The sequence below is a fragment of the Pseudomonas sp. KBS0707 genome, assembly GCF_005937945.2.
Taxonomy (GTDB): domain Bacteria; phylum Pseudomonadota; class Gammaproteobacteria; order Pseudomonadales; family Pseudomonadaceae; genus Aquipseudomonas; species Aquipseudomonas amygdali.
This window is the reverse complement of record NZ_CP041754.1, coordinates 1,239,044-1,700,416: the sequence shown is the minus strand read 5'-3', so window position 1 is coordinate 1,700,416 and position 461,373 is coordinate 1,239,044. Positions and strand designations below refer to the sequence as shown.

The 461,373-nt window shown below is 57.9% G+C and carries 371 protein-coding genes, 1 tRNA gene and 37 pseudogenes (2 of these 409 only partly in view); 187 read left to right on the top strand and 222 right to left on the bottom strand.

Annotated features, from left to right (window positions below):
• A protein-coding gene (gene xopAD, locus FFH21_RS08030; RefSeq protein WP_145119521.1) for a XopAD/skwp family type III secretion system effector crosses the window boundary here: on the top strand, positions 1-6,965 show its 3' portion. Its footprint begins 751 nt before the window's first position; only the last 6,965 of its 7,716 coding nucleotides appear in the window; its start codon lies off the left edge, out of view; the stop codon is at positions 6,963-6,965.
• 290 nt (positions 6,966-7,255) lie between these two features.
• Here xopAD and FFH21_RS08025 read toward each other — a convergent pair.
• The 3 genes and pseudogenes from FFH21_RS08025 to FFH21_RS08015 form a co-directional block, all read right to left on the bottom strand.
• Positions 7,256-8,020: pseudogene (locus tag FFH21_RS08025) on the bottom strand (site-specific integrase); the annotation flags it as partial.
• Positions 8,010-9,587 (bottom strand): annotated as a pseudogene (locus FFH21_RS08020) (S8 family serine peptidase); the annotation flags it as partial. The pseudogenes FFH21_RS08020 and FFH21_RS08025, both read right to left, overlap by 11 nt.
• Positions 9,588-10,234: 647 nt before the next feature.
• Positions 10,235-11,800 carry a PAS domain-containing methyl-accepting chemotaxis protein gene (locus FFH21_RS08015; RefSeq protein WP_004664258.1) on the bottom strand — a complete coding sequence of 522 codons (1,566 nt, stop codon included), beginning with the start codon at positions 11,798-11,800 and terminating at the stop codon, positions 10,235-10,237.
• A gap of 250 nt (positions 11,801-12,050) precedes the next feature.
• Here FFH21_RS08015 and FFH21_RS08010 point away from each other — a divergent pair, with 250 nt between their 5' ends.
• Positions 12,051-12,401 (top strand): topoisomerase DNA-binding C4 zinc finger domain-containing protein, encoded by a 351-nt coding sequence (locus FFH21_RS08010; RefSeq protein WP_011168091.1) that lies wholly within the window; start codon positions 12,051-12,053, stop codon positions 12,399-12,401.
• Positions 12,402-12,440: 39 nt separating this feature from the next.
• Here the strand turns inward: FFH21_RS08010 and FFH21_RS08005 are convergent, their stop codons facing one another.
• From FFH21_RS08005 to recQ, 3 genes are all read right to left on the bottom strand, one after another.
• Positions 12,441-14,648 (bottom strand): FimV/HubP family polar landmark protein, encoded by a 2,208-nt coding sequence (locus FFH21_RS08005; RefSeq protein ID WP_004657150.1) that lies wholly within the window; start codon positions 14,646-14,648, stop codon positions 12,441-12,443.
• Between the two features lie 95 nt (positions 14,649-14,743).
• Positions 14,744-15,178, bottom strand: coding sequence for a MarR family transcriptional regulator (locus FFH21_RS08000; RefSeq protein WP_004657148.1), 435 nt, complete (start codon positions 15,176-15,178; stop codon positions 14,744-14,746).
• Between the two features lie 93 nt (positions 15,179-15,271).
• On the bottom strand, positions 15,272-17,401 hold the full coding sequence (gene recQ / locus FFH21_RS07995) for a DNA helicase RecQ (RefSeq protein ID WP_005746239.1): 2,130 nt from the start codon (positions 17,399-17,401) through the stop codon (positions 15,272-15,274).
• Positions 17,402-17,577: 176 nt separating this feature from the next.
• Here recQ and FFH21_RS07990 point away from each other — a divergent pair, with 176 nt between their 5' ends.
• The gene (locus FFH21_RS07990) at positions 17,578-18,165 is read left to right on the top strand and encodes a YecA family protein (protein WP_004642650.1); all 588 of its coding nucleotides are present in this window, start codon (positions 17,578-17,580) and stop codon (positions 18,163-18,165) included.
• 10 nt (positions 18,166-18,175) lie between these two features.
• Positions 18,176-18,580, top strand: coding sequence for a YbaN family protein (locus FFH21_RS07985; RefSeq protein WP_004664253.1), 405 nt, complete (start codon positions 18,176-18,178; stop codon positions 18,578-18,580).
• A 52-nt stretch (positions 18,581-18,632) separates the two neighbouring features.
• On the opposite strand, the gene pap is transcribed toward FFH21_RS07985, so the two are convergent.
• A complete protein-coding gene (gene pap / locus FFH21_RS07980; protein ID WP_004664251.1) occupies positions 18,633-20,129 on the bottom strand; it encodes a polyphosphate:AMP phosphotransferase in 1,497 nt (498 codons plus the stop codon).
• Between the two features lie 162 nt (positions 20,130-20,291).
• Here pap and mnmC point away from each other — a divergent pair, with 162 nt between their 5' ends.
• The 4 genes from mnmC to FFH21_RS07960 all read left to right on the top strand — a co-directional run bounded on the left by mnmC (position 20,292) and on the right by FFH21_RS07960 (position 26,666).
• Entirely contained in the window at positions 20,292-22,274 is a 1,983-nt protein-coding gene (mnmC, locus tag FFH21_RS07975; protein WP_011168090.1) for a bifunctional tRNA (5-methylaminomethyl-2-thiouridine)(34)-methyltransferase MnmD/FAD-dependent 5-carboxymethylaminomethyl-2-thiouridine(34) oxidoreductase MnmC, read from the top strand.
• 174 nt (positions 22,275-22,448) lie between these two features.
• Positions 22,449-23,117: an ABC transporter ATP-binding protein gene (locus FFH21_RS07970; protein ID WP_004664248.1), complete on the top strand. Its 669-nt coding sequence runs from the start codon at positions 22,449-22,451 to the stop codon at positions 23,115-23,117.
• A complete protein-coding gene (locus FFH21_RS07965) occupies positions 23,117-25,597 on the top strand; it encodes an ABC transporter permease (protein ID WP_004667831.1) in 2,481 nt (826 codons plus the stop codon). The genes FFH21_RS07970 and FFH21_RS07965 overlap by 1 nt, the downstream gene beginning before the upstream one ends.
• A complete protein-coding gene (locus FFH21_RS07960; protein ID WP_011168089.1) occupies positions 25,587-26,666 on the top strand; it encodes a lipocalin-like domain-containing protein in 1,080 nt (359 codons plus the stop codon). The genes FFH21_RS07965 and FFH21_RS07960 overlap by 11 nt, the downstream gene beginning before the upstream one ends.
• A 29-nt stretch (positions 26,667-26,695) precedes the next feature.
• Here FFH21_RS07960 and FFH21_RS07955 read toward each other — a convergent pair whose 3' ends face one another.
• The gene (locus FFH21_RS07955) at positions 26,696-29,464 is read right to left on the bottom strand and encodes a polysaccharide lyase family 8 super-sandwich domain-containing protein (protein WP_011168088.1); all 2,769 of its coding nucleotides are present in this window, start codon (positions 29,462-29,464) and stop codon (positions 26,696-26,698) included.
• A 236-nt stretch (positions 29,465-29,700) separates the two neighbouring features.
• On the opposite strand from FFH21_RS07955, the gene FFH21_RS07950 reads away from it, so the two are divergent.
• The 4 genes from FFH21_RS07950 to FFH21_RS07935 all read left to right on the top strand — a co-directional run bounded on the left by FFH21_RS07950 (position 29,701) and on the right by FFH21_RS07935 (position 34,798).
• Complete coding sequence (locus FFH21_RS07950; protein ID WP_011168087.1) at positions 29,701-31,473, top strand: N-acetylglutaminylglutamine amidotransferase; 1,773 nt, start codon at positions 29,701-29,703, stop codon at positions 31,471-31,473.
• Between the two features lie 3 nt (positions 31,474-31,476).
• Positions 31,477-33,225, top strand: coding sequence for an N-acetylglutaminylglutamine synthetase (ngg, locus tag FFH21_RS07945; protein WP_011168086.1), 1,749 nt, complete (start codon positions 31,477-31,479; stop codon positions 33,223-33,225).
• Between the two features lie 81 nt (positions 33,226-33,306).
• Complete coding sequence (locus FFH21_RS07940) at positions 33,307-34,503, top strand: osmoprotectant NAGGN system M42 family peptidase (RefSeq protein WP_002552559.1); 1,197 nt, start codon at positions 33,307-33,309, stop codon at positions 34,501-34,503.
• A gap of 67 nt (positions 34,504-34,570) precedes the next feature.
• Entirely contained in the window at positions 34,571-34,798 is a 228-nt protein-coding gene (locus FFH21_RS07935) for a YheU family protein (protein WP_003314533.1), read from the top strand.
• A 47-nt stretch (positions 34,799-34,845) separates the two neighbouring features.
• Here the strand turns inward: FFH21_RS07935 and FFH21_RS07930 are convergent.
• A pseudogene (locus tag FFH21_RS07930) lies at positions 34,846-34,935 on the bottom strand (carbon storage regulator); the annotation flags it as partial.
• A gap of 51 nt (positions 34,936-34,986) precedes the next feature.
• On the opposite strand from FFH21_RS07930, the gene FFH21_RS07925 reads away from it, so the two are divergent.
• The gene (locus tag FFH21_RS07925; protein WP_004663377.1) at positions 34,987-36,246 is read left to right on the top strand and encodes an IS256-like element ISPsy17 family transposase; all 1,260 of its coding nucleotides are present in this window, start codon (positions 34,987-34,989) and stop codon (positions 36,244-36,246) included.
• 62 nt (positions 36,247-36,308) lie between these two features.
• Here FFH21_RS07925 and FFH21_RS07915 read toward each other — a convergent pair.
• The 4 genes and pseudogenes from FFH21_RS07915 to FFH21_RS07895 all read right to left on the bottom strand — a co-directional run.
• Positions 36,309-36,422, bottom strand: a pseudogene (locus tag FFH21_RS07915) (carbon storage regulator); the annotation flags it as partial.
• Between the two features lie 169 nt (positions 36,423-36,591).
• Positions 36,592-36,924: a YnfA family protein gene (locus FFH21_RS07910; RefSeq protein WP_011168084.1), complete on the bottom strand. Its 333-nt coding sequence runs from the start codon at positions 36,922-36,924 to the stop codon at positions 36,592-36,594.
• 431 nt (positions 36,925-37,355) lie between these two features.
• Positions 37,356-38,171 carry an SDR family oxidoreductase gene (locus FFH21_RS07900; protein ID WP_005746252.1) on the bottom strand — a complete coding sequence of 272 codons (816 nt, stop codon included), beginning with the start codon at positions 38,169-38,171 and terminating at the stop codon, positions 37,356-37,358.
• Between the two features lie 103 nt (positions 38,172-38,274).
• Complete coding sequence (locus tag FFH21_RS07895) at positions 38,275-38,652, bottom strand: DUF2784 domain-containing protein (protein ID WP_004664232.1); 378 nt, start codon at positions 38,650-38,652, stop codon at positions 38,275-38,277.
• Between the two features lie 314 nt (positions 38,653-38,966).
• Between FFH21_RS07895 and FFH21_RS07890 the strand changes: the two genes are divergently transcribed.
• Positions 38,967-39,125 carry a DUF3309 family protein gene (locus FFH21_RS07890; RefSeq protein WP_002552554.1) on the top strand — a complete coding sequence of 53 codons (159 nt, stop codon included), beginning with the start codon at positions 38,967-38,969 and terminating at the stop codon, positions 39,123-39,125.
• Between the two features lie 105 nt (positions 39,126-39,230).
• Here the strand turns inward: FFH21_RS07890 and FFH21_RS07885 are convergent, their stop codons facing one another.
• The 3 genes from FFH21_RS07885 to FFH21_RS07875 form a co-directional block, all read right to left on the bottom strand.
• The gene (locus tag FFH21_RS07885; RefSeq protein ID WP_011168083.1) at positions 39,231-40,889 is read right to left on the bottom strand and encodes a cation acetate symporter; all 1,659 of its coding nucleotides are present in this window, start codon (positions 40,887-40,889) and stop codon (positions 39,231-39,233) included.
• Positions 40,886-41,197, bottom strand: a complete 312-nt coding sequence (locus FFH21_RS07880; protein ID WP_002552552.1) for a DUF485 domain-containing protein — start codon at positions 41,195-41,197, stop codon at positions 40,886-40,888. The genes FFH21_RS07885 and FFH21_RS07880 overlap by 4 nt, the downstream gene beginning before the upstream one ends.
• 236 nt (positions 41,198-41,433) lie before the next feature.
• Complete coding sequence (locus FFH21_RS07875) at positions 41,434-42,288, bottom strand: glycine betaine ABC transporter substrate-binding protein (protein ID WP_002552551.1); 855 nt, start codon at positions 42,286-42,288, stop codon at positions 41,434-41,436.
• A gap of 1,276 nt (positions 42,289-43,564) precedes the next feature.
• Between FFH21_RS07875 and FFH21_RS07870 the strand changes: the two genes are divergently transcribed.
• From FFH21_RS07870 to FFH21_RS07860, 3 genes are all read left to right on the top strand, one after another.
• Entirely contained in the window at positions 43,565-44,863 is a 1,299-nt protein-coding gene (locus tag FFH21_RS07870) for a serine protein kinase PrkA (RefSeq protein WP_005733991.1), read from the top strand.
• On the top strand, positions 44,856-45,668 hold the full coding sequence (locus FFH21_RS07865; protein WP_011168082.1) for a VacJ family lipoprotein: 813 nt from the start codon (positions 44,856-44,858) through the stop codon (positions 45,666-45,668). Before FFH21_RS07870 ends, FFH21_RS07865 begins: the two co-directional genes overlap by 8 nt.
• Before the next feature lie 141 nt (positions 45,669-45,809).
• A complete protein-coding gene (locus FFH21_RS07860) occupies positions 45,810-46,400 on the top strand; it encodes a polyribonucleotide nucleotidyltransferase (polynucleotide phosphorylase) (protein WP_002552548.1) in 591 nt (196 codons plus the stop codon).
• A gap of 32 nt (positions 46,401-46,432) precedes the next feature.
• Here FFH21_RS07860 and FFH21_RS07855 read toward each other — a convergent pair whose 3' ends face one another.
• Complete coding sequence (locus FFH21_RS07855; RefSeq protein WP_011168080.1) at positions 46,433-47,341, bottom strand: LysR family transcriptional regulator; 909 nt, start codon at positions 47,339-47,341, stop codon at positions 46,433-46,435.
• 109 nt (positions 47,342-47,450) lie between these two features.
• Between FFH21_RS07855 and FFH21_RS07850 the strand changes: the two are divergent.
• The 4 genes and pseudogenes from FFH21_RS07850 (at position 47,451) to FFH21_RS07835 (ending at position 51,212) form a co-directional block, all read left to right on the top strand.
• Positions 47,451-48,653 (top strand): annotated as a pseudogene (locus FFH21_RS07850) (MFS transporter).
• 301 nt (positions 48,654-48,954) lie between these two features.
• Positions 48,955-49,128: pseudogene (locus tag FFH21_RS07845) on the top strand (MASE2 domain-containing protein); the annotation flags it as partial.
• Between the two features lie 60 nt (positions 49,129-49,188).
• Entirely contained in the window at positions 49,189-50,292 is a 1,104-nt protein-coding gene (locus FFH21_RS07840; RefSeq protein ID WP_011167789.1) for an IS5-like element ISPsy19 family transposase, read from the top strand.
• Positions 50,289-51,212, top strand: a complete 924-nt coding sequence (locus tag FFH21_RS07835) for a diguanylate cyclase (protein WP_019740860.1) — start codon at positions 50,289-50,291, stop codon at positions 51,210-51,212. The genes FFH21_RS07840 and FFH21_RS07835 overlap by 4 nt, the downstream gene beginning before the upstream one ends.
• 4 nt (positions 51,213-51,216) lie before the next feature.
• Here the strand turns inward: FFH21_RS07835 and FFH21_RS07830 are convergent, their stop codons facing one another.
• From FFH21_RS07830 to FFH21_RS07790, 5 genes are all read right to left on the bottom strand, one after another.
• On the bottom strand, positions 51,217-52,089 hold the full coding sequence (locus FFH21_RS07830) for a hypothetical protein (protein ID WP_004657629.1): 873 nt from the start codon (positions 52,087-52,089) through the stop codon (positions 51,217-51,219).
• Between the two features lie 726 nt (positions 52,090-52,815).
• Positions 52,816-53,535 (bottom strand): hypothetical protein, encoded by a 720-nt coding sequence (locus FFH21_RS07820; protein ID WP_004664217.1) that lies wholly within the window; start codon positions 53,533-53,535, stop codon positions 52,816-52,818.
• Between the two features lie 183 nt (positions 53,536-53,718).
• Positions 53,719-53,988, bottom strand: coding sequence for a LuxR C-terminal-related transcriptional regulator (locus FFH21_RS07815; RefSeq protein ID WP_004657623.1), 270 nt, complete (start codon positions 53,986-53,988; stop codon positions 53,719-53,721).
• Positions 53,989-54,461: 473 nt separating this feature from the next.
• A complete protein-coding gene (locus FFH21_RS07810) occupies positions 54,462-55,778 on the bottom strand; it encodes an MFS transporter (protein ID WP_011168076.1) in 1,317 nt (438 codons plus the stop codon).
• A 1,046-nt stretch (positions 55,779-56,824) separates the two neighbouring features.
• Positions 56,825-58,999 (bottom strand): TonB-dependent siderophore receptor, encoded by a 2,175-nt coding sequence (locus tag FFH21_RS07790; RefSeq protein WP_011168075.1) that lies wholly within the window; start codon positions 58,997-58,999, stop codon positions 56,825-56,827.
• A 301-nt stretch (positions 59,000-59,300) separates the two neighbouring features.
• Here FFH21_RS07790 and FFH21_RS07785 point away from each other — a divergent pair, with 301 nt between their 5' ends.
• Positions 59,301-59,609, top strand: a complete 309-nt coding sequence (locus FFH21_RS07785; RefSeq protein ID WP_004657615.1) for a PepSY domain-containing protein — start codon at positions 59,301-59,303, stop codon at positions 59,607-59,609.
• A gap of 92 nt (positions 59,610-59,701) precedes the next feature.
• On the opposite strand, the gene FFH21_RS07780 is transcribed toward FFH21_RS07785, so the two are convergent.
• The 8 genes from FFH21_RS07780 to FFH21_RS07745 form a co-directional block, all read right to left on the bottom strand.
• Positions 59,702-60,865, bottom strand: a complete 1,164-nt coding sequence (locus tag FFH21_RS07780) for a PQQ-dependent sugar dehydrogenase (RefSeq protein WP_011168074.1) — start codon at positions 60,863-60,865, stop codon at positions 59,702-59,704.
• A 62-nt stretch (positions 60,866-60,927) separates the two neighbouring features.
• The gene (locus FFH21_RS07775; protein WP_002552537.1) at positions 60,928-61,248 is read right to left on the bottom strand and encodes a hypothetical protein; all 321 of its coding nucleotides are present in this window, start codon (positions 61,246-61,248) and stop codon (positions 60,928-60,930) included.
• A gap of 240 nt (positions 61,249-61,488) precedes the next feature.
• Positions 61,489-62,673 carry a GAF domain-containing sensor histidine kinase gene (locus FFH21_RS07770; RefSeq protein ID WP_004664209.1) on the bottom strand — a complete coding sequence of 395 codons (1,185 nt, stop codon included), beginning with the start codon at positions 62,671-62,673 and terminating at the stop codon, positions 61,489-61,491.
• Positions 62,674-62,789: 116 nt separating this feature from the next.
• Positions 62,790-63,965 (bottom strand): PAS domain-containing sensor histidine kinase, encoded by a 1,176-nt coding sequence (locus tag FFH21_RS07765; protein WP_004664208.1) that lies wholly within the window; start codon positions 63,963-63,965, stop codon positions 62,790-62,792.
• Positions 63,955-64,776, bottom strand: coding sequence for an alpha/beta fold hydrolase (locus FFH21_RS07760; RefSeq protein WP_004657609.1), 822 nt, complete (start codon positions 64,774-64,776; stop codon positions 63,955-63,957). Before FFH21_RS07760 ends, FFH21_RS07765 begins: the two co-directional genes overlap by 11 nt.
• A gap of 338 nt (positions 64,777-65,114) precedes the next feature.
• Positions 65,115-65,552, bottom strand: a complete 438-nt coding sequence (locus tag FFH21_RS07755; RefSeq protein WP_002554393.1) for a nucleoside deaminase — start codon at positions 65,550-65,552, stop codon at positions 65,115-65,117.
• A 28-nt stretch (positions 65,553-65,580) separates the two neighbouring features.
• Positions 65,581-66,081 carry a hypothetical protein gene (locus FFH21_RS07750; RefSeq protein ID WP_004657606.1) on the bottom strand — a complete coding sequence of 167 codons (501 nt, stop codon included), beginning with the start codon at positions 66,079-66,081 and terminating at the stop codon, positions 65,581-65,583.
• Positions 66,082-66,215: 134 nt separating this feature from the next.
• Positions 66,216-67,229, bottom strand: a complete 1,014-nt coding sequence (locus FFH21_RS07745; protein WP_011168073.1) for an ABC transporter substrate-binding protein — start codon at positions 67,227-67,229, stop codon at positions 66,216-66,218.
• Positions 67,230-67,350: 121 nt separating this feature from the next.
• Between FFH21_RS07745 and FFH21_RS07740 the strand changes: the two genes are divergently transcribed.
• Positions 67,351-67,761 carry a GNAT family N-acetyltransferase gene (locus FFH21_RS07740; protein WP_004657602.1) on the top strand — a complete coding sequence of 137 codons (411 nt, stop codon included), beginning with the start codon at positions 67,351-67,353 and terminating at the stop codon, positions 67,759-67,761.
• A 24-nt stretch (positions 67,762-67,785) separates the two neighbouring features.
• Here the strand turns inward: FFH21_RS07740 and def are convergent, their stop codons facing one another.
• From def to FFH21_RS07725, 3 genes are all read right to left on the bottom strand, one after another.
• Complete coding sequence (def, locus tag FFH21_RS07735; RefSeq protein ID WP_004664205.1) at positions 67,786-68,325, bottom strand: peptide deformylase; 540 nt, start codon at positions 68,323-68,325, stop codon at positions 67,786-67,788.
• A gap of 46 nt (positions 68,326-68,371) precedes the next feature.
• Positions 68,372-69,340, bottom strand: coding sequence for a YihY/virulence factor BrkB family protein (locus tag FFH21_RS07730; protein ID WP_004664202.1), 969 nt, complete (start codon positions 69,338-69,340; stop codon positions 68,372-68,374).
• 227 nt (positions 69,341-69,567) lie between these two features.
• Positions 69,568-69,759 (bottom strand): CsbD family protein, encoded by a 192-nt coding sequence (locus FFH21_RS07725; protein ID WP_002554399.1) that lies wholly within the window; start codon positions 69,757-69,759, stop codon positions 69,568-69,570.
• A gap of 245 nt (positions 69,760-70,004) precedes the next feature.
• Between FFH21_RS07725 and FFH21_RS07720 the strand changes: the two genes are divergently transcribed.
• Positions 70,005-70,385, top strand: coding sequence for a hypothetical protein (locus tag FFH21_RS07720; protein WP_002554400.1), 381 nt, complete (start codon positions 70,005-70,007; stop codon positions 70,383-70,385).
• A gap of 78 nt (positions 70,386-70,463) precedes the next feature.
• Here the strand turns inward: FFH21_RS07720 and FFH21_RS07715 are convergent, their stop codons facing one another.
• Together FFH21_RS07715 and FFH21_RS07710 are read right to left on the bottom strand one after the other, a co-directional pair.
• Complete coding sequence (locus tag FFH21_RS07715) at positions 70,464-70,865, bottom strand: DUF2177 family protein (protein WP_004664200.1); 402 nt, start codon at positions 70,863-70,865, stop codon at positions 70,464-70,466.
• Positions 70,866-70,903: 38 nt separating this feature from the next.
• The gene (locus FFH21_RS07710; RefSeq protein ID WP_011168071.1) at positions 70,904-71,740 is read right to left on the bottom strand and encodes a S1 RNA-binding domain-containing protein; all 837 of its coding nucleotides are present in this window, start codon (positions 71,738-71,740) and stop codon (positions 70,904-70,906) included.
• Positions 71,741-72,046: 306 nt separating this feature from the next.
• On the opposite strand from FFH21_RS07710, the gene FFH21_RS07705 reads away from it, so the two are divergent.
• The 4 genes from FFH21_RS07705 (at position 72,047) to FFH21_RS07690 (ending at position 74,721) form a co-directional block, all read left to right on the top strand.
• Entirely contained in the window at positions 72,047-72,235 is a 189-nt protein-coding gene (locus FFH21_RS07705; protein ID WP_002554403.1) for a hypothetical protein, read from the top strand.
• A 167-nt stretch (positions 72,236-72,402) separates the two neighbouring features.
• Positions 72,403-72,915, top strand: a complete 513-nt coding sequence (locus tag FFH21_RS07700; RefSeq protein WP_004657591.1) for a hypothetical protein — start codon at positions 72,403-72,405, stop codon at positions 72,913-72,915.
• A 144-nt stretch (positions 72,916-73,059) separates the two neighbouring features.
• The gene (locus FFH21_RS07695; protein ID WP_005734007.1) at positions 73,060-73,788 is read left to right on the top strand and encodes a TorF family putative porin; all 729 of its coding nucleotides are present in this window, start codon (positions 73,060-73,062) and stop codon (positions 73,786-73,788) included.
• Between the two features lie 69 nt (positions 73,789-73,857).
• Positions 73,858-74,721, top strand: coding sequence for a DUF6279 family lipoprotein (locus FFH21_RS07690; protein WP_011168069.1), 864 nt, complete (start codon positions 73,858-73,860; stop codon positions 74,719-74,721).
• Positions 74,722-74,975: 254 nt separating this feature from the next.
• On the opposite strand, the gene FFH21_RS07680 is transcribed toward FFH21_RS07690, so the two are convergent.
• The 4 genes from FFH21_RS07680 to FFH21_RS07660 form a co-directional block, all read right to left on the bottom strand.
• Positions 74,976-75,278 carry a hypothetical protein gene (locus tag FFH21_RS07680; protein ID WP_019740409.1) on the bottom strand — a complete coding sequence of 101 codons (303 nt, stop codon included), beginning with the start codon at positions 75,276-75,278 and terminating at the stop codon, positions 74,976-74,978.
• Between the two features lie 196 nt (positions 75,279-75,474).
• Complete coding sequence (locus FFH21_RS07675; RefSeq protein ID WP_002554408.1) at positions 75,475-76,812, bottom strand: DEAD/DEAH box helicase; 1,338 nt, start codon at positions 76,810-76,812, stop codon at positions 75,475-75,477.
• Positions 76,813-76,980: 168 nt separating this feature from the next.
• Positions 76,981-78,204 (bottom strand): ATP-binding protein, encoded by a 1,224-nt coding sequence (locus FFH21_RS07665; protein ID WP_011168067.1) that lies wholly within the window; start codon positions 78,202-78,204, stop codon positions 76,981-76,983.
• 11 nt (positions 78,205-78,215) lie between these two features.
• Entirely contained in the window at positions 78,216-78,905 is a 690-nt protein-coding gene (locus FFH21_RS07660; protein WP_011168066.1) for a response regulator transcription factor, read from the bottom strand.
• 216 nt (positions 78,906-79,121) lie between these two features.
• Between FFH21_RS07660 and bamA the strand changes: the two genes are divergently transcribed.
• The 4 genes and pseudogenes from bamA to FFH21_RS07640 all read left to right on the top strand — a co-directional run bounded on the left by bamA (position 79,122) and on the right by FFH21_RS07640 (position 83,107).
• Positions 79,122-81,494: an outer membrane protein assembly factor BamA gene (bamA, locus tag FFH21_RS07655; protein ID WP_011168065.1), complete on the top strand. Its 2,373-nt coding sequence runs from the start codon at positions 79,122-79,124 to the stop codon at positions 81,492-81,494.
• Positions 81,495-81,615: 121 nt separating this feature from the next.
• A complete protein-coding gene (locus tag FFH21_RS07650; RefSeq protein WP_041924480.1) occupies positions 81,616-82,029 on the top strand; it encodes a hypothetical protein in 414 nt (137 codons plus the stop codon).
• Between the two features lie 137 nt (positions 82,030-82,166).
• Positions 82,167-82,400: pseudogene (locus FFH21_RS07645) on the top strand (hypothetical protein); the annotation flags it as partial.
• 2 nt (positions 82,401-82,402) lie between these two features.
• Positions 82,403-83,107, top strand: a complete 705-nt coding sequence (locus FFH21_RS07640) for a YafY family protein (RefSeq protein ID WP_011168062.1) — start codon at positions 82,403-82,405, stop codon at positions 83,105-83,107.
• A 100-nt stretch (positions 83,108-83,207) separates the two neighbouring features.
• On the opposite strand, the gene FFH21_RS07635 is transcribed toward FFH21_RS07640, so the two are convergent.
• Positions 83,208-83,969: an SDR family oxidoreductase gene (locus FFH21_RS07635; protein ID WP_011168061.1), complete on the bottom strand. Its 762-nt coding sequence runs from the start codon at positions 83,967-83,969 to the stop codon at positions 83,208-83,210.
• 148 nt (positions 83,970-84,117) lie between these two features.
• Positions 84,118-84,348: pseudogene (locus tag FFH21_RS07630) on the bottom strand (zinc-binding dehydrogenase); the annotation flags it as partial.
• A gap of 70 nt (positions 84,349-84,418) precedes the next feature.
• On the opposite strand from FFH21_RS07630, the gene FFH21_RS07625 reads away from it, so the two are divergent.
• From FFH21_RS07625 to FFH21_RS07575, 9 genes and pseudogenes are all read left to right on the top strand, one after another.
• Positions 84,419-84,964 carry a hypothetical protein gene (locus tag FFH21_RS07625; protein WP_054073226.1) on the top strand — a complete coding sequence of 182 codons (546 nt, stop codon included), beginning with the start codon at positions 84,419-84,421 and terminating at the stop codon, positions 84,962-84,964.
• 1,104 nt (positions 84,965-86,068) lie between these two features.
• A pseudogene (locus FFH21_RS07615) lies at positions 86,069-86,980 on the top strand (RHS repeat-associated core domain-containing protein); the annotation flags it as partial.
• Positions 86,980-87,582, top strand: coding sequence for an SMI1/KNR4 family protein (locus tag FFH21_RS07610; RefSeq protein ID WP_011168058.1), 603 nt, complete (start codon positions 86,980-86,982; stop codon positions 87,580-87,582). The pseudogene FFH21_RS07615 and the gene FFH21_RS07610, both read left to right, overlap by 1 nt.
• 255 nt (positions 87,583-87,837) lie before the next feature.
• Positions 87,838-88,869 (top strand): annotated as a pseudogene (locus tag FFH21_RS30510) (RHS repeat domain-containing protein); the annotation flags it as partial.
• 10 nt (positions 88,870-88,879) lie between these two features.
• On the top strand, positions 88,880-89,233 hold the full coding sequence (locus FFH21_RS30505; RefSeq protein WP_080572393.1) for an AHH domain-containing protein: 354 nt from the start codon (positions 88,880-88,882) through the stop codon (positions 89,231-89,233).
• Positions 89,226-89,795 (top strand): imm11 family protein, encoded by a 570-nt coding sequence (locus tag FFH21_RS30500; protein ID WP_004664165.1) that lies wholly within the window; start codon positions 89,226-89,228, stop codon positions 89,793-89,795. Before FFH21_RS30505 ends, FFH21_RS30500 begins: the two co-directional genes overlap by 8 nt.
• Positions 89,796-89,994: 199 nt before the next feature.
• A pseudogene (locus tag FFH21_RS07595) lies at positions 89,995-90,450 on the top strand (type IV secretion protein Rhs); the annotation flags it as partial.
• Positions 90,451-90,689: 239 nt separating this feature from the next.
• On the top strand, positions 90,690-91,265 hold the full coding sequence (locus tag FFH21_RS07590; protein WP_004664169.1) for a DUF1349 domain-containing protein: 576 nt from the start codon (positions 90,690-90,692) through the stop codon (positions 91,263-91,265).
• 1,415 nt (positions 91,266-92,680) lie between these two features.
• Positions 92,681-93,118 (top strand): DUF3757 domain-containing protein, encoded by a 438-nt coding sequence (locus FFH21_RS07575; RefSeq protein ID WP_011168056.1) that lies wholly within the window; start codon positions 92,681-92,683, stop codon positions 93,116-93,118.
• Between the two features lie 56 nt (positions 93,119-93,174).
• Here the strand turns inward: FFH21_RS07575 and FFH21_RS30495 are convergent.
• The 4 genes and pseudogenes from FFH21_RS30495 to FFH21_RS07555 form a co-directional block, all read right to left on the bottom strand.
• Positions 93,175-93,252, bottom strand: a pseudogene (locus FFH21_RS30495) (DUF1349 domain-containing protein); the annotation flags it as partial.
• A 75-nt stretch (positions 93,253-93,327) separates the two neighbouring features.
• Positions 93,328-93,993: pseudogene (locus FFH21_RS07565) on the bottom strand (IS256-like element ISPsy17 family transposase); the annotation flags it as partial.
• Between the two features lies 1 nt (position 93,994).
• Positions 93,995-94,765: pseudogene (locus tag FFH21_RS07560) on the bottom strand (transposase); the annotation flags it as partial.
• 144 nt (positions 94,766-94,909) lie between these two features.
• The gene (locus FFH21_RS07555) at positions 94,910-95,260 is read right to left on the bottom strand and encodes a hypothetical protein (RefSeq protein WP_004664187.1); all 351 of its coding nucleotides are present in this window, start codon (positions 95,258-95,260) and stop codon (positions 94,910-94,912) included.
• A 115-nt stretch (positions 95,261-95,375) separates the two neighbouring features.
• On the opposite strand from FFH21_RS07555, the pseudogene FFH21_RS07550 reads away from it, so the two are divergent.
• A pseudogene (locus FFH21_RS07550) lies at positions 95,376-95,763 on the top strand (transposase); the annotation flags it as partial.
• On the opposite strand, the gene xopAF reads toward FFH21_RS07550, so the two are convergent.
• From xopAF to FFH21_RS31000, 3 genes and pseudogenes are all read right to left on the bottom strand, one after another.
• A complete protein-coding gene (gene xopAF, locus FFH21_RS30490; protein ID WP_306110113.1) occupies positions 95,764-96,405 on the bottom strand; it encodes a XopAF/AvrXv3 family type III secretion system effector in 642 nt (213 codons plus the stop codon).
• A gap of 565 nt (positions 96,406-96,970) precedes the next feature.
• Positions 96,971-98,230, bottom strand: coding sequence for an IS256-like element ISPsy17 family transposase (locus FFH21_RS07530; protein WP_004663377.1), 1,260 nt, complete (start codon positions 98,228-98,230; stop codon positions 96,971-96,973).
• 21 nt (positions 98,231-98,251) lie between these two features.
• Positions 98,252-98,794: pseudogene (locus FFH21_RS31000) on the bottom strand (RHS repeat-associated core domain-containing protein); the annotation flags it as partial.
• Between FFH21_RS31000 and FFH21_RS07520 the strand changes: the two are divergent.
• Together FFH21_RS07520 and FFH21_RS07515 are read left to right on the top strand one after the other, a co-directional pair.
• Positions 98,778-99,233: pseudogene (locus tag FFH21_RS07520) on the top strand (Bro-N domain-containing protein); the annotation flags it as partial. The pseudogenes FFH21_RS31000 and FFH21_RS07520 overlap by 17 nt on opposite strands.
• A 74-nt stretch (positions 99,234-99,307) precedes the next feature.
• On the top strand, positions 99,308-100,042 hold the full coding sequence (locus tag FFH21_RS07515; RefSeq protein ID WP_004657574.1) for an SDR family NAD(P)-dependent oxidoreductase: 735 nt from the start codon (positions 99,308-99,310) through the stop codon (positions 100,040-100,042).
• Here the strand turns inward: FFH21_RS07515 and FFH21_RS07510 are convergent.
• A complete protein-coding gene (locus FFH21_RS07510) occupies positions 100,015-100,929 on the bottom strand; it encodes a carboxylate/amino acid/amine transporter (RefSeq protein ID WP_011168051.1) in 915 nt (304 codons plus the stop codon). The two genes, FFH21_RS07515 and FFH21_RS07510, sit on opposite strands and share 28 nt — an antisense overlap.
• 265 nt (positions 100,930-101,194) lie before the next feature.
• Here FFH21_RS07510 and FFH21_RS07505 point away from each other — a divergent pair, with 265 nt between their 5' ends.
• Positions 101,195-106,027 (top strand): M10 family metallopeptidase C-terminal domain-containing protein, encoded by a 4,833-nt coding sequence (locus FFH21_RS07505; protein ID WP_011168050.1) that lies wholly within the window; start codon positions 101,195-101,197, stop codon positions 106,025-106,027.
• Between the two features lie 302 nt (positions 106,028-106,329).
• Here FFH21_RS07505 and FFH21_RS07500 read toward each other — a convergent pair whose 3' ends face one another.
• On the bottom strand, positions 106,330-106,644 hold the full coding sequence (locus FFH21_RS07500) for a hypothetical protein (protein WP_004657566.1): 315 nt from the start codon (positions 106,642-106,644) through the stop codon (positions 106,330-106,332).
• A gap of 67 nt (positions 106,645-106,711) precedes the next feature.
• Between FFH21_RS07500 and FFH21_RS07495 the strand changes: the two genes are divergently transcribed.
• The 4 genes from FFH21_RS07495 to FFH21_RS07480 all read left to right on the top strand — a co-directional run bounded on the left by FFH21_RS07495 (position 106,712) and on the right by FFH21_RS07480 (position 111,074).
• Positions 106,712-107,635, top strand: coding sequence for a LysR family transcriptional regulator (locus FFH21_RS07495; protein WP_004664143.1), 924 nt, complete (start codon positions 106,712-106,714; stop codon positions 107,633-107,635).
• Positions 107,636-107,648: 13 nt separating this feature from the next.
• Positions 107,649-108,437 carry an alpha/beta fold hydrolase gene (locus tag FFH21_RS07490; protein ID WP_004657559.1) on the top strand — a complete coding sequence of 263 codons (789 nt, stop codon included), beginning with the start codon at positions 107,649-107,651 and terminating at the stop codon, positions 108,435-108,437.
• 138 nt (positions 108,438-108,575) lie between these two features.
• Entirely contained in the window at positions 108,576-109,139 is a 564-nt protein-coding gene (locus FFH21_RS07485) for a peptidylprolyl isomerase (RefSeq protein WP_019742460.1), read from the top strand.
• 102 nt (positions 109,140-109,241) lie between these two features.
• Complete coding sequence (locus tag FFH21_RS07480; RefSeq protein WP_011168046.1) at positions 109,242-111,074, top strand: ABC transporter ATP-binding protein; 1,833 nt, start codon at positions 109,242-109,244, stop codon at positions 111,072-111,074.
• Between the two features lie 196 nt (positions 111,075-111,270).
• On the opposite strand, the gene FFH21_RS07470 is transcribed toward FFH21_RS07480, so the two are convergent.
• The 6 genes from FFH21_RS07470 to fadD2 form a co-directional block, all read right to left on the bottom strand.
• Positions 111,271-112,398, bottom strand: coding sequence for a GNAT family N-acetyltransferase (locus FFH21_RS07470; protein WP_011168045.1), 1,128 nt, complete (start codon positions 112,396-112,398; stop codon positions 111,271-111,273).
• Between the two features lie 40 nt (positions 112,399-112,438).
• Positions 112,439-117,331 carry an NEL-type E3 ubiquitin ligase domain-containing protein gene (locus FFH21_RS07465; protein WP_011168044.1) on the bottom strand — a complete coding sequence of 1,631 codons (4,893 nt, stop codon included), beginning with the start codon at positions 117,329-117,331 and terminating at the stop codon, positions 112,439-112,441.
• A gap of 120 nt (positions 117,332-117,451) precedes the next feature.
• Entirely contained in the window at positions 117,452-118,573 is a 1,122-nt protein-coding gene (locus FFH21_RS07460; RefSeq protein WP_004657547.1) for a beta-ketoacyl-ACP synthase III, read from the bottom strand.
• Positions 118,574-118,814: 241 nt separating this feature from the next.
• Positions 118,815-122,726: an ATP-dependent RNA helicase HrpA gene (gene hrpA / locus FFH21_RS07455; protein ID WP_004664135.1), complete on the bottom strand. Its 3,912-nt coding sequence runs from the start codon at positions 122,724-122,726 to the stop codon at positions 118,815-118,817.
• Positions 122,727-123,433: 707 nt separating this feature from the next.
• Complete coding sequence (fadD1, locus tag FFH21_RS07445) at positions 123,434-125,125, bottom strand: long-chain-fatty-acid--CoA ligase FadD1 (RefSeq protein ID WP_004657538.1); 1,692 nt, start codon at positions 125,123-125,125, stop codon at positions 123,434-123,436.
• Positions 125,126-125,479: 354 nt separating this feature from the next.
• Positions 125,480-127,168: a long-chain-fatty-acid--CoA ligase FadD2 gene (gene fadD2 / locus FFH21_RS07435; protein ID WP_004657537.1), complete on the bottom strand. Its 1,689-nt coding sequence runs from the start codon at positions 127,166-127,168 to the stop codon at positions 125,480-125,482.
• Positions 127,169-127,536: 368 nt separating this feature from the next.
• On the opposite strand from fadD2, the gene FFH21_RS07430 reads away from it, so the two are divergent.
• Positions 127,537-128,007 carry a MaoC family dehydratase gene (locus FFH21_RS07430; protein WP_019742495.1) on the top strand — a complete coding sequence of 157 codons (471 nt, stop codon included), beginning with the start codon at positions 127,537-127,539 and terminating at the stop codon, positions 128,005-128,007.
• A 168-nt stretch (positions 128,008-128,175) separates the two neighbouring features.
• Complete coding sequence (locus FFH21_RS07425) at positions 128,176-129,750, top strand: type III helper protein HopAK1 (RefSeq protein WP_011168041.1); 1,575 nt, start codon at positions 128,176-128,178, stop codon at positions 129,748-129,750.
• Between the two features lie 438 nt (positions 129,751-130,188).
• On the opposite strand, the gene FFH21_RS07420 is transcribed toward FFH21_RS07425, so the two are convergent.
• Complete coding sequence (locus FFH21_RS07420) at positions 130,189-130,521, bottom strand: hypothetical protein (RefSeq protein WP_011168039.1); 333 nt, start codon at positions 130,519-130,521, stop codon at positions 130,189-130,191.
• Between the two features lie 233 nt (positions 130,522-130,754).
• Between FFH21_RS07420 and rapA the strand changes: the two genes are divergently transcribed.
• Positions 130,755-133,601 carry an RNA polymerase-associated protein RapA gene (gene rapA, locus FFH21_RS07415; protein ID WP_011168038.1) on the top strand — a complete coding sequence of 949 codons (2,847 nt, stop codon included), beginning with the start codon at positions 130,755-130,757 and terminating at the stop codon, positions 133,599-133,601.
• Between the two features lie 267 nt (positions 133,602-133,868).
• On the opposite strand, the gene FFH21_RS07405 is transcribed toward rapA, so the two are convergent.
• The gene (locus tag FFH21_RS07405) at positions 133,869-135,248 is read right to left on the bottom strand and encodes an MFS transporter (protein WP_016982501.1); all 1,380 of its coding nucleotides are present in this window, start codon (positions 135,246-135,248) and stop codon (positions 133,869-133,871) included.
• A gap of 232 nt (positions 135,249-135,480) precedes the next feature.
• Between FFH21_RS07405 and FFH21_RS07400 the strand changes: the two genes are divergently transcribed.
• On the top strand, positions 135,481-137,772 hold the full coding sequence (locus FFH21_RS07400; protein WP_011168036.1) for a bifunctional diguanylate cyclase/phosphodiesterase: 2,292 nt from the start codon (positions 135,481-135,483) through the stop codon (positions 137,770-137,772).
• Between the two features lie 114 nt (positions 137,773-137,886).
• Here the strand turns inward: FFH21_RS07400 and FFH21_RS07395 are convergent, their stop codons facing one another.
• Complete coding sequence (locus FFH21_RS07395) at positions 137,887-138,192, bottom strand: DUF2288 domain-containing protein (RefSeq protein ID WP_002554802.1); 306 nt, start codon at positions 138,190-138,192, stop codon at positions 137,887-137,889.
• Positions 138,193-138,221: 29 nt separating this feature from the next.
• Here FFH21_RS07395 and FFH21_RS30465 point away from each other — a divergent pair.
• From FFH21_RS30465 to FFH21_RS07355, 8 genes and pseudogenes are all read left to right on the top strand, one after another.
• Positions 138,222-138,443 (top strand): annotated as a pseudogene (locus FFH21_RS30465) (hypothetical protein); the annotation flags it as partial.
• A gap of 76 nt (positions 138,444-138,519) precedes the next feature.
• Positions 138,520-139,644, top strand: coding sequence for a branched-chain amino acid ABC transporter substrate-binding protein (locus FFH21_RS07385; RefSeq protein ID WP_019741017.1), 1,125 nt, complete (start codon positions 138,520-138,522; stop codon positions 139,642-139,644).
• 227 nt (positions 139,645-139,871) lie between these two features.
• Complete coding sequence (gene livH / locus FFH21_RS07380) at positions 139,872-140,795, top strand: high-affinity branched-chain amino acid ABC transporter permease LivH (RefSeq protein ID WP_002554804.1); 924 nt, start codon at positions 139,872-139,874, stop codon at positions 140,793-140,795.
• Positions 140,792-142,057, top strand: a complete 1,266-nt coding sequence (locus FFH21_RS07375; protein WP_004657520.1) for a high-affinity branched-chain amino acid ABC transporter permease LivM — start codon at positions 140,792-140,794, stop codon at positions 142,055-142,057. The genes livH and FFH21_RS07375 overlap by 4 nt, the downstream gene beginning before the upstream one ends.
• Positions 142,054-142,821, top strand: coding sequence for a high-affinity branched-chain amino acid ABC transporter ATP-binding protein LivG (gene livG, locus FFH21_RS07370; protein ID WP_002554806.1), 768 nt, complete (start codon positions 142,054-142,056; stop codon positions 142,819-142,821). Before FFH21_RS07375 ends, livG begins: the two co-directional genes overlap by 4 nt.
• The gene (locus FFH21_RS07365) at positions 142,822-143,523 is read left to right on the top strand and encodes an ABC transporter ATP-binding protein (protein WP_002554807.1); all 702 of its coding nucleotides are present in this window, start codon (positions 142,822-142,824) and stop codon (positions 143,521-143,523) included.
• A 182-nt stretch (positions 143,524-143,705) separates the two neighbouring features.
• Positions 143,706-144,386, top strand: coding sequence for a COG3650 family protein (locus FFH21_RS07360; RefSeq protein ID WP_002554808.1), 681 nt, complete (start codon positions 143,706-143,708; stop codon positions 144,384-144,386).
• A 96-nt stretch (positions 144,387-144,482) separates the two neighbouring features.
• Complete coding sequence (locus tag FFH21_RS07355; RefSeq protein ID WP_011168034.1) at positions 144,483-146,096, top strand: NAD(P)/FAD-dependent oxidoreductase; 1,614 nt, start codon at positions 144,483-144,485, stop codon at positions 146,094-146,096.
• Positions 146,097-146,281: 185 nt separating this feature from the next.
• On the opposite strand, the gene FFH21_RS07350 is transcribed toward FFH21_RS07355, so the two are convergent.
• The 5 genes from FFH21_RS07350 to dinG form a co-directional block, all read right to left on the bottom strand.
• Complete coding sequence (locus FFH21_RS07350; protein ID WP_004657512.1) at positions 146,282-146,746, bottom strand: glycine zipper 2TM domain-containing protein; 465 nt, start codon at positions 146,744-146,746, stop codon at positions 146,282-146,284.
• A gap of 147 nt (positions 146,747-146,893) precedes the next feature.
• On the bottom strand, positions 146,894-147,541 hold the full coding sequence (pdxH, locus tag FFH21_RS07345; RefSeq protein ID WP_004657510.1) for a pyridoxamine 5'-phosphate oxidase: 648 nt from the start codon (positions 147,539-147,541) through the stop codon (positions 146,894-146,896).
• 296 nt (positions 147,542-147,837) lie between these two features.
• Entirely contained in the window at positions 147,838-148,983 is a 1,146-nt protein-coding gene (locus FFH21_RS07340; RefSeq protein ID WP_041924475.1) for an OmpA family protein, read from the bottom strand.
• A gap of 153 nt (positions 148,984-149,136) precedes the next feature.
• A complete protein-coding gene (locus tag FFH21_RS07330) occupies positions 149,137-150,285 on the bottom strand; it encodes an EstA family serine hydrolase (RefSeq protein ID WP_011168032.1) in 1,149 nt (382 codons plus the stop codon).
• Between the two features lie 111 nt (positions 150,286-150,396).
• The gene (gene dinG / locus FFH21_RS07325) at positions 150,397-152,541 is read right to left on the bottom strand and encodes an ATP-dependent DNA helicase DinG (RefSeq protein ID WP_002554813.1); all 2,145 of its coding nucleotides are present in this window, start codon (positions 152,539-152,541) and stop codon (positions 150,397-150,399) included.
• A 107-nt stretch (positions 152,542-152,648) separates the two neighbouring features.
• Between dinG and FFH21_RS07320 the strand changes: the two genes are divergently transcribed.
• From FFH21_RS07320 to FFH21_RS07310, 3 genes are all read left to right on the top strand, one after another.
• The gene (locus FFH21_RS07320; RefSeq protein WP_004657505.1) at positions 152,649-153,113 is read left to right on the top strand and encodes a CopD family protein; all 465 of its coding nucleotides are present in this window, start codon (positions 152,649-152,651) and stop codon (positions 153,111-153,113) included.
• A gap of 228 nt (positions 153,114-153,341) precedes the next feature.
• The gene (locus tag FFH21_RS07315) at positions 153,342-154,253 is read left to right on the top strand and encodes a nucleoside-specific channel-forming protein Tsx (RefSeq protein WP_004657503.1); all 912 of its coding nucleotides are present in this window, start codon (positions 153,342-153,344) and stop codon (positions 154,251-154,253) included.
• 26 nt (positions 154,254-154,279) lie between these two features.
• Complete coding sequence (locus tag FFH21_RS07310; protein ID WP_011168031.1) at positions 154,280-155,311, top strand: purine nucleoside permease; 1,032 nt, start codon at positions 154,280-154,282, stop codon at positions 155,309-155,311.
• A gap of 82 nt (positions 155,312-155,393) precedes the next feature.
• Here the strand turns inward: FFH21_RS07310 and FFH21_RS07305 are convergent, their stop codons facing one another.
• Positions 155,394-156,152, bottom strand: coding sequence for a hypothetical protein (locus FFH21_RS07305; protein ID WP_011168030.1), 759 nt, complete (start codon positions 156,150-156,152; stop codon positions 155,394-155,396).
• Complete coding sequence (locus tag FFH21_RS07300) at positions 156,145-156,420, bottom strand: DUF1145 domain-containing protein (protein ID WP_004657499.1); 276 nt, start codon at positions 156,418-156,420, stop codon at positions 156,145-156,147. Before FFH21_RS07300 ends, FFH21_RS07305 begins: the two co-directional genes overlap by 8 nt.
• Before the next feature lie 217 nt (positions 156,421-156,637).
• Here FFH21_RS07300 and FFH21_RS07295 point away from each other — a divergent pair, with 217 nt between their 5' ends.
• Both FFH21_RS07295 and FFH21_RS07290 read left to right on the top strand, forming a co-directional pair.
• Positions 156,638-157,135 (top strand): DUF6231 family protein, encoded by a 498-nt coding sequence (locus FFH21_RS07295; RefSeq protein WP_005732254.1) that lies wholly within the window; start codon positions 156,638-156,640, stop codon positions 157,133-157,135.
• 3 nt (positions 157,136-157,138) lie between these two features.
• A complete protein-coding gene (locus FFH21_RS07290) occupies positions 157,139-157,612 on the top strand; it encodes a YchJ family protein (protein WP_004664098.1) in 474 nt (157 codons plus the stop codon).
• 512 nt (positions 157,613-158,124) lie between these two features.
• Here FFH21_RS07290 and FFH21_RS07280 read toward each other — a convergent pair.
• Together FFH21_RS07280 and FFH21_RS07275 are read right to left on the bottom strand one after the other, a co-directional pair.
• A pseudogene (locus FFH21_RS07280) lies at positions 158,125-160,546 on the bottom strand (TonB-dependent siderophore receptor).
• 111 nt (positions 160,547-160,657) lie between these two features.
• Positions 160,658-161,221, bottom strand: a complete 564-nt coding sequence (locus tag FFH21_RS07275) for a hypothetical protein (protein WP_002554821.1) — start codon at positions 161,219-161,221, stop codon at positions 160,658-160,660.
• A gap of 114 nt (positions 161,222-161,335) precedes the next feature.
• Here FFH21_RS07275 and FFH21_RS07270 point away from each other — a divergent pair, with 114 nt between their 5' ends.
• Positions 161,336-161,827 (top strand): LEA type 2 family protein, encoded by a 492-nt coding sequence (locus tag FFH21_RS07270; RefSeq protein WP_002554822.1) that lies wholly within the window; start codon positions 161,336-161,338, stop codon positions 161,825-161,827.
• A gap of 9 nt (positions 161,828-161,836) precedes the next feature.
• On the opposite strand, the gene FFH21_RS07265 is transcribed toward FFH21_RS07270, so the two are convergent.
• From FFH21_RS07265 to FFH21_RS07255, 3 genes are all read right to left on the bottom strand, one after another.
• Positions 161,837-162,166 (bottom strand): hypothetical protein, encoded by a 330-nt coding sequence (locus tag FFH21_RS07265; protein WP_002554823.1) that lies wholly within the window; start codon positions 162,164-162,166, stop codon positions 161,837-161,839.
• 264 nt (positions 162,167-162,430) lie between these two features.
• Positions 162,431-162,679 carry a DUF1654 domain-containing protein gene (locus tag FFH21_RS07260; RefSeq protein ID WP_004664095.1) on the bottom strand — a complete coding sequence of 83 codons (249 nt, stop codon included), beginning with the start codon at positions 162,677-162,679 and terminating at the stop codon, positions 162,431-162,433.
• Between the two features lie 128 nt (positions 162,680-162,807).
• Positions 162,808-163,464: a LexA family transcriptional regulator gene (locus FFH21_RS07255; protein ID WP_005779316.1), complete on the bottom strand. Its 657-nt coding sequence runs from the start codon at positions 163,462-163,464 to the stop codon at positions 162,808-162,810.
• A gap of 159 nt (positions 163,465-163,623) precedes the next feature.
• Between FFH21_RS07255 and FFH21_RS07250 the strand changes: the two genes are divergently transcribed.
• The 11 genes from FFH21_RS07250 (at position 163,624) to pdeM (ending at position 178,296) form a co-directional block, all read left to right on the top strand.
• On the top strand, positions 163,624-163,830 hold the full coding sequence (locus FFH21_RS07250; RefSeq protein WP_002554826.1) for an SEC-C metal-binding domain-containing protein: 207 nt from the start codon (positions 163,624-163,626) through the stop codon (positions 163,828-163,830).
• A 195-nt stretch (positions 163,831-164,025) separates the two neighbouring features.
• The gene (locus FFH21_RS07245) at positions 164,026-166,500 is read left to right on the top strand and encodes a penicillin acylase family protein (protein WP_004664093.1); all 2,475 of its coding nucleotides are present in this window, start codon (positions 164,026-164,028) and stop codon (positions 166,498-166,500) included.
• Positions 166,501-167,375: 875 nt separating this feature from the next.
• Complete coding sequence (locus tag FFH21_RS07235) at positions 167,376-168,422, top strand: ligase-associated DNA damage response exonuclease (RefSeq protein WP_011168028.1); 1,047 nt, start codon at positions 167,376-167,378, stop codon at positions 168,420-168,422.
• Positions 168,419-170,122: an ATP-dependent DNA ligase gene (locus FFH21_RS07230; protein WP_004664092.1), complete on the top strand. Its 1,704-nt coding sequence runs from the start codon at positions 168,419-168,421 to the stop codon at positions 170,120-170,122. Before FFH21_RS07235 ends, FFH21_RS07230 begins: the two co-directional genes overlap by 4 nt.
• 342 nt (positions 170,123-170,464) lie before the next feature.
• The gene (locus tag FFH21_RS07225; protein WP_004664091.1) at positions 170,465-171,247 is read left to right on the top strand and encodes a transporter substrate-binding domain-containing protein; all 783 of its coding nucleotides are present in this window, start codon (positions 170,465-170,467) and stop codon (positions 171,245-171,247) included.
• 80 nt (positions 171,248-171,327) lie between these two features.
• Entirely contained in the window at positions 171,328-172,056 is a 729-nt protein-coding gene (locus tag FFH21_RS07220) for an ABC transporter permease (RefSeq protein ID WP_019740829.1), read from the top strand.
• A complete protein-coding gene (locus tag FFH21_RS07215; protein ID WP_002554831.1) occupies positions 172,053-172,763 on the top strand; it encodes an ABC transporter permease in 711 nt (236 codons plus the stop codon). The genes FFH21_RS07220 and FFH21_RS07215 overlap by 4 nt, the downstream gene beginning before the upstream one ends.
• A gap of 12 nt (positions 172,764-172,775) precedes the next feature.
• Complete coding sequence (locus FFH21_RS07210) at positions 172,776-173,894, top strand: succinylglutamate desuccinylase/aspartoacylase family protein (protein ID WP_004657474.1); 1,119 nt, start codon at positions 172,776-172,778, stop codon at positions 173,892-173,894.
• 9 nt (positions 173,895-173,903) lie between these two features.
• A complete protein-coding gene (locus FFH21_RS07205; protein ID WP_004657473.1) occupies positions 173,904-174,668 on the top strand; it encodes an ABC transporter ATP-binding protein in 765 nt (254 codons plus the stop codon).
• Between the two features lie 482 nt (positions 174,669-175,150).
• Positions 175,151-177,643: a ligase-associated DNA damage response DEXH box helicase gene (locus FFH21_RS07190; protein ID WP_011168026.1), complete on the top strand. Its 2,493-nt coding sequence runs from the start codon at positions 175,151-175,153 to the stop codon at positions 177,641-177,643.
• Positions 177,640-178,296 (top strand): ligase-associated DNA damage response endonuclease PdeM, encoded by a 657-nt coding sequence (gene pdeM, locus FFH21_RS07185; protein WP_004657469.1) that lies wholly within the window; start codon positions 177,640-177,642, stop codon positions 178,294-178,296. Before FFH21_RS07190 ends, pdeM begins: the two co-directional genes overlap by 4 nt.
• Positions 178,297-178,356: 60 nt before the next feature.
• Here pdeM and FFH21_RS07180 read toward each other — a convergent pair whose 3' ends face one another.
• Both FFH21_RS07180 and dcd read right to left on the bottom strand, forming a co-directional pair.
• Complete coding sequence (locus FFH21_RS07180) at positions 178,357-178,578, bottom strand: hypothetical protein (protein ID WP_002554835.1); 222 nt, start codon at positions 178,576-178,578, stop codon at positions 178,357-178,359.
• 112 nt (positions 178,579-178,690) lie between these two features.
• Positions 178,691-179,257, bottom strand: a complete 567-nt coding sequence (gene dcd, locus FFH21_RS07175) for a dCTP deaminase (protein WP_002554836.1) — start codon at positions 179,255-179,257, stop codon at positions 178,691-178,693.
• Between the two features lie 319 nt (positions 179,258-179,576).
• On the opposite strand from dcd, the gene FFH21_RS07170 reads away from it, so the two are divergent.
• Complete coding sequence (locus tag FFH21_RS07170; RefSeq protein ID WP_002554837.1) at positions 179,577-179,786, top strand: cold-shock protein; 210 nt, start codon at positions 179,577-179,579, stop codon at positions 179,784-179,786.
• Between the two features lie 150 nt (positions 179,787-179,936).
• On the opposite strand, the gene apbC is transcribed toward FFH21_RS07170, so the two are convergent.
• Positions 179,937-181,031, bottom strand: coding sequence for an iron-sulfur cluster carrier protein ApbC (apbC, locus tag FFH21_RS07165; RefSeq protein ID WP_004657466.1), 1,095 nt, complete (start codon positions 181,029-181,031; stop codon positions 179,937-179,939).
• A gap of 185 nt (positions 181,032-181,216) precedes the next feature.
• Between apbC and metG the strand changes: the two genes are divergently transcribed.
• The 4 genes from metG to FFH21_RS07145 all read left to right on the top strand — a co-directional run bounded on the left by metG (position 181,217) and on the right by FFH21_RS07145 (position 185,191).
• The gene (gene metG / locus FFH21_RS07160; protein WP_011168025.1) at positions 181,217-183,265 is read left to right on the top strand and encodes a methionine--tRNA ligase; all 2,049 of its coding nucleotides are present in this window, start codon (positions 181,217-181,219) and stop codon (positions 183,263-183,265) included.
• Positions 183,266-183,394: 129 nt separating this feature from the next.
• Entirely contained in the window at positions 183,395-184,267 is an 873-nt protein-coding gene (gene rsxB, locus FFH21_RS07155) for an electron transport complex subunit RsxB (RefSeq protein ID WP_004657463.1), read from the top strand.
• A complete protein-coding gene (gene nth / locus FFH21_RS07150; RefSeq protein WP_002554841.1) occupies positions 184,264-184,902 on the top strand; it encodes an endonuclease III in 639 nt (212 codons plus the stop codon). The genes rsxB and nth overlap by 4 nt, the downstream gene beginning before the upstream one ends.
• A 106-nt stretch (positions 184,903-185,008) precedes the next feature.
• The gene (locus FFH21_RS07145) at positions 185,009-185,191 is read left to right on the top strand and encodes a PA3496 family putative envelope integrity protein (protein WP_011168023.1); all 183 of its coding nucleotides are present in this window, start codon (positions 185,009-185,011) and stop codon (positions 185,189-185,191) included.
• 161 nt (positions 185,192-185,352) lie between these two features.
• On the opposite strand, the gene FFH21_RS07140 is transcribed toward FFH21_RS07145, so the two are convergent.
• Complete coding sequence (locus FFH21_RS07140) at positions 185,353-185,979, bottom strand: response regulator transcription factor (RefSeq protein WP_011168022.1); 627 nt, start codon at positions 185,977-185,979, stop codon at positions 185,353-185,355.
• Positions 185,980-187,291: 1,312 nt separating this feature from the next.
• A complete protein-coding gene (locus FFH21_RS07135) occupies positions 187,292-188,395 on the bottom strand; it encodes an IS5-like element ISPsy19 family transposase (protein ID WP_004663854.1) in 1,104 nt (367 codons plus the stop codon).
• A gap of 109 nt (positions 188,396-188,504) precedes the next feature.
• Between FFH21_RS07135 and FFH21_RS07130 the strand changes: the two genes are divergently transcribed.
• Positions 188,505-190,592 (top strand): PAS domain-containing sensor histidine kinase, encoded by a 2,088-nt coding sequence (locus FFH21_RS07130; protein WP_011168021.1) that lies wholly within the window; start codon positions 188,505-188,507, stop codon positions 190,590-190,592.
• Positions 190,593-190,650: 58 nt separating this feature from the next.
• Here FFH21_RS07130 and FFH21_RS07125 read toward each other — a convergent pair whose 3' ends face one another.
• The 3 genes from FFH21_RS07125 to FFH21_RS07115 form a co-directional block, all read right to left on the bottom strand.
• Positions 190,651-191,757: an NADH:flavin oxidoreductase/NADH oxidase gene (locus FFH21_RS07125; RefSeq protein ID WP_004656368.1), complete on the bottom strand. Its 1,107-nt coding sequence runs from the start codon at positions 191,755-191,757 to the stop codon at positions 190,651-190,653.
• Between the two features lie 113 nt (positions 191,758-191,870).
• Entirely contained in the window at positions 191,871-193,586 is a 1,716-nt protein-coding gene (gene recJ / locus FFH21_RS07120) for a single-stranded-DNA-specific exonuclease RecJ (protein WP_011168020.1), read from the bottom strand.
• Between the two features lie 62 nt (positions 193,587-193,648).
• A complete protein-coding gene (locus FFH21_RS07115; protein ID WP_002554774.1) occupies positions 193,649-194,191 on the bottom strand; it encodes a YaeQ family protein in 543 nt (180 codons plus the stop codon).
• Between the two features lie 333 nt (positions 194,192-194,524).
• Here FFH21_RS07115 and FFH21_RS07110 point away from each other — a divergent pair, with 333 nt between their 5' ends.
• Positions 194,525-195,364, top strand: a complete 840-nt coding sequence (locus FFH21_RS07110; protein ID WP_032704265.1) for a TIGR02285 family protein — start codon at positions 194,525-194,527, stop codon at positions 195,362-195,364.
• A gap of 182 nt (positions 195,365-195,546) precedes the next feature.
• Here the strand turns inward: FFH21_RS07110 and FFH21_RS07105 are convergent, their stop codons facing one another.
• A complete protein-coding gene (locus tag FFH21_RS07105) occupies positions 195,547-195,843 on the bottom strand; it encodes a DUF3509 domain-containing protein (RefSeq protein ID WP_004656356.1) in 297 nt (98 codons plus the stop codon).
• A gap of 239 nt (positions 195,844-196,082) precedes the next feature.
• On the opposite strand from FFH21_RS07105, the gene FFH21_RS07100 reads away from it, so the two are divergent.
• A complete protein-coding gene (locus tag FFH21_RS07100) occupies positions 196,083-197,342 on the top strand; it encodes an IS256-like element ISPsy17 family transposase (RefSeq protein ID WP_004663377.1) in 1,260 nt (419 codons plus the stop codon).
• 170 nt (positions 197,343-197,512) lie between these two features.
• Positions 197,513-198,175, top strand: a complete 663-nt coding sequence (locus tag FFH21_RS07090) for a response regulator transcription factor (protein ID WP_004656354.1) — start codon at positions 197,513-197,515, stop codon at positions 198,173-198,175.
• Here the strand turns inward: FFH21_RS07090 and FFH21_RS07085 are convergent.
• The 11 genes and pseudogenes from FFH21_RS07085 to ffh all read right to left on the bottom strand — a co-directional run bounded on the left by FFH21_RS07085 (position 198,148) and on the right by ffh (position 211,740).
• Entirely contained in the window at positions 198,148-199,377 is a 1,230-nt protein-coding gene (locus FFH21_RS07085; RefSeq protein ID WP_230383590.1) for an EAL domain-containing protein, read from the bottom strand. The two genes, FFH21_RS07090 and FFH21_RS07085, sit on opposite strands and share 28 nt — an antisense overlap.
• Positions 199,378-199,549: 172 nt before the next feature.
• Positions 199,550-203,121 (bottom strand): annotated as a pseudogene (locus tag FFH21_RS07080) (transporter substrate-binding domain-containing protein).
• Between the two features lie 182 nt (positions 203,122-203,303).
• Positions 203,304-204,713, bottom strand: coding sequence for a threonine synthase (thrC, locus tag FFH21_RS07075; RefSeq protein ID WP_002552528.1), 1,410 nt, complete (start codon positions 204,711-204,713; stop codon positions 203,304-203,306).
• Between the two features lie 112 nt (positions 204,714-204,825).
• Positions 204,826-206,130 (bottom strand): homoserine dehydrogenase, encoded by a 1,305-nt coding sequence (locus tag FFH21_RS07070; protein ID WP_002552527.1) that lies wholly within the window; start codon positions 206,128-206,130, stop codon positions 204,826-204,828.
• Positions 206,131-206,275: 145 nt separating this feature from the next.
• A complete protein-coding gene (gene dsbC / locus FFH21_RS07065; protein ID WP_002552526.1) occupies positions 206,276-207,016 on the bottom strand; it encodes a bifunctional protein-disulfide isomerase/oxidoreductase DsbC in 741 nt (246 codons plus the stop codon).
• 145 nt (positions 207,017-207,161) lie between these two features.
• The gene (gene xerD / locus FFH21_RS07060; RefSeq protein WP_011168014.1) at positions 207,162-208,058 is read right to left on the bottom strand and encodes a site-specific tyrosine recombinase XerD; all 897 of its coding nucleotides are present in this window, start codon (positions 208,056-208,058) and stop codon (positions 207,162-207,164) included.
• 102 nt (positions 208,059-208,160) lie between these two features.
• Complete coding sequence (rplS, locus tag FFH21_RS07055; protein ID WP_002552524.1) at positions 208,161-208,511, bottom strand: 50S ribosomal protein L19; 351 nt, start codon at positions 208,509-208,511, stop codon at positions 208,161-208,163.
• Between the two features lie 44 nt (positions 208,512-208,555).
• A complete protein-coding gene (gene trmD, locus FFH21_RS07050; protein WP_002552523.1) occupies positions 208,556-209,308 on the bottom strand; it encodes a tRNA (guanosine(37)-N1)-methyltransferase TrmD in 753 nt (250 codons plus the stop codon).
• A 5-nt stretch (positions 209,309-209,313) separates the two neighbouring features.
• A complete protein-coding gene (rimM, locus tag FFH21_RS07045; protein ID WP_002552522.1) occupies positions 209,314-209,853 on the bottom strand; it encodes a ribosome maturation factor RimM in 540 nt (179 codons plus the stop codon).
• 5 nt (positions 209,854-209,858) lie between these two features.
• Positions 209,859-210,116, bottom strand: a complete 258-nt coding sequence (gene rpsP, locus FFH21_RS07040) for a 30S ribosomal protein S16 (protein ID WP_002552521.1) — start codon at positions 210,114-210,116, stop codon at positions 209,859-209,861.
• 247 nt (positions 210,117-210,363) lie between these two features.
• Positions 210,364-211,740: a signal recognition particle protein gene (ffh, locus tag FFH21_RS07035; protein ID WP_041924474.1), complete on the bottom strand. Its 1,377-nt coding sequence runs from the start codon at positions 211,738-211,740 to the stop codon at positions 210,364-210,366.
• Positions 211,741-211,953: 213 nt separating this feature from the next.
• Here ffh and FFH21_RS07030 point away from each other — a divergent pair, with 213 nt between their 5' ends.
• The 3 genes from FFH21_RS07030 (at position 211,954) to FFH21_RS07020 (ending at position 215,486) form a co-directional block, all read left to right on the top strand.
• Positions 211,954-212,766 (top strand): inner membrane protein YpjD, encoded by an 813-nt coding sequence (locus FFH21_RS07030; RefSeq protein ID WP_002552519.1) that lies wholly within the window; start codon positions 211,954-211,956, stop codon positions 212,764-212,766.
• A 12-nt stretch (positions 212,767-212,778) separates the two neighbouring features.
• Positions 212,779-214,026 carry a CNNM domain-containing protein gene (locus FFH21_RS07025; RefSeq protein ID WP_005743378.1) on the top strand — a complete coding sequence of 416 codons (1,248 nt, stop codon included), beginning with the start codon at positions 212,779-212,781 and terminating at the stop codon, positions 214,024-214,026.
• A 149-nt stretch (positions 214,027-214,175) separates the two neighbouring features.
• Positions 214,176-215,486 carry an MFS transporter gene (locus tag FFH21_RS07020; protein WP_054073055.1) on the top strand — a complete coding sequence of 437 codons (1,311 nt, stop codon included), beginning with the start codon at positions 214,176-214,178 and terminating at the stop codon, positions 215,484-215,486.
• A gap of 56 nt (positions 215,487-215,542) precedes the next feature.
• Here the strand turns inward: FFH21_RS07020 and purT are convergent, their stop codons facing one another.
• The 5 genes from purT to FFH21_RS06995 all read right to left on the bottom strand — a co-directional run bounded on the left by purT (position 215,543) and on the right by FFH21_RS06995 (position 218,991).
• The gene (purT, locus tag FFH21_RS07015) at positions 215,543-216,724 is read right to left on the bottom strand and encodes a formate-dependent phosphoribosylglycinamide formyltransferase (protein WP_002552516.1); all 1,182 of its coding nucleotides are present in this window, start codon (positions 216,722-216,724) and stop codon (positions 215,543-215,545) included.
• Between the two features lie 103 nt (positions 216,725-216,827).
• A complete protein-coding gene (locus FFH21_RS07010) occupies positions 216,828-217,295 on the bottom strand; it encodes a preQ0 transporter (protein WP_004666056.1) in 468 nt (155 codons plus the stop codon).
• Between the two features lie 265 nt (positions 217,296-217,560).
• On the bottom strand, positions 217,561-217,779 hold the full coding sequence (locus tag FFH21_RS07005; RefSeq protein ID WP_004656331.1) for a DUF1289 domain-containing protein: 219 nt from the start codon (positions 217,777-217,779) through the stop codon (positions 217,561-217,563).
• A complete protein-coding gene (locus tag FFH21_RS07000; protein ID WP_004656329.1) occupies positions 217,779-218,303 on the bottom strand; it encodes a gamma carbonic anhydrase family protein in 525 nt (174 codons plus the stop codon). The genes FFH21_RS07005 and FFH21_RS07000 overlap by 1 nt, the downstream gene beginning before the upstream one ends.
• Before the next feature lie 91 nt (positions 218,304-218,394).
• Positions 218,395-218,991, bottom strand: coding sequence for a CoA pyrophosphatase (locus FFH21_RS06995; protein ID WP_005732461.1), 597 nt, complete (start codon positions 218,989-218,991; stop codon positions 218,395-218,397).
• Positions 218,992-219,141: 150 nt separating this feature from the next.
• Between FFH21_RS06995 and FFH21_RS06985 the strand changes: the two genes are divergently transcribed.
• Entirely contained in the window at positions 219,142-219,693 is a 552-nt protein-coding gene (locus FFH21_RS06985) for an NUDIX hydrolase (protein ID WP_011168009.1), read from the top strand.
• A gap of 204 nt (positions 219,694-219,897) precedes the next feature.
• Positions 219,898-220,320: pseudogene (locus tag FFH21_RS06980) on the top strand (murein L,D-transpeptidase family protein); the annotation flags it as partial.
• Between the two features lie 148 nt (positions 220,321-220,468).
• Here FFH21_RS06980 and FFH21_RS06975 read toward each other — a convergent pair.
• Together FFH21_RS06975 and purL are read right to left on the bottom strand one after the other, a co-directional pair.
• On the bottom strand, positions 220,469-220,780 hold the full coding sequence (locus FFH21_RS06975) for a YqfO family protein (protein ID WP_004656323.1): 312 nt from the start codon (positions 220,778-220,780) through the stop codon (positions 220,469-220,471).
• Between the two features lie 5 nt (positions 220,781-220,785).
• Positions 220,786-224,682, bottom strand: coding sequence for a phosphoribosylformylglycinamidine synthase (purL, locus tag FFH21_RS06970; protein ID WP_041924472.1), 3,897 nt, complete (start codon positions 224,680-224,682; stop codon positions 220,786-220,788).
• Between the two features lie 213 nt (positions 224,683-224,895).
• Here purL and mltF point away from each other — a divergent pair, with 213 nt between their 5' ends.
• On the top strand, positions 224,896-226,386 hold the full coding sequence (mltF, locus tag FFH21_RS06965) for a membrane-bound lytic murein transglycosylase MltF (protein WP_019741176.1): 1,491 nt from the start codon (positions 224,896-224,898) through the stop codon (positions 226,384-226,386).
• Here the strand turns inward: mltF and tadA are convergent.
• The 3 genes from tadA to FFH21_RS06950 all read right to left on the bottom strand — a co-directional run bounded on the left by tadA (position 226,383) and on the right by FFH21_RS06950 (position 230,420).
• Positions 226,383-226,892 carry a tRNA adenosine(34) deaminase TadA gene (tadA, locus tag FFH21_RS06960; RefSeq protein ID WP_004656314.1) on the bottom strand — a complete coding sequence of 170 codons (510 nt, stop codon included), beginning with the start codon at positions 226,890-226,892 and terminating at the stop codon, positions 226,383-226,385. The two genes, mltF and tadA, sit on opposite strands and share 4 nt — an antisense overlap.
• The gene (locus FFH21_RS06955) at positions 226,892-228,265 is read right to left on the bottom strand and encodes a multicopper oxidase family protein (protein ID WP_004666060.1); all 1,374 of its coding nucleotides are present in this window, start codon (positions 228,263-228,265) and stop codon (positions 226,892-226,894) included. The genes tadA and FFH21_RS06955 overlap by 1 nt, the downstream gene beginning before the upstream one ends.
• A 178-nt stretch (positions 228,266-228,443) precedes the next feature.
• A complete protein-coding gene (locus tag FFH21_RS06950) occupies positions 228,444-230,420 on the bottom strand; it encodes a lipopolysaccharide assembly protein LapB (RefSeq protein WP_011168005.1) in 1,977 nt (658 codons plus the stop codon).
• 180 nt (positions 230,421-230,600) lie between these two features.
• Here FFH21_RS06950 and FFH21_RS06945 point away from each other — a divergent pair, with 180 nt between their 5' ends.
• Positions 230,601-231,860, top strand: a complete 1,260-nt coding sequence (locus tag FFH21_RS06945; RefSeq protein WP_004667385.1) for an IS256-like element ISPsy17 family transposase — start codon at positions 230,601-230,603, stop codon at positions 231,858-231,860.
• Positions 231,861-232,000: 140 nt separating this feature from the next.
• Here the strand turns inward: FFH21_RS06945 and FFH21_RS06935 are convergent, their stop codons facing one another.
• The 4 genes from FFH21_RS06935 to FFH21_RS06920 form a co-directional block, all read right to left on the bottom strand.
• Positions 232,001-234,718 (bottom strand): AAA domain-containing protein, encoded by a 2,718-nt coding sequence (locus tag FFH21_RS06935; protein WP_041924471.1) that lies wholly within the window; start codon positions 234,716-234,718, stop codon positions 232,001-232,003.
• Between the two features lie 281 nt (positions 234,719-234,999).
• Positions 235,000-236,577, bottom strand: a complete 1,578-nt coding sequence (gene guaA, locus FFH21_RS06930) for a glutamine-hydrolyzing GMP synthase (RefSeq protein ID WP_004656303.1) — start codon at positions 236,575-236,577, stop codon at positions 235,000-235,002.
• Between the two features lie 105 nt (positions 236,578-236,682).
• Positions 236,683-238,152: an IMP dehydrogenase gene (gene guaB / locus FFH21_RS06925; protein WP_004666065.1), complete on the bottom strand. Its 1,470-nt coding sequence runs from the start codon at positions 238,150-238,152 to the stop codon at positions 236,683-236,685.
• A 94-nt stretch (positions 238,153-238,246) separates the two neighbouring features.
• The gene (locus tag FFH21_RS06920) at positions 238,247-238,795 is read right to left on the bottom strand and encodes a hypothetical protein (protein ID WP_004666066.1); all 549 of its coding nucleotides are present in this window, start codon (positions 238,793-238,795) and stop codon (positions 238,247-238,249) included.
• A gap of 131 nt (positions 238,796-238,926) precedes the next feature.
• Between FFH21_RS06920 and xseA the strand changes: the two genes are divergently transcribed.
• From xseA to FFH21_RS06900, 4 genes are all read left to right on the top strand, one after another.
• The gene (gene xseA, locus FFH21_RS06915) at positions 238,927-240,306 is read left to right on the top strand and encodes an exodeoxyribonuclease VII large subunit (RefSeq protein ID WP_011168003.1); all 1,380 of its coding nucleotides are present in this window, start codon (positions 238,927-238,929) and stop codon (positions 240,304-240,306) included.
• 7 nt (positions 240,307-240,313) lie between these two features.
• Positions 240,314-241,138, top strand: coding sequence for a peptidoglycan DD-metalloendopeptidase family protein (locus tag FFH21_RS06910; RefSeq protein ID WP_011168002.1), 825 nt, complete (start codon positions 240,314-240,316; stop codon positions 241,136-241,138).
• 369 nt (positions 241,139-241,507) lie between these two features.
• Positions 241,508-243,178, top strand: coding sequence for a 2-isopropylmalate synthase (gene leuA, locus FFH21_RS06905; RefSeq protein WP_004667426.1), 1,671 nt, complete (start codon positions 241,508-241,510; stop codon positions 243,176-243,178).
• A gap of 357 nt (positions 243,179-243,535) precedes the next feature.
• Entirely contained in the window at positions 243,536-244,405 is an 870-nt protein-coding gene (locus FFH21_RS06900) for an oxaloacetate decarboxylase (RefSeq protein WP_002552494.1), read from the top strand.
• A gap of 239 nt (positions 244,406-244,644) precedes the next feature.
• On the opposite strand, the gene FFH21_RS06890 is transcribed toward FFH21_RS06900, so the two are convergent.
• The 22 genes from FFH21_RS06890 to trmJ form a co-directional block, all read right to left on the bottom strand.
• Positions 244,645-245,079, bottom strand: a complete 435-nt coding sequence (locus FFH21_RS06890; RefSeq protein WP_011168001.1) for a hypothetical protein — start codon at positions 245,077-245,079, stop codon at positions 244,645-244,647.
• A gap of 60 nt (positions 245,080-245,139) precedes the next feature.
• Positions 245,140-245,931, bottom strand: coding sequence for an amidohydrolase (locus FFH21_RS06885; protein ID WP_004666069.1), 792 nt, complete (start codon positions 245,929-245,931; stop codon positions 245,140-245,142).
• Positions 245,919-247,067: a pyridoxal phosphate-dependent aminotransferase gene (locus tag FFH21_RS06880; RefSeq protein ID WP_011168000.1), complete on the bottom strand. Its 1,149-nt coding sequence runs from the start codon at positions 247,065-247,067 to the stop codon at positions 245,919-245,921. Before FFH21_RS06880 ends, FFH21_RS06885 begins: the two co-directional genes overlap by 13 nt.
• Before the next feature lie 109 nt (positions 247,068-247,176).
• Entirely contained in the window at positions 247,177-248,649 is a 1,473-nt protein-coding gene (gene der / locus FFH21_RS06875) for a ribosome biogenesis GTPase Der (protein WP_004666071.1), read from the bottom strand.
• Between the two features lie 138 nt (positions 248,650-248,787).
• Positions 248,788-249,942 (bottom strand): outer membrane protein assembly factor BamB, encoded by a 1,155-nt coding sequence (bamB, locus tag FFH21_RS06870; protein ID WP_004666072.1) that lies wholly within the window; start codon positions 249,940-249,942, stop codon positions 248,788-248,790.
• Complete coding sequence (locus FFH21_RS06865) at positions 249,935-250,576, bottom strand: tetratricopeptide repeat protein (protein ID WP_002552488.1); 642 nt, start codon at positions 250,574-250,576, stop codon at positions 249,935-249,937. The genes bamB and FFH21_RS06865 overlap by 8 nt, the downstream gene beginning before the upstream one ends.
• Positions 250,577-250,615: 39 nt before the next feature.
• Positions 250,616-251,905 carry a histidine--tRNA ligase gene (gene hisS, locus FFH21_RS06860; RefSeq protein ID WP_004656276.1) on the bottom strand — a complete coding sequence of 430 codons (1,290 nt, stop codon included), beginning with the start codon at positions 251,903-251,905 and terminating at the stop codon, positions 250,616-250,618.
• 22 nt (positions 251,906-251,927) lie between these two features.
• Positions 251,928-253,037 carry a flavodoxin-dependent (E)-4-hydroxy-3-methylbut-2-enyl-diphosphate synthase gene (ispG, locus tag FFH21_RS06855; protein ID WP_004656273.1) on the bottom strand — a complete coding sequence of 370 codons (1,110 nt, stop codon included), beginning with the start codon at positions 253,035-253,037 and terminating at the stop codon, positions 251,928-251,930.
• Positions 253,038-253,040: 3 nt separating this feature from the next.
• Entirely contained in the window at positions 253,041-254,039 is a 999-nt protein-coding gene (locus tag FFH21_RS06850) for a RodZ family helix-turn-helix domain-containing protein (RefSeq protein ID WP_004667423.1), read from the bottom strand.
• The gene (gene pilW, locus FFH21_RS06845; protein WP_004656269.1) at positions 254,039-254,797 is read right to left on the bottom strand and encodes a type IV pilus biogenesis/stability protein PilW; all 759 of its coding nucleotides are present in this window, start codon (positions 254,795-254,797) and stop codon (positions 254,039-254,041) included. The genes FFH21_RS06850 and pilW overlap by 1 nt, the downstream gene beginning before the upstream one ends.
• A 26-nt stretch (positions 254,798-254,823) precedes the next feature.
• Entirely contained in the window at positions 254,824-255,972 is a 1,149-nt protein-coding gene (gene rlmN, locus FFH21_RS06840) for a 23S rRNA (adenine(2503)-C(2))-methyltransferase RlmN (protein ID WP_002552483.1), read from the bottom strand.
• A gap of 33 nt (positions 255,973-256,005) precedes the next feature.
• Positions 256,006-256,431: a nucleoside-diphosphate kinase gene (gene ndk / locus FFH21_RS06835; RefSeq protein ID WP_002552482.1), complete on the bottom strand. Its 426-nt coding sequence runs from the start codon at positions 256,429-256,431 to the stop codon at positions 256,006-256,008.
• A 96-nt stretch (positions 256,432-256,527) separates the two neighbouring features.
• A complete protein-coding gene (gene iscX / locus FFH21_RS06830; RefSeq protein WP_002552481.1) occupies positions 256,528-256,728 on the bottom strand; it encodes a Fe-S cluster assembly protein IscX in 201 nt (66 codons plus the stop codon).
• Between the two features lie 14 nt (positions 256,729-256,742).
• Complete coding sequence (fdx, locus tag FFH21_RS06825) at positions 256,743-257,084, bottom strand: ISC system 2Fe-2S type ferredoxin (RefSeq protein WP_004656265.1); 342 nt, start codon at positions 257,082-257,084, stop codon at positions 256,743-256,745.
• 3 nt (positions 257,085-257,087) lie between these two features.
• A complete protein-coding gene (gene hscA / locus FFH21_RS06820; protein WP_011167999.1) occupies positions 257,088-258,950 on the bottom strand; it encodes a Fe-S protein assembly chaperone HscA in 1,863 nt (620 codons plus the stop codon).
• 44 nt (positions 258,951-258,994) lie between these two features.
• Positions 258,995-259,516, bottom strand: a complete 522-nt coding sequence (hscB, locus tag FFH21_RS06815) for a co-chaperone HscB (protein WP_004666077.1) — start codon at positions 259,514-259,516, stop codon at positions 258,995-258,997.
• 10 nt (positions 259,517-259,526) lie between these two features.
• On the bottom strand, positions 259,527-259,850 hold the full coding sequence (gene iscA, locus FFH21_RS06810; RefSeq protein ID WP_002552477.1) for an iron-sulfur cluster assembly protein IscA: 324 nt from the start codon (positions 259,848-259,850) through the stop codon (positions 259,527-259,529).
• Between the two features lie 75 nt (positions 259,851-259,925).
• Positions 259,926-260,312 (bottom strand): Fe-S cluster assembly scaffold IscU, encoded by a 387-nt coding sequence (gene iscU / locus FFH21_RS06805; RefSeq protein WP_002552476.1) that lies wholly within the window; start codon positions 260,310-260,312, stop codon positions 259,926-259,928.
• A gap of 81 nt (positions 260,313-260,393) precedes the next feature.
• On the bottom strand, positions 260,394-261,608 hold the full coding sequence (locus tag FFH21_RS06800) for an IscS subfamily cysteine desulfurase (protein WP_003365095.1): 1,215 nt from the start codon (positions 261,606-261,608) through the stop codon (positions 260,394-260,396).
• Positions 261,609-261,652: 44 nt separating this feature from the next.
• Positions 261,653-262,144: a Fe-S cluster assembly transcriptional regulator IscR gene (gene iscR, locus FFH21_RS06795; protein ID WP_002552474.1), complete on the bottom strand. Its 492-nt coding sequence runs from the start codon at positions 262,142-262,144 to the stop codon at positions 261,653-261,655.
• A gap of 158 nt (positions 262,145-262,302) precedes the next feature.
• A complete protein-coding gene (gene cysE / locus FFH21_RS06785; RefSeq protein WP_004656256.1) occupies positions 262,303-263,079 on the bottom strand; it encodes a serine O-acetyltransferase in 777 nt (258 codons plus the stop codon).
• Entirely contained in the window at positions 263,079-263,852 is a 774-nt protein-coding gene (gene trmJ / locus FFH21_RS06780) for a tRNA (cytosine(32)/uridine(32)-2'-O)-methyltransferase TrmJ (RefSeq protein ID WP_004666078.1), read from the bottom strand. The genes cysE and trmJ overlap by 1 nt, the downstream gene beginning before the upstream one ends.
• Positions 263,853-264,067: 215 nt before the next feature.
• Between trmJ and suhB the strand changes: the two genes are divergently transcribed.
• The gene (gene suhB / locus FFH21_RS06775) at positions 264,068-264,883 is read left to right on the top strand and encodes an inositol-phosphate phosphatase (RefSeq protein ID WP_002552472.1); all 816 of its coding nucleotides are present in this window, start codon (positions 264,068-264,070) and stop codon (positions 264,881-264,883) included.
• A gap of 66 nt (positions 264,884-264,949) precedes the next feature.
• Here the strand turns inward: suhB and FFH21_RS06770 are convergent, their stop codons facing one another.
• The 6 genes from FFH21_RS06770 to queA all read right to left on the bottom strand — a co-directional run bounded on the left by FFH21_RS06770 (position 264,950) and on the right by queA (position 271,034).
• On the bottom strand, positions 264,950-265,489 hold the full coding sequence (locus FFH21_RS06770) for a glycine zipper 2TM domain-containing protein (protein ID WP_002552471.1): 540 nt from the start codon (positions 265,487-265,489) through the stop codon (positions 264,950-264,952).
• A 108-nt stretch (positions 265,490-265,597) separates the two neighbouring features.
• Entirely contained in the window at positions 265,598-266,509 is a 912-nt protein-coding gene (gene secF / locus FFH21_RS06765; protein ID WP_004666079.1) for a protein translocase subunit SecF, read from the bottom strand.
• Between the two features lie 9 nt (positions 266,510-266,518).
• Complete coding sequence (gene secD, locus FFH21_RS06760; protein WP_011167998.1) at positions 266,519-268,387, bottom strand: protein translocase subunit SecD; 1,869 nt, start codon at positions 268,385-268,387, stop codon at positions 266,519-266,521.
• A 63-nt stretch (positions 268,388-268,450) separates the two neighbouring features.
• Positions 268,451-268,786, bottom strand: coding sequence for a preprotein translocase subunit YajC (yajC, locus tag FFH21_RS06755; protein WP_002552468.1), 336 nt, complete (start codon positions 268,784-268,786; stop codon positions 268,451-268,453).
• A 53-nt stretch (positions 268,787-268,839) separates the two neighbouring features.
• Complete coding sequence (gene tgt, locus FFH21_RS06750; RefSeq protein WP_004656249.1) at positions 268,840-269,955, bottom strand: tRNA guanosine(34) transglycosylase Tgt; 1,116 nt, start codon at positions 269,953-269,955, stop codon at positions 268,840-268,842.
• A gap of 14 nt (positions 269,956-269,969) precedes the next feature.
• Positions 269,970-271,034 (bottom strand): tRNA preQ1(34) S-adenosylmethionine ribosyltransferase-isomerase QueA, encoded by a 1,065-nt coding sequence (queA, locus tag FFH21_RS06745; protein WP_011167997.1) that lies wholly within the window; start codon positions 271,032-271,034, stop codon positions 269,970-269,972.
• A gap of 117 nt (positions 271,035-271,151) precedes the next feature.
• Here queA and FFH21_RS06740 point away from each other — a divergent pair.
• Positions 271,152-271,236 (top strand) — tRNA-Leu (locus FFH21_RS06740).
• Between the two features lie 132 nt (positions 271,237-271,368).
• Here the strand turns inward: FFH21_RS06740 and FFH21_RS06735 are convergent.
• From FFH21_RS06735 to FFH21_RS06720, 4 genes are all read right to left on the bottom strand, one after another.
• Positions 271,369-271,737 carry a hypothetical protein gene (locus FFH21_RS06735; RefSeq protein WP_004656247.1) on the bottom strand — a complete coding sequence of 123 codons (369 nt, stop codon included), beginning with the start codon at positions 271,735-271,737 and terminating at the stop codon, positions 271,369-271,371.
• A 152-nt stretch (positions 271,738-271,889) separates the two neighbouring features.
• A complete protein-coding gene (locus tag FFH21_RS30460) occupies positions 271,890-273,164 on the bottom strand; it encodes a type III effector (protein ID WP_230851981.1) in 1,275 nt (424 codons plus the stop codon).
• A gap of 143 nt (positions 273,165-273,307) precedes the next feature.
• Entirely contained in the window at positions 273,308-275,617 is a 2,310-nt protein-coding gene (locus FFH21_RS06725) for a type III effector HrpK domain-containing protein (RefSeq protein ID WP_004656243.1), read from the bottom strand.
• Between the two features lie 73 nt (positions 275,618-275,690).
• The gene (locus FFH21_RS06720) at positions 275,691-276,245 is read right to left on the bottom strand and encodes an RNA polymerase sigma factor (protein WP_004656240.1); all 555 of its coding nucleotides are present in this window, start codon (positions 276,243-276,245) and stop codon (positions 275,691-275,693) included.
• 243 nt (positions 276,246-276,488) lie between these two features.
• Here FFH21_RS06720 and sctW point away from each other — a divergent pair, with 243 nt between their 5' ends.
• Genes sctW through sctU form a run of 12 tightly spaced genes read left to right on the top strand, consistent with a single transcriptional unit; the run spans position 276,489 to position 286,945 of the window.
• Positions 276,489-277,595, top strand: coding sequence for a type III secretion system gatekeeper subunit SctW (sctW, locus tag FFH21_RS06715; RefSeq protein ID WP_004666084.1), 1,107 nt, complete (start codon positions 276,489-276,491; stop codon positions 277,593-277,595).
• Positions 277,592-279,679, top strand: coding sequence for a type III secretion system export apparatus subunit SctV (sctV, locus tag FFH21_RS06710; RefSeq protein WP_004666085.1), 2,088 nt, complete (start codon positions 277,592-277,594; stop codon positions 279,677-279,679). The genes sctW and sctV overlap by 4 nt, the downstream gene beginning before the upstream one ends.
• Before the next feature lie 33 nt (positions 279,680-279,712).
• A complete protein-coding gene (sctD, locus tag FFH21_RS06705) occupies positions 279,713-280,687 on the top strand; it encodes a type III secretion system inner membrane ring subunit SctD (RefSeq protein WP_011167995.1) in 975 nt (324 codons plus the stop codon).
• Positions 280,684-282,033: a FliI/YscN family ATPase gene (locus FFH21_RS06700; protein ID WP_004666087.1), complete on the top strand. Its 1,350-nt coding sequence runs from the start codon at positions 280,684-280,686 to the stop codon at positions 282,031-282,033. Before sctD ends, FFH21_RS06700 begins: the two co-directional genes overlap by 4 nt.
• A gap of 2 nt (positions 282,034-282,035) precedes the next feature.
• Positions 282,036-282,482: a hypothetical protein gene (locus FFH21_RS06695; RefSeq protein WP_004656232.1), complete on the top strand. Its 447-nt coding sequence runs from the start codon at positions 282,036-282,038 to the stop codon at positions 282,480-282,482.
• 6 nt (positions 282,483-282,488) lie between these two features.
• Positions 282,489-283,061 (top strand): type III secretion system HrpP C-terminal domain-containing protein, encoded by a 573-nt coding sequence (locus FFH21_RS06690; protein WP_004656231.1) that lies wholly within the window; start codon positions 282,489-282,491, stop codon positions 283,059-283,061.
• Positions 283,058-283,774, top strand: a complete 717-nt coding sequence (locus FFH21_RS06685; RefSeq protein ID WP_011167994.1) for a type III secretion protein hrcQa — start codon at positions 283,058-283,060, stop codon at positions 283,772-283,774. Before FFH21_RS06690 ends, FFH21_RS06685 begins: the two co-directional genes overlap by 4 nt.
• Positions 283,764-284,150: a FliM/FliN family flagellar motor switch protein gene (locus FFH21_RS06680; RefSeq protein ID WP_004666088.1), complete on the top strand. Its 387-nt coding sequence runs from the start codon at positions 283,764-283,766 to the stop codon at positions 284,148-284,150. Before FFH21_RS06685 ends, FFH21_RS06680 begins: the two co-directional genes overlap by 11 nt.
• Entirely contained in the window at positions 284,147-284,800 is a 654-nt protein-coding gene (gene sctR / locus FFH21_RS06675; RefSeq protein ID WP_002552414.1) for a type III secretion system export apparatus subunit SctR, read from the top strand. Before FFH21_RS06680 ends, sctR begins: the two co-directional genes overlap by 4 nt.
• Positions 284,801-284,807: 7 nt before the next feature.
• Positions 284,808-285,074, top strand: coding sequence for a type III secretion system export apparatus subunit SctS (sctS, locus tag FFH21_RS06670; RefSeq protein WP_002552413.1), 267 nt, complete (start codon positions 284,808-284,810; stop codon positions 285,072-285,074).
• Positions 285,075-285,869 (top strand): type III secretion system export apparatus subunit SctT, encoded by a 795-nt coding sequence (sctT, locus tag FFH21_RS06665; RefSeq protein ID WP_004656223.1) that lies wholly within the window; start codon positions 285,075-285,077, stop codon positions 285,867-285,869.
• Positions 285,866-286,945, top strand: a complete 1,080-nt coding sequence (gene sctU, locus FFH21_RS06660; RefSeq protein WP_004666089.1) for a type III secretion system export apparatus subunit SctU — start codon at positions 285,866-285,868, stop codon at positions 286,943-286,945. Before sctT ends, sctU begins: the two co-directional genes overlap by 4 nt.
• A 197-nt stretch (positions 286,946-287,142) precedes the next feature.
• Here sctU and FFH21_RS06655 read toward each other — a convergent pair whose 3' ends face one another.
• The 14 genes from FFH21_RS06655 to FFH21_RS06590 all read right to left on the bottom strand — a co-directional run bounded on the left by FFH21_RS06655 (position 287,143) and on the right by FFH21_RS06590 (position 298,814).
• Positions 287,143-287,490, bottom strand: coding sequence for a hypothetical protein (locus FFH21_RS06655; protein ID WP_054073215.1), 348 nt, complete (start codon positions 287,488-287,490; stop codon positions 287,143-287,145).
• A gap of 2 nt (positions 287,491-287,492) precedes the next feature.
• Entirely contained in the window at positions 287,493-287,696 is a 204-nt protein-coding gene (hrpT, locus tag FFH21_RS06650; protein WP_002552409.1) for an HrpT family type III secretion system protein, read from the bottom strand.
• Positions 287,693-289,792: a type III secretion system outer membrane ring subunit SctC gene (gene sctC, locus FFH21_RS06645; RefSeq protein ID WP_004656220.1), complete on the bottom strand. Its 2,100-nt coding sequence runs from the start codon at positions 289,790-289,792 to the stop codon at positions 287,693-287,695. Before sctC ends, hrpT begins: the two co-directional genes overlap by 4 nt.
• Position 289,793: 1 nt before the next feature.
• Positions 289,794-290,225: a type III secretion system protein HrpG gene (locus FFH21_RS06640; protein WP_004656218.1), complete on the bottom strand. Its 432-nt coding sequence runs from the start codon at positions 290,223-290,225 to the stop codon at positions 289,794-289,796.
• Complete coding sequence (locus FFH21_RS06635) at positions 290,212-290,436, bottom strand: type III secretion protein (protein ID WP_002552406.1); 225 nt, start codon at positions 290,434-290,436, stop codon at positions 290,212-290,214. Before FFH21_RS06635 ends, FFH21_RS06640 begins: the two co-directional genes overlap by 14 nt.
• An 83-nt stretch (positions 290,437-290,519) precedes the next feature.
• Positions 290,520-291,101, bottom strand: coding sequence for a type III secretion system stator protein SctL (sctL, locus tag FFH21_RS06630; RefSeq protein ID WP_002552405.1), 582 nt, complete (start codon positions 291,099-291,101; stop codon positions 290,520-290,522).
• Between the two features lie 35 nt (positions 291,102-291,136).
• On the bottom strand, positions 291,137-291,664 hold the full coding sequence (locus tag FFH21_RS06625) for a hypothetical protein (RefSeq protein ID WP_004656207.1): 528 nt from the start codon (positions 291,662-291,664) through the stop codon (positions 291,137-291,139).
• Positions 291,664-292,470 (bottom strand): type III secretion system inner membrane ring lipoprotein SctJ, encoded by an 807-nt coding sequence (gene sctJ, locus FFH21_RS06620; protein WP_004656206.1) that lies wholly within the window; start codon positions 292,468-292,470, stop codon positions 291,664-291,666. The genes FFH21_RS06625 and sctJ overlap by 1 nt, the downstream gene beginning before the upstream one ends.
• Positions 292,471-292,478: 8 nt before the next feature.
• Positions 292,479-292,853, bottom strand: a complete 375-nt coding sequence (gene sctI / locus FFH21_RS06615; RefSeq protein WP_002552402.1) for a type III secretion system inner rod subunit SctI — start codon at positions 292,851-292,853, stop codon at positions 292,479-292,481.
• 27 nt (positions 292,854-292,880) lie between these two features.
• Positions 292,881-293,918 (bottom strand): type III secretion system effector HrpZ, encoded by a 1,038-nt coding sequence (gene hrpZ, locus FFH21_RS06610; RefSeq protein WP_011167991.1) that lies wholly within the window; start codon positions 293,916-293,918, stop codon positions 292,881-292,883.
• A 53-nt stretch (positions 293,919-293,971) separates the two neighbouring features.
• Entirely contained in the window at positions 293,972-294,298 is a 327-nt protein-coding gene (locus FFH21_RS06605; protein WP_011167990.1) for an Hrp pili protein HrpA, read from the bottom strand.
• Between the two features lie 91 nt (positions 294,299-294,389).
• Positions 294,390-295,298, bottom strand: a complete 909-nt coding sequence (locus FFH21_RS06600; RefSeq protein WP_004656195.1) for a sigma 54-interacting transcriptional regulator — start codon at positions 295,296-295,298, stop codon at positions 294,390-294,392.
• 50 nt (positions 295,299-295,348) lie between these two features.
• The gene (locus FFH21_RS06595; protein ID WP_011167989.1) at positions 295,349-296,269 is read right to left on the bottom strand and encodes a sigma 54-interacting transcriptional regulator; all 921 of its coding nucleotides are present in this window, start codon (positions 296,267-296,269) and stop codon (positions 295,349-295,351) included.
• Between the two features lie 1,081 nt (positions 296,270-297,350).
• Positions 297,351-298,814 carry a transglycosylase SLT domain-containing protein gene (locus FFH21_RS06590; protein ID WP_011167988.1) on the bottom strand — a complete coding sequence of 488 codons (1,464 nt, stop codon included), beginning with the start codon at positions 298,812-298,814 and terminating at the stop codon, positions 297,351-297,353.
• A gap of 221 nt (positions 298,815-299,035) precedes the next feature.
• On the opposite strand from FFH21_RS06590, the gene FFH21_RS06585 reads away from it, so the two are divergent.
• Positions 299,036-304,180 (top strand): AvrE-family type 3 secretion system effector, encoded by a 5,145-nt coding sequence (locus tag FFH21_RS06585; RefSeq protein ID WP_011167987.1) that lies wholly within the window; start codon positions 299,036-299,038, stop codon positions 304,178-304,180.
• A 48-nt stretch (positions 304,181-304,228) separates the two neighbouring features.
• On the opposite strand, the gene FFH21_RS06580 is transcribed toward FFH21_RS06585, so the two are convergent.
• From FFH21_RS06580 to FFH21_RS06570, 3 genes and pseudogenes are all read right to left on the bottom strand, one after another.
• Positions 304,229-304,618 (bottom strand): type III secretion system chaperone, encoded by a 390-nt coding sequence (locus FFH21_RS06580; RefSeq protein WP_004656187.1) that lies wholly within the window; start codon positions 304,616-304,618, stop codon positions 304,229-304,231.
• Between the two features lie 77 nt (positions 304,619-304,695).
• Positions 304,696-306,931, bottom strand: a pseudogene (locus tag FFH21_RS06575) (restriction endonuclease).
• The gene (locus FFH21_RS06570) at positions 306,928-307,422 is read right to left on the bottom strand and encodes a CesT family type III secretion system chaperone (RefSeq protein WP_011167986.1); all 495 of its coding nucleotides are present in this window, start codon (positions 307,420-307,422) and stop codon (positions 306,928-306,930) included. The pseudogene FFH21_RS06575 and the gene FFH21_RS06570 overlap by 4 nt, the downstream one beginning before the upstream one ends.
• A 303-nt stretch (positions 307,423-307,725) precedes the next feature.
• Between FFH21_RS06570 and FFH21_RS06565 the strand changes: the two genes are divergently transcribed.
• Complete coding sequence (locus FFH21_RS06565; protein ID WP_011167985.1) at positions 307,726-308,922, top strand: pectate lyase; 1,197 nt, start codon at positions 307,726-307,728, stop codon at positions 308,920-308,922.
• 87 nt (positions 308,923-309,009) lie between these two features.
• Here the strand turns inward: FFH21_RS06565 and FFH21_RS06560 are convergent.
• A pseudogene (locus tag FFH21_RS06560) lies at positions 309,010-310,381 on the bottom strand (type III effector).
• A 437-nt stretch (positions 310,382-310,818) separates the two neighbouring features.
• Here FFH21_RS06560 and FFH21_RS06550 point away from each other — a divergent pair.
• Positions 310,819-311,764: pseudogene (locus tag FFH21_RS06550) on the top strand (bestrophin family protein).
• A gap of 186 nt (positions 311,765-311,950) precedes the next feature.
• Here FFH21_RS06550 and FFH21_RS06545 read toward each other — a convergent pair.
• The 3 genes from FFH21_RS06545 to FFH21_RS06530 all read right to left on the bottom strand — a co-directional run bounded on the left by FFH21_RS06545 (position 311,951) and on the right by FFH21_RS06530 (position 316,323).
• The gene (locus FFH21_RS06545) at positions 311,951-314,470 is read right to left on the bottom strand and encodes an ATP-binding protein (RefSeq protein ID WP_011167984.1); all 2,520 of its coding nucleotides are present in this window, start codon (positions 314,468-314,470) and stop codon (positions 311,951-311,953) included.
• 422 nt (positions 314,471-314,892) lie between these two features.
• Positions 314,893-315,297, bottom strand: a complete 405-nt coding sequence (locus tag FFH21_RS06535) for an SDR family oxidoreductase (protein WP_011167983.1) — start codon at positions 315,295-315,297, stop codon at positions 314,893-314,895.
• A gap of 108 nt (positions 315,298-315,405) precedes the next feature.
• On the bottom strand, positions 315,406-316,323 hold the full coding sequence (locus FFH21_RS06530; protein WP_011167982.1) for a LysR substrate-binding domain-containing protein: 918 nt from the start codon (positions 316,321-316,323) through the stop codon (positions 315,406-315,408).
• Between the two features lie 188 nt (positions 316,324-316,511).
• Between FFH21_RS06530 and FFH21_RS06525 the strand changes: the two genes are divergently transcribed.
• From FFH21_RS06525 to FFH21_RS06485, 9 genes are all read left to right on the top strand, one after another.
• Complete coding sequence (locus FFH21_RS06525) at positions 316,512-317,261, top strand: SDR family NAD(P)-dependent oxidoreductase (RefSeq protein WP_004656170.1); 750 nt, start codon at positions 316,512-316,514, stop codon at positions 317,259-317,261.
• A 100-nt stretch (positions 317,262-317,361) separates the two neighbouring features.
• On the top strand, positions 317,362-318,663 hold the full coding sequence (locus tag FFH21_RS06520) for an MFS transporter (protein WP_038820206.1): 1,302 nt from the start codon (positions 317,362-317,364) through the stop codon (positions 318,661-318,663).
• An 18-nt stretch (positions 318,664-318,681) separates the two neighbouring features.
• Positions 318,682-319,530: a transketolase gene (locus FFH21_RS06515; protein ID WP_004667419.1), complete on the top strand. Its 849-nt coding sequence runs from the start codon at positions 318,682-318,684 to the stop codon at positions 319,528-319,530.
• On the top strand, positions 319,527-320,546 hold the full coding sequence (locus tag FFH21_RS06510; protein WP_011167980.1) for a transketolase family protein: 1,020 nt from the start codon (positions 319,527-319,529) through the stop codon (positions 320,544-320,546). The genes FFH21_RS06515 and FFH21_RS06510 overlap by 4 nt, the downstream gene beginning before the upstream one ends.
• Before the next feature lie 48 nt (positions 320,547-320,594).
• A complete protein-coding gene (locus FFH21_RS06505; protein ID WP_011167979.1) occupies positions 320,595-321,548 on the top strand; it encodes an alpha/beta hydrolase in 954 nt (317 codons plus the stop codon).
• 40 nt (positions 321,549-321,588) lie between these two features.
• Positions 321,589-321,876 (top strand): YceK/YidQ family lipoprotein, encoded by a 288-nt coding sequence (locus FFH21_RS06500; protein ID WP_003314115.1) that lies wholly within the window; start codon positions 321,589-321,591, stop codon positions 321,874-321,876.
• Positions 321,877-321,950: 74 nt separating this feature from the next.
• Complete coding sequence (locus tag FFH21_RS06495) at positions 321,951-322,436, top strand: ATP-binding protein (protein WP_004656155.1); 486 nt, start codon at positions 321,951-321,953, stop codon at positions 322,434-322,436.
• A 204-nt stretch (positions 322,437-322,640) separates the two neighbouring features.
• A complete protein-coding gene (locus FFH21_RS06490) occupies positions 322,641-324,386 on the top strand; it encodes an OPT family oligopeptide transporter (RefSeq protein WP_011167977.1) in 1,746 nt (581 codons plus the stop codon).
• 66 nt (positions 324,387-324,452) lie between these two features.
• On the top strand, positions 324,453-324,614 hold the full coding sequence (locus FFH21_RS06485) for a DUF2986 domain-containing protein (protein ID WP_004656149.1): 162 nt from the start codon (positions 324,453-324,455) through the stop codon (positions 324,612-324,614).
• A gap of 216 nt (positions 324,615-324,830) precedes the next feature.
• Here the strand turns inward: FFH21_RS06485 and FFH21_RS06480 are convergent, their stop codons facing one another.
• The 3 genes from FFH21_RS06480 to hmpA form a co-directional block, all read right to left on the bottom strand.
• Complete coding sequence (locus tag FFH21_RS06480; RefSeq protein WP_004666102.1) at positions 324,831-325,457, bottom strand: glutathione S-transferase family protein; 627 nt, start codon at positions 325,455-325,457, stop codon at positions 324,831-324,833.
• A gap of 128 nt (positions 325,458-325,585) precedes the next feature.
• Positions 325,586-326,002 (bottom strand): ester cyclase, encoded by a 417-nt coding sequence (locus FFH21_RS06475; protein WP_004656146.1) that lies wholly within the window; start codon positions 326,000-326,002, stop codon positions 325,586-325,588.
• An 88-nt stretch (positions 326,003-326,090) separates the two neighbouring features.
• Positions 326,091-327,278 carry an NO-inducible flavohemoprotein gene (gene hmpA, locus FFH21_RS06470; protein WP_011167975.1) on the bottom strand — a complete coding sequence of 396 codons (1,188 nt, stop codon included), beginning with the start codon at positions 327,276-327,278 and terminating at the stop codon, positions 326,091-326,093.
• Between the two features lie 309 nt (positions 327,279-327,587).
• Between hmpA and FFH21_RS06465 the strand changes: the two genes are divergently transcribed.
• Positions 327,588-329,009, top strand: a complete 1,422-nt coding sequence (locus tag FFH21_RS06465) for a sugar porter family MFS transporter (protein ID WP_002552378.1) — start codon at positions 327,588-327,590, stop codon at positions 329,007-329,009.
• A 49-nt stretch (positions 329,010-329,058) separates the two neighbouring features.
• Here FFH21_RS06465 and FFH21_RS06460 read toward each other — a convergent pair whose 3' ends face one another.
• Positions 329,059-329,679: a LysE family translocator gene (locus FFH21_RS06460; RefSeq protein ID WP_011167974.1), complete on the bottom strand. Its 621-nt coding sequence runs from the start codon at positions 329,677-329,679 to the stop codon at positions 329,059-329,061.
• Between the two features lie 163 nt (positions 329,680-329,842).
• Between FFH21_RS06460 and FFH21_RS06455 the strand changes: the two genes are divergently transcribed.
• The 12 genes and pseudogenes from FFH21_RS06455 to FFH21_RS06395 all read left to right on the top strand — a co-directional run bounded on the left by FFH21_RS06455 (position 329,843) and on the right by FFH21_RS06395 (position 341,030).
• A complete protein-coding gene (locus FFH21_RS06455) occupies positions 329,843-330,322 on the top strand; it encodes an Lrp/AsnC family transcriptional regulator (protein WP_011167973.1) in 480 nt (159 codons plus the stop codon).
• 98 nt (positions 330,323-330,420) lie between these two features.
• Positions 330,421-330,801, top strand: a complete 381-nt coding sequence (locus FFH21_RS06450; RefSeq protein ID WP_005778215.1) for a glyoxalase superfamily protein — start codon at positions 330,421-330,423, stop codon at positions 330,799-330,801.
• Between the two features lie 249 nt (positions 330,802-331,050).
• Positions 331,051-332,856, top strand: a complete 1,806-nt coding sequence (atzF, locus tag FFH21_RS06445) for an allophanate hydrolase (RefSeq protein ID WP_019741592.1) — start codon at positions 331,051-331,053, stop codon at positions 332,854-332,856.
• Positions 332,857-332,871: 15 nt separating this feature from the next.
• Positions 332,872-333,981: pseudogene (locus tag FFH21_RS06440) on the top strand (BMP family ABC transporter substrate-binding protein).
• A 9-nt stretch (positions 333,982-333,990) separates the two neighbouring features.
• The gene (locus FFH21_RS06435; RefSeq protein ID WP_011167971.1) at positions 333,991-335,100 is read left to right on the top strand and encodes an ABC transporter permease; all 1,110 of its coding nucleotides are present in this window, start codon (positions 333,991-333,993) and stop codon (positions 335,098-335,100) included.
• Positions 335,093-336,013, top strand: coding sequence for an ABC transporter permease (locus FFH21_RS06430; RefSeq protein WP_004666108.1), 921 nt, complete (start codon positions 335,093-335,095; stop codon positions 336,011-336,013). The genes FFH21_RS06435 and FFH21_RS06430 overlap by 8 nt, the downstream gene beginning before the upstream one ends.
• A gap of 26 nt (positions 336,014-336,039) precedes the next feature.
• Positions 336,040-337,056 (top strand): annotated as a pseudogene (locus FFH21_RS06425) (formamidase).
• A gap of 4 nt (positions 337,057-337,060) precedes the next feature.
• Positions 337,061-337,744 (top strand): annotated as a pseudogene (locus tag FFH21_RS06420) (cysteine hydrolase family protein); the annotation flags it as partial.
• 5 nt (positions 337,745-337,749) lie between these two features.
• Positions 337,750-339,278 (top strand): annotated as a pseudogene (locus tag FFH21_RS30455) (ABC transporter ATP-binding protein).
• Positions 339,275-339,952, top strand: coding sequence for a cysteine hydrolase family protein (locus tag FFH21_RS06405; protein ID WP_011167969.1), 678 nt, complete (start codon positions 339,275-339,277; stop codon positions 339,950-339,952). The pseudogene FFH21_RS30455 and the gene FFH21_RS06405 overlap by 4 nt, the downstream one beginning before the upstream one ends.
• The gene (gene hpxZ / locus FFH21_RS06400) at positions 339,952-340,347 is read left to right on the top strand and encodes an oxalurate catabolism protein HpxZ (RefSeq protein WP_004656117.1); all 396 of its coding nucleotides are present in this window, start codon (positions 339,952-339,954) and stop codon (positions 340,345-340,347) included. The genes FFH21_RS06405 and hpxZ overlap by 1 nt, the downstream gene beginning before the upstream one ends.
• The gene (locus FFH21_RS06395) at positions 340,344-341,030 is read left to right on the top strand and encodes a GntR family transcriptional regulator (protein WP_011167968.1); all 687 of its coding nucleotides are present in this window, start codon (positions 340,344-340,346) and stop codon (positions 341,028-341,030) included. The genes hpxZ and FFH21_RS06395 overlap by 4 nt, the downstream gene beginning before the upstream one ends.
• Before the next feature lie 43 nt (positions 341,031-341,073).
• On the opposite strand, the pseudogene FFH21_RS30825 reads toward FFH21_RS06395, so the two are convergent.
• Positions 341,074-341,409, bottom strand: a pseudogene (locus tag FFH21_RS30825) (hypothetical protein); the annotation flags it as partial.
• Between the two features lie 63 nt (positions 341,410-341,472).
• Here FFH21_RS30825 and FFH21_RS06385 point away from each other — a divergent pair.
• Both FFH21_RS06385 and FFH21_RS30315 read left to right on the top strand, forming a co-directional pair.
• A complete protein-coding gene (locus FFH21_RS06385) occupies positions 341,473-341,769 on the top strand; it encodes a hypothetical protein (RefSeq protein WP_004656114.1) in 297 nt (98 codons plus the stop codon).
• Positions 341,766-341,885 (top strand): annotated as a pseudogene (locus FFH21_RS30315) (hydrolase); the annotation flags it as partial. The gene FFH21_RS06385 and the pseudogene FFH21_RS30315, both read left to right, overlap by 4 nt.
• A 96-nt stretch (positions 341,886-341,981) precedes the next feature.
• On the opposite strand, the gene FFH21_RS06380 reads toward FFH21_RS30315, so the two are convergent.
• On the bottom strand, positions 341,982-342,263 hold the full coding sequence (locus tag FFH21_RS06380; protein WP_004656109.1) for a hypothetical protein: 282 nt from the start codon (positions 342,261-342,263) through the stop codon (positions 341,982-341,984).
• Between the two features lie 424 nt (positions 342,264-342,687).
• On the opposite strand from FFH21_RS06380, the gene FFH21_RS06375 reads away from it, so the two are divergent.
• Positions 342,688-343,965: a GGDEF domain-containing protein gene (locus FFH21_RS06375; protein ID WP_041924469.1), complete on the top strand. Its 1,278-nt coding sequence runs from the start codon at positions 342,688-342,690 to the stop codon at positions 343,963-343,965.
• 68 nt (positions 343,966-344,033) lie between these two features.
• Here FFH21_RS06375 and FFH21_RS06370 read toward each other — a convergent pair.
• The 3 genes and pseudogenes from FFH21_RS06370 to FFH21_RS06360 form a co-directional block, all read right to left on the bottom strand.
• Positions 344,034-345,046: pseudogene (locus FFH21_RS06370) on the bottom strand (SMP-30/gluconolactonase/LRE family protein).
• Positions 345,047-345,063: 17 nt separating this feature from the next.
• A complete protein-coding gene (locus FFH21_RS06365) occupies positions 345,064-345,636 on the bottom strand; it encodes a hypothetical protein (RefSeq protein ID WP_004656102.1) in 573 nt (190 codons plus the stop codon).
• A gap of 144 nt (positions 345,637-345,780) precedes the next feature.
• Positions 345,781-347,520, bottom strand: a complete 1,740-nt coding sequence (locus tag FFH21_RS06360; protein ID WP_011167965.1) for a dipeptidase — start codon at positions 347,518-347,520, stop codon at positions 345,781-345,783.
• A 332-nt stretch (positions 347,521-347,852) separates the two neighbouring features.
• Here FFH21_RS06360 and FFH21_RS06355 point away from each other — a divergent pair, with 332 nt between their 5' ends.
• Complete coding sequence (locus FFH21_RS06355) at positions 347,853-349,088, top strand: DUF1835 domain-containing protein (protein ID WP_004656098.1); 1,236 nt, start codon at positions 347,853-347,855, stop codon at positions 349,086-349,088.
• Between the two features lie 104 nt (positions 349,089-349,192).
• Here FFH21_RS06355 and sodC read toward each other — a convergent pair whose 3' ends face one another.
• The 3 genes from sodC to FFH21_RS06340 form a co-directional block, all read right to left on the bottom strand.
• Positions 349,193-349,711, bottom strand: coding sequence for a superoxide dismutase family protein (gene sodC, locus FFH21_RS06350; RefSeq protein WP_004656095.1), 519 nt, complete (start codon positions 349,709-349,711; stop codon positions 349,193-349,195).
• Positions 349,712-349,945: 234 nt separating this feature from the next.
• Complete coding sequence (locus tag FFH21_RS06345) at positions 349,946-350,956, bottom strand: NAD(P)-dependent alcohol dehydrogenase (RefSeq protein ID WP_011167964.1); 1,011 nt, start codon at positions 350,954-350,956, stop codon at positions 349,946-349,948.
• Between the two features lie 63 nt (positions 350,957-351,019).
• Positions 351,020-351,328, bottom strand: a complete 309-nt coding sequence (locus tag FFH21_RS06340) for a helix-turn-helix transcriptional regulator (protein WP_016980457.1) — start codon at positions 351,326-351,328, stop codon at positions 351,020-351,022.
• A 146-nt stretch (positions 351,329-351,474) separates the two neighbouring features.
• On the opposite strand from FFH21_RS06340, the gene FFH21_RS06335 reads away from it, so the two are divergent.
• The 3 genes from FFH21_RS06335 (at position 351,475) to FFH21_RS06325 (ending at position 355,191) form a co-directional block, all read left to right on the top strand.
• A complete protein-coding gene (locus FFH21_RS06335; RefSeq protein WP_002552352.1) occupies positions 351,475-352,266 on the top strand; it encodes a transporter substrate-binding domain-containing protein in 792 nt (263 codons plus the stop codon).
• Between the two features lie 120 nt (positions 352,267-352,386).
• On the top strand, positions 352,387-354,039 hold the full coding sequence (locus FFH21_RS06330) for a methyl-accepting chemotaxis protein (protein ID WP_011167963.1): 1,653 nt from the start codon (positions 352,387-352,389) through the stop codon (positions 354,037-354,039).
• Positions 354,040-354,198: 159 nt separating this feature from the next.
• Positions 354,199-355,191 carry a hypothetical protein gene (locus tag FFH21_RS06325; RefSeq protein ID WP_041924467.1) on the top strand — a complete coding sequence of 331 codons (993 nt, stop codon included), beginning with the start codon at positions 354,199-354,201 and terminating at the stop codon, positions 355,189-355,191.
• A gap of 56 nt (positions 355,192-355,247) precedes the next feature.
• Here FFH21_RS06325 and FFH21_RS06320 read toward each other — a convergent pair whose 3' ends face one another.
• The 8 genes from FFH21_RS06320 to FFH21_RS06280 form a co-directional block, all read right to left on the bottom strand.
• Complete coding sequence (locus FFH21_RS06320) at positions 355,248-356,267, bottom strand: branched-chain amino acid aminotransferase (RefSeq protein ID WP_002552349.1); 1,020 nt, start codon at positions 356,265-356,267, stop codon at positions 355,248-355,250.
• Between the two features lie 172 nt (positions 356,268-356,439).
• Positions 356,440-357,324 (bottom strand): glycosyltransferase family 2 protein, encoded by an 885-nt coding sequence (locus FFH21_RS06315; protein WP_005756784.1) that lies wholly within the window; start codon positions 357,322-357,324, stop codon positions 356,440-356,442.
• 257 nt (positions 357,325-357,581) lie between these two features.
• Entirely contained in the window at positions 357,582-358,469 is an 888-nt protein-coding gene (gene cyoE, locus FFH21_RS06310) for a heme o synthase (RefSeq protein WP_002552346.1), read from the bottom strand.
• 10 nt (positions 358,470-358,479) lie between these two features.
• Complete coding sequence (gene cyoD, locus FFH21_RS06305) at positions 358,480-358,812, bottom strand: cytochrome o ubiquinol oxidase subunit IV (RefSeq protein ID WP_002552345.1); 333 nt, start codon at positions 358,810-358,812, stop codon at positions 358,480-358,482.
• Positions 358,812-359,438, bottom strand: a complete 627-nt coding sequence (gene cyoC, locus FFH21_RS06300) for a cytochrome o ubiquinol oxidase subunit III (protein ID WP_004666116.1) — start codon at positions 359,436-359,438, stop codon at positions 358,812-358,814. The genes cyoD and cyoC overlap by 1 nt, the downstream gene beginning before the upstream one ends.
• 3 nt (positions 359,439-359,441) lie before the next feature.
• Positions 359,442-361,454: a cytochrome o ubiquinol oxidase subunit I gene (cyoB, locus tag FFH21_RS06295; RefSeq protein WP_004656083.1), complete on the bottom strand. Its 2,013-nt coding sequence runs from the start codon at positions 361,452-361,454 to the stop codon at positions 359,442-359,444.
• Positions 361,455-361,457: 3 nt separating this feature from the next.
• A complete protein-coding gene (cyoA, locus tag FFH21_RS06290) occupies positions 361,458-362,399 on the bottom strand; it encodes a ubiquinol oxidase subunit II (protein WP_004656081.1) in 942 nt (313 codons plus the stop codon).
• 464 nt (positions 362,400-362,863) lie between these two features.
• Positions 362,864-363,373, bottom strand: a complete 510-nt coding sequence (locus FFH21_RS06280; RefSeq protein ID WP_004666118.1) for a disulfide bond formation protein B — start codon at positions 363,371-363,373, stop codon at positions 362,864-362,866.
• A 611-nt stretch (positions 363,374-363,984) separates the two neighbouring features.
• On the opposite strand from FFH21_RS06280, the gene FFH21_RS06275 reads away from it, so the two are divergent.
• The 3 genes from FFH21_RS06275 (at position 363,985) to FFH21_RS06265 (ending at position 366,280) form a co-directional block, all read left to right on the top strand.
• Entirely contained in the window at positions 363,985-364,881 is an 897-nt protein-coding gene (locus FFH21_RS06275; RefSeq protein ID WP_004656074.1) for a chemotaxis protein, read from the top strand.
• A 65-nt stretch (positions 364,882-364,946) separates the two neighbouring features.
• Positions 364,947-365,408 (top strand): GNAT family N-acetyltransferase, encoded by a 462-nt coding sequence (locus FFH21_RS06270; protein ID WP_011167957.1) that lies wholly within the window; start codon positions 364,947-364,949, stop codon positions 365,406-365,408.
• A 116-nt stretch (positions 365,409-365,524) separates the two neighbouring features.
• Positions 365,525-366,280 (top strand): YkgJ family cysteine cluster protein, encoded by a 756-nt coding sequence (locus FFH21_RS06265; RefSeq protein WP_005745844.1) that lies wholly within the window; start codon positions 365,525-365,527, stop codon positions 366,278-366,280.
• An 18-nt stretch (positions 366,281-366,298) separates the two neighbouring features.
• On the opposite strand, the gene FFH21_RS06260 is transcribed toward FFH21_RS06265, so the two are convergent.
• From FFH21_RS06260 to FFH21_RS06230, 7 genes and pseudogenes are all read right to left on the bottom strand, one after another.
• Positions 366,299-366,523, bottom strand: coding sequence for a hypothetical protein (locus FFH21_RS06260; RefSeq protein ID WP_041924466.1), 225 nt, complete (start codon positions 366,521-366,523; stop codon positions 366,299-366,301).
• Positions 366,524-366,616: 93 nt separating this feature from the next.
• A complete protein-coding gene (locus tag FFH21_RS06255) occupies positions 366,617-367,615 on the bottom strand; it encodes a fimbrial protein (protein ID WP_011167954.1) in 999 nt (332 codons plus the stop codon).
• 1 nt (position 367,616) lies between these two features.
• Positions 367,617-368,403 (bottom strand): annotated as a pseudogene (locus tag FFH21_RS06250) (molecular chaperone).
• Positions 368,400-370,871 carry a fimbria/pilus outer membrane usher protein gene (locus tag FFH21_RS06245; RefSeq protein WP_041924745.1) on the bottom strand — a complete coding sequence of 824 codons (2,472 nt, stop codon included), beginning with the start codon at positions 370,869-370,871 and terminating at the stop codon, positions 368,400-368,402. Before FFH21_RS06245 ends, FFH21_RS06250 begins: the two are co-directional and overlap by 4 nt.
• 202 nt (positions 370,872-371,073) lie before the next feature.
• Positions 371,074-371,835, bottom strand: a complete 762-nt coding sequence (locus tag FFH21_RS06240) for a molecular chaperone (RefSeq protein WP_002552335.1) — start codon at positions 371,833-371,835, stop codon at positions 371,074-371,076.
• Between the two features lie 63 nt (positions 371,836-371,898).
• A complete protein-coding gene (locus FFH21_RS06235; RefSeq protein WP_011167952.1) occupies positions 371,899-372,483 on the bottom strand; it encodes a fimbrial protein in 585 nt (194 codons plus the stop codon).
• 307 nt (positions 372,484-372,790) lie between these two features.
• On the bottom strand, positions 372,791-373,168 hold the full coding sequence (locus FFH21_RS06230; RefSeq protein WP_041924465.1) for a hypothetical protein: 378 nt from the start codon (positions 373,166-373,168) through the stop codon (positions 372,791-372,793).
• A gap of 293 nt (positions 373,169-373,461) precedes the next feature.
• Here FFH21_RS06230 and FFH21_RS06225 point away from each other — a divergent pair, with 293 nt between their 5' ends.
• From FFH21_RS06225 to FFH21_RS06205, 5 genes are all read left to right on the top strand, one after another.
• The gene (locus tag FFH21_RS06225; protein WP_011167950.1) at positions 373,462-374,628 is read left to right on the top strand and encodes an efflux RND transporter periplasmic adaptor subunit; all 1,167 of its coding nucleotides are present in this window, start codon (positions 373,462-373,464) and stop codon (positions 374,626-374,628) included.
• Positions 374,625-377,729: a multidrug efflux RND transporter permease subunit gene (locus FFH21_RS06220; protein WP_011167949.1), complete on the top strand. Its 3,105-nt coding sequence runs from the start codon at positions 374,625-374,627 to the stop codon at positions 377,727-377,729. Before FFH21_RS06225 ends, FFH21_RS06220 begins: the two co-directional genes overlap by 4 nt.
• A gap of 10 nt (positions 377,730-377,739) precedes the next feature.
• A complete protein-coding gene (locus tag FFH21_RS06215; RefSeq protein WP_002552331.1) occupies positions 377,740-378,417 on the top strand; it encodes a heavy metal response regulator transcription factor in 678 nt (225 codons plus the stop codon).
• Entirely contained in the window at positions 378,407-379,771 is a 1,365-nt protein-coding gene (locus FFH21_RS06210; RefSeq protein ID WP_011167948.1) for a heavy metal sensor histidine kinase, read from the top strand. Before FFH21_RS06215 ends, FFH21_RS06210 begins: the two co-directional genes overlap by 11 nt.
• A 208-nt stretch (positions 379,772-379,979) precedes the next feature.
• Positions 379,980-381,509: a sensor domain-containing diguanylate cyclase gene (locus FFH21_RS06205; RefSeq protein ID WP_011167947.1), complete on the top strand. Its 1,530-nt coding sequence runs from the start codon at positions 379,980-379,982 to the stop codon at positions 381,507-381,509.
• A 70-nt stretch (positions 381,510-381,579) separates the two neighbouring features.
• On the opposite strand, the gene FFH21_RS06200 is transcribed toward FFH21_RS06205, so the two are convergent.
• The gene (locus FFH21_RS06200) at positions 381,580-382,050 is read right to left on the bottom strand and encodes a PA2169 family four-helix-bundle protein (protein WP_011167946.1); all 471 of its coding nucleotides are present in this window, start codon (positions 382,048-382,050) and stop codon (positions 381,580-381,582) included.
• A 203-nt stretch (positions 382,051-382,253) separates the two neighbouring features.
• Between FFH21_RS06200 and FFH21_RS06195 the strand changes: the two genes are divergently transcribed.
• Complete coding sequence (locus FFH21_RS06195) at positions 382,254-382,508, top strand: DUF3820 family protein (protein WP_004656040.1); 255 nt, start codon at positions 382,254-382,256, stop codon at positions 382,506-382,508.
• A gap of 127 nt (positions 382,509-382,635) precedes the next feature.
• On the opposite strand, the gene FFH21_RS06190 is transcribed toward FFH21_RS06195, so the two are convergent.
• The 3 genes from FFH21_RS06190 to zwf are packed head-to-tail and all read right to left on the bottom strand — an operon-like array spanning position 382,636 to position 385,497.
• The gene (locus FFH21_RS06190; protein ID WP_002552327.1) at positions 382,636-383,310 is read right to left on the bottom strand and encodes a bifunctional 4-hydroxy-2-oxoglutarate aldolase/2-dehydro-3-deoxy-phosphogluconate aldolase; all 675 of its coding nucleotides are present in this window, start codon (positions 383,308-383,310) and stop codon (positions 382,636-382,638) included.
• Between the two features lie 17 nt (positions 383,311-383,327).
• Positions 383,328-384,041, bottom strand: coding sequence for a 6-phosphogluconolactonase (pgl, locus tag FFH21_RS06185; RefSeq protein ID WP_004666126.1), 714 nt, complete (start codon positions 384,039-384,041; stop codon positions 383,328-383,330).
• Positions 384,028-385,497 (bottom strand): glucose-6-phosphate dehydrogenase, encoded by a 1,470-nt coding sequence (gene zwf, locus FFH21_RS06180; RefSeq protein WP_004656035.1) that lies wholly within the window; start codon positions 385,495-385,497, stop codon positions 384,028-384,030. The genes pgl and zwf overlap by 14 nt, the downstream gene beginning before the upstream one ends.
• Before the next feature lie 219 nt (positions 385,498-385,716).
• Between zwf and FFH21_RS06175 the strand changes: the two genes are divergently transcribed.
• Positions 385,717-386,583, top strand: coding sequence for a MurR/RpiR family transcriptional regulator (locus FFH21_RS06175; protein WP_002552324.1), 867 nt, complete (start codon positions 385,717-385,719; stop codon positions 386,581-386,583).
• Between the two features lie 1,192 nt (positions 386,584-387,775).
• Here FFH21_RS06175 and FFH21_RS06165 read toward each other — a convergent pair.
• The 10 genes from FFH21_RS06165 to edd all read right to left on the bottom strand — a co-directional run bounded on the left by FFH21_RS06165 (position 387,776) and on the right by edd (position 399,769).
• Positions 387,776-388,651 (bottom strand): D-hexose-6-phosphate mutarotase, encoded by an 876-nt coding sequence (locus tag FFH21_RS06165; protein ID WP_011167945.1) that lies wholly within the window; start codon positions 388,649-388,651, stop codon positions 387,776-387,778.
• 109 nt (positions 388,652-388,760) lie between these two features.
• Entirely contained in the window at positions 388,761-390,122 is a 1,362-nt protein-coding gene (locus tag FFH21_RS06155; protein ID WP_004656031.1) for a carbohydrate porin, read from the bottom strand.
• Positions 390,123-390,248: 126 nt separating this feature from the next.
• Positions 390,249-391,415, bottom strand: a complete 1,167-nt coding sequence (locus FFH21_RS06150) for an ABC transporter ATP-binding protein (RefSeq protein WP_004656029.1) — start codon at positions 391,413-391,415, stop codon at positions 390,249-390,251.
• A gap of 2 nt (positions 391,416-391,417) precedes the next feature.
• Positions 391,418-392,263 (bottom strand): carbohydrate ABC transporter permease, encoded by an 846-nt coding sequence (locus FFH21_RS06145; RefSeq protein ID WP_004656028.1) that lies wholly within the window; start codon positions 392,261-392,263, stop codon positions 391,418-391,420.
• Complete coding sequence (locus tag FFH21_RS06140; protein WP_011167944.1) at positions 392,256-393,164, bottom strand: carbohydrate ABC transporter permease; 909 nt, start codon at positions 393,162-393,164, stop codon at positions 392,256-392,258. Before FFH21_RS06140 ends, FFH21_RS06145 begins: the two co-directional genes overlap by 8 nt.
• A gap of 104 nt (positions 393,165-393,268) precedes the next feature.
• Entirely contained in the window at positions 393,269-394,555 is a 1,287-nt protein-coding gene (locus FFH21_RS06135; protein ID WP_138858488.1) for an ABC transporter substrate-binding protein, read from the bottom strand.
• Between the two features lie 169 nt (positions 394,556-394,724).
• Complete coding sequence (locus tag FFH21_RS06130) at positions 394,725-396,131, bottom strand: ATP-binding protein (protein ID WP_004666131.1); 1,407 nt, start codon at positions 396,129-396,131, stop codon at positions 394,725-394,727.
• A 61-nt stretch (positions 396,132-396,192) separates the two neighbouring features.
• Positions 396,193-396,930, bottom strand: coding sequence for a response regulator (locus FFH21_RS06125; RefSeq protein WP_011167942.1), 738 nt, complete (start codon positions 396,928-396,930; stop codon positions 396,193-396,195).
• Between the two features lie 50 nt (positions 396,931-396,980).
• Positions 396,981-397,946 (bottom strand): glucokinase, encoded by a 966-nt coding sequence (locus FFH21_RS06120; RefSeq protein WP_011167941.1) that lies wholly within the window; start codon positions 397,944-397,946, stop codon positions 396,981-396,983.
• Positions 397,943-399,769 (bottom strand): phosphogluconate dehydratase, encoded by a 1,827-nt coding sequence (gene edd / locus FFH21_RS06115; protein WP_004656012.1) that lies wholly within the window; start codon positions 399,767-399,769, stop codon positions 397,943-397,945. The genes FFH21_RS06120 and edd overlap by 4 nt, the downstream gene beginning before the upstream one ends.
• A 219-nt stretch (positions 399,770-399,988) precedes the next feature.
• On the opposite strand from edd, the gene gap reads away from it, so the two are divergent.
• From gap to FFH21_RS06020, 17 genes and pseudogenes are all read left to right on the top strand, one after another.
• Positions 399,989-400,990, top strand: coding sequence for a type I glyceraldehyde-3-phosphate dehydrogenase (gap, locus tag FFH21_RS06110; protein ID WP_002552314.1), 1,002 nt, complete (start codon positions 399,989-399,991; stop codon positions 400,988-400,990).
• Between the two features lie 128 nt (positions 400,991-401,118).
• Positions 401,119-401,637, top strand: a complete 519-nt coding sequence (locus FFH21_RS06105) for an RNA polymerase sigma factor (RefSeq protein ID WP_002552313.1) — start codon at positions 401,119-401,121, stop codon at positions 401,635-401,637.
• Between the two features lie 59 nt (positions 401,638-401,696).
• A complete protein-coding gene (locus FFH21_RS06100; protein ID WP_011167939.1) occupies positions 401,697-402,662 on the top strand; it encodes a FecR domain-containing protein in 966 nt (321 codons plus the stop codon).
• 121 nt (positions 402,663-402,783) lie between these two features.
• Positions 402,784-405,363 (top strand): TonB-dependent receptor, encoded by a 2,580-nt coding sequence (locus FFH21_RS06095; RefSeq protein WP_011167938.1) that lies wholly within the window; start codon positions 402,784-402,786, stop codon positions 405,361-405,363.
• A 117-nt stretch (positions 405,364-405,480) separates the two neighbouring features.
• Complete coding sequence (locus tag FFH21_RS06090) at positions 405,481-406,095, top strand: biliverdin-producing heme oxygenase (RefSeq protein WP_011167937.1); 615 nt, start codon at positions 405,481-405,483, stop codon at positions 406,093-406,095.
• Positions 406,092-406,550 carry a YbaN family protein gene (locus FFH21_RS06085; RefSeq protein WP_011167936.1) on the top strand — a complete coding sequence of 153 codons (459 nt, stop codon included), beginning with the start codon at positions 406,092-406,094 and terminating at the stop codon, positions 406,548-406,550. Before FFH21_RS06090 ends, FFH21_RS06085 begins: the two co-directional genes overlap by 4 nt.
• Before the next feature lie 98 nt (positions 406,551-406,648).
• Positions 406,649-407,005: a DUF5064 family protein gene (locus FFH21_RS06080; protein ID WP_002552307.1), complete on the top strand. Its 357-nt coding sequence runs from the start codon at positions 406,649-406,651 to the stop codon at positions 407,003-407,005.
• 665 nt (positions 407,006-407,670) lie between these two features.
• Positions 407,671-409,179: a sigma-54-dependent transcriptional regulator gene (locus FFH21_RS06070; protein WP_011167935.1), complete on the top strand. Its 1,509-nt coding sequence runs from the start codon at positions 407,671-407,673 to the stop codon at positions 409,177-409,179.
• A 171-nt stretch (positions 409,180-409,350) separates the two neighbouring features.
• On the top strand, positions 409,351-411,081 hold the full coding sequence (locus FFH21_RS06065) for a PAS domain-containing sensor histidine kinase (RefSeq protein ID WP_011167934.1): 1,731 nt from the start codon (positions 409,351-409,353) through the stop codon (positions 411,079-411,081).
• A complete protein-coding gene (locus FFH21_RS06060; RefSeq protein WP_004655995.1) occupies positions 411,066-411,455 on the top strand; it encodes a response regulator in 390 nt (129 codons plus the stop codon). The genes FFH21_RS06065 and FFH21_RS06060 overlap by 16 nt, the downstream gene beginning before the upstream one ends.
• 9 nt (positions 411,456-411,464) lie before the next feature.
• Positions 411,465-413,582: a bifunctional diguanylate cyclase/phosphodiesterase gene (locus FFH21_RS06055; RefSeq protein ID WP_011167933.1), complete on the top strand. Its 2,118-nt coding sequence runs from the start codon at positions 411,465-411,467 to the stop codon at positions 413,580-413,582.
• Between the two features lie 87 nt (positions 413,583-413,669).
• Positions 413,670-413,861 (top strand): annotated as a pseudogene (locus FFH21_RS06050) (efflux RND transporter periplasmic adaptor subunit); the annotation flags it as partial.
• Positions 413,846-414,538 (top strand): annotated as a pseudogene (locus FFH21_RS06045) (TolC family protein); the annotation flags it as partial. The pseudogenes FFH21_RS06050 and FFH21_RS06045, both read left to right, overlap by 16 nt.
• 322 nt (positions 414,539-414,860) lie before the next feature.
• Positions 414,861-415,244: a glycine cleavage system protein GcvH gene (gene gcvH / locus FFH21_RS06035; protein WP_011167930.1), complete on the top strand. Its 384-nt coding sequence runs from the start codon at positions 414,861-414,863 to the stop codon at positions 415,242-415,244.
• A gap of 10 nt (positions 415,245-415,254) precedes the next feature.
• The gene (gene gcvP, locus FFH21_RS06030) at positions 415,255-418,119 is read left to right on the top strand and encodes an aminomethyl-transferring glycine dehydrogenase (protein WP_011167929.1); all 2,865 of its coding nucleotides are present in this window, start codon (positions 415,255-415,257) and stop codon (positions 418,117-418,119) included.
• Between the two features lie 91 nt (positions 418,120-418,210).
• Positions 418,211-419,335, top strand: coding sequence for a glycine cleavage system aminomethyltransferase GcvT (gene gcvT / locus FFH21_RS06025; RefSeq protein ID WP_011167928.1), 1,125 nt, complete (start codon positions 418,211-418,213; stop codon positions 419,333-419,335).
• A 412-nt stretch (positions 419,336-419,747) separates the two neighbouring features.
• Entirely contained in the window at positions 419,748-419,960 is a 213-nt protein-coding gene (locus FFH21_RS06020) for a cold-shock protein (RefSeq protein ID WP_002552288.1), read from the top strand.
• A gap of 144 nt (positions 419,961-420,104) precedes the next feature.
• On the opposite strand, the gene lptG is transcribed toward FFH21_RS06020, so the two are convergent.
• A complete protein-coding gene (gene lptG, locus FFH21_RS06015; protein WP_004666138.1) occupies positions 420,105-421,166 on the bottom strand; it encodes an LPS export ABC transporter permease LptG in 1,062 nt (353 codons plus the stop codon).
• Positions 421,153-422,280 carry an LPS export ABC transporter permease LptF gene (gene lptF / locus FFH21_RS06010; RefSeq protein ID WP_002552286.1) on the bottom strand — a complete coding sequence of 376 codons (1,128 nt, stop codon included), beginning with the start codon at positions 422,278-422,280 and terminating at the stop codon, positions 421,153-421,155. The genes lptG and lptF overlap by 14 nt, the downstream gene beginning before the upstream one ends.
• Positions 422,281-422,599: 319 nt before the next feature.
• Between lptF and FFH21_RS06005 the strand changes: the two genes are divergently transcribed.
• Genes FFH21_RS06005 through FFH21_RS05995 form a run of 3 tightly spaced genes read left to right on the top strand, consistent with a single transcriptional unit; the run spans position 422,600 to position 425,027 of the window.
• On the top strand, positions 422,600-424,090 hold the full coding sequence (locus FFH21_RS06005; protein ID WP_041924464.1) for a leucyl aminopeptidase: 1,491 nt from the start codon (positions 422,600-422,602) through the stop codon (positions 424,088-424,090).
• Between the two features lie 57 nt (positions 424,091-424,147).
• On the top strand, positions 424,148-424,576 hold the full coding sequence (locus tag FFH21_RS06000; protein ID WP_005756882.1) for a DNA polymerase III subunit chi: 429 nt from the start codon (positions 424,148-424,150) through the stop codon (positions 424,574-424,576).
• A 7-nt stretch (positions 424,577-424,583) separates the two neighbouring features.
• Entirely contained in the window at positions 424,584-425,027 is a 444-nt protein-coding gene (locus FFH21_RS05995; protein WP_011167926.1) for a hypothetical protein, read from the top strand.
• 44 nt (positions 425,028-425,071) lie between these two features.
• Here FFH21_RS05995 and FFH21_RS05990 read toward each other — a convergent pair whose 3' ends face one another.
• Complete coding sequence (locus FFH21_RS05990) at positions 425,072-426,139, bottom strand: RHS repeat-associated core domain-containing protein (RefSeq protein ID WP_011167925.1); 1,068 nt, start codon at positions 426,137-426,139, stop codon at positions 425,072-425,074.
• Between the two features lie 168 nt (positions 426,140-426,307).
• On the opposite strand from FFH21_RS05990, the gene FFH21_RS05985 reads away from it, so the two are divergent.
• Together FFH21_RS05985 and rlmF are read left to right on the top strand one after the other, a co-directional pair.
• Positions 426,308-429,154: a valine--tRNA ligase gene (locus FFH21_RS05985; RefSeq protein WP_011167924.1), complete on the top strand. Its 2,847-nt coding sequence runs from the start codon at positions 426,308-426,310 to the stop codon at positions 429,152-429,154.
• Positions 429,155-429,240: 86 nt separating this feature from the next.
• A complete protein-coding gene (rlmF, locus tag FFH21_RS05980) occupies positions 429,241-430,227 on the top strand; it encodes a 23S rRNA (adenine(1618)-N(6))-methyltransferase RlmF (protein ID WP_011167923.1) in 987 nt (328 codons plus the stop codon).
• Positions 430,228-430,614: 387 nt separating this feature from the next.
• Here the strand turns inward: rlmF and FFH21_RS05970 are convergent, their stop codons facing one another.
• Positions 430,615-430,896 carry an HU family DNA-binding protein gene (locus FFH21_RS05970; RefSeq protein WP_002552279.1) on the bottom strand — a complete coding sequence of 94 codons (282 nt, stop codon included), beginning with the start codon at positions 430,894-430,896 and terminating at the stop codon, positions 430,615-430,617.
• 241 nt (positions 430,897-431,137) lie between these two features.
• Here FFH21_RS05970 and FFH21_RS05965 point away from each other — a divergent pair, with 241 nt between their 5' ends.
• The 6 genes and pseudogenes from FFH21_RS05965 (at position 431,138) to FFH21_RS05935 (ending at position 438,215) form a co-directional block, all read left to right on the top strand.
• Entirely contained in the window at positions 431,138-432,397 is a 1,260-nt protein-coding gene (locus FFH21_RS05965; protein ID WP_004666928.1) for an IS256-like element ISPsy17 family transposase, read from the top strand.
• Positions 432,398-432,671: 274 nt separating this feature from the next.
• Positions 432,672-432,956 (top strand): annotated as a pseudogene (locus tag FFH21_RS05955) (nucleoid-associated protein); the annotation flags it as partial.
• Between the two features lie 134 nt (positions 432,957-433,090).
• Entirely contained in the window at positions 433,091-434,239 is a 1,149-nt protein-coding gene (locus FFH21_RS05950; RefSeq protein WP_004666146.1) for a site-specific integrase, read from the top strand.
• Positions 434,239-435,918, top strand: coding sequence for a hypothetical protein (locus FFH21_RS29905; RefSeq protein WP_041924463.1), 1,680 nt, complete (start codon positions 434,239-434,241; stop codon positions 435,916-435,918). Before FFH21_RS05950 ends, FFH21_RS29905 begins: the two co-directional genes overlap by 1 nt.
• A pseudogene (locus FFH21_RS05940) lies at positions 435,915-437,796 on the top strand (integrase). Before FFH21_RS29905 ends, FFH21_RS05940 begins: the two are co-directional and overlap by 4 nt.
• Positions 437,793-438,215: a TetR family transcriptional regulator gene (locus tag FFH21_RS05935; protein ID WP_004655952.1), complete on the top strand. Its 423-nt coding sequence runs from the start codon at positions 437,793-437,795 to the stop codon at positions 438,213-438,215. The pseudogene FFH21_RS05940 and the gene FFH21_RS05935 overlap by 4 nt, the downstream one beginning before the upstream one ends.
• Here FFH21_RS05935 and yejK read toward each other — a convergent pair.
• Positions 438,201-439,202: a nucleoid-associated protein YejK gene (gene yejK / locus FFH21_RS05930; protein WP_011167920.1), complete on the bottom strand. Its 1,002-nt coding sequence runs from the start codon at positions 439,200-439,202 to the stop codon at positions 438,201-438,203. The two genes, FFH21_RS05935 and yejK, sit on opposite strands and share 15 nt — an antisense overlap.
• Before the next feature lie 389 nt (positions 439,203-439,591).
• On the opposite strand from yejK, the gene FFH21_RS05925 reads away from it, so the two are divergent.
• Positions 439,592-440,224 carry an AAA family ATPase gene (locus FFH21_RS05925; RefSeq protein WP_041924462.1) on the top strand — a complete coding sequence of 211 codons (633 nt, stop codon included), beginning with the start codon at positions 439,592-439,594 and terminating at the stop codon, positions 440,222-440,224.
• A gap of 1,213 nt (positions 440,225-441,437) precedes the next feature.
• On the top strand, positions 441,438-442,643 hold the full coding sequence (locus tag FFH21_RS05920; protein WP_011167917.1) for a hypothetical protein: 1,206 nt from the start codon (positions 441,438-441,440) through the stop codon (positions 442,641-442,643).
• A gap of 71 nt (positions 442,644-442,714) precedes the next feature.
• On the opposite strand, the gene istB is transcribed toward FFH21_RS05920, so the two are convergent.
• From istB to FFH21_RS05890, 6 genes and pseudogenes are all read right to left on the bottom strand, one after another.
• Positions 442,715-443,518: an IS21-like element ISPsy20 family helper ATPase IstB gene (gene istB / locus FFH21_RS05915; protein WP_011167363.1), complete on the bottom strand. Its 804-nt coding sequence runs from the start codon at positions 443,516-443,518 to the stop codon at positions 442,715-442,717.
• Entirely contained in the window at positions 443,511-445,010 is a 1,500-nt protein-coding gene (gene istA / locus FFH21_RS05910; protein ID WP_102136187.1) for an IS21-like element ISPsy20 family transposase, read from the bottom strand. Before istA ends, istB begins: the two co-directional genes overlap by 8 nt.
• 118 nt (positions 445,011-445,128) lie before the next feature.
• Positions 445,129-445,746: pseudogene (locus FFH21_RS05905) on the bottom strand (glutathione S-transferase); the annotation flags it as partial.
• 103 nt (positions 445,747-445,849) lie between these two features.
• Positions 445,850-446,152 (bottom strand): GIY-YIG nuclease family protein, encoded by a 303-nt coding sequence (locus FFH21_RS05900; protein ID WP_011167915.1) that lies wholly within the window; start codon positions 446,150-446,152, stop codon positions 445,850-445,852.
• The gene (locus FFH21_RS05895) at positions 446,145-446,636 is read right to left on the bottom strand and encodes a nuclear transport factor 2 family protein (protein WP_004663978.1); all 492 of its coding nucleotides are present in this window, start codon (positions 446,634-446,636) and stop codon (positions 446,145-446,147) included. Before FFH21_RS05895 ends, FFH21_RS05900 begins: the two co-directional genes overlap by 8 nt.
• An 87-nt stretch (positions 446,637-446,723) precedes the next feature.
• Positions 446,724-447,167 carry a helix-turn-helix domain-containing protein gene (locus FFH21_RS05890; protein ID WP_011167914.1) on the bottom strand — a complete coding sequence of 148 codons (444 nt, stop codon included), beginning with the start codon at positions 447,165-447,167 and terminating at the stop codon, positions 446,724-446,726.
• Between the two features lie 48 nt (positions 447,168-447,215).
• Here FFH21_RS05890 and FFH21_RS05885 point away from each other — a divergent pair, with 48 nt between their 5' ends.
• A complete protein-coding gene (locus FFH21_RS05885) occupies positions 447,216-448,154 on the top strand; it encodes an aromatic alcohol reductase (protein ID WP_011167913.1) in 939 nt (312 codons plus the stop codon).
• A gap of 42 nt (positions 448,155-448,196) precedes the next feature.
• On the opposite strand, the gene FFH21_RS05880 is transcribed toward FFH21_RS05885, so the two are convergent.
• The 5 genes from FFH21_RS05880 to FFH21_RS05855 all read right to left on the bottom strand — a co-directional run bounded on the left by FFH21_RS05880 (position 448,197) and on the right by FFH21_RS05855 (position 453,755).
• Positions 448,197-449,426 (bottom strand): CynX/NimT family MFS transporter, encoded by a 1,230-nt coding sequence (locus tag FFH21_RS05880; protein ID WP_011167912.1) that lies wholly within the window; start codon positions 449,424-449,426, stop codon positions 448,197-448,199.
• 165 nt (positions 449,427-449,591) lie between these two features.
• Complete coding sequence (locus tag FFH21_RS05870; protein ID WP_003365366.1) at positions 449,592-450,356, bottom strand: amino acid ABC transporter ATP-binding protein; 765 nt, start codon at positions 450,354-450,356, stop codon at positions 449,592-449,594.
• Between the two features lie 10 nt (positions 450,357-450,366).
• Positions 450,367-451,464, bottom strand: coding sequence for an amino acid ABC transporter permease (locus FFH21_RS05865; protein ID WP_011167911.1), 1,098 nt, complete (start codon positions 451,462-451,464; stop codon positions 450,367-450,369).
• A gap of 10 nt (positions 451,465-451,474) precedes the next feature.
• The gene (locus FFH21_RS05860; protein ID WP_002552269.1) at positions 451,475-452,656 is read right to left on the bottom strand and encodes an amino acid ABC transporter permease; all 1,182 of its coding nucleotides are present in this window, start codon (positions 452,654-452,656) and stop codon (positions 451,475-451,477) included.
• Between the two features lie 70 nt (positions 452,657-452,726).
• Positions 452,727-453,755 carry an amino acid ABC transporter substrate-binding protein gene (locus FFH21_RS05855; RefSeq protein ID WP_011167910.1) on the bottom strand — a complete coding sequence of 343 codons (1,029 nt, stop codon included), beginning with the start codon at positions 453,753-453,755 and terminating at the stop codon, positions 452,727-452,729.
• 485 nt (positions 453,756-454,240) lie between these two features.
• Here FFH21_RS05855 and FFH21_RS05850 point away from each other — a divergent pair, with 485 nt between their 5' ends.
• Positions 454,241-454,900: an alpha/beta hydrolase gene (locus FFH21_RS05850; protein WP_011167909.1), complete on the top strand. Its 660-nt coding sequence runs from the start codon at positions 454,241-454,243 to the stop codon at positions 454,898-454,900.
• A gap of 116 nt (positions 454,901-455,016) precedes the next feature.
• Positions 455,017-456,471, top strand: coding sequence for an ATP-dependent RNA helicase RhlB (rhlB, locus tag FFH21_RS05845; protein ID WP_050772254.1), 1,455 nt, complete (start codon positions 455,017-455,019; stop codon positions 456,469-456,471).
• A gap of 79 nt (positions 456,472-456,550) precedes the next feature.
• Here rhlB and FFH21_RS05840 read toward each other — a convergent pair whose 3' ends face one another.
• From FFH21_RS05840 to FFH21_RS05810, 7 genes are all read right to left on the bottom strand, one after another.
• Positions 456,551-457,210: a DUF799 domain-containing protein gene (locus FFH21_RS05840; protein ID WP_011167907.1), complete on the bottom strand. Its 660-nt coding sequence runs from the start codon at positions 457,208-457,210 to the stop codon at positions 456,551-456,553.
• Complete coding sequence (locus tag FFH21_RS05835; protein ID WP_004658309.1) at positions 457,207-457,578, bottom strand: DUF4810 domain-containing protein; 372 nt, start codon at positions 457,576-457,578, stop codon at positions 457,207-457,209. The genes FFH21_RS05840 and FFH21_RS05835 overlap by 4 nt, the downstream gene beginning before the upstream one ends.
• A 27-nt stretch (positions 457,579-457,605) precedes the next feature.
• Positions 457,606-458,256 carry a CsgG/HfaB family protein gene (locus tag FFH21_RS05830; RefSeq protein WP_162885678.1) on the bottom strand — a complete coding sequence of 217 codons (651 nt, stop codon included), beginning with the start codon at positions 458,254-458,256 and terminating at the stop codon, positions 457,606-457,608.
• 259 nt (positions 458,257-458,515) lie between these two features.
• On the bottom strand, positions 458,516-458,962 hold the full coding sequence (gene moaE / locus FFH21_RS05825) for a molybdopterin synthase catalytic subunit MoaE (protein ID WP_011167905.1): 447 nt from the start codon (positions 458,960-458,962) through the stop codon (positions 458,516-458,518).
• A 2-nt stretch (positions 458,963-458,964) separates the two neighbouring features.
• Positions 458,965-459,210, bottom strand: a complete 246-nt coding sequence (gene moaD / locus FFH21_RS05820; protein ID WP_004658311.1) for a molybdopterin converting factor subunit 1 — start codon at positions 459,208-459,210, stop codon at positions 458,965-458,967.
• On the bottom strand, positions 459,207-459,692 hold the full coding sequence (moaC, locus tag FFH21_RS05815) for a cyclic pyranopterin monophosphate synthase MoaC (protein ID WP_004658312.1): 486 nt from the start codon (positions 459,690-459,692) through the stop codon (positions 459,207-459,209). Before moaC ends, moaD begins: the two co-directional genes overlap by 4 nt.
• A gap of 358 nt (positions 459,693-460,050) precedes the next feature.
• Positions 460,051-461,373: the 3' portion of a PhoH family protein gene (locus FFH21_RS05810; RefSeq protein WP_002552259.1), read on the bottom strand. Its footprint extends 72 nt past the window's final position; only the last 1,323 of its 1,395 coding nucleotides appear in the window; the start codon falls outside the window, past its right edge — the gene reads right to left on this strand; the stop codon is at positions 460,051-460,053.

Here is a 461,373-nt window from a genome sequence, read left to right as displayed (position 1 = left end):
ATAGCGAGCTCGATCGTTGCACGGAGGTTGCGGCGCAGTATCTCTGCAAGACCAAGTGGTTTGACGGTGCATCGCTGACGCAGCTGGCCCATGTGGGCAACAAGCTGAGCAAGCATCCGAACCAGCAAGCGTGCATGGATGCAATCGCGTGGATCGCCGGACAGCTCAATCAGGCAGATGATTTATCGGGACTGGATGGCCGCCACTCAGTCCTACTCCTGAACGCCTTCGCCAAGAACTTCAACAGCGGCAGGTGTGAACGCGCGGTGGCTCGTCTGGCACGTCACCTGCAACGTAACCACCCTGCCCGGTCGTCGCTGGACGCGCAGCACATCGGCCTGGCACTTAATGCATTCAGCAAGTGGCCCGACAATCCAGACTGCCAATCCATGGCGTACTTGCTTGCTGATATGCTCGCCAGCAACAGACGCTTGCGTCATGCGATGGATGGGCAGAGCGTCGCGAACGCGCTCAACGCCCTGAGCAAATGGCCCGACACACCGCACTGCGCGGACGCCGCCAACGCACTGGCCTTGAGGCTGGCCAATGATCGCAACTTGCGCTACGTCCTCAAACCGCAAGAATTCGGAAACACATTGAATGCCCTGAGCAAATGGCCTGACACGCCGGACTGCGCGGACGCTGCCAACGCGCTGGCCTCGCGGCTGGCCGACGAGCGCGGTTTGCGCAACGCCCTCGACCCGCAAGGCGTGGCCAACGCGCTCAACGCCCTGAGCAAATGGCCCGACACACCGCACTGCGCGGACGCCGCTAACGCACTCGCCTCGCGGCTGGCCGACGAGCGCGGTTTGCGCAATGCCCTCAACCCGCAAGAACTGACCAACGCGCTCAACGCCCTGAGCAAATGGCCTGACACGCCGGACTGCGCGGACGCTGCCAACGCGCTGGCCTCACGGCTGATCGACAATCGCGATTTACGCAACGCCCTCAACCCGCAAGGCGTGGCTAACGTGCTCAACGCACTGAGCAAATGGCACGGTACGCCGGACTGCGAGGCGGCAGCCAGCGCACTGGCCTCGCGACTGGCCAATGATCGCGATTTACGCAACGCCCTCAACCCGCAAGAACTGGCCAAAACGCTCAACGCCCTTAGCAAATGGCCCGACACTCGGGATTGCGCGGACGCGGCCAACGCACTGGCCTCGCGGCTGGCTAATGAGCGCAGCTTGCGTAACGCCCTCGACCCGCAAGGCGTGGCCAACGCGCTCAACGCCCTGAGCAAATGGCCCGGTACGCCGGACTGCGCGGACGCTGCCAACGCACTGGCCTCGCGACTGGCCAATGATCACGAGTTACGCAACGCTCTCAACCCGCAAGGCGTGGCCAACGTGCTCAATGCCCTGAGCAAATGGCCTGACACGCCGGACTGCGCGGACGCTGCCAACGCGCTGGCATCGCGGCTGGCCGACGAGCGCAGTTTGCGCAACGCCCTCACCCCGCAAGGCGTGGTCAACGTGCTCAATGCCCAGAGCAAATGGCCCGACACGCCGGACTGCGCGGCAGTCGCCTGCGCATTGGCCTCGCGACTGGCCAACAATCGCGATTTACGCAACGCCCTCACCCCGCAAGAACTGGCCAACGCGCTCAACGCACTGAGCAAATGGCCTGACACGCCGGACTGCGCGGACGCTGCCAACGCGCTGGCCTCGCGACGGGCCAATGAGCGCGATTTACGCAACGCCCTCACCCCGCAAGAACTGGCCAACGCGCTCAACGCAATGAGCAAATGGCCCGACACGCCGGACTGCACTGCCGCCGTCAAGACACTGGCCTCGCAACTGGCCAATGATCGCCACTTGCTCAACGCCCTAACCCCGCAACACATGACCAACGCGCTCAACGCCCTGAGCAAATGGCCAGGTACGCCAGACTGCGCGGACGCTGCCAACGCGCTGGCCTCGCGACTGGCCAAGGATCGCGAGTTACGCAACGCCCTCAACCCGCAAGAACTGGCCAACGCGCTCAACGCCCTGAGCAAATGGCCCGACACGCCAGACTGCGCGGACGCTGCCAACGCGCTGGCCTCGCGACTGGCCAATGATCGCGAGTTACGCAACGCCCTCAACCCGCAAGAACTGGCCAACGCGCTCAACGCCCTGAGCAAATGGCCCGACACACCGGATTGCGCGAACGCGGCCAACGCACTGGCGTCGCGACTGGCCAATGATCGCCACTTGCTCAGCGCCCTCGACCCGCAAGGCGTGGCTAACGTGCTCAATGCCCTGAGTAAATGGCCCGACACGCCGGACTGCACTGCCGCCGTCAAGGCACTGGCCTCGCGACTGGCCAATGATCGCGAGTTACGCAACGCCCTCAACCCGCAACACATGGCCAACGCGCTCAACGCAATGAGCAAATGGCCCAACACCCCAGACTGCAATGACGCCGTCAAGGCACTGGCCTCGCGACTGGCCAATGATCACAACTTGCTCAACGCCCTCACCCCGCAACAGATGGCCAACGCGCTCAACGCCCTGAGCAAATGGCCCGACACGCCGGACTGGGCGGACGCTGCCAACGCACTGGCCTCGCGACTGGCCAATGATCGCCACTTGCTCAACGCCCTCAACCCGCAACAGATGGCCAACGCGCTCAACGCCCTGAGCAAATGGCCCGACACCCCAGACTGCACTGCCGCCGTCAAGGCACTGGCCTCGCGACTGGCCAATGATCGCCACTTGCTCAACGCCCTCAACCCGCAAGGCGTGGCCAACACGCTCAACGCCCTGAGCAAATGGCCCGACGTGGACGTTAGCCAGGCCTCCGCTGACGCCTTGGCCTCGCGACTGGCCAATGATCGCGAGTTACGCAACGCCCTCAGTCATATCGGCGTGACTCAAGCACTCAACGCCTTGAGCAAATGGCCCGAACGTGCGAATTGCGAGAGTGCTACCGATGTCTTGGCCGGCAGGCTGGCGGAGGACAACGATCTGCGACAAGCCATGGGTGAGCACCACGTGGCTGTGTCGCTCAATGCGCTGAGCAGATGCCTCGGAAGGCCGGCATGTCATTCGGCAGTGTTGCTGCTCGCCGAACGCGTCGGCTCGGCAGAGTTGCCGTGGCAGCAGTTCGAGATGCGTGGGCTCGCCATGGTGGCCAACGCGATGTCCCGTCTGCTGCACCTGGATGAGGAACAGTTCCAAATTTTGGGACGCGCCAAACTGCTGGCAATGGCCGGGCACCTGGAGCTGCACCGTGAGCGTTTTGAGTCTGCCTCCGCGCGAAATATTGGGATACTCTTCAAGGCCCTTTCATCGGCGCAACTTTATCGCCAGATGCGTCCGCTGGCACGGCCGGCGCTGGAGCGGGTTGCGGTGCTCGCGCAGGACGACGGATTACGGGAAACTAACCTTGAGGGTCTCGGCAGCCTGTGCATGGGATTTTTGCCGTTGATCCGCAGCCCAGAGTTGACCTCTCGCCATCGGGGGCACGCATTGCGCGTGTTCAATACGTTGCAGCCCATCATCGAGCGCAAGATCGACTTGTACCTTACCGGCGGTATCCCGCCGTCTTCGACCGACCTCGAACAATACGCCACTCGATGCCCGGCGCTGACCTTCTTCCAGGTGCTCAAGGCTTACAGCATGGTGAGCCGGCAATGCAAGCCGCGCCACATCGAAGGCTCGCGCCAGGAAATTCGCCAACGTCGCGAAGAGTTGGGGAAATGGGTTGACAGGACGCTGGAGCGGACACGCGAGGCCATCGAGGAGGACCTCGGCGAGATGAGCTGGAACTTGATCGCGCAGATCGAGGCCGGTGACATCGTATTTGACGCCTTGGACCTGCGCCTCACGAAGGAAGCAGCGAAGATTACGCAGGCCCATCCACCGAGCCAGTTCGACCTTGACGCCGGGCGCCTGAGCATGAAGTCGGCACCCGGCGAGCCCGTTGCGCCGGCCCCCGGCAACGGCAGCACGACCCACATCGTGGTCGATCTGCGCGGCAAGGAAGTGTCGACCAATGCGACCGAGACGAACAAGCCGTACTCGCTATTTACACGGCTGACGGGCTTGCCGCTGGTGGAGGTCCAACTGCCTGGGGCGATTTCGACGTTCATGCTCGCGCGTACGCTCACCTACCAGGACGAACCCTGGCGTTTTGACATGTTCGGCGGCAGCCGCGCCACGCGAGGCCACATGAGTCGCCCCGCCCAGTTGCTGTCCGGCACATCCGGAGCACCGTCGCTGCTGCCGGCAATGCGCTATGCAGACACCGCGCCGGGCAGTAGCCTGATGCAGCTCATCGCCAAGCTTGCCCCGCAGCGCGAAGACTGGTCGCGGATGCAGCGCTCGCTACTAGAGATGGTGCCGACCGATCAAGTCATTGAGGGCACACTGCGTCTGGGATTTTTTGAAGACGTCAGCGGCCCTGCGCACCCGTTCAAGCCAACAGCACCGGACGGGCATGCATTGGCGCTGTGCCCCAACGATGGTTGCGGCTTCCTAAAGCTGGAGGTGGCTCTACGCATACCGGCCTTCCGTGAGTACTTCTCTGCCTGGCAAGCAGTGCAGGCCGGTGAGGCCAGCCAGGAGCAGCGTGACCTTATTGCCAAGGATAAGGGACCCACGCGGCTGGCACCGCAGGCGCTGCAGCACTTCCCACGTGACGAGGCGGCACTGCAGGAGGCGCACGAGGCGATGCAGCGCCGGTTGCAGGCGCTGCCGTCGGAGTTGAGTCAACTCACGTTGTACGAACTGACCACCAGCGGCGGCTACCAGGGCCAAAGAGTCAGGGCGGTGCCTGCTGCCGACGACAAGGTGCACCTACCGAGCGAGCGCAGCCAGGCCTTCGACGCCGCAGGTGGCGCCTTGCTGATCGGCAAGCCGCCCTACGACAAGGAGAACCTGCTGCCCGTGCCGGAAGAACGCGTCGCGACAGTGGCGCAGAGCGACGCCACCGCCGAATTCCTCTCGCAGTCCTTTGGTATCCAGTACAGCTACACTGGCTTCGACGACGGATCGGGCAGCGACGCCGAGATGCTGCACAGCAAGGGCATGCTCATCGTGGTGCCATCAAAGAACTGGCCGGCCAATTTCGCGGACATGGACCTGGCCTGCTCGAAAGAGGATCTCAAGACCCTGTCGCGCTGGACGACCGGTCGCGACCGCAGTGCCGTGCCGCAGAACATGCTCAGCACCGGCAGCCTGCGGCTCAAGGACATCGTGGAGCCCGGACGCATGGGTGCATTGCCTATCCCGGAACTGCGCAAGCGCAACATGGACACCGACGGCGACGACGCGTTCGTGTACGCGGGCTACCCCAAGCTGGCCGCGCTGATTTCGCGCGAGATGGCCGATCGTGAGGTACGCCGCGGCCAGCCACGTTCCTTCAAGCCGCCGAAAACGGCCACGCCGGCCATTGATCCTGACAACGGCCATTACCAGGCGGGGCGGCTGTCCGAGATCATGTCTCTGCAACGTGGCGGCCAGATCATGGGGGCGGCCAGCACCTTGGCAGCGCGCTTCATGGCGCAGCCTGACCACCTGCGTGAGGCAATGGCGCGCAATATGATGTTCGGCACTTATGACGGCATTGAGCGCGACCTGCGTAACGGTCTACGTGTAGCACTCGACGGCAAAGCCAGAGATCCTCAGGTGTTGACGGAACTGCGCAACCAGGCATACAACGCCATCGGGCGCGCCCACCTGCCCGAGGCACGTGAAGCCGCCGAGCTCCTGCATGCACAACTGCTTCGACTGGAGCCGGGGGCATCATCGCGAGCCGAAGTGCCGCCATTGCCGGATGCGCTGGGCGAGGCCTTCCCACGCCTCGCCCAGGCGTACCTTGCTGCGCCTGATACTGAGGCACGGATTCACGCCATCATCGACAACTACCCGGTGTGCAGGCTCTCGCACGCGCAGTTCCCGGCAGGGCAACCGGGGCTCATCCCCGGTGAGCCGGAACTGAGCATGCGCAACCTCTTCACCATCGCGATCAAGGTGGGCACCGATGCGCTGAAGTCTGACACCGGCACGGCGCTGTTCGCCAAGATCGTGGAGTCGTGCGAACGATCCGAGCGAGGGTTCGCTGATCGGGTTCGCAGCGTACCGTATGGCAAGGTGACTGCCCGGGCCATGCACGATGGTCGCTTCGACGCCGAGCAGACCCAGGTGGACCTGCAGAACATGCCGACGATGGCTGCGGGCGTCATGCAAGACGCGCTACACTCGCTGCGGCAAGCAGGCCTGATCGACCCACCGCCACCGCCCACCGAGCGCCTGCGCGCTGTGCAGCCAGAGGACATTGCGCTTGAGGCGCAGAACTTACTGACGCGTGCTCGCGAGATGGAACCCAGGGTCACTCACATGCTGAGGCGCGTCGCCGAGTCCCATGCTGGGCAACTGGCGGGCATGGACCATCAACTGAAGTCGGTCGGCTCGTTGAAGGAAAAGCTAAAGCAACAGATGGCTTTGAAAAACAAGGCCCTGGAAGATGCCGTGGCCGGCGTGAACGACGCGCTGCGGTACAGCGTGGTACTGGAACCGCCGGATTTCACCGCTGGCTTGCGCGGTGTGCTGGCCTCACTGGACGATCAGGGCCATGTGCGCGTCAAGCTGAACAACCTGTTTGCCAAGCACCAGCCGGCCTTCAAAGCGGTCAATGTCACTATGCGCAGTCCCGAAGGCGCGCTCTGGGAGATCCAGTTCCACACGCCTGACACCTTCAGGCTCAAGGAGCAATTCCATGATCTTTACAAGCACAGCCATGCGCTGCAGCTTCAGGGCGCCCCACTGACTGTTCAGCGAGAAGTACAGGCGCCCGCGCAAGACGCCTTCAGACTCGTGCCTTCACCGCCAGAGTGCAACGATATCGACGACTGGGAGGAGGAGAACGTCCCGACCTTGGCAATGAAAGCTGCGGCTTTCAAATTCCAACCAAACAATCGCAAAGAGGGGAGCCTACAGAATTCGGAAAAAATCGTACTACAAGGGCTTCCCCATTGAGCACAAGCCCAATAGTTGCTGTTTGACTCAGCTGCATATGCCGGATCGACGTAAGAAGGTGAAGGACTGCGGTACTACAAACGGTCATCTTGAGCTGATCGCTCGGACCCTGATGAAAGACGCACGTGAGGGCCTCGTTCGCTAACCGGGACTGAATTTCCCATACGATTTTTCAGGTATCCCCCACGCAGGTCCAACCCGCTTCACATCAACGACGGCAGTGCACATTGATCCTTTTATCCGCTCATGATCCTCGCCCTAACGCCTTACAAGGTGATCAGTCATGACCTCTCCATCAGCGACCAAGGCACATCAATGGTTCTCGGGCGGTCGTATTTGATATGCATGTCAGAAGGATCAAGAGCAATGCTTATCATCTGCCCAGCGCGCATCCCCTTTTTTAATCTGGGATTGAAAACGTACTTTAGGGGGAATGACCTTGCCTCACAGGAGCGAAGCCCAGCACGAACCATGAGATGGAACAGTATTTGGTGACTAGGATCAGTGTCCGCTGCAAGGCATACCTTGACCTGATCTTTGGTCAAAAATTTTGTCGGTCGCTTACGGTCACGCACCATCACCGACACTTTGGTGCTCTCGGCTCCAGGCCTCGCAACGTGCGAAAGGAGTCCATGGTGAGAAGCCGCTCTCACCCTTTTCTCTCCAAAGGGAAGAATGGTGATAAGGCCGCGCTGTTTGGCCCATCGGTAGAACCTCACGACCAGAGCGAGGCGATTATTCACTGTGCCAGGATCAAGAGATAATTCTCCGCTAGACCAATCCCTGTACCTGGAGAGAACGCTGAGCCCATGGGCCGGGCTTTCTTCGTTCCATGCCAAGCCATTGGCGTCTAAGAAGGCGAAGTAATCGAATAGACGGCGTCCGTAGGCTTCCCATGTCAGATCGCTCAAAGACTCCCCTGACTCAATGAGCGCTTGCCAGAGAAAGGTTTGCGCTGGCTCGACTGGCCATCCCTCAGGCCCAATCAGCAGCGGAAAACCTTCGAAGGATCTACCTGCAAGGGTTAGGTCTTTTGTAGCGAATACCCGGCGCAACGATACCGCCACTGCGCGCTGTCAGCCCACCGATCTGGCCGTTACCGCCCAGCGTGCCGCCCGCATTGACCTGCACAGCGGAAACCAGCGAGCCGTTGACCGACAGCACGCCGCCATTGACCAGGGTATCGCCACGGTAGGTGTTGGCGCCTTGCAGAATCAGTCGACCGGCACCGGATTTGACCAGGCTACCTTGGTACTGACGCTGAGCGGCTGCGGCGGCACGCGCGGTGCCGGTGGCGTAATCGGCTTGGTCCTGCTGGCTGGCGGTGCTGGCAACGCCGTTTTGCCAGCCTTTGCTGATCAGGGTTTGCTGCCAGGTGGCCTGCTCGGCAGTGTCTTCGGCCTGACGCTGAAGCAGCGCCTGATCGGAAATATCGTTGCTCCATACATCGCTCACACCGGCCCCCAGGTTGGCGTCGAAGGTGCCGAGCAATTGACCGGGACCGCGCATCGCCCGCTCAAGATCGGCCACGCCCCAGCCAACGCCGTTGGTCGGCGCCTGAGTGACCGAGCCATCGAGCTGGGTGGCCGTGGTCAGCAACACTTGCAGCGCCTGCTCGTTATTCAGGTAAGGAAAACGCTCCATCACCAGTGCCAGCGCCCCGGTGGCGTGCGGTGCAGACATCGAGGTGCCGGACTTGATCCCGTAACCGCCGCCGGGCACGGTGCCGTTGATCAGACGCCCGGGCGTGGTGATGCACCAGTATTTGGACAGGCCGCACTGGTTGTAGCGCTGACCGTTGCTGCTGTCGAGGCCCGATACAGCCAGCCAGTGGCCTTCGAGGTCTGGCTCGAAATACGGCAACGACGCCCGCACGCTGGCATTGGCGTAACCGCTGTTGCCTGCACTGAACACGTTTATCACGCCCTTGCGCGAGATATTCGCCGCTTCGTCCAGCCAGGTTCCACGGTTGTAGTGCTGAGCGTAGGCAGCACGCACACCTGCCTCGGTGGCGTAGGTCACGTCGGATGGCTGGCTGCCCCAGCTGTTGTTGATGGCGCGTACTCCGGCATCTGCCAGCGCCCCATACACCGCCTTGAAATACTGCGGGGCCGGGCTCGGGCCGAACAGGAAGCTGTCGTTCTGATTGGTGTTGCCGACGTAGATCTGTGCGTTGTACGCCACGCCATGCACGCCGACGCCATCGCGCGCCGCGCCCATGGTGCCGGTGACGTGCGTGCCGTGGGTATCGTTGTTCGGGTTGATGGCGCCAGTGATGCTGAAGGGCGAACCGTCAACGTAAGTACCGGTAGCGGTGACTGCGTGATAGCGGGACGAAGTGGCTTCAGGGTGGGACGAGTCAAAACCCGAGTCCAGCGCACCGATCTTGACGCCTGCGCCAGTGATGCCAGCGGCGTAGGCCTGATCAGCCTGAATACGCCCCAGGCCCCAGTCGCTCTGGAATTCTGCCGAACGCCAACTGGCAGCGTCACCCGGTTTGCCCTGCTCGACATAATCCGCGTAGGCAGAGCAGCCAAACGTAAAAGACAACGCACAAAGAGCACCGCTTGCTACTGGTTTAAACGAATAACGGACAGCACCCAAACGCTTGGACTTTCGCATCCCTGCACACCTGATAATGGTCGGCTCTTCATTGAGCGATTCCAGAACATAGTCTGCAGTTATGCACTTGGCAACAGATTTATTTCAATTCTGATACAAGTTTCAGGACATAAGGATAATGCATCACTGGATATATAGTTCAGTGATATCCGTTTGAATGTATTGAGTTTTTTTGTTTTTTTGATATGGAGGTAATTGAATTGAGTAGTGGCAATTTAATTGCACGCCCTCCACTTTTTCTAGTTTTCCAGCCAATATCTTCAACAACTTCAGTTAAGCGCCTTATTTATTCGGATATACCAATAATTGTCCGACAATAATTGATAATCACCCAAATGGAGTCTGCGTTACGGCAAACAGATGACGCGGAGCGTCATGAACTGCATGCCCACGCGGAGCGATGGGCACGATAGGTGGTGGGGTTGGGTTTTGTGTAAACGCACGCAGCCGCAATACCCCCAATTCTCGTTACCAGGCTGCGCGTGGTAATGCCGCTCAGGACGCTCTGTGCCCAATCCAGAGAGTGCGGAACAGCGCAAGATTCTGAGGTCTGCGATCAGCGTACATGGCCAAATCCAACCCAGATCATCGTTACCACGCTCCGCGTGGTAATGCCGTTCCGGACGCTCTGCGTCCTCTGCGCATGCTTAGCGACTGAACCGCTCGGCCAGGCTGTGCAGGTACTGCGCCATTTCTTCCAGTTCGCCGCTGATCTGCGAGCCTTGCTGCGCCTGGCTGGCACTCTCGTCGCAGAGTTGCGCGATACGGGTAATCTGCTGGCTGATGTTTTCCGCAACGTGGCTCTGCTCTTCGGATGCCGAGGCCATTTGCTGGCTCATGCCGGTGATGCGGGTCACCGACTGGCTGATGCCGTCCAGCGCCTTCTGCACGGCTTCGACGCTGGCGACGCTTTCCTGGGAGATCTGCTCGCCTTTGTTGGCGGTCTGCACCGCACGGTCGGCACCATCACGCAGCGAGGTGATGATTTGCTGAATCTGCTCGGTCGAGGACTGCGTACGGGAAGCCAGCGAGCGAACCTCATCGGCCACCACCGCAAAGCCACGCCCCTGCTCGCCGGCACGGGCCGCTTCGATGGCCGCATTGAGCGCCAGCAGGTTGGTTTGTTGAGCGATGGAGGTGATCACGTCAACCACGCTGCCGATTGACTGCGTCGCGCTGGCCAGTTCACCCACTGCGTTGCCGATGTCGGTGACCGAGTTGGCCATGTGCCGAATCGCCAGTAGGCTTTCATCGGCCAGACCACGCCCCTGCTGCGCCAGTTTGTCGGCTTCTTCGGCGGCGTGGGCAGTGTTTTGTACGTTGTGGGTCACTTCCTGAATGGTCGCCGCCATCTGATTGATGGCCGTGGCCGATTGATCCGCCTCACTGCGCTGCTGGTCCAGCGACTCGGCCTGGCGCAGGGACAACTGCGCTGATCGTCCGGCATGCTGGCGTACGCTCTCGCCGGTATCGGCCAGGCGCGTCAGGGCAGTTTGCAGGCGGGCTTCTTCGCTGAGCATGGCCAGATCGAGTTGCGCCTGCGGGCCACGGTTGTCGCTGTAGGTCAGCGCAACCAAAGAACTGGTGAACGCTTTGGGGTGTTCTTCAAGGGTGTTGCGAATGCTGCGGCGCTGACGCATTTCCAGAAAAACGCCCAGCACCACCATTACTATCGGAATCATGATGATCGAAGGCAGATCGTCGAGCAGGTAGACGCCGACAGCGAGTGCCAGGGCGCAGAGGATCATCGGTAGCTGACGAACCAAGTGATAGGCCGCCGAGCTGGTTGCCGACACCGCCGATTTGCCAGCACGCAGCCGTGCATACAATGCTTCTGCCCGACGAACCTGATCGCGGGTAGGCAACGAGCGTACGGATTCATAGCCGACGATTCGACCGTTTTCATACACCGCCGTCACGTAGGCGCTGACCCAGTAATAGTCACCCTGTTTGGAGCGATTCTTGACCACGCCCATCCACGGCTTGCCCTGCTTGATGGTTTCCCACATATGGGCGAACACCGAAGCCGGCATATCCGGGTGGCGCACAAGGTTATGCGGCTGGCCGACCAGTTCTTCGCGGGTAAAACCGCTCAACGCGACGAACGCATCGTTGCAGTAGGTAATGTGGCTATTGAGGTCGGTGGTGGAGATGAGGCGTTCAGATGCCGGAAAAGTCCGTTCAGTCTGCGTGATAGGCATGTTGACGCGCATTAATAATTCACTCCGTGATAATGCTTGATATGCCGGGCGTGTGCTGAAGGTGTAGCACAACCTTTCAGGGTGGCAACCGGCAGTCCTCGTGCACTGTTATCGCCCACAAAACGCAGGGCTTTAGCGACAGGCGGCAATTAGGTGTGGCGGGGAACAGCAGACGGGCATGATCGCCACGTAGGAGTTTGCGTCCTGACGAGGATGCCTGCACCATGCCGCCCCCGGACGGGACGCGACTCAAGGCACCTTTATGGCACGCAACACGACATCTGCTCTGGAGGCATTGATCCGCATATTTCGCAGGCTACTAAGCAGGGTTGCCGGTCAGACAGCGGATCAGCAACAGCATGCGCAGCCCACCAAACCCGCAGTGCATTCACCGCAACCGCAAAAGCCTGTCAAAACCAGCCGCGCCAAACGCCCGGAAAAGCGTCGTGAACCGGCCACACCAAAGCTGCCGGCAAAGCCCGCAGCGCCAGCGTGTCCGCACTGTAAAAAAACCATGGTGATCAAGGTGCCCCGGACCGGCAAGAATGCCGGTGAGTTCTGGGGCTGCGTGGCGTATCCGAAATGCCGGGGCATTCGGCCGATCTTTCGTTAAACGCCAGACCGGTCACGCCTGCTCAAGGAAACAACGGGTTCAGCTGATGCCCGCCAACAGTTCCCGCGCCATGCGCCGATGCTCCTCGTCGGATTCGGCAATGACCTGTTGCAGAATTTCACGAGCCGACTCGAGATCGCCCTCCTCGATCAGCACCTGCGCCTGATTGATCTGGCTGAGTGGTGGCTCTTCAAGGTCCAGCAGGTCGAACTCTGCGTCGTCGCTCATGAAACTGTCGAGAAAGTCATCGCTCAGGTCGTCAGCAACTGCAGGTGCCACCACTTCGATGGGCTCGATGACATCGGGCTCGGAGAAATCACTGAGGAACTGCTCATCCGAGAGCTCAAAGACTTCCGGCAGTTGAGTCAGGTCCGAAGAAAAACCAGGGTCGACGTCAGCGGGCGCTGGCGCAGCAGTCGCCGCTGCTGGCTTGATGCGCGGCGGCGGGCTGTCGAAAGGATCGACCAGGTCCCAGTCGGCATCCATCGACAGGTCATCGAGGTTCAACTGAAACTCGTCCTGCGGATTCAGCGCCGCTGCGGCGGTTTCGTCCAGCTGCGCCGCGGGTTCAGGCTCCAGGTCGGGCTGCAGATAGGCGGCAGATTCTGGCTCGGGCTCGGACTTTTCGAAAGACAGCGTGGTAGCCGCGACCGCAGCGGCAGGGACGACCGCCGCCACAGGCGCAACTTCGGCGGCCTTGATTTGTGGAAAGCGGTCGCGGATGTCTTGAATGGTCTGCGGATCAACACCGTGCTCCAGCGCTGATTGCTCTTCCCGAACAAAACCGCTGCCGTCGCCCTGCTCCGCCAGCAATTCCAGCAAGCGGATGCGAATGTCATCACGCTCCGGCTGCTTTTCCAGGGCGCTGCGCAGAATGCCCATCGCCTCGGTAAAGCGCCCGTAGGCGATGTAAATGCTGACGCCGTCCAGCGCATCCGGCGTAGAGCCAGCCGAACGTTGCGCTGCCGGTGGTTTGGTCGCTGCCGGGGTCGGTGGTGGCTGCACCACGGGCTGTGGCGCAACGGCGGGCACTTCGAACACCGGAAGCATGGTCGCCTGAGCAGGTTTGATCAGTTGCTCATCCGGCGCAACAGCAGGTGCTGCGGACTGTTTGCGCTGCTGGCGTCGTCTCGAATAAGCAAACGCTAAAAGCAGAAGCACAATCAACACGGCAGCAAGCAGTATCGGCAGGCTCAGGAATGAATCGGTGCCTGGCGTCGTGGCAGCGGCCGGTTGGGCAGGAGTAGCCGGAGTTATTGCAGGTGCGGCAGGCGTGGCAGGTCGGGCAGCGGATTGCGCAACGGCAAGATCACTGCGCAGTGCGGTGATTTGCTTGTCCTTGCCACTCATCTGCTCTTGCAATTCTTGAGTCTGGGCCTTGAGCGCCTCCAGCGATTGAGCCAGTTGCTGGTTTTCAATGGCTGCCGCCGACAGTTGCTCGGCGGTGCGCTGCAACTCGGCAGGCTTGGGTGACGACGCCTCCGGGCTGGCGGCAGGCGCAGCGGCACTTGGCAATACAGCGGAATCGGGCAGCAACAAATCCTGGCCAACTTTAAGCGCGGAACCGGCGCCCGCCGCGAATGCCTGCGGATTGAGCAAACGAATGCCGTCTGCCAGCTGGCTTGCCGAAACCTCGTTACCCGGCCCTTGCAAACGGCTGGCAATGCCATTCAGGGTATCGCCGTTGGCAACCGTGTAATGCTTGCCCTGCACGGCGGCCGGTGGCGCGACCGGCATGCGGCTTTCCTGCGCCGAGGCCGTCGAACGTTGCGTGTTGCGGCTGCGCGTGGCGGCCAGACCTTGCGGTGAGGTGGCAGGATCAAGCAACACCGTATATTCGTGCAGCAAATCGCCATTCGGCCGCGCCAACTGGACGAGAAAACTCAGATAGGGTTCGGTGACCGGTTTAGTGGATACCACCCGGATCACGCCGCGATCGCCGCGCAGCACAGGGGTGAAGCGCAGGTCGTTGAGAAAGAACACCCGCTCTATGCCCGCCTTGGCAAAAGCCTCGGGCGACGCGAGCCTGGCGACAACATCTTCGTTGCTCAGACCACCAGTCTCCAGCAGCTGGATCTCGGCATTCAGCGGCTGGTTGAGCGCCGAGTGCAAGGTGATTTCACCCAGCCCCAACGCAGACGCCAGCGTAGAGCAGGCCAGCAATGACGCCGCTATGACGCTCTTGCAAAACACCCCGCGCGCCCTGCGACCTGCACCTTCGACAGCAGCCAGTGAACTCTTCAGCATGCGAACCCTTATAGAAACCACAGCAGGCTTCTCACGTAATCAGTTGGACTTCAGTATCCGTTGCACGATTATGGTTGAGAACGCCCGGCTTCGTCTCAGGATCTTTCCAGATTGGCCAGAATCTGCGAGTGCACCCGCATGCTGACGCGCAAATCTTCCTCGCTCACGCCCTCGAACAGCTCGATACGCAACACATTGGCGATGGTTTCAATCTTTTCAATCAGTGGCAAGGCAGTATCACTGAGCAGGATCTTTTTCGCGCGTCGATCCTCGACCACTGCCTGGCGCTGAACCAGGCCCTGCTTTTCAAGACTGTCGAGCAAACGCGCCAGGGTCGGCCCTTCGACGCCCACGCTTTGCGCAAGCTCGCGCTGGGTGGGCGGTTCGGCGAAACGGGCGAGGTGCAGCAGGACCAGCCAGCGCGCCTGAGACAGGCCAAGATCGGCAAGCCGACGATCCAGCTCGGCGCGCCAGCCCCGGGTGAGATGTCCGAGTTGCATCCCGAAACGGTGTTCATCAGTCAATGGCATAAGGAAACTCATGATTCAAACTAATTATTAGCGAGCTAAGCATGGTCCTTATGTTCAGGCAAGCGCGGGACGGTGACGTTTCGTCGCACGCTGTTATACCTCAAATTCCGATTGCAACGCCGCTCGCACGCAATACAAAACGCCCTCCGGCACCCGCCCGGCAAATTGCTCGGCAATCGCCGACACCGGTGGTAGTTCTCCTTCACCATCGAGAAAGGCATCCTGAACCTCGCCCAACAGGTCTTCCGGTAAGTCCAGTGCCTGCTCGATGGACAGCTGCTGCTTGCCGATGGCCTCGGCCAACAGGGTGTAGACATTCTTTTCCGAGCACTGCAACTGACCGGCAATCTGCGTGGGGGTCATACCGGCACGCGCCAGGCTGATCAGCTCGTGACGTACATCGGCCACCACCCGTGGTGCCTCGGCCTTGCCACTGAGCACTTCAAGAAAAGCCTCGCCGTAACGCTCCAGCTTGCGCGCGCCCACGCCGCCCACTCGGGCCATCTCGGCCATTGATCCGGGTTTGCTGCGCAGCATTTCCAGCAGGGTCGAGTCCGGGAAAATGACGTAAGGCGGCACGGCATGTTCCTCGGCCAGCTTGCGCCGCAAGGCACGCAAGGCCTCCCACTGCTCGCGCTCTTCGCCGCGCACCAGCTGGCTCGCCGGGCTGCCGGAACTGCTCTTTGAAGTGGTTTGTGGCTTGAGGTCGCGGCGCAGTTCCAGAGTAACTTCGCCACGCAGCAGAGGCCGGCACGTGTCGCTCAAGCGCAGGCCGCCATAGCCTTCAAGGTCGATGTCTGCCAGCCCGCGCGCCACCAGTTGGCGGAACAGCGAGCGCCACTCGGCCTCGGTGCGTGCCTTGCCGACCCCGAACACCGACAGATGCTGATGGCCGAAGCTTTCTACCTTGTCGTTGGATTTGCCCAGCAGCACATCGACCAGATGACCGACGCCATAACGCTGGCCGGTACGGTAGATGGCCGACAGCGCCTGACGCGCAGGTTCGGTGGCATCCCAGGTCTGCACGCCATCGACGCAGTTGTCGCAATGCCCGCACGGGTTGGGCATGTCTTCGTCGAAATAGGCCAGCAGGGTCTGTCGGCGGCAACGGGTTTCTTCGCACAGGGCGAGCATGGCGTCGAGCTTGTGCTGCTCCAGACGCTTATGGCGCTCGTCGCCTTCGGAGTTCTGCAACATCTGCTTGAGCATCAGCACGTCTTGCAGACCGTAGGCCATCCAGGCATCGGCAGGCAGGCCATCACGCCCGGCCCGGCCGGTTTCCTGATAGTAGGCCTCAAGCGATTTGGGCAGGTCCATGTGCGCCACAAAACGCACGTTGGGTTTGTCGATGCCCATGCCGAACGCGATGGTCGCCACCATGATCAGCCCTTCCTCATTAAGGAAGCGTTTCTGGTTGGCAGCACGGGTTTCCGAGGGCAGCCCGGCGTGATACGGCAGCGCGGGATAGCCGTTTTCGCTCAGAAATACGGCCACTTCATCGACTTTCTTGCGCGACAGGCAGTAGACAATGCCAGCATCGCTGCGCCGTTCGGAGAGGAACGCCAGCAGCTGTTTGCGCGGCTGTTCCTTGGGCACGATGCGATAGAAGATGTTTGGCCGGTCGAAGCTGGACAGAAAGCGCTCGGCGTTCTGCAGGTGCAGGCGCGTGACGATTTCTTCGCGGGTACGCTTGTCGGCGGTGGCGGTCAGCGCGATGCGCGGCACATCCGGAAACAGCTCGGCCAGTTGCCCCAATTGCAGGTACTCAGGGCGGAAATCATGACCCCATTGCGATACGCAGTGCGCTTCATCAATGGCAAACAGGGCAATTTGAAGATTTTGCAGGAACGACAGCATGCGCGGCTGAACCAGGCGCTCCGGAGCGAGGTAGAGCATTTTGACTTCGCCCAGGCGAATGCGGTTGGCCAGCTCACGCTGTTGCTCGGCACTGAGGGTGGAGTTGAGCGCAGCAGCGGACACACCGAGTTCATCCAGCGTGGCGACCTGATCGTCCATCAGCGCAATGAGCGGCGAGACGACCACACAGAGCCCCTCACGCAACAGCCCTGGCACCTGAAAACACAGGGACTTGCCACCACCGGTCGGCATCAGCACCAGTGCATCGCCACCGTTGGCTACACGCTCGATAATGGCACCCTGGCGACCACGAAAGCTGTCGTAACCGAAGATGTCTTTAAGTACGCGTTGTGCCTGCTCAAGCATAAAAACCCCGGAATATCCTGCTGCACTGCAAAACGGGGGAGTATACCCGAGCGCTCGGGAGCAATGGATGGCTCGGACATGAGCGGTCGAAATTAACCGCAATTGGCCTGCGCGCTGGCGCCAAGGACGCTCAGGGCCTAGAATCCAGCATCGTTTATTTTCAAGGTAGCGCTTCCATGTCCTTCGCTGAGCAATTAACCCGCCTGCAAGTCTTCCTCGATGCAGATGAACTGCACGAAGAAGCACTGGACTACGTGGCCGCTCATGGCTACCTGACCGCACTGTCCATCTGTGCCGAAGACGTGCCGGAGCGCGAGTGGATCGACGCGCTGTTCTCCGAGCCGCCGCAGTACAGCAGCGAGGCGCAACAGACAGAGGTCGAAGCCACGCTGATCGCACTCAAGGCACACGTTGCCCGCCAGCTGGCGTCGGACGAAGAGTTCGAACTGCCGTGTGATCTCGACCTGGGCGACGATCCGGATGATTCGGACCTGCGTGGCTGGTGCATCGGCTTCATGGAAGGCGTGTTCCTGCGTGAAAACGCCTGGTTCGAGAGTGCCGAGGAAGAAGTCAGCGAAATGCTCCTGCCGATCATGGTCGGTTCGGGCCTGTTCGATGAGCAGCCGGAGTTCGCCGACATTGCTCAGGACGCCAACCTGATGGACGACATGATCGTGCAGATCCCCGAAGCACTGACCGCCCTGTACCTGCTCTGCCAGGCTCCGGACGAAAAGCCGGCGATCCTCAAGCCCCGCCACCACTGAGTCGGCGCCTATGGCGCAAGACTCACCGCGCACCAGCCGTCACCGCTCGGTGCGCTATCTGCTGATAGCGGTTGGCTGGTTGAGCGTGGTATCGGGCGTCATCGGGATATTCCTGCCGGTGCTGCCCACCACGCCCTTTCTGCTGCTGGCAGCTGCATGCTTCGCGCGCAGCTCTCCAGGTTTCTACCACTGGCTGGTCGACCACCCGCGGCTTGGCCCATGGATTCGAGACTACCTTGAAGGCAACGGCATCCCGCTCAAGGGCAAGGTGTACGCAATCGGCCTGATGTGGCTGAGCATCAGCCTGTCGTGCTACCTGATCGCACAGCCTTGGGCACGAGCTTTCATGCTGACCAGCGCGGTGCTGGTGACCATTTACATCATCAGGCAGAAAACGCGCCCGCCTCGCAAATGATGCCCCGCTGCGCCCGCCAGTGCCGATGCAGACAGGCACGCGGTTCAGACAATCACTTCTTCTTGTCCTTGCCAAACGCCTTTTCCAGCGCCTCGTTGATCGTGCGTAACACCTTGACCCTCGCCCAGCGCTTGTCGTTGGCCTCGATCAGTGTCCACGGCGCAATTTCGGTGCTGGTGCGATCCACCATGTCGCCCACTGCCTGGCGGTAATCCGGCCATTTCTTGCGGTTGCGCCAGTCGTCTTCGGTGATCTTGTAACGCTTGAACGGGATCTTTTCGCGCTCTTGAAAACGTTCCAGCTGGGTCTGCTGATCGATGGCCAGCCAGAATTTGACCACCACAATGCCTGCGTCCGTGAGCTGCTCTTCGAAGTCATTGATTTCGGCGTAAGCGCGCTTCCAGTCGGACTCGCTGCAAAAGCCCTCGACCCGCTCGACCAACACCCGGCCGTACCACGAGCGGTCAAAAATAGTGAATTTGCCGCGCGCCGGTATCTGCCGCCAGAAACGCCACAAATACGGCTGAGCACGTTCATCCTGAGTCGGTGCAGCAATCGGTACGATAGCGTACTGACGCGGGTCGAGCGCCGCTGCAACACGACGTATCGCGCCGCCCTTGCCTGCCGCGTCGTTGCCTTCGAACACGGCCACCAGTGCATGGCTTTTCATGCGTTTGTCGCGCATGTTGCCGGACAGGCGCGCCTGCTCGGTGATGAGCTGCTGTTGGTAGTCGTCCTTGCTCAGGTGCAGGCTCAGGTCGAGGCTGTCCAGCAGAGTCAACTCATTGTCATGGATCGCCAACGGGCCAACGGTGAGCGCAGCGGGCTCGGGTTCGACCTTGTTCAGCGCGGCCTGCATGCCTTCCAGCAGCAGACGGCCGACCGTCAGGCTGCGGTAGTTGGCGTCTACGCCTTCGATCACATGCCAGGGCGCATATTCGCGGCTGGTGCGACGCAACACCCGCTCACCGAAGCGCACGAACTTGTCGTAAGTCTTGGACTGCTGCCAGTCCAGCGGGCTGATGCGCCAGCTGTGCAGCGGATCATCCTTGAGGGTTTTGAGGCGCAGCTTCATCTGCTTCTTGGACAGGTGGAACCAGAATTTGAAGATCAGCGCGCCTTCGTCACAGAGCATCTTTTCCAGGCGCTCGGCACCGCTGATGGCCTGATCGAGCACCGCGTCCTTGAAACGCCCGTGGACCCTGCCCTGCAACATCTGGCTATACCAGTTACCAAAGAAGATTCCCATGCGCCCCTTGGCAGGCAGTTGTCGCCAGTAACGCCAGGCGGGTGGATGGGCCAGCTCTTCGTCGGTCTGCTGATCGAAGGTGCGTACCTCGATCAGGCGCGGGTCCATCCATTCGCTGAGCAGTTTGACGGTCTCACCCTTGCCTGCGCCCTCTATGCCGTTGATCAGCACGATGATCTGCCGACCGGCCTGCTCGTGCAGGTCTATCTGCGCTTCCAGCAAGGCTTCGCGCAACTCGGGCAAAGCAGCTTCGTAGGTCTCGTCGTCAATGGCATGACCGATTTCAGCAGATTCAAACATGCGCAACTCCTGATTGGGGATGGCTCAGAGAACGCCCGGTGGACAACCCTCAGTGAGCATTCTGACCACCGATTGCAGGCATCGGTCAATCCGCGCAGCAGTGATCGTACTTTTATCCTCGCACACGGCTAAAATGCGCCCACTGCCACCGCTGAGCCTGACATGACCATTACCCGCCACGCCCGGATAGACTGGGACGAACAAGGCAACCCGCGTTCCCGCGATTTCTCCGATGTCTACTTTTCCACCGAGTCCGGTCTGGACGAGACGCGCCATGTGTTTCTGGTCCAGAACGACCTGCGCCGGCGTTTCAGCGAGCTGCCGGAGGACGGCAGGCTGATTATTGGTGAAACCGGATTCGGCACCGGGCTGAATTTCCTCTGTGCCTGGCAGTTGTTCGACGAGTGCGCGCCCGCCGAGGCGCGCCTGCAGTTCGTCAGCGTCGAGAAATACCCGTTGAGCCGCGCCGACCTGCAGCGTGCGCTGGCATTGTGGCCGGAGCTGTCAAGGTTCGCTCGGCAGTTGCTCGATCAATATGTGGCTGTGCATGAAGGTTTTCAGCGTCTGGCATTCGATGACGGCCGCGTGACCCTGACCCTGCTGATTGGTGACGCGCTGCAGATGCTGCCGCAGTTGGACGGGCAGATTGATGCGTGGTTTCTCGACGGGTTTGCGCCAGCGAAAAACCCGGAAATGTGGACACCCGAACTGTTTGCCGAACTGGCGCGCCTGTCTGCACCGAGCGCCACGATAGGCACGTTTACCAGCACCGGCTGGGTGCGGCGCTCGCTGAACGCAGCAGGCTTCAAAATGAAGCGGGTGCCGGGCATCGGCCATAAATGGGAAGTGCTGCGCGGCACTTTTATCGCCTGGCCAGAGGACGTGGCGCACCCGCCTGCCGCCAAGCCCTGGTTCGCCCGCCCCGCGCCGATTGGCGGCGAGCGCAAAGCGCTGGTGATTGGCGCGGGGCTGGCCGGCTGCGCCACCGCGCAGAGTCTGGCGCAACGCGGTTGGCAGGTCAGCCTGCTGGAGCGCCACGCCGCACCGGCACAGGAAGCATCCGGCAACCCGCAGGGCGTGCTGTACCTGAAGTTATCGGCGCATGGCACAGCGCTTTCACAGTTGATCCTCAGTGGTTTTGGCCACACGCGAAGACTGCTTGAACGCTTGCAGCGCGGTGTCGACTGGGACGCTTGCGGCGTGCTGCAACTGACCTTCGACGACAAGGAGGCGCAACGTCAGAAACAACTGGCCGATGCCTTCCCCGAATCACTCCTGCACCTGCTCGACCAGCCTGCGGCCGAAGCGCAAAGCGGCGTTGCGCTGAACAGTGGCGGGCTGTTTTACCCCGAAGGCGGCTGGGTTCATCCGCCTGCGCTGTGTCACGCACAGGCCGCGCACGCCAATATCCGTCTGATCGCTCATCAGCAGGCATTGGAGCTGAGACGCGTCGATGATCAGTGGCAGGTCTGGAGTGACGAACAGTTGATCGACAGTGCTCCGGTCGTGGTGCTGGCCGGGGCAGCTGATATCCAGAAGTTTTCGCAGAGCGCCGACTTACCGCTCAAACGCATCCGCGGACAGATCACCCGTTTACCGCAGACTCAGGCCAGCGCGGCATTGCGCAGTGTGGTGTGCGCCGAGGGTTATGTGGCTCCGGCGCGTCTGGGCGAACATACGCTGGGGGCCAGTTTCGATTTCAACAGCACCGATCTGACGCCGAACCTGGCCGATCATCTGGGCAATCTGGGGCTGTTGCGGGAGATTTCAGAAGACCTCACTTCGCGCCTCGACACCGCCGATTTGTCGCCCGAGCAATTGCAGGGTCGCGCAGCCTTTCGCTGTACAAGCCCGGACTACCTGCCCATCGTCGGGCCGCTGGCCGATCGCGAAGCATTTCTTCAGGCCTATGCTGCCCTGGGCAAGGACGCACGCCAGGTGCCCAACATCGCCTGCCCGTGGCTGGACGGCCTGTACGTCAACAGCGGCCACGGTTCGCGCGGGCTGATCACCGCGCCGCTGTGTGGCGAGCTGATCGCCGCCTGGGTCGACAACGAGCCCCTGCCCTTACCGCGCAGCGTTGCCGAAGCCTGTCACCCCAACCGGTTTGCCCTGCGCGGGCTGATTCGTGGCGGCGGGAAGTAGCTTTATGATTGTCGTTCGGGAATGCTGGTCGCGACGCTCTGCGTAGCAAAGAGGACGCAGAGCGTCCTGAACGGCATGACGACGCAGAGCGTCGCACGATAGCTGATATCTGGTCGCGACGCGCTTGCGCTCAGGCGCTACTCTTTGAACTCAGTCAAGCATATAGAGCCGCTCATGCTGCAAGTGCGAAACGTATTCAAGCGCTACACCACGGCACAGGGACCGCTGGATGTCTTGCGTGGTGTCGATCTGCATCTGGCACAGGGCGAAAGCCTGGCGTTGATGGGTGAGTCCGGCAGTGGCAAGAGCACCTTGCTGCATTTGGTGGCGGGCCTGGATCAGGTCGACGATGGCAGCATCGAGGTTGCAGGCCAGCGTCTGGACCTGATGAACGAAAGCCAGCTGGCCAACTGGCGGCGTACCGAGATCGGTCTGGTGTTTCAGCAGTTCAACCTGATCGGCAGCCTGAAGATAGCCGACAACCTGGCGTTTCAGGCACGGCTGGCCGGGCGATTCGATGCGCTCTGGCAGACGCACCTGATCGAGCGTCTGGGGCTGGGCACGCTGCTGAATCGCTATCCCGAGCAACTGTCCGGCGGACAACAGCAGCGGGTAGCGATAGGTCGCGCCCTTGCTTCACGGCCCAGCCTGCTGCTGGCTGACGAGCCCACCGGCAATCTCGACGAGACCACCAGCGACGAAGTGCTGCAATTGTTGCTGGATGTGCTCGCCGACAGCCCCACTAGCCTGCTGATGGTCACCCACAGCCCGCGGGTCGCTGACCGGCTGGCGCGCAAAGTGGTGCTGCATCTCGGTCGTCTGGCTGTCGAAGGCGAGCGCTGATGCGGGTTTTCTACTGGACGCTGCGCGCATTGCTGAGCCACTGGCGACGTCACCCCGTGCAGTTTTTCAGCGTGCTGACCGGCCTGTGGCTGGCCACCGCACTGCTGACCGGCGTTCAGGCGCTCAATAGTCAGGCACGGGAAAGCTACCAGCGGGCCAGCCAGTTGATTGGCGGCGAGCCGCAGACCCGTATCGCCGCCAGCAGCGGCGGGCTGTTCCCGCAGGCATTGTTTATCGAGTTGCGCCGCGAAGGCTGGCCCGTATCGCCCATGCTGCAAGGCCGTATCGTGCTTCAAGGGCGCGAAGACCGTCGCCTGCAACTGATGGGTATCGAGCCAGTGACCTTGCCGACCGGCTCGGCACTGGCCGGGCAGACGCTGACCGCCGAACAGGTCGTAGACTTCCTCACGCCGCCGGGCATGACATGGATTGCGCCGCAGACCCTGCAAGCGCTGGGGCTCGAAGAAGGCCAGCAACCGTTGACCGAAACCGGTGTTCCGCTGCCCCCCTTGCACGCTAAACCCGATATGGCGCCCGGCGTTTTGCTGACTGACATAGGCTTTGCGCAACCGTTATTGGGCCAGCCGGGGCAATTGTCCGGAATGCTGCTGGCCAAGGATTTTGCCCGGCAGAACCCTGCGCTACCGGCAACCCTTAACGATCTGCTGGTGATCAAGAAAAGCGGCGAAGAAAACAATCTGGAGCGCCTTACCGAAAGCTTCCACCTCAATCTGAATGCGCTCGGGGTGCTGTCCTTCATCGTCGGCCTGTTCATTGTCCACGCGGCCATTGGCCTGGCCCTTGAACAGCGCCGTGGGCTGTTGCGTAACTTGCGTGCCTGTGGCGTCAGCGCACGCCTGTTGATAGCTGCGCTGGGCGTAGAGTTGGGCGCACTGGCTCTGTTGGGCGGTATTTTCGGCGTGGTCAGCGGCTATCTGCTGGCCAGCCTGTTATTGCCGGATGTCGCGGCCAGCCTGCGCGGCTTGTACGGCGCGGAGGTCGCCGGCCAGTTGAACCTCAGTCTGTGGTGGTGGCTGAGCGGTATCGGCCTGAGTCTGCTTGGCGCGTTGCTGGCCGGTGCCAATAGCCTGTTGCGGGCTGCGCGCCTGCCGTTGCTGGCACTGGCCGATGCCCAGGCATGGCAGCAAGCGCATGCGCGATGGTTGCAGCGCCAGGCGTGGGTGGCGGTGCTGGGCGCGTTGGTGGGCGTGAGCGCGCTGTTATTCGGCACCAGTCTGATGCTGGGGTTTGTGATGATGTCCGCCCTACTGCTCAGTGCCGCGCTGGCCCTGCCGGTTTTGCTGGACACCATGCTTGGCGGTCTGTTGACGCGCAGCCGCTCGGTGCTCGGGCAGTGGTTTCTGGCGGATTGCCGTCAACAGTTGCCCGCCCTGAGTCTGGCGCTGATGGCCCTGCTGCTGGCGATGGCCGCGAATATCGGCGCAGGCAGCATGACCTCGGGTTTTCGGCAAACATTCAACAGTTGGCTGGAACAACGCCTGACCGCCGAACTGTATGTCAGCCCGCAGAATCCGGAGCAGGCCGAGCCGCTGAACACCTGGCTGAGCCAGCAACAGGATATCGGCGCCGTGCTGCCCAACTGGCAAGTGCCGGTGCAAGTTCAGGGCTGGCCTGCGGACCTGTTTGGCGTGATCGATCACGACACCTATCGCCAGCATTGGGCGTTGCTGGAATCCGTCGCCGGTGATCCGTGGAATCTGTTGCGCGATGAAGACACAGTCATGCTCAGCGAACAATTGGCCCGCCGCCTTCAACTGGGGCTGGAAGATACGCTGAGTATCCCGGTGCCCACTGGCAAGTGGACCCCACGCATCGTCGGGATCTATGCCGACTATGGCAACCCCAAGGGCCATCTGCTGGTCAATGCCCGGCACCTGCTCGCCCACTGGCCGCAATCGATGCCGGTGCGTTTCAACCTGAGAGTCGATCAGGCGGCAATCCCCTCACTGGTCACCCGGCTGCAAGAGCGTTTCAAGCTAGACGATAATCACATCATCGATCAGAGCCAGCTCAAGGGCTGGTCGAGCCAGGTCTTTGAACGTACGTTTGCCGCCACTGCCGCACTCAACAGCCTGACACTGGGCGTGGCTGGCGTGGCGCTGTTCATCAGCCTGCTGACTCAAAGCCAGAGCCGCCTCGGGCAGCTCGCCCCACTGTGGGCGCTGGGTGTCACGCGACGGCAACTGATGCTGCTCAACCTGGGGCAGACCTGGCTGCTGGCGGTCCTGACACTGGTGCTCGCGCTACCACTGGGGCTGTTACTGGCCTGGTGCCTGGATGCGGTGATCAACGTTCGCGCCTTTGGCTGGCGCCTGCCGCTGCAGGTGTTCCCGCTGCAACTGCTGCAATTGATGGCGCTGGCGATGCTGGCGACTTTGCTGGCCTCGGCCTGGCCGTTGCTGAGGCTGTACCGTAGCCGTCCAGTAGATCTAATCAGGACATTCGCCAATGAACAGTAAATGGCTGATGCCGCTGGTCGCCGCAGCGCTACTCACCGCCTGCGACGACAAACCGCAACCTGAAAGCGGGTTCGCCGGTCTGGGCAATACGGCCGACAGCTATGCGCAGGTGACACCCGGCAAGGTCTTTTCATTCTCGCAGGACCACGGCCAGCACCCCGGCTTTCGTATCGAGTGGTGGTACATCACCGCCACCCTCAAGGATGAAGCGGGCCAGCAGTTCGGCGTGCAGTGGACCCTGTTCCGCAATGCCCTGCGACCCGGCCAACAGACCGGCAGTGGCTGGAACGAAGGCACGATCTGGCTAGGCCATGCAGCAGCCACATCAAGCAGCGGCCATTACGTGGCAGAGCGTTACGCACGGGGTGGAGTCGGCCAGGCAAATGTGACGTCGGCGCCCTTCTCGGCGTGGATCGACGATTGGGCATTCACCAGCACTGCTCAAACCGGAGACCCGCTCGCATCGATGCAACTCAAGGCAAGCGGCAAGGATTTCCGCTACGACCTGCACCTGACCTCCAGTAAGCCGCTGGTGTTGCAGGGCGAACAAGGCTACAGCCAGAAATCGGAAGCGGGCCAGGCGTCGTACTACTACAGCCAGCCTTTCTTCGACGCCAAAGGCAGTGTGGTAATTGAAGGAAAAACCTATCAGGTCACCGGTAACGCCTGGCTGGACCGGGAGTGGAGCAGCCAGCCACTGACCGCCAACCAGAGCGGCTGGGACTGGTTCTCGCTGCAACTGGCAGGCGGCGACCGCTTGATGCTTTACCGCATCCGCCACAAGGACGGCACACCCTACCTGACCGGCAACTGGATCAGCGCCGATGGCACGACAAGTTTGCTGCACGCCAATGAAATCGGCCTTGAACCACTCACGGAGACCTCAATAGGCGAGCATCAGGTACCGACCAGTTGGGCAATCAAAATTCCCGGCAGGAACCTGAACATCACCACCGAAGCGCTGAATTCCAAGGCCTGGATGGGCACCAGTATTCCCTACTGGGAAGGCCTGGTGAGGTTCAGCGGTAGCCAGGAGGGAGTCGGCTATCTGGAGATGACGGGCTATTGATACCCGTCTCTTCTCCTTGCGGACATCAACTAATCAATCAAGAAGTTGACGGTTACAGAGCGCCCTCGTTCATCACCCTGCGGCAGGCGTACTACCAGCCTGACCAGTGGCGTGCCCCGCTCATCTGCCTTGATGACAAATGCCAAGTTTTCCAGGGTCTGCGTGGGGTCGGCGCAGGTCAATTTAACCTGCGCGTCCTGCTGTTCTGCAATATAAACGCACGGTTGTTCCGGATAGAAGCCATGGCCGGCTTCCTGCGCCCATCTGCGCGTTAACTCCGCATCGAAACAACTCACCATTACGGCCTCGCCATCGTACACGATGTGTTCATCAGCCATGCCGGCTTCGAATACGGTAGCTGTTGGCAGGAGCGCCCTGTCCAAGAGATCTTCTGAAGGACTGACGCTATAGCAGTAAGAGCCGTTCTCACCTTTTTGATGGTGGATACAAAGCGAAAAAACAGGCAGTGTCACCGTATAGGGGGAGCCGTTGATATTGATGTCAGACCAGGCACCGCTGCGGCTTTTCACCTCGATAGTCACGGTAGGGCGAGAGCGGAAATATGCCAGCGTATAGACGAAGCCATCATGGTAAACGGCCTGAATATTGTCAGCCGTCAGCGAGCCCTGCTCAAGTGTATGCTCTTGATTGTCGATCGTCAGGTACCTCACCGGACCACGTGCAATGCACTGATTGACACAGGTAACCACCGGAAACATGACAGAGCGAGTATCAATTCCGGTCCCCATGCAAGTCACACGATCATTGGTCGCCATGACCGTCTTATAGGCATGAGTCACGTTTTTTCTGGACAACTCCATGGACAGAAGGGTTCTCTTTCCATCACTCACGCCTCCTGCAAAGTCGTGAGATCCCCACATGTTTACCCCCCAGGCAGTATTGGGCCATTTGAAATTCGGAACTTGTTCGACGGTCGTACCCGGTAGACGTTGCCAGTCCCAGACCGGCTGGATGCCCTCATACTCTTTGCCATGATGAGTCAGAAAGCAGGTGCCCGCGCCCATGTAATAACCTTTCGGGTTCTCGCCGTTGCCACTTTCTCCACCCACTGTACGAGTGGAAATCGCCTTGGCCCACACACAGTAGTGAGAACCGATATGGGCCAGATAGTCATTGACCCAAAAAAGACGTTCACCTCTGTAGTATTGGTTGTTTGATTCATCGCCACTTGTGCGTCGAATCAATTCATTGAGTGCTTCTTTGTTGGCAGTATCTGCAAAGGGCAACAGTACTTCAGCCGATTTCGCAATGTGAGCATTGGAAGGAACACCGCGACTGATCGCCCTTCCATTGACGTGGAAATCCATACGGCTGGCGTAGCCCATCCATCCCATACCCTCCACCACAACATTGACCAGTTCAGACAGTGCAGTCGCTGTGAGTGAAAACTCGCTGACCAGCACCACTGCACCTTCAACAATTCTGTTCAACAACTCAGCGCCATAGGATCCTGAGTAAAGCTGCATGCAGTACTGACTGCCGTTGAGGGCATTGTGTTGATTGATAGCGTAATCCACGCTTACCCCTTCTCCATGCTCCTTGCCCTCGCGTTTGACTGGCTGGCAAAGCCCGGACAGCACATCTGCCGCAGCGCGCAGATACAGTAAATAGCTGCCCTGCCCAGAGTTCTTCCATGCGCTGACACTCCACAGAATCTGAACGGACGCAAAGTCAGCCAGATTGGCGCCAGTCTGGGTGTAGACATAGGTGTTTGTGGTCTTCATGGCGTAGGGGATGAACTGCTTGATCAGCTCTGAGCCGGTCAAATGTTTGGCGAGTAACACAGCCGTGCGGCCAGCCTTTTTGGCAAGGCCAATCTGTCGATTCCACCAGCTGATTTTGTAGTCCTGTCCGGCGTAAAAGTTCAGTGCTTCCAGCGCATGAGACAGATAATGCGCAGGCGATGCAGTTGCCTGACTGAAGAGATAGCAGGCGATTCTGAAGGCCCTGTCCAGATGCAGATTGAGCCCACTGATATCCTCGACTGTCGAACCTTGCGCGGGGTAGGTGATGTCTCGAAACTTACCGTCAGAAAAACCGCTCAACCAGGCGTCTATATCCTGCGCAGACGGAATAGACTTGGGTATCTGATCGCAAAGACGCGTAAACACCTGCGCGGCACTTGCCAATGCGGCTGGCGAAAAGCCGACATCGAATTCGAGCGTCAGCGGTAATCCGGCCGGAGCCCAAGCGTGGTTACGAAAACTGCTGCCAATAGGAACGAACTTTTTCTGGGCGTTATCCTTTTCTCCAGCGCGTAGCAGCTCTCCTCTGTTGTTAATCGTCTCGCTCAAATAGGCAGGCCACCAATATCTGCCCAAACGCTCAGTCGGGACATGACATTGAACGGTCTGGTAGAGGTCGCCTGTCGACTTGTTGAGAAGATTACACGTGATAGTCGTACCTTCAGGCAACGCGCCTACCGCGTTGACTGTATATAGATCCGACCACTGACTGAAACGGCATGCGGTGGTGAGCGCAACGCGATCAGGCGCTGAATCTGTCCATATTTTATTCAAGTAACTGCTGTGCTCGGTCTTGAATGTCCCATCGGTCTGCAGGACGCCTGCACGTAGGTGCACGGCCGTAGCGTTGATGTAATCTGCGAAAGCTTTCGTCCAGTCGTACTGCCCCACTGCAGGCGTCGGGGAGAACCGAACGGTTTCTACCGGTTCTCCCGTCGCTGTATTGATAAGAGTGATCTGTAGACTCTCCCCTGCGATCAGGTCCCGCTCAGAGTTTATTTCCCTCATCGAAACCCAAGTGTTTGCGTCCATTGCACTATCCCGTCCTGGTAGCAGCAGGTGCTATTTGGCTGAATCATGCGCTGCCTGGGCATTGAACCATCACTAGCAATCTTGATAGGTCCAGTCGCACCCGCCGGGCTGCAGCAAGGGATAAATCTCAAACGCTTATAACTTTTTGATCTAAAACTACCATGTCCGCACTGGGTCAGTTTCTGGGTGACTGCACTTTCTCAGTCACCTCCCCAACGGAAACCCGGTAAGGACTTATGTGCGGATTAGCAGGTGAACTTCGTTTTGACCATCAACCAGCGGACCTGGCCGCTGTTGAGCGCATTACCCATCAGCTGGCGCCTCGCGGCCCGGATGCGTGGGGGTTTCACAGCCAGGGGCCGGTTGCCCTTGGTCATCGCCGTCTGAAAATCATGGACCTGTCGGATGGCTCGGCGCAGCCGATGATCGACAGTCACCTGGGCCTGTCCATGGCCTTCAACGGTGCGATTTATAACTTCCCGGAATTACGTGCCGAGTTGGAAAGCCTTGGCTATCAGTTTCATTCCGGTGGCGACACCGAGGTGTTGCTCAAGGGCTATCACGCCTGGGGCGCAGACATGCTGCCCAAGCTCAATGGCATGTTCGCCTTCGCCATCTGGGAGCGTGACAGCAAGCAGCTGTTCATCGCCCGTGACCGCCTCGGCGTAAAGCCGTTGTACCTGTCAAAAACCGACAAGCGCCTGCGCTTCGCGTCTTCGCTGCCAGCCCTGCTCAAGGGTGGTGATATCAGCGGAATGCTTGATCCGGTGGCGCTCAACCATTACCTCAACTTCCACGCTGTGGTGCCTGCCCCGCGCACGCTGCTGGCGGGCGTCGAGAAGTTGCCGCCAGCCAGCTGGATGCGCATCGACGCCAGCGGCAAGGTCGAGCAGAAAGTCTGGTGGACCCTGCCTTACGGTCCTCATGAAGACGAGAAAAACCTCACGCTCGAAGACTGGCGCGACCGCGTATTGGACAGCACCCGTGAAGCAGTGGCGATTCGTCAGCGTGCCGCGGTAGACGTCGGCGTGCTGCTTTCCGGCGGTGTCGACTCCAGCATGCTGGTCGGCCTGTTGCGTGAAGTGGGGGTCGAAGACCTGTCGACCTTCTCTATCGGCTTTCAGGATGCCGGTGGCGAGCGTGGAGATGAATTTCAGTATTCCGACCTGATCGCCAAGCATTACGGCACACGCCACCACCAGTTGCGTATTCAGGAAAGCGAGATCATCGAACAGCTGCCTGCGGCGTTCCGCGCCATGAGCGAGCCGATGGTCAGCCACGACTGTATCGCCTTCTACCTGCTGTCGCGTGAAGTGTCCAAGCATTGCAAGGTGGTACAGAGCGGCCAGGGCGCTGACGAGCTGTTTGCCGGTTACCACTGGTACCCACAAGTAGACGGCGCGAGCGACCCGGTTGCGGCCTACCGCGATGCGTTTGTCGACCGCAGCTATGCGGAATATGCCGAGACGGTGCAGCCGAAGTGGCGCACAGCCAACGACGCAGCCGGTGATTTCGTTCGCGATCATTTCGCCCAGCCCGGTGCCAGCGCGGCGGTCGACAAGGCGTTGCGCCTGGACAGTACGGTGATGCTGGTCGATGACCCGGTCAAACGAGTCGACAACATGACCATGGCCTGGGGCCTGGAAGCGCGTACACCGTTCCTTGACTACCGGCTGGTTGAGCTGTCTGCGCGTATTCCGGGCAAGTTCAAATTGCCTGATGACGGCAAGCAAGTGTTGAAAGAAGCGGCGCGTCTGGTCATTCCTTCGGAAGTGATCGACCGCAAGAAGGGCTACTTCCCGGTTCCCGGCCTCAAGCACTTGCAGGGCGACACCCTTAACTGGGTGCGTGAACTGTTGACCGACTCCAGTCAGGACCGCGGCCTGTTCAATCCGGCCATGGTCGATAAGTTGCTGACCAACCCAGAGGGCCAGCTCACGCCATTGCGCGGCTCCAAGCTGTGGCAACTGGCAGCGCTGAACCTGTGGCTCAGCGAACAAGGACTGTGATTGATGAAACAGAACGCGACGACTTATAGCCAGCGCTTGTTGCGTGGCCAGTCGCCCTCGTACGAACGTCTGCAAGCGCGTCTTGCCGAAGATGGCAGCCAGATAGACGCAGAGCCTTTGGCGCTGCATTGTGGCTGGGGTCGCTTGCTGATCGGTCACACTTACCCTGATCCGGCAGCACTGGCCCAGGACCTGCTCAACGAAAAGCCCGGCGAGCGTGACATTGCCTTGTATGTGGCGGCGCCGCAGCAGGTATTGGCGCAATCGCCGCAGCAGTTGTTTCTCGACCCGTCGGACACGCTTCGTCTGTGGTTCAGCGACTACCGACCGGCGCACCGGGTGTTTCGCGGGTATCGCATCCGCCGGGCGCATAACGAAGCGGACTGGCAAGCCATCAATAACCTGTATCTGGCACGCGGCATGTTGCCCATCGACCCGGCCCTGCTCACGCCGCGCCATGAAGGTGGCCCGGTATATTGGGTGGCCGAAGATGAGGGCAGCAACACGATCATCGGCAGCGTCATGGGCCTTGACCATCAGAAAGCCTTCAATGACCCGGAAAAAGGCAGCAGCCTCTGGTGCCTGGCGGTTGACCCGCAATGCACGCGGCCCGGCGTGGGTGAAGTGCTGGTGCGGCATTTGATCGAGCACTTCATGAGCCGCGGTCTGAGCTACCTTGATCTGTCGGTATTGCATGACAACGATCAGGCCAAGGCGCTGTACGCCAAGCTGAATTTCCGTAACCTGCCGACCTTCGCCATCAAGCGCAAGAACGGCATCAATGAGTCGTTGTTCCTCGGCCCCGGTCCGCAGGCGGATTTCAATCCATATGCGCGAATCATCGTCGAGGAAGCCCATCGTCGTGGCATTGATGTACAGGTGGATGACGCGGATGCCGGCCTGTTTACCCTCAGCTATGGTGGTCGGCGGATCCGCTGCCGCGAGTCGTTGAGCGATCTGACCAGCGCGGTGAGCATGACCCTGTGTCAGGACAAAAGCCTGACCCATCGAGCGTTGAAGGCTACCAGCCTGCGCTTGCCCGCACAGCAGCGGGCAGGCAGTGCAGACGACAACCTTGCGTTTCTTGAAGAGCACGGGCAAATCGTGGTCAAGCCGCTGGATGGCGAGCAAGGCCAGGGTGTCGCCGTCGATCTGCGGACCATCGAAGACGTTCAGAGCGCTATCGAACAGGCCCGTCAGTTCGACACGCGCGTCATTCTGGAAAGCTTTCATGAAGGCCTCGACCTGCGCATCGTGGTGATCGGCTTTCAGGTGGTGGCTGCAGCGATCCGTCGTCCGGCTGAGGTCATTGGTGATGGATGCCATACCATCAAACAGTTGATCGAGGCCCAGAGCCGTCGCCGTGCCGCCGCGACTGATGGCGAAAGCCGTATTCCGATGGACCAGGAGACCGAGCGCACAGTGCGCGAGGCCGGTTTTGAGTATGCCGATATCCTGCCGATGGATCAGCGTCTGGCCGTGCGCCGCGCTGCAAACTTGCACACCGGTGGCTGCCTTGAAGATGTCACGGCCATTCTGCACCCGGTGCTCAGCGATGCAGCAGTACGTGCAGCGCGGGCTCTGGACATCCCGGTCGTCGGCCTGGACCTGATGGTGCCGGCCGCCGATCAGCCCGAGTACGTGTTCATCGAAGCCAATGAACGCGTGGGCCTTGCCAACCATGAACCACAACCCACCGCCGAACGTTTCGTCGATCTGTTGTTTCCGCACAGCCTGCCTGTGCATATCTGATCGCAGTTGCGGACACAGGCTGCAAAAGGGCTATCAGCCCTTGCGGCCTTGTGGCTTGCAACTGTTCCATAAGGAGCATCCATGACCCCTGCAAATATCCCCGATCCGGATCTGAAATACCTGCAGAAAGTTCTGTTGGAAATGCTCGCGATTCCAAGCCCGACCGGTTTTACCGACACTATCGTGCGTTACGTGGCCGAGCGTCTTGAAGAACTGGGCATCCCGTTCGAACTGACCCGCCGCGGCACGATCCGCGCCACCCTCAAGGGCAAGCAGAATAGCCCTGACCGTGCGGTATCGGCGCACCTGGACACCATCGGTGCCAGCGTTCGGGAAGTCAAAGACAATGGCCGCCTGGCACTGGCGGCAGTCGGTTGCTGGTCAAGCCGGTTTGCCGAGGGCAGCCGTGTCAGTGTATTCACCGACACGGGCGTGATTCGTGGCAGCGTTCTGCCATTGATGGCGTCCGGTCATGCGTTCAATACCGCCGTGGACGAGATGCCGATCAGTTGGGACCACGTCGAGCTGCGTCTGGATGCCTATTGCACCACACGTGCCGACTGCGAATCGCTGGGCATCGGCATCGGCGACTTTGTGGCTTTCGACCCGCTGCCGGAGTTCACCGAGAGCGGTCACATCAGTGCACGCCATCTGGATGACAAGGCCGGTGTCGCGGCGCTGCTTGCGGCGCTGAAATCCATTGTCGACAGCGGTGCAGAGCCGTTGATCGATTGCCACCCGCTGTTCACCATCACCGAAGAAACCGGTACGGGCGCAGCGGGCGTACTGCCTTGGGACGTGAGCGAGTTCGTCGGTATCGACATCGCGCCGGTTGCACCGGGCCAGCACTCCAGCGAGCACGCGGTGAGCGTGGCGATGCAGGACTCGGGCGGTCCGTACGACTACCATCTGTCCCGCCACTTGCTGCGTCTGGGCGTAGAGAACGAACTGCCGGTACGCCGTGACCTGTTTCGCTATTACTACAGCGATGCGCATTCGGCAGTGACGTCAGGGCACGACATCCGCACGGCCCTGCTGGCCTTCGGCTGCGACGCGACTCACGGTTATGAGCGCACGCACATCGATAGCCTGGCAGCGCTGAGCAAACTGCTGGGTGCTTACATATTGAGCCCACCTGTGTTCGCCAGCGATGCCAAACCGGCCCAGAGTTCACTGGAGCGGTTCAGCCATCAGATCGAACATGATGCGCAGATGGAATCCGACACCCGTGTGCCACCGGTCGACAGCCTGATCGGGCAGAATCGCGAGGAAAGTTGAGGGCCTGTGAATTGCGGTGCCTGGCACCGCAGTTCTATCATCGCTGCTCATCGACACGAGAACCGCCATGCTGATCCCCTACGACCAACTGGAACCCGACACCCTCACCCGCCTGATCGAGGATTTCGTCACCCGTGAGGGCACCGATAATGGCGACGAAACACCTCTGCAAACCCGCGTGCTGCGTGTGCGACATGCGCTGACCAAAGGCCAGGCGGTAATCTTTTTCGATCTTGAGAGTCAGCAATGTCAGTTGATGCTCAAGCACGATGTGCCCAAGGAGTTTTTTGAATAACCTTGGGCGGGCCTGAATCGGGTTTTCAATGAGGCGAACAACGTCGCCTATTGAAGCAGCGTTGTCGCTTGTTGCGAAAGTTTGTTGGCGATGCGCTTGTAGACCTCGGCTCGGTGAACCTTGATGTCTTTCGGGGAGACTGTCAGAAATTTTGTGTTCGGGCATAACATGTAGCTAGAGGTGCATGTATGCCGACCAAAAAGAAGTCCGCCAATGCAACAGCGAGGGAGTTGCCCTCGATTCCCCAAGAGCTGATCGAGCAGTTTGTTAAAGGCCCGATGAGCGCCGAAGCCATTCAAGACGCGTCCATGGCGTTCAAGAAGGCTCTGATCGAGCGTGCGCTAGGCGCCGAGCTGGGTCACCACCTTGGTTACCCTCAGGGCGCGGAGCGCCCTGAGGGGGCGACCAATCAGCGCAATGGCAAAAGCAGCAAGACGGTTCTGACCGACGACGGGCCGCTTCGCCTGGATATCCCCAGAGACCGCGATGGTAGCTTCGCCCCGATCCTGATTCCCAAGCACGAACGACGTTTTACAGGCTTCGACGACAAGATAATTGCCATGTACGCCCGGGGCATGACGGTGCGTGAGATCCGCGCTTTTCTATCTGAGCAGTATGGAACTGACGTGTCCCATGACTTCATCAGCTCAGTCACCGATGCGGTCATGGAAGAGGTGGGCGCTTGGCAGCAACGACCCTTGGAACCGATGTATCCGGTGATCTTCTTCGATGCGTTACGGGTCAAAATCCGGGACGAGGGGTTAGTGTGCAACAAGGCTATTTATCTGGCGCTGGGGGTATTACCTGATGGCACGCGCGACATTCTGGGTATATGGATCGAGAGCACCGAGGGTGCCAAGTTTTGGATGAAGGTGTTCAACGACCTCAAGACTCGTGGCGTTGAAGATGTTCTGATCGCCGTCACGGATGGCCTCAAAGGAATACCGGAGGCGTTGGGGGCGGTTTTTCCTGCCACGACGCTGCAAACCTGCATCGTGCATCTGATCCGCAACAGCTTGGACTATGCCGCTTGGGATAAACGTCGGGCACTGGCCAAAGCACTCAAGCCGATCTACCAGGCGATCAATGCCGATGTGGCTGAGCAAGAGCTTAACGCCTTTGAAGCGGGCCCCTGGGGCAAGCAGTATCCGACTGTAGTTGCTGCATGGCGTCGCGCCTGGGATCGGGTTATACCGTTTTTTGTTTTTCCGGCGGGCATTCGCAAAGTGGTTTACACGACCAATGCCATCGAGAGCATCAATGCCCAGTTACGCAAGATCATCAAGACTCGAGGGCACTTCCCGACCGATGAGGCTGCGACGAAACTGATATGGCTTGGGTTGCGCAACATCACCGCCAACTGGGGTCATGCGGCACACGACTGGAAAGTGGCAATGAATCAATTTGCGATCCTGTACGGAGACCGATTTACCAGACCGAGCTGGTAAAACAAGGGCCTGCCTGACGGCAGGCCCTAACCAGCCCGAACACAAAAAAACTGATACTCCCCTTTCGGGGCATTGATCCCGAGCCTCACCTGATTGCCGTTGATACCCAGAATCTGCACGGTGATGTCATCACCGATTGAAAACGTTTCACCAATTTCCCGCGTCAGTACCAGCATTTTTCCCACCCTTCTCGTTGCGCAAAAAGGCAGGGTGCATCGCGAAACCGAGCGCTTCAATGCGCTGATGGCAAATCAGTAACGCCCTTCAAACGCATCGGAAAAGACTGAAGGAAGGGTCTTACTTTCTAGTTAAATCTGTAGGAAATATCGCTGGCAGCCGCAGTTTTCATGCAGCAGACCAGCGCGGCCCGAGCAGAATGATAGTCGCGCCGATCACGCAGAAAGCCAGACCCAGCCAGTCCGTACCCAGCGGCCTGACCCGCTCGACCAGCCCCAGCCAGGCAATCGACGCGACGATGTAAATCCCGCCATACGCCGCATAGGCTCGTCCTGCATAGGCCGCTTCCACACGTGTCAGCAACAGCGCGAACAGTGTCAGACTGATGAGTGCCGGAATGACCCACAGCGCGCTTTTGCCTTGGCGCAGCCATAGCCAGAAGGCATAGCAGCCGAATATCTCGAACAGGGCTGCGAGAAAGAACCACAGGTAATTGAGCACGATGGACTCGCTGAAAGGGGCTGAAAGGATGGGCGCAACCCTATCAGAAAACAGCGTCCCCATGACCTTAATGACCCTGAACACCCAACGCGGCGCCACTCAAGAGGACGCAGAGCGTCCGGAACGGCATGCGACGCGGAGCGTCGCACGATAGTCAACGTACGCAACGACATGCCGACGCGAAACGTCGCGCGATAGTGAGGTTATCGTTCCGCACGCTCCAGCGTGGGAATGCAGGTCGCGACGCTCTGCGTCGCAAGAGGACGCAGAGCATCCGGAACGGCATGCGACGCGGAGCGTCGCACGATAGTCAACGTACGCAACGGCATTCCGGCCCGAAACGTCGCACGATAGTGAGGTTATCGTTCCGCACGCTCCAGCGTGGGAGCATCGCACGATAGTGAGATGCTCGCGTCCGCTTTTGAGCTGTGTCAGGCATGCCCTTTCTGCGCCTTGGCGCGCATCTTTGCGCACATGATGGTCATTTCGTCATACATCGCCTGTGGCTGGTTGCGCTTCAGGTCCCAGGCCATTCGGCCTTCTTCGTGGGGCAGGATCATGAACTCGCCTGCGGCTACTTGCCTGAAGATGTAGTCGGCAATATCTGCGGCAGTGATCGGTGACTTCTCCAGCAGTCTGCCGATCTGCGCTTTCATGGCAGGCGTCGGGCCTCGAAACGAATCCAGCAAGTTGGTCTGAAAAAACGACGGACAAACCACATGCACGGCGACGCCCTGATCATGCAGTTCAACCAGCAGGCTTTCGGAAAGTGCCACAACCCCTGCCTTGGCGACGTTGTAATTGCTCATCGCCGGGGCCTGCATCAAGGCGGCCATCGACGCAATGTTGATGATTTTGCCTTTGCTGGCCTGCAACATAGGCAAAAACGCCTTGCAGCCTTTGACGACCCCCATCAGGTTGATCGCGATCTGCCAGTCCCAGTCTTCCAGCGACAGCTCGTTGAAGAAGCCACCCGACGCCACGCCCGCGTTGTTGACGATGATGTCGATGCCGCCCAGTCGCTCTTCACATGCCTGAGCAAATGCCGTGAGCTGACTGTAATCGCGAACATCGCAACGCTGAACGAACCCGTCACCACCCGCCTCGCGCACCAGCATCAGGGTTTCCTGCAGACCGGCATCGTTGATGTCCGACAGCGCCAGCCTCCAGCCTTCGCGCGCCCAGCGCAGTGCAATTTCACGACCCAGACCTGAGCCGGCGCCAGTAATCATGATGCGGTTTTGCATAGCCGAGTGCCTTGTGATGTGCAGGAGTTGCCTGAGTGTAATCACAGCCGGGGCCCTACAACCCCACCATCAAGGCGCTGAATGCCTGGAGCAAACCCGAAGCTTATGAATGCCGCACGCGTGATACGAAACGCATCAATAACAGGCCGTACACCGACACATTGACCAACAGCACAATGCCCCCCAGCCACAGCTGTATGCCCGGCGTAAGCCCAGCCGGGTAGATCAGCGGAATCAGATAATGCTCGACGAAGCCGCCGTCATATCCTTGCTCACCGGCTGTGCGGCGCAGTGTGTTTTCCAGCGGTGTCAGTGGGCAATACAGATGCAGAAACTCAACCGCAGCCCCCCAGGCAGCTGCCGGAACGTGTAGTAATGCCAGCCACGGCCTGCTCACTACCAGCAGACCGCCGAATAGCACGAATACGATGAACAGTAGATGAAACGCGACCACGGCATCTGCCGCCACTCGATAAAACATCTGCGCGCCCTCTGCTGGATTTCAATCAGGTCATCTGTGCAAATCAGCGGAGAATTTTCACGCCATTTAGTTCAATTATTTTTAAGATAATTTCAGGCACTTTCCATCAACTAGACCCGAATTATTGTCGGACAAAAACACATCAAGCCCATGATTTTAATGATTTTTTAGATATGTAAGAAATTATTAAAAATAGATGAAACCTTTCCCGAGTGGCCATAGTCGGATGAGTCAAGCAGGCAAATTCAGTGCCGTTGGGTATGAAATTCTGTACTGCATCTGTTAACTAAATTAAATGAAAGAGGGAACTCATCATGGGCATCGGCACTATTCTTATCATCGTTCTGATTCTGTTGCTGGTTGGCGGTCTGCCGGTATTCCCGCACTCGCGCAGCTGGGGCTACGGTCCGTCGGGCATCATCGGTACTATCCTGGTGATCCTGCTGATTCTGGTATTGCTCGGCAAGATATAACCTGTTGCTTCAAGCAACAGGCAAAAGCCCCGCCTTTCCAGGCGGGGCTTTTTTTTGGCCCATGAAAAAGCAGCCCGAAGGCTGCTTCATTTACTGCTTCAGCACTTAGTGCGAAACCGCACCGCTGGCACCCAGGCCTGTTTGTGACCGGACGAATTGCGGGTAGAACAAGGCGCGCTCGCCCTCTGCCGCTTTCGACTTGTCGGTGATGGAGAAGAACCAGATACCTACGAAGGCGATGGCGATAGAAAACAGCGCCGGGTATTCGTAAGGGAAAATGGCTTTCTCGTGATGCAGGATCTGCACCCAGATGGTTGGCCCCAGGATCATCAGCACCACGGCACTGATCAGGCCCATCCAGCCGCCAATCATAGCGCCACGGGTGGTCAGGTTTTTCCAGTACATGGAAAGCAGCAGGATCGGGAAGTTGCAGCTTGCAGCGACCGAGAACGCCAGACCCACCATGAACGCGATGTTCTGACTTTCGAAGGCAATACCCAGAAGGATCGCCACGACTGCCAGCGCAATGGTGGTGATTTTCGAGATACGGATCTCGTCTTTCTCGTTGGCCTTGCCCGCTTTGATCACGCTGGCATACAGGTCATGGGAGACCGCCGAAGCACCTGCCAGGGTCAGACCGGCAACCACTGCCAGAATGGTGGCGAAGGCGACTGCCGAGATGAAGCCCAGGAACAGGCTGCCACCGACCGCATCGGCCAGGTGAACCGCTGCCATGTTGTTACCGCCCAGCAAGGCGCCCGCTGCATCCTTGAACGCCGGGTTGGTGCTGACCAGCAGGATCGCGCCAAAACCGATGATAAAGGTCAGGATGTAGAAGTAGCCGATGAAGCCGGTTGCGTACAGCACAGACTTGCGGGCTTCCTTGGCATCGCTCACGGTGAAGAAGCGCATCAGAATGTGCGGCAGGCCAGCAGTACCGAACATCAGCGCCAGACCCAGCGAGAACGCTGAAATCGGGTCTTTCACCAGACCGCCAGGGCTCATGATCGCTTCACCTTTAGGGTGAACCTTGATCGCCTCGGAGAACAGCATGTTGAAGTCGAAGTTAACGTGTTTCATAACCATCAGGGCCATGAACGACGCACCGGACAGCAACATGACCGCCTTGATGATCTGCACCCAGGTAGTGGCCAGCATACCGCCGAACAATACGTAAAGGCACATCAGGATGCCGACCAGTACCACCGCAACCGTGTAGTCCAGACCGAACAGCAGCTGGATCAGCTTGCCGGCACCGACCATTTGCGCAATCAGGTAGAACGCCACTACCACCAGCGAGCCGCAGGCGGACAAGGTGCGAATTTCCTTTTGCTTGAGGCGATACGACGCAACGTCGGCAAATGTGTATTTACCCAGGTTACGCAAGCGTTCGGCGACCAGGAACAGAATGATCGGCCAGCCCACCAGAAAGCCGATCGAGTAGATCAGGCCATCGTAGCCGGAGGTGTAGACCAGTGCGGAGATACCCAGAAAGGACGCTGCCGACATGTAATCACCGGCAATTGCCAGACCGTTCTGGAAACCGGTGATCTTGCCGCCTGCCGAGTAGTAGTCCGACGCGGTCTTGTTCTTTTTCGACGCCCAGTAGGTGATGTACAGCGTGAAGGCGACGAATACCACGAACATGACGATCGCGGCGATGTTAAGGGGTTGCTTCTGCACGGCGCCCGTCAATGCGTCTGCCGCCCAGAGAGTCGGCGCGAATGTGGCAAGGCCAAGTGCTGCTGATAGGCGCCGGATCATTGCTGAGCCTCCTTCAGGATGGCGTTGTTCAGATCATCGAATTCGCCATTGGCACGGCGAACATAGATGGCGGTCAGCACAAACGCGGAGAGGATCAGCCCTACGCCTATCGGCATTCCCCAGGTAATGGTTGAAGTCGGGCTCAACTTGGCCCCCAGAATATGGGGTCCGTACGCAATCAAAAGAATAAAGGCCGCATACAGGCCAAGCATGATCGCCGAGAGAATCCAGGCGAACCGCTCTCTTTTGGATACCAGCTCCTTGAAACGCGGGCTGTTTTGAATCGAGAGGTAAATGCTGTCGTTCATTGTTTTTGTCCTCGCAGCACAGATGAGATGTCACGTAACGCACTTTAGTCGGGTCCGGCGCGCACTCCAGACGACCTTAGTATTAGAACGACACTAGCCGCAGATGAACCTCTTTGCACGGCACAGGTCCGCCACAAGTCAGCCTGTGCAGAAAATACCGTGATCCAGAAAAGGCAAAGGCCGTCTGGCGATGGCACCAGACGGCCTTGAAACGGCTTTTGCAGAGGGCTGTAGAACTATTTAGCGGTCCATGCGGCGACCCGGTCCGGGTGCTTGGCTACCCAGTCCTTGGCAGCGGCTTCAGGTTTGGCACCGTCCTGAATCGCCAGCATCACTTCACCGATTTCATCCTTGGATGCCCACTGGAATTTTTTCAGGAAGGCCACGACCTCGGGGGCTTTTTTCTCCAGGCCAAGGCTGGCGACGTTGTCGACGGTTTCAGCTGCACCGTAGACGCCTTTAGGGTCTTCCAGGAAACGCAGTTTCCACTTGGCGAACATCCAGTGCGGCACCCAGCCGGTGACGACGATGGCTTTCTGCGCTTTCTCCGCACGAGTCAGTTCGGCAATCATGCCTGCGCCGGAACTCGCCTGCAGTTTGTAACCGTCCAGACCGTAATCCTTGATGGCCTGATCTGTCTTGAGCATAACCCCTGAACCGGCATCGATCCCGGTAATCTTCTTGTTGAAGGAAGCATCGGTCTTGAGGTCTTCGATGGTTTTGGCTTTCACGTATTCAGGCACGATCAGGCCGATTTTGGCGTCCTTGAAGTTGGGCCCGTAGTTGACGACCTGATCCTTGTACTTGGTGTAGTACTCGCCGTGAGTGCCCGGAAGCCAGGCAGACAACATCAGGTCGAGCTTGTCGGTGGCCACAGCCTGCCACATGATCCCGGCCGCGACCGATTGCAGTTTGACGTCGTAGCCAAGCTTCTGCTTGATCACTTCGGAAGCCACGAAGGTGGTGGCGACGCTGTCGGACCAGCCTTCCACATAGCCGATGGTCAGGGTTTTGGTTTCAGCAATCGCCAGCGTGGAGCTGACAGCAAGCACCAGAGCGGCACCCGCCCCCAGTATTTTTCGCATCATCATTGTCGCTTCCCCGGAAGTCTGCACCGACGGTTGTCGGGCTTCGTCAACGTTGTTTTCAAGCGCACACCCACGCTTGGCTCTCATCGTCATACACACGTTGCTTGTGATTCTGGCTGAGGGCCGTGGGAGCGAACTTGTTCGCGAAGGCTGTATCTCAGACGATGCATATTCAGAGATTGTACCGGCCCTTTCGCGAACAAGTTCGCTCCCACGCCCTGCGGGCAGAAGCTTGAAAGCATCACTTCCCGGGCTCTCCGGGGCTGATGTATAACGCAGAGCGTCCAGTGTCGGGGCACGCTGCGCTCTGATCGCCGCCACGCGCAGTGACACGCAGCAAATTGCCACCGTCATCATCAACCTGCCGGGCAAGCAGACATGCTCTGGCTACGACACTCGGGCAACGGGAAACGACAACATGCAGTCATCAGCGACAAGCGCTGCTGAAAAACGTCTCAGCCTGCTCGTTTTATAAAAGGAAACAGGATGTGTTACCGCCGACTCACATCCACCGGCCCGAACGGGTAACACGGGAACAGTTTTTCCAGCGCAGCCCACTCACCTCCTCCCGCAGAACAGCTAAATCGTTGTTTTAAAAGCACTTTAAAAAGTTGGCACAGCTTCTGCTATCTCTCTTGTACAACAAAAACAAGAAACGAAGCGGCAAACCAATAAAAACAAGACGTAACGGCTCTGACATAACAAGAACAAAACGGACAGAGGCGCAGCTAACAGATTTTTTTGGAGTGGATCAGCTTTACAGGGACCTTTCGGTGAAAGGCCTCGCGACCGGACAGAGAACAATAAAACTACCTTCAGGTAGCTTCCGAACCGGTGGGATCACGATGTTGTGCAGACAGGTGATTAAAGCGAGTCAGCGCTCAAAAAAATACGTTTGCTCTTGACCCCGGATGGGGGTCGCTCAACAACGCTGTAAAGGGACTGGCCATCAACAACAATAACAGGCCGCCCTACAACAATAAAAAGAGCAGGTAAAACACATTGGAGGAGAGCTACGGCTCTCCTTTGTGTTTTTCGTCCACAGGAAGCTGCAGCGTAGCGGCATGTAGCGGCAGTCAGTCCCCCGCCTGTATGGTCAAACCGAGCCAATCTACGTCGCCTGCGAAAAATAAACCGCATAACTGCATTGCAAAATCCAAAGAACGTGTATTGTTCCGTCATAATTTACACGGTTAACCGGTGGATGCGGCACTTTGGCACTACACCTTGGTCATAGCCTGCGTATCTCATCAGCACTTCTTTCCCAAGGGATTTAGTCATGCTCCGTTTTCTGCGCTTCGCTACCGTTATAGGTGGCTTGTGTTTAAGTGCGTCCGCTCTGGCAACCACCGTCGACTCTGCTACCTATGGCTACCCGCTGACTAATCCGTTTGAAGCGACCATTGCGACCACACCGCCTGATCTGCGCCCCGATCTGCCTGACGATGAAGACATCGATCAGGACGTCTACACCCTGAACCTGCATCCCGAGCGCGAGTTCACCCTGCCGGACAACTTCTGGGCGGTAAAAAAGCTGCACTATCGCCTGGCGAAGCAGGACCATGCCGCCCCGCTGATCTTCCTGATCGCCGGCACCGGTGCGCCGTATAACAGCACCATCAATGAATTCCTGAAAAAACTCTATTACGGCGCGGGCTACCACGTCGTGCAGCTGTCTTCGCCCACCAGCTACGACTTCATGAGTTCGGCCTCGCGCTTCGCCACTCCTGGCGTCTCCACCGACGACGCAGAAGACATTTATCGCGTCATGCAGGCCATTCGTGCCCAGCAGGCGCAACTGCCGGTGACCGACTATTACCTGACCGGTTACAGCCTCGGCGCACTGAATGCCGCCTTCGTCAGCAAACTGGATGAAACCCGCCGCAGCTTCAACTTCAAGAAAGTGCTGCTGCTCAACCCGCCGGTCAACCTTTACACCTCGATCAGCAACCTCGACAAACTGGTGCAGACCAACGTCAAGGGCATCAACAACACCACCACGTTCTACGAGCTGGTGCTGGCCAAGCTGACCCGTTACTTCCGGCAAAAGGGTTATATCGACCTCAACGATGCACTGCTGTTCGACTTTCAGCAGTCCAAGCAGCACCTGACCAATGAGCAGATGGCGATGCTGATCGGTACCTCGTTCCGCTTCTCGTCGGCCGACATCGCGTTCACCTCGGACCTGATCAACCGTCGCGGCCTGATCACGCCACCAAAATTCCCTATCTCTGAAGGCACCAGCCTGACGCCGTTCCTCAAGCGTGCCCTGCAATGCGACTTCGATTGCTACCTGACCGAACAGGTCATTCCGATGTGGCGCGCCCGCACTGACGGCGGTAGCCTGCTGCAGCTGGTCGACCAGGTCAGTCTTTACGCACTCAAGGATTACCTGCACAGCAACACCAAGATTGCCGTCATGCACAACGCTGACGATGTGATTCTGGGCTCGGGTGATCTGGGCTTCCTGCGCAAGACCTTCGGGGATCGTCTGACCGTTTATCCGTACGGCGGGCATTGCGGCAACCTTAATTACCGCGTCAACACCGACGCCATGCTGGAGTTTTTCCGTGGCTAAACGTCTTTTACTTCTTGCCGCTCTGCTCTGTGCCGGCACAGTCCAGGCCGCTGACGCGGATACCAGCAACAAGGCTCAGCACCCGGCCACTGTGGCCCGTCAGACCGATGCTGACGGTTTCACTCAACCGCTGAAGTCACTGCAATTCAACCCGGGGCTGGATCAGCGTGAGTTCGAGCGCGCCTCCATTAACGCGCTGGAAGTCTACGACCCGCTGGAATCCTGGAACCGTCGGGTGTACCACTTCAACTACCGCTTTGATGAATGGGTGTTCCTGCCGGTCGTGGACGGCTATCGCTACATCACACCCGGCTTCGTACGCAGCGGCGTGAGCAACTTTTTCAGCAACCTGGGCGACATCTCCAACCTGCTGAACAGCCTGCTGCAGTTCAAGGGTGAGCGTTCGCTGGACACCACTGGCCGTCTGCTGCTCAACACCACCATCGGCATCGCCGGTCTGTGGGACCCGGCGACCATGATGGGCCTGCCGCGCCAGAGCGAAGACTTCGGCCAGACGCTGGGCTTTTATGGTGTTCCTGCCGGCCCTTATCTGGTGTTGCCATTGTTCGGTCCATCGAACCTGCGTGACACGGGCGGTATGCTGTTTGACTACACGGCTGAAAACCAGATCAACTTCCTGAACGTTGCCGAAGTCAGCGACGACCATCCGGAAATCACCGTGCTGCGTGCGATTGATCGCCGGTATGTCACCAGCTTCCGTTATGGCCAGCTTAACTCGCCATTCGAGTACGAGAAAGTGCGTTACGTCTATACCGAGTCGCGCAAACTGCAGATCGCCGAGTAAGCGAAACGCAATAAAGGACGGCCAGCCGGAGTGATCCTGCTGGCCGTTTTTTATGGGCACTTTTACCTGCCGGGCCACTCACATTCCTCGGGCACACAGGCCTCGATCCATCTCCATTTAACAGACAAACAAGGAATTTCCATGCGGTCTTTCGGTTTCAAGGCAATTGTTGTGTGTGTCGCACTGGCAGCCTGCCAGAGCATGGTCAGCGTTCAGGCCGCGACCAAGCCCCAGGCCGCTGCGCCTGCCGCCGCTGCGGTACAAAAGGCGTCGCTGCTGGGTGGCAAACTGGCGTTTACCATTCCTGCGGGCTACGTGCAGGGCGAGATGCCCGAGATTGACGCGAAGGCAAAAGCTCAGGGGGTGACGGGTGCGCTGTACACCAATGCCGCTGAAAAACGCGTGCTGATCGTTACCGAGACGCCTATGCCAATGGGCGTGCAGGCAAGCGACAACGACGGCGTAGTGCTTGATGGCTTGGTCACCGGGATACTTGCCCAGCAGAGTACCGGCTACAAAGACTTCAAAAAGCTGGGTGATAAAAAGATCGTCAAGAAGAACGGTCTGGGTGTACGGCAGCTGGATACCTCGGCGACCATGAGCGACGCCCAGGTTCTGAGCACATCGATCATTGCTGCTTCGGGTGCCCGCGCAGCCGTGCTCAACGTGGTCTCCAACGCGAAAAACCCGAAGGAACACGCAGCGCTGGTGAAGGCCGTCATAGGCGAATGATTCGAGCATCGGGTGGCTCTGACCAGTATGGCTTAATCCACCCGCAACGCCTCTGACAGTCGCTCAACCAGCGCCTGCACCTTGGGCAATGACTCGCGGTTGCGCGGCCAGGCCAGATGCAGCGCCAAACCGTCAGTGGCCAGTTGTGGAAGGATCTCCACCAACTCGCCACGCTGCAACTGCTCCCTGATCAGCCAGGTCGCCAGCTGCGCAATGCCCCACGCCGAAGTCACCGCAGCCACTTGGGCTTCGCCGTTGCCGATAACCAGCCGCGCTTCGACAGCGCGAGCCTCACGCTGCCCTTGGTCGTCAACAAACAACCAAGGGCTGGTGCTGCCATCGCCACGACCAAACAGAATACATGCGTGACTGGCAAGGTCCTCGAACGTCGTCGGTATGCCGTGCCGCTCCAGATAAGCCGGTGCCGCACAGAAGATCACGCGCTCGGTGCCCAGGTAACGGTGCGCCACGCCCGCTGGCCAGACAGCAGGACCGCCGATGCGCACGGCCAGGTCGATACCTTCCTCAAGAATGTCGACGAAACGATCAGTGAAGGTTATCCGCGGGCGCAGCTTGTGATGCTGCCCGGTGAAGGCGAGGATCAGTGGCAGAGCGTGCAAACGACCAAAGGTCGCAGGTAGATCGATACGCAGTTGTCCGGCGGGCTCTGTACGCTGCGCCGCCAGCGCGGTTTCGGCAGCCTCCAGGTCGGCAAGCATGCGCGTGCACACAGCGTGATAGGCCGCCCCCTCCTCGGTCAGCGCGAGACTTCGGGTAGTGCGCTCGAACAGACGCATGCCCAGGCGGCTCTCCAGGCGTGCAACGCTTTTGCTGACTGCGGAATTGGTCAGACTCAAGCGGTCAGCGGCTGCCGTAAAGCTCCCAGCATTGGCAACGGCGACAAACGTTTCGATGCCCTTGAGGCGGTCAGTGGACAGCACATGGAAGACCAATTAGTGAATTTAAGTCCATAATGTACGGAATATTTGCCAAAGATAGGAATCATTTTCTGCAATAAGCTGGCGAACTTATTTTTTATGGGTTCGTATCATGCCGTCTCTGGAAACTGCCGCCTCCGGCACCAATAGCGAAAGCTCGACCGGTGCTGGCTTGTCCATCGCGATCCTGGCGCTGGCTGGCTTCGTAATCGTTACCACTGAATTTCTCATCATAGGCCTGCTGCCTTCACTGGCCCGCGATCTGGGAATTTCCATTTCTACTGCCGGTTTGCTGGTCACGCTATTCGCCTTCACGGTGATGCTGTTTGGCCCGCCGCTGACAGCCATGCTTTCGCACCTGGACCGCAAGCGTACGTTCATCGCCATCCTGCTGATTTTCGCGGCCTCCAACGCTCTGGCTGCGGTGTCGAGCAACATCTGGGTGCTGGCACTGGCGCGATTCATTCCAGCATTGGCGTTGCCGGTGTTCTGGGGCACCGCCAGTGAAACCGCAAGCCTGCTGGCCGGACCGAAGCGCGCTGGCAAGGCTGTAGCGCAGGTCTACCTCGGTATCTCCGCCGCGATGCTGTTCGGCATCCCGCTGGGCACCGTATTTGCCGATGCAGTGGGCTGGCGCGGCGCGTTCTGGGCGCTGACGCTGCTGTCTGCATTAATGGCAGTGCTGCTGGCGTTGTCGATGCCACGTATTGAACCTACCGCAAAGGTAGGCCTCGCCGAGCAGGCAAAAATCCTGCGAGATCCGCTGTTCCTCGCCAACCTGCTACTGTCCATTTTGCTGTTCACTGCCATGTTTGGCGCCTACACCTACCTGGCAGATACGCTGGAACGCATCGCAGGTATCGAGTCGGCTCAAGTAGGTTGGTAGTTAATGGGCTTTGGTGCAGTCGGCCTGATCGGCAATGCGTTGGGTGGCCGGTATGTGGACCGCAGCCCGCTGGGCTCAACCATGGTGTTTGCGCTGCTGCTGGCGCTGGGCATGACCGCAAGCGTACCTGCCGCAGGCTCGATGCCGTTACTGGCCGTGGTGCTGGTGATTTGGGGCATTGCCCACACAGCGTTGTTCCCTATCTGTCAGATCAGGGTGATGAAAGCGGCACCGCAGGCCCAGGCACTGGCAGGAACCTTGAACGTCTCGGCCGCCAACGCAGGTATAGGTCTGGGATCGATCATTGGCGGTCTGACCATTGAGCATCTGGGCCTGAATGCAGTTGGATATGTCGCAGCCGTCGTTGCATTGCTGGCCATTGCTGTCGCCTGGATGACCGGGATTCAGAAAAACAAGACAGCCGCATAACCTGGCCCGGCTCGATTAGCCGGATGTCACCGGGCAGTACTTTTGCAAAGACGCAACTACACTGCCCGGTTATTCCAATGTGCCGCTGCTTGTATGTTTCGTCATATTTTTGAACCTGTTTCCTGGCTGTTTTTGTCAGTTAATTGACTCCGGAACAGGCAAGCCTTCCCAATGTGCAGCTAATTGACACAGCACTGCAAAATGCTCTTCCCATGACACTGTCGAACGCTCAAACTCCAGCCTTTCGGTCAAGGAGTCATGGTTTCTGACCGATTCAAGACGTTATGTCCGGTAAGGAACTATGAGCTCATATCACCGCAAGGGACTGGCATTCGCCAAGCGGATCTACGCGCCGAGATCTCTCGGTGTCAGCGTTGGCTTTATTACTGTCGCTGTGTCTTTATATTACGTGAATGCCGCACACTGGCTTTGGACGCTGGCACTGCTCAATGCCTTGGTCTGGCCACATGTTGCTTAGAGGGTGTAGACAAAATAAATTAAACTTTCACTCCCTTGTCTGAATAGCCCTCAAGCCATGCCTAAAACCGGACGTCCTCGCTCGATTGCCGCCGAGCACTATCCCGTGCTGGTGAAACTCGCTCATGCACAGCCCTATTCCAGCCAGGCCGAATTGGCGCTCGTATTCTTCGCCGAAACCGGTATCACTGCGCATCCCGACACCTTTGCAAAAGCGTTGAAAATGGCAGGGATTACGCGTGTAAAGCAGCGGGCCAAGGGAAGTTTTCAGTCACCTGAACCTAATAAAGCCTATGGCTACAATGAAACCCACCGCCGCCAACTGCCGGAGCAGCTATATCCGAGTTGCTTGACAGATACCGAGTGGGCACTGGTCGCCGACCTGTTTGAAAGCCAGGGCGGACGAGGAGTGCCACCGCTTCACTCTCGGCGCACGTTGCTGGAAGCCTGTTGCTATGTCGTACGCACGGGGTGCTCATGGCGAATGCTACCCCGCGATTTTCCTCATTGGGACAATGTCTACAAAACGTTCCGCCGGTGGAGCGCTCAAGGCAAGTTCGAGCAAATGCATGATCGCTTGCGAGCTCAATGGCGTGAGCGGGAAGAACGCGCTGACAGCCCGTCAGCAGCGATCCTGGATTCACAGTCGACCCGCAGTTCTCCTCAAGGCGGTGACAGCGGCTACGACGCGGAAAAAAAAGTCAAGGGGCGTAAACGAAGTCTGATTGTCGATACATTGGGCCTGCTGCTGGCTGTCAGTATCAGTGCTGCAAGCGTGCAGGATCGTGACGCGGCGGATGATGCGGTGGCGTACTCGAAGGAAAAATATCCGTCACTGAGCACGCTTTTTGTTGATAGTGCGTACGCAGGAAAATGGGCACAGCGCACCCATCAACTGCACGCTATCGATGTTCAAGTGATCCGTGGCCCGAATAACAGAAGAACAGGGCAATGGCACTCTGAACAAGGCGATCTATTTTCCGTGGAGCCTGTTCAGACTGGATTTGTGGTCATGCCCAAGCGATGGGTAGTGGAGCGAACTCATGCCTGGAATGAGAGAGCTCGGCGACTGATCATGCATCATGATCGCCTTTTTGCGGTAAGCGAGGCATGGGTTTGGTTGGCCGAGGCTCGAATACTCGCGCGCCGACTCACTACATGATTTTGTCTACACCCTCTTACCAGATTGCGAAAAAGTCGCGCGAACCCTATCAGGCTGAATGGCGCAATCTGCTCTTCGATTCGCTGATGGGCGGGTTCTGGATTGGCGCGATGGGCTTCAGTGCCGTTCCCGGCGTTACGGTCATCGCGATGATGGCCATGCATAACATGGCTGCTGCCGGGCCACGCCTTATGCTGCAAGGCTTGTGCGCACAGGCACTGGGTGTACTGATCTCGCTGGCCTTGCTCAACCCTGCTGTCAATCTGCATGGCAACATGGCACAGATCTACGCCTGCCTTCCCGTACTGGTGATTTACCCTATTTTCATCGGCTGGATGAGCCATCAGGTCACCCTGAAGCTCTGGGAGCATCGCAACATCCTGCGCAAAATAAGCCGCACCGACAGCCTCACTGGACTGCTCAATCATGGCGCATGGAAAGACCTGCTTGATCTGGAGTACGTAAAAAGCCAGAACCAGCATCAGCAGTGCGTCATCGCACTGATCGACATTGACCATTTCAAAGTCATCAACGATACCTATGGCCACCTCATGGGCGATACAGTGCTGCAGAACATCAGTGAAGCACTGATGGAAAACCTGCGTGACTCGGATCTGATCGGACGTTGTGGCGGGGATGAGTTCTGCGTCATTCTGCCGGACACCCACTTGTTTCAAGCGCGGGAAATCCTGGAGCGCACGCGTCTGGCGATAGATGAAATGACCTACTCTCTGCAGCGCGATCTCAAGGTCAGCCTCAGTATCGGCATAGCCGCCTACTCTCCTGAACTGCCGGATGCCTCATCCTGGTTGCACGAAGCAGACAAGGCGCTGTACCTCGCCAAAAGCACTGGTCGCAACTGCGTGGCCAGCGCTCAGGATATGCCGTCAGAGCTCCAGCCACTGAGTGCCGATGCCTGACCGGTCAACGCCGGTTCTTGAACAGGACGTCAAACAGGGATGAGAAGTTCTTGATACCCATTGCCTTCATGAACGAGTTGCGCATGTCTTCTCGCAGGCTTTCCAGGGTGATTTCCTTGGGTTTTGCGGTTTTTTGAGCGGGGATGCCGGTTTCCCGAATGTCACCCTCGCCAGGGGCGTACTTTTCCTTTGACAGAGTTCTAATGTAGTCGTTTTTCTGGCTTTTATAGGTAGCATAGTCAGGTCCAAGTTGCTGGTCCCTTTCCCCCGACGTCGAAAAACGATTGATGACTTTTTCCATGAACTCAAAGTGGTTGTGACCAAGGGCACCGTAGTCTTTGTCCGTGATAAAACGAATAAAACCCTGATCCAGCCGTGTTGTTGTTAAAGCGCTTCCCTCAATAATACGCTTGGCCGTCGCCGCATTTGTATCTGTAAAACTGTAAAAGACCTTGTGCCCTTCCATGTCATAGGTCTTGCCTTCGTTATGACGAGACCAGATCCTTCCATCGTCTTTCTCCCTGTAGGATGCCAGCCCAAACGCCAAGTCATCGACGTAGAAAAGATCAGCCCCCTGATCTCTGGCCCACTCATAAACCTCGCCAAGAAGCCTTCGGTCATCCCGTGTTAAAAAAGAGGTTTCAGGCATGGACGTGCCGCACTCTGCCTTACCTAGCATGGGTGCTGGAAATTTAGGGTCTGTCAGTCCGAAAATTCTCTGTTTGAGAATCGCCCCGCCGCTGATTGTCACGGAGGGGTCCAGAAAGTCTGGACGACTGGATGAGCTAGCAAGAATGGGTATTTTTTTAGAGGCTATTTTTTCATCAAGTTGCCTTGCTGTTACCAGCGCTTCTATTCCAGAGCTGATTACCCGCATAATGTGGACTCCTGGCCTATAGAACCCCTGACGTTTATCGTCAGGGGTCGACAATCAATACGTTAAATGAAAGGTGACTGTTTCCGCCCCCAACGGCTTACTTTGCCAAGGTCCACTTTCAGCGTTGTGCCGAATGATCACATCCGACGCGTAGCTAAAACCGAGATTATTGAAGAGCTCAGTACTACCTAGAGCGCCAGGAATAATAGTTACACAATCGATATCGTGTACACCCGTGGTTCGAAAGCAAAGATTGGCGCGCTCACCTTTACTGTCCGGAAATGATGTCGCCGTCCATGAGATTTTCCGCAATCGGGAGTTATTGGCCGCCCCGCGAGGGTAATCGGACAATCTCAACTGGTGCCTGGAGAATGCATTATGCCCAGGTCCGTTTATAGTCGTAGGTGTTCTTGTAGTTGTCACCGAGTAATCTGCAGATTGACTGGCCGAAGACAAAAACAACAGCAACAGAGGTACTAATTTTTTTCATAACACTTTTCCCAATGTTTTATCATTAAAAACACGCGGCATTTGCGATTCTTCTTACTACTCTTTTATTGTATAAGCCACTGATAAAAACATGCGGTATTTAATGCTACGCCTTCAAAAAGCTCGAAAAAATTTAAAACCGTTACTGAAAAAATCGTAAACCCCGAACAGCTTTATATATCCATATCAAATACTTTTCAGAAAAAGCCTTAGCCCGTGGACATCCAGAGCGGGTTCTCAATCAATCGAAAACTCAAAAGAGGAAAGATTTTCCAACAGCCATGCAGGGGTATGTACTTCAAGCAGTGTGCTAATGGGCTGCTCCATGATCAACTTGCCGTAGAGGGTTTCTTCCTGCTCCAGATGAGCAAGCTGGACGGCGCGGTAATTGAGCGGGTAGATGCTCTTTTCGATCGGCAGCAATCGGTCGAAGTGTTCGAGCAGGCCGTGGAAGACGATTCGTCGCTCGACCGTGTTCCGTGTGGTGGCAATCAGTTTGACGAAGTACTCGCTGTCCTGGTGCCGCAGTGCTTCACCGGCAGTGTAGCGCTCGACCAGCGTGTGCAGCGATGCGTCATCGAACACGATGCAGCACAGGTCTTCGCGCAACAGGCCTTTGAACGGGTTATCGACCGCTGGCCGGCGGCCGTGCAAGCCCAGGATGAACTGTACAGCCTGCTCGGCCAGCCATTTGCGCTTGCGCCCCTCAAGCCGCTCGACCTCTTCGATCAACGGGGCCTGGCGTCCATGCGAGCGAACCTGTCGGCAGAGTTTGGCAAACAGGCCAACGGGGCCGGACAGTTTTTTCTGTTGCTCGGCAAGTTGCGTCACCGAAAGTGCCGACTGACGGGTTGCCAGGCGATGGAAGTCTGTTGTGAGATTCAAACCGGGCCGATGCGGATCCAGCCGCAATGACTGATCGGACTCAGACCGGCCCCGAACAAAACAAACAGTCATGATTGCTCCTTTTTATTCTTTACGGTTTGCCGTAAGGACGAACTTCAGAAATCCCCTGTTCCGGGCAGCCAGATAGCCGAACACCGAAAGGCAACCGTAGTGAAACATTGAGATTATTGACCTTGGGGCACTATCCCGATAACGCTGATCGCCCTGACAAGATATATTCTGTGACAAGACACATTATGTATGTGCTGACTCGTTACGCAATCCGACAGATGTAGGGGGTCGGTTACTTTTTCCCGGAAGCAAGATAGAAACACAACGCGCCATGAGCTCGACACGGGTCTTTACACGGCTCTTTCTTAGTAGCGAGGACACGTGATCGCGAACCGTATAGTCACTGATACGGAGCTGCCTGGCGATTTCCTTGTTCGTACAGCCCTGCAACAGCAGGCCAAGAACCTCTTGCTCTCTCATTGTCACCTCCATACTACTTCCCCTTGCCATCATTTTGCCCTAGAGCAAATTTGTAGGATGTTTCTTACACTCGTCTTCCATGACCTAAAAAGTAAATCGGCACAGAAATCATTTTATTTAGTATTGTTTTTCATTAAACCCGAATAAAAACCAAAACCTTGCCAAAAACAAAGACCTGTAAGAATAATCGTTAATTAATAAACGACTGAAGAAATTTCCTACAGAAAATACAGAAAAATTACGACTATCAATTTAATGAAATCATAAATAACCCGCCAACCGAGCCACGTTGGAATCGTGGCAGGCAAGAGCACACCCGCTCAATAAATAAAAATAATATAGAAGGGCGCAAGATAGACTTGAGCAAACAGAATTACAATCACTTGTTACAATTGACAACGCCTGACTTGAGGAACTTTCTTGATATGTTTCATTTGCGAAAACCGCCCACAGAGATAAGCGGCTGCGTGCGAGAAAGAGGCGCGCCAGCAGGAACAGGCTTGGCGCTATCCGCTTCTGCCGGTTGCAAGGTCATCTACCACTACACCCCGGCGCAGACCGAATACCGCTGCGGTCGTCAGACCCACAATCCCCATGACCAGGCTGTAAAGCACGCAAACCCAGATATTCCAGGGCATCAGCGCGATGAGCAGCAATGGCGTGGTACTCGCCCAAAAAGCGTAGGCAATGTTGTAAGTGAACGAGATGCCTGACACACGAATGTTCGCAGGGAACAGTCCGACCATCACCGAAGGCACCACGCCGACAACCCCGCAGGCCAGCCCTGCAATGGCGTAGGCGATACTCAGCGGCATCCATTGCTGGATGAGGCTGGCGTAAAGCACGCCTATACCCAGCGGCAGCAGCAGGCTGTAGATGATGACCCCGCGCCACGCACCGATGCGGTCAACCAGCATGCCTGCCAGCACGCAGCCGATATTGAGGAAGACGATGCCCACTGCGCTCAGGGCGAAGGTATTGCTGGCGCTGATCCCGAAGCGCTGCTGCATGACCGTCGGGGTAATCACCACCAGCACGACCACCGCGGACGTCAGCACAAACGTCAACAGCGCGGCAGGCAGCAAGGATTGGCGATGATCGCGCAGGACCTGGCCAAGCGGCAGTGCAGGCAGGTTTTCACGCTGGGCGTGCATGGCGATGAACACTGGCGTTTCGTTCAGCCAGCGACGCAGCCAGACACCCACTACACCGAAAACACCGCCCAGCAGAAACGGAATGCGCCACGCCCAGTCAAGGATCTCACCCGGGCTGAAGACCCTTGCCAGCCATGTTGCGGTCAGCGCACCGAGCAGGTATCCAAACGTCAGACCGGCTTGCAAAACCCCGAGTGCGTAGCCGCGATGCCCCTGGGGTGCATGCTCTGCCACGAAGACCCAGGCACTGGGTACCTCGCCGCCGACCGCTGCGCCTTGCAGAATGCGTAACGCCAGCAGCACCAACGGCGCCCAGTAACCAATCTGTGCATAGGTGGGCATGATGCCGATTAGCAGACAAGGCAGGGCCATCATCAGAATGCTCAGGCTGAACACCCGCTTGCGTCCCAGCCGGTCGGCAAAATGCGCCATCAGAATGCCGCCCAGCGGGCGTGCGAGATAGCCGGTCACGAAGATCCCGAAGCTTTGCAGCAGACGCAGCCACTCGGGCATGTCGGGCGGAAAAAACAGCTGGCTGAGGGTCAGCGCAAAGAATACGAAGATAATGAAGTCGTAGATTTCCAGCGCGCCACCCAGCGCCGCAAGACCCAGGGTCTTGTAGTCGGCTCTGCTGAAGGGCTGGGGAGTGGATTGAACGATGGCCGTCATGAAGCCCCCGAAACATGGCTGAAAAAAGCGCCTGGCGCTCACAGGGCGCGAAGAATAGCAAAGCTTGCGGGCGCACTGATACGGAGCTGAGGCCTATAGCGGGAACGAGGATCGCAACTATCGTGCGGCGCTCCGCGTCGCATGTCGTTTCTGGACGCTCCGCGTCCTCTTGACGACGCAGAGCGTCGTGAACTGCACTCCCACGCTGGAGCGTGAGGAACGATCACTTCAACTATCGTGCGGCGCTCCGCGTCGCATGTCGTTTCTGGACGCTCCGCGTCCTCTTGACGACGCAGAGCCTCGAGAACTGCATTCCCACGCTGGAGCGTGAGGAACGATCACTTCAACTATCGTGCGGCGCTCCGCGTCGCATGCCGTTTCTGGACGCTCCGCGTCCTCTTGACGACGCAGAGCGTCGTGAACTGCACTCCCGCGCTGGAGCGTGAGGAACGATCACTTCAACTATCGTGCGGCGCTCCGCCTCGCATGCCGTTCCGGACGCTCCGCGTCCTCTTGACGACGCAGAGCGTCGAGAACTGCATTCCCACGCTGGAGCGTGAGGAACGATCACTTCAACTATCGTGCGGCGCTCCGCGTCGCATGCCGTTTCTGGACGCTCCGCGTCCTCTTGACGACGCAGAGCGTCGTGAACTGCACTCCCACGCTGGAGCGTGTGGAACGATCACTTCAACTATCGTGCGACGCTCCGCGTCCTCTTGACGACGCAGAGCGTCGTGAACTGCATTCCCACGCTGGAGCGTGAGGAACGATCACTTCAACTATCGTGCGGCGCTCCGCGTCACATGCCGTTTCTGGACGCTCCGCGTCCTCTTGACGACGCAAAGCGTCGAGAACTGCATTCCCACGCTGGAGCGTGAGGAACGATCACTTCAACTATCGTGCGGCGCTCCGCGTCGCATACCGTTTCCGGACGCTCCGCGTCCTCTTGACGACGCAAAGCGTCGAGAACTACACTCCCACGCTGGAGCATGTGGAACGAGAATTCCGACGATCGTGCCAACGCTCCGTGCAGTAGAGCCCGTCCACTAAAAGTTGACAGTGGCCGACAATCTCGCCGTTCTGGGTGCGCCCATGAATAGGTAGTCGTCACCCAGATACTCCCCGGCATCACGCCAGTAGCGTTTGTCGAAAAGGTTGTCGACGGTCAGGCGCAGGACCGTGTCGTAGCCGCTGATTCGGGTGCTGTAACGGCTGCCGATATTGAACAGTGTGTAGTCATTGACCTGCACGGAGCCTTCACGGTCAGCGTACTTGCTGGCGCTGTACTGCATCCCGCCGAGTAAGGCGAGCCCGGACACCGGCAGGCTATAGTCAGCTTGCAGGGTGCCACGGTATCTGGGCACATTGAGGGCCTGATGATCGTCATAGGCCTCGGTGCCGCTGTCTTCAACGCGCGCCCGGATGGCCGCCGCACTGGCGGATATCTGCAGGCGGTCGGTCACCCAGCCACTCGCGCCCAGTTCAAACCCGGTGTTTTTCTGCTCGCCTTGCTGCACATAGGTAAACGTGCCGTCATCGTTGGGCCTGGAATACTGGTAAGCCTGACGGGCTTGAAACACTGCGGCCGTCAGGCTCATACGCTGCCAGTCATACTTGATACCCGCTTCCAGTTGTCGAGACACGGTGGGCGCAAGAATTTCACTGGCGTTGGTAGTGAACCAGGCAGCTGTCCCGCCCAGCGAGAGGCCTTTGCAGTAGCTGGTGTAGAGCGAAACGTTGTCCACCGGTTTGTAGATCAATGCCGCCTGCGGCAGGAACACGTAACGCTCGGTGTGTCTTGCGTCGCTGCCGTCTTCGGTAAACGCCTGCTCGTCGAGCCGCACTTGTCGCCCGCCCAGCACGGTCTGCCAGTGCTCGTTGAAACTGATCCGGTCGGTCATAAACAGCCCGTACTGGCGGCTGTCCAGACGCCGCTCGGTATGTGGCAGTGTCAAAGGCGACGGTGCCACCGATTCAGGCGACTCGTTGATCGTGCCCGAGCCGACGAATTCATTGAAGGTCCCGCGCGTGTCCACGATGCGGCGGTAGGCGCTGGTGCCGAAGGTCAGCTCGTGCCCCAGTGATCCGGTATTGAACGTACCGGACATTGCCGCTTCGACCTCGTCGTTACGGCGCGTGTCGTCCGGGCTGCGGAAGTCGTAGATGTCGTAGCCACCCTCGGCGCTGAAGTGGTTGGGTACCGCTTCGGCTGCGCAGCTGGCCGAGCCGTAACAGCCCCACGCAAAGGCGCTGTAGTCATCAATGACCACGCGACTGCGCGACGCACTCAGGCTGCCCTTCCAGCTGTCGTTGAACCGGTATTCGAAACGCCCGTTCATGTTCAGCGAATCGATGCCCACCGGGTTGGACCAGTTTTGATAGCCCAGCAGCTTGCGTGGCGAGGCGTCGTGAGGCAGCACCGTGCCGCCGAGCAATTGATAACCGGGCACCGAGCGCTGCTCTTTGCTCTGATACTCGATGTCGAGTTGCAGCAAGGCGCGCTCGCTGATGTTCCAGTCGAAGGCCAGCGAGGCGAAATCACGCTGGCCATCGGCGTGCTCGACGTACGAGCGAATGTCTTCATGGGCCAGGTTGGCGCGCAGCCCGAACTGCTGTTCGCTGCCGAACCAGCCGCCGACATCGGTCGCGAGGTAGCGCTCGCCGTGTTCGTTGGTAGAGACCGTTACCGACCGGACATCCTGCGCGCGCTTGGTCTGATAGTTAATGACACCACCGGGCTCTGAAACGCCGCTCTGCAAGCCGGACAGACCCTTGAGCAACTCGACCTGCTGCTTGTTCTCCAGCGCCACGTTCTGCTCGCCTGCAATGCTGCGGCCGTTGATGCGATAACTATTGGCCGCGTTCAACGAGAAGCCGCGTACCACAAAGTTTTCGTAATAGCCTACCGGCGCATAGCCGTCGCCGACCGAGGCATCGTTGCGCAGCACGTCACTCAGCAGTTTTGCCTGACGGTCCTTGATCAGCGCTTCGCTGAACACTGAAACCGAGGCAGGCGTGTCCAGCAGCGAAGCCTGATCAAACCCGTAAATCGACGCCCGACCAGCTTTATAGTCGCTGGCACCTTCCTGTTCGCTGAACCCGGTCACGTTGACCGCGTCCAGAGTGAGCGGATCCGCAGCCATTAGCGGCGAGGCAACAGCCATGCCCAACGGTAACAATCGCCAGGCATGACGCATGGCAGGTCGGTAGGGCGTACTCATCGATCAGACTCCGCAAGGACAGGTGCCTGGACAGACGCGATGCACCTTCCGGCAGGGGGCCAACCTTTTACGTTCACTGCCGGTTTTTTTCAACCTTTACGTGACGGTCTGCCGGTAAACGAATGACGCGGAAAAACTCTACTTACGTATCAGGGGAAAGAAGCCACCGCAAAAAACGTTGCGCACCAGAATAATTAAGCGTGAATTAAGTAAGTGTGGCTAATCTGAATTCAACAAAACCGCTGAACCAATCAGCGTGTCACGAATCCATTGAAACAGATCAATCAGAAAGGAATACCCTATGAAACTTATGCCTGCCGTCTTCGCCGCTGTTGCCCTCACTGCTGTTGCAGGTGCCGCCCAGGCCGACGTTGGTCCCGATGAAGTGATCCGCCTTTACAAGTCTCAGGCATTGGGTGACTTTGAACAGTTCAACAAGCAGGCCGTTGCCAAGCACACAGGCTTCACGGTCCACGATACCGAGCTGGAAAAAGAACGCGACGGCCGCCTGGTCTATAAGATCGAACTGAAAGACGCCAAGGGTGTGGAATGGAACTACGACGTCGATGCCAAGACGGGCGAAGTGGTACGTGACGCAAAGGATAACTGATCCGACTGCCACAACAGTTATCGCACCGAGAAACCATAAGAAAACTCCCACTACATTGTGGGAATTTTCTTTTTCAAAGCTTTAACAAGCTATTACTGAGCCAACCCGACTTTCAGTAACTTCCCCTTGTCTTCATCCGTCAACAAATACAAGTAACCGTCCGGCCCCTGACGCACATCGCGTATCCGCTGTTTCATGCCTTTCAACAGCCGTTCTTCATGAACGATCTTGTCGCCATCAAATTGCAGCCTGATCAATTCCTCAGTGGCCAGCGCGCCGATGAACAGATTGTGATCCCACGCCTTGAACAGGCTGTGGTCATAGAACGCCATACCGCTGATGCCCGGTGACACTTCCCAGACCTGAAACGGTACTTTTGTGCCTTCGACAAACTTGCCTTTGGCTTCCGGAATCGGCTCGCCCGAATAATTGATACCGTGGGTCGCAATCGGCCAGCCGTAATTCTGGCCACGCTCGATGATGTTCAATTCATCGCCGCCCTTGGGCCCATGCTCGTTGGTCCACAACGTACCGGTCCACGGGTTGAGCGCTACGCCCTGCTGGTTGCGATGGCCGTAGGACCAGATCTCGGGCCGGACGTTTTTCTGCCCGACAAAAGGGTTGTCTTTCGGCACGCTGCCATCCGGATAGATACGTACGATCTTGCCTTGCAGCTTGTCCAGGTCTTGCGCAGTGGGACGATCGTTGTTCTCGCCCAGCGCGATAAACAGATAACCGTCGCGATCGAATACCATCCGCGCACCGAAGTGGTTGCCCACCGATAGTTTTGGTTGCTGACGGAAGATGACTTCAAAATCTTCCAGACGGGTCATGTCTTTGGACAGACGACCTCGCCCTGCCGCAGTACCCGCAGTATCTCCCTCGGCGGCGGTTTTGCCACTGCCTTCGGAGTAGGTCAGGTAGACCATGCGGTCCTTGGCGAAGTCCGGGGAAAGCACGACGTCTAGCAGCCCACCCTGTTTTCTTGCCCAGACTTGCGGCACACCGGAAAGCGGATCGGATAATTTGCCGTCCGCCGACACGATACGCAGGTTGCCGGAACGCTCCGTCACCAGAATGCCCTGCTTGTCAGGCAGAAATGCCAGTGCCCATGGGTGATCCAGACCTTCGGCAACCGGGGTGACCGTGACGGTGCCTTGTTCGCTTTTGTAGGTTTCCGGGGCGGCGCTTGCCGTCAGCGGCAGGCTCAGAATGGCAGCAGCACACCAAGTGGCGATCAGGGTTTTTCTAAGCATGAGCGTTTCCTTATGCATTGAGTCGACGTCCCGCGGTGAAACGGGCTCGCTTGGTTGAAGATTCAGTTGGCGCGGCTGGGGTCGGTTGTCGGCGTAGAGGGACGCGGAGCATTCTGGCGCGTGGGGTAGCCGTTGCCGATACCGCCGTTCTCCAGCGTAGGCCTGCGCACAGGCGGCGCAATATTGGAGCCGGGCGCGCGGGGCGTGATTGACTCGGTGCCCTGACGGCTGTTGGGGTTGGAGCGCTTGATCGGGCTGTTATAGGGGTTGCTGCTGGCGCCGTTGTTGAGTGTGCTGTTTGGCAGTGTCTGCGCCTGAACAGCACCGATGCCACATGACGCAACCAGCACGCCCCCTACAAGATTGCGCAAAAAACTGTTCATCACTACCTCTTGGCAAAGGTGAAACTGCGGGGTAACCGTGAAGACTCAGGCCTTTGACGGCAGCCCAGGCCTCAGGTTCGACCCGACAGTGTCGATGAGCAAGCATAGCGGTGTGAGAGTTTGTAACAAGGATGGTCAAAGCGCATACCTTCAGCCATGCGCGACGCCACGCAGGCTTGGCCCTGGCGCAGGGCAAGGAAGCGCCACGCACAGGTCACACATCGTGGTTTGCGGGCGTATCTACGCCGACTTCAAAGGCATCCTGAACGTGAAGACAGTGCCCTGCTCTTGTGTCGAGCACACTTCAAGCGTACCGCCATGCGCCACGGCTATCTCGCTGGCGATATAGAGCCCCAGGCCTAGCCCGGCTTGCGGCTCGTCAGTGATTGGCCGTGAGTAAGGGAGGAACAACTGCGAACGAACGGACTCGGGTATCGGCTCGCCCTGATTGGTAACGCTGAGTAGAAACAGATCACCGCGCACTCCCGCTGTCACCTCGACCGGGCTTTGGGGATCACCGTGACTGATCGCGTTGGACACCAGATTGGACAGCAATTGTGCGATCCGCTCGTGGTCGCAGCGAATACGCTCCAGCATCTTTATATCCGACTTGATCAGCCGGGACGGGTGAACGCGGCGTATCTCTGACACAACATGTTCAAGCGTTTCATCCAGCCCGTGTGCATCATGCATGCTCAGAGGAATACCATGCCCCATCCGGCCGCGGGCAAAGTCGAGCACGTCGTCGACCAGTTGCGAGGCGCGTTTGCCAGACGTCAGGATGTGTTGCACGACTTGCAGGGCCTTTTCATCCAGTGGCCGACGCAGCAGCAATTCGGCACTGGCATTGATGGCAAACAAAGGGTTGCGCAGGTCGTGCCCCAGAACGGCGATGAACTGCTCGCGCAGCTCTGCCACCTCACGCTCGGCCAGAAGGTCTTCACGCACTTGCTGCAGGTTTTCCTCGGCCTCGATCTGCAGTGCCAGAAGACGCGCAAAAGACGCCATCATCGACTCGATGGGGGTACCCGTCAGCTTGGCGGGTTTGGGGTCCAGCGCACAGATAGTGCCGAAAAAGGTGCCATTGGGGAGGAAGATCGGTACCGATATGTAACTCTGGAAGTTGTATAACCGCGGCGTATGGTGCTCACAAAACAGCTGATCCTCAGCGACATGATCAATCACCACAGCCTTGTGGGAGCTGCGAATCTCGTGGCAGATTGTACTGCTGAGTTCCAGCTCGCCGCCGGGTTTCAAACCAAAATCCAGCTTGTCCAGAACCGCGCAAGCCATCCAGGTACTTTCGGTGACACGCGCCACGGCGGCAAAGCCCAGGCCGGTTGATTCGGTGATGACTTGCAGGATGGCCGGAACCGCGCTGATCCGGCTTATCTTGGCTACATCATTTGAAATGGATTGCCGCATGGAGAACCTCTATCAGCCTTGAGGTAATGGCGCAGCGTTTAGTTTAGGTCTGTAACGATCATTGTGCACCCGTGAATACGCCACGTTGACCGAAAAAAACCTGGCCGTACGTTCACTCATGCAGGAGGGCGCGGGAAGGCCACAGTGAACGTTGTACCCTCCTCAACCGACGAGCGAACCGTCACCTCACCCAGATGGGCTCGAACAATCTCACGAACAATGAACAGGCCAAGCCCGACTGTGCGGGTTTCGTCACTGTCGCTGACCACCCGTACGACCGGTTCGTACAGGTCGTCCACCTTCTCCATCGGTATGGGTTCGCCGACGTTGTGCACCGACAGCTTGATCAGCCAGGTATCGAAGGACGAAGTGATCAAAACCTCGCTGCCGTCCGTGCCATAGTTGATGGCGTTGCTCACCAGATTGCCGAGCATTTGCAGGAGACGATCCGGATCCGCCGAGCACGCACCCTGTCCTTCGCTGCGATGCGTCAGCACCCTGTGCGGGAAAACCTGGCGCAGCTCTTCGACGCCTCGAGCAACAACCGCGTGCAGATCGATAGCCTGAGGGACCACGGCAATACCGCTGCCGACGCGGGCATGAGTAAAATCCAGCAGATCCACAATCATGCGGTCGGCCCGGTCAGTGGAGTGGTGGATGTGCCCAAGGATTCGTTCTTGTCGCGACTCCAGTTGCGTGCGCTCCAGCAGCCCGGCCGCCATCTTGATCGCCGCCAGCGGGTTACGCAGGTCGTGGCTGACGATGCCAATCATCTGCTCGGCAAAAATGGCCCGTATCTCAGCCTCGGCGTGAGCCAGACGCAGGCGATTGCGTGCCGAGGTAAGTTCTGTCTGAACAGTCATCTGTTGCTGCAACAGCTCTTCGGCGATCTTGCGCGCAGCAAGCAGTTCACGTTCGTACTTGTTGCGCTCCTCGGCCATGAACACCGCCACTTCATGCAAAACCCCGGTCGGATGCTCGCGGCGTACGGCATTGAGCATCATGGGAATGGCGCGACCATCGGCATGGATCAATTCAACCTTGACCTCGGCAATCGACCCCTGGGTCTGTAACAGCGGCGCCCAGTGGGTTTGCAGGAAGACTTTGCCTGCCAGACTCAGCAGGTCTTGAAAGCGGCGACCCAGAACAGTTTCACGCTCAAGGCCCAGCCAACGGCAGAACGTCAGATTGGCACGCTCAATGGTGCCATTGGGCAAGGTAACCAACAGACCGCATGCCGCATGTTCGTACAGGTCTTCTGTCACTGGCAGACTCACCTGTTCAACCGTCATGTGCAGCGCTCTCGTAAGACGCCAGAAACTGATTCATGGCGGTTATGCATTCCTGCGGCGCGCTCATGTGCGGGTAATGCCCAACATTGTCGATCATGTGCAAGGTGCTGTCGGCAATGACACGGTGCAGGTACTCGCCAACCTGCACCGGCACCACCAGATCGTCACTGCTTTGCATGATCAGCGTCTTGCTTTTGAGTTTCGCGACATCGGCACGATGGTCGGAAAGGAAGGTTACGCGGGCAAACTGCCTGGCAATCTCGGCATTGGTACGACAGAAGCTGCTGGCAAGCTCTTCACCCAGTTCAGGCCGGTCAGAGGCGCCCATGAGTGTCGGCGCCATGGTGCTGGACCAGCCCAGGTAATTGCTTTCCAGCGTCTCAAGCAACGAGTCGATATCAGCGCGAGTGAAGCCGCCGACGTAATCACCGTCGTTGAGGTAATGGGGCGATGGACCCACCATGATATGGCCGTCGAACCGGCCGGGCGACTGCAGTTCAGCAAGCACCGCAATCATGCAACTGACCGAGTGGCCGACATGCACAATCGGCCCGTCTCCGGCGAACTCGTCGACCAGTTCCAGTAAGTCGCTTGCATAGCCCTTGAGTGACGCATATTTGTGCGGGTACCAGGCCGACACGTCGGAATCTCCGCTGCCTACAAGGTCGAACAGAATAACCTTGAAGCGTTCGGCGAAGTGCGGAGCCATGAAGCGCCACATGTGCTGATCACAGCCGAATCCATGAGCAAAAATCAGAGTGGCCGGTCCGTCGCCCACGATATTGACGTTATTGCGCTGTTGGACCGACATATCGGGCTCCGAAAATAACCAGGCAACCGGCCTGTTGTGCATACCGTAATGATGATGAGAGGAGATTATCACCGTTAAAGGCACACTAGTGGCACAAACAGCACTTTAAGTCCGGAGCGGAAGAAGATTATTGATCGATGATCAGGGTCGGGCCATTGAGGCCTGAGCGTCGGTTATGCACGCTGCCTTGCCAGGCTGAGGATGTGTGACGCAGAACCTCACCAAAGGCATGCCAACGCAGAGCATTGGCACGGCAGGCAAGTATCGCGATGACTATTGTGTCAATTGCGCTGGTCCAAGCCCGTTCTCGGACTCATGACCTGGAGGTTTCACCCCCCTTACTCGCCGATATCTTCGTTCCACAACTCAGGCTTGCTGGCGATGAAGCCCTGCATCATGTGCTTGCACTCCTGGTTATCAAGCACCTCGATCTGCACGCCACGCGAGCGTAGCAATTCTTCCTCGCCCATGAACGACTGGTTCTCGCCGACGATCACCTTGCGAATGCCGTAGAGCAGGATCGCCCCGCTGCACATCGCACAAGGAGACAGCGTGGTATAGAGCACCGCGTCACGGTACACGCGGGCCGGTTGGCGACCGGCGTTTTCGAGGGCATCCATTTCGCCGTGCCTGGTTGCACTGCCCTCTTGCACACGGCGGTTATGCCCCCGACCAATGATCTTGCCCTCGTGAACAATGACCGAACCGATGGGAATTCCACCTTCCTTCAGCCCTAGTTGTGCCTCATCGATTGCAGCCTGCATGAATGCGTCCATGGTTTTGCCTCATATCATCGAATGGATGTCAGCGTTGCAGTGCTGCCTGAGCGTTGCCCAGCGCACGACTTACGAATTGTCCCAGCAGCTCCGAGGACCGGGCTTTCATGTCGGCACTGACCTGGGTGTTTCTGGCTCTGAATCTGCTCACCAGGGAAGGCGAGTCCTCGCCCTGATTGAGCGAACGCAATTCCTCGGCCGTAAATGAATGGGCATAGGCCGCTGCCAGATTGCGGTCCCATTGCGATTGATACTCAGGTTGCAGGCGCTGCAACTCTTTTTGCACCAGTTCCTGAGCTTCGGTCTTGCCAATTGCTTGCACGATACCGGCAAACGTCGCTGTGCGCGAGGCGACCTGATAACCCAGCCACGCCAGACCTTCGCCCAGATTTCGCTGTTCCACCAACGCCAGCGCCATGTCATCCGCTTCTTCAGCATTGACCGGGTGCATCGCGTCCAGGCACAGGCAGGCCATGAGTGCCAGACAGGTCTGCCACGCACCTCGCGAGCCCTGGATGTAATCAGCCATGGCTCCTCCTGAGCATGAATTGACTGAGTCTTGAACTTAACAGCTCGGCAGGGCTTTACCACCCGACACGTCGTATACCGGCCATTGATGACGTTATCAGCTATGCCCCTTCCATGATCCTTGCAGCGCAACGGTCAAAGGCTGTGACTGACTTTGGCGGCAACATCGGCCGGCAACCAGGCTTTCCAGACCTCAGGGTGCTGCTTGAGGAACCTGGCGGCGGCAACGCTGGGGTCCTCATGTTTGTCACTCATTTCACCCAATGTCCGGTTGAGCAGATCGATCGGAAAATCGACGTTTTTGAAGACACTCACCAACTCAGGGTATTGCTTGCTGAATTCTGCCGACACACCAATAGACAGCGTCGCCGCCAACGAAGAGGTGCCACGCGGGTTGGGATTACTGGCGTCGGTCAGGGTTTTCCAGGCTTCTGCATCGAAAGCGGGCTCTTCCAGCTTGATCAGCTTGTACTTGCCCAGCAGGGGTGTGGGTGACCAGTAATAGAACAGCACTGGTTTGCCACGGCGGATGGCCGATGCGACTTCGGCGTCCAGCGCCGCGCCCGAGCCGGTGCGAAAGTTGACGAAGCTGTCTGTCAAGCCATAAGCCTTGAGCTTCTGGGTGTTGACGATCTCCGAAGTCCAACCGCTCGGGCTGTTCAGAAAACGGCCCTTGTCGGGCGATTCAGGGTCTTTGAAAACGTCCTTGTAGCGCGCCAGGTCAGCGACAGACTTCAGATCGGGCGCTACAGGTTTGATACCTTTGGCGGCATCGCCCTTGATCACGTACTCAGGCACCCACCAGCCTTCGGTCGCGCCTTTGACGATGTTGCCCAGGCCGAGCACCTTGCCGTCAGCTTCAGCCTTGACCCACACAGGGCTGCGTCCGGTCCACTCTTCAGCGATCACCTGAATGTCGTTTTTCGCCAGCGCGGTTTCCAGGCTGACGGTGCTGCCGGGCAAGGTATCAGTACGGTAGCCATAGCCTTTCTCGACAAGGGTACGCAGCACCTCGGTGATCAGGCTGCCACTTTCCCAAGTGAGCGCACCGAACTGGATAGGCGCGTTTTTTTCAGCCGCCCCTGCTGTCTGCCTAAGCAGCCCCAGCGCCAGAAGTGAACAGCCCAACAGTCGTGTTATCGATTTCATGCTCACCTCAAATGGCGCGAAAAAAAACGGGTCTGAAACTATCGACAGCAGCCCTTGGCGATTAGTTGTGACGGCTTTAGCCTCTGTATGATGCGCAGCCCACGTACCGAGCCCGTCCGCGATGTCTGAAATCCACTTTTACCCGTTACCCGATGCGTGCCGCCCGCTGTTGGGCAAGTTTTACCGCGAGCACCAGTCATCGATGCGTGCGGCCAGCAAGGGGCAGGCGTGGGTGGCGAAGCAGGCAGAAATCATCGGTGCCTTGTGCCTGACGCCCGTTGCTGAGGGACATTGGCTGACCGGGCTGTTCGTAGCGCCCCCCATGCGCGGGAAGACAGTGGCGCGAAGCTTGATCGATGCCGCGCTGCAACCGCTGGCCGGGCCGGTGTGGCTGTTCTGCCACCCTGATTTGCTGGGCTTTTACCAGCTCGCCGGGTTTGAGACAGCACAACGTCTGCCACACACCCTCGGCGAGAAATTCATGCGCTACAGCCGCAGCAAACCGCTGATTGCGCTCTGTCGGGAAGCCTGACGGTTTTGCAGAGCCGCCGGGTGATCACTCATCGGCATTGGAGTCCATGTCCGGGAACATTACGTCCATGAAGCCGAACTTGCTGAAATCGGTAATGCGCGACGGGTAGAGACGACCAATCAGGTGGTCGCATTCATGCTGCACGACCCGCGCATGAAACCCGTGGGCAACACGCTCGACAGGCTGGCCTTCAGGGTCAAAACCTTCATAGCGAATGCTCTGGTAACGATTCACCATACCCCGTAACCCGGGCACCGACAGGCACCCTTCCCAACCCTCTTCCAGGCTCGGGCTCAATGGAGTAATCAGTGGGTTAAGCAGGATCGTCTGCGGGACCGCCTCGGCCTGGGGATAGCGCTCGCTGCGCTCGAAACCGAAAATGACCAGTTGCAGATCAATGCCGATCTGCGGTGCGGCAAGGCCCACACCGCCCACGCTGTGCATGGTCTCGAACATATCGGCAATCAGCGTGTTGAGTTCGCTGCTGCCGAACATGTCTGCGGGCACCGGAGGGGCGATGCGCAACAGGCGCTCATCGCCCATTTTCAGGATGCTACGGATCATGGCTGCGTGTTCCTTGCCTAAAAAGCAATCTTGCCACAGAACGCGATCAGGTTTCGTCAGCCTTCTGCAGTGGCACCGAGTGATCGCGTCCCAGCCCGGAAACGTGCTGTTTACCTGTTTCGCTGCTTTCCTCGCCCAGCCCGTCACCGGCTTCCTTCTCGCCTGCGTCCTTGCCTTCGGCGGACATATGTTCGATCACCGCATTCATTTCAGCCCCCAACAACAGCACGGCAGCCGAAATGTAGAAGTACAGCAGCAGGACAATGATCGCGCCGATACTGCCGTACATGGCGTTGTAATCGGCAAAGGTCTTGACGTAAAAACCAAACGCCAGTGAAGCAACGATCCATACCACCACCGCCAGCACCGAGCCTGGGGTAATAAAGCGAAACTCCTGTTTGACGTCAGGCATCACGTAATAGATCAGCGCCACCGCAACCATCAGCAGAATGATGATCGCCGGCCAGCGCAGGATGGTCCACAGCGTCACGATGAAGTCTTCCATGCCGATCTGGGCTGCAATCCAGTTCATCACTTGCGGCCCCAGCACCATGAAAGCTGCGGCCGCGAGCAACATGCCGGCAATGCCTACGGTGTACAGGATCGACAGCGGGAGGCGCTTCCAGATAGGCCGCCCTTCGACCACGTCGTAGGCAGCGTTCATGGCACTCATCATCAGGCGCACACCTGCTGAAGCAGTCCACAGCGCGATCACGATACCGATGGACAGCAGGCCACCCTTGGACTGTTGCAACTGGTCGATGACCGGGTTGACCTGCTCGAGCGCCTGGGGCGGCAAGAGGAATTCCGATTGCAGCCGCAACCAGGAAAAAAAGTCCGGCAGGTGCAGAAAGCCGATCAATGCGATCAGAAACAGCAGAAACGGAAACAGAGAGAACAGCATCTGGTAAGCCAGTGCCGAGGCGTAGGTGGACATCTCGTCGTCGAGGAACTCGTTGACGGTTCTCACCAGCACCTTGCTGACATTCAATTTACGCAAATGGGGGAAAATCATGGCGCTTCCTCATCGCTCCCTTACTGGAAAACCTCACATCCTGAAAACCGGTACTTCATGCATGCAGTGTCCCGTATGTGGCGCAGAGATACGAATACCGATGGCACATTGACTGGACAGGTCGTGAAAGGTTTCAGTCCCGCAGAGCAGAAAGCATAACGGCCATCCGCGGATGGCCGTTATCGGTCTTGCCTGATCCCGGAATGAAAGCCCCGGGACCCATCGACTCAAGCCTTGTCCACGCCCTTCTTGATCGCGTCCTTGGCTTTGCCTTTGGCTTGCTGGCCTTCGCCTTTCAGCTCTTGCGCCTTGCCTTCAGCCCGCAGTTTGGTGTTGTCGGTAGCCTTGCCAACAGCCTGCTTGACGTTACCAACGGCTTCGTTGGCCATACCTTTGGCTTTATCGCTGGTGCTGCTCATCGTGAATCTCCTGGGTCTGAAGACCGCGCTGGAATCGGATGTCGTACTCGACAAAATGGTTGACCTGCGGCTGTCGCGAAGAGTTTCAACTATTTTCTGGCCGGCTGATGCCACTCGTCTGCCATTTGCAATGGCGCGTTTTTAGCGCCGCCGACGGCGAGTTTGCATCGAAGTTTGTGCGAGAATGCGCGCCACTGTTGTCCGGCAGGGCCGACACGCTGAACAAACCGATGCACAGGAACGTTATGAAACTCGATAAAAAGCTGGCCATTGCACGCAGAAACCAGGACTTGGGCGGCGCGGTGCTCGGCGTCAATAACACGCACTTCGCCGTGCTGGACCCAAAAAGAAACATCTGGTGGTTCGACCTGCCTGTGCCTCGCCTGCAAGTGGGTCAGTACGAATGGCTGCACTTGCTGCTGCACACACCTGAAACCGACCAGTTGCTGCACCTGAAAGTGACTACGGTGTTCATGCGCGATCACATGGAAGGCCTTGAAGTGCGCAATGCGGACAAACGCAAGCCGACCGTCAGCCTGGAGCTGAGCGCCGACAAGGATTCATTCCTCAAGGACATGCGCCCCAAGGGCAGCAACCTGGGTTTTGCCGCCTTCTTGCAAAAATAGCTCCACCAGCAGTCGTCACGTTCCCGCACGGCTCGGGATGAAAGTTGCCAATCGGCAGCCTCATCCCGGCCTGCCGCTTCACGTAAACCGACGCACCGCCAGATACCCCGCCGTCCCGGCCAATGCCGACACCACCGTGCCCCACGCAAGGTCTATCAGCGCCAGTTGCGCAGGCCAGCCCTGCAAGGTGGCCCAGTTGGTCAGGTCATAAGTACCGTAGGCAACCAGCCCCAGCAGCCCGCTGAACAAGGTCGCACGGCTCAGTCGCTGCTCTCTGACCGCGGGCATTACGCCGAAAACCACGACGCCTGCCCCGTAGAGCAGATAGAACACTATTGCAGGCCCAGCCACGGGCGTGGCAAGCATCAGCGGTCCGAGCCATTCACGGTAGGTCGGCCCCATGAGGACGCCCAGCCACAACCCGTCGAGGATCAGAAACGCCAGTAACGTGCCGAGGTAAGCCGTGAGTATTCTTTTCATGGGACGTCCTTGATGAAATTCCGGGCCCGGGCGATATATCAGACCAGGTCGATACGGTCAGCGTGAATCACGATCTGCCCCTGTTTGTACAACGCACCGATAGCTTTCTTGAAGTTACCTTTGCTGACCCCGAACAGGCCGCTGATGACCTGCGGATCGCTTTTGTCGCTGACTGGCAATGTACCGTTGTTCTCACGCAGCTTTGAGAGAATTTTCGAATTCAGGCTGCTCGCTGCTTCTGCGCCCACCGGCTGCAGGCTCAGGCTGATATTGCCGTCGGCACGGATTTCCTTGATGTAGCCCTTTTCCTGCTTGCCGGCGCGCATGAACTTGAACACTTCGTTCTTGTGAATCAAGCCCCAATGCTTGTTGTTGATAATCGCCTTGAAACCCATATCGGTCGCTTCGGCGACCAGCAGGTCAACCTCCTGGCCGACGCTGTAACTGGCCGGGGTTTTGTCCAGATAGCGATCCAGTCGCGCGGTGGCGGTGATGCGCCGCGTGTGCTTATCGAGGTAAACATGAACCACGCAGTATTCACCGGCCTGCAAGGTACGCTTCTCTTCGGAGTACGGCAGCAACAGGTCCTTGGGCAGGCCCCAGTCGAGGAACACGCCGATGCTGTTGACTTCAACCACCTTGAGGCTGGCAAACTCACTGACCTGCACTTTGGGTTTTTCAGTGGTGGCGATCAGCTTGTCTTCGCTGTCCAGATAGATAAACACATTGAGCCAGTCTTCATCTTCAGTAGGAATATCCTTGGGGATGTACCGATTGGGCAGAAGGATTTCACCATCCTGCGCACCGTCCAGATACAGACCGAAGTTCGTGTGCTTGACGATTTGCAAGCTGTTGTAGCGCCCGATTAAAGCCATTTCCAGATACCCTCATTGCGTGGGCGGCATTCTACCCGACTTTACCGCCGGGTTCGCGCCGCGTGGCAGAAGGTGCCGACATAGCCTCCACTCGTCAGTTTCCCCGATCGAAACGGCTTGACGCGCTCGGGCAGCACAAAGGCTACCAGTCATAAACTTGTCTTTTAAAACAGAGTGTTAGATTTAAATCGCGCAGAGCCCAGGCAGCTCCGCCAAAGGGCCGACCTCGGGCGAATGCCATATTTGCCAAGCAATAATCAAGCGTTTCCTGTACTCTGGCTGGCCGTATTACGTTTATGAAGGTAAATGGCAGCCATGCGTATCAAAGCATCCCACTCGAAAGCCAAACCCGCCCCAGCCGTTGAAACGAGCGATTCGATCAACGCGCAGATTGCAGCTTTCCTGAAGTCCGGCGGTGAAATCCAGCAAATTGCCAAAGGCGTGAGTGGCCAGACCTTCGCACCTTCCAAGCAGATCAATCTCGGTAAAAAGTAAAACCGCGCCCTGCCTGTCGATCTCTATGCGCCTTGACGCTCAAGGCGCTAGATTGACGATCCTTCGCTGGATATTCTTCCGGTCACGCTGCTACTCTCTCCTCTGATATCACTATGACCACGAGCTGGATCACGCTCTGGACGTTATCTCCTTTGTGGAATGCTCGAATGAAGAACTGGATGCTTTTCGGCGCACTTGTCTACCTTGGCGGCTGCGCATCGCACCACTGCGAAAACGGTCCCAATGACAGTCAGCTCACCGACAGCCCATGCCGGGCGGGGCATCTGCTTTATCAGAACGACATGCTCCAGGCCAAGTTGCTGATCAGCGAAGACGACCGCGAAAACTACGAGCTGGCCGAAGCCATGCTGCGCCGTGCCGCACTCGACGACGCATCGGGCGAAGCCGAGTTCTACCAGGCCGTACTGTTGATCCGCCAGCAGGCCGATCAAAAACAGATTATCGAACTGCTGCAGACTGCGGCAAAGCACAAGCATCCACTGGCCATCGCCCTGCTCTCGCAACAGCTGAGCGTCAGCGACCCGAAGCTTGCTGAACGTTACCAGGCCGAGTACTCCCAACTGGACGTTGCCAAGAGCGGCTACCCGTCATTTCAACAGGCGCTGGTAGTGATTCGCGGCCTGGTCATCCCCTCGGCGCGCACCACTGCGGCTAACTGACACACAACGGATCGACGAACGGTGCGCCCGCGGTCCATTTCAACGGTATCCTTGCGAGGCTCTAGCTCGCGGCTTGTGTCGGCTCCTGAGCCATTTTTGATACGCCATCCCTGACCACACTCCTCGCAGATCAAGGAGTGAGCCATGCTCAGCCATCGCTTACATGTGCTGTCTTTCAGCGCCATGCTTGTCTGTCAGTCCGTCTCTGCCCAGGTTCTGGAGCGGGATTTGGGCGACTTCGACCTGAAACTGGCAACTACGCCCACGCGCAGCATGGCGCAAGGCCTTGTGACGCCCAGCGGCGGCTCGGGCTCTTTTCATGGCGGACTGGACCTGACCCACGAGAGCGGCTTCTACTTCGGCCAATGGGCACCGAACATGGGTTTTGCTTCCGATTCAGGGATGGAACTTGACTCCTATATGGGCTTCAAGAAACCCTTCGATAATACCTTGGGCTATGAACTGGGGATGATTCGTTACAGCTACCCCGATACCAGCCAGATCGACAGTCACGAGTTCTACGCCGGACTGCGCATGCGAAACAGCCGCATCGGCGCAGCATTCAGTAACGATGTTGGCACACGCGACAGCACGGTATTTGTCGACCTGGGGGCTATCGAGCAACTGGGTGTGGGCGTGCGCATGCAATACGCCAATCATCAGTTTGATACCCCGCAGTCTTCCGCCGACGGCGGGTTGATCAACGGTTTCAACGACTGGTCGCTTAACCTGTCACGCCCCTGGCTGGGCATTGACATGAACCTCATCTACAGCGGCTCAAGCCTGAGCGGCGGCGATTGCAGTGTCTACAGCGGCCACAACGCGCGCTGTGAAGGGACGTTTACGCTCAAAGCGGTGCGCTCGTTCTTTTAAAGGCTCAAACCGGTTGAACTGCCAGACGCTACACTCCTCTACTGCACGTCAGTACGCCAAGGAGTTGTCATGCAGTCTTTATTCAAAGCCCTCATCACCCTGTTGATGACCACTGCGCTGCTTGCAGGATGCAATCAGGTTGGACTGGCGTATCGCAATCTCGACGTCATCATCCCGTGGACGCTCAGCGACTACCTGGACATGAATTCGGAACAGAAAAGCTGGCTGGATGTGCGCCTCAAGCAACACTTGAGCTGGCATTGCAGTACCCAGTTGCCGGAGTATCTGACCTGGCTGGACAAGCTTGAGGATATGGTCAAAACCGACCAGGTGACGTACGAGGGGCTGGAGGCCCGCACTCGCGAAGCCAAAGAGGCGATAGCGAAAATATCGAAGGAAATTACCCCGTCTGCTGTGGAATTGCTCTCGCGCTTTGACGACAAGCAAGTGCAGGAGATGCAGGAGTCGTTCGCCAAGGACCAGCGCAAGCGCGAAAACAAGTACCTCGACCAGCCACTGGAGCGCCAGATTGCAGAGCGTGCCGACCGGATGGAGAAACGCGTGACACCGTGGGTCGGCAAGCTTAATCAGGCGCAGAAGGATCGCATTCAGGTATGGTCTGCATCACTGGGCGAGCAGAACAAGGCGTGGATTGAAAACCGTACGCGCTGGCAGAACCTGTTCCTGGCCACGGTCCAGCAGCGTCAGGCCAGTGACTTCCCGCAACGCATCGCCGCGCTGCTGCAGGACCGCGAGACGTTCTGGACCCCTGAATACCGCAAGGCCTACGACCAGACCGAGAAGGCCGCGATATCGCTGATCGTCGACATCACCGCCCTGAGCACCCCGGAACAGCGCGCCAAACTGCTGAGCCGCATCGCCGACATGCGCAAGGACTTCACCGACCTGGATTGCCTGAAGTCGCAGAAGTAGTCCGCTAGCCCTATCACCATGACTATCGTGCCCATGCTCTGAAGTGGGCATGCCGTTCCGGACGCTCTGCGTTCTGCCTTGAGTGCGCGGCGCAGGATCGTGACGCAGAGCGTCACCCAATGCATTCCCACGCTGGAGCGTGAGGAACGATGGTCATTTCAGCACAACTATGACTATCGTACCCATGCTCCGCGTGGGTATGCCGTTCTGGACGCTCTGCGTCCTCAGAATCGGCATGTGCAGTGTCAGCGGTTTCAGGCGATCTGCGGCTTTTTAGCGATGGTGTCGAAGAGCGCGGGATCAAGCGGGTCGCCTGCCTGCTCATTCAGTACCTGCCGTGGGTGATCATTTCCCGGAATGCTGCTGTCGATCAAAGAAAGCAGGCTTGCGCCGCGCTTTGTCAGCATGTAGTTCGAGCCATCACCGCCCTCCTCGCCAGGACGAGGTTCGATGTAACCGCGATTAAGCAGTGTCTCAAATTCAGTGGCTGTCGATTTGGCACCGTCGTTCTGCACTTCGTGCAACAAACGCTCGATAAGGTCCCAGTTGTAAGTCATTTTTCTAAACCTCCGTCCAGCATGGATTGATCGCCCATGACATCCAGCCACAGGCATACGACTCAGAAAATGTGACCTGCGGGGTTTGTCGCGGTTCAGAGAAGCTGCTGGAAGGTATAACGGGGGGTTGTTCTGCACAGGTGGCAGACAGAGGAGAAGCTGACCGCTCCCGCCTGCGCGGGAGCGATCATGGCAATCACTCGGCAGCCGGGGCCGGGGTGCTGCGTTTTTTCAGCGGCGCCATGCCGTCCTGGCTGACCAGATCGGACTTGGGACGGTTGACCGTCTTGCGCTTGGTCGGCCCCTTGGCCGCTGTCTTTTTCTTGTCGCCCTTGGCGTCAGTCTTTTTCTTCTTCACGCCTACAGCCTTGCCCGATGCCTTGACCTTCTTCGGCCCGCCGTAGGTGCCTTTGACTTCCTTGATGACACGACGCTCAAAGCTCTGCTTGAGGTAGCGCTCGACGCTCGACATCAGGTTCCAGTCGCCATGACAGATCAGCGAGATCGCCAGACCGTCGCTACCCGCACGGCCGGTACGACCGACGCGGTGGACGTAATCGTCACCGCTGCGCGGCATGTCGAAGTTGATCACCATGTCCAGACCTTCAACATCAAGACCGCGAGCCGCCACATCGGTCGCGACCATGATCTTGGCACCGCCCTGCTTAAGACGGTCGATGGCCGCCTTACGGTCCTTCTGGTCCTTGTCGCCGTGCAGCACGAACGCCTTGTATTCCAGCGCCACCAGACGGCCGTACAACCGATCGGCCATAGCCTTGGTATTGGTGAAGATAATGGCTTTCTGGTAAGTCTCGTTGGCCAGCAGCCAGTTCAGCACCTGCTCTTTGTGCACATTGTGGTCGGCGGTGATGATCTGGTGGCGTGTGCCGGAAGCCAGCTCGCTGACGCTGTTCACTTGCAGATGCTGTGGATCCTTGAGCACCTTGCCGATCATTTCACGCAGGCCGGCACCACCGGTGGTTGCGGAGAACAGCATGGTCTGCTCGCGACCGGCACATTCGCCTGCCAGACGCTCGACGTCTTCAGAGAAGCCCATGTCCAGCATGCGGTCGGCTTCGTCCAGCACCAGCACTTCAACGTGCTTGAGGTCCAGGTTGCCAGCGTTCAACTGCTCCAGCAGACGCCCCGGCGTGCCGATCAGAATGTCCGGCACCTTGCGCAGCATCGCGGCCTGAACCTTGAAGTCCTCACCACCAGTGATCAAACCGGCCTTGACGAAAGTGAACTGCGAGAAGCGCTCGACTTCCTTGAGCGTCTGCTGAGCCAGCTCACGGGTCGGCAGCAGGATCACCGCACGGATGTCGACACGAACCTTGGCCGGGCCGATCAGACGGTTGAGGATCGGCAGCACAAATGCCGCGGTCTTGCCGCTACCGGTTTGCGCTGTCACCCGCAGGTCACGCCCTTGAAGTGCGAGCGGAATGGCGGCCGCCTGCACAGGCGTAGGCTCGACAAATTTAAGCTCGGCCACAGCTTTAAGCAGGCGTTCGTGCAGGGCGAATTCGGAAAACACGGGTGCTACCTCGACGAAAAACAAAAATACAGCTGCATAGCGTAACGGTTTCGAGCGCCGGGGCCGAGTTTCTTTACCACCAAAGGTCGATTTTGTTTATGAATTGCCCGGTGAAGCACCGCCGCAAGCAGCACAATCGAACCGCTGAAGGTGATCAACCAGCACGCCTCAGCACACCGGCAGCACAATATCCACCACCAACCCACCGCCCGGTCGATTGCGCGCAGCAATCTGGCCACCGTGCATTTCAACGGCACGCAGCGCGATGGCCAGGCCCAGACCGAAGCCTTGCGCGGTACGCTCAAAGGGCTGAAAAATACGTTGCAGGCAATCGTCATCCACGCCCGGCCCCTGATCAATGACATTGACCGTCAAGCACGGCGGCTGCGCCTGAACATTGGCAACCACCACCACATCAGTGCCCACCGCCGTGTGGCGAACCGCGTTGCGTATCACGTTTTCGAATGCCCGGTAAAGCAATTCGCTGTCGACCTGTGCCACAAAAGGTTCGGGGGCCTGCAGCCTGACCCGACACTGTTTCAGGCCAGCCTCGAACGCGGCATCCTCGACGATGGCGGCCAGCAGGCTGATGACATCGACCGTCTCTCGCTCCAGGCTTTCGGCATCGCTCTGCATGCGCGCCAGGGTCAGCAGCTCCTCGATGAGTGCGTCCATCCGTTCCGACTCGCGCTCGATCCGCTCGAGCATGTCCAGTTGCGTCGGCGCCTGGCGCAACAGGCCAATGGCGGCGCTCATGCGGGTCAGCGGTGAACGCAGCTCATGGGAAATGTCATGCAATAGTTGCTGCTGAGAGTCGGCCATGACTTTGAGCTGATTGGCCATACGGTCGCAGTCCTCGGCCAGATCGACGATTTCATCGCGCCGGCCGCCCATGTCGGGTTTCACCCTGGTGTCGAAACGACCTCTGGCGACCTTGCCCATCGCCTCACGCAACTTAATCAGCGGTGCCACCAGATAGGCGCTGAGGAACCAGCTGAACAGCGCACTCATGAAGGTGCCGGTGATCAGTGGGTTAAGGTGGGAAGGCCGATCTTCGTGGTTGGGCCGTTGGGTGGCCCTGATGTTTACGACTGTGCCTTCCCTTGTGTGCACGGCCATTTCGAAACGCGGATTATCTACCGGCTTGCCCGCCAGCAACCGGCCCTTTTCATCGTACAGCCCGACCCGGTCCTGCCCGTCAGGCTGCCAGGCATCGAGCAACGCCTGCCCTGCGGGAATGCCCGACTGTTGAAGCATGCGCACTTCGTTGTCGAACACGGTGCTGAACGAGGGGTCGCCCGGTCCTGACCGGGACAGCATGAACAAGCCCGCACCGACCATGAAGGTCAGGCTAGTCGCCAGCCAGAACGCCAGAAAAAGCTTCCAGAACAACCGGCTCGGTCTCATGGCGTAATCAACAGGTAGCCCAGATTGCGTACGCTCTGTATCCAGCTCTGGTTATCGTTGCGCGGCCCGAGTTTGTGGCGAATGCTGCTGATGTGCACATCGATGCTGCGGTCATAGCGGGCCAGCGGCCGCCCCAGTGCGTTCATTGACAGGTTCTGCTTACTGACCAGTTGCCCGGCATGACGCGCCAGCTCCTCCAGCAGGCAGAACTCGTTGCCGGTCAGTTCAAGCGTCACGCCCTGCCAGCGTGCTTCACGTTTGCCCGGCCAGAGCGTCAGGTCACCGGCCTGAATCACCTCCCTGACCGTCTCGACCACCGGCACCGCCCTCACCCTGCGCATGATCGCCCGCAGGCGCGCCACCAGTTCGCCCGGTGAACTGGGCTTGGGCACGTAATCGTCAGCGCCCAGTTCCAGCCCGGAAATACGGTCGATATTGTCGCCGCGTGCGGTCAGCAGAATCACCGGCACCTGGCTTTGCGCACGGGTCCGCCGCAGCACCTCAATGCCAGAGATGCGCGGCATCATGATGTCCAGCACGACGATGTCGTGACGCCCGGACAAGGCTTCAACCTCGCCCTCTTCAGCGCTGTTGGTGCAGGTCACGTCGAAGCTTTCACGGGTCAGGTACTGACTGAGCATTTCCGTCAGTTCCCGATCATCGTCGACAAGCAATACGGAAGTCATGGCAGGCCCTTGATTGGTGGTTGCCGATTATCCCGGCACCGCTGCAGCGTGTCAGCCAGGCCTGATGATCTTTACCTAACCTTACACCGCGTTAACCGTCCCCAACATGCCCTCCCCCTATGCTGCGCAGCCAACAGCGCCTGCCGGACCGGCCCTTTCTGGCGTGTCATCGGCAGCGCTCAAATGCCTTTGTCGCCGCTTTCTGGAAAGGGTTTGATGATTTCTTCGCGTCTGCTTCTATCGCTCTGCCTGTTATTCAGCGTCCCGCTGGTACACGCCGACACTTTTTCCATCTCGGACATCCGCGTCAACGGCCTGCAACGGGTGTCTGCCGGCAGCGTATTCGCTGCGCTGCCGCTCAATGTCGGCGATCAGGCCGATGAACAGCGTCTGGCCGACGCGTCGCGCTCACTGTTCAAGACCGGTTTCTTTCAAGACATCAACGTTGCCCGCGACGGCAACGTGCTGGTGATCAATGTCGTCGAACGCCCGTCCATCGCCAGCATCGAGATTATCGGCAACAAGGCAATCAGCACCGACGACCTGATGAAAGGGCTCAAGCAGTCGGGGCTCAGTGAAGGTGAAATCTTCCAGCGCGCTACCCTGGAAGGCGTGCGCAATGAACTGCAACGTCAATACGTCTCTCAAGGCCGCTATAGTGCCTCAGTCGATACCGAAGCGTTACCTGCGCCGCGCAATCGCATCGCGCTGAAAATAACCATTGATGAAGGCACCGTGGCGTCCATCCAGCACATCAATGTGGTCGGCAATACGGTGTTTTCAGATGAGGAGCTGGCCGACCAGTTTCAGCTCAAGACCAATAACTGGCTGTCGTTTTTCAAGAACGATGACAAGTACGCCCGCGAAAAACTCTCCGGTGACCTGGAACGCTTGCGTTCGTGGTATCTGGACCGCGGCTACATCAACATGGATATCAACTCGACGCAGGTATCGCTGACACCTGACAAGAAAGGCGTGTTCATTACCGTCAATATCACCGAAGGCGAACGGTACACCGTGGGCAGCGTCAAGCTGGGCGGTGACCTGAAAGTGCCGCAGGATCAGCTTGAACAACTGATTCTGGTCAAACCGGGCCAGGTGTTTTCACGCAAGGTGATGACCGATACCACCAACCTGATCACCCGCCGCCTGGGCAACGATGGCTATACCTTCGCCAACGTCAACGGTGTGCCGAAAGCCAACGATGCCGACCATACCGTAGACATCAGCTTTATGGTCGACCCCGGTAAGCGGGCCTACGCAAACCGCATCAACTTTCGCGGCAACACCAAGACCGCCGATGAGGTGCTGCGTCGTGAAATGCGTCAGATGGAAGGCGGCTGGGCCTCGACCTACCTGATCGACCAGTCGAAGGTGCGTCTGGAGCGTCTGGGTTTCTTCAAGGAAGTAAACGTCGAAACGCCTGCTGTGCCGGGAACCGACGACCAGGTGGACATCAACTACGCCGTCGAAGAACAGGCCTCGGGCAACATCACCGCCAGCGTAGGCTTTGCCCAAAGCGCCGGGCTGATACTCGGGGGCTCGATCTCGCAGAACAACATCCTCGGCACCGGTAACTTCGCCAGCCTCGGCATGACGCGCTCCGAGTACCAGACCAAGTACAACTTTGCATTCACCAACCCATACTTCACGCCTGACGGTGTGAGCCTGGGCTACAACGTTTTCTATAACGCCACTGATTACAGCAAGTATTACGACGATGACGACGAGGTGTCCTACTACTCGCTCAACAGCGTCGGTGCGGGGGTCAACCTCGGCTACCCGATCAGCGAAACCTCGCGCCTGACCTACGGTTTGTCGATCCAGCACGACACCCTCGACCCCGGCAGCTACAGCGCCGACGAGATCTATGACTTCATCGAGCGTGAGGGCTCGTCATTCACCAACCTCAAGGCCAGTGTCGGCTGGTCGGAATCGACCCTCAACAAAGGCGTGCTGGCCACTCGCGGTCATTCACAAAGCCTGACCCTGACCAGCACCGTGCCGGGCAGTGACCTGCAGTTCTACAAACTCGACTACAACGGCCAGACCTTTCTGCCGCTCAGCGACGCCACATCGCTGCGTCTGCACACCAAACTGGGCTACGGCAACGGTTACGGCGAAACCGACGGCCTGCCGTTCTACGAAAACTATACGGCGGGCGGCCAAGCCACCGTGCGCGGCTTCAAGGACGGCACGCTGGGACCACGCAATACCCCGTCGACCGGCACCTACGCCAGTCAAGGGCAGATCTACTACTCGGACCGCGACACAGAAGCGCTGGGCGGCAACATCCTGATCACCGGTGGCATGGAATACCTGTTCCCGATGCCTTTCGTCAAAGACCAGAAATCCCTGCGCACCTCGCTGTTCTGGGACTTCGGCACGGTCTACGCCGACAAGTGCTACCTGAGCACCACGCAGAACTGCGGCAACATCAATATCGACCAGATGGCCAGTTCGGTCGGCGTCGGCGTGACCTGGTACTCGCCGCTCGGCCCGTTGAGCTTCGACCTCGCCGTACCGATCAAAAAGCCCGAAGACGCCGAGACCCAAGTGTTCCAGTTCTCGCTGGGCCAGACCTTCTGAAACACTGACCTTTTAAGCATGAATCAGGCGGTCTTTACCCAGCATTACCTGGCCCGGACCGCACTTAACATCCAGCCGTTGAATACTGCCTGGCACCACGAATCAGTTCAGGAGCTTCTACATGAGCCGCGAAGTCAGGCAGATCACCCCCGATGTGCAGGAAATCATCCAGCACGCCCTGCGCACCCTGCTGGGCAAAGGCTTCGTCATCGCGCTGTTCGGCAGCGAGGATGCAACCGGGGCCATGCACTACCACCTGCGTATCGACCACGACGCCACGGGGCTTGGCATCGAGCATCACGACCACGTCGAAGACGGTTTCATCGACGACATCTTCCTACTGGCCACGCGCATGAAGGCCATGCTCAAACAACGTGAAACCCTGAATCGCATGCAGGGCGGCAGCCAGGCTACGGGGCAGATCCGGCTGCTGACCTGGATCACCGAGGACAACAGCCAGACAGTCATGCAAACCGCCGAGGACGCCGGGCGTGAATGTTTGAGCGCGTTGCGGGGGCGGCGCATAGCGAGTTGATACGGGCTGCCCTGGCTAATCATGGTGACAAAAACTGTCCCTGTCGCTGTGTACTGTCACTTCCACACTCACCGGGGGGAGATGACTGATGCAGCGGATTCGCAGTGCCGCGGATTTCGACCAGGCCGGGTATTTCTGACCTGAATCCTGGCCCCGGCAAGTTCATACGCGCCCTCTTCGATCGCAGGCTCAAGCCAATCATAGGTTCGCCACGCGTCGAGATTCTGGATAAGCTGGCCGAAGCCGCCAACAGGGGCACCTTCAAGATCCCAGTGGGTGAAGTGGTTACCTTGAGCAGCGCAATCACACTGATCAACGAACTTGAGAAAGGTCGCAAGCTCGGTGGCAAAGGTGTTATCGCGATGGAGTAGGCATGGCCAGAAGTCATCGTTTGTTTGAATTGATGCAAGCGCTTCGTCGGCATCGCAGAACGGTATCAGGCGCGTCTCTTGCGCAGGAACTGGGCGTTTCACTGCGTACCATCCGCCGCGATGTTGCGACCCTGCAAGGCATGGGTGCTGATATCGACGGCGAGCCGGGCCTGGGGTACATCCTCAAGCCCGGTTTTCTATTGCCTCCATTGTCGTTCACGGAAGAAGAAGTGCAGGCGCTGATGATCGGTGCGCAATGGGTCAGTCGCCAGACGGACGACAAGTTCGCCTTCGCCGTAAAAAATGCCCTGGCCAAAATCAGCGCCGTTTTGCCTGTAGAGATGCGCCCGACACTGGAAGACGAAACGTTCTACATCAGCAAACCGCTCAGCGTCGCAACGACCATCGACCTGAGTGAGATCCGTCGTGCGCTGCGCGACCAGTGCAAGCTGAGCATCACACTTTCGATAGAGCACGCGCCCAAGGACCCGCAGGTCATCTGGCCGATCATGCTCGGCTTCATCGAGTCCAGGCGTCATTTGGCGGCCTGGTGTGAGGGCGACAGCCGATACCGGGTGATCGACATGGATGACATCGCGCAGGCGCAAGTGCTGACTGAACGCTACACGCGCAACCGCCGCCAACTTATCAAGGAGTGGCGAGCACTGGAGGTTCTGCCTTGCAACGTCCGGGGCGAGACCTGCTGATACACCCGCTGCACTCGCAACACTCTGCCCTGCCCCGCATGAGCAGAAACAGCGGCACTGTTTCATCGGTCAGCTTTTCGATCTGCCCGGATCCGCGCGCTCAGTATCCCGCTGCCTTGGCCAATTGCCGCAACCCGAACTCCGGCGCGATGCGACTCAGCAAATAAAGCATCTGGCTCAAGCCTGGGCGAATCTCGGTCTTACCTGCTGCGATACCTGCCATTGCCTGATCTGCCAGCTTGGCGAGGGGCATCGGTGGCGGGCCTTTGGCAGCGTGCTCATTTGTCAGGTTATTGAATAGCGCTGTGTCGGTACTCGGCGGAGCAATTTCGATCACTTTGAGCGAGGTGTTTTTTAATTGCACGCGCAATACGCGAGTGTAGGCATGTAACCCGGCTTTCGCGGCGCTGTAGACCGGAGACGCAGGAAAGGGAACGAACGCTAACCCTGAACTGATGTTGACGATCATTGCCTGGGGCCGGCTGAGAAGGTGCGGGAGAAACTGCTGCACCATTTTGATTGGGCCATTCAGGTCAACGTCGACTTCAAGCGCTACATCATCCAGCGAGCGGGGTTCGGAAAGTTCGATGTTGCGCATGATGCCCGCATTGTTCACCAGAATATCCAGCGTCGGAAATTCCTGCATCAGTTGCTCATGTAACCTCACGATGTCCTCTGGTCGACCGACGTCGCTGCGTATTGCCTTTACATCCGGCAACTCGCGCTGGGCTGCCTGTAATCCTGCCTCGTCACGCCCTGTAACGATGACCACATTTACCATGGCCAGAAAGCGGCGGGCGAGTTCAAGGCCTATACCGCGGGTACCGCCGGTGATCAGTACAGTCTTTGCGCTCACGTTCATTACTGCAACTCCCCTACTGGCTTGCTCTCATAAAAAAGATCAGGACTATTTTGAATACTGCGACTGTGAGCAACGCAGCCTGGAGCGCACGTTTGAAGCTTCGAACCTGTCACGGCCTGCAGACGCAGGCCGCGACCCGGTGTTTTGATCAAGCCAGCGTAATGACGAGCTTGCCGGTCACGCGCCCGGCGGCGCTGATCGCTTGAGCATTGGCAACTTCCCCGAGCGAAAAGGTTTGCTCGATACGCAGATCAAGCGCTCCCATCTCATACAAGCGCGCCGCTTCTTTAAACGCCCGCTCGGGATGGTCGAGCGACTTCGCGGAGAAAACCACGCCATGCTGCGGGGCCGACACATTAGAAATGGACACGACCAATGAAGGAGCACGGCGTTAAGACTGATACACATACAACTGGTAAAAAGAGTCGAAAACGGTTAGGAGGAAGCACATGCAGTGGAATTTGATTTTTGAGGACGCCACCGTGTCGTCCTATATCGAAAAACTTAACCCTCAACAAAAATCCTTGCTGATAGCAAGCTATTTGTATAGGCAAATACGCCTTATAAAAGCTTTTGATAATTGCTATTCAGAAAATCTTGAAGGTTTAGTTGTAGCGGCGCTCAAAACCTCGCTGTCCGAAAAGAAAGATTCTATTATAAAAATTGAGCATACTGTAAAAAAAAACATACCAGACACTGAGGAGTTTTCTGAGCAAGAAGGTAGCTATGCACAAAACCTGATGATTGCATTAGATTATTTTTTATTATTTCTTATCGACTCCGACACTTCCAAACTTCATAAATGCGTAGACATGGCTCTGCAGAATATAGACTTATTGAGCTATGAGATTGACGAACTCTATGATGAAAATAAAGTAACCTCAAATGAAATTGCCATTGTATTCGATCTAGCCACAAAAATCTCAAATACAAAAACCTCTTTCGGCACAAGTATTAGTGATCTAGAAAAATTAGTAACCAGCCATATGCTTTGAATATGCTATAGCATTATACCCCCAACTAAAGCCAGCTCTTCCTCCAGAAGCGGCAAAGCACATTCAACCTGGTCCTAGAGGAGGTCTCAGTGATAGAAGCCCTCCAAACCATTCGCGGCATCATAATGCTCAAAGCACTAAAGATATTGAGTTGATGCCTAGAGCGCAACATAAGGCTCCAGCCCCCGTACAGAACAGCCTCCACCCTAACCAGCAGGGTGGATTTAAAAAGCTGCAAAACTCAGCATGTTGAGGTGAAAATGAAGACTTATAGCATTAAAGAAGTTATTTTAAACATATCATAGATGCCAGACTCATGGTTTTATCTTCCTAACACCCCATGGACATTGGATACCAAAGGGGCATTTTCACTAGATAGTCGCGATTTTCCGCCCGACTCCACGAACTACTTGCCTCCGCAAGTATTAGGTGAGGGTTGGAAGGAGACCCTAGAAACACCTATTATCGAAGATATAATATCAAATGTTAATGAACAATTACCTCACCCAAGCGTCGAGAACTACTTCGATGCGTTTAAGTTTTATTATGAAAATGATGCATTTAATATCTTTATAGCCTAGAAAAACCACAAGCAACTTTAAATAAAACAATCTAGCCAGTATTTTATGCATAGCTAGTTATTAGCTCGAAAGGCACAGATACCGCAAGCGTAAAAAATAATTTATTAGTCGTAACGATGCATTTGCTACCTACTCCACATATACCAAAAGCTCTATTGCTCTTTAATAAGGTATGCCGCGGCATGACTGCCAACTTTGTCTCAGTCAGCTGCCACTTTCTCTTGAATTAGCGCTGTGCTATCGCTTACACCACATCAAGCTGTACTACCGACAGCAACAGCAAGCTCGGCGAGGTGTTCAATGGTAACGGCGATTCAGTGCGCTTCATCTCACCTAAACCGAAGACGTGGTGACCCGCCACAGCAACATGCTACTGGGGAACCATAGTCGACCCGACGCTCAAGTCCAAATACCTGTGGCGGAACAGCCTCGCTCAGGTTGTGCGCTTTCAGGACTGCTCAGGCAGTTACGTCGAACACGCCTACAACCCCATTCACCGCCGCTACGAATACGACCCGGCTGTCAGTACGACAGCCTTGGCCGACGCGTTGCCAAACAATCCGAGATCAAAGGCCAGACCGATCACAAACGCTTCCTCTGGCAAGGCCTGCGCATGCTGCGCGAAGAAAGTCCCGGCCAGAGTAGCCTGTACCTTTACGAGCCCGGCAGCTATGCGCCGCTGGCCCGTGTTGACGAGAAAGAAGGCGAAGTCGAAAACAAGGTTTACTACTTCCACACCGACCAGATCGGCACACCGCTGGAAATGACCGATGCCGAAGGTCAGATCGTCTGGCAGGCGAAGTACCGGGCGTGGGGTGCGGTTGAGAAGCTGGTGGTGAACGAGGTCGAGCAGAACCTGCGGTTCCAAGGGCAGTATTTTGATGTCGAGACGGGGCTGCATTACAACACGTTTAGGTATTATGACCCGGAGATTGGGCGGTTTATTACGCAGGATCCGATTGGGTTGGATGGGGGGGATAACCTTTACAAATATGTTCCAAATCCCACAGCATGGGTTGATCCATGGGGCTGGGCTTGCAATCGTCCGGGGGGCTATAAATCAGGGGATGTCGATACCCATGGCAATTTATCACCGGGCGTAAACAGAGCGCCTGGTAATAAAAACATCCCAAGTGATAAATCAGTTCAGTCACACCACTTTATTCAGGATGAGTGGGCAAAGAGGAATGTAGCAGGATATAAGCGTAACGCAGCGCCAGCAGTTTTATTAAAAAGCTCCTCTGGAGAATCACACGCTATTGTTTCATCACTTCAACGAACCAGACGCAGATTGGGCGGGTTTAATGGCACCATTAAGGAAGAGTTTGGAACCGCATACAAAGAGCTAATAGACTCTGGAGTTAGTCCTAGCGTAGCAAAGAAAGCTGCGAGCAGATCATATAAATACTTCGACTCCTTGGGAGCATTTGACTAATGATATCCTTCACTGAAAAGAACAGCCCTGCCAACGTAAATGAAATAGAATCCGTCTGCAAAGAGTTAGGAATCTCAGAAAAAAACTGGTTGAGAACATTTTGGTCTGAATGCAATGGGGCGGTATTAGAAGATCAAATCGTAATTTATCCTACTGATCAAATTGTCGAGCGTAACAAAACATATGAAATAGATATAAATTTCCCCGATTACATTTTGATTGGAGATGACTCTGGAGGCGGATTAATATTAATCCCCAAAAAAGGCTTGGAAAAATTCTACTTTATAGGGTCTGGAGATCCCTTTATTAATGACGCTGAAGTCTTTGACTCCATTGAAAAGCTAACTGCCTACGTGATGGCTGATGCAGATAGTGATAGTGATAGTGATAGTGGTAACATAGTTTCAGTTGCAGAGATCAAGCCAAAAGCATCTGACGTACTGAAAATTAAAAAAGATTTTAATTTAGACTATTCAATAGCACTGCTAACTAAAAAACTAGAAAAAAAAGAAGAGATCATCTCGGAAAATGTGAAACTTATTAAGTATAAATCCGCATTGGACTTACACAGGCAATTTGTTAGATTCTCATCAAAACCCTGATCTCAAAAGCTAGCACTAACATGCGAACTCAAATTAAATTTTTATTGATTTTTCACACTTAATCCATAAAAGTAAAAATTACATAAATACCGACTAGCTCACTTTATTTTGAATAAGTAATGCTAGCGATCTTTAAAAATTTAGATTTATTCCTTCTTAAAAATATTGTTTTATTTTTAATCGTAGCTTGGCAGTGGCTTTAATAAGACAGTTTAATCCCAAGCACCAACTGATCAGAGACATGAGTATTGGGGCTATCGCCCCCAAGGCAAACTCACGAGCTGCTTCTGCTACGACAGCATGGGCCGCAAAGCGTGGCAGTACGCCACAACTCTGCCTGCGGAAAAGCTGTCACAGATTCAGAACCCGCTCATAAAACCAGAACGCTACGTCGAACACGCCTACAACCCGGTCCACCGCCGCTACGAATACGACCCGGCCGGCGAACTGAGCCGTACCCTCGACAAACTGCGCGGCGAAACCCAGTACGAATACGAAGCCAACGGCCAGTTGCTGGCGCGCAACACCGGCCGAGTGGTCGACGGCGAAGAGTTCCGCTACGACGCAGCGGCCAACCGCCTGAACTTCAACACCAGCCGCTTCGACCACGTTAAAGACAACCGCCTAAAACAGTGGGCAAACCACGAGTACAAATACGACGCCTGGGGCAACCTGATCGAAAAAGTCGTCGGCATCGTGCGCTGGCAGACCTTCACCTACGACTGCGAAAACCGCCTGGTCAAAACCGAAACCATGGCCGACACGCAGGTGGAAAGTACCAGTAGCTACCAATACGACAGCCTGGGCCGAAGAGTCGCCAAACAGTCCGAAATCAAAGGCCACACCGACCACAAACGCTTCCTCTGGCAAGGCCTGCGCATGCTGCGCGAAGAAAGCCCCGGCCAGAGCAGCTTGTACCTTTACGAACCCGGCAGCTATGCGCCTCTGGCCCGTGTTGACGAGAAAGAAGGCGAAGTCGAAAACAAGGTTTACTACTTCCACACCGACCAGATCGGTACACCGCTGGAAATGACCGATGCCGAAGGGCAGATCGTCTGGCAGGCGAAGTACCGGGCGTGGGGTGCGGTGGAAAAGCTGGTTGTGAACGAGGTTGAGCAGAACCTGCGGTTTCAGGGGCAGTATTTTGATGTCGAGACGGGACTGCATTACAACACGTTTCGGTATTATGACCCGGAGATTGGGCGGTTTATAACACAGGATCCGATTGGGTTGCTGGGTGGGTTTAATCTTTATCAATATGCTCCGAACCCAGTAGGCTGGCTGGATCTATAACACCATGCAAGCTCTTTCGGGCTTTCAAAAGCACCATATAATCCCTCAGCAATTAGCAAATCATGAGGCTATCAAAGCAGCTGGCATGAATATTCATAAGGTTTCAAATATTATTTACCTGCCTAAATATGCCGAAAGTCATCCTACCAGAACAGTTCATCGAGGTTCTCATGCTGAGTACACTGCCAGAATTGAGAAAAAGCTTGATGTGGCTAGTGATTACGGAAAGGTCAATGGTTGGAGTAAGGGAGATTACGAAAAAGTAGTAAACGGCATTATAGCAGATGAGCGTAAAGGATTGCGATCTGGCACTACTAAGTTAAATTCTGCATCTGTGAGAGGTATTGCTTGTGGCTAAGATTTTCATTATCAACATATCTAGCTCTTATCCAGAGAGCTATTGGTTTAAAAGTAATGTCTTAACAGGTCAAGACCCTATTCTTTTGAAAAAAGGAATGGAGATAAGTGAGGATGTACTGGTTGAGTTTACCTCGACGTCAAGAGCTAGCACCAATGGGATCCTTAAATACGATTTTTTCTTCAGTGATGGCCCTAATTTTATCAGCCCTAGATTCCATAAATTATTACTGGAAGCCAATGTTTCTGGAGTTCAATTTTTTGACGCAAACGTGTATATATCTGGAAAAAAATATGAAGGCTATAAATTTTTTAACCCCACCTCAAGACTTAGCGCTTTTGATAAAGAAAAATCAAAAAATGAGCCGCTTGTGAGCTATCTGCCCGACGGGCCTAAAATATATACTGAAATCGTTCTTAAAGATGATGTGGATATAGGTGTCGATATTTTTAGAGCGGAGGAGGACTTTACAACTATACTAGCTACAGCTCGTGTTAAAGACTTATGCGAGATTAATAAAGTGCGAGGTCTGCAATTCAAAGAGCATATTCTCAAAGCCTGAGTTCAATGGGGCGTGCTTTTTATTATTTTTTTTCTGCTACTTGGGCTTAATGCTCTTTAATAACAAAGCAGGCGATGCTAGTGGCTGCCAACTTTGCCTCAGTCACTAGCCCTCTTATTTTATTGAATAGTGGATTTGAAAACCACTACCGCCATGTGATCACTCAGGTCTATTACCTCAATGGGAGTCTCTCTATAATTTCAGAGGCAATTTTCTGGGTGAGATCAACGCGCTGGGCCACAAGACCGAATACCTCAACAGTGAAGATGGCCTGCCACACACCATCATTGATGCGACCTATAAATCCAAATACCTGTGGTGGAACAGCCTCGCTCAGGTTGAGCACTTTCAGGACTGTTCAGGCAAAGATACTTATTACCGCTATGACGATCGCGGTCATCTGGTCGCCGTCACCGACGCCCTGAACAACACCACCACTCTGGAGCGCAAACCCGACGGCGAAGTGCTGCGCATCAACCACCCGGATGGCACCCACGAGACCTTTACCTACAACGAACTGGGCCAGGTCCTGACCCACACCGACGGCAAGGGCCAGACTACCCAACTGCTGCGCAACGGTCGTGGCCTGCCCAAATGGCGACAGGATGCCAAAGGGCAAACCATCACCTACGAATACGACAATGCCATTCGCCTAGAACCGTAGCGGAGTATAAGGACAGCATGCGTTATCAGGGTGCGGGCTATGTGGCCTTGCCAATGGTTATAAAACCGACCAAGGCAAACCCGCATGCCCCAACGGGAGAGCTCAGGGCAGGCCTTGATGATAAGCCACTGAGTAATGTTGCCCTGTAGAATTTCTGTATGGTACGAAAATAGCTGCTGGCGATCTGGTTAGTAATCTGTCCTCGGCATGCAGTTCACACAGGAGGCAACATGTTCGACAAAGGCATCTGGCTGAACCAACCCCGACACTGGAACGTGGCGGAAGAGCGCCTGACAGTCACCACAGATCCGCAAACCGATTTCTGGCAACAGACGCACTATGGCTTTTGCCGCGATACGGGTCATTTTCTAGGTGTTTCGGTGACCGGTGATTTCACTGCGCAAGTGCATGTGCAGGGTGATTTCAAGACGCTTTACGATCAGGCGGGCTTGATGGTCCGCATTGACGAGCGCAACTGGGTCAAAACCGGCGTTGAAGTCAGCGACGGAGCCCTGATGCTGGGCAGCGTTCTGACCTGCGGGCAATCGGATTGGGCGACGGGTGCGTTTGATGAGTCGTCATCCGGCCTCTGGCTGCGAGTCACGGTCGCCAAGGGCGTTATGCGTATTCAGCACTCCAGCGACGGGCTGCGCTGGCCGCTGCTGCGCCTGGCACCATTTCCCGTGAGTGAGTCTTATGCCGTAGGCCCAATGTGCTGCAGCCCGGAGCGGGGAGGGCTGGAGGTAGTGTTCTCTCATTTCGAGGTCATGCCTGCACTGGGCAAGGATTTGCATGATCTGACGTGAGTTGCTTACGGGTAGGCTCTTACCGGCCACTGCTGGCTGCGCATAGGTCTACCTTCGGACCTCAGTTGTGCATAGTTCTGATTCCTCCGCCTTAACTTTCTACAGAAAGTAGCTGTAGTTTAGCTATAAGCAGTCAATACCTTCAGGTGCTTTTCTTCTTTGCTTGGGTGTGACCTTGAATAGACCTTTCCTGATTTTTTGCTTGGCTTTTCTTACTGGATGTGTGGGCCACTATCAGCAAGCTAAGTTGACGGAGCCCCACGCCACGATAGAGGCCGCGTGGGGTAAAACTGACTTTCTCCACGAAGGGTTTCAAGGGTACTGGGCTTACTACGATAGTCTTTGCCAAGACACAGATGAGACCGGCGCTCTGGGCGGTGTCTCTCAAACCGAACCTGAAAAGAATCGCTTTCTGATTAAGCCCGAGAAACGCATTTATCTGAATTCACTCATTGTAGGGGTCAAACGACTAGAGGATCGCAACCGGACTTGGGTGCAGATAAGCTGTTTGAACGTCAGCAGCTTCATTCCTAAGGAGGGAGCGACCTATAAGGTGACTCCGTCAGCTTTCGAAGGCCAATGTTCGTTAGCAGTAATAGATCGGCAGACAGGGGAACCGCCAGCTTCGCTAATGGTCGAGCCTGTGAGGAAGGAGTGTGGGCTTTAACAGGCCTATACTGAAACGCCCCGCTGGGTTGATGATACATACTCAACGCCCAACTCTGGCTTCACTGTAACTGGGGTCATGCGGCACACGACTGGAAAGTGGCAATGAATCAATTTGCGATCCTGTACGGAGACCGATTTACCAGACCGAGCTGGTAAAACAAGGGCCTGCCTGACGGCAGGCCCTAACCAGCCCGAACACAAAAAAACTGATACTCCCCGCTTCGGCGTTAGATCTAGTGGGCAACAACTGCCATCCTGTTAGCCAAAGAATTCGGTTCCCCTATGCGGATACCGCAAAGGCATTATTGGTGCGTACGCCTGTGGGGAGTAGCTTTCACGAACCAAGCCTTGGTGAAGCCCCCGGCTTGGCGTTTCGAGTCGTCATCCCGCGCGCAGCCCTTGCCATGCCTATGTGGACAGGGCTTCAGGAGTAATCGGCCAGCCCACTATCCCCACACAAACCAACGCCATTTCCTACAAACAATTAAGGCCTGAAGGTGCATACAATAAACACTCTAGCGCCTAAGATAAATTCATCCACACTGGATACGATCAAATATTTACTAAAATACGCACGCCTTTAACAACGAAACAATAAGTAACAAAACCACTGCCACACACCAAACAGAAACATGCAACCAACTGGCGTACCTGACAACAAGCACGCGCTGTGCAACTGCGTCAAATATCCGCACTAACGCTCATATAAACACATCAAGAATTAAATTCTCAATCAAAGGAATATCATGAAAAAAGTATTAATCAGCGCCGCAATTGCTACCTGCCTGCTGGGCATGTCCCTGACCTCTCAAGCGGCGGAAAACTGCCCTGCCGTGGAGAAGATCGAACAGGTCTCACCCGGTGTATACCGGGCGAGCGGTAATGACGGCGAGTGGACCGGCGTGCTGCAAGGCGTTGTAACAAAGAAAATGCCTGTGCAGTCCTTTGACCTGGCCATCGCTATTCAAGAGGGCGCAGACGCGCCTCAGATGCTGCAATACTGTACCTACAACATCGGTGGGCGCGAGATGCTGGACATGCGCTTCATCGCTAAAAACAATAAGGATTTCACTGTAAAAACTGCAGGCAGTACCTGGAAAAAAGAAAATGGTTTTTTGGGTCTCGTCTATAACGTATGTGAAAAAACATCACCTGAAAACTGCAAGTTCATCGTTGTTAAGTAAAACAAGGTGAGCATGTCGCTCTTCAGCGGGCCTGCAATGGCCGGCTGAAGAGTCACTCAAGTCAGATCATGCAAATCCTTGCCCAGTGCAGGCATGACCTCGAAATGAGAGACCACCACCTCCAGCGCAGCCCGTCGCTGGAGTGCTGAATACGCAGCACATGCAATGAGTGGTGAAATCATTCGCCAACGAGATACCTGGCACATGCTTCACGTGCACCACGGTATGGTCTGATTGGCGGTGATGTTGCGCAACCCAAGCCATATCAGTTTCGTCGCAGCCTCATCGGTCGGGAAGTGCCCTCGAGTCTTGATGATCTTGCGTAACTGGGCATTGATGCTCTCGATGGCATTGGTCGTGTAAACCACTTTGCGAATGCCCGCCGGAAAAACAAAAAACGGTATAACCCGATCCCAGGCGCGACGCCATGCCGCAACTACAGTCGGATACTGCTTGCCCCAGGGGCCCGCTTCAAAGGCGTTAAGCTCTTGCTCAACCACATCGGCATTGATCGCCTGGTAGATCGGCTTGAGTGCTTTGGCCAGTGCCCGACGTTTATCCCAAGCGGCATAGTCCAAGCTGTTGCGGATCAGATGCACGATGCAGGTTTGCAGCGTCGTGGCAGGAAAAACCGCCCCCAACGCCTCCGGTATTCCTTTGAGGCCATCCGTGACGGCGATCAGAACATCTTCAACGCCACGAGTCTTGAGGTCGTTGAACACCTTCATCCAAAACTTGGCACCCTCGGTGCTCTCGATCCATATACCCAGAATGTCGCGCGTGCCATCAGGTAATACCCCCAGCGCCAGATAAATAGCCTTGTTGCACACTAACCCCTCGTCCCGGATTTTGACCCGTAACGCATCGAAGAAGATCTTCGACCCGCTCGATCATGGTCTTGGTGCTCTCGACCTCGGCGGTTCGATGCGCTGGGGTCGGTTCCACATCCATGATCACGCCATGCTCGACATCAATCAGATAGTTCGTCGAGTAGGCGAAAAACGCCGGGCCTCCTGGCGCTGCGGTCCAACGAGAAAGTGGATCAGTCACTGACAGGCGCTTAGGCAGTGCTTCGCCTAACGCTTCTTCATCCAGCGCTTCAAGGTACTCACGCACGGCGCGAGTACTCAGCGCCGGATCGCGCCAGTTGATTTCGTCATCGCCAGGTACGCCACGTTGCCGACTGGCATCTGCCTTGATGACGCTGGCGTCGACCGCAAACCCTTCGCCCTTGACCAGACCTGCGTCCATGCAGCGACGCAGCACCTCGTTGAACAGCCAGCGAAACAGCGAGCTGTCACGAAAGCGACCATGCCGATTCTTGGAAAACGTAGAGTGATTGGGGACTTCGTCTTCGAGGCTTAAGCGGCAGAACCAGCGATACGCCAGGTTCAAATGAGCCTCTTCGCACAACCGACGTTCGGAGCGAATACCGTAGCAGTAGCCCACCACCAACAGGCGAATCATCAGTTCGGGATCAATCGATGGGCGCCCGATTGGGCTATAAAAATCGGCGAGATAATGGCGCAGATCGCTGAGGTCGAGGCATCGATCAATGCTGCGCAGGAGGTGATTGGCTGGGATGTGATCTTCAATGTTGAACGAGTAAAACAGCCGCTCCTGCCCACTCGATAACTGTCCCATCATGCTGCGTATTCTCCCGCTGGCCGATGGAGTGATTTTGCCCCAGGCCAAACAGGAGAGCTACTTTTTCAACAGAATCGGCCAGAAGCGGACGGACCGTGATTGTCAGAAAGCGACCGGTGTCTGACCGACCCGAAGAATCAGCGCCTAGTCACCGGGCGCACTGATCAGGGTGTTGTCAGTTACCGAAAATGCGTGAGTCTGGAGGGAATCGCATAGCTCTGACAGAAGCCCTTGAACGACGCTGAAGGATGAATCGGACCAACACGCGCCGAACTTAAGTGATAAATGGATGGACGTCACCGGCTTTCCTGAAAGGCTGCCCTCAATTGTGAAGGATTCGTCCTTCACAAACACCCCTTGAATGCACCCCGGGAGCACCAGCGCTAAGGACCTGAGAACCAATGCTTCATCCCCGATATCCAGGACTTCATCAACGTCTGCTAGATTATCAGTGCGGGAGCCCACCGGCTTTAAGATGATTATGTCATAGCTCATACGTTTTCTTGTGGCCCATCCCGTACGCATGATTCATCTCACCCGTTAGAGGGGGTAGGCAAGTGAACGAAAAGGCAGACTTGTCGCTGCTAATATCGCCAGATAGAGGTGTCTGATGACCAAACAACGCCGTAACCTTTCCACTGAATTCAAGCGTGAGGCAGCAGGCCTCGTGCTTGATCAAGGCTACAGCCACATCGAGGCCTCACGTTCGCTGGGAGTTGTCGAGTCTGCGCTGCGTGGCTGGGTGAGCCAGCTCTAGCAGGAGCGCAATGGCGTAATCCCGCAGAGCAAAGCCCTGACGCCAGAGCAGCAGAAAATCCAAGAACTGGAAGCCCGGATTGCCCGTCTTGAGCGGGAGAAATCCGTTTTAAAAAGGACACCTCGCTCTTGCTACTACGACCACTGCTTGCGACGTCGGGCTCCACCCCCAAAAAAAACACGGGTTCGTCTACGAACTGTTCAGGCAAAATCGAAGCGCTGCCGACAGCTGCAGTATCGTGTCATAAAGCGACCAAATGCTTTATGAATTGAGTCGAGTTGTCATTAAGAATAACGGCGCCAAGCAGTGTTTCAGATGTTCGGTTTGCGCAAGTTTCGTCGAATTCAAGCGGGATTCCTTCATCAGCAAACAGGCTTTTCAATGCCTCCGCAGTGCTGACTGAGAAATCACCCTCTCTATTTCCTCCATGCAGGGCTGCGCGCATTGTTAGCCCCTGTTCCTTAATATCCCGCAGATAATCGCGCACAGACGCTAAAACTTGTTTTGGCATAAGGTCTTCGTGACGAAAAGGGATCAGATGGAATACGCGAACTTTCGCCCCCGGCCTACGTTCACCCGTGCCGGCATCTACGTTTTCCGCCGCACACGCGACAGCAATGCACGCACTCATGTTGTCTGCGATGACAGGCATATTTACCTGGCTCGTGCCGGCGCTGTATAAATGCCGAGTCTTTCCATCATTGGGGACATTGTAGTTGAATCCGGCCACTTTGACAGTCGTGGTTCTGTCAATCTGGAAACTGTAATTCAGGCCTGTTTCAGAGTGATATACCTGCACCCAGGGAAGTGCGGATTGACTACGATCTTTTATTAAATTACCGCGATGCCGTCTTTCTGCTTGATAAGCTGCTAAAGAAACCATACTAAGAGTATAATCTTCGCCGCACCGCGCGAGTTGAAAATGAGAAAATGTTGCAGGACGTTCGTCCACCTTGTCTGAGGCTCTATCGCTCGCAGATGCCGTTTGATGACTGGATACAGCTCTGACGTTTGAAGGGTTTACGGGCACTTCCCAGTGGTCTCTATCACTGTAGCTGTAGCTGCTGCCAGAGTGTTTTGAAATACATAGTCCCATGACGGTTCTCTCTTCGATGTAGGATTAAGCGATAGGCGCGCAGCGACATGACCGAAAAATTAATATGGTCGTTGCCACGCCCCACATGGCTAATATATAGAATTCGCTAGTTTGCTTTCCGTTGGTTATGTGATGCTTGGATTTCGATTGCGACACTGCTCAATGTCGAGCGGGCGGCACACGTTTGAATGGTATGTTTGATCGTATGTGCTGAACAGTTGGATACGCGCATGCGTGTAGCTCAAAAAAGAAAGCTACTGAGTGGCTAAAACTCTTCAGCGGTTCCATATCGGGAGTATCAGTTTTTTTGTGTTCGGGCTGGTTAGGGCCTGCCGTCAGGCAGGCCCTTGTTTTACCAGCTCGGTCTGGTAAATCGGTCTCCGTACAGGATCGCAAATTGATTCATTGCCACTTTCCAGTCGTGTGCCGCATGACCCCAGTTGGCGGTGATGTTGCGCAACCCAAGCCATATCAGTTTCGTCGCAGCCTCATCGGTCGGGAAGTGCCCTCGAGTCTTGATGATCTTGCGTAACTGGGCATTGATGCTCTCGATGGCATTGGTCGTGTAAACCACTTTGCGAATGCCCGCCGGAAAAACAAAAAACGGTATAACCCGATCCCAGGCGCGACGCCATGCAGCAACTACAGTCGGATACTGCTTGCCCCAGGGGCCCGCTTCAAAGGCGTTAAGCTCTTGCTCAGCCACATCGGCATTGATCGCCTGGTAGATCGGCTTGAGTGCTTTGGCCAGTGCCCGACGTTTATCCCAAGCGGCATAGTCCAAGCTGTTGCGGATCAGATGCACGATGCAGGTTTGCAGCGTCGTGGCAGGAAAAACCGCCCCCAACGCCTCCGGTATTCCTTTGAGGCCATCCGTGACGGCGATCAGAACATCTTCAACGCCACGAGTCTTGAGGTCGTTGAACACCTTCATCCAAAACTTGGCACCCTCGGTGCTCTCGATCCATATACCCAGAATGTCGCGCGTGCCATCAGGTAATACCCCCAGCGCCAGATAAATAGCCTTGTTGCACACTAACCCCTCGTCCCGGATTTTGACCCGTAACGCATCGAAGAAGATCACCGGATACATCGGTTCCAAGGGTCGTTGCTGCCAAGCGCCCACCTCTTCCATGACCGCATCGGTGACTGAGCTGATGAAGTCATGGGACACGTCAGTTCCATACTGCTCAGATAGAAAAGCGCGGATCTCACGCACCGTCATGCCCCGGGCGTACATGGCAATTATCTTGTCGTCGAAGCCTGTAAAACGTCGTTCGTGCTTGGGAATCAGGATCGGGGCGAAGCTACCATCGCGGTCTCTGGGGATATCCAGGCGAAGCGGCCCGTCGTCGGTCAGAACCGTCTTGCTGCTTTTGCCATTGCGCTGATTGGTCGCCCCCTCAGGGCGCTCCGCGCCCTGAGGGTAACCAAGGTGGTGACCCAGCTCGGCGCCTAGCGCACGCTCGATCAGAGCCTTCTTGAACGCCATGGACGCGTCTTGAATGGCTTCGGCGCTCATCGGGCCTTTAACAAACTGCTCGATCAGCTCTTGGGGAATCGAGGGCAACTCCCTCGCTGTTGCATTGGCGGACTTCTTTTTGGTCGGCATACATGCACCTCTAGCTACATGTTATGCCCGAACACAAAATTTCTGACAGTCTCCCTTCATTAAGTGTTCACAGTCCAAACATACCCCTCTCGATGCATCTATATTGGTAGCGCCTTTACCTGCTTTTATTATAGTTTCCTCTGCATGGCCCTGCCCATTTACGACATTAATCCCTTTACCTTGGGCCCACTCTCGTTGAATTTTAGGCACGGTCTTATCGCTTGATGCAATGAATAATCCCCCTTTGCTATCCATTCCCAAAGCAGTAGTCTTGAACTTTTGCGCGGTAGGATCAAGCAAAGCGTGAGCTTCATTCACAAGGCCTAGTAATTCAGATAAGCCCCATGGATCAATCCAAGCTGCTGGATTATGTGCATACTGATATAAATTAAACCCACCTTCCAACCCAATCGGATCCTGCGTAATAAACCGCCCAATCTCCGGGTCGTAATACCGAAACGTGTTGTAGTGCAACCCCGTCTGGACATCAAAATACTGCCCCTGAAACCGCAGGTTTTGCTCAACCTCGTTCACCACCAGCTTCTCAACCGCTCCCCAGGCCCGGTTTTCCCTCGCTGACCTCGCCCGTCTGATGGGCAAGGCGCTGGACGAGCGTGCCACGCTCAAGCTTGATGCCGATCAGCATCGCGAGGTCTGGTTGCAGGCCAATGGCGAATGCCAGCGGCAGCTGATGATCAGCGAATCCGGCGTGCTGGCGTTGCTGGTTCATCATTACGTGCCGGAAAACCGCGCGTTGCGTCAGTGGCTGACGCATGAGGTGCTGACGGTGCTGCATGATCAGCAGAGCGTGACGCTGGATAACCCCAGAATGAGTCAATTGCAGTGGCCGGGCACCTCGCTGAGCGTGCTGCACTGGCGCAGTGAAACCTGGATTCGCTTACGGGACATGCCGAATGTGGTGACCGAGGCAGCACCCCAGCCGAAGCGGGCAATATGGCGCAGGGTCTTGAGGCGGATTAACCGCATACGTTCTGCGGCCTGACACCGGACAAACAGCGTTGACACCCCGCCCGCCAAAAAACATGATGCATCCACCCTCAAAACCGGAACGCACTCATGGGCGACAAGAAAAAGCTGTTGCTGACTGGCGCAAGCCGGGGGATCGGTCATGCCACGGTCAAGCATTTCAATGCCGCAGGCTGGGAAGTTTTCACGGCGTCCAGGCAGAACTGGGTGGATGACTGTCCGTGGGCTGAAGGCCTGCTCAATCATATCCATCTGGACCTGGAAAATATCGACAGCGTCAGCGCGAGCATGGCGGCGATCAAGGACAAGCTCGGCGGGCGTCTGGATGCGCTGGTGAACAATGCAGGGGTTTCGCCGAAGACGGCGGAAGGCGGTCGCATGGGCGTTCTGGAGTCTGATTACAGCACCTGGATCAAGGTGTTCAACGTCAACCTGTTCTCCACAGCGCTGCTGGCTCGCGGGCTGTTTGACGAGTTGAAAGCGGCCAAGGGCAGCATTATCAATGTCACCTCGATTGCCGGCTCGAAGGTTCACCCGTTTGCCGGGGTCGCCTATGCCACGTCCAAGGCCGCGTTGTCGGCACTGACCCGGGAAATGGCTTTCGATTTCGGCCCGCACGGGATACGAGTCAACGCCATTGCGCCGGGCGAGATCGATACGTCGATTCTGTCACCCGGCACGGCGGAAATTGTCCAGCGGCTGGTGCCGATGCACCGGCTGGGCAAGCCCGAGGAAGTCGCTTCGCTGATCTACTTCCTGTGCACGGCTGGCGCGTCGTACGTGAACGGTGCGGAGATTCACGTCAACGGCGGCCAGCACGTGTGACTCAACGCGTGCCGGAAACGCTCTCCGGCACACGCCGCACGCCGCACGCCCAGGCGACTGATCCACACCGACGCCACGATCACCCCGCCACCAATCAGCAGGCGGGTGAAGTCTTCATGCTGGTTCCAGATCAGCAGATTGATCAACAGCCCCAGCGGCACATGCAGGTTGTTCATGACTGCCAGTGTGCCGCCATTGAACATGCACGCGCCTTTATTCCACCAATACATGCCCAGCGCCGTCGAACACAGGCCGAGAAACAACAGTACGATCCATTGGGTCGGCGCTTCGGGCAGGTGTTGCGGGTTGCCGAACATCAGGAACGCGGGCAATACCACCGCCAGTGCGCCCAGGTAGAAATAGCCGAAACGTCGGTAATGCGGCAGATCGCTGGGGTGGCGTGCCACCAGATGTTTGTACAGCACCTGCCCGGCGGCGTAGGTGAAGTTGGCCAGTTGCAGCAGCAGAAAACCGCCGAGGAAGTCGCCGTCCAGGCCATCGTAACGAATCACGCCCGCCCCCAGCACAGCGACCATAGCCGCCAGCAAGGCCCAAGGATTGAAGCGCCGGTTCAGCGCGTCTTCGATCAGCGTCACGTGCAATGGCGTGAGGATGGTAAACAGCAACACTTCCGGCACGGTCAGCACCCTGAAACTCAGGTACAGACAGACATACGTGACGCCAAATTGCAGCGCGCCGATCAGCAGCATGCCACGCATGAATCGCGGTTCGACCTGACGCCAGCGAGTCAGCGGGATGAATACCAGACCAGCGAGCACCACGCGGATCAGCACCGCGAAATAGCTGTCGACGTGCCCGGCCAGATAAACACCGATCAGGCTGAACGAAAACGCCTGAATCAGTGTGACGATAAGTAGATAACCCATGCCTGCCCCCATTTTTGAAGGGCGCGACCATAGCGGTTGCGTCACTCACTGTCCACTCAACGGCCGCCGCTTTTTGACGCCAACCCGTCGCCGCGCCCCGCGTTACCCGTCACAAATATGACAGTCGTATGTTTGACGCACATGTCGTCGGTTTCGCCGAAAATATAGCCTATATCACGCAACTTTTCCTTAATGGAGGGTCTTACTCCGGGGCGCTGCAATATTGACTTCATCACCTAAATTCCTCGTCGCCCGGAGTAACACCATGATATTAAACACAAAAGACTTTGGTGCAGTGGGCGACGGCGTCACGGACGATACAGCAGCCATTCAGGCCACTATTGATGCAGCTGCAGCGGCGGGCGGTGGAGAAGTTGTGCTGGCAGCCGGGACCTACATTGTGTCCGGTGGCGAGGAGCCTTCCGACGGCTGCCTGATGCTCAAAAGCAACGTGACCCTATCGGGCGCGGGCATGGGCGAGACAGTCATCAAGCTGGCGGATGGCTCGGACACCAAGGTCACCGGCATCGTGCGTTCCGCCTACGGCGAAGAAACCCACGACTTCGGCATGAAAAATCTGACATTGGACGGTAACCGGGACGCCACCACCGGCAAGGTGGACGGCTGGTTCAACGGCTACATTCCAGGTTCTGACGGCAAGGATTCGAACGTTACGCTCGACAGCGTCGAGATCAAGGACTGCTCGGGCTATGGCTTCGACCCGCACGAGCAGACCGTCAACATGGTGATCAAAAACAGCGTATCCCATGGCAACGGCCTGGACGGTTTCGTGGCCGATTACCTGAGCGACAGCGTGTTTGAAAATAACATTGCTTATAACAACGACCGTCACGGCTTCAACGTGGTGACCAGCACTCACGATTTCACCCTGAGCAACAACGTCGCCTACGGCAATGGCAGCACCGGCATCGTGGTGCAGCGCGGCAGTGAAAACATCCCCTCGCCTGCCAATATCACCATCACCGGTGGCGCGGTCTATGGCAACGGTGCTGAAGGCGTGCTGATCAAGCTGTCCAGTCAGGTCTCTGTCAGTGGCCTGGACATTCACGACAACGGCAGTGCCGGTGTGCGCATCTACGGCAGTTCCGGGGTGGATGTCTTTGATAACACCCTGAGCAACAACTCCCTCGGCGCCCCGGTGCCGGAGATTATCATCCAGTCTTACGACGACACTTCAGGCGTTTCCGGCAAGTATTTCAACGGCAGCGACAACCTGATCCGCGGCAACCTGATCACCGGCAGCGACAACTCCACCTACGGCGTTGCCGAGCGCAACGAAGATGGCACCGATCGCAACAGCATCGTGGGCAACACCATCAGCCACACCAGCAAAGGCCTGACGCTGGTGTATGGCGACGGCAGCTTTGCAGGCGATTCGTTTCCGCTGGTCACCGTACAGGGTACCGACGCCAACGATGCGATCACCGGTGGCGCAGCCAATGAAATGATTTTCGGTCTGGCTGGCAAGGACACGCTCAACGGCGCTGCGGGCGACGATATTCTGGTCGGCGGTGCGGGAGCCGACAAGCTCACCGGTGGCGCGGGTGCCGATACTTTTCGCTTCGACCAGCTGACCGATAGCTATCGCACGGCGACCACCAGCGCCACCGATCTGGTCACCGACTTCGACGTCAGCCAGGACCGCATCGACCTGTCAAACCTTGGTTTCAGCGGGCTGGGCAGCGGCAAGGGCGGTACTCTGAACATCAGCTACAACGCCACACTTGATCGCACTTACGTCAAATCACTCGACGCCGATGCGAGCGGCAACCGATTCGAGCTGGGCCTGAGCGGCAACCTGAAAGACACCCTCAATGCCAGCCATTTCATCTTCCAGCGGGTCATAGAAGGCACTGCGGGCGGCGATACCCTGACCGGCACCGACGGCAACGACGTGATGAACGGCAACGCCGGTACAGACCGCGTCAATGGCGGTGCCGGTGCAGATCTCATCAATGGCGGGGCTGATGCCGATATTCTGACCGGTGGCGCGGGCGCGGACCTGTTCATCTACAACTCGCGCCTGGACAGCTACCGCAATTACACCGCCAGCGGCACCAAGCAGAGCGACACCATCACCGACTTCAACCCGGCCGAAGACCGGATCGACCTGTCCAGCATCGGCCTGCGAGGCCTGGGCGATGGCAGTGCCAACACTATCTATCTGTCCGTCAATGCCGACGGCAGCAAGACCTATATCAAGACCAATGCGGTCGACACCACCGGCAATCGCTTCGAGATTGCACTGGAAGGCAACCTGCTCGACAAACTGAGCGCGTCCAGCTTCATCTTCTCTACAGCCTCAGCCGCCAATCAGGCCCCGGTACTCAATACACCGCTGATGGATCAGAACGTTACCGAGTTGAAGGCGTTTTCCTACGCGGTACAATCGGGCAGTTTCAGTGATCCGGACAGCAACACGCTGACCTACAGCGCGACCCTGGCCGATAACAGCGCCCTGCCCGACTGGTTGAAGTTCGACAGCAAGACCCTGACCTTCAGCGGCACACCGGGCGGCAAGGCATCCGGGCTTTACTCGGTATTGCTGACCGCAAGCGATGCCACCGGCGCGTCGGTGGCCGACAGTTTTGCCATCACGGTAGGCAACGTTACACCGGGCGTTCTGACCGGCACCGAAAATGCGGAAGCGCTGTATGGCACCGAAGGTGACGACACCATTCTCGGGCTGGGTGGCGACGATACGCTGCGTGGCGATACCGGTGCCGACATCATCAACGGTGGCGCTGGCCGCGACGCATTGTACGGTGGAGACGGTGCCGATACGTTCGTCTACAGCGCACTCACCGACAGCTACCGCGATTACGATGCTGGCGGGCTGACAGCCACCGACACAATCTATGACTTCACCCCCGGCCAGGACAAAATAGACGTCTCTGCTCTGGGTTTCCTGGGGCTGGGCAACGGTGAAGATCACACCTTGTACATGACCCTCAACGAAGCCGGCGACAAGACCTATGTCAAATCCGCCACGCCGGATGCCGACGGCAATCGCTTCGAAATCGCCCTGAGCGGCAACCTGATCGACACCCTGACCGATGCGGACTTCGTGTTCGGCCAGCGCGAGGCTCAGGAGATTCTCTATCTGCCGACGCTTGGCCAGTCCAACGCACGCCTGCTGCGCATGACCGAAGACGACAATCAGTCCGGCACCTCGGAAATGGTCAAGGACCTGGCCCGTTACACCGATTATGACGTGCGCAGCCAGTTCACCGACGCCAACGGTGATGGCATCGACCTTGCCGTAGGCGGCAGCACCGTGGTCGGCTATTCGACCGGCACGCAGGAAGAACAGCGTGTTTCGTGGTGGCTGGTGGATACCGATCAGCCAGGCCCTGCGCTGCTGCGTGCGACCGAACTTCTCAAGTCGCAACTGGCGTCGCTGACGGCTATCGATAAAGTGACCACCGGGATTATCTGGGGTCAGGGTGAAGAAGCCGCGCAGGAAATAGCCCGCGCCACGGACAAGCAGGCTGCAGCCGACCTCTACAAAGCCTCGACCCTGAAGGTGTTCGATTACCTGCACGCGCAGATAGGCGACTTCACCGTGTACATGGCCGAAACCGGCCACTATCAGACCGAGGCGGCCAAGGCACGTGGCTACACCGAAGAAAAGATCAACGCTATTGTCGAGGGTGCCGGATACGTCAGAAACGCTCAGGAAGCCATCGCCAATGAGCGTGCCGACGTCAAGCTGGCAGTTGACTACACCGACCTGCCATTGCGTTACGAGGTCAACCCGCTGGCCTACCCCGATGACGTCTGGCACCTGCACGAAGAGTCCGCCGAAATCGTCGGTCAGCGCCTGGCCGACTTCATTGCCGATGACCTGGGTTTTCGTGGCGATGCCAGCGACAACAACGACCCGGCCGCCATTTTCGAGAGTGGCCAGAATGAAGGCGGCAACATCTTCGGCACCAGTGACGACGACACTTTGGTGGGCAGCGCCGGCAATGACGTGCTGGATGGCGATCAGGGCGCAGATGACATGACCGGCGGGGACGGCAACGACATCTATGTAGTCGATAACGCACTCGATACCGTCACCGAGAGCAATGATTCGCCATCGCAGGTTGATACCGTGGTGTCTTCCGTCAGTTGGCAGTTGGGGGCGAACGTGGAAAACCTGCTACTTACCGGCGTATCTGCCATCAACGGCACCGGCAATGCGCTGAAAAACGTCATCACCGGCAATGCCAGCAACAATGTTCTCGACGGCGCAGCGGGTGCCGACCTGCTGACCGGCGGCGACGGATCGGACAGTTATTACGTTGACGATGCAGCCGACCGAGTGGTCGAGACCAACGCAGATCAGCAGGTAGGCGGCATCGACACGGTGCTCAGTTCGCTGGCCAGCTACACGCTGGGGGCCAACCTGGAAAACATCGTCATCACCGGCACAGGGGCCGCGAACGCAACCGGCAATACCCTTGATAACCTGATCTACGCAGGCGCTGGCGACAACGTCATGGACGGTCGTGACGGCAATGACACGGTGTCTTATCTGTTTGCCACGGCAGGCGTTACGGTTGCGCTGAACACCAGCGCTCAACAGGCCACCGGCGGCTCCGGGTTGGACACGCTCAAGGGTACAGAGAACCTGACTGGCAGCCAGTTTGCCGACACGTTGACCGGCAACAAAAACGCCAACGTCCTGAACGGCGGCAGTGGCAATGACACCTTGTCCGGCGGCGCGGGTGACGACGTACTGATCGGCGGGTCAGGCGCTGATACGCTGATTGGCGGCACCGGTGCAGACCGTTACGTGTTCAACAACAGCAACGAGACAGGCCTGGGCGGCCTGCGCGACATCATCAACGGCTTCAAGGCAGCCGAAGGCGACAAGCTGGACTTCACAGGCTTCGATGCCCGACCGCTGACCGATGCCCACGATGCGTTCGTGTTCATAGGCAACGCGGCGTTCAGCGCCAACAACACCGGCGAGCTTCGCTTTGCCGATGGGGTGCTGTACGGCAATCTCGATGACAACATCGGCGCGGACTTTGAAATCCAGCTGACTGGCGTGCAGAGTCTGCAAGCGGCCGATATCATCGTCTGATTGTGCTCAGCGTATTGCACAAGTCCTGAAAGCCCGGAACAAGGAGCTTTCAGGCTTCTGCCCCAAGGGCGTGGAAGCGAAGCGGCGACGCTTCGCCTGTTCGCGAAGACGGTATTTCAGCCGATGCATTTTCGGCGATCATACCGGCCCTTTCGCGAACAAGTTCGCTCCCACAGTCTCCGGCCAGAATTGCGCATAACGCAACGCGGACCCCGTTATAAAATCGATTTATCGATTAAAAACTTCAAGCCCCTTGCCTAACCCATCCATAAATTTGTTTTATCCATAAGAGCGCTCTACTCTCAGACTGGCTGGCAGGTGAGCCTGATTCGCAACTTGATGATGCTGCGATTGAACGTGGATGAAGCGTCGACACTCTGACCTGCGCCAACCTGCACACGCCGGGTTCGCGGCGCCTCTGGCCCGTTGACGAACACCACCGAACATTTGGCGTCTACATCCCCGTAGTTGCTGACGGTGATCGACCCGATGTTGTGATAAACGTCGTGCGTCACGTAATCAATCTTCACGCCCTGATACTGCTTTTCGACCTCGATGGGGTACGCAAAAGCCGTCAAAGGCAACATGACCAGCAGTACACAGCACAGTCGATTCATTCGGCGATCTCCGAAGCGGGATTGTCAGAGTAGAACAAATAGCCAGCACATTAAGAGGAATTACAGCATGAAAGCGCCCCGCGTGACTCTCGACCAGTGGCGCACATTACAAGCCGTAGTCGACCACGGTGGCTTTGCTCAGGCCGCCGAGGCGCTGCACAGGTCGCAGTCATCGGTGAGTTACACCGTGGCGCGCATGCAGGAACAACTCGGCGTGCCGCTGTTACGCATTGACGGACGCAAGGCTGTGCTGACCGACGCCGGTGGCGTACTGCTGCGCCGTTCACGGCAACTGGTCAAACAGGCCAGCCAACTGGAAGACCTCGCCCACCATATGGAACAGGGCTGGGAGGCAGAAGTGCGGCTGGTGATTGATGCGGCCTATCCTTCGGCACGCCTGGTCAGGGCGTTGACCGCGTTCATGCCGCAAAGCCGAGGCTGCCGGGTGCGGTTGCGTGAAGAAGTGCTTTCGGGTGTCGAGGAGGTGTTGCTGGAAGGCGTCGCGGACCTGGCCATCAGCGGCTACAGCATTGCCGGGCATCTGGGCACCGAGATGAGCTCCGTCGAGTTCGTCGCCGTCGCTCATCCGGACCACGCCCTGCACCAGGCCAATCGCGAACTGACCTTTCAGGATCTGGAAAGTCAGTTACAGGTAGTGATTCGCGACTCAGGCAGACAGCAACCGCGGGATTTCGGCTGGCTGGGCGCGGAGCAGCGCTGGACGGTCGGCAGCCTCGGTACAGCCACCACCTTCGTCAGCAATGGCCTGGGTTTCGCCTGGCTGCCTCGCCACATGATCGAGCGTGAACTGCGCGAGGGGCTGCTCAAGCCGCTGCGCCTGGACAAGGGCGGCAGCCGCAACCCGACCTTCTATCTTTACTCCAGCAAGGACAGGTCGCTGGGCCCGGCCACGCAGATTCTCATCGATCTGATCCGCACGTTCGACACCGCACCACTGACCACGGCACTCACTGCTCCACAACACGCCTGACAGGAGTAGGCACATGGCTTTTTTCGAACACGACGACTGTTCGCTGCACTATGAAGAGTATGGTCTGGGCGAACCCGTCCTGTTGTTACATGGCCTGGGTTCCAGTTGTCAGGACTGGGAATATCAGATCCCGGCACTGGCCAGGCAATACCGCGTCATCGTCATGGACATGCGTGGCCATGGTCGCTCGGACAAACCCTACGGGCGCTACAGCATTCAGGCCATGAGCAATGACGTGGAGGCGTTGATCGAACACCTTCATCTGGGTCCGGTACACCTGATCGGCCTGTCGATGGGCGGGATGATCGGCTTTCAGTTGGCGGTCGATCAACCGCACCTGCTCAAGAGCCTGTGCATCGTCAACAGCGCGCCACAGGTCAAGGTCAGAAGCGCAGGCGACCTTTGGCAATTGGCCAGACGCTGGACCCTGTCACGCATCGTCAGCATGCAGACCCTGGGCGAGGCGCTGGGCAAGCTGTTGTTTCCAAAGCCGGAGCAGGCCGACCTGCGGCGCAAGATGGCCGAGCGTTGGGGCAAGAACGACAAGCGCGCCTATCTGGCCAGTTTCGATGCCATTGTCGGCTGGGGCGTGGAAAACAAACTAGGGCGCATTACCTGCCCGACGCTGATCATCGCAGCCGAACACGATTACACACCGGTCTCGCTCAAAGAGGCTTACGTCAAACGCCTGCTTAATGCGCGGCTGGTGGTCATCAACGACTCCCGGCATGCCACGCCGCTGGACCAGCCCGAGCAATTCAATCGCACGCTGCTGGAATTCATGGCCAGCATCGGAGTCTGAAAACCTTGTGCAGCCCATAGGTGCGCTGGCTGATGGCATGAAGCCGCGCAAACCCTCTAACACGCTGGGCAAAGAACGCCAAACGTGGTTACCTTGCCGGCCACAGTCGATATCTCTTACCGAAGGACCTGTTGCCACATGCTGAAAAAAATCGCCCTCACCGCCTGCTTCGTATTGTTCGCCGCCAACCTGATGGCTGCCCCGGATAAAGCCACGCACGTGGTACTCGATACCAGCTTCGGCCAGATTGAAATCGAACTCGCAGACACCAAGGCACCGGTCAGCACCCAGAACTTTCTGGGTTACGTCGACAGCGGCTTCTACAGCAACACTATTTTTCACCGTGTGATTCCGGGCTTCATGGTGCAAGGTGGCGGTTTCACCCAGCAACTGGTTCAGAAGCCGACCAAGGACCCGATCAAGAACGAAGCACAGAACGGTTTGCACAACGTGCGTGGCACCATTGCCATGGCCCGTACTTCGGACGTTAACTCGGCCACCAGTCAATTCTTCATCAACACCAACGACAATGCCATGCTCGACAACGGCACACGTGACTTCGGTTACGCGGTGTTCGGTAAAGTCGTCAAGGGTATGGACGTGGTCGACAACATCGTCAACGCCCGCACCACTACTACGAAAGGCATGCAAAACGTGCCAATCGACCCGATCCTGATCAAGTCCGCCAAACGCGTCGACTAAGCAGGAAACCTGCACCGCATAAAGCCTTCGGGCTTTGTGCGGGCTGGACGGGAGAGCCTCCACTTATCAAGGAGAACCCACATCGCGTGGGTGTGATAGCCAATGCTTTATCGTCGTTTTGAAAAACTGATCGATATCTTCAAAGACGCCCCTACCCCTGCCCCGCCCAACACCGTCTTCGCGTTTTACATGTATTACCTGCGTCAGGTATGGCCGACGTTTCTCGCGCTTCTGGTCGTGGGACTGATCGGGGCGCTGATCGAGGTGTCGCTGTTCAACTACCTGAGCCGCATTATCGACCTGGCGCAAACCACGCCGCCCAAGGATTTTTTCAGCGTTCATGGCCCGGAACTGATCTGGATGGTGGTGGTGACCCTGCTGCTGCGCCCGATCTTCGTCGGCCTGCACGACCTGCTGGTGCATCAGACCATCAGCCCCGGCATGACCAACCTGATTCGTTGGCAAAACCACAGCTACGTGCTCAAACAGAGCGTCAACTTCTTCCAGAACGATTTCGCCGGGCGTATCGCCCAGCGCATCATGCAGACCGGCAATTCGCTGCGCGACTCGGCGGTGCAATCGGTGGATGCGCTGTGGCATGTACTGATCTACGCGATCAGCGCCATGGTGCTGTTCGCCGAGGCTGACTGGCGCCTGATGATCCCGCTGGGCACCTGGATCGTGGCGTTCATACTCGCGCTGATGTACTTCGTCCCCAGGGTCAAGCAACGCTCGGTGGAGTCGTCCGATGCGCGCTCCAGGCTCATGGGCCGGATAGTCGACGGCTACACCAACATCACCACCCTGAAACTGTTCGCGCACACCAATCATGAGCAGCAATATGCGCGTGAAGCGATGCGTGATCAGACCGAGAAAAGCCAGCTGGCTGGCCGTGTCGTCACATCGATGGACACCACCATCACCACCATGAACGGCGTGCTGATTGTCACCACCACCGGGCTTGCCCTGTGGTTGTGGATCCAGTCGATGATCTCGGTGGGGGCCATCGCGCTGGCCACAGGCCTGGTGATTCGTATCGTCAACATGTCCGGCTGGATCATGTGGGTGGTCAATGGCATTTTCGAGAACATCGGCACCGTGCAGGACGGCCTGGAGAGCATCTCGCAGCCTGTCACGGTGAATGACCAGCCCGGCGCGCTGCCGCTGAAGATCGAAAACGGCGGCGTCCGGTTCGATGGCGTTGATTTCCATTACGGCAATGGCAACGGGATCATTCACAACCTCAACCTGGACATCAAACCGGGCGAGAAAATCGGTTTGATCGGACCTTCAGGCGCCGGTAAGTCGACGCTGGTGAACCTGCTGCTGCGCATGTATGACGTTCAAGGCGGCAGGATCCTGATCGACGGTCAGGATATTTCCGAGATTACCCAGGAAAGCCTGCGTGCGCAGATCGGCATGATCACTCAGGACACGTCGCTGCTGCACCGTTCTATTCGCGAAAACCTGCTGTATGGCAATCCTGACGCCACTGACGAACAGCTCTGGGAATCGATCCGCAAGGCCCGTGCCGAAGAGTTCATCCCGCAGTTGTCGGATTCCGAAGGCCGCACCGGTTTTGATGCCCATGTGGGAGAGCGCGGCGTCAAGCTGTCCGGTGGTCAACGCCAGCGTATTGCGATCACCCGTGTGCTGCTCAAGGACGCACCGATCCTGATCATGGATGAAGCCACCTCGGCACTTGATTCGGAAGTTGAAGCAGCGATTCAGGAAAGCCTGGAAACCTTGATGCAAGGCAAGACCGTCATCGCCATCGCCCACCGCCTGTCGACCATCGCCCGTATGGATCGCTTGGTAGTACTGGAAAAAGGCCAGATCGCCGAAACCGGCACCCACGCCGAACTGCTGGCCCGCGGCGGGCTGTATGCGCGGTTGTGGCAGCATCAGACGGGTGGGTTTGTAGGGGTGGATTGAGGATGGGAAGATTGCTGGCCTCTTCGCGAGCAAGCTCGCTCCCACAGGATCTTCAGAGGCCAGTGATCTACCCGCTGCCGCGCCTGCCATCCACTTATGACTATCGTGCCGATGCTCCGCGTTGGCATGCATTTCGTGACGCTCCGCGTCACAAGTCTCGCGCCGATGCTCCACGCGCGAAGGCCTATCCCCCCCGCTAGTCCGTCTGCCGATACGGCAACGCACTCCTCGCCTCATCGGCATACGCCAGTACGCCGACGCGTTCCTGCTCGAGAAACTCACTGACCGCGTCTTTCAACCCTGGGTGCATCAGGTAATGCCATGACCGGGTGATCTTCGGTTCGAAGCCACGAATCAATTTATGCTCACCCTGAGCGCCTGCATCGAATCGTTGCAGACCATGGGCGATGGCGTAGTCCATGCCCTGATAGAAACAGGTCTCGAAGTGCAGTCGGTCAAACTCGGCCAGGCAACCCCAGTAGCGCCCGTAGAAACTATCGTCACCGATCAGGCTGAAAGCCATCGCCACAGGCCGTGAGCCCTGCAAGGCGATGACCACGCGGATCGATTCGGGCATACGCTCGGCCAGCAGACTGAAAAATTCGCGTGTCAGGTATGGCGCCTGCCCGCGAATTTCGTAGGTATTGGAATAGCAGGCGTAGACGAAGTCCCACAGCACTTCGCTCATCTGCGCGCCTTCGAGCCATTCAAACTCGATGCCCTGCCCCGCCACCTGTTCACGCTCCTTGCGCATCTGCTTGCGCTTGCGCGAACTCAATGCGTCCAGAAAGTCCTGAAAGTCGCGGTAACCCCGGTTATGCCAATGAAACTGACAACCAAAGCGCTGCAGCCAGCCCGGTTGCGATTCAAGCAAGGCATCGGCAGCCGGGTCGGTGAAATTCACATGGGCGCTCGACAGCCCCCCGCTCTGCAGATAGGCCGGCAGCTCGCTGAGCAACTCCATGCCGCCTTGAGGCGTTGCCAACAGGATGCGTGAGCCGCCAACCGGGCTGAACGGCACCGCGACCAACAGTTTGGGGTAATAGGCGATTCCGGCGCGACGGCAGGCGTCTGCCCAGGCGTGATCGAACACATATTCGCCGTACGAGTGCCACTTCCGGTAGGCCGGCAATGCCGCAACCAGTTGATCATTTTCGTAGTGCAGCACATGTTCGGCACGCCAACCGGAGCGTGGCCCGAGGCTGCCGCTGTCTTCCAGTGCGCTGAGAAAGGCATGCCGCAGGAACGGCTGATTGCCCGGCACCAGTGCGTCCCATTGAGCAGGCGCAACGGTGCTTAGGTTGTCGATAACGTGAACGGGCATGCAGATTCCCCGGATTATCAGGCGTTATGGAGAGTATCCCCTATTGAGGCCCTGCGTTCACAGCGTCCGAAAGCTGTATGGAAAGTTTGATCGCACACGCCTTGATCGCACGCATGCGTTCCTTGGTGATCTGTTTGACCCGGTCAAGGTATTGTTGATCGGATTGCATGTCCGGCGACAGCTCATCCAGAACGGCGAGACGCTCAGCAAAAGGGCGCTTTACCGGCTCAAACTCGTGGGCGTAGCGGATTTCCAAATAATCCATCCAAAACTCCCTGGCAATCAGTGATTCGAAAAACGCAGGAGTACTTTCACGCGCAATTATCTCGCGGTAGGCGGAATCCAGATCGGCGTCACTCACCCCCGCCAGAGTCCTGAACAGCATGGATCTGGACCGGCTGGCCAATCCAAGCCGTACCTGCAAACCCGTTCGATAGGCCAGTCGTACTTCGGCTTCATCTACCGTTTTATTGCTTGTCATCCGAAGAGCAATATCGCGACGGGCAATTTTTTCCACCTCATCGAGACGGTCGAGACTGCGGGTCATCTTGAACAGCTCCAGTGGCCGTGCGGCTTCCGGCGTGGATGACGTAATCGCGAACACCCCAACGCGAACTTCCATGTCCCCGAATATTAACGCCAGACCATCGCCACAGGTTTGAGGATGGGCGGCAAGATCAAACAATTGCCGACGCAGCTCCCCATTTTCAGCAGCCGCTTCCATCATCGTCCAGACCCGTGTCGTGAGCGCTTTACGATCATTGAAAAAGTCTGCTGAAGTGGTCAGGTCGCTCAGCACCTGAAAAAAATCCGTAGAACCGGAACAGTCCTGCACGTTATGCCAAAGCTCTGTCCGTGCAGCCAGTTGCTCACCACTCGCACTGCCAAGCCAGGTCTTAAGGGCAGGCGTTTCCTGATGCAACAAGCGGTTATGGCTGATACCCAAACGGGACTGATACCGTTGCTCACGCAGCACTCTGATCCGTTCATGCGTCTGCACACTCAGCGGATTACCATTCAAATGTATATTCAGACGATTATCGCTGAGGGAGCGATCAATAAGGGCGAGCGCCTGGGTAGTTATGTCCGAGATATGGTTGTCACGAAGGTCGAGAAGCATCAGATCAGAACTGCGCCAGTTCCACTCTGGCACCCTTTCAATACCTGTAGAACGTAAAAAAAGCATGCGCAGTGCGTTGAGCGGACTCAGCCGCGTGCTCCGCCCAAGCGAGCAAAAACTGAGGTCCAGAACTTCCAGTCGGCTCAGATTGCGCAAACCGGCGTTGCACTGGTCGGTCCAGACCAACGGGTTGTGTCTGAGTGACAACTCTCTGAGTTGAGTCATCCGCCCTATCGACTCTGGCAGGGATTGCAGCGCATTGAAATCCAGGCTCAATGAATGCAGGTTGCTGAAATGCTTAAGTAATACATCAGCCTGTGGATGGGTAAGCCGCATGTTTCGAGCGTTTAAAACCGCCACATGACTGAAGTCAGCCAACACCTGCGGCATGTTTCCTATCCGTAGACCCTCCAGATCAAGCGAATACCCCAAAAACTCACCCTGATAGTTTCTGCAGTGAGCGCTCAGGCGCCTCCAGCAATTGCGAATTCGCAACGCCGCGATTGCCCTCGGTCTAAGCAGTGACGAGGGCTCAGCTTGCAGTACCCAATTGTCCAGGCCGGTTTGCAAAGTGCTCAGTTCCTGAGCGAGGCCTTGCAGCCTTTGTCGAACAAAGTTCGTCAATTGCGAGGCAGAACCTGTGTGCTCTGCACGCAGAGCCTGAAGAAACGTCGTAACCTGCTCCTCGGAAAAATCCGGATACAGGCTTTTTACCGCAAGCTCTGGCGAGTGGCTGGGCGCACCAATCCCAAGCCTGCGGAATAGGCCACGCAAACGTCCGCTCAGGGGGTAACCCACACGGCCATCGTGCAGTCGTTGCGGCCATTTGATGCCAGGCTTGATCGGCTGCAACTGCAGGATTTCCGCTATCCGGTCGCGTCTGTCAGATGCGATACGACACAAAAGACTGCGCAGGTGCTGCTCATCCGCATTCACTGGCAATTCGATGTTGACTCGCACGTCATCAGGAAGCGCGTTCAGCAGAGCACTGAAAAAGCTCTGACCAGCCTCACCTATAGACTCACCCAACTGATTGAAGGGCTGAAATACCTCTTCGGTTCTGATCAGAACCCGATGCACGACAGTCGTCTGGTCACTTTCAAGGCTCGCGATCTCATCGCCCTCCAGCGTGTCTTTCAGCAGATCGATTGAAACGTCGCCACGCCAGCCCGGCGTGTACGGCAACATGCCAAGCCCAGTCGCACAGGTGTCCGGATTACCCGACGAGCGTCGGTAGAAGCCTTCGATGGCCCTGTTTATTCGCAGTTGCTGCTGATACTCACGAGCATGCTCGGCAAGCTCAAGAGGGATACGTTTTTCCGAGGTCATCCGTGCGGTGTCTGCATCGCTCGCCATCTCGATGAGTTCCAAAGCGATGCTGTCCGGCACACTGCTGAAATCTCGTTGAATCAGCTTGACCAGCGGCTCACTGCTGCGGTTGTGCAGTGCATAAACCTCGTCAAGCAACGGCCCCATGTGAAGTTGCGCACAGTCGGCCAGATAACGTTTGAAACCTTGAACCTGCGAAGTTTTATCTGCACCGCTGGTTCCCGTCAGATGACTGACTTCATCGGGTGTCAGCCCTTCCAGCAATTGGCCGAGCGCCTGCGTGAGGTCTTCTGTCGCGCCCACGACACTGGATGAAAATGTCATATGCGCCCCCACGTTCCAGGCGTCGAGCATGGTTCCGTCTGCGTCTAACACTAACAACCCTCGGCTCTTGTGCCAGTGCGGCGACGACACCAGCAGCTTCATCCATGGCTCGATATGAGTGACAGGCACTGGCGAGGACTCTTCTGCCTTGAGGGCGTCTATGCAGGCTTGCAAGCCCCGCTCGATTTCCATGCGCTGGATGGCATCTCTCAGAAGAGCTGGAAGCGGATGACTTTCGACATGTATCTGACGCAACAACGCCTCGTTGCTGCCCGTAATGCTCAAGACCCGCGAGATCTCTTCTTCGGTGAACGCATCACACGTCACATTAAGCCGCCTGAACGCTGTGACTTCATCCCAGCCCATGGGGTTTTCCCACTCGTGACGCCAGGCACCGGCCCCGTTGTGCTCAAGCTTAGGCGAATAGGCGTGCTGATCCTGCGGGTGCCTGATACGCCAGTTTTTTCCGGTTGCGTCTGCTTCAACGCGGTACAGCTTGCCGTTCATTGGCAGCCACGTCTTGCTGTCGAATTCGTAAAGCCCCAGCGGGTTGGCACGCAAACCGTCAGGCACCGTAACCGTATCCGCATAACCGCCAATAGTCGGCTTTCCAAGACGAACCGATCCATCCACCCTCTTCTGCACCAGGCTTTCGATAAACATCGACGGTTCCAGCCGATCGAGCGCGCCAATGACGCTGCCCACCACCACTGTCTGAGCGACGTTTTCGGCGATGTTATAAACATGTTGCATGGCCTCTTCCACTTCCCCGTGCGTCCAGTCTTCGTAGGCAACGAACGCTTCGCGGACAATCTGATAGAGAGCAACCACGGCCATGACTTCACCCAGCACAGGCACAAAGAGCCCGGCCGCATTGAGTATGTCCATGCCACTGTTTTTCAGGTTGTCGAGCAGCGCATCCCTGGCTAGCTGATCAGCCTGCGCAGACGGCACCGCTATGGTCCGTGAATCAACGTAGGTTTTGGCCAGCAGGTGGTCGTAAAGCAACTCGAACGGGGGCTTGGAAAATGGCTGCGCCTGCAACACCAGGTCGGCATTGACGTCCAGCGTGTGTTCCTGGACCGGGTAGAGCCGCGATTTCAGCTTCGCAAAAAACTCCGGACTTTGGCCAAGGCTGACGAAGCGGCTGAAATAGCGCCTGTAACTGTCACTGTCGAGCGCTGCCACGAGGCTGTCGTTGAACGCCCGGAGTGAGGCGAACTGTTTGAGCGGGTGTGACGGCTCTGAAGGCATATAGACAAGACAAGGCCCACTGTCAGGGTCAGCAATATCCTGCTGAATCAGCAAAGCCCCGTGTAACAGGCAGCCCGAAAAAGCGTAGGTATCGAGCATATGCAACTGACAATAGCGCAACCCCCTGCCCCCCCATTGCGCATGGACGTCGGGCTTCACTACGCTCAACAGCATCTGGTAAGCGGCTTCGCTGATATCGCCCTTCATCATGGCAATGTGCGCAAGCACCTCGACAGCATCGCGCTCACCGTCGATAAAAACAGTGGCAACCGCTTTCGCAGCGCCTGGCGTGGAAGGTTTGAATACACTGTCCAGATGCGCCTGATACTGGCCACCAAGATCCAGTTCATGACAAAAATCAGCGAATTGCTCAAGGTCGATATCAAGACGGTCCTTGTATTCCACCTTGTACCTGCGCTGAGCACTGTCGATAAGCCAGTAACGCAGGCCTCCAGTACGAAGTATTGCCGAGTACGGATCGAAGCGGCTTCGGTTACTGGAGGCGAAGTTCTGCAAGGCGGCCTGCAACAGCGTCTGTTCAAGGGGATTCGGCTTCCAGGAACCGTCATAACGCCAGGTCATCAGTTGAAAGGCTTCGACATCCAAGGGACGTTCGAAGCGTTCGAAAAACGCTTGCGTCAGCAGAGGCGCTGCGAATGCTTGTGCTGATAAAAGACGATTGCGAATGGGCCCGAGCGCATGCGTGGAACGCAGGGTTTTCTGATGACTGGCGTGCAGTGCCTGGCGCAAGGTCGCCGGGGCGTTCAAATACCAGTCAGGCAGGCTGCCTCTGATGAATCCGGCATTTGGATGCTCAACGTCGAATGGCGCAGAGTCGAGTTGTCGTGAGGAGGGCAGGGAACCAGGCGAGGCTGGCGTTCCAGACGTGGTGTAGGCGGTAAACATGATCGATACCCGTGATGGCTTCGTAAAAAGCCAACACAATAAAGATCCGCCGGGGTGCAGGTGACATAACGGGATATGACAGGCAGCGTCTGATATCCAGACGCTGCCCATAAAGCGCAATCAGCGCTTGCGCAGAATCACGCTGCCAATCGAGTAGCCGGCACCGAACGAGCTGAGCACGGCCAGCGCGCCCTCGGGCAAGTCATCCTGATAGGTATGAAACGCAATGACCGAGCCTGCCGAGCTGGTGTTGCCATAAGTGTCGAGAATCACTGGCGCTTCCTCTACGGTGGCATCACGACCCAGCAGCTTCTTGACGATCAACTGGTTCATGCTCAGGTTGGCCTGATGCAGCCAGAAGCGTTTGACGTCAGTGATGTTGATACCGTTGTCCTGCAAATGCGCCGCGACCAGCTCGGCGACCATCGGGCAGACCTCGCGGAACACCTTGCGGCCTTCCTGCACAAACAGCTTGTCCGGCGCATTCTGGCCCTCGTCCGAGGTACGGTTGAGGAAACCGAAATTGTTGCGGATGTTGTTGGAGAATTTGGTCAACAAACGAGTACTGACGATATCGAACTGGTAAGGCGAGGTGGCGAGATCCGCGCGCTCGACCACAACGGCTGTGGCCCCGTCGCCAAAAATGAAATGGCTGTCACGGTCACGGAAATTAAGGTGCGCGGTGCAGATTTCCGGACTGATCACCAGCAAGGCGCGGGCCTGCCCCAATTGCACGCTGTTGCAGGCTGCCTGAATGCCGAAGGTGGCCGAAGAGCAGGCCACGTTCATGTCGAAGCCATAGCCCGCGACACCCAGCGCTTCCTGAATCTCGATGGAAATCGCCGGATAGGCGCGCTGCAAGTTGGAGCAGGCAACGATTACACCGTCGATATCGGCAGCGGTTTTGCCTGCACGTTGCAAAGCCTGTTCGGCCGCAGCAACCCCCATCTGGCAGAGAATCGACCGTTCATCATTGCCGCGCTCCGGCAGGTTGGGCTTCATGCGCTGCGGGTCGAGAATGCCTTGCTTGTCCATGACAAAGCGGCTTTTGATGCCCGATGCTTTTTCGATGAACGCGGCGCTGGATTCACTGAGTGCTTCCACTTCACCACGTTCGATAGCCGCTGCGTTGTCGCTGTTGAACTGTGCGACATAGGCGTTGAAAGACTGCACCAGCTCTTCGTTGGAGATGCTGTTGGCCGGGGTAAACAGGCCTGTGCCACTGATGACGACGTTGTGCACGGTCGTTCCTCTCTTATTGAGTTGCAGGTAAACACCTGCTCAGGCACGGTGTTCGGAGGCCCTCTGTTTTTGGGACCAACGTACCAGTGCGACTGTAAAAGCTGCCCGCAACAGAGAGCAGCATTTCATGACACGGTGAAGACAGGCGCGGAGTGTGCCACAGAGCCCGGTTTTGGCGCTATCGGGCCAATGAATATAGGCCTGATAGCGACAATTGACTGTGCTGAAGGCCGACGCAGGATCAGCCCTCCACCTGACTCCACTGCTTGCTCAACCGTTTGTCCGACACCGGCATTTTGGTGCCTAACTGCTGAGCGAACAGCGACACGCGGTACTCCTCCATCCACCAGCGATACAGCGCCAGTTCCGGGTCGCGCTTGCCTTCCTGGCCGTGCTTGTCGGCACGTGTCTGGTATTGCGTCCACAGGCCTGCCAGCTCGATGCTCCACACCCGGTCTTTCTGCACCTGACCTGGCAGTTTTTCCAGACGCATCTCGATAGCCTTCAGGTAGCGCGGCAGTTCCTTGAGCCACACCGCCGGGGTTTCACGCACGAAACCGGGGTACACCAGTTTGCTCAGTTGCGCCTTGATATCGTTGAGGGCAACCGCCTGCGACAGGTCAATCTTGCCTTTGAAGCGCTTTTGCAGTCCGTGCCACAGCTTGAGAATCTCCAGCGTCAGCTTCGCCAGCCGTTCGGCGTGTTCGGTCCAGTCGGCGCGCTTGCGCTCAGCCAGCGACAACAGGCCGGCACCGTCGCGCGGCAACTCGGCTTCACCTTCCAGCACGCAACTGTCGAGGCTGGCCAGCAGGATGTCCTCTATCAACGCATCGATGCGGCCCAGCTCGCGGTGCAACAAGGCCAGCTCGGTCTGCCCCGGCAGTTTGTTACGCAGGAACTTCGCCGGTTCAGCCAGCTGTTGCAGCAACAAACGCTGCAAAGCACGGCGATGCTGATATTCAGCTTCGGCCTGCGTGGAGAACCGGCCTTCCTTGACCGCTCCGCCCTCTTCGACCAACGCGGGATAAACCGTCATCGACAACCCGGCGATGTTCTGCTGAGTCTTTTGCGCCACCGCAGCAAAGGCCTTGGCCTGCACCGGCTGCTGGCTTTTCGCGGTTTGAGGTACGGCCAGTGCGGCCTGGCTAGCCTCGGCAAAGCGCGCCGTCAGCTCGGCCAGATCACGCCCCTCACCGAGAAACTTGCCGCTGCCATCGACGATTTCCAGGTTCATCTTCAGGTGGCCTTCAAGCTGCTGCGCGGCTTCGGCCCAGCCCTCGTCGCTGACCCGTACGCCGGTCATGCGCAGAAGCTCACGCCCCAGCGCCTGGGGCAATGAGCCCTCGCCGAAGGTAATACGTTGCAACGCGGCCTTGATGAAATCCGGGACCGGCACAAAGTTCTTGCGCACCGCCTTGGGCAGGTTGCGCACCAGCGCAATGCTCTTGGTCTCGAGCAAGCCCGGCACCAGCCACTCCAGGCGCTCGGCAGGCAGCGACAGCAACAGGGGCGCAGGGACGCGCAAGGTCACGCCGTCACGTGGGTGGTTGGGCTCGAAGTGGTAACTCAGCGACAGACTGAGGTCGCCCAGGTGCAAGGTATCCGGATACTGCGCGGCGGTAACTTCACTGGCCTCGCGGGCCAGCACGTCCTCTTCACGCATGATCAGCAGTTGCGGGTTCTTCTGGCTTTCGGTCTTGTACCAGCTGTCGAACGTGGCCGTCTGATGAATCTCGGCCGGGATTCGCGCTTCATAGAAGCTGAACAAGGTGTCTTCGTCAGCCAGAATATCGCGACGTCGAGCCTTGGCCTCCAGCTCATCGAGCTGCTCCAGCAGGCGGGTATTGGCACTCAGGCATTTTGCCCGCGACAGGATGTCACCGCGCACCAGGCCTTCGCGAATGAACAGCTCACGCGACACCACCGGGTCAATCGGCCCGTAATGCACCGGACGGCGACCAACCACGATCAGGCCGAACAGCGTAATCTGCTCGAACGCTACGACCTGCCCGCGCTTCTTCTCCCAGTGCGGCTCGAAATGATTTTTCTTGATCAGGTGGCCAGCCAGCGGCTCGATCCAGTCCGAATCGATCTTGGCCACCATGCGCGCGTACAGCTTGGTGGTTTCCACCAGCTCAGCGGTCATCAACCACTGCGGGCGCTTCTTGCCGAGCCCGGAAGACGGGTGAACCCAGAAGCGCCGCTGCCGTGCGCCAAGGTAGTCACCCTCTTCGGCCTTTTGCCCGATCTGACTCAGCAGACCAGAAAGAATGGCCTTGTGGAATTTCGGGTAATCGGCCGGTTCCTTGTTGACCGTCAGTTGCAGATCGCGGCAGATCAGGCTCAGCTGTCTATGGGAATCACGCCACTCGCGCAGGCGCAGGTAATTCAGGAAATTACGCCGGCACCAGTTACGCAGCGGGCTGGCCGTCAGGGTCTGGCGCTGCTCTTCAAAACCGCGCCACAGATTGACCAGCCCGGCGAAGTCCGAGTCGGCGTCTTTCCATTGCGCATGGGCCTGATCAGCCGCCTGCTGACGCTCGGGTGGACGCTCACGCACATCCTGCACGGACATGGCACTGGCCACGATCAAGACTTCCTGCAGGCTGCCCTGCCTCGCAGCTTCCAGAAGCATGCGACCCATGCGCGGGTCCACTGGCAGGCGCGCCAGTTGACGGCCCAGCGGGGTCAGCTGATTTTCGCGATTGACCGCCGACAGCTCCTGCAACAAGTTGAAACCGTCGCTGATCGCTTTGCCATCCGGCGGCTCGATGAACGGGAAATCGGTGATCTCGCCCAGACGCAGGTGCAGCATCTGCAGGATGACCGCTGCCAGGTTGGTGCGCAGTATCTCGGGGTCGGTGAATTCAGGTCGACCGTTGAAATCCTCTTCGCTGTACAGACGCACGCACAAACCGGGCTCGACACGCCCGCAACGGCCTTTGCGCTGATTGGCGCTGGCCTGCGATACCGCCTCGATCGGCAGGCGCTGGACCTTGGCGCGATAGCTATAGCGGCTGATGCGCGCAGTACCGGTATCGATCACGTAGCGGATGCCCGGCACGGTCAGCGAGGTTTCGGCCACGTTGGTGGCCAGCACCACACGACGACCCGGATGGGACTGAAAGATACGCTGCTGTTCGGCAGGCGAAAGGCGTGCGTACAGCGGCAGAATTTCGGTGTGCCTGAGCTGCGCCTTGCGCAGTACCTCGGCGGCATCGCGAATCTCGCGTTCGCCGGGCAGAAACACCAGCACGTCGCCCGGGCTCTTGCGCTCGCTACGCTCAAAGGCCGCCAGCTCATCCAGCGTGGCCAGAATGGCCTGATCGACTGTCAGGTCTTCTTCGACGCTGTTGCCTTCCTCGTCCTGCTCGCTGGTCAGCGGGCGGTACCAGAGGTCGACAGGGAAGGTACGCCCGGACACTTCGATCACCGGAGCATCGTTGAAGTGCTCGGAAAAGCGCTGCAGGTCGATGGTCGCGGAGGTGATGATGACCTTCAGGTCCGGGCGACGTGGCAGCAGGGTTTTCAGGTAGCCGAGCAGGAAGTCAATGTTCAGACTGCGTTCATGAGCTTCGTCGACGATGATCGTGTCGTAGCGTTCCAGAAAGCGGTCATGCTGGGTTTCGGCCAGCAGAATACCGTCGGTCATCAGTTTGATCAGCGTGTTGCTGTCGCTCTGATCTTCAAAGCGCACCTGATAACCGACCAGCGCGCCCAGTGGTGTGCCCAGCTCATCGGCCACCCGGCTGGCCACGCTGCGTGCGGCGATGCGGCGCGGCTGGGTATGGCCGATCAGACCGTGCTGGCCGCGACCGATTTCCAGGCAGATTTTCGGCAATTGGGTGGTCTTGCCGGAGCCGGTTTCACCGGCAATGATCAGCACCTGATGCTTGAGCAAGGCCTCCTTGATCTCATCGCGTTTGGCGGCGATGGGCAGGTTGTCGTCATAACGGATCGTCGGCACGCTCTCACGCCGCGCCGTCACCTGCGCACAGGAGGCTTGAACCCGCGCTACCCACTGCGCCAGCTTCGCCTCGTCAGGCTTTTTGCGCAGGTCATGCAACTGACGGCGCAGGCGATGACGTTCGCTGATCATCGCTTGGTCGAGGTTTTTCAGAAGTTGGTCGATAGAGGGCGATTCGTCGGTCATCAGGCGCGCAGGGTCTTTTTTCAAATGGCAGGTGCGGATTGTCGCAGATTGTGGCGGGTCGTGACGAATGGCCTGAATGCCAGGCTATCCATCGCGGTCATGGTTTGCCGGCAGCACGGCTCAATTACAACAAAGTATGAGGTACGAAATACCGGACGCTCCGCGTCCTTTTTGCGACGCAGAGCGTCGAGACCTGCATTCCCACGCTGGAGCGTGCGGAACGATAATCTCAACTATCGTGCGGCGCTCTGCGTCGCATGCCTTTCCGGACGCTACGCGTCCTCATTGCGACGCAGAGCGTCGAGACCTGCATTCCCACGCTGGAGCGTGCGGAACGATAATCGCAACTATCGTGCGGCGCTCCGCGTCGCATGCCTTTCCGGACGCTGCGCGTCCTCATTGCGACGCAGAGCGTCGAGACCTGCATTCCCACGCTGGAGCGTGCGGAACGAGAATCTCAACTATCGTGCGGCGCTCCGCGTTGCATGCCTTTCCGGACGCTGCGCGTCCTCATTGCGACGCAGAGCGTCGAGACCTGCATTCCCACGCTGGAGCGTGGGAACGAGAATCCAACTATCGTGCGACGCTCCGCGTCGCATGCCGTTCTGGACGCTCTGCGTCCTCTTGACGACGCAGAGCGTCGAGACCTTCATTCCCACGCTGGAGCGTGCGGAACGATAATCGCAACTATCGTGCGGCGCTCCGCCCTACTTCTTCACGCCCAGCTTCTTCAATTCCTCATCACGCAGCTCGCGACGCAGGATCTTGCCGACGTTGGTAGTGGGCAGGACCTCCCGGAATTCCACGCTACGCGGCACCTTGTAGCCGGTCAGGTTGGCGCGCATGTGCTCCATGACCTGTTCCTTGGTGAGGGTAACGCCCGGTTTGGCCACGACGAAAACCTTGATGGTTTCGCCTGACTTCTCGTCCGGCACGCCGATCGCCGCGCATTGCAACACGCCCGGGAGCGTGGCCAGCACGTCTTCAAGTTCGTTGGGGTATACGTTGAAACCGGAGATCAGAATCATGTCTTTCTTGCGATCGACAATCCGGATGTAGCCATCGGGCTGGATGATCGCGATGTCACCGGTCTTGAGCCAGCCATCACTGTCGAGCATTTCATCGGTGGCTTCCTGGCGCTGCCAGTAGCCTTTCATGACCTGGGGGCCCTTGATGCACAACTCGCCGGTTTCACCGAACGCCAGCTCGTTGCCGGCATCGTCGATAACCTTGCACAGCGTCGACGGCACAGGAATACCGATAGTGCCCATCTGCACGTCTTTAGCGGGATTGACCGTAGCCACCGGGCTGGTCTCGGTCATGCCATAGCCTTCGCAGACCTGGCAGCCAGTGACCTGCTTCCAGCGTTCGGCAGCGGACTGCTGCAGGGCCATGCCGCCGGAGAGGGTAACTTTCAACGCCGAAAAGTCGAGGTTGCGGAAACCCTCGTTATTGCACAAGGCCACAAACAGCGTGTTAAGGCCGACAAAGCCGCTGAACTTCCATTTCGAAAGCTCCTTGACCATCGCTGGCAGATCACGCGGGTTGCTGATCAGGATGTTGTGATTGCCGAGCAGCATCATCGCCATGCAATGAAAGGTGAAGGCGTAGATGTGATACAGCGGCAGGGGCGTGATGATGATTTCACACCCGTCGCCAAGGTTTGAAGCCATCAGCGCCCGGCACTGCAACATGTTGGCGATCAGGTTGCGATGAGTCAGCATTGCGCCCTTGGCCACACCGGTGGTGCCGCCGGTGTATTGCAGCACAGCAACATCGGCGCTGCCGGGCGACACGTCGGTCACTGGCTGGCCACGCCCCTTGCCGAGCACATCGTTGAATTTGACGGCTTTAGGCAAGTGATAGGCCGGGACCATTTTCTTCACGTACTTGATGACGCTGTTGATCAGCAAACGCTTGAGCGGCGACAGCATGTCGGCCACCTCAGTAACGATGACATGCTTGATCTGCGTTTTGGGCACGACCTTTTCGGCCAGGTGCGCCATGTTTGCCAGACACACCAGCGCCTTGGCGCCGGAGTCATTGAACTGGTGTTCCATTTCCCGCGCGGTGTACAGCGGGTTGGTGTTGACCACGATCAGCCCGGCGCGAATGGCACCGAAGACGGCAATCGGGTACTGCAACAGGTTGGGTAACTGCACAGCGATGCGATCACCCGGCTGCAGGTCGGTATGTTGCTGGATCCAGGCGGCGAACGCGCCGGACAGCTCATACAGTTCGCCGTAGGTGATGGTCTTGCCCAGATTGCTGAACGCCGGTTTGTCGGCGAAGCGTTGGCAGGACAGCTTCAGGACAGCCTGGACATTGGGATACTCGTCAGGATTGATATCGGCGGGGATACCAGACGGATATTTGTCCTTCCAGAAGTTTTCAATCATTCAGTCGGCTCCGTAGCGATAGCGAATTCTTCACATCGCCTGAAGCGATGATTTTCTTGTGCTTGGAATTATGCAGTAGACGCTTTTTTCGCTTTATGACTGATCAAAAAGCGCGCCGAGAGTAGCAGCTTTGCCAAACGTCGACTAGAGGCATAAGAAGGCCGAACAGTCACGAAGCAGACCAAAAACCACAAATAAGTCATTTTAAAAACATTAAAAGAATATTAATTACCACCTCGAAAGCACCGGAACAGAGCGGTCAACCTCATAATTAGCGGCTTTTCAAAAAAAAGACCCCGCATGCAGCACTCTGCAAACGGGGTCATTTACACAATTCGAGACGATTAGGGGGAATCAGGCAATGTCACGAAGCTCCCGGCGCAGAATCTTGCCTACCGGCGTCATCGGCAACGATTCCCGCAGGACAATATGCCTGGGTACCTTGTACGCCGTGAAATTCGCCTTGCAGAAGGCCTTGAGCTCTTCAACGCTCAACCCCGGCTCTCGCGCCACCACAAACAGTTTTACGGCCTCCCCCGAACGCTCGTCCGGCACGCCAATACAGGCGCAGTTGGCAACTTTCGGGTGGGCCATGACCACGTCTTCGATTTCGTTGGGGTAAACGTTGAAGCCGGACACAATGATCAAGTCTTTCTTGCGGTCGACAATACTGACGAATCCGTCGGTGCCAATCACCGCAATGTCACCAGTCTTGAACCAGCCTTGCGCATCCAGTGACTCGGCGGTGGCAGCCGGCTGGTTCCAGTAGCCCTTCATGACCTGCGGCCCTTGGATGCACAGCTCGCCTCGCTCGCCAAAGGGCAATTCGGCACCATCGTCGTCAATAACCTTCATCGCAGTGCCCGGCACCGGAATACCGACCGTACCCAGACGAGCCAGAGTACCGTAAGGATTGGCACTGGCGACAGGCGAAGTCTCGGTCAGGCCATAACCCTCGACGATTGTGCAGCCGGTGATCTGCGCCCAGCGCTCGGCCGTGGCCTTGACCAGCGCAGTACCGCCGGAATTGGTGCTTTTCAGCGCCGAGAAATCCAGACTCCTGAACTGTGGATGATTCATGAGCGCCACGAACAGTGTGTTGAGGCCGATCATGGCGGTGAACTTCCACTTGCCCAGCTCCTTGATGAAGCCGCCGATATCGCGAGGGTTGGTAATCAGGATGTTGTGATTGCCGCTGATCATCATGCACATGCAGTTCGCCGTGAATGCATAGATGTGATAGAGCGGCAACGGCGCGATCATCACCTCTGTGCCCTCTTCAAACAGCGAGCCGCCTTCGGGACGCTGCTGGCGCATGCAGGCATAGACTTGCTGCATGTTGGCGACCAGATTGCCATGAGTGAGCATCGCGCCCTTGGCCAGCCCCGTGGTGCCACCGGTGTATTGCAGCACGGCAACGTCGTCCAGACCTCGTGGTACGACCTGCATACGGCTATCACGCCCCAGGCGAAGCGCACGCTTGAAGCCGACGGCTTGAGGCAAATGGAATGACGGGACCAGCTGTTTGACCTTGTCGACGATGGTATTGACCAGCCATCCCTTGGCAGGTGACTGCATGTCGCCCATTTTCACTTCGATCAGGTGTTCGATTGCAGTGTCGGGGAGCACTTCCTGCACCAGCTTGCCGAACAAATTGAGGTACACCAGCGCCCTGGCACCAGAGTCCTTGAATTGATGGCGCATCTCGCGTGCGGTGTATAACGGATTGGTGTTGACCACGATCAGACCTGCACGCATCGCACCAAATACGGCAATCGGGTATTGCAGGATATTGGGCATCTGTACGGCAATACGGTCACCCGGTACCAATTGTGTGTGCTGCTGCAGATAGCCTGCGAAAGCGGCAGAGTGACGCTCAAGTTCGGCGTAGGTCAGGGTCACGCCCATATTGCTGAATGCAGGTCGGTCTGCAAACTTTCTGCAGCAGCGCTCAAATACTTCAATGACCGACTGATAGGTCTGTAAGTCCACCTCGGAGTCGACACCTGCCGGACGCTTGTCATCCCAGAAATCACTTTGCATTATTTTTATCCTCTTCCCTGCGTAGGCCTGGCCCGACGTTAGCAGTTAAAACGTCTCAGGCAAATAATCGGCCGAGCGTCATCAGCAGCATGAATCTTGCCTCCGTTCAGACTGAAATCTGCCGACGACGATACACTTCCAATTGCAGATGGCCCGCTAATCAACAGACTCTCGATACCGCAACAGCAGTATTCTCATGACATTCGCTTATTATTTGCCTTGAATGTGATCCGGGCAGCCCCGGCAAGCGTCTGAATGATCTTGTCCGCGCAATGGCGGCGGCAGGTCATCAAGTGTTACAAATCAAGGCTAAGTCGGATTGCACGAACCGGCCCGCTTCAATCCATTTTTATTGTCAGGACAGCCACATGACTCAAGTCACCAACACGCCTTACGAAGCCCTTGAAGTCGGTCAGACCGCCAGCTATAGCAAGACAGTGGAAGAACGTGACATTCAACTGTTCGCCGCCATGTCCGGCGACCACAACCCGGTTCACCTGGACGCCGAATATGCCGCCAAGACCATGTTCAAAGAGCGTATTGCCCACGGCATGTTCAGCGGCGCACTGATCAGTGCGGCGGTTGCATGCAAGTTGCCTGGCCCTGGCACCATCTATATCGGTCAGCAGATGACCTTCCAGAAGCCGGTGAAACTGGGCGATACCCTGACTGTGCGCCTGGAAATCCTGGAAAAACTGCCGAAATTCCGCGTGCGCATCGCCACCCGTGTTTTCAATCAGAACGATGAGCTGGTTGTAGACGGCGAAGCCGAGATTCTCGCCCCGCGCAAGCAGCAGACCGTCGACCTGACCGTATTGCCCGAGATCACTTTCGGCTGATACCCGGAACCGGCGCGCGCACCTGCGGCCGCGCCCGGGCTCCACTGCTGACCTGAACACAAATTCATGATGCCCTCGGAACTGTTTTGGCTGCGCTTTCCACTCAGGAAACCAGCGCTACCTTATCCGGATCACGAATCGTTCATTCCTCAGGCGGGGCAATCACCCATGAATATGATCACCCGAAATTATTATCCTGTCTCCGGGCAGCCAACCCAGGGCATAAACCCGCAAGCCGATAACAGTCCGCCACCTCAGGTCACGTCCGGCAATGGCAGCAAGCTGGTCGACTTCGCACCGCCGCAGCAGGCAACAGGGTTGCAGTCGTCGTTCAATGGCCTTGGCTCCAGGGCGCAAACGCCCGCTACAAACGCAGCCTCGGGTGCAACTGAAAACCCCGTCGAGTTGTTGCTGAACAAGCTGGTGGAAGCCATTCGCACCATCCTCAAGGATCTGTTTTCCAGATCACAAGGGCATCAGCAGGACGGCTCGACACCGGCACCTGCGCCGTCTGAACGGGAACAGGCGCCGACCTCCCTTCAGTCTTCATCAGCCCCCTCTTCAGGGTCGCCGTCATCGTCCGGCAACACAGAAAAGCCGTTCGTGGTGAAAAACGATTATCCGACCGACAAACCGGTCTCGCTGCAAAAGAGCGCCACAGCAGCGCCGTCTGATACGGCGCGCACTTCGGCGTCAGCCCAAGGCAATACGCCAGCCGCCAATCAGTCTGCGCCCGCCAAAACGTTGCCAACCGCCACAGACAGATCTGAGACCACAGAAAAAGTGGCGCAACCCGCGCACCGAGCGGGCAACGGTCCTGGGGCCGACATGTCCGGAATGGTCGGCTTCGCCAAACAGGCGAACACCACCGGCGGTAATGGTGGCGAAGTCGTCACGGTCAATACCGTAGCGGACCTCAAGAAGTACATGGAGGACGACAAAGCCCGTACCGTCAAACTGGGGGCCAACCTGTCTGCCGACAGCAAGGTGACCATCAACTTTGGCGCCAACAAGACCCTGCTGGGTACCGACAAGGGCAACAGCCTGCACAACATCTACCTGGCCAGCGGCAAGACCGCCAGCAATGACATCTTCCAGAATCTGAACTTCGACCACGACAGCCGTTATCGCGAAAACGGTGACATGCAGATGTTCATCAGCAGAGGTCAGAAATACTGGATCGATCACAACACCTATTCAGGCACCAAGGATCAGAACGCCAAAGGCCTGGACAAACTGCTTTATGTCGGCGGGACGGCAGACAACGTCAGTCTGACCAACTCGAAATTCCAGAACAACGAATATGGCGTGATTCTCGGTCAGCCGGACGACTCCGCTCAAGCCAAGGCCGAGTACAAGGGTTACCCGCGCATGACCATCGCCAACAATGTGTTCAGCAACCTGGATGTTCGGGCACCCGGCCTGATGCGGCATGGCGACTTTGACGTTTACAACAACTCGATCGACAACTTCCATCTTGGCTTCACCGCGACGGGGGATGCGACCATCCTCTCGCAGGCCAACTATTTCGCAAAAGGCGTGGATGTTTCCAACAAGGCCAGCAACTCCGGCGTGCTGAATGACTATGGCGATGCGCACTTCAAGGACATCGGCAGCAATGTCAGCTTCACCCAGAAGTCACCGGTGACCGCCTGGACGCCCAGCTATCAGCGCGACATCAAGACCGCCGAAGCCGCCAGAGCCTATGACTTGGCCAATGCCGGCGCCAAAACCGTGAGCTGATAGCGCCCGGCGTCCGATGCAGGGCGTGGCATGCAGACGAAAAAAAGGGCGACCGAAGTCGCCACAAGTGCCTTGCGTGCTCATTGAATGCATGCAGGCGCGTGTCCGCCCACAACGCATTCGATGGAGCAAGATTAAGGCAGCGAACATAACGGCGAGTTGATCCAGATCAGCTGTTGCTGAACCAGACTGATCAGATCAAGAGTGTGGCGGCTGGATCAGCGTTTTTTGGGCTTTTTCTTCGGTTTTTTGCTGCTCATGAGGCGCTTGTCATTCAGATCGTGGATACGCTTGGCGCGCTCGGCACCCAGGTCGATCAGTTGTGCATCTTCGCTCATGGCTTGCGGTTCTCGAACACGGGAAATCAGGGCCAATAATGCTCAATCGCAGCAGCCCTGACCAGTCCCGTGATCAGTACAGCCCTGGGCGGTGCAGCAATCAGATCTGAATATCCACCCAAAGTCCCTGGCGCGGCTCGTCGTCGATGAGCGGTACAACGGGTACGGTGTTGTCGGCGTTGAGCGAATCACCCGGGACCATCAGTCCCACGTATTCCTCGGTTTCTCCGCCGCCATGAGCCTGCTGCTGGCGCTGTTGCTCTTCACGCAACAGCAACGCGCTGCGTTCAGTATCTTCATTGCGCAGGTCGATGGAGGTCTCGTTGGAGCTTTGCTGCACCGGTGCGACAGGCGGGATGTCCGGCATGCGTTTGGCCGGGTCCATCTGTGATGTCACAGGCACCACACTTAGCGGAAGCATAGGTTGCAGCATGGTTTTATCTCCTCTTACCGGGGTGTCGGCCGTGCACGAGGCAACTTGAACCGGGCTAAATAGTCAGCAAATGTTTATAAGATCTTTTTCGACCGCTGACAGTGAAATTAGTGTCATGGAACTAAAAATTCGATGGGTTATCAGCGCTGACTATGAGTTTTTTCACGCTGCCTTTGGCCTTCGGTGCGCGTTCCGTTAACATACTCAGCTTTTTCAAGCGGGAGACAGGCAGCATGGCGCAGCAGTATCAACCGGGGCAACGCTGGATTAGTGACAGCGAAGCCGAGCTGGGTTTAGGCACCGTTCTGGCACAGGACGGCCGCTTGTTGACCGTGCTCTATCCGGCCACTGGCGAAACACGTCAGTACGCACTGCGTAATGCGCCGCTGACCCGCGTGCGCTTCTCCCCAGGCGATGTGATCACACATTTCGAAAACTGGAAGATGACCGTACGCGAAGTCGACGATGTCGATGGCCTGCTGGTCTACCACGGCCTGAACGCGCAGAACGAAGTGGTGACACTGCCGGAAACCCAGCTGTCGAACTTCATCCAGTTCCGTCTGGCTACCGACCGTCTGTTCGCCGGCCAGATCGACCAGTTGTCCTGGTTCTCGTTGCGCTACAACACGCTGGAGCACACCAGCCGCCAATTGCAGTCCTCGCTGTGGGGCCTGGGTGGCGTGCGGGCACAGCCTATCGCCCACCAGTTGCACATCGCTCGCGAAGTCGCGGACCGTATCGCGCCGCGCGTTCTGCTGGCCGACGAAGTGGGTCTGGGCAAAACCATCGAAGCCGGTCTGGTGATCCATCGCCAACTGCTATCGGGCCGCGCCAGCCGCGTGCTGATTCTGGTCCCGGAAAACCTCCAGCACCAGTGGCTGGTGGAAATGCGTCGCCGCTTCAACCTGCAGGTCGCGCTGTTCGACGCCGAGCGCTTCATGGAAAGCGATGCAGGCAACCCGTTCGAAGACACCCAGCTTGCACTGGTTGCCCTGGAATGGCTGGTCGAAGACGAAAAAGCCCAGGACGCCCTGTTTGCGGCAGGCTGGGACCTGATGGTAGTCGACGAAGCGCACCATCTGGTCTGGCACGAAGACAAGGCCAGCCGCGAATACTCGCTGGTCGAGCAACTGGCCGAAGTCATTGCCGGCGTACTGCTGCTGACCGCGACCCCGGAACAACTGGGCCAGGACAGCCACTTCGCCCGCCTGCGCCTGCTGGACCCGAACCGTTTCCACGACCTCAAGGCCTTCCGCGCCGAAAGCGAGAACTACCGTCCGGTGGCTCAGGCCGTTCAGGAGTTGCTCGATAAGGGCAAGCTGTCTGCCGAGGCGCAGGAAACCATTCACGGCTTCCTGGGTGCCGAGGGCGATTCCCTTCTGGCGGCCGTGAATACCGGCGACGACGAAGCCAAGGCGCGCCTGATTCGCGAATTGCTGGACCGTCACGGCACCGGCCGCGTGCTGTTCCGCAACACCCGTGCCGCCGTGCAGGGCTTCCCGGAGCGCAAGCTGCATCAATACCCGCTGCCCTGCCCTGTGGAATACCTTGAGTTGCCGGTTGGCGAACACGCCGATCTATACCCGGAAGTCAGCTTCCAGTCGCAGCCGGAAGTCAGCGAAGAAGAGCGCTGGTGGCGCTTCGACCCACGCGTCGACTGGCTGATCGACACGCTTAAAATGCTCAAGCGCGTCAAGGTGCTGGTCATCTGTGCCCACGCCGAAACCGCCATGGACCTGGAAGACGCGCTGCGCGTACGTTCCGGCATTCCGGCCACGGTCTTCCACGAGGGTATGAACATCCTTGAGCGCGACCGCGCGGCTGCTTATTTTGCGGACGAAGAATTCGGCGCTCAGGTCTTGATCTGCTCGGAAATCGGCAGCGAAGGCCGCAACTTCCAGTTCTCTCACCATCTGGTGCTGTTCGACCTGCCGTCGCACCCGGACCTGCTGGAGCAGCGTATCGGGCGTCTGGACCGGATCGGCCAGAAGCACACCATCGAGCTGCACGTACCTTTCCTGGAAACCAGCCCACAGGCACGCCTGTTCCAGTGGTATCACGAGGCGCTCAATGCGTTCCTCAATACCTGCCCGACCGGCAACGCCCTGCAGCATCAGTTCGGCCCGCGCCTGCTGCCGCTGCTGGAAAGCGGTGACGACGACGAGTGGCAAAGTCTGATCGACGAAGCCCGCACCGAGCGCGAACGCCTGGAAAGCGAACTGCACACCGGTCGCGACCGCTTGCTGGAACTCAATTCCGGCGGCGCCGGCGAAGGCGAAGCGCTGGTTGAAGCCATTCTGGAACAGGACGATCAGTTCAGCCTGCCGATCTACATGGAGACCCTGTTCGACGCCTTTGGCATCGACAGCGAAGACCATTCGGAAAACGCTCTGATCCTCAAGCCAAGCGAGAAAATGCTCGACGCCAGCTTCCCGCTCGGCGACGACGAAGGCGTGACCATCACCTACGACCGCAATCAGGCGCTGTCTCGCGAAGACATGCAGTTCATCACCTGGGAGCACCCGATGGTTCAGGGCGGCATGGACCTCGTGCGGTCCGGCTCGATGGGCAACACCGCCGTGGCACTGATCAAGAACAAGGCGCTCAAGCCGGGCACTGTCCTGCTGGAACTGATCTACGTCAGCGAAGTGGTTGCTCCTCGCTCGTTGCAGCTGGGGCGCTACCTGCCTCCTGCCGCGCTGCGTTGCCTGCTCGACGCCAATGGCAACGATCTGTCGAGCCGTGTGTCGTTCAACACCCTCAATGATCAGCTCGAAAGCGTGCCTCGTGCCAGCGCCAACAAGTTCATCCAGGCACAACGTGACCAGTTGACCCCGAGAATCAATGCGGGCGAAGAGAAAATCACCCCAAGACACGCAGAACGCGTGGCCGAAGCACAGCGTCGTCTGGCAGCCGACACTGAAGAGGAACTGGCTCGCCTGACGGCATTGCAAGCGGTCAACCCGACCGTGCGCGACAGTGAACTGGTCGCCCTGCGCAGCCAGCGCGAACAAGGCCTGGCCATGCTTGAAAAAGCAGCCCTACGGCTGGAAGCGATCCGGGTACTGGTAGCGGGTTGAAGCCTTGATACGCTCCGCGTCCGGTCTTGAGTGTGCGGCGCGGCGCAGATTTGTGACGCAGAGCGTCACGCACGGCATTCCCACGCTGGAGCGTGCGGAACGATAATCTCAGCTATCGTGCGACGCTCTGCGTCGCATGCCGTTCTGGACGCTCTGCGTACGATCTTGCGTGTGCAGTGCGGCGCAGATTTGTGACCGCAAGGCATTCCCACGCGGGAGCGTGAGGAACGATAATCCAACTCTGCGTCCGTTCTTGCATCAGCGCGATCACTGCCTGGCCACCACAATTCCCTGCGCCAACTCCTCCACCGGCTCGTCAGCCGCCATTCTCGCCTTCATCCGCTCGGCATCCCGGCTGAAACAGCGCGAAGCCTGATACAGGAACAGCAAGGTCAGAAACAGCGCTGCCGGGATCAGGTACATGGCATCGTGCAAACCGATGGCTTTAAAGCTTTCGCTCATCACCTCGACACCTGCAACGCCCATCGCAGCATGGGCAAAGTGATCAGACAGCAAACCGACCACCACCGGCCCCAGCCCTCCACCCAGCAAATAAAGCCCGGCAAAGAACAGCGCCATGGCCGTGGCCCGCAGGCGCGGTTCGATTACGTCCTGAATAGCGGTGTAAACGCAGGTATAGAAGTTGTAAGCGAACAGCCAGCCCAGACTGAACACCCCCACGAACACACCGATCCCGATCTGCCCTGCATGCAGCGCATAGCCTGTGGCCAGTGCGGCGATCAACATGCTGATGGTCGCAAACAACAGCCGTCCATTGGAAAAGCGCTGGTGCAGTTTGTCGGCTATCCAGCCCCCAAGCGTCAGACCGATCAGCCCGGTTACGCCGACAATAACCCCGGTCGCCACTGCAGCTTCCTGCAAGGGCAGCAGAAAATAGCGCTGCAGCATCGGCACCATGAATGAATTGCAGGCGTAAGTCGCAAAGTTGAAGGTCAGACCGCCCAGCACCAGCCAACGAAAGGTCGGAATCGACAGCACACGGCGGATCGGCTTTTCAATCTTCGCCTCTGACATCCGCACGCTTTCAGCCGCGCCGCGCCTGGGCTCCTTGATGAAAAAGATGAACACGGCCAGCAACAGACCAGGAACCGCAGCGATAAAGAACGGTGCGCGCCAGCTGTCAAACGCCTTGACCATAGCGCCGATGGTAAAGAACGCCAGTAGTAGACCCAAAGGCAGACCCAGCATGAAAAGCCCCATGGCCCGCGCACGCCGATGGGCTGGAAACAGATCACCGATCAGTGAGTTGGCAGCAGGCGCGTAGCTGGCCTCACCTATGCCGACGCCCATGCGCACCAGCAGGAAGGTCCAGAAACTGCCCACCATGCCATTGACCGCAGTCAACCCGCTCCAGACCGCCAGACCGCAGCCCATGAGTTTCTTGCGCGACCCGTTATCGGCCATGCGCCCCAATGGCAGACCAGCGAAAGCGTAGACCAGCGTGAATGCGGTCCCCAGCAACCCCAGTTGAAAGTCACTCAAATGCCATTCCAGACGAATGGGCTCGACGATAATCGCCGGGATGGTGCGATCAAAGAAGTTGAACAGATTGGCCAGAAAAAGCAGGAACAGCACGCGCCAGGCATTGGCAGCCTGAGTAGCGTTTTCAGCCTGGAGCGTGTTCATAAGGCATCCATCCCTTGACTCTCAGTCACTTCAATCTAGAAGCAGAAGCGCTATCTGTCTGTAAACATTCGTAACTACGCATAGGACATGATGGCCTTTTATAACTATTCGTTATTGAGTCGATATCAAAATGGCCGCTCGCAGGGGTGGCAGGTTGTAAACAGCTTCTATACTCAGCTCAAATCGCCAGGTCCTGAGGCTTGGCGCTCTTGTAGTGAGAATAGGGCGCGCTATGGAGTGGCTGGGTTTGAACGTATTCGCTGGCCCCCCAGCGGACGGGCAATTATTAATCGACTGCAGTCATAACCTGTTTCTGGTAGCGCTGGCTTACGGTGTGGCTTGCGCCGCATCCTTCGCCACGCTGGATATTGCCGACCGCGTCATTCAGGTCGACGCCATCAAGAGCCGTCGCCTGTGGAAAGCACTGGGCGCGTTATGCCTGGCGGGCGGCGTGTGGGCGATGCATTTCATCAGCATGCTGGCGTTTGAGGCCCCGCTGAAAATCTCTTACGACCTGACAGTCACGCTGGCTTCCCTGCTGATCGTGCTGATCACTGCACTGGTGGCCATGAGAGCCCTGACCATCCCTGAGCTGACGCTCAGGCGCTGTCTGATCAGTTCGCTGGTCATGGGGACCGGCATCAGTGTCATGCACTATCTGGGCATGTCGGCGATGCGCTCCGCTGCCACGCAGTACTACGAACCACGGATGTTCGCGCTGTCGATCGTGGTTGCCGTCCTTTCCAGCATTGCTCTGCTGACACTGTACCGGCATCTTCGTCAGTACAACGGCATGTTTCATCAGATGTTCCGCTACGGGGTGAGCCTTCTGCTGGGTGCGGGTTTGCTGACCATGCACCTGATGGGCATGAGGGCACTGCGACTGGTCATGCCCGAAGGCGCTGCGCTGCACATCCCCGGCACCGAAAACAGCCAGCAGCTTGGGCTTACCATTGCCGCCATCACCCTGCTTATCATCGCCGGCAGCATCAGCGCGGCAATGGCCGACAAGAAACTGCAAGGCAAGGAGCACGACCTGCAACGCGTCAACGCGCTGCTCAGCCAGCTGGATCAGGCCCGCGTCTCGCTTCAGCAGGTGGCCCATTACGACCCGTTGACCAACCTGATCAACCGCCGGGGCTTCAATCAGATATTCGCCGAAAAGCTGCAGGAGCACACCTACAACAACGGCATGCTTGCAGTGATGTTTCTGGACATCGACCACTTCAAGCGCATTAACGACAGTCTGGGCCATGACGCCGGTGACGAACTGCTCAAGGTGATTGCCGAACGCATCCGCAGCGCCACCCGTGTGCAAGACGTGGTCTCCCGTTTCGGGGGCGATGAATTCTGCATCCTGCTGAGCATTCCGGACTACGAGGAGGCACGACACCTGGCCTATCGGGTCATGCAAAAAATGAAGGAAACCATCGCGCTGGCAGGAAGGCGCATGGTCATGACGACCAGTATCGGTATCGCCATGTTCCCGCGTGACGGTTCAACCTGTGATGAACTGCTCAAACACGCAGACCTCGCGCTTTACCAGTCCAAGGGCAACGGACGCAACAGGGTCAATTTCTTCAGCCCCGCGCTCAAGACCAGGGCCAGCCTGGAACTGCATCTGGAGGAGGAACTGCGCAATGCCCTGCGCGAAGAGACCGGCCTGCAGGTCTACTATCAGCCTATCGTCGACATGCGTACTGGCCACGTTGCCAAGCTGGAGGCACTGGTGCGCTGGAATCACCCGCAACACGGTTTGCTGGCTCCCGGGCGCTTCATCGGCATTGCCGAGGCCAACGGGCTGATCGCCGAGCTGGATAACTGGGTGCTGCGCCGCGCCTGTCACGACCTGCGCACACTGCGTCAGGAAGGGCTGGAACAGCTGATCATCACGGTCAACTGCTCGGCACTCACGCTGGGCCGCGACGAACTGGTCGAAGAGGTCGAGCAGGCACTGGCCGACGCCGACGTTGCACCTGGCCGACTGGAACTGGAGGTGACCGAAAATGCGTTGATGGGCAACATCAGCAACACCATTCTGATGCTCAAGCACATTCGCAGCCTGGGGGTCTCCCTGTCGATTGACGACTTCGGCACCGGCTACTCATCGCTTGCCTATCTCAAGCGGCTGCCACTGGACACGCTGAAGATCGATCGATCATTCATCATTGATATTCCCCAATCTCCACAGGATATGGAAATCGTCCAGGCGATTCTCGTCATGGCTCATACCCTGCACCTGAAAGTCGTCACGGAAGGCGTGGAAACCCCGGCTCAACTTGAGTTTCTCAGCCGGTTCGGCAGTGATTACGTACAAGGCTATCTGTTCAGCAAGCCTCAGCCACTGGAGCGAATCCTGCCCCTTGCCAGACAGATGAATGAGCGCGAACCGACTACCCGTTGGTCTGCCCTGCCACCACCGCACATGCACGGCCCGGACATCGACGTTGCAGAACCTGCCGATGTGTTTGCCGACCTGACCGACAATGACGAATTTGCCAGTCACAGGCCCGTCCGTACCTGACGCTACGCTCTGTAGTCACTGGTCGGCAGGTGTGGTTTTACGCTACGTCGACGCCGGGACAGTTACCTTCCAACTCACTCCGGCAAATCGTCAGGCACCTCAATGGTGCGCAAATCAATCCTGCGCTCTGTTTTGAATCAGAACCCAAGGTGCCACCACAACAGCCCAGAGCGAAGGATCGGTCTCCACCAGCTCAAGCGCCTTGCTTTCCGAGACCTTGCCGACCTGTCCTTCAGCCAGCCATGCAGACACCCTCACTGCATCATTTTCGGCCACGGCCTCGGCAACTTCGATCAAATCCAGGGGCAGCTCGACCCACAACAGGGCACCCTTGGCAAAGAATGGTTGCAATTCAGTCCAGGTGATTGATGCGGTTTCGCCAAGCAGTTTGGCATAGAGGGTGCTAGGTTCTTGCGTCATGGGTTTTCACCAGAAAGAAAATCGGCGCAATGATAGCGCCGACTTTCCCATCGGCAAGCCCAGAAGCAGGTGATTTATCGCGGGAAAGTGCAGATAACCTTATGGATCTGAAGCGATTTCAGGGCCTCAGGCGGTTTGATTCTGTAACTTTCTTTCGATTAAGCGACACGCATCGGTTTGTCCCCAAACGCCCGGCTTTCCAAGCCAACGAGCGGCACTCTAAACTGTTCCGGTACAGTTGGCGGCTTGGGAGAACCGGTGATCGAATCCGGTCCTGGAGCCTTGGCCATCAGGATTATAAAAACTACAACGCAAGAGTGGAGCATCATGACTAAGGGTACCAATAAGCTTTCAAGGCTGTTTGCCGCACTGGTTATGGCGGGGGTTGCCAGCCATTCGTTCGCAGCTGACACCATCAAGATCGGCATCGCCGGCCCCAAGACCGGCCCGGTTGCCGAATACGGCACCATGCAGTTCAACGGTGCCAAAATGGCCATCGAGCAGATCAACGCCAAAGGCGGCGTGGATGGCAAAAAGCTTGAAGCCGTCGAATACGATGACGCCTGCGATCCGAAACAGGCCGTTGCGGTCGCCAACAAGGTGGTCAACGATGGCGTGAAATACGTGGTCGGTCACCTGTGCTCCAGCTCCGCCCAGCCAGCGTCCGACGTTTACGAAGACGAAGGCATCATCATGGTGACCCCGGCTGCCACCAGCCCGGAAATCACCGCACGCGGCTACAAACTGGTATTCCGCACCATCGGTCTCGACAGCGCCCAGGGCCCGGCCGCAGGCAACTACATTGCCGACGTCGCCAAGCCGAAAATCGTTGCTGTGATTCACGACAAGCAGCAGTACGGCGAAGGTATCGCGACAGCAGTCAAGCAGACGCTGGAGAAAAAAGGCGTCAAGGTTGCTCTGTTCGAAGGTATCAACGCAGGTGACAAGGACTTCTCGTCGCTGATCGCCAAGCTCAAGCAAGCCAACGTCGACTTCGTCTACTACGGCGGCTACCACCCGGAGCTGGGTCAGATCCTGCGCCAGTCCAAGGAAAAAGGCCTGAACGCGAAGTTCATGGGCCCTGAAGGCGTGGGCAACGAGTCCATCTCGCAGATCGCCGGCGAGGCTTCGGAAGGCATGCTGGTCACCCTGCCAAAATCCTTCGACCAGGACCCGGCCAACCAGGCGCTGACCGAAGCCTTCAAGGCCAAGAAAGAAGACCCGAGCGGCCCGTTCGTCTACCCGTCCTACTCCGCCGTTCAGGTCATTGCTGATGGCATCGCCGCCGCCAAGTCCGAAGACACCGCCAAGGTGGCTGCTGCCATCCATGCTGGCACCTTCAAGACCCCGATGGGCGAGCTGAGCTACGACGACAAAGGCGATCTGAAGAACTTCCAGTTCGTGGTTTACGAGTGGCACTTCGGCAAACCGAAGACCGAAGCCGCCAAATAAGCTGCTTGCGTTGACCCTCAAAGCCCACTGCCAGCGCAGTGGGCTTTGTTTTACGAATCCAGGCCCGTACGCACATTTCGGCGACCCGAACTGCATGCACGAGGCCCCCTGAAAATCTTAAAACCGTCAACAGCGGTTCCCTGACAGCGCGACAGGCTACGCATCGACAGAATGCCACCCCGGCGCAGGTCAGAGAAATGCAGATCAGGTTTTTAGGAGCGCGGTAAATGCCCGAGTTATTCCACTACATGCAGCAGCTGGTCAATGGCCTGACCATTGGCAGTACGTATGCATTGATCGCCATCGGCTACACGATGGTGTACGGCATCATAGGAATGATCAACTTCGCCCATGGCGAGGTGTACATGATCGGTTCCTATGTAGCTTTCATGGCACTCGCCGGTCTGGCGATGCTGGGTATTCACAGCCTGCCGTTGCTGATGATTGCCGGTTTCGCCGCAGCCATCGTCGTAACCAGTGCCTACGGATACAGCATCGAGCGTGTGGCCTACCGTCCGTTGCGCAACAGCAACCGTCTGATTCCACTGATTTCTGCAATCGGCATGTCGATCTTCCTGCAGAACTCGGTTCAGCTTTCTCAGGGCTCCGGCAACTTCGCCATCCCCAACCTGCTGCCCGGCAGCCTGTCGTTCGGGCCCGGTGGCGCTCAGGAAGTGCTGATCTCCTACATGCAGATCGTGGTCTTTGTCGTCACCCTGCTGGCCATGACCGGCCTGACCCTGTTCATCTCCCGCTCACGCATGGGCCGTGCCTGCCGTGCCTGTGCCGAGGACATGAAAATGGCCAACCTGCTGGGGATCAACACCAACAACATCATTGCCCTGACCTTCGTGGTCGGTGCTGCACTGGCTGCCGTCGCGGCGATGCTGCTGAGCATGCAGTACGGCGTGATCAACCCGAGCGCCGGCTTTCTGGTCGGCCTGAAAGCGTTCACTGCTGCCGTACTGGGCGGTATCGGTTCGATCCCGGGCGCTGTGCTCGGTGGCCTGGTACTGGGCGTCGCCGAAGCCTTCGGTGCCGACATTTTTGGTGATCAGTACAAGGACGTCGTGGCCTTCGGCCTGCTGGTTCTGGTGCTGCTGTTCCGACCGACCGGCATCCTGGGTCGTCCGGAGGTTGAGAAAGTATGAGCAAGTCTTTCAAACAGGCGCTGTTCAGCGCCGCACTGGTCTGGGCCGTGGCCTACCCGGTGTTCGGCCTGAAACTGGCCTTTTCCGGCGTCACCCTGCAAGTGCAGAACGCCAGCCCGCTGACCCTGACCATCATTGCCTTCTGTTCGGTCATGCTGTTCTTGCGCGTACTGTTCGCAGAACAGATCGGCAGCATGCGCCGCGGTACCGAAAAGCCGTTGATCTCGCAGAACACCAGCGACTTCCTGACTCAGCCGAAAACCCAACGCTGGGGCCTGGCCGCATTGATCGTGCTGGCGTTCATCTGGCCATTCTTCGGGTCGCGCGGTGCGGTGGACATCGCCACGCTGATCCTGATCTACGTCATGCTCGGCCTGGGCCTGAACATCGTGGTCGGTCTGGCCGGTCTGCTGGACCTGGGCTATGTCGGTTTCTATGCAGTCGGTGCCTACAGCTACGCCTTGCTGTCCCACTACTATGGGCTCGGCTTCTGGATCTGCCTGCCGATTGCGGGCCTGATGGCGGCGCTGTTCGGGTTCTTGCTGGGGTTCCCGGTGCTACGCCTGCGCGGTGACTATCTGGCCATCGTGACGCTGGGGTTCGGCGAGATCATCCGCATCTTCCTGCGCAACCTTACCGAGCTGACCGGTGGCCCGAACGGCATCAGCAACATCGACAAGCCGACCTTCTTCGGCCTGACGTTCGAGCGCAAGGCCGCCGAGGGCATGCAGACCTTCCACGAGTTCTTCGGCCTGCCTTACAACTCGATCAACAAGGTCGTCTTCCTTTACCTGATCGCCCTGCTGCTGGCGCTGGCGGCACTGTTCGTCATCAACCGCCTGCTGCGCATGCCGATCGGCCGGGCCTGGGAGGCGCTGCGTGAAGACGAGATCGCCTGTCGTGCGCTGGGGCTGAATCCGACCGTGATCAAGCTCTCGGCGTTCACCCTTGGCGCTGCGTTCGCCGGTTTTGCAGGCAGCTTCTTTGCCGCACGTCAGGGTCTGATCACCCCGGAATCGTTCACCTTCATCGAATCGGCAATCATCCTGGCCATCGTCGTGCTCGGCGGTATGGGCTCGCAGCTGGGCGTGATCCTGGCCGCCATCGTGATGATTCTGCTGCCTGAACTGATGCGCGAGTTCAGCGACTACCGCATGTTGATGTTCGGCGCGCTGATGGTGCTGATGATGATCTGGCGCCCTCAAGGCTTCCTGCCCATGCAACGGCCTGAAATGAAATTGAAAACGGAGCTGCCGAAATGAGCCGCCCATTACTGCAAGCCACCGGCTTGAGCATGCGTTTTGGCGGCCTGTTGGCGGTCAATGGCGTTGCCCTGACCGTCAATCAAGGGCAGGTCGTGTCGATGATCGGCCCCAACGGCGCGGGCAAGACCACCGTTTTCAATTGCCTGACCGGTTTCTACCGGCCAAGCGCAGGCACTATTCTGCTGGACGGCGAGCCCATCCAAGGCCTGGCCGGTCACCAGATTGCTCGCAAGGGCGTGGTGCGTACGTTCCAGAACGTGCGCCTGTTCAAGGAAATGACCGCTGTAGAGAACCTGCTGGTTGCCCAGCATCGGCATTTGAATACCAACTTCCTGGCCGGTTTGTTCAAAACCCCGGCGTTCCGTCGCAGCGAACGCGAAGCCATGGACTACGCCGAGCACTGGCTGGAAGCCGTCAACCTCAAGGAATTCGCTAACCGCCCTGCCGGTACACTGGCCTACGGTCAGCAACGCCGTCTGGAAATCGCCCGCTGCATGATGACGCGCCCGCGCATTCTGATGCTCGACGAACCGGCAGCCGGGCTGAACCCCAGAGAAACCGACGACCTGAAAGCCCTGATCGGCGTGTTGCGCAGCGAGCACAACGCTACGGTCCTGTTGATCGAGCACGACATGAAACTGGTGATGAGCATTTCCGACCACATTGTGGTGATCAATCAGGGCACGCCTCTGGCAGACGGAACGCCGGAACAGATTCGTGACAATCCTGATGTGATCAAAGCCTATCTGGGGGAAGCGTAAATGCTGCAGTTCGAAAACGTTTCCACTTTCTACGGCAAGATCCAGGCGCTGCACAGCGTCAACGTTGAAGTGCGTCAGGGCGAAATCGTCACCCTGATCGGCGCCAACGGCGCAGGCAAGTCCACGCTGCTGATGACCCTGTGCGGCTCACCACGCGCGCACAGCGGCAGTATTCGCTACATGGGCGAAGAGCTGGTCGGCCTGGAGTCGTCGATCATCATGCGCAAGAGTATCGCCGTAGTACCGGAAGGCCGTCGCGTGTTTGCGCGTCTGACCGTTGAAGAGAACCTGGCGATGGGCGGTTTCTTCACGGAAAAAGCTGATTATCAGGAGCAGATGGACAAGGTCCTGCAGCTCTTTCCGCGCCTCAAGGAACGCTTCAATCAGCGCGGCGGCACCATGTCCGGTGGCGAACAGCAGATGCTGGCCATCGGTCGCGCGCTGATGAGCAAGCCCAAGCTGCTGTTGCTCGACGAGCCTTCGCTGGGCTTGGCTCCGATTATCATCCAGCAGATTTTCGAGATCGTTGAACAGTTGCGTCGCGATGGTGTGACGGTGTTTCTGGTCGAACAGAACGCCAATCAGGCGCTGAAAGTCGCCGACCGCGCTTATGTACTGGAAAACGGTCGTGTGGTGATGCAAGGCACCGGCGAAGAACTGCTGGTCGATCCGAAAGTGCGGGATGCGTATCTGGGCGGGTAAGCGCTGCGAAGCGCATTAACGTTCAGAACCAGGATGGGCCACGATGATTCTCATTACCACGCTCTGCGTGGTAATGCCTTTCGTGACGCTCCGCGTCACACTGCGGCGCAGGTCTGGCCGTTCCCCCTTGTGATGCACCTCCAGTCTGAGTAACGTGGCGACACTTGTCTGGAGACCACACCATGTTTGCTGCCCGTTCCGTCCTCGTATTTGCCCTTCTGCCACTGTTCGCCGGGTGCCAACTGCTCGGCAAACAGACCGAGGAACCCAAGGTTTCCACGGCAGGCATGCTCCGTATGCAGGGCGACCTGACGGGCAGCAATGGCCAGTTGCTGTTCAAACCGTGCAACGAGCAACGGCGCTATGTGGTCAAGGATCGCGGCAATACCGGCATCTTGCAGGAAGCTGCTTCACTGGCAGACAGTAAGGGCACGGTATTCGCCGATCTGCGCGGTAACTTTGCTGCGAGCAAAGCGGCCAACAGCGATGGTCAGCTGGACCTGCATCAGCTGTACCGCGTCGAGCGTCCCGGCCAGGCCTGTGAAGACGCCAATTTCAAACGTCTGACCTTGCACGTCAATGGCAATAAACCCGCCTGGAACGTCAACGTCAGTGGCAAGGGCATGGTGCTGGAGCGCGAAGGTCTTGCACCGCTTGCCTTGCCTTACGTGGAAGAGAAACTGCCCGACGGCAGCTTCAGCGTCAGCAGCGAAGCCAACAACCAGCGCATCGAGATCTGGGTGGCGCCACAACGCTGCGTTGACAGCGTCAATGGCTCGGTACAACACCTGACGGCCGAACTGCGTATCAACGGCCAGGCCCAGCGTGGCTGCGGTTATTATGGCGGTTCGCGCGACGAGTGATCAGGCAGGCTCGCCGCCAAAGGGGTTCAGCGCTTATAATCGCCGGTCTTGTAGTGCTGTCGGGCTGAACCTGCGGCCCGAAAACTGGACCCCTTAATGTTACGAATCACCGAACTCAAGCTGCCGATCGATCACCCGGAAGAAGACCTGCGCGTTGCACTCTTGCAGCGCCTGGGCATCGACAGCAGCGAACTGCTGGACTTTACCCTCTTCAAACGCAGTTACGACGCGCGCAAAAAGTCATCCGAGCTGTGCTTTATCTACACCATCGACTTTCAGGTCAGTGATGAACAGGCACTGCTGCGCAAACTGGGCGATGACCGCCACGTCGGCTCTGCACCTGATGTCAGCTATAAAGTGGTCGGTCACGCTCCCGAGGGGCTGACAGAGCGCCCGATCGTCGTGGGTTTCGGCCCATGCGGTATCTTTGCCGGGCTGCTGCTGGCGCAGATGGGCTTCAAGCCGATCATCCTTGAGCGTGGTACCGAGGTGCGCCAGCGCACCAAGGATACCTGGGCGCTGTGGCGCAAAAACGTACTCAACCCCGAGTCCAACGTGCAGTTCGGTGAAGGCGGTGCCGGGACCTTTTCTGACGGCAAGCTTTACAGCCAGATCAAGGACCCGAAGTTTATTGGCCGCAAGGTGCTGTACGAGTTCGTGAAAGCCGGTGCGCCGGAAGAAATCCTCTACGTCAGCAAGCCGCATATCGGCACGTTCCGCCTGACCGGCGTGGTCGAGAACATGCGCCATCAGATAGAAGCGCTGGGCGGCGAAGTGCGCTTTCAGCAGCGCGTGACCGACCTGATGATCGAGGACGGCCAATTGCTGGGCGTCCAGCTCGACAGTGGCGAGCAGATCGAATCCCGGCACGTCATTCTGGCGCTGGGCCACAGTGCCCGCGACACCTTCCGCATGCTGCATGGCCGTGGCGTGTTCATGGAGGCCAAGCCGTTTTCGGTGGGTTTCCGTATCGAGCACCCACAGTCGCTGATCGACCGCGCGCGACTGGGCAAATATGCCGGTCACCCGAAGCTCGGCGCAGCCGATTACAAACTGGTGCACCACGCCAGCAACGGCCGCTCGGTCTACAGCTTCTGCATGTGCCCTGGCGGCACGGTCGTGGCAGCCACATCAGAGCCCGGCCGAGTGGTCACCAACGGCATGAGCCAATACTCACGCAACGAGCGCAATGCCAACTCGGGCATCGTGGTCGGTATCTCGCCGGAACAGGACTACCCTGGCAGCCCGCTGGCCGGTATCGAGTTGCAGGAACGCCTGGAGTCTCATGCGTATCTGCTCGGCGGCAGCAGTTATGAAGCGCCGGCGCAGTTGGTCGGCGACTTTATCGCTGGCAGGGCCTCGACAGCACTGGGCAGCGTTGAGCCCTCATACAAGCCGGGCGTGAAACTGGTGGACCTGGCCGACGCCCTGCCCGCCTTTGCCATTGAAGCCATTCGTGAAGCATTGCCTGCGTTCGACAAGCAGATCAAAGGCTTCTCGCTGCACGATGCGGTGCTGACCGGCATCGAAACCCGTACCTCGGCCCCGCTGCGCATTACCCGCGGACCGACCCTGCAAAGCCTGAACACCAAAGGCCTTTACCCGGCCGGTGAAGGCGCTGGCTATGCGGGCGGGATTCTCTCGGCTGGCGTAGACGGCATTCGGGTTGCCGAAGCATTGGTGCGGGACATGCTGGGGATTGAGGGCTGACCTCAGAATGACCATCGTTATACATAAGTCTTGTGGGAGCGAGCTTGCTCGCGAAGAGGCCGCGACACCCCCAAGAAATAGGGCGTTCGATACATCGTCTTCGTGAGCATTGGCACGATATTCACGCCTGGCAATAAAAAACCCCGAGCATTGCGGCTCGGGGTTTTGCTGTGCGGTGCTGCAAATCAGTGAGTGACGCGGCTTGTGCCGTTGACACTCATGATGCGTACGCGCTCGCCGACACGGAAAATCTCGTTTTCCTGAACCTGCTGCACATAGGCACGCATGCTGCCGTCATCTTCACGCACGGTGATTTCAACACCCTGCGTACGGGTCAGGCCTTCTTCGGTCGCTGAACCCAGCAGACCACCGGCCACCGCGCCGATTACCGCAGCCACGATGCTGCCGCGACCGCCACCGATAGCGCTGCCACCTACGCCGCCGACGACCGCACCCGCAGCCCCGCCAATCGGAGTCTTGGTGCCTTCGATTTTAACCGGACGCAAGGATTCGATAGTGCCCATACGGACGGTCTGTACGGTCCTGGCCTCATCGCGGGAATAGGAATCACCGGTCAGGTTTGAGGCACAGCCGCCCAGCATCAATGCCATGGCAGTGAACGAAGCAACCAGAAGAGCGGACTTGCGCATAAGGGAATCTCCAGAGGAATCAGTGGCCATTAGACTACCTGACAAAGGTGCTGTCACGGCCCCGATCCTGCAATTTAAGTTCATTCAGGCGGCATACAGCGGCCCACCTGCATAACGCTCAGACGATGGCCCGGACGAATAATTCAATCAGGGCGCAAGGCGCTCGCGCGTCCACCTGCCGTCTACCGAACGATAGTTCAAACGGTCGTGAAGTCGACTGGAGCGACCCTGCCAAAACTCGATTCGCTCAGGCAAAAGGCGGTAGCCCCCCCAGTGCTCGGGGCAGTGTGGCTGGGTGTCTGCGAAGCGTTGTTCCGTCTGTCTGATCAGACCTTCCAGCTCGTCACGATCTGCGATCACGCGACTTTGGGGTGAGGCCCAAGCACCCAAACGGCTGCCCAGAGGACGCACCTGGTAATAAGCATCGGACTCCTGCGCGCTGACTTTCTCGACCCGGCCTTCGATACGCACCTGACGCTCCAGCGTTGGCCAGAAAAACGTCATGGCCGCGAATGGACGTGCAGCCAGTTGCTGGCCCTTGGCGCTTTCGTAGTTAGTGAAGAACGTGAAACCCTGCGTGTCCAGCCCCTTGAGCAGCAAGACACGGCAATGCGGACGTCCTTGCTCATCAACCGTTGCCAGGGTCATGGCATTGGCCTCGACAGGTGGTTGTTCGGTCTTTACAGCGTCGTCAAACCAGGTATGGAAGAGCGCGAAGGGCTCGTCCGGTGATTGCGCTTCGGTCAACCCGTCGCGGGTGTAATCACGGCGCATGTCGGCCAGGGTCTGAGTCATGGTTTCATTCCTGCGCAGATATCATGAACGTTAGCTAACTCTCGTTACGAGGCTCGGCGCTCGCCGTTATCACACATTCGTTTTTGATTCTGGCCGAAGGCGGTGGGAGCGAACTTGTTCGCGAAGACGGTGATTCAGACGATACGTTTCGGAGACTGTACCGGCCTTTTCGCGAACAAGTTCGCTCCCACGCCCTCCGGGCAGAAGCCTGAAAGCCTTGTTTTTCAGGCTATTCAGGACTTGTGCACAACGCAAAGCGCGGAGCGTGGAGACGAAAGTCGTGAGGTAACCAGGCCTCAGTTAATGGCCTGGCTGTCATCTTTCTTGGCGGGCGCCTTGGCCGGGGCCTTGGTCGCTGCCGGTTTTTTAGCTGCTGCGGTGGTCTTGGCAGGCGCGGCCTTTTTGGCAGTGCTGGCCTTGGCAGGCGCTTTCTTGGCAGTGTCTTTCTTCGCCACGGCGGCTTTCTTGGCAGGCGCGGCAGCAGGTGCTGGCGCTACTGGCTTGACGTCCTGGGTGGCAACCATGACTGGAGCAACCGGCGGCAACGCATAACGGGCCATCAGCGCGCGCATGGTGTCCTGCGGCGTCATGAGGATTTCAACACGACGGTTGAGTGCACGGCCTTGCAGGCTGTCGTTGGCGGCACGTGGCATCACGGCACCCATCCCACGCTGGCTCAGACGATTACGCTCCAGGCCACTGAGACGGAAAATCGCGGCAACAGACTGCGCGCGTTCCTGGCTGATCTTCTGGTTGGCTTCGGTAGGTCCCGATGTGTCGGCATGACCGAGAATCAGCACGGCAGTTTTCTGATCGCCTTCGACCACCTTTGCCAGTCGCGTGATCGGGCCCAGCGTGTTGGGCAGCAGCATCGCAGGACGGTCAGGGTTGAACGAGCTGTCGACCGGTGCAGTGATTGCCAGCAGGTCTTCGCGACGCTCCAGCTGGAACGGGCTGTCCTTGATTGCAGCGCGCAGACGCGGCTCGTACTCGTCCAGCCAGGCCTGGGTCACTTTCGGGTCAGGCATCGGCAGCGCTTTAGGCTCGTCCTTCTTGCCCTCGCTACCGAACGGCCACCACCACTTGCTGTCGGTTTCCGACTTGGCTACCAGCGCAGGCGCAGCTGGCTTGTCGGCAGTCTTGTCGGCCACGGAATCAGGTTTGGCCTGCGCTTTATCTTTCGAGCCGAACGGCCAGTACCAAGGCGCGCTGTTTTCAGCGCCAGCCGCAGGTGCTGCCGGTGCTGCAGCGGCCTTGGCGACCGGAGCAGGTGCCAGGCTTGGTGCCGGAGCCTTTGCAGCAGCGCCTGCATCAGCAGACTCGCTGCCTGAACCGAACTGCCACCAATGGCCTCCGGTTGCAGCAGAGTCGGATTGAGGGGTTTGAGCACAGCCGGTAACGGCGATACACAGGGCGAGAACGAGGCTTTTATTAGACGACATGGATAACCCGCAACGGTTTTGATCAGACAGAAGGACGTGACTACGCCGGTATAACATGCATAAAGATGCAGTTGGAAAAAGAAACCGTCGTACGGTTCCTGTTACAGCCATTTAACTGACAGTCGGTATGAAACAAGCACTTATGGCCGATACTTACTGCAAACACTCACGCAGGATCCCGACCAGTTTCTGCGCACGTGGGTCCATCAGAATGTACGGACCCAAGGTGTTGGTAACGAAGCCAAAAGCAACCTCGTAATCAGGATCGGCGAACCCGACCGAACCGCCTGCCCCGGGATGGCCAAACGCCTTGGGACCAAGACCATAGGTCGCATTGGCAACGGTCGGTTGGTCAAGCATGCAGCCCAGGCCCAGGCGGGTCGAGGTCAGCAGAGTCCTGTCCTGACCGAGGCTGTGCTCACGGGTCATCTCGTTGAGCATGTCTGCTTCAAGCAGGCTGCCATCCAGCAAACCGTTATAGAAACCGGCAAGACTGCGCGCATTGCCGTGGCCGTTGGCCGCCGGTTGCTGCATGCGGCGCCATTCGGGTTTGTTGGTGCTGGTCATGATCGACGGCGGATTAGTGAACGCCTTGCCAGTGATGGAGGCTGGCTCGCGCATCGTGGCTTGCAGTACGCGCTGAGCGGCATCGTCACCGGTGTTGCCTTTGCCTCGAACGATATGGGCAACACGATGAAACTGGTCATCCGCCAGGCCCACATGAAAATCCAGCCCCAGCGGGCGAGAAATACGCGCGGCAATGGATTCCCCCAGGCCTCGACCATCGGCACGACGCAGCACCTCGCCTACCAGCCAGCCATAGGTGATTGCCGCGTAACCGTGACCCTGCCCCGGCGTCCACCAAGGTTCTTCGGCCGCCAGCGCCGCCGTCATGGTGTCCCACTGGTAAAGAGCTTCGGCAGGCAATTGCTCGCGCAGCGCAGGCAAACCGGCCTGATGGCAGAGCAGCTGACGCAAAGTGATCGATGCCTTGCCCGCCGCGGCGAATTCGGGCCAGAGCCTGGCGACGGGTTCGTCCAGCTTCAACTTGCCTTCTTCAACCAGCTGCAATACCGCCACGCTGGTGAAGGTCTTGGTGCAGGAGAACAGGTTGAGAATGGTGTCGGTGTGCCACGCCTCGGCACCGTCCTTGTCGGCCGTGCCCGCCCACAGATCAATGACGGTCTGGCCGCCGACCTGAATGCACAAGGCAGCGCCGCGCTCCTGAGGGTCGTCAAAGAGCGCCGCAAAGGCTTCACGTACTGCTTCGAATTGAAGTTCGTAATGACCCTGGATCTGCAACGGCTGACTCCTGACTGACGGTACTGGGCCTGATGACAGGCCGAATGGGCGCATATTGTTCCAGCGATCGGGCGCTTTGGGAACAGACCCGAGTCAACCGACAGCTGTTATTCAGGAAATCTCGCGGCGAAACGGCGGCAATGCGTTGAGAATCGCCTTGCCATAACGCTGGGTGACGACGCGTCGGTCCAGCAGCGTGATAGTGCCGCGGTCTTCTTCGGTACGCAGCAGGCGGCCGCAGGCCTGCACCAGACGCAACGAGGCATCGGGCACGGCGATTTCCATGAACGGGTTGCCACCACGCGCTTCGATCCACTCGGCCAGCGCAGCCTCGACCGGGTCGTCGGGCACCGCGAACGGAATCTTGGCGATGACCACGTGCTCGCAGTACGCACCGGGCAAGTCCACACCCTCGGCGAAGCTGGCCAGCCCGAACAGTACGCTGGACTCGCCGCTGTCGACCCGCGCCTTATGCTTGTTGAGGGTTTCCTGCTTGGACAGGTTGCCCTGGATGAACACCTGCTTGCGCCAGTCACGGTCCAGGCCGTCGAAAACGTCCTGCATCTGCTTGCGCGACGAATACAGCACCAGCGTGCCTCGCGAACCTTCCACCAGCCCGGGCAGGTCACGAATGATCGCTGCGGTATGGGCCACCGAGTCACGCGGGTCGGCCTTGAGGTCCGGCACGCGCAGCACACCGGCATCGGCGTGATGGAACGGGCTTGGCACCACGGCGGTCACCGCCCCTTTGGGCAGGCCGGCACGCATGCGGTAACGATCAAACTTGCCCAGCGCGGTCAGGGTCGCTGAAGTCACCAGCGCCCCGTAGGCAATGTTCCACAGGTTGCGACGCAGCATTTCCGCCGCCAGGATCGGGCTGGCATTGACCTCGATATCGAACATTGCACCGCTGTCGGCCAGGGTCAGCCAGCGCGCCATGGGCGGGCTGTCTTCCGGGTCTTCGGCGGTAAAGGCGGTCCACAGCTCCCAGTTACCGTGGGCGCGGGCCAGCAGGCTGCCGAACAGCGGGTACCACTCTTCAGCCTGATGGCTGGCGATACCGATGTTGACTTCGCCATCCATGCCTTCCTTGAGCAGCTCGGTCAGGCGTGTAAACAGATCGTCCAGGCGCGCAAAGCCCTTCTTGAGCTCGATGCCCATCTCGCGGATGTGCTCGGGAATCACGCCGCCGACAAAGCGGTGACGGGGCCGCTCGCGACCCTGCATGTCTTCACCGGCGCGGAAATCTGCCAGTTGCTCGCAGGCACCGAACATGAACTGCTGATGCCCCTTGATCTCGCGGGCCAGCTCCGGCACCTGCTCGATCAGCTTGCCCAGATCGCCGGGCAGCGGGTGTTGGGCCAGCAGCTTGGCGAGGTTCTTGGCTGTCTGTTCAAGCCAGTCAGCGGTGGATTTCAGTCGGGTGTAATGAGCGAAGTGGCCGATGGCCTTGTCGGGCAGGTGATGGCCTTCGTCGAAAACGTACAGCGTGTCACGCGGGTCGGGCAGCACGGCGCCGCCGCCAAGCGCGAGGTCCGCCAGCACCATGTCATGGTTGGTGACAATCACGTCAACCTTACCCATGCCTTCGCGCGCCTTATAGAAAGCACACTGTTGAAAGTTGGGGCAATGCCGGTTGGTGCACTGGCTGTGATCGGTGGTCAGCCGCGCCCAGTCCTGATCGGCGAGTTCCTGAGGCCAGCTGTCGCGATCACCGTCCCACTTATTGCCCGCCAGCTTCTGCAGCATGCTGGTGAACAGCTTCTGACTGGCTTCATCGACCTCGATCTTGAAGCCTTCTTCCTCGAAAAGCTGCGCAGTCGCGTTGGTCGCGTCGCTCTCCTGCAGCAACGCGTCGAGTTTCGACAGGCACATGTAACGGCCGCGGCCCTTGGCAAGCGCGAAGGTAAAATTCAGACCGCTGTTGCGCATCAGGTCCGGCAGGTCCTTGTAGACGATCTGCTCCTGCAAGGCGACGGTCGCGGTGGCGATTACCAGCCGCTTGCCTGCCGCCTTGGCGGTGGGGATCGACGCGATGGCATACGCCACGGTCTTGCCGGTGCCCGTCCCGGCCTCGACCGCCACTACCGCAGGATCGCCCGAACGACGGCCCTCTTCATCGGTGTCAATGTCCCCCAGCACCTTGGCAACTTCAGCGATCATCAATCGCTGGCCATAGCGTGGCTTGAGGCTCTTGGCTTCGAGGAAACGCGAGTAAGCGCCCTGGATCTGGGTTTTGAGTTCGGTACTGATCATTGGCTTCGGTTCGGGGGCACGGCTAAAAAGGCTGGATAAATTTTCAGTAGTTCTGAGTGGGCGCTATCATAGCGCGCTAAATCCATCCGCGCAGAACGGAGTGTCCGATGACCGCTTTTTCTACTGTCTATACGCTGCATCTGCTGGCTGCCCTGGTGTGGGTTGGCGGGATGTTTTTCGCCTGGATGGTCTTGCGTCCAGCAGTCATTGCAGCACTTGAAGGCCCTTCTCGCTTGAAAGTGTGGGTCCAGGTGTTTCCACGCTTCTTCGTCTGGGTCTGGGCAGCCGTGGTGCTGCTGCCGATTACCGGCATCGGCATGATCCAGCTGAACTTCACCGGCTTTGAAACTGCGCCGCGCTATGTGCAGATCATGATGGGCCTGTACGTGGTGATGGTTGCGCTGTTCCTGCGTATCCATTCATTGCAGTTGCCGGAGTTGCGTCGCGCCGTGGACGCCGAACAATGGGCCGAAGGCGCAGCAGCACTCGGTTACATTCGCAGGCTGGTCGGCATCAACCTGATTATCGGCCTGGCAGTGGTGATATTGGCAGCCGCCCGTCCGGGCCTTTGAGGCAAAACGGAACATCGCGGGGCACTGGCGGTGACACCGCGCACAGCTTGCGGGCAGTTTCCTGCCCGATCGGTCATCTTCTGTGCCTGATATCCAAGCCATTCAACATCTTGAAACACTTTGGCATGGGCTGTGCAAACGTTTGCGATCAGCAGTACGCGCCCACGAAAAGGAGCTTCAATGCCACAGCCGCCATTCACTCGATCCGCAACGCCCTCAACATTCCTCATGCCTCTGTTGTTCGCCGCCGCTGCGGCGTTGCCATGCACCAGCGTCCTGGCACAGCCCCCCGCCGCCGAAGACTCGGCTCAAGGCGAAGCACTCAGCCCGCCCGCCTCGCCCAAGGAAGGCAAAGGCGCGTACTTTTCAGACTGGTTCAACCAGGACCTGACGCTGATCGGCAGCAAGGACATCAGCTTCGGCCCCAAGCCCAACGATGACATTTATCTGGAGTACGAGTACTTCGGCCGCAAGGGGCCGTTTGAGCTCTATGGCTATGTCGACGTGCCGAAGATCCTCGGCATCGGCAATGATAATGACAAAGGCGTCTGGGATCATGGCTCGCCATTGTTCATGGAGCATGAGCCACGTATCTCCATCGACTATCTGGCCGGGCGCAGTCTGGCCGTCGGGCCGTTCAAGGAATGGTACGTCGCCTTTGACTGGATCTACGACCACGGCAGCAACTCGGCCAACCGTGCAAACACCCTGTACAGCGGCATTGGCACTGACATCGACACCCACTCGCGGGTCAATCTGTCGGCCAACTTCTATGGCCGCTACCAGTGGGAGAACTACGGTGCCAGCAACGAATATTCGTGGGATGGCTATCGCGCCCAGCTCAAATACATCGTACCGATCAGCAAATTCGACAACGGCGCTTCGCTGACGTACATCGGCTTCACCAACTTCGATTTCGGTTCGGACCTCAAGAACGATCCGGCACGCACTGGCAACTCCACAGTCGCCACCAACGTGCTGCTTTACGCCTTCACGCACCTGCGCTTCACCCTGGTGGGTCGTTACTTCCACAACGGCGGCAACTGGCAGGACGGCAGCGAGCTGAACTTCGGCGAAGGCAACTTCCGTGCGCGCTCCGACGGCTGGGGATATTACGCAGGCGTGGGTTACCAGTTCTGAAACTGATTATGACGACAGGAGTTTTCATGAAACACATCACCCGCAACACACTTGGCGCCACACTGGCCCTGCTTAGCCCTGCCCTCTGGGCAGCCACCGCGCCGGTTACGCCAGTCACGCCCAAGGTCATGCTGGTCGCCATGTTTGCGCCCGAAGCGCAGAACTGGATCGACCGGCTGCATCTGACCAAGGAGATCCAGGTGCCCGGCCTTGCCGCCGAGTATCCGGCCATCCGCTGCAACGCTCAGGACGTCTGCCTGATGGTCACCGGCATGGGCCAGACCAATGCTGCCGCGTCGACACTGGCGCTGGCGCTATCGCCGCAATTCGACCTGCGCAAGACCTACTTCATCGTTGCTGGCATTGCCGGGATCAACCCGCACCACGGCACGCTCAGCACCACTGCATGGGCGCATTATCTGGTGGAGTTCGGCACGCAGTGGGAAATCGATTCGCGCGACGTGCCCAAGGACTGGCCGACCGGTTACCTGGGTATCAACACCAAAGGTCCGAACGAAAAGCCGCCGCTGGACTACAAGACTGAAGTCTTCGAGCTGAACCCCAAACTTCAGGCCAAGGCCTTCGCCCTGTCGCAAAAAGTGACGCTCAGCGAGAGCAAGGAATCCGCCGCCTGGCGCGTCAAGTACCCTTACGCCCCGGCCAATCAGCCGCCGCAGGTGACGCAGTGCGATACGCTGGCGGGCAACACGTGGTTTTCCGGAACGCGTCTGAGTGAGCGGGCGGAAGTCTGGACCAGGCTGCTGACCGACGGCAAAGGCGTGTATTGCACCACCCAGCAGGAAGACAACTCTACGTACGAAGCCCTGTTACGCGCCAGCAAGGCAGGCAAGGTAGACCTCAATCGACTGGCCGTGGTGCGCGCAGGTTCCGATTTCGACCGTCCGTATCCGGGTTACAGCGAGGTGGACAACCTGCTCAAGTACGCCGATCAGGGGGCCTTCGTACCAGCACTGGAAAACCTGTACCGCACCGGTAACCCGCTGGTGCAGGCCATTGTCGGTGACTGGAAGAACTGGGAAAAAGGCGTGCCGCAGTAAGCGCGCTGCCGTAATGACTGCCCGGATCATGGCCTTGAGCCTGATCCCGGGCAATCTCTAGAAGGACGACAGCTGGTGAAGGTTACAGGCGCTGCAGAATCAAACTGCCTGCTGGCCCTGCAACGCCTGGCAGGCCAGGTTCGCCCGGTCTGCCAGGCTTGCCGCCATCCGCGCGGTAGACGATGCAGCCCTTCGAAGCGCCGCCCTTGCCTGCCTTGCCGCCTTCACCGCCCTTGCCTGCCGCGCCACCCGCAACATTCACCTTGATACGTTCGGCCGGAAAGCTCTGTGGCAGCTCCAGACGAACCTGCGCACCTGCTGCGCCGTCGTGGCCGTTGCCGCCACTATCGCCGTTGTAACCACGCCCAGCCTGGCCCCAGGTACAGCCCGGCTCTTCGCCCGTGCCGCCATCGAGCCCGGCGTAGCCTGGACTGCCCGCGCCGCCGCGTGCATTGATCGACAGTTGTTCGGCATTCAGGCTCTGTAGACGCAGGGTCAGATTGCGCCCCGGCAGTGCTGGCTTCTCGAAGGTACCCGGAGCGCCTCGCGCAGTGATCTGGCTGCCGGTGCCGAATTCACCATGCACCACGACGAGGTTGAACGCCTGTACACCGGGGACGATGGCAATCCGCGCTTCGTGCCCTAGCACCAGTTCGCCGATCTTCACGTCATCGATACCGGCCGGGATCAGCAGGGTGCCGTAGTCGGCCACTTCAAGGCGCTCGACCTGCAAAACGCTGCTGTTGCCAGGCAGACGCATGAGCGAGTGTGGCGCGACGATAATCGCCTGAGCCATGGCCAGAGGGCTGAACAGTGCTGCCAGCAGAACGAGCTTACGCATGAGAGTGCCCTGTGGCCGAACGGCCGATGGATTGAACATGAAAAATGCCGAACAGGATGATTTTGCCCCGGTCGCGCCAGGGATGCCTGCGACCGCGCAGGCTGCCGTTGAACAGGATCAGTTCGAGCAAGTGAGTCAACAACAGTACGGCACCCGCCATGTCGATCATCACGCCAAACGGGCTGGGCGCTTCAATGACCGCATTGGCCAGGACTACCAGCCAGAAGCCCAGCATCAAGATTTTTCCCAGCCCCCAAAACACCTTCATCGCCTGCCCCCTTGTCATGATCCGTTACGAAAGCGCAGTCTGCGCGCGCTTTTCGTCGCCGCACAGTAGACGTGCTGTACGCCGAATATGCCAGCAGTGTATTGAAAAAGATCAAGCATAGATCGTTGTCGTCAGTCTGTGGGCGTTCGCCTGATACTGACGGCTGTTCAGAGCGGGTCCGGCAGGCTAGTCTTGTCAGTCAACCAGAGGACTTTCGATGACCGTCGGCTACTCATCCCGCACGCCGCAGCAAGCGCTGGCTGCCCTGCTCGACCGTTACGCCCCCCAGCGTCTGCTGTTGATCGGCGCTCAGGCGTTCCCTGCGTTGCAAGCCTTTCAGGAAGCACACCCGCAGACCGAGGTGGCGCTGGCCGAACCCGGCCCCCTGCCCGCAAATCTGGCGGCGCAACGTTTCGACCTGGCGCTAGTGGTCGATTGCCTGGAGCACATCCCCAAGCGCACTGGTCTGGAGCTGCTGGGCGGTATCCGCAACCTTAACGCCAGCCGCATTGCGGTGCTGGCCGACTTGCAGGCCTGCGGCTGGCAGGAGACCGACTTTTTCTCGCTGGCCCTGCAATCCAGCGAACGCTTCACCCGCGACGAACAAGTGCTCAACCTGTTCACCTACGACCTGCGCGAATACAAACAGGTGCCCGACTGGCTGAACGCGAAGTATTGGGCCAACCCGGAGAATTTTGGAAAGTATTGGTGGTGACCTATGAGTAGTGCTATTTGCCCGTGCGGCAGCGGCGATCTGTTGCTGGCCTGCTGCGGTCGCTATCACGCAGGTCAGCCTGCGCCCTGCGCGGAAAAGCTGATGCGCTCGCGCTACAGCGCCTACGTGCTGGGGCTGACTGATTATCTGGTCCAGACAACGTTGCCTGTTCAGCAAAGCGGGTTGAACCGTGAGGCCATCGCCCAGTGGAGCGCGCAGAGCACATGGCTGGGGCTGGAGGTAGAAAGTTCTGAGGTATTCGGCGGCAAGCCCGAGCATGCTTTTGTGACCTTCACTGCCCGCTGGCACGACGGTAACGGTGAACACAGCCACAAGGAACGCTCGTCGTTCGTGCAGAATCAGGGCCGCTGGTATTTCATCGATTCCACGGTCCCGCTCAAGGCCGGCCGCAATGACGCGTGTCCGTGTGGCAGCGAACAGAAATTCAAGAAATGCTGCTCGCCTTACGTGGTCTGAGATAGTCGAGATGATCGTTCCGCACGCTCCAGAGTGGGAATGCCGTGCGTGAGCCCTGCGCCGCACCATCAAGAGCGTTCAGAACGTCGCACGATGGTGAATATCGTTCCCACGCTCCGCGTGGTAATGCCTTTCGTGACGCTCTGCGTCACACAGTTCTGCGATTCAGTGAGATTCAGACTCGACTTGAGTCACCTTTTCGCCCCTCGGCGACCTACTTTGATGGGGCCAAAGTAGGCAAATCCCCTCGCTCCTGTTTCCGGCCCGACTTCGTCGGGTTCCTTCGCCCTGACACTGATCCGGGGGGGCGCCGCAACGGGCCATCCTTGGCCCGGTGCGGCTTGCTCGGCGTCCTGCCTCGCATCCCCCGGATCAGCGCCAGGACTCAGCCGTCACTAACGTCGCACTCTGCGTCGTCAGTACCATCGTGATCGAAAAGCACTTCTGTGGCAGTGGCCAGCCCACGCTCTACATCACACAGCGGTCTGCCGTATCAGGTGGATCGGGTTGACTCAGAACTCCAGCTGCGCCGAGAACGCTACAGTGCGCGGGTCGCCCAGGTAGCTGCTGTTGAGCCAGTATTCCTTGTTGGTCAGGTTGCTGACGTTGACCCGCAGGGTCAGGTCGTTTTCCGAGACGCGCATGCGATAGCGGGCACCGTCGAAGGTGGTAAAGGACGGCAGGTCGTTTTCGTTGCTTTGGTCGGTGTATTGCTTGCCGGTATAAAACGCTCCACCGGTTACCGCCAGCCCAGGCACAGGGTTGATGTCGTACTCGGCATAGACCTTGGCCAGTTGTTTGGCGACGTTGGTCGGTGCGTTGCCTTCATCCGCGGCAATGCCGGTTTTCTTGATCTTCGGGTCCAGCAAGGTAAAGCCGCCGACCAGTGTCAGCTCCGGAACGACTTTGCCGGTCACGCTGAACTCCAGACCATTGTTTTCCTGACGCCCGTCCACTACGTAAATACTCGAGGCCGTGGTGTAGCCGTTGGGCTTCTCGATGTTGAACAGCGCCAGGGTAAACAGGGTTTCACCCAACGTCGCCTTGGCACCGATCTCGTATTGCTCGCTGACTTGCCTGGCCGGCATTGGCTGCGCCGCTCGGGGCGACACCGCCGGATTGCAGACCTTCTATATAGGTGGCGTAAGTGGTCAGCCACGGCAGCGGCTTGTAGACCAGCGAGATGTTCGGCGAGGTCTTGCTTTCGTTGTATTTGGTCTCGGTCTCTGCGGAGCCGAATGCCTTGGCGTAAACGAACTCGTTGGCGTAAGTCTTGATCTGCGTGTTGGTCACGCCAAGAATCGCCGACCACTGCTCGTTGAAGGTGATGATGTCGCCGATCAGGAAGTTGTTGCTCTCCGAGCTATTGGCTAGACGCTGGTTGCCGTGGCCAATCGAGTACGACGGTTTGCCGACCTGAGGTGTCTGGTCGAGCGGTATCGTGCCGACTGGCGAGGTGTATTGCGGACCAGGCTGACCAGGCGTGTACGGGATGTGGTCTTCGTACTGCTTCTGGCGAGATGTGTTGCCCTGGTACCCCATCGTGACTTTGTGGCCGAGAAAGCCGGTATCGAATGCTGCATCCAGAAACAGCGAGCCGGTCTTTTCTTCGGTTTCGATCGGTGCGAAAGCGTATAACGGCTGCGAATACAGACCCGCGCTGTAAACCGTCGGCCCGGTGTAGGTGTTTTCCGAAGTGTACTGCTGGGCTGCAAAGGCCCCGCGCAAGGTGAATGTATCGTTCAAGCGCCATTTGGCGCGTACGCCCGCCTTGTCGGATTCATAATCGGAAAACGACCACTTCTGGCTGTAGAGTTTGTCGTTGTCCAGCGAGGCTGCGCTTGGGCGTAACGACTGATCACCAAAGTACCAATAGCTGGTCAGGCCGCGAATTTCGGTCTTTTTGTGTGAAGCGTCGAACTGCACCAGCAGGTCGTCGGAGACGTTCCAGTCCAGCGCCAGGGAAATCATTTCGCGACGACGCTTGTTCATGTCGACAGCGGTTTCGCCATCCTGAGTCAACACGTTCAGGCGATAGGCAAACTTGCCTTCGCTGTCGATCGGCCCGCCGAAATCGCCATGCAGGTAGTAGTTTTCGCCACCGGCATTGCCCAGCGTGACGCTGTTATAGCGTTCGTAAGTGGGGCGCTTGATGACGTAGTTGACCAGCCCGCCTGGCGAGGCCGGGCCATACAGGAAACCGGTCAGGCCGGTGATGACTTCCAGCTGTTCCATCTCTTCAATGTAGTTGCTGCCATCAGCACCATTGGTAAAGCGCAAGCCGTCATTGGCGATGTTCAGGCTGCCCGCGCTGCTGAAACCACGAATGTTGACGGCGCTGGCATAACCGGCGCTGGTCGGCGAGTACATCTGGGTGAATGGGTTGTGCTTGATGACATCGTCCAGCGAGGTGGCCTGAATGTTTTTCAGTAGAGCCTGAGGCGTCACGCTGATGGAATAAGGCGCGTCCTGCAGTTTCATGCCGCCCAGTACACCGACGCTGCTGATGTTCTCACTGCGATAACCGGCTGCTTCCGAACCTTCGGCGGGCGCGCTGTTGGCATTGATGTTCACATCCGACAGGTTCAAGGCGTTCTGTTCCATGACCATCAGCGTGTAGGTCCCGGCGCTGCTCTGCACCAGTTGCAGGCCGCTGCCACGCAACGCCTCACGCAAGGCTGTCGCAGCGTCGAAATTCCCCTTCACCGCCGCGCTTGTTTTGCCAGCAACCAGCGCAGGATCGAGGCTCAATGCCAGACCACCCTGGCTGGAAATCTGGTTCAGCATGGTCGCCAGAGGGCCTGCAGGCAGGTCATAGGCAACCACGCTGGCCTGCTGCGCGGCCATCAGCAGCGGGCTTACCAGAGGCGTGCACAGTGCAATCGCCACGGCCAACAGACTGGGACGCAGAAGGGTGTCTAACGAACGGGACATCGGGCAACTCCTGATGGAATATTTCTCAATGCCTGTTAGCCGAGCGAAAGTTCGAAAGTAACAGAGCTGATTGAAAATAATTCCGTTTCAGGATTCAGTTGACCTGCGGCATTACTCCGGAATGACCTTCAGGTGAGAAGTATCGGGAGCAGCTTGTGACTCGGGCCTTTCGACATGGCCCATGTCGCTGCCCACCGGTGCCAGGCTAAATCGGGAAAGATCCAGCAGCGGCGCAGCGGGCTGAGGTTTGGCAGGCAGCAGGTCGACCCCCGCTTCGGCCACCGAATAATCCGGCGCATCGACACTTTCGAAAGCAGCCATATACGCGTCACGCGGTTTGATCTGCAGACGGCCCGTACCCGACTGCGGGGTGGCCTGGGATTTACGCAACCAGGTAGGAGCGTCGGGCGGCGGTGCCAGTTCGACCTCTTCCATGGGCAGCGGGGTATTCATTTCCAGCACATGGACCCGTGCGCCTGCACGCTCCAGCGTTGCGCGGTATTTTTCAGCGGTTGCCGCGTCGAGATTGTTTTTCAGGACCAGTCGGCGCCCGGAGAACAGAAGCTCCAGACGCTCGGCATCGGCATTGAATAGCTTGCCAAGGTTGGCCCTGACCTTCTCGGGCTGGGCTCCGGCGACCAGTTCGGCACTGAAGACAATTTCGTAGACACTCATGGAGACACCGGTAAGCACGTCAATAAAAAGTATGGCGTAGCGTCAGACAGCGCAACAAGCGCGTTACCCTTGACCGTCGAGTTGGTAGACTCAGGCGTCAAACGGAGCACATCCATGTTTTTTCAGGCGCACATTACAAGAATCATAAGCCTCGCGCTGATCATGTTCGGTCTCAGCGGATGCTCGTTACTGAGCTTTGACAGCGTCCAGGATCCGGAAGTGCATTTGCTCAAAGTCCAGGTGGTCAAGGCAAGGCTGACACAACAGGATTTCAAGCTGTATTTCGAGGTCGATAATCCCAACGACTCGGACCTGTTCGTGCGCGGCCTGAACTACAAGATCTCGCTCAATGACGTTGTGCTCGCAGACGACCAATTCAGTGATTGGTTTTTCGTCGATGCGCATAGCCGGAAAACCTTTGTGGTGCCTGTTCGTACCAACCTTTGGCGGTACGCGAAATACATCGCTCAACTGCTTAAAAAACCTGATGAGCTGATCCATTACCGGCTTGAAGGCAAGCTCAAGACCGGCATGCTGTTCAGGCACAACGTACGGATCGGCAAAACCGGCGATGTGGCACCAGAGGAGCTGATTCAACGAAAATAAGCAGGCGGCCTAACCGCCCAGCTTGCCCTTGATCAGCTCCAGCAGAAACTTCCAGATATCCGCCGCCCACAATGCCCGATTGATTGCGCTGATCAGCGCTCCACCAAACGAGCCCAGCAGAAAGCCCACGCCTGTGGTGTTGCGAGGGTCGGCCACGCCAAGATAATCACTGGCAATGCCGGTGAGAAACACCGCACAGGCCACGCCAGTGATCAAGAAAACCAGCCAGGCACGCCAGTCGAGCAAGCCTGCCTTATGCCACCAGCCAGAGATGATTGCACCCACCAGACCGGCGACCAGCCATTCGCCCCTGTCTGCCAAACCATTCAAGATATCCATCGGACCTGACTCCGCTCAAGAGATACAGCCGTTCACGAACACAGAAATTCAGACGCTGAGAGCCTGCCATTCGAATGGCAGGGAACGGGTTGATGAGGGTCATCCTGGTTGACGTTCGGGCCCGCCCTGCCCTTGATCGCTTCCTTGCGCGTATTGCGGGTCGATGCGGCGGCGGTATGTGAAGCTGGAACCAAAAAAATTAAGCATGCTTAAAAATAAAGTGAAACGCTTGCCATCAAACGTGGAGCAGCACCTTATAAACGCTCAGTTATCGATATAGCGCTGCCAGCCGATCCTTACCGAACCGTCTGGCTGAGGATCGACCTCGATACCTTCGGTTTCTTCGATTTCCCGGAGCACCACGTTCCAGCTGTCCTCAGGCTCATCGTCGCGTCGGGCTACGGTGACCCACTGGATCTTTTGAACATTCGGCGCAGATACCAGCCGTTGAATACGCTTGCCGATCTGTTCATAAGACGACGCGCCTGTCGGCCCATTACGAGTGCCAGTCATGACTGCCTCCCGAAAATAACTGTATATAAATACAGTATTCCAGCTGCAAGACCTGCGCAAGCACTTCGTAGGACGCGCTCCGCTTCACGTCGCGACGGATAACGTCCGCAAGCCTTGTACAACAAGGCTCATAGCCTGGCGGTCATTCTCACGGCCACGCCAATGATGCGACAGTCGGCACCGCACTCGATCATTTTGTACGCAGGATTCAAGGGCTTCAGGTAACGCGTGCCGCCGTCCTCGACCAGCTTCTTGAAGGTCGCCTCGTTGCTGGCGGGCAGCTTGGCGATAACGAGCTTGCCGGGCTGCACGTCGGCTTCTGTATCAACCAGAATCATCATCCCCTCTGGCACGCTGACGCCAGTGGGTGCAGTCATCGAGTCGCCCTTGACCTCCAGCCAGAACGCCGGGCCCTTGGAGTCGTAATCGGAGATTTCATAGCGATCGGAAAAACCGTCGGGGTAAGGCTCGACGGCTTCCTCCCAGGAACCTGCCGACACCCAGCTGATTACCGGATAACGAAAGGACATGTTGGGTTGATCGATCAGAGCAACGTTGGCGTCAAAGGGGGCTTCCTTTTCAGGCCCTTCGCCAATCGCCAGCCATTCGGCACGAAAGCCCGTGGCCCGCGCCAGTGCATAGAGGTTTTCTGGCCGCAGGCTTTTGCTTTCGCCACTGATCCATTGAGTGACGGCAGAATTGGCAACGCCGCACTGTGCGGCAATTTCCCCTTTCTTCATGCCGCTGGCGGCAATTGCCCTGGCAATACGCTCTTGTCGGGTCATAAGGTTGGCTCTGCGCATGAGAATACAAAGACGCTGAAAAACGCCCGAAAAAATAAGCATACTTAAATTTGCAATCATATGTGAATCGAAATATGCCGATACTGCTTCGTCCCGATTTGCTGGATAATGCGCGCCAGATTTATTTGCGGAGTAAAACCGATGAACCAGCAAGCCCATGTTCATGGCCCCGATTGCAACCACGACCATGATCACGATCATCACGACCACCAGCATGGCCATGTGCACGGTCCGAACTGCGGGCACGCCCACCAGGAACCGGTGCGCAACACCCTGAAAGATGTGGGTCGCAACGATCCTTGCCCGTGCGGCAGCGACAAGAAATTCAAGAAGTGCCACGGCGCGTAAAGCGTTGAGCGTTCTTCTGACGGCCTGCATAAGCAGGCCGTTTTCATTTGCGCGCATCTTCAAACGCGGCGGAACAAGAGGCGTGTGGCCAGCTTCTGCAAAATCCTGAAATAAACTCGCCCTCCCCGCTTGCGCGCTGACGGCCTGCTCTCTAACGTAGCGACTTTTGTACGTTACCCCTCCAGGAGCTTGCCCATGGCCTCGCCAGCCCTTCGTCATTTTCTACCCCGATTCGGCGCTGCCGCCGCTGCGGCGAGTTTCCTGAGCCTTGCCGGCTGCCAGTTGGGCGGCGGTGATCCCGAGACCGTACTGCCTGCTTCCGGGACGTTTCCGCTCAAAGGGCTGGCGCAAAACGTTTCCGTGCGCCGCAACAACATGGGCATGCCGCTGATAGAAAGCAGTACGTACCACGATGCGCTGTTCACTCTCGGATACATCCATGCCGGTGATCGCATCGGTCAGATGCTCGGAATGCGCCTGCTTGCGCAGGGCCGTTTGTCGGAAATGGCCGGGGCGGACGCGCTGGAAGTCGACCGTTTGATGCGCTCGGTCAACCTCAAGCAAAACGCCAGCGACCTTTATAACGCCGCCTCGCCTCGCTTGAAGCGCTTCTTCGACGTTTATGCGCGCGGCGTTAACGCTTACCTGTTCCGCTACCGCGACAAGCTGCCGGCCGATGTCGCCAGTTCGGGCTACAAGCCGGAATACTGGAAACCGGAAGACTCGGCGCTGATCTTCAGCCTGCTCAATTTCAGCCTGTCGGTGAACCTGCAGGAAGAGCTTTCGGCACTGGTGCTGGCGCAGAAAGTCGGGGCAGACAAACTTGCCTGGCTGCTGCCGACCTACCCTGACGAAGAACTGCCATTTGCCGAAGCCGACAAGCTCAAGGGCCTGAACCTGAATAATCAGGTCAACGACCTGAGCGACCTGAACAAGATCGCCTTGCAGCTCTCGGACCTGAACATGCTGGGTGTTGCAGCCTCCAGCAACTGGGCCATCGCGCCGCAACGCAGCCGAAGCGGCAAGAGCCTGCTGGCCAGCGACATGCAACTGCCTGCCGGGCTCAACTCCGCCTGGAGCTTCGTGCAGATCCGGGCACCGAAATATCAGGTGTCCGGTGTTTCCATCGCAGGCTTGCCGCTGGTCCTGAGCGGTTTCAACGGCAAGCTGGCGTGGAGCATGAGCAACGTCAAGGGCGACAACCAGGACCTGTTTCTGGAGAAGATCAAGCGCGAAGGCAACCGCATCTCTTACATGGCGGATGGCAAGTGGGTGCCGGCAGCCTCTCACCAGGAAACCTTTCTGGTCAAAGGCGGCAGCCCAATTCGTGAAACAGTTTACGAGACGCGTCATGGCGCATTGCTCAATGCCAGCGCAACGCCGCCCGGCAATGGCTTGAGCCTGGCGCTGCAAGTGCCCAACTTCAAGGACGACAAGAGCCTGGATGCGTTCTTTGATCTGTCCCGTGCACCTAACGTCGAGAAGGCGTTCGATACCAGCCGCGAGATTCGTGCGATTACCCTGAACATGATCTTCGCCGATGCCTCGAATATTGGCTGGCAGGTCACCGGCCGCTTCCCGAACCGCCGTGAAGGCCAGGGCCTGCTGCCTTCGCCGGGCTGGGATGGCAAATATGACTGGGACGGTTTCGCCGACTCAATGCTCCATCCTTACGACCAGGACCCGCGTCAGGGCTGGCTCGCGGCGGCCAACCAGCGCACGATTCCGAAAGGCTACGGCATGCAGCTCTCCAACTCGTGGGGCTACCCGGAGCGCGCCGAGCGCATTGCCGAGCTGGCCAACAGCGGCAAGCAGGACCTGCGCAGCACCGTCGCCATGCAGTACGACCAGACCACGACATTCGCAGCCAAACTCAAGACCATGTTCCAGGCACCGGGCATGAGCAAGCCGCTCAAGCAGGCTATCGACGCCCTGCCGGAAGCGGATCGCAACAAGGCCCGCGAAGCGTTCACGCGCCTGATGGCATTTGATGGCAAGCTCAGCGCAACGTCGGCTGACGCTGCGCTGTACGAGCTGTTTCTGCAGGAAAGCGCCAAACAGATTTTCCTTGATGAGCTAGGCCCGGAAACCAGTCCTGCCTGGCAGGCGCTGGTGGCCAACGCCAGCTCGTCGTATTCGCCGCAAGCCGACCATTTGCTGGGCCGTGATGACAGCCCTTACTGGGATGACGTCAAAACCCCGCAGAAAGAAGACAAGCCAGCCATCCTGGCGCGCAGTCTGGCGGCTGCTGTCACCAGTGGCGACAGCCTGTTGGGCAGCGATCACAAGGCCTGGCAATGGGGCAAACTGCACCGCGACAACTGGACCTCGACCAGCCCGCTCGCCAAACAGTTGGGTGGCGGCGAGTTCAATCGCGGTGCCTCACCGGCAGGTGGTGACCACAGCACGCTGAACGTGTCCGGTTTCGAGTGGGGTAAAGGTTTCGATACACACGTGGCCCCCGGCCTGCGCATGATCGTCGACTTCAGCCTTGTCGAGCCTATGACCGGCCTGATCAGCACCGGCCAGTCCGGCAACCCGGCCAGCCCGTATTACGCCAACAGCATTGAGCCGTGGCAGAAGGGGCAATACATGTCGATCCCGCTGCAACAGCAGAACTATGAGAAGGGCTACGGCAAGCAACGCCTGACGCTGACGCCGGGCAAGTAAGCGCCGAAAACCGGACGCGGAGCGTCCAGAACGGCGTACCCACGCGGAGCATGGGCACGATAGTGTTCTCCCGAACGCCTATCCTTCCGAATGATCCAGCGGGAATAGCCACGCGGAGCAGACTCCCGAACGCCTATCCTTCCGAATGCTCCAGCGGCAATAGCCACGCGGAGCAGGCTCCCGAACGCCTATCCTTCCGAATGCTCCAGCGGCAATAGCCACGCGGAGCAGGCTCCCGAACGCCTATCCTTCCGAATGCTCCAGCGGCAATAGCCACGCGGAGCAGGCTCCCGAACGCCTATCCTTCCGAATGCTCCAGCGGCAATAGCCACGCGGAGCAGGCTCCCGAACGCCTATCGTTCCCACGCTCCAGCGGCAATAGCCACGCGGAGCAGGCTCCCGAACGCCTATCGTTCCCACGCTCCGCGTGGTAATGCATTTCGTGACGCTCCGCGTCACACCGTTCTGCGATTCAGTGAGATTCAGGCTCGACTTGAGTCACCTTTTCGCCCCTCGGCGACCTACTTTGATGGGGCCAAAGTAGGCAAATCCCCTCGCTCCTGTTTCCGGCCCGACTTCGTCGGGTTCCTTCGCCCTGCCACTGATCCTGGGGTCGCCGCACCGGGCCATCCATGGCCCGGTGCGGCTAGCCTGGCGTCCTGCCAGGCTAGCCCCGGATCAGCGCCAGGACTCAGCCGTCACTTACGTCGCACTCTGCGTCGTCTGTGCCATCGCGACAAAAAAGCGCCTTTATGCACGATAGTGTTCTTTTGGACATTTATCGCACCTCACGCTACGCAGCCCTCACGCAAACTCCCCGAACTTCCCGCCCTGCCCCGGCTCATAGCTAACAAGCCCATCCATACGGTTGCCTCATGGATCTTGTCGTTGCTCGTCCCGAAGGTTTGTACTGCCCACCCGGTGATTTCTATATCGACCCGTGGCGCCCGGTGGAACGGGCCGTCATCACCCATGCGCATGGCGACCACGCCCGTACCGGCAATCAGCATTATCTGTCGGCGGCCAGTGGCGAGGGCATTCTGCGTTCGCGCCTTGGCCAGGACATCAACCTGCAGACCCTGGAATACGGCGAAACCATCACCCATCACGGGGTAAAACTCAGCCTGCACCCGGCCGGGCATGTGCTGGGGTCGGCGCAGGTGCGGCTGGAGTACCAAGGCGAAGTCTGGGTTGCTTCCGGGGATTACAAAGTCGAACCCGACGGCACCTGCGCGGCGTTCGAACCGGTGCGCTGTCACACCTTTATTACCGAATCGACCTTCGGCCTGCCGATCTATCGCTGGGCACCGCAGTCGCAGATTTTCGAAGGCATCAACGAGTGGTGGCGTGGCAATGCGGCCCAAGGCAAGGCCAGCGTGCTGTTCGCCTACTCGTTCGGCAAGGCTCAACGCATTCTGCATGGCATTGATTCGCAGATCGGGCCGATTCTGGTGCATGGCGCTGTCGAGCCGTTGAACCGGGTCTATCGCGAAGGTGGCATTCGTATTCCGGAAACCCAATACGCTGGCGATTTCAAAAAGACTGATCCGGCCCTGCGTCAGGCGTTGATTCTCGCCCCGCCCTCTGCCGGCGGCGGCAGCTGGATGAAGCGCTTCGGCGAATACAGCGATGCGTTTGCCAGCGGCTGGATGATGCTGCGCGGCACGCGACGTCGGCGTGGCGTGGATCGCGGCTTTGTGCTATCCGATCACGCTGACTGGCCGGGCTTGCTGTGGGCCATCGAGCAGACTGGTGCCGAGCGGGTCATGGTCACCCACGGTTCGGTCGGCATATTAGTGCGCTATCTGCGCGAACTGGGGCTGGATGCGCAAGGCTTCAGCACCGAATACGGCGATGAAGAAGACAGCAATCCGGCGACGGCAGAGCCTGAGGCGGTAACTGCGGGGGAGGCTCAGTCATGAAAGCCTTCGCGGAACTCTACGCACAACTGGACGCAACCACATCGAGCAACGCCAAACTCGCCGCGATGCGTGACTATTTCGAGAAAGCGGCTGCAGAGGATGCTGCCTGGGCTGTGTACTTCCTGTCCGGTGGTCGCCCCAGGCAACTGGTGCCGACCCGCGTGTTGCGCGAGCAGGCAATGACACTGGCAAATCTGCCGGAGTGGCTGTTCGAAGAAAGCTATCAGGCGGTCGGTGATCTGGCGGAGACCTTGTCATTGTTGCTGCCCCAGGCCGATCACAGCAATGACGAGGGCCTGGCCACCTGGATGGAAGACAAGCTGCTGCCGTTGCGCGGCCTGCCGCCCGAAGAGCTGGCAGAACGCCTGCCGATGTTCTGGTCGCAACTGGACCGCAGCAGCCTGATGGTCTGTATAAAACTGATTACCGGCAGTTTCCGGGTTGGCGTATCGAAACTGCTGGTGACGCGCGCACTGGCTGCGCTGGCGGACATCGACAGTAAGCGCGTCGCCCAAAGGCTGGTGGGCTATACCGACCTGTCGCATAGGCCCAGCGCAGAGCGTTACCTGAAACTGATCGCGCCCGAATCCGAAGATGAGCACGCACAACGTGGCGGTCAGCCTTATCCGTTTTTTCTTGCCCATTCCCTGCAACAGCCCGCCGATCAGTTCGAGGAGTTGCTCGGGGCGGCCGAGAACTGGCAGGTGGAGTGGAAGTGGGACGGTATTCGCGCACAACTGGTCAAACGTGACGGACGCTTGTGGATCTGGTCGCGTGGCGAAGAGCTGGTCACCGACCGTTTTCCCGAGCTGCACAGCCTGGCGCAGTGCCTGCCTGACGGCACGGTGATAGACGGCGAAATCGTCGTCTGGAAAGCTCCCGACCCAAGCCCCGATGGCAGCGCTGAATTTGCGTTGAACGGTGATGCCACCACAGCATCACCTTCGGTTCAGCCCTTCGCCCTGTTGCAACAGAGGATTGGCCGCAAGACACTCGGCAAGAAGATCCTCGCCGACGTTCCCGTGGTAGTGCTGGCCTATGACCTGCTTGAATGGCAAGGCGATGACTGGCGCAGCCGGCCGCAACATGAACGTCGCGCACAACTGGAAACCTTGATCGAAAGCGTCCAGAGCGAGGTGTTGATGCCCTCCCCGGTGCTCACCGGCAAGGATTGGCTTGATCTGGCGAAGCAACGTGAAGCCTCTCGCAGTCTGGGCGTCGAGGGCATGATGCTTAAGGCTCGCGACTCGCTGTACGGCGTCGGTCGCACCAAGGACATGGGCGTGTGGTGGAAATGGAAAATCGACCCGTTCAGCGTCGATGCCGTGCTGATCTACGCGCAACGCGGCCACGGCCGACGTGCCAGTCTGTACAGCGACTACACCTTTGCGGTGTGGGACGGCCCGCCCGACGCCAGTGAGCGCACGCTGGTGCCATTCGCCAAAGCCTACTCAGGGCTGACCGACGAGGAAATGCGTAAGGTCGACGCCATCGTTCGTAAAACCACCGTGGAAAAATTTGGCCCGGTAAGCAGCGTCACGCCGACGCTGGTATTCGAACTGGGCTTTGAAGGCATTGCCTTGTCAAAGCGCCACAAGAGCGGCATTGCGGTGCGCTTCCCGCGCATGTTGCGCTGGCGGCAGGACAAGCCGGTGGCCGAAGCCGACAGCCTGGCGTCATTACAGGACCTGCTGAACTGACGCACCGAAAAAGTGCGCGTAAATTGACGTGCACCTTTTTGAAACACTGCCTGCCACCAGGGTTTGCCTGCCCGCAACAACCGTTCTTTTTCGTTACCATTCTGCCGCTCGCCGCGAGCCTAATGGGGTGTGGTTTAAGTCACAGAGAACAACATCCCGCCCATAAACATGCCAAGGCGGCAGATTGCCAGCCATTTATACGAAATAGCGACAACGCCTTACATTTCAAACGCACGTTCATCGCTCTGGTTCGGAAATTGCTACCTTCTGCCAGTCTGGCACTTGCCGGTAGCAAGCTTCGCGTGTTCCCAACGCCCCATTTAAGGTTTTAAGGACTGAACAATGAAAAAAGCATGGCTGACTCTTTCTGCAGTGGCTCTGTGCCTCGCCGCCGGTAATACGATGGCCAAGGAATACAAGGAACTGCGCTTCGGCGTTGATCCGTCCTATGCGCCGTTTGAATCCAAAGCCGCCGACGGCAGCCTGGTCGGCTTCGATATCGATCTGGGCAACGCGATCTGCAAAGAGCTGAAGGTCACCTGCAAATGGGTTGAAAGCGATTTCGACGGCATGATTCCCGGCCTCAAGGCACGCAAGTTCGACGGCGTGATTTCCTCGATGACCGTGACCCCTGCTCGCGAAAAAGTCATCGACTTCTCCAACGAATTGTTTTCCGGCCCGACCTCGCTGGTGTTCAAGAAAGGTGCAGGCTTTACCGCCGACAAGGCCAGCCTGAAAGGCAAGACCGTTGGCTATGAGCAAGGCACTATCCAGGAAGCCTACGCCAAGGCCGCACTGGACAAGGCCGGTGTATCCACCAAGGCCTACGCCAACCAGGATCAGGTTTACGCCGACCTGACTTCCGGTCGTCTGGACGCCTCGATCCAGGACATGCTGCAAGCCGAACTGGGTTTCCTGAAATCGCCAGCCGGTGCTGATTACGAAGTCAGCAAGCCTATCGACAGCGAATTGCTGCCAGCCAAAACCGCCATCGGCATCGCCAAGGGCAACAAGGAGCTGAAAGCGCTGCTGGATAAAGGCATCAAAGCAATGCACGACGACGGCACCTACGCCGAGATCCAGAAAAAGCATTTTGGCGACCTGAACCTGTACAGCGGCAAATAACACCCCGACGCCCATCGATTTCGGCGATGATTCGCCGCCCGATCGATGGGCGTCTCTGTTTTTGAAAGCAAGGCCTATCCATGCTCGATGCACTCATGCAAAACCTGGGACTCTCGGCATTCAGCCTGAAGGGCTTTGGCCCGCTGTTGCTGGAAGGCACCTGGATGACCATCAAACTGGCTGTGCTGTCCCTCGCGCTGAGCATTCTGCTCGGGCTGATCGGGGCAAGCGCCAAACTGTCGAGCTCGGCGCTGCTGCGCGTTCCGGCACAAATTTATACAACACTGATCCGCGGTATCCCGGATCTGGTGTTGATGCTGTTGATTTTCTACAGCCTGCAAACCTGGCTGACCATGCTCACCGACGCGATGGAATGGGAATACATCGAGATCAACCCGTTTGGCGCGGGTGTCATCACTTTGGGCTTCATTTATGGGGCATATTTCACCGAGACGTTTCGCGGCGCGATTCTGTCCGTGCCTCGCGGTCAGGTGGAAGCAGCGACGGCCTATGGACTGAAACGCGGCCAGCGATTTCGCTACGTTGTGTTCCCGCAAATGATGCGTTACGCACTGCCGGGGATCGGCAATAACTGGCAGGTACTGCTCAAGGCTACGGCGCTGGTATCGATCATCGGCCTGGCTGATCTGGTCAAGGCCTCGCAGGACGCCGGCAAAAGTACCTATCAGTTGTTCTACTTTCTGGTGTTGGCGGCATTGATCTACCTGCTGATCACCAGCGCCTCGAACTTCGCCCTGCGTTGGGCTGAACGGCACTATGCCGCAGGCAGCCGGGAGGCACAGCAATGATCGAATTGTTACAGGAATACTGGAAACCTTTCCTTTATACAGACGGCGTAAATATCACTGGGCTGGCCATGACCATGTGGCTGCTCAGCGCCTCTATCGCCATCGGCTTCTGCGTGTCGATCCCGCTGTCGATTGCACGGGTGTCGAAAAACCGCTGGGTACGCTGGCCAGTGCAGTTCTACACCTACCTGTTTCGCGGCACGCCCCTCTATATACAGTTGCTGATTTGCTACACCGGCATTTACAGCATTGCTGCGGTGCGTGAACAGCCGATGCTGGATGCGTTTTTTCGCGATGCGATGAACTGCACAATCCTGGCCTTCACCCTGAACACCTGTGCGTACACCACAGAGATCTTTGCCGGTGCGATCCGCAGCATGGCCCACGGCGAAGTCGAAGCGGCCAAAGCCTACGGCCTGACCGGCTGGAAGCTTTACGCCTACGTGATCATGCCGTCGGTGCTGCGCCGGTCGCTGCCGTACTACAGCAATGAAGTGATCCTGATGCTGCACTCGACCACGGTGGCCTTTACCGCCACGGTGCCGGACATATTGAAAGTGGCGCGGGATGCCAACTCTGCCACTTTCATGACCTTCCAGTCCTTCGGTATCGCCGCCGTCATGTACCTGACCGTGACGTTCATTCTGGTCGGGCTGTTCCGCCTTGCCGAACGCCGCTGGCTGGCCTTTCTCGGCCCGGCCCATTAATCAGGACTGAACATGCACCATCACACCCATAACTTGCTGTCGCCAGTGCCAGGCACTGCCCGGCAGGTCCACAGCTTTCACTACGGCCCGCAAAACGGTTCCGGCAAGGTTTATATCCAGGCTTCGCTGCATGCGGACGAACTGCCGGGCATGCTGGTTGCCTGGTATCTGAAGCAGCGTCTGGCAGAACTGGAAAGTGCTGGTCGCCTGCTGGGTGAAGTCGTCGTGGTGCCGGTCGCCAACCCGATTGGTCTGGAACAGGTCCTGATGGACACACCTTTGGGCCGCTACGAGCTGGAAAGCGGCCAGAACTTCAATCGCTGGTTCAGCGACCTTGGCGCGCAGGTCGGCGATGATATCGAAGCCCGGCTGACTGCTGATGCAGAACACAACGTCGCACTGGTGCGGGACAGCCTGAGAGCGGCGCTGGATGCCGTACCCGCAAACACCCAATTGCAATCGCTGCGCCTGACCCTTCAGCGCCTGGCTTGCGATGCCGACATGGTGCTGGACCTGCACTGTGATTTCGAATCGGTCGAGCATCTGTACACCACGCCCGAAGCCTGGCCGAAAGTCGAGCCGCTGTCGCGCTACCTGGGCGCGCAGGCCAGCCTGCTGGCGACCGACTCGGGTGGCCAGTCGTTCGACGAATGCTTCACGCTGGTCTGGTGGCAATTGCAGCAACGCTTCGGTGAGCGCTTTCCGATCCCCATGGGCAGCTTCTCGGTGACACTGGAGTTGCGCGGGCAAGGCGATGTAAACCATGCCCTCGCCAGCCGTGACTGTCAGGCCATCATTCATTACCTGATCGACGCTGGCATCATCGACGGCGAACTCCAGCCGCTGCCCGAACTGCTCTACCCCGCGACGCCATTGGCAGCGGTCGAACCGGTGACTACGCCGGTCGGCGGCCTGCTGGTGTTCTGCGCGATGCCCGGCGAACACGTCGAGGCTGGCCAACTGATTGCCGAGGTCATCGACCCGATCAGCGACACCGTGGCCTGCATCCATGCCTTGAACGCGGGCCTGCTGTACGCCCGCTCGCTGCGCCGCATGGCGACTGCCGGCATGGTCATTGCGCACATCGCTGGCACCCAGGCCTATCGCAGCGGCTATCTACTTTCTCCTTGAGGACCTGTCATGTACAAACTGACCATCGATGGCCTGCACAAAAGCTATGGCGACAACAAAGTGCTCAAAGGCGTATCGCTCAAGGCCAGCAACGGTGACGTGATCTGCCTGATCGGCGCCAGTGGCTCCGGCAAGAGCACCTTTCTGCGCTGCATCAACTTTCTCGAACAGCCCAATGACGGGGCAATGAGCCTGGATGGCAAGCAAGTGCGCATGGTCAGCGACAAGGACGGCATGCGCGTTGCCGACGCGGATGAACTGCAGCGCATCCGCACGCGGCTGGCTATGGTGTTTCAGCACTTCAACCTGTGGGCGCACATGACCGTGCTGGAAAACATCACCATGGCTCCACGCCGCGTACTGGGCGTGCCAAAGGCCGAAGCCGAGGCCCGCGCGCGCAAGTACCTGGAAAAGGTCGGGCTGCCGGAGCGTGTTGCCGATCAGTACCCGGCGTTCCTGTCGGGCGGCCAGCAACAGCGCGTGGCCATTGCCCGTGCGCTGGCAATGGAGCCGGAAATCATGCTGTTCGACGAACCCACCTCGGCACTGGACCCGGAGCTGGTCGGTGAAGTGCTGAAGGTCATTCAGGGCCTGGCCGAGGAAGGCCGGACCATGATTCTGGTGACACACGAGATGGGCTTTGCACGCAAGGTTGCGAGCCAGGTGGTGTTCCTGCACCAAGGCCAGATCGAAGAATCCGGCCACCCGGACGAGGTGCTCAACAATCCGAAAAGCGAGCGCTTGCAGCAGTTTTTGAGTGGCAATCTGAAGTAGCGCTTTTTGTGTATGAAACCGGAAACGCCTGGTAACCGGAACTGAAATATCCACGACTATAGTCCCCACGCCAGCGTGGGGATGCAGTGCTAGAGGCTCTGCTTTGCCAAGAGGACGCGGAGCGTCCGGAAAGGCATGCGACGCGGAGCGGCGCACGATATTGAGATCATCGTTCCGCACGCTCCAGCGTGGGAATGCAGGTCTCGACGCTCTGCGTCGCCAGGAGGACGCAGAGCGTCCGGAAAGGCATGCGACGCGGAGCGACGCACGATATTGAGATCATCGTTCCTACGCTCCAGCGTGGGAATGCAGGTCTCGACGCTCTGCGTCGCCATGAGGACGCGGAGCGTCCGGAAACGCATGCGACGCGGAGCACCGCACGATCGTTGAGATTCCGCATGCTCCAGCCATATAACCATTTAAAACTATTACCCTTTCTTCGCTGTCTCTGACTTAACGCCACTCAGAGCACACACAAACGGATGAGCAGACCCACCGATTTCGCTCGACGATGGTTTCTCGCCCGGGGCTGGAAGCCGTTCGCTTTTCAGAAGGAGGTCTGGGCAGCGGTGAAGATGGGTGAGTCCGGCCTGCTGCATGCCAGTACCGGCTCGGGCAAGACCTACGCCGTATGGTTCGCCGCGCTCAACCGCTTCGCCAAAGCCAATACGCTCACCGCTGACAACAAACCTCGTAAACGCAAACCGCCCGCTGAACCGCTGAGTATCCTGTGGATCACGCCCATGCGCGCCTTGGCCGCCGATACCGCCAGAGCCCTCGAAGCACCATTGGCCGAACTGGATATCCCGTGGTCGGTGGGCTTGCGCACCGGCGATACCAGCGGCAGCGAACGCGCCCGGCAGAGCCGGCGGCTGCCCTCAGCGCTGATAACCACCCCAGAGAGCCTGACACTGCTGCTGACCCGTGCCGACGCTCAGGTCGCCTTGTCGACACTGAAGATGGTGGTGGTGGACGAGTGGCACGAGCTGATCGGTAACAAGCGCGGCGTGCAGCTGCAATTGGCATTGGCGCGCCTGCGGCGATGGAATCCGCAACTGATCGTGTGGGGCATTTCCGCGACGCTGGGTAATCAGCAACATGCGCTGCAGGTGCTGATCGGCGACGGCGGCGTGACCGTGCAGGGCAAGATCGTCAAGAACTTACAGGTCGATACGCTGCTGCCGCCCTCCATCGAACGCTTTCCGTGGGCCGGGCATATGGGCCTGCGCATGTTGCCGCAGGTCGTCGCCGAGGTGGACAGCAGCGCCAGTTGCCTGGTGTTCACCAACACACGGGCGCAATCGGAAATCTGGTATCAGGCGTTACTGGAAGCACGCCCCGACTGGGCAGGATTGATTGCCCTGCACCATGGATCGCTGGCCCGCGAGGTCCGAGACTGGGTCGAGCGTGCGCTGAAGGAAGGCGCGCTCAAGGCCGTGGTGTGTACATCAAGCCTGGACCTGGGCGTGGACTTTCTGCCGGTCGAGCGCGTGCTGCAAATCGGCTCGCCAAAAGGCGTCGCACGCCTGATGCAACGTGCCGGACGCTCAGGCCATGCGCCGGGCCGCCCTTCGCGTGTCACGCTGGTGCCGACCCACAGCCTGGAACTGGTCGAAGCAGCCGCCGCCCACGACGCCGTCGCCGCGCGGCTGATCGAGCCACGCGAATCGCCGCAGCAGCCGCTGGACGTTCTGGTCCAGCATCTGGTCAGTATCGCACTGGGCGGTGGCTTCCTGCCCGATGAACTGCTGACCGAAGTGCGCAGCGCCTGGGCCTATCGAGACCTCAGCGACGAGCAATGGCAATGGGCGCTGGCCTTTGTGCGCAACGGCGGTCACTCACTGACGGCCTACCCCGATTACCGCCGTGCCGAACCGGATGAACAGGGTGTCTGGCGTGTACCCGATGCGCGTCTTGCCAGGCGACACCGCATGAGCGTCGGCACCATCGTCAGCGAAGCTACCGTTAACCTGAAGTACTGGAAAAAAGGCGGCGGTGGCGGCTCGTTGGGCAGTGTTGAAGAAGGTTTCATCGCCCGGCTCAAGCCTGGTGACGGCTTTCTGTTCGGCGGGCGCCTGCTGGAGCTGGTCCGAGTGGAAAACATGACCGCCTACGTCAAGCGAGCTACTGGCAAGAAAGCCGCAGTGCCACGCTGGAACGGTGGGCGAATGCCCCTGTCCAGCGAACTGGCAGACGCCGTGGTGGAGAAGTTCGATGCGGCGGCGCGGGGTGAATTCACCAGCCCTGAAATGCAAGCCATCAAACCCTTGCTGGAAGTGCAGCAACAATGGTCCGGGCTACCGCAACGTGACACGCTGCTGGCCGAAACACTCAAATCCCGCGAAGGCTGGCACCTGTTCCTCTACCCGTTCGCCGGCCGACACGTGCATTTGGGGCTGGGCAGCCTGCTGGCCTGGCGCCTGAGCCGGCATCGGCCGCTGACCTTTTCCATTGCCGTCAACGACTACGGGCTGGAGTTGCTCAGTGCCAGCGAGATCGACTGGGCCCAGGCGTTGCGGGCTGACCTGTTCAGCGAGACGGATCTTTTGGCCGACATTATTGCCAGCCTGAATGCGGGCGAACTGGCACTGCGGCGCTTTCGCGAAATCGCTCGCATTTCGGGGCTGGTGTTTTCCGGCTACCCGGGAGCGGCGAAAAGCAATCGACAGCTTCAGGCATCGAGCGGGCTGTTTTTTGAGGTATTCAAGCAATACGACGCTGACAACATGCTGCTGACCCAGGCCGAACAGGAAGTGCTACGCCAGGAGCTGGATCTGCAGCGTCTGGAGCTGACATTACGCCAGATCAACAGTCGCAGGCTGGACCTGCATGCGATAAAACGCGCAACCCCGCTGGCGTTTCCACTGCTGGTCGAGCGCTTTCGCGAAAGTCTCAGTTCGGAAAAACTCGCTGACCGCATTGCGCGCATGGTCCGTGATCTGGAGAAAGCCGCAGGTCCGGAGCATGAGCAATGAAACCGTACGTCGCGATAACACTGGCGGGAGAAGAGCTGTGGCTGCTGGCCGACAAGGCCATCTACTACCCCGCAGAACGATCCTTGCTGATTGCCGATGCGCACTTTGGCAAGGCAGCGGCCTACCGCAAGCTGGGTCAACCAGTGCCACACGGCACCACTCAAGCCAATCTGCGACGACTGGACAGCCTGCTCGATGCGTATGCCTGCGATCATCTGATCTTTCTGGGCGACTTTCTGCACGCGCCGGAATCACACGCAGCGGGCACGCTCGCGGCACTGGAACAATGGCGGGGCGAACACCCGGCGTTGCGCATCACCCTGATCCGCGGTAACCATGACAAACGGGCGGGCGACCCGCCCGCCTATCTGGGCATAGATGTAGTTCCCGAACCCCTGACGCTGGGGCCCTTTGCATTGCAACACGAGCCTGACCCACACCCGCAATTGCACGTACTGGCCGGGCACGTTCACCCGGTTTACCGGCTGCACGGGCGTGGCAGGCAAAGCTTGCGACTGGGGTGCTTCTACCTGGGCCAACGCGTCAGCCTGCTGCCAGCGTTCGGTGAGTTTACGGGCGGGTTTCAGATTCGTCCGGCGCAGGACTGCTCAGTCTATGTGACAGGCGGTGATGCCGTGTGGCGAGTGGTATAGCGTCGCTAGCCGCCGCATACGAGGCCCTGCCCCTCACAAGGAGAAGCAGGGAACTGGTAATCAGGCAACCGGCGCAGGTGGCGGCTCGTCAGGAACGGTAGGTCCACCTGGCTCAGTGGGCTCCGGATAGGGAGTATCTGGCCCTGGATCACCCGGAATACCACCACCGACCACATTAAGCTCGGGAAGCAGATCCGAATGAGCCATCAATGACCAGGCAAGCAACCCGATCTCGTTAAGCGGAGATTGAACCTGTTCAGAGATTTTGAAAGTAGTCTTCATAGGGCACTCCAGATCAAAGGCCGTCGCACATATCGATTATGCGAAAGCATGTGAGCAGATAGAGTGCGAAATAGAGTATTAATTCAATTCCACTAATCACCTGACCGGCAAATCAGGTACGTGGCAGGGTAACGCCACGCTGGCCCTGGTATTTGCCGCCTCGATCCTTGTAGGACACTTCACATTCCTCATCGGACTCGAGGAACAGCATCTGTGCCACGCCTTCGTTGGCGTAGATCTTGGCCGGCAATGTCGTGGTGTTGGAGAACTCCAGCGTCACATGGCCTTCCCATTCTGGTTCAAGCGGCGTGACGTTGACGATAATGCCGCAGCGCGCATAGGTGCTTTTGCCCAGGCAGATAGTCAGAACGTTACGCGGAATGCGGAAATATTCGACGGTACGTGCCAGCGCGAACGAGTTGGGGGGGATGATGCATACGTCGCTCTTGATATCGACGAAGCTTTTTTCATCAAAGTTTTTCGGATCGACAGTGGCCGAATTGATGTTGGTAAACACCTTGAATTCGTCTGCGCAACGCACGTCGTAGCCGTAGCTGGAGACGCCGAAGGAGATCACCCTGTCAGCTCCTTCGCCACGTACCTGGCGCTCGACAAAGGGCTCGATCATCCCGTGTTCCTGCGCCATGCGGCGAATCCACTTGTCCGATTTGATGCTCATGGCGGTGTCCTGAATAGCGAGGTAAAAAAGATATCCGGCATCTTACCGGGCCGGGGCCGACGGTTCAAAGGCAACAGATAGCGAGTTTGTGTGACGAGCCGGGCTCTTTCGCTGCGAATGGAAATAATCATCAACAGACCATTGGCACGTTCGGAAAAAAGGGTTAAGGTGGCGTCACTGTGTTGCTTGTGTCACTGAGAATCTCTACACGATGTTGAATTTCGATCCAACCATCTCCATGAATTTTCCAGCTCTTTGCACTCAGTCTCGGCCAGGGCTCTTCCTACGCCGCAGTTAACTTTGTCCAAGGAGATATACTATGTCCAATCGCCAAACTGGTACCGTTAAGTGGTTCAACGATGAAAAAGGTTTCGGCTTCATCACTCCACAATCCGGTGACGACCTGTTCGTGCACTTCAAAGCTATACAATCCGACGGCTTCAAAAGCCTGAAAGAAGGCCAACAGGTTTCTTTCATCGCTACCCGCGGTCAGAAAGGCATGCAAGCTGAAGAAGTTCAAGTTATCTAACTTGTACTGATTCGCTTAAAAACCCCGCCCTTAAAAGCGGGGTTTTTTATTGCCTGTCGTTTGAACATTTGCGTACCCGTCAAGCCACGCATAAGCCTGACCGAGAGACGTCAATTGGCTGCGCCTCCCCGCCAGAGCACCGCTACAGAATCAATCGTCGCTGACAGAAATGGTCGGCATCGCCGGGCTTGCAGCTTCCTGCAAGACGATTCGTGCGCCCACGTGACGTGCCAGCTCTTGATACACCATCGCAATCTGACTTTCCGGCTCGGCAATAGCGGTAGGCTTGCCGCCATCTGCCTGCTCGCGAATCAGCATCGACAACGGCAGTGATGCCAGCAACTCGACATTGTACTGCGACGCCAGCTTCTCACCGCCGCCCTCACCAAACAGATGCTCCGCATGGCCGCAATTGGAGCAGATGTGTACCGCCATGTTTTCCACAACGCCCAGCACCGGGATGTTGACCTTGCGGAACATCTCGACACCCTTCTTCGCATCCAGCAAGGCCAGATCCTGAGGCGTGGTGACAATCACGGCACCGGCAACCGGGACCTTCTGCGCCAGCGTCAACTGGATATCGCCCGTGCCGGGCGGCATGTCGATAACCAGATAGTCCAGATCATTCCAGGCAGTCTGCGTGACCAGTTGCAGCAACGCCCCTGACACCATCGGCCCGCGCCAGACCATAGGCGTGTTGTCATCGGTCAGAAACGCCATCGACATCACGTCAATGCCATGAGCCTGGACCGGCACGAACCACTTCTGATCCTTGATCTTCGGCCGTGTGCCTTCAGCAATACCGAACATCACACCCTGACTCGGCCCATAGATATCTGCATCGAGAATACCGACCCGTGCGCCCTCGCGAGACAGTGCCAATGCCAGATTGGCCGCCGTGGTGGACTTGCCGACACCGCCCTTGCCCGACGCAACGGCCACGATGTTTTTCACATTGGCCAGACCGGGGATCTGGCTCTGTGCCTTGTGCGCGCTGATCACGCTTTTAATGGCAACCGTGGCCGAGCTGACGCCGTCCAGGTTCTCGATGGCGGTTTTCAGCACTTGCGCCCAGCCGTTCCTGAACAGGTCGGCGGCATAGCCCAGTTCGAGTTGCACGCTGACCTGTGCACCCTGGATATCGATGGACCGCACGCAACCGGCACTGACCGGGTCCTGATTCAGATAAGGGTCGGTGTACTGGCGAAGAATCGTCTCCACCGCTGCGCGATTGACTGCGCTCATGGGCTTACTCCGTAAAAGACTGAGTGAAACAGCCGACTATCGTACCTGTTCTGTCCGTAGCCGACATGATTTCACTGAACCCTGCCCAACCACTCAGGAGTATTCCCACAACCGAGCGGGGTGAAAAAAATCGCTCAGACCTTTATAGTGGCCGGTCTCCGTTTCACTTCAAGTAGCCGAGCCCCATGTCCGAGCCACGCAAGATTCTCGTTACCAGCGCCCTGCCCTATGCCAATGGCTCCATCCATCTTGGCCACATGCTCGAGTACATCCAGACCGACATGTGGGTGCGCTTTCAGAAGCACCGCGGCAACCAATGCATTTATGTCTGCGCGGACGACGCTCACGGTTCGGCAATCATGCTGCGCGCTGAAAAAGAAGGCATTACGCCAGAACAGCTCATCGACAACGTCAAGGCCGAACACAGCGCCGACTTCGCCGACTTCCTGGTGGATTTCGACAATTTCCACTCGACGCACTCGGACGAAAACCGCGAGCTGTCGAGCATGATCTACACGCGCCTGCGCGACGCAGGTCATATAGCAACCCGTTCGGTGACCCAGTATTTCGACCCGGAAAAGAAAATGTTCCTGGCCGACCGCTTCATTAAAGGCACCTGCCCGAAATGTGCGGCTGAAGATCAGTACGGCGACAACTGTGAAAAGTGCGGCGCAACCTATGCCCCGACCGACCTGAAAAACCCCAAGTCGGCAATTTCCGGGACCACACCGGTACTCAAGGACTCGAAGCACTTCTTCTTCGACCTGCCTGCATTCGACGCGATGCTGAAAAGCTGGACGCGCAGCGGAACCCTGCAGGACGCTGTCGCAAACAAGATCGCCGAATGGCTGGACAGCGGCCTGCAACAGTGGGACATCTCCCGCGATGCGCCGTATTTCGGCTTTGAAATCCCCGATGAGCCAGGCAAATACTTTTACGTATGGCTGGATGCGCCGATCGGCTACATGGCCAGCTTCAAGAACCTGTGTGCACGTCGTCCGGACCTGGACTTCGACGCGTACTGGGGCAAGGGTGCAACCACCGAGCTCTATCACTTCATCGGCAAGGACATCGTCAATTTCCACGCCCTGTTCTGGCCAGCCATGCTGGAAGGTGCAGGGTTGCGCACACCGACCGGCATCAACGTTCACGGCTACCTGACCGTAAACGGACAGAAAATGTCGAAGTCACGTGGCACCTTTATCAAGGCACGCACCTACCTCGACCATCTGCCACCCGAGTACCTGCGCTATTACTACGCGTCGAAACTGGGTCGTGGCGTCGACGACCTGGATTTGAACTTCGAAGACTTCGTGCAAAAGGTCAACTCTGACCTGATCGGCAAGGTCGTGAACATCGCCAGCCGTTGTGCCGGGTTTATTCACAAAGGCAACGCCGGTGTGATGGGCGAGGCCAATGCGGCTCCCGAATTGACCGATGCATTCCTGGCGGCCGCGCCGAGCATTGCCGACGCCTACGAAGCCCGCGACTTCGCCCGTGCCATGCGTGAAACCATGGCTCTGGCGGATCGCGCCAACGCCTATATCGCGGAAAAAGCGCCGTGGGCGCTGGCCAAACAGGAAGGCAAACAGGATGAAGTCCAGGCAGTCTGCTCGCTGGGTATCAATCTGTTCCGCCAACTGGTCATTTTCCTCAAACCGGTATTGCCGAATCTGGCCGCCGACGCAGAGAAGTTTCTCAACGTCGAACCATTGACCTGGGAAGACCACAAGACCTTGCTGGGCAATCATCAGCTCAACCCGTTCTCGGCACTGATGACCCGCATAGATCCACTCAAGGTAGAAGCCATGGCTGCTGCTTCCAAGGAAGACCTGACCGCTACCGACGCTACCGCGAGCAGTGCGCCTGCCGGTAATGGCGAACTCGCCAAAGACCCGCTGTCGGCGGAAATCGACTTTGACGCTTTTGCCGCTGTAGACCTGCGCGTTGCCCTGATTCTCAAGGCCGAACATGTGGAGGGTGCCGACAAGTTGCTGCGCCTGACTCTGGACATCGGCGACGAGCAACGTAATGTTTTTTCCGGCATCAAAAGCGCCTATCCGAACCCGTCCGAGCTCGAAGGCCGTCTGACCATGATGATCGCCAACCTCAAGCCAAGGAAAATGCGTTTCGGCATTTCGGAAGGCATGGTGATGGCGGCAGGCCCTGGCGGCGAGGAGATATATCTGCTCAGCCCGGACAGTGGTGCAAAACCCGGCCAGCGCATCAAGTAAACCCGGACAAGGCCCGGTATCCAGCCATCAGGCGGATACCGGGCCTTTGCGCATTCGCAAACCTCCCGATCTGTCCGATAATGCTGCACCCTCGATAGACAGAACACTTGTTGGTCACCTGGCAAGATCATGACTGAATTGATTCGCCTGCTTCCCGACGTGGACCTTATCCGCAGCATCGACGCCCTTCTGCCGCAGACTCAATGCGGCAAGTGCGGCCACCCCGGCTGCAAGCCCTACGCAGAGGGCATTGCCGGCGGCGAAGCCATCAACAAATGCCCACCGGGCGGGGACGAAACAATAGCCCAACTGGCAGAGCTGCTTGCTGTTCCGGTTCTGAGGCTGGATATGGAACGCGGTGCAGCCCCTGCGCAGGTTGCGTTCATTCGCGAAGCAGAGTGCATTGGCTGCACCAAATGCATTCAGGCCTGCCCCGTGGACGCCATTGTCGGCGCTGCAAAGTTGATGCACACCGTGATTGTCGATGAGTGCACTGGCTGCGATCTGTGCGTTGCGCCATGCCCGGTAGACTGCATTGAAATGCATCCGCTGCCGCTGGCGAGTGTCACGCCCATCATAGGCGGCCTGGCACCCACCCCTGATCTGCAAAAAGCTCGTCTGCGCAAGCGTACCCACGCCCGGCTGCGTTTCGAAGCACGCAATGCACGCTTGTACCGCGAGCAACAAACCCGGCTGGCCGAGCGTATCGCCCGGTCACAGCGCGCTGAACCAAGTCGTGACGCTTTACAGTCCGCCGCCAGACACGCCCAGAACGACAAGCCTGCCACGCCGGACGAGGCCCTGAAAAAAGCCCGGATTGCCGTGGCCATGAGTCGTGCGCAGCTCAACAAGTCGCTCAAGGCTTTCGGCCATCCGCCGATTGCCGAGCAGGCCGCCAGGCTCGTGGAGTTGCAACGCGAATATGAAGCAGCCGAACAGGCACTTGCAGCGCTTCTGCAAGCCCCCGCACAGACTCATCCTGAGGAAAATCTCCGCCCATGAATGCTGCAAAACGTCAGGAAATCTTTCGCAGGCTGCATGAGGACAATCCGGACCCGAAAACCGAACTGGCCTACACCACGCCTTTTGAGCTGTTGATAGCCGTTATCCTTTCTGCCCAGGCCACTGACGTGAGCGTCAACAAGGCCACGGCGAAGCTGTACCCGGTCGCCAATACGCCACAAGCCATATATGACCTGGGCGTTGAAGGGCTGTCCGAGTACATCAAGACAATTGGCCTCTACAACAGCAAAGCCAAAAACGTAATTGAAACCTGCCGGATGCTGGTGGAGTTGCATAACAGCGAAGTACCGCAGACCCGAGAAGCGCTCGAGGCCTTACCGGGCGTAGGACGCAAGACTGCCAATGTCGTGCTCAACACCGCTTTCCGTCAGGTCGCGATGGCTGTAGACACTCACATCTTTCGCGTCAGCAACCGTACGGGCATCGCACCAGGGAAAAATGTGGTGGAGGTCGAGAAGCAATTGATGAAATTTGTGCCCAAGAACTATCTGCTCGATGCGCACCACTGGCTGATCCTGCACGGACGCTACGTTTGCCAGGCACGCAAGCCCAGATGCGGCAGTTGCCGTATAGAAGACCTGTGCGATTACAAGGAGAAAACGTCCGACGATTGAGCCAGCCAGGTAATTGCTGCCCTGTCGATTGAAAAAATCTTTTTTACCCGCTTGTGGATTGTCGATATAAGAAGCGCCAGAGAGCCCAAGCCCTGGAGTCGACTTCATGAGCACTGACAACGAGCAACTGGACGTGGACGATGACCTTGTTGCCGTCGATACGGACGAAACCGAAACTGCGGCCGTAGAGCCGGCAAAGACCAATCTGAGCAAACGACGCACCATCGACAACCTGCTTGAAGAGCGGCGCTTGCAGAAACAACTGGCCGATTACGATTTCGACTTCTAGAGACAAGCGCAAAACCTCGCACCGGCTTCCTGGCACCTAACGCTCTACTCTGGCATTTGAAGCCTCTCGCAGAAGAGGCTTCAATACGTGAGATGGCTGCTCGTCACTCGCTCCACACACGTGGACATCAGGCACACGCCCTTCTCAAACAGGCCGGCTACTCAGACCAGCCCGTTACGCTGGGCGAGCTCGATCAGATCGACCAGTGAATGCGCGTTGAGCTTGAGCAGCAAACGCGTTTTGTAGGTACTGACGGTTTTATTGCTCAGAAACATACCGTCTGCAATTTCCTTGTTGGTCTTGCCTCTGGCCAGTTGTTGCAGAACCATCATCTCCCTGCCGGAAAGTCGGTCAACCATGTCCGACTCGCTCGCGTTGCCCATACTGGAGCGAACAGTATGCAACGCCTGATTGGGAAAGTAGCTGTACCCCGAGAGTACCGCCTTGATAGCGCTGAGCAGCTCGGTCAGGTCCTGTTGCTTGCAGACATATCCGGCGGCCCCTGCCTGCATGCAGCGCATGGAAAAGTGGCCGGGTGCCTGAGACGTCAGAATCAGGACCTTGAACGGCAATGTCATGGCTGACAGGCGGGCAATGACTTCCAGCCCGTCGAGCTTGGGGATACCAATATCAAGAATGACGATATCAGGAAGGTGCTCAAGAGCCAGTTGCAGCGCATCCACACCGTTGTCAGTCTCCGCGATGACCTCATAGCCATGACGCTCCATCAGCATGCGTACAGCAAGGCGAATGACGGGATGATCATCCACGATCAGCACTTTATTCATGGGCAGTCCATTTTTCGCTATTCGAATTTTCAGAGCCAGCACAATAACTTAGTCGTTTACTGCTTTGCATGGCGCTCACCCTTGTGGACTGACAGCCAAAGACCATTCCTACAATTACAGCAGAAACTTCCTACAAAACTCGGCAGGAACGTACATTTTTTATTAATTTTCACAGAGCCTTCCTTTTCGGAATCTGGTGATTTTTTATTGCTGGCGGCTACGGCATAAGCATCGCAGCGCCAGTCAGTAAATGCATGCAGCAAAACCCGGCCAAACTTTTACGTTCAAAAATGACCTTGTAAAAGTATCGCCACACTATTTTTGCATCACCGTCAGAACACGCCTGACACATGGCTTATCGCCAGCAAAAACAGCTGAAAACCCTTGAGCTGAATCATTTGAAGGCAGGCCACTACCTGTACGCCAGGAAAATGCAGGACTGCCATCAGTTTTCATCGATCTTTGTCTCGCCGCTCGCACATCGATATAGGGCGCTGGCAGGCATTACAGCCTTTATCCAGATAGCCAGCCAACTATAGAGGCCTTGCATCCGGATGCCTTACCCGAAACCCCATGATGGAAAATCAGTGAATACACACCACGCATTACATACGTAAACGGGGATTAAAAATTACACATCCATTACGGAATTTCGTACAAATATTTATTTAAGGACACACCCTACAGGCCTGAAAGAAAAGTCCTACAACGGAAGCGCACAACATAAACGCGGCCTGCCATATTGGGCCACTGTCGACAAACGCTAAATAATGGTAATCCACCGACCCTTGAACTGTCGCAAAATCTTACACACACCATAGCATAACCCTACATCATTCAAGACCATAAGTAGCTCTTTCGGCAAGTAGCAAATACCATTTTTTATTTCAGGTCCAGACACAGGGAATCGAATAGGAAACGTACTACAAAATTCACGGACGCAACATTACAACACGTAAGACTTTATAAAGAACGACACATCGATTCTGGAGACACGCCATTTTTCACTTGCAAATTTTATTACCAGTCGTTACTTTTTTAACAGAAACTTTATTATTTACTGCCATTAACTATGTGCAGCCCTATGAAACCCTATCATTAGGTAATACAGCTTTGCAGTTCATGAGCGGCGCGTTTACACGAACTCGGTGTATCACGCGAACCGGCTGAATTCAGGTGTTACGTACACGGCTCATCAGGCGAGCTGCCGCGTGACAAACACTGAGTGCCTGGCAACTCTTTTGAATGGGCTCTGTGTATAACCATGTTCAAAAAGGGACACACCATGAATACTAGGAGGGTGTAGACAAAATCATGTAGTGAGTCGGCGCGCGAGTATTCGAGCCTCGGCCAACCAAACCCATGCCTCGCTTACCGCAAAAAGGCGATCATGATGCATGATCAGTCGCCGAGCTCTCTCATTCCAGGCATGAGTTCGCTCCACTACCCATCGCTTGGGCATGACCACAAATCCAGTCTGAACAGGCTCCACGGAAAATAGATCGCCTTGTTCAGAGTGCCATTGCCCTGTTCTTCTGTTATTCGGGCCACGGATCACTTGAACATCGATAGCGTGCAGTTGATGGGTGCGCTGTGCCCATTTTCCTGCGTACGCACTATCAACAAAAAGCGTGCTCAGTGACGGATATTTTTCCTTCGAGTACGCCACCGCATCATCCGCCGCGTCACGATCCTGCACGCTTGCAGCACTGATACTGACAGCCAGCAGCAGGCCCAATGTATCGACAATCAGACTTCGTTTACGCCCCTTCACTTTTTTGCCTGCGTCGTAGCCGCTGTCACCGCCTTGAGGAGAACTGCGGGTCGACTGTGAATCCAGGATCGCTGCTGACGGGCTGTCAGCGCGTTCTTCCCGCTCACGCCATTGAGCTCGCAAGCGATCATGCATTTGCTCGAACTTGCCTTGAGCGCTCCACCGGCGGAACGTTTTGTAGACATTGTCCCAATGAGGAAAATCGCGGGGTAGCATTCGCCATGAGCACCCCGTGCGTACGACATAGCAACAGGCTTCCAGCAACGTGCGCCGAGAGTGAAGCGGTGGCACTCCTCGTCCGCCCTGGCTTTCAAACAGGTCGGCGACCAGTGCCCACTCGGTATCTGTCAAGCAACTCGGATATAGCTGCTCCGGCAGTTGGCGGCGGTGGGTTTCATTGTAGCCATAGGCTTTATTAGGTTCAGGTGACTGAAAACTTCCCTTGGCCCGCTGCTTTACACGCGTAATCCCTGCCATTTTCAACGCTTTTGCAAAGGTGTCGGGATGCGCAGTGATACCGGTTTCGGCGAAGAATACGAGCGCCAATTCGGCCTGGCTGGAATAGGGCTGTGCATGAGCGAGTTTCACCAGCACGGGATAGTGCTCGGCGGCAATCGAGCGAGGACGTCCGGTTTTAGGCATGGCTTGAGGGCTATTCAGACAAGGGAGTGAAAGTTTAATTTATTTTGTCTACACCTTCTAAGTACACCCCTATGAACGCAAGACGCATACCGTCAGGAGCTTGCCTGAAGTGATATCGCCCACTGGTTTCCCGACAGCTAACGGCACGGCTGCCGGGATTATCCGATCAAAGGACTGGAGCCAGACACCACTCGGACCCATCGAGCATTGGCCGGTATCGCTGAAAAATACCCTGAATCTGATTCTGAATTCGCCGGAATCGATGTATCTGCTCTGGGGACCGGAGCTGGTGTTTTTCCATAATGATGCTTATACCCCCATCCTCGGCCCGCGTAAGGATAACGCCATTGGCGCGCTTATTCCGGACCTCTGGGCTGATGTGTGGGGTCAGGTCGCGCCACTGGTCATTGATGCATACGCCGGCAAGCCGTGCCATTACAAGGACATGCCACTGAGCATGTCGCGCTATGGTGAGGTCGAGCAGACATGGTGGTCATTCTCCTTCTCGCCGGTGATCGACGAGCAAGGGATGATCGTGGGTGTGTTTTGCATCACCAACGAAACCACCGAGCATGTCCTCAGTCAGCAAGCGTTGCAGGACAGTGAGCGCAAACGCCTGAAACTGATCGAGGATCTGGTAAATCTGGAGCGACGACAGACCGCAAGGCTGGCACAGCGTACTCTGGAGCTGGATACATTCTGGGAGATTTCCCCGGATCCGCTGGCGATACTCGATTTCAACGGCATTTTCCTGCGGGTGAACCCGGCCTGGACAGTGCTGCTGGGCCACACTGAACAAGAGCTGCTGGGCAGCTCGATCATGAGCCTGCTGCATCCCGATGATGTGCGTAATACCGAGGATGCCCTGAAACACACCATCAATCATGTTTTGCCGCTGTTCGAGAATCGCTACCGGCATGTGGACGGGACCTATCAATGGTTCGGCTGGACCGCTGCGCCAGGCAATGGAATCATTTTTGCGCTGGGCAAGCACCTGACCCATGAGAAAGATCGCATCGAAGCATTGCGTATTGCCGAAGAAGCACTGATTCAAGCGCAGAAAATGGAAGCGGTCGGGCAGTTGACCGGCGGTTTGGCACATGACTTCAACAACCTGCTGATGGGCGTGACCGGCAACATGGAGTTGCTCCTGTCGAGGATCAGACAGGAGCGCTTCACGGAGCTGGATCGCTATATCAATGCAGCACTGGAGGGCTCAAGACGCGCAGCCTCCCTGACGCACCGCCTGCTGGCATTCTCGCGCCGTCAGACACTGGCCCCCAAGGCGACGGATATCGACCTTCTGGTGGCGGGCATGGATGAACTGATCCGGCGTACCGTGGGCCCTGCCATCGATATGCAGGTCATTGCTTCACGAGGGCTGTGGTCGACCCTGGTGGACCCGCATCAGTTGGAAAACTCGCTGCTCAATTTATGTATCAACGCCAAGGACGCCATGCCTGACGGCGGGCAGCTGCTGATTCAGACCGGCAACCGTCATCTGAATGCAGCCGCAGCGGCGAGGTATCAGTTGCCCGCAGGTCGTTACGTGGAGTTATGCGTCAGCGATACAGGCACGGGCATGGACAAAGATGTCATGGCACGGGCCTTCGATCCGTTCTTCACCACCAAACCGTTAGGCATGGGGACGGGCTTGGGGCTGTCGATGATTTACGGCTTTGCACGGCAGTCCGGAGGCGGCGTCAACATCACCTCAAACGTTGGAGAGGGCTCGAAAGTCTGCATCCTGCTGCCGATGCATGAAGGTGAGCCTGAAGCGGTGGCACTTGAGGACAGCCCTCTACAAGTACCCGCACCTGGCATCAGCGATGAAACCATTCTGGTCGTTGATGACAAGCCCGCTGTGCGCCAGCTGATTGCCGAGTTGCTTGAAGACCTTGGCTATACCATTTTGCAGGCCGAGCGAGGTGCCGATGCTCTGACCATTCTGCAGTCCAAAGCGGCTATCGACCTGTTGATTACCGACGTCGGTCTGCCAGGCGGCATGAACGGTCGTCAGGTCGCAGACGCCGCCCGGGATGTTCGGCCCGACCTGAAAATACTGTTTGTGACCGGCTATGCTGAAAACGCGGCGCTGGCCCACGATACGCTGGAACCTGGCATGCATGTACTGCCCAAGCCTTTTGCCATTGCCGAACTGATCGGACGCGTCACCGAACTGCTGGAAGGCGAATAAAAATGAGCGCCCTGCGGCGCTCACTTATTGGCTGCTTCCTTTCGTAAACCGAACGGCATCAATCCCGCAGATCAGACTCATGAATCGGCTGATCCCGGTGTGTGGCGCGTTGGTACTGTGCGGGCCAGGTCGCCAGACGCCCGCCCAGGTCTTCATCGGCACGCAGCGGCCAGTACGGATCACGCAGCAGCTCACGCGCAAGCAGGATGATATCGGCCTGCCCGGTACGCAGAATATGCTCTGCCTGGGCCGGATCAGTAATCATGCCTACCGTCCCTGTAGCGATTTCGGACTCTTTGCGAACCCGTTCGGCAAAACGCGTCTGGTAGCCGGGGCCAACCGGAATTTCTGCGTTGGCTGACGTGCCGCCCGACGACACATCGATCAGGTCGGTACCCAGCGCCTTCAGACGGCGCGCCAACTCTACCGTTTCATCGGCGTTCCAGCCGTCTTCCACCCAGTCGGTGGCGGACACGCGAACGAACAACGGCAGCTCTTCAGGCCACACTGCGCGCACCGCTTCGGTGACTTGCAGCGTCAGGCGAATGCGGTTCTCGAATGAACCACCGTATTGGTCAGTGCGCTGGTTGCTCAACGGCGACAGGAACTGGTGCAGCAGATAACCGTGGGCCGCGTGAATTTCTACCACCTTGAAGCCTGCGGTCAGGGCGCGCCGTGCGGAATCGACAAACGCCTTGATCAGTTCCTGAATCTGCGTTTCGCTCAGCTGCACAGGCGCCGTGTGCTGCGGATCAAAAGCAATTGCCGAAGGCCCGACCGGAGTCCAGCCGCCTTCATTGAGGGAAATGCTGCCGTGCTTGCCAAGCCACGGGCGCCAGGTGCTGGCCTTGCGACCGGCGTGCGCCAGCTGGATGCCAGCCACCGCACCCTGAGCATTGATAAAGCGGGTAATGCGTTGCAGCGGCTCGATCTGTTCATCATTCCACAGCCCCAGGTCTTCGGGGGTTATGCGGCCGTCCGGCGTCACAGCCATCGCTTCAGTGATGACCAGGCCGGCGCCGCCAACTGCTCGGCTTCCCAGATGAACCAGATGCCAGTCGTTGGCCAGGCCGTCGACACTGGAATACTGGCACATCGGCGAGACTGCGATACGGTTGCGAAGGGTCAATTGGCGCAGGGTGTAGGGTTCAAGCAGCAGGCTCATGGCAACCTCTCGTAATGAAAAATCAGGTGTCCAGGCCCCGTTCATTCAATGAACAGGTTTTGCAGACAGTCTGTTGTCGACAACCCGGTAGCGAGAGGGGTTCCTGCTGATTGTCAGCGTGGCGCGATGTGCACCACCATCAACTGCACGGTTTCGTTGCCACGAAACTCGTTGAGGTCCAGTTTGTAGGCCAGTTCGACCCAGCGAATGTTGGGGTTGGGCCAGATGTCGCGGTCGACGCCGAACGCAATGCCATCGAGCTTGACGCTGCCGCACTCGGTCTTGAGCACCATCTTCAAGTGACGCTCGCCCACCACCCGCTGTTCAACAAGCTGGAATACGCCGTGGAACAAGGGCTCGGGGAAGTGCTGTCCCCAGGGACCGGCGTTGCGCAGTGCGCGGGCCAGTTCCAGATGGAATTCCTCGACGGCCAGCGAACCGTCAGACAGCAGACGTCCGGTCAGGTCCTGCTCGTCGAGCTGACGACGCACTTCCAGATCGAACGCTTCGGCAAACGCCGGGAAGTTCTCTTCAGGCAGCGAGAGACCTGCCGCCATGGCGTGGCCGCCGAAGTTGCTGATCAGATGCGGATGACTGGCCGCCACAGCGTCCAGCGCATCGCGAATGTGAAACCCCGGCACCGAGCGAGCCGAGCCTTTGAGCACGCCCTCCCCGGCACTGGCGAACGCGATAGTAGGTCGGTGGTAGCGCTCCTTGAGGCGCGAGGCCAGGATACCGATGACACCCTGATGCCATTCGGCATCGAACAGGCACAGGCCGAACGGCATGGACTCCAGCGGCAGGTCCTTGAGCTGCGCGAGCGCTTCACGCTGCATGCCCTGCTCAATGGATTTGCGATCCTGGTTCAATTCGTCCAGTTGCACGGCCATTTCTCGCGCCAGTGTCGGGTCGTCGCAGAGCAGGCATTCAATGCCCAGGCTCATATCGTCCAGGCGCCCCGCCGCGTTCAAGCGTGGTCCGAGAATGAACCCCAAGTCAGTGGAGGTGATGCGCGAAGGTTCACGTCGTGCGACTTCCAGAATGGCGCGCAGTCCCGGTCGGGCACGCCCGGCACGGATACGCATCAGGCCTTGATGGACCAGAATGCGGTTGTTGGCGTCCAGCGGCACGACATCGGCCACGCTGCCCAGCGCGACCAGGTCCAGAAGCTCACCCAGGTTGGGCTGGGCACGCTGGTTGCTCTCGAACCAGCCGGTGTCCCGCAAGCGCGCACGCAAGGCCATCAACACATAGAAAATAACCCCGACACCGGCCAGCGATTTGCTGGGAAAGGTACAGCCTGGCTGGTTAGGGTTGACGATGGCGTCTGCCGCCGGAAGCTCGTGACCCGGCAAATGGTGGTCGGTGACCAGTACCTGCAAGCCTGCCGCCTTGGCAGCGGCCACACCCTCGACGCTCGAAATGCCGTTATCCACGGTGATCAATAGCTGAGGCTCGCGCTGCAACGCCACTTCGACGATTTCCGGCGTCAGGCCATAACCGTACTCAAAACGGTTAGGCACCAGATAATCGACGTGCGCCGCGCCCAGCAGGCGCAGCCCCAGAACACCCACGGTGCTGGCAGTCGCACCGTCGGCATCGAAATCACCGACAATCAGCATGCGCTGGCCTTCGCGCAGCGCCGTTACCAGCAGATCTACCGCAGCATCGATTCCCTTGAGTTGCTGATAAGGGATCAACCGCGCCAGGCTTTTGTCCAGCTCGGCCTCGCAGGCCACGCCCCTTGCAGCATAAAGACGAGTGAGCAAGGGCGGCAGGTCGCCGAGAAACGGCAAGGTATCGGGCAATAGACGGGGTTCGATGCGCATGCGGGTCAGCTGATTCTCTTTGCAGTGTCGATGAATGTTTTTTCGATCGGAACCGGCGGCTGTCAGCCGCGTTCGCCCGCAAGCCATTGCAACTGGACTTCATGCTGGCCACGGTCGTCGGTGACGAACACCGTTCCTTCACTGATCATCACATCCCACTTGATGACCCGCGGCATATCCTTGGCCAGCACTTCCAGCACGTCCTGCGGGACGGCGGCAATATTGACGTTTTTCAGGTTCTTGATCGCCGGGATGACCTTGCCTTCCCAAACGCGCAAGCTGCCGTAGGCAAGCAGGCTGGTGCGTTCGGTGCGACGCGAGCACCAGGTCAGGCGGTCGGCATCCGGCTGTCCGACTTCAATCCAGTGCAGAACCCGATCATCCAGGCTTTTTTCCCACAGTGCGGGTTCGTCCACATCAGACAGGCCGCGACCGAACGACAATTGTTCGTTGTACCAGAAGGCATAGGCCAGCAGGCGCACGGTCATGCGTTCTTCAGTTTCCGAAGGATGGCGGGCAATGGTCTGTTTGACGCTCTCATACACTCCGCGATCGAGGTCGGTGAGGTTGAGTTCGAATTTGTAGGTCGTGGACGGCTGGGCCATGAACGGGCTTCTAGAGTCTGGAGGTAAGACGGCAAGTCTAACCGATGCCGGGCCTGTGAACGAACTTGCTCGCGCAGGGGATGCAATTGCTCCTGCTTGCGGGCTATACAAAAATCGATAGTCTGAAACAAAATTCTGATACAGATTGGCTTTATAGACGATCTGCTCCGAGTACCTGGATCCCGGCAAGGGACTGCCGAAGCACCTGAATGTGACGCCACAGGCGCAGCGCCACTCAAAGAGCTGCCACTCTACTCCAGTTTGCTGAATCTTTTTCGAGGATGAAACCAGCGAATGTCCCTTCCTGCCTCGTACTGCACAACGGCTCGATTGATGCTCGCCCTGTCGCTGGCTGCCCTGTCATGCGCCAGCCAGGCAAGGGAGACATTGACCTGGTTGATGCGCGACATACCACCTTCGACGATTTTTTCCGGGGTCATGCGCGGGCAAGGTGCCATTGATCAGCTCATGCCTTTGTTAACTGCGCGAATGCCCGAATATGATCACGTGCTGATGCGCGTCAATCGTGCCAGGGGCTTGCAGATGCTTAACGACGCCACGTCTCTGAGTTGTGATCCCACCATGCTGTGGACTGAGGAGCGAGCCAGAACCCTGCTCTTCTCCATACCGATCGGCGCCATATTCAGCAGCGGCCTGATTGTACGCAAGGAAGACATGTCGACGTTCGAGCCGTATGTCGAGGGCGGAAAAATCGACTTCGCGGCGCTCATGGCCAGCCGGGCGATCGAATTGGGCATAGTCGCCGAACGCAGCTATGGCGAACTGATCGACCATACGCTGCAAGGTGTCGACGAAGATGCGCTGGTGCTCCATTACGGTAACGATGCCACCGGCAGCCTTCTGCAAATGGAACGCCTGGGGCGCCTGCAAGCCTTTATCAGTTTCTGGCCGGAAGCACGCTATCAGGCCATGCAACAAGGTATCAGGCCGGATGAACTGGCCTTCTTGCCGATCAGGGGCAACCCCGCCTACCAATTCGTCTATATCAGTTGCAGCAATTCACCTGAAGGCAAAAAAGCCCTCGCACAGATCAACCGCGAGATGCGTACGTTGCGCGAAAGCAGCCTGATGGGCTTTTACGCGCAGTGGCTGGACCCCGAGCAACGGGCAAGCTACCTGGAAGACGTCAAAGCGCTGTTCGAGAAGAACTGACCACCTAAAAGAAACCCCGGGCAGAGGGGGACCTGCCCGGGGTAAACATGACCATGATGGTCAGTACGCCAACCTTCGATCACCGGAGCACAATGATCAAACCTGACGTAATGGATAGGAGTGCAACGAGCGCGTCAGGTTCCGACCTTGTTGACGCAAGCCAGACGACTGTTTAGCAACTGTTAAGCAAAAGACGGAGTGCCGATAAACGTTCGGCTGATTGCAGCATTACGCATCGCGGCAATGACGCAGGGTTCGATTCGACCTTCGGCGACCATCAAATCCCGGCGCAGGCCGTCTACCACATCGGTGAGCTGACGCTTGTCGCTCAGTTGATCAGCGCCGAATGTACGCTCGATCACACAGACGCCCGCTTTATCCTTAAGAGTCACCAGACGTTCGCCCCGAGTACCCGCCGGGCCAATAGTGGCCTGATAAGGAGCCAGTGCTTCGCTTAGCAGTAAGCTGATATTTTCCATCCGGATCACCACTCAACAGTTTGAATGCAAAGGTGCTAACCAATGACCGTCGGCGACAGCAGAAAGTTCTTTCTATCGCCTGATCACAGCACCGGTCTGTCATTTCGAGCATGCCTGTTGAATGTGACAAGGAAAAAACCGGAGGCCAATGGCGACAGGAAGTGGGCTTGTAGGAAAACTCAACATGAGACTGTCAGAAATTTTGTGTTCGGGCATAACATGTAGCTAGAGGTGCATGTATGCCGACCAAAAAGAAGTCCGCCAATGCAACAGCGAGGGAGTTGCCCTCGATTCCCCAAGAGCTGATCGAGCAGTTTGTTAAAGGCCCGATGAGCGCCGAAGCCATTCAAGACGCGTCCATGGCGTTCAAGAAGGCTCTGATCGAGCGTGCGCTAGGCGCCGAGCTGGGTCACCACCTTGGTTACCCTCAGGGCGCGGAGCGCCCTGAGGGGGCGACCAATCAGCGCAATGGCAAAAGCAGCAAGACGGTTCTGACCGACGACGGGCCGCTTCGCCTGGATATCCCCAGAGACCGCGATGGTAGCTTCGCCCCGATCCTGATTCCCAAGCACGAACGACGTTTTACAGGCTTCGACGACAAGATAATTGCCATGTACGCCCGGGGCATGACGGTGCGTGAGATCCGCGCTTTTCTATCTGAGCAGTATGGAACTGACGTGTCCCATGACTTCATCAGCTCAGTCACCGATGCGGTCATGGAAGAGGTGGGCGCTTGGCAGCAACGACCCTTGGAACCGATGTATCCGGTGATCTTCTTCGATGCGTTACGGGTCAAAATCCGGGACGAGGGGTTAGTGTGCAACAAGGCTATTTATCTGGCGCTGGGGGTATTACCTGATGGCACGCGCGACATTCTGGGTATATGGATCGAGAGCACCGAGGGTGCCAAGTTTTGGATGAAGGTGTTCAACGACCTCAAGACTCGTGGCGTTGAAGATGTTCTGATCGCCGTCACGGATGGCCTCAAAGGAATACCGGAGGCGTTGGGGGCGGTTTTTCCTGCCACGACGCTGCAAACCTGCATCGTGCATCTGATCCGCAACAGCTTGGACTATGCCGCTTGGGATAAACGTCGGGCACTGGCCAAAGCACTCAAGCCGATCTACCAGGCGATCAATGCCGATGTGGCTGAGCAAGAGCTTAACGCCTTTGAAGCGGGCCCCTGGGGCAAGCAGTATCCGACTGTAGTTGCTGCATGGCGTCGCGCCTGGGATCGGGTTATACCGTTTTTTGTTTTTCCGGCGGGCATTCGCAAAGTGGTTTACACGACCAATGCCATCGAGAGCATCAATGCCCAGTTACGCAAGATCATCAAGACTCGAGGGCACTTCCCGACCGATGAGGCTGCGACGAAACTGATATGGCTTGGGTTGCGCAACATCACCGCCAACTGGGGTCATGCGGCACACGACTGGAAAGTGGCAATGAATCAATTTGCGATCCTGTACGGAGACCGATTTACCAGACCGAGCTGGTAAAACAAGGGCCTGCCTGACGGCAGGCCCTAACCAGCCCGAACACAAAAAAACTGATACTCCCCTCAACATAATTACGCTACGCCTCCTACAAGGTGCCTATGCTATTGATCACTGCGTTAAACAACCCTGTCGTCTGTAATACCAGTCAGCCTTTTTGATGGAGCCACACCTTGAGCGATTCCACTGATCGCCCGTTGCGCGTCATCGTGGCTGATGACCATCCTATTTTTCTCATCGGCCTGCGTGTCGTACTGGAACAGGACAATCTGGCTACCGTTGTCGCCGAAGCCTGTAATCCGGATGAACTGCTACAGGTACTCGCGCGCCATCCCTGCGATGTGCTGGTGACTGACTTCATGATGCCGGTCGAACTGCAGAACGATGGCTTGCGTCTTTTGCAGCGCATACACCGGGATTTTCCGGCATTGCCGGTGATCGTTGTAACAACACTGAGCAATGCCGGACTTTTTCAGTCCATGCTGGACCTTAACGTGCGGGGCCTGTTGAGCAAGGCCAGTCTTGCCGGAGAACTGCCAGTTGCCATCAGGGGCGTGCAGCGCGGTGAGTTTTTTGTCGCCGATTCCGTGCGCAGGGTGCTGAGGGAAGCCCGTCAGTACGGCCCTGACGCGCTGTTGCCAGCAGAAAAGCTGTCGCCAAGAGAGCTGGAGGTGCTACGCCTGCTCTCGGCGGGTCATACCGTCGGCCAGATCGCTGCGCAGCTCAATCGCAGCAAACAGACTGTCAGCGCACAGAAAGTCGCAGCCATGCGCAAGCTCGGTCTGGCCAACGACGCCGCGCTGTTCATTTATTTGCAGGAAAGCGGCATGTCCTGAAGCCGGCCGTCTGTCAGCATGGCCTGCAGATGAGACTCGCGCTCGGCGGCCCAGCGCACCAACTCTGATGAAGGCATCGGACGCGCAATGAAATAACCCTGAATGGCCGGGTTACCCAATGCCAGCAGGCTGTGAAAGTCGTCAATCGTTTCGACCCCCTCCACCACTACCGACATGGACAGCCGCTGTGCCATGAGCATGGCTCCAGCCACCACTGCAGACTTGCGCGCATCGTCGGCCATGCCACGTACAAACTCGGTCGGTATCTTCAACTCGCTGAAGGGCAACTGCAGGAGCCTGTCGATGTTCGAAGCGCCCATCCCAAAGTCATCGATAGACAATTTGCAGCCCTGCATGCATAACCTCAACAGGCCCTCCATCTGCCAGGTTTCCGGGCGGGCGGCATCCTGTTCGAGAATCTCCAGGGTCAGCGCAGTTGCCGGCACGCTGTGACGGGTGAGCGCCTGCATGATCTGCCCGGCGAAATCCGCCTGTTGCAGCACTTGCGGGTCGATATTGACCGCAACCGAGAGTACTTCGCCCTGCTCGCGCATGAACTGTGCAGAGAACTGCAGGGCCTGATCCAGCATACGCCAGGTCAACGCAACGGTCAGTTCCTCAGCTTCGATGGCGTCCATGAATCGTCCGGGAGCCAGCAAGCCATGTGTGGGGTGCTGCCAGCGGACCAGCGCCTCGACACCCAGCAACTTGCCCTGCAGATTCACCTTGGGTTGAAAATAGGCAATCCACTGTTCGGCAACAGACGCAACGTCTATGGGCATATTGTCTTTCGGATCAAACAACTCCACGGCAGACAGTGCCCCGAACGCACGCTTTACCGGTGACTGTGGTGCACTCCCGGCACGGCCTGGCCCGTACGCCTCAAGCAGGTCATGGAGTACAGCGGCCGAAGCAGGTTTTTGCACATACCCCAACACTTCCAAGCCTTGGCTGAGCGCCAGCTGCGCAACACCTTCCAGCACGCAGGCAGCTGAACTGCTGACAATGATCAGAGCCCTCGCCAACCCGTTTTCGGCCATAAAGCGGATCAGCTCAAGGCCGTCGGGGCCGTCCATCTGCAAGTCACAGATAGCAATGTCGACAGGACCACGGCTTTGCAGGGAAAGCCTGGCAACCTCAACGCTCTCGGCAGCCAGCACATCGAAGACCTGATTGGCGTTGAGCATCTGGTGCAGAGCCATCAGCTGGAACGGATGGTCTTCGAGAATCAGAACCTTGAGTGAGTGCACGGTCACGCCTACGGGAGTCAGAGCCAGCGGCTCAGGGGAACACTTACTGTAGCTCCTCCCGCACGCATGCCCCATAGGACATGTCCTAAACCCGGTAGCGATTAACGTTTTTTTTCAGCAAGCATCAATCGCAAGCCGGTGCAATGTCGGGCACTGCCACCAATTGCAACTCGATATCAGCGCGCAGGCCGGTCATCGCAGCCTCCAGCGCCAGCCAGCGCTCAGGCGCACTGGCCACACACTCAAGCCGCACACTTTCATCGAGCGCCGCGCACGCCTTGGCCAACGGTACTGCGTCAACCAGACTCGCCGCGCCCTTGAGCCGATGCAGGCAAGCGCTCAAGGCGTTCCAGTCATTTGCCAGCACCGCAGGCTCCAGCAAGGCGTGTTCATGCCTGAGATTCTTCCACAACTCGCCCAACAACCGTTGCATCTGTTCCGGGTTGGCCCGGGTCATGTTTTGCAGCGTGCTGATGTCGAACGTCGGCTCACGTACCCGATCCGCCAGCTCCTGGGCCAGACGCGCCAGGGAAAGCGGTTTGATCAGCAGACCGTCCATCCCCGCCTGCTCACACCGTGCAGCCTCGTCGCTCATTGCGTTAGCGGTACAGCCAATGACCGGGCAGCGCCGGCGCTGCTCTTTCTCTTCGATCTGTCGAATGGTTTCGGTCAATGCATAACCGCTGATACCCGGCATGTTGCAGTCGGTGATGACCGCATCGAACGGCTCTTCGCACCACCTCGACAGCGCAGCCTTGCCATCTTCGACAGCCACCACCTGATGACCAAGAAACTCCAGCTGGCGGGTCAACACCAGCCGATTGGCCGACATGTCATCGACCACCAGCAAGCGAAGGCTGCGCGTATCCACAGGTACATCCGGGACATCGCTGGAGGGCGAAACCGGCTCGCTCACCCTGACCAGCGGCAAATCGATGTTGACCAGCGTACCCTCGCCCGGCGAGCTGTGCAGGCTGATATCGCCCTTCATCAACTGCACCAGTTGCCAGGTGATACTCAGTCCCAGCCCACTCCCGCCGTAATGGGCGGCAGTGTCATCGCTGGCCTGAGTGAAGGGCTGAAATATCTGCTGTTGACGCTCTGGCTCGATACCTTCGCCACTGTCCTGGATAGCGATGCGTACGCGAGATGAGTCATCCAGCGCCGCCACCCTCAAGACGACCGACCCTTGCCGGGTGAATTTCAGGGCGTTGCCCAGGACGTTGTGCAGCACCTGACGCAGCCTAAGCGGGTCAAGCCAGTAATCGCCCTGAGCCTGTTCGGAGAATTCCAGCCGCAGTTCCAGGTCCTTTTCCCGGGCCTGCGCTGAAAAAAGCTCGATTACGCCCTCGAAAAGAGCCTGCAAGGATGTGACTGTCAATGACAACTGCATGCCGCCCGCTTCGATTCTGGCCAGATCAAGACTTTCGCCAATCAGTGCCACCAGCTCCGTAGCCGAGCGATGGGCGACCTGCAAGCCTTGCGACGGTGTATGCCCCTTGCGTAAAGCGCGTGCGCACTCCAGCTCCAGCTCCAGCTCCAGCTCCAGCTCCAGCAAACCGATGATTGCACCCATTGGGGTACGAATTTCATGACTCATGCTGGCCAGAAAGACACTCTTCGCCTCGTTGGCCTGAGCGGCCAGACGCATTGCTTTCTGGAGCTGCTGCTCAAGCTGCTTGCGCTCGGTGATATCGACCCAGCCGCCCAGCAGCCCCTGCAGCTGTCCGTCGGCAGCGAAGAAAGGGACCGTCCATTGCCAGACGTCCATGCGTTTTCCGGACAGTTCGATGGTGCGGTCGGAAAAGACTGGCTGGTGATTTTCCAGCAAGTTGAGGTAGTCGGTATGCATCTGCTCAGCCAATGCACGCGGTATCAGATTGACATCCGTAAGGCGTCGACCATTCATCTGCTCGAAACTGATGCCAAGGCTCTGCTCGTAGCTACGGTTGCAGGAAATCAGTCGTCCCTTGAGATCGCGAACATAAATCGGATTGGGGATACCATCGAACAAGGCGTGTTTGAAGGCCAGTTGGTCATTGAGCTGCCTTTCAGCCTTGAGGCGTTGGCGAATCTGTACCTTGAGGCGACTGCTCCAGACCAGTGACACCAGCCCGGTCAGTAAGGCCAGGGCCAGTACCCAGAATACCCACTGCGGTATCCGCCCCCAGAGCGAAGGCTGAGGCAGTGCCGAGCCCAGCCACTTCAAGCGGATCGAGCGCAACTCGGCCACCGGGAATTCCTCCAGCGCCTTATTCAGAATGCCCAGCAGTTCGGGCTGGGTCTTGATCACCGAAAACCTGTCGGGTGACCATTGGCCATCGACACTGCGGGCGACCTTCAGTTGCCCGGCCGGGAACAGGTAGGCACCTACTTCATTCTGAATGGTCGCGTCGGCAACACCGCTTTCCACCAGAGCGCGGGCCTGGTCGTAGGTATCCACCAGACGCAGCTGGATCAAGGGGTGCTCGCGCCTGATCAGGTCCTCGAGCGCATGCCGGGCAGGCAGTGCCAGCACTTTACCGGCCAGACTGTCGAGCGATACTCGGGATGAGCGCTCGGAGCGGACCACGAACATCCAGCTGTTGCCTCCGAACGAATAGGTAAAGTCCAGAAACCGCCGACGCTCGGCATTTTCTGCAAGCGAGGTGTTCATCTCGGCAAGACCGGCACGCAGCATTTCAATGCTCTGCTGCGTGGAAGGCACTTCCTGATGGACAAACTGCAACCCGGTCATGCGTGAGATACGGGACAGCACATCTGCGTTCAGCCCCACCCATTGGCCATTCTTGTCTTTGTAGATGTACGGCGGATGCTGTGTGGTGGCGATGGTCACGCTCGGGTGCTTGAGCAGCCAGCGCCGCTCGGCAGAATGCGTTGCCCCTCCACGTCAGCACCCAGCCCCATGGTCCAGCGGCCGAGCACTTCACGATCGATCGACGGTTCAATACTGTCCAGCGCGCGATTGATGAAGGTCAGCAAGCGCTGCTCATCGTCACGCACTGCAAAAGAAAACCCTACCGGGGGCAATCGGCTTTCGAACTTGATCTGCAATCCGAGATAAGGACGCAGGGCGGTGTAGGCCCGGACAATGACTTCGTTGCCGATAAAAGCGTCGACCTCGCCTTGGCTCAGGGCCTCCAGAGCACTGTAGAGGTTAGGCGCGATAATCAGCTCGCTGTCAGGATAAACGCGGTGAGCGACGTCCGAGTCGGCATAGCCATCAAGCAGCACAACCTTATTGCCGGCCAGGCTTGGCGGCGGGCTCAGATCGTTGCCATGACCGACGACAACAGATCGGTCAGGCATGTATTCGGTTGAGAACGACAGCCCTTTCACGCCCCGCTCAAAGCCATTGGCGCTGGTCAGCAGGTCTATCTTGCCGTCGTGCAATGCCTCGATGGCCTCGTCACGCCTGGCAAACCCGGTCACCTGCACCGGAATGTTCAACTGGTCGCTGACCAACCCCAGATAGTCGGCACTGATGCCCTGATAACGGTTGCGGTCACTGGTGATATCAATCGGCTCGTAGTCGGCAATCGCAATGCCGACCCGAAGTACCTTGCGCTGATCTAGCCATGCACGATCCTGATCTGTGAGGGCCAGATCCGCTGAAGCCACGAAAGGGGCTGTCAGGGTAAACGGCAAGCTTTGCGCCGCATCGGCTGGCCCGACAAAAACCAGCGCCAACAACATGCATGCCATGCGCCATGCGCGGCCTCTCAATGTGCTGTCTGCCTCCCTGACTACGCTTTGCATGCTTGCCTGCTTCACTACAAATGACCCAACTCTATGGTTCGAAAACCAGCGAAGTTTGGCACGTAGAAACAGAAAGGCCCGCCAAGTGGCGGGCCTAAAGTTGTTACACGACGCTTCTGTTAGAGTGGTTTGCCGCGATTGCCATGCTGGCTGACAAATGCCTGTATGGCTTTCAGGTCATTTGGCAGCACAGTGCAGCGCTCGTCACGCTCGAACAAATCAGACAAATGTGCAGGTAGCTCAAGCGCTTTTCCTACACCGGCCTTCTCCACTGCCTCCGGAAACTTGACCGGATGCGCCGTACCCAGAATCACCATCGGCGTGTCCAGGCTGCGACGGCATTCGCGAGCAGCCTTCACCCCGATAGCGGTATGCGGATCAAGCAGTTCGCCGGTGCTGGCAAACACTTCAGCAATGGTCGTACAGGTGTCCTCGTCGCTGACTGCCAGCGAATCGAACAGTTTGCGGGTTTCGGTCCAGCGCTCTTCTTCGACACTGAAACCGCCGCCCTGCCTGAACGTGCTCATCAACTCGGCAATGGCAGAACCGTTGCGACCGTGCATATCGAACAACAGGCGTTCGAAGTTCGACGACACCATGATGTCCATGGAAGGCGACAACGTAGCGTGCAGGGTTTCCTTGACGTACTGATTGCCGCTCATGAAACGGTGCAGAATGTCGTTGCGGTTGGTGGCGACGATCAGTTGATTGACCGGCAGCCCCATGTTGCGTGCCAGGTAACCGGCAAAGATATCGCCGAAGTTACCGGTCGGAACCGAGAACGATACCGAGCGCGCGGGACCGCCCAACTGCAGCGATGCATGGAAGTAGTAGACGATCTGGGCCATGATTCGCGCCCAGTTGATCGAGTTGACGGCGACCAGACGCGTGCCCTTGAGGAAGCCCTGATCGGCGAAGCTGGCCTTGACCATTTCCTGGCAGTCGTCGAAGTTGCCTTCTACTGCAATGTTGTGGATGTTGTCGCCAAAGATGGTGGTCATCTGCCGGCGCTGGACATCCGATACCCGATTGTTCGGGTGCAGAATGAAGATGTCGACGTTGTCACAGCGACGGCAGCCTTCGATGGCTGCAGAGCCGGTGTCACCCGAGGTAGCGCCGATGATCACCACACGCTCGCCACGCTTGGCCAGCACGTAGTCCAGCAGGCGGCCGAGCAATTGCAGCGCAAAGTCCTTGAACGCCAGGGTAGGACCGTGGAACAGCTCAAGTACCCACTCGTTGCCATTCAACTGACGCAACGGTGCCACTGCACTGTGGGCGAAGACACCGTAGGTCTCTTCAAGAATTTTTTTGAAATCGGCATCCGGGATGCTGCCAGCCACAAAGGGGCGCATCACCCGAAAGGCCAGTTCGTGATACGGCAGACCGGCCCAGGAGGCGATCTCTTCCTGAGTGAAGCGTGGCAGGTTTTCCGGCACATACAGACCGCCGTCGCTGGCCAGACCAGTCAACAGCACGTCTTCGAAGTTCAGGGCCGGCGCCTGGCCGCGAGTACTGATATAGCGCATGGGATCAAACCTTTGGTTTGAGCTGAAAGCCTTAAGCTTCAAGCCTCAAGCTCAAAACGACTGGCGTCTGACTTGTAGCTTGAAGCTTGCAACTGACGGCTCGCAGCTGATGTTAATTAAGATGTTCTACGCGAATACGAACCACCGGGCCAACCACGTCCTGAAGAGCTTCCAGGGCCTGAATGGCGTCATTGATGCGCTGCTCCACAACACGGTGCGTCAACAGGATCATCGGCACCAGACCATCGTGCTCCTCGACTTCCTTTTGCATGATCGACTCTATATTGATGCCGCGCTCGGACAGGATGCTCGCCACCTGGGCCAGCACGCCCGGGTGATCCTTGGCCTGGATGCGCAGGTAGTAGGCACTTTCACAGGCTTCGATCGGCAGAATCGGGTGCGCGGACAGCGAATCGGGCTGGAAGGCCAGATGCGGCACACGGTTTTCCGGATCGGAGGTCATCGCCCGCACCACGTCCACCAGATCGGCCACCACGGAGGAAGCCGTAGGCTCCATACCGGCACCGGCACCGTAGAACAGCGTCGAGCCGGACGCATCGCCATTGACCATCACCGCGTTCATCACGCCATTGACGTTGGCAATCAGGCGATCGGCCGGGATCAGCGTCGGGTGTACGCGCAGTTCGATGCCTTGGGCCGTGCTGCGTGCAACGCCCAGGTGCTTGATGCGATAGCCCAGCGCCTCGGCGTAATTCACGTCGGCGGTGGTCAGTTTGGTGATGCCTTCGGTGTAGGCCTTGTCGAACTGCAACGGGATGCCGAAGGCAATGGAGGCCAGAATGGTCAGCTTGTGCGCTGCATCGATACCCTCAACGTCGAAGGTCGGATCAGCCTCTGCATACCCCAGCGCCTGGGCTTCGGCCAGAACATCCGGGAAGGTACGGCCCTTCTCGCGCATTTCGGTGAGGATGAAGTTGCCAGTGCCGTTGATAATGCCTGCAACCCAATTGATACGGTTTGCCGACAGCCCCTCACGGATGGCCTTGATCACTGGGATGCCACCAGCGACAGCCGCCTCAAAGGCTACGATTACGCCCTTTTCACGTGCCTTGGCGAAAATCTCGTTGCCGTGAACTGCGATCAGCGCCTTGTTGGCGGTCACTACGTGCTTGCCATGCTCGATGGCCTTGAGCACCAGATCACGGGCGATGGTGTAGCCACCGATCAATTCAACGACGATGTCGATTTCAGGGTTGGTCGCAACGGCAAACACATCACTGGTAGTAGGCGTACCGGCAATCTGGCAGTTGGGGTTTGGTGTACGAACCGCAATTTGCGCAACTTCGATTCCTCGCCCGGCACGGCGGGCGATCTCCTCGGCGTTACGCTGAAGTACGTTGAAAGTACCGCCACCGACAGTACCCAGCCCACATATGCCTACTTTGACCGGTTTCACTGATGAACTCCCCGAAAAACAGCTGATGCTTGATCAGCCGTGAAATCCGCCGCACGTTGCCATACGGCTACAAATGTGAAGAGGCGCCAAAAACACGGCCTCGTGTAGCGCATGCTCATATGAAGCATGCTGATGTGACAAAGCGTTATTTGGCGCCCATTGCCAGTTTGGCAACCTGAGCAGCAGGCTGATAGCCCGGAATCACCTGACCGTCGGCGAGGACAATCGCAGGGGTGCCGTTGACGCCGATCGACTGGCCCAGCTCATATTGCTTGCTCACCGGATTGTCGCACTTGGCGGCCTTGATGTCCTTGCCGTCTACCATGCGGTCCATGGCGCTTTTGCGGTCCTTGGAACACCACACGGCCTGCAACTGCTCGTCACCCGGAGAACCCAGGCCTTGGCGCGGGAATGCCATGTAACGGACTTCAACGCCCATTTTGTTCAACTGCCCGACCTCTTCGTGCAGTTTGTGGCAATACGGGCAGGTAGTGTCGGTGAATACCGTGATGTGCGATTTGGTCTCGCCCACCGCCGGGTAGATCACCATTTCGGAAAGCGGAATGGCATTGATGGTCTTGGCAATGGCCAGTCGCTCGGTCTTCTCGGTCAGGTTGACCGGCTTGCCGTTCTGCACCTGAAACAGGTAGCCCTGAACCACGAACTGGCCGTCGGCGCTGGCGTAAAGCACGCGACCGCCCTTGAGCTTCACTTCATAAAGGCCATTGAGCGGGCTCGGCGAAATACTCTCGACCGGCAACTGCAATTCCAGCGAATCAAGGGTCTTGCGGATGGCCTGATCGGGGGCTGCATCAGCCAGGGCAGACATACTGAATGTGCCGGCCAGCAGTAAAGCGGCGGCAGCGAAAATCTGGGGCAAACGCATGGAAACTCCTATGACGACGGGCAGACTGGCGGCGGTCGAAAAAAGGGGCGCCAGCCTTGATATGCGAAACCGGCAAAGCCTACCACATAAGGCTCGCGGGGCCGACTCGGAGCGACGTAAGAAGCTTCGCAAAATACGTCGTGAGTCAACCGCGTGGATGATGCTTGGCATGCAATTCCTGCAACCGCGCCCGTGCCACATGGGTATAAATCTGGGTCGTCGAAAGATCGCTGTGCCCCAGCAACATCTGCACCACACGCAAGTCAGCGCCGTGATTAAGCAGATGGGTGGCGAAGGCGTGGCGCAGGGTATGCGGTGACAGGGATTTTCCGATGCCCGCAACCGTTGCCTGATGCTTTATGCGGTGCCAGAAGGTCTGCCGGGTCATCTGGTCGCCTCGGGTGCTGGGGAACAGTACGTCGCTGGGTTTCCCGCCCAGTAACTCGTCGCGGGCACCGCGCAGGTAGCGCTCGACCCAGACGATGGCCTCTTCGCCCATGGGCACCAGCCGTTCCTTGCTGCCTTTGCCCATCACCCGCAGTACGCCCTGGCGCAGGTTGACCTGTTCCAGTGTCAGGCTGATCAGTTCGGTCACGCGCAGACCGCAGGCATACAGCACTTCAAGCATGGCACGGTCACGCTCGCCGATGGGCTCACTCAGGTCGGGTGCTGCCAGCAGCGCTTCGACGTCGGCTTCGGAGAGTGACTTGGGCAATGGCTTGCCCAACTGAGGCATGTCGATCTGCAGGGTGGGATCGACGGAAATCAGCTTTTCGCGCAGCAGGTAGCGGTAGAAGCCACGTGCGCCGGACAGGAAACGCGCCGTGGAGCGCGGTTTGTAGGCATTTTCAACGCGCCACGCAAGATGATCGAGGATGACCTCGCGTCCGGCACTGGGCAGATCAGCGTTGCGCTCCTGCAGCCAGCCATTGAACAGCGCCAGATCGCTGCGGTAGGAATCGCGGGTGTTATCGGACAGCCCCTTTTCAAGCCAGAGCGCATCCAGAAACCGGTCAATCAGCGGGTGGTCGATGGCAGCCATTTCAACTCAGTATGTGTGCGTGTACGCCAAAAACGAATTTTCAAACATCAGATAGCAAAAAGGCAGCCCGAAGGCTGCCTTTTTATGCATCGAAAAACTGTATCAGGACAGTTTTTCCTTGATGCGCGCTGCTTTACCGGACAGGTCACGCAGGTAGTACAGTTTGGCCTTGCGAACGTCACCGCGACGTTTCACAGCCATGCTGTCGATTTGCGGGCTGTAAGTCTGGAAAGTACGCTCAACGCCAACACCGTTGGAGATTTTACGAACAGTGAAAGCACTGTTCACGCCACGGTTACGCTTGGCAATTACAACGCCTTCGAATGCTTGCAGACGAGCGCGGTCGCCTTCCTTCACTTTAACCTGAACGACGATGGTGTCGCCTGGTGCAAAGGTAGGGATCTCTTTGGTCATCTGCTCTGCTTCGAGGGCAAGAATGATTTTGTTAGTCATGCTGGTGCTCCTAAGGTAATCCGTATGGATCGACCATCGATACGTTAACTATCGTCCCGCTCGCGGATGTATTCCGCCAGCAGCTTCTTCTCTTCTCCAGAAAGCGAGCGGCTTTCCAGAAGATCAGCGCGTCGTTCATAGGTCCGCCCAAGGGACTGCTGTAAACGCCAACGCCGGATGTGCGCGTGATTGCCACTTAGCAACACGTCGGGAACACGCTGATCCGCATACACCTCAGGTCGGGTGTAGTGCGGGCAATCCAGCAGACCGTCCGTGAAGGAATCTTCCTCCGCGGAGTCCACATGCCCTAAAGCTCCAGGCAGCAGCCGCGTAACCGCGTCAATCAGGACCATAGCCGGCAGCTCGCCACCGGAAAGAACATAGTCACCAATCGACCACTCTTCATCGACATGAGCATCAATAAAACGCTCGTCAATGCCTTCATAACGACCGGCGATGAGGATAATCGCTTCCTCCTGCGCCAGTTCGCGTACCGCAGACTGATTCAGCTGACGGCCTTGTGGCGACAGGTAAATAACCTTCGCCGCATCCCCTGCCGCTTGCCTGGCCTGAACCAGAGCATCTTCGAGGGGCTTGATCTTCATCACCATGCCAGGACCACCGCCAAATGGGCGATCATCCACAGTGTGATGGCGATCAGTGGTGTAATCCCGCGGATTCCAACAAGTGAGCTGCAACAGCCCTTGTTTCACCGCACGGCTGGTAATGCCGTATTCGCTGATGGCGGAAAACATCTCGGGAAACAGACTGATGACTTCTATGCGCAGGCTGGCCATGGCATTCAGAAGTCCGCGTCCCAATCCACCTTCATCTCGCCAGCAGCCATATCGATTGCCAACACACATTGCTCCGTATAGGGCAACAGGCGTTCACGATCATCCAGGCTACCCGCGCAGGGCTTTACAACCATTACATCGTTCGAACCGGTTTCGAGCAGGTGATCGATTTTCCCGAGCAGTTGCCCGAGTTGGTCAATGACCTTGAGGCCTTCAAGCTGGTACCAGTAGTACTCGCCATCGTCCAGATCAGGGAACAGGTTACGCGGCACGCAGATTTCGTAACCGGAGAGAAGACGAGCTTCTTCACGATCATCGAGACCTTTGAGCTTTGCGACCAGAAACTTGCTTTGCAAGCGTCCGCTGACCAGCTCCACCTGTTTCTCAACGCTGCCTTCGCGCCGAAGCGTCCAGGTTTTGTAGTCCAACAGGTTTCCAATCGGATCAGTAAAGGAAAAGACCTTCACTTCGCCGCGAACGCCATGAACCGAGTAAATCTTGCCAATGACGATCAGATCGTCGGCAGATGCAGGCGTCGCGTTCATAAGACTCAGGCCGCGGCCTTGGTCTTGTTGTGCTCTTTGAGCAGCTGGGCAACGCGCTCGGAAGTTTGTGCACCAACGCTCAACCAGTAGTTGACGCGTTCTTCGTTAACGGACAGACGGATTTCCTGACCACGGGCAACCGGGTTGAAGAAACCAACCTGTTCCTTGTGGGAACCGTCACGAGCGTTGCGGCTGTCGGTTACGGTCAAGTGGTAAAACGGGCGCTTTTTGGAGCCGCCAAGGGCAAGACGGATGGTTAGCATTGAACATCGTTCCTGTAGTCGGTGCTGCAAATCTAAGATGCACAGCGGGCATAGGTGCCCGAAAGGCCGCATATTCTAAGGAATATCCCGACTTTTGCAAATGTCTTTTTCCGGCGCCTATCGGCATGCCTTCCAGATTTGCGAGGGAGCTGTCGGTATGACAGCAGGTAAAAGCCCGCATAACGCGGGCTGACCGGGGGTCGCCCCCCGTGTGGGACGCGTGCAAAGAAGCTTGCACGCGACGCAATTACATTTTTGGCATGCCGCCGCCGGGGAGCATTCCGCCCATGCCGCGCATCATTTTTGCCATTCCGCCCTTGGCGGAGAACTTCTTCATCATCTTCTGCATCTGTTTATGCTGCTTGATCAGACGCCCGATGTCCTGCACCTGGGTACCCGAGCCCATTGCAATACGGCGCTTGCGCGAGCCGCTGATCAGGTCCGGGTCACGGCGTTCGCCAGGCGTCATCGAGTTGATGATGGCTTCCATCTGCCTGAACTGCTTCTCGGCCGCGCCCTGGGCATTGCCCATCTGCGCAAGATTGACGCCGCCGATACTTGGCAGCTTGTCCATGAGACCGCCAAGGCCACCCATGTTTTTCATCTGTTGCAGTTGATCGCGGAAGTCTTCGAGATCGAAGCCTTTGCCTTTCTTGAGCTTTTTCGCCAGTTTGTCGGCTTTATCCTTGTCGAGAGTCTGTTCAGCCTGCTCGATAAGGCTGAGCACATCGCCCATGCCAAGGATTCGTGAAGCGATACGATCTGGGTGGAACGGCTCCAGCGCCTCGCTCTTCTCGCCCATACCGATGAACTTGATCGGCTTGCCGGTAATTGCACGCACCGACAGGGCCGCACCACCGCGAGCATCACCGTCGACCTTGGTGAGGATCACACCGGTCAGCGGCAGTGCATCGCCGAAGGCCTTGGCGGTGTTGGCAGCATCCTGACCGGTCATGGCATCGACCACGAACAGCGTTTCAGCTGGCTTGGTCGCAGCATGCAGCGCCTGAATCTCGCCCATCATCTCGACATCGACGTGCAGACGACCGGCGGTATCGACGATGACCACGTCAATGAACTTGAGCCTGGCTTCTTTAATGGCCGCCAGGGCGATGTCGACCGGCTTCTGGCTGATATCGGAGGCGAAGAACGTCACACCGATGTCGTTGGCCAGGGTTTCAAGCTGCTTGATGGCGGCAGGACGGTAGACGTCGACCGACACAACCATCACGGTCTTCTTCTTGCGCTCTTTAAGGAAGCGCGCCAGCTTGCCAGCGGTGGTGGTTTTACCCGCACCCTGCAGGCCCGCCATGAGGATGACCGCAGGCGGCGTGACATTGAGCATCAGATCTTCGTTGGCAGCGCCCATCAGGCTTTCGAGTTCGGCCTGGACGATCTTCACGAACGCCTGGCCTGGCGTCAGGCTGCGCGACACCTCGGTGCCGACGGCGCGTTCCTTGACGTTGTTGACGAAGTCTTTGACCACCGGCAAGGCGACGTCGGCTTCAAGCAACGCCATACGCACTTCGCGCAAGGTATCTTTGATGTTGTCCTCGTTCAGCTTGGCCTTGCCAGTAACATGGCGCAGCGTCTGCGAGAGGCGGTCAGTCAGGTTTTCAAACATGCGCGATCCTTTCAGGCTCTCGTCGAACCCCGGTTGATGCGGCCCGGCCCGTAATGCAGAAATGGCGCTCGGCGAGCCTGCGGCTTGAGCAGGTCGCGGATTATAGCGAAGACTCCGCCGCACGGACACCACGCAGTCTGCTTCTGTGGTCTTTCGTGATTTGCCGGTTATATGCCAAACTCAACGTCTTTTCAGGCCCGTCCATCAGGATCTATGTCCCCTTTGCCACCCAGCCTGCTTCCCAGCCTCGCCGCCGCCGTTCTGTACGCCGCTGCGACCGTCTATCAGAGCCTGCGCCTGAGCCAGGCCGTCAAGCCCGACAAGCGGCTGCTTTGCCTGCTCGGTACGCTGGCGGTGATCGCACACGCCATCGGTCTGTTTTCCCAACTGACGCATTCCGTCGGCCTGGGTCTGGACTTTTTCAACTCGGCCAGCCTGATCGCCGCGTCAGTGATCGTTGTGACTCTGATCGCCACGTCACGCATTCCGGTGGAAAACCTGCTGGTGCTGCTGTTCCCATTGGGAATGGTGACCGTGCTGCTCGCTCAGTTCGCCCCCAGCGGCACCGTACAGCCGATCATGGAAGAACCCGGCATCCTGAGCCATATCCTGCTGTCGCTGCTGGCTTACGGAATGTTCACCATTGCCGTATTCCAGGCGTTGCTGTTGCTGTTGCAGGACTACCGACTCAAGCACAAGCACCCTTCCGGACTGATCAAGAACTTCCCGCCGCTGCAAACCATGGAAAGCCTTTTGTTCGGCTTCCTCTGGGCTGGCTGGACGCTGCTTTCGCTGTCGCTGATTTCCGGCTGGCTGTTCGTTGAAAACCTGTTTGCCCAGCATCTGGTGCACAAGACCCTGCTGGCTTGCCTGGCCTGGGTCGTGTTCAGCGTACTGCTGTGGGGACGCAACCGCCTTGGATGGCGAGGTCACAAAGCCATTCGCTGGACCCTGGGTGGCTTCTGCCTGCTGATGCTCGCCTACTTCGGCAGCAAGCTGGTACGCGAATTCATCCTGCACATCTGACGGGCCCTGATCATGGATAATCTGCCCCTTGGCCCACTGCTTGGCGTCCTCGCCCTCCTTATGCTCTGGGCTGGTCTGCTGACGTCAGTCGAAGCCGCGCACCACCAACTCAAGGCAATGCGCGCCGCCAGCCGTTCGGACAAGGCCGCGCCGCTTCCCGAGCTGGCGTTCAACCTGAACAGCCTGATCCTGGGCAATACGCTGATAAGAGTGCTGATCACCGTAATCGCAACACTGATTGCTGCCAATTACTGGCTCTACAACGGCCCGACCGTGGCATGGCTGGGTACCGTTAGCGTCATGCTGGTGTTCGCCGAATACATACCGCGCCGCCTGGCGAACCGTCATCCTGTCTCGACACTGCTACTGGGCAATGGCGTACTGCGCATTCCAATGAAGATCGTCTGGCCGCTGGCCTACGTGTTCAACGTGCTCGCCAAGACGCTGCTGCGCCCGTTTTTGTCACGCCACGTGCAGCAACAGGAGCAGAACTTTGAAGACGATGTGCAGAAAACCAACCGCCACGACATTGTTCACGAGCATTATCCGCGTGCCAGTGTGCTGTCGGGCATACGGGCACTGGACAGCATAACGGTCAATGACATCCTGATACCGCGCAACGAGGTGGATGGCGTCAACCTTGATGATCCGATGGAGCTGATCATCGAGCGCCTGATCATTTCACGTCACACGCGCTTGCCGGTCTATCACAACGACATAAATCAGGTTCAAGGCGTCATCAATACACGCGACATCAGCCACCTGCTGCCCAAAGGCACACTGACCAAAGAGCAGTTGCTGGCAGTCTGCTACGAGCCTTATTTCGTTCCGGAAAGCACTCCGTTGCAGTTGCAGTTGCTGAATTTCCACAAACAGCAGCGCCGCCTCGGCGTGGTGGTTGATGAGTACGGGGAAGTGCTGGGTATCGTCACCCTTGAAGACATTCTTGAAGAAATCGTCGGCGAATTCGAAAGCGAGCAGCGGCTGGACAATCCCCACGTCAAGCAACAGGAAGACGGACGCCTTGAGGTAGAAGGTGCTGCATCCATTCGCGAACTCAATAAAAGCCTTGGCTGGCACCTGCCTTCGGATGGTCCGAAAACCGTTAACGGGTTGGTTACAGAAGCATTGGAAACCATTCCAGAGGCTCCGGTCTGCCTGAAAATAGGGCCTTACCGGCTGGAAATCCTCGAGACCGAAGACAATCGCGTCAAGCGCGTGGCCATGTGGCAGAACACCCTCGTTCGCACCTTCAAATAGATTTCTGCCTTCAAATAGATCCCGGCGACACCCTTGTCTCTCGACCCATTCGGGTTACTCTGCTCGACGCTTTACCCACAATCACAATAATGAATGCTAGCCGGAGCACGGTCCTTGCCGCCCGGCGAGTCGACAGCCAGGGAATCCGCATGACCAGCACCCCGCTCTCTCGCGAAAATAACACCGAGTCCGTAAAACCGGTGAATTCGGCAACCCGCGTCGCGACAGCCAGCTTTATCGGCACGGCTATCGAGTTCTACGACTTTTACGTTTACGCCACTGCCGCCGCGCTGGTGATAGGTCCGGTGTTTTTCCGGCAGACCTCAGGTACGGCACAGATGCTGTCGTCATTTCTGACCTTCGGTATCGCCTTTCTCGCACGCCCGCTCGGGTCGGCGCTGTTCGGTCATTTTGGCGACCGGATCGGGCGTAAATCGACCCTGGTGGCGTCGCTGCTGCTGATGGGTATCTGCACCACGCTGATCGGCGTATTGCCCGGTTACGCGACTATCGGCGCGTGGGCACCGATTCTGCTGTGTGTACTGCGCTTCGGTCAGGGGCTTGGCCTGGGTGGGGAATGGGGTGGCGCTGCGCTACTGGCGACCGAGAACGCCCCGAAAGGCAAACGAGCCTGGTTCGGCATGTTTCCACAGTTGGGACCTTCAATCGGTTTTCTGGCCGCCAATGGCCTGTTTCTGGCACTGGCCATGACCCTGAGCGACGAGCAGTTTCGCGCGTGGGGCTGGCGAATCCCGTTTCTGCTCAGCGCCGTGCTGGTCATGGTCGGGCTGTATGTGCGCCTGAAGCTGGAAGAAACTCCGGTCTTCACCAAGGCCATGGCCCGTCACCAACGCGTCAGCCTGCCGATCGTGGAAACCTTCAGCCAGCACTGGAGGCCAATGCTGCTTGGTGCAGCGTCGATGGTCGTCTGTTATGCGCTGTTTTATATCTCGACGGTGTTTTCATTGAGTTACGGCGTGGCAACGCTGGGCTATACCCGTGAAACGTTTCTGGGGCTGTTGTGCTTTGCGGTGCTGTTCATGGCGGCTGCCACGCCATTGGCTGCACTGGCAAGCGACCGCTTCGGGCGCAAGCCGGTACTGATTGTTGGCGGTGTGCTGGCGATTCTGTCAGGTTTCACCATGGAACCACTGTTAACCCACGGCAGCACTTGGGCTGTGGCGTTGTTTCTGTGCATCGAGCTGTTTCTGATGGGCATTACGTTTGCCCCAATGGGCGCGCTGCTGCCAGAGCTGTTCCCGACACAGGTTCGCTACACAGGCGCATCGGCGGCGTACAACCTGGGCGGAATCGTCGGCGCGTCGGTTGCCCCCTTCTTCGCCCAGAAACTGGTGGCGATGGGCGGCTTGAGCTGGGTGGGCGGGTATGTATCTGCAGCTGCGCTGATCAGCGTGCTGGCGGTGTTGAGCCTGAAGGAAACTTGGGATAGGGATCTATAAGCCTCAAGCTGCAAGCAAGAGCACCACACTCCTGCTTGTAGCTTGCAGCTGCGCCCTTACAACTTTACGTCTACCGCTTGCGACGCTCGGGTCGCTTTGGCCCGCGCGGCTTCGATGGACTCGTCGCGAGCCAGGGCGACGCCCATGCGGCGTTGACCGTTGACTTCCGGTTTGCCGAACAGACGCAACGCGGTGTCAGGCTCGGCCAGCGCTGCACCGAGGTTGGCGAAAGCGGTCTGAGTGGACTGGCCTTCGACCAGAATCACTGCGGAAGCAGATGGCCCGAACTGGCGGATCAACGGAATCGGCAGGCCGAGAATTGCGCGAGCGTGCAGGGCAAATTGCGACAGGTCCTGAGAAATCAGAGTGACCAGACCGGTGTCGTGCGGGCGTGGCGAGACTTCGCTGAACCACACTTGATCGCCCTTGATGAACAGCTCGACGCCAAACATGCCACGACCACCCAATGCCTCGGTCACTGCCCTTGCAACACGCTCGGACTCCGCCAACGCTACCGGGCTCATGGCCTGCGGCTGCCAGGATTCCTGATAGTCGCCCTTCTCCTGGCGATGGCCAACCGGCGCGCAGAACGTGGTGCCACCGATGTGACGCACGGTCAGCAGGGTGATTTCGTAATCGAAGTCGATGAAACCTTCGACAATGACGCGGCCCTTTCCAGCGCGACCGCCTTCCTGCGCGTAATCCCAGGCTTTCTGCACGTCATCAGCGCTCTTGAGCAGGCTCTGCCCTTTGCCCGACGAACTCATGACCGGCTTGACCACGCAAGGGAAACCGAGGTCTTCGACAGCCTTGCTGTACGCCTCGAAGGTGTCGGCAAAGTGGTAAGGCGAGGTGGGCAGTTTCAGCTCTTCGGCCGCCAGACGACGAATGCCTTCGCGGTTCATGGTCAGTTGCGCGGCGCGCGCGGTCGGAATCACGGTAAAGCCTTCAGCCTCAAGCTCAACCAGGGTTGCGGTGGCGATGGCTTCGATTTCCGGAACGATGAAATCCGGCTTCTCGGCCTCGATGACTGCACGCAACGCAGCACCGTCGAGCATGTTGATCACATGGCTGCGATGAGCAACCTGCATCGCGGGCGCGTTCTCATAACGGTCAACAGCGATCACTTCAACGCCAAGGCGCTGCAGCTCGATCACGACTTCCTTGCCCAGTTCGCCGCTGCCGCAGAACAGTACGCGAGTCGCGGTGGGCGACAGTGGAGTTCCGATTTGAGTCATCTCAGGTCCTCGTGAAGCAGATATCGAGGGCTGCCTGCCTTATGCAAGCAACCGCTGTGGAGAAAGGCGCGCAATTTACCACGAAGCCCCGGTAAATGGGCGCTCAGCCCGGACAAGCGTTGTTGCGCGCTCGCCAGGCCATGATCATCCAGACCAGGGTCACGCCGGCGAACTTCGATGCCAGCGCAGTGAGCACGACCGGTGCAGTCAGCGCGTCGATCATGCCGAAGAAGATAAAGGTATCCAGCGGGATGCTGAGTGCCGAGCTGATCCATAACCGGTCACGCAATGGGCGTCTGGTGATGCTGAACACCAGCCAGTCAATGCACTCGGAGACCGCGAACGCAGTGGCACTGGCCAGGGCAATGGTCGGGTCGCTGGTGACATACGAAAGCACCAGCGCCACCAGCATGGCGATGATCGCGCCATGACCAAAGCGAATTTGCACCATATCGCGCAACACAAACACCAGCCCGCCCCAGGCAGACCAGATGATGTCCAGATGCGGCGCACTGGAGAAGGCGAAGTTGATCAGCACGACACTGCCGATGTAAGCGATCAGGAAAAGCATGGAGGGTTTGGGCCTGTGCAAGCGAGCGGCAATGATAGCAAACGCGGGCAAGGACCGTGCCCAGGCATAGGCGAAAGCGCTATTTCTGACGAAGATAATGCATCGACTGCACCGGCCTCTTCGCGAACAAGTTCGCTCCCACAACGCCCACGGATAACCTGTGGGAGCGAACTTGTTCGCGAAGGCTATATTCCAAACGCAGCAAATTCTTCTACTGCACCGGCCTCTTTACGAGCAAGTTCGCTCCTGTAAGGCCATGGGAACGTCAGCGTGCCCCGCCCACCGTCCACATCAGCCCGCTGGCCCTGGCGCGCTCGTCGCACAGCCCCAGCACGACACGGCGCTCGTCGTTGCTCATCCGGCTCCACCGGGTGATCTCGTTCACGGTTCGCTGGCAACCGGTGCATATATCCTGCTCATCGAGCGCACAAATGCTCACACAGGGAGAACGGACCGGCTTTTCAATCGGGGTATCGGTGCTCATCACTCTTCCTGCACAACCAGGTCACGGGCGTAACGCTGGGCATTGTGTACGTAATGGGCGGCGCTGGCTTCCAGCATTTTCTTCTGCACGTCGGTGAGTTCGCGCACCACTTTACCCGGTGACCCCATGACCAGCGACCCGTCGGGAATGACCTTGTTTTCTCCGATCAGCGAATTGGCGCCGATAATGCAGTATTTACCAATTTTCGCCCCGTTGAGGATGACCGCGTTGATGCCGATCAGGCTGTAATCGTCAACGCTGCAGCCATGCAACATCGCGTTATGCCCAATGGTCACACTCTTGCCGATGCTCAGGGGCGAGCCCATGTCGGTGTGCATTACTGTGCCATCCTGCACGTTACTGTTTTCGCCGATATGGATCAGCTCGTTGTCGCCACGCAACACCACGTTGAACCATACACTTGCTCCAGCTTCCAGCCTGACATTACCGATCAGCACTGCATTGGGAGCAACCCAGCTCTGCGGGTCGGTCTGGACACGGGATTCCCCCAGGCGATATTTCATGCAGCTTCCTCAGGCGGGTCGTACTCATGGGTACGGATTGTTATGAACAGCACTTCCTGTCGACAGCACTTCTGCAGCAAGCCACTCAGGTTCAGGTGGTCGAGCGTTCGGGCGGATGATGCAGACTGATTTTGGTGTCGTACAGCACATTGACCAGCTCGACGATCATGATCGCGGTAAGCCCCCAGATCTTGTACCCGCCGTAGCGGTAACTGGGCACGTACCAACTGCGGCCTTCGTAATCGATGCGGTGCGTATGTTCACGGGTGTCCTGACGGAAGAACTCCAGCGGTACGCTGAACACCGCCGCGATCTCGCCGTCATTGGGCTGGTATTCGACAAAATCAGGTATGACACCGACATACGGCGTGACTTTGATGCCATGTTTGGAGATGAGCGGGCTTAACGGGCCGACTACTTCGACCAGCCCGGGAGGCAGTCCGATTTCTTCCTCGGCCTCGCGCAGGGCAGTAAAAATCAGGTCCGGGTCGCCTGGATCGCGTCGTCCCCCCGGAAAAGCCACTTCGCCACCATGTGTCGACAGACCACTGGCACGCAAGGTCAAAATCAGCTCGGGTTGCTCACTGCGGGTGACAGGCACCAGAACAGCCGCCTCGGGGAATCGTCGATCCGAGTCGAGGGTTTCGGGCGTATGACTGACTACACGGCGAAGTAGCTCATCCAGCATGGGAAATCTCGATCTGTTGCCTGTCTGGCATCATGCACCAAAGCGAGGTTGCGCCCAACCCCTCGCAAGGCAACTCCTGTCACACAGAGGGTTGCCGAGCCGCAGCACGACAGGCCAAGATAGCGACTGCGTTCACTATCGAATGACCCCATGAAATTTTGCAGCCAGTGCGGCAACCCCGTTATCCAGCGTATTCCCGAAGGCGACAGCCGATTGCGGTATGTCTGCGAGCATTGTCACACCATTCATTACCAGAATCCGAACATCGGGGCGGGCTGTCTGGTGACGCTGGGCGACAAGGTCCTGCTGTGCCGCAGGGCCATAGAACCGCGCCTGGGCTTCTGGACACTGCCGGCAGGTTTTATGGAAAACGGCGAAACCATCGAACAGGCCGCGCGGCGCGAAACCATCGAGGAAGCCTGCGCCACTCTGACCGAGCTGCATCTGTACACGTTGATCGACGTTCCGCATATCAATCAGGTGCATGTGTTCTATCGGGCAGAAATGGCGACTGAGGCGTTTGCGGCAGGAATCGAGAGTCTTGAAGTGCAGTTATTCGACGAAGCCGACATTCCGTGGTCGGACCTGGCTTTCATGACAGTCGGACGTACCCTAGAATACTTCTTCGCGGATCGGCGTCGGCAGGTCTACCCGGTTCATACCAGCGCCCTTCCCCCGTCACGTCCGTTGCTGGACACCTGAAAGTCAGGGTCGCACACAATATCGGCGCTTTTTATAGAAAGAAGCACCTTCAGGGAAATCGTAATGCGCTGGTTGTTCGCCTTCTTTTGCATGTCATTCGTACCGCTTTCGCAGGCTGCGTTTACCCAGACCATCGTGCCCAAGGGCAGCGAACAGAAAATCATCAACAATAAAGTCATCAATACCGAGAGTATTGCCAGCAAGCCGATCGACAAGGTGCTGGTGCTCAAATCGGTTCGCCAGTTGCAACTGATCAGCGGTGGCGAGGCGCTGAAGACCTATCGAATTTCTCTGGGCAAGAACCCCAAGGGCACCAAATTGCAGGAAGGCGACCAACGCACGCCAGAAGGTTTCTACTGGCTCGACTGGCGCAAGCCCAGCAATAACTACAACCTGTCGATGCACATTTCCTACCCGAACATTTCGGACTCGGCACGGGCACGTCGCGAAGGCGTGAAACCGGGCAGCATGATCATGATTCACGGCACGCCGGTGGATGAAGAGTACCCGGAATGGTACTTCCACACGCTGGACTGGACCAACGGATGCATCGCGCTGAAGAACAACGACATGCGGGAGATATGGGATCTGGTGAAAGACGGGACGATGATCGAGATTCGGCCTTGATCATTGCAGCGAGCAGTCAGGATCAGACGCAGAGCGTCCAGAACGGCATGCCGACGCAGAGCGTCGCACGATAGCTGTCAATCGTTTACATCGTGGGAGCGTCCGGGCGACGCGCCTAGCTTGCTCGCGAAGAGGCCAGTACAGCCCCTCAGAACTCTTCCAGCCGCCATACTTCGTAAGCAGGCGTTTCGTAGGGATGGCTCTGCTTAAGCGCCAACACTGCTTGCTGAATCAGATCATCAGCCACGACCAGCTCGACCTTCCATTCCTCCACCGATTCGACCACTCCGCTCTGCCCGACAAATGGCTGACTGCCATTCAGCGGGCGGAACTGGCCCTGGCCGAGCACTTGCCATGAACAGTGATCGTAAGCGCCGATTCGCCCTGCACCAGCAGCGAACACAGCGCTCTTGACCTCGTCCACATGACTCGGAGGAACAAAGAAGGCGAGCTTGTACATGCGCCTTAGTTAACCCAGGCCCGTGCGTTGCGGAACATGCGCATCCAGGCAGCGTCCTCGTTCCAGTCCTCGGGACGCCACGAGTTCTGCACCGCGCGGAACACGCGTTCCGGGTGCGGCATCATGATCGTCACGCGACCGTCCAGGGTGGTCATGCCGCCGATACCGCGCGGCGAGCCGTTCGGGTTGGCCGGGTAGGTTTCAGTGACCTTGCCGTGGTTATCGACGAAGCGCAGTGCCACAGTACCGGACACGTCCGCCTCAAGCAGCGCGTCGTCATTGCGGAACTCTGCGTGACCTTCACCGTGGGCGATGGCGATTGGCATGCGCGAACCGGCCATGCCTTGCAGGAAGATCGACGCCGACTCCTGAACCTGAACCATTGCCACGCGCGCTTCGAACTGCTCGGAGCGGTTACGCACGAAATGGGGCCAGAACTCGCTGCCCGGAATCAGCTCGTGCAGGTTGGACAGCATCTGGCAACCGTTACACACACCCAGCGTGAAGCTGTCGGCACGCTCGAAGAAGCCCTGGAACGCATCGCGGGCGCGGCTATTGAACAGTGCCGACTTGGCCCAGCCTTCACCGGCACCCAGCACGTCGCCATAGGAGAAGCCGCCACAGGCAACCATGCCCTTGAAGTCGTTCAAGTCGACACGACCGGCAAGGATGTCGCTCATGTGCACGTCAATCGCATTGAAGCCTGCGCGATCAAAGGCTGCCGCCATCTCGACCTGACCGTTGACACCCTGCTCGCGCAGCACGGCAACCTGAGGGCGGACGCCCGTCTTGATGTACGGCGCAGCGATGTCTTCGTTAACGTCGAAGCCCAGTTTGACGGTCAGGCCCGGATTGTCTTCTTCCAGCAGCGCATCGAATTCCTGATCAGCGCATTCGGCGTTGTCACGCAGGCGCTGGATCTGATAGCTGGTCTCGGCCCACTGACGTTGAAGCAGACGACGCTGGCCACTGAATACCGGCTCGCCATGGAAGCTGATCGATACTTCATCGTTGTTGATCGGCTGACCGATCACCGCAACGCAATCTTCCAGACCGGCAGCGCTGAATTGCGCCAGCACCAGCGGAGTCGCGTCCTGACGCACCTGGATGACCGCGCCCAGCTCTTCGTTGAAGAGGATCGCGCTTAGCTCGGAAACGTTGTCGGCCACACCGTCGAGGTGCAGGTTCAGGCCGCAGTGACCGGCAAAGGCCATTTCCAGCGTACTGACCAGCAGACCACCGTCGGAACGGTCGTGATAGGAGAGGATATGACCGTCTGAATTGAGGCCCTGAATCACGGCGAAGAAGGCTTTGAGGTCTTCAGCGTCATCGACGTCTGGTGCCACACGACCCAGTTTGCCGTGGGTCTGGGCGAGAATAGAAGCGCCCATGCGGTTCTGGCCACGGCCCAGATCGATCAGGATCAGGTCAGTGATGCCTTTGTCCATGCGCAATTCAGGCGTCAGGGTCTGACGAATGTCGACCACTGGCGCAAAGCCGGTCACGATCAACGACAGCGGCGAAGTCACGCTCTTCTCAGTGCCTTCATCGCTCCAGCGGGTTTTCATGGACATCGAGTCCTTGCCCACCGGAATGGTAATACCCAGCTCCGGACACAGCTCCATGCCCACCGCTTTCACGGTGTCATAAAGACGCGCGTCTTCTCCGGGATGACCGGCAGCCGACATCCAGTTGGCCGACAGTTTGATGTCAGACAGCTTTTCAATACATGAGGCCGCAATGTTGGTCAGCGTTTCGCCGATCGCCATGCGGCCCGAAGCCGGAGCATCCAGAAGAGCCAGCGGCGTGCGCTCGCCCATCGCCATGGCTTCGCCCGTGTTGACGTCGAAGCTGGTCGCGGTCACGGCGCAGTCAGCCACAGGCACCTGCCACGGGCCGACCATCTGATCGCGAGCGACCAGACCGGTAATGCTGCGGTCACCAATGGTGATCAGGAAGCTTTTGCTGGCAACTGCCGGGTGACGCAGTACACGTTGCACGCTTTCTTCGATATCCAGCGTGCTCGGGTCGAAGTCATCGCCGATCTCGGCTTCGCGCTCGACCGAACGGTGCATGCGCGGCACCTTGCCCAGCAACACTTCCAGCGGCATGTCCACCGGGCTGTTGCCGAAATGGCTGTCAGTCACGGTCAATTGCGGCTCGGCAGTGGCCTCGCCGACAACCGCAAACGGGCAGCGCTCGCGCTCGCAGATGGCCTTGAAACGGTCGAAATCTTCGACGCCGACGGCCAGCACGTAACGCTCCTGGGATTCGTTGCTCCAGATTTCCAGCGGGGCCATGCCCGGCTCGTCGTTGGGCACGTTACGCAGTTCGAAACGCCCACCACGATCGCCATCGTTGACCAGTTCGGGGAAGGCGTTGGACAGACCACCGGCACCGACGTCATGGATGAAGCTGATCGGGTTACGGTCGCCCAGCTGCCAGCAGCGGTCGATCACTTCCTGACAGCGACGCTCCATCTCAGGGTTTTCACGCTGAACCGAAGCGAAATCCAGGTCGGCAGAACTTGTACCGGTCGCCATCGAGGACGCCGCGCCGCCGCCCAGGCCGATCAGCATTGCCGGGCCACCCAGCACGATCAGTTTGGAACCCACAGTGATCTCGCCCTTTTGGACGTGATCTTCGCGGATGTTGCCCATACCGCCAGCCAGCATGATCGGCTTGTGATAACCACGAACCTCATCGCCGTGCGGCGTGGTAATGGACTGCTCAAAGGTACGGAAGTAGCCGGTCAGCGCCGGACGGCCGAACTCGTTGTTGAACGCCGCGCCACCCAGCGGGCCTTCGATCATGATGTCCAGCGCGGTGACGATGCGCTCGGGCTTGCCGTATGGCACTTCCCAAGGTTGCACGAAACCGGGAATCTGCAGGTTGGATACGGTGAAACCGGTCAGACCTGCCTTGGGCTTGGCACCGCGACCGGTTGCACCTTCGTCGCGAATCTCGCCGCCGGAACCGGTCGCTGCGCCAGGAAACGGCGCAATGGCAGTCGGGTGGTTGTGAGTTTCGACCTTCATCAGGATATGCACCGGCTCCTGCACCGCGCCGTACTGGCGGGTTTCGGGGTCCGGGAAGAAGCGGCCGGCAACGTTGCCGACGATCACCGAAGCGTTGTCCTTGTAGGCGGACAGCACGCCTTCGCTGTGCATCTGATAGGTGTTCTTGATCATGCCGAACAGGCTTTTTTCCTGGCTCTGGCCGTCGATATCCCAACTGGCGTTGAAAATCTTGTGACGGCAGTGCTCGGAGTTTGCCTGGGCAAACATCATCAGCTCGATGTCGTGCGGGTTGCGCCCGAGACCGTTGAAGCTGGTGATCAGGTAATCGATTTCATCTTCAGCGAGGGCCAGGCCCAGTTCGACGTTGGCTTTTTCCAGCGCCGCGCGACCGCCACCCAGAATGTCCACCGCGGTCAGCGGTTTGGGCTGGGCGTGGCTGAACAGGCTAGCGGCCTGCTCGTGATCGCCCAACACCAGTTGCGTCATGCGGTCGTGCAGGCTGTCGGCGATTGCCTGAGCCTGGGCCTCACTGAACTGACCTTCTACATAGAAGGCAATCCCGCGCTCGATGCGCTGGATTTTCGTCAGGCCGCAATTGCGGGCGATGTCGCTGGCCTTGCTCGACCAAGGTGAAATGGTGCCAAAACGCGGCAACACCAGAAACAGACGGCCGCTCGGCTCTTGAACCGGCACGCTGGGGCCGTATTTCAGGAGACGGTCGAGAACCTGCTGTTCTTCGCTGGTAAGAACGTCGTTGACGTCCGCGAAGTGGGCGAATTCGGCGTACAAGCCACTGACAGCTGAAACTTTTTGTTTCAGTTGTTCTAGTAATTTGCTGTGGCGGAAGGCAGAAAGGGCAGGAGCACCGCGCAGGATCAACATCTTCGGGACAGCCTCGAGAAGGGGGTGTGCTTTGAGGCCGCACATTCTAGCCTAAAGCGGGCCTTTGATCACCCAAAACGGCGGCATCGGGTGCGCCCGAATGTCGCTCCACGCAAAAAAAGTCTGAAAATGCCTGTAAAACCCCCTCGCCTATCAGACGCAGGCTTCACTGTCGAGATATGGCGCCCGGTGCGCTTTGCGTATACTGCACCGATGTTCTTCAGACCAGATTTCCGCCCACGTTGCGCCAAGTGGCTCATCGCAACCGGACTCTTCCTGATGCTCGGCGCCTGTGTGGAGAAACCCACCACACTGGAGCGAGTCAAGGAGGACGGCGTGCTGCGGATGATCACCCGTAACAGCCCGGCGACTTATTTTCAGGATCGCAACGGCGAAACAGGCTTCGAATACGAGCTGGTCAAGCGTTTCGCCGATGATCTGGGCGTCGAACTGAAGATCGAAACGGCCGACAATCTGGACGATCTGTTCGACCAGATGAACAAACCGGGCGGTCCGGTCCTGGGTGCTGCGGGCCTGATCGAGACGCCAAAGCGCAAGCAACAGGCGCGTTTCTCGCACTCTTATCTGGAAGTGACCCCTCAGGTTGTCTACCGCAACGGCCAGTCACGTCCCACCGACCCGGGCGACCTGGTGGGTAAACGTATCGTGGTCCTGAAAGGTAGCGCGCATGCCGAGCAGCTTGCGGCACTCAAGGCGCAGAATCCCGGCCTTGAATATGAAGAGTCGGATGCGGTCGAGGTCGTCGATCTCCTGCGTATGGTCGATGAAGGCCAGATTGACCTGACGCTGGTCGACTCCAACGAGCTGGCGATGAACCAGGTGTACTTTCCCAACGTGCGTGTAGCCTTCGACCTGGGCGAAGCCCGCGAACAACGCTGGGTGGTTGCACCGGGCGAAGACAACAGCCTGCTCAACGAAATCAACGCGTACCTCGACAAGGTCGAGAAGAACGGCACGCTGCAACGTCTGAAAGACCGTTACTACGGCCACGTCGATGTACTTGGCTACGTTGGCGCCTATACCTTTGCCCAGCATTTGCAGGAACGCCTGCCCAAATACGAGAAACACTTTCAGACATCGGCCAAGAAAGAACAGGTCGACTGGAGATTGCTGGCCGCCATCGGCTATCAGGAATCAATGTGGCAACCGGCCGTTACCTCGAAAACCGGTGTGCGCGGCCTGATGATGCTGACTCAGAACACCGCTCAGGCGATGGGCGTGACCAACAGGCTCGACGCGCGACAAAGCATTCAGGGCGGCGCAAAGTATTTTGCCTACGTAAAGGATCAGCTGGACGACTCGATTAAAGAGCCAGATCGCACTTGGCTAGCTCTCGCGTCCTACAACATTGGCAGCGGTCACCTCGAAGATGCGCGCAAATTGGCCCAGAACGAGGGGCTGAATCCTGATAAATGGCTGGACGTGAAAAAAATGCTGCCGCGTCTGGCGCAGAAGAAGTGGTACAGCAAAACGCGTTACGGCTACGCCCGAGGCGGCGAGCCTGTGCATTTCGTTGCCAACATTCGTCGTTATTACGACATTCTGACCTGGGTCACGCAGCCTCAGCTCGAGGGCAGCCAGGTCGCCGATGGCAACCTGCATGTTCCCGGTGTCGACAAGACCCAACCACCTGCGCCGCCTGCACCTGCTTCAGGCAGTAGCCCCGACAAGCCTGCGCTCTAGACGCCGCCCTGGTTTTTATCTGCATCCTTGGCAGCCCGGCGCATTCTGAAAAACTCGCTCAGCATTGCCCCGCATTCCTCGCTCAATACCCCGCCTTCAAACAGCACGCGGTGATTGAGAAAGCCCTGACTGAAGAATTGCCCCTGGCTTTGAACGATGCCTGCCTTGGGCTCAAGCGCGCCGTAAACCACGCGCGCCACCCGCGAATGCACGATCAACCCGGCGCACATGCTGCATGGTTCCAGCGTCACGTAAAGCGTACTGCCCGGCAGCCGATAATTGTCCAGCGCCCTGGCGGCATCACGAATAGCGACCATTTCGGCATGCGCACTGGGGTCGCTTGCGCTGATCGGGCAATTGTAACCACGACCAATGATCTCGCCGTTCTGCACCACGACTGCACCGACGGGCACTTCGCCCAGCAATGCGCCTTGCGCGGCGAGCGCCAGTGCCTCGCGCATGAAGTCCTGATCCTTGCTGCGGTCGATGATTTGCGGCTGACGCATCACGACACCTCGATGGCGGCCATGAGGCCGGTTTCCATATGATCGATCACATGGCAGTGGAACATCCACACACCGGGGTTATCCGCCACCAGCGCAATCCGCGCCCGCTCGTTGCGGCCCAGCAAGAACGTGTCGGTAAAGTACGGGATGATCTTGCGCCGATTGGACGCGATCACCTTGAAACTCATGCCGTGCAAGTGAATCGGGTGTTGATACTGAGTCATGTTCTTCAATTCAAAGATGTAGCTCTTGCCCAACTTCAATTTGGCGATAGGCCGGTCGGCGCAAGTCTTGTCGGTAATGTCCCACGCTTCGCCGTTGATCTGCCACAAGCTGGGCGGCTTGCCGTTGTCGGTGTTGACCGACATTGAGCCCACCCATTCGAAGTTGAAATTGATCTTCTCGGCGTTATCCATATCCGGCTCGGCCACCGGATTGGCCGGCAGCTCAGCTGGCCATTGGCCGGGCGCTTCGTTATTGGCGACTGACCGAAATGTCCCCAGACGCACCGGGCCGTTACGCAATGAAATTTCCTCACCCGCAGGCGGTGCCTTGATTGCCAGACAGATGCGCATGCCCGGCCCCAGCCAGTACTCGTCGCCAAACGGCCGCGGCGTGACCGGGTTGCCATCCAGCGCATAAATCTGCGCCTCGGCGTCCGGCAGGTTGAGGCGATAGGTGACGGTATTATCGAGGTTGAGCAAGCGCACGCGGGTAATCTGCCCAGCAGGCAATTCAATGACCGCCTGCGGAACACCATTCAATGTCGAAAGCCGACCCGCCGTACCTTCACGCGCCGCCTCACGCAGCACGCTGAACTCGGTAAACGCGCCAACTTCATCCACATGCCAGCTTTTCAGGCTGACCGTGCGCTCATGGGCGAAACCGGTGGGCTCGCGCTCTTCAACGATCAGCGGCCCGACCAGCCCACGGCCCAGCTCTTCGCTGCTGCTGACGTGCGGGTGATACCAATAGCTACCGGCATCCGGCACACGGAACTTGTAATCGAAATATTCGCCCGGCTTCACTGGCAACTGAGAAACGTATGGCACGCCGTCCATCTCCAGCGGCAAGCGGATGCCATGCCAGTGAATGGTCGTCTCGACCGGCAGCTGGTTGATGAAGCGCAAGCGCAACCACTCGCCCTGCCGCACCCGCAATTCGGTGCCCGGCGCAGAACCGCCAAACGCCCAGGCAGGTGTCTTGTGGCCAGAGATCAGTTCTATATCCAGCGGCGCAGCGATCAGCACGAAGTCCGAACCCGCTTGCGACTCGCGACGCCCCATCCAGTAACGCGAAGCACCACCCGCGCCAAGGCCGACTACAGCAAGACCGGCGATGCCTGTGAGGATCTGACGACGGGTAAAGGACATGAACGGCGGGACCTCGAAAACGACGACTGAGCGCATCTGCGAGCAAATGCGAGGGGCGAATACGATACACCTGCATTTGCGTAAAGATAAGGGTGGATACCACGAACTGAAGTTGAGGCGTAAAAAAGCCGGGCAAGGCAGTGACGCCCGCTCCGGCTTTTTGCATCAATTAACCCCGCTACGACTGACTAACCCGCTCCAGCCATTCGATATACGCAGGCTCTGCATCAAGCGATACATTGGCGCGGTAATCCTGCAACTCTGCCTGCATACCAAACCCTTTCCATATCAGCGGTGCGAGGCGCGATGCCGGGCTGTTCGCCCGCTCCAGTTCGCTCAGCACTTGCAGGCTTCGTTGCTTGTGCTCGGCCACTGTTTCCGACTTGTAATCGAAAGCCTTCCCCAACCCGGAGAGGTACATCAGTTTTGCGGTTTCTATCTCAGGCCACTGGAGCGCCATATTCAGTGGCCATTCGAGCATGGCGCGCTCACCCCACATCGACGACTTGGGTAAATGGTCGTTCGCAAGCAACGTCAGCATGAATGATTGGCCCAACTGGGTCAGATACACCGGCAAGACCTCAGCGTCAGGCTGCCGGTAAAACACATCCAGTGGCTGCTCACGCTTGAGTCCGATGCCGGCCAGCAAGCGCTGTTGAAGATCAAGTACCAGCGCGCCAAGTTCCGCCTTGCCTGCACTGCCGTTTTCAACGGTTTGCCGGGTGCGGGTCGTGCAATTCCATAGGCTCAGTGAAATCCGCCACTGGGCCTGATCGCCCTCACCCGAACAACCCACCTCGCCCGTGACGAAATACTTCGTCGCTGGCGGGACGATATCGAACAATGTGTTGCCGTCGACCTCAACCCCCGATACAACCGGCCCCGCACCCTCCGCGACCTGGACATAACAATTGGCTGCATAGTCATTCCAGTAGTGAACCGACTCAGCCATGTAAAGAGGAATGGCACGCGTATAGCGCCCGATATCATCCTCGCGCTGCGATTCGGCAGGTTCTGCTTTCTCCATGATTTTGGACAAGGCGAAGAAACCAATTTCTGGCGCACCTTCCGGTTTTTGCGCGAAGAGCCAGTCAGCATTGCGCAAACCGTAGTGCCAGACCGGCTTGGTAAGCGCCACGGTATTGATCGCCACGCTGGCAGGATCAATCGGAATGCCTTTGTCTTCCTGCCTGCGCACATCCTCGAAAGCGTGCGCAAACTGGTCAAGGTGACTTTTGATTGGCGCAAAGCCGAGGGCATACAAGCGCGTAAGCAAGGCCTCGCCTTCATCCACCCTGCCCAGCTCCTGATAGGCACGCAGCAAGTTGAGACCTGCCGTCGAATCATGTTTGTGCTCATCGTAAGCAGGCCCGACAAGCTCGACGATCAGCGGGATGTGGCCATTGTTGCCCAGATCCCCCGAGATCATCTGCAGCGCGCTTCGGTCGAACTGGCCACCTGCCGACACTTCTTCATACAGCACGCGCGCCTGCTCGACGTTCTGCTGTTGCAGGTAATGCCGCGCCATCCACAGTTGCGCACGCCAACTGCCCGGCAACGCCGCTACTGTGTGAAGAGCAGCGAGATAGGCCGCCTCGCCGCCCCGCTCCTGCTGGATGCTCAGCCACCACATCACACCATTCTCTTGATTCGGGTCGGCTTCAACCGCCTGCCATAGCGTTGCCTCTGCAACTGATTGATCGCCACGCTCGGCAAACACCTTGGCCAGATTGGTCAGAATGATTCCCGACACACCGACTTTAGCCATCCCGGCCCGCAGAGTGGCTTCAGCAGCATCAAGCTGAGCGTTGTGCATCAGCACGATGCCGTTCACCACATGACTGCGCTCGGGATTAGCGTCGATCTCGACCAGTCGTTCGGCTGCTGGCATGAGGTCAGTCGCAAATCCATCGTTCAGGCCCGAAACAATGAGGTTGTAGAGCTCGTCAGCATCACCCCAGTGCTGCTTCAGATTGGGCAGGAACACCTTCTCGCGCCACTCGGCCCGAGTAATCTTTATCTCGCGTCCGTAACTGTCGTAGGCAGTGATCAACTCGCCGTCGTGGGCTTCTGGCGACGCCGTATCAGCAGGCGCGTTATCTGTTGAAGCTTGAGATTTCTTGCCGCTGAGAGCGGACAGAATGCGTTTGAACATGAGTGGAGTCGCCGCGGTTTGGGGTTAATGGGTACTGGCAGATCCAGGGCGAGGCTTGCCAGTGAATTCAACGCTGCACTGGAAGAGGCGATCAAGCCTGGTTTGGCTTGGAGCCACCGGAATCTGGGAGACTGTCAGAAATTTTGTGTTCGGGCATAACATGTAGCTAGAGGTGCATGTATGCCGACCAAAAAGAAGTCCGCCAATGCAACAGCGAGGGAGTTGCCCTCGATTCCCCAAGAGCTGATCGAGCAGTTTGTTAAAGGCCCGATGAGCGCCGAAGCCATTCAAGACGCGTCCATGGCGTTCAAGAAGGCTCTGATCGAGCGTGCGCTAGGCGCCGAGCTGGGTCACCACCTTGGTTATCCTCAGGGCGCGGAGCGCCCTAAGGAGTCGACCAATCAGCGCAATGGCAAAAGCAGCAAGACGGTTCTGACCGACGACGGGCCGCTTCGCCTGGATATCCCCAGAGACCGCGATGGTAGCTTCGCCCCGATCCTGATTCCCAAGCACGAACGCCGTTTTACAGGCTTCGACGACAAGATAATTGCCATGTACGCCCGGGGCATGACGGTGCGTGAGATCCGCGCTTTTCTATCTGAGCAGTATGGAACTGACGTGTCCCATGACTTCATCAGCTCAGTCACCGATGCGGTCATGGAAGAGGTGGGCGCTTGGCAGCAACGACCCTTGGAACCGATGTATCCGGTGATCTTCTTCGATGCGTTACGGGTCAAAATCCGGGACGAGGGGTTAGTGTGCAACAAGGCTATTTATCTGGCGCTGGGGGTATTACCTGATGGCACGCGCGACATTCTGGGTATATGGATCGAGAGCACCGAGGGTGCCAAGTTTTGGATGAAGGTGTTCAACGACCTCAAGACTCGTGGCGTTGAAGATGTTCTGATCGCCGTCACGGATGGCCTCAAAGGAATACCGGAGGCGTTGGGGGCGGTTTTTCCTGCCACGACGCTGCAAACCTGCATCGTGCATCTGATCCGCAACAGCTTGGACTATGCCGCTTGGGATAAACGTCGGGCACTGGCCAAAGCACTCAAGCCGATCTACCAGGCGATCAATGCCGATGTGGCTGAGCAAGAGCTTAACGCCTTTGAAGCGGGCCCCTGGGGCAAGCAGTATCCGACTGTAGTTGCTGCATGGCGTCGCGCCTGGGATCGGGTTATACCGTTTTTTGTTTTTCCGGCGGGCATTCGCAAAGTGGTTTACACGACCAATGCCATCGAGAGCATCAATGCCCAGTTACGCAAGATCATCAAGACTCGAGGGCACTTCCCGACCGATGAGGCTGCGACGAAACTGATATGGCTTGGGTTGCGCAACATCACCGCCAACTGGGGTCATGCGGCACACGACTGGAAAGTGGCAATGAATCAATTTGCGATCCTGTACGGAGACCGATTTACCAGACCGAGCTGGTAAAACAAGGGCCTGCCTGACGGCAGGCCCTAACCAGCCCGAACACAAAAAAACTGATACTCCCGAATCTGGTTTAACAATAGCTTGTCTCGATACCGCTCAATTTGATGAACGGGCCCTCATGCTGAACGTTAGAGCCACCTTCAACCCGGCGAAACTCTACGACTTTCATCCCGCGCAGGTGGCGTCCATTGATCCAGGAACGCCGCAACCTTTTCTTCTATACGGCTCTCGATGGTCCGCAAACGAAGCAAAGGGATACCGCATTTATTCAGAATGCTGTTTTTCACAGCGTCTCGTTCAATCTGTAACGGATCGTCATGGTAACCACCGTCGACTTCAATCACGCCCAAGGGGGTCTTACCCACCTTGAAATAGAGCACGAAATCGCATCGCGCAGCGTTTCTCATAAACTCCAGCTCTCTCTCCGTGAAGCTTGCGCGGGCCACCGCTGCCAGTTGCATCAGCCGGATCTCACGGTGGAACATGATCCCTCGGCGGGGTTCCTGAGCCAGTGCCTCACGAAGTATCTGCGCCACAATCTGCTCGGACTTGAATAACGAGTCATTCGGATTGAGCCTTTTATTGAGACGCTCAAGTGATCGCTCGTACTCTTTATAGAGCAGATCGAATGCCGAGATAACAGGCGCTCGATGGACCTGCCCGTCATCCGCGTAATATTCCATGTAGCGGATCAGCGCAGCGATATGGCCATTACTGGTTTTGAAAACATTATCACCCGTGACCAGCGTGAACCTGCTTTTGGCTCTGGAAACCGCGACGTTGACCATACGTGCATCGTCGACGAAATTCAGGCGTTCCGGGCTTTTGTACTTGTCCAGCACAGTAGAAAAGACGATTTCGTCGCACTCCCTGCCCTGAAATTTATGCACAGTGGCTTTGACGAAATCAGCTGGCAGGCAGGAACCTGAAAGCATCGCCTGATTCTTGAAGGGAGCAATGAACCCTCTGCCATCTTCTCCCTCCCAGAGGCTTTCCCCGTCGGCCTCAAGCACTGCCAATAAAGAGTCGAGCTCTCTGAGATTGGAATTGTTGCGCGTGTGGTTTCCCTTGGCAGTCACGAGCAGCGTCAACGGTTTTTCGCCATTGTCCATTGTCATCGGTACTAGCTGATTATCGTAAAACTGCTGATTGCAGAACTGAATAATCCGGGGATGACACCGATAGTGCTCTTTGAGCAACGTCATCGGTATCGAGTTGCCGAACACACTGACGCATGAGTCCAAAAGGCTGTACTTCTCACAGTCATACCAGGGCGCGGGCGCTTCCAGCCCGAGTTTTTCCGGGATGTGTGCAAGTTGCTTCCTGTCCCCCACGATGATCAGATTTTTCGCACAACTGAGTGCCAGTACACCTGGGACGATGTCCTGTTGCGAGGCCTCGTCGATAATCACGTAATCGAGAACAGCCTTGCCGCCAAGGGAGTTGACGATTGAATGCGTACTGCTGCCAATGACCGGGTAGCGCTTCAGGAACGCATCAAGCCGCTTTCTGTAAGTGGTGTCGAAGGTATCGTCATCAGAGATATGACGATGCAGATGGTGTTTCAGGTGAAGCATGGAAGAAGTGGTCAACTCCTCCAGCAGCGCCTTGAAGTTACCGAGTCGCAACGCTTCTTCATGGGCAGCCAACTCCGTCTTTTTATCTTGCAAGACCTTGTCGTAATAATGGAGCTGCAGGCTGTAGAAGGCAGACATGCGCTTGTCCCAATTATCGAAGGGTCGGGTGCGCAAAATTCTGAAATTGAACAAGAGCTCGATACGGTCCTTGATTCTGATGCGCTCGCTCGCAAGCTGCTCGAGGTAAGCCATCAAGTCCGTCGTCTTTTGTGGCGACAGTTTATATCTGTCCAGAGAAGGACCGGCCACACCGTTATCCCGCTGCCACTCAGTAAGGTAGCGACGCTCTATCTCCAGTTCGCTAATCTCGATCTGCAACTGCGCCACTGCGTTACGAGCGCCCAGGTAGCCTTTGAGCTGTTGCAGCACAGCCTGGATATGCTCAATGGCAGGCGCTGGTGAAGGATCTGTGGAAGGTCGAGAAGGAGGGTTGGCAAAAAACTCTTTCTGATTGTCGTTCTTGCCCAGCCTCGCGACCAGATAATCCAGGCCGCACTTGCCTAGCTTTTCATAAACATTCTCGACCGCGGAATTGTTGTTGGACACCACCGCCACTGTTTTTCCCTGCAAAAGGATGTTGGCAATGATGTTCAGAATAGTCTGCGTCTTGCCCGTACCGGGAGGACCTTCAATCACGCTTACCTGTGAAAGGAACGCTTGCTCCACCGCCCTGAGCTGACTTTCGTTGAGGCCGAAAGGAAAGATGAAATTACCCGACGACTCCAGCTTTCCATGCTGCCCTTTGCAGTAAGCATGCAGCGCCGTGGCCGGAGACAACGAAAGGCCCCCCATTTGGCGGTCAATATTTTCGACCATGCCCTTTTTATCACCGGCAGCGGCAGCGCTGACCCGAGCTTCGGCCACCGAACGAAAATAAGTGAATGCGGGCTCATCAGTGATTGAGGTCGGGGAAAAGAACTCAACACTGTCCATGTTAAAAATGTATTTTTTCGGTTTTCCGGGATATTGAACGAGGGCGTGTTTATCACCGTATATCTCCACCCTATCGACGGGATTGAATTCCGAGCTTCCTTTTCTCAGAAGAAGCATGTCCTTCAATTCCAGGGTAGGCACGACCCTGCACTCACTCAGCGGGCGGGAATAAGTTTTTTGAGAGGGGTAGTGGCACGTCAGGGTGAAATCGCCCTTGCCATCTGGCTTTATATCCCAGCCACTGATCTGCCGGGTTTTGTCCTCGCCACACACATAGATGGAAACCATAAATCCCTTAAACAGGCGTGATGACCGCCTGTACGCATCCGTGCCGTAAGAACCCGAATTTATTGATTCGGGTAGCCAGTGACATTCTGGCATTGCTAAACGGACCAATGCCAGCGCGACGTGTGGCGAGGGGCCGTCGATAGGTCACGCCACATGAAGAAAGTGCTTGGCGATGCGCAAAGCTGCGAGAATTTACCGGGTCCAAAAAGCCAAAAGCCCGCAATTAAGCGGGCTCCAGGGCATTTTTTGCTAGATCGTGCCGGGAAGTGCCGGACGCGAGATCATTCCCACTCAATAGTAGCCGGCGGCTTGCTCGACACGTCATACGTCACCCGCGAAATCCCTTCGATCTCATTGATGATCCGGCCACTCACCGTCTCCAGCAGCTCATAAGGCAGGTGCGCCCAACGAGCGGTCATGAAGTCGATGGTTTCCACCGCACGCAGTGCGACGACCCAGGCGTAGCGGCGGCCGTCGCCGACGACGCCAACCGATTTGACCGGCTGGAACACCACGAACGCCTGGCTGACTTTGTGATACCAGTCGGCCTTGCGCAGTTCTTCGATGAAGATGTGGTCGGCACGACGCAGTAGGTCGGCGTATTCCTTCTTCACTTCGCCGAGGATGCGCACGCCCAGGCCTGGGCCTGGGAATGGGTGGCGGTAGACCATGTCGTACGGCAGGCCGAGTTCGAGGCCCAGGCGGCGGACTTCGTCCTTGAACAGCTCGCGCAGTGGCTCGACCAGCTTGAGGTTCATTTCTTCCGGCAGGCCGCCCACGTTGTGGTGCGACTTGATGACGTGGGCCTTGCCGCTTTTCGCGCCAGCGGACTCGATGACGTCCGGGTAGATGGTGCCTTGCGCCAGGTATTTGATGTTGTCCAGCTTGCAGGACTCGGCATCGAACACGTCGATGAAGGTACGGCCGATGATCTTGCGCTTCTTCTCTGGGTCGCTCTCGCCTTCCAGGTTGTTCAGGAACTGCTCTTCGGCATTGGCGCGGATCACCTTGACGCCCATGTTCTCGGCGAACATGGCCATCACTTGCTCGCCTTCATGCAGGCGCAGCAGGCCGTTGTCGACGAATACGCAGGTCAGTTGATCGCCGATGGCCTTGTGCAGCAACGCGGCAACGACAGACGAGTCAACGCCGCCGGACAGGCCCAGCAGGACGTTGTCGGTGCCTACCTGGGCGCGAACCTGAGCGATAGCGTCTTCAGCAATCTTCGACGGGGTCCACAGCGCTTCACAGCCGCAGATGTCGAGGATGAAGCGCGACAGGATGCGACCGCCCTGCTTGGTGTGGGTCACTTCCGGGTGGAACTGCACGCCGTAGTAACCGCGGGCGTCATCAGCCATACCGGCAATCGGGCAGCTCGGGGTACTGGCCAGAATGTGGAAGTCTTCCGGCAGTTTGGTGACCTTGTCACCGTGACTCATCCATACGTCGAGGCCAAACAGGCCGTCGGCGTCGATATGGTCTTCGATACCATCGAGCAGACGGCTTTTGCCGACTACGTCAACGCGAGCGTAGCCGAACTCGCGCAGCTCGGAACCGGCAACCTTGCCGCCCAACTGCTCGGCCATGGTCTGCATGCCGTAGCAGATACCGAACACCGGCACACCCAGGTCAAATACTGCTTGCGGGCAGCGTGGGCTGTTAGCTTCGTGTACGGACTCGGGGCCGCCGGCGAGGATCACGCCTTTTGGAGCGAATTCGCGAATCGCTTCGTCGTCCATGTCAAACGGATGCAGCTCGCAGTACACGCCGATTTCACGCACGCGGCGGGCGATCAGCTGGGTGTACTGGGAACCGAAGTCGAGGATCAGGATACGGTGGGCGTGAATGTCGAGGGCCATGACTCATTCTCGTCAAAAAACAGAAACGACACGGGGCTGCGTCAACAGCCCCGGCTATAAAAAGTGTTGGCCTGCATCGCGGCACACACCACGATGCAGTCCGGATCAACCAACGCGATAGTTCGGCGCTTCCTTGGTGATCTGCACGTCATGGACGTGGGACTCAGCCATGCCTGCGCCGGTAATGCGAACGAACTCGGGCTTGGTGCGCATCTGCTCGATGTCGGCACTGCCGGTGTAACCCATGGAGGAACGCAGACCGCCCATCAACTGATGGATGATGGCCGACAACGGACCTTTGTAGGCCACACGGCCTTCGATACCTTCCGGCACCAGTTTCTCGGCACCTGCGGACGAGTCCTGGAAATAGCGATCGGACGAGCCTTGCGCCTGGGACATCGCACCCAGCGAACCCATGCCGCGATAGGCCTTGTAGGAACGACCCTGGAACAGTTCGATCTCGCCTGGCGCTTCTTCAGTACCGGCGAACATCGAGCCCATCATCACGCAGGAGGCGCCAGCCACGATGGCCTTGGACAGGTCACCGGAGAAGCGGATACCGCCGTCGGCGATCATCGGCACGCCAGTGCCTTCAAGGGCAGCGGAGACGTTGGCGATGGCGCTGATCTGCGGCACGCCGACACCGGCAACGATGCGCGTGGTGCAGATGGAGCCTGGGCCGATACCGACCTTGACTGCATCGGCGCCTGCAGCAACCAGAGCCTTCGCAGCTTCGCCAGTGGCGATGTTGCCGCCGATAACCTGCACCTGAGGGAAGTTTTCCTTGACCCAGCGAACGCGGTCGATCACGCCTTTGGAATGGCCGTGAGCGGTGTCGACCACAACAACGTCAACGCCGGCAGCAACCAGCGCAGTGACGCGCTCGCCAGTGTCCTTGCCGGTGCCGACAGCAGCGCCGACGCGCAGGCGAGCCTGATCGTCCTTGCTGGCCAGCGGGTACGCCTTGGCTTTTTCGATGTCCTTGACGGTCATCATGCCCTTGAGCGCGAAATTGGCATCCACGATCAGGACTTTTTCCAGACGGTGTTTGTGCAGCAGCTCACGCACTTCGTTCTTGTCGGCGCCTTCACGCACGGTGACCAGACGCTCTTTGGGCGTCATCACTTCGCGGACAGGGACATCAAGACGGTTTTCGAAGCGTACGTCGCGGGACGTCACGATGCCGACCAGGTCGCCATTGTGCAGAACCGGTACGCCGGAAATGTTGTGCATGCGGGTGAGTTCGAACAGATCGCGAACAGTGGCGTCGGCTTCGATAGTGATCGGGTCTTTAACGACGCCGGCCTCGAACTTCTTGACCTTGCGCACTTCGGCAGCTTGCTGCTCGATGGTCATGTTCTTATGGATGATACCGATACCGCCTTCCTGGGCCATGGCAATTGCCAGACGGGCCTCGGTGACTGTATCCATTGCAGCAGAGACCAAAGGTATATTCAGCTCGATGCCACGGGTCAAACGGGTTTTCAGACTGACTTCGTTTGGAAGTACCTCGGAATAACCGGGCACAAGGAGAATGTCGTCGAATGTAAGGGCTTCTTGACTGATACGCAGCATCGCGGGGGCTCCCGGGCGGGAAATTGGAAGCGCGCCATTATACCTACAGACCCCGGTCGGCTCAATGTAAACCTCAGCCTATTATCCAGGCTGTTTATAGACGCACATGAACGAAGGACACCGGACGATCCAGACGTTCGGCGAAGTCATCCAGAAAGGTCTGAGTGAACGACGCATCCAGCCAGTTATTGAAGATGAAACCCAGGTTGGAAAACCCGCAGGCGTCCAGAAACAAAAAGCCGTTGATGTCATCTTCATGGCGGCATTCGGGGCAGGTGAAATTATCGGTGTGACCGGGCATCCAGTCTTCCAGGCTGTCGAACAGCGCCTCCCCCACTTCACGGCGGCACTCCGGGCAACCGGCTTCTTCGGCGAAGTCGTTCAGCGGGGTATAGATGCAGCGCTTGGTGACGATTTCCAGACCATTGACTGTTTGCCCGAAAGGCAAGGCATCGGGGTGCTTTACTACCCTTCTCGCTCCGGGTGCCACGGCGTAGGCCATCTTGTTATAGGTACGCCCGCATGTCGTCAGCTCCGGCTCGACTACATCGAGCTTGACCAGCCAGCGCAGAATCAGCCGCGCCCTGGCCTCGTGGCCGGGAAAGGTGGAAATTTGCGGGACGATGATGCTTTGGGTGTTCATAACGGAGCGTCGCTTAACGCTGTTCGAGGCCGCAGCTTAATAGGCTGATGATTCTGGTCAAGGTGAAATCATGATCGAAGTGGCGATACGGACCCGTGCGCCAGACCGGCATTGCCATTATGATGCCCGACATGATTAAAGACCCTTTCGCAAGACTCGGCCTCGAACGGGAAGTCCTTACTGTCAGCCAGCTCAACGGCCGTGCGCGGGTGTTGCTGGAGGACGTGTTCAGCAGTATCTGGGTCGAAGGCGAGATATCCAACCTCTCTCGCCCGGCGTCTGGCCATGTGTACTTCACGCTGAAGGACTCTGGCGCGCAAGTGCGTTGCGCACTGTTCCGGCAGAGCGCGGCGCGTGTGCGTCAGGCGCTCAAGGACGGCTTGCAGGTCAAGGTGCGCGGCAAGGTGTCGCTGTTTGAAGGCCGTGGCGACTACCAGCTGATTCTCGACACCGTCGAACCCGCCGGTGATGGCGCTTTGCGCTTGGCATTCGATGCGCTGAAAGCCAAGCTCAGCGACGAAGGCCTGTTCAGCGCCGAGCGCAAGATTGCCTTGCCGGTGCATCCGCAACGTATCGGCATCATCAGCTCGCCGACCGGCGCGGTAATCCGCGACATCATTAGTGTGTTCCGCCGCCGCGCACCGAGGGTCGAACTGACATTGATCCCCACCGCCGTTCAGGGGCGTGAGGCGATCAACCAGATTGTCCGCGCGCTGAAACTGGCCGACAGCAGAGGCTTCGATGCACTGATACTCGCCCGTGGCGGTGGATCGCTGGAAGACCTGTGGTGCTTCAACGAAGAAGCCGTCGCCCGCGCCATCGACGCCTGCGTGACGCCGATTGTCAGTGCTGTTGGCCATGAAACAGATGTTTCCATCAGCGATTTCGTGGCCGACGTACGAGCGCCGACGCCCTCCGCTGCCGCCGAACTGCTCGCCCCGGACTCCAGTGACCTGCATCGACGCGTCGACAGCCTGCACCGCCGACTGGTGAGCCGTATGCAGGATCGACTGATGCGCGAGCGCTTGCGTCTTGAGGGCATTTCGCGGCGTCTGCGTCATCCTGGCGAGCGCTTGCGTCAGCAGTCGCAACGGCTGGACGACCTGGACATGCGCCTGCGCCGCGCTTTCGAACAGAACATGCACCAACGTCAGGTGCGTCTCGCCCATATGCAGAGCCGTCTCGCTGCACAGCATCCGGGCCGAACCCTGGGTTTTCTGCGTCAGCGTCTGGATGCATTGGCCGAGCGTCTGCCGCGAGCCATTCGTGAACAGATCAAGGCGCGCAGGCTGCAACTGCAAAGTCAGGCGCAGACCCTCAACGTGGTCAGCCCGCTCGCCACACTGGGACGCGGTTACAGCATTCTGCTCGACGAGCGGGGCCATGCGATCCGTAATGCCGCACAAACCCGAACGGGCCAGCGACTCACCGCCAGGCTCGGCGAAGGCGAACTGCAAGTACGCGTCGAAGACAATCACCTCACGCCTGTGACCCTTTCCCTTCTGGACTGACTGCCTGATGCTACGTTTTATTGCCCCGCTGTTCGCCCTGCTCCTGTGTTTGCCCGCCCACGCCGACAGTTTCATCACCCGCGCACTCGACAAACCGGTGCCCGGTGGCGTTGCCGTAATTGATCTGGGCACTGGCGCTCAGGCGCCGACTGCCACCTATCAAGGCAAACCGGTGCTGGTGGTCAAGGAACAGGGCGCGCGATGGCTGGCCATCGTCGGCATCCCGTTGACGGTCAAACCCGGCACTCAACAAGTGACCTCGGGCGGGCGCACGCTGAACTTCACTGTCGGCAGCAAGAAATACCCGGAACAGCACATCACGCTCAAGAACAAACGTCAGGTGAACCCAAACCCTGAAGACAACAAGCGTATCGAGGGCGAACTGGCTGAACAGCTACGCGCCTACCGCAGCTTCAGCCCCGGAACGCCGAGCAACCTGATTCTGGACAAGCCAGTCAACGGACCGCTATCGAGCAGGTTCGGCGTGCGCCGGTTCTTCAACGGCGAAGAGCGCAACCCGCACTCAGGGCTGGATTTCGCTGTACCGGCCGGCACGCCGATCAAATCTCCGGCTGCGGGCAAGGTCATCCTGACCGGTAATTACTTTTTCAATGGCAACACTGTATTCGTTGACCACGGCCAAGGCTTCATCAGCATGTTTTGCCACATGTCGAAAATCGATGTGAAAGTCGGTGATCTGCTCCCTCGTGGCGGCGTGGTCGGCAAGGTCGGTGCTACCGGTCGCGCAACCGGCCCGCACATGCACTGGAACGTCAGCCTCAACGATGCGCGCGTGGACCCGGCAATCTTCATCGGAGCGTTTCAGCCGTAACACTGTTCGTCAGCAAGCGCTAAGGCGCTTGCCAACGACAGTCGTTCTTTGCGCACATCGCTTTCGACCAACAATAACCAGCAAATAAACGCTCATAACCCGCTATAAAAAATCGATAACGGCGTATTTTCGGGAATTTATCCCAATCTTTTTCAAGTGCTTGCCATCATTCATTCCAATGGTTACGGTTGGCCTCATGAAAACCTCTCAAACCCTTATTCTGTTGCGCCAACATCGGTGCCTCAGCCTGGTCAGTGCCCGACTGCCAGGCTAGATTGCTGTGCCTCGCCCCTGTGTTCGCAACCCCTGTGCTTTTTAGAACGGAAGGCCGACCCTAACCCGGCCCCGTGAATACAAAAGGATTTCCTGATGACCATGCTCAAAGACCCATCGAAGAAGTATCGCGCATTCCCGACCATCGATCTGCCTGACCGCACCTGGCCTTCGAAGACCATCGATGCAGCGCCGATCTGGTGCAGCTCCGACCTGCGCGACGGCAACCAGTCGTTGATCGAACCAATGGACGCGGCCAAGAAACTGCGCTTCTGGAAAACCTTGGTCAGCGTTGGCGTCAAGGAAATTGAGGCATCCTTTCCATCAGCTTCGCAGACTGACTTCGATTTCGTGCGTACCCTGATCGAAGACGGCCATATCCCGGATGACACCACCATTCAGGTGCTGACCCAGGCTCGCGAAGACCTGATCGCTCGCACGTTCGAATCGCTGCGTGGCGCGAAGAAAGCCATCGTCCACTTGTATAACGCGACCAGCCCGTCGTTCCGCCGCATTGTCTTCAATCAGGACAAGGCTGGCGTGAAAGAAATCGCGGTCAATGCGGCCAAGCTGTTCGTCAAATACGCTGCACAACAGCCTGAAACCCAGTGGACTTTCGAGTACTCGCCGGAAACCTTCAGCGCGACCGAGCTGGAATTTGCCAAGGAAGTCTGCGATGCCGTGATCGAGGTGTGGAACCCGACGCCCGAGAACAAGGTGATCCTCAACCTCCCGGCTACCGTGGAAGTGGCGACACCCAACATTTATGCTGACCAGATCGAATGGTTCGGCCGCAACATCACCCGCCGCGACAGCGTGCTGATCAGCCTGCACACCCATAACGACCGTGGTACAGGCGTCGCTGCTACCGAGCTTGGCCTGATGGCCGGTGCGGATCGCGTCGAAGGCTGCCTGTTCGGTAACGGCGAGCGGACCGGCAACGTCGATCTGGTCACCGTTGCATTGAACCTCTACACCCAAGGCATCGACCCGGAGCTGGACTTCTCGGATATCGACGGTGTGCGCAAGGTCGTCGAAGAGTGCAACCAGATTCCGGTTCATCCACGTCACCCATACGTTGGCGATCTGGTACACACCGCGTTCTCCGGTTCGCACCAGGACGCCATCCGCAAGGGCTTCACCCAGCAGAAGGACGGCGAGTTGTGGGAAGTGCCTTACCTACCGATTGACCCCGCCGACATTGGCCGTAGCTACGAGGCGGTGATTCGCGTCAACAGCCAGTCAGGCAAAGGCGGCATCACTTACCTGCTGGAGCAGGAATATGGCATTTCCCTGCCGCGCCGTATGCAGATCGAGTTCAGCCAGGTAGTTCAGGGTGAAACCGATCGTCTGGGCCTGGAGATGTCCGCTCAGCAGATTCATTCGCTGTTGCGCCGTGAATACCTGCAAGCCAACACACCTTACGCGCTGATCAGCCACAAGTTGCAGGAGGAGAACGGCAACAGTGCGGTCGATGCCGAAGTGCATGTGGACGGTGAAACCCAGCATTGGCGCGGCAAGGGCAAAGGCGCTCTGGAAGCGCTGGTCGCCGGTCTGCCAGTCGCCGTGGAGATCATGGACTACAACGAGCACGCCATTGGCTCGGGCACCACGGCCAAGGCCGCTGCCTACATCGAACTGCGCGTGAATGGCGAGCGTGCCGTGCATGGCGTGGGTATTGATGAAAACATTACCACCGCCAGCTTCCGGGCACTGTTCAGTGCACTGAACCGCTCGTTGAGCCAGACACAAGCCAAGGCCGCCTGAGTCTACAGGCAGGATGGCGGACGCCAGTTCGCCATCCTCACCCAAACCGACCGCGCGACTCCCCTCCTCGCCAGCCTGTTGCATTCCACGCATGACCCTGCCTGTTTCGGCATAATCTTTTTCATTTATGCTGTGGTAGCATGCTGCCTTTATTCTAGGACGGGCCAACATCCAACAGCAATTCATATGCTGACGATGCCCATCCGGACTTACCTGCCAGCTACATCTTTCCTATAAAACCAAGACGACTATTGCATTGATTTCCGGACGAAAAGAATGCTCGGGCAGACCCACCGTGCATTGAAATTACTATCGGCCTCGGTACGCTGAGCTGATCCAATCACATTTGGAGCGATTATGCCCAAGGCTTCCCATCAAGATTTGCGCCGCAGTTTCCGTGCGCTTACCTCGTCGAACTCGTGCTTTCACACCGCCTCGGTATTCGACCCCATGTCAGCGCGAATCGCAGCGGATCTGGGCTTTGAAGTAGGCATCCTCGGCGGTTCTGTCGCATCGCTGCAAGTACTGGCAGCACCTGACTTCGCACTGATCACCCTGAGCGAGTTCGTTGAACAGGCCACGCGCATCGGCCGCGTTGCGCAACTGCCGGTTATCGCGGACGCAGACCATGGTTATGGCAATGCCCTTAACGTCATGCGTACCGTTGTTGAACTGGAACGCGCCGGCATCTCGGCGTTGACGATTGAAGATACCCTGCTGCCTGCGCAGTTCGGACGCAAATCCACTGACCTGATTTCCACGGCTGAAGGTGTTGGCAAGATCCGCGCAGCACTGGAGGCACGTGTCGACCCGGAGATGTCGATTTTCGCTCGCACCAACGCGGCGATCATCCCGGTTCAGGAAGCCATCAGTCGGGTTCAGCAGTATCAGGCTGCCGGGGCTGACGGCATTACCATCGTCGGCATTCGTGACTTTGATCACCTGGCGCAGATATCCGAAGGCGTGACCGTACCGCTGATGCTGGTGACTTACGGCAACCCTGAGCTGCACGACAATGCGCGTCTTGCCGAGATGGGCGTGAGAGTCTGCGTGCATGGCCACGCTGCGTACTTTGCCGCAATCAAAGCCACCTACGACTGCTTGCGCGAGCAACGCCAGATTCTGGGCAGCGAGTCGAACATGAGCGCTACCGAATTGACCCACACCTATACGCAGCCTGAAGACTACGTAGAGTGGGCACGCAAGTTCATGAATGTGAACGAGTAAGGGCTCTGGGTGCTGTGACGCTCTGCGTCACAGATCTGCGCCAAGCTGCACACTCAAGATCGGGCGCAGAGCGTCGCACGATAGTCAGGTTATCGTTCCGCACGCTCCAGCGTGGGAACGCCTGTCGTGACGCTCTGCGTCACAGATCTGCGCGCACCACATAGCCGGGAGCAGACCCGTAACGTCAGCACCGCATGCCGACGCAGCGCGTCGGCACGACCATCATCCGTGTCAGGACATCAGGCAGTGGTATTCACGCCACCTTCAGTCTCCAGCTGCAACAACGATGCCTGCAAGGTCTGCAGGTTAGCGCTGGTGGACGCAATCTGGCCCTGAATTGCCATGGCTTTCAGGGCCTTTTCTTCCGCTGTGCCATTACCGCTTTGAGCGGCAGCCAATTGCGCCTGCTGTTGAGCCAGTTGCTTCTGGGCGTCCTTGATCTGCTGCTTTATCTGTTCGATCGTCTGATTAAGAGCCGATTTGCTGGAACCGCCAACGCTGCCCCCACCACCGGCCGCTCCGGCCTTACCGCCTTCGGTCGAGGCCTGATCAGAGGTCTTCTCTGTTTCAGTCGTGGTAGTTGCAGACTTGATTGCCTCTGCGTCGGTAGATTTAACCGCTAGGGTCAACGGGCTTGAATAGCTGTTCAATGTGGACGTATTGATGGTAATCATGGCGGTCTCCAGGTTGCCTGCACACGCTATCGGCCGACTCGTAACATTCTGAAGTAATTTTTATTGAATATTAAAAGAGTCAGCGTCCAGACCGGCTGGAAAGCGTGTGCGATAGGCTTGTAAGTCTGCCGCGCTTAACGTCGCCCTGAACACTCCATCCGCTTCGCCTGCGCCCAACAGGCTCTCGCCTTGAAAATCCAGAACCTGACTCTCACCGGTGTACGCAAAGCCCTTCCCGTCCGACCCTACCCGATTGACCGCGGCAACGTAGCACAGGTTTTCGATGGCCCTGGCGGGCAGCAGGCGGTTCCAGTGCAGACGTCGCGCGCCTGGCCAGTTGGCGGTGTACAGCAACAGGTCGGTACTTTCGGCGTCACGGCTCCAGACCGGAAAGCGCAGGTCGTAGCAGATCAGCGGGCGAATACGCCACCCATTGAGCTCAAACATCACCTGACGCTCGCCCGGCGTGTAGTGTTCGTGTTCACCCGCCATACGAAACAAGTGACGCTTGTCATAATGCAGCAACTCACCATCCGGTCGCGCCCACAGCAGACGGTTGCGATAAGTGCCATCGGCAGCGCGAATGATGACGCTGCCAGTCACCACCGCATTGATCCGCTTAGCCTGCGCCAACAGCCAGGTCGATGTAGGACCTGCCTCAGGCTCAGCCAGGGCCTCGGACTCCATCGAGAACCCGGTGGTGAACATTTCTGGCAGGATCACCAGATCAGCGCCATGCGCCTGGCCCAGCAAGTGCTCGAAATGCTCCAGGTTGGCCTCCCGATCATGCCATGCCAGAGTCGTCTGAATCAGCGCAAGGTTCAGGTTTGGCAGTTCGCTTATATCGCGCATAGTTTCTCCGCCGCCTGACGCAATGTGTCCTCTTGCTTGGCGAAGCACAGGCGGATCAGACGCTGGCCTGCTGGAGGGCTCTGGTAGAACACAGAAATCGGAATGCTCGCCACACCGTGTTCACGGGTCATCCACAGCGCCATGTCCACGTCATTCAGGTCAGGCCGTATCTGCGAATAATCGACCAACTGGAAATAAGTACCGCCAACAGGCCGGAAGCTGAAACGCGATTCAGCCAGATGACCACAGAAAAAGTCGCGCTTGGCCTGATAGAAGCCTGGCAGCTCATCGACATGCTCAGGGTGCTCGGCCATGAAATCGGCCAGCGCATACTGCAATGGCGTGACACCACAGAAACTGACGTACTGATGCACCTTGCGCAGCTCGGAAGTCAGCGCGGGCGGCGCGACCACGTAACCGGTTTTCCAGCCTGTGACGTGATATGTCTTGCCGAACGAGCTGACGACGAAGGCGCGCTGATACAGTGCCTCGTGATCAAGCACGCTGACATTGCGCGCGCCATCGAAGACCAGGTGTTCATAAACTTCATCGCTGAGCAGGTAGATATCACGATCGGCGATCAGCGCAGCCAGTCGATCAAGCTCTGCACGACTGATCAGGGCACCGCTCGGGTTGTGCGGGCTATTGATGACAATCATGCGTGTACGCGGGCTTAACGCATCGCTGAGCTTTTGCCAGTCGATGGAGAAGTCATCCAGCCCCAGTTGCACATGGACGCAGCGCCCACCGGCCAGCTCGACAGCGGGCTCGTAGCTGTCATAGCAAGGGTCGAAAATAATCACTTCGTCGCCAGTGCGAATAACGCTATGAATCGCGCAGAAAATCGCCTGCGTGGCACCGGGCGTAATGGTGATTTCGCTGTCGGGGTTAACCTCACGCCCGTAACTGCGCGCGATCTTTGCCGCGACCTGCTGACGAAGCGCAGGCAGCCCGGTCATCGGTGAGTATTGGTTATGGCCTTGAGTGACATGCCGACAGACCGCATCGCGCAGCGCCTGCGGCCCATCAAAATCGGGAAAACCCTGGGACAGGTTGATAGCGCCGGTTTCGGCGGCCAGCTGTGACATGACGGTAAAGATAGTGGTGCCCACGTTAGGCAACTTGCTGTCGATCATGGAACCCTTTCCCTGCAATCTCCCGGCACCGGGCGGCACGGGTCAGGCAGGATAGCCCATTAAACGGACACAAAAAAAGGCGCCGAAGCGCCTTTTTCCCAATGCTGACTCAGCGCTTGTCGCGGCGCTTCTTGTCGGCCTTCTTGTGGTGCGACATCATTCGACGCTTCTTGTTGACCTGACGGTCAGTCAGCGTGTTCTTATTGCCTTCATACGGGTTCTCGCCGCCCTTGAACTCGATGCGGATCGGCGTACCGACCAGCTTGAGCACGCGGCGATAGGTGTTTTCCAGATACCGGACATAGGACTTCGGTACTTTTTCGACCTGGTTGCCGTGGATTACGATCAGCGGCGGGTTGGCGCCGCCCAGGTGAGCGTAACGCAATTTGATACGGCGGCTGCCGACCATGGGTGGCGCATGCTCGCTGACCGCATCTTCCAGAATCTGGGTCAGACGGCTGGTTGGCCAGCGCGTTACGGCAGACTTGAACGAGTTCTGTACCGACTGATACAGGTTACCCACGCCCGTGCCGTGCATCGCAGAGATGAAGTGGATGTCTGCGAAGTCGACGAAGAACAACCGACGTTCCAGTTCGATCTTCACGAAATCACGTTCGCCCGGCGTCATGCCATCCCACTTGTTCAGCGCGATAACCAGAGCACGACCCGCTTCAAGTGCGAAGCCCAGCAGGTTCAGGTCGTGGTCGACCACACCTTCGCGGGCGTCCATGACAAAGATCACCACGTTGGCGTCCTTGATGGCCTGCAGCGTTTTGACCACCGAGAACTTTTCAACTTCCTCGTGGATCTTGCCGCGCTTGCGCACACCGGCAGTGTCGATCAGCGTGTACTTCTCTTCATTACGCTCGAAGGGAATGTAGATACTGTCGCGCGTGGTGCCTGGCTCGTCATAGACGATAACCCGGTCTTCACCCAGCATTCGGTTGACCAGCGTCGATTTGCCGACGTTGGGACGCCCGATGATGGCGATCTTGATGCCGTCTTTTTCGCTAGGACCAGGAATGCGCTTGGCTTCCTGACCTTCGGCAACTTCCTCGACCTCCTCGCCCTCTTCCAGCTCGTCTTCGTCCTTGGGAAACTCCCGCAGGGCGATTTCGAGCATCTGCGAGATGCCACGACCATGAGCACCGGCCACCGGAATGGCGTCGCCCAGACCCATTGGGCTGAACTCGGCACGTGCCAGGTTTTCGTCGATGTTGTCGATCTTGTTGGCAACCACGTAGGAACGCTTGTTGCGCTTGCGCAGGTGCTCACCAATCATCTGATCAGCAGCGGTGTAGCCCGCACGGGCGTCCACCAGAAACAGCACCACATCGGCTTCTTCAATGGCCAGCAGCGACTGCTCGGCCATCTTTTCGTCCATGCCATGCTCGTCACCGGAGATACCGCCGGTGTCGATCAGAATATAGGAGCGCCCTTGCCACTTCGCCTCTCCGTATTGGCGATCACGGGTAAGACCGGACAGATCACCGACAATGGCGTCGCGAGTCCTGGTCAGGCGGTTGAACATGGTGGACTTGCCGACGTTCGGTCGACCCACCAGGGCGATTACGGGAACCATGCGGCTCTCCACTTCGTTATTTCAGAAAATACAAAAGCCGCTGCAGGGCAGCGGCCGGAGTTCGGGGCGATGCCACAAAGGCACCGCAGCCTTGCCGAAGCAAGGGCACCCGGGGCCATTGGCCCCGGGCATGGACACTTATTGCTTGATGGTCAGGGCTTCCAGTTTGCCGCTGTTGCCATACACGTAAATCATGTCCCCAACCACCAGCGGACGAGCACGCAGGCCGTCGCTGTCGATACGTTCGCGACCGACAAAACGACCGTCCACCTGGCTCAACAGGTGCAGGTAGCCTTCCATGTCACCGACCGCTACATAGCTGGAATACACTTCCGGCGCGCCGAGCTGGCGGCGAGCCAGTGATTCGTTGCTCCACAGTGCAGAGGACGAACGCTCGTCGATACCTTCAACAGTGCCGGAGGCGAGGGTTGCGTAAACGCTGCCAAAGCCTTGGGCTACGCCCGAGTAGCTCGAGGCGTCACGCTGCCAGAGCACACGACCGCTTTCCAGGTCCAGACCCGCGACGCGACCCTGATAGGTAGCGACGTACAGTGTACCGCCGGAAAGCAACAGGCCGCCGTCGATATCCACGACACGATCCAGTTCCGAGCGACCTTGCGGGATGGCAACACGCTGCTCCCAGACAGGCACGCCATTGGTAATGTCCAGCGCGACGACCTTGCCGGTCGACAGACCCGCCACGGCGAGACGATTGGTTGCAAGTGGAGCACCGGTACCACGCAGGGTCAGCACCGCTGGAGTGCTTTCGTAAATCCAGAGCTGGGAACCCGTGGAGGCATCAAAGCCGACAATACGGTCATCCTGAGTCTGAACCACTACCACTGAACCGTTGGTGGCAGGCGGGGCCAGCACTTCGCTGGTGACGCGAGCGCGCCACTTTTCTTCACCGGACGTGGCGTCCATGGCAATGACTTCACCCTTGAGGGTGCCGATCATTACCAGGCCATAGCCCACGCCGACTGCACCGGAAACCGGCAGATCGAGATCCTTCTTCCAGATCACATCACCGGTCAGACGATCCAGCGATACAACTTCGCCAGTGACGTCAGCCGCATAGATGCGGTCGCCATCAATGGCCGGCACGAGCATGTTGTACGTCTTGCCCTGACCGTCGCCAATGGAACGGCTCCACTGCTTGTGCAGAACCACTTCTTCTTTGAAGTCGGTCAGCTCGGCCGGAGGCAATTCCTTTTTGCTGTTGCTGCTGCAACCCGCGGCCAGAATGGCCAGAGCCAGCAATGCTGCATGTTTCCAACGAATCACGTCACGCATCCCCTTTCGCCAGATCGTCGAGCTTCATTTGCAGGCCACCCACTGCTGCGTCTTCGGACAGAGCGGATTTGGCCTTTTGGTATGCAGCGTATGCCTCGTCGGTACGACCCAGCTGTACCAGCAGGTCACCCTTGAGTTCTTCACGACTGGCGAGGAAAGCCTTGTCGGCATCGCCGTCGAGCAGCTTCAGCGCGTCATCGGTCTTGTTCTGCGCAGCCAGCACGCGTGCCAGACGCTGACGGGCAATCTCGCCCAGCGTGTCATTGGCAGGCTTGTCGGCCACGGTTTTCAGCTCGGCTGCAGCATCGTCCAGCTTACCGGCATCGACCGCCACCTTGGCGACGAACAGGCTACCGAACTGTGCATAGGTAGTGCCACCGAATTCGCTTTTCAGTTTGCCGGATATCTCGGCGACACGTGCGGTGTCTGCCTGGCCACTGGGCGTCAGTGCGGTTTCCAGCAATTGCTGATAAAGCATCGAGGCGCCTTGCGACTGGCTGGCCTGATACCTGTGCCAGAACTGCCAACCCAAGACCACGACCAACGCAAGCAGACCACCGGTCAACAGGGGTTTGCCGTTACGCTGCCACCAGTCCTTCATTACCGCCAGCTCTTCATCTTCGGTACCCGACACCCCAATACTCCTATTCGCTAAACGGCTGTTAAATCAGCTTCAACCCTGCACAACGCAGGAGGCCAGGTGCTCTGACAGAGCGTCCCAGGCAATATTTTGTTGTTCACCCTGACCGCGCAGGGGTTTGACGCCAATGACCTTTGCCGCCAGTTCTTCTTCACCGAGAATCAGCGCATACAGCGCACCGCTCTTGTCGGCTTTCTTGAACTGGCTTTTGAAGCTGCCGGCACCGGCGTTGACCTGCAAACGCAGGCTCGGCAACTGATCGCGCACCTTTTCGGTGAGAGCCAGCGCAGCCAGCTCAGCTGCTTCGCCAAAGGCGCACAGGTAAACATCGACCTGACGGGCAATTTCTTCCGGGACCTGCCCGAGGGTTTCAAGCAACAGAACCAGACGCTCGATACCCATCGCGAAACCAACGCCGGTCGTCGGCTTGCCGCCCATCTGCTCGACCAGACCGTCATAACGACCGCCTGCACAGACCGTACCCTGAGCACCCAATTGGTCGGTAACCCACTCGAAAACGGTCTTGCTGTAATAATCCAGCCCGCGAACCAGCTTCGGGTTGATGACATAAGGAATGCCGGCTGCGTCCAGACGGGCCTTCAGGCCTTCGAAGTGAACGCGAGATTCGTCATCCAGATAATCTGCCAGCTTTGGCGCATCGACCAGCACAGCCTGGGTTTCAGGGTGTTTGGTGTCCAGCACGCGCAGCGGATTGGTTTTCAGACGACGCTGGTTGTCTTCGTCAAGTTGATCAAGACGCGCCGACAGAAACTCGACCAGCGCATCACGATAACGCGCACGCGCTTCGCTGGTGCCCAGGCTGTTCAGTTCAAGCTTGACCGCATTGCGAATGCCCAGCATGCCCCACAGGCGCCAGGTCATGACGATCAGTTCGGCATCGATGTCCGGACCGTCAAGATTGAAGACCTCGACACCAATCTGGTGAAACTGGCGATAACGGCCTTTCTGGGGACGCTCGTGACGAAACATCGGCCCGATGTACCACAGTTTCTGAACCTGACCGCCACCGGTGATGCCGTGCTCCAGGACCGCACGCACACAGGCAGCAGTACCTTCCGGACGCAGGGTCAGGGAGTCGCCGTTGCGATCGGCGAAGGTGTACATTTCCTTTTCGACGATATCGGTCACTTCACCGATGGAGCGCTTGAACAGCTCGGTGAACTCTACGATAGGCATACGAATCTGCCGGTAACCGTAGTTATCCAGCAGACGTGAAACGGTGCCTTCGAAGTGGCGCCACAGTGGCGTCTGCTCGGGCAGGATGTCGTTCATGCCACGAATGGCTTGTAGAGACTTACTCACAGAAAATCCTTAGCAATCCTGGTTAGCCGCGCACGATGACAGATGCGTCGGCTTCGGCCTTTTCAGCCGCTTTCTCGCGAATCAAGCGTTCAAGCTCGTCCACGAGATTGTCGTTGGTCAGTTTCTGCGCAGGCTTGCCGTCGATGTAAATCAGGTTCGGCGTACCACCAGTCAGGCCGATATGCGCTTCCTTGGCCTCGCCCGGACCGTTGACTACACAACCGATCACTGCGACATCAAGCGGCACCAGCAAATCTTCAAGGCGACCTTCAAGCTCGTTCATGGTCTTGACCACATCGAAGTTCTGCCGCGAGCAGCTCGGGCAGGCGATGAAGTTGATACCACGGGAACGAAGGCGTAACGATTTGAGGATGTCGTACCCGACTTTCACTTCCTCGACCGGATCAGCAGCCAGCGAGATGCGGATAGTATCGCCAATTCCTTCGGCAAGCAGCATTCCAAGACCGACAGCCGATTTCACCGTGCCTGAACGCAAGCCGCCAGCTTCGGTAATACCCAGGTGCAGCGGCTGGACGATCTGTTTGGCCAGCAGGCGGTAGGCTGCGACGGCCATGAACACATCGGACGCCTTGACGCTGACCTTGAAGTCCTGAAAGTTCAGGCGCTCCAGGTGCTCGACGTGGCGCAACGCAGACTCCACCAACGCCTCTGGCGTCGGCTCGCCGTACTTCTTCTGCAGGTCTTTTTCCAGCGACCCGGCGTTGACGCCGATGCGGATCGGAATACCGCGATCACGCGCAGCATCGACCACGGCCCGCACCCGGTCTTCACGACCGATATTGCCCGGATTGATACGCAGGCAGTCGACACCCAGTTCAGCCACACGCAATGCGATGCGATAGTCGAAGTGGATGTCGGCGACCAATGGCACTTTGACCAGTTGCTTGATGCGACCAAAGGCTTCGGCAGCGTCCATGTCCGGTACAGAAACACGCACGATGTCGACACCAGCAGCTTCCAGACGGTTGATCTGGGCGACAGTGGCCGCAACATCGTTGGTATCGCTGTTGGTCATGCTCTGCACGGCAATCGGCGCATCACCGCCGACCGGTACGGAACCGACCCATATTTTTCGGGATTCGCGACGCTTGATTGGAGATTCGCCGTGCATGACTTATTGCCCTAGCTTCAGGCGAGCAGTTTCGCCGCTGGTAAAAGGTGCCACGTCTACAGGCTGACCGTTGTAGCTGACCTGCGCGCCGCGTGCGTAGCCCAGGCGCAGCGTCAATGGCGGCTTGCCGCTGACATCCAGGCTGTCGCCCTTGCGCTTAAGGCCGCTGACCAGCACCTTGCCGTTTCCGTCAGTGACCTGGGTCCAGCAATCGGCGACGAACTGCACAGTAACCTGACCGGCCCCGGCCATGACTGGCGCTGGCTGCTCGGCTGGTGCGGCCGGCATCGACGGTACGGTCGGCGCAGCGACAGGCGCTTGTGGAGCATTTGCTGGCGGCGTAGCGGTGGCCGGTGTCTGCGCAGGCGCATGACTCGTAACACCTGCAGTAGGAGCAGCAGGCGTCGCGCCCGGCGATTCACTGGCAGGCGCACCGGTGTTCAACGGCAGCGAAGTCTGTCCGGCAGTAGGCGTTTCGGCCACTGCGGGCTCTTCCGGCTCGTCCAGCGGGTGAATCTGAGTGGTGCCGTCGGCGCTTTCGACCTCGACGTGCTCCATGTTCAGCCCGGACTGGTCCCTGCCACGCAGAGAAGCCTGATCCTGCCACCAGAAGAAACCGCCACCGACCAGAAGCACCAGCAACAACAGGCTGACGATACGCAGGATGTTGTGTGACAGCCTGACCGGCTCTTCGATACGGCCCAATGCGTGGACCGAACTGCCCTTGCCATCGGTGCCGGTGAACTGGTCGAACTGTTCGACCAGCGCCGCCTGATCGAGGTCAAGCAGCTTGGCGTAGGCGCGTACATACCCCCGGGCAAACGTATGCCCAGGCAGCTTTTCAAAATGTCCGTTCTCCAGATTGCTCAGGGAGGTCACGGTGAGGTTCAGTCTCAAAGCCACATCTGGCAGCGACCAGCTCCTGCTCTCGCGGACCTGGCGCAGGGTTTCTCCAGGGTTCACGCGGGTGGTTGCTACAACTTCGGGATGCGCCGCTTTCATCATTGCTCCGACAGGTATTGCTGATATTCCGGCGTACCGGGATAGAGTCTTTTCAACAGCAGACCAAAACTGGCCGCCTTGTTACGATCATCATAGATCTTCGCCAGGCGTGTACCGAGCAATAGACTACGTGCATTTTGCTCGCTGAGTTGGCTAAAACGGTCGTAATAATCACGCGCCGGCACATATTGCTTGTCTTCGTAGGATATCTGCGCCATTTCCAGCAAGGACCTTGGCAACTGACGGTCCAGGCGCAACGCCTTGGTAAAATGCTCACGGGCCTGCTCGCGATTACCCAGCTTCAGCGAAGTCATGCCCAGGCTCTCAAAGACTCGCGACCGCTCAGGATACAGGTTGTCGGCAGCGGCCTGTTCAAAACGCTCGTAGGCTTCCTTGTAACGCTTTTGTTCGAACAGAAAACTGCCGTAATTATTGACGATGCGTGTTTCGTTGTTACTGGAAGCCAGCGCCTTGCGAAAGTACTGCTCTGCAAGCTCCGGCTCCATCTCGGTCTGGAACACCAGCGCCAGTGCGGCATTGGCCTGCGCGTCGGAACTGTCCAGCTCGAGCGCCTTTTTCAGCGGAACCTTGGCGCGCTCGGTCTGCCCCTGCTGAAAGTAACCCAACCCAAGCTGCACATATGCTTTGCGCGCTTCCTCACGCCCCTGCGCCGTTGTCATCGGGTTTACGTTGCCGGTGGATACGCACGCCGTCAGCAACATGACAACACATAGCAACAGCGAGGCACGCACAGACATGGAGTCTCTCTCGATCAGGTTGGCAGTCAGGTTCGAGTCGCCGCAACCGGGGCCGTCTCGGCCTCGGCGCTCAACTCACGCACAGCAATGTAGCGTTCACTACGGCGTGTACGGTCCATCACCTGCCCGACCAGCTGGCCGCATGCTGCATCAATGTCTTCACCGCGCGTGGTGCGCACAGTGACGTTATAACCAGCCTGATGCAACAGGTCCTGAAAACGACGGATCGCGTTATTGCTGGGACGCTCGTAACCGGAGTGCGGAAACGGGTTGAACGGGATCAGGTTGATCTTGCAAGGCGTGTCCTTGAGCAGCTCGATCATCTCGACGGCGTGTTCAACCTTGTCGTTGATGTCCTTGAGCATGGTGTATTCGATGGTGAGCACACGCTTTTCGCCCAGACTGGACATGTAACGGCGGCAGGAATCAAGGAGCATTTGCAGCGGGTATTTCTTGTTGATCGGCACCAGCTGGTTACGCAGCGCATCGTTCGGTGCGTGCAGCGACAAGGCCAGGGAAACATCGATATGCTTGGAAAGCTCATCGATCATTGGTACCACGCCGGAGGTGGACAACGTCACCCGGCGCTTGGAAATGCCATACCCCAGGTCATCCATCATCAGATGCATGGCAGCAATGACATTGTCGAAGTTCAGCAGCGGCTCACCCATGCCCATCATCACCACGTTGGTGATGGCACGGTCGACGGTCGCCGGTACGCTGCCAAAGGATTTGTTGGCAATCCACACCTGACCGATGACTTCGGCGGCGGTGAGGTTGCTGTTGAAGCCTTGCTTGCCCGTGGAACAGAAGCTGCAATCCAGGGCACAGCCCGCCTGAGACGAAACACACAAGGTGCCACGCTTGCCCTGCGGAATGTAGACGGTCTCGACACAGCTGCCGGACTCTACGCGCACCACCCATTTACGGGTGCCGTCGCTGGAGATGTCCTCGCTGACCACTTCGGGACCGCGAACTTCGGCACAGGCCTTGAGCTTTTCGCGCAGGGCCTTGCTGACGTTCGTCATCGCGTCGAAATCGTCGACACCGAAGTGGTGAATCCACTTCATGACCTGACCGGCACGGAAGCGCTTCTCCCCGATAGAGTCGAAGAATTTCTCCATTTCCTGTTGAGTCAGCCCCAGCAGGTTGGTTTTACCAGTCGATGCAATCATGAATTCACCCTTCACTCGTCAGTCAAAAATGACTTAGCGAGCGGTTACTTCGGTAGCTGCGAAGAAGTACGAGATTTCGCGAGCGGCGGCGGCTTCCGAATCGGAGCCGTGAACAGCGTTGGCGTCGATGGAGTCAGCGAAATCAGCGCGGATGGTGCCGGCAGCAGCTTCTTTAGGGTTGGTAGCGCCCATCAGCTCACGGTTCAGAGCGATAGCGTTTTCGCCTTCCAGAACCTGAACAACAACCGGACCGGAGATCATGAAAGCAACCAGGTCGCCGAAGAAACCGCGAGCGCTGTGCTCAGCGTAGAAACCTTCAGCTTCGGCCTTGGACAGTTGCTTCAGCTTGGAAGCGACAACGCGCAGACCGGCTTTTTCGAAACGAGTGGTGATCTCGCCGATTACGTTCTTGGCAACGGCGTCAGGCTTGATGATGGAGAAAGTACGTTGAACAGCCATGGTGAAACTCCAGAAGCAGTGATTGAAGCGAAAAATTAAACCCGCGAATTATACGCGGGTTCTGGTGTATTGCCTAACTGCGTACGTTACTGAACGTCAATCGGCCTCTTCGATCCATAACCCCTGGATCGCCTCGAGAACCTTTTCCCCACTACGGTCCGGGTGGTCATCGAACTCAGGCAAGGCCATGACCAGATTACGCAGCCTGGGAAAACTGACAGTCAGCGGATCGACATCCGGGTGGCTTTCAGCCAGCTGGATGGCGATTTCCTGCACATCAACCCATTTGAGACTCATGAGCAATCCTTGAATCAGTGTGGCGCTTCAGCGGCGTGGTTGAGCGAATACTTGGGTATTTCGACCGTGAGGTCCTCGTTGCCGACAATGGCCTGACAGGACAGACGCGATTGCGCTTCCAGCCCCCACGCCTTGTCGAGCATGTCTTCTTCCAGTTCATCGGCTTCATTCAGCGAACCGAAACCTTCGCGAATGATGCAATGGCAGGTGGTACAGGCACACACGCCACCACAGGCGCTTTCAATCTCGATGTGGTGCTCGTGGGCAATCTCGAGAATAGACGTGCCCGGCTCCACTTCTACAACCAGCCCGTCCGGACAATGCTCGGCGTGGGGCAGAAAAATCACCTGCGGCATCAGTTATTCCTCAATCTCATTCAAGTTGCGCCCGGCCAGTGCGGCTTTTACCGTCGAATCAAGGCGTCGGGCAGCAAATGCGTCGGTCACCTGCGACAGACGCTTGGTCTGCTGCTCGATGGCATAACCATCGGTGCCTTGCATCAATTCACGTAATTCGTCCATCTGCAGGTTGATGACCAGGCGCTCTTCTTCGTCGAGAAGACGCTCACCATCAGCCTCAAGGGCACCTTGAACCGCTTCGAGCAAGCGCTCGGCGTCAACCTGGTGCTCGCGCAGCACACGAGCGACCTTGTCGTCGCCGGCATACTCGAAGGAGTCCTTGAGCATGCGGGTGACTTCGTCATCGGTCAGCCCGTAGGAAGGCTTGACCTGAATGCTCGACTCGATACCCGAGCCCATTTCACGCGCCGAAACGCTGAGCAGACCGTCAGCGTCAACCTGGAAGGTGACACGAATCTTTGCCGCACCCGCGACCATCGGCGGAATGCCGCGCAATTCGAAACGTGCAAGGGAACGGCAGTCACTGATCAACTCGCGCTCGCCCTGCAGAACATGAATCTTCATGGCCGTCTGGCCATCCTTGTACGTGGTGAATTCCTGACCACGCGCTACAGGGATGGTGGTGTTGCGCGGAATGACCTTTTCCATCAGCCCGCCCATGGTTTCCAGCCCCAGCGAGAGCGGAATCACATCGAGCAATAGCAGTTCGCCACCGTCACGCTTGTTGCCTGCCAGCGTATCGGCCTGGATCGCAGCCCCTATGGCCACCACTTGATCCGGGTCAATCTGGGTCAATGGCTGACGACCGAACAGCTCGGCCACCGCTTCGCGTACGCGTGGAACTCGGGTCGAACCGCCGACCATGACCACCGCCTCGACTTCTTCAAGCTCGATACCGGTATCACGCACCGCACGACGACAGGCCTTGAGACTGCGCGCGACCATAGGCTCGATCAGCGCATTGAGCGCCTCGCGGGTCAGCGTGCCACGCCAGTCACCGTAGGCGACCTCGACAGACTCGGCGTCAGTCAGCGCTTCCTTGGCCGAGCAGGCAGCCTGCAGCAGGCTGCGTTGCGCGGAAGGGTCGATATCGGCAGACAGAGCGGCATCAGTGACAATCCAGTTGGCTATCGCATGATCGAAGTCATCGCCACCCAGGGCGGTATCCCCGCCAGTGGCCAGTACTTCAAACACACCGCCGGTCAGGCGCAGGATCGAGATGTCGAAGGTTCCGCCGCCCAGATCATAGATGGCAACCACGCCTTCGGCTTTCTGATCCAGACCATAGGCAACGGCAGCAGCCGTTGGCTCATTAAGCAGGCGCAACACATTGAGGCCGGCAAGTCTGGCGGCATCCTTGGTCGCCTGGCGCTGAGAGTCGTCGAAATAAGCAGGCACGGTAATCACCGCCCCCACCAGTTCGCCACCCAGCGTGGACTCGGCGCGTTCGCGCAGGACCTTGAGAATGTCGGCAGACACTTCAACAGGACTTTTCGGCCCCTGCACGGTGTCGATGAACGGCATGTGCGACTCGCCACCAACAAACCGGTACGGCAGTTGCTCGCCCAATTGCTTGACGTCAGTCAGCCCGCGCCCCATGAGGCGCTTGACTGACAGAACGGTATTGAACGGATCCTGGGAGGCGGCGATCTTCGCTGACTGCCCTACTTCGACACGATCAGCGTGATAGCGCACGGCAGACGGCAGAATGACCTGCCCCTCTGCATCGGCCAGCGGTTCGGACAGGCCGCTGCGTACTGCAGCAACCAGAGAATTGGTGGTGCCCAGGTCGATACCCACAGCCAGACGACGCTGGTGCGGTTGAGGACTCAGGCCGGGTTCGGCGATCTGCAGTAAAGCCATGCTGTTCAGAATAATCACTGGCGCGCGGCCGAAGCCGCGCGGGGTTAATCGTCGAGGCGCTCTTCTAACTGGCGCACTTCGTGAGAGAGCTTGTCGAGAAACTGCATACGCCGCATCAGCTTTTCAGCGTGCTCGCGTTGTGCAGCATCATTCCAACAGGCCGCGAAGCTCTGGTTCAGCTCGTCCTGAGCGACCTTGAGCTGACGCTTGAAGGTCGCAACGCCAGCGAGATCAGCCTCTTCCTGCAAGTCCTCAAGGTCTTCGCGCAATTGCATCTGCTGCAGAAGAAACTCGGGATCATGCACCGTGACTTCGAGCGGCACTTCGTTGCCGTTCATTGCCAGCAGGTAGCGCGCCCTTTTCGGCGGGCTTTTCAGGGTTTGATAAGCCTCGTTGAGACTGGCCGAACGCTCCAGCGCCACACGCTGCTCACGCTCTGGGGCATCCGCAAAACGATCCGGATGCACGTTGCGCGCAAGCTCACGGTAACGAGTGCCCAACTGGTCAAGATCAAGCTGAAACTCGGGCTTGAGATCGAACAGGGCGAAGTGACAGGGAGTACCCACAATAAAAGCCTCAGACGTTGAAGCTTTCGCCACAGCCGCACTCACCGCGCGAGTTGGGGTTGTTGAACTTGAAGCCTTCATTCAACCCTTCCCGCACGAAGTCGAGCTCGGTGCCATCCAGATAGACCAGACTTTTCGGGTCAATGATCACCTTGACGCCGTGCATTTCAAACACAGTGTCTTCGCCAGCCGCCTCATCGACGAACTCAAGCACATAGGCAAGACCTGAACAGCCTGTGGTGCGAACACCCAGACGAACGCCATCACCCTTGCCGCGTCCCTCAAGGGAACGTCGTACGTGGTTAGCGGCAGCTTCTGTCATGCTGATAGCCATCGGAACTCCTTAGCCTGTTGCATTAGCCTGTTGCAGTTGACTCTGTTGCAAGCTTCTCTTGAAAAGCCTGCCTGCTTACAGCAGACCTTTCTTCTGCTTGTAATCGCGAACGGCGGCCTTGATGGCGTCTTCAGCGAGTACCGAGCAGTGAATCTTGACCGGCGGCAGCGCCAGCTCTTCAGCCAGCTGAGTGTTCTTGATGGTCTCTGCTTCATCCAGAGTCTTGCCTTTCATCCACTCGGTCGCCAGCGAACTGGAAGCAATGGCCGAACCGCAGCCGTAGGTCTTGAACTTGGCGTCTTCGATAACGCCCTGCTCGTTAACCTTGATCTGCAAACGCATTACGTCGCCGCACGCTGGAGCGCCGACCATGCCGGTGCCGACATCAGGATCTTCCGCGTTCATCTTGCCGACGTTACGTGGGTTCTCGTAGTGGTCGATGACCTTTTCGCTGTAAGCCATGATTCTATTCCTCTCACATCAGGGAGCCGCTCTGCAGGTCACGCGCAATTGCACATGACCTGTGTTGGAGGCGACTTTAAATTAGTGCGCCGCCCACTCGATCTTGGAGATGTCGACGCCGTCTTTGAACATGTCCCACAGCGGCGAAAGTGTGCGCAGCCGGGTGACAGCCTCGCAAACCTTCTGCGCGGCGTAATCGATTTCTTCTTCAGTGCTGAAACGGCCGAAGGTGAAACGAATCGAGCTGTGCGCCAGCTCATCGTTGCGACCCAAGGCACGCAGCACATACGAAGGCTCAAGCGAGGCCGAGGTACAGGCCGAACCGGACGATACCGCCAGATCTTTGAGCGCCATGATCAGCGACTCACCTTCGACGTAGTTGAAGCTCAGGTTCAGGTTGTGCGGTACGCGTGCGGTCAGGCTGCCGTTGACGTACAGCTCTTCCAGATTTTCGACCTGCTTGAAGAAACGATCGCTGAGTGCCTTGATGCGCACGTTTTCAGCAGCCATTTCTTCCTTGGCAATGCGAAATGCTTCGCCCATACCGACGATCTGGTGGGTCGCCAGAGTACCGGAACGCATGCCACGCTCGTGACCGCCGCCGTGCATGGTCGCTTCAAGGCGAACACGTGGCTTGCGGCTGACGTAGAGCGCGCCGATACCTTTAGGACCATAGGTCTTGTGCGCCGAGAACGACATGAGGTCAACCTTGAGGCTGGCCAGATCGATTTCAACCTTGCCGGTCGACTGCGCGCCGTCAACGTGGAACAGCACGCCACGCGAACGGGTCAGTTCACCGATCGCAGCGATATCGTTGATGGTGCCGATCTCGTTGTTCACATGCATGATCGAAACCAGGATGGTGTCGTCGCGCAGTGCCGCTTCAATCATGGCAGGCGTGATCAGACCGTCTTCACCTGGCTCGATGTAGGTAACTTCGAAACCTTCGCGTTCAAGCTGGCGAGTGGTGTCGAGGACAGCCTTGTGTTCGACCTTCGACGTGATCAGGTGCTTGCCTTTGCTGGCGTAGAAATGCGCAACACCTTTAATAGCCAGGTTGTTGGATTCAGTGGCACCCGAGGTCCAGACGATTTCGCGCGGATCGGCGTTGACCAGATCAGCGACCTGACGACGAGCGTTCTCGACCGCTTCTTCGGCTTTCCAGCCAAAGACGTGGGAGCGCGAGGCCGGGTTGCCGAAGTTTCCTTCGACGGTCAGGCAATCGATCATTTTCTGCGCGACACGCGGATCGACCGGGGTCGTCGCGGAGTAGTCGAGGTAAATTGGCAATTTCATTGAAGCTCTCCTATCAGGCAGGCGCACCGCTCATTCATCTGCGTTCATTCGACGGCGGACGTTTCGATCTTACCCAGTTGCGACATGTGGTTATGACCACGGCGCATATCCTGGCGCTGAGCGACTTCTTGTACCTCACGGCGAGTGACAAGATCCGCCAAGCTGATACCGCTTAGAAATTCGTGAATCTGCTGGCTCAGGTCACACCACAAGTGGTGGGTCAGGCAGGTATCGCCAGCGTGGCAATCGCCCAGACCCTGACAGCGCGTGGCGTCGACCGATTCATTGACTGCATCGACGACTTGAGCAACCTGGATGCCTTTCATGTCGCGCGACAGCTGGTAACCACCACCTGGACCACGAACACTGGAAACCAGATTGCCGCGACGCAGCTTGGCGAACAGCTGCTCGAGGTAGGACAGGGAAATACCCTGCCGCTCGGAGATGTCGGCCAGAGACACTGGCCCGTTCTGCGCGTGCAACGCCAGGTCAAGCATGGCTGTTACAGCGTATCGGCCTTTAGTAGTCAGTCGCATGGCGTATACCGCAGAGGTTCGGAATGAGAGCGAGTATGCTATTCCCGAGTAAAAGAGTCAACTATTAGACCAAGTAAAACAGTCGGGATTAGCGAAAAGCGCGGGCTGCATCATAGCAAAGGTGCGGCGTAATGGCACGCGTCACGCCGCCGTGTCGCCTAGCCAACCTTGTCTTCGTGGCGATCCTTGACGCAGTCGAATACTTCATCACGCAGCTCGGGAAGGTCTTTGGCGCAATAATCACTGCCCAGCCTGCCGAGCGCATCGCACATGCCCTCAAGACGGCCGTCGACAGCCTGCAAATGGTCGAGCAACTGGCCAATGGCGCGAGCGATAGGGTCCGGCATGTCGGCGCTGACGCCGTACGCGTCGAAACCGAGCTTTTCAGCCATGACCTTGCGCCGGGCTTCGGTTTCATCGTCGGACTTGACGATGATGCGCCCCGGAATACCTACGGCAGTTGCCCCCGCAGGCACCGCCTTGGTCACCACTGCGTTGGAACCAATCTTGGCACCGGCACCCACTGTGAACGGCCCGAGCACCTTGGCACCCGCCCCGACCACTACGCCATCTTCCAGCGTCGGGTGACGCTTGCCGGCATTCCAGCTGGTACCGCCCAGGGTCACGCCCTGGTAAAGCGTTACGTCATTGCCGATCTCGGCGGTTTCGCCGATCACGATGCCCATGCCGTGGTCGATGAAAAAACGGCGACCGATACGTGCCCCCGGGTGGATCTCGATACCGGTCATCCAGCGACCGAAGTTGGAGACCAGCCGCGCGAGCCACTTCCAGCCGTTGCGCCACAGAATGTGCGCAAAGCGGTGCAGCCAGATGGCATGCATGCCCGGATAACAGGTCAGCACCTCAAAGGCGTTGCGCGCAGCAGGGTCACGATGGAATACGCTTTGAATGTCTTCTCGCAGACGCTTGAACATTACTGATCCTTCCGCTTGTAGGGCTCACCGCGTGCGGCTTTCTGGGTTTCGGTGAGCACACCGCGCAGGATACTCAGTTCGGATCGCTCGACCTCGCTACGCCCGTATAGCCTGCGCAGTCGTGCCATCAGATGACGTGGTTTTTCCGGATCAAGGAAACCGATGGCCACAAGCGTGGCTTCAAGATGCGTGTAAAAGCCTTCCATCTCATCCATCGTCGCCAGCTCGGCGTTATGCGCCGAGACTGCCTTGGGCGTTTCGCCCTGCTCTGAGTGTGCCAAAGCCGCCAGCCAGGCCATGCGCACTTCGTAGCTGAGCACCTGCACAGCCGCGGCGAGGTTCAGCGAGCTAAACCCGGGGTCCGACGGAATGTGCACATGGAAGTGGCAGCGCTGCAGCTCTTCATTGGTCAGGCCGGCGTGCTCGCGACCGAAGACCAGCGCCACTTCCGCGCCCTCTCCGGCCTGCTCGATGACCTTTTCACCGGAAGCGCGCGGATCGAGCAACGGCCACGGCAAACTGCGATCACGCGCACTGGTACCGAGCACCAGACGACAGCCGACCAACGCGTCTTCAAGAGTCGCAACAACCTTTGCACTTTCAAGAATATCGGTGGCGCCTGACGCACGCGCATCGGCATCAGGCGAAGGAAAGATGCGCGGATCGACCAGCACCAGACGCGAAAGCCCCATGTTTTTCATGGCGCGGGCGGCCCCGCCGATATTTCCGGGATGGGTAGTGCCGACCAGGACAACACGAATGTTCTGCAACAAAGCGAACGCTCACTGACGCGAATTAGGGGGGCAAATCTTACAGAAACGGTTCGACTAACGCTATGAAGCTGTGCGGGCCGGAAGATCGGAACTGACCGCTTGCGACATGAAAAAATCCACACGAACCCGACAACCGTAACCACGCAAGGCTGGAAATAATTCGAATCAGCCCATAGAATGCCCGGCTCTCTTTAACAACCTTAGGTGAATTATCCATGCAGCCCATGCTGAATATCGCGCTGCGCGCCGCCCGCAGCGCCAGCGAATTGATTTTCCGCTCCATCGAGCGCCTGGATACCATCAAGGTTGACGAAAAAGAAGCCAAAGACTACGTCACAGAGATCGACCGAGCTGCCGAGCAAAGCATCATCACCGCTCTGCGCAAGGCCTACCCGACTCACGGCATTCTCGGCGAAGAAAGCGGCCTGCACGAAGGCAGCGGCGAAGGCACCGACTACCTGTGGATCATCGACCCACTGGACGGCACCACCAACTTCGTTCGCGGCATTCCGCACTTTGCCGTCAGCATCGCCTGCAAATACCGCGGCCGCCTTGAGCACGCCGTGGTTCTCGACCCGGTCCGCCAGGAAGAATTCACCGCAAGCCGTGGTCGTGGCGCAGCTCTGAACGGTCGCCGTCTGCGCGTCAGCCAGCGCAAGAGCCTGGAAGGCGCACTGCTCGGCACCGGCTTCCCGTTCCGTGACAACCAGATGGACAACATCGAAAACTACCTGGGCATGTTCCGCAGCCTGGTAGGCCAGACCGCCGGCATCCGTCGCGCAGGCGCTGCAAGCCTCGATCTGGCTTACGTAGCTGCCGGTCGTTTCGATGCGTTCTGGGAGTCGGGCCTGTCCGAATGGGACATGGCAGCAGGCGCTCTGCTGATTCAAGAAGCAGGCGGTCTGGTCAGCGATTTCACCGGCGGTCACGACTTCCTCGAGAAAGGCCATATCGTTGCCGGCAACACCAAATGCTTCAAGGCCGTACTGACCGCAATCGCGCCGCACCTGCCACCTTCGCTCAAACGCTAAGCTGCAGACATAAAAAAACCGGCGAAAGCCGGTTTTTTTATGTCTTCTGAAGCTCAGCGGCTGGCGTTACTGCGCCTGACCCAATATCAGCTGACCGTTCTTGTCGACCGGAATCTGGCTACCCGGATCACGCTCCATACGAACCTGACCCACTTTCTCGTTCAACTTGTATTTGACGTTGTAGCCCACAACCTTGTCGCTCACATCGTTGACCGTCGTGCAGCGGTTCTGCGTAGTGGTGTAGGTATCACGCTCCTGCATGCCTTCCTGAACCTTGTTGCCCGCATAACCACCACCTACCGCACCCGCGACTGTAGCGATCTTCTTGCCGTTACCGCCACCGATCTGGTTACCCAGCAAACCACCGGCAACCGCGCCAATAACGCTACCTACGATCTGATGCTGGTCCTTGACCGGCGCCTGACGAGTAACGGTTACGTCCTTGCAAACTTCACGGGGGGTTTTGATCTGCTGGTTGATCGGCTCTACTGCCAATACATCCGCATACTCAGGACCACCCTTGACCAAGCTATAGGTGGCAACGGCGCCGCCAGCAGTCACGACAGCAGCACCTAACACAGCACCAACAAGCATAGACTTGTTCACTTGAACCTCCTGACCAATCGAAACGCAGTATGACTGCGCAAAGCCTAGCCTTGGAGCATAAAAAAAGGCGCGAGTTCAGCACTCGCGCCTTTTTTATGATGGCCGGATCTACGGAAGATCGTCGGCCTTCTCGACGACCACTGGAGGAATCAGGTCCTCAGTGGTCAGGTTCAGCCAGATCAGCACCACGTTAGCGATGTAGATGGACGAGTAAGTACCCGCCAGAACACCGATGAACAACGCGATGGAGAAGCCTTCCAGACTGTCGCCGCCAAACGCCCACAGTGCAACAATCGCCAACAGGGTCGAGACCGAGGTGGCAATGGTGCGCAGCAGTGTCTGCGTGGTGGAGATGTTGATGTTCTCGATCAGCGAAGCCTTGCGCAGCAGGCGGAAGTTTTCGCGTACCCGGTCGAAGACCACAATGGTGTCGTTCAGCGAGTAACCGATGATCGCCAACACCGCCGCCAGCACCGTCAGGTCGAAGGTGATCTGGAAGAACGACAGGATACCCATCGTCACCACCACGTCGTGGATCAGCGAGATGATCGCCCCGACGGCAAATTTCCACTGGAAGCGGAACGCCAGGTAGATCAGAACCCCGCCCAGCGCCATCAGCATGCCGAGACCGCCCTGATCGCGCAGCTCTTCACCCACCTGCGGACCGACGAACTCGACACGCTTGACCACTGCCGGGTTATCGGCACCGGCCTTGCGCAGCGCTTCGGCCACCTGAGTGCCCAGTTGCGGGTCTTCACCCGGCATGCGCACCAGCAAGTCAGTGGTGGCACCAAAGCTCTGAACAACGGCTTCGTGATAGCCCGCCGAAACCAGCTCCTGGCGCACCTTGCCCAGATCGGCTGGACGCTCGTAGGTCAGCTCGATGAGCGTACCGCCGGTGAAGTCCAGACCAAAGTTGAGCCCTTTATGAAACCAGCTGAACAGCGCCAGTGCGGTAAGGAGCATCGTGATGGCGAACGCAACATTGCGAACGCCCATGAAGTTGATGGTACGTAACATGGCAGCCCCTTAAATCCACAACTTCTTGAAGTCACGACCGCCGTAGATCAGGTTGACCATAGCGCGGGTCACCATGATGGCCGTGAACATCGAGGTAAAGATCCCGAGCGACATGGTCACCGCAAACCCTTTGACCGGGCCAGTGCCCATCGCAAAGAGAATGCCGCCGACCAGCAGCGTCGTCAGGTTGGCGTCGAGGATCGCAGTGTAGGCACGATCGAAACCTTCGTTGATAGCGCGCTGGACCGTCATGCCATTGGCGATCTCTTCACGAATACGCGAGAAGATCAGCACGTTGGCATCCACCGCCATACCCATGGTCAACACGATACCGGCGATACCTGGCAGGGTCAGTGTTGCACCCAGCAAGGACATCAGTGCCAGCAGCATGACCATGTTCAAGGCCAGTGCGACGGTCGCGATCAGACCGAAGAATCGGTAGATCGCCATGATGAACAGCGAGACGAACAGCATGCCCCACAGGGAAGCATCGATACCCTTGGTAATGTTGTCGGCACCCAGGCTCGGGCCAATGGTACGTTCTTCAGCGAAGTACATCGGTGCCGCCAGACCACCGGCACGCAACAGCAGCGCCAGCTCGGAAGACTCACCCTGACCGTTCAGACCGGTAATCCGGAACTGACTGCCCAGCGGCGACTGAATGGTCGCCAGACTGATGATTTTCTTTTCTTCCTTGAAGGTCTGCACCGGCACGTCTTTCTCGACGCCGTTGACCATCTGCTTGGTGTAAGTGGTGGTCGGACGCTGCTCAATGAAGATCACCGCCATGCTGCGACCCACATTACTGCGGGTTGCGCGGCTCATCAGCTCGCCACCGTGGCCATCAAGATTGATGTTCACCTGTGGACGGCCATGCTCGTCGAAGCTGGCCTTGGCGTCAGTCACCTGATCGCCGGTGATGATCAGACCACGCTCCACCGCCGCTGCCGGACGACCGCCTTCGCGGAATTCGAACATTTCGGTGGTGCCTTTCGAATCATCCGGGCCTGCACCCAGACGGAATTCGAGGTTGGCGGTCTTGCCCAGAATACGCTTGGCTTCGGCCGTGTCCTGCACACCCGGCAGCTCGACCACGATGCGGTTGGCACCCTGGCGCTGAACCAGCGGCTCGGCAACACCCAGCTCGTTGACCCGATTACGCACGGTAGTCAGGTTCTGCTTGATCGAGTATTCGCGAATCTCGGCCAGCTTGGCCGGCGTCAACGCCATGCGCAGCACGGGAATGCCGTTCAGCTCGGCAGGCGTGATTTCGAAATCGGTGAAGGTCTTGCGCACCAGTGCACGAGCCTGCTCGCGCTCTGCGTCATCGCTAAAGCCCAGCTGAATCACATTGCCCAGCTGCGGCAGGCTGCGATAACGCACTTTTTCCTTGCGCAACAGGGATTTTACTTCGCCTTCGTAGACTTTCAGACGTGCATCAATCGCCTTGTCCATGTCGACTTCCAGCAGGAAGTGCACACCACCGGACAGGTCGAGACCGAGTTTCATCGGGCTTGCACCCAGGTTACGCAACCAGGTCGGCGTGGTACGCGCCAGGTTCAGCGCAACGACATAGTCGTCACCCAGCGCCTTGCGCACGACATCCTTGGCCGACAACTGGTCTTCCTGCTTGCTCAGACGCAACAAACCTCCCTTGCCATTCTCGGCCAGAGAAGAAGCCTTGACCGAGATGCCTGCATCGGCAAGCGCCTTGGCTGCACGATCCACGTCTGCCTGATTGACTTGCAGTGCAGTACTTGCACCGCTGATCTGGATGGCAGAATCATCAGGGTAGAGATTGGGTGCGGAATAAATAAAACCGACCACCAGCACCGCCAGGATCAGTATGTATTTCCACAGAGGGTATTTGTTCAGCATCACGCCGCCCGCTTAAAACGCGGGGCGCCTTGCGCGCCCCGTCGATGGGTAAAAAGTTACTGCTCAGATCGCTTTCAGGGTGCCTTTTGGCAGAGTGGCCGCGATGGCGCCCTTCTGGATTTTCAGCTCAACGGTGTCCGATACTTCGATCACTACGAAGTCGTCAGTCACTTTGTTGATCTTGCCCGCGATGCCGCCGCTGGTCACAACTTCATCGCCTTTCTGCAGGTTGCCCAGCAGGTTTTTCTGCTCTTTGGCGCGCTTGGCCTGTGGACGCCAGATCATCAGGTAGAAGATGACCAGGAAGCCGACCAGGAAAATCCACTCGAAACCACTGCCCGCAGGACCGGCAGCCGGTGCAGCAGCATCCGCAAAAGCGGGAGAGATGAAAAAGCTCATTTGTCGCTCCAGTTACATAATTAGTATAAAAATCAGGAAAAACTCGTTCTGTTTCAACCCAGAGGCGGCGTTGGAAGGCCGCGTTTGGCATAGAAGGCATCGACGAAGGCGGCCAATGTACCCTGTTGAATAGCCTCGCGCAAACCAGCCATAAGGAGCTGGTAGTGGCGCAAATTGTGGATCGTATTCAGCATGCTCCCCAGCATTTCTCCGCACTTGTCTAGGTGATGCAGATAAGCGCGCGAGAAGTTCTTGCAGGTGTAGCAATCGCAGGTCGGATCAAGCGGCGAATTGTCATGGCGATGGAACGCGTTACGAATTTTCAGCACACCGGTATCGGTAAACAAGTGGCCGTTGCGAGCGTTGCGGGTCGGCATCACACAGTCGAACATGTCAACGCCGCGGCGCACACCTTCGACCAGATCTTCCGGCTTGCCTACTCCCATCAAGTAACGAGGTTTGTCTGCTGGCATAAGGCCCGGCAGATAGTCCAGCACCTTGATCATCTCGTGCTTGGGTTCGCCCACCGACAGACCGCCGATCGCCAGACCGTCAAAGCCGATCTCGTCCAGGCCTTCCAGCGAACGCTTGCGCAGGTTCTCGTGCATGCCACCCTGAACGATGCCGAACAACGCAGCAGTGTTTTCGCCATGCGCAACCTTGGAGCGCTTGGCCCAACGCAACGACAGCTCCATGGAGACCCGCGCCACATCTTCGTCGGCCGGGTACGGCGTGCATTCGTCGAAGATCATCACGACGTCCGAGCCCAGATCACGCTGAACCTGCATCGACTCTTCAGGGCCCATGAACACCTTGGCACCATCAACCGGTGAGGCGAAGGTCACGCCCTCCTCCTTGATCTTGCGCATGGCGCCCAGGCTGAACACCTGAAAACCGCCGGAGTCGGTCAGAATCGGTCCCTTCCACTGCATGAAATCGTGCAGGTCACCGTGGCCCTTGATGACTTCAGTGCCCGGACGCAGCCACAGGTGAAACGTGTTGCCCAGAATCATCTGCGCACCAGTGGCCTCGATATCACGCGGCAGCATGCCCTTGACCGTGCCATAGGTGCCCACCGGCATAAACGCCGGGGTCTCGACCACACCACGCGGGAAAGTCAGGCGACCGCGACGGGCCTTGCCGTCGGTGGCCAGCAATTCGAAAGACATACGACAGGTGCGACTCATGCGTGATCCTCTGGTGCCGATTCCTGTGGGGCCGTCGGCGCGGGATTGCGGGTGATGAACATCGCATCACCGTAACTGAAGAAGCGGTAGCCGTGCTCGATGGCCCCAGCGTAAGCCGCCATCGTCTCGGGATAACCGGCGAACGCCGAAACCAGCATCAACAGCGTGGATTCAGGCAAATGGAAATTGGTCACCAAGGCATCGACCACATGAAATGGCCGCCCCGGATAGATGAAGATGTCGGTGTCGCCGCTGAACGATTTCAGTTCGCCATCACGCGCAGCACTCTCCAGTGAGCGCACGCTGGTGGTCCCGACGGCAATCACCCGCCCGCCTCGCGCACGGCATGCGGCCACGGCGTCGACCACGTCCTGGCCAACTTCCAGCCACTCGCTGTGCATGTGGTGATCTTCGATCTGCTCGACGCGCACCGGCTGGAACGTACCCGCGCCGACGTGCAGCGTGACGAACGCAGTCTCGACGCCCTTGGCGGCGATCGCCTCCAGCAGCGGCTGATCGAAATGCAGGCCGGCAGTTGGTGCAGCCACAGCGCCTGCACGCTGCGCGTAAACAGTCTGATAGCGCTCGCGGTCCGCGCCCTCATCCGGGCGGTCTATATAAGGAGGCAATGGCATATGGCCGACACGCTCCAGCAACGGCAGAACCTCTTCGGCAAAGCGCAGCTCGAACAGCGCGTGATGCCGCGCAACCATCTCGGCCTCGCCACCGCCATCGATCAGAATCGACGAGCCAGGCTTGGGCGACTTGCTGGAACGCACATGCGCCAGCACACGATGGCTGTCCAGCACGCGCTCGACCAGAATCTCCAGCTTGCCGCCGGACGCCTTCTGCCCGAACAGCCGCGCGGGAATCACACGGGTATTGTTGAACACCATCAAATCGCCCGGGCGCAAATGCTCAAGCAAATCAGTGAATTGACGATGTGCCAGCGCGCCAGTCGGCCCGTCGAGGGTCAACAGACGACTACTGCGACGCTCGGCCAGTGGATGGCGAGCAATCAGGGAATCGGGGAGTTCGAAGGTAAAGTCAGCGACGCGCATGATCGGGTTCGTTTAGCAGGGCCGGGAAGTTTATCCGGTTTGGCGGCATTAGTAAAAAACCTGCGTAAATCCCTGTTGACCAACGGAAAACTCATCCTTATACTTCGCCGCCATTGAGCCCTGATGGCGGAATTGGTAGACGCGGCGGATTCAAAATCCGTTTTCGAAAGAAGTGGGAGTTCGATTCTCCCTCGGGGCACCACCTTTAAAAAAGACCTTGAAATTCAAGGTCTTTTTTTTCGTCTGGTGAAAAGTGGTCTGACATAATCTGCGATCTCCCCCTATTAACTGAGAATCAGGCTCGAAGCACGAAATAACACGTTCGGCCGCGTTGCTACTTTTTAGCGGCAGAGGGCACGCTGCCGTGGTATTTGTCAGTGTTGTTGTCGTTATCAAGATCGCGATCAGTTCCGCCGAAGGCCGCATCCGTGTGGTTATCGTTATCAAGATCCTTGTCAGTACCACCAAATGCCGCATCAGTGTGATGGTCGTTGTCCATATCCTTGTCATTGCCACCAAAAGCAGCGTCAGTGACGTTGTCGTTATCCAGGTCCTTGTCGTTACCACCACACCTGGCATCGGTACTGTTGTCGTTGTCCATATCACAATCGTTTACAGCGTACGCAGGTAACGAAGTACCTACCATGGTCAACACAAGCAGAAGGCCGCCGATCTTTGCAGTCAGAGCGTTATACACACGCATCAAGGTTGATCCCTAAAGGTAGAGGAAAAGAACGAGGGTGATTGAATACTGTGATCCGTCAGTCAGACCGTCTGGCCATACTTCGTTTACGAGACGCTCTGACACCGTCTAATCCCGAACGTTTGCGCAGTGCAGTTTTACAGTACCGAACTCTATGACCTGTTTTCTTGAAAATTAATCATTGGCAGAGCGATGAGTTTTTTATTGCTTAACGTACGAATCGATACATTATCTTCGTGGAGGCATGCCTTTAGGTATCCTCTGAAAAAGCCCATTTTTTTGGAGAGGAACCGGGCTGGAGCGCCTATATTTACTGGCTTCGACTTTTGAAGAAAAGGCTTTTTCAGACCTTCCTTAGACGACGCGACGCTTCTGGCTTGCCTGACCACCTTTGGCGCCTGTCGGGCGACCGTCTTGACGCCTTCGGCACCCAGCGACATTGCAACACCAACAGCTTCAATTTCCATCTGCAACGCACGCCGTGGATCGTCACTATTCAACTTGTCGCTCACTCGTCGGGCGAACGCCTCATCAAGCACCGACTTTTCCGGCTGATAGCGGCCTCCTTCAAGCGGTGAGACGTTCGGCAACTGATCAGCAAGACGCTTCTGCAGACGGCTTGTCGTGTGGGTCAGAACGTTCTCGGCGGTTTCACGCGCAACCTTGCCGGCTTCAGCTGCCATTGCAAGGGTGAATGAATATGTTCGCTCTACCGCACTGCGATCTTTGGCAAACCGGCTGTCCTCCGCCAAAATGGCTGCGCCGTTAGACCACGGGTCCATGACGATGGGCGAAGAGCCAGCGCTGGAATTATCCGTTTCAGCCCAGACGTGATCTTTTCCGGGCTGCTCGGCCAAATGAATCTTTTCGCGGGGACTACGCCCGCTTTCCTGAGCCAGGGCCCCGTAAGCGAAGCTTGCTATACGAGCATGTTCGCCACAGTTGCCAGCGCCAAACACCTGCCCTGACATGGCGACAAGAACATGCCAGTTCATCTCATCATTCTCGGGCATCGGCTCATGGCCAGCGCGCTCGGCATCTTTTCTCAAGCGCTTTGCAGCGACTGCGCGAGCGCCGCTTTGCAGGTGGGTACGTTGTGCATCCACATCAATGTTGCCCCTGCCGAAGGGCAACGCGCGGCGTGCTTCACGCAACGCTTCGTCTGCCGGAACCAGAGCCTTGATACTGTCTTCATCCAGTGGACGTCGGTCGAGCCGACGTAACAGCAGGTAACCGGGCAATGAAGATGGCGTGTCAGAAATGGCCTGCCCTGTGGAAGAAACGGGTGGCAAGCGTGTCTTGACTGATGAGTAAGGGTAGTTCGGTCGCACTTGAGTCGAACCGGCTTCAGGACGTTCTGTTTGTGAACTGCAAGAAGCGGGGTTCTGGGCCGATGATGATTGAACAGCCTTTTCAGTGGTTTCCACGCTAGGGCCTGGCGCGGGCAGGCTGTGACCAGCACTGTGAATTCTCATATGTTCCTCACTGATTGCGGGCGCTCATCGCACCCGAAAAAGCTCATTACGGCCAACACAGGAACGACCGATCTCAACGCTCTCGTCACTGTCAATCAATGCGCCTTGGCAATCCCGAACTGGTCCAGCACCGGGTCAACGTTATGATCGAACGCCTTCTGCGCCTTGTGCTTCTTGACCGCATCAATGATCGCGGAGATACCAAAGCCCAGGGCCATGGCGCCGTCGATGGCCCAGCCGATAACCGGGATTGCAGCACCCAGCGCTGCGCCTGCGGCAAGCCCTGTGGCTTCACCGGCAACCAGACCGACAGCGCGGCCGATCATCTGTCCGCCCAGACGACCAAGGCCGGCGGACGCCTCGCGACCCATCATTTTCGCGCCGGTGTCTATGCCGCCCTTGATTGCCTCCGCGCCCAACCTGGAGCTGTCGATGATGCTCTGAGCCGCGCCCAGCTTGTCACCGCTGGCGAGCCTGTCAGACACTGACGCAAAGCCCATGACCGAGTTGAATGCCTTGCCTCCGATACCTTGCTCGGCGAGCTGCGCGGCCAGCGAAGGACCGCCCTCTTCATCGGTCTTGCCCTCCAGCAACTTGCGGCCTTTTTTGGAGTTCTGCAGCTCGGACAAGGTGCTGGCCGTGTAACTCTCACGCTCACCATTAACGAAATCAGCGGGCAGCACGCTTTCATACGCCGCTTTCTGGTTATCTGCGGTTTGCAGAGACTCACCGGCGTCAGACTTTTTCTGGCCAAGCAGTTGTTTCAGAGCGCCCCCCTCGCTGAAGTTGCGAACGTAGGAATCGGCAATCTTCGTTTGCACTTCATCAGGCTGGTTGTTGAATACTTGCTGGGCAGTGGGCACCTGGGCATCGGGAAACAGGTCTTTTTGCAGTTGCAGTTGAGCCGACAGGCCGGTGATGGCGCCGCTGTAATCGGGGTCGGGGTTGTGTTTGCCGACGGCCTTGTCTGCGGTTGCCAGGTCGGTTTGCAAGGCCTTTCCGCTGTTGACGTTTTGAACCTGCTCAGTCACGGCCTTTTGCAGCGCCGAATCGCTGCTGACCAGGCTGCGCTCCTGTTCGGGAATGCTTTTGTTGAGGTACTCCTGAACATCGGGATCGGCTTGCAACTGAGCGATTCGCTCATTAAGGCCCGCCTCGGTCTTCTCGGTATTGCGCAAATCCCGCCCGGCTATCACGCTCTGCTGAGTCTGCTGCAACTTGATCATCACAGCGGCCTTCTGCGCGCCGGTGTAAGCCTTGGGCTTCTCGAAAACCTGAGCGTTGAGTTTGCTGATATCGATACCGGCTACCGAATTCAACGTCGCGGCGTCGCTGAGCATGCTGGCGAACTGGCCACCATTTTTGGGGGCGCTCTTCCTGATCCACTCGCTCATATTGGACGCATCGAACACCTGGTCGGGGCTATGTGCAGCCTTCTTGCGCCCGGTCAGACCGGCTTCATCCACCTGGCTGAGGAAGCCCGCCTGTGACCACATGTTGGACGACTGTTTGAGCGTACCTGACAACCCAGGGTTACTTTTAATCAGCGCTTTCAGACCCTCGGCGCTGACATTACCATCGACATCGGTTTTGTCCGGCGCCCCAACGGCATGATGAGGGTCGGCTGCCGTCGCCAACGGCATATTGGCGCGCATCACCGCTGCGCTGCGCACCATTTCAAGGGATTGAGGATCAGCGCCGGGGTTATCTTCCATGTACTTGGCCAAGTCCTTGTCGGCATTGTCGGCCGCCTTCTCCATATTTTTGGCGAACGCCTTGAGGTCTTTGTTGGTGATTTTCCCATCCGCATTACCGCCATCCTTGCCGACGTCCACAGCCGTCTTCAACGCAGGGTTGGCGTTGATGAACGCCATCGCCTTGTCAGCATTGGGGCCGTGCTCTCTGGCCATCCAGGCGGCCGCAATCGGCCGGTTGAGTTCTTTTGCCGCCTGCTCGCGTTCTTCGGGCGGCAGATGGGCGACCATCGGATCCCAGCGCTTGAGGGCCTCGGGCGAAGAGTATTCGGAGTTGTCGAGAAACGCGGCATCGGTAGCGCTGGGAGCATTTGCCGGGCCGGAGGCAGACGCCGCAGGTGACGCGCTGGCTGTTGACAAGACCGATGTGATTGGGGACACCTGATCACTGTCCTGATCAACGCTGGAGGTGCTTTCGCTATTACTGCTGCGAGTCAGCAGACTCATCAGCGATGAGCCGCTTTGCTCGGCATCAGAAAAGAAAGATGTATTGTCGTTGGCCTGGCCGAACTGCACAAAGGCCTGATCACCACCTGCGCTGCTCTGCGTGAGCGAGACTTTGGCTAATGGCGTCTCAGCAGCCAGTTCGCCAGAGGTGGGTTGATTCACGATGCTGCCGAGGGCAGGACTGGGAGAACTGGATATACGCATGGTTGCCATCCAAGTGGTGAAGGATGGCAACTGTGTGGTTTTGCGTGCGAGTTGGTTCCAGACAGATATCCACTCAGGCGAACGGGTCAATCTGCTGCTTCAATTGCACCCGTGCCCGGGACAGTCGCGAGCGCACAGTGCCAATCGGAACGCCTAGCGTGTTCGCCGTATCCTGATAATTGCCATCCATCTCCAGCGACACTTCCAGGACCTTTTGCATGTTCGACGGCAAGCAATCAATGGCTGCGATGACGCGTGCCAATTGCCTGTGCCCGTCTACCTGATGAGTGATATCGCCATTCCATTCCAGCTCTGAATGAACGTCGTCTTCCCAGCTTTCCTGATAGGGCTGGCGATACATTTTGCGGAAGTGATTACGGATCAGGTTCAACGCAATACCACACAACCAGGTCTGCGGCTTGCTGGCATGTTGAAACTTGTGCTCGTTGCGCAGGGCCTCCAGAAATACGCATTGCAAGATGTCATCGACATCATCCGGGTTCATTACGCGCTTCTGAATGAACGCTCTGAGCATCTGTATCTGATCAGCCGTCAGTTGACGGATACCGGCAGACGAAGAGTCCTGGCGTGGCTGGGGTGCATCAAGGATCACTAGGTTCGGAAACATGGGCTTACCTTAATTTAATGGTGTGCAAGCCCTATAGCGATAACCGTGCCAGCCAAAATACTTATTTAAGCTACTGATTTATATGATTATTTTAAAATTTGTAATTCTTTGTAATACATTTTTTTGCGCAACGCCGTTTTTATCACTACAGCTTTTGGCACAAACGCGTCAGCCCCTTTTACAAGGGAACCGAATCTTGGCCAGGCCCCACTCAGCGGTCATGACCAGGCTCAGAACCGTCCTATGAAAATCGTCGCCCCGCCTATATTGCCAACCCACACGGTCACGCCGATTCGCGCCGTCACGCCCGCTGCGCGAGCGATTCCCGGGACCCTGTCGTCGGAAAAAGGCACGTCATCGCAACAGGTCTCGCGCTTCGCCGCAGCACTGGTGCGAAACAGCCGGATACTGCGCCAGCGCGAACTGATCGCAAGCAGAAATGCACTGCAATCACGGGCCGTCAAACTGGGTGAGCTCTATCAGTTGTTGATGAGCGCCAACGATACCGGTCTGGATAATGCCGCGAGGCTGCTGCGCAAAAAACTGCTGCAAGAGAACGACACAGAACTGGAACAGGTTCTGGAATTTGCCGATGGCGATGCGGCCAAGGCCCACGTGGTGCTGCAAGCGGCGCGCAAACAGGCTGAGGAAGATGGAGCTGAAGGCGAGTACGTGGCGCTCACCCAAACGCTGAAACAGTTGCGACGCAAGTTCGGACCACACGCCCGGGCAGGCATTAATACTGCCAGGGCGTTCGGGCGGCAGAACGTCGACAACAAACGCCGTACCGCGTTGCGCAACCTTTATGGCGTAGCGGTTTCCGGACAGCCAAACGTGACCGGCCTGATCGAAGCCTTGATCAACGAGCAGGAAGAGACCGGCGACTTCGACCTCAACCTGCGCGACATGCGCAGAGCCATTGCCGACGATCTCTCGGCGATTACCCCTTCGGCATCTCATGAACAGCTGCGCACGTTGATGCACGGGCTGACCACAGCACGGCACGTGACGACGTTGTTGCGCGGTTGTGAACACCTGCTTGGGCGCATGCGCAACAAGAACCCTGACCTGAAGGTGGATCCGCCAGCCTTTCTCAAACACTTGCTGACCCTGACGGCCAATGGAATGAACGTGAACCAGACCCTGCAACTGACTCAACACATCGGCGGTGCGAGGCTCAAGAACCAGCTGGCATTTCTCAATGGCTTGCGGCCGATGCTGATGCAATTGCCCATCCTGCTCTGGAAGGACATGAAAAGCCGCCAGGCTGCGCTGAATAACCTGCTCACCCTGATGGCAGAACTGACTCAACAGGAACAGAAGCAGCTTTTTGAGGGGCTTGCCGGATGAATCAAGTCATCAACTTTCTGAACATGATTGCCCTGTCGGCCATGCGCCGGTCAGAGCTGGTCGGCGCATTCTTCGTCATCGCCATTGTCTTCATGATGATCACCCCCCTGCCCACCGGGCTGGTTGATGTGTTGATCGCGGTGAACATCTGTATCTCGTGCCTGCTGATCATGCTGGCGATGCATTTGCCAAGACCGCTGGCATTCTCGACCTTTCCGGCCGTGCTGTTGCTGACCACCATGTTTCGTCTGGCGCTGTCGATTTCCACAACACGATTGATCCTGCTCAATCAGGACGCCGGGCACATTGTCGAAGCCTTCGGCCAGTTCGTGGTGGGTGGCAACCTGGCGGTGGGCCTGGTGATCTTTCTGATCCTGACAGTGGTCAACTTTCTGGTTATCACCAAAGGTTCGGAACGGGTCGCCGAGGTCGGCGCGCGGTTCACGCTGGACGCTATGCCCGGCAAGCAGATGTCGATCGACAGTGATCTGCGCGCCAACCTGATAACCGTTCAGGAGGCGCGCAAGCGTCGCGCCGAGCTGAACAAGGAAAGTCAGTTGTTCGGAGCCATGGACGGCGCGATGAAGTTCGTCAACGGTGATGCCATTGCCAGCCTGATCATCGTTGCCATCAACATGATCGGCGGTATTTCCATCGGCGTGTTGCAGCACAATATGAGCGCGGGCGATGCGTTGCAGCTGTACACCGTGCTGACCATCGGCGACGGCCTGATTGCACAGATCCCGGCGCTGCTGATCTCCGTAACCTGCGGCATGATCATCACCCGCGTACCCAATACCGAGGCTAGCGCGGAGGCCAACATTGGCCGTGAAATCGCCGAACAGATTACCAGCCAGCCCAAGGCATGGATCATCGCCGCAGTGGCCATGCTCGGCTTCGCGGCTCTGCCGGGTATGCCCACGGGAGTATTCATCACCATCGCGATCATCTGCGGTGCCGGTGGCATGCTGCAGTTGCAACGGGCAAGACCCAAGCCCGACGAACAACGCGCCACTGCCGTCGCCCCGGAAATGAACGGCAAGGAAGACCTGCGTACCTTCTCACCCAGCCGGCAGTTCGTCCTGCAATTTCACCCAGGCCAGGACAGCGCACAGATCGAGGCACTGATCAGCGAAATACGTCGGCGACGCAATAGACTGGTGGTGCAATACGGTCTGACCCTGCCGTCGTTCATCATTGAACATGCCGATCATCTTCCTCCGGACGAGTTTCGCTTCACCGTCTACGACGTACCCATGCTCAAGGCGACATTTACCCAGTCCCATGTCGCCGTGGACGCCCGCCAACTGGGTGGTGAAAACCTCCCGGCGGCGATTCCGGGCAATACCGACCGCCAGGAAGATCAATGGGTGTGGTTGCCCGCCGAGCAGTGCGGTGAGCTGAACCCGGTCAGCGCCATGACCCTGATCGTCGAACGCATGGAACGCGCATTGCAGTCCTGCGCGCCTCAGTTCATCGGCTTGCAGGAGACCAAAGCAATCCTCAGCTGGCTGGAATCCGAGCAGCCGGAGCTTGCACAAGAGATACAGCGAGTGCTCACGCTGACGCGCTTCTCGGCGGTTCTGCAACGTCTCGCGTCGGAGCGCGTACCGCTCAGAGCCATACGGCTGATCGCCGAGACCCTGATCGAGCATTGCCAGCATGAACGCGATACCAACGTGCTGACCGACTACGTGCGCATCGCGCTCAAATCGCAGATCTACCACCAGTATTGCGGTGCCGAAGGCCTGCAGGTGTGGCTGCTCACGCCGGAAAGCGAGGGCTTGCTGCGCGACGGTCTGCGCCAGACACAGACCGAAACGTTCTTCGCACTGAGTAACGAGATCAGCCAGATGCTCGTGCAACAAATGAATATCGCATTTCCGGTGCGCGCGCCCGAACAGGCGGTACTGCTGGTCGCGCAGGACCTGCGCAGCCCACTGCGGACCTTGTTGAGGGAGGAGTTCTATCACGTTCCCGTACTGTCTTTCGCAGAAATCAGCAACGCGGCCAAGGTCAAGGTAATGGGTCGCTTCGACCTTGAAGACGATCTTGAGCCAATAGACAACGAGCACGCAGCTTGAGCCTTTCAGGCTTGAGCAAAGGGAGACTTTCAGATGTTTGAATTACGCGTACTGAACGGTCAGCACCAAGGCGCAGCCTTGCCACTGGTGGGCGAGCAATGGTCGATTGGCTCTGCCGCGCAACACGATCTGGCACTGGACGACGCAGGAGTGGAAAGCCTGCATTGCCGCCTGCAACGCCTGGACGACAGCTGGACACTGAACGCTGAAGAAGGCGCGGTGTGCGACGAAGAAGGTAACGCCCGGCCCGGTATTGATCTGACACTCAACACTGCATTCTTGTTGGGCTCAGTGTGGCTGTGCGTTTCGCCCGCAGGCGATGAGTGGCCTTCAGTGCCAGCGGTCATCCCGAAACAGCCACAGGCCGACCCCGAGCCTGTGCGCAATGATGTGCCGCTGAAAAAGGTCAAGTCGCGCTCGCAATTGCTCATCCGTACCACAGGGATCATCGCCGGCTTGCTGGTGGGCGTCATCGGCAGCGCCTGGAGCCTGACCCGCCCGCCCGCCATTGCAATGTACCAAAGCCCCGGCCACATGGCCTCGGTCACAGCAGAGGCACCGGTAGAGACATCTCCTACACCGGCAAAGATCATCAAACCCGTGGCCGATAAACGCATACGCCTGACCAGCGCGGATGCGGTACGCCATCAGTTGGGCACCATGCTCAGCGACCGGCTGCTGACCGATGTCAGCGTGGAAGAAACAGCCGAGGGGCTGGTGCTCAACGGCGATCTCAAAGAGGAATCCCTGCTGGTCTATCAACGCATGCTGCAGCGTTTCAAGGACCGCTATGAGTCGCCGGTGACGGTGTTCGACAACGTCGCCAGTACACGCAGCGCCCTGCCCTTTGTGGTGGTTCAGATCATGACCGGCCCGCATGCGCATCTGGTGACTGCAGACGGCCGCCGTATTTATGTGGGTGACGAGGTGGATGGCTTGCGCCTGACGCGAATCGACAATCAGCGCCTGCAATTCGACGGCAATCGGCACATTGAGGTGAACTGGTGAATGCTGCACTGAGCCAGTGGAAAGACGCCCACGCAGCACGCTTGCGTGACTACAGCGCCGTGCGCGTCAGTGGCCGGGTCAGTGCAGTGCGCGGGATTCTGCTGGAATGCAAGATTCCTGCGGCCAAGGTGGGCGATCTTTGCGAGGTGAGCAAAGCCGACGGCAGTTTTCTGCTGGCTGAAATCGTCGGTTTCACTCAGGAATGTACGCTGCTCAGCGCCTTGGGCGCACCCGACGGAATCCAGGTCGGTGCTCCGATCCGCCCGCTGGGCATCGCCCACAGGATTGGCGTTGACGACAGTTTGCTGGGCTGCGTCCTGGATGGCTTCGGACGTCCACTGCTCGGTGATTGCCTCGGTGCTTTTGCCGGGCCGGATGATCGTCGCGAAACACTGCCGGTGATCGCCGACGCCTTGCCGCCCACCCAGCGCCCGCGCATTACCAACGCCCTGCCCACCGGGGTACGCGCCATCGACAGCGCCATTCTTCTGGGCGAGGGTCAACGTGTGGGGCTGTTCGCCGGTGCTGGCTGTGGCAAGACCACACTGATGGCCGAACTGGCCCGCAACATGGGCTGCGATGTCATCGTCTTCGGGCTGATCGGCGAACGGGGCCGCGAGCTGCGCGAGTTTCTCGACCATGAACTGGACGAAACCCTACGCGCCCGCTCGGTGCTGGTCTGTGCCACCTCTGATCGCTCAAGCATGGAGCGCGCACGCGCAGCGTTCACCGCGACCGCTATCGCCGAAGCATTCCGCGCACGAGGCCAGAAAGTGCTGTTGCTGCTCGACTCCCTGACCCGGTTTGCCCGTGCGCAGCGGGAGATAGGGATTGCCTCGGGCGAACCGTTGGGGCGTGGCGGCCTGCCACCCTCGGTTTACACCTTGCTGCCACGCCTGGTCGAGCGCGCCGGCATGAGCGAGAACGGCTCGATCACCGCACTCTACACCGTGCTGATCGAGCAGGACTCGATGAACGATCCGGTGGCGGATGAAGTGCGTTCACTGCTCGACGGGCACATCGTGCTGTCCCGCAAGCTGGCCGAGCGCGGGCATTACCCCGCCATTGACGTATCCGCCAGCATCAGCCGGATTCTCAGCAATGTCACCGGCCGCGAACACCAGCGAGCGAACAATCGTCTGCGCCAGCTACTGGCTGCCTACAAACAAGTGGAAATGCTCCTGCGGCTGGGCGAATACCAGGCCGGTGCAGACCCGGTGACCGATTGCGCGGTGCAACTGAATGACGACATCAACGAATTTCTGCGCCAGGACCTGCGTGAGCCGGTGCCCTTGCAGGAAACCCTGGACGGGTTGCTGCGGCTCACTTCCAGACTGCCGGAGTAACGATGGAAGACACACTGGAAGACGATCCGCAGCGAGCAGCACTGGAACAGGTGATCAGCTTGCTGACCCCGCTGCGCCAGCATCGTCAGGCGAGCGCTGAACGGGCTCATCGCCACGCGCAGGTGGAACTGAAATCGATGCTCGACCACTTATCAAAAATACGGGCATCGCTGGATCAGGAACGTGACAACCACAAGCGGCGTCGCGAGGGCCTGTCTCAGGAACACCTGGAAAAGACCATCAGCCCGAACGATATCGACCGATGGCATGAGAAAGAAAAACACATGCTCGACCGCCTGGCCTGTATTCGGCAGGACGTGCAGCAACAGCAATTGCGGGTAGCCGAACAGCAGGCGTTGCTTGAGCAGAAGCGCCTGCAAGCCAAAGCGTCTCAGCGCGCGGTCGAGAAACTCGCCTGCATGGAGGAGACGCTCAACGAAGAAGGTTAAGTGACGATGACCGCACCGATCAAACACCCGGCCAAAGCGCCAACGGCACCACCCGTAGTGCATGCCACACAGCCTTCTGCGCCCGCGCAGCGCGCACCGGACAAGGCTGATGACAAGCCACCGGCTTTTGGCAGCACAACGCGTACCGACATGCCGAAGGTCCGCTTCGCACAAAACCGTTCGGCGACAGAGACACCGGAGAGCGCCGACGGCCTGTTCTTTTCCCAACTGCTGATACCTCAGGTCGGTGAAGAGCCTGATCAGCAAGGTTTCGGCGGCAGCAGCATCGCCCTCCCCGCACACGCCGAAAATGTACCGACCCAATTGATCGACGAGCTGGCGCAGCGCTTGCCCGAACAGCCCGCCGGCCCGCTGGCGTTTACCCTGCTGATGCCCAGCCTGGGGACAGTACGCGTCAATGCCGAAAAAACCGAACACCGTTGGAGCATCCAGTTGGGCTTCGCCCGTCGCGACGTTCTGAAACGTTTGCAGGGTCATACCGGCGCATGCCGTGACTCACTGTCGCGGGCACTCGGCCATGACGTTGAGCTGGACCTGCATGAAGATCTTGCAGCATGAGCGCGCTGCGTCTGCGCAAGGTCGATGCCCTGCTGGCTCAGGCCACGCGTGAGCTGGGTGCCGGTCAGAGCCTGGGCTTCAGCGCCGCAGGTCAGGACGCCGAACTGACCCTGTTGCCACTGCTTGCCGACGCAGGCGAACCGGCAGGTGCTGTCTGGCTGAGCACAGCCATCGGGCCCCTGTTGCTGAGCGACGCCGAAGCGCTGCTCAGCCTGCTGGGCGATATCCCCCTTACGCTCGGGGGCGAGCAACAAGCCTGGTACTGGCAGCTGTTCAATCAACGCCTGAGCCCGACTGTTGCCCGACTGCTGGCACCGGTCGAACCCCTGCACAACAAACCGCAAGCACCCACCCTGGGCTGCCGGGTTCAGATACGGCGTGGTGGTGAGCAGCTTCACGCGCACATGCATGCCACGCCCGACACACTGCTCAGGCTGCTGCGATCAGCGTCCTGGCAAGCCCGCACGCGCACTGTGGACGAGTCCTGGTCAGTGGCCAGCCCCCTGATCATCGGTGAAATGTCGCTGACCCGGGAACAAATCGCCTCGCTGCGCCCCGGTGACGTGGTACTGCCCGCCCACTGCCAGTTCGACAGCGCCGGTCAAGGGTTCCTGAGCCTGGCAGGGCGGCAATGGGCGGCGCAGACCGACCAGCACGCGCAGCGTCTTTTTTTGCGGCTCAGTCATGAGGAGCACCGCCACCATGAGTACTGAAGATCTGTATCAGGAAGATGTCGAGATGCTCGACGACTATGAAGACCCGTCGACTGAACAGCACTGGTCCGAAGAAGACGGCGAGCCATCCGGGTATGCGACGGCCGAACCGGACGATCACGCAGCGCAGGAAGAACAGGACGAGCCCCCGGCACTCGATTCGCTGGCACTGGACCTGACCCTGCGTTGCGGCGAGCTCAGGCTGACGCTCGCCGAACTGCGCCGGCTGGATGCCGGGACTATCCTTGAAGTCACCGGCATTTCGCCGGGGCACGCGACGTTGTGCCATGGCGAACAGGTGGTGGCCGAGGGTGAGCTGGTGGATGTCGAGGGTCGCCTGGGTCTGCAGATTACCCGCCTGGTGACCCGATCATGATCATGGAGGGCGTAAACCCGATCATGCTGGCGCTGTTTCTTGGCTCGCTGTCACTGATCCCCTTTCTGTTGATTGTCTGCACCGCCTTTCTGAAAATCGCCATGACCCTGCTGATCACCCGCAACGCAATTGGCGTTCAGCAGGTGCCGCCGAACATGGCCCTGTACGGCATCGCCCTGGCCGCAACCATGTTCGTCATGGCCCCGGTGGCGCATGAGATCCAGCAGCGGGTCCATGAACACCCGCTGGAACTGGGCAGCGCCGACAAGCTGCAGAGCAGTCTGAAAACAGTGATCGAGCCACTGCAACGCTTCATGACCCGCAATACCGACCCGGATGTGGTCGCCCATCTGCTGGAAAATACCCAGCGTATGTGGCCCAAGGAAATGGCCGATCAGGCCAACAAAAACGACCTGTTGCTGGCGATTCCGGCCTTTGTGCTGTCGGAACTGCAGGCCGGTTTCGAGATCGGTTTTCTGATCTATATCCCTTTCATCGTCATCGACCTGATTGTCTCCAACCTGCTACTGGCCCTGGGCATGCAGATGGTCTCGCCGATGACCCTGTCGTTGCCGCTCAAGCTGCTGCTGTTCGTGCTGGTGTCGGGTTGGTCCCGACTGCTCGACAGCCTCTTCTATTCGTATATGTGAGGCGGCCATGGAAGCGTTGGCGTTGTTCAAGCAAGGCATGTTTCTGGTCGTCATCCTGACCGCTCCGCCGCTGGGTGTCGCTGTGCTGGTCGGGGTGCTCACCTCGCTGCTGCAGGCACTCATGCAGATTCAGGATCAGACGCTGCCCTTCGGCATCAAGCTCGGGGCGGTCGGGCTGACCCTGGCCATGACCGGCCGCTGGATCGGCGTCGAGCTGATTCAGTTCATCAATATGGCCTTCGACCTGATTGCACGGTCCGGGGTCAATCACTAAATGCCCTTCGACGCCCACGAAGCGTTCCAATTCATGCTGGGCATGGGTCTGGCGATGGCGCGCCTGCTGCCGTGCATGCTTCTGGTGCCAGCCTTCTGTTTCAAATACCTGAAAGGCCCGCTGCGCTATGCGGTAGTGGCCGTGCTGGCGATGGTCCCGGCCCCCGCAATCAGCCGCGCGCTGGGTTCTCTTGACGATAACTGGTTTGCCATCGGCGGCCTGATGATCAAAGAGGCGGTACTGGGCACGCTATTGGGGCTGTTGCTGTATGCGCCGTTCTGGATGTTTGCCTCGGTCGGCGCCCTGCTCGACAGTCAGCGCGGGGCGCTCAGCGGTGGCCAGTTGAACCCGGCCCTCGGTCCGGACGCCACACCGCTGGGCGAGTTGTTTCAGGAAACCCTGATCATGCTGGTGATTCTCACTGGCGGTCTTTCACTCATCACTCAGGTCATCTGGGACAGCTACAGCGTCTGGCCACCGACTGCCTGGCTGCCGGGCATGACCGCAGGCGGTCTGGACGTCTTTCTGGAACAGCTCAACCAGACCATGCAACACATGCTGTTGTATGCCGCGCCCTTCATTGCCCTGCTACTGTTGATCGAAGCCGCGTTTGCAATCATCGGCCTGTATGCACAGCAACTGAACGTATCGATTCTGGCCATGCCAGCCAAAAGCATGGCCGGCCTGGCCTTTCTGTTGATCTACCTGCCAACGCTGCTGGAGCTGGGCACCGGTCAACTGTTGACGCTGGTTGATCTGAAGTCGCTGCTGGCGCTTCTGGTGCAAGTGCCGTGAGTGAAAAAACCGAAAAGGCTACCCCCAAACAGATACGTGACGCTCGCGAAAAAGGTCAGGTGGGACAGAGTCAGGACCTTGGCAAACTGCTGGTACTGATGGTCGTCAGTGAAATCACCCTGGGCCTGGCCGATGACAGCGTCGACCGGTTGCAGGCCTTGCTCGCACTGTCTTTCAAAGGTATTGACCGGAGCTTCGCTGCATCCGTCGAGCTGATCGCCAGCGAAGGCCTTTCCGTGTTGCTCAGCTTCACGTTATGCAGCGTCGGCATGGCCATGTTGATGCGCCTGGTCAGCAGCTGGATGCAGATCGGCTTTCTGTTCGCGCCCAAGGCCTTGAAGCTGGACATCAACAAGATCAACCCCTTCTCGCATGCCAAGCAGATGTTTTCCGGGCAGAACATCCTCAACCTGCTGCTCAGTATCCTCAAGGCTGTTGCCATTGGCGCGACCTTGTACATGCAGGTCAAGCCCGCGCTGGGCGCTCTTATCCTGCTGGCCAACAGCGATCTGACGACGTACTGGCACGCATTGGTCGAACTCTTTCGTCATATTTTGCGCGTGATTCTGGGGTTGCTGCTGGTCGTCGCCATGGTCGACTTCGCCATGCAGAAATACTTTCACGCCAAGAAGCTGCGCATGAGCCACGAGGACATCAAAAAAGAATACAAACAGTCCGAAGGCGATCCTCATGTCAAAGGCCATCGTCGACAACTGTCCCATGAAATCCTCAACCAGGAGCCCAGCGCCGCCCCCAATCCGGTGGAGGAAGCAGACATGCTGCTGGTCAACCCGACGCACTACGCGGTGGCGCTGTATTACCGGCCAGGCGAGACGCCTCTGCCGCTGATTCATTGCAAGGGTGAGGACGAGGAAGCGCTGGCGCTGATTGCTCGGGCCAAAAAGGCCGGTATCCCGGTGGTGCAGAGCATCTGGCTGACAAGAACGCTGTACCGCGCCAAGGTGGGCAAATACATCCCTCGCCCCACGCTGCAAGCTGTCGGGCACATCTACAAAGTGGTTCGCCAGCTGGATGAAATCACCGATGAAGTGATTCAGGTTGAGGTGGAGCTTTAAGCTGGGAGCTGCAAGCCAGGCGTAACAGGTGCTTATGCACCAGCCTCCCCCACGCCCTGTTTCAACCTCTAGCGTCTAGAAGATTGCGTCCCCCTCAACATTACCTTGACTGTGGCTCGTGCCCGCAGCTTTCACCTGCCCCAAAAAAAGACCGCCTCCTCTGCAGGGGCGGTCTTCTTTCATGCTGACAGAATTGCCTAAGCCAGGTGTTCTAGGCCTGCCAGCATCAACTCATGTCGCCGTATGTCATCCAGGTTGGTGACGGCATCCGGCGCGTCGCTTACGGCATGCCACACTACAAAATCACGCTGTACATCCAGAAACAGAAAGTAGTTACGGAACCGCTCGGCCTCTGAGAACCTCATTTGCAGCGCCTCTCTCAGTTGCTCGGGACGCAGCGCACGCCCTTCGATGTGCAGCGCGATGCCCCAGTCATGATGCTCACGCCGACTGACGAAGGACACTCGGTTTGCCACCGGCCAGACAGCAGGGCTCTGGGCAGCGACGTTGTAGTAGAACGCCGCTTTTTCCTTTACCTCAATCATTTCTAATCCTTTAACTTCACGACTGTGTAATCCCGCTCGTGGTCCTGGTCGTCCAGACCGTCGCGCATGTCCGGCGGCCACCAGATGACCAGTTCGCGGTTTGTGGAGTCCGGACGTTTGCAGGCAACTCCCGTACAGCCATGGGTGGCACACCCCGACAGGGTAGCGAACAGCACCAGCACAACTGCAATGCTACTGATCTTCATGGTTTCGCTCCCTTGAGCAGTGATGGCCGACTCTCTTTCGCCATTTTCGATATCTGTGGCTGGCGCACAGCGATATACACCTCGCTCTCTTCGCCCGGTTGCAGCCAGGCGTGAGGCCAGGCGGCAACGCCGATGACCCAGCGACCGCCGCATCGGCTCTCGTCAATACGTACCGGTTTGTCGGTATTGTTGTGCGCCACGACAACCGCAACACCCCAATCCTTTCTGGCGTACCACTGCGAACGTTGACCGTCGAGCGTCAGTCCCGCGCCCGGATCACAAAGGCTATCGGTTTCAAATGGCAGTGTTTCGCCGGTACGCATACCCACGGGGGCAGTTCCATCGACCATCTGGGTGAAGACCTTCTGAACATCGCCACGGGTCGGCAACTCTCCACCGTCGCGTCGCTCCTTGATCCTTTTCATCTGATCATCGACGTCATGCGGGTTGCCGTTTTGCACATAGCGAGCCGGGTTGACCTGATCACCGATCAGGCGCGGGGTCAGAATGAACAGACGTTCGCGCTGGCTCAGTTCACGGCTGCGGGACTGGAACAACAGCTTGCCGATGTAGGGAATGTCGCCCAGCAAGGGAATCTTGTGGACCTTGTCATTGGCTTCCAGCCCGTGGAAACCGCCGATCACCAGCGAACCATGTTCGGCGATGACGGCCTGGGTGCTGACGTTGCCTTTGCGCACACTGGGTTGCGTATCGTTGATATCGGAGATATCGATCTGGCCGTCTTCAATGTCGACAATCAGTTGCACCTGAGGCTTGCCATCGTGGTCCAGTGAACGCGGGATCACCTGCAGACTGGTCCCGGCGGTGATGGGCTCGATATTGGCGACGCGTTCTGACGTCGCCGTGATGTATTCAGTCCGGCTGAAGTCAATGACAGCCGGCTGATTTTCCAGGGTAAGAATGGATGGGTTGCCGATCACGGACGCTGAACCGTTGCCTTCCAGCGCATGCAACTCTGAAGAAAACTTGCCCGCGTTCTGAATGAACATCGTCGAACTGGTGCCCGCGTCGAACAGGTTGACGCCTCCGCCGACGCTGCCTGCGTTGAAATTCCAGCGACTGGAGAGCTCCGCCAGCTCGTTGCGATCAATGTCGAGGATCACCGCATCGATTTCGATCAGGTTGCGTGAGACGTCCAGTTCCTTGATGAGTTTCTCGTACATCGGCTTGCGCGACGGCAAGTCATAAATCAGTACCGCGTTGTTGCGCACATCGGCTGTTACACGAATGTTCGCGCGGCCACCGGAACGGCTTTTCCCGGATTTCTTGCTGCCGCTGCCATAGCTCAACACCCGATCAAGGCCCTGTTGCAAGGCGCCGGTATCGATGCCGCTGGAATCCAGAGGCAGGCTTTGAGTGTCCGCGTCGCCACCCGCGAGTCCGGCATTTGCGCCACCGTGCCCCAACAGGTTGATGCCATTGATGGCTTCGCCGCGAGAACGCGTGTCGAGCAAATCCTGAAGAATGCTGGCGACACCCGCTACTGTCAGTTGTTGATCACGATAACGAATGGTCCGGTCCGACGCGTTGGCGTATTTGAGCGGAAACACAACAATGTCTTGCTTGTCGCCCTTTTCCGGCGTCTCGACTTTTTTGCTGTAGTCACGAACCAGTTCCACGTATTTTGCCGGGCCGCGAACCAGCACCACACCCTCGTTAGGCAGGACGCCCCAGCCAAAGCGTTTATCCAGCAGGCCTACATCGGTCAACGCCGTCTGCAAGTCATCTACCGCATCGGATGAGACTTCTACGCGCGCCGAGGTGTGTTCGCTGGACGGGCTGACGTAGAGCGTGTCGTTATAGACAAACCACTGGAAGTGGTATTCCTGGCCAAGCCGGTCGAGAAACTCTTCCGGGCTCTGGGCACGAATCCGGCCATCGAGCGTTCCTGGAATGGACGGCATGTCCAGCGCCATGCCGAACTCTTTGGCAAAGTCAGCCAGCGCCGTGGTCAGTTCAGTCTGCCGGGCGTCGTAGGCGTAAGCCGTGTGTTTCCAGGCTTCGGGGGTGACCGCCCATGTAACAGGGGTCAACCCGATCAACAATAAAGGCAACCACATCAAGGCCTTGCGCATTTCAAACTCCCGGTTGCCGGTGATTGAGGGTCGTGCGCCCGGATATCGCGGGCGTCATGTCGCCAATGGTGGTCTGCATCAGGCTGAGCAAGGCCGCACGCTGATTGGCCAGGCTTTCAAGGCGAGCGAGTAGATCGGCGAGGTTGCAGGGGTTGGGTATCCAGGTGACCAGGACCATGCAGCGGGTCTGCGGATCAATGGCGAAGGCGCCATCACAGGCACACGCAAGGCTGGCACCCCCGTGGCTGAGCAACGCCTCGATGCGTTGGGAGTCATTGGCATCGTAGGGATCGAGCAGCTCAATGCTGCAACGTATTCCATGACCAACCACTTCCAGGCGGACGTTGGCGTCGTCGACCCAGCAGTCCAGCGCAGTCGCTGGACGCTGATCACACCACTGGCCGACGACCTCAGCGAACTCACTGAAATCCATCGATGACATTTTTGGTCATTTTGTAGCCGGCTTGCTGGCACTGGTCAGCGATGTTGGAACTGACAGCGGCTTGCTGACTTGCCTCACCGAAGGCATCAATGTCATCGGCAGTGAAATGTCCGTTGCCACCCTCAAGCACGTCATCCACGTCGGACAAGGCGCGATTCAGCGTGCTGTCGAGGTTATTTTGCAGAGATTTGAAACTTATCATGTCCTTTTACTCCAGCAGGAAGGTTCAAACCTTGAGTGGAGCAAACGGCTGGAGCGGTTCCATTTTCGGCGCAAGAGCCTGTTTCAGGCAGACGAGTCACGGCCTGCCAGCCCGTTGCGCAGCGTCGCCCAATCGATGTCGAACGCGCCATTGGCATCGCTCAGACGCAGGCGTTCGGTGGTCAGCGATGCGTCGCGCTTAAGCTGCCAGTATTGGGCAAACCGGCTGTCAGCCAGCCACTCGGCGACCGGCTCGGCCATGTCGGGATGAACGCTGAGGGTCGCCACCGCTTCGTTGAGCTGACTGGCCGCGAGATTTTTCACCAGTGCCCTGGCGCGCTCGGCCAGCGTCGTGTCGTCAAGCAGGTGCCGAAGCGACTCGCTGAGCAATTCCTCTACGGCAGCCATTGCTTGCTGCTGTAACACTTCACGCTGCACCTGCAGTTCAGCGAGGAACGCATTGGCGTTTTCCCAGAAGCTGGCCAGCGCCTGCTGATGCACAAGGTCGGCCTTCTGTTGTTCGAGAACCAGCATTTGCTCTGCCTGGCGCTGCGCGTCGGCTAGAACATCACGAGCCAGCAGGCTGTTGGCAATGTCTTCACGACGCAGCACAGGTTCAGGCAGAAGCGCAGTGGCAGTCAGCGTAATACTGCGTTTGGCGAGCATGGGGAATTCCTGATACAGAGCGAACCGGATCGAATTCAAACCGCCGTGACACGCCATAAAATGGCCTGCCACAACGTCTGAAGTTTATTCTCGGGTGCCTCGCACGGGCTGTCGGGAAGCTCATCTGGCGCCCAGGCCAGACGCAATCGCGACCAATACTCAGGCCCCAGCCAGGCCCCCAACAGCAAGCGAGGGTCTTCGTTGGCAAGTTCCAGCCAGACGCCGGGGCGCAGCGCTTTGGTCAGCGCCCAGCACCATTGCCCGTCAGCGCCATCGCTTTCATTTCGGCAAAAGCAGATGCGCCGGGCCAGATCCAGCGCCCGCTCACGCTGTAAAGGTGTCAGCGCCAGCCAGCGCAACACCGGCTCAGCAGGCATCGGCGGTTGATCTGGTTCAATGCCAACACTCTGCAAAAATACGCTGTGACGACTGGCTATCAGCCCATCACAGTCACTGAGTGTCAGGCCGCAGTTCAAGGCAAAACGGCTTTGCCAGTCCGGATGCGCAAACTGCCAGGGGTTGCACCACCATTGAACCCAGTGGTCCTCGGCAATCAGCTCCATCAGGCACGCGCCGGTACGGTTGAGCGACTCCGCGCGCCGAACCCGATCCGCCGAAGCAGCGCGGCACGCCAGTCACTGCGCAGCAGCAGCGCAATAATCAGCAGCAATACGACAACACCGGCCGGTACCAGCCAAAGCATCAGGTGCCAGAACGGCAACTCTTCGCTGTCGAGCTTGAACGGTCCGAAGCTGGCCCATTGCGTCGTTTCCTGAAACTCGGTGGCCGGTACAAAAACGATGGAAAATTTCTTCGATTCTGCCGATTGCGCAGACATGCCGGGGATGCTGCTGGCGACCATCTGCTGAATACGCCCACGCACACTGTCCGGGTCCAGCGCAGCCGAGTGCTTGATGAATACGGCCGCGGAAGCAGGTTGCACCGGCTCGCCCGGAGCGATGCGCTCCGGCAGCACCACATGCACTCTGGCCACGATGACACCGTCTATCTGCGACAACGTGGCTTCAAGCTCCTGAGACAGGGCATAGATGTAGCGGGCACGCTCTTCGAGAGGAGTCGAGATGACCCCTTCTTTCTTGAAGATGTCGCCCAGACTGGCGCGCGACTGGCGTGGCAGGCCGGCAGCGTTAAGCACACGTACGGCGCGGTTCATGTCGCTGGTTGCGACCGTAACCACGACACCGGTCTTTTCAAGGCGCTTGCGCGCATCGATGTGCTGATCCGCAAGGCGTGCAACCACCTCGTTGGAGTCCTGCTCGGACAAGCCAGTGAAAAGATCGGTTTCATCACTGCACCCGCCAAGCAACAACATGCAAAACAACAGCAGCCCTGCGCTCAGAAATTTCACGAGAACCTCTACTGCAGGTTGGTCAGCTTGTCGATTGCCTGCGCAGTCTTGCTGACGACTTTGGTCGTGAGCGCTGTCTGCAGCGAGCATTGCGACAATGTGCGAGTCATCGCCGCGATATCCAGTGCCTCTCCGCTGCCCGAGGCCTTTTTCATGGAGCGCATGGCTTGCTGGGACATTTTTTCGGTTTCGCCCAGACCGCCGGAAATCGCGCTGGCGATATGCTCGGAAAGCGGTGCACCGCTTGAAACATTATCCGGGCGCGTTGCGGCGGTGAAGATATCGACATCCGCCTGGGGAGGTTCTGAAACGAGCCCTTGTGGCACATCCTGCCCAAGTTCCGGCGAGATGTTTTTAACATTACCAAGGTGGGAAACGGTCACTTGAGTTCTCCGTCAGGCGGGTATCAGTCAGGCAGCAGCCTGGTTTTTAGTGCTTTGCAGCAGCATGTTGACCAGCAGCAAGGCAACTTGAGCAGCGCTGGACTGCACGCCGGTCCCGGTCTGGCCAGCATCCTGAAGCGTCGCTTCCAGACCTTTCTGCAACAAGCCACCGAGTAACTGACCCAGGTCCTGATTCGGCTGTTCGCCGCCAGGCACAAGGGCAGTATTGGCGGTGCTCACAGGTGTTCCCAAGCCGCCACCGGCCAATACCGATTGCAGTCCCCGGTCTATCAGCTCACCGATCAACTGGCCCACATCACCATTGGAATTGCTGTTGCTGGCGGGGCCGGTGTTAGCGTCGATAAGCGGATCACCCAGTGAACCAGGCGAATTTTCCGTATTGCTCACAGGGCTGCCCAAGCCACCACCGCTGCTATCGCCCGCCAGACCGCCGGCTGCATTCTGTTGACTGCCCAATTGCTGGCCGATGATGTCGAGTGCCGAGCGGAACTGCGCTGTTTCGTCGCCGTCGAGGAAGTTATCTTCCTTGAGTTCGTTCACCCACGAACCCGAGTCCGGTTTGGGAAACTGTGCGGGGTTGTCGTCCATGAACTCCGCGATCTTTTTCAGCATCGGCATGTCGTCCTCGGAAAAACGAGTTCCGTCATCCTGCTTGGTCAGAAGATCATTCAGCATCGACTTGGCCAGGCCATTGAGCACCTGTGTCATCAAGTCGTGTTGTCCGGTATCCGAGGCGTTGTCGGCAGAAGCACCAAAATTGTCGCCCAGCTTTTCGTGGATAAGCGTGTCCAGCGCAGCCTTGATGTCCTCGAGGCCGCCGCCAGCCTTGCCACTGGCGGCCATCGCTTTGCCGAGCAACTTGCCCAATGGCGAACTCTCGTCCAGTTGACCATTGTGAGTCAGCTCCTGGGCAAGCTGCGCAATCACTTCCTGAAGCGCCCGGCTGGATGTACTCGACCCGGTTGTCTCGGTTTCAGGACGGATCAGAACGAGCGCCATCGACGGGCTTTGCAGCGTGCTGCTGTTAAGACTGAGACTCTGCATCACAACCTCCTCAAAGTAGCAGCCCCCTCTGTGTGAAGGGGGCATTCAAGAAATCAGAACTGGACGACCGAGTTCCGGATCTTGCTCGCAACGATTTGGTTGGAAAGCGCTTCTTTCTTGTCTTCGAAGCCCGCCAGCATGCTCGTCTCACGCAGCAGGCCGTTCTCTTCGTTCGCAGTGCCGTCAAGCTCGGCGCTTTTTGCATCACCTTTACTGATGCTCGAGCGGGTAGCATCGATACTGTCAGTGCTACCCGTGTTTTTGGTCAGTGCAATGTTGCGGTCGGCGCTGCTCTTGACGCTGTTGATACCCTGCGCAGCGCCACCCACTGTGTTAACGACGCCGCGCCCCGCGTTAGTCAGAGAACTCATGATGTTCATAACGTGATACCCCTTGGTCTGTACCAGCGTAATTGCTTGGTACAGATAGGTGGTAACGACCCTTAAATCGGTTCCAGCGCTCTGCAAAAAATCAGATCTGCAACTCCTTGATACGTCGATAGAGCGTGCGGCGTGGCATGTCCAGCTCCAGGCTTGCCGCATCAATGCAGTTACGGTGGCGCTTGAGTGACTGTTGAATCAGGGCCTTTTCAATCGCCCTCAGCTGGGATTTGAGCCCACAGGCCAAGTGTTCTTCACTCTGCGGGTCGACACCCAACACCGGGAAACCCAATACATGGCGCTTTGCAGCAGCCTTGAGCTCACGGATATTGCCGGGCCACTCATGCCCCAACAGCACCTGCTGAAGCAGCGGACAGACATCGGCAGAGGCGACGTTCAGTTCTTTGGCAGCTGCGGCCATAAAGCGCTTGAACAAGGGCAGAATGCGCTCAGGCTGTGTGCGCAAGGGTGGCAGCTGGAGTGTCAACACGTTAAGGCGAAAGTACAGATCCCGACGAAATTTCCCCTGCTCGACGGCATCATCCAGAGACGACTGGGCCGAAGCGATCACGCAGACATCCAGCTTGATCGTCGATGTCGAACCCAGTCGTTCCAGTGCTCGGGTTTCCAGCACCCTCAGCAGCTTGGCCTGCAGGCTGAGCGGCATGCTGTCGATCTCATCCAGATACAGCGTTCCGCCTTGTGCCGCTTCGATGTAGCCGACTCTGGAGCGGTCAGCACCGGTGTACGCACCGCTGACCACTCCAAACAGCTCACTCTCTGCCAGCGACTCCGGAATCGCAGCGCAATTCATCGCAACCAGGCGACCTTTACGGCCAGATATTGTGTGAATGCGCTGGGCAATAGTGTCTTTGCCAGTCCCGGTCTCGCCTGACAGCAACACATCGATACCGAGTTGCGAAATGCTTTCAGCGACGATCCCCAGATTTGGAACACGCTCCTCGTCTAGGTCGTCATCAAACCCCTCATCAAGATCCATCACATGACCCCCGAGACATAAGCTTTTTGGACTCCAGCCGTTGCTGCGATCTATGCAGCAACTCCCAACTCCTTCATGCGGTGGTAAAGCGTACGTCTCGGCAGTTCGAGCTCCTGAAGCACGGCGTCGACATTGTGTCGATGCCGTTTCAACGCATCCTGAATAAGCATCTTTTCGATCACGCGCATCTGCATGCGCAGACCTGTCACCGGATCGCGCGCATCCATTGGCTCGGCCCCCAGCAGCGGGAACCCCAATACAAACCGCTTGGCTGCGGATTTCAGTTCGCGCACGTTGCCCGGCCAGTCATGGCTGAGCAGGATCTGCACACGACCGTTGTCCAGTACAGGAACGGGACGTTGGAACTCAGCGGCAATCTCCTGGGTGAACTGGTCGAACAATGGCAGGATCTGTTCGCGACGTTTGCGCAAGGCTGGCAAGTGAAGCGTCAGCACGTTGAGCCGAAAAAACAGGTCGCGACGAAAAAGTCCTTGTTCCACCAGTTCATCCAGAGGGCGCTGGGCGGAAGCAATCACGCGCAGATCCAGTGGAATGAATTCGGTTGAGCCCAGCCGCTCGACCCCCCGGCTCTCCAGCACGCGAAGTAACTTGGCCTGGAGGCTAAGCGGCATACTGTCGATTTCATCGAGGTAAAGCGTGCCGCCGCTGGACGCTTCGATGTAGCCCTCGCGAGCGCGGCAGACACCGGTAAATGCGCCATTGACGACACCGAATAACTGGCTTTCTGCCAACGATTCGGGGATGGCGGCGCAGTTCATGCCGACAAAGGGCCCGGACCTGCTGGACAGCTCATGAATGCGATTGGCCAGGGTGTCTTTACCCGTCCCGGTTTCCCCGCACAGCAGTAAGTCCATATCCAGAAACGCGCTGTTCATTACAATTTGATGACCAGCGGATAATGCAGTTACGTCCCAATACTCTCGGACGCCCTTATCAATGTCTGTGCTCATCGATCACTCTCACTGTGGGTGGCAAGCGGACTATTAATACCACGTCTTACAAGGCACACATATAGTAATTTAGTTCCCCATAAAATGAGAAAAAGCTCACAAAGTTGAGAATTATTATCATAGTAATATCGTCATATGACGAGCAACACCCGCATAGAGCCAGACTGTTGGGATGATTAGTTTAATCTATCGATACTCTATTCCGATCAAGCGCTTACCGCTCAAAAAACGTTAACCCCCCCGGCTTCCGGGGAGTTAACCGCACTACCCCGTCCTGGACCCTGGCAAAAAACTATATAACCACAGGGTTTATTATTAAAAAAACTTCACAGAAAAGTCACTCGACTCATAAAAATAAATTTAACGTTATAGGCCGTTTTACAAGGACTCACTTAATAACGGGCTGAAAGAAATTAAAACGGGAAACACATACTCAAGCAGTCCCCTTTCAAGGAAAATAAACGTAACAAACTACCCGACCAAAACGAAAAGTTCGACATTGAAACTTAACTTACTGATGGGGAACGGAAGACGTTACACGTAACGCTCGACAGGGTGACTCATGGGTTTTTATACATTCGGTTTTCCGAACGCCGCTCACCCTTGGCATGGAGGGTTACAAAATCCTCCCGGTTTTTGGGCTCGAAACTAGATAGCTTTTTGCCACCCACCCATTCAGCTATCCGAACGGGTGGGTTTCATGGCATGCGGGCTCAAAATTTGATCGAAGAGATAGTTAACTGAAAGGATTCAGTGTAGGACAATCCGTCAATCGCAAGCTGTCACCACGCCAAAGGCGGTGACCATAACGAACGGTGATACCTCTTCATCACGGAAGAATGTTTCTAAATGTGTGTAAGCACTAGCTTACAAAACTTTAAAAAAGTTCAGCAAAAATAGTCGGCGAGCGTAAAAAGTTCATGCCGACCTGCCACGAACGAGAACAAAAACAAGGACGTATCAGCGTTGAAATATAGCGTCTTAACGGCGAGTCACACCGAAACGCCAACAAGAAAAAGCACCAAAAAAGGGCATTTTTCAGGTGATTTTGCTATACATCCGGCTTTAAAACCGCAGGTTATTAGCGTGAACCGCTGGCATAGACCACGATACGCGGGCCGCTTGGCAGCTCGCGCGGGCCCGTACGATCCTCGATATCATCACGCCTGCGAGGCGACGAGCGGTCATCCACGTAGCGCCCGGCTTGTAACACGCTAGGCACCGATAATGCCTCCCTTGCCGGTGTCCGCGGGGTCATCGGCGGCTCTTTATGCTCGACAGCCGGTACCAAGGGTGGTGTTTGCGGCGCAGAAGACTGCTCTGCTACCCGCATGGGTTCCACTGGGTTGGGCACAGGTGCCCGTTCAGCTACCTCAACCGGCTGCGCTGGCCTGGGCACCGGCGTTCGCTCGACCACCCTCACCGGCTGTGCCGTCTGGGGTAATGCCAAGTGTTCGACCACAGGCTTATCAATGCGCTGAGGGGTGCCCGTAGTCACAGGAGATTCCCCGGTTATTCGCGCGATACCGGCTGTCAGCACTTGCTTCTGAGTCTTGGGCAACAGCAACCGCCCTGGTCCATCTGGCGTTTTTTTGCTCAGAAACGCCGAGTTGAGTCTCAGCAACTGGCCCTCATCCACACCCGCAGTGGCCGCAAGCTGGGTCAGGTCTACCGCATGGTTGAGTTCGACCACGTCAAAATATGGCGTATTGGCGACCGGGGTGAGTTTTACACCATAGGTAGCGGCGTTGCGCACGATCAGCGAGAGCGCCAGCAGCCTGGGCACGTAATCCAGGGTTTCCCTGGGCAAATTCAGGTGCCAGTAATCAACAGGTAGTCCGCGCCGCCGATTGGCCTCAATCGCCCGGCCGACTGTGCCTTCGCCCGAGTTGTAGGCCGCCAGTGCCAGCAGCCAGTCATTATTGAACTGATCATGCAGGCGGGTCAGGTAATCCATCGCTGCCTTGCTTGAGGCCACCACGTCACGGCGAGCGTCGTACGTAGCGCTTTGATAAAGATTGAAGCTGCGCCCGGTAGAAGGCATGAATTGCCACAGGCCAGCCGCCGCAGCCGGTGAATTGGCCATCGGGTTGTAGGAGCTTTCGATCATTGGCAACAGCGCCAGCTCCAACGGCATGTTGCGCTCGTCCAGGCGCTCGACAATAAAATGCAGATAGGGGCTGGCCCGGACACTTGCCCCACTGATAAACCCACGATTGCTCAGCAGCCAATCGCGCTGGCGAGCGATACGCTCATTCATACCCTGGCCATCGGCCAGCCTGCTGCGTTGCGCAACGCGCTGCCACACGTCCTCGCCGTTATAGACGGGCAAATCGGAAATTTTCTCTGCCGCCCGCGCACCGTCCTGATCATCTCCCCCCCAGTAGACCAGGCCCGTAACCAGACGCGGGTTGCGTTCCTGCCGGGGTGCTGAATAGTCCACAGACTGACAACCCACACACAGCGAGCCCAGTGCGAGCAAAGCAATTTGAATAGCGCGAGCCAGCAAGCGGGGGCTCGATACGATGGAGGCAACGGCGGGCATGGGGGGAATGTCCTGAACGTGTCCATCCTACGTGGCACGTTCACCGTTACGGTTCCCTTTTTTGAAACCGATATCAGCCGCGCAAGGCATCTTGCTGAATCATTTCAGCCATAAGTATTTGCGATGGAACCCTCCGTTATCAGGTGCCACTCAGCAAATTAAGGAATTTTCAAGCTTTGCATCGGGCTGCCATCAGTGGCACATGGACAGGGAGATTCACCGTGCATTCATCCTCGATCCACCGCAACACCGGATGCATCATTCAGCCGCCAGCCCCGGCAAACACGAACGCTGCAACTGATCTACAGCAAAAAATCGAACAACCCAAACAACGCTCCTCCCACTCACTGAGCAGTGTCGGCAAGCGAGCGCTGAAGAACGTCAGCAAACTGTTCCAGAAATCCAAGGCACCGCAGCAGAAAGCGGCCACGCCTCCCACCGTAAAAAACGTCAAGCCTTCACAGCCCACTCCAAATGCGAAGACAGCCAAAGATAAAGCGCCTGTATCTCAGTTATCGAGCAATAGTCTTGATGACCTGGACGATACGCGCCAGCCAGTAACGCGTGCGGGGCATAGCGGCGCCAGCACTTGTGGCACCAAAGCCCAAGACCCGGACGAGCCGGCAACGCTCCAGAGTTCTCGGCAATCGATGATGACGCGCAGCAACGGAGGCCGTTTCGAGTTGAAAGACGAAAAACTGGTTCGCAACTCAGAGCCACAAGGCAGCATTCAACTGGACGCCAAGGGAAAGCCTGACTTCTCAACGTTCAATACTCCCGGCCTGGCCCCATTGCTGGATTCCATTCTCGCCACCCCCAGGCAAACCTACCTGGCCCATCAAAGCAAAGACGGCGTGCACGGCCACCAGTTGCTACAGGCCAACGGGCATCTGCTGCACCTGGCGCAGGACGACAGTTCGCTAGCCTTGATCCGCAGCAGCAAAGAAGCACTGCATATAGAAGGAAAGAAACCACCAGCGGTGAAACTGGAGCGTGAAGACGGCAACATTCACATCGACACCGCCAGCGGACGCAAGACTCAAGAGTTACCCGGCAAGGCGCACATCGCTCACATCACCGGCGTGCTTCTCAGGCACGACGGCGAGCGTATGCGTGTGCATGAAGACCGGCTCTATCAGTTCGACCCGCTCAGTGCTCGCTGGAAAGCGCCTGAAGGCACGGAGGACATTGCTTTCAATAGTCTGGCCACAGGCGGCAAGGGCTCGGTCTATGCGAAAAGCGACGATGTGGTAGTCGACCTCACGAGCCCTTTCATGCCGCACATCGAAGTCAAGGATCTGCAGTCATTTTCGGTGGCACCGGACAACAGAGCGGCATTGCTCAGCGGCAAGGAGACTCAGGCGATCCTGCTCACAGACATGAGCCCGGTGATTGGCGATCTGACCGAGAAGAAAACCAAAGCGCTTGAACTCGACGGCGGCAAGGCGCAGGCGGCTGCGGTCGGCCTGAGCGACAACAAGCTGTTCATAGCAGACACCCAAGGCAGACTTTACAGCGCGGACCGGAGCGCATTTGAAAGCAATGACCCGCAATTGAAGCTGATGCCCGATCAGGCAAACTTTCAACTGGCAGGCCTGCCGCTGGGTGGCCACGACAGCGTCACCGGATTCATCAACGGGGATGACGGCCGTGTACATGCATTGATCAAAAACCGCCAGGGCGAGATTCACTCCCACGCACTCAATGAGCAGGATTCAAAACTGGAAAGCGGCTGGAACCTGACCAATGCTCTGGTACTGAGCAACAATCGCGGGTTGACCATGCCCCCGGCACCCACCGCCGCTGACCGGCTCAACCTCGATCGTGCGGGTCTGGTTGGCCTGAGCGAAGGACGCATTCAGCGCTGGGACGCGACGCCCGAATGCTGGAAAGACGCCGGTATAAAAGATATTGACCGCCTGCAACGCGGTGCCGACAGCAACGCCTATGTGCTCAAGGGCGGCAAGCTGCACGCGCTCAAGGTGACTCCTGAACACCCCAACATGGCCTTTGACCACAACACAGCGCTGGCCCAGACCGCGCGCTCGACAACAGTCGAGATGGGCAAGGAAATCGAAGGCCTCGACGACCGAGTGATCACAGCCTTTGCAATGGTCAGCAACAAACGCTTCGTCGCCCTTGATGACCAGAACAAGCTGACCGCCCACAGCAAGGATCACAAACCCGTCACTCTCGATATCCCCGGCCTGGAAGGCGATATCAAGAGCCTTGCTCTGGATGAAAAACACAACCTTCATGCGCTCACCAGTACCGGCGGGCTTTATTGCCTGCCCAGGGAAGCCTGGCAATCGACAAAGCTGGGGGATCAGATGCGCGCCCGCTGGACGCCGGTTGCCCTACCCGGGGGTCAGCCGGTCAAGGCACTTTTCGCCAATGACGACAACGTGCTCAGCGCCCAGATCGAAGACGCCGAGGGCCAGGGTCTGATGCGGCTCAGTGCAGGCAAATGGCAAGCTTTCGAGCAGCGCCCGGTAGAAGAAAACGGTTTGAATGATGTGCACTCGCGAATCACGGGATCGAACAAGACCTGGCGAATTCCAAAAACCGGGCTGACGCTCAGAATGGACATCAATGCATTCGGGCGCAGCGGTGTGGAGAAATCCAAAAAAGCCAGCACCCGCGAATTCATGCGCGCCAACGTCTACAAAAACACCGCAGAAGTGCCCCGCTGGATGAAGAACGTTGGCAACAATATTCAACATCGCCACCACGGTCGTCTGGGTCTGAATGAGGTTTATGAAACCGAGTCCATGCTGTTCAAGCAGTTGGAGCTGATCCATGAGTCCGGCGGCAGGCCACCAGCCCCGGGCAAGGATTTGAAAGCACGCATTGCCGCACTGGAATCAAAACTGGGGCCTCAAGGCGCTACGCTGGTCAAGGAGCTGGAAACCCTGCGCGAAGAGCTGGAAAATCACAGCTATACGGCGCTGATGTCTATCGGCCAAAGCTATGGCAAGGTGAAAAACCTCAGGCAACAAGATGGCATTCTCAACCAGCACGGTGAGTTGGCCAAGCCGTCGGTGCGCACCCAGTTCGGCAAGAAACTTGCTGAGCTGGGCACAAAGCTCAACTTCAAAAGCTCTGGACATGACCTGGTAAAGGAGCTTCAGGACGCCTTGACTCAAGTTGCTCCGTCTGCTGAAAACCCCACCAAAAAGTTACTCGGCACGCTGAAGTATCAAGGGCTGAAACTCAGCCACCAGAAAGCCGATGTACCCTTGGGGCAGCGCCGCGATGCCAGTGAGGAGCATGGCCTGAGTAAAGCGCGTCTGGCGCTGGATCTGGTCACGCTGAAAAGCCTCGGCGCGCTGCTCGACGAGGTCGAACAGCTACCGCCGCAAGCCGACATAGATCCGTTACAAAACAAACTGGCGAGGCTGCGTGATGTGACTTACGGCGAAAACCCGGTCAAGGTGGTTACAGACATGGGCTTTACCGATAACAAAGCGCTGGAAAGCGGTTATGAAGCGGTCAAGACATTCCTCAAATCGTTCAAAAAAGCTGACCATGCGGTGAGCGTCAACATGCGCGCAGCCACAGGCAGCAAGGACCAGGCGGAGCTGGCCGGGAAATTCAAAAGCATGCTCAAGCAACTGGAGCATGGCGACGACGAAATTAGGCTGCAACGCAGTTACGGACTGAACCTTACCACCCCGTTCATCATTCTTGCCGACAACGCCACAGGACTATGGCCAACGGCAGGCACCACCGGCAACCGTAACTACATACTCAATGCCGAGCGTTGCGAGGGCGGCGTTACCCTGTACCTGATCAGCGAAGGTGCGGGAAACGTAAGCGGTGGCTTCGGTGCCGGCAAAGACTACTGGCCGGGCTTTTTTGACGAAAACCATCCTGCTCGTAGTGTCGACGTCGGTAACAACCGCACGTTGACCCCCAACTTTCGCTTGGGCGTGGACGTGACAGCCACCGTCGCCGCCAGCCAACGTGCCGGCGTGGTCTTCAACGTTCCGGATGAAGACATCGACGCATTCATCGACGACCTGTTTGAAGGCAAGCTGAATCCATTGCAGGTGCTTAAAAAGGCAGTAGACCATGAGACCTACCAGGCTCGGCGATTCAACTTCGACCTCACGGCGGGCGGAACTGCCGATCTACGCGCAGGGATAAACCTGACCGAAGACAGAGACCCGGATGCCGATCCCAATAGCGATTCGTTCTCTGCGGTGGTACGCGGCGGATTCGCGGCGAACATCACCGTTAACCTGATGACCTACACCGATAACTCGTTGACCCAGAAAAACGACAAGACCAAGTTGCGCGAAGGCGGCAAGAACCGCCCGCGTTTTCTCAACAACGCAACGCTTGGCGGGCAGCTTCGCGGGCAGATCGGCGGCACCCGCACGGCCCCCACAGGCACACCGGCCTCCGCCCCGGGACCGACGCTCGCGTCACAGTCAGCCGCCAACAATCTGGGAGTAGCGGTCAATTTCAGCGTAGAGAACAGGACTGTCAAACGGGTCAAGTTTCGCTATAACGTCGCCAAGCCGATAACCACCGAAGGTTTGGGCAAGCTGTCTAAAAGCCTCGGCGAGGCATTCAAGGACAGCACGACCAAAGCAAAACTGGCCGAACTGGCCGACCCGCTGAATGCGCGTTACGCAGGCAAGAAACCGGATGAGGTTATTCAGGCGCACCTCGACGGCCTTGAAGAACTGTTTGCCGACACTCAATGGCAGAACGACAAGCAGTACAAAGCGCTTCGTGGTCTGAAACGCGGGGCGGTCGAGCATCGAGCATCAGTCAATAAGCACAGCGTGATGGATAACGCACGTTTTGAGACCAGCAAAACCAACCTCTCCGGCCTGAGCAGTGAAAGCATACTCACCAAAATCATGGGCTCAGTGCGTGAAGCGAGCGCCCCCGGCAATGCGGCCAGGGTTGCCGAGTTCATGCGCCAGGACCCGAAACTCCGCGCCATGCTCAAGGACATGGAGGGCAGCATAGGGACACTGGCGCGCGTACGGCTGGAACCGAAGGACTCGCTGGTCGATAAAATCGACGAAGGTAGCCTGGACGGCACCATGACCCAAAGCGACCTCTCCGCCCTTCTGAGAGACCGCAACCAGATGCGCATCAAGCGCCTGGTGGTATTCCACACCGCGACTCAGGCTGAAAACTTCACCTCACCCACCCCCTTGGTCAGCTATAACAGCGGAGCGAATATGAGCGTCACTAAAACGCTGGGGCGCATCAACTTTATTTATGGCGCAGACCAGGACAAACCGATTGGTTACACCTTTGACGGCGAGTTGTCGCGGCCATCGGCGTCGCTCAAGGAAGCGGCGAGCAAGTTGAAGCAAGAAGGGTTTGAACTGAAAAGCTGAAAACGCAAACAGTGAAAAAAGCGCCGCTTTTACGCGGCGCTTTTTTATTCAAGCCTGTAGAAATGCGCGAGCCTCACGAGCCTGGGAAATGAAGCCGCGAGTCACGTCGCAGAACGCCGGCTCATCGAGCGATGCCAGTTCGCGCTGGGCGCATAGACGTACATCGCCCTGATCGATAGCAAACCAGCAACCGTGCAAACGGGCGACGTCGAAGTTCAGGCTCAACAGGCGCTGTAGATCAGTGGAACGCTCCGGACAACGACCTACTCGGCAATGAAAGACGACCATTTCGCTGTGCTCGGGCAATTCGATGACCGCCGCTTCGTTGTTCTGGCCGTCGTAAAGGGCGCATACGCCATTCTGCAAGGCCAGTGATGTACCGAGTTGGACGCCCAGAGCGTTGATGAAGCGGGCAAAATCGGGTGTCGGGTTTCTCATCGTTATAGTCCTTTAACGTTAAAGCAGTCTGAATCAGCCGGACAGCAGACAAGTACGGACTGTGCCCGGCGTTGGAATCAACGCGGAGCGAGCAAGCTTTCTTCGAGCGCCCGCAACTGCTCGTCGTCAAGCGGAACGGAGGGTGCCGGCCGCTGCACTGTGGGGCTGGATGGCGGCGTTGGGGCCGTGTTCCGGAGCTCGTCGACGGACACGCGAGCTTCAGGCGGTTTTGCTGGCGTAAGCGCAGCGCGTGCTGACGACACGCCGTTCAGCGCACCGTCTGCCAACACTCGAACCGTGTCCACGGCCATCTGGGTTGGCAGCTGCAACGCGCCTCGTCCCATGTGATAAGCGCTTTCCATAGCCCTTGGAATACCGCTCAACGTGCTCGGCTGGAAGGTATGTGGCAGCGATGCCCTGTTCGGATGGCGGATGTTGTTCAAGGCTGTTTCGGTACGATCCAGCATCGGCGTTGCGCCCCCCATCCCCGCATCCTTCAACGCCTTGGCTTCGGCGGTGACAGACTGGTTGGCGTAAAGCGTGGACAGATAGGAAATCGAGCCCGTTGCGACCAGAGCCATATTGCGCAGGATATTCCCCGCACTGAGCGTACCGCGCGCGCCTTCCAGCTGGGCTGTCACAGGCGGCAGTGCCGAGGTCAGCGCCGAGCTCTGAATACCCGGATATTGCCTTGCTGTAGAACGTGGTACGTACCGAGGCTTCGCGCAGGTCCATACCTTTGGCCAGATCCTTTTTCAGCTCTGTCTCGGCTCGGTCTGGCGTGAATACCGGAATTTTGCGCCCTGCGGGATCGACATACGTCGACTTCAACTGCAAAAGCGTTTGCGAACTGACAGACACCGCCCCGCCAAAGCCGGATGCCAAGGCTCTTGCACTCAGCGTCTGACCATTGATCTGGTGTAAATCGTTGAGCATCTGGCGCACGGCATGTGAACCACCAAAGGCACTGTAACCTATCATTTCACCCAACGGGTGGGTGGACGAACCCTGGACCTTCTTCTGATTCAGCACCGCGCGTTCGCCCTTGACGAATGCCTTGTCCTGAGCGATTTCCTCGGGCGTTTTTCTGATCAGCTCACCGTGCTCGCTTTTCAGTTCGAAGGGGTCAGGAATCACCGAATTGGTATCGATAGCCTTGAGTGGCACCATGTTCAGCCGTTCGTTCAGGCCAGTTTTCTGAAAAGTAGCCTGAAACACCGGTTTCACTACGCTGTTGACTGTCTCGTGGGCAATGCCCGTGACCATTCCGGTTATCGCCGCCTTGAGCATACTGGCGTCGCTGCTGGTCTCAGGCACCTCCTCTCGCAGCTTGTCACTGGTGGACAAACGCACATAACCCAGGTGCGTCATTGACGACAGGAACTGTGGAACCGCAGCTGCGACAATCGGCCCGGCACCTTTCCAGCCGCCAACCGAGTTGCGGGCAGTGACAAGATCACTGACGACGGTGTCCAGTTGTGTATGTGCGGCGACCGAAGCAAGGCGTTTAGCCTCTGGCGATTTGACGAAATCGGCGTGCAGGCCGACCAGAGTGGTTTTCGCATCAACCAGCGCCTGTCTGTTAGAGTGCAAAGCGTCCTTGGCGCCCTCTTCGGCACTTTGCAGGCTCACATCCAGTGCAGCGATGTGATCATCCAGCGACACGATGCCTTTGCTCAGCCCTTCGCCGATTGCCTTGCTCGCACGACCGGCGTACTCGCCAAGGGCTGTCTGACTGACGGCAAGCGTCGCCCGATCCTCGTTGGCATGCGGGCCTGTCTTGGTGGGCGTAGCGTCATGCATCAACTGAAAGTGCTCCAGTTGATCGGCGACCGATTGCGCGAAGCCCTTGATCAGTTGACCGACTTCGGCTTTGTCGGGTACCTGACCCGGCTGGGTAAACTTGTCCAGCAGTTGTTGCAAGTCCGAACCATGAAACTGCTTCAGTTGATAGCGCTCAGGGGAGAGACGCTCGGCCATGACTTCAAAAGGCAGCTTTTCAGCCTGCAGCAAGCTGCCAATCAATAACGCGGCACGCGAGCTGATCATCGGCGCGCCGCTGACCGGAGCTGTCGCCTGCTCAGCCTTGAAGGCCTGCAAAAGCTGCGTGTGTCGCGCCGCAACATTCAGCCGCGCGGCACCGGTAGCCGAGCTTTCTGCTGCGTGCGGCCCTGCCTGATTGGGAGTCAGCGGCGGATTCATGCCTGGCGTCACTGCATTCGGGTGAGCGGTCTGGGCGGGAATAGCATCGGGCTGCTGGTTTATCCGGGAGAGCTCGATGGCGCCCGATCCACCGATTCGCGGAGTGTTCATTGAAACTTCCCTGAGGCCGACAGGCTCTCGCGTTTGGCTGCCGTGGCAACAGGCTGCTCAGCCGGGGCACCTGCTGTTTTGACCTGCCCGATGAACCCATGCTCGCGCCACTCGTTCGCCAAATCAGCGAACGACTTCATCAACAGCAGCACGCCTTCGGCAGAGGCTCGCTCCAGGCTCACGGACCCCATAAGCAATACCCGACTGGTCTGAGCATTCCAGGAGAAAACCGGGCTATGGACACCCGAGAACATATGAAAATTAATGTCCATCAACGCCAGCAATGCAGCGTCACGATTGCGTGTCGGCAACGCTCCCATGTCGCCGTAAATCAAAACAGCACGGCCCTCATCGCGATCCTGATACTGAAGTGTGAAGTCCACTTCGCTGATTTTGAAATTGGCAGACTCGTAAAAACGTTCAGGCGTGGAAATAAGGCTGAGCGCGCAGATTTCATTTATCAGAGTGTGGTACGGGTCATTATTGGTCATTTCACGGCCTCTGAGTGCGATATGAGACCACACCGCTTTTCTGTAGGTGTGTTCCGCACTGAGTCGAAGGTAAAGGCGCTTTGGTTCCGTGTGCTCGTCAAGCGCACCAGGGATGGCGTATTGAAAACATCGCCATCAATAGCGGCGAAACGGGAACCGCTCACCTCGCTTTGCCACTCACTTTGAGCAACGTCTGGCGAATTCCTCGTCGACCTATAGAACTGACAGGGACGCGGCGACCGACGCTGGTAAATCCGGAAGACGACGCTGGTTCATATGTCCACCCCATCGAGGTAAAACATCATGAGCATCGGTATCACCCCCACACCCTACCAACCCACGTCAGCCGCGCTGGACTTCTCGGCGCTGAGTGAAAAAAGCCCGCAGACAAACACCTTCCACGATGAGAACGCCCCACAGGCCGTAGACGCTGGTGCCATGCTGTTCAACAGCGCCGCACCGAAAAACGTCAGTTTCGGGCAACCTGACAACAGCGTGCAGAGCCCGCAGGATGCCAACAACACAGCAAACCCCGAGTCCAACCTCATCAAGCTGTTCAGTGCATTGATTGTTTCACTGCTGCAGATGCTCATGAACCTTAATAAAAAACAGGACACAGATCAGGACTCGAGCGAGTGGCAGGACCCTTTTCAGAACAATGGCGGGCTCGGTACGCCTTCAACCGATAGCGGGGACAGCGGTGACGGCAGTACGCTAGCCGCAACGGGCGATGGCGGCGGCGATACACCCACTGCAACAGGTGGCAACACGCCTTCTGTCGAAGGCAGCAGCGAGAACGATGATGGCGTAACACCGCAACTGGCCAACCCCAACCATACCTCAGGCACGGGTCCGGTTTCGGATACAGCGGGCGCCAACGACCAGGCAGGCAAGGTAATTGTGGTGAAAGACACCATCAAAGTCGCTGCCAACACAGTCTATGACGCACACGGCGCAACCTTCACCGCCGACAAGTCGATGGGTAACGGAGACCAGAGCGAAAACCAGAAGCCTTTGTTCGAACTGGCAGAAGGCGCCACCTTGAAAAACGCTAACCTGGGTGAGAACGAAGTGGATGGCATACACGTGAAAGCCAAGGACGCCCAGCAAGTCACCATCGATAACGTGCACGCCGAAAACGTCGGGGAGGACATGATCACCGTCAAGGGCGAGGGAGGCGCAAAGGTAACCAATCTGCAAATCAAAAACAGCAGTGCTGAAAACGCAGACGATAAGGTTTTCCAACTTAACGCGAACACTCATTTGAACATCACTGGTTTCGAAGCCAACAATTTCGGAACGCTGGTTCGAACCAATGGTGAAAAGCAGTTTGATGACATGAATATCAAGCTGGACGGTGTAGACGCTAATCACGGCAAGTTCGCACTGGTAAAAAGCGACAGCGAAGACCTGCAGCTGGAGACCAGCAACATCGCCATGACCGATGTCAAACATGCCTATGATAAAACCAAGGCCTCGACCCAACACACAGAGCTTTGAATCCCAACCGGACAGCTGGAAAAAAAGGGGTGGCCTCACTCGTTGAGCCCACCCCTTTTTACCGTCTAATTGCAACTTACAGTTTGCTTACGACCGCCCAGGCTGAAACGGTGTTTCACTTGGAGAAGCCGCAATACCACCCTCTTCGATATCCGCTTCACGAGCGGGACGATGACGCAGGTTATTGACCGTGTTGCGCAAGCTGGCACCGGTATTGACGAGCGCTTCCCCGCCTTTGTCTTTGACGGTTTTCGCCAGTTTTACGGTCTGGTCGGCTACATAGCCTGTCGTACTGGACGCAGTCGACTTCACCGTGTCCTGTATGAACGACTCGGCTTTTTTAACCGCAGGGTCAGTCGCCAGTGCAGCGGTGGTCCAGCCTGCGAAAACGCCTGCCGAACCCGCCAGGTTGGTCAACTGACTGACCGCAGCACTGGTCGCCGGATGGGTAATGTTTTTCGTCGCCATTTCCTGCAACTTGCCTACCCCTGCGAAACCGCCCGCCAAGGCAACACCGTTTTGTACCAGACTGGTTGCCGAGACCAGACTTCTCACCGCCTTGAGCCCGTCAGTCGCGATGTCCAGTGGCAGGCCGGCCATCCGCTTGCCAGCGTTAAGCGCCGCACCTGAGTAGCTGGCCGACTTGATCGCGTTGTAAGCATCGAGCCAGTCGGTTTCTTCATTCAGGTCAGCCTTGGGCTCTTTATCCTTCAGGCCGAGCACGAATGCACCACCACGCAGGTGATCGCGCGACTGCACACTGAGCATGCGGTTGCCAAAGCCTGCGTTGGCAGCCAGACCACCCGCCGTCGACACGCTGATGTCAACAGCACTCTGGACTGCTGGTCTGGACGCCAGTGCCGGCGCCAATACCGTGCGTACTGCGTTGCGCGCCGAGTACGTTTGCACCGCAATCCCCATGTCCACAACCTGCCTGCCAAGCCCTGGCGAGTGGCGTTTCACGGAAGTAGCCATCGCATCATGGATGCCTGTCCGGCGAGGTGCTCAGATAACGCAGATCACCCGTCGCGCGATCCATCATCTTGGTGCCCACCTGGTCCATCGCTCCCGACAGCGCCCCGGAAATAAACGGGGTTAGCGGCTTGAGTGGAGCAGGTAGCCAATCGCCCTTGTTAATCGCCGGTTGCATGTACTGAAGCACCGAAGCTGCGGCAAATGGCGTGGCCCGTAACGCGCTTGATGCCGTAGTCGCCAATCGGTCGAACTTTTCCGCCTTGGCAAATGTTTCTCCGATGCTTGCACGGGGTTCGCCCTGCTCGCTCAAACGCCTGGCGCGCGCATCGATCAGCGCATCGATCTGCTCGTTATGAGCATGAATGGCAGCGTGGTCCTCCAATGAGTCGGTCAACGGCAATTTGTGTGCAGCGAACACATGATCCTTCAGGTAATCAGTAATCGCATGCAGATTGTTCTGCGCACCGGAGCTGACGGACCGCACAGAACTGGAAGCAAGAGACGCGTCAGACGCGGTTCGAAAGCTCTCCATCTCAATACCAGGCGGTTGTGGGGCGGATCGGTTGATGTGCGGAGTTTGAACAGCAAAACGCTGAGGCGGGCTTGTCCGGAACGAGTAGTTGCGCGAAAGCAATGCAGCGAAGTGTCGATCAAACAACGCCAGAAACAGCGAAACGTCCGGCTACCCGCCAATTGAACAGGATCGACAAAGGCTGTGTGGTCCCGGATCCGTTGACGGTTCCAGTGCATGACCTGTGCATGCCGAACTCAAAGGCTCCAGCCGAAACAGCACAGCAAACCGTGTTGAAGATTACGCACCTGGAAATTAAGCGGGCTTTAAGGCAAGCGGCGTATGTTCGCGGCATAGCGCGTTCAATGAACATGCACAGCCTTTTTCCAACCCAGCAAGGGAGTGCCGTAATGACTGGTCTTTTCGAAAAAAAATGGCGGTGCATCAGCAGAACAGTGACCTATGTTGGCTGGTCGCTGTTCTGGCTTCTTGCTCTGGGACCTGGCCGTGACCATGGATGTCATGCTGATCGAAGGCAAGGGCATCGATTTCCCGCTGATGCCTCTCACGCTGCTTTGCTCGGCATTGATCGTGCTGATCAGCTTTCGCAACACAAGTGCCTAAAACCGCTGGTGGGAAGCGCGTACGTTGTGGGGCGCGATGGTCAATAGCTCACGCAGCTATGGCCGCCAGGTGATTACCCTGATTGAAGGTAATACCGATGATCGCAACAACCCCGTGAAAGAAGTGCTGTTTCATCGCCACGTGGCCTACCTGCGGGCACTGCGGGCCCATCTCAAAGGCGATGCCGGCACCGCAAAACTCGACGGACTGTTGTCGGACGCCGAAATTCGTCGAGCCTCTGATAGCAATAACTTTCCCAATGACATTCTGAACGGCTCGGCGGCCATCATCTCCGAAGAGTTTGCAGCGGGACGCATCGACAGCATTCGTCTGGCGCGACTGGAGTCGACCATGGTCGAACTGTCCAACTGCCAGGGCGGCATGGAACGCATCGTCAACACACCTCTGCCCTACCCGTACGTCTATTTTCCGAGGCTGTTCAGCACCTTGTTCTGCGTCATCATGCCACTGAGCATGGTAACCACCCTGGGCTGGTTCACCCCGGCGATATCCACAGTAGTCGGCTGCCTCCTACTGGCAATGGACCGTATCGGCACCGACCTGCAAGCGCCCTTCGGCAGCAGTCAGCACCAGATTCGCATGGAAGACTTGTGCAACACCATCGAAAAAAACCTGCGTTCGATGTTTAGTGCGCCGGAAAAGCAGCTGCTGTGGACAGGCTCGCAAAGCGAGGACGGTGATGCTTGGAAAGCGCATCGGCTGGCCGTTTGAGGGGCGGATATAAGCGCTAGCGGCCAACCCTGCAAATTTTCACAGCCCAAGGAGGTTTAGAGGCGTAGCGTCGATGATCATCCCGTCGGCAGGTGTGAGGCCGTAGCCTGGGATGAGCGGCACATCATTGACTGCCAAAGCCGAGCTGACAGGAACGACGGCCTTCACCCCGTACTCTGGCGAAGGTCAGGGTGCCAAGCCATAAGCTTCTGACGCGGGGCCGCCGCCCTTGCCGTGAAGCGGGGCAAGGGATGCTGCAAGTTCGCTTTTGCGAAACGGCTTTGTGAGCCGCGGAAGATCCGGATCAAGGCCCTCACGTTCGGCATACCCGGAGACCAGAAGGACCGCGGTTCCAGGCCTTGAGGAGCGGACCACCCGGGCCAGATCGGTCCCGTTGATACCCGGCATGAGGTGGTCAGTGATCAGCAGATCAAATGCCTGCCCGTTGGCTATCAGTTGCATGGCCTCTTCACCTGACCCGGCCTCGATCACGCGGTAACCCAGCTCGGCCAGCATGTAACAGGTGCTTGCCCGTACCAGTTCCTCATCGTCGACCAGCAGCGCGATCCCGCGCGTCAATTGCGGCTCTGACGCCTCGACAATGTGCAAAGCCGCTGCTGGCACGGTCATGCTGCGCGGCAACCACAGCTCCACTTTCGTCCCGAAACCTGGCGAACTCTGAATCGTGAGAGCACCGTTCAATTGTGATGCCAGCCCATGCACCATCGAAAGACCCAGACCAGTCCCTTTGCCGACACCCTTTGTGGAGAAGAATGGCTCCACCGCTCGGCCAAGCGTGGCAGCGTCCATGCCAGTGCCCGTATCTGCGACGGTTAAACAGAGGTATTCGCCTTTCGGCAGCTTCGAACGATGCCCATCGCCTACCAGCACCGTACCGGCAGATATGCACAGGGTGCCGCCCCCGATCATCGCGTCACGCGCGTTCACGGAAAGGTTGAGAACAGCCATCTCCAGCTGGTTTTGATCGGCAATGGCAGCGGGCAGATTCTCTGGAGCGTCGACGACCACTTTGATCTTCGGCCCGGCCGTTCTGGCCACCAGATCGCCCATATCGCTCAGCAATTTGGCCACATCGACCGGAACCGTCTGCAAAGGCTGACGGCGCGCGAAGGCTAGCAGTCTCTGTACCAGCGTCTTGGCACGCTCCGCCGATTGCATTGCGCCCGAGATGAGACGTTGCTCTCGATCGCCACCCACGCCACGTCGCAGAAGCAGATCGAGCGTGCCCACAATGGGCGTGAGCAGGTTATTGAAGTCATGCGCAACGCCGCCGGTAAGCTGCCCCATTGCTTCCATCTTCTGGCTCTGGCGCAGCGTCTGCTGGACCTCCTCGCGCTCGGCGATGGCCTGGACAATTCGCCTTTCAAGGGTGTCGTTAAGCTCCCTCAACTCCTCCTCGGCAGCCTTGCGAGCAGTGATTTCGATTGCGGTGCCGGTGACGCGCAAACAGACACCGGCTGCATTGAACACCCCGCGCCCCTTTGCCGCGATCCAGCGAACGATGCCGTCCTCTCGGCCAACCGTGCGGTAGTCGACCTCGTAGAGCGCGCGACGCTCTGGATCTGCGGCCGCCAGGAAGGCGTCGATCGTCGCATCACGATCCTCGGGGTGCAAACCATCATAGAAATCTTGCAACGTGACCTTCACGTTAGCCGAGATGCCGAACATCGCCTTGGTTTGTGAAGGCCAAACCAGCGTGTCATGAACCAAATCCACGTCCCAGAAACCCACATCGGCGTGGTCGACGGCAAGACGCAATCTCGACTCGCTGATACGGATCGCGGAATCCGTTCGTGCACGGTGAACAATCAGTCCGACCGTATGAGCCACGAAGTTGATGATCTCAATATCCGCTGGCAATGGCTTACGCAGCTCACGGTGGTACAGGACGAACGCACCGAGCAGTGCGCCCTGCGCCGAACGGATAGGCACCGACCAGCAAACGAGCAGCCCATGTCCGACGGCCAGATCGCGGAACTCGCTCCAGCGCGGGTCGATCATGATGTCGGCCACTGCCGTTAATGCGCTCTGATAGCCCAGGAACGGGGCGACAGCCATGGCTTTGAGAGCGTCAGTGTAAGCGTCAGGCAGACTTGGGCTGGCACAATGCTCCACGTGATACATGTCTTCATCCAGGAGCACGATGCTCCCCACGAATCCCGACGTTGACAGCGCTTCCACTTCGCGGACGATTGCATCCAGGGTAACGTTCAGGGTTGTTACTTCTACAGCCAGCTCCAGGATTCGATTCTGAGTGGTCCTTAGTGCCGCCCCGCGATTGCGTGCCTGGGTCAGGCGCGCATTCTCGATTGCGATGGTTGCCAGTCGCGCCAGACTTTCCAACAGTTTGATCGTATCGGGATCATGATCGCGAACATCGGACCAGTAAGCGCCAAGCGCCGAGAACGGAACAGGTCTACCTATGGGCACCATCACGAGGCTTCGGACAAAGGTAGGCGCGTAAGCGTCCTGAGGGATGCGTGGATCGAGCCAAACGTCACGGATCGCAACCGTCTCACCATGGCGCATCGTCCAACCAGATACACAATGGTCAATCAGGAAGCTCTGTCCTTGCCAAAGGGGAGAGACCGCATCTTCGGCTACATAAGAACAGCGGCCTTCATTTTCTATGACGACCGCAATGCCCTCCGCGCCTACCGCAGCGCGCGCCGTGTCCCTCAACACAGCGACGACCTCCTCCACCGAGGCCGCACAGGTCAGTCTCTCGCTGGCACTCAGCACATGAGACAGGCGGTCATCACCGATCAGATCCTTGGGGACATTAAGCAAACGGATCTCCCGACGGCCGCAGAATCCTGTTCCGCGGCGTGGTTCAAATTGAAGGAGGAAAAGAGATACTGAAGCGCGACTCTCTTTTCACAATTGTCGAATTTCAGTCTCTCAGAAAAACGATTATCAAGCATCACCGCTGCGGTATTTTGCGACAGGTAGCACTTAGCCATCATTTTTTCCCCGCGAAGGGCAGCTTTGGGCCGGCTGTGTTGAAAAAACTGGTTTTCTCAAACGGGCTGATCATTGGTCGACGACTTATTCAACAGAATCGGTAAAAAACTGTCTTTCGCAGGCGCGATCTTAATGTCCCAGGTTTAGCTGTCATTCAGGACTGCCGGAATAGCAGCCGTCCCAGCCAACAGACCACCCTCAATGTTGAACTCACTGCACGTGATGTAGGTGGCGTCATCCGACGCGAGCAGCAAGGCCAGAGCGGCCACTTCTTCAGGCATTCCGAATCGCCTGAGCGAAGTGTCTTGAACCAGCGCAGCCATTCGTTCCTCACGACCAGCATCGCTACCTAACATGGGTTCCCACATGGGGGTGAGGATGACCGCCGGATGAATCGAGTTGCCTGCAACCGCATTACCAAGGTCGTCGTTAATATCCGTGACGTAAACGAAGCAGCCTTGTTGCACAAAGAGTTTTGCAATGGCGGCACCGATGCCTTGAGCCGCGCCGGTAACGACTGCGGTCCTGGAAACCAGTTTATTTTCCATAAATGATGACATCTCCATGGTGAGGCTTATTCAGACCGCATGAGAATGAGCCCATGCCCTATGCCATGCTCACACCTGGCAAAGAGGCTAAAACATAAGCGGGGCGGCTCAAAACTCAAACCCCTGCCCTAACTCATGCTCCATCCATTCAAGAAATCTTCTGACTCTGGGGAAGCCGGAATGGGCCTTGGGAAAGACCAGATGATGCGCTGCAACCGGTGCAGTCAATTCTTGAGGCGCAACTTCGATAAGTTCGCCAGTGCCCAGATACTTTTGCGCCAGCAAGGTGCTTTCCAGCGCAAAACCCAAGCCGTGACTGGCGGCTTCCAGCGTCATGTACGAACGGTCGAAACTCAGCGCATAAGGCTTTTCCGGGCGAGCCAGTCCATGCCGGGCAAACCACTCGGGCCATTTGAGCAACGTGGCTTCGGAGAGAATCAATTCACGCTCGAGCAAGTCCGCTGCGCTGTGCACCGGGCGACGCGCCAGCAGTTGCGGAGACGCCAGCACAGCGAATTTCTCGTCACGCAGGGTGCGCACTTCGTAGCTCGGCCAGTTTGGTCTGCCATGACGGATATCGACATCGATCTTGTCCCGGCTGAAATGCAGTGACTCATAAGAGCACGACAGGTTGATCTGGATATCCGGGTGGCTTACCCGAAACGCCTCCAGCCTCGGCATTAGCCAGAGCAGCCCGAAACTGGGCGCGGAATGCAGGCGCAAGCAATCGAGACTGACATCGCTTGCCGCACGTTCGGTCGCGACGGCAAGGCTGTGCAACACCCCCGAGACATCTTTCAGATACTGCTCGCCGACCGGCGTGAGCGTGACACCGCGCGCGGCCCGGACGAACAATTGCCGTCCGATCAAAGCCTCCAGTCTGGCCAGTTGGTGACTGACTGCCGAGGGTGTCAGGTCCAGGACCTCGGCTGCTCTGGCCAGATTGCCGAAGCGGGCAGTCTGTTCGAAGGCCTGAAGCGCTTTCAGCGGTGGCAGGCTCAGAGGTGCATCGTCATCAGGCTGCATGAACACTCCGATGTGTCCGATTATTCGAGTTTCATGCATTCAACCACTGGTATTGCGGATTGACGAGAGGTGAATTTTTTTCAGCACCCAGTGATTTTTGCGGCATTGCTCAGAACCGGCACCGGGAACACTCTGAAGTCATCGATCACCCGAATCGAACCCAACAACAATAACCAGAGGTATCCCTCATGCTTCTTCAAGGCAAAATCGCAGTCATCACCGGCGCGGCGTCGGAGCGCGGTATCGGTCGCGCAACCGCGGTCACGTTCGCCCGCCATGGCGCACGCGTGGTCATTATCGATCTGGACGAATCCGCTGCACGCGATGCCGCTGCCGCGTTGGGTGAAGGCCACTTGGGCCTGGCAGCCAACGTCGCCGATGAAAAACAGGTTCACGAAGCCGTCAGCAAAATCATCGCGCACTACGGTCGTATTGACATTCTGGTGAATAACGCGGGTATCACACAGCCCATCAAGACTCTGGACATCCGCCCTGGCGATTACGACAAGGTGCTCGACGTCAGCCTGCGCGGCACTCTACTCATGTCGCAAGCGGTGATCCCGACCATGCGCGCCCAATCCTCGGGCAGTATCGTCTGCATGTCTTCGGTTTCCGCCCAGCGTGGCGGGGGCATTTTCGGTGGCCCTCACTACAGCGCAGCGAAAGCCGGCGTGCTGGGGCTGGGCAAGGCGATGGCACGTGAATTCGGGCCTGATCAGGTGCGTGTCAATTCCATCGCCCCCGGCCTGATTCATACCGATATCACCGGCGGTCTGATGCAGGATGAGCGACGCCACGCGATCATCGACGGCATTCCGCTAGGCCGCCTGGGCGCAGCGCAGGACGTGGCCAATGCCGCGCTGTTTCTGGCCAGCGACCTGTCGTCCTATCTCACCGGTATCACGCTGGATGTGAACGGCGGCATGCTGATTCACTGACCGCGTGTGGACGGGCTGGCAAACAGCCCGAGTTTGTTCTGGATCGACGATACGCCGGGCGAATGCCTGGCGGTCTATAAAAACAAGAGATCAGACCATCATGATAACCACTATGACCCTCGACGCGGTGTCGACCACGCGCGCCAATGCCTACCGCAAGACCGCCTGGCGACTGATGCCGTTCCTGATGCTGTGCTACCTGTGCGCGTACCTGGACCGTGTCAATGTCGGCTTTGCCAAGCTGCAGATGATGAACGACCTGTCGTTCAGCGAGACCGTCTACGGCCTCGGTGCCGGCATGTTCTTCATCGGCTATTTCCTCTGCGAAGTGCCCAGCAACCTGACCCTTCATCGCGTCGGGGCAAGACGCTGGATCGCCCGCATCATGATCTCCTGGGGCATCATTTCCGCCCTCTTCGCCTTTGTCGAAACCGCCTGGCAGTTCTATGCCCTGCGCTTTCTGCTCGGCGTGGCGGAAGCCGGTCTGGCACCGGGCCTGCTGCTGTACCTGACGTACTGGTTCCCCTCTTATCGCCGCGCGCGCATGACCGTGCTCTGGTTCATCGCCATCCCGCTGTCCGGCATGATCGGTGGCCCGCTGTCGGGCTACATCATGACCCGCTTCGCAGGCGTTCATGGCTGGGCCGGCTGGCAATGGATGTTCGTCCTCGAAGCGATCCCGACGGTGATCGTCGGCTTGCTGGTCCTGAGCTACCTGAAGGACGGCGTGCATCAGGCGACATGGCTGTCTGCCGAAGAAAAGGAACTGGTCAACAAGGAGCTGCAAGAGGACAACAGCCAGAAAGTGGTACACGCGTCGGTAGGCGCCTTCATTCGCGACAAGCGTCTGTGGCTGCTGGCATGCATCTACTTCTGCGTGGTGATGGGCCAGTACGCAATCACCTTCTGGCTGCCTACGCTGATTCGCAATGCAGGCGTTTCCGACCCGCTGCACATCGGCCTGATGACCAGCCTTCCCTACCTGTGCGCAATCGTCGTGATGCTGCTGATGGGGCGCAGCGGCGACAAGCATCGAGAACGCCGCTGGCACCTGGTCGGCCCGATGATCGCAGGCGCTCTGGGGTTAAGCCTGGCAGCGCTGTTCGGCGGCAATCTGCTTCTGTCAGTGCTCAGCCTGTGCATCGCCGCTGCGGGCATTCTTTCGGCGTCCTCCATGTTCTGGATGCTGCCTACCACGCTGCTGGGCGGAGTATCGGCGGCCGCCGGGATTGCCGGGATCAACAGCTTCGCCAATCTCGCGGGCTTCTGTTCGCCCTACCTGATCGGCTGGATCACCACCACGACCGGCTCAAGCGCCATCGGCATGTACCTGATTACCGGCGTGCTGTTCATCGGCGCCTATCTGGTGCTGCGCATCCCTGCCGCCTCGGTCAATCGTTGAGTCAACGGAGTAATCACCATGACAGCCACTACTTTATCTGCGCCTTCAACCTCGCTGGCGCAGCGTGCTCATAACATTCGCCGGCACGCATTACGCATGGGCCAGGTTCAGGGCCAGGGTTATGTCGGACAGGCACTGGGCGCTGCGGACCTGCTCGCCGTGTCCTATTTTCACGCGCTGAACTATCGGCCTGAAGACCCTGAATGGGAGCAGCGCGACCGCTTTTATCTGTCGATCGGCCACTATGCCATTGCGCTGTACGCGGCATTGATAGAGGCCGACATCATCCCGCTCGATGAGCTGGAAACCTATGGCTCCGACGACAGCCGATTGCCCATGTCCGGAATGGCCACCTACACCCCCGGCATGGAAATCACCGGCGGCTCACTGGGTCACGGGCTGGGCATTGCCGTAGGGGCCTGTCTGGGTTTGAAACGCAAGAACTCCCGTTCTTTCGTCTACAACCTGCTGTCGGACGGCGAGCTGAACGAAGGCTCGACCTGGGAAGCGGCCATGTCCGCCTCGCACTGGAAACTGGACAACCTGATCGCGATCGTCGATGTGAATAACCAGCAGGCCGATGGCCACTCCAGTGAAGTGCTGGCTTTCGAACCCATCGTGGATCGCTGGCAGGCGTTTGGCTGGTTTACCCAGCGCGTCGACGGCAACGACTTGAACGCACTGGTCGCAGCCTTCGACGCGGCCCGCCAACACGCCGGCGCTCAGCCCAGGGTCATCATCTGCGACACGAAAATGGGCAAGGGCGTGGCGTTTCTGGAAACCCGTGAAAAGACCCACTTCATCCGCGTGGATGAGCACGAATGGGACGTCGCACTGAACAACCTCGACGAGGGGAAAACCGTATGAGCTCTGCCAATAACACCTCGGCTCCGTCCGTTGCACCGAAGAAAAAACTCACTACCTCGGCGATGATCGCGTCTATCGCGTCCGAGGGTCAGGCCACTCGCCCGGCTCCGTTCGGCCATGCATTGGCGGCGCTCGCGGAGCAACGTCAGGATATCGTCGGGCTGTCGGCTGACCTGTCGAAATACACCGACCTGCACATCTTCGCCAAAGCGCACCCTGAACGTTTCTACCAAATGGGCATGGCCGAACAATTGCTGATGAGCGCGGCTGCGGGCATGGCTCGGGAAGGCTTCGTACCGTTTGCGACCACTTATGCGGTGTTCGCCTCACGTCGCGCCTACGACTTCATCTGCATGGCGATTGCCGAGGACAACCTAAACGTCAAAATCGTCTGCGGCCTGCCGGGCCTGACCACCGGCTACGGCCCCAGCCATCAGGCCACCGATGACCTGGCGATCTTTCGCGCCATGCCCAACCTGATGATCGTCGACCCCTGTGATGCACTGGAAATAGAACAGGCGGTCCCTGCGATCGCAGCGCATCAGGGCCCGGTGTACATGCGCCTGCTGCGCGGTAACGTGCCCTTGGTGCTGGACGAATATGGTTACACATTCGAGATCGGCAAAGCCAAGACCCTGCGCACCGGCAACGACGTGCTGATCATCTCCACCGGCCTGATGACCATGCGTGCCCTGGAAGCGGCCAAGGCACTCCAGGCCGACGGTGTCGATGTTGCAGTGCTGCACGTGCCGACCATCAAGCCGCTGGACGAGCAGACCATTCTGGCTGAAGCCAGAAAACCGGGCCGTTTGGTGGTGACCGCCGAAAACCACTCGATTATCGGCGGGCTGGGCGAAGCAGTGGCGACGGTGTTGCTGCGCAATGGCGTTACACCGACCTTCAGGCAGATCGCCCTGCCGGACGCTTTTCTCGACGCTGGAGCGCTGCCTACACTGCATGATCGTTATGGCATTTCCACGCCCGCCGTCTGTACGCAAATCAAGGCGTGGCTTTAAGCACTGACAGGCGCAGGGGCTTATTTCCCTGCGCCTCGGGAGCACGTATTGAACGCCGATGAATTACTGGACCCGGCCTATCGTTGGTTCATGGACGAGCCGTCGAGCAACTGGACGCTGCACACCCTTGCCGACATCAGGGCTCGCGTCAGCGCCTCATGGGCAACCGCCGCCACCAAGCGCGGCGAGCAACACTGGACCTCCTCCGATTCGGACAACGGCGTCAGGTTATGTCTTTATCGTCCGGACCTTTCGCTCTCTCACTCTGGACTCCCCGTCATCCTGTATATCCACGGTGGCGGCTTTGTTCTGGGCAGCCCGGAGATGGCCGATGATTACCTCGCAGAGCTAGCCGTCGAGCTCAAGGCAATCATCGTCGCTGTCGATTATCGGCTCGCCCCCGAGCATCCATTCCCGATCCCGCTGGAAGACTGTTACGCAGCGCTGGAGTGGATATTCAGCCACGGGCCGACGCTGGGCATGAACACCGGTAACCTGGTGATCATGGGCCACAGCGCCGGCGGCGGGCTTGCTGCCGCGCTCGCTCTGCTGGCAAGAAACAAAGGGCTGCGGACACTCGCCGGTCTGGTGCTGATCTACCCCATGCTCGATCACCGCACTGGCGCGCCTGACGCTCCGCCAGCCAACCCGACTACCGGCACTTTCAGCTGGTCGCGCCAGGCCAATCATTTTTGCTGGGAAAGCCTGCGCGGTGCCTACGCACTGGACGATGATCGCAAGACCCTGTTCTCCCCCGCACTGGCCACCGACCTGAGCGATCTGCCGCCCACTTTCATCTGCGTTGGCGCACTCGATCTGTTTCTTGAAGAGGACCTGGCATTCGCACTGACCCTGTCGCGCTCGGGGGTGCCGATGGAATTGCATGTCTACCCAGGCGTGCCGCATATGTTCGATAAGTTGCCAGGGGAGCAGACAGCGCAGGCTACGCAAGATATTGCCCGCGCCGTTCGCAGGATGATTGCCGCGGGCTTATGCGACTAGAATGACGCACACGTTGCATCACTCGGAAACAAGGGAATGTATGTTCAAGCAATGCCTGTTACTGGCTACAGCCATCTCACTGAGCGGCTGCTGGAGCCTGATGTATCACCTTGATGGTGAACGTTGCGTCTATCCCGGAACACGACACGGCTGGGCATGGGGTACCAAAGACGTGACATCAACCTGGCCCTGGCTGATAGACGTACCGTTCTCTCTGGCGCTGGATACGCTGTTTTTGCCCTACGACCTCACCGCTTTCCTGCCGGAAAACCTTGGCGGTGATGATCGCGAGTGCCATTTCAATGATGGGCTGAATGTGCTTGGTTGAGAGGGCCCTACAGAGTTAAGGACTCCCCTCTCTTCAGGAATGCATATTTTACGACTGGAAAAGGACACGCCTTGATGCTAGCCACGAAACTTCACCTCCTGTGCGGCAAGATCGCATCCGGTAAATCGACGCTCGCGAAGTCACTCGCGGCTGAATATTCGGCGATTCTGCTGAGTGAAGATCAATGGCTCTCTCGGCTCTACCCTGACGAGATCAAATCAGTGGCGGACTACGTGCGTCTGGCCCATCGGATTCGCGACATCATCGGCCCTTTGGTCATCGACATGCTGAAGTCCGGCATGTGCGTGGTTCTGGATTTCCCAGCCAATACGCTTGCCGACCGCCAGTGGCTTCGCAGCCTGGCTGAAGACGCTCAGGTTAAGCATCGACTGCACTATCTCGATGTGGAAGATGATATTTGCCTTGCCAGACTGCATGCTCGTAACGAAACAGCAGAGCATGACTTTGCGGCTACAGATGCGGAGTTCAGGCTGATCACGCGCTACTTCCAGACTCCACACACTGACGAGGGGCTGGATATTCTGGTTCACCGCCTGTAATTCATCAGAGGGCGCGTGGCGACGTCCTTCCAAGAGTCTGATTTCTGATGCTCCCGCAACAGGCACCCTGCGTAGCCGGTCGGCAAAGATCGGGACAAACGGATGCCTTAACGCCACTCCACAACGAAGCCTGCCATATGAACCTTCGGCCGATATGGCGCTCACTTTATAGGTTGCCTTGTCTCATTGCCGAAAGGAATTCGCATGCTTTCGACCTCACCATCGAACCCTCTTGCCAGCCCTGTCGAGCGTGAGCTCAGTCTGCGCGCGGTGATTACCGGGGTTGTGCTTGGTATCCTGCTGACGCCTTCCAATGTGTACGCCGGGTTGAAGATTGGCTGGTCGTTCAATATGTCGATCATCGCCTTGTTGATCGGTTATGCGATATGGCAAGGCCTGTCAAAGCGTTCGTCCGCGCACCTACCGTGGACGCTACATGAGAGCAACATCAATCAGACCGTGGCATCGGCGGCTGCGTCGATCATTTCCGGTGGGCTGGTCGCGCCGATTCCGGCTTATACCTTGCTGACCGGTCAGCAACTGGATGCCGTCCCGATGATCGCCTGGGTATTCTCGGTAAGTTTTCTGGGGATCTGGATTGCCTGGTACTTGCGCCCATCACTGCTCAACGACAAGTCGCTGAAGTTTCCCGAAGGCATGGCCACTCTGGAAACCCTGCTACACATCTACAACCATGGGCGCGAAGCCGCAATACGCTTGAAGGTGCTGCTCAGCACCGCGTTGCTGTCTGCGCTGGCCAAGTGGGTCGACACGTTCATATGGGCCTTCCCGCGCTGGTCGCCGAGCGCTCACCTGGAGCGTCTGACCTTTACCGCCGACCCTTCGCTGCTGCTGGTGGGGTTTGGCGCAATTATCGGCATTCGCGTCGGCATTACCCTGCTGCTCGGTGCTCTGCTGGCCTGGGGCGGCGTGGGGCCGTGGCTGCTGGAACAGGGGCTGGTGATATTACCAGCCGACAGCAGCGGCCCGCAGTTCGCAGCACTGGTGGAATGGTTGCTGTGGCCGGGTGTAAGCCTGATGGTCTGCTCGACCCTGGCCTCATTGGTGATTCGTTTGTGGGCACTGCACAAATCCACCAGAGCCAGTGGCGGGACGACGTGGTCAATGCCAAAGGCAGGGCCAGCCGCCGGTTTCGTACTGGCGATCATATTGGTCGTTAGCCTGCAGGCGCTGTTGTTCGGCATTAACCTGTGGATGGCGTTGCTGACCATTCCCCTGGCAATCTGCCTGGCGGCCGTGGCGGCTCGAGTGGTCGGTGCCACCGGCATTCCTCCCATTGGGGCAATCGGGCAGTTATCCCAACTGAGCTTCGGCATCGTCGCGCCCGGGCAGGTGCCGATCAACCTGATGAGCGCCAACACGGCCGGAGGTTCTGCCGGGCAATGCACGGACCTGATGAACGACTTCAAGGTCGGCCGGGCGATTGGTGCCACGCCGCGTAAACAGTTGATCGCCCAGACACTGGGGATTTTCGTCGGCAGCATCGTCGGCGTCCTGGCTTACATGGCGCTGATCCCGGACCCGCAATCGATGCTGCTTACCGAGGAATGGCCCGCCCCGGCGGTGGCCACCTGGAAAGCCGTCGCGCAAACGCTGACCCACGGCCTGGATTCATTGTCAGCGAGTATCCGCTGGGCAATTTTCATCGGCGGGCTGGCGGGGTTGTTGCTGGGCATCCTCGACAGCACGTTACCCGCCCATCGCACCCGGTACATGCCGAGCGCCGCCGCCCTGGGCCTGGCTTTTGTCCTGCCAGCCTCAGTATCTCTGATGATGGCCCTTGGCGCGGTGCTCACCTGGCTGGTGAACTGTTGCTGGCCGTCCCTTACAGAACGCTTCGCCATTACCGCAGCGGCAGGCCTGATTGCCGGAGAGAGCATCACCGGTGTCGGGGCGTCGCTGTGGCAGATGGTTGGAAACGTAGGGTAATCGACGCGTGTATGAGCAGATATTCCAGCTGGTATCATCCACGCATCTGCAAGCGAGTTGAAGAGCATGAATCGTCGTAAAAAAATACAGCAGCTACTGAAAGCCCACGCAAAAAAGGCCAGCGCAAAACTGGCCCCGCAGAGCAAGGCCAAATACATCAGCAAGGCCGACCGCTTGAAGCTGGCGGCCGAAGCGGATCAGGATTCGGTAAGCCTGTCCGAAGGCTGACCAGCAACATACGCGCCTTGGCGACGCAGAGCGTGCGGAACGATAACCGCAACTATCGTGCGGCGCTCTGCGTCGCATGCCTTTCTGGACGCTCTGCGTCCTCTTGCGACGCAGAGCGTCGAGAACTGCGTTACCACGCTGGAGCATGGGAACGAGAGGTGTCCGGGAGAACACTTCTCGTGACTATGCTCGGCGCAAGCGCCTCAGGCATGGCGGTTACTTGGCGAAAGAATATTCCCCGCCCTGCTCCAAAGCCTTGCGGTACGCAGGCCTGCTCTGCAGTCTTTCAACCCACGCCGTCACATTCGGGTACGGCTGCAGCATTCCCTGAGCCTTGGCGAACTCGCCAATGAAGCTCATCTGAATATCCGCGCCACTCAGATCTTCTCCCAACAGATAAGGCGTCAACCCCAGAGAGTCGTTCAGGTAACCCAGATAATTGGCCAGCTCTGACTGGATTCGCGGATGCAGCGGTGCGCCAGCGTCACCCAGACGTCCTACGTACAGGTTGAGCATCAGCGGGAGAATGGCCGAGCCTTCCGCGAAATGCAGCCATTGCACGTACTCATCGTAGGTAGCGCTGGCAGGGTCCGGTTGTAGTCGGCCATCGCCATGACGGCGGATCAGGTAATCGACAATGGCACCTGACTCGATGACAACATGAGGGCCATCTTCAATAACCGGTGATTTGCCCAGCGGGTGCACAGCCTTGAGTTCAGGCGGCGCAAGATTGCTTTTCGGGTCGCGCTGATAACGCTTGATCTCGTAGGGCAGGTCGAGCTCTTCAAGCAGCCACAAAATGCGCTGCGAACGTGAGTTGTTCAGGTGGTGGACAGTGATCATGTCGGGCTCCGCGGGGGTGAAAGTGTCTAGAAAAGACTGCGCTGCCACCGGGGAGTGCCCTGAAATGCTGTTACTTCGACGAGCGTGCCGGAAAGACTGCGCTGATGAGCTAGGCACCGATGAAAATTTCAGGCGCCTCTGTCACTGGAGCCGGCCGCTGGCTCGCCACGAAGTTCTCGCTCCACTGCGGCTTTATCAATGACCGACCAGACGCTGACAATCTTACCGTCGCTGAATGTGTAGAACACGTTTTCAGAAAAGGTAATACGCTGACCATGCGCATCCAGCCCCAGAAATCGCCCCTGCGGCGAGCAGTCGAATATCAGGCGGGCAGCAACCTGTGACGCCTCAACCACCAGCAAGTCAATGTTGAAACGCAGGTCAGGGATAATCCTGACGTCGTTTTCCAGCATCGCCCGGTAGCCGGCCACGCTGATCCGCTCGCCGTTGTATTGCACATCGTCGTCGACGAAATCGCCGAGATCCTGCCAGCGGCGTTCGTTAAGACAGGCGATGTAAGCTCGATATTGCTCGGCCAGATTCATGGTGCGCCCTCCTGTTCAAAAAATACTTGAAGCAGCCTTTTTAAGGGGATGCTTCAAAAGATATGCGCTTCTGCGCATCTGAATGCGCTCAGGCCAACGCCTCGGCCGGACCAAAAAACTCATAATGGCTCTGCCGGTCCGGAACACCCAGCTCGTGCAGCGCGCGCTTCATGAACACCATGAACGGCTTCGGACCAAGAAAGTAGGCCTCGACATCCGTGTCCTCCGGCAACCATTGCTGCAGATGCTCCGTCGAAGCAAGCCCCGTCACGGTATTTGCCGGTACATCACCGGCCTTAGCTTCGCTGTAAACCACGTGCGCCGCAAACTGCGCATATCGCTCGCGCCAATCATCAATGACCGCCTGGAACGCCTGCACGCTGGCATTACGCGCGTAGTGGATAAACACGACGTGTCTGCCACCTGCCTGCAACGCCGCTTCCGCCATGGCCAGCGTCGGGGTGATGCCGACACCGCCGCTGATCAGTACCAGCGGTTTGCTGCCTTCGATAAGCACGAACTCGCCAGAGGGCGGGAACAATTCTAGGGTGTCGTCCACTGCGACCTGATCGTGCAGGTAGCCGGACGCAACGCCGCCCTGCTCTCGCTTGACGCTGATGCGATAGCTCACACCGTTGGCAGGCGCAGAGAGCGAGTAATTTCTACGAATTTCTCCGCCTTCGGTGTTCAACCGGATACCGATGTACTGACCGGGCTTGTGCGCGATGACCGGTTTACCATCAACAGGCTGCAGGTAGAACGACATGATCTCGCTGCTTTCCGGCACCTTGCGAACAACCTTGAACAGCCGTCCGCCACGCCAGCCACCCGGTGCTGCGGCGATGCTTTCATACACATCGCGCTCGGCACTGATCAGCATGTCAGCCAGTTGCTGATACGCCGCAGCCCATGCATCGATCACTGCATCCGTTGCGATCTCCGCGCCCAGCACCTCGCGAATGGCGCGCAGCAGGCAGGCACCGACAATCGGATAATGCTCCGGCAGTATCTGTAGCGCGACATGTTTGTTGACGATCTGCGCCGCCAGCGACCCGAGGTTTTCGAGGCGATCAACATTGCGCGCGTACATCAACACCGCATTGGCCAGCGCCCGTGGCTGTGCGCCATTTGCCTGGTTGGCCTGATTGAACAGCGGACGAACCTGAGGATAGTCATTGAGCATGATGCGATAGAAATGAGTGGTCAGTGCCTCCCCGCCTGTTTCAAGGATCGGTACGGTGGCTTTAATGATGTCGCGATGGGCAGTGCTGAGCATAATCAATTCCAGAGTGAGCAGTTTCGTTACTGGAGTCAGAGCAACGCGCGTGCCAGATAAAAACTGCTTTGGAATCAATGAATAGCAGATTTTCAAGTCAAAAAGACCTAGTCTTATTGACCAATATCAAGAAAATTTTGGTCATTATGACCAGATCAAGTTAATCGTTTCAGCCATCCTCGCACGCAGAACGCATTCAAGAATTCAATCCCGACCGGGTTTGTAGGGAACTAGCGCGCAACACATCGCCCTAAGCCTGACATCTACGTACTGGCGCGACGCTGGTTTCAAACGAAGGACTTCAGATTCATGTCTTCAAGTAGCACCTCAGCAGCGGCCGATCCGCAAGGTCGGCAAAGCGCTTCACCGAATCGACTCATTTTTATATCCGTGCTCGTGGCCACTATGGGTGCGCTGGCGTTCGGCTATGACACCGGCATCATCGCCGGTGCATTGCCTTTCATGACGCTACCCACCGATCAGGGCGGGCTGGGCCTGGATGCCTACAGCGAAGGAATGATCACCGCCTCACTGATCGTCGGCGCTGCGTTTGGCTCGCTTGCCAGCGGCTACATCTCCGACCGTTTCGGACGCCGTCTGACATTGCGCCTGTTGTCGGTGCTGTTCATTGCTGGCGCACTGGGCACGGCCATCGCGCCTTCCATTCCGTTCATGGTCGCTGCGCGCTTCCTGCTGGGTATCGCGGTGGGTGGCGGCTCGGCTACGGTGCCAGTGTTCATTGCCGAAATCGCCGGGCCGTCGCGTCGTGCGCGACTGGTGAGCCGTAACGAACTGATGATCGTCAGCGGCCAGTTGCTCGCCTACGTTCTAAGCGCGGTCATGGCCGCTCTGCTGCACACACCTGGCATCTGGCGCTACATGCTGGCCATCGCCATGGTCCCGGGAGTGTTGCTGCTGGTCGGTACATTCTTCGTACCGCCGTCGCCGCGCTGGCTGGCGTCCAAAGGCCGCTTCGATGAAGCGCAGGATGTGCTGGAGCAACTGCGCACCAACAAGCAGGATGCGCAGCGCGAAGTGGACGAGATGAAAGCGCAGGACGAGGAGGCTCGTCATCGCCCGAAAGCCAGGGAGTTGCTGCGTCAGGGCTGGGTGATCAAGTTGTTGCTGATCGGCATCGGCCTGGGCTTTACCGCGCAGCTCACAGGCGTTAACGCCTTTATGTACTACACCCCGATCATTCTCAAGAATACCGGCATGGGCACCAACGCCGCTCTGACCGCCACCATCGGCAACGGCGTGGTATCGGTTATCGCGACCCTGCTCGGCATTTGGGCGATTGGACGTTATGGCCGTCGGCACTTGTTGATGACCGGGCTGGTGATGGTCATCCTGATGCAGGCAGCGCTGGGTTGCGTGTTGCAATTCATGCCGCAGAACCTGACCCAGAGCTACACCGCCCTCGCCTGCATTCTGGTGTTCCTGCTGTTCATGCAGATGTGCATCTCGCCGGTATACTGGCTGCTGATGTCGGAATTGTTCCCGATGCAGGTGCGCGGATTGCTGACCGGCACAGCGGTATCGATGCAATGGCTGTTCAACGCATCGGTGGCATTCACCTTCCCGATTGCAGTCGATACCATCGGCAACCCGACGTTCTTCATCTTTGCGGCCATCAACGTCGGCTCGTTGATATTTGTCTTCCTGTGCCTTCCGGAAACCAAAGGCAAATCGCTTGAGCAGATCGAGAAGCATTTGAAGAAGGAGCTGTAACGGCTGACCGGATGAGGCCATCAACGGCCTCATCTACCCTCCAGGCAGATCAGCGCACCAGCATCGAAGCTGCCGCCGCTACCATGATTGCCGCCGCACCGCGAAACAGTTTTCTCTGGGCGCGCTCGCTCGACAATAAATGTCGAATGCGCAATGCGGCAAATATGAATACTGCACCGACGCCAAGCAACACCAGCACGGTCAACGGCACCAGAACCAGCCCCCACGTCTGCAAAGAAACCGTTTCGAGATTGATGACCAACGGTAAAAGCGCCAGATAAAAGGCAATGGTCTTGGGGTTGCCCAAGGTGATGGTCAATCCTGAAGCGGCCGCAGACAGCAACTCTGTTTTCTTTGCTGATTTTCCGATTTCTATGGCTTGATGGTCTGCGAACCAGAACTGCCAGGCCAGGTAGCACAGATAAATCGCGGCTCCCCAACGCACGACCTGAAACAACGCATTGAAGTGTTCGGCAATCATTGCAAGGCCGAATACCACAAATGACAGATAGGTCAGATCCCCCAGGATGAGACCGGCCAGCAGGCAGAAGCCTGACAGCGCACCGCCACTGACACTGCGCGCAACCAGCGCAGCCATGCCAGGGCCGGGAATGGCTGCGGCAATGCCCAGCGCTGCCGAGTACGTAAGAACCTGAGTCAGATCCAGCATGTAGCACTCCTTGAAATGTAACAGCCAGCTTGAATACAGAGCCTGCTCAAGCTCCATGTTCAAAAATACTACGCGCTTGAAGCCGGAAAAAATCACCTGTTCTTACTGGCTGCGCGGCTGAAACCGGTATAAGTTTCCCCATCCAGGCGGAGTAACGGTATTTATGACCTCGCCGACGTTAAGCTCGATTGATATGAGGATCCTCACGGCCCTGCAACAGGACGGCCGGATCACCAATCAGACCCTGGCCGATCAGATCGGCATGTCTGCCTCGCCCTGCTGGCGACGGGTCAAACAACTTGAAGAGCATCGCTATGTGCTGGGTTACAGAGCGGTGCTGGACCGTCGCAAGATCGGGCTGGGTGTCATGGTGTTCATTCGGGTCAGCATCGACTCTCACAGTGAAGCCGAGGCAAGAAAATTCGAGCAGGTGGTCATGCAACTGGAGAACGTCGTGGCGTGCTACAGCATCGGCGGAGATGCCGACTTTCTGCTTCAGGTGGTGGCACGCGACCTGGATTCGTTTGCTGACTTCGCCATGACGGTGGTCAGAAGGCTCCCCGGGATTAAAGAGATGCAGAGCATGTTCGTCTTGAAGGAGATAAAGCCTTTCGTCTCATTTCCGGTCAAACCTTCGGCCTGACCGCATCAGGCTTAGGCCCTGGATGGCAAGTTCGGGTCAGCAAACATGCATCGCCTGCAAACATCAAACAATCGATCGTTTTCAATAAAGGAATAGTCATGTCCACGACCGAACAAGCCACTGTGACTTTCGACAGTGCCATCCCGATCCTGCGGATGTTCGACGAACGCAAAGCGCGTGAGTTCTACCTCGACTTTCTCGGTTTCAGCGTCGAATTCGAGCATCGTTTCGAGGCCGATCTGCCGTTGTATCTGGGGATCAGCCGCAACGGGCTGCATTTGCACCTTTCTGAACATCACGGCGACGCCTGTCCGGGGGCTGCGGTGTTTATTCCTACTCAAAACATCGAGCAATTGCGCGATGAGCTGCTTGGCAAGCAGTACGGTTATGCACGACCCGGCATTGTTCAGCAGGGCTGGGGCCAGGTACTTGAAGTCTGCGATCCGTTCGGCAACCGCATCAGGTTCTGCCAGAGTTGAGGCAAACGCATTAACGTCAGCGGAGACCGATAAACCGGTTGTCCGGCTGACGCCACCACTGCCTGCACAATGGATATGCCGTGATCCATCGTTGTGCACATTGCCGCGTTCAAGCGCAAAGATGACGCATGACTGCGTCGAAAAACTTCGCTAACAGCCTTTAATCCCCTGCCAATCCGCCTTCGGTCAACCTTGGCCCATAACGTGCAAACGTGCCAGCTCATCTTGTATACATGAATGAACACCACTATGACCGCACTCGATATTTCCCAACTTCAGTCGGCGTTACGTTCAGGTCAAACAACCCTGACGGCACTTGTGCAAACCCTGACGGCGCACATTGATGCGGATGACCGGGCGGAAGTCTGGATTCATCGCGTGCCCGTGACGCAGCTTCTTGAAAGGGCGAAGACACTGGAAAGCATTGCCGCAGAAGCGGGCGATTCGGTGTATGAGCAACTGCCGCTGTTCGGCGTGCCGTTTGCGGTCAAGGACAATTTTGACGTGGCCGGAATGACGACCACGGCTGCGTGCCCGGCTTTCGCCTACACGCCCGAGGAAAATGCTCACGTCGTCCAGCTACTGCTCGACAGTGGCGCGATACTGATGGGCAAGACCAATCTCGATCAATTCGCCACCGGTCTGGTGGGTGTCCGCTCGCCCTATGGGGCCGTGCGCAATGCCCACGACCCGGCCTACGTCAGCGGCGGTTCAAGCTCCGGCTCGGCGGTGGCCGTCGCGCGTGGCTACGTGAGTTTTGCACTGGGCACGGACACGGCAGGATCAGGCAGAGTGCCCGCCGGTTTCAACGGTATCGTGGGGCTCAAGCCCAGCCTTGGCCTGTTCAGCAGCCGAGGCGTGGTGCCTGCCTGCCGCACGCTGGACTGCCCGTCGATATTTGCCGGGGATGTACTACAAGCCTGGCAAGTGGCGCAGGTCATCGCGGCTTACGATCCGCTCGACCCGGCCAGTGTGGCCGTGCAGGCATTGGCGGTGGAGCGCAGGGCCCGGCGTGTCGCGGTGCCAAGGCACTGCGAGTTCTTCGGTGATGCTCAGGCGCAAACGGCTTACATCAAAACCCTGGAAGCCCTGCAAAGCGACCCGCTGGTAACTGTCGAACCCATCGACTTCGATGTCTTCGCCGAGACCGCGGCCCTGCTGTACCAAGGCCCATGGGTGGCCGAGCGGCGGGCAGCGGTAGGCAGATTCTTTACCACCCATGCTGACGATATTCATCAAGTGGTGCGCGGCATCCTGCAGAGCGCCGCTTCGTTTGATGCCGTGGACACATTCAATGCCCGCTATCGACTGGCGGAACTGACGCGAACAGCCCAGCAACTGCTGGCCGGGGTCGATGTGCTGGTGGTCCCGACGGCGCCCTGCATGCCGACCATTGATGCAGTGCTCGCCAATCCGGTCGAGTTCAATTCACAGCTTGGCTATTACACCAACTTCGTCAACCTGATGAACATGTGCGCCATCGCCATCCCGGCAGATCGCCGCGCGGACGGACTGCCTGCGGGCATCACGCTGATCGGCCCCGCTGGTGCCGACCAACGCCTGGCAGAAATAGCCGCAGCCTGGCAGCCACTCTTCGGCAAGGCAGACCAGAGCGAAGCCGTCGCGATGGCACCCCTGCCCCGCAACAGCCCTGTCGTGCAGGTCGCGGTTGTCGGCGCGCACCTCGTCGGCCAGCCGCTCAACTGGCAATTGCTCGAAGGCAGTGCCCGTCTGCTGCGTACCACAACCACCAGCGCAGATTACCGGTTGTATGCACTGGCCGGGACTTCGCCACCGAAGCCGGGCCTGGTGCGTGTGCCTGACCAGGGCGAGCGCATCGAAGTCGAGGTCTGGGAAATGCCGCTGAACCTGTTCGGGGCCTTCGTCGCCGCGATTCCCGCGCCATTGGGCATCGGTTCTCTGCAATTGGCCGACGGCCAGTGGGTCAAGGGTTTCATCTGTGAGCCAGTCGGCCTTGAGGGCGCGCTGGACATCACTGATTTCAAAGGCTGGCGCGCCTACCGCGCCGCGCACACATCTTCCATAGCTCATTGATCAGGGGTAGCACGCATGTCGAACGTTGATCGTCGCAGTTTCATCAAGTTGGCAGGCATTATCGGCCTGAGCGCAGCACTGCCGTTTGGTCGTGCCTACTCAGCCGACGCGCCGCTGGTGGTGGGTTTCATCTACGTCGGCGCTCGCGACGACTTTGGCTACAACCAGGCCCGCGCCCAAGCAGCGGCCATCATCAAGACGCTGCCCAACGTCAAAGTGATCGAAGAGGAAAATGTCCCGGAAACCGTGGCCGTGCAGAAGACCATGGAAGCCATGATCCGTTAGGACGGTGCGACACTGATTTTCCCGACCTCATTCGGCTACTTTGAGCCGCATGTGGTCAAGGTCGCGAAAAAGTACCCGGACGTGCGTTTCGCGCATTGCGGCGGCCTCTGGCAGAAAGGTAAGGACCCGATCAACGCGGGCAGCTTTTTCGGTTACATCGACGAAGCGCAATACCTGAACGGCGTGATTGCCGGGCACATGAGCAAGAGCAAAAAACTCGGTTTCGTCGCCGCCAAGCCTGTGCCTCAGGTACTGCGCAACCTGAATGCCTTTGCCATGGGCGCACGCTCGGTAGACCCGAGCATCGTGACCACGGTGATTTTTACCGGTGACTGGTCGTTGCCGGTCAAGGAAGCAGAAGCCGCCAACGGGCTGATCGACCAGGGCTGTGACGTGCTGACCTGCCATGTCGACGGCCCCAAGGTGATCGTCGAGACGGCTGAAAAGCGCGGTGTGATGACCTGTGGCTACCACGCCAGCCAGGCCGCGCTGGCACCAAAAGGTTACCTGACCGGTGCCGAATGGAATTGGGAAACGCCTTATCGCGCCCATGTCGCGGCAGCCCAGAGCGGCGCGCCGATGATCAACTTCCTGCGTGGCGGGCTCAAGGAAGGCTTCGTCAAAACGTCCGCCTATGGGCCCTCGGTGACTGCCGACGCCAAACAGCAAGCGGATGCCATCAAGGCGCAAATGATGGCCGGGCAGTTCGTGATCTTCAAAGGCCCACTCAAGGACAACAAAGGCGCAGTGGTGATTGCCGATGGTGTGTCACAAGGCCAGACCGACATCGCCCTGGAGAGCATGAATTACCTGGTCGAAGGTGTACTTGACCAGCTCTGAGGAATGTTCATGAGCCTATCCATTAGGCTGCGTCGCCTCGCCAGCGCGCTGTTGCCGGGGCTGCCTACGGTGTTGGCGGTGTTTTCCTCGTGCATGCTGTTCGGGCTGTTTCTGGCGGTTCAGGGCAAGCCTGCCTGGCAAGCCCTGCAACTGGTCGGCGAAGGCGCGTTTGGTTCATGGTTCGCCCTGGAAAATACCTTGCAGCGTGCAGCGCCATTGATGTTGACCGCGCTCTGTGTGGCTCTGCCCGCCCGGGCCGGGCTGATCATTATTGGCGGCGAAGGCGCGCTGGTACTGGGCGGTCTGGCAGCGCCAGTGACACCCTTGTGGCTCGGCCCTTTGTCACCTGGGGTGATGCTCGTCTGCATGGCCCTGGCGGCGATGAGCGTCGGCGCGCTGTGGATCGGTCTGAGTGGCTGGATGCGCCAGCGTCGCGGAGTCAACGAAACGATCAGCAGCCTGCTGCTTTCCTACATCGCTCTGGCGCTGTTCCGGCAGTTGGTAGAAGGGCCGTTACGCGATCCGGCAAGCCTGAACAAGCCTTCGACTCCACCGCTGGACGATGCCTATATGCTCGGCACGATCAGCGACGGTTTCGAGGTGCATTGGGGACTGGTGGCGGGCGTGGTCGCGTGTCTGCTGGCGTATGTGCTGGTGCGCCACAGCATCAAGGGTTTTGCCCTCGCCGTGGTCGGCGGCAACGTACGCACGGCGTTGATGATCGGTCTTCCGGTAGACCGCTTGATCCTGCTCAGTTGCCTGCTGGGCGGCGCGGCAGCGGGTCTGGCCGGAATGTTCGAGGTCACTGCTGTGCAGGGCAGCGCCAACGCCGCGCTGATTGCCGGCTACGGCACCAGCGGCATCCTGGTCGCCTTTGCCGCACGCCATCATCCGCTGGCCATTATCGTTTGTGCCATTTTGCTGGGTGGTCTGGAAGCCAGTGGTGGGCTGCTGCAACGACGGCTTGGCCTGCCAGACGCCACCACGCTGATTCTTGAAGGTCTGCTGTTCACCAATCTGCTGCTCTGGGAAGCCCTGGGTGGGCGTATCGCCGCCTGGAAGATCAGGCTGACGGCGTCGCCCGCGTCACTCGACAAGGGAGCACTGCAACATGGCTGATATCGACCTGACTACCTTTCTCCTCGCCCTGCTGGCCGGAGCTATCCGCGTCGGCACACCTTTTTTGTTCGTCAGCCTGGGCGAATGCCTGACCGAGAAAAGTGGCCGGATCAATCTGGGGCTGGAAGGCATTCTGGTTGCCGGCGCGATGTCCGGATACGCCGTGGCGTGCCTGAGCGGCTCGGCGTGGCTGGGCGTTGGCGCTGCCGCCGGGGTCGGCATTTTATTGGGGCTGCTGCACGGCCTGGCGTGCTCATTACCTCGGGTCAACGACATCGCGTTCAGCATCGCGCTGATTCTGCTCGGCACCGGGCTGGCGTTTTTTCTAGGCAAGGCGTTTATCCAGCCGCAAGCGCCCATGCTGCCTTCATTGGCGCTGGGTGCCTGGAGCGACGAAGAACGGGTGCGTTCGGCGCTGAATATCAATGTGCTGTTCTTCGTCGGCGCAGCGCTGGCATTCGTACTGCACTGGGGGCTGCGCACCACACGCTGGGGGCTGATGCTGCGCCTGGTCGGCGACCACGCCGAAACCGCTCAGGCGCTGGGCTATCGACCGCTCAAGGTGCGCATTCTGGCGACAGCGGTCGGCGGCGGATTGGCCGGAATAGGCGGCGCTTACCTGTCGCTTTACTACCCCGGCAGCTGGAATGAAGGGCTGTCCAGCGGGCAAGGATTGATGGCCGTCGCGCTGGTGATCTTTGCCCGCTGGCGTCCACTGGCGTGCCTGTGGGCGTCGTTGCTGTTCGGCGCTGCCGGAGCCATCGGCCCGGCCCTGCAAGCGGTCGGTATCAGCACCGGCTACTACCTGTTTGCCGCAGCACCTTATGCGCTGACGCTGGTGGTGATGTATGCCACTTGCCGCCGTGGTCGCACCCTGAACGGCGCACCTGGCGAACTCAGTCTGACGCGATGAACTGATCTTTTCGAGGAGGCATGCACATGGCCAGTGGTCTTGGTGGTTTGAACAAGTCGCCCAATGGTGTGGTGATCGGCCTGGCGCAACTGGCGCTGCCTGATCCGCACACCCGTGAGGCGTTGTAGGCACAAACACAGAAAGTGGTCAGCATGGTGGCCAAGGCGCGACGCAGCAATCCGGGCATGGACCTGATCGTGTTTCCCGAGTACTCGCTTCACGGCCTGTCGATGAGCACCGCGCCAGAGATCATGTTCAGCCTCGACGGGCCGGAAGTCCTGGCGCTGCGCGAGGCGTGCCGGGAGCAGCACATATGGGGCTGTTTCTCGATCATGGAGGCCAACCCACACGGCAATCCATTCAACAGCGGCCTGATCGTCGACGATCTCGGCGAGATTCGCCTGTATTACCGCAAGCTCCATCCGTGGGTGCCGGTCGAGCCCTGGGAACCTGGCGATCTGGGCATTCCGGTCTGCGACGGGCCGCGTGGCAGCAAGCTGGCGCTGATCATCTGTCACGACGGCATGTTTCCGGAAATGGCCCGCGAGTGCGCCTACAAGGGTGCCGACATCATGCTGCGCACCGCGGGTTACACCGCACCGATCCGTCACTCGTGGAAGATCACCAACCAGAGCAACGCCTTCACCAACCTGATGCAGACCGCAAGCGTCTGTATGTGTGGCTCCGACGGCACGTTCGACTCCATGGGCGAGGCCATGTTCGTCGATTTCGACGGCACGATCATGGCTGAAGGCGGTGGTCGGGCCGACGAAATCGTCTGCTGCAAACTACGCCCCGATCTGGTCCGTGAGGCCCGTGTGCACTGGGGCGTGCAGAACAACATCTATCAATTCGGCCATCGCGGCTATGTGGCGGTCAAGGGTGGCGCGCGCGACTGTCCTTACACCTACATGCATGATCTGACCGCAGGCCAATACCGTCTGCCCTGGGAAAACGATGTCGTGCATACCGATGGCAGCTCGTGCGGGTTTGCGGCCCCCGAGCGCGACTTCAAACCTACCCCCAGCAGTTGGGAGGAGTAATGCCATGAGTGAACGTCATATTGCATCGGCGCCCTACCCTTGGCCCTGGAACGGGCAATTGCATGCGCACAACACCGCGCTGATCGTCATCGACATGCAGACCGACTTCTGTGGCGTCGGTGGCTACGTCGACAGCATGGGTTACGACCTTTCGCTGACCCGTGCGCCCATCGAGCCGATCAAAGCACTGTTGGCGGTGATGCGGCCGCTCGGCTTCACCATTATTCATACCCGAGAAGGCCACCGCCCGGACCTCAGTGACTTGCCAGCCAACAAACGCTGGCGCTCGCAACGCATCGGTGCCGGCATTGGCGACCCTGGCCCGTGCGGCAAGATTCTGGTGCGTGGCGAACCGGGCTGGGAAATCATCGAAGAACTGGCACCATTGCCTGGCGAAATCATTATCGACAAACCCGGCAAAGGCTCCTTCTGCGCCACCGATCTGGAACTGATCCTGCGCACACGCGGCATCAACAACCTGATCCTGACCGGCATTACCACCGATGTCTGCGTGCACACCACCATGCGCGAAGCCAATGACCGCGGCTTCGAGTGCGTGCTGCTCGAAGACTGCTGCGGCGCGACCGATCCCGCCAACCATGCGGCGGCCCTGAGCATGGTCAAAATGCAGGGCGGTGTGTTCGGCGCAGTGGGACATTCCTCGATGTTTCGCGACCTGTTTGGAGCATGGACATGCACGCCCCAAGCCTTGAGACGATTGGTGCCAGCAAGCATTTCGGTACGTTTCGCGCACTCGACGAGGTGTCGTTCAAGGTCCGCGCCGGCACCGTCCACGCCCTGCTCGGCGAGAACGGCGCCGGCAAAAGCACGCTGGTCAAAGGCATCATCGGCTACAGCCCGCTGCAATCGGGCAGTATTCTGGTCAACAACCGCGAGCATGCGATCAGCACCCCGCGCGATTCTCATCAGTTGCATATCGGCATGGTGTATCAGCACTTCACCGTCGCGCCGGGCCTGAGCGTGGCTGAAAACCTGGTGCTCTCACGTGGTGATCTGCCGTGGCGTATCAACTGGACCCGCGAGCACAAGCGTCTCGAAGCCTTCATGGCAAAGATGCCTTTTCGTCTGGATATCCATCGGCCGGTCAGCAGCCTGGCCGCCGGTGAAAAACAGAAACTGGAAATCCTCAAGCAGTTGTATCTGCAGCATCGGCTGATCATTCTCGATGAACCGACCTCGGTACTAACACCGCAAGAGGCCGATGAAGTGCTGGGGCTGATGCAGGCGATGGCGCATCGCGGTGAACTCACCGTGCTGATGATCACCCACAAGTTTCGCGAAGTCAGCACCTATGCCGATGACGTCACCGTGCTGCGCAAGGGCCGCTGGGTAGGTACAGCGACAGTGGCCGATACCACCACGCAGCAGATGGCCGCCTGGATGATGGGCGAAGCGCAAGTGCGCAGCGTGAGCAACGATCGGCCGGTAATGGCAACCCGCACGCCTCAGTTGCAAGTAGAGGGGCTGGGTGTACCCGGTGACAAAGGCACGCTGGCGGTGAAAAACCTTTCTCTGGCGGTGCATCCGGGAGAGATCGTCGGGGTTGCGGGTATTTCCGGTAACGGCCAGCGCGAACTCACCGAAGCCCTGCTCGGCCAGCGACCATTCAGTGCCGGACAGATATCGGTCGATGGCCAGCCCTACCATGCGCAGCGTGAACAAATGCAGCGCCTGCGCGTGTTCAGCCTGCCCGAGGAGCCCTTGCGCAACGCCTGTATCGGCAGCTTCAGCGTGGCCGACAATCTGGCTGGCCCTGCGCAACGCCGCTGTGCCGTCAGGGCTGGCGTCTTGATCGTCATGCAATAGGCGCACAGGCACGCACCCTGATCGAACAGTTCAAAGTCTCGCCCAACGATCCGAACCGCCCCATCGGCACCTTGTCGGGAGGCAATGTGCAGCGCGCTGTACTGTCGCGTGAACTGACCCGCGACGTCGCGGTGCTGATCGTCGCCAATCCGGTATTCGGCCTGGACTTTGCCAGCGTCGCGCTTATCCACCAGCGCCTGATTGACGCACGTAACAGCGGCACAGCGGTCCTGCTGCTCAGTGAAGACCTCGACGAGCTGCTGAGCCTGGCAGACCGCATCGTGGTCATTCATGACGGCGAACTGGTTTTTGAAACCAGCGCAGCGGCCGCTGATCGAACCGAGCTGGGTCGACACATGGCCGGTGCCGAACAGCTTGCCGGAGAACCGGCATGATCAGCGTCAATGCGCGTCCGGACTGTTTCACGTTCGCCCCCTCCTGTGCCGCTGTGGTGATCATCGACATGCAGCGCGATTTCCTCGAACCCGGCGGCTTTGGTGCCGCGCTGGGCAACGATGTCGTACCGTTGCAGGCCATCGTGCCATCGGTGCAACAACTGCTGGCGCTGGCCCGTGATCAGAGCATCACGGTGATACACACTCGTGAATCGCACAGCGCGGACCTTGCCAACTGCCCGCACGCCAAGCTGGCCCACGGCTCACCAGGCCTGCGCATCGGCGACTCTGGCCCGATGGGCCGCATCCTGATTCGCGGCGAACCCGGCAATCAGATTATCGACAGCCTGACGCCGCTCGCCTGCGAGTGGGTCATCGACAAACCCGGCAAGGGCATGTTCTTCGCCACCGACCTGCATCAGCGGCTGACCGATGCTGGCATCACGCATTTGATCTTCGCAGGCGTTACCACCGAAGTCTGCGTGCAGACCAGCATGCGCGAAGCCAGTGATCGGGGTTATCGCTGCCTGCTGATCGAGGATGCGACCGAAAGCTATTTCCCAACCTTCAAACAAGCCACTCTGGACATGATCACCGCACAAAACGCGATTGTCGGGCGTGCAGCGTCGCTGGCCGATCTGCAACAGGCCCTGCAAACAAGGAGTACACACTGATGGACATCAATCTTGCGCACATCGTCGCCGAAGTGACCCACGCTTTCACTGATTACGAGCGCGCCCTGCTGGCCAACGAGCTGACCACGCTGGATGGGTATTTCTGGAACTCCGAACAGACCGTTCGCTATGGCGTCGCGGAAAACCTGCACGGTGCCGAAGCCATCGCGCGCTATCGACGCCACTGTCAGCCAGTCGGGCCCGGTCGCACATTATTGCGCACCGTGGTGAGCACCTTCGGTGAAGACTTCGCCACCGTCAGCACCGAGTTTCACGATGGCGTTACTGAGCGTCTGGGACGGCAGATGCAAACCTGGGCACGCCTGGACGGCGGCTGGAAAGTCGTTGCGGCACATGTCAGCATTGACCTGAGCAGCCTGGAGCCACGCCCTTGAATTCCCCCAACACCACCAACGCGCTGGCAGAAGACGTCTATCGTCGGCTCAAGCAGGAGATCTTCGACTTCTATCTACTGCCCTACGACCGCTTCACTGAAACCCAGCTGGCTGATCGTTATCAGGTCTCACGCACGCCGGTGCGTGACGCGTTGTACCGGCTACAGCGTGAGGGATATCTGGACGTCGAGTTTCGTCGGGGCTGGTCAGTCAAGCCGCTGGATTTCGACCAGATCGACCAGTTGTACGATCTGCGCATCGTACTTGAATGTGCTGCGGTCGAGCGTATCTGTGCATCCCACGAGGTGCATCCGGAACTTAATGTGCTGCGTCAGCACTGGCTGATTGATCGCAGCCAGTGGCAGATCGACATGCAAGTCGTCGCAGACCTCGACGAACAGTTTCACACCCAACTGGTGGCCGCCTCGGGCAATCTGGAAATGGCTCGTGTTCATCAGCAAGTGACCGAGCGCATTCGCATCGTGCGCAGGCTGGACTTCTTCAAAAGCGCCCGTATCGAACATACCTACCTGGAGCACGCCGCGATCCTCAATGCATTGCAGGCACGCAAACGGGACGAAGCGCTGCTGCTACTGCGCTCTCATGTGGAAATCAGCAAACTCGAAGTGCGCAAGCTGACGATATCGATGCTCAGTGATGCGCGACGGCGGCATGAAGCATGAAGCATTGAAGATTATCAGCTGCTTCTGCCGAGTTATCTGGTGAACGGGCGTCGGGAGATCGTTTCAAGATCAGATTGGCGATACCGCCAATTGTCAGAAACAGCTTTCGAATACGGAGCTCAAGCTCGCCCAGAATAAGCGCGTTGGATTCCTGCGACCTGCTATACGCGTCGGGCGAAGAGCGCTTTCCATTCTTGCGAAAAGCGCGGGTCGTTTGCCACGTTCGGAACGTCGATGGTTTTCCCGGTCAATATGCCTAGTCCACATGAGCCGCGCTTGCCGATAGTGATGTTACCCACAGAGCTTCAGAAAAACCGGACGGCAGATTCGGGAAAATGCGATACGTGAGTTGGACAAAACGCCTTTCAGAGGAAAACAGCGTGCTCGTCGTTGTTCAGCTATTAACGCTATCCTCGGCACTTTCCGGAAATGGAAGCCCACAATGACACGAGCCGTACTGTTGGTGCTGTTGATCCTCTCGGTTGCATGGCTGGCGCAAAGTGGTGATGGCGACGAAATGCACTGCCCTGACAAAGATGCGAATTTTTTTGCTGAATCCATCAACGCGTATTTTGACAAACATCCACCAAAAGCCGGTAAAGCCGTGACCATTCCTGACGGCACCCGTTACGACAATCGTACCCACTGGTGGATAGTTCCGGTCGACGTCGGCCAGGAAAGATTACAGGCGCTGTTGAGTTGCGACGGCCATCTAGAACTGTCCGGGCGTAAAACATGAACAACATTGCGCTGGATATCACCTGCCTGACGCCACTGCCTTACCATCGACAGGTCGTTGATTATCTGAAAACCAGCGAGCCCACAGTGTGGGGCTGGGCCTCGTCGCTTGGTGTCATCAGGACGTGAATGTCGGAAGCTCTGGAGGAAGCCATGAGGTCTGTTGCGGTCTGCAGTGTCTGTCAGCTGTGAGTGACAAGCCGGTCAAGTGCATCAATTGCCGAGCTGCACCATTCGGTCACACGCCCCAGAGCCGATCTTGAAGCAAACTCCAGCCTTCACGCTGCGACGGGGTTTGGAAGCACAAACAATTTGCTCGGTACCGTCTGCTCGTTCGGCAACGATAAATCCGCCCTTGGAAAGCACAACGGTACGACCAGCTGCCTTGGCTTTTTCGTAAGCCATCCGTGTCGCAAGAGAAGCCTGAGCCGGGATCTGAGCTTCAAGCTTTTGAGTGGCCTCTTCAGACAATGCTTTGTTGACGGCTTTAGGCATGAATCCTCCTGGTCCTTCTGCTTAGGTGAGCGTGAACGACTTCATAGTAGCCCGAAAAAATGCTTTTCGACACGAGACAGATTAAACCTTGTTTAGCAGATGTGGCGCAAACGAGAGAACTCTCTGCGCCAATTCCTTTCGTACAAGCAGCCATTTTACCGATGCGGACAACCCCGTTTCACACCAGCCAATGCCACAACAACAGCGTACCTATCAGCCCCACGGTCGCAAACGCCCGGCAGCGCACTGGATATCGTCGTCACGCGCGCAGTAAATCATTTTAGTCATGTGGGTATAGTGCCTGTGCAACAAGGCCTGGCGCTTGCGGTCCAACTCACTGCACTTACTACCCGCCCGGCATCGCGTCACCCATCATCTGATCAGAGCCGCGATCAATTCAACGGATCACTCGACAGGACATCAGATGACCTCATCCAGCCAGCGCCTGGCCTTGCTTGAAGCAGTTGTCGAGCAGTCATTCAATGCCGTTTTGATCACCGATGCCAATCTGACCAATGGCGGCCCGTTCATTGTGTATGTCAACCCGGCATTCTGCGCGATGACCGGCTACGCAGCAGAGGCATTGATCGGCCTTTCGCCACGGATCCTGCAAGGACCCGACACCGATCGTCAGGTGATCGAGCGTATGCGTCAGTGTTTGAGCGAAAGCCTCTTTTTCGAAGGGTCGACAGTCAATTACCGCGCGGACGGAAGCCCCTATGTCGTCGAGTGGAAAATTTCCCCGGTACGCGACGATGCGGGTGCGGTTTGCAACTTTGTATCGGTGCAGCAAAACATCAGCCCGCGCATTCGGGCGGAGCGCGAACAGCATTTGCTGGCTCAGGCGCTGAACGCCGCGCTTGATCCGATCATGATTACCGATTGCAACGCCACTATCGTTTTTGCCAATGAGGCCTTTCAGCACATCACCGGTTACAGCGCGTCGGAAATAATCGGCGAAAACCCGCGAGTGCTTAGCTCGGGTAAACATGATGAGATGTTTTATGCGCAATTCAATGAAGCGCTGGCCAGTGGTACGCCCTTTCGTACTACCTTTATCAACAAGCGCAAGGATGGCTCTCTGTTCTACGCAGAACACAGCATTTCCCCGCTGTGTAACCTGGAAGGAACCATCACGCATTACGTCAGCATCAGCCAGGATGTAACCACGCGGCTGGGCCGTGAACAGAAGTTGCTGGAGATTGCTCACAGCGACCCGCTGACCGGGCTGAACAACCGAAGGGCGGCGGAACACACCCTTGAGCGGCTCATCGATACCGCGCGAATATCGGGCAAGCCGTTCAGTCTTATCATCGGCGACATCGATCATTTCAAATCGGTCAATGACCGATACGGCCACCCTGCTGGCGACAGGGTATTGACCAGCGTTGCAGTCATCCTTAAACAACGGATCCGCCTGCAGGATGTCGCGGCTCGATGGGGAGGAGAAGAGTTTCTGATACTCGTGCCCGATAGCTCACTGGATCATGCCGCTGAATTGGCCGATCGCATTCGCAAGGGCGTTGAGGATCTGTTGATACCGAATACAGGCTCAGTGACTATTTCTCTGGGAGTTGCGCAACTCAGCCCGGGAGAAACAGCGGCAAGCCTGATTCAGCGTGCAGACAAAGCGCTTTATCAGGCCAAGCGCCGGGGCCGCAACCGTGTCGATATCGCACAGGCAGACGACACGATTTATTGAGGTTGGCTACGAGCGGAGTCTTCAGGAATACCGCACGGCGCTATTGGTATCTCACCGTGACGGAGGCTTTACGACCGACTACCACCAACAAGAGCGGGTATTCTCAGCACCTTGTTGGCAGCGGTGATGTAAATCCAGTGCTGTGAACCGGTAGAACAGAATGCAAGATTGCCGGTGTCTTTCGCCGTCACCTTTATTTTCCCCAGCAACTCACCGCTGGCAGAGAACACCTGAATGCCCTCTTTGCTGCTGCTCCAGACGTTGCCCTGCGCGTCGACCTTGAGTCCGTCAGGGATGCCGGGGGCAATCTCGGCAAACACCTTGCCGTTACTCAGCGCCCCGTCGCGCACCTGATACACCCGGATGCTGTGTGCCAGTTTCGGATTCTTGAAATCATGCGCCAGTTGCGAGTCGGCGACATACAGCAAGCTTTGATCGGGTGAAAACGCAAGACCGTTCGGCGAATGAAGTCCCGGGGTATTCAACCTTACCAAATGGTTTTGTTCCGGATCGTAGCGGTATACATACTCGCCGCCCTGCTCCGGTTTGCCGCCATAACTTTCAGCCTTGTTCAACACGCCGAAGGTTGGATCACTGAACCAGATACCACCGCGCTTATCGACCACGACGTCATTCGGGCTGTTCAAACGCCTGCCCTCGTACCTGTCGACCACTGTGCGCCATTGACCATCCGCCTCCTGTCGCACTATTGCGCTTTCGCCATGGGATGCGGCGATGACTCGGCCTTCGGCATCCAGAGCATGCCGTTCTGATAATGGGCGGGGTCGAGCCATACAGTGACGCCGTCATGCTCTTTCCAGCTCATGACCTTGTTCGCCTTCACATCACTCCAGATCAACCGACCGTCGGTCAAACACAAAGGGCCTTCCGCCCACTGCGCATCGGCGGTAAGCACTTGTGCCTGCGCGCCGGGCTGGATGAGTGCAGCAAACCGCGGATTACTGGCAACCACCGTGACTGGCGACGCGTCTGAAGCCATCACTGCGCCTGAAGCGAGAAGCGCGCCCCCCAACACTAGCGAAGTTGTTTTCCTGCCTGGATAACGGAAGACTCGATTCATGCATTTCGCCCCATTGATCAGTAGGCACACCGGCCAGAAGAACGTTTGGCAGCAGCATCCGGCTTGAGTTTCACGATGAGCTGAACGTTGGGCTGATCACCCACGGTACGAGTCAAATGCCCGACCCTGTTGTCGCCAGGCCTTGCTTTGGAGCTGCTGTCGGCATTGAACTGCATTTCCCCGGGGCCCTGAACCAATACCGTGCCATCGGTGGTTTCCACCGACCACTGACCCTGTAAGGTGATCACCCACTGAGGGCCTGGCGCATGGTGCCAACTGCCGACGTAACCCGGCGGCAGTACCGCGTAGGCAATACTTTCTACTTCGTCGGGCGATACTCCGATCCACTGAGGCTCGGCAGGTGGCGCGTAACTTTTGAATTCCAGCCCCTCGATACGGCAATGCTCGACATGGGTGGCCCCTGTCTCGTCAGCCCAGACAGTGGCGTACTTGACGGGGGGCTGAAGCTTGCCGTTGCTGGTGGTGCTTTCTTGAGAGTTTGCGGGTGCAGACAGTACCGCCGCATTGACGCTACTGCTTGCCGCACAAACGGCAGCAAAGGTCAGTGCAAATGCAAAGAGCGTTTTCATGGGTAAATCCTTGTTCGCGAGAACACTGGGTGGGAAGACAACGTCGCTGTGCCACTACCAATCACTAGGCCAGTCGCGTAATAACGCGCGATCAAACAATCACTCATCGAAACCGGACCTGCCCTGACAGGCCCGGACGTTAAATCAGAGTTTCGGTAACTGACCGATGCGCGCCATCATTTCGGTAACGATCTGCAGGTCCAGCAGAAACTGTCCGGTCGTCTTGAACTCGTTGTCCGTGTGGCCGGTATATTTGACTTCGGGCCTCGCCAGACCGAACTGCACGCCATTGGGCAGTTCATGTACCGACGTCGCGCCAGCCGAGGTGCCGAACGCATGTTCCATACCCAGATTTTCGCTGGCAACCGCAAGCAGCGCCCTGACCCATTCGCCCTCTGGATTGCGGTACATCGGCTTGGCAATGGAATAGTCGAACGCAGGCTTGATGCCGGTTTTCACGCTCCACGCTGCAAGTTTTTCGGAGATTTCGGATTTGAGCTCTTCCGGAGACCTGCCCTTGGGCACGCGCAAGTTGACCGCAAGTTTGAACGCTGTTTCATCCATCGCGACATAGGTAAGAGAAGCGGTCAGCGGCCCCATGAACTCGTCGGAGAAACCAACGCCCAACTTGTTGCCCAGATAATCAAGGCCCCAGTTGTCGGCTGCATAGCGAGCAGCGTCAGTAATCTGATTATGTCTGAGCGCGACCTTGCCTTGAAGGCTGTTGATGAAGTCAAGCATCCTCGCAACCGGGTTGACTCCAGACTGGGGCGCCGATGAGTGCGCGGAAACACCCGTCACTGTCAGCTTGACGTCATTGCCGTCGACGCTGGCATCGACCGCGAAATTGCCGCCATTGCTTTTCACGTAATCCGCACCGGCCTGTTGCAGGCTGGCAGCCAGTTGCGCAGGCTTGTCGGTTAACAGAGTAGCGACCGATTTCGATGGAATCTGGTTGGTGGCCGCACCTCCGGTCATCGAAACGATTTCAGCACCCTCGCCGTCAGCGTTGCGTCGCGCGAAACTGGCCATGACCGTCCCATAACCTTTTTCCGCGATGACAACCGGGTAGCTGCCATCCAGCGCCAGGTTGTAACCAGGCGTCGGGTTGCGTTCAAAATAGTAGGGGATTGCGTCACCCGTGGTCTCTTCAGTTGTATCGATCAGCAACTTGAAGTTTCTGGCCAGCGGCAGCTTTTCTTCCTTGATGACCTTCATGGCATAGAGCGCCACGACAATGCCATTCTTATCGTCTTCGGTGCCACGCCCATACAGGCGATCACCAATCAATGTAACCTTGAACGGATCGAGCCGCGTGCCGTCCGGCAACACCCAGTTTTCCGGCGTGACCGGTACAACATCGGCATGGACGTGAATGCCCACGACTTCATCGCCCACCCCGTCGAGCGAGACTTCATAAACACGGTTATCGACGTTGCGAAACTTCAGATCGAAGCGTTCGGCAAGGCCTTTGATCGCGTTGGCGATCTTGATGAACTCCGGGTTTTCATGCTGGGCAACGCCGTCAACACGGGCGGTTGGAATGGCGACCAGCTCACGCAATGTGTCGGTTGCCGCATTGCCATACTTCAACCGGGTATACAGACCGAGCAGGCGATGAATGTCGTTCCGTTGCGCGTCGGAAAGTGTTTTGTTGTCGAGAAAGGCGTTGATGGCCGAGCCAAAATCAGCAGCTTTGACACCATCAGTGTTGGACAGACTTTTCAGAAACTGCCTGAAATCCGTGACCGATTTCTCATTGAAAGTCTTGAGAATGATCGTGCTCTGTTGGGCAGTGACGTTGGCATTCGCCACGCAGGTGAAGGACGAAAGGCTGGCCATTATCAGCGCGGTTGCGGCCAGTTGCTTGAGTGAAAGGTTCATTGTTCAGGGCATTCCTTGGCAGGTACAGCACGCAAAAAATTCTGACCACTTGATCAGTAAGATTTCAAACTTACACCATGAGCAATGATGCGAGAATCCCCGCTTTGAAATGAGGCAATGCCTTAAAGGGCTCGAATGATCAATGTGCCTTGAAACACACGTGATCAATACAACCTGACCGAGTTGCAATCACCCATCCGATTACCTATATTCCGGCGTGGCACCATCTACGCCACCTACCGCGGAAAGGGCTGCGCCCAGGATTCTGATTCGATATTCCGTCACTACGACTCCCGACCTTCAAGCGGACAAGGTTTTTGCAAGGAGATCGTATGCCCAGCAATAAAACGTCCTCGTCCCATCACGGCCGTATCAACCTCGAACAGCAGCGTAAGCGTGCCAAAGAGCTTCTGCTGCGGATGAAAGACGGCACTGCACCTGATCAGCTCATCCTGCTCGACAAAGCGGCGCCGACCTTATCTGATGCCCAATGGCTGATCGCGAGGCAATTGGGCTTCAGCAGCTGGCCCAGGCTAAAGGCCCATGTCGATGCAGTCGACTTCGCAGCCCGGAATCCGGATTTCGAAGCAAGCGACGAAGCGCAAACCGTGCATTGGCGATGCGGCAGCGACATTGCCCATACGCTCAAGCTCGCGGGCTTCAAAGGCTCGTTCAAGATGCTGACAGACCCGTTGTGCATGGGGCCGGTTCAGGCTGTGCCTGAAAGGGCATATCAGGCAGCGCGCAGTCAGTACATCAGCCAGGCATTCGGGCTGAGCCTTACGGATGTCGCACGCCGGTTTGATGATGAATACACCGACCTGCAGCAAATGAGCAGTGCCGATCACTGCGTGCTGTGGTGCGAGGCAGATGCCTACGATCAGCTTTTCCTGATCAGGACGCTGTCAACCCTTGAGCAACTGCCTGCCAGGCTTGAAATTATTCAGGTGAGCCAGATTCCCGGCGTCCAGCGCTTCATCGGCATTGGCCAACTGGCGCCCGACCTGCTTGCCTGGCTGTGGCCGCAGCGCAAGGCGGTGACCAAAGAAATGCTGCATCTGGCCCGCCAGACATGGGCGGCTTACTGCAACGCCTCGCCGGTTGCCCTCGCCGAACTGGCCCACACCGCGCAACCATCATTGCCCTGCCTTGCCCCGGCCCTGTTACGTCAGCTACAGGAATTACCAGGCGTCGAAGACGGCCTGTCACTCACCGAGCGCCTGTCGTTGCAGTGCATCAGCGAAGCCGGGTCAATGACCTTCGGCCAAGTGTTTGCTGAGCTGACGGACAAGCGCGAGCCTTTACCGTTTCTGGGCGACATGATGTTTCACGCGATGATGCGCCCCTTGATTGATTCTCCGACCGCGCTACTGATCGAATCAGACCCCCAACTTGAATGGCCTCGCCGCTCGCTCAGGCTAACCCCGCTGGGACAGCAAGTATTGGCCGCAAAAGCCTATTGGCCCAACTACTGCCATCAAGCGCGCTGGGTTGGCGGCGTCTGTATTCAGCCCGGACAACCTCACTGGATGATAGATAACCACTTGCGACCCCTATGGCGCGCCTGACTCTCAGGAACGCACTGACGGCCAGTTGTAACGCTGGTGATGCTGATCGGTCGCGAAAATATCCAAGGGGTGCCTGCACCCGAACCGGACACAGGCACGGCGCATCAGATCACGCCACAGGCTGCACGATCACCGCCACCGCCCAAGGGTGCAGGGTGGTCGGAATGGTTGTCGCCGCCCGCATGAACCATCAGCGCATGGCCTTTGATTTCGGAGATTTTCTTCAACCGTGGTGCCAGTACCGGATAGTTTGCAGTGCCGTCGGCGTTAACGTACAACGCAGGCAGATCGCCTAGATGGCCATCGGCGTAAGGCCCCAGATGCTTGCCGGTCTTGGCCGGGTCAAAGTGGCCGCCTGCGGCCAGCGCAGCGACCTTCTTGCCGTCCTTCGTACCGGCTTCGCAGCTGCCGTTTTCATGTACGTGAAAACCGTGAATGCCCGCAGGCAAGTCTTTCAGATTCGGGGTAAACAGCAAGCCGTACTGTGTTTCGCTCACCGTCACGTTGCCAACAGGTTTGGGCGCGCCGTCAGCGCTGACCAGATTGATGGGAACGTCCAGCGATGCAGCCTGGACACTGAGGGAGAAAACGCCAAGCAGGCCTAGCCAAAGATGAGGTTTCATGATTTCAATGCGTCCCTGATCTGGTAATCGGATTGAACGTCGCGACGGGCAGCGTGAAGCGGCATGCCACGCAACGTCCTTGATGTCACAGAGGGTGTGACCACAGACCAGCGCACTTGATGCAAAAAGATGACCGGGGAAAGTTATGCAAAACGTCTCGACTGGCCTGCCATCACCAAAGTTGGCAGACCAGCGACGTTGACTTGCGCTCAGCTATGGGTGCAGGGGCGCCACTCAGATATCCAGGCAGATCTTGCCGAAATGCTGATTGGTTTCCTGGTAACGGAACGCCTCGACAATGTCGGTCATCGGGAAGGAGCGATCCATGACCGGACGCATGCCATTGGCATCAATGGCGCGGATCATGTCCTGCTGCTGGGTGCGGCTACCCACCAATACACCCTGCATGCGCAGTTGCTTGACCAGTGCCGGGACGAATTCCAGCTGACCGGCGACACCGCTCAGAATGCCGATGACCGAGATATGCCCAGCGACCCGTGCGGCTGTCATGGAGTGCTGCAATGTCGAGGGGCCGCCCACGTCGATGATGTGATCAACACCACGGCCGCCAGTCAGCTTGCGGGCCGTCTCGCCCCAGTTGCTGTCCTTGCGGTAGTTGATCAGGTGGTCGGCGCCCATGGCTTTCAGACGCTCCAGCTTTTCATCACTCGACGACGTCGCGATAACGGTCGCACCCACCATCTTGGCGAACTGCAACGCGAAAATCGATACACCGCCAGTGCCCTGCACCAGAACGGTATCACCGGCTTTCAACGCATCATCGACCATCAGCGCGCGCCACGCGGTCAAGCCTGCGGTGGTCAGCGTGGACGCTTCGGCATGGGTATAACCCAGTGGCGCGTGGGTGAATGAGGTGGCACGGGCAGTCACCTGCTCGCGGGCATAACCGTCGATGCCATCGCCCGGCACAGTGACGAAACCTTCAACCAGCGGCTCGCCGCTGATCCACTCAGGGAAGAACGTGCTGACGACAGAGTCGCCGACAGCGAACTCGCTGACGCCCTCGCCTACTGCGGTTACCACGCCTGCGCCATCGGCCATGGGAATGCGTTTTTCAGTCGGTGCCCACATGCCGGTGACGACTGCGAAGTCGTGATAGTTGAGCGAATTTGCGTGCAGACGCACAGTGATCTCACCGGCTTTCGGTGCCAGCACTTCGCTTTCGCCAACGCTGACCTGATCGTAGCCGCCGCCAGCCTGCACGTAGATGGTTGTATTGCTCATGCTCAATCTCCTATCAATTCAACATTACGCAAAATGACGAAATGTATGAGTAACGCTAAAGGGTCATAGTTCTTTCTTGAGCCGATCGGCAAACCGGTCGATGGCTAGCTCGTCGCGGCGAAAATAAGTCCATTTGCCGATCCTTGTCGCCTGAACCAGCCCGGCGCGTTGCAGAATCGCCAGGTGCGCAGACGCGGTGGAAGCCGACAGACTGGCCTTGGCCTGAATGTGCGAGACGCACACGCCTATCGCCGGATCACCGTGGTCCTGTGGAGGGAAATGGGCTTGCGGGTTTTTCAGCCACTCCATGATCAACATGCGAGTGTCATTGCCGACCGCTTTGATTTGCTCAAGAATCATGGGGCACAACATTACGCTTTTTTACGAAATGTTCAACCCCTGATTTATGCCCCTACATCTGAACGCATGTTTTCATTACAGCTTCACATCGGCCTGACAAATGAAGCAATCTGTCGACTCCAACAAAACCGACTGCACGGCTGAGAGCACTCAGACTCATGATGAACCTTAAATACAGCGCATTCACCGCCCTGCTGCTGGGCATGACAGGCATGGCTCAGGCTCAGGAATCCACCTCGCATCTGGACAAGGTTCTGCAAGCCGGCCAGTTGGCAGTCTGCACGACTGGCGATTACAAGCCCTATACCCTGCTGCGCGAAGACGGTGAATACGAAGGCATCGATATCACCATGGCACGCTCGCTGGCCAAGAGCCTGGGAGTTAACGTGCGGTGGGTGCCTACGACCTGGAAAAACCTGATGCCGGACATGGTTGCCGGCAAATGCGACATAGGCATGGGCGGCATCTCGGTCAGCCTGGAACGCCAGAAGAAAGCCTTCTTCAGCAATACGCTTGATGTCGATGGCAAGATTCCCCTGGTGCGCTGTGAAGACAAGGCCATGTACGAGACGGTCGAGCAGATCAATCAGCCCTCGGTGCGCTTGATAGAACCTGCTGGCGGCACCAATGAAGCCTTCGCGCGCGCTCATCTGCCGAAGGCGTCTCTGGCATTTCACGACAACAAGACCATCTTCCAGGAACTGCTGGACAAGAAGGCTGACGTGATGATCACCGATGCCTCCGAAGCGCTTTATCAGCAGAAACGTATGCCTGGCTTGTGTGCGGTCAACCCGACCGCGTACATGCAATACGGCGAAAAGGCCTACCTGTTGCCCCGCGATGATGTGACCTGGAAAAGCTACGTTGACCAATGGCTGCATCTGAGCAAGGCCACTGGCGAGTATCAGCAGGCGCTCGGGGAATGGCTGGCAGTGCCTACGCAACTGTAAAAAGTATCATTTAGCCACCATGCCTAAAGCTTGAGTTCGGGACGCCGATAGTTGATGACCAGCGATGCATTTCGCAAGGTCCCGATTCAGCAGGCGAACAAACCCTAAAGAGGAACTTTCATGTCCCGAACTCAAGCGCCTCATGGCAGTTTCACTATAAAACAACGATTGATGGCCTCGACCTTCGCCATCATCGTTGCGTTTATCGCTTTGTCGTTTTTCATGATCCATACACTCAAGACATCCACTGAGAATGTCGACGCTTTGTACAACCGGGATTTTCTGGCCACCGAGGCCGTGAACAATATCGACGGTGCACTGACCCGTGTGGACATCAATATCCTGCGCATGATCGCCATCGGCAATCCGGAGCAGACTGCGGGCTGGAAAAACGAGAACGAGGCCGCTTTTGCCAAGCTTGATGAGCTGACCGTTCTGCTCGGCAAGAACACCGCTGAAACGCTGGATGTCACGCTGACCCAGCAGTTGCAGCGCGACTACACTAAGTTGCGTGATGGTATGCGGCACCAGACGAGCGTTATCCAGACGGGTGATATCGCCGCCGCCACCAACATCAATCGCACCGAGGTCAAACCCTTCGCCGAGCAGGTCTTCAAAACCCTCCAAACCCTGCGCGAGCAAGGCAAACAGAAGGCAGGCGAGCGCTTTGAGGCTCAGGAAGCAAGTGCTACCCGGACCAACAACCTGTCCATCACCGCCACACTTTTGATTGCGGTGCTGGGTGTCGTGGTGACACTACTGACCATACGCAGCATTCTGGCAGCCATAGGTGGCGAACCGGATACGGTGGCCATCATTACCCGCACCATCGCCAGAGGCGACCTGAGCAGTACGATCAAGGTCAATGCCAATGACAACACCAGCGTCGCCGCTGCCGTGGTTGCCATGCAGACTCAACTGCGGGACACCCTGCAACAGATTTCAAACTCAGCGACCCAGCTGGCTGCCGCTGCTGAAGAGATGACCGCCATCACTGAAGACGGGGTTCAGGGCATCCAGCGACAGAACAACGAGATTGACCAGGCCGCGACTGCCGTCAATGAAATGACCAGTGCGGTAGAAGAAGTGGCGCGTAATGCCGAATACACCGCACGCTCTTCAAGCAACGCGACCAGCGCAGCACAAGCAGGTCTGGGGCTGGTTAAGAAGACCGTTAGCGCAATCAATACCATGAGCACCGACGTACAGAAAACAGCCGTGCTAATTGGCGAGCTGGCTGATCAGTCGCGCGACATCGGCAAGGTTCTGGATGTGATCCGTGGTCTCGCCGAGCAAACCAACCTGCTGGCCCTCAACGCTGCTATTGAGGCAGCGCGAGCGGGTGAAGCCGGACGCGGATTTGCTGTGGTGGCGGATGAAGTGCGTGCCTTGGCGCACCGCACTCAGCAATCAACCAGCGAAATCGAGCGCCTGGTCAGCAATATTCAGAACGGCACTGATCGGGCGGTGAGCTCCATGCGCGGCAACACGGAACTGGCCAGCGACACGCTCAGTATCGCCGAGGGTGCCAATGATTCTCTGAGCGTCATCAGTACAGCGGTCAGTGAAATCAACGACCTCAATCTGGTCATCGCCAGCGCCGCACAACAACAGGCACACGTTGCGCGGGAAGTGGACCGCAATCTGGTGAACATTCGTGACCTGTCTGCGCAATCTTCATCAGGTGCACAGCAGACCAGCAGCGCGAGCCGTGAATTGTCGACGCTGGCTCTGGACCTGAACAATATCGTCGGGCGCTTCCGTCTGTCCTGATGCGAGACACACTCTGTGCGCTGCCACAGCGCGCAGAGTGCGCAGAGTGCGCAAATTCCGGACCTGGCCGGGCCTATATCCGCGTCTTCGTACATATTCTGTTGCAAGCCCTTTGCGCCTGAAATAGCGTGGTGTTCTGGACGAACAAGGACTACACGCATGAAGCCCGGCAAACCTATCACACGCGCATTTTGTGTCGAGTTGCAGCAAGAGCTGTCAATCGCGGCTGCCCGACGTGAATACTTCTCTCAGGAGCCGCCACGCAAACGCTTCGAGTTTCTCTGCTCGAATGAGGCTTGCAGGGCGATGGGGGCAAAGGTGACCGGGGTTCGCTATGACGTGAAACCACAGGACAACCCAACCTTTGTTGCTGCGCACTTCCGCGCCAACCCGCACTACGATCACAATCCGGAGTGTGAATGGGTGGACGAGAGCACCGACGAAAAGCCGGACGTTCATGTCGAAGAAACAGATGCTCAGACGCGTGTGCGCCAGGCCAAGCGCAAGCTGGATGACTACATCGACATATTCGACCCGACTCTCAAGGCACCGGTCAAAGAGAAGTCCGGGGAAGAAAAAGCCGGTGCAGGCAATCTGCAGCCCATCGTCAGCCAGCCTTTGACCGAACCCGCGTCACCCAAGGCCGCCCGCTACAGCGAAACCCGCACCAACAACCTGGAGCGCCTGGTAGACAGCTATCGACAGGCCAAGGCCGAGTTGTCACTGGAAGATTTCAAGCTGTTGAAACTGAGAATTCCCGGTCAGGGCGAAGTGTCGCTACGCGGGTATTTTCGCCATATCAAGTACGCGCAAACGGGTGACAACGGCCGTGTGCTATTCGGTGGAGGGTTGATTGAGCAACGTTACGGGCTGGGGTTCAAGTTCAGGTTTTTTGACCGTATCGACGGCAAACTGGTAACGCTTTACGTATCGCCCGCGCAAATGCAGGCCTACCGTTCAAGCCGCTATATCAGTGAGCTATTAAGCCACGCGGATGACGTGAAGTTCTTCACGGTATATGCACTGGGAACGATTACGCAAAGCCCATCGGGCAAGAGCTATGGCCTGGAAGTCGATGACTTGCGGCATCTGGCGATTGTGTTGGGCCCAGCGAAAGACCTGGTCGAGGAAGGGAAAGCCGCTGCACCTTGAGCATGCATCCAGTGATCGTCCCAGCGCATGGCGCTGGAACGATACAGGTCAAGCTATCAGGCCTTGACGATCCAGCCGGCTGGCGCCTCGATGTCACCGGATTGCACGCCGGTCAATTCCTTGTACAGACGCTGAGTGACCGGACCGACTTCGGTCTGGCTGTAGAACACATGCAGCTTGTCCTTGTAGGAAATCCCGCCAATCGGGGTGATCACCGCAGCCGTACCGCAAGCGCCCGCTTCCTTGAAGGTGTCGAGCTGGTCGATGAATACATCGCCCTCCTCGACCGTCAGGCCCAGCCGGGATTTTGCCAGTTCGATCAACGACAGGCGGGTGATGCCCGGTAGCACCGACGGTGATTTCGGCGTCAGGAACACATCATCATTGGTGATGGCAAAGAAGTTTGCCGAACCCACTTCCTCGATCTTGGAATGGGTCTGCGGGTCGAGATAGATGCAATCGGCAAAACTGTGTTTCTTGGCTTCAGAGCCGGGCATCAGGCTGGCGGCATAGTTGCCACCAACCTTGGCAGCCCCGGTGCCATTGGGCGCAGCGCGGTCATACCCGGAAATCACGAAATTGTTTGGCTTCAGGCCGCCCTTGAAATAGGCGCCCACCGGGATGCAGAAGATCGAAAAGATAAACTCCGGGGCCGTACGCACGCCGATGTTGTCACCCACACCAATCACGAACGGGCGCAGATACAACGCGCCGCCTGAACCGTATGGCGGGATGAAACGTTCGTTGGCCTTGACGACCTGTTTGCAGGCCTCGATGAACACATCAGTCGGTACATGAGGCATCAACAGACGAGAACAACTGCGCTGCATGCGCTGCGCGTTCTGATCGGGACGGAAAAGATTGATCGAGCCATCCTTGCAGCGATAGGCCTTGAGACCTTCGAAGCACTGCTGACCATAATGCAGCGCGGTCGAACCCTCGCTGATATGCAGCGTGTTGTCCTCGGTCAGCGACCCCTGATCCCAGGCACCGTCGCGCCAATGAGAAAGGTAGCGCTTGTCAGTCTTGATGTAATCGAAACCCAGAGTGTCCCAGTTGATGCTTTCTTGACTCATAACGCCCTCTATCATTTTAGCGACTGCCTGGACGAGTCAGGCCAATGCCTTATTCTGCCAGATCATTCAGGTCCTGAGGCTCGAAATAAATGCAAACCGACATGGCATTTCTGACCCAGGCCCAAACATGGGCGCTCTGTATGCTCAGTGAGTTGACCAACGACGATGATGCTTACCGATAGCTCAGCAGCAAACGCTTGCAGCGTCGCCAGGTCGTTCCATTGAAATATTTCCAGGGGATGGTACGCAAAAGACTCCAAGCGTATCGCTTATCCGCGACCGCAGCGTATTTCAATGCCTTGTTGACGACTTGAGTGCGGCCACTCTGATATTCGGGATGCTCACGATAGGGCTCGATACTTTTGAGATCAGCCTCAAGCAGCACCTTGTACTTGCGTGAAAGGTTGTTGGGATGACGTCGATAGCGTGTCACGACTTCGGGGATCACATGCATTTCATAGCCCAGGCGGGCAATTCTCAGCGTGGCCTGGAAATCCTGAACCTTTATCTCCGGATCGTAGCCGTTCGCGTCGCGCATGGCCTGCATCCGATACAGGGCCACCGGCGCCCCCACAACGACCGCACCGCGCAACACGTCGTCGAATGTCAGCCGTTCGATATAGTCGCGCGATTGGCATTTGATCGTGTTGCCGTCGCAGTCCATGTAGCTGATCAGTGCGCCTACGCAGCCGACTTCGGGGTGCTCGTCGAGATACTGCGCACGGATACGCAGCGAAAACGGGAGCATGATGTCATCGAGGTCCGGTGTGGACAGATAGACGCCTTTCGCATATCGCAGGCCATGATTGAGAGCGGCACTGACCCCCTGATTCGCTTGGCGATAGAGCTGGAACGGGTAACGCGCCTGCAATGACTCAAGCATCGCGATGCTGTTGTCGGTCGAACCATCGTCAACGATGATGACTTCAAAATTACCGTAGTCTTGAGCAAAGATGCTCTGAAGGGCAGCTTCAAGGAAGCGCTCGGCGTTATAGCAAGGGGCGACGATCGAAACCAGGGGTTGAGGCGTGAGGCTCTGACTTTCTGAGGGCATCATGGGGTAATAGCCATAATCATTATCGGCCCTGACGGGCTCGGAAACCGGATATCTATAACAGGTCGCTTGAAAACGGCACATCATGGGGCAAGCGATCCTGATTTTCTACAGCGGGTCACAAACGCCGTGTAAACAGGCGTACCCAGCCGCCAGGAATCTGCTGCCGTTTGCTGTCATTCATCAAGTGTAGATCGCATCCCCAAAAAAAACCCCGTTCTTCGCAGAACGGGGTTTTCAGGTTGTGCATCAGGTGAAAATCAGAAGGCGTAGGTCACCAACAACTCTTTTGTCACCTGAAAGTCCACCGACATCATCACGCTCAAGGCAGTGATGGTGAAGATAGAAAACACGAACAGCTTGCGAGCCCAGACAGTATCGTCAACGGCCTTGTAACCCTTCCAGGCCATGTACAACCAGTACATGCCCATGCCTGCTGCAACAGCCAGGTAGTTGAGGCCCGCATAACCACCTACGGTCAACATCAGGGTCGCCACGAGGAACGCCAGGATGTAGAGCATGATGTGGCGCTTGGTGACCAGAATGCCGCGCTTGACCGGCAGTACCGGAATTTTCGCCGCACGATAGTCATTGAAACGGAAGATGGCGATCGCATACGAATGCGGCATCTGCCACAGGCTGAACATCACCAGTAGCGTCAGGGCCGCGAAGTCGAAGCTGTTGGTCACTGCGCAGTAGCCGATCACTGGAGGCATGGCCCCCGAGAGACTGCCCACCAGTGTGCCGTGAACCGATCTGCGTTTCAGGTACAGGCTGTAAAGGCCGACATAGATCACAAACCCGATGACCGCAAACAAGGCAGCCAACGGGTTGGCCTCGGTGTACAGCAGGGCAACGCCCGCAACGCCGAGTATGGTTGCGTAGAGCAGCGCCAGTTTCAATGAAACCAGGCCCTGCACCAGGACCCGGTTACGGGTCCTTTCCATACGCTGATCGATATCTCGATCGATGCAGTTATTGAACACGCAACCAGACGCAACGACCAGGGAAGTACCGATTACTGCAGCGAGGAAGACGCCGAAGTCGATATTTCCCTTGGAAGCCAGAAAAAAGCCACCTGCCACCGAAAGCACGTTACCGAAAATGATCCCCGGCTTGGTGATTTGGATAAAGTGCTTCAGTGACATCTGGTATTCCTCAATGCGCCATCATTTCGCGGTGGACGCTGAAAATGATCCACAGCGACAGCCCAACCAGCAGGACGATAACCATCGTGGTAAAGGCGAAGGCCATCACGTTGTTGCGCTGCACGCTCGTGAAATCCAGGTGCAGGAAGTAATGCAGGTGCACCAGGATCTGGATGATCGCGAAGACCAGAACGATTGCAATCGTCATGTCCTTCGGCAGCGACGGCGACATCACCAGGGCAAACGGAATGGCGGTCAGGATGATCGACAGTACGAAACCGATGATGTACGACTTCACTGAGCCGTGACTATTGTCTTCAGCGGAGTGATGCGAATTTGACATTACAAAGCTCCCATCAGATAGACAACGGTGAACACGCCGATCCAGACAACGTCCAGGAAGTGCCAGAACAGGCTGAGGCAGCTCAGGCGAGTCTTGTTGGTGTTGGTCAGGCCCTTTTTCTGGACCTGGAACATCATGATCGCCATCCAGATCAGACCGCTGGTCACGTGTGCGCCGTGCAGGCCTACCAGCGCGAAGAACGCTGACAGGAAGCCGCTGCGGCTCGGACCGTAGCCTTCGTGGATCAGGTGATGGAATTCATAGATTTCCATACCGATAAACGCAGCACCACACAGGAAGGTCAGGGCCAGCCAGCCAAGAACCTGGCTTTTCTTGCCCTTGTACAACGCCAGCATGGCGAAGCCGTAGGTGATACTACTGACCAGCAGGAACGCGGTTTCCACAGCCACGAATGGCAGCAGGAAGATGTCCTGGCCCGACGGGCCACCCGCGACACTGTTGACCATCACGGCGTACACCGCGAAGAACGAGGCGAACAACACGCAGTCAGTCATCAGGTACAGCCAGAAGCCGTAGACCGTCATGCCACCGCTGTCGTGGTGATCGTCATGCCCATGATCATGGTCGTGACCGTGGGCTCCGGAGTTGATTGCAATATTTGACATTGTTTAAACCTGTTCCAGCGAGGACTTGACAGGAGTGTATGCACCGTTGGCCGCCAGGACCTTGTGATGCTCACCTTCAATACGCGCTACATCTTCAGCCGGCACCATATAACCCTGGTCGTCACGGACAGCGTGAGCAACGAAGACTGCAATGGTCGCCACCAGGCTTGCGCCTACCAGCCACCAGATGTGCCAGATGAATGCGAAGCCGAAGACCGTCAGCAACATACCCATGTACAGGCCGGTCGCCGTGTTGTTAGGCATGTGGATCGCCGAGTAGCGGGCAGGGACCTTATAAGCGGTACCAGCACGTTTGGCGTCGGTGAACGCGTCGATGTCGTCAGCTTTTGGCAGTTCGGCAAAGTTGTAGAACGGCGGTGGCGAAGAAGTGGACCATTCCAGGGTATGGCCATTCCATGGGTCACCGGTCAGATCGCGGTTGTTGTCGCGGTCACGGATACTCACGAACAGCTGGATCAGCTGCGAAGCGATACCCATGGCGATCAGCACGGCACCGAACAGCGCGACGTCCAGGTAGATGTTCCACTCTGGCATGTCGGTAGCGTTCAGACGACGGGTCATGCCCAGGAAGCCCAGCGCGTAAAGCGGCATGAACGCGACGAAGAAGCCGACGATCCAGAACCAGAACGCTGCCTTGCCCCACTTCTCGTTCAGGGTGAAGCCGAACGCTTTAGGGAACCAGAACGCGAAGCCGGCGATGTAACCGAATACCGCACCGCCGATGATGACGTTGTGGAAGTGAGCGATTACGAACAGGCTGTTGTGCAGTACGAAGTCAGCACCTGGAATCGCCAACAGAACGCCGGTCATACCGCCGATCGAGAAGGTGACCATGAAGCCCAGGGTCCAGAGTACTGGCGCGGTAAAGCGCAGACGCCCTTGATACATGGTGAACAGCCAGTTGAATAGCTTCACACCCGTCGGGATCGCGATAAGCATCGTCGCCAGGCCGAAGAAGGCGTTGACGTTGGCACCCGCACCCATCGTGAAGAAGTGGTGCAGCCAGACCATGAAGCCCAGGATACAGATCGCACCGGAGGCGAAGATCATCGACTTGTGGCCGAACAGACGCTTGCCGGAGAACGTGGAGATGACTTCCGAGAACACGCCGAAAGCCGGCAGGATCAGGATGTACACCTCAGGGTGACCCCACGCCCAGAACAGGTTCACGTACATCATGGGGTTGCCGCCCATTTCGTTCGTGAAAATGTGGAAGTCCAGGTAGCGGTCAAGGGTCAGGAACGCCAGGGTAGCGGTCAGGATCGGGAACGAAGCCACGATCAGGATGTTTGCCCAGGTGCAGGTCCAGGTGAAGATCGGCATGTCCATCAGTTTCATGCCAGGGGTACGCATCTTCAGAACGGTCACGAGGAAGTTGACCCCCGTCAGCGTCGTACCTAACCCGGATAACTGTAGCGCCCAGATGTAGTAGTCAACCCCTACGCCAGGACTGTATTGCAACCCGGAAAGAGGTGGATACGCTACCCAGCCGGTCTTGGCGAATTCACCGACACCCAGGGAGATGTTGATCAGCAGCATACCTGCGACCAGCAGCCAGAAGCTCAGGGAGTTCAGGAACGGGAACGCCACGTCGCGAGCGCCGATCTGCAGAGGCAGAACGATGTTCATCAGACCCGTGAAGAACGGCATCGCCATGAAGATGATCATGATCACACCGTGAGCGGTGAAGATCTGGTCATAGTGCTCAGGCGGAAGGAACCCTTCGGAACCGTTCTGGGCCATCGCCAGTTGGGTACGCATCATGATGGCGTCGGCAAAACCGCGCAGCAGCATGACCATGGCAACGACGATGTACATCACGCCGATTTTCTTATGGTCGACAGAGGTCAGCCATTCAGACCACAAGTACGTCCACTTGCGGAAATAGGTGATCAACCCGACAACCGCAATGCCGCCGAGCGCAATCATGGCAAGTGTCACCATGACTATCGGCTCGTGGAACGGCACCGCTTCCAGACTTAATTTGCCAAACATCGTTTACTCCTCTGCCCCAGCAGCTGAATTTTTGCCTTTTTCCGCACCAGCGTCACCGGCCACTTCCTTCTCACCAGCAACAACCTTCTTGCCTGGATTCATACCTTCATACTTGTCGATGACGATCTGGAACAGGTTCGGGGTGACCGAGGAAAAGAGTTCGACAGGGTTGCGTTCGCTCGGCTTGATCAACTCGGCGTATTCGGCCGTGCCAAGCTTTTTAGGTGAGCTCTTGACTTCGCTGACCCAGCTGTCGAAATCAGCCTGGCTGGTGGCGATAGCCTTGAACTTCATACCGGTAAAGCCCGCGCCACTGTAGTTGGCCGAAATACCGTTGAATTCGTGATTTTCGTTGGCAATCAGATGCAGCTTGGTGTGCATGCCCGCCATTGCGTAGATCTGACCACCCAGACCAGGGATGAAGAAGGAGTTCATCACGCTGTCCGAGGTAACCTGGAAATTGATCGGGGTCTTGGCTGGGAACACGATCTTGTTGACCGTGGCGATGCCGTAGTCCGGATAGACGAATACCCACTTCCAGTCGACCGAGATCGCCTGAATGGTGATCGGCTTCACGTCCGACTCAAGCGGACGGTAAGGGTCCAGCGAGTGAGTAGAGACGTAAGTGATGTACCCCAGGAAGACCAGCAGCAGCATGGGTACGCCCCAGACTGCGATTTCGATCTTGGTGGAGTGGGACCAGTCCGGCGTGTACTTGGCGGCCTTGTTCGAAGCGCGATACTTCCATGCGAAGATCAGGGTCATCAGAATGACCGGGATCACGACAATCAGCATCAGCAACGTAGCGATTACGATCAGGTTCCGCTGCTCGATACCCACCTGCCCTTTTGGATCGAGCAGAGGTACGCCATCGCATCCACTGAGCAAAAGCATACAGAAAAGGGCCAAGAAGCCAAAAAACCTGGGGTACCTTTTTTTACTCATTTCACGACCTCTAAAAGCAGCTTGCGCGGTGCAGTTGGGTTTCGACCGCCAACACTTCGCCCTGCCAGTGCCGGCTAATTTTTTTGAATTGAACAAGGGCCTGCCAGTACGCACAGCGGCATATCGACAAGTCCGGGTTTAGCTATGGATTCTTGTTTTTTGAGTTGCTGGAACTGCCCAAAATATCGGGCAGACGCTTTCGACGCGGCCATCATACGCCCTCAGAGGCAAGCGTTGCGCTGCCTGTTCAGAGTGCACAGGGGACGCTCCTAGCCTCAAAATGCTGATCGTTCAGCCAGGCTGGACGACAAGTGGTGGGGATTGTAGATACGTAAATTTTTAATTACTATGCCTAATTTTGTAACAGTTATTCTCTCAATGCGTAACAATCACCCTCCAAACACGTCATTTCACCCAAAAAAAGCCCCGTAATCACGGGGCTTTTTTCTCGAAAGCCCCTGTATTTAGTAAGGTTTGCGGCGGTTACGAATGATGCACGCCGGTACCAGAACTGCAGTCAGAACAAACGCTGCCAGCGCCCATTGCGCGAGTGATAATCCGAGGACCGGCGGATACGGCGTCGTGCAGAAACCGCTGACCTGAAACCCTGTTGGGAACAGTGTAGCCAATGGCAGGCCATCAACGATCGGTTGCAGGACGTCGATACCGCAACTGTCGGACGGATGGGCAAGTATCCATACATGCCGACCGGCCGCGGCAATTCCGCCCAATGCGCTGAGGGTGACCAGCGTTTCACACACCGTAACGCCGCGACGTCCGGACATGGCAGCGCCGATGAACGCAAAAATGGCGATGAACAGCAGTGCGTAGCGCTGCAGGATGCATAGCGGGCAAGGCGCCTCGCCCAGCACGATCTGCATGTACAGGGCACCGCCGATCAGAGCCAGGCAGATAATCCCCAGCAAAACCAGAAAGCGCTTTTCGCGTCTCAGGTACAACGTGTTGTCGCTCATTCACATACCTTACTGAACTGATGAGGTGGTTGGTCAACGCCCTGCAATGTAAGGGCGAAGCCTGAAACAGGAGTGCATGGCCCGACCGTACCGAAGCGTGCGCGATGATCATCTGTCTGATTCTGCAACTCAAGCGCTCGCCAGCTATACGGGCACATTTGCCCGCTGGATGGTCTGAGCAGTACCTGTGCGATCAACCAGGCGGTCTTCGCCAAGGGCTGGATGAAAAACGCTTCTATATATAGAGGGTGCGTCACTATGTCGCACCATCTCTTCTATATATAGCTGCGGTATTTTGCCGCAGGGCATGCTGATGTCAAAGCACAGTCGCGTACGAACCTGCGACGCTGACTGTCGGAATGCGCAGAGCGACAGTGTGCCGCATCTCGCCCGGTTTGACTGGACCGGAGCCAGACTGCCACTATTCACGCTTGCACTGGCAGCTTATGCCGGCTGCCGTTACGTGTTGAAACAACTTTCAAGGACCAGCGAGCGGCGCGGCCAGCCGTCCGTTAAAAATCCTCAAGCCTGCTCGTCGCAGGTCGATAACCTGTCATAGAAAGTTGTTTGCCGCTTCCAGGCGACGAAACACCTACAGCCAGAAGGTTCATATGTCCAAGAACGTCCGAGCAGATTCACTTTCGCTGCTCCTCTTCACGTTGCGCAGCGGCAAGCTGATGGCGATCAACCTGCTCAAGGTCAGTGAGATCATTCCCTGCCCTCCCCTGACCCATCTTCCCGAATCGCACCCGCACGTCAAAGGTATCGCCACGTTGCGCGGCTCATCACTGTCGGTCATTGACCTGAGTCGTGCAATCGGTGAGCGCCCTCTGGCCGATCCCGACGGTGGCTGCCTGATCGTTACCGACGTCAGCCGCTCCAAACAGGGCCTGCACGTTCAGGCCGTGAGCAAGATTGTGCACTGCCTGACCACCGATATCCGTCCTCCACCCTATGGGTCGAGCAGCAAATCGTTCATCACCGGGGTCACTCAGGTCGATGGCGTGCTGGTACAGGTTCTGGATATCGAAAAAGTGATTCACGGTATTGCTCCGGCGCAAATCGTCGTGCAGTCGACGGAGCTGGCCAAAGAGGATGCCGAAATGCTCAGCAAGGCGCGAATTCTGGTCGTCGATGACAGCCAGGTTGCCCTGCAGCAGTCGATCATCACCTTGCGCAATCTGGGCATCGAATGCCACACGGCGCGCAGTGCCAAGGAAGCCATCGACGTTTTGCTGGATCTTCAAGGTACTGATCGGCAGATCAACGTGGTGGTTTCCGACATCGAGATGTCGGAGATGGATGGCTACGCGCTCACCCGTACTCTTCGCGACACGCCCGACTTCAGCGATCTGTATATCCTCTTGCACACCTCGCTCGACAGCGCGATGAACAGCGAGAAGTCGCAGATCGCCGGGGCCAACGCTGTGCTGACCAAGTTCTCGTCACCCGAGCTGACCAAATGCCTGATCGAGGCCGCACGTACGGTGGTCGCCCAAGGGCTCTGATCCCGGAGCGCGCACCGACGCAACGTCCGAACCTGACCGATGCATCTGCCGGACATTACTGGCTGATGCGTCGGAATCTCGCGTTACCAGTACCATCCGCGGTCTGGCCGCCGCGCGTCCTGCCGCGACCTTTCACCCTTGAGCAAGCCCCAGAGGTTCACCGCCTGCTGACATTGGGTCATGCCAGCGCGACAGGCAGCGTGCCGGATTATCCGCACTGGCGAGCCGCCTTCGAACAAGACCCTGAATTCGACACGTCGCGGTGCTTTCTGGCCATGCTCGACGAAACGGTGGTGGGCGTGATCGTCTGCTGGACCAGCGCATTCATCAAAGACCTGGTCGTGCATCCCGATGTGCGACATAGCGGGATCGGTTTCGCTCTGCTCAACCACCTGTTCGCCCATTTGAGTAAGTGTGGCGAAACAGCGGTCGATCTTCACGTCATGGAAAACAACCTCAAGGCACGGCGTCTTTACGAGAAATCAGGGATGTCCTACCTGAAACGTTTCGATATCCCCGAAGCCTGACGGGCCCGTTGACTCAACCAGCGACTGGCGCACAACTTGCTTCCTGAGCTGCATCAGCCGGGAGAGTGACCAATTGTTGTCGCTCGGCGCGCAGCTCTGAAAGGGTCATCGAGACAATGGACACCAAGTTTTCCTGTGTGGGTTGCGGCGGTTGCTGCACCGACCACCACGTGCCTCTCACGCTCGGCGAAGCCGCGCAATGGGCGGCAGACGGCGGCAACGTGATTGTCTTGACCGAAGCGTTTCTAAGCAATGGCTATGGTGTGTCCGAGACCCAACTGACCCATGCCAGCCGTCGCTCGACGCAGGTGAACAGCGGCAGCACCACAGCCTTTGTGGCGATCACCTTCGCGGCCTACAACGTTGGGCGTTGCCGGAATCTTGACGAGAAAAACCTGTGTCGCATTTACGAGCGCAGGCCGCTAGTGTGCCGGATCTATCCGATGGAAATCAATCCGCACATTCCCTTGCGCCCCGAAACCAAGGGCTGCCCGCCAGAGTCCTGGGAGCAGGGCCCCGACCTGATCGTTGGCGACAGGCTGGTTGATACGCAATTGATGGACTTGATCGAACAATCCCGTCAGGCCGATCGGGATGAGATAGAGACCAAACAGTTGATCTGTCAGAAACTGGGCATACGCACCACCGCCCTCAAGGGCAACGGCTTCGTCGCGTATCTGCCGGACATGAACGCATTTGCGACCGCCATCGCGGAAGTCGCAAACCGTGCGCAGGATATGCAACCCAATGGCGCGCACTGGGAATTTCATGTGGCGGGACAGCAGGTTCTGGACACCCTGCAACAGGAGGGTGCCGACGTTACGGATCGGGAGCCGGTTTCCTACCTGTTCATACCCTTGCAGGCAGCCTGAACAGGATTACTCACGCGATCAGCGCTTGCCCATCGATCTGCGCGTGCCCGCCGGTGCTACGCCAGGGGTTTTGTAATGGCCATGCTTGTTGGCTTTCTGATGCCATGCGGGTTCCTTTTTGGCCTGGGCAAACTCCGAAGGCTTGAACGGAAAGCTGAAAGGCGCAATGACAGCCTTCTTTTCAGTGTCTGCGTTGGAGTCGGCTGCGGCGTCTTGAACAGTGGGTTGTCCAGGAGTGGTCATGGTGTCACCAGAAAGTCGAATTGGCCGGGCACATGCCCGCGGTCGCGCAGCATACATCAATCGCCGCGCAACCGCCCGAGCCTCCTGTCGCCGTCATTTGTAGAACAGATCGACCATGATCTCGGCATTGAACGGACCCGGCCTTGGTGTGTTGGTATTCCAGAGCAATTGCGCATTGAAGTCAGCACTGGCAGCGTTGGTTTCGCCCAGCAGTTCCGCCAGATGGAACGGCTCGTTGTAACGTAACGGCTGGCCATTGACGGCACTGGCAATGCGAATTCCCAGTGAGTCGTTGCCAGAGGGAACGAGCAGTTCGCCCGACAGACTGCCTGTCACCGGCCTGAAACGCGCATCAATGCTGAAAGGCGAATCGCACGTGCGGCTGGTCAGCAGAGAAAATGTCTGTATGGCGATCACCTTGCCAATAGTCACCTCGTGTATGGCAACGTCGCCGAACTCCACGGTTTCCGGGAGCACCTGCAGGTCGGCGTCGCAGGCCACGAACCGCAGCCCCCGCAGGTTGTTGATCACGTAACTGAGGCTGCGTCCCGGCACCCGGCTGGAGTCCGTCGCACCACCCAGTTGAAAAAACCGGTAATCCAGCAGATCACTGGCCACCCCAGAGGGTGGTGTTGCGCCGAACTTCTGAATAAACACGGAAAACGCCAGATTGAAGCGCACCTTTGGACAATTTTCGATATTGCTATCGCCTTCATGGCAGACAGGCAGGTAACTCCCGGTACTGACCCGTCCACTGCCTTGCAGGTAATCGGTACCCTGAAGTGTCATGCCAGCGCGGATACCCTGACCGATCAAACGATTGTCCGGATTCAGGTAGATGAAAATTTCTTCCTCGACAGACTGCGAGCCTTCCTTGGCACATTCGACCTGAACATTCACAGGCTCGGAACGCCACACTACCTCCCCGTTGGGAATCGACTCCGGGATCGCCACCGTACTACCCAGATCATCGTGAATTTCGGTTTCGCCCGTCCCCTGGGTGGTACAGACCAACGCGAAGACGGAAGTCGGATTCAGCATCAGCAACACCACAGTGGAGCGCAGCCAGCGTCTGGCAGACAGTAGTTTCATATCAGCATTCGTCCTGAAAGGAATTGTTCTCCAGCAGGCGGGCTGTAAAGACCGCATGCCCCTTGAGCGGTGTGCAATAAGTTCGCTGACCGCCGTAGTCGGTCAGCGCTTTGTATGAAAAACGGCGGTTTGCAGAAGGCAGAACGCTCGCCGGCACAACCATTTCAGAATGGGCACCCGGTGCCAGCAACAGGTACTCGCTGATTTGAAAAGCGTCGATGCGCAACGCTTGCAGGGAAGCGTGATAAGGCATTGGGTTACTGACCGTCAGTAAGGAAACGCCTGCCTCGTCATGAGTCAGTGTCCACAGCAACTTTGCGCCCGTGTCAGCCGGATCCCCCCTCTAGACCAATGGGCCGGTAAAACACATTGATGCGCTGGCGCACGGCAACATTCAGTTGGCGAACGCCTTCCTGCCGTCGGGGCACCTCAAGCACATACAAATGCAGCAGTGACTCACGCCCCTGCGGCATGCCTGTGCCCTGATACAACACGCGCAGGGCCTGCCTGCCACCCACCGGCAGACGTGAAAGCGGTGGCGTGACCACGAACGGCAGCGTACTGCGCCGAGCCTGGGGAGTGTCGTCGTCATCGCGGGCATCACTTATCCATGCCTGAAAAAGTGCCTCGGAATCACCTCGGTTGCGCACCTCAATACTGGCTTCGTGATATTGGCCATCAAAGACCAGCCGTGTGCCGCTCAGCGAAATCGCCCCTTGTGCGCCAACGCTGCCCATCAGCAGCAGCACCGCCAACATTGCCGGGCATGAATCAGCAAGGGCGCTCATTGGCATGTCACCCTGATCCGCTCGTAGGCACGGGTCGGATCTCTGGGCGGCAGCGAGAATGCTGCCTGACAACTTTGATCAGACCAGCGAACCCGCAAGCTGCCGACATCCTGCTCACTGAGCACCAACGCCTGACTGCCTGGGTCGACCACCGCCAGCGCCCTGCCCTGTTCATCCTCGACACTGGCACCCAGCGGTATTTTGCTACCGTCGGCGCGGACCAGTTCAAACTGGACCCGGCGGCCCACAACGGCTTTGAAGCGCACCAACGGTATCGCTCCCCGGCGCGGTACGAGCTGGGTGATGGCATTTTCCAGGTCGACATCAGCACCCAACTGGCGGGTATCCAGGCTGACCCAATTGGTCCGGTAGGCCTGCGCATAGGGCAGAACCGCATAGCCGTTGCCTGCGGTTTCGACGTTACTGAAGGACTTCAACCGAGCCCCGCTGACGTCCGGAACCTGAACCAGGGCGAAGGTTTCACCCAGCGCCTGCCCCAGGTTCACACCTCCGGGGTGAGCCACCAGCGAACCCGCCGCAGACAGGCTGAATGCATCGTAGTCCTGGCCCTGGCTATAACCTGCCTCGAAGCGACCGAACCCGGTGGTGGTACTGATCTTCCCGGCACCGAAACTGCCGGAGCTGCTGTCATGCCCGGCCTGTACCGAATAAAACGTATCACGATCCCCCAGCACCTGGCCGTTGAGCCCGGTCTGAGCGTTGTACTCACCGGTGCTGTCGCGCACGGCATTGAAAGACAGTCGCGACGAACCAGGGCTCGATCCGAGTGGCAGGGTCACGCTCAAGGCAACACGATTGTCGGTGCTCGCTTCACCGTTTTGCCCGAAGTCCTCGTTGCGTTCAATGGACAGGCTGTAATTGACGGTCTGCCAGGCAGCGTTATAGGACAGATAAAGTTGCCGGGGCTTGCCGGGCAGATTCCAGTAGCGCTGCTCGGAAGCGGTCAGACTCAGCGATGCGGCGTGGCTCGACACTATCTGGGTAACACTTAGCTCAAGCCGATCCCGAGCCAGGCCAGTGGACAGCGCATGTCTCTGCGGGTCGGTATCGCTGATGTGCTGGCTCAGGGTCCGGTACGCTTCAGTGGAATAGCGGTAACCTGCCACGGCCAGAGTGGTGTCGGTAACGTCCAGCGTGTTGGCATAGCGCACCCGTATGCTCTGGCCGCTGCGCGACTGTTGAGCAACCTGACTGACAGATCGGGTGATATCCAGCGACACTGCGCCCAGCCCGGTATTGATCCCGGCACCTATATTCGCGGCCTGATAATCTTCGGCCAGCTGCAGCCCCCCAAACCCGGTAATCCGCTCGGAAAGCCCATAGATCAGGGCTGTGCTGGCAAAGTCGGGAGAGGCTTGAACATCATTACTGTTATCGACCTGCCCGACGGCCAGGCTGTAGCGCAAGGATCCCCAGGGGACCATGATCGGCAGCGATGCGTAGGCCTGGGTAAAAGTCCGTACGCGCCCATCGGCCTCAATGACCGACACCGACAAATCACCATTGGAACCACTGGGGTAGATATCGGCAATTTCGAAAGGCCCTGGTGAAACACTGCCGCTGTACAGCAGAAAACCGTTCTGACGAACTTCCACCGTCGCGTTGGTCTCGGCAATCCCGCGGATGACCGGGGCGTAGGCGCGCTCGCTGTCGGACAGCATGCCATCGTCAGAAGCCAGTGCTGCGCCCTTGAAGCGAACACTGTCGAAAACCTGCGAGTCGCTGAAGGTCTCCCCCACCGTGAACTGGCTTTTCAGGAAAGTGATGTCACGCTGCGCGAAAGTACGATTGCTGCGATAACGCCAGGGCCGATCACTGCCGCCGACCAGCGAGGACTCATTGCGCAATCGCCAGGCCCCGAGGTTCAGGCCATTTCGCATCCCGAGATAATACTGGTCCGTTTCCAGACCCTTGTTACGGCGTCTGCTGCCATTGGCGTTGTAATTGATAAAACCTGCCGTCTCACCCTGATCCCAAAGCTCCGGTGAAACATAACCGCGAGCGCCCCGCGACATAACGGCTTGCGGCACACTGATAGTGAGTCGCAGCGCACCGGGCTGATAGTCGACGCGCGCAAACTCGACACGCGCAGGCAAATCGAAACAGCCCTGAGCAGCGCCTTCATCTGAAAGCAGGCGACTCAGATCCAGACCGAAGCTCTGTAGCATTTCAAGCGACAGACAGGGTTCAATCAGGCCTGACACCCGATTTTTTGAAAAGGCGATATCTCGCCTGCCGCTCAGTTTGCGATTGACGTAAATATCAACCCGATAAGTGCAGGGCAGTACGCTGTTGGTACGCAGAAACTCCTGGAGGTCAGGCGGCTGATCGCTTCCCTGGATAAATGCCGTATTGAATTTGACTGTCCCGTCAGCCCGAGTACCGCCAGGCGAGGCTGCGAACGCGCTGAGCGAAAACATCAACGTCAACCCCAGGCCGATACCCAGCGGACAGTGTCGTGGGTGAGGCAGAGCGAACTGTGCAATGACTCCCTTATGATCTTTTTTGCGCCATTCCATAGCGGTCTTCACTCTACTTCGGCTGTCGCGCGCGCCGCGCAATCCTTTACACAGACGCAGGTCTGCCGGGCCGGTTTGTCACGCAGGCCCAACGGTTTGAACAGTTAACGCTGATGTGTGATGCGGCAGGTTACCGAGGCAAGGCCTTGTGGGCATGACCCGGTTCTTTATCGGCCAGTGTCACTTGATAAGGCACTTGCCCGCCGTAGTCATTGATACTCACGAAACTCACCAGCAACGGCGCACTTCCCGGTGTGTGCAGCAACGGGATACGCAGCTGTTGATGGGGGGCAAGCATCTGACTGTCGAGACGGGCAAGTTCACTATCGTGTTGGCGTATGGAAATCCTCAGCATGGACACGTGATAGGGCCCTGGATTTTCCACCTGCACACCCGCGTTATCGATTGATTGCCAGTTCAGCTGTTCAGGTGCCTGCTGCGGATCGCCCTGCAAACCGTCAGGCCGAAAGAACACTTTTATGCGCTGACGTATCGCAATCTGCAGTGTGTTCTCGGCAGCAGTCTGGGGGATTTCCTGCACATTGAGCCATAACACTGATTCACGATCAGTGGGCATGTCTGCACCGGAATGAATGATGCGCAACAGTTGCTTGCCACCTCCGGCCATGCGCGTCAGCGCAGGCGTGACGATAAAAGGCAAATACGCTGGGGTGTCGTTGTTATCAGTCTTGTTGGTCGCCACTGTCGGAGATTCAAGCCAGGACTGCAGGAGAATCTCTCCCCCGCCACTGTTATGAACACCCAGACTGACCTCTTTTTCATTACCCTGATAAATGACGCGCGTCGTATTCAATACGATGCCCGCCTGAACAGAGGACGCACAGCACACTAGCGCAACAAGCATCGTGTAGCGAAAAAAAACAGGAAACATACTGGCGTTCGCCTTGAATTCGATAAGGGACAGGGCGAGCCGTGCCCGCCCTGTCCGACACGGTTACTCGTAATCCATCACGAACGGCAGGAAGCCGTCGGCATTACCCGGATTGGTCGGCGTGCCGTTAAGCACATAGACCGCGCCAAAATTTATTTCAGCAGTCGCGCCGCCGGCACCATCCTTGATGAGCGTGGTGTCGACGGTTTCAGCACCGCTCAGGTCCATCAGAACGCTGGAGGTATTGAGCAGGCCGATACCGACACCATCTGCCGCGCCGGTAGTGCGCAGAAGTTTGGCATCATTATTGTCCAGACCGCTGCCGTTACGGGCAGTAAGGCGCATCTTGACCATGCTGTATTGATCTGCGCCCGCGCTACAGTTGACCAGCAGTTGAATAGGCGTAGCCGTTTCGAATCGACTTTCACTCGATACACCAATATCAGAGAAGGAGACGTTACCCAGGTCGACATTGATTTCGCCAGGGTTGGTGCCCGCACTGACGCCCGTGCCCGGTCCCACATCGCAGGAGATATTGGTCAGGGTGCCGTTGAAGACCATTTTTCCGTTGTTCGCCGCACTGGCGGTACCCGCCATGCCAACGCCCATTACGCCCAGAACTGCCAATGTAAGAGAAAGCTTTTTCATGCTAACGACCTTCCTTGTGTTATGTCGTGTGTGCCCGCTATCGGACGGTGAGCACTATAGATCCAGGTCTATTTCGATGCTGTCAGCTGGATAACTTTTAACCCGCAGACAACACAACACGACACGCAGGACAGGTCTGTAGGAATAACCAGGCGTCTTGCGCAAGTAGGCTAATTACGGCTGTTAAACAGTGGGGCGCCGATGTTTTAAATCACGGCGGTATCAGTTTTGAAAGGGCTGACCGGACACCGGACCGTCACTTAAGCGTGGGTGACAGTCCGGTCGAAAAAATAATACAGATCTGTATTTATTGATAGCTCAACGTGATGACTCCAGCGCGGGCCTGCAGGGCCTCGCCGTCGGTCTCGGCGACCGGAAGTACCTGATACTGCGCGACAAAGGGCACCGCCTGATCACCACATGCATTGTGTTCAGTGCTCACCTGCATATTGATGCCCGGTGCAACTTGCAAAATGCGCGCATGAGCAACAGGCGCATTCACATTAATGTCGGAAATCACGCAACTGCTGTTGACGATACTGCCATGCAACGTCAATGCGCCGTCCTTTGCCCATGAAAAAGCAGGCGCAGCCAGCAAGGGAATCGACACCATGACGGCCCCCAAACCTTGACGAAGAAACAAACACCTCAACATAAATTTCCAGGTCGTTTTTTTACTGTTCATGGCGTTCTCCACTTATAGGCTCATACAGTGAGTTAAGTTGATGGGAGAATTAACTGCCAGAAGCCGGCCTAGGAAAATGTAGGAAAACTCTTAGGACTTTATAAACATCTGGACAAATATCTCTTCAACATAGATATCGTCCGTTAGCGGATTTTCTTGACTGCACGCTATGCGCGGTGGAGGCTTCCTGACAAACCTGACAGCTAAAAGTCATTCTGCTGACCGGGTTTGCAGGCTATAAGGAAGCCCTAAAAAAATATTACTCCCGTACCGACATTTGGCGTTTTCTTCATATGCGCAGACAGACCCTGACCGTCACCGCTGTAGTCCTGCTGATAGCCTGCGCGGCCATTGCCGGATGGAAACTGACACGCCCCGCTACACTCCCGAAAAACTCCGTGACTGCGGTGCCTGTGAAGGTGATCACGGTCAGCATTGAGGACGTACCACGTTTCGTCACAGGTATCGGTTCGGTGCTGTCACTGCAAAGTGTGGTGATCCGTCCTCAGGTAGATGGCGTACTGACGCGCGTGCTGGTCAATGAAGGTCAACAGGTCAAGGCCGGCGAGTTGCTGGCGACGCTGGATGATCGATCGATCCGCGCCTCGCTGGAGCAGGCACGCGCGCAGCTGGCGCAGAGCAAGGCGCAGCTTGATGTCGCGCAACTGGACCTGAAGCGCTATCGCCAACTCACTCAGGACAATGGCATTTCGCGCCAGACATTCGATCAGCAGCAGGCACTGGTCAGGCAACTCGAAGCCACGGCGAAAGGCAACGAAGCAAGCATCAACGCCTCACAGGTGCAGCTCTCCTACACCCAGATTCGCTCGCCGGTTACGGGCAGGGTCGGCATCCGCAATGTCGATGAAGGCAACTTCCTGCGCGTCGGCGATGCTACCGGGCTGTTTTCGGTGACACAGATCGACCCGATTGCGGTGGAATTCTCTCTGCCTCAGCAGATGTTACCGACCCTGCAGGGGCTGATTGCCGAGCGTAGCGCTGCGACCGTCAAGGCGTATCAGGGCGACGGCGCAGCAAATGGCCTGCTACTGGGCGAAGGCACGCTTTCGCTGATCGACAATCAGGTTTCGGCAACCACCGGCACGATCCGCGCCAAGGCTCAATTCAAAAACCCCGGCGAACAACTCTGGCCTGGGCAGTTGGTCACGGTGAAGATCCAGACCGGTGTCGAACTCAACTCGCTCAAAGTACCGCCACAAGTAGTGCAGCGCGGGATCAATCAGCACTTCGTCTATCGACTCACTGCTGATAAAAAAGTGGAAGTGGTACCGGTCAAGGTGCTTTATCAGGACAGCGAGCAGACGTTGATCAGCGGGCCAAACGCCGGAGATGTACTGGTCAGCGACGGCCAGTCGCGGCTGCGGCCGGGGGCAACTGTCGAAGTGGTCAGCGCACCCGCCCCGGATGTGGCAAGCGCGCAAGTGGAGCACGCACGATGAGTGGCCGAGGCTCGGTATCGGCGTGGTGCATCGACCACCCGGTGGCCACCTTGTTATTGACCTTCGCACTGGTACTGCTAGGGGTCATTGCCTTTCCACGACTGCCGATTGCGCCGTTGCCGGAAGCGGAGTTCCCGACCATACAGGTTACCGCGCAGCTGCCCGGTGCCAGCCCGGAAACCATGGCGTCTTCGGTTGCCACACCGCTGGAAGTGCAGTTCAGCGCGATCCCCGGCATGACCCAGATGACCTCCAGCAGCGCGCTGGGGTCCACCAACCTGACGCTGCAATTCACCCTCAACAAAAGCATCGACACTGCCGCCCAGGAAGTCCAGGCTGCCATCAACACTGCTGCGGGACGCCTGCCAGCCGACATGCCGAGCTTGCCGACCTGGCGCAAGGTCAACCCGGCTGACAGTCCGGTGCTGATCCTCAGTGTCAGCTCCAGCCTGATGCCCGGCACGGAGCTGAGCGATGTCACCGAAACCATCCTGGCGCGCCAGCTCAGCCAGATCGAAGGCGTGGGCCAGGTGTTCATCACCGGTCAGCAAAGGCCAGCGATTCGTGTGCAGGCCGCCCCCGAAAAACTGGCCGCGCTGGGGCTGACCCTGGCCGACATTCGCCTGGCGGTGCAACAGACCAGCCTTAACCTGGCCAAAGGTGCCTTATACGGCAAGGACAGCATTTCGACACTGTCGTCCAACGACCAGTTGTTCAAGCCGCAGGACTACGCGCAACTGATCGTTTCCTACAAGAACGGCGCCCCCGTCCAGCTCAAGGATGTGGCGCGGGTGGTCGCGGGTTCGGAAAACGCCTACGTCAAGGCCTGGTCCGGCGACCAGCAAGGCGTCAACATCGCTATTTTTCGTCAGCCGGGCGCCAACATTGTCGACACCGTGGACCGCATTCAGCGTGAACTGCCAAGGCTGCAGGAAATGCTCCCGGCCACCGTTGAGGTCTCGGTACTCAACGACCGGACCCGCACCATTCGTGCCTCGCTGCACGAAGTGGAACTGACCCTGATGATCGCAGTGCTGCTGGTGGTGGCGGTCATGGCGCTGTTTCTGCGCCAGCTGTCGGCCACGCTGATCGTCAGCGCGGTGCTCGGGGTATCGCTGATCGCCAGCTTTGCGATGATGTACCTGTTCGGCTTCAGCTTGAACAACCTGACATTGGTAGCCATCGTGGTCGCGGTCGGGTTCGTGGTGGACGACGCTATCGTGGTGGTGGAGAACATCCATCGCCACCTTGAAGCCGGACAAGGCACGCGCGAGGCCGCCATAAAGGGCGCGGGGGAAATCGGTTTTACTGTGGTGTCGATCAGTTTCTCGCTGGTGGCGGCGTTCATTCCGCTGTTGTTCATGGGCGGCGTGGTCGGGCGGCTGTTCAAGGAATTCGCCCTGACCGCCACGGCAACCATCCTGATTTCGGTGATCGTCTCCCTGACCCTGGCGCCAACCCTTGCGGCATTGTTCATGCGCGCCCCCACGCACAACCCGCATCAGAAGCCGGGCTTCGGTGAACGTTTGCTGGCTTCCTACGAGCGAGGCTTGCGTAAGGCGCTGGCCCATCAGCGACTGATGCTCGGCGTGTTCGGCCTGACCCTGGCGCTTGCGGTGGTCGGCTACATCCTCATACCCAAGGGCTTCTTTCCGGTTCAGGACACTGCTTTTGCACTCGGCACCACCGAGGCCGCTGCCGACATTTCCTACCCGGACATGGTGGAAAAACACCTGCAACTGGCAAAAATCGTCGGTGCAGACCCGGCAGTGCTGGCGTTCTCGCATTCAGTCGGTGTGTCAGGCAGCAACCAGACCATCGCCAACGGTCGCTTCTGGATCTCGCTCAAGCCGCGCTCTGAACGCGATGTGTCGGTCAGTGAGTTCATTGACCGCCTGCGCCCCAAACTGGCAAAGGTCCCCGGCATCGTTCTGTATCTGCGCGCCGGGCAGGACATCAACCTGAGTTCCGGGCCGAGCCGCAGTCAGTATCAGTACGTGCTCAAGAGCAACGACGGCGAATTGCTCAACACCTGGACGCAACGGCTGACTGAAAAGCTGCGCAGCAATCCGGCGTTTCGCGATATGTCCAACGACTTGCAACTGGGCGGCAGCGTCACCCATATCGATATTGATCGCAGTGCTGCCGCGCGATTCGGCCTGACCACCGCCGACGTCGATCAGGCGCTGTACGATGCGTTCGGCCAGCGGCAGATCAGCGAATACCAGACCGAAGTCAACCAGTACAAAGTGATCCTCGAACTGGATGCCCAGCAGCGTGGCAAGGCCGAAAGCCTGGCTTACTTCTACCTGCGCTCACCGCTGACCAATGAAATGGTGCCGCTGTCGGCACTGGCCAAAGTCAGTGCGCCGCGCATGGGCCCGCTGTCGATCAGCCACGACGGTATGTTCCCGGCTGCCAACCTGTCATTCAACCTGGCGTCCGGAGTCGCACTGGGCGACGCGGTAAGCATGCTCGATCAGGCCAAGAAAGAGATCGGCATGCCTGCCTCGATCATCGGCAGTTTTCAGGGTGCGGCGCAGGCATTCCAGAGTTCGCTGGCCAACCAGCCGTGGCTGATTCTCGCCGCGCTGGTGGCGGTGTACATCATTCTGGGTGTGCTTTATGAAAGCTTCGTGCACCCGCTGACCATTATCTCCACCCTCCCCTCGGCAGGTATCGGCGCGCTGTTGCTGCTATGGATGATGGGGCAGGACTTCTCGATCATGGCCCTGATCGGCATCGTGCTGCTGATCGGCATCGTCAAGAAGAACGGCATTCTGCTCGTGGACTTTGCCCTGCAAGCGCAGCGTGAGCAGGGCCTGTCGTCACAGGAGGCCATTTATGAGGCCTGCATTACCCGCTTCCGACCGATTATCATGACCACCCTTGCCGCCCTGCTCGGCGCACTGCCGCTGATGCTGGGTTTCGGGGTCGGTGCCGAACTGCGTCAACCGTTGGGTATCGCAGTGGTCGGTGGCCTGCTGGTGAGCCAGATGCTGACCCTGTTCACTACGCCGGTCATTTACCTGCAACTGGAGCGGCTGTTTCATAAACGCCACCCGGCGCCCGCCGCACCCGCGCTGGCCCTTCACAAGTGAGAGTCACCCGATGCGCGTGCTGATTATCGAAGACGAAGAGAAAACCGCAGACTACCTGCGTCGCGGCCTGACCGAACAGGGCTACGCCGTCGACGTGGCGCGCGATGGCATCGAAGGTCTGCACCTGGCGCTGGAGAACGACCACGCGATCATCATTCTTGATGTGATGTTGCCCGGCCTGGACGGCTTTGGCGTGTTGCGTGCGTTGCGTGCGCGCAAGCAGACGCCCGTCATCATGCTGACCGCTCGCGAGCAGGTCGATGACCGCATTCGCGGCCTGCGCGAAGGTGCCGATGACTATCTCGGCAAACCGTTTTCCTTTCTGGAACTGGTCGCCCGCCTGCAGGCCCTGACCCGCCGCAGCGGCGGCCACGAACCGGTGCAGATCACCATCGCCGACCTATGGATCGACCTGATCAGCCGCAAGGCGACCCGCGCCGGAATGCGTCTGGACCTGACCGCCAAGGAGTTTTCGCTGCTCAGCGTGCTGGCCAGACGCCAGGGCGACATCCTCTCCAAGACATCAATCGCCGAGATGGTCTGGGACATCAACTTCGACAGTGATACCAACGTGGTCGAAGTCGCGATCAAACGCTTGCGGGCCAAGCTGGACGGTCCTCACGAACACAAACTGCTGCACACCATTCGTGGCATGGGCTACGTGCTGGAGAACCGCAGTGCGGGTTGATTCGATCGCCCTGCGCCTCAGCGGGCTGTTCGCGCTGGTGGCACTGGTGGTATTCCTGCTGATCGGCTGGGCCTTGTACCTGCAGGTCGACAAGAGCCTGGACCTGTTGCCGCGTGCCGAAGTCGATGCGCGCTACAGTGTTCTGGAATCGGCTGTCGGACGTTTCGGCAACCCGGAGCACTGGGGCAAGATCAAGGCAAAACTGGAGTTGCTCAGCGAGGAAGACAAGCGCTTGCGTTTCTGGGTAGTCAGCGACAACCCGCTGTACGAATTCGGCAACCCGGACGCGAACATTCGTCGTTTCGCGCAAGGCGCACCGGGTATGCATGACCTGAAGCTGGCCGATCACCCGTTCGCATTCAAGGTGCTGGTCAGCGAATTCCCGGCCAAGGAACAGCGCCCGGCGCTGCGTTTTCTGACCGCCATCGATACCGAGACATTCTGGCATACCCAACACTCGCTGCTGGTCGCGCTGATCAGCCTGGCCACGCTGGGTATTTTGCTGGCTTCGGCGCTTGGTTACTGGGTCGCGCGTATTGGCCTGCGTCCGTTGACCAGCCTATCGCAGGAAGTCCAGAAGCTCGCCCCGCCACGGCTGTCCGGACGCTTGCAGCTGTCGCCGCTGCCACCGGAGCTTGAACAGTTCGTAGCCTCGTTCAACTCCACACTGGAACGGGTCGAGCAGGCCTACTCCAGGCTCGAGTCGTTCAATGCCGATGTGGCGCACGAGCTTCGCTCACCGCTGACCAACCTGATCGGCCAGACCCAGGTGGCGCTGACCCGCGGCCGCTCTGCCGAGCATTATTTCGAGGTGTTGCAATCAAACCTCGAAGAGCTTGAGCGTTTGCGCTCGATTATTAACGACATGCTGTTTCTGGCCAGCGCGGATCAGGGCACCAAGGTCAAAGCACAGACCTGCGCGTCACTGGCAGACGAAGTCGCCACCACGCTGGATTACCTGGATTTCATTCTGGAAGATGCCCACGTACAAGTCCGGGTTCAGGGCGACGCCAGCGCGCCGATTGAAAAGCCCCACTTGCGCCGCGCGTTGATCAACCTGCTGCACAACGCCGTGCAACATACCGACGCCGGTCAGGTCATTGAGGTAACTATCGAGTCGCGCGATGCCCATGTGAGTATCGGCGTAACCAATCCTGGCATGCAGATAGCCCCGGAACATTTGCCCAGGCTGTTCGAGCGTTTTTATCGGGTCGATGCCTCACGCAGCAACAGCGGCGCCAATCATGGCCTGGGGCTGGCCATCGTCAAGGCCATTGCATTGATGCATGGCGGCACCGTGTTCGTAAACAGCGATAACGGTGTCAATACGTTCGGCATACAGCTGCCTCGCTGATCCCTTCAAGAAATAAATTATTCCCCCTGTTTTTTACAGTCGTCCGTGTGCGTCTGTTCGCATCATTTTAAATACACTTGCTTTATTCACATTCCATTCATATGAGGCTATAAGGAGCGTGCTATACACCCAGCATTAAAATCATAAAAATAATGATAACTGTCTTAACCATTTATCAAGATTCATTCGTCTGCAGGTAGAACAACCAATGATGTTGTTTGCGTCATCTCGGCAAGACCGGCTCAAATGGACCCGACCGGAACTCATGCTGATCTTTGGCAGTTCACTGTCAATGTTCGCCATACTGGGGATTGTGGCGTCTTTACTGGCCCGAGAGCGTGACGACGCAGCGCAGACTGCGGCGCGGGCGGCGGCCAATATCGTGCAATTGATTGATGCCGACGTCATGCATAACGCAGAGCTTTACGACTCTTCCCTGCAAGGCATGATCAGCGCATGGCAGCGTCCGGACCTTCAGGACCTGTCACCTGAGCTGCGACAACTTGTCCTGTTTGATCGCTCCACTGCGGCGTCTTACAAAGGCGATCTGGTATTGCTCGATAACAAGGGCGCCATCCTGGCTGACTCACTGTCCGTCATCCCTCGAAACGACAATTTCTCTGACCGTTCCTATTTCAAGGACCACAAGGCGGACCCTTCGCTGGGTCTGCACGTCAGTGCACCGTACAAAAGCCGTTGGGGTTACAAGGACTGGTGCATCAGTTTCAGCCGTCGCATGTCAGGCCCCAATGGAGAGTTCACCGGAATGGTAAGTGCGGCCATGCGACTGGTGTATTTCAAACACTTGTTCATGAGCCAGAATCTGGGTGTCGGCAGCAGTATCAACCTGATCAATACCGCAGGCATCCTGATCGTCCGCTACCCCGATCTGGAGGGTGAAGATCTGATTGGCAAGGATTACAGCCACAGCCCCAACTTTCAGCGCATTCTTCAGGAAGGAGATGGCAGCTTTGCTGCCATGTCGACGCAGTTGAACGCTCGTCGGCTGTATACGTTTTCCCGGGTCGGCAATCTGCCGCTGGTTGTCGTCATCGGTCAGTCCGAGGATGAGGTGTATGCCGTATGGCGGCGCAATGCCTGGCTGGTCGGCTCCGCTACCAGCGTACTGTGTCTCGGAATCCTGTGGCTGACATGGCTGCTGTGTCGCGAGTTGCGACGACGCCATCGCGCTGAGGATGCACTGGCCAGCCTGGCTGCAACGGACGGTTTGACAGGGCTCGATAATCGTCGCCAGCTTGACGAAGCCATGGAAACCGAATGGGCGCGGGCACAGCGCTCAGGCAAACAGCTGTCTTTACTGATGATCGACGTAGACCATTTCAAGGCATTCAACGAGCGTCATGGTCATCAGGGCGGTGACGAAGCACTGCGCCTGATCGCACAAACCATCTCCTTCAATATCCGTCGCCCAGGCGACCGGGTTGCACGCTATGGCGGCGAGGAGTTTGTGGTAGTGCTGCCGGAAACCGAATTGCCGGGAGCCATGATGATTGCCGAAAAGATCCGCAAGGCAGCTGAATCACTGCCGCTGTTTCCGGATGCACAACAGCCCATAACCGTGAGTATCGGTGTCGTTTCAGAGATGGTGCGTCAGGGAGACAAACTGGAGGCGTTTTTCGGAATAGCCGACAAGGCGCTTTATCAGGCCAAACACAAGGGTCGTAACCGCGTAGAGCATCGCAGTTCGGTTGCCAGAGAGATGACTGATCAGGTTTGATGAGCTACCGGCGGGCATAAAAAAACGCCAGACTGGCTGGCGTTTTTTCGATTACCGCTGAGGCATCGAATTACGATGCGGCACGAGCGGCGTCACGCAGTGCTTTTACTTTGTCATGAGTGGCCAGAACGCCAGCATTCTGTTTTGTGATCAGCGAAGTAACGCTAGCTGGAAAATTGTGCGCATGTGCTTTTTCGAGAGCTTCTTTGTAAGCTTTCTTGGCGACGTCTTCACCGCGCTCTACTTCGTTCAAAATTGCTTTGTCATCTTTGCCAGTCAGAGTGGATTTCAGATCTACCCATGCACGGTGAAGGGTGCCGGACACACTGGAAGACGTTTCTGGATCACCACCTAAGGCACGCACTTCTGCCTGCAGCTCTGCTACCGCAGTTGCAATCTCAGAAGAGCGAGACATGAAGTACGCTTTAATCGCCGGGTTTTTAATGTCTTCAGCGCTTGTGTGAAAGCCTTTCTCGCCATCTTTGCTGGTTTCGATCAGGTCATTCAGGACGGAGATGGCTTCTTTGTTGATATCAGTCATTTGATAATTTCCTAATGGCAGGTTGATACGAAAGTGTTCGATGTATAGGTAATTGCAGACACCGTGCCAGTTTTTGATATGTAAATAATTGATTAAAATCAATAAGTTACGAAATTTTCACAATTGGCTGTTCGTGACTTCTGCATGATCTGTCGTTTGGCCTGCATGCAGAATGCACGTATCGTGCTGTTCGACATGTATTGATGGGAGGCTTGCAGGTGAACCCGGAGAAACTCAGGTTACTGGTGACGCAGGAAATGCCATTCGGCAAATATAAAGGACGGCTGATCGCCGATTTGCCAGGTCATTATCTGAACTGGTTCGCGCGAGAAGGCTTTCCGAAAGGTGAACTGGGAGGTTTGCTGGCATTGATGCAGGAAATCGATCACAACGGCCTTGGCGCGCTATTGGACCCATTGCGCACACGTCCGCGTCAGTCGTTCAAAGACAAGGGATAAACAAAGAGGCGGTCCGGGGGAGAAAAAAACGGTGCTCCGGACCAGGGAGCACCGCAAAGCCATACAACCAACAACAACTTCCTTGCCGGAATCAGCCGCAAAGGGGCTGACTCCGAAATCCTGAAAATCAGTCGAACAACGCCATTGCCTGCGCAGTGGCTTCCTGAATGCGGCCCCAGTCGCCATTCTTGACCCAGGCGTTATCAATCATCCAGGTGCCGCCCACGCACATGACGTTGGGCAAGGCCATGTAGCTCTTCAGGTTCTGCTCGTTGACGCCGCCAGTCGGGCAGAAACGCACCTCGTTGAAAGGTCCGCCCAGGGCTTTGATTGCCGCCACACCGCCGCTGATCTCGGCCGGAAACAGCTTGAAGCGGCGATAGCCCATGGCATAACCGATCATGATTTCCGAAGCACTGCTGACGCCCGGCAAAAGGGGCAACGGGCTGTCGACTGCGGCTTGCAGCAGGTCTTGCGTGCTGCCAGGGGTCACAATGAACTGCGAACCTGCCGCCTCGGCGTCCGCCAGCATCTTGCGGTCCAGAATGGTGCCGGCGCCCACACACAGTTCCGGGCGCTGCTCACGCAGAATACGGATGGCGCTCAGACCGAACGCCGAGCGCAGCGTAACTTCCAGTGCAGTCATGCCGCCAGCGGCCAGAGCATCGGCCAGAGGCAGCACATCCTGGTCACGGGCAATGGTGATGACCGGCAGAATCTTTGCCTTGGCGCAGAGTTCGTCAATCTGGGCAATCTTGTTCGCCATGCTGATGAGCGGCTGATTATTTTCGTTCTGTGTCATGGCGACGTTTCCTTTGCTTATGGGCACCAGTAAATCTCGAGAGACGGGTTGAGAAACGCACGCACCGGCATCTCGGCGAGGTCATCGCCCGCCAGCGCGGTGCGCAGGGTGTCGAGTTTGGCCTGGCCGGACACCGACAGGATCGGCGAACGTGCCGACGCCAACAGGCGGCGGGTCAGGGTCAGGCGCTGATGCGGCACGCTCGGTGCGAGCATCGGCAGGCAGCGGCGCTCACCTTGCAGATCAAGGGCTTCTTTCAGGTTCGGGCTACCAGGGAACAGCGACGCGGTATGCCCGTCGTCGCCCATGCCCAGAATCAATACATCAATCGGTGGCAGCTCGGCCAGCGCCTGATCGGCAGCCAGCGCTGCCTCCTCGACACTGCCCGCCACGCTGTACAACCCCAGAAACTTCGCCTTCGCCACAGGACCCTGCAGCAAGTGGCGCTGCAGCAGGCCCGCATTGCTGTCGGCATGCTCGGTAGGCACGAAACGCTCGTCAGCCAGGCTGATGACTACTTTCGACCAGTCCAGCGGCTGCACGGCCAGGCTCTGGAAAAAGGCCACCGGACTGCGACCACCGGACACCACCAGGGTCGCCAGACCGTTTTCGCCAATTGCCTGCTTCAGGCGCTCGGCGACGTTGGCAGCCAGCGCATCAGCCAGTTGCTGCGGTGTGTCGAAATCACGTGCTACCAGCCCTGCTGGCAGCTCAAGGTCACATATCGCCATACCAGGATCTCCCGTCACGAGTAATCAGGGCAATGGAGCTCATTGGCCCCCAGGTTCCGGCCGGATAAGGCTTGGGCGCATCGCCCGCCTTCTTCCAGCCAGCGATCAACTGATCGCACCATTGCCAGGCGTACTCGATTTCATCTTTGCGGACAAACAGGTTCTGATTGCCACGCATGACTTCCAGCAACAACCGCTCATAAGCGTCGGGGACACGAGCGCTGCGGTAGGTGTCGGAAAAATTCAGTTGCAAGGGCCCGCTGCGCAGCTGCATGCCTTTGTCCAGCCCCTGGTCCTTGGTCATCACCTGCAAGGAAATACCTTCGTCGGGCTGCAGGCGAATGATCAGGCGGTTGCTGATCTGCAAACGTTGTTCAGGCGCGAAGATGTAGTGCGGCGGCTCTTTGAAATGGATCACGATCTGCGACATTTTCTGCGGCATGCGCTTGCCGGTACGCAGATAAAACGGCGTACCCGACCAGCGCCAGTTGCGGATATCGGCACGCAACGCGACGAAGGTTTCAGTATCGCTCTGAGTGTTGGAGTTCTCTTCCTCCAGATAACCCGGCACCGCCTTGCCTTCGCTGTAGCCAGCAGTGTACTGGCCACGCACCACCTGGGTCGCCAGACGCTCGGGCGTGAACGGTGCCAGCGCCTTGAGCACCTTGACCTTCTCGTCGCGAATACTGTCTGCCGACAGATCGCTGGGCGGGTCCATGGCGATCAGGCAAAGCAGTTGCAGCAAGTGGTTCTGAATCATGTCGCGCAATTGACCGGCCTGATCAAAGTAGCCCCAACGGCCCTCGATGCCGACCTTCTCGGCAACCGTGATTTCCACATGAGAAATATGGTTCTGGTTCCACTGGGTTTCGAACAGGCTGTTGGCGAAACGCAGGGCAATAAGGTTCTGTACCGTGTCCTTGCCCAGGTAGTGGTCGATACGATAGACGCGGTTTTCCGGGAAGAACTGCGCCACTGCATCGTTAACCCGGCGCGAAGAAGCCAGGTCGTGGCCAATGGGTTTTTCCAGGACGGCGCGCGTCCGCTCGGCCAGATTGACCGAAGCGAGGTTCTCGCAGATTGCGCCGTAGACCGAGGCCGGGGTGGCGAAATAGGCGATCAGGGTTTCGGCGGTGCCGACGCGTTCGGCAAGCGCGACGTAGTCCTCAGCCTTGAGGAAGTCGACATGCAGGTAGCTGAGGCGCGCCAGAAACCGGCCCAGGTTGTCGGGCTCGAGTTCGGCCTCGGGAATGAAGCGGCGCATGGATTTTTCGATATACGCCAGATGCGACTGTTCGTCGCCGGGTTCACGCGCCAGGGCAAGAATTTTTGTGTCTTCGTGCAGCAGTCCAGCGCGATCAAGCTGATAAAGAGCCGGGAACAGCTTGCGTACCGCCAGGTCCCCCAGGGCACCAAACAGGGCAAATGTGCACGGTTCAACCGTAATCAAGGGCATAATGTTGGTTCTTTTATCAAGTTAGGCTACAAATACCTTTTTTAAAGGCGTTACTCAAGGCCATATGTAGTAATAACCACAACATTCTGCCTAAAAGCATATTCCAGTGGTGATCAACACAGGCCCTCAGTACGATAGGCCACCTTTGCTACAGGCTAAAGAGCTAAAAAAAGCTCAGGCCAAAACCGTTGGTGAATCAGCCCCCGACAAGGACTTTGAATGGACCGCGTAAGAAACCTCCTGGAGCAAATCCAGGGCCGACTCGATGAGTTGAACAAGGCCGAGCGCAAGGTGGCCGAAGTGATCCTGCTCAACCCGCAGATGGCAACGCGGCTGAGCATTGCAGCGCTTGCCCAGGCCGCCAAGGTCAGCGAACCGACGGTCAACCGCTTCTGCCGCTCGTTCAGCGTCAGCGGTTATCCGGAGCTCAAACTGCAACTGGCCCAGAGCCTGGCAAGCGGCGCAGCCTATGTCAGCCGCGCTGTGGAAGCCGACGACAATCCCGAGGCATATACCCAGAAGATTTTCGGTAGCGCCATTGCTTCGCTCGACAGCGCCTGCCAGCAACTGGACCCGGCGCTGATCAGCAAGTCCGTGGACATGCTGATCCAGGCACGGCAGATCCACTTTTTCGGGTTGGGTGCCTCGGCGCCGGTGGCGCTTGATGCGCAGCACAAATTCTTCCGTTTCAACCTGGCGGTCACGGCGCATGCCGATGTGCTGATGCAACGGATGATTGCGTCGGTGGCCCATACCGGCGAATTGTTCGTGATCATTTCCTACACCGGGCGCACGCGCGAGCTGGTGGAAGTGGCCCGCATCGCCCGTGCAAATGGCGCTTCGGTGCTGGGCCTGACCGCCGCTGGCTCGCCACTGGCGCAGGCCAGCACTGTGAGCCTGAACATTCCATTGCCGGAAGATACCGACATCTACATGCCGATGACCTCGCGGATCATCCAGCTCACCGTTCTCGATGTGTTGGCCACCGGCATGACCCTGCGCCGCGGCGTCGACTTCCAGCCGCACCTGCGCAAGATCAAGGAAAGCCTGAATGACAGCCGCTATCCGATCGAGGATCAAGGCTGACTGGGTGTCGTTGACTATCGTTCCCACACTCTGCGTGGTGATGCCTTTCTTGACGCTCTGCGTCACACAGCGGTTCTGTGACTTCAGGTGGATTGGTGTTCAGCTCAGATTCTCGTTCCCACGCTCCGCGTGGTAATGCCTTTCGTGACGCTCTGCGTCACACAGTTCTGCGATTCAGTGAGATTCAGGCTCGACTTGAGTCACCTTTTCGCCCCTCGGCGACCTACTTTGATGGGGCCAAAGTAGGCAAATCCCCTCGCTCCTGTTTCCGGCCCGACTTCGTCGGGTTCCTTCGCCCTGGCACTGATCCGGGGGTCGCCGCAACGGGCCATCCATGGCCCGGTGCGACTTGCTCGGCGTCCTGCCTCGCATCCCCCGGATCAGCGCCAGGACTCAGCCGTCACTAACGTCGCACTCTGCGTTGTCTGTGCCATCGTGGTTGAAAAGCGCTTAGAGCAGTTTGTTAGAGGCACGATTCAGATATCACTATCGTGCCGATGCTCCGCGTCGGCACGCAGTTCGTAACGCTCCGCGTCACACAACTGTTCTGTGACATCAAATGGATTGGTGTTCGGCTCAGATTCTCGTTCCCACGCTCCGCGTGGTAATGTCTTTCGTGACGCTCTGCGTCACACAGTTCTGCGATTCAGTGAGATTTCGGCTCGACTTGAGTCACCTTTTCGCCCCTCGGCGACCTACTTTGATGGGGCCAAAGTAGGCAAATCCCCTCGCTCCTGTTTCCGGCCCGACTTCGTCGGGTTCCTTCGCCCTGGCACTGATCCGTCACTAACGTCGCACTCTGCGTTGTCTGTGCCATCGTGGTTGAAAAGCGCTTAGATCAGTTTGTTAAAGGCACGATTCAGATATCACTATCTGTGACATCAAATGGATTGGCGTTCGACTCAGATTCTCGTTCCCACGCTCCGCGTGGTAATGCCCTTCGTGACGCTCTGCGTCACACAGTTCTGCGATTCAGTGAGATTTCGGCTCGACTCGATTCACCTTTTCGCCCCTCGGCGAGTTACTTTGATGGGGCCAAAGTAACCAAATCCCCTCGCTCCTGTTTCCGGCCCGACTTCGTCGGGTTCCTTCGCGATAGAAAAGCGCTTTTTCGGCAATGACTGCGGTCTTGACTATCGTGCCGACGCTCCGCGTCGGCATGCAGTTCGTGACGCTCTGCGTCACACGCAAATCACCCCGCCAGGCTGGCCTGCAATTTGAGTTGCACCTGCTCGCCCGGTTGCAGGCTGAAGGCGTCGCCGGAAGCCGAAGCGGCTTCCACGCGCACAAAGCCTGCGGTCTCGCTGCCACACACCCCCAGTAGCGGTCTGTTGCCGGGGTGCCAGACCACGGTATTGACGCTGTCGCCGGTGTCGATGTTCAGTCTGCGCTGCCAGGTCGGGTCCTGCAGTTGCAGGGCTCCCGCATGTTCGAAAACTCGCTGGCAGCCGCCTGCCACACGCAATTCGCCATGTTGCTGGCAGACCTGTCGGCTGAGTTCGTCATAACCCTGCGCCCCATCAAGGCCCTCAAGCGCGACTTCAGCCACATCGCCAATCCGCCAGTACGCATGCAGCGCATGACTGAAATGACACGGTTCACTGTCCTCGTGGCATGTGCTCAGACGCAACTCCATGCCCTGCCCCAGCTCGGCATGCAGATCGACCTGCCAGTCCCACAGCTGCAAGCGCCAGTGCAGGCTGACGCCCTTTTCGCTCTCGCTGCTGTCGATCAGTTTCCAGTCCAGCAAGCGCCCCCAGCCGTGTGCCGGCCAGCCGCTTTCACCGGGGTGTCGGCCGTACCAGGGCCAGCACACTGGCACGCCACCCCGAATCGCCCCCACCTGCGGCCATTGTGCAGCGCACCAGAGCCAAGGTTTCTGGCCTTGCGGCTGAAAATGCAGCAACTGCGCGCCCTGGCGACTGAAGACCGCCTGACACTGCGGATGATCGATAACCAGTACATCGCGCAGCTGGTGACGCTCCCACTCGAAAGTGGGTCTGGCACGTCGGGATCGGAAGAAGCGTTGCAATGGATGCTCAGGCAGTTGCGCGTCGAGAGAGGTCATCGCCAATCGCGTCCCTGAAAAATAAAAGGATCAAGCCAAAAAAAAACGGGCAGCCAGGCTGCCCGCAAAGCACACACGACCTTTGATCGCGTTACGCGTCAATCAGTACTCAGAACTTCGACTGGATCTTGATGCCCGCCACAATTGCGTCATCAACCTGATCTACACCGCCAGGGTGCTTGACGTACTGCAGGTTGGGACGCACGGTCAGCCAGTTGGTGACGTGGAAGCCGTAGTAGATTTCCGAGTTGTACTCAGTGCTCTGGACCGGCAGGTAGCCAGGGTTGTCGTAGTCGTTGATGCCGCTGATCTGGTTGGCCAGACGCACGCGATCCTGCACATCGTCGTTGACGTGAATACGGGCGATACCGATACCGATGTCATCTTTCGGACGCGAGTTGAACGGACCTTTGTACGTGAAACCGATCTGCTGGTAGTTATCGACGAAGTTGGTGGCCTTGTCATGCACGGTAGCGTTGGCAAAAATGCTCAGGCCGCGCGATGCATCGCCATCGTGAGTAGTCAGCTGTTGCTGAGCCACGACCCACCAGCCGTGCTTGCTGTCATGCGACTTGAACGCAGCGCCGGTAGCTGCCTGTGGCTGACCGTTGACGTCTTCATAGACATCATCGGCGTTGGGCGTGCTCTTGTAGAAGCCGACACGGTATTCACCGGGCAACGAATTGACGGTCGGGGTCCAGACCAGTTCAACCGGCAGGATCATACCTTTGGTGCCGCTGCCGCTGAGTTTGAAGCCGTTGCCGGTTTCGAGGTTGGACGGGTTCTGCTCGTAGACGCCGACCTGTGCGTACACTTCCGGCGTGATGTTGTACTTCACGCGCAAGGCCCACTGGCTGATTGGCCAATTGTACCAGGTGTTCACATAGTTACCGACCTGCGAGCCGCAGAAAGACAGGTTCTGGAAATCGCAAGGGAAGCTGTTGAAGTCTTCGCCCGGTCCGAAACGACCAGCCTTGACGTCCAGCGCGCCGTCAAAGTACTTCTGCTTGATCCACATTTGCGTCAGACGCCAGGTCTGGCCGCGACCCCAGACTTCCTGGGAGGAACTGAGGGTACCGGCACGAGGGTCGCCGATCCGGTCGTTGGAGATGTTGCGTCCGCTACGTTCGGTGATTGCCAGCTTGAACTCTGCGTCCTGCCAGCCGAAAGCCTTCTGCAAATCGACTTTCATGCCCAGCGCGAACTGGTCGCTGTAGCGGCCGGTCTTGTCGTCGTTGTAACCGCCCTTGATGTTGCTGGCCATCTCGGAAACGTATTCCAGCGAGAAGTCATAGCCCTTGTCGAGCAGTTCGGTACGCTTGCCGTTCCAGTCGCCAGTCATCCACGGTGAATCGGCAGAAAATGCGTCGGCCGCATGAACACTGCCTGCCAGCCCCATCGCACCCAACACCGACAGCGTGCTTACCAACTGGAACCGGGAAAGCGATTTACCTTTGTTGATCTTCTTCATCCCATCAATCCTCGTTTTATTGTTATTAGCTTTGGTAGACGTTTTGCTTCATTCACTGCTTCGTTTTCGCCGGTCGGCCGCTTCATTGTGGCAGTAGACAGCCGGCCAGCGATGCTCGGTGCTGAATCAATTTATCACTTGCGGCTCAACTGGAACATTGTTTGCCCGTTCAGCCAAAGGTGGTGTTCCCAGAACCCCAAGACGCTCACCGCTCTGAGCATCGAAAATCAGCACCCTGGAAGGGTCGAACTGCAGGGTCAGACTTTCGCCCACCTGCGGTGCGACATCAGGCGCAAGGCGACAGCAGACCTTGCTCTGATTGAGCGTGACGAACACCAGCGTGTCCGGCCCGGTCGGCTCGGTCACCTGGACCTCGGCACGGATGGTCGGCATGCCATTCGACTCAGCGCCAGCAAGCATAATTTGTTCCGGCCGGATACCGAGAATGATTTCTCGATCTTCCAGCCCGGCATCGGATACCCCGACCGGCAGCTCGCAACGCGCCTGACCACTGTCAAGCAGCGCAATCAATTGGCCATCCTTGCGTTGCAGACGCAGCGGGATGAAGTTCATCGGCGGCGAACCGATGAAACTGGCGACAAACAGGTTGGCCGGATCGGTGTAAATCTGCTTGGGCGTACCGAATTGCTGAACGATACCGTCCTTCATGACCGCGACCTTGTCGCCCAGCGTCATGGCCTCGATCTGATCATGGGTCACATAGACGGTGGTGGTTTTAAGGCGCTGGTGCATCAGTTTCATTTCGGTACGCATCTCGACGCGCAACTTGGCATCGAGGTTGGACAATGGCTCATCGAACAGGTAGATCTTGGGACGACGCGCCAAGGCACGACCCATCGCGACACGCTGCTGCTGGCCACCGGACATCTGGCCCGGCTTGCGATTGAGCAAGTGCTCGATCTGCAACAGCTTGGCTACACGAGCCACTTCCGCGTCGATGTCGGCTTGCGGCATCTTGCGGATCTTCAGCCCGAACGCGATGTTTTCACGCACGCTCATGGTCGGGTAAAGGGCATAGGACTGAAAGACCATCGCGATGTCGCGGTCCTTGGGGCTGGTGCTGCTGACGTCCTGGCCATCGATGAGAATCTCACCGCCGCTGATGCTTTCCAGACCGGCAATGCAGTTCATCAAGGTGGATTTGCCACAGCCGGAAGGGCCGACCAGAATCAGAAACTCGCCATCCTTGATCGACAGGTCGATGTTCTTGAGCGTGTCCGGCAAGTTGCTGCCGTAGGTCTTGTTGACGTTGCGTAATTCGAGAGTCGCCATGATTACCCCTTGACCGCGCCGGCCGTGAGCCCACGCAGGAAATACTTGCCAGCCAGTACGTAGACCAGCAGTGTCGGCAGGCCGGCAATCATCGCCGCCGCCATGTCAACGTTGTATTCCTTGGCACCTGTGCTGGTGTTGACCAGATTGTTCAGGGCCACGGTGATCGGCTGAGACTCACCACTGGAGAACACAACGCCAAACAGGAAATCGTTCCATATCTGGGTGAACTGCCAGATAAGGCAGACCATCACGATGGGCGTGGACATCGGCAGAATGATGCGCCCGAAGATGGTGAAAAACCCGGCACCGTCCAGCCGTGCAGCCTTGACCAGCGCATCGGGAATGCTGACGTAGTAGTTACGGAAGAATAGCGTGGTGAACGCCAGCCCGTAGACCACATGCACAAACACCAGCCCGGTGGTCGTACTGGCCAGGCCCATTTTGCCCAGCGTAAAGGAAGCCGGCAGCAGAACAGTCTGAAACGGCAGGAAGCAACCAAACAGCAACAGACCGAAGAACAGCTGCGAGCCCTTGAAGCGCCACATCGACAATACATAGCCATTGAGCGCGCCAATGGCGGTGGAAATAATGACTGCCGGAACGGTTATTTTTATCGAGTTCCAGAAATAACCATCTACCAGGTCCCAGGCCTTTATCCAGCCAATTGCGGTGATTACACTTGGCCAGCTCAGCAGGTTGCCGGTGCCGATGTCTTCGGGGGTCTTGAAGCTGGTGAACAGCATCACCACCAGCGGCACCAGATAAATCAGACAGGCCAGTATCAGCACGGCGTAAATCAGAATACGACTGAAGCTGATGCCCGGTTTGCCAACATGACTAGTCATGGCGTTTGGTCCTCAGCTCGGAATACAGGTACGGCACCAGAATCGCCAGGATCGCGCCGAGCATCAGAATCGCACTGGCCGAGCCCATGCCCATCTGGCCGCGGCTAAAGGTGAAGGAGTACATGAACATCGCAGGCAGGTCGGATGAGTAACCGGGGCCACCGGCGGTCATCGCTGCCACCAGATCGAAGCTCTTGATGGCAATGTGCGCAAGGATCATCACGGCACTGAAAAACACCGGACGCAGGCTTGGCAACACAACGCGCCAGTAGATCATCGGCAAACTCGCGCCATCCATCTGCGCAGCACGAATGATCGATTGATCGACGCCACGCAGGCCCGCCAGAAACAACGCCATTACAAAGCCGGAAGACTGCCACACCGCAGCAATGACCAGGCAGTAAACCACGCGGTCCGGGTCGATCAGCCAGTCGAGACGGAAACCTTCCCAGCCCCACTCGCGCAGCATCTTGTCCAGGCCCAGGCCGGGGTTGAGCAGCCATTTCCACGCCGTACCGGTGACAATCATCGACAGTGCCATCGGGTACAGGTAAATGGTGCGGATCATGCCCTCACGACGGATCCGCTGGTCCAGCAGGACGGCCAGCAGAACACCGATCACCAGGCTGATGGCAATGAACATCCCGCCAAACACCGCAAGGTTCTTGCTCGCCACCCACCAGCGATCGTTATCCATCAGGCGAGCGTATTGCGCCAGACCGACCCATTTGTAGGACGGCAGAAACGTCGAGTTGGTAAACGAAAGCGCGAATGTCCAGAGGATGTAGCCATAGAAACCCACCAGCACGATGAACATGCTGGGTGCCAGCACCAGTTTTGGTAGCCAGCGTTGCAGCGCATCCATTGGCGAGGCTTTGCTGATCGCAGCGACAGAGCTCATCGGGAGTATCCCATCCGGTGTATCGAATCCAGGCCGCAGCCGCGGGTGAAATCAACAGAGGATTTCAGCACCACGAACTGCGGGTACAGGCGGTTCAGAGAGAGTTACTGGGCCGATTTGACCGCAGTGGCCAGCTGCTTGGCTGTCGCTGCAGGATCAGCTGCCGGGTCGTTGATGTAGTTGGTGACCACATCAAAGAAAGCACCCTGCACCGCCAGCGTAGTGGCCATGTTGTGCGCCATGCTTGGTTGCAGGCCACCGGTTTTCGAATCGGCCAGGAAATCCTTGGCAGCGGTTTGCGCACACGAGTCGAAACCGTACTTGCTCATGTCGGACAGCATGTCTTCACGAACCGGGATCGAACCCTTGTTGATGCTGAAGACTTTCTGGAAGTCCTCGCCCATCGCGACCTTGGCCAGATCCTGCTGTGCGGCAGTGGTGCCCTTGTCTTTCTGCTTGAACACCGCCAGCGAGTCGATGTTGTAGGTGAACGCCTTGTCGGTGCCAGGGAAGGCTACGCACTGGTAATCCTTGCCGGCGACCTTCTTGGCTGCGGTCCATTCACTCTTGGCCCAGTCACCCATGATCTGCATGCCGGCCTTGCCGTTGATGACCTTGGCAGCTTCCAGGTTCCAGTCCTGGCCCTTGCCATCGGCATCCATGTAGGTCGCGACTTTCTTGAGCTCGGTGAGCGACTTGACCATGCCTTCACCGGTCAACGCGTCCTTGTCCAGATCAACCAGGGCCTTCTTGTAGCCATCAGCGCCCATGACCGAGAGCACAACGGCTTCGAAGACAGTGCTGTCCTGCCACGGCTGACCACCGTGGGCGAGCGGGATGAAACCGGCTTTTTTCAGCTTGTCGCCCGCAGCGTAAAATTCTTCGAGCGTGGTGGGTGCCTTGTCGATACCGGCTTTCTTGAAGACTTCAGGGTTGATCCACAGCCAGTTGACGCGGTGAATATTCACCGGCACCGCTACGTAATCACCGTCGTACTTCACGGTGTCGGAGACCTTCTTGTCCAGCAGCGAGTCCCATTTTTCGGCCTTGGCGACGTCTTTCAACGCGTCCGTATCAAGCAGACCGGTAGACGCCCATTCCTGAATGTCAGGCCCTTTGATCTGGGCAACACCTGGCGGGTTACCGGCAACCGCACGGCTCTTGAGCACGGTCATGGCGGTGGAACCGCCACCGCCGGCGATGGCGCCGTCCTTCCAGACAAAGCCGTCTTTTTCGACCTGCGCCTTCAGAACATCGACCGCAGCCTTTTCGCCACCCGACGTCCACCAGTGCACAACTTCTACAGTGCCTTTGGATTCAGCGGCAGTAGCGCTCAGAGGGAACAACGAAGCGAGAGAGATGACAACAGCGAGACGTGACATGGAATTCATCGAATTGACCTTTCTTGTTGTTATGCATGAGCAAGTCTGATGCTTGCGCTTCGTGGGAGTCTAACCAAGCCTGAAGCGCCGACAGTAACGAAGGGACGCGCGATTGTCACAGGATGGTGACAATTGAAATCCCGGTGCAATCGCTAGCTAAAAGCCACTGTGCAGCGCGTCATTCCGCAGTTCTCGGCAGGTACAACGTTACCCGCAACCCACCCTCACGCAGGTTCTGCAGGCTGACTTCGCCACCGTGACTGTGGGCAATGTTGCGCGCGATACCCAGGCCCAGACCGTAGCCCTGCTGCTGATTGCCCGCCAGACGGAAATGCGGTTCGAAAACGTGTTCGAGACGTTGTTCGGGCACACCAGGCCCTTCGTCATCCACATGCAGGACGAAAGCCGTGGCGTTATCCTCGACTTTCAGATGAGCGCGATGGCCATATTTAAGGGCATTGTCGATCAGGTTGCCCATGCAGCGCCGCAGCGCCAACGGCTTGCCGGGATAGGCAGCCTGAGCCTCGCCTTGCTGGGTGACACGTCCGTCGCCTTCAACATTCAGCCAGGGCTCGACCAGGCAATCAAGCAGTGCATTGAGGTCCACCGGCTCGATGTTTTCATGAATATCGGTATCTTTGACGCACTGCAGCGCGCCTTTGACCAGCAATTCCAGTTCGTCCAGGTCGCGGCTGAATTTACGCTGCATGTGCTCATCTTCCAGCAGCTCGACACGCAACCGCAGCCGGGTGATGGGCGTGCGCAGATCATGCGAGATGGCACTGAACAACTGACCCCGTTCGGTCAGGTAGCGGCTGATACGGGTGCGCATGGCGTTGAACGCACGGCTGACCTCGATCACCTCGCTGCCGCCGCCCTCGACCACCGGCTCGACGTCCGCGCCCAGTGACATGTCCCGTGCGGCCCGCGCCAGGCGTTTGAGCGGCCGGCTCTGCCAATGCACCAGCAAACCGATGAACAACAGCAAAAACATGCTGGTCAGGACGATGAATGAAACCTGCTGAAGGGGCAGCTCCTGCTCCTCCAGCGAGGTGTAGGGCTCAGGCAGCAGAGAGGCAATGTAAAACCATTCACCGGGCGCCATTTCGATTTGCGTGACCAGCACCGGCGGGTTCACCGGTTCAAGTGTCAGTGCGTAATGCGCCCAGGAACGCGGCAATTCATCGAGCTTCAGGCCGCTGTTGAAAATGCGCAGCTCATCGGGCCGCGCAAACCATACGGTGATGTCCGGCCCATTGCCCAGACGCTGGCGCAATACCTCGCCCACCACGTCCAGCACCGCCTGCTTGCGAGGCGTGGGCTGCATGATTTGCATATCCAGCGGGTGATCGTTGAGCGAGACGACGAAACGGGTCCCGCCCATACTGCGCAGTTGATCCAGCACCATGGGCCGGTAGGCCAGCGGCAATGAGCGAAAGTAACTGACACTGGCCGCCATCGAGTACGCGAGGCTGCGCGCGCTGGTCACCAGCCCTTCGGTCTGTGTGGCGCGCAACTGTGAGAGCCAGATCACACTGGACAGTGTCTGAGCCAGCAGAACCGCCAGTAACGTCAACAGCAGCATGCGCCCCAGCAATGAGCGCGGCAGTGGCAGGCCGGTTCTTTTCGCTCCTGCCACCGGCGAGTTAATAGCCGTTGCCCGCTTGCGAGTTGACGTTCGCGGCCAGCAGATAACCACTGCCGCGAATGGTGCGGATCAGGCGCGGCGACTTGCCAGTATCGCGCAGACGCTGACGCAGCCGACTGACCGCCATGTCGACGATCCGCTCCAGCGGCATCAGCTCACGCCCGCGTGTGGCATTGCCGATAGTGTCGCGGTCGAGAATCTGCTGGGGGTTGTCGAGAAACAGCTTGAGCAGCGCAAAGTCGGCACCGGACAGAATCACTTCTTCGCCGTCATTGTGAAACAACCTGTGACTGACCATGTCCAGCCGCCACTCATCGAACAGGATGACATCGCCGCCAGCACGCTCCTGACCGAACTGGGCGCGCCTCAACAGTGCCTTGATACGCGCTTGCAGCTCACGCGGGCTGAACGGCTTGCCCAGATAATCATCAGCGCCCAATTCCAGGCCGATGACCCGGTCGGCTTCGTCCGAACTGGCGGTCAACATGATGATCGGCACATGCGGCTGGCGCGGATGCTGACGGATCCATTTGCACAGACTGAAACCGTCTTCATCGGGCAGCATCACATCAAGGATCAGCAAATCACTGGGTTCTTCGTTGAAGGCGCGGCGAAAATCAGCGCCATCACCCACCGTGCGCACCTGAAAACCGGCACGACTCAGGTAGGTGTCCAGCAACTCGCGAATCTCCTGATCGTCATCCACCAGCAGGATCGATTTACTGACTGAACTCAAGTTGAGGCGTCCTTGTTTGACGGTGAATCTTTGTTGTTATGGGATGCTGCTCAGATCTGCGAACCGAAGGCCTGTTGCAGAGCGACGCCTGAGCCCATCAGGCCAGGGTACTCGGCGGTCACCAGCCAGACCGGCAGGTTCTTGAAATAGTCGCTCATCACGCCCTTCTCGGCCATGGCGCGCTTGAAACCGCTGTTGATGAAAAATTCAGTGAAGCGCGGCACCACGCCGCCGACAATGTACACGCCGCCCAGGCTGCCCAGGGTCAGCACATTGTTGCCCACCACCCTGCCTAGAAACACACAGAACTGCTCCAGCACGGCTGCGGCTACCGGGTCGCCCGCCAGCGCTGCCGAGGTGACAGCCGCAGGCGACTTGAGCACTGGCTCGATATCGTCCAGGGCGCAACTGACCTGATAGAGCAACAGCAAGCCCGCGCCACTGAGTACCACTTCAGCGCTGACATGCTCATGCTCAGCCATCAGGCGTGTCCATAACAGGGCCTCGCGTGCCGTGCCGATTGGCAGGTCAGCATGCCCGCCCTCGCCCGGCAGCGCCAGCCAGCGACTGCCGTCAAGCTTGATCAGCGTACCGATGCCCAGCCCGGTACCCGGCCCGACCACCACACGCGGCCGATCAGGCTTGCCAGCGCCAGGGCAAACCGTCAGGTATTCATCTTCCTTGAGCCGGGTGATGCCCAGCGCCATGGCGGTGAAGTCGTTGATCAGCAGCAGGTGATCGACTTTCAGGTCAGCGCAAAATGCCTCACGGCTCAACCGCCAGTGACTATTGGTGAACTGGAAAAAATCGCCATCCACCGGTCCGGCAACGGCCAGGCATACGTGGCTGATATCACCGCGCTGCAATTCAAGGTCCTGCAGATAGACTTCGATGGCCTTTTCCGGGCCGGCGTAGTCAATGGTCGGGAATACCCGGACAGAATGCAGCGTGTCGTCTTCCCAAATGGCAAAACGTGCATTGGTACCGCCTATATCACCGACCAGGGCCAACTTCACTTGAGCGTCTCCAGACTAGAAGTAAAGGCGCTGGCACCCTGCTCTGCGGAGCTGAAGGCCATGCGCATGAATCCAAAGAGCTCGCGGCCACAGCCGACACTGTTGTCGATCTGGTTGATGGCCGGCTCTCTGGCGGCCAATTCTGACGCTTCGACCAGAACTTGTAACGTGCCTTTTACGCCATCCACACGGATCACATCACCATCGCGCACCAGTGCCAACGGGCCACCATCAAACGCTTCAGGGCAGACATGAATGGCCGCCGGGATTTTTCCCGATGCGCCCGACATGCGTCCGTCGGTGACCAGCGCCACCTTGAAACCACGGTCCTGCAGAACACCCAGAAACGGCGTCATCTTGTGCAACTCGGGCATGCCATTGCAGCGCGGCCCCTGGAAGCGCATAACGGCGACGAAATCGCACTCCAGTTCACCGGCCTTGAACGCATCGGCCAGCTCCTTCTGATCCTGAAAGACCTTGGCTGGTGCCTCGACGATCTGATGCTCCGGGGCCACGGCAGAGACTTTCATCACCCCGCGGCCCAGATTGCCTTCCATGACCCGCAGACCACCTTCCGGCGAAAACGGACGGGCGACCGGACGCAAAATGTTTTCATCAAGGCTTTCAAGCGGTCCTTCGCGCCAGACCAGCTTGCCATCCTCCAGGAATGGCTCTTTGGTGTAGCGGCTCAAGCCGTAACCGGCCACGGTATTGACGTTTTCGTGCAACAGACCGGCAGCCAGCAACTCACGGATCAGGAACGACATGCCGCCCGCCGCCTGGAAGTGGTTGATATCGGCTTTGCCGTTGGGGTAGACGTGACTCAGGGTTGGCACCACTTCCGACAGGTCGGCCATGTCCTGCCAGGTCAGTTGAATGCCCGCGGCCTGGGCAATCGCCGGCATGTGCAGCGTGTGGTTGGTCGAGCCACCTGTCGCGTGCAGGGCAACGATGGAGTTGACCAGCGAGCGCTCGTCGACGATTTCGCCGATCGGCATGAAGCTGCCGCTCTGCTTGGTCAGACGCGTCACCTGGTGAGCCGCTTCGGCGGTCAGTGCATCGCGCAGTGGCGTGTAGGGATTGACGAACGAGGCACCGGGAAGGTGCATGCCCATGACTTCCATCAGCAGCTGGTTGGTGTTGGCAGTGCCGTAGAAGGTGCAGGTTCCCGGACCGTGATAGGACTTCATTTCCGAGTCGAGCAACTCTTCACGGCTGGCCTTGCCTTCCGCGTAACGCTGCCGTACGTCGGCTTTTTCCTTGTTGGAGATACCTGAAACCATCGGTCCGCCCGGCACGAAGATGGTCGGCAGATGACCAAAACGCAGTGCGCCCATCATCAAACCAGGGACGATCTTGTCGCAGATACCCAGCATCATCGCGGCGTCGAACATATTGTGTGACAACGCAACTGCCGTGGACATGGCAATCACTTCGCGACTGGCAATGGCCAGCTCCATACCCGGCTCACCCTGAGTGACGCCATCGCACATGGCAGGCACGCCGCCGGCAAACTGACCGACCGAACCAATGTCACGTAAAGCCTGTTTGATCTGGGCAGGAAAGTGTTCGTAGGGTTGATGCGCCGAGAGCATCTCGTTGTAGGAGGAGACGATTGCCACGTTGGCGGCGTTCATCAGACGCAGGCTTTGCTTGTCTTCTGGCCCGCAGGCAGCGACGCCGTGAGCAAAGTTGGCACATTGAAGCTTGCCGCGCATCGGGCCATCGCTCGCTGCGCCGCGAATCAATTGAAGGTAGCGCTGACGGGTATCGCGACTGCGGGCGATGAGTCGCTCGGTTACTTCAAGGACGCGGGGATGCATGTGATGAACTCCAGGCTAACGTCTAAGGTCACCCGTAAAGACGGTTCCGGTTTTCGAGCAGTGCCGGGCGGGGAGCAGAACCCTGATCTCGATCAACCGGGAGGGCCTTTCAGGCTTGTAGTTGTAGATAAAACAAAATATTGCCACTAAAAAGGCTTGTTTTCTATTTCTATGAGAATAATCTTGTAATTCCAACAACAAATTCAGAAGGACGGCTGTATGACTCTTCGTATCGCAATCAACGGTTTTGGCCGCATCGGCCGCAACGTCCTACGCGCACTGTATACCCAAGGCTACCGCCAGGACCTGCAGGTCGTCGCCATCAACGATCTTGGCGACAGCGAAATGAACGCACACCTGCTGCGCTTCGACACCGTACACGGCCCTTTCAGCGGCACGGTCGAGTGCGACAAGGATAGCCTGACCGTCAATGGTGACCGTATTTCGGTCAGTGCCATTCGCAATCCGGCCGAGCTGCCGTGGAAGGCGCAGGACATTGATGTAGTGTTCGAGTGCACCGGCCTGTTCACCAGCCGTGACAAGGCCGCAGCGCACCTTACTGCCGGTGCCCGCAAGGTCATTATCTCCGCCCCGGCCAGCGGTGCCGATGCCACCATCGTATATGGTGTCAACCACGACACGCTGCGTCAGTCGCACCAGATCATCTCCAGTGCATCCTGCACCACCAATTGCCTGGCCCCGGTCGCCCAGGTACTGCACCGTGAACTGGGGATCGAAAATGGCCTGATGACCACCATCCATGCCTACACCAACGACCAGAACCTGATCGATGTCTATCACACCGATCCGTACCGCGCCCGCTCGGCGACGCAGTCGATGATCCCGAGCAAGACCGGCGCTGCCGAAGCAGTGGGCCTGGTACTGCCGGAGCTGGCAGGCAAACTCACCGGCATGGCGGTACGCGTACCGGTCATCAACGTTTCGCTGGTCGACCTGACCGTGACCCTGAAGCGTGAAACCACGGTCGATGAAGTGAACGCGCTGCTGAAAGAAGCCAGCCAGCATTCCAAGGTGCTGGGCTACAACGCCCTGCCGCTGGTTTCCCACGACTTCAATCACAACCCGTTGTCGTCGATTTTCGACGCCAATCACACCAAGGTCAGTGGCAAGTTGCTCAAGGTACTGTCGTGGTACGACAACGAATGGGCGTTCTCCAATCGTATGCTCGACAACTGCCTGGCACTGCACAACGCCGAGTAAATTCAGCGTCGCAGCGGGCAGCAGCGTAACGGGCAGCAGCGTAAGATAATTATTTACAGATGCAGGCTTGACCCGACCAAAAGATGAGAAGCATTATCATTTGCTCACATCTCTGGTCGGGCCTCTCTGTGTCGCAGTCACGCTTCAACGATGTCTTTCTGGCCCAGCGCCCGGTTCTGCTACGCACCCTGCAACGCATGGTCGGCAACCAAAACGCTGCCGAAGACCTGCTTCAGGAAACCTGGCTGCGCGTCAGCCGTGCATTGACCGAACACCCCGTCGACCACCTTGAACCCTTCGTCTTTCAGACCGCCCGCAACCTGGCGCTGGATCATTTGCGTGCGCGGCGTATTCATGGCCGGACCATGCTCGAAGATGTCTCACCCGCCCAACTCGAAAGCGTCGTAGCCCAGATGGGCTCGCCTGAGGACGCTGCGCATGCCAAGCGCCTGCTTGAAAACCTGAGTGCCAGCCTGAGTACGTTGAGCCCGCGTCAGCAGAAAATCTTTACCCTCAGCCGCCTCGATGGCCGCAGTTATCTGGAAATCGCTGAGCAGCTTCAGGTCTCCGCCAGTACTGTCCAGAAAGAACTGAAGCTGATCATGGCCATCTGCGTAGGCGTCCTTTCAAGACTTGACCCGCCCTGAACCCTGCCGCACGCTGCCAGAATCTTATCGATACAGTTTCAGGATTGCCGAGGAACACTGTGGCCCCGAGAACCGAACGCCCGCACGCGATTGCGCAGGACGTGTTGAGCAATGCTGCAATGGATCAGGCACTGACCTGGCTGGTCGAACTGGAAGGCGCAGACGCCACCCGGCTTGCCCGTTTTCAGGAATGGCTGAACGCCGATCCGGAACACGCACGCGCCTTCGATAAGGCCCGGACACTTTGGAATTCACAGCCGGTTCAGCACGCCGCCGAAAGCATCGCGCAACCCCGTAAGCCATCGGCGTGGCAGCGTGTCCGTGCGCAATGGAAACTTCTGGCCACTGCAGCGGTGTTGCTGCTGGGGCTGTTCAGTTTCAGCAATCTGCCGCTGCGCCTGCAGGCCGATCACCTGACCATAGTGGGTGAGCGCCAGCGCCTGGAACTGGCAGACGGCTCGAAAGTGCTGCTCAACACCGACTCGGCGTTCTCCAGTCAGGTAGGTGAACAGCGGCGCTCTGCTCGCCTGCTGCAAGGCGAAGCATTCTTCGATGTCAGTTCCAGAGCGGGCGTGCCACTGGAAATCGAAGCCGGACCGGTGCGCATGAGTGCCAACAGCACCGAATTTTCCGTGCGTTATCTGAACGGCGTTGCCCAGGTAAAAGTGCAGCGCGGCGCTGTCGACGTGCGTGCCACACGCGGCGACTCCAGCGTCAGCCTGGGGGCCGGAGAAAGCGTTCGCGTGGGGCCTGCTGGCTTCGGGCATCGTGAAAAGCTTGACCCGCTCAGGGATTTCGCCTGGGTGCAAGGTCGACTGATCTTCGACAACCGTCCGCTGAGCGAAGTGCTGACCGAGCTGCGTCGTTACTATCCCGGCTGGATCATCAGCATCAACCCGCAACTGGATCGTGTGGCAGTGACCGGCAACTATCGCCTGGACAACCCGCTCGACGTGGTGCGGTCGCTGGCACAGATCACCTCGGCAAGCCTTCACGAAATGCCTGCGCTAGTGATTCTCAACTGAAGCAAAGTTTTTTTACTCGATAGCGACTGCCCGTTCGTCTAGTTATAGCCAATGCAACTGATTCTCATTTTGAAACGGTTTGTAAACACTATAACGAGCAACACCCCAGGGAGCGCTACCGATGTCATCCACGTTCACGCCTGCCGCCCAACCACGCGTACGGCTCACGCTATCTCTGCTGACACTTGCAGTGCTGGGCGCCAGTCTACAGACGGTCAACGCCAGTGCTGCCAGTGAAAGCACCCAGGCGGCACGTTCGGCAGGCACCTACAACTTCTCGATTGGTCAGCAATCGCTGGTGTCGGCACTCAATGAATTCAGCCGCATCACCGGCTGGCAGGTGGGCGTGTCATCGGATCTCGCGCAAAATGTCACCTCCCAGGGTGCCCGCGGCAACCTGAGACCTGCGCAGGCGCTGGACACCCTGCTGGCCGGCAGCTCGCTGAGCTATCGCAATCTGGGCAACAACAATGTAGTGCTGGAAAGGCGCACCGCAACCGCCGGCGTCTTGGCCCTCGATCAGATCACCGTCAGCGCCACGCGTCAGGCACAGGATGTCGCCACGGTACCAAGCACCGTCAGCGTGCATTCCCGTGAAGAACTGGACCGCAGCAACGTCAACACCATCCGTAATTTGGTGCGCTACGAGCCGGGGGTTTCGGTGGGCGGCGCAGGCCAGCGCGCAGGCACAACCGGCTATAACATCCGCGGCATTGACGGCAACCGGATACTGACTCAGGTCGACGGCGTGGAAGTCCCCGACAGCTTTTTCACCGGTCCTTATGCGCAGACCCATCGAAACTATGTCGACCCGGAGATCGTCAAGCGCGTGGAAATCCTCCGCGGTCCGGCCTCGGCCCTGTACGGCAGCAGCGCAATTGGTGGGGTGGTCAGTTATTACACGCTGGACCCGGATGACATCATCAAGCCCGGCAAGGATGTCGGCGCACGCCTCAAGACCGGTTACAGCTCGGCAGACGAAAGCTGGTTGAACTCGGCCACTGTCGCAGGCCGTCAGGGCGAGTTTGACGGCTTGCTGCACGTGAGCCAGCGCAATGGTCATGAGACCGAATCCTATGGCGAAACAGGTGGCACAGGCCTGAGCCGCACCGAAGCCAACCCTGAGGATGCGCGCAGCACCAACGTGCTGGCCAAGCTGGGCTGGAATTATACCGACGGTTCGCGTCTGGCTCTGGCCTACGAAAAGTACAAGGACGACCGCGACAGCAACCTGAAAAGCGCAGTCGGCGGGCCGTTCACCAACGGCAGCGGGCTGGGCATGTATCAATCGCGCGAGGGTAACGACACCATCACCCGCGAGCGCTTCGGGGTCGAAAACAGCTTCGCCGTCGACAGCCTGCTGGTCGACGACCTCAAATGGAGCCTGAATTACCAGACCGCAAAGACTGATCAAAGCACCCGGGAGCGGTACTTTCCGTTTTCCCGAGATGTCATTCGTGATCGCGACACGCACTATCAGGAAAAGCAGTGGGTATTCGATGCCCAACTGGACAAGGCATTCTCTATCGCCAGCACGGACCATGTGCTGACCTACGGTACGACGGTAAAGCAGCAGAAAGTCACCGGGCTGCGCAGCGGCAGCGGGACCTGTGCACGCGTATTCGGCTCCTGCCGCGTGGTCGGTGCAGACAGCCCGAGCGACCGTCTGGCCGCGACGAGCGATTTCCCGGACCCGACCATCACCAGCTATGCGCTGTTCGCCCAGGATCAGATCAGTTGGAACGACTGGACCTTCATGCCCGGCGTGCGTTATGACCACACCACACTCGACCCGAAGTTCACGCCAGAATTTCTCAGGTCGGTCAGCCTCGCCGACCCCGGTCAGGGCGACGACGAAACGCGGACATGGCATCGCTTGTCGCCCAAGTTCGGTGTGACTTATGCACTCAGCGACGCCTACACCTGGTACGGCCAGTATGCCGAAGGTTTCCGCACACCGTCGGCCAAGTCACTTTATGGACGCTTCGAAAACCCGACGGCAGGCTACGTGGTTGAGCCCAATCCGAACCTGGAGCCGGAAACCAGCAAAAGCTATGAAACCGGTTTACGCGGTCGCTTCGAATCGGGCTCGTTCGACATCGCGGTGTTCTATAACAAGTACCGTGACTTCATCAACGAGGACGCCATCACCCCCGGTTACAGCGAACTCACGTTCCAGTCCAACAACATCAAGCACGCAACCATGAAGGGCGCGGAATTCAAAGGGCGCATCAATCTCGACAGCATCGGTGCGCCAAACGGTCTCTACAGCCAGGCATCGGTTGCCTACGTGCAGGGCCGCAACAACGATACAGGCGAGCCAATCAACAGCGTCAACTCGCTGACCGGTGTGATCGGCCTGGGCTATGACCACAATGACTACGGCGGCCTGCTGAGCTGGACGCTGGTCAAGCGCAAGAATCGCGTGGATGACAGCAATTTCCACACGCCGGACGGCACCTCCAGTCAATTCAAGACCCCAGGCTACGGCATTCTGGACCTGAGCGGCTACTACAAGGTCAGCAACGATGTGACCGTCAATGCGGGTCTGTACAACCTGACCGACAAGAAATACTGGCGCTGGGATGATGTGCGCGGCTACGACGGCGTGGGCGAAGCTGGTGTGACGGCGCCCGCTAATCTGGATCGCCTGACCCAGCCGGGACGCAACTTCAGCGTCAACGTGGTGTGGGACATCTGAACCCGAAAGTAGCGTAAAACCCGTCGCCGAGTACATCGGCGGCAGGCTTTTTTTACGCTTTCGGGTGCAGCTATTCGTCTATTCAACAAGCCCCCTTTTTCAGCAAGGAAGAACTCGATGACCCTTGATCAGAACCGACCGACTCTGCGTTCGCAACGCCTGAGCCAGATCACCCACGCGCCACACGAACAGCTCGACAAGGCGGTCAAGGCACATGCGCCGTTTGAAACCCTGGCCAGCTACGCTCGCTTCGTGGTTGCTCAATACCTTTTTCAGACGGAATTGCAAAGCCTGTACAACGAGCCCGCGCTAGGGGCGATCATCAACGACCTGCCGGCCCGCTGCCGCGCAGAACAGGCCGGAGCGGATCTTGCCGACCTGAACATGGACCTTCCCCTGCCGGTAGCTGGCGCAGTAAAAGCGCCGAGCACCGCAGAAGCGCTCGGCTGGCTATTTGTCTCCGAAGGTTCCAAGCTGGGTGCTGCATTCCTGATCAAACGTGCCGAAGCCTTGAACCTGAGCCACAGCTTTGGCGCCCGGCATCTGAGCGAGCCTGCCGGAGGCCGCGCAGCAGGCTGGAAGACCTTTGTCAAGACGCTTGACGAGCTGTCGCTGACCGCCGAACAGGAAGCAGCACTTGATCGAGGCGCCATTGCCGCATTCGAGCGTTTCAATGTCCTGCTGCAATACGCCTACGCCGATGCCCCGGTTGCAGACATGGCACAGGCATGAAAAAGCGCCCGGTGCTGTTAAGCTGGCCGGGCTCCCCGAACCTGCCTGTAGAGACCATGACGTACAAACCACCCGGCTCAAGACTCTCGCGCCTTTTATACGGCATCCTCGCCTACGTCGCCCTCGGCATAGGCATTGTCGCGATCTTCATTCCCGGCTTGCCGACCACCGAGTTCATTCTGCTGGCGGCCTGGGCGGCGACACGCAGCTCGCCGCGTCTGAATGCCTGGCTGGAAAACCATCTTGTGTTCGGCCCGATTCTGCACAACTGGCGCAACGGCAGACTGGTCGCCCGCAAGGCCAAGATCAGCGCCACCATCAGCATGCTGGTCTGCGCCGTGGTGATGCTGAGCCTGATCGGCCACGCCTGGTGGCTTTATCTGGCTCTTACCGGTATGGCGCTGGGTAATCTGTGGATATGGTCGAGGCCGGAACCGGACAAGATCGGTCGTTGAGCGCAGGCATGATGCGAGCTGCACCCTGCACGAGGCTGAACCGTCCGGTCGCGAGGAGTGTCAGACTGAACACACTCAACACTTGATGGAGTCACTTCATGTACGAGCCAGGCCATCTGCACCTCACCCACGTGGCGCTTCAACCGTCGGATATCAGCTATGACATCCACTTGCGCTACAATGTGGAGGAAGATCCCAAGCAAGGCACGTCCATGCACTTCACCATGCAGGGCGAAATCAACGGCAAGCCGTTCGAAGAGCAGTTCCAGCTGCCCCGTGACCTCGCCTTCAACTTCGCCCATGACGCCAGTCGCATCGCGATCAGACACGGCTTGCCCAACTCGGCCGCACTGCCCATCGCCCAGCACAAGGACTACGACCGAATGTTCGCGGACATTCGTGACAAACTCCACGCCAAATCAGGCGACCCGGTCAAGCCGGAGCATCTGGAGTAAGCGCCAGGCTCCTCTTGGCAACGGGAGCACGAGGTCCGGAGAACACTCTCCTGCCCATGCTCCGCATGGGTATGCCGTTCCGGACGCTCTGCGTCCTCTCCTGAATAAGCGGCGTAGCGTAAATCCATGACGCAGAGCGTCAAGAAGGGCATTCCCACGCTGGAGCGTGCGGAACGATAGGTGTACGGCAGAACACCAGCGTGCAGTAGCGTGAGGAACGACGCTCCGCAGAACACCATCGTGCCCATGCTCCGCATGGGTATGCCGTTCCGGACGCTCTGCGTCCTCTCCTGAATAAACAGCGGGCGTAAATCCATGACGCAGAGCGTCAAGAAGGGCATTCCCACGCTGGAGCGTGCGGAACGATAGGTGTACGGCAGAACACCAGCGTGCAGTAGCGTGAGGAACGACGCTCCGCAGAACACCATCGTGCCCATGCTCCGCATGGGTATGCCGTTCCGGACGCTCTGCGTCCTCTCCTGAATAAACAGCGTAGCGTAAATCCATGACGCAGAGCGTCAAGAAGGGCATTCCCACGCTGGAGCGTGAGGAACGATAGTTGCGCGGGAGAATACTATCGTGCTCATGCCCACCACCGGATTTCACCAAACCTGCCGCTACAAGGCATACTTGCCGCCTTCTAATCCGCGAACCGTCAACGCCTCATGCGCATCCATGTCAGCTTCATCGACCGCGTCGGTATCACCCAGGAAGTGCTGGCGATCCTGGGTGGACGCAATCTGAATCTGGATGCCGTGGAGATGGTACCGCCCAATGTCTATATCGACGCGCCGACCCTCAGCCACCAGATGCTCGAAGAACTCAAGGACGCGCTGTTTCGGGTTCGTGGGGTAGAAGCAATCACTGTGGTCGACATCCTGCCGGGTCAGCGCCGCCATCTGCAGCTGGACGCGCTGCTCGCCGCCATGACCGACCCGGTACTGGCACTGGACAGCGCCGGGCATGTGCTGCTGGCCAATCCCGCGTTGATCGCACTGATCGGCCGGGAACCTGCAGGCGAACCCATTGCTGAACTGTTCGCCGACCCCGGTTTGCAAGCAGCATTGCTGGAAAACAGCTTTCGACTGCCACTGCGCGAAATCACCCTCAACGGTGAAGCGCTGTTGCTGGATGCCACCCCGATCACCGAGGCGGGTGCGCTGATTACCCTGTACCTGCCCAGCCGTATCGGTGAGCGCCTGTCGGCGCTGCATCACGATCACGCCGAAGGTTTCGATGCGCTGCTCGGCGAGTCAGCCGCAATCCGCACCCTAAAGGCGCGCGCGCAACGTGTGGCGGCGCTGGATGCACCGTTGCTGATTCAAGGTGAGACCGGCACCGGTAAAGAACTGGTAGCGCGGGCTTGCCACGCCAGCAGCGCGCGTCACGGCGAGCCATTCCTGGCACTGAACTGCGCGGCGCTGCCGGAAAACCTGGCTGAAAGCGAACTGTTCGGTTATGCCCCGGGCGCCTTCACCGGCGCCCAGCGCGGTGGCAAGCCGGGGCTGATGGAATTGGCCAATCAGGGCACCGTGTTTCTTGATGAAATCGGCGAAATGTCGCCTTATCTGCAAGCCAAACTGCTGCGCTTTCTCAACGATGGCAGCTTCCGGCGTGTCGGTGGAGACCGGGAGGTCAGGGTCAATGTGCGTATCCTCAGCGCTACCCACCGCGACCTGGAAAAAATGGTCAGCGAAGGCACTTTCCGTGAAGACCTTTTCTACCGCCTCAACGTCCTCAATCTCGAGTTACCGCCGCTGCGCGAACGCGGGCAGGACATTCTGCTGCTGGCCCGCTACTTCATGGAACAGGCCTGCGCGCAGATTCAGCGTCCAGTGTGCAGGCTTGCGCACGGCACCTACCCTGCTCTGCTGGGCAATCGCTGGCCGGGCAATGTTCGTCAATTGCAGAACGTGATTTTCCGTGCTGCCGCCATCTGCGAACACACTCAAGTGGATATAGGCGATCTGGATATCGCAGGCACTGCAGTTGCGCATCCGCACGACAGCCCCGTGGACAGCCTCGAACATGCCGTCGAGGCATTTGAAAGAAATCTGCTGGAAAAACTCTACGCAGACTACCCATCTACCCGTCAGTTGGCCGCGCGTCTGCATACATCGCACACCGCCATCGCTCATCGACTGCGAAAATATGGAATACCGGGCAAGCGCTAATCTATTGACGCCATTTATCGAAAATATATTCCGAAAAGATTCATTTAATAACTAATCTGCCGATACTGATCTGGTATGGTCCACAAACCTCTTATCATCCATTTGAGTGGATGTCCGTAAGTGTGATTACGGCCGTAATGGCAGAAAGGTCAGGTAGTACCGGGAAGTGATATGTCAACCCCGCCAGCAGACCGCCCGCTTGCCGATTCTCAGTCTCGTGCTGAAAAAATCGTCGAATCTCGCCGTCAGAAAATCCTGCTCAAAACCGGCGCGCTGCAGGACGCGATTTTCAACAGCGCCTACTTCTCCAGCATCGCGACCGACGAACACGGCGTCATCCAGATATTCAACGTGGGTGCCGAACGCATGCTCGGTTACCACTCCGAAGATGTGGTCGACAAAATCACGCCGGCAGATATCTCCGACCCCGCCGAGCTGATCATCCGCGCGGCAGCGCTCAGCCATGAACTGAACACGCCCATCACGCCGGGCTTTGAGGCAATGGTATTCAAGGCTTCGCGTGGCATCGAAGACATCTACGAATTGACCTACATCCGCAAGGACGGCAGCCGCCTGTCGGCCATGGTGTCGGTCACTTCACTGCGAGACAGCGCCGAAACCATCATTGGTTATCTACTGATCGGCACCGACAACACCGCGCGCAAGCAGGAAGAGGAAGCCCAGGCCCTGCTGGATCAGCGGTTGCGCGACCAACAGTTCTACACCCGCTCACTGATCGAATCGAACATAGACGCGCTGATGATGACCGACCCGCAAGGCATCATTTCCGACGTCAACAAGCAGATGATGGCGCTGACCGGGCGCACCCGTGATGAGTTGATCGGCGCGCCCTGCAAAAACTTCTTCACAGACCCGGCGAGTGCCGATGCCGCGATCAAACGCGTGCTCAGCGAACATAAGGTCAGCGACTACGAACTCACCGTGCGGGCCTACGACGGCACCGAAACCGTGGTGTCCTACAACGCTGCGACTTTTCATGACCGGGACCGCAAGCTCAAGGGTGTCTTCGCTGCCGCCCGGGACGTGACCGAGCGCAAGCGCTTCGAACGCACGCTGGAAGAAAAAAACGTCGAGCTGGAACACGCCAGCCATATGAAGTCCGAGTTCCTTGCCACCATGTCCCACGAGTTGCGCACACCGCTGAACGCCGTCATCGGTTTTTCCGAGGCGCTCAAGGACGGCATGGTCGGCGACATGACCGATGCCCAGCGACGGTACATCGGCGATATCTTCAACAGCGGCCAGCATCTGCTGTCGCTGATTAACGACATTCTCGACCTGTCCAAGGTCGAGGCCGGAATGATGACCCTGGAGCTTGAACCGGTCGATCTGGAAGAATTGCTGAGTAACAGCCTGCTGATCGTTCGCGAGCAAGCCGCCCTGCAACGCATCCAGTTGAAACTGGAAACCGAAGCCGACTTCGGTCTGCTTGAGCTGGATCGGCGCAAGACCAAGCAGATTGTCTACAATTTGCTGGCCAACGCAGTGAAATTCAGCGAACCCGGCGGCTGGGTGACCCTGGCGGTGCGCCAAGTGTCATTTGCTCACGCAGGCGTCATCGAGGGTGACTGGCCAGCACACACGTTTCCATTGCCGTCCAGTGACTACGAACAGTTTCTGGAACTGAGCGTCAGCGACACAGGAATCGGTATCGCCCAAAGCGATATGAACAAACTGTTCAAAGCCTTTAGTCAGATCGACAGTGGTCTGGCACGCAAATTCGAGGGCACCGGACTTGGCTTGGCGATGGTCAAGCAGCTGACCGAACTGCATGGTGGCTGCGTCGCGGTCGCAAGCGTCAAGGACCTCGGCGCACGCTTTGTGGTCTGGCTGCCCATCCGCCCGCCTGAATGCGAGGAGGCACGATGGCCCAGATCCTGATCATTGAAGACAATGCGGCGAATATGCGCCTGACGGAGCTGTTATTGACCAGCGCCGGTCACAGCGTACTGTCGGCAGTCGATGCTGAAACAGGCCTGAAACTGGCCCGTGAGCGTCAGCCCGACCTGATTCTGATGGATATTCACCTGCCGGAAATGGACGGCCTGAGTGCCACCGCGCTGTTGAAGAAAGACGCCGGCACAGCCGCGATCCCGGTGGTCGCCTTGACCGCAATGGCCATGAAGGAAGACAAGGAAAAGATCCGTCTGGCGGGCTGCAACGCTTACATCATCAAACCATTGCGCTACAAGGAGCTGTACCGGGTTATCGACACCCTGCTGGAAAAAAAACTGCCTCAACAGCCAATTACCTGAGCATTCGATATGACCCAGAGCGCCGCAACCATCCTGATTATCGATGACGATGTCCATGTCCGGGACCTGCTGGAGGTTCTGCTGCAGAATCAGGGTTATCGGACGCTGACTGCGGAGTCGGGCGAGCTGGGGCTGGCCATGGTCGAACTACAAGCGCCTGACCTGATCCTGCTGGACATCATGATGCCGGGCATGGACGGTTACGAAGTCGCCAGTCAGCTCAAGGCCAGCAAGAGCACCGCCAATATACCGATCATCATGCTCTCGGCACTCGACGAACAAAGTGCGCGTTTGTCAGGGCTGGAAGCCGGTGCCGAGGAATACCTCAACAAACCGGTGGACAGCGCCGAGCTATGGTTACGTGTGCGTAACCTGCTGCGCCTCAAGGCGTTTGGCGACTACCTGAAAAACCACAGCCTGATCCTCGAAGACCAATTGCAGCAGCGCACCATAGACCTTGAGCGTTTTCGTACGGTGATGGACGCTTCTGAAGATGCCATTTTCCTGATCAACCGCAACACCATGAGTCTGATCGAATTCAACCGCAGGGCATGTCAGCTGCTGGGCTACACCGCTGAAGAACTGGCGCACAAGACCCCGGCCGAGCTGGGCGAGACGTCCATGGAAAATCTGGAAGTCGTGTATGACCAGATCATCGCCGGCAAAGGCCCCAGCGAACCACTGGAAACCCAGATTCGCGACAAGAGCGGACGCGATGTCGAGGTAGAGATCCATCGCCAGGCCTATCGTACCGGCGAGGACTGGGTCATCGTCGGCATCGTGCGCGACATCACCCGGCGCAAGGAAAGCGATCAGCGCCTGCTGACCATGACCCACTACGACGCACTGACCGGCCTGCCCAATCGGGACCTGTTTTTTACCAGCCTGCAAATGGGCGTGACCCAGGCGGCCATCAGCCGCTGGAAGCTGGCAGCACTGACGGTGAATCTGGATGGCTTCAAGAACATCAACGAAACCTGGGGGCATGTACTGGGCGACGAGGTGCTGCTGGAAGTCAGCCGCCGCCTGTCGGAGTGCCTCAACGCCAGCGACACCCTTGGCCGTGTGGATGGCGATCAGTTTGCACTGATTCTGATGCTTCGTGACGGCCAGGCCGATACCCGCCAGACACTGGACCGCATTCGCAACGCATTGCGCGTGCCTTTTCAGTTGGAAGGCCAGAGTATCGTCATGACCGCCAGTATCGGCATCGCACTTTATCCGGAGGACGGCGAAGACTCCCGCGAGCTGATCAAACACGCCTACACCGCAATGAACAGTGCTAAAAAAATAGGCCCGGACACCTATCGGTTCTATACCGCGCAGATGAACGCTGACGTCTCGGCACGCCTGGACCTCGAAGCGGCCTTGCGTGACGCCGTGCAAAAACAGGCGTTCGAGATTGTCTACCAGCCTAAACTCAACCTGACTGACAACCGGGTATGCGGGCTTGAAGCCTTGCTGCGCTGGCCGCGCCCTGGTCAGTCAGGCATTTCGCCCGCCGTATTTGTTCCGGTGCTGGAAAGTCTGGGGTTGATCGGTGAAGTCGGCAACTGGGTCGTCGACAGCGTTTGCGCGCAGATTGCGCGCTGGCAACGTTCCGGGCTGGGCTCTTTTCAGGTGGCAGTCAACATCTCCGGGCAGCAGATTTACAGCAGCAGTCTGGTGGCCGACATTCGTCAGGCACTTGAGAAACACAAGGTTGCGCCGCAGTGGCTGGAGGTCGAACTGACGGAAAGCTCGTTGATGGAAAACACCTCTCACACCATCGCTACCCTGGGTGCGCTACGCGCCAATGGCGTGAGTATTTCCATCGACGATTTCGGCACCGGCTATTCAAGTCTGGCCTACTTGCGCCGATTCCCTATCGACAAGCTTAAAATCGATATCGCATTCATTCGCGAAGTGACCAGCAACCCACAGGACGCGGCCATTGCCAGAGCCATCATTGAACTGGCTCACAGCCTCGACCTGAAGGTTATCGCCGAAGGTGTGGAAACACCCGAGCAACTGGCGTTTCTGCGTGAAAACCATTGCGATCAAATCCAGGGTTACCTGATCAGCAAGCCGCTGCCACTTGGAGAGCTCGAGGTCTTTCTTCGATCACCGGCAAGCCGCGTCGGGTGACACAGCATAGTCGGCACAGGAGCTGCCGATCATGCCATTTTTGAAGGAGTTCGCTGCATGCGGTGTTTGCCAGCTGTACTTTTAGGGATGCTAAGTGTGGCAGGTCTGGCTCAGGCGCAAACGCCGAGCGATTCCGGACTGATCGAGGACAACGCAGCAGCCAGTACACCCACCTTGTCCAGCGAAGCGCGGGGCGTATTGCGCGCAACCAATCAGGCTGTCCTCGCCAGCGAGTTGTCCGGCCGTATTACTGACCTGCCTTTCCGCAACTCAAGGTCGACATGGCGCGCCTGGAAACCGAAGCGCTGGCCAGTCGTCCAGAACTGCGCGAACAGGATTACCAAACCCGTATCAGCTCGGCCGAAACCCGCAAGGCCATGCTGCGCATGCTGCCCGGTCTGGAGTTCTCGGCAGGCGGCCATTACGACAGCAACTCGTTTCTGGTCAACGACAAATGGGCTGATCTGGGCGTAAAAGTCACTTGGAACCTGTTCAATGTGCTGTCGGCACCTGCCGCCATTGACGTCGCCAAAGCCGGTGAGGAAGTCGCTACTGCGCGTCGTCAGGCAATGTCCATTGCCGTACTGGCCCAGCTCTACGTGGCCAACGCCAACTACAACGAGGCGTTGCGCCAGTTCAAAACCAGCCAACAGCTGTCGAGCATCGACAGCCAGATCGTCGGTCAACTGCGCAATCGCTATCAGGCAGCCGGTCTGGGCGAGCTGGATCTGATTCAGGGCGAACTGAACACCCTGCAGGCTGATCTGCGTCGCGACCTGGCGTATGCCGACCTGCGCAACGCTTACGGCCAGATTTTTGCCAGTGCGGGTCTGGATCCACTGCCGTTGGAGCTTTCATCCACCAAGGTGCAAGCCATTGCTGTTGCACTGGATGCGCGCGAGTCGCAGTGGGAAGCAGGTAATATTTCAGTAGCCGCTCCCACGCCCAAGCCTTAAGCCTGCGTCATGAACGACCACCCGGTCAGCGCTGTGCGCTGGCTGTGTGCAGTAACGCCCCTCGCCTCGCAACGAAATCGTTCCACTGTAATGATTTCACTCCATTACAGCTCACTCCCCTTGCATCAAGGCCTTGATCAGGCACGTATTTTCAAATACCTGAACGGTGTAGCGATTTCGCTACAGATGAAATCGGTCGTACTGACCTAATAATCAGTAACTATTTGATTTATATAAAAAAATAAAACATGGCCGCTAAATTGCTTAGCCATAGCTCATATTGTTCGCGTGCTGCGCGAGCCCTGTTCTCCGAGGAGTTTGTATGAGCGAGTTGCGATTCACCGTTGACCATGAATGGCTGCGTGCCGAAGCCGACGGCAGCATTACGGTCGGCATCACGCCCTATGCGCAAGAGTCGCTGGGCGACGTAGTCTTCGTGCAGCTCTCGGATTTGCAGGCCTACACTCAACACGCTGAAGTGTCAGTGGTGGAATCGGTGAAAGCCGCCAGCAGCATCAACATGCCGCTGGACGGTGAAGTGGTCGAGGTCAATTCAGTCCTCGATGACACGCCGGAGCTGGTCAATGAAGACGCTCTCGGTGCAGGCTGGTTTTTTCGTTTCATTCCACAGGATGCCGACGCCATCCACGGCCTGCTGGATCAGGACGCCTACGACCGCCTGATCAAAGCCAACGCCCAAGCCTGAGGAGCAAGCCATGACTGACCGTATTGAACTGACCACTGCCAACGAATTCATCGCCCGTCACATTGGCCCGCGCGCTGCCGACGAACAGGCCATGTTACAGACGCTGGGTTTCGACTCCATTGAAGCGCTGAGCGAAAGCGTTATCCCGGAAAGCATCAAGGGCACCAGCGTGCTGAACCTGCCTGCCGGGCAGAGCGAAGCCGATGCGCTGGCGTCCATCAAGGCCATCGCCAGCAAGAATCAACTGTTCAAGACCTACATCGGCCAGGGTTACTACAACACCCACACGCCGGCACCGATCCTGCGCAATCTGCTGGAAAACCCGGCCTGGTACACCGCCTACACGCCCTATCAGCCGGAGATTTCCCAAGGTCGTCTGGAGTCGCTGCTCAATTTTCAGACGCTGATCAGCGACCTGACCGGCCTGCCGATTGCCAACGCGTCCTTGCTCGACGAAGCGACCGCTGCTGCCGAAGCAATGACCTTTTGCAAACGCTTGAGCAAGAACAAAGGCAGCCAGCAGTTTTTCGCCTCCAGCCACTGCCACCCGCAGACACTTGATGTGTTGCGTACCCGTGCCGAGCCATTGGGTATCACCGTTGTGGTGGCGGACGAAGCCGAGTTGGGCGACGTCAGCGATTACTTTGGTGCGTTGCTGCAATACCCGGCCAGCAACGGCGACGTGTTCGATTACCGCGAGCTGGTCGAACGTTTCCATGCTGCCAACGCGCTGGTCGCCGTGGCTGCCGACTTGCTGGCACTGACGTTGCTGACCCCGCCAGGCGAATTTGGCGCCGACGTGGCCATCGGCAGCGCACAACGCTTCGGTGTACCGCTGGGCTTCGGCGGCCCGCATGCGGCTTACTTCTCAACCCGCGATGCCTTCAAGCGCGACATGCCGGGCCGCCTGGTCGGCGTATCGGTGGACCGGCACGGCAAGCAGGCCCTGCGTCTTGCCATGCAGACCCGCGAACAGCATATTCGTCGCGAGAAGGCCACCAGCAACATTTGCACTGCACAGGTCCTGCTGGCCAACATCGCCAGCATGTACGCCGTCTACCATGGCCCGCGCGGCCTGACACAGATCGCCAAACGCGTTCACCAGTTGACCGCGATCCTTGCCGAAGGCTTGAGCACGCTGGGTCTGAAGGCCGAGCAGGCATTCTTCTTCGACAGCCTGACCCTGAACACCGGCAGCAGGACCGCGGCGCTGCACGCAGCGGCTCGCGCCAGGCACATCAACCTGCGTGAAATCGACGACCAGCACCTGGGTCTGTCACTGGACGAAACCACCTCGCAATCGGCAGTTGAAACGCTGTGGGAAATCTTCGCCAGCGACGGTCAGAACCTGCCCGACTTCACCGCACTGGCAGCCAGCGTCCCGTCGCGCCTGCCCGCTACACTGCTGCGCCAGTCGGCAATCCTCAGCCACCCGGTGTTCAACCGCTACCACTCTGAAACCGAACTGATGCGCTACCTGCGCAAGCTGGCTGACAAGGATCTGGCGCTGGACCGCACCATGATTCCACTGGGCTCGTGCACCATGAAGCTCAACGCCGCCAGTGAAATGATCCCGGTGACCTGGGCCGAATTCGGCAACCTGCACCCGTTCGCCCCGGCCGAGCAGAGCACCGGGTATCAACAATTGACCGACGAGCTAGAGGCCATGCTCTGTGCGGCCACCGGCTATGACGCAATCTCGCTGCAACCGAACGCCGGCTCCCAGGGTGAATATGCCGGCCTGCTGGCCATCCGCGCTTATCACCAGAGCCGTGGCGATGAGCATCGCGATATCTGCCTGATCCCTTCATCGGCACACGGCACCAACCCGGCCACAGCCAACATGGCCGGTATGCGTGTCGTGGTCACCGCCTGCGATGCACGTGGCAACGTCGATATCGAAGACCTGCGCGCCAAGACCGTTCAACACCGCGACCAGCTTGCGGCGATCATGATCACCTACCCGTCGACCCACGGCGTGTTCGAAGAAGGCATCCGTGAAATCTGCGGTATCGTTCACGACAACGGTGGCCAGGTCTACATTGACGGCGCCAACATGAACGCCATGGTCGGCCTGTGCGCTCCGGGCAAATTCGGTGGCGATGTATCGCACCTCAACCTGCACAAGACCTTCTGCATTCCGCACGGCGGCGGTGGCCCAGGCGTTGGTCCGATCGGCGTCAAATCCCATCTCGCCCCGTTCATGCCGGGCCATGCACGCATGGAGCGCAAGGAAGGCGCAGTCTGCGCAGCCCCGTTCGGCAGCGCCAGCATCCTGCCAATCACCTGGATGTACATCCGCATGATGGGCGGCGAAGGCCTGAAACGCGCTTCGCAATTGGCGATCCTCAACGCCAACTACATTTCGCGCCGCCTGGAAGAGCACTACCCGGTGCTGTACACCGGCACCAACGGGCTGGTTGCCCACGAATGCATCCTTGACCTGCGCCCTATCAAGGACAGCAGCGGCATCAGCGTCGATGACGTGGCCAAGCGTCTGATCGACTTTGGCTTCCATGCCCCGACCATGTCGTTCCCGGTTGCCGGGACCTTGATGATCGAGCCGACCGAGAGCGAGTCCAGAGAGGAACTGGACCGTTTCTGCGACGCCATGATCAAGATCCGTGAAGAAATACGCGCGGTTGAAAACGGCACACTGGACAAAGACGACAACCCGTTGAAAAACGCACCGCACACCGCTGCGGAAATCGTCGGCCAGTGGAGCCATCCTTACAGCCGCGAACAGGCGGTGTATCCGGTTGATTCGTTGATCGAGAACAAGTACTGGCCTCCGGTCGGCCGTGTCGACAACGTCTTCGGCGACCGCAATCTGGTCTGTGCCTGCCCGTCCATCGAGAGCTATCAGGAAGCCTGATAGCCCGTGCCCTGGCATGCCTGTGCGCACTCGATAGTGAGTGTGCGCAGGCAATGCCGTTCTGCATGGCCCGCTCAACAAGGAATTGAACATGTCCACAGAAACCCTGCTGACCACTCCCCTGCACGCCCTTCACCGCGAACTCGGCGCGAAGATGGTGCCCTTCGCCGGTTACGACATGCCCGTGCAATACCCGGCTGGCGTAATGAAAGAACATTTGCACACTCGCGCGCAGGCCGGCCTGTTCGATGTCTCGCACATGGGCCAGATTCGTCTTACCGGTACAGATGCTGCCAAGGCCCTTGAGGCCCTGGTGCCAGTGGACATCATTGACCTGCCAGTCGGCATGCAACGCTATGCGATGTTCACCAACGATGCTGGCGGCATTCTCGATGACCTGATGGTTGCCAATCTCGGTAATGATCAACTGATGCTGGTGGTCAACGCGGCCTGCAAGAATCAGGACCTGGCGCACTTGCGCAAGCACCTGGCGGGGCATTGCACTATCGAACCGCTGTTCGAAGAACGCGCCCTGCTCGCCCTGCAAGGTCCGGCCGCTGTCACGGTGCTGGCGCGCCTTGCGCCGGAAGTGGCGAAGATGACCTTCATGCAGTTCGCCAGCGTCAAGCTGCTGGACGTTCAATGCTATGTCAGCCGCTCGGGCTATACCGGCGAAGACGGCTATGAAATTTCAGTCCCGGCCGAACAGGCTGAAGCCCTGGCGCGCCGCCTGCTGGAAGAGCCGGAAGTTGCCCCGATCGGTTTGGGCGCACGTGATTCGCTGCGACTGGAAGCAGGTCTGTGCCTGTACGGTCATGACATGGACACCGACACCTCCCCCGTAGAGGCCAGCCTGTTATGGGCTATTTCCAAAGTGCGTCGCGCAGACGGTGCACGTGCAGGCGGCTTCCCGGGAGCAGAGCAGGTCTTTGCCCAGCAACAGAACGGTGTCGCCAAAAAACGTGTCGGCCTGCTTCCCGAAGAACGCACGCCAGTGCGTGAGGGCACAGAAATCGTCGATGAACAGGGCGCTGTCATCGGCACTGTCTGCAGCGGCGGTTTTGGCCCGAGCCTGGCTGGCCCGCTGGCCATGGGTTATTTGAACAACGCTTACACCGCGCTGGATACACAGGTCTGGGCAATGGTGCGCGGCAAGAAAGTGCCCATGCGCGTTGCAAAAATGCCTTTCGTTGCACAACGTTACTTTCGCGGCTAAACAACGGCGTCAAAAAAACAGCAATACTTCGCTGTTGCGCAGGTGCTGTTACACACTACTGTTTCGGCCGTGTTTCAACCGAGTGAACAGTCTGTTGTATATGCCAAAAATGCACCTATAAAGTGCAAAATGTTATGACAGACCAAACACCGTGCACAGCAGGCAAACACGCCGGGCATAAGGCTCTACCCCCCGGAAACAGGGTACAAGGCAGGGGGGTTGTATTTGTAACGAGAGTTGGCGTAGAGTTTCCGGACTGTGTTTGCATGGGTCGCCGAATCTGGACCTGGGCAGTAGCTCTAGGTTTGCTACAACCCGTTCTACGTTTCTTACTTCCTGCAACCAGCCCCAGTGCTCTTTCGTGTGAAAGAGGCTGTAACCAATTCAAGTCAAGCGTCAAGGAAATAAGAAAATGGCTGATCGTCAGAGCGGTACCGTCAAGTGGTTCAACGATGAAAAAGGTTTTGGTTTTATCACTCCTGAGAGCGGGCCGGATCTGTTCGTACACTTCCGCGCCATTCAGGGTAACGGCTTCAAAAGCCTGAAAGAAGGCCAGAAAGTTACCTTCGTCGCCGTGCAGGGCCAAAAAGGCATGCAGGCTGACGAAGTTCAAGCCGAAGCCTGATACGACATACGCTCGTACGTACAGAAAGCCTCTGACAGCAATGTCAGAGGCTTTTTTTTATGTGCGATTCCGCTCGGCAAGTACATGAGTACGCCCATGAAAAAGCCGACTCAAGGTCGGCTTTTTCACTGCGGCTACACGACGCTATCCGGCGCGGCGCAGCAGATACACACCGGCCAGCGCACAGGCTGCAGCAGGCATCAGCACGGCCAGCAACGGCGGGAAACCGAACAGCAGGCTGGAAGGACCAAGCAGGTCCTGAATGATGCGGAAGGTAAAGCCGACCACCACCCCCGTGAACACGCGCTGCCCCAGCGTAACCGAACGCAGCGGGCCGAAGATGAACGAGATTGCCATCAGCACCAGCGCTACTGTCACAGCCGGTTGCAATACCTTGGTCCAGAACGCCAGCCAGTAGCGGCCATTGCTCAAGCCCTGATCAGCCAGATAATGCGCGTAGTTCCAGAGACCGCTGATCGAAAGCGACTCGGGCGGCATGATCACTGTGCTCAGCAATTGCGGGCTCAACGCTACATCCCAGCGCTCGACCGGCGTATTGATGACCTCGGTACGGCCGTCATTGAAATGCGTGGTACTGACGTCCTTCAACTCCCAGTAATCGGTCTTGAAATTGGCCTCTTTGGCAAAGCTGGACGTCAGCATGTGGCGTTGATCGTCGAAACGGTAACGTGTCACGCCAAGCATCAGACCATTGGGCTGGACGGTGTTGATGTGGATGAATTCCTCACCCTGACGGTGCCAAAGACCATGCCTGGCGCTCTGCGCATCACCCGAGCCCTGAGCCAGCGAGCGAGCGGCCTGAGCCTGGTTCTCGGCGTAGGGAGCCACGTACTCGCCGACCAGTACACCAGCAACCATCAATAGCAGCATCGGCTTCATGACCGCCCAGACGATGCGCCCGATGGACACACCTGCTGCACGCATGATGGTCAGTTCGCTGCTGCTGGCCAGCGTACCCAGACCAATGAGGCAACCGATCAGGGCAGCCATTGGCAGGGTGTCGTAGACACGCCGCGGCGCGGTCAGCATGACGTAGCTGAGGGCATCCGCCAGTGTGTAGGTGTCACTGATATCACCCATCTCGTCGATGAACGCGAACAATGAAACCAGCCCCAGAATGATTCCCAGAACCGCAAGAATCGCCAGCAATACGCTTTTACCGATGTATCGATCAAGCTTGACCACGAGTCACCTCCGTGACGCTGCGACGACTCGCCATCTTCAGACGCAGAGGCTCCCAATAGAACAACAGCAGGCCAATGGACAGGTAGATGCCATGCACCCACCACATGCCAAGGCTGAGCGGCAGCTTGCCCTTCTCCAGCGAACTGCGCACCGAGATCAGAATGGCCAGATAAGACATGTACAGAAGGATCGCCGGCAAAAGTTTCAGGTAACGGCCCTGACGCGGATTGACGCGCGACAACGGAATAGCCATCAACGTGACGATGAACACCGACAGCGGCAGCGAAATACGCCATTGCAGCTCGGCGACAGAGCGCGGTGCCGGGTTGCCGATCAGTTCGCTGGTCGGAATGGCCTCACGGTCGGTGATTTCTTCACTGATTTCCGGCTTGGGCAGCATCGCCCCGTAGGTGTCGTACTTGATCACACGGTAATCAGCCGCACCAGGATTGCCATCGTAGCGGTAGCCGTTTTCGAGGATCAGGAAGCGACTGCCATTGGGCCTTACCTCCTGATGGCCCTTCTCTGCCACCAGCACGGTAATACCGTTGTCCTTGCTCTTGTCGCCGGACATGCGTTTTTCAGAGATGAACACACCAGCCAGTTGCGAGCGGTCTTCCGACAGTTCCTTGGTGTAAGTGATACGCGTACCGTCACGCAGCGCCTGAAAACGGCCCGGCACCAGCGTGTCGAACTCGGTCATGGCGTCCTGCTTGTTGATCAGCAGCGAAAACTGGGTAGCGCCCTGTGGAGCCAGACTGAAACTCAGCCAGGCGACCAACAGCCCGACCAGCGTGGCAGGCCCCATGGTGATGGCAAGCAGCCGCTGTTGACTCATGCCGGTGGCGGCCAGCACGGTCATTTCACTTTCCAGGTACAGGCGCCCGTAAGCCATGAGAATGCCGAGGAACAGGCCCAGCGGCAGAATTACCTGCAGAAAGCCTGGCAGGCGGAAGCCCATGATCAGGAACAGCACGCCCGGATCGAGCGCACCGGACGCGGCCTGCGCCAGGTACTTGATGAAGCGTCCGCTCATGATGAACACCAGCAGCACGGCGCTGACCGCGCTCAAGGTAAGCAGCACTTCTCGGGACAAATAACGGAAGACAATCAAACCAGACACTCCAGAGTTGTCAGGCTCAGGCAGCCAAACAGGGAAAAATTGTGAGCCACGGCAACCAGAGATTCACGCCGGCAAAAGGCGTGGGCATCAAAAAATATGCGGCATTATCCTGTGATTGTGTGTTTCTGTCACTGCGCACCGGGGATAGTTCGCACATACACGCAAAGCAGGCGGCTCTACGGGGTTGTCAGCAGTCGTGCAGCGGGGTCAAACTGCAAGGCTTACCGCGGGCATCCACCTTGAAAACACTCAGGCCATCCCGCGTACATCATTCATATTGCGACTCTCATCGTCTACTCGGGGACCCCACATGGAATTGGTTGTTAAAAGCGTAAGCCCAGAAACCTTGAAAACCGCAACGCTGGTGGTCACCGTCGGCGAAAGCCGTGTACTGGTTGGTGCTGCCCAGGCTGTCGATATCCTCAGCGGCGGAGCCATCTCCCTCATTCTCAAACGCGGTGATCTGACGGGCAAGGTCGGTCAGAGCCTGCTGCTGCACAACCTGCCCAACATCAAGGCCGAGCGCGTTCTGCTGATCGGTACCGGCAAGGAAGGTGAACTGTCGGACCGCCAGCTGAAAAAAATCGTCGGCGCAACACTGACCTGCCTCAAAGGCCTGGGCGGCAGCGACGCTGCGATTGCGCTCGATGACCTGTCAGTGAAAAACCGCGACACCTACGGCACGGCTCGCCTGCTGGTCGAGGCCCTGGCGGATGGCGAATACGTCTTCGACCGCTTCAAGACCCAGAAAGCCGAAGTTCGCGCCCTGAAAAAAATCACCCTGCTGACCGACAAGGTACGCATAGCTGACATCGAGCGCGCTTCCACTCACGCCAAGGCTATCGCCACCGGCATGGCACTGACCCGCGACCTGGGCAATCTGCCACCTAACATCTGCCACCCGACCTACCTGGGCGAAGAAGCCAAGGCGCTGGGCAAGGCACACAAGAATCTGAAAGTGGAAGTTCACGACGAGAAGAAACTGGCCGAACTGGGCATGGGCTCTTTCCTCGCGGTGGCTCAGGGCAGCGCCCAGCCACCTCGCCTGATCGTCATGAACTATCAGGGTGCCAAAAAAGGTGATCAGCCCTTCGTGCTGGTCGGTAAAGGCATCACGTTCGACACCGGCGGCATCAGTATCAAGCCTGCCTCGGGCATGGACGAGATGAAGTTCGACATGTGCGGCGCTGCCAGCGTATTCGGTACCCTGCGCGCCGTACTGGAACTGAAACTGCCGATCAATCTGGTGTGTATTCTGGCCTGCGCCGAAAACATGCCGAGCGGCACCGCGACACGTCCCGGCGACATCGTCACTACCATGAGTGGCCAGACGGTCGAAATTCTCAACACCGACGCTGAAGGCCGTCTGGTGCTGTGCGATGCACTGACCTACGCCGAACGCTTCAAGCCACAGGCAGTCATCGACATCGCCACTCTCACCGGCGCGTGCGTGGTTGCGCTGGGCGGCCACACTTCCGGCCTGCTGGGCAACAACGACGCGCTGATCAATCAGTTGCTCGACGCGGGCAAACAGGCGGATGACCGTGCCTGGCAGTTGCCGTTGTTCGATGAGTACCAGGAGCAGCTCGACAGCCCGTTCGCCGACATCGCCAATATCGGTGGCCCGAAAGGCGGCACCATCACGGCGGCCTGCTTCCTGTCGCGCTTCACCAAGGCCTATGACTGGGCTCACCTGGACATCGCTGGCACTGCGTGGCTGAGCGGCGGCAAGGAAAAAGGCGCCACCGGACGTCCGGTTCCGCTGCTGACCCAGTACCTGCTCGACCGCGCTGGCGTATAAAAAGACACCCTGGCGTGTCGGCTTCACGGTCGATACGCCACTGGTTCTGGAACCTGTATGACCCAAGTCGATTTTTACATCCTGCCCAGCGCCGATCCTGCCGCGCGCCTGGACTTTGCCTGCAAACTCACGGAAAAAGCCTGGCGTTTGGGCCACAAGGTCTATCTGCATTGCAGCGATGCAGCGCAGCGTGAAGACCTTGATGCCCGGCTCTGGCGCTTCAGGGGCGAAGTGTTTCTGCCCCACGGCGACGCCGAGAGCGACTCCGATGCCCCCGTGGTGCTGGGTCTGGGTGACGACTCGGGCGCTCACGAGGACCTGCTGGTCAACCTCGACCTGAGCATTCCGGCCTTCTTCAAACGCTTCGCCCGCGTGGCGGAAGTGGTTGTCGAAGACCCGGCCATACGTCTTGCTGCACGCGAGAGTTTCCGTTCATACCGTGAACAGGGCTATCCTCCGCAAGATCACCGACTGCAGCGCCTTTGAGGACACGATGGATACTTCAAAAAAAGCTGAATCCGCGCATTTGCTGAACGATCTGGAATCGATCCGCCAGTTGCTTGGCGATGACTCCGCACACTCCCCGCTGCCGAACGACCCGGCTCGTCCGGAAGGCCAGATTCCTCTGTTATTCGATGTGGTCGGCGCTCGCCCCGACGCGACTTATCAACAGGACTTCGACGAAGACGACATCCCGACGCTGACGCCTGATGTGCAAGCCGCACCTGTCGAGCAGCTTCAGACCGTTCAACAGCCTGCCCAGCCTCAAGCACTGCCGAACCCGGATGCCCTGCTGCATCTGGACAACGAATTGCGTTCCGCCGCGCTGTTGATCCTGCAGGACGTGATCGCCGACTTCGCCCCGCACATCGAGGCTGAAATCAAGCGTCGGCTGGAAGCGAGGCTGGAGCGGTTATTGGCGCAGCAGAAGAAGTGAAGGGTGTGGTCAGGAATACGGAACACACGCGCGTAGAGATTCTGTCAGGGAGAGTTCAATGCAGTGCGGATCTCGGCTATGCGCCGGCCCGTATCTGCTTCACGATTGATGAGTGCACCCCAGTCATTGCGCAACTGCCTATATTCGGCCATTTGCCGAGTGATTTGTGCCAATTTTTCAGGAGCAGCTGCCTGGAAGCGCTGGGCACGCTCTAAAGCGCGCTTAGCCTGCAGCTCGCTGGCACCTGTCACTCTCGCCATGTAATCAAGAATGGATTGTGTTCGACGATCAACACTCTGGATTTCTTTGCTTATTCCTTGCTTGATGTTCGCCGCTGCGCGTTCGAACTTTGCTTTGAACGCGTCATTTTTGAGCACGCCGGGCGAAATGCCCATCTTGCTTTTCAAAACATTATGAATTGCAAACAGTGCGTTTGGATCAGTCACATCGACTGGCAAGCGGTCCACAGCTCCAGATACTCGCCTCCCCATCGCCTTGGATGTTAAAGACAGGTTGACCAAATCTTTGGACGTCAGGTTTTTGAGTATGCTTCTAAGCGCCAAATCCGGTAAGCCTAATAGCCCGGCGTGCCCGCTAGGATCACTTCTGTTCACCGGGTCTCCCTGACAGTACACATATGCATTCAAGCCTGCCCGCCCGAATGGGCTCAGGCTGTCCGGGCTATTGAACCGCATCAGCACCGGATTGAAAGCCCGATAGCCGTTACCCAGCAAGTAATGCCCGGTCACAGGGTCCGCGCGCTCGCCGTTGAAACCGGAAAAGGGACCGCCCTGCGCGCTATGACCATAAGGGCTGTAGGCCAGTGACTGCTGCCCCTGTGAACCCACCGCCTGTAGCACACTGTTTTGGGTGTCTGTGCCCAGCAGGTCCGCCCTGATGCTGGAGCCCTCAGTCTCGTATTCCGCCAGCAAACGGTCTGCTCCGTGAAACACACGACGTCGCACAGCGCCCTGTATCTCGACCGTCAAACGGCTCTTTTGATAAAAACGCAACACCGCTCCCTGTGCTCCGGGATCGACGACGGCAACACGATCCAGCGCGTCATAGCGATATCGGCACAGTACGCGCCTGCTTTCCGAAGTCTTGTCCATGGCCGCATCCGTCCTGTGATCAATGCTTGAACACCGGATCATGCCCCTTGGTCCACTCGCCGCCTACTGACAGATCTGCCAGTTGTGGCCCGGCACTTATGGCTTGTCGCTGGCCGTCAGGTCTATACTTACCGGTTTCCGAATCAATGCCACAGGTTCCCGCCGCGCATGGACAAGACTTACCAGCCGCACGCCATCGAAACTTCCTGGTATCAGACCTGGGAGTCCGAAAATTATTTCGCTCCGCAAGGCGTGGGTGACTCGTACACCATCATGATCCCGCCGCCGAACGTTACCGGCAGCCTGCACATGGGCCACGGCTTCAATAACGCGATCATGGACGCCCTGATCCGTTTCCGTCGCATGCAGGGCCGCAACACGCTGTGGCAACCGGGCACCGACCACGCCGGTATCGCCACGCAGATGCTGGTGGAGCGTCGTCTTGAAGCGCAAGGCATAAGCCGGCATGAGCTGGGCCGCGAGAAGTTTCTGGACAAGATCTGGGAATGGAAAGCCGAGTCCGGCGGCAACATCAGCCGTCAGATCCGCCGTCTGGGCTCGTCCGTCGACTGGAGCCGCGAGCGCTTCACCATGGACGACGGCCTGTCCGACGCCGTGAAGGAGGCCTTCGTGCGCCTGCATGAAGACGGCCTCATTTACCGTGGCAAGCGTCTGGTCAACTGGGACACCAAGCTGCACACCGCGATTTCCGACCTTGAAGTGGAGAACCACGACGAGAAAGGCCATCTGTGGAACCTGCGCTATCCGCTGGCCGACGGTGCAAAAACCGCCGAAGGTCTGGATTACCTGATCGTTGCCACCACTCGCCCGGAAACCATGCTCGGTGACGCCGCCGTTGCGGTGAACCCACAGGACGAGCGCTACAAGGCATTGATCGGCAAGTTCGTCGAACTGCCACTGGTAGGCCGCCGCATCCCGATCATCGCGGACGACTACTGCGACCCTGAATTCGGCACCGGCTGCGTGAAAATCACCCCGGCGCATGACTTCAACGACTATGAAGTCGGCAAACGCCACAACCTGCCGCTGCTGAACATCTTCGACAAGAATGCCAACGTTCTCGCTGCTGCTCAGGTGTTCAACCTCGATGGCACACTGAACGAAAGCGTCGACGGCAGCCTGCCCGCGGCCTACGCCGGTCTCGACCGCTTTGAAGCGCGCAAGCAGATCGTTGCTGCGTTTGATGCCGCCGGCCTGCTGGTCAGCGTCGATGATCACGCCCTGAAGGTGCCGAAAGGCGACCGTTCCGGCACCATCATCGAGCCGTGGCTGACCGATCAGTGGTATGTCTCCACCAAACCGCTGGCCGAGCCTGCGATTGCCGCTGTCGAAGACGGCCGTATCGCGTTCGTGCCCAAGCAATACGAAAACATGTATTTCTCGTGGATGCGCGACATCCAGGACTGGTGCATCAGCCGTCAGCTCTGGTGGGGCCATCGCATTCCGGCCTGGTACGACGAGTCCGGCAAGGTTTACGTCGGCCGCGACGAAGCCGAAGTTCGCGCCAAGAACAACCTTGGCCCGGAAATCGCGCTGCAGCAGGACAACGACGTACTCGACACCTGGTTCAGCTCGGGCCTGTGGACCTTCTCCACGCTCGGCTGGCCGGAAAAGACCAAGGCACTGGAGACCTTCCACTCCACCGACGTACTGGTCACTGGCTTCGACATCATTTTCTTCTGGGTCGCCCGGATGATCATGCTCACCATGCACCTGGTGAAGAACGAGGACGGCACGCCGCAGGTCCCGTTCAAGACTGTTTACGTGCACGGTCTGGTGCGTGACGGCCAAGGCCAGAAGATGTCCAAGTCCAAGGGCAACGTGCTTGACCCGCTGGACATCGTCGACGGTATCGACCTCGAAACGCTGGTAGAGAAACGCACCAGTGGTTTGATGCAGCCGCAACTGGCGAAGAAGATCGAGAAGCAGACCCGCCAGGAGTTCGCCGACGGCATCGCCAGCTACGGCACCGACGCCCTGCGCTTTACCTTCTGCTCGCTGGCGTCCACAGGTCGCGACATCAAGTTCGACATGGGCCGCGTCGAAGGCTATCGCAACTTCTGCAACAAGATCTGGAACGCTGCGCGCTACGTGCTGGACAAAGGCGAAGACTGCGGCCAGAACGGCGAAGCTGTCGAACTGTCGCTGGCTGATCGCTGGATCATCTCGCAATTGCAGCGCACGGAAGCCGAAGTGACCCGCCAACTGGATCAGTTCCGCTTCGACCTCGCGGCCCAGGCGCTGTACGAGTTCATCTGGAACCAGTATTGCGACTGGTATCTGGAGCTGTCCAAGCCTGTGCTGTGGGATGAAACCGCACCGGTCGAACGTCAGCGCGGCACACGCCGTACGCTGGTCCGCGTTCTGGAAGTCGCGCTGCGTCTAGCGCACCCGTTCATGCCGTTCATCACCGAAGAAATCTGGCAGCGCCTCGCGCCGCTGGCCGGTGCGCAAGGCAAGACCATCATGCTGCAACCCTGGCCGGTGGCCAACGAAGCACGCATCGATCAGGCGGCCGAAGACGATATCGAATGGCTCAAGGGCCTGATGCTCGCCGTGCGTAACATCCGTGGCGAGATGAACATCGGCCCGGGCAAGCCGCTGCAACTGTTCCTCAAGAATGTGAGTGCCGAGGATCAGCGTCGTTTGAGCGAAAACGATTACCTGCTCAAGAAGCTCGCCAAGCTGGAATCGATGACCGTACTGACCGAGGGTGCAGAAGCGCCACTGTCGGCCACCGCGCTGGTGGGTGACATGGAAGTGCTGGTGCCGATGGCCGGGCTGATCGACAAAGGGGCCGAACTGGCGCGCCTGGACAAGGAAATCCAGCGCCTGCAAGGCGAAGTGCAACGCGTCGGCGGCAAGCTGTCCAACGCCGCCTTCGTCGACAAGGCACCGCCTGAAGTCATCGCCAAGGAACGCGCCAAGCTGACCGAAGCCGAACAGGCACTGGGCAAGCTGGCCGAGCAACACGCCCGCATCGCCAGCCTGTAAGGTGGCCAGAAAAGCCAGCCCGATTATGGGCTGGCTTTTTGTTATCTGAATTTCTGTACTCGACATCACGGCTGACCATCGAACCCATGACCGATACCCGCAAACCACCGCGCAAAAAGCCTCAGCGGCCAGCCAAACCTGCTGCGCCGCGTGAAAAGGCCACCTTGCACCCGCGCAATCGTCATCAGGGTCATTACGACTTTGCGAAGCTGATCAAATCCAGCCCCGAGCTGGCAGCCTTCGTGATACTCAATCCGTATGGCAAGGAAAGCATCGACTTTGCCGATCCGCAGGCGGTGCGGGTGTTCAATCGCGCGCTGCTCAAAGCGTTCTATGGCATCGCCCATTGGGACATTCCGGCCGATTACCTATGCCCGCCTATTCCAGGGCGTGCGGACTACCTGCACTTCCTCGCCGACTTGCTGGCCGAGGACAATGAAGGCGTGATCCCACGCGGCGCATCCATCAAGGCGCTGGATATCGGCACCGGAGCCAATTGCATCTACCCGCTGCTGGGGCATAGCGACTATGGCTGGCAGTTCGTTGGGTCGGACATCGACAGCACGGCCATCGCGGCGGCTACCACGATCATCAAAGCCAATGGCCTCAGCAAGGCCATCAGCGTGCGCCAGCAGGACAACCGCAAGCAGATCCTGCTCGGGTTACTCGACAGCAGCGAACGCTTCCACGTGAGCCTCTGCAACCCTCCTTTCCATGCCTCGCTGGATGAGGCGCAGCGTGGCAGCCAACGAAAGTGGCGCGCACTGGGCAAGGCTGATCCCAAGCGCAAGCTGCCGGTTCTCAATTTCGGTGGGCAATCTCAGGAGCTGTGGTGCGAAGGCGGCGAGATCGGCTTCGTGACCCGACTGATTCAGGAAAGCGCCACATTGCCAAGCCAGGTGGTGTGGTTCAGCACCCTGGTGTCCAAGGCATCCAACCTGCCACCTATCCAGAACGCCCTGAAAAAAGCCGGCGCGCTTGAGGTGAAAGTGATCGAGATGGGCCAGGGCCAGAAACAAAGCCGCTTCGTGGCCTGGACCTTCCTTGACAAGGCACAACGCACACCTCACTGATAGGGCTATCGTGCCGCATCGACTATCGTGCGGCGCCACGCCGACATGCCTTAACCTCGACTATCGTGCGACGCTCCGCGTCGCATGCCGTTCTGGACGCTCTGCGTCCTCTCTTGAGTATGCAGTGCGGCACAGATCTGTGACGCGGAGCGTCACGCAAGGCATTCCCACGCTGGAGCGTGAGGAACGATAATCTCAACTATCGTGCGACGCCGCGTCGGAAGGCCGTAAACTCGACTATCGTGCGACGCTCTGCGTCGGCATGCCGTTCTGGACGCTCTGCGTCCTCTCTTGAGTGTGCCGTGCGGCACAGATCTGTGATCAGACGCCCACAAAAAAGCCGTGCCCGGTTAACCGGTGCACGGCTTTTTCACAGCAAGCGGTTGCTTACTTGTTGATCGAGTCGGTCAGCACTTTGGCTGGTACGAACTTGATAACTTTCTTGGCAGCGATTTCGATGGCAGCGCCAGTCGAAGGGTTGCGGCCAGTGCGAGCCGGACGCTCTGCAACTTTCAGTTTGCCGATACCTGGCAAAGTGATTTCCACGCCGTTTTCCAATTGGTCGGCAACAATTTGGCCCAATTGCTCAAGAGCATTACGCGCGGTAGTTTTTGGCGCGTCGATAGCTTCAGCAATATCGGCGATCAATTGGTCTTTAGTAAGAGCCATGGTGGTGTTCCTTCCCTATCAAATTCATTTGGATTGCAGAGTGCAACGTCGGCCCGTGGCCAGGCAATGAACCTGGCCACCCGCTAGCAGCCACGATTAATCGCGAAAGTGTAGATACTGAAACCGGGCAATGGTTCGACCTACGTGTGCGCTAACTGCATGCTTGACGCGCTAAGTGCGCAAGACCGGAGACTGTCAGAAATTTTGTGTTCGGGCATAACATGTAGCTAGAGGTGCATGTATGCCGACCAAAAAGAAGTCCGCCAATGCAACAGCGAGGGAGTTGCCCTCGATTCCCCAAGAGCTGATCGAGCAGTTTGTTAAAGGCCCGATGAGCGCCGAAGCCATTCAAGACGCGTCCATGGCGTTCAAGAAGGCTCTGATCGAGCGTGCGCTAGGCGCCGAGCTGGGTCACCACCTTGGTTATCCTCAGGGCGCGGAGCGCCCTGAGGAGTCGACCAATCAGCGCAATGGCAAAAGCAGCAAGACGGTTCTGACCGACGACGGGCCGCTTCGCCTGGATATCCCCAGAGACCGCGATGGTAGCTTCGCCCCGATCCTGATTCCCAAGCACGAACGACGTTTTACAGGCTTCGACGACAAGATAATTGCCATGTACGCCCGGGGCATGACGGTGCGTGAGATCCGCGCTTTTCTATCTGAGCAGTATGGAACTGACGTGTCCCATGACTTCATCAGCTCAGTCACCGATGCGGTCATGGAAGAGGTGGGCGCTTGGCAGCAACGACCCTTGGAACCGATGTATCCGGTGATCTTCTTCGATGCGTTACGGGTCAAAATCCGGGACGAGGGGTTAGTGTGCAACAAGGCTATTTATCTGGCGCTGGGGGTATTACCTGATGGCACGCGCGACATTCTGGGTATATGGATCGAGAGCACCGAGGGTGCCAAGTTTTGGATGAAGGTGTTCAACGACCTCAAGACTCGTGGCGTTGAAGATGTTCTGATCGCCGTCACGGATGGCCTCAAAGGAATACCGGAGGCGTTGGGGGCGGTTTTTCCTGCCACGACGCTGCAAACCTGCATCGTGCATCTGATCCGCAACAGCTTGGACTATGCCGCTTGGGATAAACGTCGGGCACTGGCCAAAGCACTCAAGCCGATCTACCAGGCGATCAATGCCGATGTGGCTGAGCAAGAGCTTAACGCCTTTGAAGCGGGCCCCTGGGGCAAGCAGTATCCGACTGTAGTTGCTGCATGGCGTCGCGCCTGGGATCGGGTTATACCGTTTTTTGTTTTTCCGGCGGGCATTCGCAAAGTGGTTTACACGACCAATGCCATCGAGAGCATCAATGCCCAGTTACGCAAGATCATCAAGACTCGAGGGCACTTCCCGACCGATGAGGCTGCGACGAAACTGATATGGCTTGGGTTGCGCAACATCACCGCCAACTGGGGTCATGCGGCACACGACTGGAAAGTGGCAATGAATCAATTTGCGATCCTGTACGGAGACCGATTTACCAGACCGAGCTGGTAAAACAAGGGCCTGCCTGACGGCAGGCCCTAACCAGCCCGAACACAAAAAAACTGATACTCCCCAAGACCGCGCAAAACTAGCACAGAGCCGGACAAATATCCGCCTCTACCTATCTTTTTGGTCAGGTTTTAATGCCAATTGCACAAAAAACATCCAGCAAACACGCCCTGCTGGCGAAAACCAGCCTGCCCGGGGCCAAGTGGCGCACGCGTGCGTTACACTTGCCGTCTTGCAACGAGCTGCACGCTCTTCACCTTTTTCAGCCGAGAAGCCCATGCCGATCCGTCATTGCATCGTCCACCTGATCGATAAAAAACCCGACGGTACGCCCGCTGTTCTCCATGCACGCGACTCCGAACTCGCTGAGTCCCAGGCCATCGAGAACATGCTGGCCGACCTCAACGAGAGCTACAACGCCAAACAAGGCAAGGCATGGGGCCTGTTCCATCCAGAATCCGGCGCACACCCGTTCAGCGGCTGGCTGAAAGAGTATCTGGACGGTGGCAACGACTTCACCGCGTTCTCGCGCACAGCGGTCGAGCATCTGCAGAAGCTCATGATCTGGCACCTTGAGAACGTTAAATATTTGTGCTATGCCTTACAGACATTTAGACGCTCAGGCGCTTCAAAGGCTGCTTAAGATCCCTTAGCCCAGCCTAAGAGCACGATAGGCGCCGATGCTGGGGGCCGCAGATGGAGCTTGTGTGGGCTACTGAAGATTTGGTGATCGCCGGGCAACCCTATCCAGGATTTCCTATTCTGCTCTGGGGCTCGATGGAGAGTTGCGCACCTGCCAATCAGTTCTTTCGACACTATCTACTTCGTGGAGCTATTGGCTCCAAGCGGTCCTGGCCCAATACCGGACGCGCCCTATACGACTTCTTCAGCTTTCTTGAAGCTCACAACATTAGCTGGCTCGACGTAGAGCGTGGCGAGGCCAAAAGCCTAGCCGCGGCCTATCGGGACTATTGCTTGACGACATGCAAACTGGCACCGAACACCACTCGCCAACGTCTGACTTACATCTGTAAGTTCTACCAATATGCGCTGAAGGAGGGTTGGGTGAAACGCCTCCCCTTTGCCCACGAGGAGCGCACCGTAAAGAGTAAAAAAACTTTCCTTGAACATGTCGACGCCAGCGGCGTCATGACTATGGCAAACGACGTGATGCCGCGTAGCCAGAAGACCATGCCCAAGTTTTTGAGCATGACTGAGATCAAGTTGCTCTTGGCCGCAGCCGAGAACCCCCATCACCGGATGATGATGCGCCTCGCTTTGCATACGGGCCTTCGCCGGGAGGAGATCGCAACTTTCCCACTGGCCTATGTTTTCGATCCAGACAAGGCGCAACGAACCGAGCGTAACCTGCGCATGAGACTAGATCCTTATGACGGAAGCGGCATGGTGACGAAGGGCAGCAAGCCGCGAACTATTTACCTCAGCCGCGCGTTCATAGCCGAACTCTATCGCTACGTGGCCAAGGTACGTGGCGAGCGCGTTTCACTGAGCAAGCCCCCGCAAAAAGCGCTATTTCTCAACCAATTCGGGGCCTCCTATGCAGAGGATGGCAAGAGCCTCAACCGGATCATCAGCGAAACCGGTATGCGGGCTGGCATTAAAGTCCATACACATATGCTCCGGCATACCTACGCTACGCACACGCTGGTCAGCCTTCAGCGGAACCCCTCGAACGGACTGGATCCCCTTGTGTTCCTTCAGCGACAACTCGGTCACAGCTCGATTCAGACGACTATGGTGTACCTGCATCTGATCAACGAAATGGCCGACGAAGCCGTGCTGGCCTATGACGATGAGTTGAACACACTGGCGGGGACAGCCTGATGAGCAAGCGCAAGGTGTTTATCATGACCGACCTCAGCGTTCCCCAAGTCGAACACCACCACGACGCGGCCGGCAATGTGACCATTCTGCCCCAGTCTATCTGTGAGATTAACACTATCGTCGAGTTTGGACTGAATGCGTCTAGGAGTCGTAGCTTCAACTTTGCTCGCTGGTACGGCGTCGGCATAGATACCATCACTTACGCATGTCAGCGTCAAATCGAACGCTTCATCGCCGGGCAGGATGGCGCCATCACCTCCACTACCGTGGCCGGCTACTGCGTGAATGGACTGCGCAACTTCCTCGACTGCTGCATGCTGCGGGCAATCGCTTTTAGTCGTGACTTACTTTTGGCAGACATAAACCGCGACTTGATCGACGGTTACCTCGGGCATCTGGCGGGGCTAGGCGTAGCAACAACGTCTCAAAAGGCGCTTTACGCGCAAACTAAGCCGGTACTACTTGCCTTGGGGCGACGTGGGCTGATTCCTCTTATGGCCTCCGGCGATATGGCCACCTTCCCAAGCACGCCCTTCCCGAATAGTAACTACAAGTTCAAAAGCGAGACCGCATTCACCAACAGAGAACGACAAGCCTTCACTGCGGCATTGCGGCAAGCCATCAAGCCTATATGGACCGACGGCGTGTCTGTTACCGGTGAGCTGCTGGCCTTCGCACTGCTGGTTGTGGCGCTGCACACCGGACGTAATAACACGCCACTCTTGGAAATGGGCCGTAACTGCCTACGCCCGCACCCGAAAGATGACACCGTATTCCTGGTTTTGTGGAAGCGGCGAGGATACAACACCAGCAAGGTGGCGCTCCGCGCCGAGGCGGACGTCGAACACCTTCTAGAATCCACTCCTAGCGTAAGAACCAACGTGGAACGTCTGATTCGTCGAGTGATGGTCTTGACCGAACCTCTGGATAAGGAGGCTCCGGCTGACCTCAAGGGCCGTGTATGGCTGTATCGTACTCGCGCCTCAAAAAATGTCGGCAATGTCACAGCATTGAATTCAGCAGCGGTAGCAGTCGCGGCAACACGACTTGTATCTAAATATAGCCTGACCGACAGCTATGGAGAGCCGCTGCGCATCAACATCTCACGCCTGCGTAAGACGTTCGCCAGCGGTGTGTTCGACCTGACCGGCGGAGACGTTGCAACCACCGCCGCAGCACTAGGAAACACCCTTCAGATCACCGACCAACACTATTTAGCGCCCAGTGAAGAGGCCCTTCGCAACTGGCAGTTCATGGGAGAGGTATTGGTACAGGAGTTACGGACTCGGACCATCGGTACAACTTATCGAGACACTCCCATGGGGCGCTGCGCCGACCCGGAGAACGGCCAGTACGCTCCTAAGCTAGAGGGTGCGAATTGTATGAACTTCATCAACTGCCTGCGCTGCAAGCACTACGCGGTGACCGCCGAAGATTTGTACAAACTGTTCAGTTTCTACTTTCGGGTGTTGGCCGAACGCTCTCGGATGAATAAATGGCGCTGGGCGCGAGAATACGCACACATTCCCCGCTTAATCGATCACTACATTATTGACGAAGGGCTGCGGCGCGGTACTTTCAAGGCCGCAGCGGTCGAGGCCGCACGTGAGCGTGCTCGCACCGAGCCACATCCGTTCTGGTCGGTTGATCTGATCCAAAGCCTGGAGGTATTTGCATGAATGACACCCTACCAGCAGTAATACCCTGGGACACCCTTACAGCCCAACCTAACGATGTGCGTGGACTCCATAAACACGACACCTTGATCATTAGCGCGACACAAGTTGATGGGCTTTGGATTATCGTCAGCCGCTATGGCGACGACATCTGGCAGCTCGACGGTTTCACCAGCAACGTATCGGCCAGCCGGAAACGAATGGATTTCAAGCTCGTGCCAATGGCGTTTCGGCCTGTTATGAAAGCGATGTTGTACCGCTATCTACGACGTGGGCGACGAGGGGGCACGCGGCCCAAAGGCAGCTCGATGAAGGGTCTCTTCCATGATGCAATGCCATTTTTACGTTATCTGGAGGTGCTTAAGCTTGATCATATGGGAGCGGTGACCCCCATGGTTTGCGCAGCCTATGTGAATACCTGCAAGACGCACCGGCAAACCAGCCGATACAGTGGTAAGCCACTGTCGCAAAGGGGACTAGAGACTCGCCTCAAGGCCGTCGAAGCGCTCTATGAACTTAGTCAGTACACCGAAGACCGAATACCAACGCATCCCTGGCCTGAGACTTCCGCAAAGGCGTTGGCGGGGCTCACCGGTCTTGGTGCCCAAGAAAGCAAAACGCCCCTAATTCCCGATGATGTGTTCTGCACCCTATTCGAGCGAGCCTACCAGCAGGTTGAGCGCGGTCAACGATTACTTGACCTTCGCGATGCTCTTGATGCCCTCGCGGTGCAGCGAAAGGGGAAGTCATACACAACAGTCAATGTCGCAAAGAACCGACACCTAGAGACCCTGGCTTGGAAGGGTGGCCTGAGGACACTCAACAAAGCACTCATTGATCTGCGTACATCCTGTTATATCGTTATGGCCAGCACCTCTGGTTGCCGCAACCACGAGCTGGCGAACATACAATCTGGTTCGCACTTGCGGACCCAGGACAATCAGGGCACGGTCTATCACTGGATGCGCTCACGCTCGGAGAAAACCGATGCGGGCATCCATCACTGGATGATACCTGAGGCAGCCGTACGCGCGCTGCGACTGATGGAGCGCTGGGCCCTACCATATCAGGCCATGATCACCGCCGAAATCCAGACGCGACGCCGATCCATCCCGCATGATCCGCAGATCGTCGAGACAAACAAGCACCGCCATGCGCTTTTCCTTGGTGTAGCTCTGGGAGGGGATCAAGTACGCACAGTTTGCAACGCTACTTGGAACTTTTACCTGAAGGAATTCGCCAAGGAGTGTGGGGCTGAGCTGGAACCTCACCAGCCACCAGTTCCGCCGCAAGTTCGCCAATTATACCGCGCATAGCCGCTTCGGTGACTTGCGCTATCTCAAGGAACATTACGCGCATTGGACGCTGGACATGACATTATGCTACAGCATGGACGACAGTTGGGGACAGCATTTGGATCTTGAGCTGTATACCGATATTCAGGCCGAGTTGGATGATATCAAGCTCGGCGTGGTAGGAGACTGGTTCGGTAAGTCGCCTCTGGCCGGGGGCTATGGCCGCACCCTCAAGCAGTGGCAACGAGAGCCGCAGAACTTGCTGATATTCAAGGATCATGCCTCAATGTTGAAGTCCATTGCCGAGAGCACTGCAATTCGTAGCAATGGACATGCTTGGTGCACAGCGGACAATGACGGTTGTGTTGGCAATACCCTTGAGCGCACCCGGTGCAGCAGTTGCAACGATGCCGTGATCGGGCACAGACACACGGCGATCTATCAGCGGCTCTACTATGATCTGAAAGGACTGCTGCATTGCCCAGACATTGGCGACGGAGGTCGCCAGCGCGTTGAGCGCGACCTCATTCGACGTCGCGATGTACTAACACAGCTGGGAGTGCCGCCGGAGACTTTGATCGCATGAAGCCCAAAAACAAGGCAGCCCACTACAAACCGGCTGAGGATCGCGAAAAGGATCTACGACTCGCGCTTTATCGCATCCAGAAAGGACGCACCCACTCCGGGGAAACCAAGATTACCATCGCCGCAGTCGCTCGCGAGGCAGGCGTATCAACAGCGCTGATCCACAACTACTACCCAAAGATTGCTGAGGCTATCCGCGAAGCCCAAGGACGCTCAATTCGCATGGTTCGTGATATGAAACATCACGACTTGATTGCTGAGCGCAAGAGATCCGCAGCCTGCCGACATGAGATAGAGGAACTGCGGGCCAAAATCGCCAGTCTCGCGTCCCTCAACGAAATGCTATTGGAAGAGAACCGTGTGCTCAAAGCCAAGGTGAGCGACCGCAAGGTAACGGATCTGGGTTCAGCGGCGTTTTAACTGATCAATGAGTTGAGTTGGCAAGCCTTTAATGATCAAGGTACCGGCGGCTTCGTCGTATTCGATCTTTTCGCCTAGTAAGTGCGCCTCGAAGCTGATCGACAGCCCTTCGGCCCGCCCGGTGAAGCGGCGAAACTGGTTCAGGGTGCGTTTGTCGGCCGGAATCTCTGGCGACAAACCATAGTCACTGTTTCGGATGTGATCGTAGAACGCCTTTGGGCGGTCCTCGTCAATCAGGCTAGAGAGCTCTTCGAGAGTCACCGGCTCGCCAAGCTTGGTCTGCGCGGTGGCGTAATCGACCAGGGTCTGGGTCTTCTCCCGTGCGGACTCCTCTGGAAGGTCCTCTTTTTCGACGTAGTCACTGAAGGCCTTCAACAGAGTACGGGTCTCGCCCGGGCCGTCGACTCCCTCCTGACAACCGATGAAGTCGCGGAAGTACTCTGAGACCTTCTTGCCGTTCTTGCCCTTGATGAACGAGATGTACTGCTTGGAGTTCTGGTTGTTCTTCCACTCCGACAGGTTGATCCGCGCCGCGAGGTGCAACTGGCCGAGGTCCAAGTGGCGCGACGGGGTCACGTCCAGTTCGGCGTTCACCGCCACGCCTTCGCTGTGGTGCAGCAGGGCGATGGCGAGATATTCGGTCATGCCTTGCTGGTAGTGGGCGAACAGCACATGGCCGCCGGTGGAGAGGTTGGATGCCTCCATGAGCGTCTGCAAATGCTTTATGGCCACGCGGCTGAAGCTAGTGAAATCCTGACTACCGTCGAAATACTCTTTCAACCAGCCGCTGAACGGGTAAGCGCCGGACTCGGCATGGAAGAACCCCCAGGCCTTGCCTTGTTTGGCGTTGTAGCTGTCGTTGAGGTCAGCCAGCAGGTTCTCGATGGCGGCCGACTCGGCAAGCTCGGAGTCGCGGGCGTGGAGAACTGCTGGTGTGCCGTCAGGTTTTTTGTCGATCAGATGAACAATGCAATGACGGATAGGCATCAGAGCGTTTCCTGTATGGGGAGTTATCAAGAAAATCTGCACGGAGTAGACCGACGGAAGCGTTGCTTTTAGCGCGGTATTCACCGGCAGTGCAAGACACGTTACGCCAACTATCATGGGGCAAGATCGGTAACTTTACTGTAACAGCGGACATCCTGCCGAGGATGACCCTCATTATGTGAGGGGCTCTCAGGACCTGCGGAAAATTAAGCTCCACATCAAAGCTCAGCGCCGGCTTAGTACCATTGGCCTGCGGCGTCATGGCGCTGCATATCGTCAGGCGCCAAGACTGGCATCTGCAACTGATAGCGACGCGATCCATTCCTGCGCTATTCTGAACAGCCTCCTAATGGCCAAGTGCCCCATCGCCGCTTCAAGGAATGAACCTCGTGCGTATTGAGTCTGTAAGCTTATCTGGATTCCGCTGCTTTGGCCCAAATCCCATCACCGTAGATGTTTCGGCGGAAATTACGACCATTGTAGGCCCGAACGCAGCGGGAAAAACCGCACTCTTGCACGCCATGCTGAAGTTGTTTGGGGTGACTCGAGCACAGCGCACAATTCTAAGGTCAGATTTCCATTTAGGGCCTGATGATGACCCTGAGAATCGTGATTCCAAGTACCTCTTCATTGAGGTTTCGATCGCTTTTCCAGAATTAAAAAATGGCACCGCAACCGCAGAAACGATCGCACCGTCGTTTAAGCATATGCTGATTGATCGCGCAGAAAAGCCGCCTATATGTCGTATGCGCCTAGAAGCGCAGTGGGATGACGACGGGACGGTTGAGGGCGAGGTCTCACAAGAGCTCTTCTGGGTCGATACGCTCGATGAGCAACCGGAAAATGACAAACGCCACCCCGTCGCGGTGGCAGACCGTGGTCTGATTCAGCTTTACTACACGCCGGCCAGTCGTGATGCGGCCACGCAGACCAGAGCGACTAGGCTCACCATTCGCGGGGTAGCTTCGCTTCGAGCTCGCGCAAGGCGGCATGCTCGACCTCCAAAACTCCTCGAGGGCTGAGATAGTTGATACGCAAGAGACCTCCCTATCCTAATTTATTCGCCAGCCATCAACCCTTGAAGACTCGCTCAACACTTGCATTGTGCCATCACGCTCATGAGCTGTGCCATAACGCATTGGAAGATCTTTAGATCCGAATCAAGCACCAGGCACGCCATCTGAATGGAACAGACTCTATCCAACGGCGGCTCAAGCAGCATGGATTTCCGTGTAGCTGCCATCATTTTAGGTTAAAGCCACTGACCTTCTCGCAAGAAATTCCGACAAATAGTTACATGAGGTAAATGACTGATTTAAAATAGATAAACTAGTGTACCGTTTGCGAAATAAGTTACCCATTAACTGAAAGCTAAGCTATTGATAAGACTCGACTTTTCCGTTATTTAGTAGATTGTTTTTTCGAAAACAGCACACTAGATATAACAGTTAGCGAGGCACCGGAACCCTAGACAGCCCGGCACGCTTGGCTATCTGGTGTAGCGACAGCTTGTCGCGGGAGCATCCGCCGAATTGTTCCTATCATTTCCTTGATGATCCACGGGCGTTCTCATGCTCGGAAAGTAGGAAGAAGCAGTTGAACATCTGAGTCAGTTTTCGGCCAGCCGCAACACCCTGACTTAAGCTCCGATGGATCCAGCCTTTCAATGAGAAGCCACCATCAAACTCTCGCTTGGCGCGTATCGCTGACTGTGGAGCGCAGGTGTCGTATCAGGCACCGATGCACAAACGCGGAAACGAAAAAAACTTTCACACCCGGTCAAGCTCGCTATGCACACTTACAAGGCACGCGCCGGCTAGGCGCAATTATATGAAAAAGCTAAATTTTCTGTCCCGCAATAGATGATTCGAACGTGGGCCGCTTTAAAAAAGTGCAAAAATAGGGACGCATGGCAATCTTAGTGCACGCCCCAATGAAAAAAAAAGTTGACATAGAAACATTTGATTACATAAATTGACGACGCCCCAAAAGGAGCAAGCAATACATATCAGATAAATGGAGTTTCAGATGAGTTCAGAATGTATGCTAATCAACTTCCAATCATATTTAAGAGTGTGCGCAGACTCACTTCGAACAGTGTTGACACACTTAAATACTGCTCCTGAGTTGCAAGGCACAACAAACAATCTTCACCCCTAGCATCGAGCGTAAGCCCACTACGTATAGTGGCCCCGCTACGCATACAATACACACTTAACCAAGGATAGTTAAGGCATGGAATATTGGCCATCTGAACTTTTCAAATCCGCTATTGATCTTAATATTCTGCTCGAAGGTGAGAAACTTTTATTAGGCGCAAAGGTAAGCCCGTACCCAGACATTGAAAAAGCTGCTGAAGAATTATGCAAGATCGTCAAATTAATCAGCACACTAACAGAAAGATTTTACAACGGCAACAAGCAGGTTATGGCGGAAAAGTTAGGAGTTTCCGAAGCAGCAGCCGAAGTGATGCATATGTTTGATGAACAACTGGATAACAATGTTCTAGTCAGAGGCGATTTATTGTATACCAGTGACGGATGGCGGCTGGTCGAGATAAATACAGGTAGCTTCGTCGGTGGGATGTATAAAGCTTCTCTACCACGCCTCGCTGGGTGGCAAATGGAACAGGATGTCCAAAAGCGATGGGTACGTCGTACTATCGAACATTGGGATCTTAAAGAAAAAACCATCGTTATAGTTGCACCTCCTGAGGTTGTCAAAGAGTATTATTTACAAATTCGCGTATACGCTAATGAGTTCTCGGCGCAATTAGGTCACGATGTCTCAGTCACAAGTCCTTGCGATTTGACCTGGAATGGGAGCGAACTCGTTTACGATGGAAAAAAAGTTGACACCGTGTATTGCATCTTTAACGAGGACTTTGTGATAGAGGATCGCAAATCGTATGAAGCGATAATTTATGCGTTGCATGCGAAAGCCGTTATCTGTCCCATGGGCCCTGCGTTCAACTTACTTTCTAACAAAGGGGTATTTGCACTTTTGTGGCAACTGGTGGATAGCGATAGATTAGAACCAGAGGAAATCTCGCTTATCACAAAGCTCATTCCCCGCACCGTCTGGCTAGAAGATAGCAACTTAGCTTGGGCATTAAAAAATCGAGAAGACTTAATTCTTAAACCAGCGAACGGATATTCTGGCACGGAAGTATTTAGTGGCGCGGAGAAAACGTCCACTGAATGGAATATTATCTTAACTGATTCACTAAAAAATGAATGCCGATCATACGTGCTGCAAAACTATTGCGAATCGCTGACTTGCGAAGTAGCGACTACTGAAAAACAAGACGAAATCAATATTCATGATGCCAGAGTAGTATGGGGGATATACTGTTGGCGCGGATTGAAAACTGACCCACCCTGCCGATTGAAAATTGACCCAGGATGGATTGCTGATTTTTGCCCCAGCAATTGTGAATAAGCTTAGCAGCAGTGTGCCGATTCAAGACGCATCAAGCCCCACCGCATGCAGCAGGGCATTTATGGTGCGGATCAAAATGGCTCATCGTCCTCGATATCATTTCCGTCCTTTCGCTTTCGTTCGCGTGTTTTGATCTTTGTCTGGGCAGCCAATGTGCTGTGTTGTAGGCGGTAGGACTCGTTGCCCGTTTCGACGATGTGGCAGTGGTGTGTCAGCCGATCCAGCAACGCGGTGGTCATCTTGGCGTCGCCAAACACACTCGACCATTCCGAGAAGCTCAGGTTGGTGGTGATGACCACGCTGGTGTGTTCGTACAGTTTGGACAGCAGGTGAAATAACAGGGCGCCACCGCTTTGGCTGAAGGGCAAATATCCGAGTTCATTCAGTATCACCAGGTCTGTGCGCAGCAGTGCCTGGGCGATTCGCCCTGCCTTGCCATCGTACTTCTCACGCTCCAGCAGATTCACCAGATCCACCGTGGAAAAGAAGCGCACGCGTTTGTTGTAGGCCGTGATTCCGGATACAGCCAAGGCACTGGCCAGGTGTGTTTTCCCGGTGCCAGGGCCGCCGATGAACACGACATTCTGCGCGGTTTCAGTGAACGCCAAGCTGGATAGATCGCTGACCAGCCGGGCATCAGCGCTGGAAGCGCTGAAGTCAAAGCCAGCTAAGTCACGGTGCATGGGGAGTTTTGCCATGTTCATCTGATGATTCACCGAGCGCACCGCGCGATCCGCATGTTCCTGCTGAAGCAGATGTTCCAGCAGCCATTTCGATGAAGCCGTCGACGCTGTTCCTTGAGAGACCAGTTCTTCCCAAGCACTGGCCATGCCGTGCAGGCGCAGTTCTTTGAGTTCAGTCATTAGGTCACGCATTGCGATTCTCCTCATCGGTCGTACGGAGCCGGTCGTAGCGTGCTGTATTGGCAACCGGCGCCACTTTGAGTTGCAGGCTGGTTTCTACACAGGGAGGTGGTGCGGTGGAGGTCAGGCGGGCAACGACATTGAGGATGTGATCGGCGCTCAGACTTCCCGATTCAAGTACCAGCTCCACCGCCACCAGCACTGGTTCGAGACCGGCGATGGGCACAGCAGCCAGTACCTGCATCATGATTCGATCACCGTTGGTGTGACGCCTCAGTCCGCGTTTAAGAAGCTGTAACGGTTTTGGCAGATCAGCAAATGGAGCGCCATTGCGCAGTGCACCAGGCTTGCGTTCGATGAGTGGGATGTAGTGCTGCCAGTCAAAACCGACCTGATCTCGATCAAAGAGGCGCTCGTGACTGGCGATCACCGTTTCGTCGGCAATGACCACGATTCGCGAAGGGTACAAACGGCTGCTGACCCATTGACCCACACGCTCGCAAGGCACCGAATAACGATTGCGCGCCACGCTGATCAGGCAGGTGCTAGAGACACGGACGGTGCGTTCCACGTAGCCATCAAAGGCCGTCGGCATCGGCATCATTTCAGCCTGCTCCAGCTCCAGGACTTCTGCCACCGTCAAACCGTTGTACTGCGGATGTACAAGTTCAGCCCAGAGCGTACGACAGCGTTGGCCGAGCCAGACGTTCAGCTCCTCGAAGGTATGGAACATGCAATTTTGAGCATCGAGCCAGATTCGCCTCCGGCTGTCTTGCACGTTCTTTTCGACGATGCCTTTCTCCCAGCCAGAGGCCACGTTGCAGAAGTCCGGATCGAACAGATAGTGCGCGCACATCACGGAAAACCGGGCATTGACCGTGCGGCCTTTGCCTTTGTTAACCTTGTCGACAGCCGTTTTCATGTTGTCGTAGATGCCGCGACGTGGCACGCCACCCAACGCTCCAAACGAACGTGTATGGGCATCAAACAGCATCTCGTGGCCTTGACTGGGGTACGCAACCAACCAGAACGCGCGACTTGCGCACAGCTTCATATGGGAGACCTGGATACGTCGAAACAGGCCACCGATCAGCAGGCCTTCTTCGCTCCAGTCAAACTGAAAGGCCTCACCGAGGGCAAAAGTCAGCGGTACAAAAGCGCGTACAGACTTGCCTTGCTCGCACCGCCAAGAGCGGACAAACGCCGTGAGCTGGCTGTAACCGCCGTCATAACCCTCGGCCTTGATCTGCTCAAAAAGTGCCTTGGCGCTCCTACGGTTGTGTTTTGGCCGGAACGAATCAGCCTTGAGCGCCTGCTCTAAGGTCTCGTGAAAAGGGTTGAGCTTATTGAAGGATGCGCACCGTTGGTACGCTGGTTGATTGGCTTCGGGCGCTCTGACCCATTTTCGGATGGTGTTTCTCGACAGCCCGGTACGCTTGGCTATCTGATGCAGCGAGAGCTTGTCGCGGAAGTACATCCGCCGGATTTTTCCCAACATTTCCATGCTGATCACCCTGTGTTCTCCTGCTCAAAAAGTGAGCAGAAGCAGTTGAACACCTGGGTCAGTTTTCAGTCGGCAGAACAGCCTCTACTGGGTCAGTTTTCGGTCAGCGGCAACAACCCGGATAATCATCGACAAAGTGCGCAGTCACTGGCGTCTGCTTGAGAAACCACAGCGTATGAGCAACCGAAAAATCGGCAATCGAAGGTACGCCAAACAGAAAATCACCACCGCGCGACAGCTGCAACTCCAGACGCGACATCAGCGTGGGCCATTGATGCTTGACCTGCTCGACAGGCGGGCGTGAAGCCGTGCCACCGTTGAACAGCGTGGATCGGTCGGCAATGAACGCCTTGGCAGCCTCTGGCGGCACCTTGGCAAACCTTACAGCCATCGACTCAGGCTGAAACACCAGGCTCACGGCATGCAGGAACAGCACCGAATCAGCCCAGGCGGCCAGACCGGCAACCGAAAACTCCTGACCTTGCGGATAAAACGCTGGCGAAGCCTTTTCCTGCTCAAGGCGGCGCGCCATCAGTGCCGTGTCGCAGTAGATATCTGCGCCAGCCTGCAACACCGGCGTCCTGCGATAACCGTCTGTCAGCGCGGTCATGTCGGGCTTGGGCATGATCGACGGGATCGTCACCGAGCGCCATGTGAGGCCTTTGAAACCCAGCATCAGGCGGGCTTTTTCGGCAAACAGTGACGTGGGGTAATGGTGAAGAATCAACTCGGACATGTTCAGCCTCTGCGCACTCGGGAAGCACACAGCTTAACCCGCAGCACCATGCCCGCCCACAGACTCAAGCTGATGACACGACATCACGCTCATGGATCGGGGGTCAGGCGTAACTGGCTGCCAGTGCCTCTTTGGCGCTTTTTCTGAGCTTCTTGATCAACCGCTCCTGACGCAACGCCTCACCCTTGCTGGGCCACTGTTCGACGTAGACCAGGGCCATTGCCGGGCTCGAAGAGAAAAAGCGCGCGCCCTTGCCGCTCTGGTGCATAGCGAATCGGCGCTGCGGATCATCACTGATGCCGCAGTACAGCGAACCATTGGCAGCGCGCACCAGATAGACAAACCAGGGTTTGCCGACCGCCTGTTCGGCGTCAGCAGACCCGGTAGAGACTTGAGCTTCAGGCACGGCGACTCTCGGTAAAGGCCTGGAGCCCCTTGAGTGCCTGAGCCCGCACGGCGTTGCGTACCAGCGGTGTCCAGCCCAGCAGCAAACCTTTCAAACCCAGCGCCTGTCGCGACCAGCGCCATATGTCGAAATGATCGTGATGCTCGCAGATCTTGCCATCGCGGAACACGAATCGGGCCTCAATATCGTTGACCACCGTGCGCCCGGTCTGACTGAACAGATAGGTCGCCACCCAATGCGCAGTGCCCGCACGATCATCGGCACGCACCTGATCGAAGACCACCGAGAAATTTTTCGCCCGGGAAGTCAGCATGCGCCACATGTCGCCTACCTGAGGCCCGCGCAATTCACCAAATGCCGGGTCACTAAACAGCACGTCATCGGTATAACAGGCACTCATCGCCTCGGCATCCAGCTGCGCAAACGCCTCATAAAAGCGGGTGATCAGTGCGCTGTTGGCCTGACTTTGTTCCTCGTAGTTCATGCGTGCACATCCCTTGGCGAATTATCCGTGCACGATAAGCGGCGCCGCTGAAAATGGCGAGGGTTGATGGCGCATCAGCCATCACTTTTACCTGTCTGGATAACGATTTCGCGCTGCACTGAACGCCTCTGAATTTTCAATCACCCAAGTCCACAGCGGAATCATTTGTACCAGCAGCCCCATGCCCAGGTCGGTCAACGAATATTCCACCCTGAGCGGCTTCTCGCAGTAGTCATGGCGGGTGATCAACCCGTCCTGTTCAAGCTGGCGCAAGGTATGAGTGAGCATGCGCTGGGTGACGCCGTGCAGCTTTCGGCGCAATTGGGCATGGCGCAAAGGGCTACTGACGCCGAGCGCATGTACCACGCCCAATGACCAGCGGTTTCCGGCGTGGCCGAGAATATCGCGCTTGAGACCATCCTCATAATCGCTGAGCGCAGCACAGGCCGCTTCGGAGCGTCTGACCACTTCCTGCGCGTCCAGCCCGCCCGGTATCACCGATGTGCCTACTTTTTGTATGTCGACAGGCATGCCAGCATCTCTCCCGCCTGAATTGAAAGACTGTCCAAAGGGGTCACCATGCAAGCCGATAACGCAAACGTCAAACAACGCATTCTAGTAATAGGCGCGGGAGAGCTTGGGCTCTCCGTGCTGCGAGGGCTGGTCGAGAAAGCCGGAGCATATGACTTGAGCATTGCCGTGCTGCTACGCCAGAGCAGCTTGAGCACTCAAGCGCCTGCCAAGCGTGTGGAAATCGAAGAAATCCGCGCGCTGAACATTGCCATCGAAACCGCCGATCTGGCCGACGCCACCGTGGACGAACTAGCCACTGTCATGAAGCGCTACGACACGGTAATCAGTTGTGCGGGTTTTGCCGCTGGCCGGGGCACTCAGCGCAAACTGACCGATGCGGCGCTCAAGGCCGGCATAAAACGCTACCTGCCCTGGCAGTTCGGCGCTGACTACGACCTTATCGGCCGGGGCAGCCCTCAGGATCTGTTCGATGAGCAACTCGATGTGCGAGAAAAGCTGCGCGCCCAGCAGCAAACCGAATGGGTAATCGTTTCGACCGGTATGTTTACAAGCTTCCTGTTCGAACCCGCGTTCGGTGTCGTCGATCTGCAAGGCGGTCGGATCAATGCGCTGGGCAGCCTCGATACGGCCGTGACAGTCACCCCCGCAGAGGACATTGGCAGGCTGACTGCTGCCATCGTGATGCACGAGCCGCGCATAGTGAATCAGGTGGTGTACACCGCTGGCGACACATTGACATACGCCGGGCTGGCCGATCTTGTGGAGCGTGTCACGGGGCGCGACATCGAGCGGCACGTATGGAGTGTTGCGCAGTTGCAGGCCGATCTGACGGAAATGCCGGATGACAATCTGCGCAAATACCGGGCAGTCTTTGCCATGGGCCGAGGCGTGGCATGGGACGTCGCCCGTACCTACAACGCGAAATCAGGGCTGAGCGTCACCAGTGCCGAACAATGGGCCCTGGCCAATCTGGCTCAGACCTGAAGCAGCTCAAGCCCGGTCCGAACGATCAACATTCATCGAAAATCAAACCTTCTCGCTACTGACCTGCACCTGCAGCGCCCGACCGGCACCCATGCCCGCGATGATAGCGCCCAGCCCGAGTACCGCGAAGATCCAGCCAATCGCGCTCCAGCTGCCGGTCATGTCATGCACCACGCCCACGGCAAACGGGCCGGTCGAGGCGATGGTGTAGCCAAAGCCTTGCGCCATGCTCGACAGATTGGCGGCGACATGTGAGTCGCGCGAGCGCAGGACGATCAAGGCCAGCGCCAGGCTGAACGTGCCGCCCTGCCCGATCCCCAGCAGGATGGCCCAGCCCCACAGCCCGCCGAGCGGAGCGTACAGGCAGCCGAACAGCCCGGTCAGTGTGAGCGACATGACCAGCATGATCGCCAGACGCTGATCCTTGCCGCGTGTGGCCAGATAGGGCACCGCCAGGGCGCTGATGACTTGCGCGATGATCGAGCCGGACAGCAGCAGACCGGCCTGGGTCGGCGTCAGGCCGCGACCGATGAGAATCGAGGGCAGCCAGCCGAAGACAATGTACGACAGCGACGATTGCAGGCCCATATACAGCGTGACCTGCCACGCCAGCGGGTCACGCAACAGGCCGCGAACTCGATAGACATCGCGATGTGAGCCATGCATTTCGCGTGCTTGTGGAAACCAGAACAGCGCCGCAATCAACGCCGGAATCAGCCAGAAACCCAGACCTATTTGCCAGCTGTCGCCGACGTACTGGCTCAGCGGCACCGTCGAACCGGCTGCAATCGCAGCGCCCAGGCACAGCGCCATGGTGTAGACACCAGTCATGGCCCCGGCCTTGTGCGGGAAATCGCGCTTGACGATACCGGGCAACAATACGCCGATGATCCCAATGCTCGCGCCCGCCAGCAGGCTGCCGGTAAACAGGCCGACTTCGCCGAACAGGCTGCGTACTGCCAGACCCGACGCCAGTGTCAGAAGCACCACCAAAACCACCCGTTCACTGCCAAAACGCCGGGCAAGAATCGGTGCCAATGGCGCGAACAGGCCCAGACACAACACCGGCAAGGTGGTCAGCAGACCAGCTTCGGCAGCCGACATCCCAAGGCTTGCGGACACCTCGTTAAGCAACGGCGCAACGCTGGATAACGCGGGGCGCAGGTTGAGGGCGACCAGCACCAGACCCAGCAGCAACAGCCAGGGGCGCTTTAGAACAGGATGGGCTTGATCGGTAATCGGTTGGGGGCTGGATTGAGCCTTGGCAGTCATCGGTTTCTCGGTAATCAGGTATGTCGACCCTTTTCAGGGGGCGGTATCCTGTTGGAGAATCATCGCGAATACAAGGTTCAGCCAGAATTGCATACAAGATGCATGGCAAATGCAGGCAAAAAAAACCGGGCACATGGCCCGGTTTTCCGTTTGGCAGCTACTGACTCAGTGAATGATCTGACTGAGGAACAGCTTGGTACGATCGCTTTGCGGGTTGTCGAAGAAGTCGTTCGGCGCGGCCTGTTCGACGATTTCGCCTTTGTCCATGAAGATAACCCGGTTCGCCACGGTACGGGCAAAGCCCATCTCGTGAGTCACGCACAACATGGTCATGCCTTCTTCAGCCAGGCCAACCATGGTGTCGAGCACTTCCTTGACCATTTCCGGGTCAAGCGCCGAAGTCGGTTCATCGAACAGCATGATTTTCGGCTTCATGCACAAGGCACGGGCAATCGCCACACGCTGCTGCTGACCACCGGAAAGCTGACCCGGAAACTTGTGGGCCTGCTCAGGAATACGCACACGCTCCAGATAATGCATGGCGATTTCTTCGGCTTTCTTTTTCGGCATGTTGCGTACCCACATCGGTGCCAGCGTGCAGTTCTGCAGGATGGTCAGGTGCGGGAACAGGTTGAAATGCTGAAACACCATGCCGACTTCACGGCGGATGGTCTCGATCTGCTTCAGGTCGGAAGTCAGTTCGGTGCCATCAACGATGATACGACCCTGCTGGTGCTCTTCCAGACGGTTGAGGCAACGAATAGTGGTCGATTTGCCCGAGCCCGATGGGCCGCACAGCACGATACGTTCGCCCTGACGCACGTTCAGGTTGATGTCCTTGAGTACATGGAACTGGCCGTACCACTTGTGGACGCCCTCCATGCGGATCATGCCTTCAGCGCCCAGAGGCTTATTGATAACTTCACTCATCACAAAACTCCTAACGCTTGTGGCCTGTGTCCAGCTTACGTTCCAAATGCATGGAATAGCGGGACATACCGAAACAGAAGATCCAGAACACCAGGGCCGCGAAGACATAGCCTTCAGTGGCCATACCCAGCCATGCCGGGTCGGCGGTGGCTTGCTTGACGCTGTTGAGCAGGTCGAACAGGCCGATAATGATCACCAGACTGGTGTCTTTGAACAAGGCAATGAAGGTGTTGACGATGCCGGGAATGACCATCTTCAACGCCTGCGGCAAAATCACCAGACCCATGCTGCGCCAGTAACCCAGGCCCATGGCCGAGGCGGCTTCATACTGGCCCTTGGGGATGGCCTGCATGCCGCCGCGTACCACTTCGGCGATGTACGCCGACTGGAACAGAATCACGCCGATCAACGCCCGCAGCAGTTTGTCGAAATTCATCCCTTCGGGCATGAACAGCGGCAGCATCACCGACGACATGAACAGCACGGTGATCAGCGGCACGCCGCGCCAGAACTCGATAAACGTTACGCACACCACACGCACAGCCGGCATGTTGGAGCGACGGCCGAGCGCCAGCAAAATACCCAGCGGCAAGGCACCGACGATACCCACGGTGGCAATCACCAGGGTCAGCATCAGGCCGCCCCACTGGCTGGTCGGTACGTTGGTCAGACCAAAAGCACCGCCGTGCAGCAGGTAGAAGGCAACAATCGGGTAAATCACCAGAAAGGCAATACCGTAGACAGCCTTGCGCTGAAACTTCGAGATGAACAGCGGCGCAGCACCGACAATCGCCAGGATGGCGGTCAGGTCGACCCGCCAGCGCAGCTCATTGGGAAAGTAGCCGTACATGAACTGACCGAAGCGCTGCTCGATGAACACCCAGCAGGCGCCCGCCTTGGTGCAGTCTGCCTTGGTCGTGCCGACCCAGTTGGCGTCCAGCAGGGCCCAACTGATGATAGGCGGCACGACCAGATAGATCAGATACAGGGAGAACAGGGTCAGCAGGGTGTTGATCCAGCTGGAGAACAGGTTCTGCCGCATCCACGCCATCGGGCCGAACACTTTGCCCGGTGGTGGCATATCAGGTTTGAAAGTATGAGTTGTCATGCGCTTTTCCTCACCGCTCGATCAGCGCAATGCGCTTGTTGTACCAGTTCATCAGCAGAGAAATGCTGATACTGATCGCCAGGTACACACTCATGGTGATGGCAATGACTTCAATAGCCTGCCCTGTCTGGTTGAGCACCGTACCGGCGAACAGGGAAACCATTTCCGGATAACCGATGGCTGCTGCCAGCGACGAGTTCTTCGCCAGGTTCAGGAACTGACTGGTCAACGGCGGAATGATCACTCGCAGCGCCTGCGGAATGATGACCTTGCGCAGCGTTGGCCCGGGGCGCAGCCCCAGCGAGCGGGCAGCTTCGGTCTGACCGTGACTGACCGACTTGATGCCGGAACGCACGATTTCAGCGATGAACGCCGCCGTGTAGATGGTCAGTGCCAGGGTCAGGGAGATCAGTTCCGGGATCAGCACCCAGCCACCGGTGAAGTTGAAGCCCTTCAGTTGCGGCAGTTCCCAATGCACCGGGCTGCCGAAGACCAGCATGCTCAGGCCCGGGATCACCAGCAACAACGCCAGACCGACCCAGAACTTGTGAAACGGCTGGCCAGTGGCTTCGAAGCGCTTGTTGGCCCAGCGCACCATCATCACGATCGCTATAACGGCAACCACGATGCTGATCAGAAACGCCCATGCACCTTCGGCTGGCAACGCTCTGGGCATATTGAGCCCGCGGCTGCTGACGAAGAACATGTCCAGATAACCATGCGCCTGACGCGGACCAGGCAGCGTGAGGAATACGGCGGTGTACCAGAAGAGGATCTGCAGCAGTGGCGGAATGTTGCGGAAGACTTCGACATAAACGGTTGCCAGCTTGCTGATCATCCAGTTCGGAGACAGGCGAGCGACACCAATGACAAAGCCCAGCAAGGTCGCCAGGACAATACCGATAACCGACACCAGCAAGGTATTCAGCAGGCCGATGACGAATACGCGGGCATAACTGTCCGCTTCGCTGTAGTCGATCAGGTGTTGAGCAATACCGAAACCGGCACTGTTTTCAAGAAAGCCGAAACCCGAGGTAATACCACGGTGTTGCAGGTTGGTCTGGGTATTGTCGAAGATGAACCAGCCCAACGCGATCACCGCTACGACAGTGATGATCTGAAATAACCACGCGCGCACTTTCGGATCGCTCAGAGAGAGCTTTTGCTTGGGTGCGACGATTTGCTTTTCCATGAAATGCCCCAGGAAAAATCCAACAGAACAACGCCCGACAGGCTGGGAAGCCTGCCGGGCGCCGAGTCAATCAACGAATAGGTGGAGCGTACTGAATGCCACCGGCATTCCACAGAGCGTTCTGGCCGCGCTTGATTTTCAGCGGGGTGCCGTCGCCCAGGTTGCGTTCAAAAACTTCACCGTAGTTACCGACCTGCTTGACGATCTGCACGACCCAGTCTTTCGGCAGCTTGAGGTCCTTGCCGTAAGTACCGTCGGCACCCAGCATACGGGCTACGTCAGGGTTCTTGGTCGACTTGGCTTCAGCTTCAACGTTCTTGGAAGTGATTTTGGCTTCCTCGGCGTTGAGCATGGCGAACAGGGTCCAGCGAACGATCGAGAACCAGTCTTCGTCGCCTTTACGCACGACAGGACCCAGCGGCTCCTTGGAGATCACTTCAGGCAGAACGATGTAATCGTCCGGCTTGGCCAGCTTGCTGCGCTGTGCGTAGAGTTGCGACTGGTCGGAAGTCAGTACGTCGCAACGACCGCCTTCCAGCGACTTGGCGCTTTCGTCGGAGGTGTCGAAGGTGATCGGGGTGTATTTCAGGCCGTTCGAACGGAAGTAGTCGGAGACGTTCAGCTCGGTAGTGGTACCGGCCTGGATGCAGATGGTTGCACCGTCCAGTTCCTTGGCGCTTTTGACGCCCAGTTTGTTGTTTACCAGGAAGCCGATACCGTCGTAGTAAGTCACGCCGGTGAACACCAGGCCCATGCCCGCATCACGGGAGCTGGTCCAGGTGGTGTTACGCGAAAGGATGTCGATCTCGCCGGATTGCAGTGCAGTGAAACGCTCCTTGGCGTTCAACTGGCTGAACTTGACCTTGGTGGCGTCGCCGAATACTGCGGCGGCTACTGCGCGGCAGACATCAGCGTCAATACCGGTGATCTTGCCGGTGGAGTCCGGAACGGAGAACCCTGGCAGGCCATCGCTGACGCCGCACTGAACAAAACCTTTCTTCTGAATAGCGTCAAGGGTGGCACCGGCGTTGGCAACCCCGGTTACACCAAATGCGGCCAGGGCGGTGACGACAGCCAGGGTGGATTTCAACATCTTCATTCAAAAACCTCCAGTTTGCTCTTTGTTGTGTAGGTATCTCAGTCGCGTCGCACCTTTGTGAGGCGCTAATGACCCGTGCTGGCTTATTTTTGGGTCATGCAACGCTGGGCCTGAATCACGAATCGTCTGCAGGATCATCCCGTCATTCGTCTTCATCATTCAGAATCGGCCCCGTGGACTGAAACCCCATGATTTTCCTGGACCGGAGCGGTACAGGTTGAATCGTGCCGCGAATCCTGACGCATGGACTCCCGAGCTGCTTTTCGATCGCTATAAGTAATAGCCTTATAGTGTTACCGAACGATGTGAGCGCCTCGACTCCAGTCCTGCTGTAGCAAAGCCCGTACCAGCATGCTGGCTATGTCGAATTAGCGACAGGTCAAGACAAAAACTTGTAACCTTACGACATCTTCTTTCATTTTTAATCTAACCGCGCACCCTATTAATGCGCTCTAAATGAGCCATCGCACACAAATGGAGCAGACATGAGCGAACCTTTGATCATCCAACCTTCAGGCACCGCGGATGCCTGCGTTATCTGGCTGCACGGGTTGGGCGCCGACCGCTATGATTTTCTTCCGGTCGCCGAGATGCTGCAGGAGTCGCTGACGACTACACGTTTCGTCCTGCCTCAGGCACCGACACGCGCCGTAACGGTCAACGGCGGCTATGAAATGCCAAGCTGGTACGACATCAAGGCCATGAGTTCCGAGGCCCGCGCCATTGATCACGATCAGATGGAAGCCTCGACACAAAAGGTGCTGGACCTTATCGAGCAACAACGCGACAGCGGCATCGACCCGTCACGGATATTTCTGGCAGGCTTTTCCCAAGGCGGCGCGGTGGTGTTACACGCGGGCTATAGACGCTGGCAGGGTCCGCTGGGTGGCGTCCTCGCGCTGTCCACTTATGCCCCGACATTCAGCAATGAGATGACGCTGTCTGCCAGCCAACAGCGCATCCCTGCCTACTGCCTGCATGGCCAGCACGACGAAGTGGTGCACAACCCCATGGGCCGGACGGTGTACGAGCACCTCAAGGCTCAGGGTGTAACCGCTCAATGGCAAGAGTACCCAATGGGGCACCAAGTGTTACCGCAGGAAATCCATGACATCGGCGTCTGGCTGGCTGACAAGCTGCGCTAAAGCGCCCTGGGCCCGCCTGCAACTGACCGCTTTTGTAGCTCGCCACGGATGGCACTACGCCGAGCACGGTTCTTGCTTTACACTGCTCGGCGTACATTCCTTAACCAATTGATGAGATGACCGTGCTCAAAGCACTTAAAAAGATGTTCGGTAAAAGTGAGGCTGAGCAGCGTGCGCCTGGTCCGACAGCCTTTATTCCCGCCTCCCCCGCTGCCGCAGGCGACATACCGGATCATGCCCAGACTCAGCTTTCGGACACCGTCAACGAGCCCTCCAAAGCCAGAGCACCGCACACCGACAAGCCAAGGGCCGAGCGCCCGCGTCGTGAGCGCGTGGTAAAACCGCCTGCGCCAGCATGGAAAATCGAAGATTTCGTCGTCGAACCACAGGAAGGCAAGACCCGCTTCCACGATTTCAACATTGCGCCTGAACTGATGCACGCGATTCAGGACCTTGGTTTCCCGTACTGCACACCGATTCAGGCGGGCGTACTGGGCTTCACGCTCAAAGGCAAGGACGCGATCGGTCGCGCCCAGACCGGTACCGGCAAGACCGCTGCGTTCCTGATCTCGATCATCGAGCAACTGACCCAGACGCCACCGCCAGCCGAACGTTACATGGGTGAGCCCCGAGCGCTGATCATTGCGCCCACTCGCGAACTGGTGGTGCAGATCGCCAAGGACGCTGCCGACCTGACCAAATACACCAACCTGAACGTCATGACGTTCGTCGGTGGCATGGATTTCGACAAGCAGCTCAAACAACTTGAAGCACGGCACTGCGATATTCTGGTGGCCACGCCTGGCCGCCTGCTGGACTTCAACCAGCGCGGCGAAGTGCATCTGGACATGGTCGAAGTGATGGTCCTGGACGAAGCCGACCGCATGCTCGACATGGGTTTCATCCCGCAGGTGCGTCAGATCATTCGCCAAACCCCGCACAAGGGTGAACGCCAGACCCTGCTGTTCTCCGCGACCTTCACCGAAGACGTGATGAACCTCGCCAAACAATGGACGACAGACCCTTCCATCGTCGAAATCGAATCGTTGAACGTCGCCAGTGACAACGTCGAGCAGCATATCTATGCCGTTGCCGGTGCCGACAAGTACAAGCTGCTCTATAACCTGGTCACCGACAACGGCTGGGGACGAGTGATGGTCTTTGCCAACCGCAAGGACGAGGTGCGACGCATCGAAGAGCGCTTGGTACGCGATGGCGTCAATGCCGCGCAACTGTCGGGCGATGTGCCGCAGCACAAGCGCATCAAGACCCTTGAAGGCTTCCGCGAAGGCAAGATCCGCGTTCTGGTCGCCACCGATGTGGCCGGTCGCGGTATCCACATTGACGGCATCAGCCACGTGATCAACTTCACCCTGCCAGAGGTACCGGACGACTACGTGCACCGCATCGGGCGTACCGGTCGCGCAGGTGCCGATGGCGTCTCCATCAGCTTCGCTGGCGAAGACGACTCCTACCAGTTGCCCGCCATCGAAGAGAAGCTGGGTCGCAAGATCAGTTGTGAAACACCACCGACCCACCTGCTCAGGGCAGTGGTGCGGCAAACGACCTGACACGTGCGAACAACAAAAAAGCGCAGCCTTTACGGGGCTGCGCTTTTTTTGTGCCTTCCGGAAATCAGCAGCGTGAGGGTCAGTCAGTACCGTACTTCGGCGAACGTGGACCATAAAGCAGACCCGCCGGCCGACCAGCAGTGAGCAGTCGGTTGCTGGCTATCCCGGCGATGGGATGACCGGCATCGGTCGAACTGTTGATGATCTGCTTGACCGCCGCTGTAATCAGCATACCCACCAGACCGCCACCGCTGTTGTTGCCGCCCTCTTCACTGGACGCCGACGCAGTACCCGTCCACAGCGCAGTACCGGTGCGCAGATCAACCAGCTTTGCCGTGACCGTCACAACGGTCTGGCTACTGATGACCACGTAACTGGTGCCGTATTGCTTGACCGTGATGTACATCGCGGCGTCGGCTCCGAAGATCTCACGCAGCTTGGCAGGCGATGTTGCCTGAATATCGTTGGCATTGGTCAGGCCGTTATTGCGAAACGTCTCGTCAACCAGCGCCACAGGCAACACGTAGTAGCCCGACTCGGCCAGCGGGTAGGTCACCTGCGAGAAGGTGCTGTACGTCGCCTTGACGTCAGGCGATTCGTTGACCGGCGGCAGTACCAGAATCGAACGCGGTTTGCTTTCCTTGAAGGCCGAGTAGTCCACCGTTGGCGGGGTAACGCAACCCGACAGCAGGGCAACGGCAAACAGGCTTACAGCAACTTTCAGATAAGCGAGGTTCATTTGACGACTCCTGCGTGGGCGTTCTTGAGCAGGAAGTCCATATAAGTGGCCGACTCGGGAAACAGTGCCTTTTCCGTGCGCAACTCCTGAACCATCTGGTCATCCTTGCCAATACTGCCGTATAGCATGCCCAACTGAGCATGGTAGCCCGGTGGCGGCGTTGCGTTGGTAGAGCGGATTTTCTGCAGGTCTTCTTCGAGCTTGGCGACCTGGGCTTCCTTGGACTCGCCTTTGAAATACTCGTACACCTCAGGCTGGTAACTGCCCCACTGGTACAAGGTTTTCGGCTGTTGGACACAGCCCGTCAGGCACGCGCCGGCGACTAAAAGCATTGCGACACCGCGCAACGAAACATTAAAACGATTCATGAACACAACAAATTCCCTTTTGAAATATCAGTTGGCAGTCGGTTTCCAGGCACCGCTATCGAGCGCACGCACCATGTTGTTGACGGCTTCGCGCATGGCCAGGTCGAGAACCTTGCCGTTGAGTGTCGAGTCATAACTGGCGGTGCCGCCAAAGCCGACGACTTCACGGTTGGAAAGCTCGAACTCGCCTGCGCCCTGAGTCGAGTACACCACTTCCGAAGTGCTGATATTGACGATGTTCAACGCGACTTTCGCGTAGGCAATCTGGGATTTGCCGCGGCCCAGCAGGCCGAACAGTTGCTGATCGCCGACTTCCTTGCGACCGAACTCGGTCACGTCGCCGGTCACCACGTAGTCAGCCCCCCTCAGACGCTGGGCGGTAGATTTAATAGCGGCTTCCTGCTTGATCTCCTCCATGTTGTCGCGATCCAGCACATTGAACCGGTTGGTTTGCTGCATGTGGGTGATCAGGATGGTCTTGGCTTGACCACCAAGACGATCGACGCCATCGGAAAAGATCCCGCGCATATAGCTGGAGCGGTTATCGAACTTGCCGACCGCAACCGGATAGCGCACACCGGCATAGGCAACTCCAGCACTTTCAACCTTTGTCACAGGCAGCGCCCGCGAGCTTTCCGTTGCACAACCAGCAACCAGCACTAAAGCCGCTGTCGTCATCCCTGAAACCAAAACCTGCTGAAGTTTCTTCACATTCTGCTCCGAGCGTTTACGAAAAACTGCCCGCAACGTGGCTCGCAAAACGCGATCACGTTCGGACAGTTATTGAATAGGATTGGGCAAAGCCAACAGGCCGCCTTTTCGCGGCCGCGCATGATAGCCCGAAGCCATCTTTCTGTACCGAGAAAGATGCAAATAGACGATATAAAAAGCGGAAGGTCAGACTTTCAGGGAAAAAGATGGGCGCAACGACCAACGACTACCAGCGCCGGGCTGCTGCCTGATCGCTATCGCGGCCTTCAACCCACTGCGGTCCCTCGGAAGTCTTTTCCTTCTTCCAGAACGGCGCGCGGGTCTTGAGGTAGTCCATGACGAAATCGCAGGCTTCGAACGCTGCCTGCCGGTGAGCGCTGGCAACGCCCACGAATACTATCGGCTCGCCGGGCTCCAGCGCTCCCACCCGATGCAGCACATCAACGCGCAGCAACGGCCAGCGCTTTTCGGCCTCGGTAACGATTTTTGCCAGTGCCTTTTCGGTCATGCCCGGATAATGCTCCAGAAACATGCCTGACACCTCGCGACCCTCGTTGAAGTCCCGCACATAGCCGACAAAACTGACCACCGCGCCGATGCCGAGGTTGGCCGCATGCAACGCGTTGACTTCATTGCCGGGGTCAAGCGCCGCAGCCTGAACACGAATGGTCATGTTCAGCCTCCGGTCACGGGCGGAAAGAACGCGACTTCATCGCCATCAGACAGCGGCTCGGTCGGCTTGCACAGTTCCTGGTTGCGGGCACACATCAGGTTCTGCTCGGCAAGGACCTGCCAGGCCTCGCCACGCTGCAACAGCGTTTGGCGCAGTGCGTCCAGCGTGTCGAACGTGCCTTCGACAGACTCGCTGTCCAGGCCAAGGACTTCACGGTAACGGGCAAAATACTGAACCTGTACCTTCATGACGAGACCTGTGCCTGATCGGCAATGAAGTGACCGCTCTTGCCGCCGAGCTTTTCCAGCAGCCGAACCGACTCGATGACCATGCCGCGATCGACCGCCTTGCACATATCGTAAATTGTCAGCGCCGCAATGCTGGCAGCGGTCAGGGCTTCCATTTCCACACCGGTCTGCCCGGCCAGCTTGCAGCTCGCGGTAATACGCACCGCATCATCGCCGTCAGCGGCGAGGTGAACCTTGATGCTGGTGAGCATCAATGGATGGCAGAGCGGGATCAGATCACTGGTTTTCTTTGCCGCCTGAATGCCGGCAATGCGTGCGACAGCAAATACATCCCCTTTGGGATGACCGCCGCTGACAATCATTTGCAGCGTGGTGGGCAGCATACGCACCACTGCTTCGGCCACCGCCTCACGGGACGTCACGGCTTTATCCGTAACATCGACCATATTGGCGCGCCCTTGGGAATCGAGATGAGTGAGCACAACATTACTCCTTGGCAGAAGCAAGAAGTGTGGCAGCTGCAAGCTACAAGCTACAAGCTGAAAGTGCCCGGCGTTATACACAGGTTCTAAAGCGTACGAAAATCCTTGCTTCTGCCCGAAGGGCGTAGTAGGAGCGAACTTGTTCGCGAAGAGGGCTGTACATGCACAAATGATTTATCGCCCACAATACAGCTTTCGCGAACGAGTTCGCTCCTACGCCTTTCGGCCAGAAGCGAACTTGTGTGTGACGATAAGCTTGGCGCATGGGCGCGATAATCAAAAGCTGCAAGTGAGGGCTCTCGTACACCGAAGTCCCCCACTTGAAGCTAATAGCTTGAAGCTTACAGCTGCTTTTCAGCTAAAGATGACTCTCCGCGTATTCGGCCAGTATCGAGCGTGGCACGCCTTGCAGGGTGATGTGCACGCCGTTAGGGAAGTCCTTGAAGCGCTCCGTCAGGTAGGTCAGCCCGGAACTGGTGGCTGACAGGTAAGGGGTGTCGATCTGCGCCAGGTTGCCCAGGCAGACCACTTTGGAACCGGCGCCGGCACGGGTGATGATGGTTTTCATCTGGTGCGGGGTCAGGTTCTGGCATTCATCGATCAGAATCAGGCTTTGCTGGAAGCTGCGACCTCGAATGTAGTTGAGGGATTTGAACTGCAACGGCACCTTGCTGAGGATGTAGTCGACACTGCCATGAGTGTTTTCATCATCCATGTGCAGGGCTTCAAGGTTGTCGGTGATCGCGCCAAGCCAAGGCTCCATCTTTTCCGCCTCGGTGCCGGGCAGGAAGCCAATCTCCTGATCCAGGCCCTGAACGCTACGGGTAGCGATGATGCGCCGATAACGCTTGGTGACCATGGTCTGCTCGATGGCAGCCGCCAACGCCAGAATGGTTTTACCCGAACCAGCGGCACCTGACAGGTTGACCAGGTGAATATCCGGGTCGAGCAGTGCGAACAACGCCAGCCCCTGATAGATATCACGCGGTTTCAGGCCCCAGGCCTCCTGATGCAGCAGTGGCTCCTGATGCATATCCAGAATCAGCAGTTCGTCGTTCTTGACGCCCTTGATCCAGCCTACGAAGCCCTGTTCATCGACAATAAACTCGTTGATATGAACCGCAGGCAGCATTTCATTGAGCTGCACGCGGTGCCAGGTACGGCCACGCTCCTGACGGGTGTCGACCTTGTTGACACGGTCCCAGAACGAACCGGTCATATCGTGGTAGCCACGCGACAACAGCGAAACGTCATCGACCAGCTGGTCGGTGCTGTAATCTTCGGCCGCAATGCCGCAGGCGCGCGCCTTGAGGCGCATGTTAATGTCTTTGGTCACCAGCACAACGCTCAAGTCCTTGTTGCGCGCATGCAGGTCGATCAATTGGTTGATGATGATGTTGTCGTTGAGGTGCTCGGGCAGCAGGCTGTTGGGTTCCTCGCGCTTGCTCATCAAAATCGACAGAAAACCTTTGAAAACACCGGTCCCGCGGTCAATCGGCACGCCCTTTTCAACTTCTTCAGGGTTAGCCTCGCCGAGGGTCTTGTCGATCAGGCGGATGGCCTGGCGGCACTCGGCAGCAACCGAATGTTTACCGGCCTTGAGTTTGTCCAGTTCCTCCAGAACCGTCATGGGGATGGCGACGTGGTGTTCTTCGAAATTCAGCAGTGCGTTTGGATCATG

Coding starts and splice junctions, on each gene's coding strand:
- FFH21_RS08015 (WP_004664258.1), bottom strand. CDS start 11,800: ATGCGCGTCAACATGCCTATCACGCAGACTGAACGGACTTTTCCGGCA.
- FFH21_RS08010 (WP_011168091.1), top strand. CDS start 12,051: ATGGCACGCAACACGACATCTGCTCTGGAGGCATTGATCCGCATATTT.
- FFH21_RS08005 (WP_004657150.1), bottom strand. CDS start 14,648: ATGCTGAAGAGTTCACTGGCTGCTGTCGAAGGTGCAGGTCGCAGGGCG.
- FFH21_RS08000 (WP_004657148.1), bottom strand. CDS start 15,178: ATGCCATTGACTGATGAACACCGTTTCGGGATGCAACTCGGACATCTC.
- recQ (WP_005746239.1), bottom strand. CDS start 17,401: ATGCTTGAGCAGGCACAACGCGTACTTAAAGACATCTTCGGTTACGAC.
- FFH21_RS07990 (WP_004642650.1), top strand. CDS start 17,578: ATGTCCTTCGCTGAGCAATTAACCCGCCTGCAAGTCTTCCTCGATGCA.
- FFH21_RS07985 (WP_004664253.1), top strand. CDS start 18,176: ATGGCGCAAGACTCACCGCGCACCAGCCGTCACCGCTCGGTGCGCTAT.
- pap (WP_004664251.1), bottom strand. CDS start 20,129: ATGTTTGAATCTGCTGAAATCGGTCATGCCATTGACGACGAGACCTAC.
- mnmC (WP_011168090.1), top strand. CDS start 20,292: ATGACCATTACCCGCCACGCCCGGATAGACTGGGACGAACAAGGCAAC.
- FFH21_RS07970 (WP_004664248.1), top strand. CDS start 22,449: ATGCTGCAAGTGCGAAACGTATTCAAGCGCTACACCACGGCACAGGGA.
- FFH21_RS07965 (WP_004667831.1), top strand. CDS start 23,117: ATGCGGGTTTTCTACTGGACGCTGCGCGCATTGCTGAGCCACTGGCGA.
- FFH21_RS07960 (WP_011168089.1), top strand. CDS start 25,587: ATGAACAGTAAATGGCTGATGCCGCTGGTCGCCGCAGCGCTACTCACC.
- FFH21_RS07955 (WP_011168088.1), bottom strand. CDS start 29,464: ATGGACGCAAACACTTGGGTTTCGATGAGGGAAATAAACTCTGAGCGG.
- FFH21_RS07950 (WP_011168087.1), top strand. CDS start 29,701: ATGTGCGGATTAGCAGGTGAACTTCGTTTTGACCATCAACCAGCGGAC.
- ngg (WP_011168086.1), top strand. CDS start 31,477: ATGAAACAGAACGCGACGACTTATAGCCAGCGCTTGTTGCGTGGCCAG.
- FFH21_RS07940 (WP_002552559.1), top strand. CDS start 33,307: ATGACCCCTGCAAATATCCCCGATCCGGATCTGAAATACCTGCAGAAA.
- FFH21_RS07935 (WP_003314533.1), top strand. CDS start 34,571: ATGCTGATCCCCTACGACCAACTGGAACCCGACACCCTCACCCGCCTG.
- FFH21_RS07925 (WP_004663377.1), top strand. CDS start 34,987: ATGCCGACCAAAAAGAAGTCCGCCAATGCAACAGCGAGGGAGTTGCCC.
- FFH21_RS07900 (WP_005746252.1), bottom strand. CDS start 38,171: ATGCAAAACCGCATCATGATTACTGGCGCCGGCTCAGGTCTGGGTCGT.
- FFH21_RS07895 (WP_004664232.1), bottom strand. CDS start 38,652: ATGTTTTATCGAGTGGCGGCAGATGCCGTGGTCGCGTTTCATCTACTG.
- FFH21_RS07890 (WP_002552554.1), top strand. CDS start 38,967: ATGGGCATCGGCACTATTCTTATCATCGTTCTGATTCTGTTGCTGGTT.
- FFH21_RS07885 (WP_011168083.1), bottom strand. CDS start 40,889: ATGATCCGGCGCCTATCAGCAGCACTTGGCCTTGCCACATTCGCGCCG.
- FFH21_RS07880 (WP_002552552.1), bottom strand. CDS start 41,197: ATGAACGACAGCATTTACCTCTCGATTCAAAACAGCCCGCGTTTCAAG.
- FFH21_RS07875 (WP_002552551.1), bottom strand. CDS start 42,288: ATGATGATGCGAAAAATACTGGGGGCGGGTGCCGCTCTGGTGCTTGCT.
- FFH21_RS07870 (WP_005733991.1), top strand. CDS start 43,565: ATGCTCCGTTTTCTGCGCTTCGCTACCGTTATAGGTGGCTTGTGTTTA.
- FFH21_RS07860 (WP_002552548.1), top strand. CDS start 45,810: ATGCGGTCTTTCGGTTTCAAGGCAATTGTTGTGTGTGTCGCACTGGCA.
- FFH21_RS07840 (WP_011167789.1), top strand. CDS start 49,189: ATGCCTAAAACCGGACGTCCTCGCTCGATTGCCGCCGAGCACTATCCC.
- FFH21_RS07835 (WP_019740860.1), top strand. CDS start 50,289: ATGATTTTGTCTACACCCTCTTACCAGATTGCGAAAAAGTCGCGCGAA.
- FFH21_RS07830 (WP_004657629.1), bottom strand. CDS start 52,089: ATGCGGGTAATCAGCTCTGGAATAGAAGCGCTGGTAACAGCAAGGCAA.
- FFH21_RS07820 (WP_004664217.1), bottom strand. CDS start 53,535: ATGACTGTTTGTTTTGTTCGGGGCCGGTCTGAGTCCGATCAGTCATTG.
- FFH21_RS07815 (WP_004657623.1), bottom strand. CDS start 53,988: ATGATGGCAAGGGGAAGTAGTATGGAGGTGACAATGAGAGAGCAAGAG.
- FFH21_RS07810 (WP_011168076.1), bottom strand. CDS start 55,778: ATGACGGCCATCGTTCAATCCACTCCCCAGCCCTTCAGCAGAGCCGAC.
- FFH21_RS07790 (WP_011168075.1), bottom strand. CDS start 58,999: ATGAGTACGCCCTACCGACCTGCCATGCGTCATGCCTGGCGATTGTTA.
- FFH21_RS07785 (WP_004657615.1), top strand. CDS start 59,301: ATGAAACTTATGCCTGCCGTCTTCGCCGCTGTTGCCCTCACTGCTGTT.
- FFH21_RS07780 (WP_011168074.1), bottom strand. CDS start 60,865: ATGCTTAGAAAAACCCTGATCGCCACTTGGTGTGCTGCTGCCATTCTG.
- FFH21_RS07775 (WP_002552537.1), bottom strand. CDS start 61,248: ATGAACAGTTTTTTGCGCAATCTTGTAGGGGGCGTGCTGGTTGCGTCA.
- FFH21_RS07770 (WP_004664209.1), bottom strand. CDS start 62,673: ATGCGGCAATCCATTTCAAATGATGTAGCCAAGATAAGCCGGATCAGC.
- FFH21_RS07765 (WP_004664208.1), bottom strand. CDS start 63,965: ATGACGGTTGAACAGGTGAGTCTGCCAGTGACAGAAGACCTGTACGAA.
- FFH21_RS07760 (WP_004657609.1), bottom strand. CDS start 64,776: ATGTCGGTCCAACAGCGCAATAACGTCAATATCGTGGGCGACGGACCG.
- FFH21_RS07755 (WP_002554393.1), bottom strand. CDS start 65,552: ATGGACGCATTCATGCAGGCTGCAATCGATGAGGCACAACTAGGGCTG.
- FFH21_RS07750 (WP_004657606.1), bottom strand. CDS start 66,081: ATGGCTGATTACATCCAGGGCTCGCGAGGTGCGTGGCAGACCTGTCTG.
- FFH21_RS07745 (WP_011168073.1), bottom strand. CDS start 67,229: ATGAAATCGATAACACGACTGTTGGGCTGTTCACTTCTGGCGCTGGGG.
- FFH21_RS07740 (WP_004657602.1), top strand. CDS start 67,351: ATGTCTGAAATCCACTTTTACCCGTTACCCGATGCGTGCCGCCCGCTG.
- def (WP_004664205.1), bottom strand. CDS start 68,325: ATGATCCGTAGCATCCTGAAAATGGGCGATGAGCGCCTGTTGCGCATC.
- FFH21_RS07730 (WP_004664202.1), bottom strand. CDS start 69,340: ATGATTTTCCCCCATTTGCGTAAATTGAATGTCAGCAAGGTGCTGGTG.
- FFH21_RS07725 (WP_002554399.1), bottom strand. CDS start 69,759: ATGAGCAGCACCAGCGATAAAGCCAAAGGTATGGCCAACGAAGCCGTT.
- FFH21_RS07720 (WP_002554400.1), top strand. CDS start 70,005: ATGAAACTCGATAAAAAGCTGGCCATTGCACGCAGAAACCAGGACTTG.
- FFH21_RS07715 (WP_004664200.1), bottom strand. CDS start 70,865: ATGAAAAGAATACTCACGGCTTACCTCGGCACGTTACTGGCGTTTCTG.
- FFH21_RS07710 (WP_011168071.1), bottom strand. CDS start 71,740: ATGGCTTTAATCGGGCGCTACAACAGCTTGCAAATCGTCAAGCACACG.
- FFH21_RS07705 (WP_002554403.1), top strand. CDS start 72,047: ATGGCAGCCATGCGTATCAAAGCATCCCACTCGAAAGCCAAACCCGCC.
- FFH21_RS07700 (WP_004657591.1), top strand. CDS start 72,403: ATGAAGAACTGGATGCTTTTCGGCGCACTTGTCTACCTTGGCGGCTGC.
- FFH21_RS07695 (WP_005734007.1), top strand. CDS start 73,060: ATGCTCAGCCATCGCTTACATGTGCTGTCTTTCAGCGCCATGCTTGTC.
- FFH21_RS07690 (WP_011168069.1), top strand. CDS start 73,858: ATGCAGTCTTTATTCAAAGCCCTCATCACCCTGTTGATGACCACTGCG.
- FFH21_RS07680 (WP_019740409.1), bottom strand. CDS start 75,278: ATGACTTACAACTGGGACCTTATCGAGCGTTTGTTGCACGAAGTGCAG.
- FFH21_RS07660 (WP_011168066.1), bottom strand. CDS start 78,905: ATGACTTCCGTATTGCTTGTCGACGATGATCGGGAACTGACGGAAATG.
- bamA (WP_011168065.1), top strand. CDS start 79,122: ATGATTTCTTCGCGTCTGCTTCTATCGCTCTGCCTGTTATTCAGCGTC.
- FFH21_RS07650 (WP_041924480.1), top strand. CDS start 81,616: ATGAGCCGCGAAGTCAGGCAGATCACCCCCGATGTGCAGGAAATCATC.
- FFH21_RS07640 (WP_011168062.1), top strand. CDS start 82,403: ATGGCCAGAAGTCATCGTTTGTTTGAATTGATGCAAGCGCTTCGTCGG.
- FFH21_RS07635 (WP_011168061.1), bottom strand. CDS start 83,969: ATGAACGTGAGCGCAAAGACTGTACTGATCACCGGCGGTACCCGCGGT.
- FFH21_RS07625 (WP_054073226.1), top strand. CDS start 84,419: ATGCAGTGGAATTTGATTTTTGAGGACGCCACCGTGTCGTCCTATATC.
- FFH21_RS07610 (WP_011168058.1), top strand. CDS start 86,980: ATGATATCCTTCACTGAAAAGAACAGCCCTGCCAACGTAAATGAAATA.
- FFH21_RS30505 (WP_080572393.1), top strand. CDS start 88,880: ATGCAAGCTCTTTCGGGCTTTCAAAAGCACCATATAATCCCTCAGCAA.
- FFH21_RS07590 (WP_004664169.1), top strand. CDS start 90,690: ATGTTCGACAAAGGCATCTGGCTGAACCAACCCCGACACTGGAACGTG.
- FFH21_RS07575 (WP_011168056.1), top strand. CDS start 92,681: ATGAAAAAAGTATTAATCAGCGCCGCAATTGCTACCTGCCTGCTGGGC.
- FFH21_RS07555 (WP_004664187.1), bottom strand. CDS start 95,260: ATGAGCTATGACATAATCATCTTAAAGCCGGTGGGCTCCCGCACTGAT.
- xopAF (WP_306110113.1), bottom strand. CDS start 96,405: ATGGTTTCTTTAGCAGCTTATCAAGCAGAAAGACGGCATCGCGGTAAT.
- FFH21_RS07530 (WP_004663377.1), bottom strand. CDS start 98,230: ATGCCGACCAAAAAGAAGTCCGCCAATGCAACAGCGAGGGAGTTGCCC.
- FFH21_RS07515 (WP_004657574.1), top strand. CDS start 99,308: ATGGGCGACAAGAAAAAGCTGTTGCTGACTGGCGCAAGCCGGGGGATC.
- FFH21_RS07510 (WP_011168051.1), bottom strand. CDS start 100,929: ATGGGTTATCTACTTATCGTCACACTGATTCAGGCGTTTTCGTTCAGC.
- FFH21_RS07505 (WP_011168050.1), top strand. CDS start 101,195: ATGATATTAAACACAAAAGACTTTGGTGCAGTGGGCGACGGCGTCACG.
- FFH21_RS07500 (WP_004657566.1), bottom strand. CDS start 106,644: ATGAATCGACTGTGCTGTGTACTGCTGGTCATGTTGCCTTTGACGGCT.
- FFH21_RS07495 (WP_004664143.1), top strand. CDS start 106,712: ATGAAAGCGCCCCGCGTGACTCTCGACCAGTGGCGCACATTACAAGCC.
- FFH21_RS07490 (WP_004657559.1), top strand. CDS start 107,649: ATGGCTTTTTTCGAACACGACGACTGTTCGCTGCACTATGAAGAGTAT.
- FFH21_RS07485 (WP_019742460.1), top strand. CDS start 108,576: ATGCTGAAAAAAATCGCCCTCACCGCCTGCTTCGTATTGTTCGCCGCC.
- FFH21_RS07480 (WP_011168046.1), top strand. CDS start 109,242: ATGCTTTATCGTCGTTTTGAAAAACTGATCGATATCTTCAAAGACGCC.
- FFH21_RS07470 (WP_011168045.1), bottom strand. CDS start 112,398: ATGCCCGTTCACGTTATCGACAACCTAAGCACCGTTGCGCCTGCTCAA.
- FFH21_RS07465 (WP_011168044.1), bottom strand. CDS start 117,331: ATGTTTACCGCCTACACCACGTCTGGAACGCCAGCCTCGCCTGGTTCC.
- hrpA (WP_004664135.1), bottom strand. CDS start 122,726: ATGACCGACGAATCGCCCTCTATCGACCAACTTCTGAAAAACCTCGAC.
- fadD1 (WP_004657538.1), bottom strand. CDS start 125,125: ATGATTGAAAACTTCTGGAAGGACAAATATCCGTCTGGTATCCCCGCC.
- fadD2 (WP_004657537.1), bottom strand. CDS start 127,168: ATGCAAAGTGATTTCTGGGATGACAAGCGTCCGGCAGGTGTCGACTCC.
- FFH21_RS07430 (WP_019742495.1), top strand. CDS start 127,537: ATGACTCAAGTCACCAACACGCCTTACGAAGCCCTTGAAGTCGGTCAG.
- FFH21_RS07425 (WP_011168041.1), top strand. CDS start 128,176: ATGAATATGATCACCCGAAATTATTATCCTGTCTCCGGGCAGCCAACC.
- FFH21_RS07420 (WP_011168039.1), bottom strand. CDS start 130,521: ATGCTGCAACCTATGCTTCCGCTAAGTGTGGTGCCTGTGACATCACAG.
- rapA (WP_011168038.1), top strand. CDS start 130,755: ATGGCGCAGCAGTATCAACCGGGGCAACGCTGGATTAGTGACAGCGAA.
- FFH21_RS07405 (WP_016982501.1), bottom strand. CDS start 135,248: ATGAACACGCTCCAGGCTGAAAACGCTACTCAGGCTGCCAATGCCTGG.
- FFH21_RS07400 (WP_011168036.1), top strand. CDS start 135,481: ATGGAGTGGCTGGGTTTGAACGTATTCGCTGGCCCCCCAGCGGACGGG.
- FFH21_RS07395 (WP_002554802.1), bottom strand. CDS start 138,192: ATGACGCAAGAACCTAGCACCCTCTATGCCAAACTGCTTGGCGAAACC.
- FFH21_RS07385 (WP_019741017.1), top strand. CDS start 138,520: ATGACTAAGGGTACCAATAAGCTTTCAAGGCTGTTTGCCGCACTGGTT.
- livH (WP_002554804.1), top strand. CDS start 139,872: ATGCCCGAGTTATTCCACTACATGCAGCAGCTGGTCAATGGCCTGACC.
- FFH21_RS07375 (WP_004657520.1), top strand. CDS start 140,792: ATGAGCAAGTCTTTCAAACAGGCGCTGTTCAGCGCCGCACTGGTCTGG.
- livG (WP_002554806.1), top strand. CDS start 142,054: ATGAGCCGCCCATTACTGCAAGCCACCGGCTTGAGCATGCGTTTTGGC.
- FFH21_RS07365 (WP_002554807.1), top strand. CDS start 142,822: ATGCTGCAGTTCGAAAACGTTTCCACTTTCTACGGCAAGATCCAGGCG.
- FFH21_RS07360 (WP_002554808.1), top strand. CDS start 143,706: ATGTTTGCTGCCCGTTCCGTCCTCGTATTTGCCCTTCTGCCACTGTTC.
- FFH21_RS07355 (WP_011168034.1), top strand. CDS start 144,483: ATGTTACGAATCACCGAACTCAAGCTGCCGATCGATCACCCGGAAGAA.
- FFH21_RS07350 (WP_004657512.1), bottom strand. CDS start 146,746: ATGCGCAAGTCCGCTCTTCTGGTTGCTTCGTTCACTGCCATGGCATTG.
- pdxH (WP_004657510.1), bottom strand. CDS start 147,541: ATGACTCAGACCCTGGCCGACATGCGCCGTGATTACACCCGCGACGGG.
- FFH21_RS07340 (WP_041924475.1), bottom strand. CDS start 148,983: ATGTCGTCTAATAAAAGCCTCGTTCTCGCCCTGTGTATCGCCGTTACC.
- dinG (WP_002554813.1), bottom strand. CDS start 152,541: ATGATCAGTACCGAACTCAAAACCCAGATCCAGGGCGCTTACTCGCGT.
- FFH21_RS07320 (WP_004657505.1), top strand. CDS start 152,649: ATGACCGCTTTTTCTACTGTCTATACGCTGCATCTGCTGGCTGCCCTG.
- FFH21_RS07315 (WP_004657503.1), top strand. CDS start 153,342: ATGCCTCTGTTGTTCGCCGCCGCTGCGGCGTTGCCATGCACCAGCGTC.
- FFH21_RS07310 (WP_011168031.1), top strand. CDS start 154,280: ATGAAACACATCACCCGCAACACACTTGGCGCCACACTGGCCCTGCTT.
- FFH21_RS07305 (WP_011168030.1), bottom strand. CDS start 156,152: ATGCGTAAGCTCGTTCTGCTGGCAGCACTGTTCAGCCCTCTGGCCATG.
- FFH21_RS07300 (WP_004657499.1), bottom strand. CDS start 156,420: ATGAAGGTGTTTTGGGGGCTGGGAAAAATCTTGATGCTGGGCTTCTGG.
- FFH21_RS07295 (WP_005732254.1), top strand. CDS start 156,638: ATGACCGTCGGCTACTCATCCCGCACGCCGCAGCAAGCGCTGGCTGCC.
- FFH21_RS07290 (WP_004664098.1), top strand. CDS start 157,139: ATGAGTAGTGCTATTTGCCCGTGCGGCAGCGGCGATCTGTTGCTGGCC.
- FFH21_RS07275 (WP_002554821.1), bottom strand. CDS start 161,221: ATGAGTGTCTACGAAATTGTCTTCAGTGCCGAACTGGTCGCCGGAGCC.
- FFH21_RS07270 (WP_002554822.1), top strand. CDS start 161,336: ATGTTTTTTCAGGCGCACATTACAAGAATCATAAGCCTCGCGCTGATC.
- FFH21_RS07265 (WP_002554823.1), bottom strand. CDS start 162,166: ATGGATATCTTGAATGGTTTGGCAGACAGGGGCGAATGGCTGGTCGCC.
- FFH21_RS07260 (WP_004664095.1), bottom strand. CDS start 162,679: ATGACTGGCACTCGTAATGGGCCGACAGGCGCGTCGTCTTATGAACAG.
- FFH21_RS07255 (WP_005779316.1), bottom strand. CDS start 163,464: ATGACCCGACAAGAGCGTATTGCCAGGGCAATTGCCGCCAGCGGCATG.
- FFH21_RS07250 (WP_002554826.1), top strand. CDS start 163,624: ATGAACCAGCAAGCCCATGTTCATGGCCCCGATTGCAACCACGACCAT.
- FFH21_RS07245 (WP_004664093.1), top strand. CDS start 164,026: ATGGCCTCGCCAGCCCTTCGTCATTTTCTACCCCGATTCGGCGCTGCC.
- FFH21_RS07235 (WP_011168028.1), top strand. CDS start 167,376: ATGGATCTTGTCGTTGCTCGTCCCGAAGGTTTGTACTGCCCACCCGGT.
- FFH21_RS07230 (WP_004664092.1), top strand. CDS start 168,419: ATGAAAGCCTTCGCGGAACTCTACGCACAACTGGACGCAACCACATCG.
- FFH21_RS07225 (WP_004664091.1), top strand. CDS start 170,465: ATGAAAAAAGCATGGCTGACTCTTTCTGCAGTGGCTCTGTGCCTCGCC.
- FFH21_RS07220 (WP_019740829.1), top strand. CDS start 171,328: ATGCTCGATGCACTCATGCAAAACCTGGGACTCTCGGCATTCAGCCTG.
- FFH21_RS07215 (WP_002554831.1), top strand. CDS start 172,053: ATGATCGAATTGTTACAGGAATACTGGAAACCTTTCCTTTATACAGAC.
- FFH21_RS07210 (WP_004657474.1), top strand. CDS start 172,776: ATGCACCATCACACCCATAACTTGCTGTCGCCAGTGCCAGGCACTGCC.
- FFH21_RS07205 (WP_004657473.1), top strand. CDS start 173,904: ATGTACAAACTGACCATCGATGGCCTGCACAAAAGCTATGGCGACAAC.
- FFH21_RS07190 (WP_011168026.1), top strand. CDS start 175,151: ATGAGCAGACCCACCGATTTCGCTCGACGATGGTTTCTCGCCCGGGGC.
- pdeM (WP_004657469.1), top strand. CDS start 177,640: ATGAAACCGTACGTCGCGATAACACTGGCGGGAGAAGAGCTGTGGCTG.
- FFH21_RS07180 (WP_002554835.1), bottom strand. CDS start 178,578: ATGAAGACTACTTTCAAAATCTCTGAACAGGTTCAATCTCCGCTTAAC.
- dcd (WP_002554836.1), bottom strand. CDS start 179,257: ATGAGCATCAAATCGGACAAGTGGATTCGCCGCATGGCGCAGGAACAC.
- FFH21_RS07170 (WP_002554837.1), top strand. CDS start 179,577: ATGTCCAATCGCCAAACTGGTACCGTTAAGTGGTTCAACGATGAAAAA.
- apbC (WP_004657466.1), bottom strand. CDS start 181,031: ATGAGCGCAGTCAATCGCGCAGCGGTGGAGACGATTCTTCGCCAGTAC.
- metG (WP_011168025.1), top strand. CDS start 181,217: ATGTCCGAGCCACGCAAGATTCTCGTTACCAGCGCCCTGCCCTATGCC.
- rsxB (WP_004657463.1), top strand. CDS start 183,395: ATGACTGAATTGATTCGCCTGCTTCCCGACGTGGACCTTATCCGCAGC.
- nth (WP_002554841.1), top strand. CDS start 184,264: ATGAATGCTGCAAAACGTCAGGAAATCTTTCGCAGGCTGCATGAGGAC.
- FFH21_RS07145 (WP_011168023.1), top strand. CDS start 185,009: ATGAGCACTGACAACGAGCAACTGGACGTGGACGATGACCTTGTTGCC.
- FFH21_RS07140 (WP_011168022.1), bottom strand. CDS start 185,979: ATGAATAAAGTGCTGATCGTGGATGATCATCCCGTCATTCGCCTTGCT.
- FFH21_RS07135 (WP_004663854.1), bottom strand. CDS start 188,395: ATGCCTAAAACCGGACGTCCTCGCTCGATTGCCGCCGAGCACTATCCC.
- FFH21_RS07125 (WP_004656368.1), bottom strand. CDS start 191,757: ATGAGCCTGCTGCTTGAACCCTACACCCTGCGCCAATTGACCCTTCGC.
- recJ (WP_011168020.1), bottom strand. CDS start 193,586: ATGCGCATCGAACCCCGTCTATTGCCCGATACCTTGCCGTTTCTCGGC.
- FFH21_RS07115 (WP_002554774.1), bottom strand. CDS start 194,191: ATGGCCCAGCCGTCCACGACCTACAAATTCGAACTCAACCTCACCGAC.
- FFH21_RS07110 (WP_032704265.1), top strand. CDS start 194,525: ATGCTCGCCCTGTCGCTGGCTGCCCTGTCATGCGCCAGCCAGGCAAGG.
- FFH21_RS07105 (WP_004656356.1), bottom strand. CDS start 195,843: ATGGAAAATATCAGCTTACTGCTAAGCGAAGCACTGGCTCCTTATCAG.
- FFH21_RS07100 (WP_004663377.1), top strand. CDS start 196,083: ATGCCGACCAAAAAGAAGTCCGCCAATGCAACAGCGAGGGAGTTGCCC.
- FFH21_RS07085 (WP_230383590.1), bottom strand. CDS start 199,377: ATGGCTCTGCACCAGATGCTCAACGCCAATCAGGTCTTCGATGTGCTG.
- thrC (WP_002552528.1), bottom strand. CDS start 204,713: ATGCGCTATATCAGTACTCGCGGCCAGGCGCCGGCCCTGAACTTCGAA.
- dsbC (WP_002552526.1), bottom strand. CDS start 207,016: ATGCGTTTGCCCCAGATTTTCGCTGCCGCCGCTTTACTGCTGGCCGGC.
- xerD (WP_011168014.1), bottom strand. CDS start 208,058: ATGGCTGCCATCGACCACCCGCTGATTGACCGGTTTCTGGATGCGCTC.
- rplS (WP_002552524.1), bottom strand. CDS start 208,511: ATGACTAACAAAATCATTCTTGCCCTCGAAGCAGAGCAGATGACCAAA.
- trmD (WP_002552523.1), bottom strand. CDS start 209,308: ATGGCCAGCCTGCGCATAGAAGTCATCAGTCTGTTTCCCGAGATGTTT.
- rimM (WP_002552522.1), bottom strand. CDS start 209,853: ATGAACGCGACGCCTGCATCTGCCGACGATCTGATCGTCATTGGCAAG.
- rpsP (WP_002552521.1), bottom strand. CDS start 210,116: ATGCTAACCATCCGTCTTGCCCTTGGCGGCTCCAAAAAGCGCCCGTTT.
- ffh (WP_041924474.1), bottom strand. CDS start 211,740: ATGTTTGAAAACCTGACTGACCGCCTCTCGCAGACGCTGCGCCATGTT.
- FFH21_RS07030 (WP_002552519.1), top strand. CDS start 211,954: ATGTCCCCTTTGCCACCCAGCCTGCTTCCCAGCCTCGCCGCCGCCGTT.
- FFH21_RS07025 (WP_005743378.1), top strand. CDS start 212,779: ATGGATAATCTGCCCCTTGGCCCACTGCTTGGCGTCCTCGCCCTCCTT.
- FFH21_RS07020 (WP_054073055.1), top strand. CDS start 214,176: ATGACCAGCACCCCGCTCTCTCGCGAAAATAACACCGAGTCCGTAAAA.
- purT (WP_002552516.1), bottom strand. CDS start 216,724: ATGACTCAAATCGGAACTCCACTGTCGCCCACCGCGACTCGCGTACTG.
- FFH21_RS07010 (WP_004666056.1), bottom strand. CDS start 217,295: ATGCTTTTCCTGATCGCTTACATCGGCAGTGTCGTGCTGATCAACTTC.
- FFH21_RS07005 (WP_004656331.1), bottom strand. CDS start 217,779: ATGAGCACCGATACCCCGATTGAAAAGCCGGTCCGTTCTCCCTGTGTG.
- FFH21_RS07000 (WP_004656329.1), bottom strand. CDS start 218,303: ATGAAATATCGCCTGGGGGAATCCCGTGTCCAGACCGACCCGCAGAGC.
- FFH21_RS06995 (WP_005732461.1), bottom strand. CDS start 218,991: ATGCTGGATGAGCTACTTCGCCGTGTAGTCAGTCATACGCCCGAAACC.
- FFH21_RS06985 (WP_011168009.1), top strand. CDS start 219,142: ATGAAATTTTGCAGCCAGTGCGGCAACCCCGTTATCCAGCGTATTCCC.
- FFH21_RS06975 (WP_004656323.1), bottom strand. CDS start 220,780: ATGTACAAGCTCGCCTTCTTTGTTCCTCCGAGTCATGTGGACGAGGTC.
- purL (WP_041924472.1), bottom strand. CDS start 224,682: ATGTTGATCCTGCGCGGTGCTCCTGCCCTTTCTGCCTTCCGCCACAGC.
- mltF (WP_019741176.1), top strand. CDS start 224,896: ATGTTCTTCAGACCAGATTTCCGCCCACGTTGCGCCAAGTGGCTCATC.
- tadA (WP_004656314.1), bottom strand. CDS start 226,892: ATGCGTCAGCCGCAAATCATCGACCGCAGCAAGGATCAGGACTTCATG.
- FFH21_RS06955 (WP_004666060.1), bottom strand. CDS start 228,265: ATGTCCTTTACCCGTCGTCAGATCCTCACAGGCATCGCCGGTCTTGCT.
- FFH21_RS06950 (WP_011168005.1), bottom strand. CDS start 230,420: ATGTTCAAACGCATTCTGTCCGCTCTCAGCGGCAAGAAATCTCAAGCT.
- FFH21_RS06945 (WP_004667385.1), top strand. CDS start 230,601: ATGCCGACCAAAAAGAAGTCCGCCAATGCAACAGCGAGGGAGTTGCCC.
- FFH21_RS06935 (WP_041924471.1), bottom strand. CDS start 234,718: ATGGTTTCCATCTATGTGTGTGGCGAGGACAAAACCCGGCAGATCAGT.
- guaA (WP_004656303.1), bottom strand. CDS start 236,577: ATGGCCCTCGACATTCACGCCCACCGTATCCTGATCCTCGACTTCGGT.
- guaB (WP_004666065.1), bottom strand. CDS start 238,152: ATGCTGCGTATCAGTCAAGAAGCCCTTACATTCGACGACATTCTCCTT.
- FFH21_RS06920 (WP_004666066.1), bottom strand. CDS start 238,795: ATGAACACCCAAAGCATCATCGTCCCGCAAATTTCCACCTTTCCCGGC.
- xseA (WP_011168003.1), top strand. CDS start 238,927: ATGATTAAAGACCCTTTCGCAAGACTCGGCCTCGAACGGGAAGTCCTT.
- FFH21_RS06910 (WP_011168002.1), top strand. CDS start 240,314: ATGCTACGTTTTATTGCCCCGCTGTTCGCCCTGCTCCTGTGTTTGCCC.
- leuA (WP_004667426.1), top strand. CDS start 241,508: ATGACCATGCTCAAAGACCCATCGAAGAAGTATCGCGCATTCCCGACC.
- FFH21_RS06900 (WP_002552494.1), top strand. CDS start 243,536: ATGCCCAAGGCTTCCCATCAAGATTTGCGCCGCAGTTTCCGTGCGCTT.
- FFH21_RS06890 (WP_011168001.1), bottom strand. CDS start 245,079: ATGATTACCATCAATACGTCCACATTGAACAGCTATTCAAGCCCGTTG.
- FFH21_RS06885 (WP_004666069.1), bottom strand. CDS start 245,931: ATGCGCGATATAAGCGAACTGCCAAACCTGAACCTTGCGCTGATTCAG.
- FFH21_RS06880 (WP_011168000.1), bottom strand. CDS start 247,067: ATGATCGACAGCAAGTTGCCTAACGTGGGCACCACTATCTTTACCGTC.
- der (WP_004666071.1), bottom strand. CDS start 248,649: ATGGTTCCCGTAATCGCCCTGGTGGGTCGACCGAACGTCGGCAAGTCC.
- bamB (WP_004666072.1), bottom strand. CDS start 249,942: ATGCGTGACGTGATTCGTTGGAAACATGCAGCATTGCTGGCTCTGGCC.
- ispG (WP_004656273.1), bottom strand. CDS start 253,037: ATGCACGGCGAATCTCCAATCAAGCGTCGCGAATCCCGAAAAATATGG.
- FFH21_RS06850 (WP_004667423.1), bottom strand. CDS start 254,039: ATGAAAGCGGCGCATCCCGAAGTTGTAGCAACCACCCGCGTGAACCCT.
- pilW (WP_004656269.1), bottom strand. CDS start 254,797: ATGTCTGTGCGTGCCTCGCTGTTGCTATGTGTTGTCATGTTGCTGACG.
- rlmN (WP_002552483.1), bottom strand. CDS start 255,972: ATGATTGCATCGACTGGTAAAACCAACCTGCTGGGGCTGACTCAACAG.
- ndk (WP_002552482.1), bottom strand. CDS start 256,431: ATGGCTGTTCAACGTACTTTCTCCATCATCAAGCCTGACGCCGTTGCC.
- iscX (WP_002552481.1), bottom strand. CDS start 256,728: ATGAGTCTCAAATGGGTTGATGTGCAGGAAATCGCCATCCAGCTGGCT.
- fdx (WP_004656265.1), bottom strand. CDS start 257,084: ATGCCGCAGGTGATTTTTCTGCCCCACGCCGAGCATTGTCCGGACGGG.
- hscA (WP_011167999.1), bottom strand. CDS start 258,950: ATGGCTTTACTGCAGATCGCCGAACCCGGCCTGAGTCCTCAACCGCAC.
- iscA (WP_002552477.1), bottom strand. CDS start 259,850: ATGGCTATCAGCATGACAGAAGCTGCCGCTAACCACGTACGACGTTCC.
- iscU (WP_002552476.1), bottom strand. CDS start 260,312: ATGGCTTACAGCGAAAAGGTCATCGACCACTACGAGAACCCACGTAAC.
- FFH21_RS06800 (WP_003365095.1), bottom strand. CDS start 261,608: ATGAAATTGCCAATTTACCTCGACTACTCCGCGACGACCCCGGTCGAT.
- iscR (WP_002552474.1), bottom strand. CDS start 262,144: ATGCGACTGACTACTAAAGGCCGATACGCTGTAACAGCCATGCTTGAC.
- cysE (WP_004656256.1), bottom strand. CDS start 263,079: ATGTTCAAGCGTCTGCGAGAAGACATTCAAAGCGTATTCCATCGTGAC.
- suhB (WP_002552472.1), top strand. CDS start 264,068: ATGCAGCCCATGCTGAATATCGCGCTGCGCGCCGCCCGCAGCGCCAGC.
- secF (WP_004666079.1), bottom strand. CDS start 266,509: ATGTTACGTACCATCAACTTCATGGGCGTTCGCAATGTTGCGTTCGCC.
- secD (WP_011167998.1), bottom strand. CDS start 268,387: ATGCTGAACAAATACCCTCTGTGGAAATACATACTGATCCTGGCGGTG.
- yajC (WP_002552468.1), bottom strand. CDS start 268,786: ATGAGCTTTTTCATCTCTCCCGCTTTTGCGGATGCTGCTGCACCGGCT.
- tgt (WP_004656249.1), bottom strand. CDS start 269,955: ATGTCTTTCGAATTGCTGGCCACCGACGGCAAGGCCCGTCGCGGTCGC.
- queA (WP_011167997.1), bottom strand. CDS start 271,034: ATGCGCGTCGCTGACTTTACCTTCGAACTCCCCGATTCCCTGATTGCT.
- FFH21_RS06735 (WP_004656247.1), bottom strand. CDS start 271,737: ATGCGTGTGTATAACGCTCTGACTGCAAAGATCGGCGGCCTTCTGCTT.
- FFH21_RS06725 (WP_004656243.1), bottom strand. CDS start 275,617: ATGCGTATATCCAGTTCTCCCAGTCCTGCCCTCGGCAGCATCGTGAAT.
- FFH21_RS06720 (WP_004656240.1), bottom strand. CDS start 276,245: ATGTTTCCGAACCTAGTGATCCTTGATGCACCCCAGCCACGCCAGGAC.
- sctW (WP_004666084.1), top strand. CDS start 276,489: ATGAAAATCGTCGCCCCGCCTATATTGCCAACCCACACGGTCACGCCG.
- sctV (WP_004666085.1), top strand. CDS start 277,592: ATGAATCAAGTCATCAACTTTCTGAACATGATTGCCCTGTCGGCCATG.
- sctD (WP_011167995.1), top strand. CDS start 279,713: ATGTTTGAATTACGCGTACTGAACGGTCAGCACCAAGGCGCAGCCTTG.
- FFH21_RS06695 (WP_004656232.1), top strand. CDS start 282,036: ATGGAAGACACACTGGAAGACGATCCGCAGCGAGCAGCACTGGAACAG.
- FFH21_RS06690 (WP_004656231.1), top strand. CDS start 282,489: ATGACCGCACCGATCAAACACCCGGCCAAAGCGCCAACGGCACCACCC.
- FFH21_RS06685 (WP_011167994.1), top strand. CDS start 283,058: ATGAGCGCGCTGCGTCTGCGCAAGGTCGATGCCCTGCTGGCTCAGGCC.
- FFH21_RS06680 (WP_004666088.1), top strand. CDS start 283,764: ATGAGTACTGAAGATCTGTATCAGGAAGATGTCGAGATGCTCGACGAC.
- sctR (WP_002552414.1), top strand. CDS start 284,147: ATGATCATGGAGGGCGTAAACCCGATCATGCTGGCGCTGTTTCTTGGC.
- sctS (WP_002552413.1), top strand. CDS start 284,808: ATGGAAGCGTTGGCGTTGTTCAAGCAAGGCATGTTTCTGGTCGTCATC.
- sctT (WP_004656223.1), top strand. CDS start 285,075: ATGCCCTTCGACGCCCACGAAGCGTTCCAATTCATGCTGGGCATGGGT.
- FFH21_RS06655 (WP_054073215.1), bottom strand. CDS start 287,490: ATGATTGAGGTAAAGGAAAAAGCGGCGTTCTACTACAACGTCGCTGCC.
- hrpT (WP_002552409.1), bottom strand. CDS start 287,696: ATGAAGATCAGTAGCATTGCAGTTGTGCTGGTGCTGTTCGCTACCCTG.
- sctC (WP_004656220.1), bottom strand. CDS start 289,792: ATGCGCAAGGCCTTGATGTGGTTGCCTTTATTGTTGATCGGGTTGACC.
- FFH21_RS06640 (WP_004656218.1), bottom strand. CDS start 290,225: ATGGATTTCAGTGAGTTCGCTGAGGTCGTCGGCCAGTGGTGTGATCAG.
- FFH21_RS06635 (WP_002552406.1), bottom strand. CDS start 290,436: ATGATAAGTTTCAAATCTCTGCAAAATAACCTCGACAGCACGCTGAAT.
- sctL (WP_002552405.1), bottom strand. CDS start 291,101: ATGCTCGCCAAACGCAGTATTACGCTGACTGCCACTGCGCTTCTGCCT.
- FFH21_RS06625 (WP_004656207.1), bottom strand. CDS start 291,664: ATGGAGCTGATTGCCGAGGACCACTGGGTTCAATGGTGGTGCAACCCC.
- hrpZ (WP_011167991.1), bottom strand. CDS start 293,918: ATGCAGAGTCTCAGTCTTAACAGCAGCACGCTGCAAAGCCCGTCGATG.
- FFH21_RS06605 (WP_011167990.1), bottom strand. CDS start 294,298: ATGAACATCATGAGTTCTCTGACTAACGCGGGGCGCGGCGTCGTTAAC.
- FFH21_RS06600 (WP_004656195.1), bottom strand. CDS start 295,298: ATGGATCTTGATGAGGGGTTTGATGACGACCTAGACGAGGAGCGTGTT.
- FFH21_RS06595 (WP_011167989.1), bottom strand. CDS start 296,269: ATGAGCACAGACATTGATAAGGGCGTCCGAGAGTATTGGGACGTAACT.
- FFH21_RS06590 (WP_011167988.1), bottom strand. CDS start 298,814: ATGCCCGCCGTTGCCTCCATCGTATCGAGCCCCCGCTTGCTGGCTCGC.
- FFH21_RS06580 (WP_004656187.1), bottom strand. CDS start 304,618: ATGAGAAACCCGACACCCGATTTTGCCCGCTTCATCAACGCTCTGGGC.
- FFH21_RS06570 (WP_011167986.1), bottom strand. CDS start 307,422: ATGACCAATAATGACCCGTACCACACTCTGATAAATGAAATCTGCGCG.
- FFH21_RS06565 (WP_011167985.1), top strand. CDS start 307,726: ATGAGCATCGGTATCACCCCCACACCCTACCAACCCACGTCAGCCGCG.
- FFH21_RS06535 (WP_011167983.1), bottom strand. CDS start 315,297: ATGGAAAATAAACTGGTTTCCAGGACCGCAGTCGTTACCGGCGCGGCT.
- FFH21_RS06530 (WP_011167982.1), bottom strand. CDS start 316,323: ATGCAGCCTGATGACGATGCACCTCTGAGCCTGCCACCGCTGAAAGCG.
- FFH21_RS06525 (WP_004656170.1), top strand. CDS start 316,512: ATGCTTCTTCAAGGCAAAATCGCAGTCATCACCGGCGCGGCGTCGGAG.
- FFH21_RS06520 (WP_038820206.1), top strand. CDS start 317,362: ATGATAACCACTATGACCCTCGACGCGGTGTCGACCACGCGCGCCAAT.
- FFH21_RS06515 (WP_004667419.1), top strand. CDS start 318,682: ATGACAGCCACTACTTTATCTGCGCCTTCAACCTCGCTGGCGCAGCGT.
- FFH21_RS06510 (WP_011167980.1), top strand. CDS start 319,527: ATGAGCTCTGCCAATAACACCTCGGCTCCGTCCGTTGCACCGAAGAAA.
- FFH21_RS06500 (WP_003314115.1), top strand. CDS start 321,589: ATGTTCAAGCAATGCCTGTTACTGGCTACAGCCATCTCACTGAGCGGC.
- FFH21_RS06495 (WP_004656155.1), top strand. CDS start 321,951: ATGCTAGCCACGAAACTTCACCTCCTGTGCGGCAAGATCGCATCCGGT.
- FFH21_RS06490 (WP_011167977.1), top strand. CDS start 322,641: ATGCTTTCGACCTCACCATCGAACCCTCTTGCCAGCCCTGTCGAGCGT.
- FFH21_RS06485 (WP_004656149.1), top strand. CDS start 324,453: ATGAATCGTCGTAAAAAAATACAGCAGCTACTGAAAGCCCACGCAAAA.
- FFH21_RS06480 (WP_004666102.1), bottom strand. CDS start 325,457: ATGATCACTGTCCACCACCTGAACAACTCACGTTCGCAGCGCATTTTG.
- FFH21_RS06475 (WP_004656146.1), bottom strand. CDS start 326,002: ATGAATCTGGCCGAGCAATATCGAGCTTACATCGCCTGTCTTAACGAA.
- hmpA (WP_011167975.1), bottom strand. CDS start 327,278: ATGCTCAGCACTGCCCATCGCGACATCATTAAAGCCACCGTACCGATC.
- FFH21_RS06465 (WP_002552378.1), top strand. CDS start 327,588: ATGTCTTCAAGTAGCACCTCAGCAGCGGCCGATCCGCAAGGTCGGCAA.
- FFH21_RS06460 (WP_011167974.1), bottom strand. CDS start 329,679: ATGCTGGATCTGACTCAGGTTCTTACGTACTCGGCAGCGCTGGGCATT.
- FFH21_RS06455 (WP_011167973.1), top strand. CDS start 329,843: ATGACCTCGCCGACGTTAAGCTCGATTGATATGAGGATCCTCACGGCC.
- FFH21_RS06450 (WP_005778215.1), top strand. CDS start 330,421: ATGTCCACGACCGAACAAGCCACTGTGACTTTCGACAGTGCCATCCCG.
- atzF (WP_019741592.1), top strand. CDS start 331,051: ATGACCGCACTCGATATTTCCCAACTTCAGTCGGCGTTACGTTCAGGT.
- FFH21_RS06435 (WP_011167971.1), top strand. CDS start 333,991: ATGAGCCTATCCATTAGGCTGCGTCGCCTCGCCAGCGCGCTGTTGCCG.
- FFH21_RS06430 (WP_004666108.1), top strand. CDS start 335,093: ATGGCTGATATCGACCTGACTACCTTTCTCCTCGCCCTGCTGGCCGGA.
- FFH21_RS06405 (WP_011167969.1), top strand. CDS start 339,275: ATGATCAGCGTCAATGCGCGTCCGGACTGTTTCACGTTCGCCCCCTCC.
- hpxZ (WP_004656117.1), top strand. CDS start 339,952: ATGGACATCAATCTTGCGCACATCGTCGCCGAAGTGACCCACGCTTTC.
- FFH21_RS06385 (WP_004656114.1), top strand. CDS start 341,473: ATGACACGAGCCGTACTGTTGGTGCTGTTGATCCTCTCGGTTGCATGG.
- FFH21_RS06380 (WP_004656109.1), bottom strand. CDS start 342,263: ATGCCTAAAGCCGTCAACAAAGCATTGTCTGAAGAGGCCACTCAAAAG.
- FFH21_RS06375 (WP_041924469.1), top strand. CDS start 342,688: ATGACCTCATCCAGCCAGCGCCTGGCCTTGCTTGAAGCAGTTGTCGAG.
- FFH21_RS06365 (WP_004656102.1), bottom strand. CDS start 345,636: ATGAAAACGCTCTTTGCATTTGCACTGACCTTTGCTGCCGTTTGTGCG.
- FFH21_RS06360 (WP_011167965.1), bottom strand. CDS start 347,520: ATGAACCTTTCACTCAAGCAACTGGCCGCAACCGCGCTGATAATGGCC.
- FFH21_RS06355 (WP_004656098.1), top strand. CDS start 347,853: ATGCCCAGCAATAAAACGTCCTCGTCCCATCACGGCCGTATCAACCTC.
- sodC (WP_004656095.1), bottom strand. CDS start 349,711: ATGAAACCTCATCTTTGGCTAGGCCTGCTTGGCGTTTTCTCCCTCAGT.
- FFH21_RS06345 (WP_011167964.1), bottom strand. CDS start 350,956: ATGAGCAATACAACCATCTACGTGCAGGCTGGCGGCGGCTACGATCAG.
- FFH21_RS06340 (WP_016980457.1), bottom strand. CDS start 351,328: ATGTTGTGCCCCATGATTCTTGAGCAAATCAAAGCGGTCGGCAATGAC.
- FFH21_RS06335 (WP_002552352.1), top strand. CDS start 351,475: ATGATGAACCTTAAATACAGCGCATTCACCGCCCTGCTGCTGGGCATG.
- FFH21_RS06330 (WP_011167963.1), top strand. CDS start 352,387: ATGTCCCGAACTCAAGCGCCTCATGGCAGTTTCACTATAAAACAACGA.
- FFH21_RS06325 (WP_041924467.1), top strand. CDS start 354,199: ATGAAGCCCGGCAAACCTATCACACGCGCATTTTGTGTCGAGTTGCAG.
- FFH21_RS06320 (WP_002552349.1), bottom strand. CDS start 356,267: ATGAGTCAAGAAAGCATCAACTGGGACACTCTGGGTTTCGATTACATC.
- FFH21_RS06315 (WP_005756784.1), bottom strand. CDS start 357,324: ATGATGCCCTCAGAAAGTCAGAGCCTCACGCCTCAACCCCTGGTTTCG.
- cyoE (WP_002552346.1), bottom strand. CDS start 358,469: ATGTCACTGAAGCACTTTATCCAAATCACCAAGCCGGGGATCATTTTC.
- cyoD (WP_002552345.1), bottom strand. CDS start 358,812: ATGTCAAATTCGCATCACTCCGCTGAAGACAATAGTCACGGCTCAGTG.
- cyoC (WP_004666116.1), bottom strand. CDS start 359,438: ATGTCAAATATTGCAATCAACTCCGGAGCCCACGGTCACGACCATGAT.
- cyoB (WP_004656083.1), bottom strand. CDS start 361,454: ATGTTTGGCAAATTAAGTCTGGAAGCGGTGCCGTTCCACGAGCCGATA.
- cyoA (WP_004656081.1), bottom strand. CDS start 362,399: ATGAGTAAAAAAAGGTACCCCAGGTTTTTTGGCTTCTTGGCCCTTTTC.
- FFH21_RS06280 (WP_004666118.1), bottom strand. CDS start 363,373: ATGAGCGACAACACGTTGTACCTGAGACGCGAAAAGCGCTTTCTGGTT.
- FFH21_RS06275 (WP_004656074.1), top strand. CDS start 363,985: ATGTCCAAGAACGTCCGAGCAGATTCACTTTCGCTGCTCCTCTTCACG.
- FFH21_RS06270 (WP_011167957.1), top strand. CDS start 364,947: ATGCGTCGGAATCTCGCGTTACCAGTACCATCCGCGGTCTGGCCGCCG.
- FFH21_RS06265 (WP_005745844.1), top strand. CDS start 365,525: ATGGACACCAAGTTTTCCTGTGTGGGTTGCGGCGGTTGCTGCACCGAC.
- FFH21_RS06260 (WP_041924466.1), bottom strand. CDS start 366,523: ATGACCACTCCTGGACAACCCACTGTTCAAGACGCCGCAGCCGACTCC.
- FFH21_RS06255 (WP_011167954.1), bottom strand. CDS start 367,615: ATGAAACTACTGTCTGCCAGACGCTGGCTGCGCTCCACTGTGGTGTTG.
- FFH21_RS06240 (WP_002552335.1), bottom strand. CDS start 371,835: ATGTTTCCTGTTTTTTTTCGCTACACGATGCTTGTTGCGCTAGTGTGC.
- FFH21_RS06235 (WP_011167952.1), bottom strand. CDS start 372,483: ATGAAAAAGCTTTCTCTTACATTGGCAGTTCTGGGCGTAATGGGCGTT.
- FFH21_RS06230 (WP_041924465.1), bottom strand. CDS start 373,168: ATGAACAGTAAAAAAACGACCTGGAAATTTATGTTGAGGTGTTTGTTT.
- FFH21_RS06225 (WP_011167950.1), top strand. CDS start 373,462: ATGCGCAGACAGACCCTGACCGTCACCGCTGTAGTCCTGCTGATAGCC.
- FFH21_RS06220 (WP_011167949.1), top strand. CDS start 374,625: ATGAGTGGCCGAGGCTCGGTATCGGCGTGGTGCATCGACCACCCGGTG.
- FFH21_RS06215 (WP_002552331.1), top strand. CDS start 377,740: ATGCGCGTGCTGATTATCGAAGACGAAGAGAAAACCGCAGACTACCTG.
- FFH21_RS06205 (WP_011167947.1), top strand. CDS start 379,980: ATGATGTTGTTTGCGTCATCTCGGCAAGACCGGCTCAAATGGACCCGA.
- FFH21_RS06200 (WP_011167946.1), bottom strand. CDS start 382,050: ATGACTGATATCAACAAAGAAGCCATCTCCGTCCTGAATGACCTGATC.
- FFH21_RS06195 (WP_004656040.1), top strand. CDS start 382,254: ATGGGAGGCTTGCAGGTGAACCCGGAGAAACTCAGGTTACTGGTGACG.
- FFH21_RS06190 (WP_002552327.1), bottom strand. CDS start 383,310: ATGACACAGAACGAAAATAATCAGCCGCTCATCAGCATGGCGAACAAG.
- pgl (WP_004666126.1), bottom strand. CDS start 384,041: ATGGCGATATGTGACCTTGAGCTGCCAGCAGGGCTGGTAGCACGTGAT.
- zwf (WP_004656035.1), bottom strand. CDS start 385,497: ATGCCCTTGATTACGGTTGAACCGTGCACATTTGCCCTGTTTGGTGCC.
- FFH21_RS06175 (WP_002552324.1), top strand. CDS start 385,717: ATGGACCGCGTAAGAAACCTCCTGGAGCAAATCCAGGGCCGACTCGAT.
- FFH21_RS06165 (WP_011167945.1), bottom strand. CDS start 388,651: ATGACCTCTCTCGACGCGCAACTGCCTGAGCATCCATTGCAACGCTTC.
- FFH21_RS06155 (WP_004656031.1), bottom strand. CDS start 390,122: ATGAAGAAGATCAACAAAGGTAAATCGCTTTCCCGGTTCCAGTTGGTA.
- FFH21_RS06150 (WP_004656029.1), bottom strand. CDS start 391,415: ATGGCGACTCTCGAATTACGCAACGTCAACAAGACCTACGGCAGCAAC.
- FFH21_RS06145 (WP_004656028.1), bottom strand. CDS start 392,263: ATGACTAGTCATGTTGGCAAACCGGGCATCAGCTTCAGTCGTATTCTG.
- FFH21_RS06140 (WP_011167944.1), bottom strand. CDS start 393,164: ATGAGCTCTGTCGCTGCGATCAGCAAAGCCTCGCCAATGGATGCGCTG.
- FFH21_RS06135 (WP_138858488.1), bottom strand. CDS start 394,555: ATGAATTCCATGTCACGTCTCGCTGTTGTCATCTCTCTCGCTTCGTTG.
- FFH21_RS06130 (WP_004666131.1), bottom strand. CDS start 396,131: ATGCTGCTGTTGACGTTACTGGCGGTTCTGCTGGCTCAGACACTGTCC.
- edd (WP_004656012.1), bottom strand. CDS start 399,769: ATGCATCCCCGCGTCCTTGAAGTAACCGAGCGACTCATCGCCCGCAGT.
- gap (WP_002552314.1), top strand. CDS start 399,989: ATGACTCTTCGTATCGCAATCAACGGTTTTGGCCGCATCGGCCGCAAC.
- FFH21_RS06095 (WP_011167938.1), top strand. CDS start 402,784: ATGTCATCCACGTTCACGCCTGCCGCCCAACCACGCGTACGGCTCACG.
- FFH21_RS06090 (WP_011167937.1), top strand. CDS start 405,481: ATGACCCTTGATCAGAACCGACCGACTCTGCGTTCGCAACGCCTGAGC.
- FFH21_RS06085 (WP_011167936.1), top strand. CDS start 406,092: ATGAAAAAGCGCCCGGTGCTGTTAAGCTGGCCGGGCTCCCCGAACCTG.
- FFH21_RS06080 (WP_002552307.1), top strand. CDS start 406,649: ATGTACGAGCCAGGCCATCTGCACCTCACCCACGTGGCGCTTCAACCG.
- FFH21_RS06070 (WP_011167935.1), top strand. CDS start 407,671: ATGCGCATCCATGTCAGCTTCATCGACCGCGTCGGTATCACCCAGGAA.
- FFH21_RS06065 (WP_011167934.1), top strand. CDS start 409,351: ATGTCAACCCCGCCAGCAGACCGCCCGCTTGCCGATTCTCAGTCTCGT.
- FFH21_RS06060 (WP_004655995.1), top strand. CDS start 411,066: ATGGCCCAGATCCTGATCATTGAAGACAATGCGGCGAATATGCGCCTG.
- FFH21_RS06055 (WP_011167933.1), top strand. CDS start 411,465: ATGACCCAGAGCGCCGCAACCATCCTGATTATCGATGACGATGTCCAT.
- gcvH (WP_011167930.1), top strand. CDS start 414,861: ATGAGCGAGTTGCGATTCACCGTTGACCATGAATGGCTGCGTGCCGAA.
- gcvP (WP_011167929.1), top strand. CDS start 415,255: ATGACTGACCGTATTGAACTGACCACTGCCAACGAATTCATCGCCCGT.
- gcvT (WP_011167928.1), top strand. CDS start 418,211: ATGTCCACAGAAACCCTGCTGACCACTCCCCTGCACGCCCTTCACCGC.
- FFH21_RS06020 (WP_002552288.1), top strand. CDS start 419,748: ATGGCTGATCGTCAGAGCGGTACCGTCAAGTGGTTCAACGATGAAAAA.
- FFH21_RS06005 (WP_041924464.1), top strand. CDS start 422,600: ATGGAATTGGTTGTTAAAAGCGTAAGCCCAGAAACCTTGAAAACCGCA.
- FFH21_RS06000 (WP_005756882.1), top strand. CDS start 424,148: ATGACCCAAGTCGATTTTTACATCCTGCCCAGCGCCGATCCTGCCGCG.
- FFH21_RS05995 (WP_011167926.1), top strand. CDS start 424,584: ATGGATACTTCAAAAAAAGCTGAATCCGCGCATTTGCTGAACGATCTG.
- FFH21_RS05990 (WP_011167925.1), bottom strand. CDS start 426,139: ATGGACAAGACTTCGGAAAGCAGGCGCGTACTGTGCCGATATCGCTAT.
- FFH21_RS05985 (WP_011167924.1), top strand. CDS start 426,308: ATGGACAAGACTTACCAGCCGCACGCCATCGAAACTTCCTGGTATCAG.
- rlmF (WP_011167923.1), top strand. CDS start 429,241: ATGACCGATACCCGCAAACCACCGCGCAAAAAGCCTCAGCGGCCAGCC.
- FFH21_RS05970 (WP_002552279.1), bottom strand. CDS start 430,896: ATGGCTCTTACTAAAGACCAATTGATCGCCGATATTGCTGAAGCTATC.
- FFH21_RS05965 (WP_004666928.1), top strand. CDS start 431,138: ATGCCGACCAAAAAGAAGTCCGCCAATGCAACAGCGAGGGAGTTGCCC.
- FFH21_RS05950 (WP_004666146.1), top strand. CDS start 433,091: ATGGAGCTTGTGTGGGCTACTGAAGATTTGGTGATCGCCGGGCAACCC.
- FFH21_RS29905 (WP_041924463.1), top strand. CDS start 434,239: ATGAGCAAGCGCAAGGTGTTTATCATGACCGACCTCAGCGTTCCCCAA.
- FFH21_RS05935 (WP_004655952.1), top strand. CDS start 437,793: ATGAAGCCCAAAAACAAGGCAGCCCACTACAAACCGGCTGAGGATCGC.
- yejK (WP_011167920.1), bottom strand. CDS start 439,202: ATGCCTATCCGTCATTGCATTGTTCATCTGATCGACAAAAAACCTGAC.
- FFH21_RS05920 (WP_011167917.1), top strand. CDS start 441,438: ATGGAATATTGGCCATCTGAACTTTTCAAATCCGCTATTGATCTTAAT.
- istB (WP_011167363.1), bottom strand. CDS start 443,518: ATGCGTGACCTAATGACTGAACTCAAAGAACTGCGCCTGCACGGCATG.
- istA (WP_102136187.1), bottom strand. CDS start 445,010: ATGGAAATGTTGGGAAAAATCCGGCGGATGTACTTCCGCGACAAGCTC.
- FFH21_RS05895 (WP_004663978.1), bottom strand. CDS start 446,636: ATGAACTACGAGGAACAAAGTCAGGCCAACAGCGCACTGATCACCCGC.
- FFH21_RS05890 (WP_011167914.1), bottom strand. CDS start 447,167: ATGCCTGTCGACATACAAAAAGTAGGCACATCGGTGATACCGGGCGGG.
- FFH21_RS05885 (WP_011167913.1), top strand. CDS start 447,216: ATGCAAGCCGATAACGCAAACGTCAAACAACGCATTCTAGTAATAGGC.
- FFH21_RS05880 (WP_011167912.1), bottom strand. CDS start 449,426: ATGACTGCCAAGGCTCAATCCAGCCCCCAACCGATTACCGATCAAGCC.
- FFH21_RS05870 (WP_003365366.1), bottom strand. CDS start 450,356: ATGAGTGAAGTTATCAATAAGCCTCTGGGCGCTGAAGGCATGATCCGC.
- FFH21_RS05865 (WP_011167911.1), bottom strand. CDS start 451,464: ATGACAACTCATACTTTCAAACCTGATATGCCACCACCGGGCAAAGTG.
- FFH21_RS05860 (WP_002552269.1), bottom strand. CDS start 452,656: ATGGAAAAGCAAATCGTCGCACCCAAGCAAAAGCTCTCTCTGAGCGAT.
- FFH21_RS05855 (WP_011167910.1), bottom strand. CDS start 453,755: ATGAAGATGTTGAAATCCACCCTGGCTGTCGTCACCGCCCTGGCCGCA.
- FFH21_RS05850 (WP_011167909.1), top strand. CDS start 454,241: ATGAGCGAACCTTTGATCATCCAACCTTCAGGCACCGCGGATGCCTGC.
- rhlB (WP_050772254.1), top strand. CDS start 455,017: ATGACCGTGCTCAAAGCACTTAAAAAGATGTTCGGTAAAAGTGAGGCT.
- FFH21_RS05840 (WP_011167907.1), bottom strand. CDS start 457,210: ATGAACCTCGCTTATCTGAAAGTTGCTGTAAGCCTGTTTGCCGTTGCC.
- FFH21_RS05835 (WP_004658309.1), bottom strand. CDS start 457,578: ATGAATCGTTTTAATGTTTCGTTGCGCGGTGTCGCAATGCTTTTAGTC.
- FFH21_RS05830 (WP_162885678.1), bottom strand. CDS start 458,256: ATGACGACAGCGGCTTTAGTGCTGGTTGCTGGTTGTGCAACGGAAAGC.
- moaE (WP_011167905.1), bottom strand. CDS start 458,962: ATGACCATTCGTGTTCAGGCTGCGGCGCTTGACCCCGGCAATGAAGTC.
- moaD (WP_004658311.1), bottom strand. CDS start 459,210: ATGAAGGTACAGGTTCAGTATTTTGCCCGTTACCGTGAAGTCCTTGGC.